Below are 461,373 nucleotides of genomic sequence, written 5' to 3'. Positions count from 1 at the left end.
GCAGCAAAACGTCATTGAAAAAATAGCAAAGCAAGGCAAATTGGCTATTTTATATCACTACATTACAGGCGGGCGCACACTCAGTACCACAAAACGCACAAACACAGTTATTAAGGTCCCTACCGACCTTAAAAATAAAGTCCTGCGCATACCTGCAAGTAAGGTGCTTAAACACTTTTATAGCATGACCGATGCGCATATTGTTGAAGTTAATTGGGCAAACGTGGCAGCAATGGCACGCGTAGGCAAGTTTCACGTGCTCGACCCCGGTATAGTTGGCCTGTATGCAGGTCCTAATAATTTACGTGACGAAATCGCCACCATTACGCAGCTTAATTCTGTGCCTGATACCTGGGTCAACGTAGTCAGTCAAAAATGGCTTAACACCTTACCGCGAACGCTGCGTTTAGCAGTAAACGATGCTGCTGAAAAAACTTTTTTATCTCAGCTAAGTAATGTCAGTCATATCGAATCAAACTGTGAACAGGAGTTTATAAAGCGAGGCTGCACTGTGTTTAAACCAGATCAACCAACGATTGCCTTATGGCAAGACCAATTTGGTCATCATCGCCATGAATGGCGCGATATTAAAAAATCACTGCTCGGCTCGAGTAATGAGTTTTCTAGATTATTAGACGCAACTAAAACCCCAAGTAAACACTCACTAACTTAAATTATGTCTTGTTATCAACTCGAATCAAGGTCCCGCAATTACAATCTAGTTAATACGTACCAGAACAAGTAATACACTGCTTCTCTGGGCGAGTCATTCATTAAAACTGTAACTAGCTCTTTGATACATATAATTAAAATAGTCAATAAATAAAACTCAACAGACCTATTAATTATTGCAATTAATAATTAATATCATTAACATCCGCACTAATTTTTTACTCAAGTATCGGATAAACCATGTTAAAAACCTCCCTCAGCCTAACCGCACTCTTTGTTTCTAGTGCCGTATTTGCCGACGCACCCAACGCCGAGCAGCAAGCCAAAGATATGGAACGCATTATCGTAACGGGCAGCCGTGTTGAAGAACGTTTAGATGAAGTAACAGCATCGGTAGTGATCGTTGATCAGCAAGCACTACTAAGAAACATGGAAGTAACCAATGAATTGCAAAGCATTTTAGCCATTCAGGTACCAGGTATGGGGCCAAACACGGGCACTAACAGTAGTTCAGGTCAAAACTTACGTGGCCGTAGTGCGCTTGTATTAATTGATGGTTTACCGCAATCTACTCCCCTTAGAAATGGTCGTTTAGCAATTCGCTCTCTTGATCCTAGTGTTATTGAACGCGTTGAAGTGATTAAAGGTGCTACCTCAATTTATGGTAACGGTGCTGCGGGCGGTATCATCAACTACATTACTAAAAATGCCGACAGCAAAGACGGCTTTAACGGTAAACTTAATCTTGCGACTAATTTTTCAGCAACCGACTTCGACGACAGCTTAGGCAAACGTGCCGATGTAACACTGGATGGTCGTAACGATAAGTTAAGTTTTGTTGCCAATGTCGCTTATGAAGATAACGGCATTATTAAAGACGCCGACGGCGACCCGCTTGGTTTACTTTATGGTATGTCTGGCTTTGAATCAAAAAATGCATTTACTAAAATCGGCTACGACCTAACCGACCAAAGTGCGCTGTCGCTTACTTACAACTATTTTGAAGGTCAGCAAGAAACCGACTATATCAGCATCAACAAAACCGTTAACGACGGCGAAAAAAGCTACGCTGAGAAAAACACCAGCGGAATCAAAGCGCCGGGCGATCCGCAAGGGCCGCGTGGCAACCACAACTTAAAGTTACAATACGAGCACGCTGAAATCTTTACCGATACCTTGTTTACCGGTGATGTTTACTGGCAGAAACTTGAAAATGTGTTTTTCTACAGCACTAAATTCCGTGATCCTGAGCTAGGTTTAGCGGGCGGTCAGTCTATGATTGAGTCTGAAAAAACCGGTATTCGTGCAAACTTTAATACTACAGTTGATTTTGATAACACTGCGGCCAGCTTCACTTACGGTATTGATTTACTCAACGATGTGACAGCGCAAACCATGGTAGATGGTCGTGATTGGACGCCTGAAATGGACATGGATAACGCCGCGCTTTATTTACAATCAAAGTTCGTAATTAATGATGATTGGGTAGTAAAGGCAGGTCTTCGCCATGAAGAAATCGATGTATCGGTGAATGACTTTCAAACTCTTATGGTGTGTCGCAAAACTTGTAGTGACGTAGTCAATGTCGCTGGCGGCGATATTGAATACAGCGCAACAACCTACAACCTTGGTTTACGTTACAACGCGTTTGACACCTTTATGCCATTTGTAAGTTATTCTGAAGGCTTTGATGTGACAGATTTAGGACGTACCTTACGCACCGCATCTGCACCAAGCATCAATAAAATTGATACAGATGCGTCAATCATTAAAAACTATGAAATTGGTTTTGACGGCTACTACGGCATTTTCAACTATCAGTTTGCCACTTTCATCAGTAAATCAAATATCGGTACCAGCCTTGTAGAAGATGCAGCAACAGGCAAATACGAAAGCGTGCGCTCGCCACAAGAAATCTACGGTTTTGAAGCCGCACTTGAAGCAAAACCAAGCGATACCCTGACACTCGGTGTTAACTACAGCTGGTTAGAAGGTAAAAACACCGATACCGATGAATACCTTAACGGCAGTACGATTAACCCGCCTAAGTTTGCCGCTTATGCCGATGTCACCATCACAAATGACTGGCACGCATCACTTACCATGATGCATGTTGGCAGCCGTGACCGTTTTGAAAAAGTAGGTGACGTATACACAGGCACCAATGGTCCGGTAAGTAGCTACAATGTTGTTAACCTGAGCACTTCATACCAAATAAGCCAAGATTTCAAAGTATATGGCGGTGTAGAAAACTTACTTAATAACGATTACTACCCTGCTCGCTCTCAGTCTTACACAGGCAGTGGCTACAATGTGAAAGGCAAAGGCGCTACGGTTAATTTAGGTATTAACTACCTGTTTTAATCAGTAATTAAATTAAAAAAGGCGCCAATAAGCGCCTTTTTTGTGTACTTAAAATACCATTATTGTGAATGTGCTAAACGTTTTGTAAAAACCCGATTTAGCCAAAGTGCCAAGAGCATAATTGCCCCGCCAAGCGATAAACGAAGTAAATCTGCATCGCGATTCCAAATCACTAAATTTACAACAATACCCGCCGGAATAAGTACATTATTCATAACCGCAAGTGTGCCTACATCAACCGCTACTGCGCCTTTGTTCCATGCAAAGTAACCAAAGCCCGAGGCGATTAATCCTAAGTAAGTTAAAACGCCCCATTGCGCAACTGTTGTTGGTAATTTATTAATATTGCCAAATAAGGCAAAGCACGTTGCCGCAACAATTAAAGCACCCACAAAAAACCAGGCAAATGCTGTTTTATGATCAAGCGATTGTTCGCTCATGACACGCTTATAAAATACTTGTCCGCTGGCAAAGCAAATATTAGCGCCTTGCACTAAGCATAAGCCAAACACAAAATCGCCATCAATGCCCTGATAGCGAATCGCCACCGCGCCAATAATGGCAATAATGGCTACCAGTAAAAACTGGGCGTTAAAGCGCTTTTCTAAAACATCGTTTAATAACGTGATATAAAGCGGTGTCATTACCGTAAACAACAGTACTTCAGGCACACTTAAATACAAAAAGCTATGGTAGTAAAAGCCATACATCGCGCCTAATTGAATCGCCCCGATAGCAATTAATTTAAGCGCGAGCGGTTTAGCAATACGGGTAATGTTTAAAAACGGTATAAACACCACTGCGGCAAGCGCAACACGCATTAGCACACTAAACCAAGCGTCGACTTGTCCTGCCAAGTACACACCAATTAAGCTAAATGAAAATGCCCACAAAATAGTGACTGAGATTAAGTAATTCATGAATAAATATGGATGGTTAATAAAGCTATGTTATTCCAAAGAGTGTAACCAATTCCCCATCACAATGGTATTAAAGACGCGTTTTCGACTGGTATTAAACTGATTAATTAAAACGGTGCTTGAAATTAAAACGGTGTTAGAAATTAAAAGTGATATGGCAGTGCCATACCACTTTTAAACGTATTGCTTACTAAATAAGTATTTACACTCTATTAGCCAATTAATCTTTTTCAAGCACAATACGATAGCGCGCTTTGCCCGACTTTAAATGCGCCAACGCATTGTTTACATCGCTCATTTTAAAGGTTTCGATGTGCGGTTTAATATTATGCTGCACCGCAAATTCCAGCATTTGGGCTATTGTTGCCGGACTGCCCACAGGTGAGCCTGATACTTGTTTTTGCCCGCCAATTAAACCAAACGCACCTAAATCAAGTGGCTCTAGCGTAGCTCCCACAAAGTGTAAGCGCCCTTTTGGTTTTAATGTTGAAAGGTATAAATTCCAATCCAGCTTTACATTAACTGTTGAAATAATGAAGTCGAATTGATTTGCCGCTGCCTCAATTTCACTGCTATCTCGCGAGTTCAGCGTATGGTGTGCTCCAAGGCTTTTTGCTTCGTCTGATTTTGCCTCAGATGATGTAAATGCAGTAACTTCACAACCCCATGCATTTAAAAACTGAAGCGCTAAATGCCCAAGGCCGCCAATGCCAATTACCGCAACCTTATCGGTTGGTTTTACATCAAATTGCACCAATGGGTTAAATACAGTAATACCGCCACAAAATAACGGCCCCGCAGATTGTGCATCCATGCCATCCGGTAGCGCAACAACAGCCTTTTCATTAGCTCGCACTTTATTCGCAAACCCGCCATGGCTCATTATCGTAGGCGTTGCCGCTGCGCATAAGTTTTCATCACCGGTATTGCACGAATAACAGGTTTGGCAATAGTCTGAATGCCAGCCTAAACCAACTAACTGTCCTTGTTGTAAACTATTTACGTGACTGCCAGTTTCTACAATACGACCAACAACTTCATGACCCGCCACAAGCGGGTATTGTGAAAACCCCCATTCGTTATCGATCATTGAAATATCAGAGTGACAAATGCCACAATATTCAACTTCAATTTCGACCTCGTGATCGCCTAATTCACCTACTTCAATCGTATGTTTTTCTAGCATGCCACCGGGCACTTTTGCTGCGTAAGCTGTAATCATGATTGGTTTCCCTTAGTTTTTACATTTGCTTAAGTGAGTACTGAACAACACAGTGTGGCGATCACTTAAAAGTCGCAATCTAATAATTTCATTGGCTTATCTGCCGCCATCACACACCCTCTTGCCTCATCGCTCGCCGCTTTACACTGCTTCAACATTTGTGAACTGCTCGGCGCTCTATCACCTAAAACACGCTTTGCATGACTTACCACTGTTTTACATTCAGTTACGGGAACGGGGTCAGCTTTTGAACAGCCACTTAAAAATACAATCGCAAAACTACAACTTAGCGAAAGAGTAACGCTAGACGCGCGGATTTTAAGATGATTCATAACAAGTCCTGAGAAAATAATCGTTCACTCAGTATAGTCATAAATTGGGGTGGTCAATTTGCTGTTAACGAATATAAGCCCACTTTGCATTCGCTATTGAGTGGGCTTAGTTACAGGTTAAAAGTTACAGGTTAAAATTTTGCAAGAAAGGTTTGATAAGCAACTTGCACATTTTTACTTTTGAACATTTCGCCGTGACCGGCATTTTCTGCAATTACCAGCTGCTTTTCGGCACTTGTACTTGCGTTAAATAGCTTCTCTGACAAGATTGCTGGCGTTTGTTTATCATCAGCACCGCCAATCACAAGCAGTGGCCCTACATAGTTTTCACTAAGTACCTGTTTATTATCAACCGAGTAGAACGCATCATCAATTTGCACATCAACAAATACTTTAGAATACCAAGGCATCGCTTCATCTACCCAATCATCCACATTAGTCGCCGAGCCTTGCATGACTAGCCCATCGACCGCTTTATTTTTGGCAAGTTGCGCAGCAATAAAGCTGCCAAGTGAATAACCATGCACAATCACTTTGTCGGCTTTAAGGGATTGCTTGGTATAGTCGAAGGTAACATTAGCATCTCTGATTAAATTAGCGATTGTGGCAGTGCCTTCGCTCGCACCTAAGCCGCGACGGTCAAATATCACGATGTCGTAATCGTATTCGGCAAGCTCAAGCAAGGCGTTGGTGGCCGCTTTTTCAACGCTCATGCCATTGCCGGGGATATACAAAACTGTGTTTTGTGTTTTCTCATTATCTAAGAACACACCGTACAAGGTAGTGGTTTTATCTTCTGACGGGATTGAGATCACGTTGACATTATGGCGCGGTGTTTGTGCATTCAAGGTGTTGATAAAGGTATCGCTATAAAGCGTTTTTTCATCATCTTGTGCAATAAAGCGTGACTCTTTAATAGTGGCCGTACAGCCGGTAAGCGCTAATGCAGATGCGAAAAAGACCAGGCGTTTCATATTTATATCCTTATTATTATTTTTAATATAAGAGCATCACCAATATGAAAAGTTCAACATCTTCATGTGTTTAGTTAGTAGCTTAGTGGCTGTTAAACTCTATTTTTGTAAACCCACTAGGCACAACTAATCATTCCTTGTCGCAACGCGAATGCCATTTTTATAAAAATAGCGTTTATCTTCTGCATCGTATTTTTCGTAATTGCGATGGCTTCGCATAAAGGTGTTCACATCTGCACCTTCAACTCGTGATCCATGCCAATAAACAAAATTTGCGTCGCGAATTGCCATATCACGATTAATCACAACCACAGTATTTAAATCAACGCCTTCAATTTTTTTATCTTGAAAATAAACCGCATTACCATCACTTGCGTAACTTGCAAAGCGTTCCAATAAGGTGAAATAGTCAGCATTGGCACCGTCTATTACTTTACCTTGAAAAAATACCTTGCCACCACTTACTAAATAATCATCATTACTGAGCACTTTTAACGGTGTTTGTTTTTCACCAAGTAATTGGTTTTTGTAGTAAATACGCGAATTATCACGACCGTAACTGCCGTGCTCTAGCAATAACGCATAACTGTGCGCATCGGCATTCGATAAGCGGTGTTGTTGATAAAACACCTGACTGGCATCTTTGGCAAAGCCGGCATTATTAATAATCTGAAAGGTTTTAGCATCAGCGTGTGCTACACGGTTTTTGCCAAAATAGACGCTATCATCAAGGGTAAAATAATCGTCATTAAATTGCGTAAAAGAATCGATATTTTGATAAGCAACCGACTCCAACCATACGCTTGATTGCGAGTCGCCATTATCGTTTTTCTGATAACTGGCATCAAACCAATACAGCTTATGCTCGTCATAAATAAACTGTTCATTGAGTGCGTTAACATGTAGGCCCGCAACTTGGGTTTTAATAAAACGATCATCGTGTTTAATAAATACCGAATGCGCATCTTTCACTATGTATTCATTTAAAAGCGCTAACGATGCAACATCAACCGCTTGCGGTACAAAATAATAATAAGCCTGCTTATCATCTTTCGTCCAAGCATCATTTATTATTTCAAAACTAGCTGGATTTGCATCACTAATGATATGCAACGGGGAATCTGATTGCTCAGCTAAGGCACTTTCAGCAACAAATCGGGATGGCACATAAACGTGATCTTTATCGCGCGCAATTAGCTCATTAATAAGTGAAAAAGTCATGTAATCAACTGAACGGGTGATCACGTCTGATTGGTAATAAATATTATTTTTGTCTTTAGCGAAATCGCGCGCCAGTACTTCAAATGTCTCAACATCGGCCCCTTCAATTAGGGTGTTGCCAAGCTCAAACCAATTCCCCATGGGCGAATAACGAATTTGCTGTTTATCGTATGAATAATAATAAGAATCTGATTTGTCTTCATCGACTGCACCAGAGAACCAAAACGATGGATTAATAAGGTAACTTAACCAAGGTCGGTCATCGGCGCGTAATTGTGATGCAAAACCCAAAAGTACCGCAATAAACACGGCACTTAGCCAGAATTTGCCATTAAACAAGAAATCCATTGCTTGATTAGCCTTTATTTTTTTATTTTTATCCTAATCTAAAACGTAATTTATGTCAGTGTTTATTATGACTAATTTGCATATTTAATGCGCAACTTAGTCGCTTGTTACTGATACTGAAACACGCTTTCTAGTGGCAAATTAAACACAGCAGCAATTTTAAACGCGACCTCAAGCGAGGGGGAATACTTGGCAGCTTCAATTGCCATAATGGTTTGGCGCGTAACGCCTACGCGTTCGGCTAATTCTTTTTGCGTCATTTCGCCATTCATAAAACGCAGCATTTTAATTTGATTAGTAATTTGAAGATCAGCCATATACTGCACTCATTCGGCCTTTAACAAGCTGCATTATATAGTTAACCGCCTCCGATACAATAAACGACACAACCATAATATGCAGCGCTAAAAATGGCAGTTGATGCCCTTTAGCTGGCAGCCAATTTTGCGCCTCAGCAGTGTACTGAAAAATAGCAATGCATACACCGGCTTGCAGCACCCACAAGGCATGCTTATTGCCAAATAAGTCAATTAATTTTTCTCGTTCATCAAGGGGTTGCTCTAACTCTCCGTCGCTAACCACTTGCAGTAATATTCTGCTCGCAATAGCAACCACAATCGAAAATACAATTGCCTTAAGCAATAAGCTAGAAACAAAACTAGCATCAGCTTGCATTTCAGGCGTCGCAGCAATCAAACGCGTTAAATAGAAATATAAAATGCCAAGTGTTGCCACTAAATCTACCGTTAGCGTCAACTCACGAAAGCTAATCGAATTAAGAAAATCCCGTAACTCATTTTTAGTCATGTTTGTTATTCCTTACATGAAGTTAAAAATATTTGACATGAACAAATATAAACCAGCACCTTAACATGTCAAATATTTTTTACTTTGAGTTAACCAAAACTAACATCATAAGACCTGAAGTTTTATACTCAACATTAACGTATTCAATAAACTTCAAACCAAACACCACACACAACAACAAATAATTACACTCTTATCGCATCAAACACCTCCCCCATATTTATAATAAAAACAATAACTGTTATCATTTGCTGTCTTTGATTTTATTTCTCGTTTATTTATGGAACATGTTTCGTCAAAAAGCAGTTTTAAAAAGGAAATCTGCTACCGTATTTTAATTTCCGCATTTTTAGGCTATGCACTAACTATCTCGGTCAGTGTATTAATTTCTTTTCTATTGCCTCTCTCACAAAAAGACGCTGTTGCTGCGAGCTCAATGTTGAGTTTTGCCCTTTATACGGGTTACATCATGTACGTATTTTCAGCCAAAAGTTATCGCAGTGTGTTCATTTATAGCTTGTTGGTGCTTACTATTAGCGCGCTGGTAAATGCGCTTATGTTTTGGCTGAGAGGTTAATATGAAAAGTGGATTTCGCCAGTCTATGGCGTGGCTTCATACCTGGACAGGCATTTTAGTTAGCTGGCTACTCTATTTTATTTTTGTAACCGGTACCGTAGGTTATTTCGACAGTGAAATTGATGCGTGGATGGCACCTGAATTACCAAAGAACACCGCCAATATTGAAACGTCGTTAACAACCGCGCAAACCCATTTGCAGCGATACGGGCAAGATGCCAAAGAGTGGCGTATTTATTTACCCCTCACTCGTAGCGAACCGCATTTATGGTTAAACTATCAACAAAAAAATGACGAGGATAAACTAACACGCGTTAGTAAAACTCTAAATGGCGAAACAGGCGAAGTACTTGAGCACCGTAAATCGGGTGGCGGGCAAGCCTTATATCGCATGCATTATCGATTGCATTATTTGCCTACCCGCTTCGCTTATTATTTAGTGGGTATTTTCACCATGTTTATGTTGCTTGGCTTAGTTACTGGCATTGTGGTACATAAAAAAATCTTTAAAGAGTTTTTTACGTTTCGCTCAAACAAGGGTGCTACATCTTGGTTAGACGGGCATAACTTAATGAGTGTTCTAAGCTTGCCATTTCATTTAATGATTACTTACTCTGGCTTAATCATGTTTATGTTCACCTACGTGCCGTTTGTTATGAACGCCAGTTATGGCTTTGAAGAAGAAAGTAAAAAACGTTTTTTTGATGAGTATTATCAACGCGGTGCACCAAATGATGCAGCTGGAATACCTGCCGCCCAATTACCACTGCCTGTGCTTTATCAAAAAGCGCAAGACGTATTAACGCAGCATAATGATACACGCCAAAGTTACGCGATGCGCATATATCACCCTAACGATCTCAACAGCTTAGCGGTGTTTTCACTTGAGCAAGCCTCACCAAGTGATGACGGTGCAAAACTTATTTTGCACGCCACTAACGGCGCACCGTACGCATATACACCGCAATTTGAAGGCACGCGTCATGTGCAATCTATCTTTTTAGAGTTGCATGAAGGGATTTTCGCGAGTTTACCCGTACGTTGGTTGTACTTTTTAACGGGGTTAACAGGCTGCGCCATGATTGCCTCGGGCATGATACTGTGGACGACAAAACGCCGTAAAAAAGCGCTCTCAAACCCTGCTGGTTTGCCATTTAGTTTTAAATTAACCGAAGGGTTAAACATAGGTACAGTGGTTGGGTTACCCGCTGCCATTGCCGTTTATTTTATTGCTAACCGTTTGTTGCCTGTAGAAATGGCAGCACGTGCAAACTGGGAAATGCACTGTTTGTTTATAACGTGGTTAGTGTTTTTGCTGCATGCGTGCAAACATTCTTGGCAAAATCGCGGCTCAGTTGCCTGGTACCAGCAATGGCTTATGGCTGCCGTTTTATTTGCGCTGGTACCAATCACCAACGGCCTAACCACCGAGCGTGGTTTAATTACCAGTATCAAGCAAAATGATTGGGTATTTGCTGGTTTTGATTTAGTTAATCTTGCCGCTTCTGTGCTTTGTATCTGTATTGCAATGCTTGTGAAAAAACACCGTTTAGTAAAAGCTGAAACAGCACCAAAAGAAAAGCAACGCCGCGAGGTAGCAGCATGATTTTATTAATTTCAAGCCTATTAATTTATCAAGCGCTTTGCTTATTTATGTTGGCGATGCCCAAATACACCAAAGCGCTCGGCCGTGAGTTCAAACCATCGTCTCAACAAAGCACCTGGTTCCGCCTCGGCGCGTGGCTTTTAATCGCTTTAAGTGTCATTGCGTTAACACTAGAAAATGGTTTTTCAAACGCGCTTGTACTGCTTTGCGGGTTAGTTACTGTGCTTGCGTGTTTATTGAGTGTGCTGTTTGAAAGAAAGCCTTTTTACGCGTTAGTGCCGGTTATTCCAAACAAGCAACCATTAAGCGCAATGTTTGCATTAATACTTGGGCTAGAACTAACCGGGTGGTATTTTATATAACTCGCACTGAAGTTATCGAGTCGCCTAGTCGTGCCTTTTTATGCGCTTAACACTGCATAATAAAGGCACCTTCAAGGCAATTAAGGACTGGTTAACGTATTACTTGCAACTAAACTTGCGCCACGATTCTTTCTGATATGCGCTAATAATCGCTGCTGATTATTTGGAAACTCATCGGTAAAAGTGCGCGCGTGACGGCATCCGTTAAATTGCCAAAATTGGCTGTTTTCACCAGCTACTTGATAGAGCGCTTTGCCACGAGTAATGGGGATCAATCTATCATCGTTACAATGGGCAATAATGGTATCAATGTTCACAATTTGCTTAATGTTACTGGCAGGTGAGCGTTCATCACTCACAAGCGCAGGAATACGGCTACTAAACCACTTTGCGATAGGTACATTTGCTACGACATCTCGCGCAAGGTTTTGGTAACTTTCAAAGCTTGAATCAATTACTAACAGGTCGAAATAACGCTCAAGTTTGCTTTTGGCCAAACCATCAAGGGCAATCGCGCCGCCCATAGATGTGGCGACAATCACTTTATGCTGATGGGCTAATCCGTGACTGATTTCGAACACAGTTTGTGCGTCTAACGCTAAGTTTTCACGGGTCGGTTTGCCGCTTGATAAGCCGTAACCGGAATAATCAACCAGCATCACATCGTAACCTTCATCAACCAGCCATACTACTTTCTCAACGGTTTGCGACAAATTACCACGATTACCATGGAAGTGGATAACGAGCCCTTGAGGGTTATCGCTTAAATGGTGTTGTAAATGTAAAGTGTTGCCAGAGCGAGAACGAATAAAACTGTCTTTCACTGGGTGTGAAAAATCGTCTTTTGAAAAGACAATTTTGTCATTAGGGCTGTATAAAAAATAGTTACTGCTGCATCCTTGCAAGAAAAGTAGTGCGCCAAGTATTAACCACTTCATACACACCTCTTAAACTGTGTTGATGTAGTTAGTTTTACGTGCAGCTAAGTCTGTTAGTTCACTTTTAGCGTTATTTATCCACTTTAATGCTGCGCGGTGCGCCAAGTAAAATGCCTAAATGGCACACACACACCGAGAAAAATGCGCTTAAACCAAGGGCACCGCCATAATCTTTAATAAACGGCACCAAGTTTTCAAACAATACTGAAAACAGTACCGCCGCAATCACCTGAGTATAAATCCCAAAGCGTTTAGGAGCGCTCATGCCAACAAAGGTGCTGCCAAAAAACACTAAACTATAAAGCGCAACATCCCATTGCAAGGTGTAAAAAAACAAATAAGCAATAATCGAAAGCGAAGTGGATGCTCTTATGCCATCAAACCGATTGCGCTTGGCAAGTAAATAGGTAGCAAGTGCGCCAAACAGTGAAATAAGCATTAAATCTAGGCTCATAACACACCTTTAATCAATACAAACAAAGCGCTACAGGTAAACGCGATTCCACCTAATCTGCCGCCAAACCCTTCAAATAAACTAATGCTTTTTATATACAAAAATGTGCCAATCAAGGCGACAAATATTAGTTCCCACAATGAAGTAATGGCTGCAGTAGAGCACATTCCGGCAAAGCAGCCTGAATAAATTGCTGCATAAGGGTGATGTTTAAACTCAGTTTTAAACGGGATAAAGCTGCCAATAAGTGCAGGAAACGTCGCCGCTAACACAATTGGTACCGCAAAAGAGGAATGCAGCACGTAACAGCTAACACTGCCGAGCAAAAATAAACTATAGATAAGGGGAGTAAATAAGGTCATCAAGACTATTTTAATCAAAACGCCTGTAGATAAATAGTCATACTTTTAGCCATACACAATAAACGTAAATACTTTCACGTAATTGTTACTAAATTTGTTTTTCACTAGTAATAAAGCCACTGCCTGATATTCTGGATTTTGGGGCAAATTACAAGGAATTACATGCTAACCTTTACTCAAAAAATCACCATTGCATGTTCAGCAATGCTGGCATTTGTGTCATTTAACAGTACTTCAGCTGAGCGCGAACTGCGTTCACCTCCACGCAAATTAACCACACAACAAGCCAAAGTCGCTGCAGCTAATTATCAAAAATACTGTGCTCTTTGCCACGGTGAAAACCGCGAAGGTCATAAAAACGATCACGCACCGTCACTTCGCAGTAAAAGCTTAATGGAATCAGGCATTGCCCATCAAATTTTACGACCAATGCAATACGGACGTGTAGGTACAGCAATGGGCGGTTATTTAGATGAGGTTGGCGGTCCAATGACATTGGATGAAACCTGGGATCTCACCTATTGGCTATTTGAACAGGCGGGTTACGATCGCTTAAAGTTTACCACTAATCCTGTTCACGGCGATATTAAGCGAGGTGAGCAAGTCTACCAAAAAGAATGCGCTAGCTGTCATGGCGATAAAGGCCAAGGGATCACCGGCCCTGCCATTATGAACCAATCAGCGCTGGCTCATAATACCGATGAGTTTATTCGCTATGCCATTGAGAATGGAAGGCAAGATACGCCAATGCAAGCGTTTAAAGATAAACTTTCAAGTGCTGATATTGACAATATTACCGCGTTTTTGCGCAGTAAATCGCTCGGTTGGAAAGATGAAACACCAGTACTCAAAGCACTGCCTACGCCAGAAAATTACATCGTAAACAAAAACGGCGACGATCCAAATTTTGATTTAAAAGATGGCATGTATGTGCTGTCAAAAGACTTAAACAAAGCGCTTCAAGCCAAAAAACGCATGGTGCTGCTCGATACGCGGGTTACATCGGTTTGGCAAACCGCACATATTGAAGGGGCGATTCCTTTCCCCTACTACGCAGATTTAGATGAAACTGTGGCTGGCATTCCAAAAGACGTGCAAATTGTTGCCTATTGTTCATGTCCGCGTGCGGCCGCCGATCACACGATTAATCGTCTAAGGCAACGTGGTTACACCCGCACAGCTGTCTTGTGGGAAGGTATTTTTGGTTGGATGAATCAAGGCTATCCGGTAAGGCGTGGCGATATTGACGGCGTTAACGATTAACGCACTTAAAATTAAAAGTCGGCGTAATCTACGCCGACTTATTAAAGCAATTCACTTAGCGTGTGAGTGCTGCTTGAAAATGGCTATAACATTATGATTTAACTGGTTGAATGCTGGCAAGCGCTTGGCTAAAGTCAGTCACTTCAAGCTCAACAATATCGCCTTCTTCAGCCCAGTTTACACCCACAACAATGTCATCATCTTTTAAATCTTCTAGCCAATAATCTAACCAGTCATTAATTGAAATTTCGCTTGGTGTAAATGCTTGCCATTCCTGTACACAGTGTGTTTCGGCCAACGACTTGCTTGACCAAACCGGCATCACCTCTGCATTTTCAAAATTAGGAGAATCTAATACAACCCAATCTTCACTTTCTTTATCTTGCAGTGCCCACACTGATTGGCTTGTTTTACTTTGCGCTAAAAATTCCGCTAAGATTTCGCGTTGGTTGGTATCACTCATAGCATCTCCTACTGTCTGTGTTATGTGTGTGAGATTATACCTTTTATGTGACAAATTTATCGCATAGAAATGTAACTCACGCATTTTAATTGCCGATTATCACAAAATGTTTGAATCACTTTGTAACAGTTCTACTGTTCCTTTATTGCATCATTTTTTTTACTCTAATGAAAGTTATCAATTTAGGAGAAAGCAATGAAAGATCTACAAAAATTAGTTGGCAGCCTAAATAAATCAGGTGCACTAAGTGGCTTTTTAGGTGGTGTAGCAGGTGGCGGCTTAACCAGCTTGCTATCAGGTAAGAAGTCAAAAAAAGTGGGTAAGAAAGCGGTAAAGTATGGCGCACTGGCAGCCGTTGGCGGACTCGCTTGGAAAGCTTATCAACAATACAGCGAAAAAAGCAGCCAAACTCAGCAAGCCGCTGATAGGCAAGCGTTTGATAACGCAATGCAAAATCGTAGTAGCCAATACCGCGTTGAACCGACACATATGCAAGAACAAAGCTTTGATGCGGTAGTAGAAGACGAAACGGGTAACGGCCAGTTAATTTTAATGCGCGCCATGATAGCCGCCGCGTATGCCGATGGCCATATTGATGAAAATGAGCGCCAAACTATTTTCGCTCAAGTAGAGCAAATGACACTAACACCACAAGAAAAAGCCATGTTGTTTGATGAATTACGTGCGCCAATGAGCTTAAGTGAGCTAGTTGCAACCGTGCCTAACGCACAAACGGGCATTGAAGTGTATGCAGCAAGCGCCAGCGCAATTGATTTAAACCAGAGTGCATCACAGCAATATTTACAAACTTTAGCTAATCAACTGTGTTTACCACGCGACTTAGTTAACAGTATTCATCATCAACTAAGCCAAGCTGATTAGCTAGAGCATCAACTAAAAAACCAGAGTCGCCTCTGGTTTTTTTAGTGTTATTACTTATACGGTGTGTAATTATATTTTTGCCCAGCAAGTGCAGCTTCGTACATAAAGCCGCCTTTTGCCAGCGTCATCACCGCCATGCCTTTACGGTATTTTGCTTTATTTTGCTTGGTGGAATTCGCATCGGTGCCAACACTTGAACTAACGCCCGTAGAGCCTGCCTGCGCTTGAACCGCTGCGGTAATAGCAACCGCTGACGCCCCTGCACCAAATTCAAAATTGCCCGAGGTAAATTCATCAAACGCGCGTTTGTCTTTTAAGAAAATGATTTGGCTGTAGGCTTGCCCGCCTGCTTGAAAGCCAACCGATAATTGACTAACACTTGTTTTACCCACCGCTTTGCCTTGCTTGTAAACCTGACCTTTACCAAAGGCCGCGCCTAACCCTAAGCCACCTTTACCAATGGTTGGAAATACCACATAGCCATAGGCACTATTAAAAAAAAGCTTGGTTTCGTGAGATTGTTTAAAATTTTGTAGCGTAGTTTGATATTCATCGGCACTGGCAAACGCACTGATGCTAACAAGTAGTAGTGACAGTATTGGTGTAAGAAACTTTCCCATATTCTCTCTCCTTTTACATGTTTAATTATCTTTGTAACTGACCGCGTATATAACTGTGCTGCTCAAATGGCATGTAACGCAAAAAGCAGCACGTTTAATCGATTCAAACATCGCCCTTTTTAGCAGGCGATTAAGGTTTATGTGAATTCGGGTTAACTAAACAATTAAAACTAGTTAATCACTTTTTCGATTTTGCCTTTATAAAATGCGTATTTTGGCTTTTTAAAGCCGTTCCCCGTTAGGTTACCGCCACGTAATTTTGCAATTAACACGTTAAGGCCAATAAACATCATCATGGTTAGCCATAAAAATAACACTACAGGCAATAAAAATACGCCAAGCCCAATAGCGGTTAACAGTGTTAATGTAAAAGATAGCTTATTTTGAAAAATTAAATTGCTCATAACTTTTTCCTTCTGTGGAGTGTGTATTGTTCAATTATTTCCCTTAATCCAAGCTTAATATTCAGCTGCTGTTTTATTTTTGCGCTATTTGAGCAAAATTTAATTATGGCGCCTGATTAACTTCCTATTGTGTTGCCCCATATTGATGTAGGAAGTTGACTTTGCTGGGCCCGAAGACATTATCGGCAAACTCACATAAAATAGCGTTTCCACCTAGCCTTTTCCTGGTATAAAACCAAATCAAACTGCTGTAAAAAGCCAACTTGAACCGTCAACGGGCGCTAACTTACGACTTGTTTCATAATTGAACGCAGCCAAATGTGCTTTTCATTAGCCCGCGAACGTTTTAACCACAACATAGAGATATCAAAATCCGGTACCTTAATAGGCGGCGTGACGCTTTGTAGTGCATCGTTAGGTAATGAGATTTCGGCCATGCGCTTTGGCACAATCGCAATAAGCTCTCGCTCCAACAGCAAACGCTGTACGGTTAAAAAGTTACGACTCGCCACAGTCACCCTGCGTGTTAAACCATCTTCACTCAGCAAATTATCTACTTGAGTGGTTAAACTACCGTCAGGGCTAACAATCGCATGTTCAATATTGGCAAGAGTATGCTTTGTGATTGGCATAATGCGTTTGGCAAACTCTTTATTTAGCAAACACATGTGTTGCTCGCGATACAGTAACTCGCTTTCAAACGCATTATGTAAGTTAGGAATGCTGCCAATCACCAAATCAAGTGATTCTTGCTCACTAAGCTCACGGTAATTCACCCTATTTACGTTAACGAAACTAATTTGCGCATTAGGCGCTTGCGTTCTAATTAAATCGAAAATAGCCGGCGCAAAAATATACTCAGCGTAATCGGTTAAGCCGATTCGACAAACCCCTTGATAAGTTTTGGCATTAAAAGTGTCACGCTTTAATACCTGCTGTTGCACTAATTGCAGCATCGACTCAATACTCGGATAAACCGCATGAGCAAAGTCTGTTGCCACCATTTTATGGCCCACTCGCACAAACAGTTCGTCATCAAGTAATATCCGTAAGCGCGATAAACTGTGACTCATTGCCGATTGACTAACAAAGTTCTTTTCTGCCGCTAAGCTAACGCTTTCAAAACGATACAAATACGAAAAAGCCACCAGCAGGTTTAAATCGACATTGCGCCATTTCGTTTCTTCAATTGACACCATCAATCAATCCCATTCAATTCATATTTATTACAAATAATATTAATTGGATTAATTGTATCGCTTTTTTTAAGCTTTGCGCAGGTTTGATAACACAGATATTTATGCGCGTATGTTCAGTATTTTTAAAACGTTCTTTTTACTCGGCTGGGTTAGTTTCGGTGGACCTGCCGCCCATATTGGCTACTTTCGCCAGACCTTCGTCACTAAATACAAGTGGTTAAGTGATGAAGAGTATGGTCAACTGATTGCGCTTAGTCAGTTTTTACCCGGCCCCGGTTCAAGCCAAGTAGGCTTTGCATTAGGGTACAAACGTGCCGGTTTACAAGGTGCGATCGCGGCGTTTGTTGGCTTCACTCTGCCATCAGTGATTATTATGCTTGCGCTTGCGATCACCTCAAGTGCACTGGTTAATAACAGTATTTTTGAAAGCATTGTTCACGGGTTAAAGCTACTCGCCGTTTTAGTAGTGGCCGACGCCACATGGGGTATGTTTAAAAACTTCTGTAAAGACACTAAAACCGTATTTTTGTGCATCGCTACAGCATGCGTGTTGCTTGTAAGCCCTACCCTTAGCGCGCAATTTGCCGTGTTAATTGGCGCAGCGCTTATTGGCGCGGTTGCATTAAAAGGTAAAATACCGGCGACACATCAGCAAACTTTTAAACCTAGCCTAATGCCATTGCTGTTGTTTATAACCTTGTTGCTTGGGCTGCCATTAACTGCATCTTTTGCACCTGAAATAAGCCTATTTAATGACTTTTATCAGGCCGGTAGTTTGGTATTTGGCGGTGGTCATGTGGTACTGCCTTTATTACAAAATATTGTTGGCGACCAATTATCACAAGACGCTTTTATAACAGGCTACGCTGCGGCGCAAGCGGTACCTGGGCCTATGTTTACCTTTGCCACCTATATTGGCTATGAACTATTTGATAATGCACCAGTTATCGGTGCGCTAATCGCTACCTTAGCGGTATTTTTACCAGGCTTTTTACTGTTATTAACTGTGCTAAAAGACTGGCAAATACTCGCTAACAAACCAAGTGTAAGTGGTGCGCTTGCAGGCGTTAACGCCGCGGTTGTAGGATTGCTGATAGCGGCGCTTTATACGCCTATTTTCACAAGCGCGGTAACTGCGCCAAAAGATATTGCTCTTGTATTGATTGGCTTTATTATTATGAAGCAATTAAAACTACCCATTATATGGTTAGTTGTTAGCTTTATGCTAGGCGGATTAGCGTTAAGCGCTATTTAGCAAAGTAAACGGTGCAAACGCCGCTAATTGAAATTTGCGTTGGTGTAGTATTTTACTTATGCTAACGCTTTTTTGCGCCAAATTATGAACTGTATTTCTTGCCAAGCCCCATTCAAATGCGAAAGCCAACAAGGCAGTTGTTGGTGTTTTTCGCTTCCCAATATTTTACCACTCACTAAAGACGCCAATTGTTTATGTAAAGCATGTTTAATCGATAAAATTAACGATGAACTAGCACGTCTTTACAAAACGAAATCAAATAGCGAATTAGTTACGCTTGCAGCGCAATATCAAAACCAGTTTCCCGTTGAAAAGTTAGATTATTATTTAAATGAAGACGGTTATCGTGTGATGACGAAATGGGCGCACTTAAAACGCGGTTATTGCTGTGGTAATGGCTGTAAGCATTGCGCTTACTAAACAACCTGAGTTTAAGTTTTGTTGAACAGCCCAATAAATCAAAATCACTGAGCGATAGATAGCTACTGAAAAAGTGCACCTCAAAAGGTGCACTTTTTAGCTTAACGGTAGAACGCTTCAACCGTGCCTTTTGATTTTATAAGCATAGGTTGGCCGTAACGATCTAACGCTTTTGGCGCAGCAGTTTTAATCCAACCTTCACTGATGCAATATTCTTCAACGTCCGAGCGCTCTTTACCGTTGAAACGTATACCAATATCCAGCTTTAACACTTCTTCAGAGTAGAATTTGCTGCGCGGGTTAATTGAAAGACGATCCGGTAATGCTGGTAAATCTGTTTTATCGTTCATAGTTATTTCTTTATTACGTATTTAATTTGCGCCATTGTAGAAAATTGACCGTATACGCTCAATAGCAAAGCACTAAATTAATCGAGAATTGTAAAAAGCGGTGCGGTAATAATCATTTACACAAAACAATTTGTTAGCAATGTGCTTTTGCTTCTATAGTAAGCATATTGGCCAAATAATTTTAAACCTTAACGCGGCCAATAATTTGAAGTAAGAGAGTGTGCGTATGAGAAAACTCATTAAGAATAAATGTGTCTCGTTTTACTTACTAAAACCCGAAACCTACCTGTTTGGTAAACACCACTTTATTCGCAATAAAATTAAAGCTGCGGGCTTTAAAATAATCGGTAAACAGAAAATTCAACTCACCTTTTCGGATTTAATGGCACTTTACCCCAATTTAATGGCGCGCATTACTATGTCGCTACGCGTACCATTTTTAATGGATTTGGACATGTACTTTGTTGAAGGCGACAACGTGGTGCCACGCCTAAACGCGCTAAAATACGATATTAGGCAAGAATTATCAGGCGCAAAATTAGGTGGTTTTTTACATACTCCAGATAGCCCAACAGAGCTACAACAACATTTATCTATACTGTTAAAAAATCAGCCTTAATAAACGTAAAAAAGCAGCCAATCGGCTGCTTTTAACTTTTCATATGTTCAGTAAATTACGCGGCGTTATCTTCAATACCTACGATAACCCAAGGTGCATCTTGCTGTGACAAGCTGCGCTCTAGGTGCCAAATTTCATCAATTGGCTCTTCTTGCTTATCGCCTAAATCGCGGTATTTACCACGAAAACGTACACTGATTTCCCATAACATAGGTGATGTATCAGCACGTGCTAGTTCTGCATCGATAAACATCACTTCAGTTGCTACTTCTTCAACCTCTGCTCGCTCTTGTTTTAGTTCAGCTAACAGTTGCTCACTTACGTACTCAGAAATCACCGTAAAGTCGTTACCATTCCATGCTTTTTGTAACGTATGGTAGTGCTCACGAGCACCTTGCAAGAAGCCGTTTAAGTCAAAATTAATCGGTAAATTCATAGGTACCGATTGGCTTTGTTGTGCAAAGCCTTGATTGCTAAACTGTTGCGGCGCAGCGTGTGACGAAGGAGCTTGTTGCATTGGCGGTACGCCTGCAAACTGCGGTTGGCTTTGCGCCTTTTTCATCATAAATGCTTTAAATAACTTAAATAACACAAACGCAACAAGCGCAATAATAATGAAGTCCATAAATTGGAAACCTTCAAAATCGCCACCTAGCATTGCTGCAATTAAGCCACCGGCAAGTAAACCACCTAAAATGCCGCCCATTAAGCCTTTTTTAGAAGATTTCTTCGCCGGAAGCGTTGGGTTATTTGTATCAACTTGCTGTTTTTGTTGTGTTGTTGTGGTTTGTTTCGTTTTACCTTTGCTTTTGCTGCCAAACTTTTTACGTGCTTCAGCATCAAACGAAAAAGAAAACATTAACGCAACGAGTGCGAAAAACCATGCGAATTTTTTCATTAAATTTTTCCATATTATTAAGCTGCGAGCATTCTAAAAGCGGCACTTTTAGAGTCAATAGGTTAAACCAATATAAAGTGGTTAATTTTATTGAAAATTTCATTAAATTTTTTCTAAACAATAAATGCAAAGCTCACTATGTTGTGAGCTTTGCACTGATCGAATGAGTAGTTACCGAACGCCCTATCACCTTGGTGAGAGAATATGCGTTTCTAGTTGTTGATTTAACTCATCGATATTTTGTTGGCTCGCCTTTCGTTCACTGTAACGGTCTAGCAATAATCCATCATGGTCCCGCAGTAAAAAAGTAAATCGCATTAGCTCTTCCATTACATCAACAATGCGGTCGCGAAAGCTCGAAGGGTTCATCACGCCATGACTATCAAATTCTTGATAGGCTTTTGCAATCGACGATTGATTAGCAATTGTAAACATGCGCATCCAACGCCCTAACACGCGCATATTATTGAGGGCATTAAAGCTTTGCGAACCGCCTGTCACTTGCATTAGTGCAAGTGTTTTTCCCTGTGTTGGCCTACGTGCACCAGATGACAAAGGTAACCAATCAATCTGGTTTTTAAATACCGCAGACATATTGCCGTGAATTTCTGGAGAGCACCAAACCTGCGCTTCAGACCATAACGCGAGTTCTCGCAGTTCTTGCACTTTCGCATGTTCGGCCGACGCGTTGTTATCAAATACCGGCAAGCCGGCGGGGTCAAACACTCTGACATCTGCCCCCATATATTCAAGTATACGAGCCGCTTCTAGTGTAGCGAACTTACTGTACGAATTTTCTCTTAACGAACCGTAAAGCATTAAAACCTTTGGTTTATGTCTGCTCATCTCTTTATTTTCAGGTGTTAAGGTGAATGTTTCGTTTTGTAAAAAAGACATAATTACTACCTAATTCAATTAATTTACACACAGTAAGACGCTTGGCTGTTAAAAAAGACGAAATAAACTTCGTCTTTTTATGAAAAATAACGTCTTATTTGTCACACTTTGTAGTAATGATAAAAATGGTAGTAACTGTCGTGAATATTGAAGAAATATGGCTTGAATATCAGCACGCATTAACGCGCTTTTTAAAAAAGAAGGTGGCTAACAGCGCTGATGTAGAAGATTTAATGCAAGAAATTTTTATTAAAACCCATAAAAACCTGCATTTGCTAAATGATATTAGCAAACTCAAGTCGTGGCTTTTTCAAATCGCTAACAACACGATTATTGATTTTTATCGTGCCCGCGGAAAACAACATGAAATACCAGAGTCGCTTACTACTTCTGATAACGAAGAGTCAGTACAACAAGATTTAGTCGATTGTTTAACGCCATTTATTCAACACTTACCTGAACCACAGCGCGCGTTGCTTATCGCGGTTGATTTAGAAAATGCCCAACAAAAAGTATTAGCTGAACATATGGGAATTCACTACTCCACGTTAAAATCGCGTGTACAAACAAGTCGAAAAGCCCTTAGAGAACTGTTTGACGAATGTTGCCATTTCGAATTTGATACTTTTGGTCGCGCTATTGATTATCAACGTAAATCATGTAACAACATAAAGCCAAAGCAATTAGAGTAAATCAGCGCATTACAAAAGGATATTGCATCAGTATGCTGTTACGCCAAAATACCGCCCCATTACTTTGCCTAACACTTTGTTTAGCACTCGCTGCCTGTGCAAAATCCCCCTCAAACGCTACAACACCTGTGCCTAAAAACAAAGTAAACGTATCAAGTAATAACTCTGTGGCGAATGCGCTTTATCAACAGCTAGATGCTTGGCAAGGCGTGCCATACAAACTGGGTGGTACATCAAAAAAAGGCATTGATTGTTCGGCGTTCGTGCAAACCACCTATATTGACCGTTTTGGCTTTTTATTACCGCGCACTACCCTTAAACAAGCTGAATTTGGCAACAAAGTGAGTAAAACAGGCTTACAAGCGGGCGATTTAGTGTTTTTTAAAACAGGTTTTCGTACTTATCATGTTGGTATTTATATTGAGGATAATCAGTTTTTACATGCCTCAACCAGCCAAGGAGTTATTGTGTCGTCGTTAAAAAATAGCTATTGGCGAAGCGCTTTTTGGCAGGCAAAACGCATTAACTTTTAATAAAGGCCCTAAACTTCAAATAAAAAAGAGTTACCGCACTTGCTTTAACATAAAGCGTACGATAACTCTTATCGGTTAGGTTATTAAATCACAATTGATTAATTGAAATTAACCGTTACTTCATTTGAGCAAACATCACCTGCCTGACAAACTTTATAGGTAAAGTTTGTTTCAGTTACACCACGGCTAAAGTCACGATAAACACCCACATTTTCTACTGTTTCATACAATTCACCATTACGGTAAACGTCAACAGTACCTTCTGTTGCGCCATCGATTAATAACTCAACACGCATAAAGCCTGTGCGCGATAAGTTTGCACGTTTCACATCAACCACAATGTTGGCGTCTGAGATCTGAACATCTTTACTCGCAGTATCACTTAAGCCTTCTGCATCAGTTGTGGTTAATGACACGCTGTAATTGCCCGCCGCCGCATACGCATGAACTGGGGTCGCTTCAGTTGATGTATTGCCATCACCGAAGTCCCACAGATACGACACAATATCATTGTTGCGATCACTACTTGCGTTTGTGAACATCACATTGTAGCCATCACGCTCAAAGGTAAAATCAGCAACCGGTGCTACTGGCGCAACATCGCCAATTGCACTGAAGGTTAATGACCAGCTGTCTAATGAGCCTGTGTCTGCGCTGTAGGTATCTTCAACATGTAAGGTCCAATCGCCAGCGGCATTTTCACCATTGAAAATAACAGCTTCATACGTTTGGTTAATATTGTCACTCGAACCGCCCGATTTATTGTGCAGTGTTGTCACAGTGCCTGTCGGTGAAGTAAGGGTAACAATTAAATCACCAATGTAGGTGTGAGTAATATTAACCGTCGCGAGTGTGTTAAAGATAGTGATTTCATCTGGCACAGTAATGACAGACGATGCACCCGCTGGATCATTGTCTGGAATTGATACTGCGTCGTTATTGTCGTAAGTGAAATCAGCGAGCCCTTGTGGGTTAACATATAAACCAACTGTACTTGATTTCTCTAACGCGCCACTTTGACCTGTTACCGTGAAATTATAATCACCCCACTGCGTATCAGCGGCAGTAGGCACAGTTAGCGTAACAATCTGACCCGGTGTAGCAGTGTTAGTTGACAGTGCAGCACCAGCAATTGATGAGTCTAAAGTAAGTGTTACTACGTCATCCCAATTCGCAACAGACGCAATTTCAAACTCATACGTTGCTGTTTGACCTGCTGTTACGGTTTGTGATGTTGGGCTTGTGATCAATCTAAATCCAGGCTCAGGATTAGACTGTTCAAGTGCGCTGTATACGTTTAATCGCGTACCAGCAACCGTTTTACCTTGCAGTGCCGCGTTTGCATCACCTGAGTTCATTAATAACTCTTTTAACTGTAATGCACTCAGCGTTGGGTTTAACGATAATACTAATGCTGCAGCACCTGCAACATGTGGTGTTGCCATTGACGTACCTGAGTAAGTTGCATAGCCATTGCCTGGCACAGTAGATAAAATACTTGAACCTGGTGCACCCATATCAACGCTTGTTAAACCCCATTGTGAGAAATTCGACATATTATCTGAGTGATCAGTACTTGCTACAGCTAATACGCTGTCATGCTCGTAACTAGAAGGGTAATGAGGGTTTGCGTCGTTATCTACCGCGTCGTTACCTGCCGCGGCAACAAATAAGATATCAGCTTGTTCAGATGCAGTGATCGCGTCAGATAGCGCTTGGCTAAAGCCACCGCCACCCCAGCTGTTGTTTAGTACCTTGATATCGACACCAGCATTTTTTAAGCCAACCATGTAGTTGATACATTTAATTGCATCTGAAGTTGAACCCGTGCCTTGTGCTGATAAGAACTTACAACCAACCATAGATACAGAGTGGTTAACACCCACTACACCTTGGCTATTGTTACCCGTTGCACCAATTGTGCCCGCAACGTGGGTACCGTGACCTTGGTCATCCATTGGGTCGCCCACATCGGTAATTGCATTTATACCGTGAATATCGTCAATGTAGCCATTGCCATCGTTATCGATGCCATCGCCTGCGATTTCATTTGGGTTAACCCACGCATTGGCTTGAATGTCTTCGTGTGTATGGTCAACACCCGTATCGATAATGCCCACGACAACGTCGCGACTACCGGTTGAGATATCCCAAGCCTCTGGCGCATCAATATCGGCATCATTTGTGCCACCGGTTTGACCTGTGTTGTGAAGGCCCCATAAATCACTGAACTGTGGATCATCAGGTTGTGCATTAATCGACACAATATGATCAGGCTCTACATATTCTACTGCTGGGTGATTTTGCAGTTTTGATATTGCGCCTTTTACATCGTTATCATTCAACGTGTATTGCGCCATACGACCTTTAAGAATGTGGTTATAACGATCATCTATTTCATCAAGGTTTGCATCTGAAATAGTCGCAGCTACAAGCTTACGTGCAGCTGCTTTATCTGCTGCGCGAGCATGTTGTTTGTACACAACAATAACTGAGTTATTTTTGTAACCGTCAGCGCTTTTAACCGCTGGTGTCGCTGTTGCTGATGCGCTTGCCACCAAAGGAAGCAAAGCAAGTGAAATTGCAGAAAGTTTCGCTTTCATTATTGAAATTCCATTTTTTATAAAATGTACGCTCGACAATCGAGCACCTATCTCAACAACTCTTCAATCTAAATTTTTAAGCAACCTTTTTATCAAACACAGTTCCCAACAAAGGCGCAAGCGTTAATATAAATAAAAATCAACAAAACCTTTAACCAGCTGATTTTTATTGGAATTAATTTCATTTGGGTGTTTTTGTTCAATTAAATATGACTGTTTTATGACTAGCACTTTTTTGGTAGCTGGCCTTTCACAAATATTTAACGCCACCGTAAAAAACAACATAAGCTATTGTTTATTAGCTGAAATTCAAGAAGCACAAATTTGGCTGATAGCGCTCGCTTTCGTAAAAATAGTAATTTAATCGCTGTCGTGTTCTTACTCTAAAATTCTGTGATGAAAGCAAAACTCTGTAAAACTCAATCTGGTATATGCAAATCGTTAGGTACGATTTTGCGCACCTCTGTATTTTACTTAGCGGCGCTTAGTAATTCTCACTTAGCATTAGCGAAGGACCTACAAGAATCTCCTCTTTCTCTCAGTCTAAATACTTCCCTGCAATACCGAGTAGGTGCGCAACAGCATCAAGTGGTTATCACTCAGTACGGGATTTTAAACAAAGCAACAGTTAATCAAATAAACGAAACGTCCAATCAAGCGCATGTTACCCAATACGGTACTAACAACGAAGCTGCGTTGTTTCAGTATGGCGCAAATAACGTTGTAAACCTGTTACAACAAGGAAATAACAACCAAGCACACATACTGCAACAAGGCGACGGCAATACCGCCAATATCTCTCAAGCTGGCGAACAAACCTTTACAGTTCAGCAAATAGGTAACGGTATTGAAGTGAATGTGACGTTTTACAAGCAATAATTTTACAGGAGAAACTCCGTGAATAAGAATAAATCTTTACTAGCCTTAGCTGTAGCACTGGCTGTTGGCTCTACTTCGGCAATGGCAAGTACAAAAGACGACAGTAAATCGGTTAAAGCAAATAACACTGTGCAAAATGTCGCAAACACTATGGTTGTCAACCAAACATCTGAGACCGGTGCTGCTTTTGGTAACGATTTAGTTGCACTGCAAGAAGGCGATTTGAACTACCTTAAAACTGAAACGCAAGGTAGCGCGAACAGCACGCAAACCACGCAAGTGGGCACTTCTAATATCTTGCTGTTAAACACACAAGGTAACGACAACCTTGAATTGTACGACCAAAATGGTTCATCACACATTGCACTAACTGAGCTAACAGGCGACGCAAACCAAATTACGGTAAATCAGTCTGGCGCAGGCTTTTTTGGTATTTCTAATGAAGCGGTAAACATTGTGACAGGCGATAATAACGATATCACAATTGAGCAAGGTGACGGCGGTCATTGGGCTTATAACCAAGCAATGGAAGGCAACGACAATACGGTTTACATTAATCAGTCGGGCGTTTGGAATGAAACAAATCTAGAGAGCGTGCAAGGCGATGTAAACGATATTGAAGTTGAACAGTCTGGCTTTTGGAACGTGCTTGGCGTTCAAGAATTGGTTGGCCACAATAACGAACTAAGCGTAAATCAACAAGGCGATGTGCAGCGCGTTGTAATTGGCTCAGTAACGGGCGACGATAACGACATCAGCATTGTACAAGAAGGTGCTGAGAATGATTTCACAGCAGCCATTGTTGAAGGTTCAGATAACACTGTTTCAATCGACCAAGAAGGCACAGGCAACAAGTTTGATAGCACTTACATTATTGGCTCTGATAACGAATTAATCGTTGAACAAAATGGTGACGGCAACGAATCAAGCAGTGACATTGTTGGTGACAACAATGATTTCCAAGTAACACAACTTGGCAATGACAATAGCTCGTATGTTGGCGCAATTGGCGATAACAACGAACTAATCGTACACCAAGACGGTGACGCTAACGCAAGTCATCTAGCACATTTCAATGGTAGCGATAACGACGTTAACATCACGCAAGTGGGTAACGAAAATAGCAGCTATGTTCAATCGTCTTACCCTGATCAATCACTTACTAGCTACAACAACGACATTAACGTGCAGCAGCTAGGTAATCAAAACGAATCAGCGGTGACATTTAGCACAGCCGTAGACAGCAATGACAACACGCTTGATATTGCCCAAAACGGCGAAATTAACTCGCTTGATCTACTAATTGAAGGCAGTGGCAACATGCTTAATATCGCGCAAACAGGTAACTACAACATGATTGGCGGTATGGGTACCGGCGGATTTGTAGTGCAAGGCTCTGATGTTGAACTATCAATTTCACAAGTTGGCGACGGCAACTTAGTGGATGGTGGTATTTACAGTGCATCAGGTAGCGTAACTGTAACGCAAACGGGTGATTACAACACTGCAACAATTATTCAGCAGTAACAAAATGGTAGGGCCGTTCGCGGCCCTTTTCTAATGCATTCAATTATAAAACTAATCATAACGCTAACGCTTTTAGGCGCCTCTTTTAGCCCGCAAGCAAATGGCGAAGATATTGAAATTAGTGGCCTGTTACTCGACAGAACATTAAGTCGCTCGGGTAAAGAGTTTTACCACTCGTACAGTTTGTTATGGCAAGACATGCCAAGCACTACTGGCATTAATGTCGTAATAAAAGAAGCGGTTGTACCGCGCGCTGGTACTAAATTGTTTGTTGAAGTTAATAGCAAAGCAATTTATGCCACTTACATGGGTCGTCGCATCGAGCCAGTAAAAGATAAAGTAGAACAAGCGATTTTCGCGACAATTGACGCAATCGCCAAGTCTAAGTTTTCTGAGCAAAGTGAAGACTTAGCAAGCAGTGGATGGTAACCATAAAAATGATAAATAAAATAATAGTAAGCAGCGTTTTATTGGTATTTTCAAGCTGTGTTGTCAGCACCGAGTTAGTGTATACGCCGGTTAATCCAAGTTTTGGTGGCAGCCCGCTCAACGGCGCAATGCTGCTGAACAAAGCACAATCACAAAACAAACACCGTGCGCCCATCAACGAAAAAACCTACGCCGAAAAATTTCAAGAATCATTAGAGCGTTCTTATATTAACCGCATGGTGCGCGAAATAACCGATCTCGCGTTTGGTGAAGGTGTAGAAGACAGCATGTTCAATCAAGACTCCATTTTCACCAGCGGTGACTATGAAATTCAAATCTTAACCAGTGGTAGCGACACCATAACGGTGCAAATTACCAATATGGTTACGGGCGAAGTTGTGGTTGTTGAAGTACCGAGGTTTGGCGAATGATTTGGCGTGTATTTATTAGTATTGTGTTGGTGTTATTAGCCGGTTGCAGCACCATTAAAAAAACCTTACCACCCGAACTTGAGGTGGCACAGCAGCTTGCTCAAACAAAAACCTTCAGTGAGCTAAGCGGTCTTCCCGCGCCTGCTGGCAGCATTCCCGTATCAGTTTATTCTTTTCGCGACCAAACCGGACAATACAAACCGCAAACCAATGTCAGTTCATTTTCTACCGCAGTGACGCAAGGGGCGAACTCGATTTTAGTACAAGCATTGCACGAGTCAGACTGGTTTATTCCAGTTGAACGTGAGGGCCTGCAAAACATTCTCACCGAACGAAAAATTGTGCGTGCAGCGCTATCCAACAAAGAAGATGAAGCTGCTCAATTACCGCCACTTACCACAGCAAAAATTATTCTTGAAGGTGGTGTGATTAGCTATGACTCAAACGTAAAAACCGGTGGTTTAGGTGCCGAATATTTTGGTATTGGTGCATCTGAGTTATATCGCGAAGACATTATTTCAATTTACCTGCGCGCGGTTGATGTACGTACCGGGCAAGTGTTGCTTTCCGTTGCAACCACCAAAAAGGTACTCAGCGTAGAAATGCGTGCAGGCTTTTTCCGTTATGTAAGCTACAAGCGTTTAGCCGAAGCGGAGGCTGGCTTTAGTGAAAACGAGCCAATGCATATTTGTGTCAAACAGGCGATTGAAAAAGCACTCTCTGAATTGGTGCATAAAGGTATTGATAAAGGGGTGTGGACAACTAAACAGCAAAGCATTGCACTTGCTAAAACCCGCCAACAAAAACAGCTGCAACTTGCTGCATTAAAAGCAAAACAGCAAAAAGCACAAAGTGTAAAACGTAACGTCGCACCAAGCATTTCATTTATGGTGCAATTTAGAACGGCAACCGCTGAAATCGAGCCGCTGTATAATACCCAATTAGAACAGGTATTAGCGTTATTATCACAGCAAAAATCAGCTCACGTTGAATTGTTTGGTTACGCCGACAAACGTGGTGACGACCAAAGCAATCATGCGCTCTCGCTTGCTCGCTCAAATGCCATCGCCAACTACCTCATTACTAACGGCATAGCCAAAGAGCGCGTAAGCATTATGGCCCGTGGTGATGATGATGCGCATTACGACACAGCAGATAACGAAGGCTTGTTTTTCGACAGACGTGTGATTATCAATTTAAAGTCAAGCTAATTACACGAGGTGAAAATTAACACGCATCATGCCGACTTAAACAAGGTAAAAAGTTGGCATGATTACTTTTTGACTTAACCTAAATACGCACTAGTTGGAATAACCAAAAACCGATTCGAAACTTTCACCTTCGTTTAACCGCTCGATGCCTTTATAAAACGTTTTAGGGTCTATGCTCTCAAATGCAACTCGTGATGCTTGATAAGCCCTTGTGTCACTTGGCGAAAAATCGGATAACATTGTTACTTTTTCTACTATCGTATTATCAAGCGCAATATTTTCTAATTTTAGGGCGGCTCTGTAATCAACGTATGTGCCAGCCCCTTCCAACAACCATGGTTTTATTTTGAAGGTTTGAGTTATAAAATTTGCGCGATAAAACACTTCTGCATGAGACGTTTCGTGGGCAATAACATCGACATTGAGGCCTTTAGGCCCAATAAAAACACACTCTCGTGTTAATGAGCTTCTGGCCATGCCTGTTGGGTTAAAGCCAAATTGAGCACTCTTTTTTGTCACTATATAACGAGGTGTTGAACTCATATCACCAAAAGCTGCACTCACTCTTTCTTTCGCTTTATCAACAAAGGTTATCAGGGCGTCTCGTTCTGTTTGACTTACTGTTGCATCAACATAAATTTCCGCATCAATTTGCTCAAATCCAAGCAGCGGCGCGGCCTCGCATGCAATCCCATGCTTATTGTAAAAAAGCATAGATGACAGTACCAAAACACCTGTAGCGGTCATCGCTAGTTTAAATAACCTCATCTATCCTCCGTTAAACACTTTTTTTGTTTCCAAGTAATAATTTTAACATCATAAAGTTGGTGTATTGCCCTAAAAACGAGCATAAAAAAATCCGATGCTGTTAGTTCATCGGATTTTGCTCGTTTTATGCTAAATGTCAATCACTTAAGCGATTGCCATAACTATCCAAAAGCGCTATTTCTTGGATTTAACTTTGGTGACTAATATCAATGCCGCTTTTAACCAGCGAAGGCAAAAACTGCTGTGCCCAGTTAACCAATTCAATGCGGTTTCGCGCTTTAGTTTTGCGAAACGCACTGTAAAGGTGGGTTTTGACCGTATGATCACTAATATGCAGCTGCTCAGCAACGTCTTTATTTTGTGCGCCTTGCGACACCAAGCGAATAATTGTGCGTTCGCGGTTAGTAAGCTTATCTAACGCTTCGTTGTGCCCGCTACTATCTTGCCGTTGCAACTGTAGCGCCAATAGATTTGAAAATGCATCACAAATTGCACCACGTTGAAACCACAACTCGCTATTCAGTACTTTTTGTATGCCTTTAAACAATACATCAGGTGTATCGTTTTGGTAAAAAACACCTTTAACATTAGCTAGCAGCAGTAATTGCTCGCAAATATTATCTTTATGCGCGTCATAAATCACTACTTTATGATGACGCGCCAGATTAATAAGCGCGCTGGGCAACATATCATTCCACGGCGCATCTTTAGCGCAAATTAAATACAGTTCTGCACTGTCCGATGAATCGATTGATGCTGGGAACAGCGACTCTACCTTTACGTTTAAGCACAATGTTTCGAGTACTTTAAGTAGAATTTCCGTTGTGTTTTGTTGTTGCGCATTAGCGGCAACTTGTAAGTAAACTTGAGATTTCGTCCTTGTCACTTATAACGTCCTTTAGTTAATTGTCATAAGAATGCCATATCCAGATTATGTGATTTTACACAGCAAGTAAAACAATAAGTTATAACAATATGTAATTAAAACGGGTACTAAAATTCTTTTCATATTGAAGTAAATTAACAACTTTATACTAGAAAAGCGTAAGGCATAAAACGCAATTAAACGTTAGTTGTAAATTGTCGATATTTAAACGTATTTAATCACGCTTAAAAATGATAAAAGCACCTCGTTAACTTTGGTGTAAGCATTTGATAAATTAGAACTTAACTATTTACTCTTTGTTTAGGTTACTTGTATTCTCGCGTTTTATTTTGTACTTGAGGCAGGCAATCAAGACGTCTAGATATCATTAATTCTTAACATCTGGCCAGCTAAATTTTTAACTTTCAATAGAGGGTAACTTTATTTTATAACCGAGCCCTTTACTCGCATCACGGTAACACTCAATACTTCCATTAAGGTCTTGGGTTACGTTATTGTACGCAATGTGCAAACCAAGCCCTGCATATCCGCGCTGCCGTTTTCGAGTATAGAAAGGTTCAAATATCCGTTTTTCATCGCCAACCTGAATGTTTTTACCGTTATCATAAAAATTTATTTCAACACCTGAGCCTACTTTAGATAGTTCACAGGTTATTTCTACATACGGTACATCAGCATGCAGTAACGCATTTTCTACAAGAATATTAAATACCTGTGCTAATGTTGCCGCAAAGCTAACTAACTCCGCATCACCACTGATGGTTAAGTTGGCGGTTTCGGGGTCACGTTGCAGCGTGTTTAACGCCACTTTAAAGCTTTCTAATAATAGGGTCGCAAGGTTTATCACAGTCGGCTTTTGTGCGCTATTTTTACCGGCAAGTAGTTTAAAGCGCTCTACCAGTTCACCCGCCTTACCAACCCCACTTTCAATCAATTCGCTACTATTATTTACATCATTTAAGAAACTCTCAAACGCTTGGCTTGATAAGGTTTTACTTTTAAATTGCGACTCTGTAGTCACTGTTTGCATTTTAAGATGGCTTACGGCAGTGATCGCAGTGCCGAGCGGGGTATTTATTTCATGGGCAAGCCCCGCAACCATGCTGCCTAACGCTGCGTGTTTTTCGGCTTCAATAATATACTCTTGAGCAACTTCTAATTTTTCAATTGTATGCATCAGTTGCTGGTTCATTGTTGCAAGTTCAGTCGTTCTTTGTGCAACGCGCTGCTCAAGCTCACTGTTTAACTCTAATAGCGCAACTTCTTGTTGCTTTAGTTTGGTAATATCTCGTTGCGTTCCGGTAATGCGCAATGCTTTACCATGCTCATCGGTATCAACTACTTTGCCCCTATCAAGCAACCAGCACCATTCACCTTGTTTGTCTAGCACCCGATAACTCGCTTCAAAAAACGGCGTTTTATTGCGAATATGGGCGTCAAACGCATCGGTAAGTGATGAATAGTCGTCGGGGTGCACAAACTCTTTCAGTGCTTTTGCATCAAGCCCGGATGCATTTGATGAAAAGCGCGAGTGTGTCGGTAAATTTTCGCGCGTAATTTCGCCACTAGTTAAGTCCCAGTCCCAGAGCGTATCGCCGCTGCCCCAAAGAGCGAGGTTGAGTCTTCGCTCGCTTTCTTCTAATGCTTTACGCGCTTTGATCTCTACTTTTATACGATTATGCTGCTGCACTTTTCGATAAATTAACCAGCTAATAATAAAAATAACAACCAGGGTAAAAGCGCTCCAGTTTCGGTGTGTTTCTACCCGCTCTAACTCGGCCTGCTTTAACTTACCCTCTTGCTGAGCAAACTTTAGTTTTTGCTGGGCGTTAAATAATTGATTTTCTACAATTAAGGATTCAAGTCGCTGTTGGCTTTGTTTATCAAATAAGGCCGATTTCAACCCTTGATAGACGATTAATGCATTAAGTGCTTTTTGGTAATTTTGCTGTTGTTTTAACGCGTTCACTAAGCCTTCATAGGCAGCAAAGGTCACGACATTTTTTTGCACAGCCTGACTCAGTTCAATTGCGTGTTGATAGCTATTTTCAGCTTTTACAAAATCACCTTGCGCGAAGTAAATATCGCCATATTCAACCCATGCTTCCGATATACGTGCTTTTGAATTTCGTTTTTGGTAAATCGTCATGGCATTGTCTAGATGCGTTAACGCTTGCTCTAACTGGTTGTTTTGTTTAGCTATGCGTGCTCGATACAAATAAGTAGAACCAAGTAACATGGTATTATTAAGCTTTACCGCAAGGGCTTGTGCTTCATCTAAGTAGCGCTGCGCTTGTACTTTATCGCCTTTTAGTCGATACGTTTCGCCCAAGTTGTTGTAGGAATACACCATGCCACGCTGATAACCAATTTTTTCTTTAAGAATGAGCGATCGTTTATGTAAGTTAATCGCTTCATCATAGCGGCCTAAGTCTTTATAGATAATTGCGGTATTGTTGTAAGTAATTGCAACTCGCCTTTCAGCCTGAGTACCCTCTAATGCTTTAAGTGATTTAAGCATATTTTCTAGGGCTTTATCGAAATCCCCAATTGAACGATAGACCGAACCAAGGCGACCATAGCTCACAGCGAGCATGGTTTGATCTTTCATTGCCTTAAAAACAAATTGGCTTTTGTATAGCGCATCAAAGGTATTTTTGTAGTCATTTATCAGTAGATACGTATCTGCGAGGGTTTGATAAGCCTTACCAATATTTTTGTTATTACTGTCTTTGGGATAAAGTGCAATAACTGCATTTAAATCATTGAGTGCTTGTGTATATTTTGTCGTTTCACTGCTAATAACAGCGCGCACAAACAAGGCAATTGCCTGTGTGTCAGCTGACACTGAGCCATTACTGATTATGGTAAATGCTTCTGCTAGCAGGGCATTAGCTTTTTCAATTTCGCCTATAAATTGATTCGCCTGAGCGTAATAGCTTAATACTTTAATTTTCTCTTCATGGCTAAGCGCTTTTTGCGTTAGCTTGTTGTCTTCTATATAACTTATGACTATTTTTGGACTGTTGATGGAATTCTTTTTAAGAAAATGGATCACGTCAGAAATATCGGCGTTATTTTTTGGCAGCGAAACCTCGTTGGCATGCACAAAAAACGCTAAGCTACACATAACAAATAACCAGAATACACAACGTGACATAGCATTAACCTAAGGCTGATCCATCTAAAGTGTAGACCACTTTTTCGCCCTATGATGTGCACAAAGGTAAAGTATAGAGGTAGATTGACGGTTTTTTAAAAGGGAGATAAAGGCTTGGCAACTGTGTATTTGACAAGCCCAATAGCCGTATTACTTCACATGAAAGCGATTTACTAGGCTGCGTAAATCTTCCGACAATGCAACGAGTTGCTGAGAGCCTTCCGCTAATTCATCGGCAGAGCCAGCAGTGTGTTTTACCGAATCACTAATGCCCGTAATGTCGCGGTTAATCTCATCGGCGGCATCATACTGAGACTGCGCAGCATCTGAAATTTGTGAAATCAATTGCTTGACTTTGCTAACCGCACTACTAATGTCATCAAACGAGTTATGTGCTTTTTCTGCCTTTTCGATAGCGCCTTGTGAGCGCGTAACACTGCTTGCCATTTTATCTGACATCAAGCGGGTTTGTTCAATTAAGCTGTTGAGAACTTTATCGATTTCTTCGGTTGATTCGTGTGAGCGTTTTGCCAGTGTACGTACTTCATCAGCAACCACCGCAAAGCCACGGCCTTGCTCACCTGCACGCGCTGCTTCAATCGCCGCATTCAATGCCAACAAGTTAGTTTGTTCCGCAATTCCACGGATCACATCAAGTATCTTGGTGATGTTTTCACTTTCTTTTTCAAGTTGGGTCATGGCCTGTGACGATTCGCTTAACGAGTCGTTTAAACTAGTTACTTCATTCACCGCGAGCCTAACATCATTATTACCTTCATCAGCAAAGTTTTCTGCTTGCACAATATCACTCATAGCAATAGTGCAATCATCAGAGACTTGTTTTGCTACGTCAGCAAGTGTCGCCGTGCCTTTTGCAGCTTCTTCACTGCTGCCTTCTTGTTCGTGACTTGCGTTCATAATCTCTGTGACTTTTGCGCCCGACACCGTAGCCGCATCATTTAGAATTTGTGATTTATGATTTATATCTTTAACAAGATCGTTAATTGTAGATAGGAATTGATTAAACCACTTTGCTAACTGGCTAATTTCATCATTGCCAATCACATCAAGGCGTTTCGATAAATCCCCTTCACCTTGCGCTATTTCTTTAAGACCTTCGGATACTTTTTCGATTGGGTAAACAATGCGATTCGCTAAAATAACGCCAACCACTACAAATAATGCAATCATTATTAATGCGATAATGCCAATAAATACCTTCATTTCTGATGCAGATTGCAGAATTTCATCTTGCTCTATTACAGCCACAAAACGCCAATTTAGATCATCTGAAAAATACGTGGTTGCTTCTAGCGTGTTATTACTGGTTTCGATGGTAAATGATTTGCTTGATAGGTTATCCGCAAGCGATGTATAAATCGGTGACGACAATTCAGAAATAGCTTTAAAATTGTTATCAGCATTTTTTGGGTCGGCAAGCACAGTGCCCGAGCCATCAACCAAAATTAAATAGCCTGTTTCCCCAATATTAATGCTCGATACAATATCGGTCAGTGTGGCTAAGGTCACATCAAGGGATTGCACACCAACAAATTGTCCATTGTCGTTACTAATCGCTTTAGCTACTGACACCATGGCTTGCCCTGTTACGCCTTGATAAGGTTCGGTAATAACGGTTTTTCCTCTGGCGCTTTGTGCTAATTTATACCACGGGCGTTGGCGCGGGTCGTAATTTCCAAGTGGTTCTGCTGGGTATTGAATAAACCCGCCTTGTTCTGTGCCCAAATAAACAAACAGCAACTCTTGATGGGTTTTACCAAAGGTTTCATACAGAGTAAAAATATCCGCCTCGCCGGCCACTGCTGCCAGTGGGTCCATCGACTTTTCAGCGCCCATATATGTGGTGACATCTGTTGGCACATTTTTTACAACATTGGCCTGTGCTAAAAAGTCAGCATTATGTTTAACTTGTTGAAAAAATAGATTAAAGCCTTTTTCTACTTGACGGATCTCAGCATGGGTTGTTGCTAAAAACCGAGTGAAACCATCACTTTTCGCCTGCGAGAGTGCGAGCATAGCGATTGCCAGAATAGGCACAATTACGGTGATGGCGAATCCCGCAATTAACTTAGTGCGCATTTTCATAATACTGCCTTTATTATTGTTTTGTATAACAGGTTACAAATTTAATATACCTATTTGGTATCGGTATTAACACTCAAAATGTTAACGATATTTACACCTGAACATAACATTCAATAAATAAATATTAGAGCAAACGATTGCATTACGATTTATGTATTAGCAATGCGGCATACGAATTGATATGAAGTACTCGGGAACTGGTTATCTTTATTAATATTTTAAGCATTGACTATTTATTTCATTAACGAAACAGAATGAGTATGGTTTGCTGCTCTAAATTAATGAAATTCCAATACAGGCAAGGGAGAAAATCACCATTGCCCTTAGGAGCGAAAATGCACTATTCAACGTACCTTAAGGCTTTTTAATCACTTTCGCGTGCTTTCGATTAGGATAACAAGTTGTGCAGATCGGGCATACTAAACCGTGGCATCCACGGGCTGTGCAAAACTCACGTCCATAATAGATAATTTGCAGATGCAAATCGTTCCAGCGCTCTTTCGGGAAAAGTCGTTTTAAATCTTTTTCGGTTTGCGCCACATTTTTACCATTGGTTAGCCCCCAGCGTTGTGCAAGGCGGTGAATATGTGTATCGACTGGAAACGACGGAACACCAAATGCCTGCGCCATTACAACCCCCGCTGTTTTATGGCCCACTCCTGGCAGCGTTTCTAAAATAGCCATATCTTGTGGCACTTGCCCATTGTGATTTGCGACAAGCATTTCAGACAGCACTTTAATGGCTTTGGACTTTTGCGGCGATAGCCCACAAGGCCTTATAATTGCTTGAATATCCTCAACCGTTTGCATTGCCATATCAAACGGATTATCGGCTAGTTGCCATAGTTTTGGCGTGACTTGATTAACTCGTTCATCAGTACATTGTGCCGACAAAAGAACTGCAACTAATAAGGTATAAGGATCGCTGTGATCAAGTGGGATGGGAGGATTTGGGTAACGCGTTTCAAGTTCATCTAAAATAAACGCGACACGTTCAGCTTTTAATAAATTTTTTTGCGTCACAATGACAACATCCCTAACGATCTAAAATAAAAGGGTAAAATACACTGCTTTGCAGCTGGCTGCCAGCGTAAGCAGTGCATTATATTGTCGCAATTTTCAGTTAAGCGATTATTTACAACATTGGTCGCCGTAGTAATTGTTCGGGTAATTACATACCTGCTTTGGTGCCGTCGCTGGTTGCGTCAGTGCTTGTTTTAACGAATTAATTAATGTACTCATTTTGTTCTCCAGTGTTATCTAAGTAACAAGGCTATTATGAGCAATTCGCCGCTAGCAATAAAATTAATTAATACGAACTTTACGTTCACTTTTATCAATCAAAAATAAAACTCAACAACCCGTCTCGCTACAATTCATTGCGACCATCAAAATAGGTAATTGTTAATTCACGCGGTTCAAGATTATCAACACAACCCAAGTTCAAACGATACTCGCCCGGTTGGTATAGGGTGTCGTGGAACGGATAAATGCCGCAGTGTTTACAAAAATGATGATTTACATCGTGATCACCCCAGTGATAGGTGTTCAAATCATCCTTGCCAGAAAGCAATGTAAACTGCTGCGCGCTAACGCAATGTTTAGACATTATCGCATTTTTACGAATGCAAATTGAGCAATTGCATTGCAACGCATCTGTAATAGGTGGACTTTCAAATTCAAATTGCACCGCTTTGCAGTGACAACTACCTGTATATTTCATAATCGCATTCCTTTTATTTTTTACTGTATATCTGACCAGTTAAAATAGAAAGCGATTTTTACAGATTAATCTGTAAATATTGTTGTAACGCGTTAACGTGAAACTGATTTTTGGTTGCTTATAGCGCTTTATACATAATGTGTTGCGGGCCAGCAGGACCACCTAAATAAAGGGATTCAGCCTCAGTAAAACCGCTTTTTTGATAGCATCGTTGTGCAATGGCATTTTTACAATTAACGGTTAGGTAAAGCCAATTATAATCGCCGTAGTACTGTGTTAAATACTTAAGTAATGCAGCAATCGCCTGCTTACCTAAGCCATTTCCTTGTTGCTTTTCATCAATTACAAACGTTCTCAGCCCTAAACCGTCAGTTGGGCAAAAATCGTAATGCTTACCGTAATGGGTATCGAGTTTAAAAAAGCCAATGACCTCATCATCTTGTTTAATTACATGTAAATGCACCGCTGGATCTACTTCTTGAATAAACTCCTTAGCACTGCAAGCAAACTTTAATTGCTCACTTGCCAATGTTACGTTAGCAAGTCGATTAAGATGGGTTTGGTTTAACGTTTCGATTGAAACCATTTGGCTTTACTCTCTTTTGCCGCTATGAACCGCTCGAGTCCAGTTGCTGTTACTTTCTAATTTTAAATAGGCATTTTCACGATCAATGCAGGTAGGCGTAACGCTCGTAAAATCAATATTGCCGCGTGGTGTTTCAAAATAGTGTTCTACTTGGTTGTCCTTAATAAAAACTAACAGTGTCACGCCGTCATTAGTTTTGATACGGGTTCGTTTTTCAACATCAAACCTAAACCCTAACACCTTGCGAGCTCGTTGATTATCAGTGTATGGCGTAATAAAACAAACCCGCTGCCAAGACCCTTCAACGACATTGGCTAAATTAAGCTGTTTAACCGTTGAATCAAATTCGCGCACGGGTGCTCCGAAATAACCACATCCAGCTAACATAGTGACAGCCAATGCACATACCCAATTTTTCAAAGTGATATCCTTATCAATATCGAAAAGTACTTTCACGTATTACAATTCTGTCGAGAGGGTTACATTCTCTTTACGAGCGACTAATTTGCCAGTAGCGCGGTATTCTTTTAAGCGCGAAAGCGCTTGCTGTGAACTCATTAACGCATAATCCACATAAAACTTAATTTGTTTAAATTCGCGCTCTACACCGTCTAAGTAACGTTCATTTAAATCGCTATCTGAGAATTCACTCAAATCGTCATGGCCTTCAAAAATAAAGGTGTTCACCATGTGTTTGGCTTCAGTATTACTGCGATTGGCAAGATCAAGTGCGATTAACAGCTCAACAGGTAAGGTATTTAACTCCTCACGACTTTGTGAAAAACGCCATGCCCCTTGATCAACGTTGAGCATTTTTAATACAAACTCAAACCTTGGCGATTCACCGGTTTCTTCGAGCTCAGCGACATAACGCTGCGACTTAATAATGTTATCGTTATAAGCACTTGCTGCACTTTCTAATCGCTCTATGTTTTGCGTTAGTTCATAAGCAATTTTACCCAATAACACTTCAGCTTGTTGTCGTTGTTGATAAGTGTTGTACCAAGCGTTAATACCAAGTGCGACCAATACACCTAAGGTGATCACAATTAACTCAAACGCCACCTTACTTATTATTTTTCTCACAGCGCTCATTTTACAACTCATTAAAATTTATCATGTTTTTATTGTACCGAGTTTTTAAACTAAAGCCATGATTTGCTCAGGCAAGAAATAGAGACTGTAATTAAAAGGTTGAATACAATTCACCTTAAGCGTAAATTAATTGTGCTAATCAATACGTTCACATGGTGTTTTCGATGAAACATAAATACCCGCCGCTTCATCTACTGAGTATTTTTGAAGCAGCGGCACGTCACCAAAACTTTAAAGCGGCCAGTAATGAGCTATGCATTACGCCCTCTGCGGTAAGCCATCAAATAAAAGCGCTTGAGCAGCAATTAGGGTTTAGTTTATTTCAACGCAAAAGTCGTGGTGTTGAACTAAACGCTGCTGGAGAAATGTACTTAAATTACGTGCAACAAGGGCTTGATTGCTTTGAACTTGGTACGCGTAAAACCCGCAACCGGTTTTCATCGCAAGCATTAAAAATCTCGTGTTTTACAACCCTAGCAAGTAGCATCATTATTCCAAAATTAGGCGCATTTCAAACAAAACACCCAGACATTGAACTTAGAATAGAAACCGGTAATCACGTCGCTGATTTACGCTACGACGACATTGACTTAGCAATTCGCATTGGCCAAGGTAATTGGCCCAATACCACACACCAAAAGCTACTTGACCTATCAGTATCTGCGGTTTGCTCGGTGCCATTTTTTGCTCAACATAAAATCAGTAAATTAAAACATGTTAACCAGTTACCGTTAATTGACTTAGCCTACATGGACGATGTTTGGCTGCAATGGTCTCGCGCTGTAGGCATTACTTTATCCAACACAAAACGCGTGCTTACCTTTAATGATTACGACTCTTCAATTAATGCGGCAACTCAGGGATTAGGTATGGCGTTGGCGATTTTCCCACTTGAAAATCAACGGCTGGAAAACCAATCATTGATTGCACCGTTTAATGAATTTGTTCCTTTTGAACGTGGTCTTTACGCCGTGTACCGAGAAGAAGACGAAGGTCGTCACGATATTCAGTGCTTTATAAATTGGCTAACTGCATCACCTGAGCTCTACGCCGAAAATAGATGAATGATATTCACCTATAGAGTGAATATTATCCTTTTGTCATGATCATTTTTTGGCTCTAAAGTAGCAATTACGCAAACAGCTATACACAGAGCCATTACCATGTTTCAGATATTTCTAATTTTCTATCGTTTACTTGCTACATTGGTCGTTTTAACGCCATTAATGATCAACTTAACCATTAAAGGTGATGTGATTGCATCACTTGTGTATGCCCCTTCTTTAACGATAGTTGCACTGGTTTTAGCGATTTACTTTGATAGTAAAGTAGTCGACTTTTACGCCGCGCGACGCAAACAATCGCTATTAAAAAAAACAACACTTAAATTCACACATGCTCCATTACTCTCACGCTTTAAAAGCAAACAATGTTGTTTGAAACATTAAGTCCTAAGCTCGAAATCACAAATTACTCTCTAGCAGCACTTTTTACATATTACTGCATTAAACTTGATGCAATAGACTCGCTTTTGACGCACAAATTTGCCTTTTGCTAAGAAAAACTATCAAGCTAGCGCTATAAAACAACATAGCTCATAGGTGCCTGTGGGCGTAACACCTTAACCCGAGTGCAGGTTAAATTGTTCTAAAAACAAGCGGCTCACAGCAGCCTAAGCCTTTGCGTTTAAACCTACAACTTGTTATAAGGTTGAAAAACAATAAAAAGATAATGGATTATGTCTAAGGCTTGGCTCGCTTTTTTTATTCTAAGTTACAGCGTATTTTGTACCTTTGCCCTTGCGTTACCAACGCAAAAGCCCGAACAGGTATGTGCAACGTGCCACCAAAGCCAAGTTGCAGATTGGCAGACTTCACACCACTTTCATGCCATGGAAGTCGCAAGCGACTCGTCAATTTTAGGTAACTTTGACAACGCAAGCTTAGCGTATCAAAACCAAACAGCACGCTTTTTTAAAAAAGACAGTGGTTTATATATTGAAATGCCAAACCTTACTGGCGAATTAACAACTTACGCGGTGACATATACCTTTGGCTATCACCCTTTGCAACAATATATGTTTGATTTTGGTAACGGTCATTACCAGTTTTTTCCATTTGCATGGGACAGCCGAAGTAAACAGCAAGGGGGACAACGCTGGTTTGTGCTTCATCCTGAGCAAACTGAAACAGACGCCTTTCACTGGAGCCAAAAAGGGCAAAATTGGAACCATATGTGCGCCGATTGTCACTCCACTGACTTTCAAAAGAACTTCGACTTTAAAAGTAACACCTTTAACTCAACGTTTTCCGCTATTAATGTTAGCTGCAACGCATGTCACGGCGACAGTGAGCAACACTTAAAGTGGGCGAGTGGTAATAACAAAATCAAAAACAAAGGCTTTACCCATGCTATTGGGCAAAAAACCCCGCTATTTCAAAGCCAGGCTGATGGCACAATGAAAAGCGTGTCGCCTTTAAAAGAATCCAAACAAGTTACTATGTGTGCCACCTGCCACGGCCGACGTTCAAATTTGGCTGACCGCCAAGGACCCCATGACTTTTTCAATGCATTTCAACCCGCATTATTAACCCCAGAACTCTACCAAGTAGATGGTCAAGTATGGGATGAAAATTATGTTTGGGGCTCATTTGTGCAAAGTAAAATGTACCAAGCAGGTGTCACCTGCACTAACTGCCATAACCCGCACAGTGGTAAGTTAAAACTTCAAGATAATTTAACCTGCACCCAATGCCATGCAAGCACCACTTTTGATACACCAAAACATCATGGCCACACAACAAATGAAATTGGCAGCCAATGTGTAGATTGCCATATGCCCACCACGACTTACATGCAAGTTGATGCCCGTCGCGACCATAGTTTTAAAGTGCCAAGACCCGATTTAACGATTAAAACGGGTGTCAGTAATGCGTGTAACCAATGTCACCAAGATCAAACGGCAAGCTGGGCCGTTTCGCAAATTAAAACGTGGCACCCAAATAGTAAACATATTGGCAAAGCACACTTTGCCACCAGCTTTCATCGCGCCGATGAGCGTGCGCCAAACGCAGCTGAATTACTGACCCGTATAGCGCAAGATAAACAGTACTCGACTATCGTCAGTGCTTCAGCACTCACACGTATGCGCAATACACCCGGCAATAACGCGTTAGTTGCGATTGCGCGGGCAATAAAAGACCCATCGCCACTCAAACACATCGCCGCAATTAATGCTGCAACGCCCTATCCAGTGACCGACCGCTGGCGTCTTTTTAATGTTTTATTAGATTCAACTCACCATAGTGTGCGAATTGAGGCTGCTCGCTCACTAGCCGGCATGTTGAACGCGCCCTTTCCAAATGAGCTGTCAAAGCAAGATAAGACACGTTTAAACGCCGCACTAAACGATTACAAAAAAAGCCAAGAGTTTAACGCAGAACGTGGATTTTCACACACTAACCTAGCTTTGTTAGCGCTTGAGATGGCCGAGCCTAAAGCCGCAGAAATGCACTATTTCGATGCGATAAAAGTTGAGCCTATTTTTATGCCAGCGTATGTTAACCTTGCGGATTTATATCGCCAGCAAGGTGATGAATCAAAAGCTCAAAATATTCTTAAGCAGGCACTCAGTGTCAATCATGAGGCAAGCGATGTGTACTACGCATTAGCAATGAGCCAAATACGCAGTAATGAAAAACAAAATGCACTTAAAAGCCTAGAAAATGCCACTCTGTTTGCCCCTGAAAATGCAAGTTACTTATACACTTACGCGTTATTGCTGCAAGACCAAAAGAATATTCACCAAGCAATTCGTTATTTTGAAAAGGCCTATGCGATTACCCCAACAAATCCGGATATTAGTTATAGCCTGACGCAAAGTTACATTGCATTAAACCAGTTTAAGCAAGCGTTATTTTATGCCGAAAATCTTGCACGTTTACTGCCGAACGACCGGCAAATAGCGCAAATGGTTAATCAGCTAAGAATGATGCAAGGGGTTAACTAACTTTTGATCTCAAGCAAAGGCGAATGAAAGAGTACCGTTTAAGAGGCTAGAGAAAAATTGCTCAAACTGAATTGAAACGCTATAAAAAAACGGCAAGCTGTTACGCCTGCCGTTTTTTATGAATATTGTGAAACGCGATTATGCTTTTTTAACGAACTTCGCGGTTACCATCATTTCGCCAACACCATCAACTTTACAGTCAAGCTCGTGATCCTTTTTATCGAACACGCGACGAACTTGTGCTTTGGTGCCAATTTTAATCACTTGCGAACTACCTTTGATTTTTAGGTCTTTAATTACGGTAACTTTATCACCTTCAACCAATAATGCGCCGTTCGCATCTTTTACCTCAATAAGGTCCTCTTTTGCTTGCTCCTCAGGATTCCACTCAAACGCGCATTCTGGACAAACAAGATTATCTTGATCTTGATATACATATTCTGATTTACAACTAGGACATGGAGGTAACGACATAACAACTCACTACTGCGAAAAAATTTGCGATATTTTAATTGATTTAACCCTATTAAGCGAGGGGCTTTTAATTAACATTTAAGTTTTTTTTAGCTAATGCCACCCCGCTTTAGAATAATAATTCTCATTTAAAAAATTAGTTAAAATAATTATGTGGGAATAAATTGATCAAACACATAAAAAATACGCTTTTCACAATCAAAGTTTTATAAATGCAGTAATTTTTTGATTTAGTGCAGTTTTAGCGCTTGCCAACAAACATAAAATATTGTCATTAAATCAATTTGTTGGAACACCCGTCGTGACCAAATTAGCAAGCGCTTCACAGCAAATTCATTTTGCTGAAGACGAACTTATCATTAGCAAAACCGATATACGTGGAAATATTACTTACGCCAATCGCACCTTTATGCGGGTAAGTAACTTTCCTGAATCAAAACTCATTGGCCAACCACATAACATTATTCGTCACCCAGATATGCCAAGAGGTGTGTATTACGGCATGTGGAAAACCCTAAAAGCCAAGCAAGAGTTCTTTGGTTTTGTTAAAAACCTCACCGCCGATGGCGATTATTATTGGGTATTTGCAAATGTCACACCTGATCTGGTTAACGGCGAAATACAAGGCTTCTTTTCTGTAAGGCGTTCTCCGCCTGACGCCGCAATAAAAACAATTAGCGAGGTGTATCAAAAAATGCAGCAAGTAGAAGCACAACACGGCAAACGTGATGGGGCAAACGGCGCATGGTGTTGGTTAAATGAGTATTTGCAAACCCATCACAACACCAGTTATGAAGCCTTTGTATTAGATCTTTACGCTGCAGAATAAGGAGATTTTTATGCCAAATCATACAAGCAATGTAAGCAAAAACATCCCTTTTTTAAGCCAAAAACTATTTATTGCCTGCGTAACCTTTGTCGCCTTAAATTTACTGGTTGCCATTAATAGCATAGTCACCAGTGGCATCAGCTTAATAAATATCTTATCGCCGCTACTGGCCATGGTGTTTGCCTTTTTTGCTTACCAAGACCAAAAACGCCCACTTAACGCGCTAAAAGCAATACACCTTACTCTCACTGAAGCAATTGCAGGCAAAACACATGTGCGAGTAACCCGCACCAAAGGGCTTGGTGAAATTGGTCAAGTTGCATGGCAGCTAAATGATTTTCTCGATATCGTAGAGACCAATTTTAAAGAGTTTTCGAACAGTTTTTCGCGCGCCGGAAAACGCGAATTTCATCGCAAGGGATTAGTGCAAGGCTTGCCCGGAGAATTCGCTTACATCATGAATAACGTTAATGTGGCGATTGAAGCAATGGAACAAGCCGATAACTTTGCTCGACAAAATCGCCTGCTAAGCGAAATGCACCACCTTAACACCAGCAATTTACTTGATAACTTAAAAGATACGCAACACCAAATGGCGGCATTATCAACCGATATGGACGATGTTGCGGCGATGGCTATGGAAAGTAAGCAAGGCGCTGATTTTAGCCATAAAACCGTAGCCGAATTAAAGCATGCCATTGAGCAAGTTAACGAGCGCATGCATACGGTAGAAGAAACCGCCAATGTATTAGCGAACGACAGTAACCGTATCGAGCAAACCATACGATTAATTAGCGATATTTCTGAACAAACCAACTTATTGGCGTTAAACGCAGCAATTGAAGCCGCACGTGCTGGTGAATCAGGCCGCGGGTTTGCCGTAGTTGCCGACGAAGTGCGTCATTTAGCGGTAAAAACACGTGAATCAACCGACGAAATTACAGCAATTATTTCAGGGCTAACGTCACGCGTAGAAAGCATGGTGCAACAGACCTATGAAGTGAGCAACAGCGCGAAACAAATTGGCGATGAAATGACGATCTTCTCGGCCGAATTTGACACTATAGCCACATCGGCCGAGCGCACTATCAATGTTGTGGGCCAAACCAAAGATCGTGCATTCGCCTCACTGGTTAAAATTGATCACATCATCTACATGCAAAATGGCTACATTGGCGCCGAAAAAGGCGGGCTTGGTGCAGAATCTGATGCCGTGCAAGAATCTCACACTGAGTGCCGTCTTGGTCAGTGGTATCATCACGGAGAAGGCAACGCTGTATTCTCGCGTCTAGCTTCATTTAAAGCGCTTGATAAACACCATAAAACAGTGCATCAGCATGTACGCCAAGCGATAGAACTGGTGCAGCAAGACTGGCTTAGAGACGATGGTATTTTTGACGGCATCATACATCATTTCGAGCAAGCGGAAGTTGCAAGTGGCAATGTGGTACATTGCTTAAATGAACTGGTGTTACAAAAACACGCACAATAATCAAAGCCAACGACGCGTTTTTAAAGGCCGTGTGGCTTATTGCTATAACGCCGCATCATATTGATGTAACATACAAAAACTTCACTTAGGTGAGGTTTTTGTATTACAAACAATGCTGAATAAGGACAATCATGCGTTTTTTCTTTCTCGTTACATCACTATTACTCGCTGCAAGCCCTCTTTATGCAAACCCATTTATAGGCAAATGGCATGTTACTAAAGTTGAAACACCAAACACTTACTTTGGTGAAATTAAATACCCTAAACACTTTGAGTTAACTCAGCAAAACGGACAACTTAGCGGGCAATATCACGACCAATATGGCTATGAGTGCGACTTTTCCTTAATCGAATTAATCAATGCTGGGAATGAGCTGTTATTAATTGGTTGTGGTGTAACTAAACATGCCAACTCTTGGATGCCAGTGCACAAGGTAAAGCTCATCAATGATCGGCTGGTCGGTAAAGTGATCACGCATTCAACCCAGTTCACTTGGTATGCAGAGGCCGTAAAACCCAACTCACAATAAACCACAAACTTCACCATAAGGACGTGTTTATGAAAAAATGGAAAGTGCTGTTTTTTACAACCTTGTTCGTGCTATTTACAAGCAACCTGTTTTGGCTCTATGTGGTGATTGATCAAGGTGTAAGCTACACCTATTTAAGTCAATCATATCAAGATGCAAACCACACTATTGACCACTTAAGCAAGTTAATCGTGAAAGGCAGCGCGCAATACAGTAAAAGCGATATACTTCATTTGCTCAGGCAAGCCGAGCCCAATATGTTGATTAGCGAAAGTGACAATACCATTACCACTGAGTTTGCGACATTTACGTTTAACAACAACCAACTGGTCGCCATCAAACAATCCCAATTTTAATCAGTCTATTGGCAATCATAGTGCTAGATATATTAAGCATTGCCAAGAAATACTTTTTAACGTGTTGTTCTAAAATAATAAATATTATTCCCATTAACTGGGTATTTAATTCGCCAGAATCATCAACTCTCAAACTGAGTTTGTCTTAGCAAAATACAAGATAAATTAAAAAGGCCAGATTACTCTGGCCTTTTATTCGTTTGCTATTGGGCATAGCTATTAACTCAGCGATGAAACCACTGATAAGTACTGTTCTGTTACTTGTTAAGCTGCGCTTTTGCGGCTTCAACCTTTGAAAAATCAAGGCCTAGTTCTGCGACCGCTTCTTTAATAAGTGCAGGGTTTTGCATCACCTGCCCCATCACTAGTTGCAGTTTATCTTGCGGTAAGCCTAGTTGACTAATGGTTAGCATTGCAGCCATTGGGTTTTCAGTAAGCACCTGAAAAATTTCATTAATACGCTCATCGCTAATGTTGTTTTCTTTTAACAGTGCAATAATTGGATTCATTCTACTACCTTGAATAACATTATTTGTGTTGCAGTGTAGCAGGTGATTAACATGCTGTTAATCACCAAGCTAAAAATCTAATAGACTCGGCGCTGTTGTTCTAATGTAGTTTCATTTTTGGCCTGACGCTACGCATTAGCTTTTCACACAGCCAAAGCGCCATAGTTTTTAAAGGTCCGTGAATGGCATTTTGATGCATGCGATACAAAGACACGTACATTAAGCGTGCTAATTTGCCCTCAATAAACATACTGTTATTGGTTAAATTACCCATTAAACTGCCTACCGCACTAAAGCGCGATAAATTCACTAGCGAGCCATGATCTTTGTACTTAAACGGTGTTTTGGCTTTGCCATTAAGCTCTGCAAGAATATTAACCGCTAAATTACTTGCCATTTGATGTGCTGCTTGTGCACGCGGCGGCACAAAACTACCATCAGATTGCTCACATGCCGACGCATCCCCAAGTACATAAACATGCTCTACTCCTTTGGCTTGCAAATACGGGTCAACCAGCACTTGGTTGCTGCGATTAAATTCTAGTCCGTCGATGCTTTTTATAAAATCAGCCACTTTTACACCCGCTGCCCACAGCATTAGATCAGCCGCAATCTCCTCGCCCTCAGCGGTGACAAAACCATGCTGATTGGCTTCGCTAATACGTGTATTTTCAAGCACCTGAATGCCTAAATTGAGTAGTTCACGCCTCGCTGCATCACTGATGCGTTTTGGCAGCGCGGGTAAAATAGTTGGCCCAGCTTCGATTAGATGAATGCGTAACTGCGTACTTTTAAATTCGCTTAAGCCATAGTGCTTTAACAAACCAGAAACATGAATAAGTTCAGCGCTCAACTCAACTCCAGTTGCGCCACCACCGACAATAGCAATTGAAAGTGAGTTTGACTGGGAGCTTTGTTCACCACTTGAGTTTTGATGAACGCGCGTAAAGCTATTTAGCAGCGCATGCTGAAAACGTTCTGCTTGCTGTTGAGAGTCCAGAAAGTAGCAATGTTCGGCAACACCTGGGGTATTAAAATCATTACTAATGCTGCCAATTGCAATAATGAGTTTATCGTAGTGAAGTGCGCGTTCAGGCAATAATACTTTGCCGTTATCATCATTGTGTTGTTTTAAACTGATAGCTTGGTCGTTGGTATCGAGTTTTATAAACTCGCCCAAAATGAATTGAAAACCATGAGTTGCTGCGTGAGCTGAATACGACACGCCATCTAAACTGGTGTCGAGCGAGCCTGTTGCTACTTCGTGTAGCAAGGGTTTCCATATGTGTGTGCGGTTTTTATCAATTAACGTAATGTTTGCGCGTTGTGACTTTCCTAATTTTTGTCCTAACTTACTTGCAAGCTCAAGACCGCCTGCGCCACCGCCAATAATAACGATATTAGGATGTGTGTTAATCATAATTGTGCCCTTTAAAAGTTATAAAGAGCTGAATACATAAATTTTTATCGTGGTTATTAGGTTGGCTATCAGAGCCGCATAATCAATAAAAATGGGTATCATCAGGCATTCAGGTCATTATAACCTGACACAATATCTTTATGTTACGCCGCAACGTACCTAAGTGAAAGCCATAAAGTATTGCAAAATATGTCGTACGCGTGACAGCGTATTCAGTTAATATTCATGGCGTATTTTCTATGTTTGAAACAATTACCCAAAACTGTGAAAGATTATGACCTTATCAACACTTTATAAAACAGCGAGTCTCGCCGTTATTTATTTATCACTTAGCGCTTGCGCAGCTATTTCACCAGAAAAATGTAAAACCGCTGATTGGTATAACCTCGGGTACAGTGACGGTCAGAGCGGCTATAAGCGCAGCCGGGTCAATGAATACCGCCAAGCCTGCGCGGAAGTAAACATAGATGTAAATACCAAAAAATGGCAACAAGGGTACGAACAAGGCAACCAAGTGTACTGCACGCCAGAAAACGGTTATCGCATTGGTCGCGCCGGACAAACATACAACGGAGTGTGTTTAAACGAGTCGTTCGTTAAAAACTACAACAAAGGTAAACGACAATATGATATCGACGAGGAAATCAAACAGCTAGAAGACCGCTTATACCGCCTAAAAGAGCAATATCGCAATGAAACAAACGATGATATTAAGCGCGAAATTCGCCATGATATTCGTGATTTAGAACGCGAAATTGATCGTTTGCGCATTCCACAAGTCATTTACCAAGTCGTATTTTAGTTACGATGAACCAAGTGCTAACTGCTTTTTAACACCGAGCATCACACCACCAAATGCCACGCTAAAAATGCCTGCCAGCATTGCCAACGACGATAGCGTGGCGTCAGCGATGCCCGGACTTGCCAAAATGGCTAATGTGTTAATAAATACTAACATCAACGCAGAGAGTAAATAGCCTTGATAGCCAATTACACCGGCAAATATCAAAAACAAAAAGGTAAAACCAAGCGCTGGCGTAAACGCCGCAGCAGCAATCACCCCAACTACTAAAGAAAGCGCTATTACCAACCCGATTACGATTTTATACATCTTTGCCTCCGTGCATATTTTTTTTAGCCAAGTAATTTTTCAAATCGAATTTTATGATCTTGAAAACTTGGCGCTTTTTCAAGATCAATTATTGCATAGTTGTTTTTGACAAGCATTGCCAACATCGCACGAAAACGATTCATGGTTTTTACCTGAACAGCAGTAAACCCATGTTGTTGTAGCCAACTCTCTTGCTGCAATAGCATTTTTTGAGCAAGACCTTGACCGCGATGATTTGGCACCACAGCACCTAACCAGCTGTAAAACGTTGTATCGTTTAATGCATAACCGAGTTTATAACCTATCGGTTCGCCATCGTGATAGGCGATAAGCAATAAATGGCGTTTATCAGCAAGGCGTAATTTAATATCGGCGAGTTTTTTTGGCGATGAAAATTCAGGAATCGCCTGCTCGATTTGCACCATTTGCTCAAGTTGCCCAATTTCAATTGTATACATAGTTCTTGCTTATTTGGCTTTAGACTGCCGCCAGTATAGAGAATTTAAAAATCTGAATCGATCTTCCTTCACGCTTTTTTCACATCTGCCACGTTAGTGTAACGACAAACAACGCAACAGGAACTGAAACTATGATTAGTCATTAATGTTGCTGAACTAGGTTATACACCCAAACCAAGAGTACTCACTGGTGAGGAGCACTCCGTTAGGCTGTTAAAAACCTATCAACAAAATGGCTTAGCCGCAGCAAAAGCAGATATCGCAAATAACCCAAAAGCACACCAACAAATATTAGTTGTGATGCATGCAATATTGGCGTTTATGCAGCTAGATATAGGTAAAGGATTTGACTTATTGAGTCTCGCCAAAGCAATTAAAGCGCAACACGCATAAATTGCTTAGTAACGTAACCCTTCGAATAACAGTGGGGTTACGTTATGTCCGATACTACTCTGTCTCGCCCAAGTTCTTTGGCGTCGTAAAGCAAATCGTCAACACGTTTAAACATCATTTCAATTGCTTCACCACGTTGGTATTGGGTAACACCAATACTCGATGTGATTGTAATGCTGTTTTCATCACTCATTTTTATCGGCTCAGCTTTTAGCGCCAATGCAATTTGCTCAGCACATCTAATTGCTTGTCTGGTTTGTGTATTCGGTAAAATTGCCACAAACTCTTCGCCGCCATAACGTGCAACAATATCATTACGTGTTAATTTGCTTTTAATAATGTGCGACGCCACCTTTAACACATTATCGCCTGCAAGATGCCCATAGGTATCGTTAATTCGTTTAAAGCGGTCGAGGTCAAACATCACCACACTAAAGCCAATATTTTGCTGTTTAAGTTGTTCAATACGACGCAACATGACACGCCGATTAATCAGTTTTGTTAGCGGATCAACCGTTGATTCACGATACAAATTCATCAACATTGAAAGCTGTGCAATTTGCAGCCACAGGCTAATACCGGCAAACAAACCAAATAGCCAAACGCCATTAAAAAAATGCCAATAATCACCGTTAAAAAAGTGCGCTTGTACGAGCATAAATGGAATAAAAATCAGGCTAATTAAAATCACACCACCGCGAATAGTCAGTGGAAATAACCCGATCATTGCCAATGTTAAATACGGCATCATGGTGAAAATTAACGGCACACTATCAAGGCTGTTAAACGTCAGCATAATGTACAAATAAAACAACGACGGGCACAAAAACGACAGTGCAATCACATGTTTTATTAAACTCACCGAAGACGAGCGTTTTACGCGATAAGCCATAATAAACAGTGCCACCGAGAGCGAAATACGCGCCACAAGTAAGGTTTGTGCATGTGCTTGCGGGAGTGTTAGAAAATCAAAAAAGCCAAATAAGGGCACCGAAAACGCGAAAAACAAACACATAATCCATAAACGTCTACGAATATAATCCGACCGTTTATGCGTAAAATCAGTTGAATGGGAATGCGATGAAATAAGCTCGACGAGAGGATTGTTTTCTAAACGAAGGTAGGTTTTGAGTTGTAGCGATTTAAACTTAGATAAGGGCTCTTTTTTGTCACTATACGGCTCGCTTAGTGCGGTTGGCTTCATACTTAGTCTCACTTACGTCTATTACAACGCCAAATAATGTTGACGCAATAATCATCAATTCGAAGCAAGTTTAACCGTTGAGCACATTTACGTGATTATTCTAGATCAATAAAAACCAGTAAACATAGTACCGAAATTAAACACTTAGCCTTTAATTTAATACACCCCTAGAAGTATTCGAATACAAGAATTTGCTAAGTATAAAATGCACTTTAACGCAAGCTTACAATCTCTTACAAAAGCGATAAAGTTGAGCGGTAGCAGTACGTTGCAATATCTGGTACAACTATAAATTGTTAAAGCTAGCTAATTACACAGGGATTGCTGCCATTTACACAGTGTAAAAAGCACAACGGCATTTGAATCATTGTTTGTAACGCAATACTTGCAAGGAGCGCGAATGAAATACCTGTTAACCTTACTTTTAAGCATATCCGTTTCCGCTCAAGCAATAATCATTAGGCACGATGTTGCTGATGCACAATACAAAGTACCAAGCACTGAGTTACCTCAATTAGCAACATTTTATTTTGACGGCGCACACGGCACGCTTATAGCGCCAACTTGGGTATTAACAGCAGCCCATGCGACATTTTGCGTAAAGCCTAACTCCTCAATACGCCTTAACGCAAAACACCACACGGTTAAGCGTGTTTATGTTCATAAAGATTACACTCCTGGGCAAAGCCACGATATTGCCTTAATTGAATTACAGCAACCTGTTTTAGGCGTAACGCCTTTCTCACTCAACACAAAATCTGATGAGTTAAACAAAAACCTGTGGTTTATTGGTATCGGCGGCACAGGAAATGGGCTAACGGGTCAAACAGTTGATAATTTTGAAAACAAAGGCCAAATGCGCAAAGCACAAAACAAAGTAGCATTGGCACAAGGTCCGCTGTTAAAGTTCACCTTCGATAAAGGCGATAACGCGCTGGCCCTTGAGGGCGTATCCGGTGGTGGTGACAGCGGCGGCCCCGCATACACATTTCAAAATGATACAGGCGTTATTTATGGTATTAGTTCACGTGTCGAGGGCGGTAACATTGGCAAATACGGTGTTAGTGAGGTTTACAGCCGAATATCATTTTTTGCGCCTTGGATAAACAAGATTATAAATGGGAAGAATATAGACGCGCTTTCAGACGCCAAGTTGAAGCAGTTGCCTGCAGGGTTAACAGAAGACATTTTGCCACGTGTCTGTAACGACATTAGTATTAAATAAAACAACTCTAGTACGGCACATATAAATGTGCCGTATCACCTTACATTTCAAACAAAAGAGGGATCTTATGAAACGAAATTACATCTTAGCACTAGCGTTATTGACGACTACTCACACTAGCTTGGCCTTTGATTTAACCGCCAAATGCTTAAAAGTGAAAGAAATCTTCAACAAGCAACCTCACACTGCAACAACGTGGCAAAACTACTCAGCCGGCGCTGCAACCCCCTTTAAGCAAATAAACGCAAACGGTTTTGGCGCGCCCGTTGTGCTTAAAAATGATAAACAAGTTACCGTTGACCTATTGGGCCTGCATCCATTGTTAGTGTTCAACTACGCTGAGGAAGAACAAGCAAACACGTGGCAAAAAGTCGACCTATACGCTCACAAAACTTACCAACAACATACCGACGTTACTAAACAGCCAGATATAGTGACTGTATTAAAAGAATCGCTCGATTTGTCACCAGAAAGCATTAAATGCAACTATGACACTAGCTCTCCAAAGGACTTACGTAAAAACTTAAATGAACAAGTTTCATGGTCAACATTACTGACAATTAAGTCGTTTATGATGCCAGAAGATGTGATTGGTGCGATAAAAATTAAAAATCGCAATGCAGTGATCATTCGCAGTAAATCGGGGTTTGAATATTACGAATCAAACGACGAGAAAGCCATTAAAATTACGGTGAACAGCCAAGACAAAAGCGATCTCGACAGCTTTATTGCCACAGTTGAAAGTAACCCACCGTTCACAACACCAACAGAAATTACAGCAAAGCTGATTAGCGGTATTCACAATAATAATATTGCAGATTGGCAAAGTGCACTTACCTTAATGAAACGTGAAAAGTACACAGTACCTGCGATGGAACCCGTGCACATACGCATTGTATCTATCCAACATCAGCTATGATATTCGCGTATTTTTTTATCGGCCCATAGCAAAAGGAGTTATTAGATGTTCGAATATTTAGTTGGATTAGAAGTAACTAACAACCAAATATATACGCAGTATCGAAATGCGATGACGCCCATACTTGAGCAGTATGGCGGCGGGTTTGGTTACGACTTTGTGGTATCTGAGGTTTTAAAGTCCGCAGTAGATGTGCCGATTAATCGCGTGTTTACCATTGTGTTTCCAACAAAACAAAACGCTGATAGGTTCTTCTCGGACGACTCGTACTTAGCGGTAAAAGCCGAATATTTTGATTCTTCTGTTGCGCATACCACGATTATTGCCGGTTATGAAAAGGCGAGAGAATAACTGCTAACCGTCACTTTTACCGCACGCTAGACTTGCGCATTACGATTATATCGAAAAGGTAAACCCACTTAGCAAACGCCAAGTGGGTTTATTCGATTATCGTGTTGTCGATACCGATTTCGCTTTTTTAATCGCTTCATTAATATTTAGCGACGCTGCTTCTTGGCGCGGTGGGAACTTTTCAAATGTTTTAATATGCTCCGTCAGCATCGCAATTGCTGGTTGAAATACCCAGCTCTTTTTCATGATTTGATGAAAGCCTGTTACGCCATCGTAATGTTCCATTGGATCTTTACGTAAGTTAAACAGTTTAGGCATGGTATGGGTAACCAAATCTTCGTAATAACGACCACCTGGTTTTGATGCAAAGTGCATTTTCCAAGGGCCTACACGAATTGCAGTTAACTGCGACTCGTAATAATAAAAGAAGTGATTACGTGCAGATTTTTTGCTTTTGCCACGCCAATAATCAAGGTTGTTTTCACCATCGATATATACTTTAAACTCTTTTTCCATTGCTTTACGTAAGTTTTTCTCACCCACTGCTGCAGCAATAGTTGGGAATACATCTTCATGCGAGGAAATACCGTTAAGCTTTAACCCTGCTGGAATTTTTTTCGGCCAACGCACCATAAACGGCACACGCACACCGCCTTCCCATGTCGTCATTTTTTCGCCGCGGAATTTGGTTGTACCCGCATCAGGCCATGAACTTTGCTCAGGGCCATTGTCTGTGGTGTAGATTACAATCGTATTGTCGGCAATTTTTAGCTCATCGAGTTTATCGAGAAGCTGCCCTACATGACCATCGTGCTCTAATAAACCACTACCAAAAACATCTTCTTCAGAACTAATATGAGTCGCAAGATGACGGCTCTCTGGTTTCAAGCGCGTGTAAACATGCATACGGCTTGGCGCATGCCAAATAAAGAAAGGTTTATCTGCTTTAACCGCGCGCTCCATAAAATCTAGGCTACGCGCCAACACTTCTTCATCAAATGTTTCCATGCGTTTACGCGTTAGCGGGCCTGTATCAATGATGCGGCCATCTGCATAGGCTTCAATCACACCGCGCGGGCCAAATTTTTTCTTAAACTCTTTAGTTTTTGGGTAATCTTCCTGCTCTGGCTCTTCTGACACATTCAGATGATACAAATTGCCATAAAACTCATCAAAACCATGGCGCGTTGGCAAGTGTTCATCAAGGTCGCCTAAATGGTTTTTACCAAATTGCGCTGTCATGTAGCCTTTGTCTTTTAAAAACTCAGCAATCGTTGGGTCGGCTTCTTTAATGCCCAAAGGGTTGCCGGGCTGACCCACAGTTGTCAGCCCTGTGCGCACTGGTAACTGCCCCATTAAAAACGCAGCACGCCCTGCGGTACAACTTGGCTGGGCATAATGGTCGGTAAATAAGGCACCTTCGTTGGCAATTCGGTCGATATTGGGGGTGTTGTAGGTCATGCCATGTGAATAGGCACTTAAAGAAACCTGCGCCACATCATCCACCATAATGGCGAGAACGTTTGGGTCTTTCGCATGGGCTGACAACGAAAGTAGCCCAGCTAACACACTGACTAATGGTAATTTCATTACTTCTCCTTGTAGATTATTGAAGTATAAGTTGAATTTGTTTCTTAAAAGCACTCACACAGCAAACCTTGATTACGAAAAGCCAGCATGGGCAGATGTTTAACATCCAAAAATAAACACCATTTTTGTAACTAACCAAGATTAAATGCTCACTTTACAAGCATTTTTCAATTTCTACCTTACAAGAAAATAAGGAACAAGCACAGTAAATTACGCTACGTATTACTACTAACCCGCTGACGTTTTTTTATTCAAAAAAAGCCAATGCGATACAACCGCTAAACACGTATTATTAAGTATTGAGCATTGCCCATGTAATTTTACGTTATCCACTGAGCTCGAGCGAAACAATAAGCCTGCGCGTTAAATATAACCAGCACAATAATGCAAGGTTTATTAAAAACCGGCTTGACCTAAACCAAACTTGAGGTTTTAGCATGCCATTTTTCACAGCAATAAGAACAAAATAATGAACAGTGATATTTCAACTTCTCGCTTAAAGCAGTTTCCGCCATTAATGTGGATTATGTTATTTGGCTCATTTATAACGCGCGGTAGCTTTTATATGGTGTGGCCATTTTTGGCAGTGATTCTGTATAAAAAGTTTGCCCTTTCAGCAACCGAAGTCGGCTCGGTATTGTCGCTCGCTGCGGTTATTTCGGTGTTTGTCAGTTTTGTTGGCAGCACCCTTTCAGATAAACTTGGTCGCAAGCCTATGATGTACGCCACAGGTGTGCTTTATATTGTCTCGTTTAGTTTACTTGCCATCGCCGACACAATCTTAATGTTTACCATTGTGATAACGCTCTGCTCTATTGCCACTTCACTTTGGCGGCCGCTGGCATCGGCTTTAATCGGCGATATTATTGTTGATAAAGCAACTCGCGAACTTGCGATGCAATCGCTCTATTTTGCAGTTAATGTTGGTTGTGCGGTAGGCCCAATGCTAGGGGTTTGGCTTGGCTTAACTGGCGAGCAATCGAGCTTTTTTATTACTGTTTACGCCTTTGCCTTTTTACTTGTGTTACTAACCTGGGGGTTTAAACATCATGATAAAATCCAATCAAAAGTGGATATAGAAGACGCACAAAGCACGCCAAGCACCGAAACACCTGAAACTAAAACGGGCTTTAAACAAACCTTCAGCGTGCTAGTACAAGATAAACTGTTACAGTGCCTTATTTTGGCGAACATTTTGTGCTTTTTTATTTATGGTCAAATGGATAGTTCACTGGTGCAATACCTCACCCGTGCGGGCGCAAATAACTTGCTCGAACTTATTTCATCAATGATCTTTACCAACGCGTTAGTGATCATTACCTGCCAATTTTTACTGCTTAAACTAATGGCGTCGCGGCCAATTTTAGTACGTATTCGCTTTGGCTTGGTACTACTTATCATCTCGCAAATCTGGTTTGCTTTTAATCCACTTACCTTTTTTGCAGGTTGGTTAGGTGCGGTAGTAATTATGAGCCTTGCCGAGGCCATTTTATTCCCTACCATGAGCGTACATGTTGACCGCATTGCGCCAACTAACCTTCGCGGCGCATATTTTGGCGCAACCGCATTTTACGATTTAGGCTATGCCTTTGCGCCAATAGGCGGCGGCTTACTACTTGATATGTATGACGGGCGAACCCTATTTTTAGTGTGTAGTGCTATTGCTGTGGTGGTATTTTTACTTTACCTCATTATGGATAAATTAAAGCGCCCTGCATTTATCACAGAGCAGCTTGCATCTGAACAAACGGCTAAAACAGCGTAAATTTTTTAGTTTGAAGTTTTGTTTTTTTACAATCAAAACAAAAAAGCCAGCATTCACATGCTGGCTTTTTACTGAATAATTTAAATAAATTAATCGCGTTTATACACCGCCTCAATCGTTGCTTTTGCCAATGTATTGGCATTCACCATATACCCTGCCACCGCGCTTTTGGTATTTTCTTTTAAACCAAGCGGCTTTGCTAACGCAAACACCGTAAATTGATAACGATGAATACCATGCCCTTTTGGTGGACACGCGCCACCAAAGCCATTTACCCCAAAATCGTTATTAATTTGTACTGCACCTTCTGGCAGTTTTGAACTTGAACTATTGCCCGCACCAGCAGCTAGTTCAGAAGTGTTCGCGGGTAGATCTGTAACCTGCCAATGCCACCAGCCGCTGCCAGTTGGCGCATCAGGATCATAGGCAAAAACAGCAAACGCTTTGGTTTCTTTAGGTGCACCGCTCCACGCTAAATGCGGCGAGATATTTTCCCCTTCACAACCAAAGCCATTAAAAACATGCTTAGTTGAAAGCATTTCACCGTTCGCAATATCATTACTGGTAAGTGTAAAGGTGTTAGCCCAAAGTTGCGCGGCTGATAACAATAAAGTACCGCCTATAATTTGTTTCAACATGATTTGTCCCTTTTTTGATTGTTGCCCCATCTTAATCATAAACACGTTTAAAATCATAGTGCTTTAAGGTGGGTGAATGTTTTATCTGGTTTGTAAGTTTAAGGAACAAGGCGTTAATTTTACTATTTTCGTTGTTGTTATAATTAAACCAATTACACAAGAACTGTAATGGTTCTATTATAAAATATCTGTTACAAATAAAACTGAGATAACGATATTAAGTAACCTAAATTCGGCATAAAAAACTAGGAAACTAAAATTATGGATGAAGTCGGTAAAGTTAGAATTTTCCTGTTAAGGGTAATGTATGCATTTATTGCGTTTGGTTTAGGTGTCACCACTTTGCCCGATATAGTTTCTGGTTCAGGTCAATCTGCCGATTCAGACACTGTTATAAATGCCATATTAATGGGGTTTTGTCTTCTCTCACTGATCGGCGTAAAGTACCCACTTAAAATGTTACCAGTACTTTTACTGGAGCTTGTTTGGAAAGTATTTTGGCTTTTAGTTTATGCCTTACCTATGTATTTAAATCACTCTCTAGATGAATACGCACAAGAGCTTGTACTTGCGTGTGCTATGGGGGTGATTCTTACACCACTCGTTCTGCCATGGGGTTATTTAATAACCCATTACCTAAAAGCCCCCGCAACACCTTGGAAGTAAACTTTAGTCATCAATAAAGTGAGGATTAATTTTGGCGGTCAGAACGTGATCTTGCCATGTGCCGCTTATTTTTAGATAGCGTTTAGCCAGCCCTTCTTTTTCAAAACCTAAACGCGTTAATAACTGGGCACTTTTTGTATTATGTGGCATATAGTTTGCCATCACACGGTGCAACTTTAACTCGTTAAAGACATAATCGAGCCCAGCCTCTACTACCTCAGTCATAATGCCCTGCCCTTGATATTTTTCAGCAACACAATAACCTAGATAGCACGCTTGAAATGGCCCACGCACCACATTAGTAAAATTACACATTGCCATTATTTCGCGGCGCTCAAAATCAAAAGCGGCAAAATGATACGCACTTTGATTATTAAGGTGCGTTTGATAACCATTAGTTAGATTCTGCACATTCACTTTAGTGTAATAGTGCTTATCGCGCGTTGGCTCCCACGGTGCTAAGTGTGCTTTGTTCTCGGTAATAAACGAGAGCAGTGATTCAGTATCATCACTGTTTGGCACGTCAATCAGTGTACGTTTGGTTTTGAGTATCATTGCCTTTGGTCAAGTGCCTGTTTGTCGGTGGCATGCTGAATTAAATTAACCAATAACCGACCATGCATTGGGGTAAAACCGGTTTTTTCGAGCTTTTTCTCAAGGTAATTAGCAAAGTTCTTTCGCTTATCGTGATGAGTGCGAAGCGTAAACAATAGTTCATTTTGCTTTTGGTTTATGAGTCGTGTGTTATAAATTGGGTCTTCATCAGGCCAGTTTTCTACAGGTACGCCTTTGGTTTGATATACATAATTAGAAAGAGTTTGGTTGATCCGAGAATAGTCGCTTTGACCAATAAGCAACTCTAATTCTTTCAATAATCCGCGATACAATACGCGTGGAAATAAGCTGTAAAAATCTTTATTTTGAAACGCTTTGCCTTTTTCGGTTTGCTGCCAATCGGCAAAGCTTGATTTAAGCGCATGGACAAAAATGCGCCCAACAAAATGTACTTTTAAATAGCTGCCACCTTGGTTATCTGCGCTTTGTAGCAAATTACTTAAACGCTTACGATAACTGCGGTTCTCTGCTTTTAAACGGCTCACTTCGGCTTCTAACGCAAGTTCATTTTCGCCTTTTTCAAGCTGCTGTTTTTGCAATTGAGCAATACGCAGTTGGGCGCTTTGTAATACATCGCGGGTGTCTTTAAGCTCTTGTAGCACACTGCCATTTTTAATCTTGAAATTAAAATTCTGCGTACTGTGCTTTGTGGTTTGAGTTACTAAAGGTTTGGCTGCTTTGGTAAGCGCTTGGTTTAATTTTTTTTCTAAAATTTGGCCTGACTGGCTACCTTTTAGCAGCGTTGTTAATTGAGTATTTATCTCGTTAAGATACCAAGTATGTAACTGCTTACTTTGCGCCGTGCTTAATCCACTAAAAGGATTACTATTTTCCTTATCAAATTCAGACACCTACTGCCTCAAATCCATTAATTCTAATTATTTATTCTGAGCCGGATAGTAGCAGAAAAAACCACTAAAACTCTAGCTTGATAATGCACTTTTAGCACTCACTTGCGAGCGCTCTAAAATGGCCACACCTTGCTCTTTCATAAAGGCTTCAAACGCACTAGCAAGCAAACTTTGCTTTCTGTCTTGGCGTTTAGCTAAAAACCACGTACTACGAATAGGAAACCCTTTTACATCTAATTTTACCAATCCCGGCACTTCGCCATAATCGAGCGCATGACGGCTTAAAATAGATAAGCCTAAACCTGAGGCAACAGCGTATTTTATCGCTTCGTTACTTTCGATGGTCATTTTTTCATTCAAGGTTAATTGTTGCTCTTTGCAAAATTGCTCAATTAAATTACGCGTACCCGAACCTTTTTCACGCATTATAAATGGGTAATGCGATAAACGGTTTAGGCTGACTTCTTGTTGTAAATGCAATTCATGCCTTGCCGGAGCAATTACCACCAGTTCGTTATCGAGTAACGGTGTTTTAATAATTTCGGGGCGCTCAGGGCACTGACTAAAAAAGTAAAAATCATCTTCGTTGGCTTCTATGCGCTCTTTTACTTCTTGGCGGTTACCTATTTTTAAATTGATATCGACTTTTGGGTGTTTTTTACAAAACGCCCCTAAAATCAATGGCAAGAAATACTTAGCAGTTGAAACTACACATAAATTAAGCGAGCCCGATGTCACGCTTTTAAGCTCATCAATCGATACCGACAAATTATGAAAGCTAGTAAATACCTCATTGGCGCATGTTAGTAGCGCTTTTCCTGCATCGGTAAGCACAATGGTTTTGCCATGCTGGCGATACACCGGCATATCCACCGTTTCGCTTAATTGCTTTAACTGAATCGATACCGAGGGCTGCGATACATGTAACTGCTGCGCCACCAAAGAAATACTTTTGTGTTGCTCGAGCGCTTTTAAAAGCTGTAACTGCCTAACTGAGGGTAGCCGCATAAGGTATAGATTTTTATTTATACATATTTATAAAAATATATATTAGCGTTTATTTAACTGCGCGCATAGACTAATTTTTGTCTTATAAATGCATAAAATACAACCTGCATCTCAAAACAACAACGCAGGTGGTGATGCTTTGTATTGGGGAATGAGGAAGTTATGTTAGAAACCATATCAAATAATGTGCGTGCTTTAGGTGAAGTACTTGGCCAAACAATTGCCGAAGACAAAGGCGATGGTTGGGTTGATAAAATTGAAGAGGTACGCCTTTTAGGTAAGCGCATTGTGGCAGGTGAAAACCATGCCGTTGAAGACCTACAAACAATTTTTGCAAATACTACCGAGCAAGATTTATTAATTCATGCCCGCGCATTTAGCCAGTTTTTAAACCTTGCTAATGTGGCAGAGCAACAACACACCACCAGTGAGCAAGGCTTAGCAGAGCTTGATTTGCCGCACCCGCTTGATTCACTGTCAGAAAAATTAACCGGTATTGATGCAAACGCGTTTAAACAAGCGCTTAAAAAACTACATATCGAGTTGGTGCTAACTGCGCACCCAACCGAAGTTAACCGCCGCACCTTTATTCATAAATACAACGAAGTGGCCGATGAACTCAGTAAAGGTGAAGCACCACTGAGCGAACGTGTGCAAGAAATCATTGAACAAGCATGGCATACCAATGAAATTAGGCAGCAGCGCCCCACACCGCTTGATGAATCGCGTTGGGGCTTACATGCCATTACCGATAGTTTATGGCATGCGGTACCACAATTTGTACGCGAATTAGATGAGCTTTCACAAACCCTGATTGGCGAGCCGCTGGCTGAAGATATTGTGCCTATTACCATGGCCAGCTGGATGGCAGGCGACAGAGACGGTAACCCGTTTGTTACCGCCAAACTCAGTAAACAAGCCATTTTACAAGCGCGATTAATTGCCACAGAGCTCTACTTAACTGACTTTGAATCACTTTATTTAGAATTATCGATGCACAAAGCAACCGATGATTTAATTGAAGCGGATATTAATAGTATTGGCCCATATCGCGCGGTGATCACACAGTTAATTAGCGAACTTAAAGAATCAATCGCTCTATTGCGTGATGGCAAAACTAAAGGTGCAATTTCATCTTCAGAAGATTTACTTACACCATTAAAAGCATGCCGCAACAGCTTATTAGCAGTCGGTCTTACCCGCGTTGCTAATTCACAAGTGCTCGACTTAATTCGCAAGGTGCAATGTTTCGGTATTTCACTGGTAAAACTGGACATTCGCCAGCACAGTGAACGCCACGATGAAGCCATTGGCGAGATTGTTAGCGCGCTCGATTTAGGCGATTACGCCACTTGGGATGAAGCCCGCCGTGTTGAGTTCTTACTCGGCGAAATAAATAACCCACGCCCGTTATTACCGAATGTCACTTGGAGTGAAAACACCCAAGAAGTGCTCGATACCTTTGCTATGGTGGCTAAGCAACCGCGCGAAGTGCTGGGTATTTATATTATCTCAATGGCGAGTAAAGTAAGCGATGTACTAGCGGTAAACCTGTTGATGAAAGCGACAGGGTTTAGTTGGGATATGCCCATTGCACCGCTCTTTGAAACATTGGATGATTTAAACAACGCGCCAAAAGTCATGGGCGACTTGCTAAACATAGAGCAATATTTAACGCGCTGTAAAAAGCAGCAATATGTAATGATAGGCTACAGTGATTCGGCAAAAGATGCCGGTGTGTTAGCGGCCACATGGGCGCAATACCAAGCGCAAGAAGCTCTAGTGCAAGTATTTAAACAATTTGAGGTCGAGCTAAAATTATTCCACGGCCGTGGCGGTACCATTGGTCGCGGGGGCGGTCCTGCACACGATGCGATTGCATCACAACCGCCGGGCACACTCGATGGTGGCTTACGTGTCACCGAACAAGGTGAAACCATTCGCTACAAGTTTGGCTTGCCAAACCTTGCTGTGCGCAGTTTACACTTGTATGCCAGTGCAATTTTAGAAAGCTTAATTCACCCAAAACCTGTGCCACCCGCAACATGGCGAGAGCTTATGAACAACATGGCATCGCTTAGTTGTGAAATTTACCGCGGTTATATCCGCGAAGAACCAAATTTTGTGCGCTATTTCCGTCAAGCAACGCCAGAGCAAGAGTTATCATCGTTGCCACTTGGCTCACGCCCAAGCAAGCGCCGCTCAGATGGTGGCATTGAATCACTGCGCGCTATTCCATGGATATTTGCGTGGAGCCAAAACCGTTTAGTTTTACCAAGTTGGTTGGGCCTAGGCCAGGCGATTAAAGCATTTTATCAAGAAAATGCCGCGCTGATGAACGAAATGCTGGAAAACTGGCCGTACTTTAAAGCCCGTATTTCATTGACTGAAATGGTGTATTTAAAGTCCGATCCAGAGCTATCAGCACTTTATGACGCAGCCCTTGTTGAACCTGAGCTACAAGGTTTAGGAGAACAACTGCGCAGCCAATTACAGCAAGATGAGCAAGCAGTACTGACTTTGCTTAACCAAGCTCACACGCTCGAGAGTGACCCTTGGAACTTAAGCTCATTTAGATTGCGTCAGCCTTATTTAGTACCTCTGCATTTACTGCAAATTGAGGCGTTAAAACGCTTACGCAATAAGCCTGAGCACCCTGAAAGCGAGCAAGTGCTTATGGTCACCATGGCAGGTATTGCTACGGGAATGCGAAATACAGGGTAATGTCGATGCTAACTATTTAGTGCAAAAAAAAAGGCGAGGTTACCCTCGCCTTTTTGTTTCTTCTCACGTTCAGTCCATTTGAAATGGGTAAATTGAACCAAGCTTTAAAATTTGGCTTAGTTCGTCAAGGGCTGTTTGGCTTTCTACAAGTAAGCTTGGGTCGGCTAAATCATCTTCTGAAATCGCATCTCGATAATGCTTTTCAACCCAGGCTGTTAAGGTGTGGTATTTCGCTTCATCCATTAAACATTCAGGGGCAACGGCGCTTAATTCCAACTCATTAAGTGGTACGCGAAGGCGCAAACACGCAGGGCCACCACCGTTTTTCATGCTTTGTTGCAAGTCAAAATAGATCACTTTAGAAATAGGATTACTCGCCTCGCAAAGGGTCGCAAGATAAGTCGCCACTTTATCGTTATTTTGGCATTCAGTGGGGGCCACAATGGCCATAGTGCCATTTGGTAATGTAATTAACTGGCTGTTAAAAATGTAGCTTGAAACTGCATCTTCAACACTCACATAGTCGTTACTGACTTCAATTAAGTGAAGTGGTTTATCACCTTGGTATTTTGCATTTATAGCATCAACCGCGCGTGCGCATTGATAAAATGCCATTTCATGGTAAAGCAGTACATTTTCGTTACCAATCGCAATCACGTCATTATGAAATACCCCTTGGTCGATAACATTTGGGTTTTGCTGCACAAATAAGCAATTTGCTTCGCTCAAACCATGTGCGCGAGCAACGGCCTCGCTGGCAGCTAAGGTTTGCCTTGCAGGGTAAATCTTTGGTTTGATTTCTGATAACGCATCTTCACCATAAACAAAGAGCGATAGTCCTTTTTTGCTATGAGAATTGGCTAAACGGGTGTGATTTGCCGCTCCTTCATCGCCCAATAATGGATGATGTGGAAGTGGCTGATGATGGGTAAAATACTTTGTATTATTAAAAATGGCTTTAAAGGTACGGCTTGTTTGCTCAGCTTCTATGGCGCGGTGTAGTTTGTTACTTAAATTGGCGGGTGTGAAGTGCACTTTGCCATCGTCACAATCCAAACTGTTCGATACTGTTGCCGCATTTGCCGACCACATTGAAGACGCCGAATAACAGGCTTTTAAAAACTGTGGCGCGTTTTTGGCTGCTTTTGTAATTACGTCTTTATCGCTACCTGAGAAACCCAACTTTCGTAATGTGTAAGTATCTGGGCGAACCTGAGGCGGTAAAATACCCTGCTTTAAGCCAAGCTTTGTCATCGCCAGCATTTTTTCAAGGCCTTGTAGCGCAGCTTTTTTCGGATTGGCGATTTGCTTTGCGTTATTTTTAGATGCGACGTTACCAAACGATAAGCCGCTGTAGTTATGGGTTGGACCAACCAACCCATCAAAATTTACTTCGTACACTGTCATCTTTGCATCCTTTTAGTGCAAGGTTGCACTTTTATTAGGCGTTTTTCGTGTTTAAAACCGAAAAAACGTGAATACAAAGCTAAGTTGCTAAATACATGCCAGATACTAAAAATTAAGTTGAGTGCTGTGTGCTCCAGTTTTTAATAATACGATGAATTTGATTTATGCCATCCGTTAACGCGGCCGGACCTGGCTGTAGAATATCGCTCGAATTAATTTCATAAACATGCTTGTTTATCACTGCTGGAATGGTTTGCCAGCCGTCGCGCGATAACATTTTCTCAGGCACAAAAGGGCGACCACACCAGGCTGCAAAAATAATATCTGGCGCTTTTTCGATTACGTCGCATGGGTCTTTAATAATGCGATTTTTGGCAAGGCTTTCACTGGCAAATTCATTGTAACAATCAATGCCACCGGCGATTTCTACCAATTCACTGACCCAAGTAATGCCAGTAATAAGTGGATCAAACCACTCTTCAAAATACACCTTAGGTTTTACTGTAAGCTGAGCTGCACTTGCTTTAATCGTGTTTAGATTATCCACCAATTGGTTAACTAGTTTTTCGCCTTTTTGTGGCTCGCCAATCAATGCCGACAGCGTTCGGATCATTTGCAACACCTCTTGAATACTGCGGTGATTAAAACAGTGCACATTGACGCCTTGCTTTATTAAATCACGCACAATATCAGCTTGAAGATCAGAAAACGCCAATACTAGATCGGGCTCTAACGACATAATTTTATCAATGCGAGCGCTAACAAACGCCGAGACTTTAGGCTTTTCACGTTTGGCTCTTTCGGGGCGCACAGTATAAGCAGAGATGCCAACAATACGGTGTTGCTCGCCCATTAAATAAAGTGCTTCTGTGGTTTCTTCCGTTAAACAAATTATGCGCTCAGGCCATTTTGCTGTTTTGAAATTACTCATCCCGTGTTACTTCTCCATTAAAAAACGTAACAAAAAACGCCATATTGCTAGGAAAATACCAATGCATATAAGATGCGAGTATTTTGTCACATGCATAAATTGCCTCAGCTTGCGTGTGACGCGGGTAAAACTGTGAATACGCTAAAGCGGTAAGGTTAATTTCGGCGCTAGAATAATGAAAGCTGTGCCCTCGCACTTCACAAGGTGCAGCAATATTTGGATAAACAGCACTTAAATCGACATATTGTTGACCAATGCTAGAGAGAGTTTTATTCATTGTGTCTTTGCCGTTTAACACGCCACACATAGTGAAGTGTGTGTTTTCACTTATTAATTCATCCAATAAGTAGAGCATACCGCCACACTCCGCTAAGACCGGTTTATTGCTTTTAGCAAACTGTTTTACGGCTTGTTTAAACGCATTATTTTGGCTTAATTGCTGCGCATAAAGCTCAGGGTACCCACCTGGAATATAGAGCGCACCTCCCTCTGGCAAGGTTTTATCCTGTAATGGCGAAATGTAGCTTAGCTCTGCGCCAAAATCTGCCAACATAGCCAAATTGGCACGATACAAAAACGAAAATGCATTGTCTTTGGCAACCAAAATACGTTGCCCTTTAAGTGGTTTAGCACGTTTAAAATCTGCGTATTGCTTTGCATCATCTCCCTCTTTTGAGGGCCAAAACACCACATCTTTGGGTAGTTGATTAAAGTGTGAGTTAGCAAATTGCTGTGCGGCTTGTTCTAAATACACGTCGATATTTTGTAACTCACCTGCTTGCATAATACCAAGGTGGCGCTCAGGCAAACTAATATGGGAATTTCGTAAAAAATAGTCTTGCGTTAATGCCTTTTCGTTTATGGATTGCAAAACCATTTCGCCATGTCCTTTACCTGCGATCTTATTGGCTATCACACCGTAAAAATTAAGGCTTGGTTGGTAATTTACTAAGCCATGAACCAAGGCACCAAAACTTTGTGCCATGGCTGAGCCATCAATCACCGCCAAAATCGGAATACCAAATAGGTCGCTTAAATCGGCAGTATTTGGTGTGCCATCAAACAGCCCCATTACGCCTTCAATCAAAATAAGATCTGCAACGATAGCTGCTTGGTAAAGCATGCGCTGACATTCACTTTCACCCACCATCCACAGATCCAATTGATATACAGGACGGTTTGATGCCGCTTCTAAAATCATGGGATCAATAAAATCGGGCCCAGTTTTAAATACCTGAACCGTTTTGCCCATATTGGTAAAATAGCGTGCCATAGCGGCGGTTACTGTGGTTTTGCCCGCCCCCGAATTTGGCGCACTAATTACAAGTGCAGTGCAAAATACCGGAGAATTAACGGCCATGATGGGTTGTTTTTAAAATGCTGGTGTGTGGTTTTAAGTAATAACAGGCAAGGTACAATGCCAACGCAATCGCCACGTAGCCAAACGGGCTAGTAACATATGGCGCGTAATACTGTGCTACACGCTCTGAGTAAGTACTTAACGACATATCGCTAAATTTACCTGATAGCCAATAATAGCTCGCGTTTGAGGTTAAAAATGCAATTGAGCTTGCAAGCCATAAGTTAACCAGTGCCATTGCCGTTTTTGCTGCAACCGCAAACTTTGTTTCATCAAGCTTTAGTTGCAAACTTTTATGACCCGCCCACCACAGCACATAGTAGCCAACAAATAAAAATGGGTATGAACGCGTAATACAATCGCCAAAATCACCGCGATAATAGCTGCTGGTTAAATCAATCGACACACTTAGTACCACAAATACGGCAAAAGTACGGTGCTTAGATGCCAGCAAACCTAAAATAAAGAAAATTGCTGTACTGGCACTTGGCAAATGGAGCGCAGACGCAAAATGATACGGGCGGGTGGCTATCATCAATAGCGCTAACAACGCATAAATCAGCAACGAGAATTGCTGTACTTTAATTGGGGTAAATAAACTTGAACGATCTGTCATTATAATGTTTCCGCATACTAGAACTAATGCGAAGGGAAATGACAAGATACAAGGCACACGCCTTTGCTTGTTACAGCAAGGAATAACAATATCATTCAGGTAATTAGATGATCCATGTTCGCGACCACACATTACTGTAATTGATATAAAAGCGATTGTATTCTCGTTGCTCACCGCCCACCGCAGTACTCGAGTGAACTAGGCCGGTCTCCGGACTCCTGATCATCGCTTTGACAGCACCTTCCCATCATAAACAGACAGTGGTGGTTGTCGCTCACAGTTACCGTTGCGGGGGCAGTTCCAGATTTTAACTGGATTCCCGTTTAAACATTGTTTATAAAAAAACAATAGTCACCTAATTACAACGCAAATATATGTCAGCTAGCATTGTTAAATCAAGCTAAGACATTATTCTTATTAAAACTTTTTGTTTGTTGATATAACGAGGCACTGCCAAAAATTACAAACTGCGGTATGCTAAGCAAAAAGTTAATCTTTAATTAGCAATGTCAAAAGTAAAAGCCAAAGTACTTCGTTTCAAGCAAATCTCAGTTGAAGCAGTTTTTGAAAAAGAAAATGAATTAATTAGCCAACTGCAAAACGGCAATTTAAACCAAGCACTGTTACTTTGGCAAAGCGATAAGCCAACTTTGGTTTTACCGTCAGGTAATAAATGGCAAAAAACTGAAGCGCTCGAATCAAAGCTAAAGAAAACCGGTTGGCAACTACACGCCCGCAAAACTGGTGGCGCCCCTGTGCCACAATGTGAAGGGGTAATTAATGTATCTTATATGTATGTGTTAGAAGAACATATTCCCTACTCGATTCCAAACGCATACAAAGACTTTTGCGCTATTTTATCTTCTTTTTTTGAGCAGTTTAATATTAAGGTTGAAACCCACACCACCCCCGGCAGCTATTGCGATGGTGATTACAATCTTAATATTAAAAGTAAGAAAATCGTCGGCACAGCCCAGCGTGTATTACTAAAAAAAGGCGGTGGTAAAATTGTATTGGCGCAGGCCTGCATTTTAGTAAATGCAAATATGCCAACCTTAGTTGCACCTGTAAATTTATGTTACGAACATCATCAGCAAGATGACCGTGCAATAGCCGATGTGCATACCAGCTTGTTTGAACACACCCAAGAGCGACCCGATATCGACGAATTATTTCAGCGCATATTTACCAGTTTTATAAATCATCAAAAACATAAATCGAGCTGACCGTAAAACCCTTTTTTTAGTGTTCAGTGGTGTTACACTTGGGACTTATTTCACCTTTAATTACCTTGGAGTGCTCCCTTGAAATTCGCTCTTCTTCCATGCGCCGCGTTACTGGCAAGCCATGCGTTTGCATCTGTTAGCCCATCAACCGATGAGTTGGCAAAATACGCCGTAGCAGAATACCAAAATGCGCAAATACATACGTTAGCCAATATGGTGTCGTTTCCAACCGTTAATAAGAAAGACATCGATACACCGCAAAATCCGGACTTTATTGGCTTTAAATCGCTATTAAAAATTAAAGCGGCGGAGCTTGGTTTTGATTATCAAGATTTTGGGCACACCGTATTAATTGGCATGGGTGAGCAACAAGACAAAGTAACCATAGTGACCCATGGCGATGTGCAACCGGCAGACCCAACAAAATGGCAGCAAAGCCCATTTGTACTTGATAGCACCTCAGAGCCAGGTAAATTAATTGGCCGAGGTACCGAAGACGACAAAGGCGCAATTTCAACAGCACTTTATGCCATGAAAGCGCTAAAAGATAAAAATATTACGCTAAACAATCGTATTGAACTTATGGTGTACCTTGCTGAAGAATCAGACTGGGAACCACTAAAGCGCTTTATGAAAACCTACCAGCAGCCAAAGTATGCAATAACTATTGATGCATCTTACCCTGTGGTTGTTGCCGAAAAAGGCTGGAGCTTAATTGCCCCGACATTTACAGGTTCATCACCACAAACCGGTGTTTATGTTAGCGAATTAAAAGGCGGTGCATTTGTTAGCCAAATACCTGAAGATGCCAGTGTGGTACTGCATAATGCGGATGCGCAAGCGCTTAACATACTTAAGCAAAACATAAATGCACTGAAAGATGTGCAAGTAACACTTACGACAAAAGGCGATAGCGTGCTTGTTAGTGTTAAAGGGGAATCAGCGCACTCATCTGAGCCAGAAGCAGGACACAATGCCATTGCTCACTTGGCAGAAGTGTTCAAAGGTATTGATCTAGAGAATAACAGCGATGGTCAGGCCATCGAATTTATTAATCAACTTATCGGCCTTGATTTATACGGCGCGAAATTTGGTGATATTGCCTACCGTCACGATTTTATGGGGCCAATGACTGTCGCGCCAACACTGCTAAAACGCAACGAAGAGGGTCTTAAATTATCGGTTAATTTACGTCGCCCAGTTGGCAAAACAGAGGCACTATTAAAATCACAAATTGATACCACGCTTAACAATTGGCAAGCTAACAACAATGTGACGTTAAACAATGTGGAAATTCATATTGGCACGCCAATGCTGCTTGATGATGCACCGCACGCTGAAGCGCTTTTAGACATCTTTAAGCATTTTACTGGCGATGAAGATGCAAGCTTTGTTTCGATTGGTGGAGGCACTAATGCTAAGCTATTTGATAACGCTGTGTCGTTTGGTCCATCTATGCCTGGCAAAAAATACACAGGTCATTCTGAGCACGAGTATTTAACACCAGAGCAAATGGCGCTAAACTTAAAAATGTATACCGCCATGATGGTAAAACTTGGCAATATGTAAACGGCCAAATTTAGAACAACCATAATTTATAATGAGGCAACGTTATGCTTTGTGACAAAAGTATGACGTTCCTTAGTACCTTGATTACATTTAGAAAGTAGCACTTTTAAACAGACTTACACACCATTTCTGGGGATAACCTTGATACCCAAATACCATTCGTATTTACGCCTTATCTAATACCCCTTTAAAGATTAATGGGTAACGTCTTATGCGGTGACCAATGTAATCATCTGCCATTATTTGTTGGCAAAACTCATCAATGGTTAGGTTTGCTTCAAAAAGCCATTCCATTCGCTCCAGTGCGCACAAAAAACCACGTTTTAAATATGCTTGGCTTTGATAATGCGCAATATTCTGCTTAATGATATTGAGTTTCTCGGGCTCAGCTTGCAGCGCGGCGATCACCGCTTTTAAATATTGCTGCTGTTGCGGATGTGCTTTTTCCTTGCGAGGGCGACCTAATGACACGTATTACTTCTCTTAATTAACTTTTAACGATTATATGCAACAGAATTGAAATTGGATTAGCGTCTATTTATCTTTTTTTGATATCAGCATTAATAAAAGGTTTATTTAGCTAAAAAATCGCATAAATATTGTCTAGGAAGAACCATAACGCGCTAAAAACAGTTCAACCGTTTGTTCAATTAAATAGGCTTCTTGTTTTTCACTGGGCACATCGAAACCGTATAAGCGTGGATAAAAGATATGAGATTTCAGCTGATAAACAAACTGCTTCGCCGCGAGTTCTTTGTCATCAACCTGCATTTTATGTGCTGACACTGCATCAGTTAAAAACTGCTCTAAATACGTCATACAGCCAATTGAATTGGCGCTCAGTTGCTTAGCAAATTCGGGCACTTGCAACATTTGCAAAAAAGCGATTTTAGCAACACGTAAAAAATTGTCGGAACGAAACAGCGAAACTTCATGCTCTGCGATAGTTAAAAGCTGTTCTTTGAGCGACTTATTTTCATCAAATATAACTGTTTTAATATTATTAAGTTGCCCCATCATGCGTTCAATAATGGCGTAAAAAAGCGCATCTTTTGTTTCAAAATGGTTGTACACAGTACGTTTAGATACCGCAGCCGTTTTAGCCACTTCATCCATACTGGTATTCGCTACCCCATTTTCAAAAAACAGCTGCTCTGCAGCATCCAGAATATGAACGCGTTTTTGCTCAGATAATTTCATAGTTTTCTCATTAACAGTCTCGCTCATTTTAAACTTAATTAAAAAATACTGCACTACACAGTTTACTTTTTTATCATTTAATGAAAAACTACACCGTGTAGTTTACATTTTTAGAGAAACTCGATGAAAACGATTAAGTGGTTAAGCCTTTTACTCATTATTTTATTTATTGGAGCCTGCACTGTGAACAATAACTTAGCAACTGAGGGCACGAAAAAAGCGCCCAATCAAAGCCTATACAAAAATGGTAAGTTCTATAACGCCGACACCATGGCGCCTAATAGTTTACGCAAAGTTGCCGGTATTTTTGTCCGTTACTTTACGGAGAAAAAGCTCAATGCAATACCAGAACAGTCACTACCGATGAACACCGTTTCGCGCGAACAGCTTGAATTGCTGGACGATAACGAGATCCATATTGTAAAACTTGGTCACTCATCTATTTTGCTTAAAGTATATGGTGAATTTTGGCTACTCGACCCTGTATTTGCAGAGCGCGCATCACCCTTTAAATTTATGGGGCCAAAGCGTTTTCACCCAACACCAATTTCGATAGAAGCGCTTCCTCCTATCGATAAAGTACTAATTTCCCATAATCATTACGATCATCTCGATAAACACAGTGTGAAACTGCTTGCAGATAAAACTAAACAATTTTTAGTGCCGATGGGTGTTGCGGGTGATTTAGCAAAATGGGGGATCAACCCAACAAAAGTAAAAGAGTTTGATTGGTGGCAAGAGTTAGCAACGACACACGGTTTTATTGCCTTTACGCCCACAAAGCATTTTTCAGGCAGAGCACTGAATGATGGCAACAAAAGCTTATGGGGTTCTTGGGTAATTTCTGCTAACGCTAAAACCTTATATTTTAGCGGTGACTCTGGTTATTTCTCTGGCTTTAAAGACATTGGCGAGCGCTATGGCCCATTTGATATGACCTTTATTGAAACCGGTGCCTACGATAAAGATTGGCCAGATGTGCACATGACACCAGAGCAAAGTCTGCAAGCACACCTTGATTTAAACGGCAAGGTAATGACGCCAATCCATAATGGCACATTCGACTTAGCGTTTCACGCATGGTACGAACCACTAGAGCGGATCTTAACCCAAGCAACACAGCATGCTGTTAGTTTAAACACGCCAATAGTGGGTGAAATTCAGCAGCTCGGACAAGCGGCAAATACACATGCATGGTGGCAAGATTATATGCCATCTACCAAGCCAACAACTCTCGTTGCAACGAACTAAACTGTGATGCTTTGTTATTTAAGGGCGCACTGCGCGCTTGAATAACAAACAGCGATAAATAGTGTTTAATTCATACCCTGTTTGTCAGTTGATTGTTTGCTGTTTGACGGCAATTGACTGACTAACTTATCAAAGACCCCATTTCGTTTTATTTCAGCCAAGCCTTTATTAAATGCGTTTAGATACTCGGATGACGCTTCGCGATCTTTTTTAAACAGTAAATGGGTGGTGTCGCTGCGCAGCGGTTTTTTGCGATAGGCCAGTCGCTTACGTTGACGTTTAGAAAACTCTTTTTTCAACATGTAGTTAGCGGGAATAAGCGACATTGGAAAAGCATCAATCCGACCTTTTATTAATCGCGCTAAATTTTGTTTATCGGTATTCAGCCAATCGAGTGTGAGCTTTGATTCATTTCCCGCGGCTAATAATTCTTTGGTATAGCTATAGCCAGTTGTAACGCCAATCAATTTGCCTGCCAAATCATCAATGTTTTGCCAATCCACCAGCGGATTTTTGGTATTGTAAAAAAGGTAGGTCGTTTCGGTGTAAAGTGCTTCACTGCAATAAAATTCTTGTTGTTTTTCCTCGGTACAAAACCAATAGGCAGCGACATCGAAATGGCCTTTTTGCACTTCTACAAAACTGCGTCCCCACGGGAAATAACTAAATTTTACGCGATAACCTTGTGTTTGAAATGCGGCGCGAATAACCGCAGGTACGAAATTAAACTCACCTTTGCCACGGGTTGAATAAGGCGGATATTCGCCGATAGCAATGCTCACCATTTTTGCTTGGCATGGCATAGCCAACAAGCACATGGCAGTCAATATACACACTATCAGTTTTAAAGAAGTGTTCACATTTTTATCAAGCTAGCACGCCTGAACCATAAAAACCAAAATAGGTACAAAACGGTAACCCTAATCGCCTTTATAGGCAAGCTGAGATGATTTAAATCTACGATTTTTTACGTGCTTTTATATAAAGATAAAGCATAAATAGCCAAATCGTATTCGCACCAATTATATGGAACCAAAATGATACCGGAGACTCTTCTCGTAAAATTGCCTCACCGCTTCGCCCCGCAGGAATAACGCCGCTTTCAATATATAAAATAGTGGGAATGAGAAAGAGCAACATAATGATAATCACCCAGCCGAGTGTTGGCGCTTTTGCGTTTTTAATAAGCGGTGGCATCTGCATCCATACAGTAACGTGTTAATGTGAAGAGAATTATACTGGCAAGATATAAGGCTAATTACAATATAAACAACTATTTATTTCATATACTCCGATAAACACAAACCAGTTACAGTGTCTTCATCTAAAACGTCAGCTCATAAAAAAGCCAGCGAATACGCTGGCTTAACTTCAGAGAACTTAATGTTTAATAACTTGCTGTTAGCGTAACACCTGCGTACGCAGAATAAGCGTTAAGTAAGATGTGGTAGGTTCCACCCGTTGCACCACTGCTTAGACTACATGACTCATTATTGCCCCAGCGATAAGGACGACATTCATAATCAGTTGTCGTCGGTTGAGCACCTTTTTTCACGTACAGATCTACGTCGCCGCTACCATCTGCTGTGGTTACCGTAAGTGTTTGGTTTGCTGGTACGTCAATTTTGAAGAATACTTGACTGTTAGCATCGCCCGACAAGTTTGCCATCGGTACGCCGTTATCTAGACAATCCGTACAACCACCATCAGCACTGTACGTTGCGACTAGACTTGCGCCTGAATATGCAGAGTAACCTTGAAGCATCACGTAATATTTGCCGGCCGCCGGGGTATTAAACTCACAGCTTTCGTTATTGCCGTTTTTATATGGACGACAATCATAGTTACCTGTGGTGGCAGCTGAGCCTTGTTTCACATAGAGATCTGCATCGCCCTGACCACCCGAAAGTGAAATAGATAAACTCGATTGTCCCGCTGGCACGTCAACAAAATAACTGGTTTCACTGCCCGCAGCACCTGCAGCCGATACGGCTTGATCTTTAATCAATTCTGTTACAACCGGCGGCTCTGGGTCAACTGTGCCTTCAAGCGCATATAACAACTCGTTAGGTGAACCCGATTTAGCATCCGATACTTTGTTTTTGCTAGCACCAGCTGAGAGTTTACTGTCGATTTGCGCTGGCGTTAAGCTATTGTCTTCATCAAGGTAAAGTGCCACCACACCCGCAACATGTGGCGATGCCATTGATGTACCACTGATAGTATTTTCAGATGAGTCTGAGTTATACCACGCTGATTTGATACTCGAACCCGGCGCATAAATATCTAAGCATGTGCCATAGTTTGAGAAACTTGAACGACTATCACTTGACGTCGTCGAGCCAACAGTAATCGCCGTTGTTGCACGTGCAGGCGAATAGTTACAGGCATTGCTGTTATCATTACCCGCTGCAACCACAAAGCTTACGCCCGAAGCCACTGCCGCCTCAACCGCTTGGTCAATTGCCGATGATGCCCCGCCACCTAAACTCATATTCGCAACCGACGGGCCGCTAGCGTTGTTTTTCACCCAGTTAATACCATCAATAACGCCCGACGTACTACCTGAGCCGTTACAGCCTAATACGCGAACACCCACAATGTTAACGTTCTTCGCAACACCATAGTTTTGACCACCGATGGTGCCAGCTACGTGCGTACCATGACCATTACAATCAGATGCATCCGAGTCATTATCTACAAAGTCCCAACCACTGCTTGCACGGTTACCAAATTCGTTATGAGTATTACGAACACCAGTATCAATTACGTAAGCAGTCACACCAGAACCATCAAAGTTGTATGAATAATTGCTATCCAATGGTAAATCACGCTGGTCAATGCGATCTAAACCCCAAATCGCATTTGATTGGTTTGCATTGCTAGATACGATTGGGTCAACCGAGATGATTTGCTCAGGTTCGATAAATTGAACGAGATCTTCTTTTAATAGCTGTTTTAGCTGACCTTTCGACAGCGTATACTGTGCGCCGTTTAGGGTATTACCAAACAATTTATTGGCATTAACGCCATATTTACCACGAATTTTGTCGACATTTTCTTTAGCTTGTTCAGCGATACTGCCACTCGCTAGACTTTTTGGTACTGAGTTAAATACTACAACATACTTGTTTGGTACTTGTTTACTGGCATTTACTTGAATCAACTTATCGCTATTTGCATGGGCAAAATTAGCAGAACACACCGTTGCGATGAGTAACATTGTTTTTGAATATTTAAACATGACGTTTCCTTGTTGCTTTGGGGTTAAGTACTGCTAAAAAACCTAGCTCAAAAAATAAACACATCAAAGCTTCATTTTCATTTTATTAACATTTGTACCGATAAAAGGGTGTTGCATGATGAATTATTTATACTTAAATAAGATTACTAATCACAAATATTAGATACAAAAATCTAAATGGTAATTATTTCTAAATAGTTTATGCTTTGTAAAAGTTTGTAACCGAGAAACTAAAATAATAAAAAAGAATGAGTGAAAAAACTTAAAAAACAATACCTTTTGCTTTATAAATTTACGATGCAGTAAGGTTAACTAAAAACCCCGATTTTGCCTTACATTGCTGATCAAGTTGAAAACCACATTTATATTGCGATATGCAGCGCCCATTTTTTGCAAATCAATTAACACCCAAATGTAAACAAAATGTAAATAAGCTAAATAATCATTTCATATGCGTGTTTATGTATTCAAGCAAGTAAACATGAACTTTAGTTTATAACCCCTTATATTCACTCACGCATTATTCAAATCACAAAAAGTACGTAACTGTAGGTCTTGTTAATTTTGATTGATCCATGCCTGTTGTTTTTGCTTGTAATAAAAGCGAAAGCGGCTGCTCTAAACAGCGTAGCTAAATGATGTGGTTAAGTGTATTTATTGATGTATCAACACAAAAAAGGCGCCTAAGCGCCTTTTATTTTTACATTTTACGTAACCTCAGGTTTGGGTTAGAAGTACTTTTCGCAATGCGCCGTTACCGAGTTTGCGTTACAGCGTAAGCACAACCAATATTTCTAACCAAAAGGTTAATCACGTAATAATTAGAATGTCATTGAGTAACGTACACCAAATTCGCTTGCGTCATTACTCTTAATTACTAATACGTAATCGCCAGTATTTAAACGCGCATCATCGTAACGTTCGTCAAAGATGTTACGACCATATAGGTCAACGCGCCAGTTTGCATTTGCCGGAGAGTAACCCACGGTAAAGTTAACTAGGCTGCGCGCTTCAACTTCAGTTAAACGATTTGGATCTGAGCTCGGCTCACCATACATGTCGCTGCGGTAAGAGTAATCAATACGTGTATTGATAATTGACCCATCAGACAGCGCAAACTCATAGCTTGGGCTAATTGACGCCGTTAAATCAGGTGTAAGTGGTGCAACAGGTTTCACACGGTCTTGTTCATCAACATCAACATCCATATAACCTAAGCTAGTGTGTACGCTAAAGTTATCAGTGATATAAGCGGTACCTTCCCACTCGATACCGCGTGACGTTTGTGAAACCACTAAGTTACGCGTATCAAAACCACCTTCTGATGTCGTGCTAACTTGGTAAGGTAAGTCGTCGTAGTTAGTGTTAAATAACGCAACACTCATGCTAAAGTTGCTTGTAACTTGACCTTTTAAACCCACTTCGTAGTTAACCGCAGTAATATTGTCAGTCGCAACAAAACAGCTTGCATCACCGAATAAACAGTAAGGACGTGCTGGGAACTGACCACCTTGGTAACCACTTTGAATGCTACCGTACACATTTAAGCCATTTTCAAGGGTGTAATTAGCCGATAAATCGTAGCTTACTTGGCTCCAATCATCTTCCGCATACGTTGGACCAATACCTACGTTTGCCGTTGCTTCTTTTTCATCTTGGGTATAGCGCAAACCGCCCGATACACGTAAATCGTCTGTCATGTCGTAGCCAACATTCACAAATACCGCTTTACTTGTTGTTGTTTGGTCTAGCTCAAGTAAGTTTGCACCGCCATTGAAGCGTGAATCAGCACCTTGACGGTTGCTACCTTCTTCTTCAAACCAATATAGGCCCGATACAAAATCAAACTGACCTAAATAACCATTTAGCTGTAGCTCAACAGATGTTTGGTCAGCTTCACCGCGCTCTGGGTAATGATCAAGTGCATAAATTGTACTGTCATCATCAAGGCCCGCTTTATATTCAGACGAGCGTTTGCTTAAAATAAATTTCGCACCAAGGTCGTTTGAAATGTCGTAATTAGTGGTAAGCGACACGCCGTTTGCTTTGTTGGTTACTTCTGTTACTTCAATCGAGCCTGTTGCGTTGTCGTATGGGTCTGCTGCTACATCAGAGTTACGTAATGGACCCGTTGGTGTTGGGCTGCCAAAACGCATGCCTGTGTAATATGCGCCATTTGGCATTTCATCAATTAATGTCGTGTACGGGCGAAGGCCGCCTTCTGCATCATTTGCATCAGCTGTTACCACAAAGCTTAAATCATCGGTTGCATCGTACTTAACCGATACACGTCCGTGGAACTCGCGGTTTTCACCTACATCGTATTTTGCTTCTGGTAAATTAATAAACTCACCTAAGCCACCGCGTTGGTTGTAGCCTGCGTTAAAGTTAAAAGCTAAGTTGTCAGTAAGACCACGGTTAATAAATACATCACCTTTAACACGTTCGCGCGTGCCCACTTCAGCCGAAAGTTTAGTAACCGACTCGCTGTTTGCTTGTTTGGTAATGATATTAATCGCACCGCCAATTGAGTTACGGCCATAAAGCGTACCCTGCGGACCGCGTAATACCTCAATACGCTCAATGTTTGCTAGGTTCCAGTTTTGACCTACTTGGCGACCTAAATAAACACCATCTACATAAACACTTACACCAGGATCCGTTGTGATCAGGTGATCTTGCAAACCAATACCGCGAATAAACGGGTTAGCCGATGAGTTATGACCTGCTGAAAAACCAGTGATATTTAGGTTAGGAACAAATTTACCTACATCAGTAATTTCAGAAATACCTTGTTCAGCTAGTTTATCGCCACTAAACGCACTCATCGCGATAGGCACTTCATAAATAACCTGCGAGCGCTTGGTAGCTGTTACCGTAATCGCTTCGATATCTTTTTTAGCTGTTTGCGTTTCGTTTGCTTCATTCGCCACAGTGGCAAAGCTTGAAGCTGCAATCAAAGAAAAGGTGATTGAATTTAACTTGCTAAAACGCAAGAAAGAATTGGATGTTGTCATTAAGTAGCGCCTTTTTGCTCATACCGAGTAATTGCTAGTAATGGATTAGCATGACAGTTAATCGGTAATTTATAATCGTTTCGCTTCAATTTTGCGCAACAACAAGGGGTTGTATTTTAACCACATCATTACTTTGCAATATCGAATTAATATGTAATCTTGGTAAATCAAACAGTTAACAACTGCGTTACCAAACGATTAATACACAAAAAGCAATATTAGCATTTATTTCATAAAAATATCGCAAAAGTTAAATAAATTTCGTGATTATTTCTCGCCATTAGGATGGGTTATCTATAAAACGGATGCTTTTTTGTGTAGCAAATAGCGCCAAAACGATTATGAAAAACAAGTTAATTGGCGCCACAGCAATCAATTTAAAGCAGATCAAGACGCGTCATTTTTAGGCCATCGCCATGCAAACCAAATGGTGGCAAGCGACAATATAATTTCTAACGCTGTTAAATAAAGGTAAAAAATCCACGTAGTTTCTAGGTTTAGCCCTATTAACAAAAGCACAAATAATGCGGGAATAATAATATTTAACCAGCGGTTAACAGTGGGTTTTAAGACTAACGATAAAAATACCATCAAACTTGGAATAGACATTAAAAACGCTACTGCAAAAAATTTTGCTTGTAGCCCTTCACTATTGGCACTTACCGCCATCGCGTTAGACATAACCCCGGGCACATACACCTCGATGTAATCACCATAAACATAACAAAACATCACAGCAGCCCAAAGTGCTGCTAATTTAAGCTTTACATTTATGGTGTCGTTTACCAAATCACTTGGCATCTGGTTAGTTTGACTCATGCTTACTCCATTATTAATTTATTGCGCCCATTTTTATGTGAGCGTGTTGTTCTTGTTGCGTTGCCCCTCGCTTGACTGAAATAAACAATATAATTTATAAAGGGTTAAGTCGTCCGAGACTAAAAGCGCGGACACTTTTTTGCTGTAAAAATGGATATTTTTCAATAAAAGGAAGTAAGCAGTGACCGACCCAATAGTACTAGTGCTCACTATCATAATGGTGGGGCAAATTAGCTTAAGCGTGCCACTATTAGTTTCTCGCTGTCACGCTAACGCCACGTTTATGCCTTTAGCAGTATTTTTATTAGCATGCGGATTACTTGCTATGAATTCTATTGTGGCAACCCTGTTTGAAAGTGCGTATTTGATTTATACCGCATTGGTATTTCCCACCCTGTTTGTACTTTGCCCATCACTTTGGTTTTACATTGAGGGGATCACCTCCAATACCCCGTGGAAATTCACTAAAAAACATGCTGTGCACGGTGTGTTAGTTATTCCCGCACTGGTGGTTTCAGTGATGATATTAATGCTGCCAAGCGATGTTCACCACGCTATTTTTATTGACGATGTAACTGCAAATCACCCGCTTGTTGGCACATTGTTTACCACCATGTTGATTATGATGGTGCTTTGGCTATTGCAGTGCGTTTATACCTTGTATCGTATTATTCGCCGTTTGAGCGATTATCGAAAAGAGTTAAAAAATGTTTTTTCTAATAATGAAAACAAAGAGTTAAAATGGGTAAATTGGCTGCTCTTTAGCGCACTGTGCGTTTGGCTTGTTTCTCTCACCACATTATTTGCATCAAGCTTATTTAATAATGTGCTGTTTAATGCCAGAGTTGAAGTGTTGTTATCGCTCCTTTTACTTTGGAGTTTGGCGCACTTTGGCTTACAACAAAAACCCGCGCTGATAGGTGAAAACGCGTTTTTGTTAGGCGATGCCAAAACAGAAATCAAAGACCAACAAAGCCAAAAACAACATAATGGTATTAACTGGCAGCAAAAATACCAGCGCTCTGCACTTAGCCAAGCGCAATCAGCACGTATTGCCGAAAAAATAAATGCGGTAATGGAAAATGAGCAGCTTTACTTAGACTCAAGCTTATCTTTACAAAAGCTAGCCAAGCATACTGCTATTTCCCCCAATTACATTTCACAAACATTGAATGAAACATTAGGGCTTAATTTTTTTGATTATGTAAACCAATGTCGCATTGAGGCTGCCAAACCACACATTATTGCAAACCAAAGTTCGGTGCTTGAAATTGCCTTGGCTGCGGGGTTTAACGCGCGTTCTTCTTTTTACAAAGCATTCAAACAACAAACTGGGGTAACACCAAGTGAATTTCGAAAGCAAAACGCCATCGCTTAACTATTAGCAATTGGGTTTAATTTGGCAGCACGAATTAAGAGAATGTAAGAGCGGTTTTTCATCAAAAACAGCTAGCGAATGTTGACCTTTACGCTTTTGATATTCCAATAAAAATGTTTGTCATTACAACAAAAATAAATCGTGATAAATCCCACCTATATTGCTTGCTGAGCCCCCTTTGCCATGACACACTCACGAAAATTTTTGCAAGACTTCAGTGCGCATAAATAATCCTATTCGCACCCTATTTTTTAAAATAAGTGGTGTGCTGCAACCGTCAGTTTTGATGTGCCAAAGCATCATCCACACTACTTGGAATGATCCATGGTGAAAACCTTAATTGTGGTTGATGACACTCAAACCACATCACATAACGATATTAAAGCAATTGATTTTGCAACTTACCTAAAAGACTATCCGAAGCGTGATGAGCCTAAAACGCGTGTTATAAACCTTTGCGAAAGCAGCCGCTATTTAAGCCAAGGCTACTACTGCTCATTATTAGCAGAAGCCCGTGGCCACGACGTTTTACCAAGTGTAAAAACGCTTAATAACTTGCGCACGCCAGCCCAAATTTTAGTATCGAGAAAGTACCTTGATAAAACCGTATGTAACGACGGCGAAACCTGTTCAGTACTAATGTGTTTTGGTCGTGTGCAAGATGAAAAAATGCAAAAACTGGCAGCGTTGGTTTATCAAGAATACCCGGTACCGGTATTACGAGTCGCAATAAAATGTGACCTAGAACAGCTCACACTCACTATTGAAATGCTGAGCTTTTCCGTTTTAAGCGACACAGAAAAAGAGTTTTTTAATAGCGTGGTAAGCGAGCTTGCAAACACTGCGTGGAAAAAACGCCAAGGCATTAAAAAAATGCGTTGGGATGTTGCTATGTTGGTTAATCAACAAGAAGCATCAGCGCCGAGTAATAAAGGTGCGTTGAGTCGTTTTATTAAAGCAGGGGAAAAGCTCGGCATTGCAGTACATATAGTGGAAGCAAGTAGCGGCGTGAATTTAGCACATTACGATGGCTTATTTATTCGTGAAACCACAGGTATTGATCACCATACTTATCGCTTAGCGCAACACGCCGAAAAGCTTGGCCTTGTGGTAATGGACGACCCAACGTCAATTTTACGTTGCTGCAATAAAGTGTTTTTACACGATGCATTTAACTACCAAAAAGTGCCAAGCTTAAAAACACATATTTTGGCAGATCAAAGCCCTGATACCATCGCTATGCTCGAGAGCAGCTTTGGCTACCCGTTAGTGCTTAAAATGCCTGAAGGTTCGTTTTCTAAAGGGGTGTTTAAAGTTAAAACCCGTGAGGAGCTAAAAACACGTTTAGCCGAATTATTTGCAGAATCAGCGCTAGTGCTGGCGCAAGAGTTTATGTTTACCGATTACGATTGGCGTATTGGCGTAATTAATGGCCGAGCACTGTATGCTTGCCGCTATTATATGGCGCGCAATCACTGGCAAATTTATAACCATAAATCAAAACGCAACTTTTCAGGCGCGTTTGATAGCTTACCAACATTTGAAGTGCCTAAAGCGGTGCTAAGTAGCGCATTAAAAGCAGCTGCGGTAATTGGCGATGGTTTTTATGGCATTGATATTAAAGAAGTCGACGGCAAAGCCTTTGTACTTGAAGTAAACGACAATCCAAGTATCGACCATGGTGTGGAAGATAAATACCTGGGCGAAGAGTTATATATGCAAATTATGTCGGAGTTTTTACGCCGTTTAGAGAGCCGAGGCAAATAACCATGGCATGCCGTATTCGTGATGCAGTAAGTAACGACCTAACCGCATTACTTGCCATTGAAAACCGCTGTTTTCATAGTGATAAAATTAGTCGGCGCAGCTTTAAACGCTATTTAGTGTCGGAGCACAGTAAATTATTGGTGGCCGAAAACGACGACTTAGTCGTTGGCTACGTATTAATTTGGCTACACAAAGGCACCCGCCTCGGGCGCATTTATTCGTTAGCGGTATTACCTGAAATGCGCGGGAAAGGCATTGCTGAGCAATTATTAACGGCGATTGAAAGCGTTGCTAAGGCACACAAGCGCTTTTACATTCGCCTTGAAGTTGCAGCAAAGAACCAAGCGGCTATTAATTTGTATGAAAAGCTTGGCTACCGTGTTTTTGGCCGTTTTGCAGCCTATTATGCCGACAGCAGTGATGCACTCAGAATGCAAAAACGCATTCGCGCCAATACCGAGCAAGGGGCGCACTTAGCTGCGCCTTGGTTTAGACAAACCACAGAGTTTACTTGCGGCCCAGCAAGCCTAATTATGGCAATGTCAGCGCTGGCGCCCAAAAACAAAAATTGGGTCGAGCAAGAGCTGGCAATTTGGCGTGAAGCCACCACCATTTTTATGACCTCAGGCCATGGCGGCTGCCACCCATTTGGTTTAGCGCTTGCGGCACATAAACGCGGGTTTACCAGCCAAGTTATGGTGAATACCGATACGCCGCTATTTATTGACAGTGTACGGGACGCTACAAAAAAACAGGTGATTGAACGGGTTCACTATGAAATGCTAAGCAACTGCCAACAATTAGGCATTAATATAAGCTATCAAGAGCTCAATCTTGAGTGGTTACAAGCACAATTACTAAAAGGACACGCGGTGATTGTACTCATTAGCACCTACCGTTTCGATGGTATGAAAGCGCCCCATTGGGTATTGGTTACAGGCATCGACGATGAATGCGTTTATGTGCACGACCCCGATGTAAACGAACCAATTCAAAGCGATATTGACTGCCAACATTTACCTGTTGCCATTGAGGCATTTCAATCAATGGCCGCCTTTGGCAGCCAACGTCTTAAAACAGCGGTGGTTGTAGCGAATCAAAAGTAAGAGGGAAAAGTGTAATACCAGTTCTACGCTGTTGGCTTTTCATTAAAATCACATACGCATTCTAATTAAACCCCTTGATATGAATGCGTACATCTATGACTAAAAGCTATTTTAAGAAACAATACGCTATAGTGATTAACTTATGTATGGAGGAGCATAGTTACGATTAGGGCTAATAATCGACCCCCAACTTTTAAGTATGTCTTTCTCGCTTAAAAAGGCGCGCTATTACCACTGAAATGCTGATGTTCTTTTACCAATCACAACATCATCAAAGGTAAGTTTTGCGACTATCATGTCTCTACAGCAGAAGCTGGCAAAACGTAAACTTGATCATATTCGCTTCCTTTCTAAATATGAGGGTAAATCTAATTTGTTTCTATTTATGCCTAGTTAGATTAACTATCTAACTAATCCCAGAACGCATCGGTTCAATCACTTTAATTCTGGGAACTAGATAAGTTTCTACAACTTAGTTTTCAACGACTCGGACAGCATTGATTCAGTTTAGATAAACATAATCATCATTAGCGTTAATAAGAAATGCTGTTGTACCAAAAACAAAGGGCAAATAATCGCAATTATAAAAAGGTTGAACCATAAGCTCTGAGTATTTTGCGTAGTCTCCAGGTTCTACAGGTAATGCTCTAGGGCGAATAGGGTCAAAGGTATAACCAAAATACCTTACTAGTTGATACCCTGTTTCATATTTAAGGGCATCAACCAGATAACTTCTATTAGCACAATATTTTCTAGCAATAAAAGTTACGTAGTGATTATCTGGTCTTTCTAACAACCAAACTCTTGGGACTTCAGTAGCTGTTTCATTAGGCAAGTTAGTGACTTTAATTATGTCAAAATAGATTTCAGCTTTGTCTGTGCCTACAAAACGATCATTCAATTTAATCCGAGTCAATTCACCCTCAACAGTATTAATACCAAAGGAGCGATATTCTGCTAAACACTCAGGAGTGAGCAAGTGGGTAAGTTCAATACGCTTAGCAGAGAAAACATCGTTCGCATCGACGAAGTTATTTGATGTTAAGATTGATACTATCTTTTCACAAGGATTATCTATGCTTTTTTTGTCTCTAATGCATAAAGGTGTGAAGGCACCTGATTCATAACTTAACCATGCTTCTGGGTCATCTTTTTTGTTGCTTTCATAAATATGTTCAACCCAAGTTTCTTCGGTGTTTTCGCTTGCTTCTTGCCAGATTTCAATCAATTCTGATTTTACGAGCCCATGCTCTAAAACGCAGCGCTTAAACTCATCAACAAATAACTGTTTTTGCGTTGCCGCAGGGTTACTTTTATGTTCTGGGATATAGTGCTGAATAGCTGTAAACAACTCTAAAATGGTCTCTCTAATCCCTCCCATGCTGTAGCCATTCCACTTTAAATACGATAGTGATGAAAACCAATGGGGCATAAAGTGAGTTAATCCGCTCTTGTCTTGGTTCTGTTTATTAGTTAACCATTCATGCGCAATCGTTAAATAAAACATAAAAAAACCATTATGCTGCCTCTGATCAACATGCCAAGGGAAGCGAGCATGTTTTATACCTTTTATTTCAATGCTTTCTTCGCTGTATTGTGCTAAACCATCGACAGCAAGTTCGTAAAAATCTTCAATTAACCCATCAGTTATTGCTAACTCATTCATTAATCTTCCAGTTAATAGCCTTGAAAAGAAACCTTTTCTGAAACCTAGCTTGCCTTCTTCCCAAGGTACTTCATTCAACACTTGGTAGAAATGTTCTTTTTTTAACTCAGGTAAAAAAAACAATTTGGATACAAAACTCAGGTCATGTTCACTGTGTAATGTCCATTCACCTTTCAAAAAGTACCTTCTTAAGGTGGCATTTTTTTTTGTTTTACTACTGCCAATTATGGGTAAGAGCTTTTCAAATAAGGCTTCGCGTTCTGCTTTCCATACCGGATCATTAGTTTTGAATTGTTCTTTATGAAATGAAAATTTTGCCATGTCACTCCCCTATTGTAATGATTCTAAAATTGCAGCACCAGAACTGACTAACCAGGCAGAAATATCATCCATCTTAGCAAACTTTGCAGAATCAATTTCTTTCTTTTTTAAAGTTGTTTTAATCTCTGTACCTTTATTATTTTCATCTAACTTAGTTAAACGGTTTTTTAACTGGTTTTTACTAAAGCTCCATTGGCGCTTACGTTTAGACGTTGCTTTTACATCAAATACTTGAAAGCGCCATTGCAAATCAACTGATACAACTCTTTCTTCCGAGTCGTCATCATCTTTAGCAATATAGGTTACATCGTTCTTCCCATCAGGTGCCCTTATTTGCGCAGCTCGGTCTACAACAACTTCTTTGCTTGCTTTACCACCGCCCCCTTTTTTGCCATAAGTCCACGGGCTGAATGTATGCTTATTGCTAAGCGATTTAAGTTCCACCCAAGTTTCTTCATCTGACGATAAATTATATGTCAATACAATATCGACTTTTCGCTCATGATTTTCTAGCTTGTTTTCTAACCCTGCCTTAGATGTATAAAACCAGACTTTGCGTGTAGCTTCGACAGCTTTAATTTGCGGAAATGCCCCTGTCATTTGAGACTCAAAGTGGTACTGAGCAATCTTGGCTAAGTGATACATACCGCCATGAGCTTGGTTTGTTAAATTGACCCCTTTTGTGAATACGGATTTAAACGCATTACCGTAGATACCTCGGATACGAGATTGAAGGGTGCTACCTTTTGTTCCTAGTGTTTCATCTGCCATCGATTTTTCAAGGTACCATATAACGCCAACCATGACTTTAGGTGAAATTCTTGCCGACGACTCTCCTTTTAAAAAGGTTTTAAAGTTTGTTGCCGCCCTTGCCTGCAATGCTATCGCCATAGTTAAAAATTTGCGGTTACTAACTAATCCCCTTAACTGCTTAAAGTCTGTTTTTTTGATACCTTTTAAAATGGCGCGGATCGCTTTTGAAAGATCTTCTGGTTTGAAATTATCACCTAAGTCTTCAGCTGTTTTCTTCAACTCAACACCGATTTCCTTTTGAATACGTTTCCTCTGTTTTCTTAATGGATTGCTCGCATAAGCATTAGGAACAAGGTCATGCAGTAGTGTCCAACTTGATTGAGGCGTATTTGTATTGGATGCAGTTAGTTCGACATCTGGGATGTCTCCATCCCCTTCCCAACCATCAGCCGGTAAGCTCAAGTATTCCATCCACGCTAACAAGTCATCACTGCTGGCAATGGATTTAACTATAATGGTTAAGCCTTCCCTTGCCTCTTCATCTAGCGCCATCTCACCCGCAATCAGCAGGAATGGCATTAATGTCCACAAGGTATCATATTTATTATCCATCAACTCATCGGCGACTTTACCCATCACACCACCAATGGATTTTATAAACTTCGGGTTTGATTTGTTCAGCGGTACTAATACCTTATTTAGTACTTTAACAACCGGTAGTAAGGGTTTAGCAATCGGTATTACAGTTAACACACCTATGGCATTCAGTGTGAGTTCTAATGGGTCAAAGTTATCAGAGCCCGTTGCCGCATAATAAATTTGCATTGCCAACCCTTTACCTTCGTCAATCGGTAACGCAAGGCCAATAGCAAGTTTAATGGCTTCAAATACATAGTCTGTTATATCAAAGTCAAACAAACCTGCATGCGCCACTGAAATGAGTGGAAACGGGGTATAAGCTTGATAATTTGGGTCGTATGGCGGATAGCCATCTGGCTTGTTAATATCGACATACAACAAGGCCATTTGACGGAAATACTCTTTATCAATTACTGATACGAAATACTGGTACCCATCAATGTTAATCCCAATACGTTGCGATTTTGCCGTTTGTCCATCTTGGTTAAACGCACCTGTACTGTGAAGGTTTATTTCTTTGCTAAGCTCATTAGGCAAGAAGGTATGACTCATTTCGCCACTTGCATTGGCAAATTGCAGTAATGGGGCACTGCCCCAGTCAAACATTTTAAAGTTGCTCATTGCACCATTAAACTGTTGGCCAATAGTCAGTCCCCTTTGTGTGACTGAGTAAACAAGTTCACCATTAGCAGTAACTGAAGTTCGCTGCCCATCGACTTCTAACGTTAGTTGGCCATTCTGATATCGACCCGCAACAGTACTCCATTTATTCAATTCGATTGGTGGCGTTGTAACAGACGCTTTGCCTTGAGTTGTATGGAGGTAATATGTCAATGAAGCATCTTCGTTAATTGTTAAGCCTTGTGCACCGCCTTCTAAGTTAAATATTTCACCGCTTGTTGTTGTCACTTTTAAATCGATTCTAAAACCGACATCTTGCGCTACTTTAAAGCGGGCACTCAACGGCACCACAATACGACTGCTTTCCCATTCCCCTGCTGGGTTTTGAACTGCTTTTGACGAAAATTTAAAACTAGTCCCAATATTGAGTGGATGGTCTTCAGTGACAACTATATGCTTAGCAAGGCCAGGGTGTAGGTTATTAAATTCAGCAACATCTTGCTCTTCGAGTGCATCCATTGCATAACCCGCTATTGGCTGCAAATTGGGTTCTGCCATGGTTCCCAAAATTAACTGCTGGGTGAGCCCTTCAGTACCATTGAGGGTAATATCAGTAATAGCTTGATACGGTAAATTGATTCTAACACTGTCGTCGCGTACGTGATTTATAATTCCATTTTCGACTTCATTTCCCACCACCATAGCACCGGTTGTGCTTGCATAGCGTGGCGTATTTTGCAATTTTTGTGAGACTGCATGTTGCTTTTGTTGCGGTGTTAGGCGAGCAAGATGCATCGCACGCAAATGTTTATTTTCAATTGGTTTGGCTTTAACTGTACTGCCAACTAATACACCAGGAACAAGTCCAACACGCGCCGTTAACTGAACATCATTTAGCTCGTTAAAACCACTGAATAAAAATGTAGACGCCTTGCCTTCACCATTTGTCATGACACGAGTCCGTGTCAATTTGCCCACGTTACTACCAAAGTTAACATACACGCCCCGCGCTGCCTCTCCGCCCGGTGTAGTTACTTTAGCTGACATTTGGTATTGTTCATTTGCATCCATGCTTGTAGGGTAATCATCAATTTCGATGACAAGGGGAGCTATGGAAGTTAAATGAGTTACTTTTGCATCTCCAGATTGGACTGTCAGAGTCAACGACTCTTCAGGCGACTCAGCTCCTATAATTGTGGCACTGGCTTTGCCTCCTTTTGTCTCATCATCTGATGATGCAATGATGCCTACACCATCTAAACTAAAGTTAATCGCAGTACCATCTGCAACTAGATTTCCATTTTTATCGGTAACGGTAACGTCTACGGTAATTTCACCGTAACCTGAAATAAATGCCTCGCCATCTGCAACTAAGTCAATGGTGTCTGGTACTCCCGGCACAACTTCTATGGCATCCATAATAACGTAATTGTCTTTATCGCCCGCAAAGTACACAAAAGGGGTTGCACGTGTACCAGTGTACGGCGGTAGCTGAATATCTGCGGCAAAAACGCCGTTTTCAGCATTGTTATTATCTAAATTAATAAAGCTGCCTGAGCCTTTGGCATCCCATTTAATTTCAATCGGAGTTTTATTCTGACGGTTTGCGTAACCGACGATAAGGCTTTGCAGTGGTACAACTGGGTCGTCTGCATTCACATAAATAGTGCCATCTTCGCCAATGTTGTCATAGCCTGCCCAACGCGTATCAAGTGCTACAGCTTCAAACGCATAATCCCACAGTACGTTAGTGGGGTCGGTGTTGTTATAGAGACTTAACGTCACAAAATCTTCAACATCTAGCGCTGCAATGTGGTCAAGGCGTTCAAAGCGTACTTGACCTGATTCGCCAATGGTGGCTTTGATTTCATCAGCGCCAAGTGAAAACACCAGCTCTTGGCCTTCACCTAAAAATTCTAACGCGTCGCTGTTTGATGCCAATAAATCGTACATCATGGTAACCATGTCGTCGCTTGAGCCAATTAATGGGCGCTCTTTGGGGTAAAGCGATATCACATTATCATCGGCTGTTTTACGCAGGATATCGTTTACTTTTAGCTCGTATGTACTGAACTGATACTCTGGGCGATAAACATAATGGTAAACAGGCTCTGGCTTTGCCAAGTCACCTGCTTCACCCGCCTCAACCGCTTTTTTATACTTAAAATTTAAATCTGTCGTTAACTCTTCATTAAACACAGGCACTTTAAATGGTACATAGTACTTTGGACGGTGTGCCAGCGGCCCATCACCTGCGCCTATTTCTTCAAAGCTTGGCGATTCTGAAATGGGCTCACCACTTACATTTACGTAAAAGTGTTCATTAGTTGACGCGCCACCTGGCAAATTAATTTGGACAATATTGCGCCCAGGTTTTATCGCAAAGTTTGCAAGCTCTCCGCCAACGGTTACTAAACTATTGTTACCGGCTACTTTTGCTAAACGCCCTGTATAACCAAAGTCTGCTAACCCTGCTGGTAAAGGGGTACCATCATTATCAAACCACTCAGTTGTCAGCACTAGCATTGAATCACTTGATAATGCTGAGCCTTCATAACTAATCACGTTTTTTTGCTGACCTGTTTTTATTGAATTTTTATTTGGCTCAAAAATGCGCTCCGCTGTGATTTTTAAGTTAGGTGGATACATTTCAGTAATATCAGCAAAGTCATATATTTCTTGCAAAGACGCATTTTGACGAGCAATATCGGAAAAAGATCGTAGCTTAGACCCTATATAACCCGTTTTTCGGTTAATTAGTATAATTCTAAGCATTTCATTTGGCTTTAAGTGGTCTGCTTCGCGACGATGCAACTCAGGGTTCATATGAGATTGGCTTTGATACAGATTAAATCCTTCCTCTCCCCTATATTCTCGCAATACATAATTAGACAATACTTGCGGACCACGCATGTGGAACTGATAAGCGAATTTGTTATTTATAACGTCATAAGTATCAAAAAAGCCTAAATAGTCTCGCATGTCTCTGCCTTTTCGCTGAGTCAGCAGCATGCCTGTTGACTCCCGAAATATAAACATGTCAGTGTCGCGCAAATCATCTTCGCTTAAACTTTCTAGCAACCCTTGCGGTTGTAAATCAGTAACAATATCAACAACGCGTATTAGGTCTGGTTGTTGTATTTCAGCTTTGTCATCATCACAGTTAGCTGATGGCTTCACTTCATTTGATGATAAGTAAACACCATAATATTTAGAATCATCAACACTCGCTTTGCAAACAAAGTCCCCTTCATTATTTATATCTCCATAAAGAATATATTCTGCAAGTTCGTCTCCATCAAAATAAAACAATGGTTTTTCATTAGCTTTTATTTCAGGCTCTCGGTAGATGTATTTTGTTTCAGACCCAATTGGCACGGCTTTGTTTTGAAATGGGTCATAGATCTCTGCTTGACCACCAAGAATATTGGTATCAACAAAAAAGTTGTACTGATGGATAGATGGCCTCGAGATAGATGCTTGAATGCCAATTATGGCTTGTTTAATCAGAGCACTTAAAATATCTGACACAGGTAATGCGTCGTAACCAATACAAGCGTCATACCCTGGAAGCACTTGATAATCAAAACCTGCTGTTTTCGCTTTCGGGTTAAAGTTAGCGTAAAAATAATTCATGTATGCTGGCGTATTGTATTCAAAAAAGAACATGGGGCATGGCACTAATGCATATGTACTTACCCACCTCCCATCTTCGTTAGCGACACCCATTCCCCCATATGGCGCCATCACCTCAACAAACGCATCTTTAAACGGCGCATAGGCTTTCTTATTTTTTAGGTCTAGTAATGTTGAAGGGTTCTCACCATCGCCTTCATAAAAAGCCGATTTAAACGCAAAGTTATATTCTGACTGGGCAATGAGTTGGCCAGAGCGATTTAATAAAAGCGATCTTGTATTACCACTGGTGGGGCCAACCGAATTTAAGTCGAAACGAGCTCTCAATAAAATAATATGCTGCTTTGCCGAAACCAAAGTCTTAGGTTCTAAAAAAACAACGCTTTTAATGGATTCACTTACGCTAAACTTATCAACATTATTTTTTAAACCAGTTTTTAAAGTAGCGCTCTCATATTGCTCCCTAGACATAATCACTAAGCGGTCACCATATTCACTTTTTAGTTGTGATAGTGCTTCGAGGGATGCGTTAACTGTATGAGCTGAAAGCGCGTAGCTTCCTAAGTTGCTAGCATAGGGGTATTCTGCACCAACAATTTTACCATTTTCGTTATATTGTGCCCAAATTGGTAAATCGTTTTCTAAGACAAGGCCACGCGCTAAAACATAGCCACTTCTTGCTCGGCCTGTATCAAATGCTAATTGACCAAATGCTGGGGATACTTCAAATATGAAAATGCAAGGTAACAGCAGCCAAAATAGTATTTGCTTAAATCGAGAGAATTTATTCAACAACATTTTTAATCCTTTAAACCTTTTAAGCCGCTAACCATGAAAAGTTAACTTTATTATTTTTATTCACTATCAAAAGCCATACACTCATATCGAAAGGCTGAGTATCACTGTTTAAATCGTTTAAATATTCGATTTAGTATTTAACTAGCACCAGCATTAAAACGTTTTTCTTAACCATTCTAACAATGGGAGCTACTACTCATGCTAAACGAAAAATTTACACTAGGTGTTAAGTCCACTTACGCTCGTTCAAATTCCTGAACACATTATTTCCATGTTTTCTTTGGCACTTTTTAGCCAATGTTTTTCTTCTGATTTCGTCATCATGCGTTTTTGCCCTGTCGCAACGTTGTAACCTAAAATCCCTTCACGTTTATAACGTTCATATTTTTCTTTGTAACGGTTACAGCGTGCTATGTCTTTTGCTTTTTCTTCAGAACTAACTTTTGGCTTATTTACGCGATTTACATTACTTTTGCTACCGCCAGAAAAATGTTTGTGTACATTAGGGTGAGACTTAGAGCCAGCCGCCAATTTGGCTGCTATTTTTATTTCTTTATGTGCATACTGCGCAGGAGGAATATCACTGAAATGGGTTTTTCCCTCTGCATCCGTCCATTGATAAATTTTCGCTACACTAGAGATCGGCACCATTAGTGCCAACGCAAAAACCAGCAATAACGTAAACTTGATCATATTCGCTTCCTTTCTAAATATGAAGAGTTAGCCAGTGTTAGATAGAGTACCTATCCAAATAATCCCAGAACATGTCGTAATCAATTACTTTTATGCCTCTTGCTTGATAAGCGTTTAATGCCTCTGTGTCACTTGGTGTATCTTCACCAATAATAATTAAGGTTGTTTTATTATCTATATTATCAGTGAATTGCGTTCCATCATCTTCAAGTTGTACTTTGACTTCTTCAATCTCGTCTTCATCTAATTGATAAAATCCTATAACTTGTTCACTGAAGTCAATCACCTCATCGTCAGCAATGGGGGAACAAATAATGTGGTTAGTACCTGTGGATGATAAAAACACCTCAGCTCGTTCAACCTCTGCGCCATTTTGCTGTAAATATTCGATAATGGCGTCAAATACCATCACATCTACTTCAGAGCCAACGTCTGCACTGAGTGTTGCAAAATTGTCATTCACGCTTAGCGCTAGGGCTTGCGGTGTTAAGTGCGTGTTTTGTAATACACTGTGAACCTGCGTGGTACTTCGTAATAGCTCTATGCTGTTTGCAACGATTTTGTTATCCATATTAGTAATGGTTGCATCAAACACGGTACTCGACATGTTAAATTTCCTTATTCTTTTTCAGCTTCTAGCTCTTTTAAAAAATCCGTGCTCCAGCGTTTTACTTCTGGGTCAACGTTATCGCTCAGTAATAAATCAATCACTTGTTGGTAATAAGGCAGCGCAAGTTCTGGGTTACGATGGCGATTTGGTAACCAAGAATATACTCGGCAAAGTGAATCAATGGTATATTCGACGCCTGATGATGAAATGCTTGCTTTATAGTAAGGTAATGCCGTCAATAAATGTTTAAATACCAATTGATAGGGGATTAGGTCTGGGTCATAGCACGGGCGCCATTTGCCCAATGCAATCACTGCATCTGAAACCACTTGACCCGCTTTATCATAAGGATCTGCATCCCAAATTTTAGTGTGCTCTATATAATTCTCACCGTGTACCGCCACAATAAAATTATATAAGCGTTCACGGGTAACAAAGCCATTTTCAATAAACTCGTTATAAAACAAAATTTGACGATACGCTGAATAAATTCCATTGGCATAACGTTCTTGACGCATAAGCTGAACCACTTCTTGCATAGCTGTCATCCCGTCGCTGGCATGCAAAAGGATCAAGTAAGGAAAATGATGATATTTTTCATCTAAAACTCCTGTATCATAAAATTGCTTATAGGCAGCTAGTCTAATATTTACATCGATTTCACCATCTTTGCCTCGTTCATAGTACCAAGCTTCAAACAGGGGCCACTTTTCGGCTCGTATTTGTTTTTGTTGCTCAGTTAAATTACGCCAAGGGGTGGTATCAAATGTCATCATATTTTGCACTCGCCAGTTACTTCAAAGTCGGGGGTTGTTTTTATCCACTCATTTGCTGTCATGGAACCAATAAAACTTTGTTTTATATTTTTTACATCCTGCATATAGGTTTCAACGCGCTCTTCGTTTAAATTACCAAGAATGGAGCCTGCGATAATGTCTTTTTTGCTTTTCCACTTTTGTATGCCATAGGTTAGCCGGTCTTGAATTTTAGTGAGGGCTTCTGCGCTTTTTTGGCAACCTTTTACACTGCCGCCAATGCCACATTGCTCAAATGTGTTTTTATCCACATAGTTTTTATTGTTGTGACGCTTTACACGCGGCATTTTCTGTTTAAAGTCTAAAAATACCCAGGCTAATTTATTTGGTACTTTAGCCACTTCTGCACCTGCCCAAGCGCGGTCAATAAAAAATTCTTTCGCATAAAACTGATTGGCACGCACTGCGGTTAAATGGGCTCCTTTAGTTAGGTCTGTATCTTCGTCGCTCACGGCATCCTTGTTTTTGATGCGGGTTAAGTCAAGAGCCGTAAAGTTTTTATTAAATGTGACCTTGCTAGCAGTAATATTTGCGGTGTTATATGCGAGGGATTTAATTTCGTGCCATTGATAGGCACCATCGGTGCCTGTAACCACATCGACCCGTCGGTCAAATGTAGGCCCTAGGTTTTGCTCTACACCAAAATCATCTAGCTGCTTAAACTGGAATTTAGCGGGCGACTCAATGCCCGCCAAGCTTTTGCCTTCAGCCAGTAAACTGGCAATTTTAATTAAATGAAATGCCTCGCCATTCATTTTATTGACCACTATGTAGTTTGTTGGGTCTGGGTCTTTGCCTTTTTTAGCCTTAGTGCCATAAGGCACAACTTTTTTAAAGATGGATTTATACTTTTCACGCACTTTCCACTTCAGTTGTCGTCCTTCATTTTCAGGTTCATCCTCAACCGAATCCCATTTTAGATTTTCAGCCTCAAGCTCACCTTCACTAATTGCCGTTTCAATTTTGGCAATTGCTGACACCAGCGGCAAGCGCCCTGTGCGCAGGGGCAATTCGTTTTTCATAAACTGCTGTAGCGCACCTACTTCATCAAGGCTGCTAATAACCATTAAGGTCAATACCATGTTTTCGTCGAGTAGGTTTTCAACAATTTCTTTAAATTCTTCTTTTATCGTGCCGTTGGCATCAATAAAGTCGATGGATGCGAAGAAAGTACCTATGCGAGACATAAAGCGTGATATTTTAAAGTTTGTTGGATTACCGTCTTTATCAAGCTTCGGCATTTTGCGGCGGGTGATTTTAAATACTTTAAACATCGCACCTAAATCAATGACCTTTGCAATGGACTTTAAGCCTTCTTTTTTGAGCGAAGATGCATGGGCTTGGTTAAAGATAGCTGGAAACAGCGAAGCGTTTGCTTCAATGTAATCAAGTGCGTTTACATCACGTTTGCATGAGTTATCGGTATAGTCACCTGCTGCAATTTTAACAAAACTAAAAATGCCGTTTAAATCGGCTGCGGATTCCACTCCTTCCATAATTTCAAGGGCGATGTCTTGCAGGTCGCTAAATTCATCGCTTGTTAGTACTTCCATGGTGTCGGCAATAAAAATTAAACCATACATAATGCCAAATATGGGTTCAAAGTCGCCTTTTAATGCAGGCTTTAGGCGTTGTAAAATCACATCTGCAACATAACCTGCTACTTTGCGCCCTTTAAAGCGTTCTAAAAAACGAATGATTGGCGAAATGAGGTTCTTACCAATTAATCTGCGAATCGGTGGAAAGAGCGTCGCCGTTCGCATTGTTAAAATAGCGGCATCTTGTTTTGAGAATTCACCATTTTCAATTGATTCAATCAGGTTTTCGGCGATTGCATTCGCATTTTCTTTAAACGCTTCAATTTCTTCATCGGCGAATTTTTTTAAGCCTTTGCCAACACCAGTCCAAAACCCCTCATCCCATAAGAAGCCATAATCAACTTCTGTTACGGCAACACCTGCATTATAAATTGAGTCGAAAAACGATGACGCTAAAGAGAATGTTGATGACTGTGACGACGTATTTTTTAACATTTGATACGTCGTATTGCGATTGATGCCTTGTGTTGATGGCGGTACTTTTGCTTGTGCAATAATCCATTTTGCATATTCAGTGTCAGAAAGTGCATGGTTGATTGCGATTTGCTTATGCGTTTCTTTACTTAAGACCGTAATATCATGAAGTTCGGTTTCGTTTACACGTAATTGAACATTTTGCATAAATGCCCAGCTTTGCAAATTCCCCTTACTGAAAATCGTCGCAGCACCTTGGCCCGCGGCATCTAAGGTTACACTAATGTCGTTGGCATCATTTAAAAAGCTGAGTAATTTGGTACTTGCTGATTTAACCTCAAACATCCGTATGCCTGCAATCAAACCATTATAACCTTCACCTATGGTGAGGTTTGGCTTTGAATAATCAAATTGGGTTTTTGCTAAATTAGTCAATTCCAATACTGTTTGATTGTCCGTTGTTAAGGTTAAGCGAGTGCCTTTCTTTTGTATGTTAATAAAGTGCCAATTGTCTAACGTAATGGGTAAATGTGACAGAACAGCATCACCTGATTCGGTTGTGAGTACAAAATCAATTTGGTTGTTGTCTGAAATAATTAGCTTTATGGCATCTGCTAAATTAAATATTTCTCCTGCCTTTGTTTGACCATGTGGTTTCAACGTCAAATTGAGCGTCCAATCTTGTTTCAGCAACGAGTTGGTATTCGTTGCCGTTAAAACGCTATGCTCTGGATTATCTGAGTTTTCAGTGTCTTCGATAAAGTGATAACTTTTACCCAGTGGCACCGGCGAATCACTTGATATTTTAACATTTGAAGCTAAAGCATTTACAACCCCTTGTTGATCGTATGCCTTCTCTGCTGCCAGCGATGTCATATTGTATTGCACAAGTGTTCGTTCTACAGGGTGGGCTTGGGTTCCTAAGCCTAAATTAACAACCTGACCGGGATCACCTGTAAGCGTTACTTGTGTTTGCGTTCGATAGGCAATATCAAGGCTATTTCCCCACGGATCGACCGTTTTCACTACGCCTTCATCTATAGCATCACCTACAACTACAGGGACTTTAACGTGTGCAATCTGATTTGGAGCTAACACTTCTACGTCATACGATGCAGTATTACCATACGATAACATGGCTCTCACTTTACCGCTGGTTGCTTCACGGGCTGCTTTAAACGTTACTTTGGCAACACCATTTTCACCTGTCACGATGTCAGTTGTTTTTAATTTTGCAATATCCGAACCAATGGCTATGGGAATTGATGCATGAGAGGGGGAAACCGTTACTTCAACTTCAAACGTATCATTGACATTAACAGTAGACGGGCCCGATATCTGGATTGATAAGTCCTTGGGTTCAATAGTAAATGTTTGAGGCTCAATGCCCGAAACATTAAATGTTATGGATGACTGGGCACTTTGACCATCCGCTGCAGCCACGAGTATTTCGAGTTTACCATCGGTTGTGATTTTTTCTTCTGATATAACAATAGCATCACCTTCAAGTACAAATCCTACTGGTGTTCCGTCGGGAACACTATTGCCCCATTTATCAGTAATATTAAGCGTAAACGTTTCTTGACCATAACCACCGCGATAAAGTACGGCACCATCACGTTCAACATTTAATACGCTCGGTTTGCCAGCTACTGTACAAAAGTAGTCATATCTCACCGCTTCATTTTTATCTTTAAAATAAGTAAGCACAGACGTGGGTGTATCGGATGCCAATCGCGGCATTTTTAACGTGTTAGATGTAAAACCCATGTCATCTACGGCGAGTTTATTGTGCGCTAAAGAACCTGGACCCTGTACAGCCCAATTTACTTCCTTTGTGACTTTATTTTTTCGATTGCCATACCCAGGAATAATCGAAAACATTGGCACTTCATTTTCGTCTGCTGACACATAATAACACTCATCATCACTGACGGATGACTCTACAGTAGTAACACCTATATCTAAATATTCAAACGCATAATCCCACAGTACATTCGTGGGGTCGGTGTTGTTATAGAGACTTAACGTCACAAAATCTTCAACATCTAGCGCTGCAATATGATCAAGGCGTTCAAAACGTACTTGACCTGATTCGCCAATGGTGGCTTTGATTTCATCAGCCCCAAGTGAAAACACCAGCTCTTGGCCTTCGCCTAAAAACGCTAGCGCGTCGCTGTTTGATGCCAATAAATCGTACATCATGGTAACCATGTCGTCGCTTGAGCCAATTAATGGGCGCTCTTTGGGGTAAAGCGATATCACATTATCATCGGCTGTTTTACGCAGGATATCGTTTACTTTTAGCTCGTATGTACTGAACTGATACTCTGGGCGATAAACATAATGGTAAACAGGCTCTGGCTTTGCCAAGTCACCTGCATCTCCCGCCTCAACCGCTTTTTTATATTTAAAATTTAAGTCTGTCGTTAACTCTTCATTAAACACAGGCACTTTAAATGGTACATAGTATTTTGGACGGTGTGCCAGTGGCCCATCACCTGCGCCTATTTCTTCAAAGCTTGGCGATTCTGAAATTGGTTCACCACTTACATTTACGTAAAAGTGTTCATTAGTTGACGCGCCACCTGGCAAATTAATTTGGACAATATTGCGCCCAGGTTTTATCGCAAAGTTTGCAAGCTCTCCGCCAACGGTTACTAAACTATTGTTACCGGCTACTTTTGCTAAACGCCCTGTATAACCAAAGTCTGCTAACCCTGCTGGTAAAGGGGTACCATCATTATCAAACCACTCAGTTGTCAGCACTAGCATTGAATCACTTGATAATGCTGAGCCTTCATAACTAATCACGTTTTTTTGCTGACCTGTTTTTATTGAATTTTTATTTGGCTCAAAAATGCGCTCCGCTGTTACTTTTAAGTTAGGTGGATACATTCGAGTTTCATGTAAAATACTCATGTAATGACGATCGTCAGATATCCCCCAAAATGAACGTAATGCCGTTCCTATATAACCGGTTTTTCGATTAATAAGGACAATACGCAACATTTCGTTGGGTTTTAAATGATCCGCTTCACGGCGATGCAACTCAGGGTTCATATGAGATTTACTTTGATACTCAATAAAGCCGGCTTCTCCGCCTGTTCTCCTCATCGCATAGTTATAAAATGCGTCAGAAGCAGGGCCTCGCATAAAAATTTGGTAGGTAAATTTGTTATTATCAATGGCGTAGTGACTAGCCCCTTCCCTTAGATCTTTACCTTTGCGTTGCGTAATTAGCATTCCGGTTGATTCTCGGAAAACAAAAATATCTGTGTCTTGGAAATCATCTTCACTAATTTCAGCAAGCAGACCCTGAGGTGTTTGGTCCGTGGCGATGTCGACTACTCGTACTAAATCTGGTTGAGGTAACTCTGGTTCTTCGTCTTTACAATCATACGCGGGTTTAACCCCGTTTGATGATAAGTAGACACCATAATAAGTTGCATCATCTGGCGATTCATTACATACAAATTGGCCTTCTGCGTTTAAGTTGCCATGTAAAGTAAACTCTTTCAGATCATCGCCATCAAAATAAAAACTAGGTGATGGGATCACTCGATTTTGGGGCTCGTTATAAACGTATTTTGTTTGACCAGTAATTGGTACTGGTGCACCTGAATTCAAATCGATGAGTGCGCCACGACCGTGTAATAGTGTTGTATCAACGAAATAGTTATTGATTCCGACAGGATCTTGAACAGATGCAAGTATTCCCATGATGGCAACTTTTGCCATCAAACCTGCAAGATCTGTTGGTTGGATCGCGTCATAACCAATACAAGTGCTATGCCCAGGTAACATTTGATATGAAAACCCTGCCCTGTACCCTCTATGGTTAAAGTTGCCAAAGTAATATTGTAAGATTGAAGGCGTTGTATAATGAAACTCAAACATTGGGCACGGTATTAACATGAAGGGCGCCCGCCACTTACCCTCTTCATCGGGTATCGCCCCGCCAGGATACGGTGCTACAACTTCAATATATGATTGGGTATACGGAGCATAAGGCGTTTTATCAAACAGCGATCGAATAGATGACGGGATTGCACTGTCACCTCGTTCACCATCATAAAAAGCCGCTTTGAATGCGATATTAAATTCAGATGATGCGATTAATGCACCTTTATAATCAAGTAATAATGATTTCACTCCCCCGTCAACCGCGCCAATACTGTTAAGGTCGAAACGAGCTAACAGCAAGACCATATCTTGATCACCTGACACTAACGTTTTAGGGTCCAGTATCGCTATGCTTTTATAATAATCGGGGATCGTAATTTTCTTAATTTCGGTTTTTATGCCTGTTTTAAATTCTGCACTGTTATATGCATCAACAGACATTATTTGGAGGCGGTCACCATGCTTTAGTTTTAATGAATCGAGTGTTTGATGAACTGAGTTCACATGCTCTGCTGAGAGAACATAACTTTTGGGATAACTAACAAGAGGAAACTCGGCTCCCACCGTCTTTCCTGAGTCATTATATTGAGCCCAAATCGGCAAATCACCTTCCAGTACAAGTCCGCGCGCCATTACCATACCGATGCGAACTCGTTGAATGTCTAAGTATCCGTACGCGTTTGCAGGTTTAATTTGTGTAACTGTGCTAAATAAAATTAAGTAAATAAATACAATGTACTTAAACAAAATCGAAAGTCTTAAGAACCGCATTTTAATTCCGTTTATTTATTAATGCAGAAAGCTGAACTAACCCAATTTCACCGTCAGCATAATTTTTCAAATGCTCCTGTAAATTAGGGTGTAAGCGACCAAAGCCAATGTAATCTAATGTTGAAAGTAGCACTGGTCCACGAGATATGACTTGCCTGTTTTGTAATTGGCCAACTCCAACTAATTCCATTTTATTGGAGTTGAGCTTTCGGCCATATAAAGGGACAAACTCACCATCGTCAGGCAAATAACTTGTATTTCCATACAAACTCGCTGCAGTCATAGTTAGACTCATTGCGCCTGTAACTTCTACACCTTGTGGTTGACCTGCCATTAAATAGAATATTGGTACGTCATTATTTAATTGCATTCCTGATGCAGTAAAGTTCTGAATACTAAACTGCATTGGTACAGTGGATTTTCCTTTAAAATTTATATTCGCTTGTGACAAATCAAAGGTTAAATCGCCATTAGCAAGGTTTGTATTGGGAAGACCTGATGCCACTTTACCAAATGCAATGTTTTTACCTAAAAATGGCACCTGAACTACACCAAGGGAATGTCGCGTATTTGGTACATAATCCAGTGTTTTTATATAGTTGCCAAAATCAGATGCAGGCGAAAACTCGTTAAATACGAGCGTTAAATAATTCGCTGATGTTTCTGGGAGTTTTTGATCTCCATAACCAAATGTAAAGTTACCATTGTCGTCACTTTGAGTACTGATACCAAGCTCTTTGATAGATACCCACATCTTTGGAATACTGACAAATAAATGATCCTTTAAATTACCATCTATTAAGGTTGGCATCTTTTCAGTTTTAAAAGTAAATCGCGCTTTTTCTTCACTATTTACCAATATTTCGGCACGGATTGTTGCGCCATAGCCAAATTCACGGCTAGGATAAAAGGCATACGTATGATCACCAGGTAAACTTGCAATTGCACCGGGTACAGGTTCGTTATCGCGATCTACACGTTTTACTTCATACCCTCCCATAGTAAACGGTGAATCTTGGGGAGGTTTAGGCAGATAAGTGTCGCCGTGTAATGTTTCATACACATTTACTTGAATATCCGATTGTTCAACCGCTTTGTTAAAGTAAAATGCTATAAAACCGTTTGCGGCATGTCCTTCATCCTCATTTTTAGGAGTTGTCTTGATAATGCTTAAAGGTATCGCCTGTTTACTACTAACAGTGAAAAGTTGCGTAGACGTACCAACTAAGCTATTGCTCCCATCATAGACATTAACTGTTAACGTTTGTTCTGTGGTACTGGAGTCTACTTCAGTTGTTACGTTTATGTATCCTGCAATCACATCAACCGCGATTGGCGAGGCATTATTAACTTGAATTTCAGCATGCATTTGTTCAGTACTATTTTCCACTGCAGCAACAATTTGCAGTGATAAATTAGCATCGTCAATTAAGAAGATTTGCTGTTTTCGTGGTGCAATGATATTTACCGCAGTTTGTGACTGATTGGTTAAATTAAACGCATATTCACTTGTGTTACCGGCAAAATCGACCGCTTTGATTGTAACTGGTGTATCAACGCCTTTCGCCAAATCTAACTGCGAGGTAAAACGATATTCGTTTTCACTATTACCAGGTCGTAACTGTATAGGTAACTCATTAACGCTTAATGTTATTGATTGCGCATCGCTCACCGTACCGCTAATCGTAACTGGGTTTTGTACCAACACAGTAGACGAGTTTTTTGGCCAAGGCTGCTCCAGTATTATTATTGGTGCGCTATTATCAAATTGATAATTAAGGGCTTGAATTACATTACCAAACTTATTGCTAGCTTCCAGCGTCCATGTATTTTCAGACTTTTGAGCCAGGTATTCAAATTGATAACGCTCTATACCTGAAGGTGTTACGCCAACGTCAATATTATTAATTGTTAGTTCTGGCAATACATTAGATACAATTACACCGGTGATTAAAAATTTATCACGATTAATCCAACTGCCATTAGTTGGGCTAGAAATTTCAATTATTGGCGCGATGCCTTGATCCTCATCTATTCGTTTGATTATAAAACGTAACTCACCATATCCTTGTGCTGATTCGACCTTTACATTGAATAAGTTATCACCCATATCAAGCATTATTGGTTCAAAGGTCAAACGCCATCGATTATTTTCAAATGGACTAATGGTTCCGACAAATTGATCATTCATTGTTGCCACTAGTTCGGTTAGCGTAACTTCACTTGTCACAGCAAACTCAAGCTGAACATTTGCTTGGGTGACCGTATCCCCATCTTTATGAGATACTAGTGCTATTGTCGGCTGTATTTGGGACACTCGTTTTATATTAACTATTTTGCTAACTTTTTGACCCAATGCATCTTCAGCCACAATCGTCAGTTCGTTATCACCCTGTTTTAGAGGGATCTGTCCCGTAAATTGACGCAGTTCATTAAACATCAAATGGAATGTGCTGTCCTCGAATACATTTGACTTCACCAATAACTCTTTTAAATTGGTTTGCGACTCAACTTTACCAGACAATGTTATGCTATCTTGCTCTGTCTCTGATTCTATTGGGTCGAGCACAATGTTTGGCGAGTCAGCTTGAGTAATTACTTTGATGACAAAATTTTCTTGCCAACCAGTTACATCAACTGCGCTGAGCGTCCATTCATGACCAAGTGCTAAATCAAGCGGCAACTTAAATCGTTTATCATTTTGAACTGTATACTCTTGTTCTGAACTCAATGTTTTGATAGTCAACTTTGATGGGTAAGAAACGTTTAGTAACCGCCCATTAATGACTAATTTTTCGGCTGATTTCGTCGCGAAAAAGTCGAACTGATTACCTTCATGCTTTGCGTATTCGTACAACACTAATTCAGGAACACTGCGTACCAATGCACTCGCACTGTCAGACCACGGGCCTAAAACGATTACATTTTTTTGAGTGATTGGGTTTTTGATATAGTTATAAGCCCTTACTCTGTATTCGTACGTCATTCCTGAAATAACATCAAAATCGTCATAAGAACTATTATTTGTTTCTGCTAATTTTAACCAAGCGCCGTCAGCTAAACGTTTTTCTATTTGGTAGTTTTTACTGTCATTTGCTTGCCAAGTTAATGAAAGACCTTCCTTATTACTTTCAACTTTTAACGCTTGAACCTGTTCATAATTGCCTATGTTAAACACAGACACTGACCTACTTTGACCTAAAAGAGAATCAATTGCTCTCACCGTAATATTATAGTGATAGGCTCGGTTTCCCATCGCTGTAGAATCGATATAACTTCTTACCGTTGCATCAAAAGTTGCAAGCTGAGAGAACGTCCCTTGATAATCAGATCGACTTAAAATAATTTGCGAGATGTGCGGTGAATCCGAAATTTGCCAATTAAGATTTACTGCGGACTTTTCACTTTCAGCAAACAAAACTACGTCAACCGGATCTAACCAACGTGTAGGATCATCTGGAAAACTATCAATGTCATTATTATAGCCATCACCATCTCGGTCCGGGTCACTATTATCTCCAATGCCATCTCCGTCTAAATCAGACCACTCATTAGGATTATTTGGGAAAGCATCATTTTCATTCGCATAGCCATCTCCATCACGGTCAGGGTCACTATTATCACCAATACCATCACCATCCATGTCAGCCCATTCATCGGGATCATCTGGAAACGCATCTTGTTCATTGTTGTAAGAGTCGCCATCGCGGTCAGGGTCACTATTGTCACCTAAACCATCTCCATCTAAATCTGCCCATTCATTCGGATTATTAGGAAATGCATCTTGCTCATTAGAGTAACCGTCACCGTCGCGATCTGGGTCACTATTGTCACCGATACCGTCACCATCCAAATCAGACCACTCATTAGGGTCATCAGGGAATGCATCTTGCTCATTGGGATACCCGTCACCATCACGGTCATCTAATTCAGGATTGTCACTCCAGCGCGTTGGATCATCTGGGTACGCATCATATTGATTTAAAACACCGTCACCATCTCTGTCTGGGTCACTATTATCACCAATGCCATCACCATCCAGATCAGACCATTCAGTTGGATCACTTGGAAATAGATCTTGCTCATTAACAACACCGTCACCATCTTTGTCTGGGTCTGAGTTATCGCCAATGCCATCATTATCTAAATCCGACCATTCGGTTGCATCATACGGAAATGCATCTAGCCCGTTAACAATTCCATCATTATCAATGTCTGGGTCAGTATTATCGCCAATACCATCATTATCAGTATCTGTTGTTTCGCTAGGATCGTTTGGAAATGCATCATCTTGGTTATTAACACCATCACCATCGCGATCTTCATCACTGTTATCACCAATGCCATCATTATCTAAATCTGACCATTCATTTGGGTCATCAGGAAACACATCTTTTTCATTTTCTATGCCATCACCGTCACGGTCTGTATCGCTGTTATCGCCAATACCATCGCCGTCACTGTCTTTGCTTTCATTCGGGTCTTCTGGAAAAGCATCCTCATCATCAGGCACGCCATCACCGTCTAAGTCTGCTTTACGAGACAGTTTTTCGGCTAATAACTTAAGGAATTCAATTAAGCGTGCAATTTTATTTGGTAACGCTATTTTAATTACAGGTCGCACACTATTGCCTGTTACCACATAGTAATAAACTAAACGATGGCGCCCTTTTTTGAGATAGAATGTACGATAGTGATATTTCCCTACTCTCCCCACGTGTTTATCTACAACAGTGGACCTATTAGTTGCTAATTCTTGTACATTTTGAGCACTTAAAACTTGCCCAGCAAACTCAATTTCAAGTTGGCTTTCAGCTGTATAGTAAAGTGTTACGTAACCGTCTTGCTCTACCTCTAACTCGGTATCAAATAAAACTGAATAAGGCTTAGGCCATTCGTTGTTAGGTAAGTTGTCTATCGATACGCCAACTAGATTAGGTAGCAAACTTTGGGCGTGCGCCATATTATTTGGCTGCTGGGTAGTAAAGACCCTAAAGTTAGTGCCTTCAACATATTCACCTGCGGGAGTGATTGGTGGAATTTCATTTTTTTCTATTTTTTCAGCGACAAATGACCAATTATCTAATGATAAATAACGCGCTGTGCTCCCTGGCGTATAAAGTGCAATATCAAGCATCGGATTTGCTTGTTTGGTGTGTTGTAGTTGAGTAAATTCGAACTCATGAACGCCAGCTTCTAAGGTTACAAACTGCTCAATTAAACCAAACTCACTTGCCACTTGAAAATTTTGATTGAGGCTTACTTTAATAGGACCACTCGATAACACTCTTACACTGTAGCTTGCTGCTTCTTCCAGTGTTAAAAAGCCTCGATAAGTCACTGCATAACTCTGATCACTATGACGAACAAGTAAGCTTATGTCATCTCGATTCCCATGAACTATCGGAGCTATCTGTTTTAATGAATTAAAATCTAACGTTTCACCTTCAAAATATGTATATTCAAAGCCAGAGGTATGTCGCGCAGGAATTGTCGTGTTTACAGCGTCAACCTTTGTTAATGAACTCGTTGCTAGGTATAAATGCTGCTGTGCTAAATCAATTTCTTGGGTCTTTTCAGACGACATTAAAATTCGCGGCTGTGTTTGCAGTTCATCACTTTCGAATGACAACTGTATATGGTGGTACCCTTTGCCGAGTGCAAGCAACTCACCTTCAATATAGGCAGAACCGTTTATCTGTAACTCTGCGTTACCATTTGTAAACACTTCAAATTGGTAAAGTTCGTCATTTTCAGCGAAAAAGAAGCCCCTAAATTGTGCGGCGCCCACAAACTCAGGATCCAATAACATTGCTGATATTGCAGGCATATTACCTGTTTGTATAGCTTGCGCTTTAGTAATATCTTGAATTTCACTGCCGGGTGCGAACAATGCATATTCAACAGCCGCAATTGGGCCATCTAACGGCGTACTCGAATGATAATCTATTTCTGGCTTGGGCGGTTTTTTTACATCATCTGGATTTGAACATGCAGATAATAGACCTGCCAGCAATAATATCGATAAGTAATTTTTTAAACTGCTTAAGTTTTCGCTAATCCATAGCATAACGGGTTATTTTGGCCTGTTGTTTTAAACGAGCCGCTTCCTCTTTTATTGCACGTTTGATTTGAATTGGTGATAGTGTCTTTCTTATTTGCTCTTTAACTTCACTCAACGGTTTTGCATCACTTTTATGTTCAGCTATCACCTTAAAGCGAATTAACTTATTATCTAAACGGTACGTTTTTGAAACTTCCCCAAGCGCTACGTTTGCAATAATGTTGCGATAAAAAGGGCTTAATCCTTTATCACCTTGCGTACCCAGAGACAAAATCAGTGCGGTGCCCTTATCTTTTTGATCCTGCGCGTGCGCTCGCCAATCTATGTCTTTTATAAAACTGTCTAGTGCATTTTGGGCAGCCTTTGAATTTGGTAAAGTTATCATTTCAAATCTACGCTGCACTTTTTGCCCAAATTCACTTAAATTAGCGTTGTAGTACGCTTGAACTTGCTCTTCTGATACTGGGGTTGCAGTTATGTTCTGTTGGATATACCGTTTGCTTAAATATTCATCGCGATATGCTTGTTGTGCGAGTTTAAATTCTGTTAGTTCATACTCACTGAGTTGTGCAAGTTGTTGCTCAGCCATTAATTTTTTGATTATCATGCTTTCGAGCAACTTTTTCCGGCCTTCATCGCCAAGTTGCATGGCTGCATATTCACCAAACGTTTTGAGCATCACATGTTCTAATTCTTGCGCTGTAATTGGCACGTCGTTAACATTCGCGATTACGTCACGTACACCCGAATCTGACTCTTGTTTAACGTCTTGTTCACCACAGCCAACTAGCAACAATGCTAGTAATACTAAACATTTGCGCATTGTAGTCCCTTATTACAACGTAACTGATACTGTTGACTTTAAACGCGCTAACTCGGTATCTTTCGCTGCCTTTCTTAGCGTACGCTTGATGTTTCCTTTTACATGCTCGTATGGCTGACTCACCGTTTTTGGTGTGTGCTCAAGCTTTATGATGTGATAACCAAATGAAGTTAAGATCGGTTGAGAAATCTGCTGTTCTTTAAGTTGATTGAATACTGCATCCGAAAACGTTGGCGCTACAGCTCCTTCTTTGATCCAACCTAACTGTCCACCGTTTTTTGCAGATACTTTGTCTTCCGACATGGCTAGAGCAACATCGGCAAATGCTTGACCTGTAATTACTTTAGAATATGCCTCTTGCGCCTTAGAGTATTTGGCTTGACGTGTTGCTTGGTCATCTGTTTGTGCCACACGTATTAAAATATGCGATACTTTAGCCTGTTTTGACTGATACTTATCACTATTTTGCGCGTAATAATTGCGCATTTCAACATCGGTTACAGCCGTTTCTAGAAACTGATTAAGATATCGACTAAGTAATAAATCTTTTTTTATCTCATTTAGCTCTACCGCTAATTTTGACGTGTCGAACTCAGGTAGAGACTCAATAGCCTGCGATACCGCTAGGGATTCTAGGTAATGCTTTTTAGCTTTAGTAACGAGTTCTGAATTATCTTTGTCAATACGTTTGAGCTCATAATACGCATTAAGCTCTTGTTGCGTTACCCCCTGATCACCAACGGTTGCAACCGACTTAGGTTTGTCGGAACAACCTCCAATCAACGCAGCATTCACCAAAAATAGTGTTAAAAATTTATTATGTTTTCTAATTTTCATCCCTAAAACCTAAACTACATTCGTGTAACTATATAATAACTCGGGCATTATCCACTAAATGGAAGTTAATGCCAAATGATATTTGCGCCCGAGCTGTTTAATTTTTCAACTAACTCTTGATTTGCACTACCAAGACTGATACTCACGTCAGGTGTGAACACTGCTTCATTAATATCACTCACTTCAACTCGGTTATTACCAAAATCGACATTTGCACTATTAATAACTTTGAGCCCTTTTAATAAATGAATACCTTGTAATGTTGCACCGGCGTAATTACTTAAATCTTGAGGAGTTCTAACAACCAAACTGTTTTTATCATTACTGACGATTTCCACAGCATGGTCAAGCGGGTTATATATATCTGGGTCAATCATGCGACCAATCAAACTACGCTTTTTATCTATGTTTGAATCGTTCCAATGTTCAGTATTGTTATCAGCTGAACAATCGGTATCTAAACGCCATAAATTGCCACCCATGCTGGTAACACAATCAATTTGGTGTTTACCCGCACCACGTATTGGTGTGGATATGCGTTTCTGGTTATTTGTAGTCCAATTTTGTCGTATGTTATCTATTGTTAAGATGCCATTTTTACCATTTTTATCAGCAATATATACGGTACCAGCTTCACCTTGTTCTGATTCATAACTAGCAAATTCTAGCGTTTTAATTTGTGCGTTGAATTCTGTAAGTACATCACTTTTTACAACGACACGACCGCCATTGCCAAATTGCATATAACGAGCGGCTGTAGGCTTGGCCTCAATGACACCTGTACCGCTTAAACTATAAGCCTCAAGCAATATCGCTCCACCTGACGACCCCCAATAATAATTCCTAGATTCAGTGCTATTAGCTAACAGAGTACCATTATGAATAATTTCATTAGCTGTCAGTTTTAAATAAGCGCCAGGCGAGCCAGGTTTACTATCATTTTCTTTTGTGCCTATTACGCCACCGTAATTAACATCAAAATAGCTTCCATAAGTACAATCTAAAGCAAGGTATTTATTGGTACTCGTAAAACAGTTTACTCCTTCGTTATCAAATGAGCCCTGCATGCCAGTAACATCTATGCGGCCATTTTCGCCAATCGTTGCTTGATTAACTACATCAATTTTTAAACCATGAATATCGGTACTAGCTTTTCTAATATCACCGTTTTCGATAACCAGGTTATTACCTATATGTGTGATATCACCTGTATTGAGATATAAACGTGACTCAGCCACTAGATCCTTGCCAACGTTAATTCGTTTTTCTGCTGATAACGAAGTACTTCTCGAGCTGTTAAGTTCAATATCTTGTAGAACATTTATATTCTGATAAGCAGCTATACTCAAACTACCACCACCATTCACATTAATGTTCCCATTGATATTTATTTCACCGACTTTAATCGAATTATAAGCACTATCCTGAACTTTAAGATTCCCACTAACATCGATCGAATTAGCATCAATACTTAACACACCACCATCACTGAGTTCGATATTTTCTGAAATATTTAAATTATCTAACTGGAGTTGAGAAGAACCTCTTGGGATTGTCCCTGTGACTTTCATGGTTCCTGATACATTAAGGTTGCCATTAGGCATACTCGAAATCACTCGAGCCTGACCTATAATGAGATCCCCTTCAACATCCAGTGATTTATCTATAACAAAGTTCGACAAACTACCTGAATCAATTGTGAGGCTGCCCTTTACCGTCATTTTTTCAGCGATAAAAGAACTATCTTCGTCTATTAGTTGATCACCATCTAGAATGAGGTGTGTATGATATTCAGGTTTCCCATTGAATAATGCTGCCACACTAGAATTAGAAGGTGTTACTCTATGTAGGCTTGTTTCAGATACTGAGCTATGTTCCACATCTTCAATGTGCAATACATCATCACCAAGATCGAAAATTACATTGCTGTTGATATTGATACTATTAAATACATGTACCCCAACCAACTCTCGCCCCGTATATGTTGATAGATCATCATTCGTAATGACTACCAGTGAGTTACTGGAATGACGCAAGATTTGATAGAAGTGTGTAACGTTATCTCCTGCATCTAAATCAACATATTCTCCTGTAATATTAAAGCCTTGGGTATCTTCTAAAAGCTTCCAATTAGCAGAATTGGCTGTAATCTCCCACTGATTGTTACCAAGACTACGAATATTTGAAATGGTATGTCGCCCAATTTCTGGTAGTTTTATCACATCTTGGAAATACTCGCAGTGATAACATGGGTTATCTTCAATATTTAATAATAAGTTACCATAAATCTCATTTCCATCTTTGGTGTAAACAGTACCTTGCGAGCTATACTCACCTGCAAAACTATTATCAACTGCATTGATGATTAAGCGTTCCCCTCCATGAATTTTACCGTTACCACTCAAGGAATCTATATCTATCACAAACGCACTATTAGGCCAGCTACTGTAACTACTTATATCTAATGAGAGCTCACCATTATTAATCAGCGAATTTGCAGTTAAATACGCCAAATGCTCACTTAGTTCAGGACAATCTTTACCAATACAGCTTGGCAGACTGCTAAAACTAGGAATAGACTTGTAACCAATAAGGTCTGTGATACCAGCCTGTTCAACGGATGAGGCAAATTCAAAGGCTAAATTACCATATTGATTAAGCGTAATATTACCGCCCACAATTAAGCCTTGATACGCATCTTTTTCGGTATTCATATCCCTTAATACTAAATTGCCATCAATAGTTAAGTCGTTTGAAACATTCAGCACACCATCGTAGTTAATATACAAACTACCATTCACTGTAACGCCATCATTAAAATTAATGGCATTTGGTTGTTTGAACTTAATAGAAACATTATTCCCAGCGCTTAACAGGCCATTTACAGTTAGAGAACCAAACTCAGAAGCTATGTTTGTATCGTTTAACACCAAGTCTTTATCAAATACAATCGTTCCGGTTCCATTTAGCAATAAAGTGCCATCGTCATAATTGTCTTTTGCGATTTTAACATTACTCATAAAGCTAATGGTGTTTTCCGAGTTAAACTCTACATTTCTTCGCGTTATGAATACCTCTTCTAATATCTGAATGTTTTCAGGCGCCTCAAAATCAATCTTGGTAATTCCACTTAACTTGTTGATAGTTATTGACGTATTCGAAGTTAGTTTTGTTGCATCATATGAATGGTACTCATCATATAGTTCGCCCAAAATGACAATTGAATTAGCCTTTACACTAGCTTCACTACTCATAAAGTCAGATTTAAACTCAATATCACCGTCTGCGATAAACTCAACCCAGTTGTGGTAACTGCCAGAATCGACAACATCGTTTAGTTGTATATTAGAGCTACTGATTAATCTAAGTTGTGTTCTTGGCCAATCAGCCAGTACTAACGGCCTATCAATAATAATATTTTGAGCATTTATAACTAATTTTTTAACCGGAGAGTCAACTGTTGAACGCTCTACAGTAATTGGTTGATTAACATCAAGTTCCAAATCAATCTCTGCAGCCTGCCAAAGAGCGGACAACGCCTCTTCTGATACTGAATCAGCTCTTAAAGTTGATTTATTTAGTATCAAACTATTGCTTTCAACGATATCGTTAGCAAAATCAGCTTCGCTCCACACTAAATGAATACTTTCGAACTGGTGTAAACCTTGAAGCCTTGTTGGAACAAAACCATTTAAGTTGGCCTCAGTCGTAACATGGAGACTGCTGTCCGTATTTCCGGTGATCACAGCATCAATACTGCTCTCAGAGGCATCAAATAATCGTACTCTTAATCCTGCTAAAGAGCGGCCAAATTCTTCTCGGTTTGAGAGCCAAGGATCACCATCAACAGTAATAATCCATTCAGACTGATTGAGCTCGTCGATGTTAGAGATATCATGTTTACCTACCGTTAAATAAGTTGTTAAATATTGCCTTGATTCATCCACCATTTTCGGCTCAGGTGAGTTTACTTCGCCTCGAGCAATATTTTCTGCGCCATGAGGTTGAATATACCCACCACTTCCTGGTTGTAACACACTCAAGAACTGCTGTTTATTTGTTTTATCAATCAATATCACTGAACCTACATTCAGTTTGGGATCCTCAGGATAAACATCTAAATCTAACGGAAGCGAAAATAACGTTTGTAGATTTGCTAGGGATTCGCTGTGACTTGCAGTTCGAACCTGACTGGCTCCATAACAACACTCTGGGTTAGATGTAGGATCCTCAAAGTGATTGCTTGCATCAATTTGTAATGCGTCAAAAGAAACAACATAACGTACAGCTTTTAAACTCGCTTTATCTTCGCCTACATTCATTCCTTGAGTTGACTGAGGGCCAACTCCATACTCACCACATAACTCATCATTGCAACCAGAACTTCTTTCATAACCCGCATTTACCAAGAATTGGACATTTCGAACAATTAATTCATCAGTGTTGATATTAACATCAAGATCATAAACAACATCAGAGAAATGACTTCTATCACGCATTTCGAGAGGAGCTACACCATGCGGAATTTCTCCAGAAGAGTTCACACCGTTGGTTTTCAACCAATCTGTTGATGTGTCTATTTCAATGCGATTGGCATTAATATTAATGCCATACATTGACGATAGATGGTTTGTGACATTACACGTCGCTTCATCGAATAACGTTAAACACTCTTTTGAAATACCATCGAGATAACTTGGTAATACATTAAGTTGACCAAAACCAGTTAGCTTCTGACCTACGTTCAGTGAACGTAGTGTCGTTTCAATTGGTCTATCTTGTCCGAAGTGTGTCATATCACCTCGCACATCAATAAATTCGACTTCTAGTACAGTCATATCACCTAAGGTTAAATCGGTTTGCACAGTCAAGTTAGACGCATCAAGGTGCCCCTGCGAACTTATGCTTTCAATAGTAACAGAGCCATTCACTGATACATTTCCTGCTGCAAGGTATGATTGCAGCGTTAAATCACCCGACACTGTTATATCACTGATAATAATAGGCTTATAGTTAGGGTTCCTACGATTACGAATTCCTATTGTGTCATCATACATATTATCAATGCTTAGTTTGACTTGAGAAAATCTAGGTACAATACACACTGTTTCGTCGCTTTCTGGCCTTGGTTGCCAACAATCATCCACAACCTCCCCTGTTTGAAGATTCGTCATATTGATTGAGTTACGATAATCACTGAATAGTTCCAATCTGCGATCACTTCTTTCACCTAAGTTATCAATGAACAACTCAAACATGCCAGGTGGCAAGTCATCATAAAAAGAAACTACTTGACCCTCGTTTGAGAAATATAGATGTTCTGATGAAATATCACTAATCATCATAGAACCTTCAACATTACCCTCAACGTTTAATGTATATTCACCTAGCTCTGTTAACGGACACGTTACAATAAATACGGCAAAATCTGCATCATACTTACCCTCAAATGCTCTTTGATACTTTTCGTCACATTGGATTTGCGCTGTTCCACTGAAACTATAGGTATTATCGAACTCAGGCAACGAACCATGGCCGCCAGTTGGCGGTACTTTAAATCGGATCTGCACAAACTTATCTATATTTGATTCGGTTATATTAAGCCTTGCAACTAGATTATCTTGATTAAAGTCATAAACCTTGTGGTGTTCTCTGATGTATAAACTATTATCACCCTCTGACTTTAAGACCATTAGCTCACCTAGAATGTTAGCATCTCCTTTAACTTCTAATGTATTGCTTGCTACTTTACTCAGCGCTCCTTGTTCAACAGTCAAGTCATTTTCGATAACTAAATCACCAGCTACAAACGCATCAACCCTGCCTCGAATTGTAATTGAGTTGGCAAATACAGTTCCGGTAAATTCAACACTTTCATCCTGCCAAATAACATCGCCTAAACTAATGACTTCTACCACCTTCACTTTAGCGGTATCAGAATACGCACCGAAATGCACTCGAACCTCAGCTTCACCCAAAGCAATTGGTGTGAATCCGCGGTATGAAGGAATAACAATACTTTCATCCAACGACTCGAATACTAAGTCATAGAAATTAGCATCACTAACATCGATCGTGTAAGTACGATCATTAATTGAAACAGTGGCAATTATTGTGAATATTACATCGTCACCATTGCCAGCTAGGTTATGAGTTACAACATCTTGGGCTATATCAATACCGATAACCAGCTCTGGCTTAATAGCGCGGTCGTTGGCATCTGTTGGATCTGAGCCCGATGCAATTTCAATTGCATCATCAATACCATCACCATCAGTGTCAGCATTATTGATATCTGAGCCCCATTGATATTCAGTGCCATCATTAACGCCGTCATCATCACTATCGGCATTATCAATTTTGCCACCTAACTGAATTTCAAGAGCATTTGATAGTCCATCATTATCGTAGTCTTCATTTGCATCTGACACACCATTACCATCACTATCTTGCTTAAGCGGGTGGTAGCCTAATTGATGTTCAAGGTCATTACTGATGCCGTCCCCATCAAAGTCACCAGCTTGAGTTAATAGGGTGAATGTTCTTGCATTTGCAACAAATAATGATGTCTCTTGTATCCTCGCACTCACACTTGCAACAATTTGCTTTCCTTCGTCTTGCTCAGCAATAACTGGTGCAATTAATTCATGAGTTTGTGCATTTACCGCTAGACTTAGATCGTCTGATATGAAATTGAGTTCATTAATCTGATCCCATGTATAGTTATCAGCAAGTGCAAGCGTTAATGTGCTCGTTTGTTCTGATAATAAATATCCCAACGTTTGCTCAGGCAAGCTAAGGTCTGGTCCAGTAAATTCATAATGTGACGCAAATATTGTTTCTTGCGTTTCATTACTCACAATTGCTGTGCCATGAGTACTTAGTTCATAAACAGCACCAAGCGTAAGCGGCTGATTCGGGATAAAGCGCAGTGTGACGTCATCATCAAACGAGAATTCACCTTCAACATTTACACCTTGTAAGCTCACGGTAGGCCACGCAAAACCGCTTGTTAATGAAACAGGCTCGTTAAATTTGACTTCAAGTGGAGTGATATCTAAATCAACAACTTGAACAAGTTTCGTATCGACAACGCGCGCGAGTAATCGGGCAAAGTTCAACGTCAAATCGCTTTCAGCATCAATGTTTAAGCTATTTGCAATATTTGTTACTGATATAATTACTTCTTCAACGGTATTGTTAGTCACCGTAAATGTCGCAGCACCGTTGTTTAGCGCTACAACGAATTGGTTAGTATCATTTGCGAACGTCGCATCACCACTTACAAATACGTTTACTTCTCCATTTGCTGGCTGACCGTCAATTTCGGTGATCTGATTACCAAATTCGTCGGTCAATTGTAATTGTAAGGTTGCGGTTTCAGTTTGCTCAAGCACGTCTTCACGACCTGAAATATCATTGCTCATAGCTGATAATGACATCACCAATCTCGCCGGAACGTTAGCTGTCACGTTAAGAGGAATATCTGCACTGATTTGATACGAGCCATCTTGTTCTGATTGATAGCTTAAACCAACATCTGCAAGGTTGTCGGATAAACGTGCAAGCACATATTCGCCCATCACTTCGGTGGCTTGGAACTCAATATTCGCTTTTCCGCCTACCAGCGTAATTAACGCTTTTTCACCAACATAATTTTCCCCCTGATAATAAGGCTCAACATGAACATTCGGATCAAACGCAAAATGGAAACCTGGGTGGTTAAATACAAGCGCCACGTTGGCATTAGGCACATTCGTCGCTTTATTACCTGCCGCATCAACAAGTTCAAGCATCAAGTTTGCGGTTTCGTTGGCACGAATTGGCGCGATGTGCTCAACGCGAATTGCACTTGGTTCACCTGGTAATACTTCGAAGCGAACAATCGCAGGTAAGATGTTTGGATAATCTCGAAGTGTCGCTTCAGCAACATATTCGCTAACCACCAGATCCGAAGTATCAACTGAGAAATACGCCACACCATTACTATCGGTTATAACCGAATTAGATATTTTTTGTGCGGAATCACGCTGCGAAATGACTAAATCTACACCTTGTAACGCTACGCTACGATTTGCTAAATCTTTGACCCTAAATGCAAATTCTGCTGGAACGCCGACTTTTGCAAGCGATAAGTTAGCACTGTCAAACTCATCAGTTAAAACAATAGCATTGGGTACTTGTGATAATAGAATAGCATGTTGATCACTTACCGTAACTTGACCTAGCTTATCGATAGCACGTAATGCAATGTGAATTTGGTCATTAGCTACAGTGGTAGATGGTATGTTAATACTCGCATTCATTGTCTCGCGACATACTATGTTGCGGTTAATATCACAAATTGGCTTTGCAACCTTAAGTTCACCACCTTGATAAATAAGTAAGTCAACTGCTAATTCTCGTAATAAACCATCATCAACTAAATTTAAGTCGATAAGTTTACCATTGAGTTTAGAACCGTAAATGGCCGCATCAGCAAAGCTTAAGTTACTTAGTTTTGGCTGTGGTGCCTTATCTTTCGTAACCGTAATGGATTTTTCAACGCGTGTTTGCTGCCCTTTCGAGTCAACGATTAGTAACGTTAGCGTCTCGTTTTTGTCACTGTTAACACGCAGTGAACGCGTATCTTGAATTGATAACGTTTTATTTATTTGTCGTTCGTTTACAGGATAACGCTTTACAAAATTTGGCCACTGTACTTCGATATAAGCGACTTCAATATCATCCTGCACATTCATTGTAACCTCAAATGCACTCTGTTCCAGAACTGCATTTGGTACACTGATATCATTAACGACTGGACGCTCATCTTCTACCACTTCAACATTAAGACTTGTGCTATTGGTGTTATTTGCATTATCCGAAACTTCTAAACTATAGACATAAGTATCACCCGTGTTTTTTGCATGTTGTTCAATGCGAGACTGCGTATCTGTAAAGCCAGCCCAAATCACTGTGTTGTCACGTTTAAGCAGTGCCAAATTAATTGCACTTCCAGTATCACTAACGTTAAATGCAATACCATAAGGGTATGTGGTAGTAACACGCTTAGCATCATTCAGTGGCGACTCTAAACTGAGCGAGACTTGAGGTACTTCATCATCCAAATGGCGCTGTATTACTGTTGGTTGCGATTCTGTCACGTTGCCATACACATCAATTGCACGTGCTTTAATAAACTGCCCACTTTGCGCTAGCGTGAAATTATTGCGAACAATAAACTCAGGGCCATAATGTTTGCGAATAAGCTTATACGGACCAGATTCATCATCTGACAGATAAAACTCAACTTGACGGATATCTTGTGTCGCATTCTTAACTAGGGCTTCAATTTTTAGCGGTGCCGGTACATAACTTGGGTTACGGTAAAGTAGCTCAACGTTAAAGTTATTTTGCGGCAAGTCTTGGCTATGAAGTAGCATTGTGCGCTTATTACCAACAACTGAGTTACCTATACGGTCTTTCGTTACCGCATGGACTGTAAACTCATTACCATTACGTAATTCTCCAGGGATTGGGATCTGTACGCTAAATGGGAAGTGTTCGCTACGCGCGACTAACGCATCATTAACATAATAATCGACGCTCACAAGATCAGCTGAATGTGCAACAGCGAGGTCAATTGCTTGACCATGCACAAAATGCGTTTTATTAGCTGGTTTAGTCAGGTCTGCAACTAATTGACTTGGCTGTTCGCCACGCCATGCTAACTCGACACCATTAACGCCTAACGCCACCGCTAACTGATCTTTTGAGATAGCAAAGCCCGCAATATCAGCCTTCGCTTGATACATTAATTTATCTGGAGTGTTTGACGAAAGTTTATGTTCAAAGATCTCGTTATCGAGTGCATAAAGTACACTTTGTCCCTTTATTACAACATCTTGCACTTTATTTGAAAGAATCGTTTGGTAGATATTTTCGCTAAGATTATAGCTGCTAAGCTCTGTTCGAGAGGTTAATACTAGTGTATCACCAAGTGTATTAATTTCCTCAATTACCGAGTTGGTCGCAATCACACTATCAACACGCAGTGCAAATTCTTCCATAGGTAAACCAGGATGACTTACGCGATAAATCGTGCCATCTAACGTTGCAACATAGACCTCGGTCGGAGTCGCTTTTAACGCAGTGATCACTTCACCTGCGGCTACAGTGAAGGTATAGCGTTGCTCAAAATCATCTTTACTAATGATAGTTAACTGATCACTTGTTGCAGCATATAGGTAATTTTCATCAGTACTAAACATGCTATTGCTAGCAAACTTACCAAGATGTTGGCTACCACTTAATTGAGCTGTGTTAACTTGATACAGATAACCTGACACTTTATCAAACGCATAGATATCTGTATTGTCGAGTATCAACGCACTAAACTCGCTCGCATATTCACTAGGGAAAAAGCTACGTCTCGCATGATTTGGTAAGCCCGTATATTGCGTTAGTGCATATGTTTTTTCAGCTACTATTGCACTTCCATTATGCAGCACAATGTGCTCACTGCTGCCTTTGTGTTTATTGCTAGTAAACAGTTGACGGTATGGCGCATTTTGATTTTGATTTAACGTCCAAACATCACCGTTATTTGATGTAATGACGCCATTTGATACAAACAGATCACTAATATCGCTTTGAATATTTTCACGGTAAATAACGTATGGCGTTGCTTCATTTAAGCTAATGATTAGTAATTCATTTGCTAAACCATCATAAGCAAACAGTTCATTACCAAGGCTCGAAACGGCATTAATTGCCATGACTGTGAGCTGATGCTGAGATAAACGACCGTTGTCAATACGATATAGACCACCTAGTTCATCAAATGCGATGAGGTGACCATTATGAACCACCGAGTGAGCCACTTCAGCAGAAAGTTCAAAGGATAAATCAACCTCAAGTTCATGATTAAAACGAGTTAGTGTGTCTTGATAAGTCACCCAAATGCCATCGTTCGCTACTACAACCTGCTGTGCAAGCGTACCAGATGGAAGTTGCTGAGCAGACGGCTCTAAGCTATTTCCTTTAATATCAAACACAATAATATTACCAGCATCACTGATTGCAAAAACTTGTTGCTCATATATTGCCAGCGCTTTGAAATCTATCTGACTAGGGTAAATACCCAATATTGCGTAATCATCCTGCCAAGACATAAACGCAATACCTAGGCCTTCTAGCGCAATAAGTAATCGGTCTTGTAACAATTTAGCATCGAGTACATTACCATCGAATTGACTAACAGGGAGGCCATCCTTATACAATTTACTATGGTTTATTGTGTACTGATTATTAGCAATACTAAATTGATACTCAAATGGCGATACCGGACTATCTTTAATTAATTGATATGGTTGAGCAACGGCTACTTGTTTATCAACTTTAGTTTCATTACCTAAGCCATCTTTCAACAGTGCTTCAATGGTGAAGCTATCGATATCATTAGGGACAGCAAATGACACCGGCTCAACACCACTGGCGATAATCGTTCCATTTAAAGTCGATACCTTAAAGTCAGCATGTTGAGGAATATCTGTACTCAATGTAACAAGGCTATTCGAGTAAATTTTATTGCCAACACCTTGAATATTTGCATCTAAGGATTGACGAAGCGGTACGACCTTAATACCAACCGATTTTTCGATATAGTTATAACTTTGTTCGAAATAGGCGCGAACTCGAATGGTATATATGTCATACCGGTCGACTGCTGGTACTTTAAATGCTGTGTTGGCATTAACAGAGTTTGTAGTAAAAGATAACAAGTCAACTTTATTGAAATCTTGTAAGGTCACCTCAACATGCTTGAATTGAGACAAGTCAATTCCACTTGCTAACACCTCAAGACTAACCCAATCACCTTCTGTAAACTGGCTGTTGTTTTGTGGGTTTGAGATTAATAGCTGCCCTTGTGGAACTGTATTTTCAAGCACATCTAATGTAAATGGTGCAAACGTGGTTGAACCATTAGATAGGTTAAGTATTTTACTTGTAGTTACTGTAGTCCAACCAGCTACACTACTTTCGGTTGCCATTGAACTCGCGCTACCTTCAAAAGTAAATGGTACAAAAGCCATGGTATTTTTAAATGTAGCGACAGTTGGGACAATTGCCGTATTAACTATCGATTGACTAAGGTTCCAATTCACTTGGTCATTTGTTAACCCTGAATCAGCTGGCACATCAATTTGATACCCATTCGTTATATCACCATCGATATAAATAGTTAATTGCGTCGCGTCTGTAAGCTCATTATTAGCAATAAACAAGGTGTTATCATCCGCCCAACTGCTAATCAAATGACCGCCTTGCGCATTGACAATGGTGAGCTCTGCAAACGACTCAAGAGATGTAAACCCACTAATGGCAACACCACCAAGCTTGCGTTCTACAACCAATGATAAGGCTGGTTTAAGTGCTTTAACAACACTGTATTCAGCAAGCTCACTCTGAGAATGTAACCATAACTTTTTGTTTGTGAAAGTTAGATCATATTGCCAGTCAAGTGCCCCTAAAGATTTATCTTGCTTCAATACATACCAAATTGGTGATTGAATTGGGTACTGAACTTTTAACCAAACTCGACCAGCGTTATCCATGTCTATCGCATGAATAACGCCGAGCTCTTCAAAGTCACCGAGCTTAACGAGTTCTTGGTTCTGATTTAACTCAAACGCATGAACGGCGTTACCCTCTGTAATGTAAATTGTTTCTTGATTAGCAACTAAGCTTATAGGTGAAGTAACCGCATGTTGATAAGTCGTGACACGTTGCCATGACAAACTTTCGTAATCGGCAGCTAACTCAGTTAATTGACCATCAGTGAGTAACCAAAGCTTTCCACGTACAAACACAGCATCTTTTAACTGTTGTGCAGTTTGATAACCGATAAACTCTACTACTCCGTTTCGCGAGAAATGTTTTACAAGCAGCACATTGCCTTGTTGAATTGCGACCAAATTCTGTTCAACTGACAAAACATCGCCATGAATTGCACTTCGCGTGATTTCCTTTCGTTCATTCGGGTCGAACATTGCTATAAACTGCTGATTATTTTCACGATATTCAACGAAATAATGGCCACCAGAGTGATATAATTTCGAAGCGACGGTATTTGGTCTTTGATATACCGTAGTATCGTTTAGCTTGATCTCAAAACCGTGATTTGTACGTTGTTGCAATGTAATTGGCTGATTATTGAAACTTGCAACATCAACAAGATATGACTCCTTGTCGTTGAACGACGCTAGTACATTGCGTGAGCTGTTTACATAATCATGTTTTTGTATAGTAAACTCTTCTTTCTTCTCGTTACCAGATACATCTTTTAGGGTACTGCTCACCTTAACTTGGCCTGACTCAATACCGGTTTGCCAAAGTGCAGATGTCGTGTCCATAGCAAGTGTTTCAGTCGAATTGTTGCTGTCTGTTACGACAACAGTTGACTCGTCTGAATAATCAACCATGCTTTGTGGGCGCTGCCCTTGAATATGCATCGCCAAGCCAGATAGAACATTGTCATTTGGCCACACTTTTACTGCAATATTTTCCTCGAGAGAGTCATCTTTAACCACATTTACAAAGCTACGAGCGACATAGTCCTCGCCTTCTAACGCTAGTAATACAACAAGGTCTTCGCTTGTGTAAGGCATTTTGATTGTTACATTAAAACGTTCTACATCTACATGTGGTTTTACAATTTCAATTGGCTCAGGGTTACGCGGATCAGTTTTCTCAGCACCGACTAAAATTGCTAATGTCGCTTTTTCGATATGGCGCATTAACAGCGTAAGTTCAACTTGCTGTCCTTCTCTCACATACTCACCATTGTTTGGCGAAATAATACGTAGCTCAGGCTCTCCTTTAGTTGGGTCAAATGCTCGCACAGAGACAACTTCAGAGTATCCAATATTACCGTTCGGATCATTTGCTCTCGCTTGAATTGTCACTTGTGACTCTGTCTCAGGCGTAAATTGATACAAGTTTGCTGTTTCAACCGTTTCGAAAGGACCTTCATTAATTGACACTTCAACTTTTTCAACACCGTATTTATCGAATGATTGAATAACCACATCAGCAACTTCTCCAATTGGGAATTTATCATTCATTTTAGGTGTTACAATTGAAACAGTCGGCGGTGTCGCGTCTTTGTATAGCCTATAGCTACTATTGAACGTTCGAGAACCTGCATAATTAAGTTCCGCCTTGAGCACCACACCAACATTTTGTTCAGGTGCAATCTGAGCTAGGCTTGGGTTTACAAAATTTAAAGTGACTAAACCATGGTCAAGCATCTGATGGTATGTTGTTCTATACCACTTGTTATGCAGCATCATTGTGGTGCTATTAACCAGATCAAAATCACCAAACACTTTGAATTGAATACTCGACGCTGACAGTTCTTCGGCTTTCGTTGGTGTTAAGATTGGCTCAGACACGTTTACTTGAGGTTCGATTATCGCGGCACTAAATGGCGCAGTCGCGACATTGTCATTACGATCGGAAACTTTAAGTCTAACGCCAAGTTGCTCAAAAGACTCATCAATAAATAAGCTAAACTTATTGTCACCGATAGACTGTGCGTGATGTACAAAATTAACGCCATCTTTCGCATAAAGCAGCGTGTACCTTACGTCACTTGTTAAATTATCAATAGCGCTTGCTTCAAATTCATAAGTACGACCTCTTGTTAAGGTCATTGCAGGTGTCATTGGCAACTGATCTGCAACTCGCTGTAAACTAATTGACCTTGGAGGCAAACTATCAAACGTAGTGTGACTCAATACTAATTGGCCGTCGATAATCGTAACATTTGTTTTATTGTAATCTTCAACAGTATTTGCGTCGGTGTCACTAATGCCATTTATGACCACCGTATATATTGCGTTATCTTGTAAACGATAACCATTGACAGGAGAGAGTATTAAACGTTTATTTTCAACTGCAACAGTAAAATTATCTGATACATCGAGATGCATTTGAGTATTGTAATCAAAGTTTTCTTTGCTTACCGAAAAGCTTCCCACAACCATGTCATCATTGAACGAAATAGCGATTCTATCTTGTGTGTTAAAAGCAATACTGGTCGACGTCACAATAGGGGCTGTATCATCAATAGCGGTCAAACGTTGTGCAACTTTATAATGCTCTTGTGTGCTCGGTTTAACTATTTCAACATGATACACAGTGCCAGGTAAGGTATTAGGCGTATTGAATACTATGCCTCCCGTAATATTTCTGTACTCAACCTTATTGGAATCTGAAATAGTATCGCCAAGCTCATCCGCTAAAAAGTAAACTTGTATATCACCAGTTAACCCTTTGCCTTTTAGCGTGATTTCATTTCTCTGCGTATCAGAAACTAAATCCGCGCCACGTGCATTATTACTCGTTAAAGTATCTACAGAAATTGCATCTGTGACATTCAACCCAGCTATTAATGACGCTGTTTCTGCCCCTTGATAAGCGGTAATACTATTTACCCCGGCATTGTCAAAATGACGAGTAAAGGTTAATTGAGTACCGCTATTATTCACTTCAAAGTCAGCAGGCAATAGAGTTTGACCGCCCACAACCAGACGCTCTAGTGCAAAAAGTTGATCTCCAAATAAAGTAAAATGCGTTTCACGTCCAGTGATAGTCGTGTTCGGGGATAAGTAATCAAGCGATACCGGCTCATCAGTAAATAGCGGATGCATGGTAAAGGCATTTGGTAAATCAAATACAACCTGACCACCGTCTATATTCTGTTGAGGATACACATGTAGTTCAATCTTCACAGCCGCATTTGCTATAAAACCTGGCAAGTGTGGCGTATAACCAATGAATCCATCAAACACCTCTGTTCGTCCAGCGACATCATTACCATCTTGTGTCACGCTTAAGCTGCTGTTTCGCCACTGAGACTCATCGCCCTTGATAGCGAAGTAAAGTGATTGATTCGCACGTGTAATCAAGTTGGTTTGCGCAGCAATTAAGTTACTAACAATCGTACTACCACATCTTACCTCACCACGAATGAGTCCACATATTTGGTCATCAAATAACATGACATGTGTTGCATTTAGGTCTACGTCGACACTAGCAATTACGTTAGCGTTTAATGCTTGATCACCTATATTAAGGTCCGCAAGCACAAACTGCTCACCATTAAAGTAACTAAGCAGTTCACCATTGATACTTAATTTATTGTTTGTTCCTAGCGATGTAGTAACTGCTAATTTACTCATCTGCCCACGGATCACATGACTTAAATCATAAAGCGCCAATTCTGACGGTGCCATTACATATAGTCGATTCCCCTCAATATGTAATTTTTCTGCATAGGTCGGGATATCAGACTTTATAACAACCTCAGATGCTAAATCACTTGCTCTCAAAGCAACCAGAGATCCATCTTTAATGCTAATAACAAAATCGTCGTAGAAGGTTAATGCTTTATACGCCCCCTCCAGTGTTTGATAACTCTGGCCAGAGATATCGGTTATTAATACTTCGCCATCGGCAAACATCGCGAGTGTATTTTGCTGCAGCACTAGCGCACTGATGGTTTTATCAGTTGGAAGTTGAATTCGGTTATGAAGTGCATAAGCCGCATTATCATTCGCTCGATATACGACAACGGAGTTATCGTCCAACAGAACTGCGACTGTATCTTTTTGTATCGCCAGCAGTTTACCTTTACTTGGTAATGTATGCGTGAACAAGTTGACGTAGCTATTCCCAATGTGCTTATCGATTACCAATTCATCAATCTTCAGCTTAATAATTTGATCATCAAAGCTTTCCATTAATGTAACAGCATTATCGTGTTCACTTGTTGGTACAAAAACGCTTAGGCTATTATCAATTGCGGCGACGTCTGGGTTGTCTTGGTTATGTAGTTTCACAGACAAACCACCAAGTGTATTAGTTGGTAAATCAAACACGACTAAATTCGAACGAATAAACTCAACACCTGTGGCAGGTTGATTATTAATCTCAATCAAGGTATGGCGGTTTATGCCTTCTGCTTGAATTGCTATTTGTTCTGCACTGTTAAATGCAAAAGTGGTTTCGAGCGTATTTACCAATACTTTTTCATGATTAAACTTACCAATAGCAAGAATTTCTGGGTCAGTAATGTAAGTGTAAGCACCATTTAATACATCGTGTTGGTGCATGTTACTTAGTTCAAGACTGACAAGTTTGTTGCTCGCTGGTTTTTCATTAAGTGGCGGTACAATCAGCGTAAGCTTTTCAGGACTATAATATTGAATATCTTCTTGTGGTACCTCTTTTCCTGCAAAGCGGATCTCGCTATCACGGCTGAAGTTTTCACCAAATAATGTTACTTGATTACCACCATTCCAAACCCCAGAATTAGGCACTACGGCAGTTATGACTGGTGAATTAAATTCACTCGCGATAAAGCTAAATTGATAAGGCGCTTCGAGCGTATCGTTAGTGATTGCACGTAATCCTTTGGCAATATTCACCTTATAACGTTTGCCATTTTGCCATGGTGCATCTGACACAAACCTTGCAACTACGCCATCCGTTAATACATCTAATTGCCATTGCCCTGAAACAGGCACTTTATTCAAAGTAACTGTAATTAAGCTGTCTATAAACTGCTCAAAATAGTGAGGTTCAATGTATTGATTAAAACGGATCTCGAGTGCTTGTTCTAAAGAAACATACCCCTCAGTGTCTGGTGTATGGCCAATTACAGCAAAACCATCTGGTGCAAAGCTTTCAATGCCTCCACCTGTTCTATGGTACTTACTACCAACAGGTACAGGACTTTCAATTCCTTGACCTTTACTATCTTGAAGATAAGCCGTTGTTGCAAATAGAGTAAGATTGTTCACCGCAATATCAGTAACAGATCCCATCACACTGTAGTAGTTATAGAGTGCAGGGCTTATATCAAATCTTCCTGCTAACCAATTACTTATATTAAACTGCTGAAGGTCACCATGACCTGCCGCCACATTCAAGATGCTGCCTTGAAGCAATAATTTATCTGCAGAGATATCACCATTGCGTAACAGATAAGCCAAGTTTAGATTATCTAACCCGTTACCAGTTGCTTTATCAATAGCTACTACGGTCGCATTATTGCCTGTAGCAACAAGGATAATTTCATCCAAAACGATAGCGTCAGCAATTGGTAAACGTTTACCTAGCTGATCAGTAACTTTGATACGCTGTTCAATTGTGAAACCACCTGAAGCAATATCTACCGAGACAAGCTCTCGACTGGTTGATAACACTAACCATAGATCAGCACCATCAACAATCGTTTTGCTTACAATCCCTTTAAGCACTGCACTGCTAATAAACCCAATTTCTTCCAGCTGTGCGTTATCGCCAATAGTATAAATAGCAAGACCAGCGTTAGTTGCAACAAACAATAAATTATTTTCGATAATTAAATCATTAATCGAACCTCTTTGTTGCATAACAGACATCAATTGTGGTTCTGCTGGTTGAGAAGTATCAAACCAAAATAATTGATTACCACCAGCAATGAATAATTGGTTATTCTGAGATGTAATTAAACTAAAACCTGAAGGCGGTAATTGACGTGAGAAATGATATTTTTGAACATCATTGCCAAGCTTCTTTTTCAGTATATTGATTACTACAGGGTCATTTACATCGGCAACTAACAATTGCGCTTGTTGCGTCTTTACGCTCGCCAATTTGTTGCCGTCACTATCATAAGGTGCATACCCGCCACCTGAAATCGCATACAACAAGCTATCTCTTGCGAACAAACCTATTAACGGATTATTGTCATCTCCTTCAGTCGCATAAGTTGCTGTTGCTTGGTCTGCATAGAAATACTCTACTGGCGATACTGTTATGTAGTCTGTGAGTTGAGGATTAAATGCGCTTACTGTTGCAGGGCCAAAGTTACCTGCTGGTACTAATCCTTCAGCAAAGTTTGCTGAATGAACTCGTACATTATTGAGCGGTGATCCATTTACTTCAAATTGTGTGCTTGGTGTAAAACCAAAACCACGAAGTTGCAATGTGTTACCGCCCTGTGGGGGACCGGTAGCCGGATTAATATCTTGCAGTACGAGTTTCGGTAATACAATTAATCCTGCAATAACTGTGTCTTGTCGGCCTAGCTTTGAAACGCTTATCGAATAAGCCGTTGCAACATCAATATTTGGGATTTTATCAAGCTTAAAAGTGACTTGATTATTATCAACACTTTCGATATTAGCCCCATCAATAAGCATATCACCAACATAAATTGTCAACTGTGCAGAGTCTCCTCCGAACCCCGAACCCGTTAACTTAACTAGCTCCGTACCGTCTGCATAGAAGTAATGATTAGATGTGTTTTCACTGATACTGACACGTTCAATTTTATCAATATCAATAGCAACTACATTACTATACTGATACGTGATCTCAGATGTCGTTCCTAGTTTTTCACCGTTTATGTTTAATAGCTCAGCATTAATGATCACCGTCACGGGCCCTGAACTATTAAACTCTGGCATTGCAAAGCGAACTTTAGCGCCAGTCATGGTATTAATACCTAACGGAGAAACCTCATAAATATTGTCTTCAAACTTTACATTAATTTGCGACTTTAAATGTGCTTCATCGGTGTTTATCAAATTATTAAAATAAAGTTCGATGTATTCTCCCGGCCCAATATCAGCATTTACCGTCGGTACGAAATCGCTTAGCGCGAGTCCTTTGGGTAAAATTTGTTCTAACCCTTGCTCTGTTGCTAAGTATTGTGAACCATGTGATTCCAGTAGCACACTCTCAACACTATGTTGCTCAGCATAACTCACCACAAATACATTAGATTCTCGAGACAATTGGATGTATTGGTCACCTAATGTAATCGCCCCACCTTGCTCCGCCAACAACATACTGACTGGCCCTTGTTGGTATTCAAGGCCTGCTAATCCGTGTAACACGTACTCTGGTACAGCTCCTAGTGAAGTGAACTGAACCAATACAATATCCGCTTGGCGCTGCAATAACACATGCAAATTACCATTAACCCATTGAACTTGAAGAGGTTTACCAAGCAACTCTCCAGAATCAAAGCGCAATACAGGAAAACCTAAAGGCGCGGCATAAACAGGAGAAGTTAAGTCAACAAAGCGTATATATCCTTCAGCTAAGTCTGAATAGCTAGCAATAGCGAGTACGTTATTCGCTTTCGACAACGCTATATCACTCACTTGATAATCTGAAACTGCTAACGTATTTAAAATAAATGGATTAGCTTTGTCTGAAATATCAATAACAACCACACCGGTGTTCTGTACCGATACAAATGCAACCTTATCAACAAGCTCGATTCCAGTAACAGGGCCTGATAATGGTAACTGGCTTAGCCTTATTGGTGACATTGGCAAACTCATATCATAGATTTCAAGTCCGTAATCTAACAAATAAGGATTGTTAATGGCTGCTTGCGCTCCGCTGTGAACACCCACAAATAGGAAGTTTTCACTTTCAACCATTGCGCCAATAGACATAGGTGGATAGTTAGGCAAATCAATGCGCGTTCCGCGCTCTAACATATAGTTAAATTGGCCTAAAAGAAGTTCTTCATTACCACTAATTAAAATCACATCATATTGCCCAGGCTGTACCACTTTTGGCAACCTGAAACGAATTAAGCTCTGTGAAACAACGTCATCTTCTAAGTTGAGATTGTATTCACCATCATCCATTTCTTCAGTGTATAACTCATTACCTAATTTATTACGTAATAAGATTTTATCTCCAGGTAAGAAAGTCGATCGATTTGACTCAATATTTAATATGTAGCCACCTTCAACCGGCCCTGACGTTTTAGAAAACTCGAATTCAGTCGCGTTATCTATATGGTCTGACACCACTACCGCACCAACTAGTTCGCTACTGAGGCCGTTGTTTTCTACTCTAACTGTGTATTGACCTGCTAGGTTTTCCCTAAATTGTAATCCCGTAATGTCGGTTATCAACATGTCAGAATCTAAATTGCTATCTAAAGGGACGTCGTTTAGGAACACCTGTGACTCATTGGTAAATCCACTTCCGTAGATGCGTAATTCTCCAAGATCATTTGTACGGAATAAGTTTCGTGATAAGTGGGATATATCAGGTCGAGCGTCATCAATATAGCTAAATGATGCCTCAAAAGCTGCCAATAAGCCTGTTCCTCTGGCATTATTAGCCGATTTAATATTCAATGTATATTGTTGTTTATCAGAGAGTGCTGCATTAATCAGAAGAGTGCGTGACGCTCCTGCTTCAGGGCTAACTCCAACCACTGTTACATCAAGAGATTCACCAGTGCTTTCATCAACTAGTGTCGCGACAACCGAATCAACTACAATTGCTTCGTTAAACGTAATTGTAATTGCTTCGTCTTTCGCTAACTGCTGAGACTCAATATTAATCGACTTAACAAACGAACCAGGCAGTTCATATGCAGCAACGCCATTATCGCCTTGTGCGGTTAGCACGCTGACATTATTGACAAGCCCATCATAGATTTGCGCATTAGTACCCGCAGACACGACAACCGGGTTATTTATATCTGTTACATCATAAATAACAATGCCACCTTGTTGCATTGAGACAAACAATAAGTTGCCATATACATTCACTTTGTGTGCACTGCTCTTTCCAGATTGCAATTCTTCAGGGATTACAATAAATTTCTCAACTTCAACTAATTGTTTATCGACAATAGCAAGACCGATTTCACCAAGAGCAAGTACTAACTTACCTTGGTACTCGGCAATATCAAATACATTTCCCGGTAGCAATAACTCAGTAACTTCTGATGGGCGGTATAAATTAATAGCCTGAATCTTATTAGGGTATATGCCATTTGGGGAGGTATCTAAATTAAACAGATCAATTAGAGGGCATTTTTCTCCCGGTGAACTTACCCTGCTACCGCTATGACCGGCAACAAAAAGTCTGCCATTATCAGTTAACAACAGTTTATTATCGCTTTCTATGGCAATACTGTTTTGTATAACAATAGGGTCATCTTTTGCGAGCATATTAACCGAAAACATTTGGCGCGATGTGGTTCCACCTGGAACCCACGAGCACTCATCAGGAGTGTCTGTTGCTGACGAACTGATACCAGTTGCATAAATACTGAAATCGCTTGACGAAGTCGCAACCGTTAAATCACCCGCTCCAGTGTAAGCTGAATGTTCCCTAACAACAATTGGTATAATCGATGCATCATCAGTATTGACGACCCTAAGGCCTATAGGTCCAAAGCCACCTGTAACAACGGTGTCACGTTTACTACTACCAATATTAGCTAGTTCAAACGATTCAATATTTGCACTATCAGCGCTCATACCAAGGGCTATCGCTTCATGGTAACGCATGAAATTCTGTTCAGAAGGCGTTAAAGGAATTTCTTCACCTGTAAGAATGGACGCATTTTGTTTTCCAGAAAGTAGCTTATGTGTAACAAACTCCTCAAACTCGTATTGCTGGTACTCACCGTTAGGTGTTGTAGCGGTAGTGCCCGCTACGACCAATTGATTCGGATTATTCGCATCGACTGAATAACCTATGTTAGGTAAAAACACTGGGACTTGTGCAATAGAAGCACTCGGAACTCCCAAATTAAAATAACCACTGCTTGTGTAAACCATATTCGCAGTGGATAGCGCTGCTAAGTCGTAACTACTTGCGGCAAATAAATCAATAGCACTTTGTTTTTTAAGACCATAGCCAAGCTGTACGTCTGTCTCAATACGGTGGGCATTATTTCTGCTTGAAACGGTTATTGGGTGCTTACCTGACATATTTGGTGGTGCTGTGAAGGTGAGTTTATTGCTACTAAGCACTTTTACATCTTGCGCAGTGACATTACCAACTTTGATACTCGTTCCATCAGATACACTAGTACCCGGTTCAAACCCGCTACCAATTAATGTAATAGTCTCTCCGCCTTTGTAATCTGTCCACAGAGGTGACACAGCGTTTGCACTCAACACGCCGTCAACAACAATGGCCCCTTTTAGGCTCAAGGTATACTGCGTACCTTCGCCTGTTATTATCATAACCAAATCATAAATACCCGGTTTAGGCAGTGTTGGCGTAACAAAGCTCAATGTATTTGCAGGGTTTTCTACCGAAGCATGATTAATTTGCAGGTCTGTAACTGGTTTTTCGCCGATAAAGATAGAAATATCTTTGTTTGTTAATAACCCTAACACTGATAGCGAATGCTGCTTTTGCTCACCCGTTAAAACTCGGCGTGGCAACAAATCAAACAACGAGTAGTTCTCAATTTCTTCGTTGATATACTTAAATCTCGTTACAACATCATTTTCGAGAGACGCTATTTTTAGGTAATTGTTATTGGGCAACGGCTTAACACTAGCCAAGCCACTTTTCACTACAATATCAAACGTATCATTTACCGAAAGCTGTGATAAATTTGGTGATATTGAGATGTCATTATTGGTAATTTCAATATCACTTGGGATAACCTCACCATTAATGTTTCGTGCAAACACAAAATCATTATTTTTGTCGTAAAGGTCTATCGCTTTATTGAAAGAGACAACCACGTTATCAAGCTTTTCGTTGACATAATGTGGTAAAGGCTGAACTCGAATGACTCGTAATTCGCTATCGATATAGCGACCAATCATATAGTTCGACTCGCTTTTGAAAGACTTGCTGCCTGCCGTATACAAGGCATAATTAGAAGTTGTGAGCACGTAAACTGGATATTTAATCGCTAACTTACCAGCCGTTGGTTTAATGTTTTTAGCATCCGCTACATTTAAACTCACCACGCCAGACTCGCCAGTAGCTAAATGCAGAATATTGCCCTGTATAGCGACATCATGTACCGATCCATAATTCACAAGCCGAGCTATTAATTTCGGCTGATAAGGGTTTTCAATATCAATTATTGCAGCACCTAAAGCCCCCATTGCCATATAAACTCGCGTTCCATTAACGGCTAAATGAGAACCAGGTAAATCAATCGAAGCAACGTGTTTCAGCCCCAATTCGGCATTGTGTTGAATAATGTCTAGCTGACCACTTTTAACACTTGATGTGTCAAGAGTTTGCGAAGCAAAATTGTATTTACCGGAAGCAACAGCAAAAAACTTACCTTGTTGTAACTCTAATTCTGCAACATCTAACGCATCGAACTTGGTTTGATAAGATGCCGCAGAATACAGTTTAGTGTGTAAATGACTATCTAATATCTGTAACCCTGAGTCTCCAGCGGCAACATATACTTGATTATTTTCAGCTCGAATACCTTTCGCAAAGTTCGCACCTAATGCAAGAGACTTAACCAATTGAGCTTGTGAGATATCAAAACTATTTACTGCAAAAACAAAAACTCGTGCTGAGTCTTTGATCGGCGCACCATCTTTATCCAATAATGCCGCAGTTACGAATAATCTATCGTTATTTCGTTCGAAAAAGCCATTAATACCAAGGGCAAAGTAATTTGATGGTAGCGCATAACGTGCGACTAAAGCATTTTCACCTCGTTCTGCCAATGATAAATCCTGAACAAGGACACCTTTCGGCCCAGCAGCTAAGAACAAATAATTATTAGACGGATCAACCTCACTGTCATAAATTATTCCTTCACCCTCAATCTGCAACTCGCTAGGAGTGCGGTATTCAAACGCAGATTCAAGGGTAATATTGCGGCCATCTGAATACGAAACAGTTACATCACTTAGGCCCAGTCTGCCTGCAGGCACCGTAACTATTAGTTTACTGTTATCTACAACTCTTATGTCTTTTTTCGGAACAGGTACATCACCAAATTTAATCTCTAGCCTTTGAGAGCTAGGTTCAAAGCCCTGACCTGTAATTGTTACTTCAGTACCACCATTTACCGAACCGTAATTCGGCACGACTTTACTCAAAGACAAAGGAGCAACATAGTGAAGTGCGCCAATGTAGAGTTTGCGATATTCACCATTGATAACACTCAATGAACTGATGCCTACGTCATTACTAGGCGCTTGTATCGTATACTGACCGTTTGTCTCATCAAACGCAGTAACTTTCGCCACTTTACCGCTCACTAAAAACTCAAGTCCCGGTACTACTTGGTCTAATGTGATTGTCACTTCACTGCCGCGTGTTGAAACACTTGAAGGGAAAACTGAAACTAACTCGGGCTCTGCCGTGTCTTGTGAGTAAGTTGTGAAATTGACAATATAGTCAACTAAACCTTGGGCTCTATAACTATTCGCTTCACTTGATAGTGTTAATCGATAGTCTTGGCCACTAGCTAGGTTTTGTTTTGGCGTAACCGTGAGTGTTTTGCCTGCAATAATATAATCAAAGGATACATCAGTGCCATCAGCACTTCCTTGAACCTTCTCAAGATTAACGAATCTATTAACAAACGCTTGTTCTGATAGACCATTTAAATTAATTACTTTACTGAAGTTTAATACCAGCGAATCATCAATATTAAACAGACCCATAGGGCGCGGGTAAGAGTCAATAATCTCGTTAATCTTAAGGTCGATTAAACTAAGTTTACTGCCGTAATCACTCTCACTATAAACGACTGCAATGCCATCTTTTGATACATCTAAACCTTCAGATTTGCACTCACTTTCACATATTGTAACGCCGTCTAAAAACTTAATGCCTTGATTACGAGACGCGTCAAAAATTATCACTGAAGAAAGGTTAGTTTTATCAGTTTCTTCTGTTTGCTCTCTCAATAACTCATCGAGCACCTCTTCAGCAAGGCTTTTCTTTGGAGGTACAAACAACTGATATGCTAAAGTTTCAGAAACAATATGTGTTTTTAAACCTTGGTATTGATTAATCTGAAAACCTAAATCAGTAAACTTAGCTACCAGTCTTGGCTGCAGATTAATTAATTCCCAGCGAGAGACACGCGACTGAGTATCAATGACATCGCTCGATAGTGGGGTTTTTTCAAATAATCCACGGAAATTAACAGAATCAGCTAAAGCACTACTCGGTCCCATAATATCAAGGTAGTAAGTTGTGATTGGGTTTTCTGCTATTGAAATTGCTAGTTGAGTGCCAATTGGTTCAACATGCTTTATAGGTTTTGGCCCTTCAAAAACTCGACTGACAAATGGTTCATCGGCTCTCGAAATATTGACAAAAACAATGGTACTGTCTGTCACCACAAGTAACAGTTGGTCAATTACTAAGAACTGTTTAATTTCTTGTTTAATATCTATTGGTAACTTAATGTTGCCAACGATGCCACGATCAACGCTATCATCTGATGCAAAATTCGCCTTATCGAAAGCCAGCAAATAAGTACCGTTTTCATACTCTAGATCAATAAATGGATAATCTTCCGCTCTTGCAACAGCATAAACATATGAGTTCGTAACTTGGAGCATTTCAGCATTAAGCGTTTGCGGCAAATCATAATAGCCCAAACCATGCATCGGCGCCGCATCATCTATTTTTGCTTCGTCATACTTAACTAAAGATAACCAACTCGGCGCATAGTAGTTGCTAACATAAGATTCATCGACTACTTCTGATGGCTTTAAGCTGTATTGTGGATTTATTCCATCACCCAAAACATAAATAAGATTCTGAGCCTCATCAAATCCTACGCCCTTAATTTTGCCTGGTGGTAGCTTGAGCGCATCAATTGGTTTATCACTATCTCCGTTGTACTTTTTAATGTCGTCTAGTGAAAACACCGGTGACGTAATTAAAGAACGAGTCTCAGATAAATCGCCATAGAATAATGCTTTTGCTAAATACGCCGTTTTTCCTTGGGAGTTTGTAACTTTTAGGTCAACAAAACCACGGAAAGATTCACCAAAGTTTGGAACAATTACACTTAGTTTCGTTGCGCTTTCGATGGTTGCATAATTACCGTCAATCTTAATCGATTTCTGTATATCGGGATCGTCGTGACGGATAAATGTCAGCGTCATATCTGGGCTAAAACCATAACCGATAACTTTTACTTGGTCACCCTCACCTCGTTGACTTGCTTTAATAGTAGCTGGGCTAACGAAGGATATTGCAATTTTATCAGTATACGTAAAAGCACCTGGATACACTGTTTTTATACCTTGATCTTCGAGCTCGATCGCTGCAGGTCCAGATACATTTGGTAACGTAGTTATTTGTAATTTAACTTGTTCATCACCTAAGCGATCAAATGAAACCACTTTATGTTCTATTCCGCCTAATTTCACCTTAACCGAATCAGTTACATTTTTGATGATCATGGTGAGCGAATCACCGCCAGAAGTGTGACCCCAAGATGGTGTTAACGACAATAATTCAGGCTTATCTCCATTGCTACTATTTCCAGTAAAAAAGTCAAAAACATAATCACTACTCAACTCGAAGCCAGTTACCGCTTGCAAGCCCGCTTTGAGCGTTACATAGAAGCGAGTGTTTGGATTTAATAACACACCGTCCTTACTGCTAAATGTAACTGTTGTGTAATCCGTTGCTTCGTCCAATTGTTTAAATGAGAGTTCAAACTGACTTGTTAAATCAACGCCAAGTGTCGGGTGGCCCTCTCGTACTTCTAAGAAACTACCAAGGTCAGTTTGCGACATTAATGCCGTAGATAATCGGATATGCCCTGTAAGACCTTCTCGAGGATTATAAATAGAGCCGGATTTCGGTTCATGTTCAATCACAGTGAGAGATGGGAAACTAATTCGATTGAAGCCTTTTTTACCGGCGGCAACAAGCATTTTGTTGTCAACAAGCTTTATATCAGTTGCAGCAAAACCTGTACTTTGTGCCTCTTTATTAATCAACACAGGCTGCATTGAATCACTTCTCATCGCTAAAAGACGATTCAAGTCAACAATTTCAATAATAGTTTTAACCGGTACATGTTCTTGGTCTAGGTAGAAAGTAGATACATAGGCTTTATTTCCTGAAACAGCAACATTAAACGCCCCTGCAGAAGTTAAGTTCTCTTGTGCTGCTTCGATTGCGTGCGACGCGATAAACTGAGGGTTTTTTGGATCTTCAAGCGATACCATATGAAGTGCCCCAGCCCCCTGCCAGGAACCCGAATCTGCAACATATAAAACGCTCCCCTCAATACTGAGGCCTGTAGCGGAACCTGCAGTGTCTAAGGTAGATACAATAGGTAAATCTGGGCGTGTAATGTCAACGATCACAATACCTTGGTACCCTGCGGCGATTACAGCATAATTCTGATAGATAGTTACATCTGAAACATATCCGTCTGGCTTTATAAAATCGACTCTGTACGGGTTTTCTATATCCGTAATATTGAATACTTGGACACCACCTAAGCCATTTGCAATAAAAGCCAAGTTGCCTGAAACTGCAACAGCATTTGCGTCTTTGTAAGGTAAATCCGCATTGCCCGATAATAGGTAAGGTACTCCAAATTGATTATCACCATTTTTCTTAGTAAACAGTAATAATTCACCAAACGCAGAGTAATGGTCTTGAATATGAGAATCTGACGAGCGTTCAGAAATTAATGCGCTAGTAAACCTATTACCTTCACAATCCGATACACATCCAACTCCGACTTTACTAGCCGCAATCAGACCATCTGCTGCGGCTAGACTTGAAATTGTGCCTGTTAATATTTCAACATTAGCATTGATCAGCGGCGAATAAACAAATCGTTCGCCATTTTCGGGGGCTTCATTCCAATTAATATAATCAGCGAGGAAAAGTCCCGTTTCATTTTTTATTTCTGGAGATTCGGCGTGCATGTATGGAGCAAATATTGGTAAATTCACCACTGGTGATACCGTCGACCAAGCACCCACTAGACTTTGCTTTGCACCATCTTGTCTATATTGTGCAAGTGCGTTGTAATGTACAGTTTTAGCTAGAGCATTAGCTGTGCTTTTTGGGCTAAAGTAGACTTTTTCACTAATTGGATGAGCAACTAAATGCGTTGTCTCCTGTGCTACTGTGTGCTGACCTGTAATAATACTGGTTACAACCCTAACACGTTCATTCTTTAAGTTTTGAGATGTTAAAATATTACCGTCACTGAATTCAGTCCAATAAACAAACTGATTATGTTTAGGTTCACTTACTTGGTAACCAAGATCGGCAAGCGTTTGGTCATCTCGAATCAGTTCACGCTCAACCTGGTATAGTGTTATCCATTGGTTGTCATCATTTTGATACTCTCTTAACCATGTTTGTTTTACTAATCGCTCACGGCTGCTGCCATAGTCTTTAAAAGTCACAAAACTAATAGTCGCGTTTTCGGTATCAAGAATCTCACCATCGAGTGGCGCCAGATTAACAACCTCCGGCTCAACTGTATCATCTAAAATCCCTACTTTAATGACTTCTGAAAGGCCTTGCTGATCTAATTTATCAAATGCAACCGCCTGTATATTAATACCTTTTGCATCAACAGGTGGGTATAAACGTGCTTTAAATATATTTGAATTTGGCTCAGGTTGGTAAATCACTGCGGCTGGTTTATCGTTCATTAAGAACCTTACGCGATCAATACCAAAAACACCAAGATCATCTTTTACGCGCACAAATACATCAATTGGTTCGCCTGAAATTGCATAGCTTTGTTGCTGACTAGGTTGAACGATATATACTTCTGGCGGTTGATCTGCCATAACAGTAAATGCAAACGCCGAGCTAAAATCACTTTCTTTGCCATACGTATCAATCGCTTTTGCACGGAAGTAAATAGTATCTCCTACGCTCAAGTCGCGACTTGACTGCTCAAATGTAAAGGGGGCAGTACCCGATAACCCAACTTCCTCGAATGATTCGATCGTGTCATTATTCACCGAACGATACAAAGTAACTGATTCAACACCCGACTCTAAATCTGAAGCGTGAACATTTGCTATAAAGTCTCGACCAACCGTGACTGATTGTTGATTATCTAGAGCGATGCCGCGAGTATCGAGTAAAATAATGTTATTGATATCAGGAGATGAATTTGCGCGTAAAAGAATACCCGTGCTTTCTGCTGCAGTATTTCCAGCACCATCAGAAGCAATGACGCGCACTTGAAGCTGGGCAGCTTCACTTTCATGTTGATTTAATTGTTGTAACTTCGGAAGCACAAATTCGCCATTATAAGGCGGTATCAGTGAGAAGTTTTGGCTTATTATATCGCTGTTTGCAATGACTCCATCGTTATTGAAATCATATACTAACTGTGTATTAACACTCGACACTTCAACATTATCAGTTGCATCTACGGCATATTTTAATCTGCCTTGCTCTGTAACAGTAACACCCTGCTGCGGATTAATAATCGAAATAATAGGAGCTGTAGTATCTTTGCTGACATGTAATTTAGTTTTGTTGCTAAAACTAGTACGTGCATTTTCCTTTCTATGCTCCGTAACTGTCGCTAGCAACTCGATGTCTTTACCAGTTTGACCAAACGGGATTTTAAAAACAAATTCGTATGGGTATTTACCATCTGATAATGTTAAATCACCACCGACTAAACCTTTTACCTGTAGTGATACATTGTCAATACCAACATCATCTGACGCAACAACTTGAGTCAGGACAGTTTGTCCTTCAATGTAATTTGCATTATTTTGTGGAAATGCTATTTCTGCTACAGGCGCTTGGTCTGCCACGATTGGTAATGTGATTGACTCTTTAGCAAGATGATTATCAACATCATTATATTTTTGGCCGTATGAATCTAATGCCTCAACATCAATTCGAATCGTGTCATTGTTCAGCTCGGCTTGTGTAGGTGCATAAAATGAAAATGTATACGGTCCTTTTTCAAAACGTCGTGATTCAATTAATTTGTCTTTGTTAAATACGGATGCCCTTACATATTCAATTTTTACATCATCTTGCGCGTGAATGTTAACCGAAACTGGTGCTCCTTCAACGATTTTTGACTGCAAATTAGGTGATACAATATCAACAACGGGTCGCTGATCGATATTCACTTTAAATGCATTTTCAACTTCATATTCATTGCCATTTGCATCTACAGCTCTAAGTTTTAGCCACACAAAGAAGGTAACATCTGTAAAGTCAGATATAGTTGGAAATTGAGATTGTATGTTCGCAAGTGTATCAATTTGAAAAATATGATCATAAACAGGTGTGTCTATATCATTGGTAGTAATTACATTGTGATCTTTAGCCGGAATATTGGAAATTGTTCGGATAGGTGCATCATATGATAACTCGGCTATCTCTTGTCCATTCTTAACTGCTGTTAACCTTTTAAATAGCTCAAATTCACTAACTTTGACGTTATCATAACCGGTAAATTGTGTTTTTACGCTACTTGCTTCAACAACACCAAATTCTACTTTAGGATACAAAATTGCTGCAGATGGTTCGATGTTATCTGGTACAACATTCAATACAACTTCATCTTTGTTGAAGTCATTATCTAAATCGGTAACAACAGATGACAGCGCAATAGTTTGCTGGTCTTTAGTTACTTGCTCAGGCAACTTGTAATAGAAATCGAATACTTCAAGGTATTCACTATCTTCGCTTGCATATATTTTTGCGATTTCTTCGCCGTATAACTTTTCATATTCATCATAAATTTCAGCAAGCTTCAGTTTATCTACAGAGCTAAGTGTTTTATCAGTATCACCATTGAGGTAATTAATTTTTACCCCATTAAATTTGGTAACAATATTTGAATCTTCAATCTTTCGATCATCTGTTACAATCACGCGCGCTCGCAGATTGAATGCACCAGTTACAATAGATTGTGAAGGTGCAGGTGAAACAATACGAATTCCCGGCTTTACATTCCCCAAAGGATGAACAAAAAATTCAATGACAGCTTTTTGATTTAATACATCAAAAACCGTTGTTCGATATTGTTGGGTTTGTTCATGATTAAATACTAAATCAACACTAACATTTTCTTTGACTGTATTGCTTTGATCACAGGCTGTTGCATAGTCTTTTTCAAAGACTAACTCTGTGCTTCCATTAGGTAATAATCGTTCAACTTGCAATCTTGACAAGCCTGTATCATCAAGAAGCGTCAAATCATAGTTAAAACTAGCCCCATTTCTTACCCAAAACTCACCGTAATTTAATCGACTTTTATCAGTAATAATGTTGTGCGCGCCAAACTTAATCAAATCGATTTCAGGTAAATTATTTTTTATAACTGGGTAATACTGCGAAATACTCGAAACAACTCCTTCAGAGTCTGTGAGGTTTACGGAGAGTAAAATATCATCGTTAACTTTTGAGCTCGTTGGCACATTACCCAATAAAGTAAAGTCTTCACTAAATAGTTCAGGGTATTTTGACGCTACGACCTGATCATTGATAAAGAATTCAATTTTTTGCAGCCTTTTCGCATCATCTGCAAAGCTAATATTCCAATCAAACTTTTCGCCTGCCTTAAGTCCGTTTAACTGTGTTGGTGACATCTGTTCAGAAGTCAATGAAGTTGTGCTTTCAGTTATCAACATTGTGCCAATCTGAGGCATTGAGTGGAAAGCGTTGTCTTGCCTCAAATAATCTAAACCGACACCAAAGACCGCAATATCTTGTCTATGTGCATAAGGTGGTAAAACCAATAAATTAATTGCACTATTCAGTGCTTTTTTATCATTGCCAAATGCATAGCTAGGGCTAAATGCAACCCAAGAGCGACCTTGTTCGGTATTAAAGATAAGGCTACTTTGGTAGTTAGAGTCTGTTAATCGAACTGGATTGTTTGGTAACGGATAGCGATTGTGAGCTGGTTTTGTAATTGACAACTTATTGAAATAAGCAAATTCATTTACTTCACTTATAATTTCAAAATCTAGACTGTCAGCTTCTAAATCCAATAAGTTTATTTCTTCATTAAAAGCATACACTTGAGCTTGGTCAATCGCCATACACGCATCTGCACGTTTTGGTGATACTTTTACTTTAAACTCACCTGAAAGATTCGTTTTAAATACCAACTTTGCATTACTCTCTAATTCATTAGAAAGTGCTTTTAACTTGTTCCCTTCAAATTCCAACCACGGCTTATCACCAACAAATACGCTAAATTCACCGCTATCAGTTAGCATATCCATTTCATAAGTTAAACCACTGGCTATCTCGTTTTGTTTTTCAACTTGGTAAGAGAGTTTTACTGAATCAACGAGGTCATCCGACATTAGTACCAAACCAGCAACCACAGGCTTAGATTTAGGTGCGTAATCATCACTTATTAATGCGTTAACAAATACATGTTCACCTATAAGCATTGGCTGTGGTGATGCAGCATCGAGCACTAGTTTTGCAGGCTTATCTTGTTCAATCTTAATTGTTTGTTTGACTTGTGATTGATTGTTCAACCTATCATTTGCAACTATTGAAAGTTCAACTTCCTTACCTTCGCTAGGGATTGGGTTGAATTGACTAAAATCAACGTAGATTCCAAGGTCTTTTGATGTAAATGTGTCATCTATCTGTTGCGATTGATGTAAAATTTCATCTTGGAGTTTTACCTCAATAGTTGACAAACCTGAAGCATCCTCAACGTCGATGTGTAACGTTACTAACTCATTCTGAATTACGGTTGGTAAAGGTGAAATTACATTTATGTTAGGCCCTTGTGTATCAGGCAATAACGTCACTTTTACATTGTCGCTACTTCCTTGATTTGCACCACCATCAACTGCATGCAGAGTAAAATCATAGTCAACTGCCTCAAGTCCCCAAAAGCTGCCCGGAACAAACACGATACCATTCACTTCAGCTTTTACTTGCTCATGAACAATACTAGTGCCTATGGTGATCGGGTTTTCAATTTCGATACGTTCTATTGAATCTTTACGAACAAATGAAAACCATTCCAATGTATGCTTTTTACCTTGACTATCGATAAAAACAGGCGTGACGTCATCAATGTGAATATCATCAGTAACAACAGCTGACACCTCAAAAGATTGACCTGTTTCCAAGCTAAACGCGACATTTGGTTTTACTACACTCACAATTGGAGCATTACTGTCTTGTATTACTCGCAGTTTTATTTCTTCGGTAACAATCTGAACACCATCATTAACGGAAACAACTAGTTTAAGCTCCTCTTCAGACACATTAGGCATGTTGAAAGAAGCTAAATATTGCGCAGAGCCAAGATCCGATCGCATAGTACCATTGTCGACTTCTTTCCCATTCTCAAAAAGTTGCCATTTCGCGCTGAACGTGCTGTTATCTGTTATGTACGCCAGTACCTCAACTAATTCACCTTCAATATAACTGCTACCAGTGACAGGATGCTCAATTACTAAATTTGGAATCGGGTCTTCATAAACGTTAAAATCCCAAACAACATTATTTACATTCCCAAATTTATCAACCGCTGAAATTTCTAGCTTGACCGGCGAGGTCTGTTTAGGTGTATGGTACAAACTCATGACTTGCCGAGCCGCCTTGGCGTCGTACTCAGCCGCTTTATCACCATCAATGTAAGCTGTCACTGATTCCACGGGCGCTTTATCAAATGCTGTAAATGTGAACACTACACGCTTATCTACAAGTAATGCCTCTGAAGCAAGCGGATTAACTAGGTTTATGACTGGTCCTTCGCTATCACGTGTAATACTAAGCAAGTTACTGTACACATCCGACTCTTGTCCCATCGTATCGGTTGCAATCACTTTTAGGTTTATCGATTGCATCTCATTTGCTAAAGACAAAGTTGCTAGGTCAATCGAAAACGTACCTTGAACACTGGTATTAGGTGTCACGGCTCTTTGATCCGATAATTTTCGACTAATCAGAACGTTATGCTTTTCATCAATTAAACTAACTTGAACGTTTTTCACGCCTACGTCATCTTTAGCGATAACATTCAATGTAAGCTCACTATTACTTGTATAATCTAACTGATCTAATTCAACTTCATATATACTAGGTCTTTGGTCGTTAATCACGGCGACCGTAAGGGAAATACTTGTTTGGTTTCCCGCTTCATCAGTAACGTAACCATTTAATGTATATGGCTGTTGCTCTACTTGTTTTGATTCATCAAAAATTGGGAATGATGCTAAGCCTGCAATTGAGAAGGAATTTGCTTCACCAGGTAAACGCTGAATTGGAATATCACTGTCAGTAATTGAATCGGTTGTAACCCCCGTTACTTTAAGCTTACTTCCTTGCTTTTTTACACCATTAATTTTAAACCCTGATACCCCTACATTGTCGTAACCAGTTACTTTTATCAAATGCTCAGTGCCAGTGACGATTTTTGCGACACTTGAATCTGCTAAAATACCATTGATGCTAGGCGAGACGAACTGAACAACGGGCTTTTCATTATCCACACCTACTGCAACGTTGATTACTTGGCTATTACTGCTTTGATGTTTGCTATCGATTGCTTTCGCATAAACTGAGAAGTTTTGAACTTCTTTGTTTTGCACTGGTACATCAAAAACTGCGCTATAAGGCGCATTAGTATCGCTGCCAATTAACTGGTCATTAACGTAAAATTCAACCATTTTAACAGCTTCATCATCGCTCGCTGCAGCTCTTAACTCTACTGGTAAACCAGCAATCCAGTAATCTCCTTCGACAGGGTTTGAAAGCGAAACACTAGGCCCTTGGTCAGATTTTACATTAGTGCGAATTACCTCACTTTGAGTGATTTCACCATGAAAATCAGTAACTTTTACTTGAATATTAGCAATATCACCTAGCAGCTCTGGGTCGATATCTATTTCACGTTTTAAAATAGCTGTTGGCTTACTCAGTTCATTTTTTTCTTCATAATCATTATCAAATATCGTATGACTATCTACGACGCGACCATTTAGCAGTATTTCAACGTCAGTACCTAAGAATAAAGTATCGTCCATAATTTGAAGTACAGCCGTTGTCGTGCCACCCGCAATAACATCTGTTTCATGCTGAGGGTGCTGCAAATTTAATGATGCAGCTGTATTTCGTATTAAATTTAAAAACCGTGAAGGTGTTGCTTGTGTTTTAATCCCTTGCACAAACTCAGCATACACAGGGACTGATTTCTGTTTAATTGTCGTATTTTGTGTATTGTATTTTAGTGACCAAGTTTCAAACAGGTAATCTTTTTCTTCTCCTAACGGAGTCTTAATCTTTCGTACTTCAAAGCCTGGGAAACTTGCTGTACCTACATTCTTTCCATCTACATAAAAATTTACGCGCTCAATCCCAGTTGTTTTTTCAAAACTTTTTTTCGCTTCACCAAGGTTATGACTAAGTTTAAAGTCAACTCTAGTTCCTGCAACAACCCGTTGATTTTGGATTGGCTTTTCAAATGTCATATCTGGAATAACTATCGAGTCTTCATCAATTACCATAATTGACTTTTGAGCCGAGTAACCAGTTTGACCCGCGCTATCGGTTACTCTCGCTTGTACTTTTACGTTCGGCGCGGTTTGGAATTCAGATATATTAATTAAAAATTCATATGGCGGCGAAGTAACTGTTGCAGCCAGTTTGCCTTCAACTAGAAAATCTACTTTGAATACTGATACGTCGTCTACTGGTTTGGCGACTAATGTTGCTTGTTTCCCTTTAACAATTTCAATCGGTGTAGTTAGGTCAACATTCGGCAAAGCATCTATTGCTGAAACCGCGACTTCCCCCTTTATTGTCGGGTCGTTCGCTAAATAAAATGTTAATAATACTGGCGTTGTCGATGAGATTGGTAAAAGCGAAGTAATTTCATTATTTTCTATTTTTAAGTAATTGCTCGCAAATTCAGGGATTTCTATATCGACTGCATACTGTTGAGACACTCGGAATTTATCGCCATTCTCATATATAGCTTCAATTGGAGGAAGTGTAATTGCTTTATTTAAAGACGGAATTGTTAACGTCTCGCTACCAAATGAAAGACCTTTCAATTTCTTTGAAAAATTTACTTCTATCGGAACATCAATACTATTTAAACTTGGGTAATTAACAGTTATTGTGGCATTTTTACTATCAGCATCTGGTGAAACATATACCGTTCCATCGCTACTCACCTTAACATGCTCTGGATCAGAGGATGTGTAAGTTACACCCAGCCCTTCTCCTGCGCTAACCGTTTCGCCACGGAATTCAAAATTAATGTAAGGCAATAAAGTCACAGATTGAAACGGGTCATTAATCGAAACTCGTTCAGGAAATACGCGCCAGCCAAGCACTTTTTCTTCTAATGTTCCTCCCGTTTTTTCGATACTAGACGTAACAGCTTTGTTGCCGTATGCGTCTATTACATATGCATTCAGAAGCAATAAACCATCTGCGTAAATTTGTTGGGCTGACAGTTTTCTGTCGAAAGGAATTTTTAACGAAAAGCTGGTTTGAGCATTGGTCTTCGGAATTATGATTTGGTAACCTGCAGAATTTGCAAAAGCGCTAGTTAAAGCATTGTCAACTACACCACCTGCACCTCTTAATGCTGATGCTGTTATACCCTTTAAATCAATCCCTACTTTTGAGATATCCGCATTATCTGTAGCTTGATAGGTTACTACTAGCGATTGCTGCTCATTTTCTTCAATGATGTTGACACTTTCAAAATAGATCTCAGGGGAAATAGTGTCTTGCGAGAATGACTCACTATAAGTGTCGGTTGTGCCATCAATATAGGTTATAGTTATCGCTGGTTGATTGCCCTCAGCGAGACTAAACGAATATTCACATTGGTCAGTTAACTGTGAATCAGTTAATTCCCCTTCAGAGTTAGTATATTGCACACTAACAATGCGGCTACAATCAGATGCAGAAAACACAAAACTATTCGATGTAGATACATCGAAGCGTCCTGTCGTACTGATATTATATGCATTTGACCCAACAGCTACAGACGGCAAAATAACTGCAAAAAAGGCAACTAATCCTTTTACAAACGACATCTAAGTTCTTCCCTGAATAAAGTAAATATCTTTACGCGTAAAAAATCGCAGCCGGCATTATAAAAGATTAATTACGATTCAGGCAAATTTTTTTCTTTTATTTACAGGAAGATAAGATTTTGAGATCAGAGGTCTACTAAGTTCGGCATATGCACGCTTTTTTTGGCTTGTAAAAAGGTAGTACGTGCTATTTTTACCCACTTGTAAATTAGAGTGTGTGAAACACAAAATATATTTAATAGTATTACTCGGCGTAAATTTACCCATTTGTTGCTGACAGCCAATTTTTCACCACTTCCTTGTCAAAGCGTGCTTTTACATACGCTTCATCTAAGGTGTTATGCCAGAGCTGTTTAGTTTGCCCTTTGTCTTTTGCAATTTCGCCAATGCGCCCGGGGTTATATTTCATAATGCGCTCAGTTTGGTAGCTGGCAATTGGGTCTTGGTAGGCTTTTTCTGGCGAGATGACTTGCCACCCGTTTTCGCGAAAAGCATCGGCTAAATCGCCAACAAACAGCGCGGTAATATCCATTTCATGCAACAAAATAACGTGTTTGGGCGAGTGGCCAAGATATTTTATTGCCAATTCATCGTAGTATTGTGCGCCTTGTATAATTACATCGATGTAAAATTCTTTTAGTTTATCAAAGTCGACTTCTTTGCCATTTTTTAGTGCATCTTGAAATAAGTTTTCAATGTACCAGTCGTAATTATTAAGTGTGATATATGCATTGCGGTAGCCATTTTTAGCTAAATGAGCACGCACGCCGTCACGCTTTTGTTGAGTGTCGCCTTCTCGCAAGTAAGGGAAGCGAAACCAAGGTTTAAAGTTTGGGTAGTCTTTAATTTGATTATGAGCGGTTGTAATTTCCTGCAAATAATCTTCTAAACTGGTTTTGTTGATATCTGGATGGGTATGGGTGTGATTGGCAATGATATGCCCAGCATTAGCATACGCTTTTAATCGCGCTTTGCCTTCTTCATTTAAATGGCGTGTGGTTGCAAAAAATGCCGCTTGTTTAATGCCATGATCGTTTAGCTCTTTAATCAGTGTTTTCGCGCGCGTTGGCCCATCAAAATAGCCAGTTGCTTGCCTCGGTGCGTCATCAAATGTAAAGGCTATTTGCTTTGCGCTTATGGTGTTTGAAAATAACAAAGTAACAACAATAGATGTGATTAATAAAAAAAGTTTCATATATAAAAAAGGTGACTAGTATTATTTAGTCACCCTAACATTGGTATTTAATTTAAACAATGCAACTAACTGTTATTTATAAAATTAGTTGTTATACAGTTTAGTTAAATACTGCTCGATACTGTTTTGCCAACTAAAGCGGCTGGCTTTAGCGGTGTGCACCAGAGTTTGCCACTGTGTGGTGTCGTTCATGTAACAGTTTAGCGCCTCGTTAAATACGCTTTGCAGCGAGTGCACCTGCTCACTAATGGTATTGCCCTCAAATACAAAACCATTTTCGCGGTGTTTTACCGTGTCTTTTAAACCGCCTACTCCATGCACAATACACGGCTGCCCTGCTTTTAAAGCAAGCATTTGGCTTATGCCACATGGTTCAAACGAGCTTGGCATTAAAAAAAGGTCGCCAAGTAGATATAGATCATCCGACAAACTTTGCCCATAGCCATTTAAAAACAAAAAGTTACTATGCTTTGCCATAAGCTGCATTAACAAAAACTCGTAATGGCTGTCGCCACTGCCAAGCATAATAAAACGACCGCCTTTTTCGCTTAATTGATTGAGCATTTTACTTAGTGCCACTTCACCATCAGCGCGTTCAAGTAATAAACGCACTTTTTGCTCAGTTAACCTGCCAATACTGGAAACAATAGGGCCTTTAAACTGTGGGCTATCTTGCCAAAGCGATATTTGCTCATTGGCAAGGTAATGCACGGTTTTTAATTGCTCAAAACGACTCATCCAGTTTCGAAGGCAAGTTTTACTACTGCGTAAAAAGCAATCGAGCGTGACTTTCGGCTCAGGCTCGTTGCTGTATTCACACCCATTTAAAATGCCAACAATTTTATCGCTATTTTCTGCAAGTACCTGTTCAAGCCCTTCGCCGCCATAAATGCCATTTTGATGGTCGCTAGCACTTAGCACCTCTTCGGCATAACTGTCTGATACAAAGTGTACTTTATCAACCAAACTGATTGCTGCGCGCATTGGGTTATAACAAAACGGATAACGTGGGTCACATAATTGTTGGCCGTCGTAGCTTAAACTTGGAAACCACGCCTCTAAGCTTGAATCATCGCCGTTAAATGGTCGCGTACCTTGTAGCGCTAAATTATGTACTGTGTATACCAGCTTAGTATTGGTAAAGTCGCGATAGCGTGTATCAAACTTCAAAAGCACAGCTAAAGTTGCCGCATGCCAATCATGCAAATGAAAAATGTCTGCCGCTAAATGCCCTTGTAAAATACACTCGGCAATAACATTACAAAAAAGCGCAAACTTGGTGGCATCTTTGGCAAATGGGCGGTTATCTTCATCATGACAATAAACGCGGCTTTCTCCAGCTTGTTGGAAGAGCGGATGCACCACTACATACTGTGTTACTTTGTCGCTTGAGATTGCGTGCAATTTATAAAGGTAGGCAGTGTGCTGCTGGTGAGCGAATGAAAAGCTCACTTCTGCGACACACTCACCGTTGTAATGGCTGTGGTAATAACCATAATCGGGGATCACCACATCCACATTAATATTATGCTCTGCAAGTGCCTTTGGCACATCACGAATTACATCGGCGACACCGCCAACTTTCGCGCCCGAAATACAATCGTTTTCGGCCGCTAACATCAAAATTCGCATACAGTCCTCTTATGCAATCGCCGCTTGGCTTGAAGATTTATTCGTTTCGGCATCCGCTTGCTTTGACTTTTTTGCCAGTGCAGCAATCATATCGCGGGTAACAAGTACCACACCGCCACTTGAAATTCTAAAGCCATTGGCTTCATCTTGTTTGTGATCAACGCCGATGCTTAACCCTTCAGGAATAACACAGCTACGATCAATAATGGCTTTTTTAATGACACAGTTTCGGTTAATCACAACGCCCGGTAACACAACGGTTTCTTCCACTGTGCAATACGAATGCACATGCACATTTGAAAAAAGCAGAGATTTTCGAATGGTTGAACCTGAAATAATACAACCACCCGACACAGTTGAATCTACCGCCATACCGCGGCGCGTTTCATCATCAAAAATAAATTTAGCGGGCGGTAATTGCTCTTGGTAGGTCCAAATAGGCCAATTTCTATCGTATAAATCGAGCGATGGCGTTGGCGATACTAATTCCATATTCGCTTCCCAGAATGAATCTAGCGTACCTACATCGCGCCAATAGGGTGTACCGCCTTGGCGCGTATCTCTAAATGGGTACGCATATACATTATGCTCTTCAATGATCGATGGAATAATATCGTGGCCAAAATCGCGGCCAGAGCAGCTGTTTTGCGCGTCTTTTTTCAATTGTTCAAACAAGAACTCTGTATTAAATACATAGTTACCCATAGATGCTAAACACTTAGTTGGATCGTTCGGTAATGGCGCAGGGTTCGCTGGTTTTTCTTCAAAGCGCTGTACGCGTTTTTCATTGTTCACCGCCATCACACCAAAAGCACCTGCCGCTTCTTCCACTGGCACCTCCAAACAACATACCGTCATATCCGCGCCCGTTTCTACGTGCTTAGCAATCAACTCTCCATAGTCCATACGATAAACATGGTCACCCGATAAAATCATTACGTACTTTGGTAAATCGTGGCGAATAATGTCCATATTTTGATATACCGCATCGGCCGTGCCGCAGTACCAGTCATCACTGTAACGTTGCGATGCGGGTAAAATCTCAACTGAATCACCTAGTTCCTTTTTAAAGTGACCCCACGCGCGATTAACATGGCGAATTAAGCTATGGGATTTATACTGCGTAGCAATACCTACTTTGCGCACGCCCGAGTTAATGCAATTCGACAGCGGAAAATCAATGATGCGGAACTTACCGCCAAAATACACCGCAGGCTTTGCGCGCCAATCGGTCAATTCTTTTAAACGCGAGCCTCGGCCACCAGCCAAAATCAGTGCATAGGTGTCGCGGGTAAGGTTACTTATATAACGATTTGCGGAATTAGGCATTACGTTCTCCTTGTGCCTTGTTGAATTCGATTGCCTTAACTTGCCAAATATCTGAGTTGTATTGACTTATGGTGCGGTCGCTCGAAAACATACCTGATGCGGCCGTATTTAAAATACTTTTTTGGGTCCAAGCACTTTGGTCTTGGTAAAGTGCAGCTGCGGCTTCTTGCGCTTTAACGTAACTGTCAAAATCGTAAGCAGTGAGCCATTGATCATGGTTGTCACGGATTGAGTTGATCAGCGGCTGAAATAAGTCTGGGTCAAATAAGTTAAAATGACCACTTTCAATCAATGTAATCACACGTGATAAGTTTGGTGAATTTGCAATGATGTCATTGGGGTTATAATGCTCACGAATTTGCGCCAATTGCTCAGCTTTAGCGCCGAACAAAAAGAAGTTATCTAGGCCAACCGCTTCTGAAATTTCAATGTTTGCACCATCTAACGTACCAATGGTGAGTGCACCATTCATCATAAACTTCATATTTCCCGTACCTGACGCTTCTTTACCTGTAGTAGATATTTGTTCGGAGAGGTCCGTTGCAGGACAAATGGTTTCCATCGCCGTAACGTTATAATTAGGCAAAAATGCGACGCGCAAATAAGGTTTGGCAGCTGGGTCATTGTTAATGGCATCCGCTACATGATTGATTAAGCGAATAATCAGCTTCGCCATAAAATAACCGGGTGCCGCTTTACCACCAAATAACACACAGCGCGGTGTAAAGCCTTCTAGTTCCCCTTCGCGAATGCGTTCATAAAGGTGAATAACATGCAAAATGTTAAGTAACTGGCGTTTGTACTCATGAATACGCTTAACTTGCACATCGAACATCATGGTTGCATCAAACTCAACGCCAGTTTCACGTTCGACTAAATCTACCAGTGCTTGTTTGTTTTCAAGCTTCACTTTTTGCCATTTTTTATGCAGCGATTTATTATCAAATTTTGCTCGTAATGCTTTAATTTTACTGAAATCGCTGACCCATTCGTCGCCAATTTGTTGGTTTATTAATTGCGCCAATTTAGGATTACAATGCGACAACCAACGCCGTGGTGTTACGCCATTGGTTTTGTTATTAAAGCGCTCAGGCCAAAGGGCGTAAAAGTCGCTAAATAAGCCGTTAGTGAGTAGTTCAGTGTGAAGTGCAGCAACACCGTTTACTGAATACGAGCCGACAATGGCTAAATAGGCCATGCGAACTTTGGGCTCTGGCCCTTCTTCAATTAGCGACATATCGCGCTGCTTTTGCGTATCGCCCGGCCAGCAGGTTGCTACTTGTTGTAAAAAGCGGGCATTAATTTCATAAATAATTTCAAGTAAACGCGGTAGTAAACGCTCAAATAGCCTGACAGGCCATTTTTCTAGCGCTTCAGGCAATAAGGTATGATTGGTATACGCCATGGTACTTGAGGTAATTTGCCATGCTTTATCCCAATCGAGCTGATGATCATCAAGTAAAATGCGCATCAGCTCAGCCACGGCAATACTTGGGTGCGTATCGTTTAGTTGAAAAACATGGTATTTCGGGAAATTATGGAAATCTTCACCGTATTGTTTTACCCATTTAGCAATGATGTCTTGCAGTGTTGCGCTTGATAAAAAGTATTGCTGGCGTAAACGCAGCTCTTTACCGTTTTCACTGGCATCGTTCGGGTAAAGCACCATAGTGATTTGTTCAGCTTGGTTCTTTTTAGCAACCGCTTCTGGGTAACTGCCCGCATTAAACTCTCTTAAATCAAATTCTTCCGTTGCTTCACTTTTCCAAAGGCGTAGGCGATTCACTACATCATTGCGATAACCTGGGATCGGCACATCATAGGGCACAGCTAACACATCTTGGGTATTTACCCAGTTGCGATGTTCGCGGCCATGTTTGTCTTTATACACTTCCACATGACCAAAGAATTTCACTCGTTGGCTTTGCTCTGGTGCGGCAATTTCCCACGGATGCCCTTCATGTAGCCAGTGATCGGGCTGTTCAACCTGACGCCCTTGCTCAAGTGATTGATTAAACATGCCATATTCATAGCGTAAGCCGTAGCCAATCACAGGCAGTTTTAGTGTGGCACAGCTATCTAAAAAGCACGCCGCTAAACGTCCTAAACCACCATTGCCAAGGCCTGCGTCATGTTCAGCCGCAGCAACTTGCTCAAGTTCACTGCCATATTGGGTAAGCGCCTCGGTTACTTCAGGTGCTAAATCTAAATTTAAAATCGCGTTATTTAGCGCACGACCCATTAAAAACTCGAGCGATAAATACGCCACTTGTTTATGTGGTGCGCTATCGCGCTGTTGGTTGGTTTGGCGACACTTTGCCACCAACCTATCACGAATGGTAAGTGCTAACGCTTGATACAAATAACGCTGCGATTTATTGACCTGATCGCGTCCTAAGGTGTAATAAAAATGGCGATATAAGTCTTCGCTCAGATCTGAATTTTCAATAATGCTTGAAGGTAAAGGCGTTTTTTTATCGGCTAAATTTGATTGCTTGTTCACACTAAACTCCTTGCTTAGTTAAATTGAACGTTTGGGATGTATCTGTTGCATGCTGCTTACTGGCGGGCATTTTAATGTGGCTTGAAAGCACCCATGCGCTGTAGCTACTCAGAGTGAGCATTTGTCCTGGGCTTACGCATTCATTATCCCGTTCGTTAGAATACGATGACAGTCGAATACGCCAACAATGATGTGCTTCTTGCTCTGGCAACTTAAACATTACGTTATTGCTGGAGGCATTAAACAGCAGTAAAAGTGCTTTATCGTCTTGAATATCTTCCATTAAATAACCAAGGCAATGGCCGTCTGGGTTATGCCAATCACTGTCTTGCATTAGCGCACCGTGTTCGTTTAACCAAGTAACACTAAAGCGCGGGTCATCATCGTGAATAAAGTGGCTCTGGCGATACAACGAAAATTCACTGCGTAGTTTTAGAGCGCGACTAATAAACTGATACAGCGGATGTTGTTGCGGCTCACCTAACCCGTTGGCGTGCCAATCAATCCAACTTATTTCGTTATCTTGGCAATAGGCGTTATTGTTGCCACCTTGCGAATGTGCCACTTCACTGCCGCCACACAGCATTGGCACACCGTTAGATAAACATAGGGTTAACAGCAGGTTTTTTTGTGCACGCAAACGCAATGCATTGATTTCACTGTTTTCGGTTTGCCCTTCAACGCCCCAATTGGTCGATAAATTATGGTCGTGGCCATCACGGTTTTCTTCCTGATTGGCTAGATTATGTTTATTGGTATAACTCACTAAATCGGCCAAGGTGAAGCCATCGTGGGCGGTAATAAAGTTAATACTAGAGGTAACCGAACGCCCTTTTTTCTCAAACAAATGGCTTGAGCCATGAAAGAAACGAGCAAACTCTGGCAGCATGCTGGTATCACCTCGCCAAAAGCTGCGCACTGTGTCACGGTATTGGTCGTTCCACTCGCGCCACGGAGCAACATAATTACCGAGTTGATAACCATCAATCGCTAAATCCCAAGGCTCTGCAATCAGTTTCACGCCTTTTAATACGGGATCTTGCGCGAGGGTTTGAAAGAAAGTGTGGTGTTTTTTAAAGCCATCTTGGTCACGGCCTAAAATACTGGCTAAATCAAAGCGAAAACCATCAACCCCATACACTTGCACCCAATAGCGCAAGCTATCCATTACCAGTTGTAAACTTTTAGGGTGTGAAATATTTAGCGTGTTACCGCAGCCGGTATCATTTACATAATAGGCAAAATTATTATGCTGCAATCGATAGTAAGTTTGGTTATCAATGCCACGAAGTGACAAGGTTGGCCCTTGCTCGTTACCCTCAGCAGTATGGTTAAAAACCACATCAATAATAACTTCAATACCCGCGTCGTGTAGTACCGATACCATTTGCTGGAACTCTCGTTCTTGCTTAGTATGGGCATAGGCTAAGTGCGGCGTAAAAAAGTTAAGGGTGTTGTAACCCCAATAGTTACTAAGACCTCTTTCAGGTAAAAACGCTTCACTAATAAAACTATGCACTGGTAACAACTCGATGGCTGTAATGCCTAAACTTTTTAAATGCCAAATAAAGTTGGGGTGAGCTAAACCCAAGTAAGTACCGCGTAATTCCTCGGGAATAGAGGTATATTGTTTAGTTGCGCCTTTGGCATGGCATTCATAAATAACCGTTTTATGCCACGGAATATTCGGTTTAGTACCCGTGTAATAAGGCAGTGTTGATACTTTACATTTTGGCATATCCATTGCCGAATCAAGCTGCCAAAACGCTTCATCTGCACTGTGTGCATTGCCCCAGCTAAACTCACCAAACAATGATTTTGCATAAGGGTCTAACAGCAGTTTGTTGGGATTAAAGTAACACCCTTTTTTTGGGTTGTATTTGCCGTAAACTCGGTAACCGTAGAGCTGATCTTGCCCCACCCCGCGAATAAAAATATGCCAAATATCTTGCTCATCGCGATAAAGTGGAATGCGCGCTATCTCGCTGTGACCACTTTGATCGAACAAGCACAGCTCAACCTTAGTTGCGCGTTCAGAGAAAATAGCAAAGTTAGTGCCGTTTTCACTTGGGGTTGCACCCAGTGGCGAGGTGTTTCCCGGGCGAATTGCAAAACGGGCTGAGACCATTATTTTGCCACCAAATAATAGGTCGCAAGTGGTGCGAGGGTTAACGATATACTGTGCTCGAAGCCATGATTGTCTTCTTTGAATACGGGTAGTTCGTTTTCAACTAATACGCCACTGCCACCAAATTGCGTGTCGTCGGTATTTAATACCAACTGATACCGTTTTGCTTTTGGTACACCTAATTTAAAGTTTTCATGCACCTCAGGCGTAAAGTTGCATATCGCTATTACATTTGGTTCGCTGCTACTTTTACGAATAAAACTAAATACGCTTTGATCGGCGTTGCCGCCATCAATCCAGCGAAAGCCCTCGCCGCTATTATCTTTTTCGTATAGTGACGGAGTGGCTTTATAGGTTGTGTTTAACGCTTTTATAAGGTTAAAAATACCTTGATGTTTAGCCTCATTAAGTAAATGCCAGTCTAGGCTCTTATCATGATCCCACTCATCATATTGAGCAAATTCACCGCCCATAAACAGTAGTTTTTTACCGGGATGCGCCCACATAAAGCCATAAAATGCACGTAAGTTCGCAAACTTTTGCCAGTCATCGCCCGGCATTTTATTAATTAATGAGCCTTTACCGTGCACCACTTCATCGTGCGATAGCGGCAGAATATAATTTTCGCTAAACGCATAGACTAATGAAAACGTCATCTCGTTATGGTGATGGCGGCGGTATATGGGATCTTTTTTCATATACTCTAGGCTGTCATTCATCCAGCCCATATTCCATTTAAAACCAAAACCTAAGCCCGATTGGTCAGTGGGTTTGGTCACCCCCGGCCATGCAGTAGACTCTTCAGCAACCGTGACAATATTTGGGTTTTCACCGTAAACACTGGCATTAATTTGCTGCAATAAACTAATGGCTCCGAGATTTTCGCGGCCGCCATAAAAATTTGCTACCCACTGCCCTTCTTCGCGGCTGTAATCAAGGTATAGCATCGATGCCACTGCATCGACACGAATACCATCAATACCAAATTCCGTCAGCCAATATGTGGCGTTTGATAGCAAAAAGCTACGCACTTCAGCGCGGTCGTAATTATAAATATGGGTATTCCAATCAGGGTGGTAGCCTTGGCGTTTATCGGCATGTTCATACAAATGAGTGCCATCAAACATTGCCAAGCCGTGCGGATCATTTGGAAAATGCCCCGGCACCCAATCAATCAATACGCCTAGCCCCGCGGCTTTAATTTGGCGAATAAACTCTGCAAATTCGTTAATATCACCAAAGCGACTGGTAGGCGCATAAAGGCCAACAGGCTGATAGCCCCACGAACCATCGAATGGAAATTCACTGATTGGCATCAATTGGATATGGGTAAAACCAAGATCTAATACATACGAGATCAATTGTTCGGCAAGTTGTTGATAGCTCAAGTAACCGTTACCTTGCTCAACATTGCGACGCCACGAACCTAAGTGCACTTCATAAATACTAATTGCTTGATTAAATTTATTAATTGGCGAAATTGGCGCTGGGTTTGTTGGTAAACTAGCTACCCGCGAAGCCGTATGGGGCGGTAACTGCATTTGCAGCGCAAATGGGTCGGCTTTTTCTATGCGTTGGTTGTGCTCGGTTAGCAGGCTGTATTTATAATTTTTATCGCTTAAATCTTCCCCGATAAAAATTTCCCACACCCCAGATGCAGGGTGAAAACGCATAGGGTAGCAACTGGCATCCCAATGATTAAAATCACCAATTACTGACACCGCTTTTGCATTGGGTGCCCACACGGTAAAACGCGTGCCTTTAACCCCTTGCTGCGTTATTAAATGCGCGCCAAAGTGACGATATGCATGTGCCAATGTACCTTGATTAAACAAATACATTGCTTCGCTATCAAGGCTCGATTCAAAACTATATGCATGGTAACGCTGCACCTGACAATCACCATAATCGATATCCAGTTTAATTGGCTCGGCGACTTTATTGTGACTTACGACCAACTGAAAAAGCGCGGTATCTTGAAACTTTTCTAAAGCTAATTGTTGATTTTCGCTACAAATCGCGACTTTTTTAGCGCCTGGTATATAACAGCGAACTACCGCTAATTCATTATTAATAGTGTGTTTACCCAAAAAGCTAAACGCATCGATAAAATCGCCACGGTGCAGCGAATGTGCTTTTTCTAACGTGTTGTGTGCTTCGTTAAGTTCATTGAGCGAAGCAAAGTTAGCTACTGACATTATTTCTCCTAGCATTTAGCAACTGCCAAAATCGCTGTTGTTGCACGCTGGTGTGTTGCTCTTCATGTGGCATTGGGCCAAAAATAGTAAGCAAATTGCGTGATAGGCGACGTCGCCAGTTAGGGTATTCTTGATCGGTTCCTGGAATATTGACCGCGAAGGTTTCGCCACTAAGATCATCCAGTTGTAAACATAAAAATTGCGAGTTTGATGCGCTCAGTGTCGCAACAACTGCGGAATAAATTTCACTCGCATCATCTGAATTTGGCAATGTGTTTGCCGCTTTTAGCCATTCGCGTAAGGCTAATTTATCTTGCTCGCGCTGTGTTATATCGTAGCCAAATTGCTCTGGGTTTGAGTAAAGCGAAAACGATTTTCGTGTTTCGATATCACGCTGTTGCCACCACGCATAAAATGGCGCGACATCGTGATTTGCTATCATCAACATTGCATGTTTGCGATGTGCTTGTGGCGCGATAAACTGTCCGTTCTGATCTTTTTCAAAATAAAAAATATCATTACCATAAACATGTGCCTTGTCTAAGCTTTGCTTAATCTGCTGTGGCACAACACCTAAATCTTCACCAATTACAACACATTGATTTAGATGGCTTTCTAAGCATAAAATCGCCAGTAACTCATTAAATGGATAATACACATAACAGCCTGCTGGTTGCTCATCAACTGTGACACACCACCAAAGCCGCAATAATCCCATAACATGATCAATACGCAGGCCGCCGGCGGTCATATTGGCGCGAATTAAACTAATAAAGTGGGCAAAATTAGTTTCTTTTAGTTTCAACGGGTCGGGCACAGCCAATCCCCAATCTTGCCCATCAAGGGCCCATGGATCAGGCGGCGCACCAATATTTGCATGTTCCACAAACAGCGCTTGATTACGCTTATACTCTTCGCCATCGCGGGTACAGCCTACGGCTAGATCTAAAATAAGCCCAATCGTCATGCCTTTGGTTTTGGCATAGCGCTGACAGTAATCCAGTTGCTCTTTGGCAACCCACTGCAAATAATATTCAAATTCAGAAAGTTGCCAGGTTTGATAGCGCTCAACAAACTGGCTGAACTCGTTTGCTCGTTGCGTTGTGTTTGCTAATTCCAATTCGCAGAAATTTAAATACATCACTTTAAAGCATTTAAATTTATGAGTGGTTGCTTGGCGATAATCGATGTGCGTTGCATTACTTTGATACTCACCATTTGGCAATGAGTAATCAACGCACAGCCTTGGGCTGATATAAAGTGGATTAATTTGGTTGCGGTCACTTGGGCTATAAGGGCTAGCCCGCTCTGGTTCAGTGACAAACAGTTTGTGCAGTGGATTAAGCAAAATATAATCCGCGCCTTTTTCACTACTGCGCTGAATAAGCTCTTTCAACGACGAAAAATCGCCAAAGCCACTTTCTCGTTTATCACGAAGGGTATAAAGCTGACACGAAATGCCCCACACCTTTTGCTGCTCAGTCAATGAGTAACAACTCACAGGAGCAACTGCCAGCGTGCCATTAAAAGCTTGCGATGTGGTTATGTTAGAGCGATAAATTAACTCAACCTGATAATAATTAGGCGTTAGTTTTGGCAACGTAATGCGGTACTGAGAATAGCGCACACCATCTAATACGTAATTGCCCTCTTCCATACTATCGTTAAGTGATACCGATAAACGGCAGCACTCTTGTTGGTTGTCTGCAATTACTAATTCGAGTTGCTTTTCAGGCTCAAACGTTTGTGCACGTACTGTCAAAAACGCGTTTTCTGATGATGTAACTTGAAACTCGCTCAACACCTGCTGCCAAGGTAAAGCATCCAATTGACGATTTTTATCGCGAACATACTCGTTATCGTGCACATGGTGACCACATGCCGTAAGAATGGCGCGCCTTACGTCATCGTCAATACGCTTTTGTTGGCCGTAATAGTCGACATAATCGAGTGCTACCCCTTGTAGATAGCACAATTGTTCTACGTCATTCACGCACGTTAAGCTCGTGTTGTAGAAACAACTGAATTATCAGTGCCGAACTCGTTTAGTAAATAGTGGTCTGCAGCATGGTCATTTTGCCATTCCTGCTCATTAATGAGGTATTTAAATTGGAAATCTTGTTCGATAGGTAAGCGAAGTTTGGTACGAAAAACCTGATCCTTTTTAACGTACTTCATACTAACAGGTTGCCAGTCGTTAAATTCGCCCGCCAACGACACATGGGTGTCAGCTTCTGCTGCAAATTCAAATGTTACTTCTGCTTCTTGCTTGGTCTTAAAAAATCGTTTAGTTAACATTGTTTTTTCCTTTCCATTTAACTAACACGCTTCAAACTGCCCAGCGTATAAACTGTGATTATCTAAACATAGGAATATTTACGCTTCGTGACAGTGCATTAAAAACTTTTTATGCACAAAATTGATGCAGACAATCTCAAATAAGACGAAATATTCGCTATATATCCTTTTAACGCAAAATATAAGCCAATTGAGTATAGAAGTTATTAATAAAGGTACAAGCGAATAAAACTAATGCGAATGTGAATTAATTTCATATATTAATAAACAAGTTAACTGTGAGCGATCATCGCTTCACAGTTAACAAATGGGTCAAAACAAATTCAAGCCAAACACCTCTTTTACATCAAACAAAACTTGCTGCGTTTTACGGTCGGCGTGTTCGCTGCCTTTACGTAAAATATCAATCAGTTGCGCTTTGTCGTTTAAATACATCGCGCGTTTTTCGCGAATTGGGGCGATTAGTGTTTGCAGGCAATCTTCTAAAATCTTTTTAGTTGTACCATCGCCTAAACCACCTTGTTGATATTGCTGTTTAAGCTCAGCAACATAGGCGGTGTCTGGGTGAAACGCATCAAGGTAGGTGAAAACTACATTGCCCTCAACTTGCCCTGGGTCTTCTACTCGCAAGTGATTTGGGTCGGTATACATCGATTTTACCGAAGCGCGAATGTCTTTTTCACTTGCGCCTAAATTAATGGTGTTGCCCATGGTTTTAGACATTTTGTTTTTACCATCAGTACTTGGTAAGCGCGGCGCATTACTCAACAAAGCGCGGCATTCATTTAAAATCGGTTTGCCCGAAAGTGAGTTGATTTTTCTCACAATTTCATTTGTTTGCTCAAGCATCGGCAGTTGATCATCACCTACCGGAATAAGCGTAGCGTTAAACGCGGTAATATCCGCAGCTTGCGAAATCGGGTAGGTTAAAAACCCCGTGGGAACACTGCGATTAAAGGCTTTACTTTGAATTTCATTTTTCACCGTTGGGTTGCGCTCTAAGCGCGAAATAGTAACTAAATTACTGTAAAACATGGTGAGTTCGGCAAGTGCCGGTAGCTTTGATTGCAAACAAATAGTGGTTTGAAGAGGATCGATACCCACCGCTAAATAATCAGCCACCACATTTAAAATGTTTTCGCTGACTTTCTTTGGGGTGTGGGCGTTATCGGTTAAGCCCTGCATATCGGCAACTAAAATGGTTTGCTCGTGCAGATGTTGCAGCTGAATTCGTTGTTTTAATGAGCCAACATAATGCCCTAAATGCAACGGGCCTGTGGCTCTGTCGCCGGTTAAAATTATTTCTTTTTGCTGTGATGTTGTCTGTTTCATTGTGTATCTCCAAGATAAAAAATAGCCACTGGAGATACAAAAAAGACACGTTGCTTAAGCTACCTACCAGCAGCTTAAGAATGTGAAAATCCTGCGCCGCTCTATTGTGAGCGCCACCAAGATGTAAATGATGTGATAGTAGAAATATGTAATGTATTTTTCATAACGCCAACACGTTAACAAACCTCTACAAATTTCACAATCAAAGATTGAGATTAACTACCGAGATGTAAACCATAACTAACAAACCCTCTGATTCTATTTATACGGTAGCTAATGTAGTTTTTAGACAAAACAGAACAATTAAGGTGGGTTATGCGAAATAAATGAATGATACAGATTTTGTGCTTCTGCAACGTTATTTTTCCTAACATCCATGTCGGGTAACACGGGTCGAACACAGCAATAAACGTACGCTTGATCAGAATAAATTGAACGGCAACGATAAACAGATCCCTACAAACAACACCATTATCCAACCTATTTAATTCAATTAAGCTATCACGAAGCTAGTGCCTTCAACTTCTTTTGCCAGATAAACTGCTTGGTCTGCTTTCTTGATAAGCTTTTGCGGGATTAAGGTTACATGTTCTTCTTTTGAGGTCGAAACAGCACCTATTGAACATTTAATTTCAATTAACTGTTCATTTAGTTGCTGCGGCTGCGCTAAACACTGCACTAATTTTTGGCAATACTGCGTCAGCTCAGATTCAGGAGTATCTGGCAGCAACAAGGCAAATTCGTCGCCGCCAAGTCGCGCTAACGTATCAGTTTCTCGGCTAACCGACGACACAATTTTAACAAATCGCTTTAATAGCTCATCGCCTATATCGTGGCCGTAAGTATCATTAATCGGTTTAAAATCATCGAGATCAAAATACAATAAACTAACCGCTCGCTTATTGCGCTTTGCCATTTTAAGCGCTTGCTTGCAACGGTCTTGAAACAATAACCGGTTTGCAGCGCCCGTTAGTGCATCATAATGGGCAAGCTTTGTTAGCTCTTGATTGAGCTTAAAGTCTTGAAAAACGGCTTTAATACTATGTTCAAGCAAACCAATAGTAGCTGCAGGTAATGGCAACAAATCGATAGTTAAATGATTGGCGTTTGGCACGCTAAAACCATTAAAGTCGCGCGTTACTACCAGCACAGGCAGTAACGTGTTTACTTTATTCAAATAATTGTACAGCGCTCTGAATTTACGCTCGGTAACAATAATAAGCGACGGGCTATTTTTAACAATATCACTCGATTTATTGAGAATGCATACACTATCAAACGACAGCGTTGTGAGCTTGAGCGTGCACTCTAACCAATGGGTTATTTCTTCTGACTCGGTAAAAATACCCACTTGACGGATTTTCGGATTATTCATAAAGACGCTAAAAACTATTTTTGTTTTTGCTCATTATTAAATAAAAACAAAACATTGCCTACGAAAAAATAAGATGAAAAAAATCTTCAGAATTTTGACTTTAAAACGGTTAACTTATAGGCAGCAATAAAAATAAATTTTCAATATCAAATTTTTGATAAATAAAATTTATTGAAAATTCCAGCTTACAAATTAGTTGCGCACGTATGGGAATAACATAAGCGCATCTTGCACCAACTGCTTCTTATGACTTTTTGCAAGGTAAATAGCATAGATATCGCGGCTATATTCAGGTGCTCCCTCAACCGCATGTAATTTACCTTTGCGAATATGCTCAAAGCACATTTGTTTTGGTAAGTAGGCACAACCCGATGCCTCTAAAATAAAGTTTAGCGCGATGCGCGGTTGACTCATATGATGGCGAATAGCATTTAACTCGCTGTAATCACGTAAAATTTGACTGTTTACCGACTCACCATAATCAACCATAACCATATTCTCAATATTGTGTAATGTCATGTCACGATCAGTCGACACTAGTTGCAAAGGTACAGTTGCGACCTTCTCGTTCACTATGTCTTCGGTAAATGGTGGTTCGAATAAAAACGCGATATCCACTAAACGGCTAATCACTTGTTTTCTGAGCTCTAATGGCGAATATGTATGGGTATATAAATGAACGTCATCTAGATTTCGGTGAATTTTTTGCAGCCAATCCTGCAGTACAATATCCCAAATTGACATCATTGAACCAACAAACAATTGATAAGCGTTAGGCTGAGCAACTCCGACGTCTTGTTTCAGCTTTTGCCACATAATTAGCATTTCATTGGCATGTTTAACAAGGCGATAGCCTTCGGCGGTAAGCTTTAAACGTTTTTGTGTGCGATCAAATAACTGTACACCGAGCTCTTCTTCCAACTGTTTAATTCGGCTACTAACAGCGGCTTGCGTTAGGTATAAGTTATCGGCTGCGACTCGCACATGTAAGGTTTGGCTCACTTCCAAAAACGTCGTTAAAAGCTCAATTTTCATTCAAAAACACCTTTTCAATAAAATTATTTTATCAACTTGTGATTTTTATTTTGTTTTTCTTTTTAGATATTTTCAACTAATTTTCCTACCATAAATTTGATTGGACAAATAAACGCCAAAATAAGGATGCCAAATTATGAAAATTGCTATTTTATCTCGAAATGAAAACCTATATTCAACCCGCCGCTTAAAAGAAGCGTGTATCGCACGTGGCCATGAGGTTGATGTTATTGACACATTACATTGCTACATGGATATCACCAGTAGTCGCCCTGCGGTGCGTTACCATGGTCAAGAGCTACCAAAATACGATGCGATTATTCCGCGTATTGGCGCATCAGTTACTTTTTATGGCACTGCGGTTGCGCGTCAATTTGAAATGATGGGTACATTTAACGTCAATGAATCGGTAGCCATTAGCCGCTCTCGCGACAAATTACGTTCATTACAGTTGCTATCGCGTAAAGGCATTGGTCTGCCACGCACAGGATTTGCAAGCAAGCCAGACAACATTAAAGACTTAATTAAAAATGTGGGTGGTGCGCCTTTAGTAATCAAACTTTTAGAAGGTACCCAAGGTATTGGTGTAGTACTCGCTGATACAGCAAAAGCAGCAGAAAGCATTATTGAAGCGTTTATGGGCTTAAAAGCTAACATTCTCGTGCAAGAGTATATAAAAGAAGCTGGCGGTGCTGATATTCGCTGCTTAGTTGTTGGTGGCCGTGTTGTTGCAGCGATGAAACGCCAAGGTGCTGAAGGTGAATTCCGTTCAAACTTACACCGTGGTGGCAGTGCTGAACTTGTAAAATTAACCAAAGAAGAGCGTGCAACTGCGGTTAACGCTGCCAAAGTAATGGGGCTTAACTTCTGCGGTGTAGATTTACTGCGCTCACACAATGGCCCTATGGTTATGGAAGTAAATTCATCTCCAGGCCTTGAAGGCATTGAAAACGCAACGGGATTAGACGTGGCAGGTAAGCTCATTGAGTTTATTGAAAAGACAGCTAAGTCTGGTTCAACAAAAACCAAAGGACAAGGTTAATTAACGTTATTGGAACAGTTATGAACGAATTGATTATTGGCGAACACACAATTATGCCTGGCGAAACAAAAAAAATTGATTTGCCAGTAGCCAAATTGTACACCGATGCTGATGTGCACTTGCCGGTACATATTATTCGCGGTAAGAAAGCGGGCCCAACAATTTTTATCAGCGCCGCGGTGCATGGTGATGAACTGAACGGCATTGAAATCATCCGACGCCTTATCAATTTAAAAGGCTTTAAAATTTCAGCAGGCACCTTAATTGCCGTGCCTATGGTGAATGTATACGGGGTGATCAACCAAAGCCGCTACATGCCTGATAGACGCGATCTTAACCGCAGCTTTCCTGGGTCAGCGAAAGGCTCATTAGCAGCACGTGTCGCTAATATTTTCTTAAAAGAAATTGTTAGCCACTGTGATTACGGTATTGATTTGCATACAGGTGCTATTCACCGCTCAAACTTGCCACAAATTAGGGCGCAACTAGCGGATGAAGAAACCTTAGCGCTTGCTAATGCATTTGGTGCACCAGTAATTTTAAATTCGGAAATAATCGATGGTTCATTGCGTGATGCTGCGGTTGATAACGGTACTAAAGTATTGTTATACGAAGCAGGCGAAGCACTGCGATTTGATGAGTTTTCAATTCGCGCCGGCATCAAGGGCATCGTTAATGTACTGCGCCATTTGAAAATGACACCAAAAGGCAGAGCACGGAAAAAAACGGTTAACCAATTTGTCGCCAATAACAGCGGTTGGGTACGCGCAACCAGCAGTGGCATTGTCACCCATTTATTTAACTTGGGCGACCAAGTTAAAAAAGGCCAAGTACTTGCGGAAATCGGAAGCCCGTACGGCGAGATTTTAACGGAAGTACTGGCAAACAAAAGTGGCGTCATTATAGGTAAACAAAATATACCTTTGGTACAAGAAGGCGAAGCCATGTACCACATTGCTTACTTTAAAGAAGATGATGAAGAAATTGCTGAACATATTGGCAGTGTTGAAGAAGAACTTGTGAACCATATTGTGAACAGTGAAGGATTGTTATGAATAACAGAATAATTATCGGCCACGTAGAAAACATTGATCTACCCGATTTAGGCATTACGCAAATGACAGTGCGCGTAGACACAGGCGCACAAACGTCATCGTTGCATGTTGATAATATTCAGCGAACTAAATTGGATAAAAAGCCAGCGGTATCGTTTGATATTCACCCTGAAATTCATAACGTAGACAAAACCGTACGCTGTACCGCTATTTTGCATGATATTCGCAAAGTAAAGTCATCGAATGGCATGACCGAACAACGCTATGTAATTAAAACGCCTGCGATACTTGGCGAGCATAAGTGGAATATTGAAATAACATTGACTGATCGCTCAGATATGACCTATTTAATGTTATTAGGTCGACAAGCGATGGGCGATCACTTTTTCATTGATCCTGCAAACGGCTTTGTCGCCTCGCAAAGTTAATGGTAATAATACAGCTAGACGTGTGCGCCTGTGGCGCTGCGTGCTAGCTGCAGCCAACGCGGATTGTAAATTTTCCTGTGCGTACTGATTGCTGTAAAATAGCAAAAATTCCCCCTAACAAGGACTTATTAATGTTAGAACAAGTTAAATATTGGCTCAATTTTCCACTATTTAAATTTAATGAGCGTGTTGTCACGCTGATTGAAGTGCTCGCCGTTCCGCTTTGGTTAATCGCCAGTGTTTGGCTTTCCCATGTCATTATAAAAATGATTGGTAAACGCCTAGCTAAGAAAAATAAAGACCCTAACATAGTGCACTTAGTACAGCGCATTTTGTATGTGGTGGCGCTCGCAATTATTTTTATGACAACCCTTTCAATGATCAATGTGCCGATCACTGCATTTGCGTTTCTTTCTGGTGCAATCGCGATTGGTTTTGGTTTTGGTGCACAAAACATTATCAATAACTTTATTAGTGGTTGGATTTTAATGGGCGAAAAGCCAATCCGCATTGGTGATTTTTTAGAGGTCGAAGGCGTAAAGGGGGTAGTTGAAGAAATTAACACCCGCTCAACACGTATTCGCCGTGTTGATGGCGTTCACATGCTGATCCCCAACAGCAAGTTATTAGAAAACACAGTGACTAACTGGACCCTACGCGACAAATTAGTGCGCGGTACAGTAGCTGTAGGTGTTGCCTACGGTACCGATTGTAAAAGTGTCAAACGCATTATGTTAGAAGTTGCCAACGCGCAACCAGAAACACTAAACGAAGATGGCCGGGCACCATTAGTTTTTTTCCAAGACTTTGGCGATAACTCGCTGCTGTTTGAAGTGTATTTTTGGATTAACTCGCAAGTTGAAGGTGGCTTACGATTAGTTGCCAGCAATATTCGATTTGAGTTAGATGAAGCGTTTAAAACATCAGGTATTACAATTGCATTCCCGCAACGTGATATTCACCTTGATGGCACACTTAATATTGTTAATAAGTCAGAACCGACTAACAAAGCTGACAGCTAACTTAGGACATAACCATGAAGCATGATTTTATAATTGAAGGTTGGCAACTCAATCACAACGACAGACCTAGTGAAGTCACGTCAGAACAGCAACTAGCAGAGCAAAATTATTGGGTGCACTGCGATCGCTCATCGGCTGAATTTGAACATTGGTTAGAATCCCTTGGTTTTGATGAATCAATTATTGAATCACTGCTTGCCACCGATACAAGACCGCGTTTTCAGCAAATTGATAAGAACAGCTTTTTCCTTATTTTAAGAGGTGTAAACCTAAATACCGGAAAAGAGCCAGACGATATGTTAACTGTGCGTTTGCTTTACACGCCTGAGCGTGTTGTTACGTGTAGCATTCAGCGCTTACGTGCAATTGAAGCGATGGCATCTCAGTTGAAGAAGAATAAAGGACCCGACACCCTTGAATCATTGGTAATTGAGTTATTAAGTCAGCTAAATGCTAAAATTGAATCTGTAATTGAGCCTATTGAGCAATTTATTAACGCCCAAGATAACGATGCGTTTAGCTCAGATGCCATTGCTGAGATAAGTGTTAAACATCGTAAATTGCTGCGTTTAAATCGCTTTTTAAAGCCGCAACTGTATGCGCTATCGGCATTGAGTAAAAACAATGTGGCGGCATTTAATGACTATCATGTAGAGCTTGCGACCGAGCTTGATACCTTGTCTCGCATTGTCGACACCATCGATTTCTACATTGCGCAAATCGACGTAATTAACAACCGCATTTCGCAAATTAACAGCGAAGTGATGAACCGCAATACCTACATACTGTCGATCATCGCAGGCATTTTCTTACCACTTGGTTTTTTAACCGGGTTATTCGGTATTAATGTGGGCGGCATGCCTGGCGTTGATAACCCTCATGCCTTTTATTGGTTTTGCGGTGTGTTAACAGGCATAGGTGTTGTTGCATTAGTGATGTTTCGCCGTTGGAAATTCCTATAGCTAATACGCTTAGCTATTTGCGAGTAAATTACAAAGTTCATCTGTCAGCGCCGAATGTGGCGCTGATTTTTTATAGGTCAAATAAACTGGTCGCTTTAACTGCATGGTGCTGTCTATATTGAATAAACGCCCTTCTACTATATAGGTTTTGACAAGATCACTCGGTAAATACGCAAAACCACCATTGGCCAACATCAAATCTAACGCTATGGTTGCTGCTGAGGTGCGATGACTCGGTTGCACTTTATGCTGAGCAGCATGCTCTTTGGCAAACGTAATGCCCCAATCAACATAAATATAATTGTCGCATGTTTCACTGAATTCAGCACAACTACCAACCAGCGAAATATCAAAATCACCAACATGGGTATTAATAAAATCACTGTCTTTAATGGGGTCAGTTAAAAAAGCAAGTTGCAAACTTTTATCATCAAGTTTACGTTGGATTGCCTCTCGCACTGAAATTTCCGTACCGACCACAACCGAGTCAAATACCGTGTTCATTTCATTCATATGAGAGCACAAATATGCATCCCATACATTGGGTGTTGCTGCGATATTAAATACCGTTTTTTGCTCACTGGCTAAGCCCACCATGGCTTTTGATTGCGCAATTTGCTCAATCACCAGATGAGCATAAGGCAGTAACGCATTACCCGCAGGCGTTAAGCTCAGGTTATTTTTATCGCGAATAAATAACGGCGTGGCATAAAACTCTTCAAGTTGTTTTATGCGTGCACTCACTGCAGCTTGGGTAATGTATAACTGCTCAGATGCTTTGCCAAAATGTCTATTTTCCGCAACCGCAATAAACGTCTTAAAAACCTTAATATCCATACTTTCACCTATTAAACCAATTCGCAATAACACTTAATCTCTTAGAGGGATAAAACCCGCAGCCATTTGTTTTAAATTTACATTTAAAACAAATAGGTAACGCAATTCATTCTATGATATCAACGACGTTTTATTGCCGCAAAACAGCGTTATTAATTAGGGTCTGTTGACCTTTCAAGTTCGTTTTTGCAGCAGTTTGATTGGGTTTTATACAAGGCAGAGGCTTCGTGGCATAGTTATTCTATGTGAGCCAGCCGATAACACAGTAGAAAAGCCAATCAAGCGCTGCCGAACGGTTCTTTTGAGCGCACTTTTCTCATTGTTGCTCGATATTCGCTTAGATTACTAGGCCACACATCGAGCGCCGCGATAAAAGCACGCTCAAACAGAACAAAAATAGAACAGCAAAGATCAACAGACCCTAGCAAATTAGTATTAAAACCGCAGCCAATAATTTAAAGATTTTTTGTTATATCGACAATAATTATTTGCTTTTCATTTCGCTTAACAAGCCCTAAATTGAGCGCAGAAGTTAACCCAGAGGACTGGCAATGAAACTCACTAAAATGGTCGCGCTCGGTTTGATTGTATCACTTAGCTCGACGTTTGTTATCGCTGAAAATAGCACAAAGGCACCGCCTTCAATTGCGTTAAATTACTTGGAATATTGCCAAGATATTCTAGCGGAAAATGACGGCGAGCATGAGACTAACTTATTGAACTGTGTGAATACTGAGCTTGAAGGTTCAGGATTTGACACATTCGCCACATACAGTGAATTACTCGCGTATGTGGGTTTAGGTGAAGACTAATGGAAACGGCAATCCGACAAGGCAAAATACCGTTTTATGCCAGCGACACATTTCCTTATGGTTTGTCACGCAGCGGCTATTTCAGTATTGGCGAATCAGAAGAGCTGATTAAATACGGTGATACCTTATATGGCCTGCATAACGGCTTGTTATCGCCAGAAAATGCCGAAGAGGCGATGTTTGTCGCAGAATTAAACAGCGATGAAACCGCCACCCTTGACGCTGTAAAGTTATGGAAAAAATTTCTATTGGCGATTACAAAAAGCAATAGCTTTTACAGTTTATCGCCAAGTAAAAAAGCGGCTTTTTAGCCGGTATTATCAACCTTAATCGTTGTTAACAAACACGAAGCAATGAGATAGAAGGTAGTAAAAAATGGATATTGACGTATCTGATTTTGACTATGATGATGAGTTGGAAGTTAAATATCAAATCTCCTACACATCGGGTAAACCAGCGCCAATGAAAGTGCACCGTAAAAAACGGTTATCACCTTGGCAGCGTATAGAATTGTTAAAAGACGAAGCTAGGCTCAACAAGCAAATTGCCGATAGCCACTTTGATTATTACGATTAAATTGAATTAGCAATACGTTCTAGGTAATTAACAACTAACCTCCAAGACTGGCGTTTTATGAGTAGAGCGTCACCTTGGCGGTTATTTTCATCTCATCTCTAACCCCATCAGCAAGTACTTTAATTAGTCGTGCTTACGTTTATTTTTATACATCGCGGTGTCGGCAGCTTTAATAAGCTCAGCAACGGTGTAGCCATCTTGCTCATACAAGGCAAAACCAATGCTCGCAGAAAGTGCGACTTTCTGTGCCTGACCATCAACGTCAGTAATATAAAACTCATCACAAATCGCATTAAGTTGCTGTTGGCTTGCTTGCTCAGCATCAGCGGTGCTTTTAACATGCGGCAACAAAGTAACAAATTCATCGCCACCAAAACGCGCAACAAAATCGGTAGAACGACTAAATAGCGTTAAGCGATTAGCAACATGTTGCAACAACTGGTCGCCCGCATCATGGCCAAACTCATCATTAATGGGTTTAAAGTTATCCAAATCTATAAATAAAATGGCGAACATTTCACCGTAACGCTGTGCGTGTTCAACCAGCTCTTCAAGTTTTAAATCCAGTGCTTTACGGCTATATAATTTGGTTAGCGCATCACGATTTGCTGAGTTTTCAAGTATTTGTAAAAGGTGATGACGTTCTTTAGAAAAGCGAATGACTCGCTGCAATAGCGACGATGTAAGCTCTGATTTAGGCACATAATCTTGCGCCCCAAGTTGAATCAGACGATCGCCCATAGCTTCGTCAGCCACGCCAGTGACCACCACAATAGGCACTGATTGTGCGCTGTGTTTTACCGTTAACATGGTATTAAAACCATCACTGTCCGTGACGTTCAAATCCATAATAATTAGGTCAGGCTTAAAGTTTTCGAGCGCTTGAACCAGTTTCGTCAGTGAATCAAAAGTCATAATTGAGTGACTAATAATTTTATCACTCTTTAGTGCATTCCTAATCAGGTAAGCATCATCGCTGTCATCTTCAAGCAAGTAAATCAGATGATTAGATTTATACTTTTGTTGATCATTCATGTTTTATTGATCCTTTGCCAGTAATTCAACAGCGAGCTTAAGAATTCAATGGTTTCATTTAAGCCTTGTGGCTTTCGCACGTAGGAATTAGCACCATACTGATACGACAACTCAATATCATGTGGGCTATTTGAATTAGAATATATCACGACCGGTAAGTTATTCGCGTGTTTATTTTGTTTAATTAACTTTAGTACATCAAAGCCGCCGCATTGCGGCATATTTAAATCGAGTAACACTAAGCTATTCGTGTTTGCAAAAGCGTCAATAGATGAAACAAACTCTCTACCATCATCAAAATGCGTAAGCGTTTTTTCATCATCGACCTTTTTTAGCGCCTGACGCATGATGTAAGCCTCATCGGGATCATCATCAATTAAAATTAAATTCAGCATTACTACACTTCTCTTGGCAAATTAATAATAAACTGGGTGCCTGATCCCTCGATGCTCTCACAGCGAATTTGCGCGTTATGTACTTTGATTATTTGTGCAACAATCGCAAGACCAATACCACTGCCCTCATATTTTTCTCGCGTATGCAGCCGTTTAAACGGTTCAAAAATCCGTTTTGCATGGCTTGGGTCAAGGCCAATGCCCTTATCTTCAATAATAATTTCAACTGACGATTCACGCTCAGTTAGCCGAATATTGATTTCAGGTATGTTATCTGGCTTCGTAAACTTAATTGCATTAGCGATTAAGTTTTGCAGTACCTGTTCAAATAATCCCACGTCTGCGGTAATTAATTGCTCTGGGTTGTCGCATTCAATTTCTGCTTTGGTTCGAAAAATACTCAGCTCAAGGTTTTCGAGCACCGGTGTTAACACCGTATTAAATGATACGGTTTCAAACGACAAAGCGTTAGTGTTAATGCGCGATAGCTTAAGTAAATCTTCAATCATTTTACTTAACCGCTTAGCAGCTAACTGCAATCGCTCAAGTTCAAACTCACTATCTGGGTCCGATTTGAATTGACCTTGTAATCGCTGATAAATCGACTCGCTAAATGCTGATATTTTTCTTAGCGGTTCTTGTAAATCGTGTGATGCAATAAAGGCAAACTGCTCTAAATATTCGTTTGATGCTTTTAATTTACCTAAGAATTCATTTTTGTCGCTTACATCAACAAATGTGCCTAGCATACGTTTGGGCTTACCAAACTCATCGCGATCTAATACGGAATCCACTGAATAGCACCATACCCAATGACCATTTTTATGGCGAAAACGGTATTCTAAAAAGTACTTTTCATTACCGGTTGATTGAGTGATCAGTTCCATATGTTCGACCATGCTCGCGCGATCATCTGGGTGAAACTTTTCCATCAAATCAATATCATTTGCGAAGTCATCTAACTCGTAGCCGAGTAACTCCGTATAAGTTTTATTAATTCGCTCATTTTGCAGCGTTTCAAGATTAAAAATATAGAAACCACACACAGAACTATCTAACAAGCTCTCTAAAAAGTAATGACTCTCAGCGAGCTGACGCTGCGCTTCTTTTTCCGAAGTAATATCTACCGCGCTACCAATAAGATAAGTACTAGACGTATCTCCAGGTTTTTTCACCGGATAAAGTGAGGTTTTAAACCAGCGCGCATCACCTTCAAATGGAATATGTTCTACATATTCGATCGGCGCGTCTTGCTCAACGCAAGTTAAATATTTTACGTGTAAATGCCGCTTAACTTCGTCAGGAAAAAACGTAATTTCTGACAATCGTTTATTTAAGATTTGCTGTTGCGAAATTCCCGTCCATTTAAGTGCGGTATTATTATAGGTAGTGAATTTAAAGTCGTTATCTATGTATTCAACCACCCAAATGCCATGATTTGTGCCCATGTATAAGGCGTCTAAGAATTGTGTACGCTCATCAAGTAAACGCTGTGCTTTTTTCTGCTCGTCGATATTTCTAAGCGCACCCGACATGGTTATGGGGTTACCAGTACTATCACAAATTGAATCCCCGCGCGTTAAAAACCAACTGTACTCACCTTTGGCATCGCGACCTAGGTATTCAACTTCATAACGTTCTTTTTTTTCTAAGTGCGCATCTACAGCGCTTTGAACCATTTCTTTAAAATCAGGGTGGATATGATTAAACCAAGTTTCATAGTTCGCCTCTTGGCTCTCTGGCACACCGATTAACTCAAATAGTTTTGGCGACCACACTTGCTTGCCGGTTTGAATATTCCAATCCCAAATACCATCATTAGTGGCTGAGGTCGCTCGCGCAAAAAGCGCATTTGACTCAACTAATTGTTGCTTTAATGCCGCCACTTCTTTTAAATCTTTTAACGTAATGAGCAGCTGCACTTCACCTGCATACTCTTTTTTGGTCAGAATAATTTCAACAATTTGGTTTTTCTTATCCGTTTTGATTTGGCCGACAAAGCTAGCATTTTCGTTAAGCTCAAGGGTTTTTCCACTCGATTGAATAATGGTTTCAAATTCTTGGCTATTTGCTTTTAAATAAGTACTGAGCTTGCCATTTATATCGCCAAAATCTGATTTAAAATACTCATTTGCAAACACCACATCACCCTGCTCATTTGCCAATAAAAAATTAAGCGGCAGCGAATCCAGCATCCATTTCGTTTGAATATGACCTTCGAGTAAACTCGTTAATTTTTTGTTTTCTTGGCGGGAATAACCATACTCCGACTTAATGCCTTCGTATTGCGAAATAGTGGGTACTTTAAGTAGTTCAGGTAACAGTTTGTACAGATAAAACGCAGTGGTCATCGACACCACTGCCGTCACCGCTTTTGCCATGCCATGATAGCCATACACCCCTTGCCAGATAGTCCAAATGCCAAATAAATGAGTGATACCGCAAAATAAAATAAATAATGAGAACAGTAAAAACACATTGTTATAGCCAATATCATTGCGCTTTTTCATAAAGATAACGAGTGCAACGGGAATCGAAAAATAGGCGGTTGCTATTAGTAAATCAGAAACGACATGGGTCCATAAAATATGAGGTTGCCATAAATAACAGTGACCATGGGGCATGTAATCACCGCGAAAAAACTGCTCTGTCATCGTGCTCAACGGAAATCCCTTACATTTGCAGTAGGTTTACATTTGAGTATGGCAGATAGCCTTACAAATACAATTTGAAGGCGGGTTTTTATACGTTAAATCAAGGGTTAAATTAACTGTAACGCGAAGCGAAAACGTCGTTATAAACGCCTATTCTTTATCGAAACTATCAACAATAATCGCGCCCATTGACGCTGGCATTGAAATCACCACAATGCGTTTGAGCGCAACAAGGGGTTCTGTAAGAAGTGGCAATTTATTAATACTTAAAAGTACTAGCGCCACAATAAAAAACGTAATGACATAGGCAAAAATAATACGCGACACAAACAATAAACGTCGCGTACGGATATTTCGTTGAAATACGCTTTCAAACGTATATAAACTTAAAAATAGAAACGATAAACTCAAAAGCAGCAATAAATTGGTAAACGGTAATATCTGTGCAAGCTGCCAGGCTTCTTCTGAAAATGAAATCGGCACTGCAAGTGCGAATGCACCGACACAAATCTGAATAATATCTTCAAAATTAAAACTGCTTTTCATCATGATTTTATCGCTGCTGTTGAGTGGTGGTTTTAAACGCCTAAGTTCAAGTTAAATAACTCATATACAGATAGCAAGGGAAACCTGTCTGCTATAAACGTAATTTGTGTTTTTTTAATGAGCGATTGCAATGTTATTTTCAGCCATCTGTTTAAAGCTATGTTTTGCACGTGGCATTTTTGATACCATCACCCAATAATTTAAATTTCCCGTTCAAAACGCGAGTTACTACTTTAGCCATGGAAAAATACGAAGAACTGTTAGTGTCAATCCGTAAAGTGATTAGAGCTATTGATTTACACTCTAAACAACTTAATAAATCGTCTGGATTAACCGGCCCACAGCTGCTGATTATGCAAGAAATTGCCCGCGTTAAAGGTATTACCGCAAGTGCAGTTGCAAAAGAGATTAACCTAAGTGCCGCCACTGTAACGAATATCTTAGACCGTTTAGAATCCCGTGATTTAATTGAGCGTGTGCGCAGCAATGAAGATAAACGTCGCGTTAGTTTGTTTTTAACCACCAAAGGCAAAACATCATTAATTGATGCACCGCAACCACTGCAAGAACACTTTATTCAAAATTTTTGTGCACTTGAGCAATGGGAACAAAGCCTGCTGCTTTCTTCAATGCAACGTATCGCTAACATGATGGATGCAACTGACCTTGATGCAGCGCCAGTACTTGAAATTGCCCCGATGACAGTAAGTTCTGAAGGCGAAAATAAAAATTAACTTAATTTGTAGCCAAATGCGTCGATCACTTGGCTACGCAAATCCTCTTTTAAACACTCATTATTGCTATCTGATAGCAAAAATACACTTTCTAAACTTTCGCCTAATGTAGTCACCTTTGCTGAATGAATAGACAAGGTTAAGTTGCGAAACACCGAACAAATTTTATCAACGTACGTAGGGTTATTAAGCGTCGTTACTTTGAGCAGTGTTCTGTCCCGTTTTGGTGTTGGAATAAACTCCACCATTGGCTCTGAGTCAAAACTTTTAATCTTTTTAGCAACCGGTAATTTACAGCTTTTATGACCAGACTCGATAACACGTTCGATTTGGCTAATAACCCGTTTAATGCGGTAGCTTTCACTTAACTGTTCATCATTTACATCGAGCACTCGAAAAACTTCAAGCACGTTGCCGTCTTTTGTTTCTAACAGCTCAGCATCTTTAACACTCACTTTCGCTTGAGTGAGCGTATTAAAAATATCAACAAAGAGTTTTTGCCTGTTAGGCGTATACACTACCAAGGTTGAACACCCAATTTGGTCACTCTGCGTTAAAAATACCAAAGGAAATTGACTGGCATTAACAACTTTGGCAGTAATTTCAGAGAGCTCTTTGGCACTTGTAAATGTGAAAAAACTATTAGGCAAGGTTGACCAAAACTGAGTGACATCCTCCAGTGCAACATCGCTGTTAGATAGAATAGTTTGTGCCTGCGCTTTATTTTCGCGGATCACTGTTCGCTGCTCGAAAATACTTTGCCCATCGGTTTTAAATGCTTCGCGACTTGCCAAGTAAAGTTGCTCTAATATGGCGGCTTGCCAGTCGTTCCAAGCATCTTCATTAGTCGCCATAATATCTGCTACCGTAAGCGTATACAGGGCATTTAAGCGCTCTAACGATTTAACCTGTTTGTTTAAGCTGCGAATCGTACGCGGGTCGTAAATATCTAAGGTGCGACTGGTGTTAATTAACAATTCTTGGTTTTCAATCAACCACTCTATTAACTCCACCGACGCATTTTTTAAATTGTGGAATGCGGCAAACTCTTTTGCCAAAATTGCGCTGGTGCTATGACTTTCACTATCTTGTGAACCGGCTAAATGATGACAAAACGCAGCAAGCGATAACGCCAATTTATTTTGCACACGGCCATAAGCAATATGATAGGTTTCGTGATCACCTTGATGATTTGCAAAGTCAGAAATATACGACACCGTTTTATACACATGTTCGTCAACCGTATAGGCATTATGAATATCAAACTGCATACGCCCTTCGGTTTGCGCCCATTGCGTCGCATACATTTCTAAAACCCCGTAACGGTGCATTAAACCCAGCACTTTTTTCAGCGTTTTAGGCTGTTCAAACAGGCGAATAAATTCTTCGCGGCAGCTTTGATAATCTTGTAATTCACCCAATAAGCGATGCCTTACTTTTCGCAGCAACTTCAAAGTATTAGACGATATTCCTTTGGCTTTAGGATGATTTGCCAATAAGCCAAATAACTTGATCACTTGAGACTTATCAATAAACACACTTGATGAGTTAACATCGACCAAGCCATCAACAATGGCAAAATTTTCATTTACTTGCAGTACTTCTTGTTTGCTATCACGCGAAATACACAGGCTCACATTCTCACAGAGAATTTGATTAAGCTCTTGCAATCGGGTCATGGCACGAAATAGCTGCCGCATCATGCGTTCGATTGCCTGCTGTGCGCTGTCTCCACGACCAAACTTTAGAAATTCCGCAACATCAGCTTGGTATTCAAATAATAATAATTCTTGCGGGCGATTAGCCACACAGTGCAGCGCCCAGCGAATACGGCAAATAAAGTCGTGGGCTTCAATTAGCTCAAACTGTTCATCTTCTTGCAACAGTTCGCCATGCTCAAATAAACCTGCGTTTGATAATTTTAAATGTTTGCGCGCAACCCAGATAATGGTTTGAAAGTCACGTAAACCACCGGGATTAGTTTTTATGTTTGGTTCAAGGTAGAGTGCGGTGTTGAGTGCCTTTTCATGGCGAGCTTGTTGCTCTGCGAGCTTTGCCTGAAAAAAGTCAAAGTCGCTGAGTGTGGTTTCATCGTACAAAAAGTTTAGTAACGACTCTGCATGCTGTTTATTGCCATATAAACAGCGAATATCAAGTAAATTAGTCGCTATGGTAATATCTTCGGTAGCGAAACGTTTAGCTTCTGCTAAATTGCGAACGGAATGGCCAATATCCAATCCTAGATCCCAAAGACCAGTAACAAACTGCCTAACTTTATCTTCGGGAAATTCACTCGCATCATCTGGCGTGATAATCGCAATATCAATATCGGAATAAGGATGTAATGTTGCACGGCCATAACCGCCAACGGCATTGAGTGAGCAAGACGAATTAACTAAGCCACATTCACGCCACATATCAATTAGCATTTTATCCAATTCATCAGCGCGTTCATGTAGCAACGAACTGATAGAGCTAGAAAAAAAACGCTCATTTTGCGAACTGGTTAGTTTATCTAATTGATCTTTGTATATCGTTCTCATTCCTTGCTTCCTCTCAGATTAATTACGTTTAATTAAACTGATATCAAAGCTTTTGAGACCACACATTCATTGACACCAACTTGTTATTGACTAAGTTATTATTGATTAGTCTGCCGCCATATTCAAAGCCTAATCGCGCAAACACCTTATTTATGGCAAAAGACGACGCGCGGCAAACCGAATAAATAAACTGTACATCGTTATTTTTTAGGTATTTGCTCGCTTCAAAAATAAGCGCTGAGGCAATACCTTCATTGCGAAATTGGCTTAATACAACGGTATCGTAAAGTCTGGCATTTGGTGCATCTTTCTCATATTCAATACGCACACAGGCAACAATCGCATTCATGTATTCAACACAAAAATAGTCAACGCCGCTATCAATACTGTTTTTAATGTAGTTTTCATCACCGATTGGCGAGCCATAACTTGAAAATGCGAGTTGATAAAGTTTAGATAACGCTCGCACATCGCTTTGATTACACTTACGAAATAACACTGGCTGAGCAAACGAACCGGGCTCCCACGAATCAACATTTTGTACTTCGTTGATAATACCGTCGCTTAAATCCATGTGATCGCACGAAGCGCGCTCTTCATCAAAAAATCGAGAAATAAAAATAGCGTCTTGCAAACCGAAATAACCAGGCACAGTCGCCTCAATTTGGTATCCGCGTTTTAGAAATGGCAATACTTGTGCGTCTTTTACTTTGGCGATTATCTTGCTGTAACCGCCTTCTTTAGCAAAGCTTTCTACTTCATTGTGAAAGGTGTTTGGCACTTCAATTGTTGCATCGGTAATGTAAACACGGTCATTTAATTTTCCGAAACGGATAGTGTTACCTGTTAGAGTGGTTTCACTATCAAATTGCGTCGCTTGCATGATTTATATCCTTGCTGTTAATTCGTATAAAAATATTATTCAATCTGTGCGTTATTAAAATTTAATCTAAAAGGCACTGTATATTTAGAGTTGATAGCAATATAAATATCGTTTCATAGACGGGGCTGATTCAATAAAGTCAAGTTATTAGAACGATTAATTGTTCTACACAAAACAAACCACTTCAAAAATAATTAGAATTCTAATTAATATAACATTAGTTAGAGCACTAATCAATTAACTGAGCATTTGTCAAACAGCAGATTGCAGCCACGCACGATAAGGCGCATGCCAAATCGTGGTTTAGTAAAGATAAAATGAGTAGAAATGTAAAAGCGGGAGTGTAGTTGGCAGCTAACTAAACAAGTGGGTTTGCAAGACATAAATCCATAGCGGAATAGTTACAACACTCATTAATGTGCTGAGTACCACGGTTCCTGCAACTAAGCTTTGCCCACTGTTTTGCTGACAAGCGACGATATATGCATTTACGCCAGTTGGGCATGCTGTTAGCACAACCAAAATTAACGTTATTTCATCACTCAGCTGAAAACCCAAGCGCGCTACTAACAACACCACCAAAGGTAATAAAATCAGTTTAATAATTGTGGCACTGATAATTTGTTGGTAATTACCAGCCAAGCGGTATTGATACAGATTGGCACCCAAAATAAATAGCGCAAGCGCTAACGCCCCTTGGGTAATTAAATGTAAGGTACTTGCGATAAAACCAGGCACATCAACACCCAGCATATTCACCATTAACCCACTGTAGATCCCGACTAATAATGGATTTTTTAGCAACCCCTCACAAAAGCGCCTAAATTGAAACGAATTACCCGTCGCAAAACTCGAAAAAATACTGGTCGCGCCAAATAAAACAGCACTATGAAAACTGATGATTAAAAACACCAGCGCCGCAACGGACGGCGACAACACACTGATTAACACTGGCAAGCCAACAATAATGGTATTTGAATACGTACTGCCTAGCGCAAATACAGCGCTACCAGTAGACTGCATCTTGAAAAGTCGCGGTGCAAGCAAAGTCGTTATTATAAAGGTCGATATAACAACGGCATAAAACGTTAAAAACACTGAATACGAAACAATCCCCGATAAATCGGCTTGCGCGATATTAATAAATAGAAATAAAGGAAACAGCAAACTAAAGGTAATTTTACTGAGATCACCAATGGTTTGGGTAGACACATAATGGCTGCGAAGCGCAACATAACCAAGCAAGGCCACTATGACTAACGGAAAAAGAGATGAAAACATGGATTTAGTCATGCGATAAAAAGTGCCGAGACTGTAATCAATTAAGTGCAAAACAGCAACCGTTTGGCGCGCCTTAGCTGTACAAATTTTACACAAACAACAGGGCAAACTATAGTTAAAGTATGCAGGATTTTTGCAGGAGTTCGTTATGTTTGAACGCAGACATCACACACCCAGCTTTAATGAGCACATGAGTTTACTGAGTGATGAACAACGGATCGCGATGTATGATCTCTATAACTTTGGCTATGATTTGGCGTTTGTACGTACTACAGCGCAAGGCAAACTTGCGGTACTAACCCAAGGCGAAAGCTTTGCAACAATTGACCAATTTGGCGATGCAAGTAACTTGGTCGCGCGCTTTTTCTAAACTAATTCTTCTAACGTACTGCAAATAAATGTTCAGATGGTTTAACACGTACTTTTGCACCTTCTTTTAGCATTTCACTACCGCGTATTGCCACTTTTTCACCTAGCGCAAGTTCACCTTTCACTTCAATAAAGTCATTGAAACCGCTGCCGGGGACTACCGTCACTTGTTTTACGGTTAAGTCATCGGTTACTACATTCACGTATACTTTGTCTTGGCGTAAAATTAACGCATCGCGATGAACCGTTAACGCATTATGCTTAGCGCTACTTGCAAGGCTCACTCTTACCGCACTGCCAATAGGTAAAGATTGCTCAGTTAACGACGCGCGTACTTCCATAGTGCGGCTTAATTCGTCCCCTACAGGTACCAAAGCACGTAGTGTTGAACTAAAACGCATATCTTTATTGGCAATTAACACACTATCACCCACTTTATTAAATTGCGTATGGGATAGCGGTGCATTTGCACGTACTTCCAAGTTATCTAAACTCACTAACCGTACAGCGGGTGAGTTTGTTTGGCTAAATTCTCCCACTTGCTTGTAGCGCTCAACAATGGTGCCATCAAAGGGTGCGATTAACTTTGTTTTATCAAGTTGCAACACAATGCGCTGTAAACTGATCTTTGCCTGTTCAAGCTCTTGCATTGCCATCATTAACTCCGCTTCTTTTGCTTCGAGGGCATCTAACGATGCGTTTTTTCCTAATTTTTCAATACGCGTAAGTTGGCGTTCAAGCAAGCTAACACGCGTGCTAAAGCTTTTTATGCTGGCACTGGCTTGCTGTTTTTCTAGCTGTAAAAACGCATCGTCCAGCAGTAAAATCGTGTCGCCTTTTTTAAAGCGCTCACCAACTTCTGCAATGCGCTTTACAACGCCCGAAACTTCAGTGGTTAAGCGCGAATCAAAACGACTCACCACAGTACCTGGCACCCACATTTGTTCAGCGATTTCTGCTTGCTCTACATCACTTAGAGCAACCAAAGGATCTGGGCGTTCATTGGCTGTTGCAAAACAACTAAGTAATGTCAGCACAGCACATACAATTGTCGAAATAACGTATCTCATAACTAATTCCCTTCCAGTTGCGTTTGAGTAGAAGTAACAGGGGTTGGTTGAACACTTTTACGCGTTGAAAATTGTTTTAGTAATGCCGGGAGCAGTACCAAAGTAAATAAGGTTGAAAACACCATGCCACCAACAATTACCGCTGCAAGACCGCGATAAATAATACTGCCTTCACCTGGCATAATAAGTAGCGGCAACATGCCAAAAATACTGGTTAATGTACTCATAAAAATAGGGCGTAAGCGCAGTTTAAGTGCCTGTTCGACAGCCATTTCGCGGCTTAACCCTTCGCGCTCACCTTGGCGAGTTTGGTCGACTAATAAAATCGCATTATTTACAACCAATCCAAGTAAAATAATAAAGCCAATCATGGTTAACAAATCGAGCGGCTGAAATTGAACAAGGTTCATTAACTGCAATGCCACAACACCGCCAACGGTTGCCAGTGGTATGGATAGCGTTACCATTAAGCTGTCTTTTAACGATTTAAAAAGACCGGCCATCAGAATAAAAAGTAGCCCTAGCGCCAAAATAAAATTTTGCCCCATAGTTTTAATCGATTGCTTTAAGCTGTCGGCACTGCCGCCATAATTAATCGAACCATCGGCAGGCATAAGCGCCTGAATTTGTGGTTCAATCTCAGTTTCAATGATAGCCATTGCTTGCTGTAACGACATACCCTCAGGTGGGTTCACATTAACTGTAATAGTTCTACGACGGTCAATTCGCTGAATACGTGATGGACCAACCGTTCGCGTTACATCAACTAACTCACCTAACTGCACTACAGTGCCGCTTGGCGTAGTAATCGGCATTGCCGACAATTCTTCAGGGTTTTGCCATCCTTCAGCTTTAAAAATCATATCAAGACGTTTATTACCATCGAAATATTCGCCAACATATAGGCCTGTGCCCATTGCTCGGGTAAGTTGTGCTAAATCACGGCGATTAAAGCCAACTTCCATCATGCGGCGGTCATTTGGCAATAAGCGTAGTTCTGGCTCTGCATCTTGGGTGCCGGGGTTAATATTAATGTTACTGTCTTCAAAACGTGCTTGTAAGATTTCACGTGTTTTATCGGCCACATCAGCCATAGCGCGCGTGTCGCGGCTTTGTAAATGAATTTGAATGCTGCGGCCTGAGCCTAGGCCGCCAAATAAATTACCTTGCTGCGAGAACACGCGGGTATCTGGTAAATCAACCAAAATTTCTTCACGCATTACGCGTTCAAGTTCTTTCACTTGTGATTGATCTTTAGCGCGCACGCCTAAGTTTGCGTTGCCAGGAAATGATAAAATATAGTAATTTTTAAGCGCTGGTTGTTTCGTGCCATCCATATAGGGCTGTAAACGCTCAACCAAAGGCTTAATATACTCGCGCTCAACAAATTCTTGGTTTGAGCCCGTTGGTAAACGCACAAATGCATCGACTGCGTCACGTTTTACGGGTGGTAAGTAGTCAAGCGGGGGTAACAACCACACAGTCAAGGCAACTGGTGCCGCCATCAAGGTGAAAATCACCGCAAGGCGTTTTTTACCTGAGTTAGTCAACACCGTAATTTTGCGCGTGATTGTTTGCCAAAGGCCCTCTAATCTATCTTCTTCAACTGTTTGGTTTAGCCACATTTTCGCAGCCACAGGTAAAATAGTCAGAGCCACCAGCAAGGAGATAAATACTGCAATGGCGATGGTCAGCGCTAAGTCCGCAAAAAATTGCCCTGCCACATCGCGTAAAAATATCACCGGAATAAAAATCGCAATGGTCGTGGCAGTAGAGGCCATTAACGCCCCCGACACCAACTGTGTGCCTTTCGCAGCTGCTTTATCAGCACGCAAGCCCTGGGTTTTCAGCCTAACAATATTTTCAAGCACCACAATTGCCGCATCAAGCACCATGCCTGTGGCAAATGCCAATCCAGCAAGTGAAATCACGTTAAGCGAACGGCCTGTGATATTCAACACAATAAAGGTGGTCATAATTGAAATAGGTATCGCCATTGCCACAATTAAGGTCGCGCGGCGCTGGCGTAAGAACCACCAAAGTACACCAACAGCAAGCAGGATCCCAAGTACTAAGTTGCTCGAGACAAGGTTAATTGCACGATAAATAAATACTGAGGCATCAAACGATTGGTGCATTGTCAGTTGTTGTGGTTCAAGCACTTGGCTGCGAATTTTGTCGACCTCAGCTTTAACACGCTCAAGCGTTGCTAACACATTGGCGCCACTTTCACGGTCTATGCGCACCGACATTGCCGGATTACCATTTTGCACCGCACTACCATTGTCTGAATCGCGAGTGACTTTGATCTCGGCAATATCACTAAGTTTAATTGGTTTGCCGTCACGCCATTCCAGTACCAAATTGCCGAGCTGAGTAGGGTCGAAACGACCAGCAAAGCGCAGCGTATAACGGCGGCGACCAATATCAGCGTACCCACCCGATGCATCATTTGCTGAACCTATTAAATTGCTTACCCGTGTTAAATTAATGCCAAGTTCTGCTGCGCGGTAAGCATCAAATTCGATTTGTAATTGCTCACGCGAGTTACCCGTTTGCAATTGAACGCGAGCAACCCCGGGAATACTCTCTAACCGAGGGCGAATGGTGTCATCAAAAAATGTTGCATATTCGCTGATCGGTTTTTCATTGCCCGGCAATGCTTGTAAGAAAAAATAGGTCAGTGCCGGTGCCCCACCATTAAAGCCACCGAGACTTATCACCGGTGGATTTACATCGCGTGGTAATGGCGGTACACGGTTCATACGGCTGATCACTTCGATCAGGGTTTTATCCATGTCGGTATCAAGCGTAAAAGTAAGATTAATAAACGATGACCCTGAATTTGCAAAGGTGCGTAAACTGGTGAGCCCTGGTAGCCCCTGCAGTACGTCTTCTTGAGGTTCTAAGATTTCTGATTCCATTTCGGCTGGTGACGCCTGTCGCCAGCTAGTGAAAATAGTAATTTGAGGTCGTTCAATATCTGGAAAGAGTTGAATAGGCAGTTTAGTAAAGCTCACTACCCCTAACACCAAGCACAGGGTTACAAAAATTGCCACCCCCGCCGGATTTTTTAAAGCCCGAGTTGTAATGTTCATTGCGTTCCCTATTTTATTTTTTCGCAAACAACGTGCTTGACTATAGTTAGAAATTAGTCGCAAGAAAGTGGGAAATAGTTTAACCCTCAAAGAAACAAGACGGGCTGCAAAATAGGCTTTTTAGGTAAGTAAGTGTGTTTTTGGTCACATTTTGACACACCAAGTTACTCAATTGTTAACCATAAGAAATTTAAATGTATCACATTAGGTAAACTAACAAGTAATTGCGATAAAGCGCTCTTTTAAGCGCTTTATCATCAACATATTTCGCAACAAGATCAGTGAACGAATACGTTAAAGATATAACGCCATTCTTTTTCGTAGGATTTTAACTTCTCGATAAGTGTTGGGGTAATTTCAGTGCCTTGTGTTAATACCACTGCACCTTGTTTATTAAGTAAGTCTTGGCTCAAATGCATGCCCGGTTCCAACATATTGACACCGAGGCATAGATCAATATTGTGCTGTTCGAGTAATGTATCACTGCTCAATAGTTTGATATACGCATTAACAATTTCGGGATCAAAGTACGTCTTACTTTCTTGTTTCAAGTAATCAATCGCTTGCTGTTGTGAAAGCTTTTGTTCACTAATTCGCCCAAGTACCAACTTATCAAACTCATTTACTATGGTTAGAATGCGCGACGCAATTGGAATATTAGTGCCAATTAAATGATCTGGCACACCGCTGCCATCAAAGCGCTCGTACTGATGCTTTACCGCCGTGCCAATCGCTTTTAAATGCGGTACCGTTTGTAATATTTCAGCACCTTTTACTGCATGGGTTTGTTTTTCTACCAGTTCTGCCCGAGATAATTCATTTTCAATACTTTTTGCTAACGTATCTGACAGCGAGACCTTACCAATCTCATGCATAAGCCCAGCAAGGTACACTTGCGTAACTTGGTTTTTCTCAAGTCCCATGGCTGCTGCGAGCGTACGACAATGGCTAGCAACTCGTTTTACGTGCCCTTCGCCGCCTCCGGTTGTGTCTTCAATGATCAAGTTGATCATTTCAATGACATCATAAAACAAGCTACGTTGACGATTGTTGGCTGATTTTAACTTATCGTTGAGTTTTGATAGTGACTGTGTGCGCGCTTGCACTTTGCTTTCAAGATCTTGGTTTTGCTTGCGAAGTAATTCGTTTTTAAGTTGCAACTCATTTTCCAAACGCATTACTGACTGCTTCAATTGAAACTGCTCAGATGCTTGTAATACCACATTTTTGAGCTCGTCGTTGCTCCATGGCTTACTCACGTAATTATTAATTTTGCCTTGGTTTATCGCCATCGCTGTAGAATCGATATCTGAATAACCGGTCAATAAGATGCGAGGGGTATCGGGGCAAACGTCAAACGCCTTAGAAAGCAGCTCAGCGCCACTCATTTTAGGCATTTTCATATCAGAAATAATCACGCTATAGGTAGATTCAGATAACTGTTGTGCTGCAGCTTCTGGATCACTAAATGACTCAACCTCAAAGTCTTTTCTGAATAGCCTTTTCAGTGCATTAAGCACTTCCATTTCATCATCGACGATCATTAATTTTAACTTATCTGTCATAGTAATCCTCGAACGAAGCCAATACGCTATTTACTCTAAAAACATTGCCTTAACTAAAAAGTGACACTATTTTTTAAATAGATCAACCTGATTATGTGTAAAAAAGGAAGCTGTTATGAAAGGCGCGATATTTAATGCATTACAAGAATTTGTTGAGCAAGGGCACGGATACCAAGTTTGGGACGACGCACTCAGTAATAACACTCTGCCCTCGCACGGCATTTACACGTCCACAAAACAATATGATGACAGCGAATTATTTACGATAGTAGGCTACTTATCTGAACGCTTAGAGGTGCCAATTCCTGACTTAGTGCGTGCTTTTGGCGTTTTCTTATTTCCATTATTAATGCCGCAAGCGCCACAAGAAGCGCAAAATGCGCCTTCGTTACGTGCATTTTTAATGATGGTGGACGAACTCATTCACGTTGAAGTTAAAAAGCTTTATAAAGACGCGCAACTACCCGATTTTAGTTACGACGACCATATTGATGACAAACTAACCATGATTTATCAATCACCACGCAAATTATGCTTTTTATCGGAAGGCTTAATTTTAGGCGCTGCACAACATTTTGGTGAAACCGTAAGCCTTTCTCAACCTGTATGTATGCATCAAGGTGGCGAACACTGCGAGATAGAAGTCGTTTTCAATGGAAAATAATGAAACACTTGCCAAATTGGCAGCGCTAGAACGTATTTTAGCCCGTGAGCGTTTAGCGCGAAAAGAAGCGGAAAAACAGCTAGAAGACTACACCCGCGAGCTCTACCAGCAGGAAGAGGCGGTTAACCAAACTCAACAAGAAGTGGCAACCCAACAAGGACAGCTTGAATTCCTAACGGGCTTATTAGCAGAAACATGGCGCCAACCTAGCTTAAATAAAATTGTCGCAAATTATCTCGAGCGCACCAATAACTTTATGACTAACGCCCATAATCTGTTTGTCGAAATACACGCAGATTTGTCGTATCACCAATTTCAGTACCACTGCCAGAGTACAAAACAGCAAGCCTCCTCATTGCCCGATTCTTATAAGCAAGTATTGCGTCAAATTAAGCGTGATGAACTGTATCAGCAAGTAACCAGTGAGTCCGAATCACAAATTTTTGAAATTGAAAGTATTAGTAATAGCCCCAGCGAGCGATTTAGCGATTGCGTTTTAGTGCCCTTGTACAACTTAGATTTACCCTCAGGTAAAGGTGTGGGTATTGCCATCTTATTGTATGAATCACAAGACGATATCAATATAGTTAAGCTGCAAACACTTGAATCATCGCGCAGTATGTTATCAGTTGCAATTGAACGTAAACGCGCAGAAGAAGCGCTACAAGAACGTCTTGTTGACCTTGAAACCAGTAATAAAATGCTGGAACAAACACAGCAACAACTTGTGCAACAAGAAAAATTGGCATCACTTGGTCAGCTTGCGGCGGGTGTAGCACACGAGATTAATAACCCTGTTGGCTTTGTATTAAGTAACCTAGATACAATGCGTGAGTACTTTTCTGATTTTGCTGAAATTATGGCGCCACTTAACGCAGACAACATATCTGAACAGGAAAAAATTGTTGCGATGCAAGCCAAGTGGCAGTCATTAGATGGAGATTTCTTGTTTGATGACAGCCATGAAATATTAACATCCTCAGTGCAAGGACTTGAGCGAGTTAAAGACATAGTGTCAGATCTTAGCACCTTCTCACGCATGGATAACGACGAGCTTGATAGTATCGACCTAAATGTAGTGATTGAGAAATCATTGAACGTAGTCAGTAACGAGTTCAAATATCATCATGAAGTAATAAAACATCTACTACCTGAAGCGAATATTCTTGGCAATGCCGGTAAATTGCAGCAAGTGTTTATTAACTTATTTGTTAACGCAAAACACGCCATGCCAAATGGCGGGGCACTGACTATTAGCTGTGAGAGAGACCGTAATAAAATTATTGTACGGGTTAAAGATCAGGGGCATGGTATTGAAAAAGAGCATATCGCCGATATTTTTACGCCATTTTTTACTACCAAAGCGCCCGGTGAAGGAACTGGTTTGGGCCTCGCTATTTCCTATGGCATTTTGCAGCAGCACAACGCCAAAGTAAAAGTACATAGTGAAGTTGGCGTGGGTACTGAATTTGAAATTGCGTTTTATGAATCGATATGACATTAATGTTTATATCACACGCTAACTAGTACGGCTTATTTTAAGCCAAACCACTTCGCATTTTGCAATGCAATTTTTATGAACTACTCGGACGTTATTAATTTCCTAATAAATTTCAATATATTAAATTTGGTTCGCATCTTGCTGTCATTTAAGTGAGCAAGCATTTGGAGAAACTTTATGCGAAACAGAAACCAACCATTTTCAATTGACCAAAAGCTGCAAGCGATGAGACCTTACATTGACCTAGAGTTGTTTAACCGCTCAATTGATTATCGCCGCAAAGTAATTTTTAGCTTTAAAGAGCAAGAACGCGCTCTGCAACAACTTAAAGACGAATTTGCTGAGCCAAGCGTACGTGAGGATTATGATTGTATTCTTGGGTACAACTAATGCTGGCAACTTGACTCGGTTGGGTCCCTTCTTTTAAACCATCCAACCGAGCTTACAACTAACCTGAATTCGGGTTGAAAAGTTAACTAACCATCTGAAATATATTAACTATATTGCTTCACACCTTCTAGCTTGATAGTTTTTATAGTAACACGGTAAATGTGTACGTTAGCGGCGAGCCCTTGATAAACAACTTTAACGCTTTAATAAGTACAAGTAGCTATTAAAACGTAATTTATTATCCCAATATCAGGTTAACTAGGAGAACAAGGCTTTTATCTTCTCATCGAGCAATCTACTATTGAGTGGTTTAGTGAGCACATCTAGCATACCAGCGTTTAAACACTTAGTTTTATCAGCAAGTCCTGCATTTGCTGTCAGTGCAATGATAGGCGGCGCTACCTCGCCAAGTTCAGCGCGAATTGTACGCGCAGCGGTAACGCCATCCATAACTGGCATTACCATATCCATTAGAACTAAATCAAAACGCTTCTTTTTCACTTCTGCAACTGCAACTTCACCATTATCAGCAAGTACAACCGAGTGATTTCGTTTTTCCAAAATAGCTTTAATTATAAACTGGTTTGCGGGGTTATCTTCAGCAACCAAAATGCGATAACTAGGAATGCTATCTTTAACTTTAGTGTCCTTAGCATGTCCGTCAGTCGTTATTAATGGTGTTAATGGAATAGTGACAACAAACTCGGTGCCGACACCAATGTCGCTGATGCATTCAATTTTACCTTCCATTAATTCCAATAAACGTTTAGTGATACTGAGGCCTAGTCCAACACCTTGTTGCCTGCCAACTTGTTTATCATGCAATTGTGAAAATGGCTCAAATAGGGTCTGAATATGTGCTTCATCAATACCTACACCAGTATCTTTAATTGTTATAAACAATTCTGTATCACTGCGGTTTATCAATAAGCTTACTTCGCCCTCTAAAGTAAACTTGAACGCATTACCGAGTAAGTTCAATAACACCTGTGATAAGCGCACACCGTCGATATTTATCTGCTCTGGCACGCCACTGCCTAAAATCGCGTTAAAATGAATGCCCCTTTTAACTGCCTGAGTTTCATACTGCTGCACTAAATTTTTAACCAGTTTATGCAAATTAATATTACTATTTTCAAGTGCCAAGGTACCAGATTCAATTTTCGCAAAGTCTAACGTGTCGCTTATCACACCTTGTAATAACTTGGCGCTATCGCGCATAAAATCAATTAACTCAAGCTGTTTTTCATTGGGCTGAGTGTCTTCTAACAACTCTAAAATACCTAAAATAGCATTCATGGGTGTACGAATTTCATGAGACATCACAGCTAAAAAATGCGATTTTGCTTTATTGGCACTTTCGGCTTTTTCTTTTGCAAGTTTTAAATCGTATTCACGCTGCTTGGCAAAACTAATGTCTTTTGCAATGCCTAAATATCCTGCAAAGCTGTTGTCTGGGTTAAACTTCGCCTTGCCGCTAATTGATATCCAAACACGATGCCCCTGATTATCAATCGCTTCAAACTCAAATTCATGGATTTCACTGTGCTGCCTTACAAGGTGCAGAAAATGCTCCCACTTTTTAAATTGCGCGCTTTCACTGTCACTACGAATGTTTATTGGGCTTTTGTGTAAAAAGTGTGAAAAGTTAGTCGGTTTTTTTTGTTCCACGAACGACAAATAAGTAAAACACATACTTTCATCTGTTTCCCAAAACCAATCTGATGCAAGCTCTGCGTAGGCTTGAAAGCGTTGCTGGCTTTGCGTTAACGCATATGTACGGTCTAGTAACATTTGTGACATTTGATGCTGCTGATCAAGTTGTAAAAATGCTTGACGAAACAAAGTATCGACCGCACTCAACGCACACTCGATTTGCCCATTATCAACGTCGCCCTTAACAAACAAAACAAAAACGCCTTTTCGTTCTGCAAAGTTATTAGCCACAAAAATAACGGTTTCGTGGCAGTGGCTAGGTAATATCCAATCACCCGGAAGCTGACAAATATTAGCGGCGTAAATGTTACGCTCGAATACCGTGTTAACAAAAGAAGAGTCAAGCAAGCACACGCCGCTTAATGGTTCAAATGTGCTGGTTAACGCGCATAACTCGTTTGCATCTTGGGTAAGCACCAAAATATCACCAATTTCAGCAATTGGCCTTAAACCTAGTTGTAGTTTCAATAATAGTTCAGCCGCGTTTTTACTACTTAATAGGTCGTTAACCACTCGCAGTATGGCGCTCGCATTTAGTCTTTCCATGACACCTCTTTAAAACAAATGAATTTGCTTAGTGTTATTCAGTTTAGCGAAAGTACCTGCATGCTGCATTGCAAAATGCAAATTAAGTCACTTTTTTGCCCATTTTTTGCTGGTACATAACTTGTATCACTCTATTGAGAGAATTTGGCGAGGGCGTATTATGAAAATTGTATGTATAGGTGGTGGTCATGGTCTTTCACAGGTGCTCGATGCGCTAAAAAATATGCCATGTGAACTCACAGCAATTGTAACTACAACAGATAACGGCGGAAGCACAGGCCGACTGCGCCAAGACCCAAGCCAAATTGCCTTTGGCGATATTCGTCGCTGCGCTGAAACACTTGGCAACCCTGAAAATATGCTCACTATTTTGAGCGAACAACGTTTCGAACAAAACAACGACTTAAAAGGCCACAGTTTTGGCAATATATTATTAAGCGCGCTAAGCCAAGTCACGCATAACACCAGCGACGCCATCAAGATTTTTTGTGCCATGCTGGGGGTAAAACACACCATTTTACCCATGGCTAACGGCCCAGTAGATTTAGTGGCAACAAGTGAAAGTGGCGAGCGTGTTTTTGGCGAGTGCCACGTCGATGCGCTTTCAACCTTTCCTAAGCACTTAAGTTTGTCTAAAGCGGTGGTTGCCAATCAACAAGCGGTAGAGGCAATTCTTCACGCAGATTTAATTTTACTCGGCCCTGGTAGCTTATTAACAAGTGTTATGCCTCCGCTTTTACTGAGCGATATTCGTGACGCGTTATGTCGCACGTCAGGCTGTCGTATTTTTATTGAAAATTTGGTACCTGAACACAGCGCTGTTGATTCTATTCCGGCAAATGAACAAGTAACGAAAGCCGTGGAAATTCTTGGTTATAAGTTTTTTGATGTGTGCTTAACCCCAGACGCATTTGAAGCGATGGACTTAAGAGCAATTGAAAAAGAACAGCACAGTAGCACACATAATAAGTCGCAGTTAAAACACATTATTGAGCAATTACTGCCGTATCAAGATGACACACAGCCGAACTACAGTATTAAAGTGCATTAAGAAATGGGTATTGCAACCATGGTGGCACTATGTATTTCGGGTAGTAATGCACGCTCGGTAAAAAAGGCAGTGTCGTTATTTTTGGCATGGGCCTCAAGGGTTTCGGCAAGGGCACCAAGCTCATCTGCACCGTATGAACGGGCACAGCTTTTTAAACTGTGGCTAAAACGCACAGCGTCGTTATCGAGGGTAGTAACGGCCATAATCTGTTCGGTGAGTTTGGTTGCTTCACTTTTAAATACTGCGAAAAGTTGGCCTAAAACATCTTTACCAACGTCAGCTTCAAGTTGTTTTACAGTTGTTTGATTAAACATAGCATTCCTTATTGGGGAGGTATTTATGCGAAATCTTGTGCTCTTCTTAGATTCTAGCCTATTTGGCGGCATTGAATCGCATATTGTTGAATTAGTGAAACTAATGCAGCGTAACAACGTACCTGTGTCAGTACTGTTTTACCAAGACCATCACAATATGCAACTCTATAAATTACTTGAAGCCTTAAATTGCACTTACCAATGTTTAGATGGCAAACCACTTAGCTTGCATCAATATTTAAAACAGCACAGCAACACAGTGTTGCATACCCATGGTTACAAAGCGGGCATTATTGGTCGACTTACTTGCAAAGTAACCGGAAACTTATGTATTTCAACATATCATGCCGGTGAAAAAGGCGCAGGCCGAGTAAGGCTATACAATTGGCTTGATCATCTCACCAGTGGCTTTTCGCAAAATCTAGTTGTTGCCCAACATCTTAAAAACACGGTTAAAAACAGTGAATTTATTGCTAATTTTATCGTGCCAAACAACCCTAAACTTAAACAGCCCAATAGCGTACTGAATATTGCCTTTGTTGGCCGGCTATCATATGAAAAAGGACCTGACCGTTTTGTCGCGCTGGCGCAGCATTTCACTCAGCAACCGCGTTTACAATTTCATGTCTATGGTGACGGCGATATGGCGTCTGAGCTTAAACGTAATGCACCAAAGAACATACAGTTTCACGGTCATCAAAGTGATAAGTCACTTTGGCAATCAATTGATGTATTAGTTATTTGTTCACGTGAAGAAGGGTTACCAATGGTGCTGTTAGAAGCCATGGACAATAAAATAGTGTGCATTGCTAACCGAGTAGGTGCCATCGACAGCGTAATTGCCCATAATCAAACCGGGCTGTTAACCGATGATCAAAGCCATGTCGCACTAGTTAACCGCTTAAAAACATTGTTATTTATGTCTCAGCAAGAACGCAATTACTTAATTAAAAATGCCACCAGCAAATTGCACCGATTTTACTCAGGCCGCGAGCAATTTACTCAACTCAGTAAACTGTATTTCAAACCTTAAAGGTCAACACGCTCTCGTTAACTAATAACACCTTGCTCTTCCATTTGCTCCCAAGTTTTCATTTTTCGGTAGATGGTGGAAGGGCTAATATCTAAAAGCGCTGCGGCTTTTGGCACATTATCGTTACACGAAGCTATCGCTTTTTCGATATAACGCTTTTCAACTATCCACAAAGGTTCAATATCGGAGCTGCGTAACAGGTTAGTGGTTTCGATACTCGCGGCAGTTGATTGCGGCGTCATATTTGCCATTGGCTGCGCAGCAACTATAGGCTCTGTTGACATACTACTTTGTGGAAATGGCGGAAACATGCGCTTTTCTATCCACGGTTGGTTATTCAATACCACGGTGTTGCGGATCATATTTTCAAGCTGACGCACATTGCCAGGCCAACTGTAGGCCATTAAATGTTGTTTGGCGTCATCACTTAACCCTTCGAACGTTTGGCCTTCTTCTTTAGCAATACGTGAAAACAACGCCTCGGCTATTTGAATCACATCGGTACCGCGCTGACGCAGTGGCGGCAACTGAACAGGGATCACATAAAGTCGATAATACAAGTCTTCGCGAAAACGCCCTGCTTGCACTTCAAGCCATGGGTCGCGATTGGTTGCGCAGACAAATCGTACATCAACCTGCTGTTGTTGCTCACTGCCAACCTTTTGAAAACAGCCCGTTTGAATAAAACGCAGTAACTTACTTTGTAAATTGAGATCCATTTCACACAACTCATCAAGAAACAGGGTGCCACCGTCGGCCATGCCTGCGGCACCTTCACGAGAGTTTGTTGCACCGGTAAACGCGCCTTTTACATGACCAAAAATTTCACTTTCAATCAAATCTTTTGGAATGGCCGCGCAATTTATCGCGATAAATGGTTTTTTACTGCGCTCACTGCATTGATGCACCGCGCGCGCGCACAGCTCTTTACCGGTGCCACTTTCACCTGTGATAAATACCGTCGCTTTACTATTAGCGGCATTGTTGATGATTTGATAAACAGATTGCATTGGCGCTGAGCTACCAATCAGTTCACAAAATCGCCCATTTTCAAAACGTGATTGGTATTTTTCAACCGTTTCACTTAGCGAGTTAAGTTTTAATGCGTTATTAACTGTGATGCGAAAACGCTCAGCATCGACGGGCTTTTCAATAAAATCGGCGGCGCCGTAGCGAATAGCATCAACCGCCATTTCTTTACTCGCATGGGCGGTTAGTACCACTACTTTTGGTCTATCGTTAACGGGCAGTTGCGCTAAAATGTCCATACCACTCATATCGGGCAGCATAACATCTAGCATGATCAGATCAGGTTTGTTGCTTGCTAAATAATCTAAGGCCTCTTGTCCTGTGTACGCTACATCGCTGTGCATGCCAGTGGGAATAAGGTATGACTGGTACAACAACGCTAACGATTCCGTATCTTCGACAATTAAGATCTTATTTGGCATAGGCAAACTCCTGATCACATTTAAGTATTTCCTTAGTCTAATTAAGTACTAGTAGAGACGAATCGTCAATTTCTTTTGATAATCTTGGCAAACATTTATACCAAAGTTGACTTAAATCAGTGCCTATTGCGCTAATATTAGCAGTGTTAATAGCATCAACTAGCTGCTGCAGCTCAAAGCAATTTTCATGGTTTTCAAACAAACCATCGGTCGCCATTACCAGTGAATGACCGTGCTCAAGTTGATAACACTCGCTGTGATATTCATAGTCTCGGTCGAGCCCAAGTAAGGGTTGGCTGTTGCCGATATTTGTAACTGTCTGCTGCTGTGATAATTCAACCGGTAGCGGATGCCCCGCGTTTACAAGTGAAATATGCCGTTCGCTAATTTCCAGTGCGATAAAGGTGACGAGGCTCTGCTGCATAAAATCTTGGTTAGGTAAGCTCTTTGCCAAACCGTTAACAAAATCAGCAAGTGACTCAAATGGGCAGTTAAGCAAACCCAGTACGTACCCTTTTAATTGCAGCGCAACGCGGTTTGCACTTTCGCCATGACCCATAACATCGCCAAAGAACACATAGCTGTGATGTTCTTTGTTTACCGAAACTAACACATCACCGCCACTACCCGCAGCAACATTGCCAAATGAAATTGCCGATAGCGCTCCGAGCTTAAATTGGTCTTTATGGGCTGCCAACTCGCCTTTTGAAATATTAACCGAACGCGAGACACAACGGCTTTTAACTCGCTCACAAACAATTTCTAATTGCTCTTTTTTTACAGGCTTAACTAAATAATCATCAACACCACATAAATGGGCCTTTAGCATGGTCTCTCGACTACCATCGCCCGAAATCACCACAATACCAATATTGTTTAGGTGACTTAGCTGTTTAATATTAGAGATAAATTCATCGGCCAACATGGCATTTAAGTTCATATCAATTAATAGCAAATCAACGTTATGCGCCATTAAATATTGGTACGCTTGCTGTTCATCCGTAAAGGCGTGACAGTCATAATCACGCTCTAAATAGGCGTTTACTAACTGTAAGCTGGCGTGTTCATCATCAATAATCACAACACGGTTTTTCACTTTCTTAAGCGGTAAAGCAAAGCTAAAGTGATTTTTACCGTGTTTTTCAAAATAACGGAAATCAGGAAAATAATGTTCGATTAATGCAAGCCCCATTCCACCCTCGCGCAGTTCGCCATCTGCTAGGTCAGTATGTTGGGCTTTTGAGGTCGTTGGGTGAAAATAGCTTGTTGGATCGATTAACTCAATTTTAATACTGTTGAGCGTGCGCCCTATGACTAAGGTAACCGCTTCGTCTTCCCCTTCACTGTGGCGAATAAGATTTGTTAAATATTCGGTGACAACAAGGCCAGTATTATCAATATCATCGTTTTCAACATCCATGGTTGCAAGCAAGGTGAGTAAAATTTCACGCACTGAATGTAAGGTCGACCAAATTAAGTTAAAGCGCCTGTAAAACAATACATTCATTGTTACACCCCTTGGAACAACCACTTTTGGCGATTAACTAAATTGATCAGACGATGTTTCACTTTAGGTAATCGTCGAAAGCGGCGATTAATGCTGTCAATCAAACGCTCTCCGAGCGGTGGCATATACATTTGACTCACCACAATTTCAAAGCGCTTGCAGTGAGCCGATTTTAATTCACTAATTACCGTATCTAATGTTTCTTGAGTCGTATGGCCAAGTGCAATATCTAATAACAATAAGTCGGTCACCGACATTAATAAATGTAGTGGGAAATTCGCATGATTACGCTTACAAATTGGCGACATATCAAACAAAATATAGTCGAATTCTTGTTTCAACATCAAAACCGCCATATCGAACACGTCTTTCTCGCGCACTAGCGCTAAGTCTTGCAGTTGCGTAATGCTTAAAAAGTAAAAATCATCAATTGATTGCGCATTCAACTGACAGCTAATATCACCAAATGACCACCTAGCAAGCGCATTTGGCATGCTAATTAAGTCATTATCAGTAAGCGGATTACAGGTGTTTAAATCAATCACTAAAACGCGTTCATTGCGCCCACTCAAACGCTTAGCCACACTAATGGCCAAAGAGGTGGCGCCCGAGTTTCCGTTAGGTGATGCAAATGCTATACAACGCGCGTTTTCACTATTGATAGATTCAAAAATAAGCTCAAGCTCTTGATACTGTTTTGGAATAATTTTCATAAGCCCACCGCAATAGCCACAATAGTTAAAATATCAATGAGTGAATCTTTCGCTCGCTGGGTAAAATCTTGTCCTTGATCTGGAATATATACCGTGTCGCCTGCGCGCAATAACGGGATATTCGCCGAATTTGGCTGTTTAATAAACTTCTCTAAGTCGAAACGGCGCGATTGTTCTTTACAACAGCCATGATTAATCACCACAATTTTACTGATAAGCGCATTCGATGACGGACCACCGGCTTCGGCTAATACATCAAGCAGTGACATGGAGTCATCAAAGCTATAGCGACCAGGTTGCTTGATGGCCCCCATAACACGCACTACCTGATCTTTAGGTTGACGTAACCAATCTTTACTTTTTTCTGGAACAAAAATCGTATCGCCTGGTAGTACTCTTGGGAATAAAGTTTCATCACCTGTTTCAAAGTATAGCGCTAAGTTAAGTTTGCTCACGCGTGATTGTGTGCCGTTACGGTGAGTAATGCGAATATTGCGCAAGTCAGCATCATCCGTAGGACCATCAGCTGCTGAGATAATATCAAGAAAATGTAGTGACTTATCAAATGCATAACGACCCGGCGCGCCAACCTGCCCCAATACATAAATAGAGCTTTTTGCATCTTGACGCACCCACTGCGACTTGTTGTCTTTTGGATCGTGTGGCAGTTCTTCAACAATGATGGTATCGCCAGCAATAATGGTTGGTAGTGGGTAGCTATCACTGTCGCTATTGGCATATTCATCCAAACTAAAACGCTGTAATAGCTGACCTTGGCGAATGATCTTAATATCGTTCACATTAGCACCTTTTGTCGGGCCTCCCGCATGTGCAAATAAATCGGTAAAGTCCATTTCGTCACTCCACTCGTAACGACCAGGATGATGGATTGCGCCCATAATTTTAACTGCACGAGTCGGCGCTACTTTAAGCCAGCTTTTTTCATTTAAATCGGTTTTCTCGGGAACAAAAATCACATCACCAGGCGCAATTTCAGGGATCGACATAGACTGGTAGCCTTCGCTGTAAGCTTGCAGATCAAACAGCGTGTTCTTGCCAGCTGGCGTTAAAATTTTAATCTGACGAGTTTCAGCAAAACGCGTTGGGCCGCCTGCATTTGCCAGGATATCTAAAAAGCCAATTTGATTGCTCGCCTCATAAGCACCCGGCTTTTGCACTTCACCCATAATGTAAACGGTACGTGCTGTGGTGTTGACATCATCTACCATAATCGGCACAAAAATCGTGGTGCCAGCGCCAATTTTTGGTAACAAGCTGGTATCGCCTGAATCCAAGTATTGCTTCAAATCAAAGATAGTTGGCGTGTTATTTTGAATAACGCGAATTTTAGTCACATCAGCATAACGCGTAACGCCCTCAGCACGCATTAATGCATCGATAATATTCATGTCTGGTTTATACGAAAAACTGCCAGGGCTATGTAATTCACCAAATAAAGTTACAGCTTGGCCTTGACCGTCGGCATCACCTGCGCTTGAAAGTGTTTGAGCATCAAAGTCAATTTGCACATTACCCAAAAGTGGTGACACAGGTACAAATACGGTATCGCCCGAACGTAATTTAGGTAACAAAGCAATATCACCGCTATCGAGATAGGCTTTGTAATCGAACGTAGTAGTGTTTTTATCACGGCGAATTTGTAATTTATTCAGCTGGGCACCTGGTTTAATGCCATCGGCTTTCGCTATCACCATTTGAATATTACCATTAGCTGGAATACTTACTTGCGACGGATTGTTTACATAACCAAGTACCGTAACCAGTAAGTCGCGTGAACGCACTTCTAAATAAAACTTACCGAGCGCTTTGTACACACCAGCAAGCTTAAGTTTCACTTCTGATTCAGCACGTTTAGGCGTTTTACCTGCAAGTTTTACCTTGCCAATTTCAGGCAGTTCAACAAATCCTTTATCATCAACTTCAAAGGTGCTCTCAAATTCAACTTCCCCCGGTACATTGAAGTAGACTTTGTTACCTACTTCAATCACCGCCTCGTCATCATTGGCATGGAGCGAAAAGCTTACTAACCAACACATTAGCAATAAATAGATGATTGATTTCATGACGATCACTCCTTATCTTCCAAAGCACTTGTCCACTCGGACAAAGGCTTTACTTTAGTGAGCTCTGCGGCTTTTGCAGAATTTGCAAGAATATACGCATTTACACGGCGGTCTGAATGCTGCTTTTGTACTGATTCACCCTCGTTACTAAATGGTACTTGTGCACCTTGCGCTAACGTATTGACCTGTTCGGGATTGACACCGTAAAGGGTAAGCCAACTTTTAACGCTTTCAGCGCGTTTATACGCCAATTCAAAGTTACTCACTTTGCTGCCACGTTGATCTGTGTGTCCAACTAACAAAATTTTGGTAGCAGGCGACATTTTAAGCAGCTCAGCGCTTTGCGCCAATCGCACGCGATACTTAGGTGTTACTTCGAAACTATCAAACGCAAATTGGTTGTCGCTATTAAGCAAGTTTTCCAACTTTTCAAACAACATTGAATCGTTTTTTCGCGTATCCGCAATGCAATGTGTATTACTGATCACGCGCTCAAAGTGATTCTCTAACTGCTGTAACTGATGGTAGAAAGTACGCATATCTAATTGCGCTTGCGAATACATCTCAGCAGCTAATGTGCGGTTGATTCGTGTCAACATTAACTCGGCTTGATATAACTGCCCCGGCATACAGTTTTTGATACCACGACTTTTTAGCCAATCAAGTTTCAGTGAAAGGTGCTCGAACTCGTTCATCACCTGAAATGGTAAGGCATTCTCAAAGCCATTAGTGCTTTGCGGGGCATCTGGATGATATTGCTCTGCCCAACCGCCGCGACCTTCTTCAGGCCACGTGGAACAACCAGAGCACACACCGATAATACATGCGATAGGCAGTAACTTATCCATAGCGACAATTCCTTCTTAAGCAGTTTCTGTAGAGCTAATAAATGGAATGGTTGCGTCAACACGTAACAGCTTCATTAGCTTTTCCGGTTGACCTGACACATCAAGTAAAGACATTGGAATACCGCGCTGTTCAATGCGTTTAAACAAAAACACCATGGCACCAATACCTGATGAATCGATAAATTCGGTATTGCCAAAATCAAGCACTACTGAATCATGCTGTGTCGCAGCAAAACACTCAAAATGCTCGCGATATTTATCTACATTTAAGCCCGAAAAGTCATGCGGAAGCTCAACCGTTAACGTGTTGTTTTGCTCTTTAGTGGGAAGTAAGTTGTTCATAATCATATCCTCTTTTGAGACTATGACTAATAACAACCAAATAGAGTGCCAAAATTTATTTACTTATATTTCAGTTATTTATATTTTAAAAAATGTTTGAAATAGCAAAATGCAACAAGCTAGATCCAGCCCGTTGCATTTTGCAATGCTATTGTCCTTTACCAAGTACCACTACCTTAATGGTTTTGAATAAGATATCACATTCCATTTTAAGCCAAGTTGAAAAGCGCGACATTGATAATACGTACGAATAATCCCACGCAATTTTATTGCGTACATCTTCCACGCTTTCATCATAGCCATTCATCACTTGAGCAAGCCCCGAAATACCTGGCTTAATACCATAGGTACGCTGAATAAAATACGGAATTTCACGTTCTAATTTAGTGTAAAAGCTAGGGCGTTCTGGACGCGGGCCAATTAGCGACATATCACCTCTAAGTACATTCCAAAACTGTGGTAATTCATCAATGCGCGTTTTTCTTAAAAAGCGACCAACACGCGTAATGCGAGGATCGTTACCTTGTGCCCAAACGGCACCTGTTGCTTTTTCGGCGTCAAAACGCATGCTACGCAGCTTGTAAACGTAAATTAAATCGGTTCTATCTTCGTTAATCCGCCCGACACGTAATTGCTTGTAAATTACGCCTCCTTTTGAATCAAGTTTAATTGCAATACCAGCAAGCAATATAATTGGCGAGAATAAGGTTAAACCAACCACTGCACCGATAATATCAATACTGCGTTTGCAAAACGCAATCATTGAAACTCCCGGATTAGATGACGACACTCTGCGCCAAGCTGTTTTGTATCGAGACAGTGACACAATGCCAATTAAGCCCGCTAGGTAACTGGTGATTACATAGTTTACAGAATCAATTAATGGCAAGTCTGTATGCCATTTAAACATCGCTTTTATCACCCCAATTAGGTTTATAAGCAGCATACTGCCCAGCAGTAGCTGCGCCGCGATATCACCTAAAACAGCTAACATAGTTAATGCGGCAAATGCGCTAAACAGCATTACGGGCATTACTCCACGCAGTACTTTGTTAGAAAAAAAGCTGAAAATTTGCGCCAAACTAAACTGGTTTACGCGCTTAAATATAGTGTTTAATTGCTGCCAATTTCCTGCACCGATGCGAATACGACGGCTGAAATCTTGTGTTTGATTGTCTTGTTCGCATTCGATTATGGCAATTTCATCGTTGAAACTGGCACACTGCTCTTTGCCAAGCGCTGATACCAACTGCACAAAGTCATCGTTAATAGTGTTTGATAAAAGTGGTGTTACTTTTTCTGCACGCATAGCAAACATGGCACCTGCGAACCCGTTTACTGCACCAAGCTGCCCTTCTAGTCGACGCACGGCGTTTTGGTATTGCCAATATTTATCTAAACAGCCATGAGCAGAACTATTTGGTAAATAGTTACCTGAAACAGCAACAATGTCTTTATTAACCATTGATTTAGCCACTTGCTCAAGGCAATTTACACTCATCAATGCACTGACATCTGTAAACACAATTATATCGTACTCATCGCGATAACGTTTTATTAGTGTATTGAGCGCGTTTACTTTGCCCGCGTTAACAGCAATCTCATCGTATGTGCAATAAATAAATTGATCATGTAGATGCGCGCTAACACGTTTAACAACATCAGCAGTTGCATCAGTACAGCCATCACCGACAATGTGAATACCCATTTTATCATTTGGATAAAGCTGCGACGCTAAATTATGCAGCTTTTCTTCGATGTAATTTGCTTCATTGTATGCCGCGATAAAAACCCCAATTGATGGCGTTTCTCGATGGCTAAGCGGCGTGCCGTCAATCACTTTTCGTGGCGTTTTTGCAGCCAATATCGCCAGCAACTTTGGATAAATAAAATGATGATAAACAAATAAAACAGCAACAAATATTATGATAAACCAAAGCATAATGAACTCCTTATACCATCGCGTGTTGATAGATTTTGTTATAACGATTTGCCATCACTTTTAGTGTTGCTTGTGATAACGCATATTGACGAATACGAGTGCCATAATTCAGTGAAAGTGCTTTTATTAAATTTGGAGCAAGTAACTGTTCTTCATTTATAGGTAATACAAACCCATGTGGTGTATTTACAACTTCGCTAATTCCCCCCACATCACTGGCAACGACGGGGCGATTACAAGCCATCGCTTCTAAAATCGATAGTGGTAACCCTTCCCGCTCTGAGTACAAGCAAAACACATCAATGGCCGAGTAAAAACTTGGCATATCTGATACACACCCAAGCCAGTAAACCCTATCCGCAACACCAAGTTGTTCCGCATACGCTTTCATTTTCTCAAGTTGACTGCCGCTACCGGCAAACACCATATGTACCTTATAAGGGAGTGTTGTGAGCGTTCGCAACATGGACTTATGACCTTTGCCCTCTTCAACACGGGCGGCACAGCCAATTAGCGTGTAATTATGTGGTAGCCCTAATTTGTTACGAGCGCTGTAACGTGAGATTGGCGTAAAGTAGTCTGTATCAATACCATTGTGCACCACATGATCTGGCTTAATTTTGGCCTGTTTTTGAGCAAGCTCTGCGACCGCTTTTGCATCTGCCACTATAGTAATTGGAGTACATTTGCCAATCGCTTTAGTGAACATACGGTATTTGAAATCCGTTAAATACCACGCATCATGCAAGGTATGAATATGCTGTATTTTGGGTCTTAGCATTTTGGCTAAACTGGCGTACAACATGGGGCCAATATGGTGGCTGTGAATTACGTTAATATCAAACTTATCAATAAGAGCAACGAGCTTTTTAACTGTTTGCCAACTCACGCCCGGCGCTTTATTTAAACAGTAAAAGTTGTTTAATTCTTCCAGCTGAGGCCATGCTTTAATCGCCCCTTTTTTAGTGCCTTCCATCGCTACTAAAAACATTTTTGAATTTGTTATTTCACTACAGCACAGGCCAAATGCCATTTTTTCAAGCCCGCCCACTTGTGGGTGCTGAATTAGTTGAATAATGTTATTCATAATGCCTCCAATTAGTCGATTCGATGTACAGTGACATCGTTCACAATGGGTAATTTGGTTAATACGCGTTGCCCTGCAATCGTTTCTATCGTTGCTTCATCGCGTACACGTAAGTCGGTGATCATGGCAACAAATGTGAGTGCCGCAGCGCTAAATAGGCCAAGTACAATGCCCAAAATGATGCTTACCACCAACGATTGATTAATCGGTGATGTTGGGCTGTATGCGCGTTCAATGGTTTTTACTTTATCAGGGCCCTCATAGCGTACTAATTGCCCTGTCACTTTTGACATTTCATAACGCTCAAGCATTTCAGAATACAAGGTTTGTTTCACTTGATAATCCCGTTGCAGTTGGCGCAGTGCTTTATCAATTTCGCTTGAACTTGAAAGACGTGTTGAGACAACCGATAACTGTTCGCTTAGCATCTCAATTTCATTATTTAGCTGTGCGACATTATTTTCAGCTTCTTCCAAAGTAATAAGTTGCGCAACCAGTAATGCGCTGTCTTTGGCGTTAGCACCTAACGGTAAACTGTTGGCGATTTGCCACAGTGAATCTAAATCAGCCTCTTCAAATGGCTTTGCTTGACTTTCCATTTCTTGCTTGCGAATTTGTAAGGTTTCGAGTTCGCGTAATTTAGCCTGAACCTTGCTATGCTGATCTGTGTAACGGGTACGCAATAGCGCAATATCTGCCTCAATACGCATAATGCTATCAACTAAGCGCCCCTTAACTGGATTCGCTTTGGCAAGTTGCTTTTTAAGTGTTGCTAGGCGTGCTTTTGCGCCACTTAGATCAACTAGTTTTTGCTGTTTTTCTTGCTCTAAACGCGCCAGGGTATCTTGGTTCACATTTAATAACTCAGGCAGCGCTTCACGGTTATCACGCTTAAACTTTGCTAATTTATCTTCAGCAAGTTCTAGTTGCAGGCGCAGCTCTTCAAGTTGGTTTTTCAAAAATGTTTCTGACGTATCAAGGGATGCTTTGGTTGGCGCTAACAAACGCTCAATAAATTTCTCAACCAGTGCTTCAAGCACTGGCTTCATTTGTTCGCGTTTGTTCCATTTAAAGTGAATGCGCACTAACTCATCGCCCACCAGTGAAATTGAAATGGCACTGGCTAATTTTTGCTGCATTTTTTCAACTTCAAGTTGATTGGTTAAGTCATCCACTAAACCAACCTCTTTTACTACTTCAGTTAAATTTTTACGACTCAGTACCAAAGTGCGTAGCGCATCCATACGGGCCGATAATTCAAATGAGAATTCAAGCTCATCTAAGAAAGGATTTAACAACGCAGACTCTTCAATCAAAATAGTCGCGTGATTGGTATATTGCTTTTCACTGCTAAGTGAAATTGCAATCACAGCAATCGGCACAATGATCATCGGTAACGCAATAAGCTGCCAGCGCTCATACATGGTGTATAAGGCTAGGTAGATAAGCTTTTTAATTTGCGCAATCGTAAAAACCATTTCTAATCCTAATTCGCAAATTGCAACGCAATTTAGCGATTTGCTATATCAAAATGTGAAAAACACCGTTTTTTCACCCCTTTGATATAACTATCGCAAGTTCAGCGCCAACTATTGGAACTGTAGGGTTTTTTAACTAAAACTGACTCATAAAACGTAAAATTTTTACTTAAAATTAGATGGTTATGTTATTTAAAGTGATGGCTAACGGCATAATCCGTTGGGATTTAGAATCATCAACATATAAAAAACGCCTAAAGAGGCGCTTTTTAAATTCAATTTAACAGGGGTATTACGCTGGGCTAGTTTAAGCAAGTGCTTTAAATTCCAAGTTAACAATGTGGTCAGTTAATTAACCACTTTTGTTGGTCTTGGCTGACATCGTACTGCCATTCATAACGCATTGGTGACATTGAGGTATCGTAATACCAAATATCCGCTTTTATCTTTTGCCCTGCATGTGGCAAAGTCAACGAAATTTGTAACCCATCTGAAGTTAACGGTGCTCTTAAGAAGCAATTATCTTCATGAGTTAATATAGCCTCAACTTGGCATATATTGATAAAGGCTCGCTCGTTAACTAAGTTTGCTGCCACATCAACAATTACAGTTACGTCTGTTTTAAAGTCGAACTCTGGTGCCACATTTAAACCCGCAGTGCCTGAATTGTCGCTACCATTTCCGCCATCAGTAACAACGTCTGGCGTTTTTTGAGGTGTACTTTCGCCGCCTCCACCACCACATGCAATCGTAGACAGAGCAAATAATGTTATAAAAAACTGTTTCATAAATTGTCTCCTAATTCTGAACCGAATAACGGTTAACCGGATTGTTAAACCAGGTGGTGTTTGTGCTGCCAGCGCTTTGCGCAAACGCTTTAAATTGGGGGTAAGCAAACAACATGTCGGTACCTTCTGTTGGATGATCCCAACGGGTACCAATAATAAGCGCCCATGGCAGACCGTTTACTGTTTGAAAATTACCATTTGTGGTCGATGCATCATCTCCCTTATCAAAATAGGTTGAATCGAATGCTTCTGTAGGTGAGTGGTTTTTAAGGTGTACTTCCCAGCCTCTAGCATTCGCACTATCAACGTACGGCCCATGATCGAATCCGTTTACGGCAAAGATAAACGGAGAAATATCGTTTAATATACTTGCATTGTCAGCAATGCTGTTGAGCAACGGCAACGTTGCAGAAAACGAGATGGGCTGTTGACTTAAACAGTTCGACTCAGTTCTAAAGTAATTACAATTTGATTTTGCTGTCGCAATCACCTTTGTGTCATCCAAAGCGACTAAAATTGCTTCGCTACGACCTGCCTCTAATGGATTTTTGGCAACCTGTTTTCCATCAATCGTTAACCTAACCAGGGATTCATTTACGGCGCTTCGTGGCATGTTGGCAATACGAAATGCAAAAGCATTGTGATAACTGGCACCGACTGCAAGTAATTCACCCTCGAATTTAAAACGCACGATCTGATTGCCTATCTGACTTTTAAACACGCGATATCTCACAACAACATCATTAAAGTCATAGTCGCCTTGTTGCGGCCATAAATCTTCAAATGCAGCTGTTTGCCACGCGGTAGCAACTTCCACTAAACCATTCGCAATAACTGATACATTAACGTCTTCTACTTCACCACTGTCCACACCTCCAATTGGTGCGATCGATGGCGTATTTGACACTCTAAAACGTGCCCATGTTGCCCCCTCTTTCGCATCGATAGGGACTTCTATCAGCATGCGGTTTTCGCCGGCGCTACCGAGATGTTCTGCAATAATCTGTTCAGATTCATCAAATTGGCCATTACCGTTCCAATCAACCCATGCATTTACATAGCCTGGAGCAGAGAGCGTAAATGACACTAGGGTGTCCAGTCCTGTTTCTAAACCTGTTAAGAAACTTATGCCGTCGTCGTCATCAAACGATTTTGGAGTATGCTCGGCACTCACGCTATTACCGAAGTACAGGTTTCCTTTTCCATGACGTGCTCCATTGGCACTTATAGACGTAGCGTAACTATCAGGTGCATCACCATAATCAAGGGTTGGTGCTTCGCTTTCGTCAATGATTGGTGCAGTAGCACAACGGGCACCATCGTTATTGCCCGAGCTTGGTCCGTATGCAAATAAGGTTGTTGAAGTCGGGTCGTTAATTTCAACACGAAAGATATGTCCATCACTATTTCGGCTAATATATAGGTAACCTTCTACATCAAAATAAACCGCTCCAAATGTGCCTATTACGCCAGTAAATCCCAGATTAGTGCTATTACCAGAAATCACATCAATAGCAATTAAATTACCCCTGTTATCAACGCTGTAGGCGAGATTTTCATCAGGGTGGAACGCTAAATCAAAAATATTTAGATTAAGGCTACCACCGTCAATAACCTTTGAGGCAACCAGATAATCAGCTTCGTTTTCATCAAGTGCAATTCGATATAAACCGTAATCTGCGCCTTTTCGATAGACGTAGTAAGCATTTTGTTGTACAGATACATCACCTACATAAAAGTTTGTATTTGGTAAACCAGATGCATTAAGTGGCTCTAACACGTAGTCTTTGCCAATGCGACCGATATTGCCCCGGCTATAATCCCAGCCGTATAAATATCTGTCATGCACACTAAAACCAAATCCATTTACTTTTTGGTTAGTGCCGACATTAGCAGCAAACTGATCGTATGAACCAGACACAAGGTTAACGCCAAAAATTGTGGCGCTGCTCCCTTGAACCAAAAATGCTTTAGACGGGCAGGTATCGAACGGCGCAGCACTGCTGCCTGCAGCAATAAATAATAAACTAACAATTGAGCTTTTCATCTAACTCTCCTAACTTTGAGCCTATTAACATTAGTGCTGCAAGTTAGAAACCAAAAATAAATCATTGATTATTAAGGCAAAAAAAAGTCCAAAACAAAAAGCGTTGCAATATGCAACGCTTTAATCCAGTTGTTCCAACACAAACGCAGCTTTTTGTTGCCAGCTGTGTCGTACAACATGCTGTTTAGATGGCGTTTTCCAATCAAGGAACGGACTCTTAGAAATTACCATGGCATGGTCAACTCGGGCGATAAAGCCTGCGTGGTCTCTTGCGATGAGCACCATGTCTTTATAACGTTCAACCGCAGGAAAATGGGTTGACACAATAGGTTTACCGGCGGCTAAATATTCTTTTAGTTTTAGTGGGTTACACGCTTTTATTTGACCATTATCTAAAAACGGTAACAACGAGACTTGCCAGTGCTGAGAAAAACTCGCCAATTGATGATGAGCAATTTGCGAAATATAAATCACATTCGGCAATGCAACGAGCGCACTAATATCAATATCGGCTTTTCCAATCAGTACCAAATGATAATGTGGGCGCGCCTTGGCAAGCTTTATTAACAAATCGACATCTAACCATTGTGATATTGAGCCATAAAAACCAACCACGTTACTAAGATTATGAAGGTGCATATGAGGCTTTGTCATATCACAAAACAAGTCATAGTCAACGCCGTGTTCAAGCATTTGAGTTTTGTGCGCTGGCATTTTATCGAGTAGCACCTTACTCACCACATAAATATTATGTGCCATATGAATTAGGCGCTGTTCACTTGCCTTAACCAAGTCGTAGTCAACTCCAGCCAAGCTGGAAAAATCATCGCCACAATAATAAATTAAGCGGTCTTGTGGGCGTAGTTGAATCATATTGATGGCGGTTGGTACACTCACCCAATAGATAATCGGCTCATGGGACGACAAGTCGAGAGTTTTGGCAACTTGACGCTTATTAAAAAGCGTCGCCAACTTGTTGTCATGCCAAGGGAAAATTAGGGGGTTACATGCTTCAACTGGCAATTTATCGCCCGGTGACTTAACGTTTCCAGCCATCATCAATTTAACCTTACTCAACACACGCTTAATATCGGTAAAATTAATTTTAGGTTTGCGCATGCCTACGGAGTTAAACCAAGTTACATCGTATCGCTTGGCGATCACTTTAAAAATATGCTGGGTACTGCTTGGGTGACGCCCCCAGTCTTCTGCAAATACGACAAATTTCATAGCTTACTCCTTAATCTAAACGCTTAATCACTTTGGCCGGATTGCCAGCAACAAGTGTAAAGTCGGCCACATCTTTAGTGACAACCGTATTTGCAGCAACTATCGCCCCTTTACCAACAGTAACGCCTGCCAAAACCGTTGCACCTGTGCCTATCCAAGCACCTTGTTTAATAATGATATCGCCCGCTTGCTCTGGTAAATCGGGTTTACCTTTGGCGCGCTCGGCGCAATTTAACGGGTGACCAGGAAAGCCTGCTAAAAATACTTTTCCAGCTAAACGCACATCATCTTGTAGCTCTATTTTTGTGCCGACAGAAAATGCATTTTGCCAGCCCACGTCCACGTTATTGCCAATAATTAGCTTTGCTATGCGTTCTGAGTGATAGCGCCCACAAAAGGTTGCAATGCCCGACATTCTGACATCGTCACCTAGGCTAATTGCAAGTGCACCAATAACTTGTGGCATACCGCACTGTAAGGTTAAGCGCTTTTTACTGCCGCTTACTTGGCTTTTAAACATGGGCGTAAAATAAATAAACTGCAGTGTATTGTGCCAAATCGTTTTACTACTTCGATGAAGTGCGAACAATATTTTGTAAAGTACTGGCACAACCGGCATTTCAATATGCTTAATTGCATAAAAGCTACCGCGACAAAATTTGCCAAAGCCCGAATCACTGCTTTTCACCCAATTTTTAACATCAGCTATCATGACGATTCTCCTGCGTATCTTTACTTAACGTTTGCAGCATTTGTTCCAAGGCAATACTGAGCGATAAAATAATGTAGATAGGCCAGGTAAACGCCTGAGTTAAAAAGGTGCCAGACACCACAAAGCCAATTAATCCCGCCTTTAGCGCTTGTACGTTGACAAGCAAATTAGCTTGATGACAAAACTTTACTTTTGAACCACTGCGCTTCAATGTGCGATAAATCGTTGCGATTAGCGTTGCAAAAAGCGAAATTCCGACAAACCCGGTTTCACCAAGCACTTGGAACCAGGTACTGTGCACTGCATGATTTTTGCCATCCCAATGCGGGCTGTAAAAGAAGTAGTTAACGTAAAAGTTGTTGACCCCCACACCTGTGAGTGGATTTGATAGCGCCATGTTAATTGCCGCCTGCCACGCATAAATTCGCCCCATTGCAGATTCATCAATACCGCTTTCTGCTGCACCGCCACTTTGTCTGTCACTGATCCCCGCTGCCACCAAGAGCACCGCTAAACCAAACCCTAAAATAGACACCAATACCACGGGGTTTTTGATGGTGCGCGCCAAAAAGTACGCAACAATTGCCATTACGCCTAATAATCCGCCTCGGCTTTGTGTTGCAATAATGCCGTACACCACCAAGCACAGTGCAATAAACGCAAATACACGGTAAATCGTTTTGCTTTCTTTGTTAAAAAGCTCGGCACACAAAAACGAGACCGGAAACAATAGCACCAAGGAAAGATCGTTTGGATCGCCAATTTGCGATTGTAAGTGGCGCGAAATCGTGACCCGTGAACCTTCCACTAACCCAATACCATTAAGCTTGTTAAAGACTGCAACACAGGCAATTAACGCCCCACTCACCATAATACCAAGCCGGGCAATGCCGAACGCTTTTGGCGTATTGATCCACCAGCTTATAACAAACACCATAATCAGTACTTTGGTTAGGGTCGAACTCCAATACTCAATGGCCATACCACGATTTGTCGCCATCATTACGCATAAGGTTAACCAAGCAAAAAAGAACATAAACGCACTGTGCGCTGGGTGCCAAAACGGTGTGAGCTTTTTACTTAAAAACAAATGCCACGCAATGCCGAACAGTGACGCCAAAGCCAATAATTTTGGGATCTTAAGCGGCATTAATACGGGAAATGCTTCGTGAATACGGAAATAACTAAAAAGAATAAATAAAATGACAAAAATAACGCTAAATCGCACGGTGAAATACAGCGCATACGGCAGCATCAATAGAGCAAAAGGCGCTGCAGGCCCCGCAACTTTAAACAGCCCGATAATAGTTACACTGATTAGAATACCGAGCAGTGCAAGTTTAATCGGCGATTTCGATAAGTGCTGTTGGCTAAGAGTATCCATACTTACCTCCCACTTTATTAGGTTTTATCGCGCCACATTTTATTGCGTATTTAAATGACAGCAGTAATGCGACGATTAGCAAGATTACATTTAGCCAAATCACATTGCCCACAATACCGATTTGCAGTAGCAATAAGCCAAAGCCAAATAACACCGTACCGAGATGATATGTGAGCGGCGCGATACGCTGACTAATTATATAGAACGCTAAAAATCGCACTGTATGCCCAACAAAAAGCCCCGCAAACACGCCGCTAATGCCTTGGCTTGGGGTCAAAAACGCTATAATTAATATTGCTACCGTGGCACATATGCCGTTTATAAGTGGTACGTATTGCGCGTTTTTATCGAGATAACAGCCTAAATTCAGCAACTCCGCATAACTTTTAATAACCAATAAAACGCACAGCAACCCAATGTATTGGCTACTGTTGTGATAGCTTTGAGGTAACAACCAACTAATAAGGTAAGGGGCGATTATCATCATTGCTAGTGCCAGCATAGTGATGATAAAGCACCCTGTAACAGCACCACTCGCTGCTAATTCTGTATTTTCAAAGTAACGTTTGAAGCGGATTGGGAACCACCATAAGCGAAATGGCTCAAACGCTAACGACAATGCCAATGAAAATTGCGTTGCAATAAAATAATATGCCAGCTGCGATGATCCTAAATAGCTCGCAATAAACCAATTTTCAGCGCCACCAAGCCCGTATAAACATAGCGCTGACAACGCAATAAAGCCGCCGTAACGAACATGCTCTCTGGTTAATGGCTGCTGTTTTAGCAATAACAGCGAACGATGGTAAATCACTAAAGCTAAGGTAATAATAAAACTGGTGACACAACCACTTATTAGCACACCTAAAATACCGTAATCATTTAACAATAAGGTGTAAGTAAGCAGTGCTTGCACTACGCCTTGAGCAAGGGCAACACACATGTAGGGTTTTGATTGTTGCAATACGCGATAGCGTGTTAAATAGATGGCCTGCAATGTAGTGAGCGCCAAATTAAACATCAACAGGCAAAAGTACGACTTTTCAATTGGCAGCGGCACTAGAGCCAACCAGATATCCGCGCCAAAGATTGCAAAGAACAAAAACACACAACTCACCAAAAACGTAAACTTAATACTACTGGCAATGAATGAGTCGAGCATCTCGTTTGGCAGCTTTACCGCAAAGCGAAAAATCACTTCAGCCATGCCAAAACCTAAGAAAATACTCAACATGGCGCCAATGCTGACGAGAAAGTTAAGCATGCCGTAGCTTTCTGGCGCCAAAAAGCGCGTCACTATCGGCAACATCAATAGGCTGATCCCTTTTAGCCCAGCAATGGCGATACCGTAATGGACAAATGCAGCATTAACGTTCATACGCCACCTGCTCAATTAAGCGCGATAACTTAACACCTTGCTTTATTGCATTAAAATGCCTGTTAACACGGTCTCGTGCAGCGTTGCGCATTTTTATACGTTCGTTTTCAGGCAGTTGGCAAAATGTTAAGATGACTTGTTTTAACGCATCGCTATCTCTACTTGGTACAGTGTAGCCACAGCTACCATCGACAATTTCAGTACATCCCATAATATTGGTTGTAATTGCAGGTAACCCCATAGCCATGGCTTCTTTGAGCACGACCGGGCCGGTATCTTTATCGCCGTTATCAGCAATACAAAAAGGCGCGATAAACGCATCATATTGCTTTGAAAGCGCAATAATTTCGCTTGATGTACGCTGCCCTAAAAAACGCACCCAATTGTTAAGATGCAATTGATTCACCAAATCAACTAACTCCGCGAGCTTGGGCCCGCTGCCGATAATATCAAGTTGTGGTCGTTTCGAAGGTGAAATATCAGAGAGCGCATTAAGTGCAAACTCAATGCCTTTTTTATCAACCAAGCGGCCAACAAATAGCAGCTTTACCGTGCTGTTGTTTGGATTGTCATAATGCTGAAACTTGTTAACGTCTACACCGCAATGCAACAAATGCACAGAATGGGTTTTAATATTTTGCAGCAGGTTGTACATATCTTGGCAAACCGCCACATTAAAATCGCAAAACGCCAGCTTAGCGTTCAGGTCGTTCGCGTTTACATATACATCATGTCCATGTCCGACACTCGACACACTAATTCCTGCGTACTTGGCAGCAACAATGCCGTACGCCAAACTGCTGTGCATAAAATGGCAATGAATATGTGAGATTTTCTGTTTTTTAATCAGATAGTTAATCTGAAGACCAAAGTAAAGCAGTGATAAATTACGTATCGCATGCTGACTTGATGCGGCTTTGTACGCATTCGCCACCCCTTGAATACTGGTGCAGCATAACCCTTTAAGTGTGGTTGTAATGCGCTCGCGTTTTAGTTCGAATACATCAAAATCAAAGTCACTTTCATGGTCTAAATGCTCCATCGTGATCACGCTAACTTTGTGACCTGCAGCACGCAACGCCTCAATTTCGGTGACCACAAAGGTTTCGGACGCGACCGGAAACTGTGGGACATAAATAGCAATATGTTTCATAACGCTCTCCTCACATCTATGTAAAGAGCACATCGCAATCTTTATGCCGATAAAAATACCATGTTAACCCCACTAAATTGCCGATTTGCAATCAACCATTCGCATTTTGCAAAGCAATTTTGCTTTTTGCGTGCATTTTGACCCTGTTTAGCGCGGCACACACTTTGCGTAAGTACTCCAGACTATGGAGGATTTGTTATGTGTAAAGAAGTGTCGATTATCATGCCTAACTACAACTGTTTAGACTATTTACCAAAAGCCATAGACAGTGTATTACAACAGCAAGATGTGCGATTTGAACTGATTGTGGTGGATGACGGTTCGACTGATGGTTCGCTTGAATGGTTAAAAGCAGCTGAGCAAAAATACAATCAGTTACGCGTTTTAACCCAGCCTAATCAGGGTGTTATCGCTGCACGTAATCGGGCAATTAAAAAAGCGAATGGTCAATTTATCGCGTTTTTAGACGCAGACGATTACTGGTCCCCCAACAAGCTGCGCAAGCAAGTAGACTATATGCTAGCAAATCCCAACTGCGGGCTAACTTTCACCAACTATCAACACGTTGATACTCAATACCAAGAAATCATTGATTGTTATTCGTATTGGCCTGAATTTGCAGCCCATCGTACTCAAAACAACGGTGATTATCAGCCTTTGCACGATGCCCTTGGATTGCTCTTAATTGCCAACGTAATTGGTACATCATGTGTCATGGTTAATAAAGACATTATCGAACGTGCAGGCGGGTTTGACCCGAGTCTTCGTAGCGCCAGTGATTGGGATTGTTGGCTTCGTATCGCACTGATTAGCGAGGTTGGATTTAGTGAAGACATCACGATGGATTACCTGATGCGACCCAACTCAATAACCGCCAATAAACAAAATCGTATTGATGCAATGGCCGAAATCACCGAACGCATCTGCACATTAGGAAATGTCAGCCAAACCGTTCGCCGTAAAGCCAATGCCCGCTTACTGGAGTCTTACGGTGAAATGCATCGAGAGAATGGCGATTTAACCACTGCGATTTCATTTTCGTATAAGGCGTTTAAACAGTATCCAAATAAGCGCCATTTAAAACATCTGTGTTCTGATCTAAAACGGTTGGCGGTTTTACGCGTGAATGCATTGTGCCAAGTATAAAAAATGTTTTATTCTTAATAAGAAGGAGTGACGTATGGCCCATATTTTACTGGTAGACGATGAACCAGAAGTAACCAATGCAATTGCGCGTTTACTGCGTAAAGACTACACCATCACAAAATGTAGCGAGCCAGAAAACGCACTTGAAATTGTAAAGCAAAATGACATTGATTTAGTGCTGTCTGATATTCGTATGCCAGTGATTGATGGCGTAGAGCTACTGTCACAAGTAAAAGCATATGATCCTGATATAGGCCGTGTGCTGCTCTCGGGGTATTCGGATATGGAGCTTTGCCAACGCGCGATAACCGATGATATCGCATCAATTATTTTGGCAAAACCATGGGATAACTTTGAGCTAAAAAACGTACTGCGCTTAGTACTGAACGCACGTCAGTTACAAAAAGAAAATACCGAGCTTAGGCAAAAACTCAATCAACTTAGCCTAACATCACAGTGAGCGGACGTACGCTCACTGTAAACGTTCATGTTATTCTGGGCGCTCAATGCCAAATGCTGATGTAATGCCTGAGTATTCGCCGCCCCCTAAACGCGCCAATGGATTTACCTTATCGGCGTCAACTTTAATGCGCTTCTTATGATCAAGCGATACAACTTCATCGCCTAAAAATAGGGTTTTAATTTCAACAAACACTAACGTTTGAGGCACTTCGCCCATTTCTTTAATTTTATAAAGCTCGCAACCATAAGCAATATTGCAACCTGCCACGCGCGGCATAGAAAAGCCTTCAAATTCACATAGCGCAATATCATTAATTGCGACTTCTGACTGTCCATGATCTAAAGTTGCTGCGGTTTGCGTTACCAAATTAGCATCATCTACTGACGCAATATGGATCACACACTGCCCCGTTTCGATAATGTTTTTAACGGTATCTTTTACTTCACCTGTCGGCTTTTTGCCAACTGAAAACATCATTAAAGGTGGGTTACTCGATACTGCCGTAAAATAAGAAAATGGCGCTAAATTAAAATTAGCTTCGCCCGAATCAGTCATAACCCATGCAATTGGACGCGGAATAATGGTTTGCGTCATTAAGTGGTAAATTTGCACTGGTGAAAAGTCAGAAAAATTAAGATTCATAACAAGGCTTTAAATTAGGTTAAGTAATCTTGGATGGTGCCATAAATAATAGAGCGACAAAAGAGTAAGTAGCAATTACGCTTAGCCATTGACGCTTTGGCGCTAATTTAGGCCCCATTCGTTCAATTATCCGTGACTGGCTCAATACAAAAGCGCGAATAGCTGCTTTATTTTCGCTTCTATCGTAATGTATATAAACAGTCTCGCCACAGCGAGCAGACATCACCGTTCAATTTGTTTACATTTCAATACAATATAGCTCCAATAAGCAATACGCCAACTGATTGTACCAATTTACTTAACAAGAAAATTAGACAATAATTACGCTGATTAAACTATAACTTTGCGTTTAAACGCATAAATTTAGATTATTTACTCATCTCATAAAAGGAATAGCAATGAGAGTTAAAAGTTTAGTACTTGGCGCATTATCGCTACTATCAGTGTCAGCTAATGCAGCAAATGACGTATACGGTACGGTAAGTGAGTTAATCACCCGTTCTGGTGATAATGGTGATACATCACTTTATTTTCGCTTAAACGTAATCAGCGAGAATTCATCATTTGAAAGCTGTGTAGTGGATGGCAACACCCTTACTTGGGCGTTAGATTTGTCATCGCCTGTTGCCACATTCCAATATGACATCATTAAAAAGTCATTTGTCGATCAGTTACCTGTAAGGATAATTGGCTATGACAATGTATGTGATAATGGCAATACCGATTCAGACAAGATTTTTGAGTTAAGCCCTTGGTCTTGGCATACTCAAACAGAAGAAAAAGAGTAAAATTAAAGTTGAATCGTTAAAAGCCAAACGCATGTTTGGCTTTTTTATCATAGTAAAGCGTATTAATGCGTTTTCTTCACTCCGTAACGCACCATATCTTTGCCATTTTCATACACATCTTGCGATACCCAACGACCTAGTAATAATTGATGCTTATCATCTAACACCGCAATAAATGGGCGACCATCACTGTTATTTGTAGCAAGTGCCACACCTTCAACATTTTTAAGGCCTAAACCACCATTTTCAACTAACAATAAAAACGCTTCTAGCTCGTCTAATGTATTAATAAGTTCGTTATCTTTAATCATATTTGCTGCTCTAGAATATCAATGAGCGTAGGGTAACAGGTTTGTGCATCGGGTGAAATTACATAACTGCTCACAAGTAACATTTGAACAATTAATATGCACAACACCACAAATACGTTACATCTATTTATCACAATAAAAACGTAAGCAATTAAGCTTAAGCACGTTGCTTTCGCATTTACCGGTTGAGATAGGTAAACGGTTCATTTTCATATGCGTTATGCAGCAGCTTTTGCAACGCTTGCGACTGTGAAAATTGCATATTGGCAATTTTGTTAACTCTCACTGCGGGTGTCCAAGAGTTCATAACGAAAGCCCCGTATAATTACGCAAGGTGTGCAATGAAATAGTCATGGTTTTTTGCGGTATATTGAGCGCCATTAGTTGCCTTTGAATAATGCCCATCATAGTGCCTTTGCTTGAGCTGCTGAAGTACTTTTCCTTTAATCTCATCATAAAACGACTTTACAACGAATTGCCTTAACAACTGATCAAAAACGCTTTTGTCTGCGTACTCAGAATATTCATTTTATTAATTTACACACCAATGACTGAATCTGATCAATCACGCATTATCGAAATGGCCTGGGAGGATAGAACCCCATTTGAAGCCATCGAAACACTCTATGGGTTATCTGAGAAAAACGTAATTCGTTTAATGAGGCAGACGTTAAAACCAGCCAGCTTTCGACTATGGCGAGCGCGTGTAACTGGCCGCAACACTAAGCATTTAAAGCTGCGAAACCCGAGCATTTCACGTGGATATTGCAAAACCCAGTACAAACATCGCTAAGTTAGCAAGTTTTAACCATGTATTCGCAGTTTTCTAACGGTATACGCGTTGGGTACTGCGCTTTAATGAAACCCGATTTTTGATAGGCCGCAACTGCAGGTAAATTATCCGACAAAACAAACAATGAAGCGCTATTTAACTGAAGTTGAGCTTTCCCTTTTTGAATCAAACTATTAATTAAACGCTCTGCGATGCCTTTACCACGAAACGCTGGGTTTACCACCAAGCGCGCAAGGTGAATTCGATCTAGGCGATTATAAAATTGTCCAAACGCAACAAACTCACCTTGTTCGCAAAGCAAGCAAAATGAAGCTAGCTTCTCTGTGTTTAAATCTTGAAAGAAAGTGTCTTCTGTAAAAGGGTAACGGAATCCTGGACCAGACCACTTCGAAAGGCTAACTTCATCTTTAAACCAACTCGTAAGTGGTTCTATGTGGTTTTTTGTAAACGGTACTAACATTATCGATTTTTCACATCATTATTTGCTTTACAATGTTTATCAATAAATGCCTGATGACTCAAACAATTATTCGCGGCCATAGCAATTTGCGCTTTCATTTGTGCCAAGTTTTCAGCAATAGCGCTTGAGTTAAAGTGGTCCAAACGTACATCGTAACGTGAAGGAGTAACGTTAAAGCCATAGAACATTGAAAGCCAACTTGCTTGTTGGAAAGACTCGTTATCATACATCACCACATGACCGCGATTTTTATACATGGCAATTTTGTGCTCAAGTGTTTTTGGAATGGGCATCTCTTGGCAATAGCGCCAAAAAGCGGTGTCGGTGCGCTGCGTTAATTTGTAATGCACTAGTAAAAAATCAACAATGCGATCTAACTCATCATTATGCAAACGGTTAACTTCATCAATATCAGCTTGATTAAAAGACATATCTGGGAAGAAAGTCATCAGCTTAGCAAGCGCTGTTTGAATTAACGAAATGCCAAGTGACTCTAACGGCTCTAAAAAGCCAGCAGCTAAACCAAGGGCAAAACAGTTTTTATGCCAACTTACTTTGCGCCTGCCAAGTGGGAACTTAAAGGTTTTTACATCCGTAATTGTGCGCCCTTTTACACTATCGAGCAGGCTTTGTTTCGCTTCTTCATCTGTCGTGAATTTACTTGAATAAATATAGCCATTGCCCATTCGGTGCTGCAGCGGAATACACCATTGCCATCCTGCTTCTTTTGCAATTGCGCGGGTATAAGGTGTAGGTTCACCCACCAGTTCTGTTTGCACTGCGACAGCGCTGTCACATGGTAGCAAATGACTCAAATCATCAAGGCCAATACCCATTGCCCCTTCAATTAATACACCTTTAAAACCAGAGCAATCAATAAATAAATCGCCCTCGATATACGTGCCATTATCAAGGGTGAGTGCTTGGATAAACCCGTTATCAGCGTTGAGTTTAACTTCGCTCACATTGGCTAAAATATGGTTTACACCGCGTTTTGAACAAAACTCCGTTAAAAACTTCGCATATAACACAGCATCAATGTGATAGGCGTAAGAATATTGTGCTAGTGGGTTGTTTTGATTGGGGTTTGGCTGTGCAAATCCGCCCTTTTTAGCAAGCTGAATTGGGAAGCTATAATCTTCAATATCAAGCTGTTTGCCTTCAGCATTGAGCTTGTTGATATATTGGTGAAAATCTAAGTTTTCGATGGGTGCGCCATAGGCAGCAAAGGGATGGAAAAAACGCTCGCCTTTTTGCGACCATTCTTCAAATTCAATACCAAGCTTAAATGTCGCTTGTGTGGCTTTAATTAATTCAGCATCGTTAATGCCTAAATTGCGGTTAAAATCGACAAAATTAGGAATGGTTGCTTCGCCTACTCCAACCGTATTAATGTTGGGTGATTCGATTAGCGTAAGCGACATGTCTTTGTCTTGAATGTAGCGCGATAAACTCGCCGCTGCCATCCACCCCGTTGTGCCCCCACCAACAATAACGATTTTTTTAACTGCTTGTGCCACGTTTCGTCTTCTTATGCTTATTTTTATTGTTTTCAATATAAACTAAACGGGCTTGAAAAACTAAGCCAATAGTGGCCAATTTTCAAGCCCTAAATGCGTGATTTGTATTAGGTCCCAATCCGTTTTAAAGGTTTAGGCCTTATTCAATTAACGCTTTTTGAAAAGTAATGTCATGCGGTTAGATTCACCAACTGACTGGTACTGATCTTTATTTTCCTTTGCATTAAGTGAAGGCGGCAGTGCCCATACACCTGCTTCAACATTATCGATAATAATGCGGTCTTTCGCATTGTTGTGGAAATACGCCTCAGCTTCTAAGTCAAATCCAGCGGCTTTTGCCACTGCAATTACATGTGATTTTGGCAAGTAACCTTTTTTCGCTGTTGCTACTGGGTCAAAGCCTTCAGGTGCTTGATGCTGTACAACGCCTAATTTGCCACCTTGTTTAAGCATCTGATTAAACTGACTAAATGCAGCCGCTAACTGATTCCCATTTTGTAAACCGTGCAAGCCTCTAAAGGTTAAAACTACATCTGCATTTTTTGTTTTCTCATCGATTGATGCATTTGGATCAAAATCAGCGATAACAACATTGCCGTAAACTTTTTTGTTATCGCTTAATTTTTTCTCAAAGTTTTCGCGTGAGCGTTTACGGTATTTTGAACTTGTTGTAATTGGGTAATGCGCTGCTACAAGCTGCCCCTCTGCTGCAAGCATTGGCGCAAGTACTTCAGTGTACCAGCCGCCACCTGGCATAATCTCAACCACTTTTGAATTAGCTTTTACACCAAAAAATTCAAGCGTTTGGTATGGCTTACGAAATGTATCGCGTGCTTGGTTTGTTTCACTACGGTGGCTATTATCAATACCTGCAGGTGCACTGGCAACGGTAGAGAAAGAGAAAACGGCGGCAGCAATAAGTGAAAGAGGTAGTAATGTGTTTTTATAATTCATTTTAAGTTACTCAATTAATAAACAATGTTTCTGTTATACAGATTTTTTACATAAACCGCTCACTTTTGCGAAATATATTTCATTTTATTAATGAGTTAGCAAATATTTAATTTAAATTTACCTAACTAAAAATCCCATATTCAACACAGAAAATCGCATCATTGTTGCTAAAAAAACCACCTCTGATATATTGCATACAATATTCAAAAGCAAAAAGAAAAATTGTTATGACAACACGCAAGCCTGTGCGCAGTCCATTTGGCAGCAGCTTTTACATTGCCAATATTATGGAGATATTTGAACGATTAGCGTGGTACGGTTTTTTTACCGTATCGTCCCTCTATATGACTAGCCCAGTGCTACAAGGCGGTATGGGGTTTAGTGATGAACAACGCGGGTTTTTACAAGGGCTTGTACCATTTTGCATCTACTTGCTGCCAGCATTAACCGGAGCATTAGGCGATCGCTACGGCTACAAAAAAATGCTATTACTTGCCTTTGCCATGATGACTCCGTGTTATTACTTGCTAGGTCAAGTATCAAGCTATAGCGCGTTTTTCCTAGCCTTTATGGGTGTTGCTATTGGTGCTGGCATTTTCAAACCATTGATCACCGGCACGGTGACTCATGCAACCAACGATAGCAATCGCAGTTTAGGCTTTGGCGTTTTTTACATGATGGTCAATGTGGGTGGCTTTTTAGGGCCAGTTATTGCCGGTATTATGCGAGACACAAGCTGGGATATGGTGTTTATTATGGCCGCAGTGTGGATTGCCATTAACTTTATTCCTGTCACCCTCTTTTATAAAGATCCAACTGCTGAAATTCGCAAAAACACGCCAGCCAAACCACTTAAAGATATTATGATCGAGATGCGTGAAGTTCTGGGCAATGGTCGTTTTGCGTTACTTGTTTTTCCAATCCTTATTGCGTTTATGTTACCCGGTACAAAATTAATTTCCGAGTCACTCGCTTACGGGTTTATTGCAGGTTGGCTAGGTTTAAACTTAGTGTGGCACATATTAGCGCCAAAAGCTGGAACACATTGGTATAGCAGCAAAATAAAAATGGGTAATAAACCTTTTTTGTTACTTATTTTGATTTTGAGCGGGTTTTGGCTGGTTTATATGCAAATTTTTATTACCCTTCCGCTTTTTATTCGCGACTACGTTGATAGCAGTGATCTTGTGATGCTAGCGAATTCAATTCATGCGGGGTTTGGCGAAGCCGCTTCGTTTGTTAATGTGCCCCAGCTAACAACTGCAATCACTGCGCTTGCAAGCCAATTTGATTACAGCCAAGCAAACAGCTTTCATAAAGCCTATCTTGAATTAACTAACTACAATGTGCGCATTCCAAAAGAGGTATTACAAGCGCATTTACCAAGCTTAAGTACATTGTCTCAAGCTGAAATCGGCACACTCGCAACCCAGTGGGCAAGTGATTATCGCCAGTTTAAACCTGAATACATTGCAGCGGTAAACTTTGGCTCTATTGTACTATTACAAGTATTGGTATCAGCACTGAGCGCACGCTTTAAAACCTTTTATGCAATTATTGCGGGTGCTTTAATGATTGCCAGCAGTTATTTATTACTAGCAAATTCAGAGGCTGGGGTAATAGTAAGCGGCGCGCTTGCGGTAGCTGCTTTACTCATCTTTTCGCTCGGTGAAATGATGGCATCGCCAAAACAACAAGAGTATGTAGCCTCAGTAATGCCAAAAGATAAAGCAGCGATGTATCAAGGCTATCTTTACACGGCATCTGCCATTGGCTTTTTGTTTGCAGGTAAGCTCTCTGGTTGGGGTTACAACAAATGGGCTGTTGAAGCCAATGAACCCGCGAACTTTTGGCTCTTATGCGCCGCAATTGCCTTTGTAACCGCGCTAGCTCTTTGGCTATTTAATAGTTTTGCCGCAGAAAAATTAGAGCAATCACAGCATAGTTCAAAGCTTGTTAATAATTTAGCTTAGTGATGTGTGAATAATTCGGCAGGGTTTAAGTAAAACATTTTCTTATAACCCTGCGTTTCTGTGGTAAACCGCCACGGGTAAGGTATTAATGTAACGACCGAATAGTGGATATGTGCAGGCTTACCTTTGGCATTTCCCGAATCGCCCAAAGTACCAATAACCTCTCCCTTCGCAACTAACTGACCTGTTTTACTTTGGTTTTGCTCTAAATGCGCATAATAATGAACTCGCCATTTAGGCCCTAAAATCAAAGCAACCTTACCGCCTCTAGGCAAAGTGCCAGAATAAATCACAATTCCTGCCGTAGACGCTATTACGGGCGCTCCTTTTTTGGCGAAAATATCGATACCTTTGTGCACACCTGAGCTGCCCCAAGGCTCATACCAAAAGGTTTTTGCATGCCAATCATTGTGTGTTGCACCTTGAACCGGGATTATTTGAGATACGGGCATAAATAGAATGCCAAAAAACAATCCGGCTAGTATCAATACGCTTACTTTCGTTTTCGTCATAACTCATCTAGCGCGTGTTGACCTTTGCGCTCTCGTTTTTCTCCTGGCTTTAATAAGAAGCTTACTAGGTTGTGATAGCGGTTTTACTGCTTATACCAATCAGAACACAAAACGTAACCATAAGTTCATTAAAATGAATACCTTAAATAAGAACAATTGCATAAAATAACACTATTAAGGTGAATTAATTTTAAGCGCTTAAAAAACTGTTCGCTTTTCAACCAAAAAAGCGGTAACGTAATGCGCTAAATTTATCGTCACCGATTTAAATTCAATAAAAACAATATCAAGGGAATGATTATGAAGTTTATTGTACTTCTAGGCCTATGTTTAGGCGGAATGTATTTTTATAGCAATGCAAGCTCACAACATATCGCCAACTACCAAGACCTTTTGGCAAAAGCTGAAACCAGCGATGTTCGCTTAGGTGAAGTCAAGCTCGGTTCTAACTTACTCGCATTACAATTTTGCAACGATGAGTCATATCAAACATCAGGCGGAAAAAGCGTAAAAGAATGCTTAAAAACATACGCGAATATGCGTGGCATGTGTGAACAGCGTATTTTCAAAAACGATAATGAAATTATCGAATCCAAAGACAAGGTCGTTAAAATCGCAAAACGCTACACAGCCTGTGTCGGTATTGACTAGCGTATAAAAACAAACAAGATAAAAATAACGAAATGTTGTCAATTTAGGGCAAATAGGTAACTTAATTTGCTGTCCTCAAATCAACAGATTATACACGCTCCTGTGAGCTCTAAATTACTGCTCAGTGCTGGCATAATTGCGTTAGCAGCTGCCGCTTGGCATTTGCTCTGTATTATACCAATTCACTTAAATAGCTGATCATTCTAGCGGGTTAAATATCATGCTAACTGCGTTTGAATTTATCAATGTAGAACAACTACATAAGAAAAATTCCGCCTTGTTATCATTTCATTTATCCCGCGCTACCTCTGATCACATACTTAACAGAATTGGTATGGGCGGTCCGAGCTGGTATCTGTTTGCGCGTGCGCCTGAATTTATAATCGCATCATCAAAACAACACACCCTGCTTGCACCTATTGCAACTACACTAGTTGCATTGTTAATGAGTGCATGCGCGATATTTGCATTCTCAGCAATGGGCATTATTCGTAGAGTTCCTTTTTTAAAATCTGCGTTAGTTGTTATTGCTATAATATGCATACTGCGTGGTTTACTCGGTTTTACAATAGTCATTAACGCAACACAAATCGACCTTTGGCAACTCGTCGCCAGTAGCGTTTGGCTCTATGTAGGTTGCTGTTTTGCAATAGGCTTTGTTTCGCTGCATCGTAATCAATCTTCAACTCACCAAAGCGTATAAAACTTAATAAACTCGCTTCAATTAAAAAGCCTGACGGCATTTTAGTTAGACTTATTGCTGCCCGCTTTTTAGCGGTTTAATAAAACCTATTGCAAATCGGTTTTATTAAACCTATTATACCGACTGTTAATCGGTTTTTAGTTTAAGGTGATCACAATGAAACTCGGCGATTTAGAAAAGTTGCTTTTACACTACCTTTGGCAACACGGTTGCTCTGACGTAAAAACCGTTTTTGCTCACTTTGAAAATACCCGTGGTGGCAGTTTAAACACCTACCAAAGCACTCTTGAACGCCTCTACAAAAAAGGTTTGTTATCGCGTCATAAAGAGGGGCATGCATTTCATTATAAAGCCCGCGTTGAGCGTCACGAGTTAATAGGCCAACTAATAAAATCAGTCACCACAGATTTTGTTGGAGAAGACGATGGTAGCAGCCTAATTGCCGCATTTAGTTCGATGTCATCAGAGTTCAACGTAGAACAACTGGACAAATTAGAATCGCTGATCGAACAGCAAAAATTAAAACTTAAGCAACAAGGCTAAGTTATGAGCGCAGAACCCTTCACTTTATTGTTAAATGTATTAGCCATTGCCGTTGTGTGCTTTGTGCTACATAACATTGCGGTGTCTGCGTTTGTCACTTTATTAAGTACGCGATTTTTAAAGTTACAGGTTAAATCTCGCAAAATCACCTTGTGGTTTTTAGCGACCTTACCTTGGTTTAGCGCCTTTTCGACCGCCGCCTATTTTGTTTACGCAGCCAATGGCTTGTCACCGTTTGAAAGTGCCTCAAGTATTAGTCATTGGCATCATATCGATAGCTTTTCATGGCTCAGTTGGCACGGCGCAGTGACCGCGTGCGCACTTGGTTTTTTAGCATATGTAATTAGCTCAAGGTTGCTAAAGCTGCGTGCCCATCAGCACGAAATTAAAAGCTTAATGGCGCTTTCTCGTAAGCTTGATAACAACTCGTTCGAAATCGATTCAAATGATGCCGCAGCATTTACTGCAGGTTTTATTAGCCCTAAGTGCTTTGTTACTAAAGGCATGCGCGAGCAAATTAGCGAGACTGAATACCATATAGTTATGCAACACGAACTTGCCCATGTAAATAAGCGTGACCCATTTAAAAAGTGGTTATTTGCTCTGCTGGCGGCGTTTTATATACCTAACATTAAACAGCGTTTAGTCCTGCATATGACCTTAGCAATGGAGCAAGATGCAGACAACGCCGTGATTTCAAACACTACGTCATCGCTTGATATTGCGGGCACCCTTGTAAAAGTAGCAAGGCTAAATGCCACTGGCAGTACCCTTAAAAACACTGATATGGTGGCAAATTTTGGCGCAGATGTGCTAGAGCAACGAGTGTATTTCTTACTTGGGCAATTATCGCTAAAACCAGTTAATCACTTGCTTATGATGCTGCTCGCAATTGCCGCATTTTTCCTATGCTTGACCTCAGTCGATAGCATCCACCACTTTATCGAAACCTTTACGAGTCACTAATATCATGGACTTTAAAGGTATTTCTGCAAATTCAAAAAACCGATTAACAATCGGTATAAAGCCTAAATTTTAGGAGTGAGCGTATGCTTATAAAATTTGTCACAACAAGAAAACCGATTAACAGTCGGTTATTGATAGGGTTAAACCTTGTCGTCGCGAGTCTATTACTCGCACCAAAGGGTGCTAGCGCAGGCGAAGTCGTGAGCTTAAAAACCGCCATCAGTAAGACCATACAAAACCATCCTGATTTAACGCCGCTAATTTATTTGCAACAAGCAAATCAAAGGCTTATTCAACAGGCTGGGGTTGCAGGCCCAGTTATCCTTGATTTAAGCGTTGAAGACGCACTTGGCACTGGCGATTATCAGGGCTTTTCCAATAGCCAAACAAGGTTGAGTATTGCGTGGTTGCTCGATGGTGAGCAAGTGGATGCACGAGTGAACCTTGCCAAACAACAAGGGCTGATTTATGCCGTTGAAAAAGAGGCAAAAGCACTTGATTTAGCAGCTGAAACTGCCAATTTGTTTATTACCTTATTAGCGCAGCAAGCCCAGTTAAAATTGGCAACTCTGGCGGAAAAACAAGCCCAAAAAGCCCTGTCAGAGATTACCAAACGGGTCGAAGCAGGCCGCGTAAACAGTATTGATAAATACCGTGCAAAAGCCGATTTAGCAAAGCAAACATTAGTAGTTGAAGATCTTTACTTTGAAATTGAAGCAACAAAATCACAGTTGGCAGCCCAGTGGCAAGGCACTACTGAATTTGATGTAACAGGCGATTTAACCCAATTACCTAATGCCCTTTCACTGGAAGATGCCAAAGTACAATTAAAAAACACGCCGCGTTTTTCACTCTTTGCATCAAAACAGCGTGTAATCTCATCAGAAATTGCACTATCACAAGCTGAGAGCAAACCCGCTTGGCAAATCAATACGGGCATTACGCGCGACCAAGCGCTTAATGACTTTTCACTAAGTGCTGGCGTTTCAATTCCGTTAGGGGGTGCGTCTCGTAGCGAAGGGAAAATTGCATCGCTTAACGCCAGTAAACAGCAGCAAGCAGCCGAGGCAAAAGCCTGGCTTGCGCGCGCCCAAACACAAGCGTTACTACTTAACCACAAGCTAACCCACAATACCCACATTGCCAATGCCCTTTTAAAAGAATCACTTCCCGCCCTCGAAACCGCAAGTAAACAAGCCGAGCTTGCCTACCAGCAGGGGCGCTACCGATACACCGATTGGTACGCAGTAAAACAAGAGTTATTACAAGCCCGATTGGAGCTGATACAAGCCTATACCAATATTCAACGATTCAATGTTGAACTTGAGCGCTTAACCGGCGCTAGCCTAACAATTAAGTGAGATTGCGATGAAATTATCAAATCTATTAAATGCATTTTTAGTGAGCCTATTACTCATTGTGCCAAATTTTGATGCGCTTGCCGGAAGCGACCACAACCACCAGCAAGATGATAGCGAGCACAACGATGCAGCTACAGGGCCAAACGGTGGACGACTTTTCAAAACAGGTGATTTCTCTTTGGAACTGCAACTCGTTGAACAAGGAACAGCACCCGAATACCGCGTATTTGTGAAAGATCACGAAAAAACAGTAGCGCCCGAAAATTTAGACGTTACCGTTACCCTTAGCCGATTAGGTGGCAAAAAAGACACCATTTCATTTAAACCAAATGGCGCCTTTTTAAAGGGTACGTCACCGATTAACGAACCTCACTCATTTAGCGTTGAAATAAGCGCCACTTATCAAGGTGAAGTCTATGAATGGCATTTTGATAATTTTGAAGGACGCACTCAAATTGCCGCCCCCATTGCTGAGCAACTAGGCATTAACACCAATATCGTGCAAGCAAAAACCCTGACAAAAACTTTGCCGGTGTATGGCAAACTCGCCCTGCCAGCAGGCGCAAAGCGCCAAATAAGCGCGCGTTTTGATGGTGAAATTACCAAACTCAATGCGCTTTTGGGTATGCAGGTGAAAAAAGGTCAGCACATAATGACCATTCAAAGTAACGACAGCTTACAAAGCTACCGTGTCATTTCCCCAATAAATGGCATTGTAACTAAACAAAATGTGGGGCTAGGTGAGCAAACGGCTGGGCGCAGCTTAATAGAAATTACCGATATGACTGAGCTTGTTGCAGAGCTACAGGTTTTTCCAAACGACGCAGCAAAAATCAGCCAAGGCGCAGCAGTAAGCGTTAATGTAAATGGCTTAAATACGCCAATAAATACCACCATTAAAGACAGCCTTTTTTCAGTTGCTGGCAATCAAGCAAAAACCTATCGCGCCTTCATTCCCAACCCCAATAACCAACTGCAAGTAGGACAATTTGTTAGCGCCGACATCACCCTTGAAAGCTTTACGGTACCGATGGCAATAGAGAAAAAAGCACTGCATGCATTTCGTGATTTTAATGTGGTATTTGCCAAATTTGGCGACCAATTTGAGGTTCGCATGTTAACCCTTGGTCGCAGCAGCGGTGAGTGGGTTGAAGTGTTAAGTGGCATTGATGTTGGCAACGAATACGCCACCGACAACAGTTATATCTTAAAAGCCGACATTGAAAAGTCAGGCGCGTCACACGACCACTAAAAGTGAGTAATTACTTATGCTAGAGTCCATTTTAAAATTCGCGATTGAGCGAAGTAAGTTAGTACTTGCCATGGTAATGTTAGTTGCAGCATTAGGTGCTTGGCAGTTTACTAAACTGCCCATCGATGCCGTGCCCGACATTACCAATGTGCAGGTCGTTATCAATACCGAAGTACCCGGTTACACCCCGCTGGAAGTAGAGCAACGCGTAACTTACGTGCTTGAAACCGCATTGGCTGGCGTGCCCAACTTAAGTTACACACGTTCTATTTCACGTTATGGTTTATCGCAAGTGGTTGCCATATTCAGTGATGACACCGATATCTATTTTGCCCGCCAATTAGTAAATGAGCGTTTGGTTTCGGCAAAATCTGAGTTGCCCTTTGGTGTAGAGCCAGAGCTTGGCCCTATTTCGACTGGGCTGGGTGAAATTTTTATGTTTACGGTTGATGCCTTGCCAGGAGCAACTAACCCCGATGGCAGCCCAATCACCGCAACCGATTTACGCACCGTGCACGACTGGATCATTCGTCCGCAACTTGTGCAAGTAGAAGGCGTTGTTGAAGTAAACCCCATTGGCGGCTTTGAGCGCGAAATTCAAATCGCCATAAAACCTGAAAAACTGTTGGCATTTGGTCTGTCGCAACAGGATGTAATTGATGCTATTGGCAGCCATAACCAAAACCGTGGAGCGGGTTTTATTGAACGTGATGGTTCGCAGTGGCTAGTGCGCATTCCAGGTCAATTAAGCGATTTAGCCCAGCTTGAAAATGTACCCGTAACGAATTTGCAAGGTGCGGTGATCCGCATTAAAGATGTTGCCGATGTGATTGAAGGTAAAGAGCTACGCTCAGGTGCAGCGACACAAAATGGCCATGAAGTGGTGCTCAGTACCGTCTTTATGTTAATTGGTGAAAACAGTCAAAAAGTGGCAAAAGAGTTAGGCGAACGCTTAACAGATATAAGTAAAAGTTTACCGCAAGGGGTGGTGATTAACCCTGCGTACGATCGCACAAAACTGGTGAATAAAACCCTCGATACCGTTAAAACCAATTTGCTTGAAGGTGCACTGCTGGTCATTGTGATTTTGTTTTTATTACTCGGTAACTTTAGAGCAGCACTTATCACTGCGATGGTGATCCCATTTGCCATGTTAATGACCATTACAGGCATGGTACAAAGTAAAGTAAGTGCTAACTTAATGAGTTTAGGCGCGCTCGATTTTGGCCTACTGGTTGATGGTGCAATTATTATCGTAGAAAACTGTATGCGCCGCTTAAGCCAAGCTCATAATGATCAAAACACAGCGCAACCCTTGCCATTAAACGAGCGTTTGGCCTTGGTATTTGATGCCACCCGTGAAGTGATCCGCCCTGCCCTGTTTGGTGTTTTTATAATAACCGCAGTGTATTTGCCGATTTTTGCCCTAACTGGCGTGGAAGGCAAAATGTTCCATCCGATGGCAATGACAGTGGTAATTGCCCTAGTGAGTGCCATGGTTTTATCAATTACGTTTGTGCCTGCATGTATTGCTCTGTTATTTAAAAAGCCAGTACAAGAAAAAGAAAATATCGTAATGAAGGCAAGCACTGCACTTTATCAGCCAATCTTAACCTTTGTGCTAAAAATGCGCTGGTTAGTTGTTGGTGTAGCAATTGCGCTAATAGCATTTGCTGGCGTTATGAGTACCAAACTCGGCAGTGAATTTGTGCCTAATTTAGATGAAGGTGATATTGCTATGCATGCCATGCGCATACCGGGCACTTCACTTACTCAGTCGATTAAAATGCAAGAACTGTTAGAGCAAAAAATTGCTGAAAAAGCCGAAGTGTTAAGTGTATTTTCAAAAATTGGTACACCAGATGTGGCCACTGACCCTATGCCGCCAAGCGTTGCGGATGTGTTTATTATGCTAAAACCGCGTGCTGAATGGCCAAACCCAGCCAAGCCAAAAACCCAACTGGTAGCTGAGCTTAAGCAACTAGTTCAAACCATTCCAGGTAATCGTTATGAGTTTTTGCAACCGATTCAAATGCGCTTTAATGAACTGCTCTCAGGGGTACGTTCAGAGCTTGCGATTAAGGTTTTTGGCGATGACTTTGATACCCTTGCGATTGTTGGCCTGCGCATTGAAAGTGCAATTGAAAGCGTTGCTGGTATTCGTGATGTGCAAGTTGAAAAAATTAAAGGCTTGCCCATTTTAACCATCAATCCAATTGATCACATGTTAGCGCGTTATGCTTTAACCAAGGCCGATTTACAACAGCAAATCGCCATTAGCATTGGCGGGGTGGATGTTGGTAAGTTTTATCAAGGCGATCGCCGTTTTGATATTGTGGTGCGTTTACCCGATGATAAACGCCGTGATATCGATAACCTAAAACACCTACCCATTACCTTAGCTAACGGCGATTATGTGCCGCTATCAGAAGTAGCGAGCATTGAAAAAGTTAACTCGGCAAATCAGGTAAACCGTGAAAATGGTAAACGCCGCATTGTGGTAACAGCCAATGTGCGTGGCCGCGATTTGGGCGGATTTGTTAAAGATGTGCAAATGGCGATTGAACAAAATGCAGATATTCCAGCAGGTTACTGGGTAGAGTACGGCGGTACTTACCAAAAACTGCAATCAGCAACTAAGCGTTTGACCTTAGTTGTACCGTTAACCTTGGCGATTATTGTGGCGCTGTTGTTAATCGCTCTTGGCTCATTTAAAGACTCAATGATTATCTTCAGCGGTGTACCACTGGCGCTTACGGGCGGTATTTTCGCGCTATTCCTTAGAGATATTCCATTTTCAATCTCGGCTGCTGTGGGCTTTATTGCCCTGTCTGGCATTGCGATTTTAAATGGCTTAGTAATGGTGTCGTTTATTCGTGAGTTAAGAGCAAATAAGCTTGGTTTAAATGACGCCATTATAACCGGAGCGCTAACGCGATTGCGCCCAGTACTTACCACCGCCCTTGTTGCCACGCTTGGCTTTATTCCAATGGCTCTTAACACTGGCATTGGTTCAGAAGTGCAAAGACCGCTTGCGACTGTGGTTATTGGCGGGGTGATTTCATCCACCTTGCTAACACTTTTTGTTTTGCCAGCGCTTTATCGCATATTGCATAACAAGGACTGACTATAAATATGCTATGCCCTCTATTGGGGGCATCTTTGCGCCTAGCCTATAAACGTAAGAATCTGTAATAAATTTAAATACTTTCTTACACAAGATTAACGTGTTTATTGTCATCTTCACGCTTTTTAAACTAGCACTATGTTATTATCGCGCTAGATTTTTTTGGGGTAGATTGAAAGTAGGCATATTATGATGAAAAATTCAGGGAAGGTGGCACTTATTGTAAGTGCGCTGTGTTTTGGGGCAATTGGCTGTAGTGATTCAATCACAGATGATTTAGACGATGCATTAACCCATGAAGCAGAGTTTTCGTTTATCAATGCAATGGATTACAGTATCGACTTTCATTTGCAAAAACGCACCATCACCGCAGGTTCAAGCGGCTTATTTGATAGTAAAAATCGCGTGGCTGGTAATGTTCAAGTTAATGGTTATTCAAGCGAATACGGCTATGACTTCCCAGCGGTAATGAACATGGTAAACATTGGTATGCGCTCAGCTATGAGCAGTCAAAATGAAGTAAAAATGCATACAACGCTAAGCGACGATGACGAACATTGGGTAATCGCTTGGCAAAATGGTGTTGAAAAACACATCACCTTACTTAAGAAAAAAGAACGTGATAACGCCAACACCTTCAACGTACGCATTTTCGCTAATGGTGTTTACCCCGTTACATTAAAAGGTAGCCAAGTGATGACCACTGAACGCGGCAAAGTATCTGACTTTTTAACTCTCGATAATTGCGCCCTTGATTTAACCATTAATGGCAGCGCAATCGATTTATGCACCGGCGACTTTGGTGAGTCTTACCTGCTGGTTGTAAATAGCGACGGCAAGCAAGTTTTAGTCGAAGAATAATTTTCAATAAATAAACACTGAAAAAACCGATGCACCCGCATCGGTTTTTGTTTATACAACCTGAAAAGCAACCTCTCACCAATAACACAATTCTTTTATCCCGAAATAGCGCCAAAAATCACCGCGATTGACCAAACATCACAAAGCAAAAGAATCCTCTCCTCAATTGCCTATTATTTAACTCAAGCAACACGCTTTACTCAAACTTAAAGGAAATTGAACAATGAATACATCAAACGCAATCGAGATTTTAATGGCTGCTGGTTTAACAACATTTGTAGTAGCTGGTCTTGTAACAGCTGGCATGACAACCGCAATTCTGGCCGGTGCAGCAATTGGCGGCACATACATGTTAACTAAATAACTTTAAAACGACTCGGAGATAAAAAATGAACAACGTATTTGATATTGTAATGACAGCAGCTTTAACCGCGTTTGTGGTAGTTGGTTTAGTAACCGCAGGTATGACAGCGGCGATTGTAACGGGTGTTGCTGTGGGTGGTAGTTACTTATTATTTAAGTAATGTAATCTAAGCCATAATAATTAAAGGATATTTGCCTATGACAAAAACCCAAATAATGTTCTATACCTTCAAAAAGCAAACAAAATAGCCTTTCTATACAATTACATAGAAAGGCTATTTTGTTTGCTTTTTCCTAACGTTAAAGCGCAAGCTGATAAGTGAAACCATGTGAGATGATTCACTGCGCGATTGTTTTATCATTGTTAATTTAAATACACGGATGCGATTTGGTAAGGTGTCACGTTAACTAAACTGTGACAATCTGTTTTTAAGCAAAAGAGTTGTCTCACTTCCATAAAGCAAAACTTAACCTTCATTCGCTTTAAAACCCGATACAAAAAGTTGAAAAAGCAGCATATGCTAGGTTACAAAATTCACAAAATCGTGTACAAAATATTGATGATTTTTAGAACGTGTTGATCTTTACACTCTAATAAATACTAAAACACCTAACACTACATTTTTAATTTAAATAGGGAATGTAACTATGAGCGATAAACTAGAAAAAACAGAAGAAAACAAAAAATCGACCTTAGTAAAAGCTACGTTAATAGGCTTTATTGTCGGTGTGGGGTTTATGCTAACAGCCGTGTTTGTAAACTTTGCGATGCGTTAATAAACAAAAAATATAAAAGCAGCCTAACGCCCCATAAATAACACATCACTGGCACTCACAACCTTCGTGGCTGACGAGTATGCTTGGATAAACCTAAAACTAACTGCGTTTAGCGCAATTATAAAACGCAACAAGGTGCTTTAGAGCACCTTTTTATTGTAAATTACCTTTTGAAAAAGTATCGCAACATAGCAACTCTCCTTCAATTCAAAATCATTCATCACTTAATAAAACCAAATATCACCACGATTGACCAAAAATCACAAAGCAAAAGATTCCTCATCTCAATTGCCTATTATTTAACTCAAGCAACACGCTTTACTCAAACTTAAAGGAAATTGAACAATGAATACATCAAACGCAATCGAGATTTTAATGGCAGCTGGTTTAACAACATTTGTAGTAGCTGGTCTTGTAACAGCTGGCATGACAACCGCAATTATGGCCGGTGCAGCAATTGGCGGCACATACATGTTAACTAAATAATCGTAATTCGCATCGGAGATAAAAAATGAGCAACGTGTTTGATATTGGAATGACCACAGCACTTACTGCATTTGTGGTAGTTGGTTTAGTAACCGCAGGTATGACAGCTGCAATTGTAACAGGTGTAGCCGTAGGTGGTAGTTACTTACTTTTTAAATAAATTCACATTATTAGGAAATATGCCTATGACAAAAACCAAAAAGCTAATTTATATCTTCAGAAAACAGTTAAAATAGCCTTTCTATCAATTAAATAGAAAGGCTTTTTTATTAGGCGAAATGCTAGCTTGCTAAATCAAAGCGATCGGCATTCATTACCTTATTCCATGCCGCTACAAAGTCATCTACAAACTTCTGACCATTATCATCTTGTGCATACACTTCTGCATACGCACGCAAAATTGAGTTTGAGCCAAACACTAAATCAACGCGCGTAGCTTGCCAAGCATCTTCTTTAGTCGCTCTATCACGCAGTACGTATTGATTATCGCCTGTTGGCTGCCACTCATAACGCATGTCTGTTAGATTGACAAAAAAGTCGGTAGTAAGTTGTCCAACGCGATCGGTGAACACACCTGCTTGAGAACCACCATAATTACAGCCTAATACCCGTAAACCGCCCACCAATACCGTCATTTCTGGTGCTGTTAGTCCTAATAGTTGAGCACGTTCAAGTAATAACTCTTCTGGGCTTGCTGCAAATTTTTGCTGCTGCCAATTTCTAAAACCGTCATGTACAGGCTCTAAATAAGCAAATGAGTCTACTTCGGTCATCTCTTGAGAAGCATCACCACGGCCTTTGTTAAAGGTTAGACTTGCTGTAAAGCCAGCTGCACTTGCCGCCTGTTCAATGGCAACATTACCCGCAAGCACAATCACATCAGCAACGCTTACATTATGCTCATCTGAGATTGCTTGATACACGCTTAGCACCTTAGCAAGCTTTTCAGGCTCGTTGCCTTGCCAATCCTTAGCCGGCTGCAAGCAGATATGCGCGCCATTTGCCCCTCCGCGTTTATCTGAGTGACGGAAAGTGCGCGCACTATCCCATGCGGTTGTCGCCATTTCAGCAATAGATAAACCACTGGCTTTAATTGCCGCTTTAACCGCTTGTTCATCATAAGCTGTATTGCCAGCTGGAATAGGATCTTGCCATGTTAAATCTTCCTTTGGCACATCAGGGCCGATATAACAGGCTTTTGGTCCCATATCACGGTGCGTTAATTTAAACCATGCACGTGCAAATACCTCAGAAAAATAAGCTGGGTCGTTATAGAATCGCTCTGAAATTTTGCGATATTCTGGGTCAACCTTCATCGCCATATCAGCATCAGTCATAATGGGATTATTACGTTTGCCGTTGCCATCAACCGCGAGCGGCTTATCCTCTTCTTTAATCGCGACAGGTTCCCATTGCCACGCACCTGCTGGGCTCTTTTTAAGTTCCCACTCATGGTTAAGTAGTAATTCGAAATAACCGTTATCCCACTGAGTAGGATTGGTTGTCCACGCCCCTTCAAGGCCACTGGTTATTGCATCTGCACCTAAGCCATTACCTTCTTGGTGATTCCAACCAAGGCCTTGTTCGTTAATATCAGCTGCTTCTGGTTCCGGGCCAAGTTTCGCGGCATCACCATTACCATGACATTTACCTACGGTATGACCACCTGCGGTAAGCGCCACTGTTTCTTCATCGTTCATTGCCATACGGGCGAAGGTTTCACGCACATCGTGGGCTGTTTTTTGTGGATCTGGCTTACCATCCACCCCTTCTGGGTTAACATAAATTAGGCCCATCATTACTGCTGCTAATGGATTTTCTAAGTCGCGCTCACCTGAATAACGACTGTTGTCATTTTCTGAAGGGGCAAGCCATTCTTTTTCTGCGCCCCAATAAGTATCTTTTTCTGGGTGCCAAATATCTTCGCGGCCAAACGCAAAACCATAGGTTTTTAACCCCATCGACTCATAGGCGATGGTGCCAGCATACGCAATTAAATCTGCCCAGCTTAACTTGTTACCGTACTTTTTCTTAATCGGCCAAAGTAAACGACGCGCTTTGTCGAGGTTGGTATTATCTGGCCATGAATTAAGCGGTGAAAAACGTAAATTACCAGTACCCGCACCACCGCGACCATCGGCAACGCGATAACTTCCCGCCGCATGCCATGTCATACGGATCATTAAACCGCCGTAGTGGCCCCAATCGGCCGGCCACCAATCTTGGCTGTCGGTCATAAGTGCGGTTAAATCGGCTTTCAGCGCAGCGAAATCAAGCTGCTTTAATTGCTCTCGGTAATCATAATCACTTCCGAGTGGGTTAGTTTTTGAATCGTGTTGATGCAAAATATCGAGATTGAGGGTATTAGGCCACCAATCGGTATTCGATTTTCCAATTTGCGTATTACTTCCTGATGTAAATGGGCATTTACTTGATGACATCGCACATCTCCTTTATTGGTCTGACGGGTTCATTGAGACGACATTTTTATTAAAACGACTAACGAGCAGCGTTTTTTCACGCTTAAAAGAAACTGTGTGCCAATTGCCTATGTGAAAATAATACTAGGCAAGAATGCAGGGGAAACATTCTTAATTGAGATAACCGAACCACTTATACCTCAATTAAACGTATCAAAATTTCTTTATTTCGCTCGTTAAAATCAGTTAACAATTCATGTCGGTGAACGTAAAAACATTTATACGCTCAATTAGTTATACAAGATCAAATGCTGTTTTGCAGTGCCAAGGGCAAAAAAACATCAAAATTCATGATCTAGCAGATGTTTAAATCACTGCGTTAACCTGTATAGCATTTATCTTTTAACTCATTTTCAAAAAGTTGCTGTAGTAGCACAATATCATTGGTTCTTACGTAATTAGGCCTTACCACAAGTGCTATCGTGCGATGCGGACCTGGCTCGTTTAAATGTACCGCAGCCAGCTCACCTTCGTTTTTCACGAGTTGATCAAGGGCCATTTGAGGTACTAAGGTTGTGCCTAATTTACCGGCAACCATTTGAATTAATGTGTGTAAACTGGTTGAGTCTAGTTGATTGTCGTTGTTGGTGTTTTCTAATTTACATGCCGCTAGTGCATGTTCTTTTAAACAGTGGCCATCTTTTAGCAACATTAATTTGTCGAGATCAAACTCATTGGTGGTAATTTCACGCAAATTTAGTGAACATTCGTCTTTATGACTCACCCAGTAAAAGTCTTCTTGCCAAAAATTAAATGCCATTAAACCGTCAATATCGTATGGCAAGGCTAAAATTGCAGCATCAAGCTCACCTTCGCGCAGTTTTTCAACCAACACATGTGATTGGTCTTCAACGATTTTCAGCTTAAAGTTGCTGTATTCAGTGCGCACTTTTGGCAATACCTTTGGCAGTAAAAAAGGGCCAATTGTAGGTATCACACCAATCGTCATCGGGCTTGCTAGCGGCGCTTTATTGGACTTTGCCAGCAACGTCAGTTCGTCTACTTCAAGTTTAATGCGCTTGGCTTTTTCAAGAATTAACTTGCCTTCGTCGGTAATAAACACATGTTTATTGTTACGCTCAAAAATAACCACACCTAATTGTTTTTCTAGCTCATGTACCGCGGTACTAAGCGTGGATTGCGATACGTGGCAATTGTCCGCAGCCTTTTTAAAATGTAGCGTTTTTTCAACGGCTAAGGCGTAATGAAGCTGTTTCAGTGAGATCATTGTAGTTCTTATAAATCGAATGTTTTTTAAATAATAATCAATTTATACGAAATGACCATATCTCTAACTCGGTCGTTTCTTTCACTCACTACCAAATAAAAACAAAAGAAACTAAAAATCAATATCTTAAGACATTATTCAAAAATACCGATGGTGATCATATGTTTTTTTGATTAGCGTTTTCAAAATCAATGTGGCAAGGAAAGTATTTACACAACAACAATCTAAAAAAACGAATATCAACTTAGTTATTATCAAATTTAGTTATTTGATTTCCTCCCTATACTTAGCTGCGTTAATACACCCATAAATAATAAGGGGAATTCAAAAATGAAATCCATTCAGATATTAAAATATACTTCTATTGCCGCTGTTGTAGCACTATCTTTAGGCGCAACATCCGCATTTGCTAAAGACACAATGAGCAAGCCAAAAGGCGCAATTGGCATGGGCAAAGTAATGCCTAACCAAGCGAAATCAAACCTATTTTGGTGGCCAAATCAACTCGATTTAACACCACTTCGCGATCACGATGTTCGCTCAAACCCATTAGGTGAAGACTTTAATTATAAAAAAGCGTTTACACAGCTTGATATGGATGCGCTTAAAAAGGACATCGATTTTGTGCTTACTGACTCACAAGAATGGTGGCCTGCCGACTGGGGTAACTATGGCCCGTTTTTTATTCGTATGACTTGGCATGCTGCGGGGACTTACCGCACGCTTGATGGCCGAGGTGGCGCAGGCGGTGGTCAACAACGCTTCAACCCATTAAACAGCTGGCCAGATAACGGTAACCTAGATAAAGCACGTCGCTTACTGTGGCCTGTTAAGCAGAAATACGGTGAGCTTATCTCTTGGGGTGACTTAATCGTACTTGCAGGTAACGTAGCGTTAGAAAACATGGGTTTTAAAACTTACGGTTTTGCTGCCGGTCGGGATGATGACTGGGAGCCGGATATGGTTTACTGGGGACCAGAAGTTGAAATGTTAGCAAGCGATCGTCGCGATAGCGATGGCAAATTAAAGCGCCCACTGGCTGCTGTCCATATGGGCTTAATTTACGTAAACCCCGAAGGCCCAGGTGGCGTACCCGATCCACTTGGCTCAGCTAAAAATATTCGCGAATCATTTGCACGTATGGCAATGAACGATGAAGAAACGCTTGCTCTTATCGCAGGTGGTCACACCTTTGGTAAAATGCACGGCGCTCACAAAGCGAATAAGTGTTTAGAGAAAGAACCGGGTGCAGCGCCAATTGAGCAGCAAGGTTTTGGCTGGAAAAACAAATGCGGTAAAGGCCACTCGGAAGACACCGTGACAAGCGGGTTAGAAGGTGCATGGACACAAGCACCAACAAAGTGGACATCACTATACCTATCAAACTTACTTAATTTTGAGTGGAAACAATCACGTAGCCCTGCGGGTGCGATTATTTGGGTCCCTACCGATGAGTCGTTACATAAGTCAGTTCCAGATGCACACGTTAAGGGCAAGTACAATCCACCTGTGATGAATACAGCAGATTTGGCGTTAAAATTTGACCCAGAATACCGCAAAATTGCAGAGCGCTTCCTGGCAGATCCTGAAGAATACCGCCTCGCATTTGCCAAAGCGTGGTTTAAATTAACCCACCGCGATATGGGTCCACTTGATAATTACTTAGGTGACGAATATCCAAAACAAGCGCATATTTGGCAAGATCCTATCGACAAGCCAAATTACAAACTAGTAAGTGATAAAGACGTTAAAAAACTAAAAGCGCAAATTTTAGATTCAGGCCTGTCAGTATCGGAACTCGTAGCAACCGCATGGGCTTCAGCATCAAGCTACCGGGATTCTGATATGCGCGGTGGTGCAAATGGTGCACGTATTGCACTGGCGCCGCAAAAAGATTGGCAAGTAAATAACCCAGCACAAACTGCGAAAGTGATTGCCAAACTGACTGAAATTAAAGATGAATTTAATGACCGTACTTTTGGTCGCAGCAAAATTTCACTTGCTGATATGATAGTACTCGGCGGTGCAGCTGCAGTTGAAAAAGCAGCTAAAAATGCAGGGGTTATAGTAAGCGTGCCATTTGTGGCAGGACGCGGTGATGCAACCCAAGCACAAACGGATGTAAACTCATTTTCGTTACTTCAACCAAGTGCTGATGGTTTTAGAAACTACTATGAAAAAGGTTATTACAAATCACCAACCGACGCCTTAGTAGATAAAGCAGACCAGCTTGCATTAACGGTACCTGAAATGACGGTATTAGTTGGCGGTATGCGCGTGCTAAATACCAATACAGATGGCTCAACCAACGGTGTATTTACAGATAAAAAAGACACACTAAACAATGACTTTTTTGTCAACTTGCTTGATATGTCTACTCAGTGGCAAAAAGCAGGCGATGTCTACCAAGGTAAAGACCGTAAAACTGGCGCCGTTAAATACACAGCGACACCGGTTGATTTAATCTTTGGTTCTTCATCTGAGTTACGTGCTGTTGCTGAAGTATATGCGTTTGATAATTCGAAAGAACGTTTTGTAAACGACTTTGTAAAAGCATGGACAAAAGTAATGCAACTTGACCGTTTTGATATTAAATAATGAGTGAAGCTACAATCAAACAAAGGCGCATTTAGCGCCTTTTTTATAGCCAAAAAAAAAGCCCACAAAAGGTTGTGGGCAAATGGTGTACTTGTGTAAAACAACTACTTGGGAAAACTAACTTTGAACAAATTCTAAAAAACAATTCGTTGAATTTGTGGCTAGTATGCCAATAGTAAACTTAACCTAAAATTAACGGCTCTACGATAACTACACTTTTTGTAATAGTGCTATGTGCTTTACCTGCAAACTAAAATCACCTGCTTGTTTATTACTAATCATAAAACCAAGCGAGCGTACATCATCAAAACGAAGTTGATAGTCCGACTCAAACTGCCTACCGCGAAACATTAAAACAAAGTCTTGTTCGGATAAATTAAAAGTATGTTCTTTACCTGCCTTAGTTTTAAAGTGATAAACAAACGCAGGGCCGTCGTAATATCCATCTACCCGCAAGCGCAGTTGGTATTGTTTGCCATCACCTACAACCTTAAAACTAAGGGAATCAACATTGGTATTCTCAAATGAAATAGGCGCTCGAAATGATGCAAAACCACCATTATTGGCAAGTGACACATCGCCTTTAAACGTTAAATTGTTATCGCCAACAATTACGCGGCTATTTGAAACGCCTCCCATCACCGAGTCGTTTATCACCATCCATTCAAGTTGGTTAAGATTTATATTAGCGTGAGCGTTTGCTGCCATAAACAACAAACCTGTAGCAAGAGACGATTTCATTGAACACCTAAACTGTTTTGAGCTATAAAATTATTACGCTTAAAACAGCTTTTAGGTTTAATAAAACAAACATTGCCTAACGAGTGGTAACCAAACTCACGTTTGCCTACTTAATATTAGGCAGTGTAAATTGGTCCGCATCAAGATGGGCTGGAAACTTCTCTTTAAACTGAGTTAACGCCGATTTCGTCAGTTCAATTGTGATTACTTGCGCTTGGTTATCCTCGGCGGCAACGAGCGTTTCACCCGTAAAATCATAGGCAGCTGTACCGCCATTATGTGCAACTCCATTGCCATCATCACCGACACGATTGGCAGCAAGTACATAGCATTGATTTTCAATTGCTCTAGCTTGCAGCAAAGTATCCCAAATACGACGACGTGCAGCAGGCCAGTTTGCCACATTAACCATCACATCGTAATCGTTGCGACTACGCTGAAATACCGGAAAACGTAAGTCGTAGCACACCTGTGGCAACAACCTAAAACCATTGATACTAATGATTTTTCGCTCAACACCGGCATTAACAAAATCACCTTCGTTACCTAAACAAAACAGATGGCGTTTATCGTAAAATTCCACCGCGCCATTTGGCCAACACCAGTAAAAGCGGTTCGCTTTTTTACCTTGTTGGTTCACTAACACTGAGCCTGCCACTACCGCATTTAAGCGTTTTGCTTGTGCCAACATCCAATCTAAAATTGGCCCTTGCCTTGGCTCTGCGACATCTAAATTAATGGCAAAACCAGTAGCAAAAGTTTCGGGCAGTAAAATTAAATCAACCGACTCTAGATTGCTCAGTTGTTCGCTCAAGGTGTTTAAATTTTTATTAACGTCTAGCCATGCAATATCACTTTGCACTAACGCGACGTTTAAGCTGCTATTTATAGCTGACATAACTTCTCCGCTGCGGCGATTAAGGTGGCGTCTTCCTTAGCAAAACATAAACGAATCACACGGTCGCCGGGGGCATTTTCATAAAACACACTAAGAGGAATCGCAGCAACACCAACTTCTTTTACTAAATATTCGCAAAATGCCACATCATCTAACTCTGAGATGGCGGAGTAATCAAGCAGTAAAAAATAGGTACCTTCACTTGGTAACAGTGTAAAACGGCTATTTGCTAATGCATTAGTTAACACATCGCGCTTATGCTGATAAAACGCACTTAATTCATCAACATGGTTTGGCTGCTCTTTAAGCATGTCGGCTAATGCCAGTTGCGCAGGGGTAAAACTAGAAAACGTCACATACTGGTGAATTTTACGAAACTCCACCATCAGCTTTTCAGGAGCCACACAGTAACCCATTTTCCACCCTGTGCAGTGGAAGGTTTTACCAAAACTCGATACCACAAAACTGCGGGCAAACAGTACGTCATCGCCAAGCGCACTTAAATGTGTGGCGCCATCAAAGCAAATATGCTCGTAAACTTCATCGCTGATGAGGTACAAATCATGCTGTTCAAGCAGTAGCGTTAACGCATTAATGTCTGCTTGTTTTAGCGTTTTAGTACTTGGGTTATGTGGCGAATTAATAATAATCGCTTTGGTTTTATCGGTAATTGCGCCGGCGACCTGCTGCCAATCTATTTGGTAATTTGGTGCAGTTAACGCGATATGAACCGCTTTACCACCGGCAAGTTCAATCGCTGGCTGGTAAGAATCATAGGCAGGGTCAAACACAATCACTTCATCATTTTGGCTGACGAGAGCTTGAATTGCGACATAAAGCGCCTCAGTTGCACCTGATGTAACGGTTACCGATGCCTCTGGTGAAATCGTTAAAGCGTATTTTCGCAACACCAAATCAGCAATTTGTTGTTGTAATGCGGGTACACCACTGGATGGCGAATATTGGTTAAATCCTTGTGCGCTGTAAAAATTAAGTTTGTTTTTAAGCGCCTCTGGCGTATCAAACTCTGGAAAACCTTGTGATAAATTAAGCGCTTGATGCTCATTTGCCAATGCGGTCATTTGCGAAAAAATACTGACGCCTAAATTTGGTAATTTACTTTGCACACGATACCTCTAATCTTGATGGTGCTTTAACAAAAGCGATGCTATCATTGCCGAAAACGGATGTATAGCCGTCTAAAAGTTTGAGTTTTTATATTCGAGTAACCTATTATGCATAATGATGCCGCAAAAAGTGCATTGATTGAAGCGGGTCGTTGGGTCAGCGATAAAGGCTGGGTACCAGCAACTGGTGGTAATTTTTCAATTAAAACAGACACGGGATTTGTTGTGACCGCAAGTGGCCATGATAAAGGACACCTTGCCCCTGAACACTTTTTAGAGCTCGATCAGCAAGGCGCTATTTGCAAAGGCCAAGGAAAGCCATCTGCCGAAACGGCACTTCATTTAAAACTGTACCAACTTCAACCAAGCACTGAATGTGTATTACATACCCACTCTATAGCCGCCACTGTGTTATCGCGTTTTATAAAAGCTGATACCTTGGCAATTCAAGGCTATGAAATGCAAAAATCATTACGCGGCATCACCAGTCACGAAAGTACGCTTACTATTGCCATTTTTGATAATGACCAAGATATTGACCGCTTGGCGGAACTTGTTGCAAAACGCCACGAGCAAGAGCCAATTGTTCATGGTGTGCTTATTCGCGGTCATGGTTTATATGCAATGGGCAACAGTGTGGCTGAAACACGTCGTCACATTGAAGGGTTGGAGTTTTTATTCGCATGCGAGCTTGAGCGCATTAAGTTGGAGTCATCACTATGATTAAAGCCATCATTACCGATATTGAAGGCACAATTACCCGCATTTCATTTGTAAAAGATATTTTGTTTCCCTATGCGGCAAAACATATTGCTGCATTTGTTGAAGAAAACCAAAACGATGCCACGGTAAAAACGCAAATTAATGCAGTAAAAGCGGAAATTGCCAAACCAGACGCCAGCCTTACTGAGGTCATAGATGCACTGCAACATTGGATTGCAACGGATCAAAAAATTACCCCACTTAAACAACTGCAAGGACTAATCTGGCAAACGGGTTATCAACAAGGTGATTTCACAGGCCATATTTACCCAGATGCCTATGACTTTTTAAACCAGCAAAAAGACGCGGGCATAAGCCTTTTTGTTTATTCGTCTGGCTCGGTAAAAGCACAACATTTGTTGTTTGAACATTCTGACTATGGTGATATTCGCCCGCTGTTCAGCGTTTATTTTGATACCCATGTTGGCGGTAAAAAAGACGCAAGTTCATATACCAATATTCTTGAAAAGATTGGCTTTTCAGGCTCTGAGGTGTTGTTTTTAAGCGACATCGTTGAAGAGCTTGATGCCGCTAAAAGTGCGGGCATGCACACCTTGCAGTTATGGCGTGATAACCAAGAAAAAAGCGACCAACACCCAGCAATTGACGATTTTAACCAATTTGATGAAGCATTATTTGTATGAGCAAACTAACTATTTACCGTCACGACGATGCAGTAAGCACTCTGCTACAGAGCGAAAACTTTACTGAAATTCAGCAACAACTTAATCAAGTAGGCGTGGTATTTGAGAACTGGCAAGCAGCATTTGAAATTGACGCAAGCCACAGTTCAGATGATATTTTAAACGCCTATGACGCCGATATTAAACGTGTGCAGCACGACGGCGGCTACCAAACGGTGGATGTAATTTCACTTGCTAAAGGTAATCCAGCGGCGGCTGAATTAAGACAGAAATTTTTATTTGAGCATACGCATAGCGAAGACGAAGTACGCTTTTTTGTAAAGGGCCAAGGCTTATTCTGCCTGCATTTAGACGACAAAGTGTATCAAGTGCTTTGCCAGCAAGGTGATTTAATTTCAGTGCCGGCTAACACTAAGCATTGGTTTGATATGGGCAGCGATCCTGAGTTTACCGCAATTCGTTTTTTCAATAACGAAGCGGGTTGGGTGGCACAAAGCACCGAAAGCAAAATTGCCAATGAGTTTCCAATCTTGGATTAGAGCGTGTTGATCTTTATGGTCTAAATTCTGTTCAAATCCAAAGCGTTTTGATCGCGGCGTTGCTTTGTAGGCCTAGCAAGCTAAGTCAAGAAGCAACAACAAAGAACAAAACGCTTTGGGTTGAACCTGTTAGGCAGCGTCTGTTTGGCGTTTATACTGCGTTATCGTTCATTTATGTAGAGTACTACACTACAATCACTCTGCCTTGTCTAAATGCCAAACAAACGGCTGCAGAAATAGACAGCAAAGGTCAACACGCTCTAAGTAGAGCACCGAATGGTGCTCTTCTTATATTTAATAAGGCTTATTAGAGCTGTTTTAACGCGCCATCTTTTACTTGCTGTAAATTGTAAACGCCGGTATCAAGTACCCAACCCGTTACTAGGTGTGCTGGCGTTACATCAAAGGCAGGGTTAAATACCTTGGCATTGTTTGGTGCCCATTGGCACTCACCAAAGCTACCACTGACACCTTTTACTTCAGCATCAGCACGCTCTTCAATCGGGATATGTTGACCACTTTCACAGTCAATATCTAAGGTGGTGATTGGCGCAACCACATAAAACTCAACATTATGAAAATGTGCCAACACGGCTAAATTATAGGTACCGACTTTATTGGCAAAATCGCCATTAGCTGCAATGCGATCTGCACCCACAAAAATCTTATCTACTTTACCCGCAGCCATTAAACTGGCGGCCATATTGTCACAAATAAGGGTGTACGGAATTTGCCAGCTTTCAAGCTCAAATGCCGTTAAACGACCGCCTTGCAGTAATGGGCGTGTTTCATCCACCCAAACATGAATATCACCGTATTTTTGATGGGCGTGGTGAATTACCCCAAGTGCCGTACCTACCCCTGCTGTTGCTAATGCACCCGTATTACAGTGAGTTAAAATATTATCGCCCGGTTTTACAAGCGCAGCACCTAGGGTTGCCATGGATTCACACAGCGCAACATCTTCATTAAATAGCTGCTCTGCAGTTACTACTAATGCGTCAACAAAATTATCTTGAGCTAATGCTTGGCGCATACGCTTCATGCAGTGCATTAAATTAACCGCAGTTGGACGCGTTGCCTCTAAATCATTTATTGCCTCTGCAAGTTGGCTATGCGATAGACCTTGCTCAGCTAAATGAGCAACTAGCAGGGTTGCAGCTAAACCAATTAGCGGCGCCCCACGCACTTTTAACGTCAAAATCAATTCTTGCATCTCAGGTACACTGTTACACACATGCCAATGCTGCTGGTGTGGTAAAAGGTACTGATCTAAAACGAATAACTGTCCGCCTTGATATTTAAGACTGCGTGCGAGCAAATTTTGCATGCTGTGAAACTCCAAACTATTAACGCGATCATTTTACACCAAGACACAAAGAAGTATAGACATCTAAACATTCATCAGTATAGAATTCCGTAATTATCTGTATTTTTGAATAGCGAACACCATGGCTGACTATATTGCTTTTGATAATGAGCGTGCACTTAACTATGTTGCACAGTTAAACGAATTTTTTGCCCCTAATGCTCAATTAACCTGTAATGAGTTTGGTGATGGCAATCTCAATTTAGTCTTTCGCATTGCTGATGAAAACGGTAATAGCATTATTTTAAAGCAGGCATTACCCTATGCCCGTTGTGTTGGTGAGTCGTGGCCTTTAACCCTTGATAGAGCGCGCATTGAAGCGGCGGTGCTTGAAAAACATGGTGCAGTGTGCGAACCATACACAGCAAAAGTGCTGCACAAAAATACCGAACTTGCCCTAACCATTTTGGAAGATTTAGGCCATATGACGATTTTGCGTGGTGAACTAAACCAAGCAACAACCTTTCCAAATTTAGGCAGCCAACTTGCAAACTACCTGGCAACCACCAGCTTTTATTACTCAGACTTTTATTTAACACCTGCTGAAAAGAAAGCCTTGGTCATTGAGTTCACAAACCCTGAGCTGTGCGCCATCACTGAAGACTTATTCTTTGATGATCCGTACCGCACATCTCTGCGCAATAACTACCCGGCGACACTTGAAGGTGAGGTAGAGAAGCTTCAGCAAAACACCGAACTTCACATTAAAGTGGCTAAATTAAAGCAACTATTTTTATCGTCGCCACAAAGCTTATTACACGGTGATGTGCATTCAGGTAGTATTTTTGTTGATGCGCAATCAACTAAGGTGATCGACCCAGAGTTTGGCTTTTTTGGCCCAATTGGTTTTGATTTAGGCTCGTTTATCGGTAATTTTTTACTTAATTATTGTGCGCAAAATGCCCGAATTAGTGAAATTCCAAAGCGCCGCCAAATGCAAACCTACTTACTGACGACGATTCAGCAAGTGATCAACGAATTTGCAGCAACCTGGCTGTCACTTGCTAAAGCGCATACCCGTGATTTATCACTTCAGGCACCAGGCTATACAGAGTATTTTGTAAACCAAATCATTAAAGATGCACTTGGTTTTGCCGGCACTGAGCTTGTTCGCCGCACCATTGGCCTTGCCCATGTATCAGACATTGATGGTATTGAAGATGAAACCGCACGACTGCAAGTACAACAGCAAACATTAATCCTAGGTGAGCAACTTATTTTACATGCCGAGACCGCTCACGATAAAGAGTCAGCATTTAATCTGATTATTAGCCTCGTTCAGTAAAAATAAGCTCAGTAAAAAGAAGCACAGTAAAAATAAGCTCTATAAGTTTCAGCCTAAAAAGCCAGTAACCGTGTTACTGGCTTTTTTCTAAACTGCTTTAATTGATGTATCTTCACACTTTAGTACCTAACTCTAAACATCTTCATGTTCCCTTAAATACCTCAACGTTTACCAATTAATCGCTAGCTATGGTTCTTTTTAAATAACCAATGTGCAATTTGAAGATTCAAAACCAAGCCGATTAAACGCCCATAGTCATGCATAACTTCAGCTCCCACATTACCCATTAACATCGCGATAATTTCTAAAAATAGTGGGCTAACAACCGCTAAACTGGCAGCTGCTGCAAAATACACCCAACGCTGATGCTGTTTGAAATCCTTTTTAATTGCATACTTAACAGCAATAACAAACGTTAAGAAAATAGCTATCGCAACTATCACCAAACTCACATAGCGCGCGCCAAATTCATTAGGCGAAAATACATGATGCATCCACACGCCAGACGCCGCCATCACACACGCAGAAATAAAAGCAAAGTAGCCATTAATTTTATGATAGCGCGGTTTTGTGTGTCTTAACTTTGGTGAAAACTGAAATGGCATTGTTAAAAAAAACACAATACCTGATATGCCATGGCAAATAATCACAAGTGGCATATCAAAATAGCGCACGTTAATCATTTCACTGAGCGGCGACTCAATACCACTACCCATTACAACTAAGGCAACAATAAATACTGCTGGTATTGCAGGAATACCTATCATAAAGAGTAAAAAGCTAACACCAGCCCAATTAAACGGTGTTTTAAATTCATTTGGTTCTATCATCATTGCATTTTGGTATGTCATTTTTTAATCCTTACGCCATACGCTAGTTAAGTTAGAAACGATTATGTAAAATACCTAGAGCAATATCGTTCTAATCTGTTGAGCAGAACCAAAAAGAAACAACAAAAACAAATAAGATATTGTTTATAAAGAAATAAAAGGATTTAACTTGCAACCACCAGAGATTTACTTATTTGCGATTAACATTGCAACAATGACCTTATTAGGCTTTAACGCAAGTTTACTTATTACTAAAAAACGCCAAAATTTCGGCTATGCTTCCCTTTCTTGCTGCTTTATTGCCATTGCAATTGTGATATGCCAACCCAGCTTAAAATTACTCGCACCAGAGTGGCGGCAAACGCAACTTATCGTATCGTTACCTGCATTATTATTAATCGCCCCAAGCTTTTGGTTTTACATTAAAAGCCTTACAGCAGAATCGAAATGGACGCTTACCAAACACGACAAATGGCATTTTGCTTTGCCTGTAATCGGACTATTTATTTCACTTTTTACATTAGTTTTACCTAACGAGATTCAACACGGGCTTTTGGTTGTCGGTGATGATGCGGTGCTTGAAAGCGTATCCCCCTTCTTGCGATATAGTGTGTATGCTGGGTTAATTATCACCTTTTTGTTGGTGATAAGCTGGGTATTACAATCGGCATTTTATGTGGTTAAAACCATTGTTCGTTTAAACCGCTACCGCACACATTTAAAAGATATTTTTGCCACAACAGAACAAAAAAAATGGGTTGGCTTACAGCACTAGCACTTTTAGTAGGCATTCCTTGGGGGTTATTTGCCATCAATCTAACGCTCAATAATTTGCTGTTCCCAAGTGAAATGTATACGCCCTTTTCAAGCTTACTATTACTGATTGCTGTAACCTTTTTAGCGACTTGGGCGCTTCGCCAAAAACCTGGGTTTGAAGAAATATTTGATGATATTAATAAGGATGATGAACCTAGAGTGTTGTCAGCAACGCAGAATAAATATAAAACTTCGGCATTAAGTGAAGACAATTTACAGCACATTGCAAACAAATTGGAAAACGCAATGCAGCAAGAGAAAATCTATTTAAACGCCGCCTTGTCACTGCCTATACTTGCAAAAAGTATCAATACTTCTTCCAACTATATTTCTCAAACATTGAACGAGCGTTTACAAGTCAACTTTTTTGATTATGTAAATGGCTACCGTGTAAAACACGCTAAGAATGAACTCACAAACAGCAATAAAACGGTACTCGATATTGCAATGGATGCGGGTTTTAACTCTAAGTCGGCGTTTTACACCGCCTTTAAAAAATACACCGGTATCACCCCAATGCAATATCGCAAGCAGCACACTAGCCTCTAACGCATCGAGGCTGTAGTGCTTAGATTAGCTCGCGCTATTTTACCAGCAGCTACTGCCTCTTCTCACCATAACTGACAAACAAGCGTTAAGTTTTAAACTTTTTAACCAACGCAGTTAAAGCGGCTGAGAGCGATGCCAGGCTATTGGCATTTTCATCGGCGTCATTAGCAAGCCCTGAAATTTCATCAGCACCGGTTTTAATATCCACAACGTTGCGGTTAATCTCTTCCGCTACATGTTGCTGCTCTTCTGCTGCGGTGGCTATTTGCGAGTTCATATCACTAATAAGGTCAACCGAATGCGTAATGGAATCAAAACTGGTTTGCGCTTGTTTTGTGAACTCAACGGTTTGCGAGGATATATCGAGGCTTTGTGACATCTCTTTTGAAATCGCTTGGGTCATATTTCTAAGTTTACCAAGTTGCTGTGCAATTTCTTCTGTTGATTCGGATGTACGTTGTGAAAGCGCACGTACTTCGTCTGCTACCACCGAAAAGCCTCTGCCTTGTTCGCCTGCGCGCGCTGCCTCAATTGCGGCATTAAGTGCTAACAAATTTGTTTGCTCAGCAATGCCACGGATCACATCTAAAATTGTGGTAATGCTTTCACTTTCACTGTCTAAATCACGCACATTTTGCTCTGTACTTGCGATAGTGTCTGACAGTCCCGACACACTAGATACCGTTTTATTAATTAACGATTGCCCTTCAATGGCTGATTGTTTAGTTGAATTGGCTGAATCTGCTGCCGATGCACAGCTTGATGCAACTTCGTTGGCGGTTGCCGCCATTTCATTAATAGCGGTAGAAGCTTGCTCAAGCGCTAATTGTTGCGTCATTAACGATGAATTCATCGACGTAACTAAACGTGAGCTTACTTCCGATGCGTTGCTTACATTAGCAGAAGAACCATTAATCTCTCGCACCAAATCAGCAATCGAATTTAAAAATTGATTAAAGCTATTAGCCAGTTGTCCGGTTTCGTCTTGCGTACGAATTTTTAAACGCTGGGTTAAATCGCCTTCACCTTGCGAAATATCTTCAAGACCACGGGTCACCTCAACAATCGGACGAGATATTAATTTTGAAATATACACCGAGAGTACGGAGAAGATACCAATCAGAATTAAGCTCACCATAATAATTATCACCATCAGCGTATTTGCTTTCGCCATTACTTCTGATTTTTTAAGCAGGCCGATAAACTTCCAATTGAGTTTGGGCGAGGTATACACATTAGCAAGATAAACATCGCCATCAATTTCTATGGTGGTATCGCCAGATTCCATGCGGCTTAATCCAGCGTATAGATTGCTTTTAACACTCGCAAATTCTTTAAAATTATTTTCAGGGTGTTTGGCATCAACCAAAATTTTGCCGGAATCTTCTATTAACATTAAAAAGCCCGACTCACCCATTTTGATATTTTGGATCATGCTCGTTAACCCTTTTAACGACACATCCATACCCGTTACACCAAAATTGCTACCCGCACTATCTTTAATCGACATCACGGTGGAGACAATAACCGCGTCATCTGGCTCCCAATAATACGCTTGAGTACGAATCGGTTTAGTTGTCGCGCCTGTGCCTGTTTTAAACCAAGGACGCGGTCGTGGGTCATAGTTAGCGCTTACACTGCCTTTTGGCCATTGCGTATAACCACCTTGTTGATTACCCATGTAAATATAAGAAATGCCCTCGTGTGATTCACCAAATTGCGAAAACAAATCGAATACCCGTTGTTCAATTACGTCGTTTTGTTCTGGCGTAATTTGACTGGCGGATGCGCTATTCATATATGTTTTAATACCGCTTTTGGCCGCCACTAAATCGGGGTGTTTCGCTATGTACACAACGTCTTTACTGATCTCTTCGAAAAAAAGCGAAATCGCTTTATCTATCTGCGTAACTTCTCGCGTATTGGCAATAGTAAAATTATCGTGCGCTAAATTGCGGGTCTGGTTAATCATGATCACTGCAATCACAATAATTGGCAGTGTCATAGTGACTAAAAAAGCAATGATAAGTTTTTTTGAAATCGACATTGAGCTAACAACATATGGCTAGTATTGAATTAAATATGGTTTGCAATCTAGTGCTAGTCAACTTCATAAGTTATGGTCTAAGCTATTTTAAAGTCATCTATTTACACGGTATTTATGTTGAACTCTAAACCCCTTTTATTTACCTCGCTGTTTGCACTTACAATTTCGACGCAGCTCGCAGCATCGCCCTCATTGGCAGGCGGCTTTTGGGTTAACTATAGCTTTAACGAAGACACCCACGAAACCGACTTTGGCGACCAAGCAATTATTGGTTACTTGGATCGTGCAAAATCAGATCAGTCACCTTGGTTTTACTCTGCAGAATTTCGCCTAGGGCCCGGCAGTTTTACCGACGTTGATAACAATTCAAGCGGGCAAAAATACGTGATGCACAAAGCATGGCTAGGTTATGCTATCGATGACAATAACTCACTGACCTTTGGCAAAAGCCAAGTGCCATTTGGCTGGAAAACCGCTAATTTTTGGCCAGGGGACATGTTTTTAGCCGCTTACGGTGACCAAATGGATGTCGGCGTAAAATACCAAGGCGGCGTTAACCAATTCAATTACCAACTTGCCTATTATTTGGCTGATGACTGGGCAAGTAAATCAACCGACAGCACCGATGACAACCGCCACTGGGGCAGCAGCTCAACCTACCGAAAGGTAGACACCGCAGTTGTTGATTTTTCTTATACATTTAATAAGCAACACACCTTTGCCGCCTCCTACCAAAACGGTAAATTAGAGGAGCTGATCACAGGAGACAGACGTACCGATGGCGATCACAGCGCTTATGTAATTTATTACCAAGGCCAATTTGACCAGCTTACTACCAAACTCAGTTACATTGACGGTAAGCGCGATTTGCCACAAGCCTATCTTGCGGCCAACCCAGATGTCGCTAGCACAATCGACAACACCCGTTACGCAGGTGAACTTGGCTATACGTTGGGTGATTGGTATTTTGTATTAGATGTAACCTTAGCTAAATCAAACACCAATGGTGTAGACAGTGACACAGTTTATGCGTTTGCGCCGGGCGTGCGCTACGACTATGGCCCGGGTTGGTTATACCTTGAATACCTCAATCAAGATGCGTATTTCGACCGCAATATGCAAATCAATCAAGGGGACTTTGCGGCGTGGTACCTCACCTTCGATTACTACTGGTAAATACTAGAGCGTAACTTAGTAACAAATTACACTTACACCAAGGCAGATAACCAATATCTGCCTCAGCGTTTATTTTAACAATTCAATGCAAATATAACTAAAGTGCATTCTTTATTGCAGAAACCACTGAAACACAATCTTCGCGTGTCACATCTTTATGAAGTACCAAACGAATTTGCTCGCCTGGGCAAATATTAACGCCTTGACGATAAAGTGCGTCGACAAATTCAGTAACTGGCTTAGTTGCCTGATATTGCAAAAACACCATATTGGTTGCCTGCAATGTAACACTTATACCGTCGATATTAGACAGCTCTGTCGCTAAAAACTCGGCGTTTTTATGATCTTCAACCAAACGGTCAATATCGTTTTCTAGCGCATACAAACCTGCAGCTGCAACAATACCTGCTTGGCGCATGCCGCCACCAAGCATTTTACGCCATTTATGTGCTTCATGAATAAAGGCTTTTGAACCACATAGCACACTACCAAGCGGCGCACCGAGGCCTTTCGATAGGCAAATCGATACCGAATCCATTTGCGAGGTAATGTCTTTAATCGCAACTTGATGATGTACCGCGGCATTAAATACCCGCGCGCCATCTAAATGCAAACCTAAACCATGTTCGTCACAAAACTTGCGGGCGTCAGATAAATAAGCCATTGGCAGCGGTTTACCCGAAACCGTATTTTCAATCGACAAAAGACGCGTGCGTGCATAATGGTGATCGTTCGGCTTAATTTTTCGTTTAACTAATTCGAGTGACAAGCTACCATCTTTTTCAAACTCTATTGGCTGTGGCTGAATGCTGCCAAGCACTGCTGCACCGCCACCTTCATATTTATAGGTATGGGCGTCTTGACCAACAATGTATTCATCACCACGCTGACAATGGGCCATAAGAGCCAATAAATTACTTTGCGTGCCACTTGGCGCAAATAATGCGGCCTCGTGGCCGGTTAATTCTGCGGCTTTGCGTTGCAGCGCATTTACCGTAGGGTCGTCACCAAACACATCGTCACCTACAGGAGCACTGGCCATCAGTTCGCGCATTGTTGCACACGGTGTGGTTACGGTATCACTGCGTAAATCTATCATATTTTCATTGCTTTAAACTGGTTCTGAGAAGAACTCACTGTAGCGTGGCAACGCAACAAAGACAATTACATTGCGCTAATCACACAAAGCGTAATGCGAGCGATTCTCATCGCACAAAGGTTTACTTTACTTTAATGTTATAATATAACATACCTCGTTTTTTCTCAGTAACACTAAAACACTTGTTATCTTCAGTCCCGTTTTAGTGCTGTTTCATTCATTAATAACTTTTGGTTGTACAAGCATTATGCAAAACAACACTCTTAGTGTTTCGGCCTTAACCAAGCAGTTTGGCAACAAAACCGCAGTGAGCGAGTTAAGCTTTAACTTACATTCAGGCGAGGTTTACTGCCTACTTGGTTCTAACGGCGCCGGTAAAACAACAACGTTTAATATGCTTTTGGGCAATACTCATCCCGATGCAGGTGAAGTGCTGCTTAACGGCGAATCAATTTTTGCCAGCAATTTCAAATTAGATCAGCATATCTTTTATCTACCTGAAAACGTTAGTTTATACCCAGAGTTTTCAGCAGTAGAAAATCTTGCATACCTTGCGTCATTAGCATCGCTTGATGTTGATGACCGCACCCTGCGCGATGCACTTATCCAATGTGGCTTAAATCAAGAAGCGCTCGATAGACCAACGCGTTTTTACTCAAAAGGCATGCGCCAAAAAACCGCTATCGCATTGGCGCTATTAAAAAATGCCAACCTAATGCTACTTGATGAACCAACTAGCGGCCTTGATCCGGTTGCTACGCGCGAATTTGTCGCCTTAATTAAACAACTCGGCGAAAAAGGGGTAATGACCGTGATGATCACACACGATCTGAGTTGTGCTCATTTACTTGCAGATCGCATCAGTATTTTGCATCAAGGAAAACAAGTTGCCGAACTGCCGCAAAGCGAATCGTTCGAGTCACTTGAAAGCACCTATTTATCCCTTGTTTAACTGTTTATTTTCGGAGTAGTTTGTGAAAATCAGCCGCCTTCCTTTATCTCTGAGCACTATATCGATTGCACTTTGCGCTCAATTCGCTGTAGCAAATCAAGACAAATCACTTGAATCAATTGTGGTCATTGGTAAATCGTCTTCGGTTAGCTCATCTAACCTTGCGGGTTCATTTGATTATATGGGCCGTGAAGAAATTAGTTATCAACATATTGATGATTTAAAAGAATTATTTACTAAAGTGCCAGGAGTTTATCTCTCGCGTTTTAACCAAGGCATTGTGAATACCATTTTATCAATTCGTGGTTTTGCCGGAGACGGAGCCAGTCCTCACGCTAAATTATTGATCGACGGCATTCCAGCTAATATGCACGCAGGTTACGGTGAACTCGATCAGTTATTCCCGATTGCCATTGATCATATCGAAATGTTTCGTGCCACCAGCGATCCCCGTTATGGATTATTTAATATTGCCGGTAACTATCAAGTAAAATCGCGTAGTGATAGCAGTGCAGACCTAGAACTAACCCTAGGCAGCTTTAATACCCGTGAAATTCAAGGTTATTTTGGCCAAGAAGATGATACGTTATCACATAGCTACTCATTAGGTTATCGTAAAAATGAAGGCTATCGTGACCATACCGATATTACCAAAAAAGCCATTTCGGGCCGGTGGGACTGGCAATTAAATAGCGATTCAACACTTGGAGCAATCGCGCGCTATAGCCGATATGAAGGTTCAGCCCCAGGTTATTTGAGCGAACAAGAAGCAAGAGATAACCCAACCATGTCGGCTGATTATGCGAGCCAAGATGGTGGCGTTAAAGAAAATCATCACATTAGCCTGCATTACGATACCGCCATTAACAACCAAGTTGATTGGGCAGTAAAAGTTTATAGCCAAAACTTTCAGCGTAATCGTTGGGTACGTTTTTCAGCGCACAGTGATATTCAAAACCGCTTTGATGATCAAGATATGCTCGGTGCAATTTCAACGTTAACATGGCAAATTGACCCAAATTGGGCGCTGCTGTGGGGCGTTGACCTACAAAACGAAGAGATTATTGAACAACGTTTTGGCACAGTGGGTCAAACGCGAGAGCGTGATGATCAAGTTGTTAAGCGTAACCGTCAGTTTAGTTACGACACAAAAGGCAGTTACCTGCAACTTCAGCATCAGCCAAACGACAAACTGAACTGGAATGTAGCATTACGTGTTGATGACCTTTCAGGTGATTACAGCGAGTTTGCCGCAGATGGTACGCGCAGCGACCGTGAAATGTATGATTTTGACCTAGTTGTTCAACCTAAACTTAATGTGATTTACGCGCTCACCGATAACACAGCGGTATTTTTCAATACTGGCAGAAGCTTTCAACACCCAACGGGCAAAGCCGCGTTTACCAGTGGCGATATTAACGCCCGCGAAATGACACACAACGACGGTGCAGAAATCGGCTCGCAGTGGAGTGTTGATGCAGTTGAACTACGCGCTTCGTATTGGGTGCAAAAAGCCAAAAACGAGTTTGTATTAATTGATGGTGAACAAAAGAACGTTGGCAAAACAACGCGAAACGGTATTGATTTAGCGGGTAACTGGCAGGTATCTAACGCATTTACAGTATGGGCAAACTACTCGTATATCGATACTGAAATTGTCACGCCAAGTGATAGCGCAAACGTAACTAAAGGCAATCAATTAAGAAGTATTCCTGATTTTACCGCATCGCTTGGCGCAAGTTTCGACGCCACAGAAAAACTCGTTTTACGCGTTCACTTAGATGCCCAAGGCGATTATTACGTAAATGAAGAAAATGCCGGCAAAAAATACGGTGATTACACTTTGCTCAATGCCAGCGCCGATTACCATCTAGACTGGGCCACCATAAAGTTGCAGCTTAATAACCTCACTGATGAGTACTACGAATATGTATACGATTTTGGTGGTGTAGATAGCAACGGCGTGTACCAAACTGACACCGTTCATTCACCTGGCGATGGCCGTAATGCCAGCCTTTCCCTCTCTATGAGTTTCTAAATTATGTTAACAACAATAGTCAAACAAGAATGGCGGCGATTACGTCGCCACCGTTTAGCACAAGCCGTGTTAACTCTAGTTGTTGTATTGGTAAGTGTCATTGTATTGAGTCATTGGCAACTACAACAAAATGCCATTGATGCACAAAAAACATGGCAGCAAACCGCCGATGAATTTTGGCAAGCACAACCTGAGCGCCATCCGCACCGCGTTGCACACTACGGCCACGTGGTATTTCGCGAACACTCACCGCTTAGCTTTCTCGATGTTGGTGTCGCGCCATTTAATGGCAACTTCTTATTTTTAGAAGCACACAAACAAAATGCCAGCGCAATCAAAAGTTACCCGGTAAACGCCTCTAGCCTCGCAATTGGTTTTCCGTCTGTTGCCACCTTCTTTTGGTTTGTATGGCCATTGGTACTAATTATTTTGGCATACGGCGCAATTAGCGACGAAAAACAAATGAATCGCTACACTTGGCTGTTAAGCCTTGGCCTAACAAAACGTACATTAATGTCTGCCAAAGCGGTGTTTTACATCGTGTTAAGTACGATTATTGTGGCGTTTATTGCCTGCGTTGCCGCACTCTTTATTGCTTTAACTGCACATGTATCTGCCCAGCATTGGTCCTCTTTTGCAGCAATGATGGCGAGCTTTTGGTTATACAGCATTATGTGGGTGCTGATCATCGTTACTGTGTCGGCCGTTGCCAAAAACAACCTGCAAAGCTTGTTAAGCAGCTTAGCAGTTTGGCTGTTTATTTGTGTGCTCGTGCCAAAAATGGCTGCACCAATTGGGCAAAGCTTAGCGCCTGTTCCTGAGCACGCTAACTTTGTCAGTCAGCTGAAAAAAGATGTAAAGGCAGTCGGCGATTCGCACAATCCAAACGATCCATATTTCAATAGCTTTAAACAATCTGTACTTGACCAATATGGCGTAGATTCAATTGAAGAACTGCCCGTTAATTACAACGGCTTGATCATGGCCGAGGGCGAGCGCATCACAAGCGATATTTACCAGCGTCATTTACACACGTTAGAGCAAACCTTCGCAGAGCATGAACGCACCCATCAATGGTTATCATGGCTTTCTCCTACCCTAGTGCTAAGCAAAGTATCGGTGTTACTAAGCGGTAACGACCGCGCCAGTATTGATGAGTTTGCGAAACAAGCCGAAGCCTATCGTTTATCACTGATCCAAGCGCTCAATAAAGTGCATACTGAGCAGATTGATCACCATAACGATCGCGCGCAAAAAATAAGTGGCGATGTATGGCGTGATATGGCGCTGTTTGAATTTGAAATGAAACCTGCTCAGCTCCCGCTTAAAAACTTACTGCCGTTTTTAGTCTGGCTAGTGCTTATCGCTGGCCTGTTTTACCGTGTAGGAGCAGAGCAATCATGAATTTAGTTAACTTAGAACTAAAGCTGCTATTTAGAAATCGTGGATTTCTTTTGCAACTGGCGGTATACCTTGTTTTATCGCTTGGTGCGGTTGTTATTGGCTTTAATCATTACAACAAGCAACTTAGCGAAATCGAAAAACAACATCAGTTTGCTGCGGCAGACATAGCTCAGTGGCAAGCCGCTGGCGATAAAGCAACACCAGGTGGACTTGGTTACTATTTACATAGCCCTGCGGTTAAAACACCGAGCCCATGGTCAATTTTATTTAAAGGTGAAAGCCAAGAGTTACTCACCATCAATCGCATTCGTTTGTTAGCACTGCAAGGTCAGCTCTACAACGAACCAATAAATAACAGCGAACATTTGCGTCTTACATGGTTAGATTTAGGCTTTGTATGGGTTTATTTATTGCCATTGCTGATTGGCTTTATCACCGTAACGCGACTTGCTGAAGATAAACAAACTGGGCGCTGGCAGTTATTTTCTGCCAACCTATCAACTGGCAGTAAATTATTAATAACACGTATCGCTATTAGCGTAAGTGTGCTGTTTATCTTAAATGTATTGGTACTATTAGCGGCTACTGCTTTTACGGATATCACGCTATCGCTCGATACCGTGTGGTTAATCACTATTTTGTTTAGCTATATGCTGTTTTGGGCAAGTGTTAGTTATCTCATTAGCAAGTTGGTAAAACAGGCTAATTTATCGGTGCTGGCTTTTGTTGTGAGCTGGCTGGTACTCGCAATTGCCATACCTTCTGCGCGCTTTTCAAGCCAGCTAGACGTAAGCCAAAGTAATACTGGCGTATCGCTATTAATGACGCAGCGTCAAAGTATTAACGATAGCTGGGACCGAGATAAGCAAGCAGATCTCGACACCTTTTTAGCGGCTTATCCAAAATGGCAAGAAACCAGCAAGCTAGGCGAAGCATTCGACTGGAAATGGTATTACGCCATGCAAACGTTAAGTGACGATGCCGCCAAACCAATGGCAAATGATTACTTAGCCCATATTGAAAACGCCAACAAAGCCCCTGTTTTTAGGGCTCTATCGCCTGTGCTGAATGTGGATTTATTGCTAACCCGCCTTGCCAATACCGATAGGCAAAGCGATTTAGATATGAAAGCGCAAGTAACTGATTGGTATAACAAACTAAAAGACCACTGGTACCCTTACCTATTTTTTAATAAAGCGTATTCACCGCAAGCCATTGCCGATGCACCAAAGTTTAGCTATTTGGCAAATACAGCTAAAGATGCGCTGCAATTGCTGTGGTTGTTGTTACTTACTGCGTGTTTAATTGCGCTAAGTTACAACCGCAAATCCTAGTTCCAATTCTAGCCAAAAATTGGATTCTGTTGTCACACCCAAAGGAAGCATTTGCTTCCTTTTTTTATTGCACTTACACCTTGACTTAAAGCTGACTTGAAGTTGCAAAATTCCCTTTTAGTTGAGAATTAAGGATAAAATGATGACTTCAATCTTATTAAATAGCCTGATAATTGGTGTAGGCGCTACGCTTGTAATGGATTTGATCGCTTGGTTATGTTTGCGATTATTCGCTATTCAGCCATTAAATTATGCTTTTGTCGGACGTTGGTTAATCGGTATCACGCGTGGAAAACTGCGTCATAATCCGATTATGGCATCACCAAATGAAAAGCATGAACTTGCCATTGGTTGGTTTTGCCATTATGCAATTGGGGTTATTTACGCATATATGTATTTGATACTAGCGAACATACTCACGCTTAGCGCTGGCAATATAGCATTATTATTACTATTTACGCTCTCAACGCTGGTAATGCCCTTTTTTGTTATGCAACCGTGTTTTGGTTTTGGCATCGCTGCCAGTAAAACACCACTCCCGCTGCAAGTCAGACTAAAAAGCCTGCTCGCACATTTGTCATTTGGTGCTGGGCTTTACATTATGATCTTGTTGCTGCTCAGCTAAATGGTAGCAAGCACCTAACTCTAGAAACCCCATTGACAGATACATTGGCAGGCCAGCTTGCGAGGCCTGCAAACTAATAAAATCGCAACTATTTTGCTCTGCAAACCACAGTAAGTGCTGCATTATTGCCTTGCCAATGCCTTTGCCTTGGTAACGTTTTGGCACGCCAACTTGATGAACACCTAGCGTGTGATTAGTGATATAGGCGATGGCTGTTCCGCAAATTTCACCATTTTCAATGTAGGCGAAAATTGTTGCATTGCTATCACAAAGTAGTGGCCGCAAGGTTTTATAATCAATCAAATAACCAAAAGCCTCACCGCATATGTTGGCCCACTGTTTTAAGCGCTCTTCTGACGTTATGCGTTCAATATACTTATTCGAGACTGCGAGTTTTTGCGTACCTTCAAGACCCATTGCAATCAGTTTATTACGGTAGTTCTCACGTTGAAAATCATTAGGTTCAATGGTTACACATACATGTTGCTGCCACGCATTTTGGTCAATTGCCTTAAAATCGCTGCGCCATACTTTGTTTGGCCAGCTTGTGTGACGATGCACATTCGAAGCTTTAGTATGCGCTAATGTTGACCAAAACTGGTGTAAATTTGCGAGGTTCCTATCTAATAACATAATCAATTTAGTCCTTATTTATCAATACAATGCCAGCAATCAACAACACAGTGCCTAACGCTTTGGTAATACTAATGAGCTTTTGTGGACTATCAAATAAGCCAAAGTGGCTAATTAACATAGCGAAGATAATTTGCCCAGTTAACGCGTAACTCATTAAATTGCCTACCCCCATTTTGGGAATAAGCCAATACATGCTACCAACGCCTAAAACACTTAATACACATGACCCCCACAAGTACCAAGGCACATTGCTCAGTTGTACATTTTGCAACGTGACCGAGAGCGTTTTTGCATTGATTACCAAAAGCACCAGCGAAACCAATATAAAACTGGTTAAAAATGCATAACTTGTTGCCAGCCATGAGCTTTTTAATAGTTGCCCTAAGCGCGCATTCATCGCAGCTTGCATTGCAATACACGCCCCTGCGATAAAAGCGACAGGCCAAAGGGCGTTCATAATAGACTCACTAATTGATTTATTGGCTTACGATATTTTGCTCTCAGCGCACTATGGTCGTCTCTGCTACGAATGCCTACAGGACATAATATTTCAGCGTTTAACCCACGCTCTGTCAGCCCAAGGGCATCACTTACTGCTTTTTGATCAAAGCCTGTCATTGGGCACGCATCAATGTGATTTATTGCAGCACAACTGAGCAATTTGCCAAGCGCGATATAACATTGGTTGGCACTCCATTTTTGTTGCTCAGATGGTGAGAGCGATAACAAATCACCACTAATGGTTTGCTTGTAGCCCGCTAGTTTTTCAACATCAATTTGCTGATTTTTTGCAAGCGCCGAAATATAGCTATCAATATCATGCTGTGAAGTGGATACACGGTTTGCTAACACCAATAAGTGTGAGCACTGTGCAATTTTATCTTGCCCGTAACTAAACGGCACTAGCTGCTGTTTAATGTGTTCCTTGCTTATCACAAGTAACTCATAGGGCTGCATGCCATAAGAGCTTGCGCTCAAATGCACGCTATCGATAAGTGGTTGCAACTGCGCTTGTGAGAGTTTTTGTGAAGAAAATTTATTGACCGCGTAGCGCCAATTAAGTGAATTAATAAAGTCCATTGCCTTGCCCTTGTTTAAGTTGATACGGCAAGGTTACGCACTATTTATTCTTATCTCCTTTACATATGTTGATAAACCAAAATTATTTTAAATCTTTTTTAATGCGACTTAGCTGAGTCGGCGTAATACCTAAGTAACTGGCGATATGATACTGCGTTAAGCGGTTGATTATTGGGTTAAACTCTTCAAAAAAATTTAAGTAACGTTGTTTTGCTTCAAATTGCAAATAGCCGATTTCTTTTGGCTCTTTTTCAAGTAACCAATGGGTTTCAAGGTAATTAATATGAAATGCCATCAACTCATTATTTTCAAACATCGCTTGGCGAAATTGCTTAAAGTCTATTTCTAAAATCTCGCTTTTTTCGAGGGCATCGATTGCCATAAAGCTTGGCTTATTAGTAAGTAACGCTGTCATACTGCCGGGAAATCGCCCTTCAGCAAAAAAGGTTTTGTTAAATGCATTACCTTGCTCGTCAATAACATATGCGCGCATCAACCCACGGTGCAAAAACGCAAAGTGGCTAGGAGTTTGGCCAATCTCATATAGCACTTCGCCCTTTTCTACCGTGCGTGATCGCGTGCAATTTTTATAAGCCAAAAACGCTTCTTCGCTAAGGGAATAATAGTTGTTTAACGTGGTTTTAAGGTGAGATATTGCATCCAAAACAAATACAGCCAAATCGAAATAGTAACGCCAGTTTAACGCACTCACACTAGAGCGTTAAGCCATTGTTTATAAATAAATGACGCTTATTAATTTGTGGTTCCATTACTCGCTAGCAATGGATTAAACCATCTCAATTCGCAGCAATCTCAAACGCAAATTTTAACATTATTGTAACAAATTTCATTTAGCTTATACTGTTGGTTGATTTATCGTCAAAAACACGTTTAAAGGACACACTATGATTTACGGAAAATGGCAAAAGCTACTGCTTGCAAGTAGCCTAATGAGTGTTACAGGGGCGAGTTTCGCTACTGTAAACAATGGTGATTTTGAAACTTGGACAAGTAACACACCAAGTGCTTGGTCTACTATTGATAGCGGTATTACACTTGCACCAGAAAGCAATATTGTAAAATCGGGCAGTTATGCCGCAAAAGTAACGGTAAATACCGCATCGCAAAGTAGCACAGATATACGTCAAAGCGTTGCTGTTGAAGCGGGTCAAACCTATCAATTTTCTACTTGGGTTTATCACACTGAAGGCGGTATAAAAGCGCGCTTAGTTGTTGATGGCTATCAAAATTATTCTAATGCAGCCGTTACACAACAATGGCAGCAAATAAGCTACCAATACACTGCATCAACAACCACAAACATTGATGTGGGTTTGCGTTTTTATGATGTAAGCGGGTTTGATGGCAGCGAAGTGGTTTATGTTGATGCCTTTTTACCTTTTTCAGGCAGCACACCGCCACCAAGTACTGGCTGTAATGATTATAGCGTATCACTGTCGCTACAAACCGACAGTTACGGCGAAGAAACAAGCTGGCAAATTACCAATAGCCAAAACAATGTAGTTGAATCTGGCAACGGGTATCAAGCAAACACCCAATACAACCAAGATATGTGTTTAGCATCAGGCGACTACAGCTTCACCATTTTTGATAGCTATGGCGATGGCATTTGCTGCAACCACGGTAACGGCAGTTACAGTTTAACCAATGCAAGTACTGTGTTAGCAAGTGGTGCAAGCTTTCAAAGTTCACAAACAACAGCGTTTACACTTGGCGGCTCAACCGACCCTGAACCTCCAACAACGCCAACAGGTTATTATGCATCAACCCAAGGGCTAACAGGTTTTGCGCTAAAAACCGAGCTACATAATATTATCAAAAGTCATAATTCACGTGGCTACTCAGCTATTTGGGGATTTTACGATAGCGCATCTCGCGATAAATATTTCGAGAACGACAACACCATTCTCGATAGATACTCTGAAAACCCAACCGGCCAAGATAGCTACAATTATATTGCTGTTACCAACCAATGCGGCAGTTACAATAGCGAAGCCGATTGCTACAACCGCGAACACTCTTTCCCGAAAAGCTGGTTTGGTGGCAAAGTAGAGCCAATGAATTCAGATATTCACCATATTTTTGCAACCGATGGTTATGTCAACGCAAAACGTGGCAGCTATCCATTTGGTGAAGTCAGCAGCGCTAGTTTTGTGTCAAACAATGGCAGTAAACTCGGTAGCGCTGCCTCATCAACAGGTTATAACGGTACTGTATTTGAACCGATTGACGAGTTTAAAGGTGACTTTGCACGCGCCTATTTTTACATGGCAACGCGTTATCAAAACGTGATTGGCTCATGGCAAGGAAATAGCAGCAGCGCCAATGATGTGCTAAATGGTACAACTAATCAGGTATTTGAAAACTGGGTAGTGGCACTTTTATTAAAGTGGCACAACAATGACCCTGTAAGCCAACTTGAGCGTGACCGCAACCAAGCAGCTTATGATTACCAAGGTAACCGCAACCCATTTGTCGACCACCCTGAATTTGTTGATATGATTTGGTAAAACGCCATTTTTCACGCAACAAGTAAAAGCAAAAAAAAGCTAACGTATTCCGTTAGCTTTTTTCTTTAAAGTATAAGCACTAGCAGCTTGCATCCGCCGCTTTTACTGCACTACAGGAACTGCTGTCATCACTTTATTTGTTGTTTCTTGTGGCCCAACATTTGCTGCACCACCAAGAATATAAAGATTACCTTTTAGCGTAACACTACCGTGTCCATGAAGTGTGTTAGGCAAACTAGCAAGCGCCGTCCACCTATCAAGGGCTGGGTCGTATTGCCATACTGAATCGAGCGCCTTGCCAGCGCGCCAATCACCATTATTTGCAAAGACTTCACCACCTGTAACAATAATTTTATCATCTACCACACTTGCCGAAAGCCCAGCAGCAGCAACGGGTAACGGCGCAACCTCAGACCACGAATCGGTGCTTGCGTCGTAAACTTCTACATTACTTAGTGCTTTCGCATCTTGCCCTGAAGTACGCCCACCAATCACGTAAATTCTATCGCCAATTACCGCGCTAGCGGCCGAATTTCTGGCTATCGTGAGCGGTTTTGCTTTTCGCCAATACGCATTGCTCACTAACACATAATGCGATGTGCTATCTATGTGTTTGCCAGTGTCAGGTGACAACGTTTTACCACCAATTACATGAATGTTTTGCGAAACATTAGCATAAACCGACTCAGACAATGGGATCGGCAGTGACGCACTCTTGCGCCAACGCTGCAAATTACCATCTAGACGAAATACCGAGCGCTGAATTTGCCAAGCGTTTTCTTTATTGCCAGTAAAACCACCAATGGCATATAAGTAATGATGATTACTTACCATACCGAGATGATGTCTGGGCTCAGGTAAATCTGGGGCATTTTGCCAACGCGCTCGGGCAGGATTTAAAATAAATACTTTATCACTTGGCCCTAAACCAAAAAAAGAGGGTGTTTTAGAAGGCGTAAAACCGCCGCCAACCACAATGCGCTCCTCAAATACTGCAGGATAAATTTCTTGTAACGCAATCGGTAATTCAGGCGCATCAAGCCACTGTATTTGCTGCGTAGTGTCAGTTGGAGAATTGGCTTGGTTTGCAGCAAGTGAACTGCTGAATAAAGCCATAGAGGTAAGTAGTAATAACATGTGACCGGCAGAAAAAAGACGCATCTAAATTCCTTAAAAAGTGTTCTGTAGTTTGTACGTAAGCAACCAACTACAAGTTCATCTGTAATCAAATGATTAATAACTAGAATTAGTTAGAAAAATACAGATATTTGTCACTTTATATTAAGCCGTAATTGAGATCTAGCTAAATCTAAACCCACTAAAAAAAGGTCATCAGTTAGGTACGCAATAAATACCAAAACGGCAATATTAGCGAGTGCGAAGCTCGCCAATATTGCCGCTTCATTACACATTAACCTACAAGGCGTGTTTAGTAAGGTAAGCTTTAAAGTCATCACAACCGCCAATATGCTCACCATCAATAAAAATTTGGGGAACCGTTTTACGACCACTTAACAACACCATTTGCTTAAACTCATGCGAATTGTGGGTGACATCAATCTCTTCATATTGCCAATTTAAACCATCCATCAATGATTTCGCCGTTTTACAGTAGGGACAATAATCTTTTGCATAAATCTTAATCTTGCTCATTGGAGGAGTTCCTGTTTGATTAAATTTCAATACCAAGTTTAAATAGGGGCTTACTCTAAGAACATGTCGCATCTGATTAAATTTATGTCTGAAAGTCCGAATATTTACCTAAATGATCCTGATCCGCTCAGCGTATTGCTAAAGCGTTTGTCGTTAAACGCCGAAGTGTATGTAAACGGTGATTTTTGTGGCACGTGGGCGGTCGATACATCAGGCAGTCGGCGAATACCATTTCACTTGATTGGTAAAGGTGAAGCGTGGCTACATATGGGCGATGAAAAGCACAAGTTAAACGCCCGCGATTTGGTTATTTTTCCTCATGATCATCAGCATATTATTGCCAACAGTGCAGCAACACCTCTGCCGCATTTAATCAATGCGCCAATGAGTAATGATGGCGAAACCACCAATATGGTGTGCGGCTTTTTCGAGTTTAAAAACACCCTTATCAATCCATTATTAGATGCAATGCCAAGCGTTATTCATTTGCCTGCAACACCCAGTAACAGTAAAGCCCTTGCCCTCATTGATTTAATGATTATGGAATTAAGTGAATCACGCGCTGGCTGCTACACAGTTGTGGATCAGCTTGCCTATTTATTGTTTGTTGAAGTGTTACGCGTACAAGTAGAAAGCGACAAACTGCAAAGCGGCTTATTGGTTGCGCTTTTTGACTCACGTATTGGTAGCGCGTTAAACGCTATTCACCAACAGCCAGAGCATAACTGGAATTTGGCACAGCTTGCAGAAAAAGCCGCCATGAGTCGCTCTAATTTTGCCGATAAATTTAGCAAGTTAGTAGGCAGTAGTCCGATGAATTATTTAATAAAATGGCGGATGATCAACGCGCGAAAATTACTGATCACGAGCGATTTGACCATCGCCCAAATTGCAGAGCAAAGCGGCTATGAATCGGAAGCCGCATTTCGTAAAGCGTATAAACAACATCAAGGGCACGCACCTGGCAGTGTGCGAAATGGTGCCCACTAACGATTACAGCTCGCTTGGGTTAGTTAATTCAACCGTTGGCCATAAATTATTTGCTTCAGAAATATGTTTAGGTACGGCTTTTGCCCATGCTTTGTAAACATCTTGGTTTTTATTTACAAACAATTTGCCATCAACAATTTCAAATGCCTTTCCGTCTATTTCAAACTTTTTGCCAAAGGTCATGCCGTAGGCACAAAAACCACCATATTGTGGTGCGTATTTTTCTGGGTTTTGTGTAAATAAATCACGATTTTCGGCAGATTTAAAACGATAAATTGCATCGTTATAAACGGCGGTAAAATCGGCACTACCTAACACCGGCTTGCCTTCAGTAAAATAACCAATCACATCGTGACCCGCTAAAATTACGCCGTTTTTGTCGGTTTCAGTGTCGTAGCCTGCTTCAGCAAAGCTCGAAAGGCCAATAAAAGCCACCGCTAAAATTGTTTTTAATGAATGAGAAAATGTCATAACACGTGCTCCTAATGCGTTTTTGTTAATGCTTAGAAATGATACGTGCACTCATTTAGTCAAACTATATCCAAAAAAACTGAAATTATGTCCGAAAATCCGAACCTCACTTTCAGCTTTTTTGGCGGGTGATTACTGTTTCTTATTGATTAAGGCATCAATTTTTGCCTCAAGGCGTAATATATCTTCTTTGGTGGCAAAGGTTTGCTCTGGCTTGCCTTCTTCTTCGTGCATTACTTGCATTGCATCAACAATAATACCAATAAACAAGTTAAGCACCGCAAAGCTGGTGATAATAATAAACGGCACAAAGAACAGCCAAGATTGCGGGAACAACTCCATTGTTGGGCGCACAATCCCCATAGACCAGCTTTCTAACGTCATTACTTGAAACAAGGTGTACGCCGACGCACCAATACTGCCAAACCATTCTTGCATATTCGCATCTGGGTGTTGGCCAAACAGCTTAGTAGCAAGTACCGCGTAAACATAAAAGATAATACCCAGTACGCCAATTACCGACGCCATACCTGGCAGTGAGTGACCCAACGCACCAATTACACGGCGCATTTGTGGCACCACCGAAAACAGCCTTAACACCCGTAAAATCCTAAACGCACGCAGTACCGATAACGCCCCGCTGGTTGGTGCCCACGAAATTGCCACAATTAAAAAGTCGAACCAATTCCAGCCTGATTTAAAAAAGCGCAGCCGATACACAATCAGTTTAAGTGCCAGCTCTATGGTAAATATGATTAAAATAATAAAATCTAACGCGTGCAGTATGTTTGCGTTTTGCTTACCAAATTGTGTGGTTTCCAAACCTAACGTAACGGCATTAAATAAAATAACCGCCACTAAAAAGTTATTGAACAGCTTATTTTCAACTAAGGTTGTTAACTTAGAAAGAAAGGGATTTGTTGATTCCATTTAAGTGTAAATTTATAAACTAACTTATGATTTGCATAATCTGGTTTTAAAAGACGTTTTTCAAGCCTCAATCTAGCAATAACAAGCAAATACAACCATTGCCACCAGCTTAAGTATGCCGAACATTTTAGGTATAGTAATTCCATCTTTCAGCATTTTGCAGTAAGCTGCTTCAACGCCAGAAATAAGTAACAACATTAGGAGTACGTGTTGAATAAACGAATTGAACCTGAACTATTTGGTAGTACGCCCGACCTAGATCAGGTTGCGCAATCAAAAGAGCCGATTGCACAATCGAGTAAGCAAGCGCCAAGCGCGCCGCAAAACGTACCTGACACACCTGCCGTTAAAAAAAGTAGCAATGTATTTACCTGGCTGGGTGCTATTTCCATTATTGCGTTAGCAGCAGGTGGATACACACTTTACCAACAAAATCTTGCAACCCAAGCTCAGCTTGCTGCATCAAATCAACGCATTGCTGAATTAGAAAGCGCACTTTCAGCAACAGGCGAAGAAATGGGTGAATCGGCAGGCGCCATTAAAGCCAAGGTAAGCGCACTTAGTAAGCGTACAGACGAACTTTGGACACAAATGGACAAGCTTTGGGCATCTGCGTGGCGACGCAACCAATCTGAAATTAAACAGTTAAAAGATCAAGCTAGCGACATCACTAAAAACCAGAAAACAGCGCAAGCAAATGTTAGCTCTGAACTTAAAACACTGTCGCAAAACCATACTGAACTCACGTTAAAGCTTTCGGTACTTGAAGAGCAACAGCAAGCAACTAAAGCACTTAAAAATCAATTAGCTGCAGTGAATACCGAACTTGACCAAATAAAGTCTAAATCACAAGGCCGCGACGCCAAACAAGTTGAAATTGGTGGCAGCATAGCCGAATTAGAAATGACGCAAAATGCACTCGCAGAACAGTTACAACGCTTAGAGAGCAAACTTGCAGCAGCAAAGCCAGCTCAACTTTAACGGATCAAGCAGACAAAGGGCCAACGCATAGTTTGGCCCAACTATATAAACAAAATTAAGTCGCTTTAAAGGAATTACTGCGGCTCCTACTAAAGGTTGATGTTCCTAACTTATACAAATTCCGATACAAGCAAAACGATACTTTAACGTTGCCACTTCAGTATTTTAAAAATAGGGCTTACTCTAAGCCGATACTTGAGTTATCCCTAGCTCAAACGAATAGTCTAGTCTCGCTATTTTGTATCATTTACCTAAACATCTATCGCGTTCAAAATTCTCAACTTGCTGAGGCATGCCAAAGCAACATACAGTGCAGAAGCAGAAAAGTGTCTATTCGGTTTTTCATTTGTATTTATTTAATATTAGGGTGGTAAGCTAAAGCTAACCTTATTTATGCATATTGCTTGCAGAACCTCTTTTATTTCCAAGCAATCGGTGAATAATGTGATTCTGTGAGTCGTCAATTTACAGCGGGTTACAAAGTCAAATTTGAGTGGATAAAAGGGCATTTACATGCCCTTTGAAGTGTTAGCATAATTACGTTAACAGTATTTAGCTGCTAAAAGCGATATTTTACATTCGCTGTAATTGTGCGTTGTTGACCATAGAAGCAATCGCCACGGTATAAGCAACTTGTGACCACTGTTTTATCAGCAACATTATCAACGTTTAAGCTAATGTCGAAATTGTTGAACTCATAACCAACCATCAGATCAAACACAGTATATGCATCTGTAGTAACTGCTGTGTGTAACGTTTGGCCAAGTGCTTCAATTGTGCGGCTCCCGTCAAAAGTTTCACCCACATAACGCATACCAGCACCTACTTTCAGCCCAGGTAAAAAGCTTTCAGGGCGATAAGTAGTCCAAATATTAAATAAATGCTCAGGCACTGCGGCAAGTGAAGCTGAATCAGTTATAAGTTGATTTTGCAGATATGTTTGACCTTGTAAAATTAAGCCAAGTAGCTCTTCTTTAGACTTATCTGAGGTATTTTGTTCTGAATCAGTGTAGGCATAGGCTGCGTACACATCAAACTCATTGAACTCTAACTGCGCTTCTAATTCAATACCTTGAATATCAGTTGAGCCATCTTGAACTTCATGATTTGGTGCGATACTGCGCGGTGCATTCTTTTGTGTTATGTCGAACACAGATGCTGTGATCAGGTGTTCTGTGCCCTTCGGCTGATATTTTATTCCCGCCTCAAGTTGCTCACCTTCACGTGGTTTGTAAGTACCATACTTTACTTGGCCATTTTCGTCTAAGCCATCAGGGCGTGAGCCATATTGAGGTAAGAATGATTCTGAATAACTCACATAAGGTGCAATGCCGTAATCTTCAAAGGTATAAAGAATGCCTAAACGACCTGTAGTTGCTGATTGCTCGTCTTTTACAGCTCCAGCAGCATCGCTTTTTGTTTCAACTTCATCGTAGCGAAGGGCGGCGTTTACGATAAAGTTGCCAATTTCCATGCTGTCTTGGAAGTAAATACCAATTTGCTTATCGTTTTGCCCTGGTGTGTCTGGGATCATATCGCCCGTCGGCAAGAAGCCAATTTGGCCATAAACTGGGTCGTATAAATCAAGCGAAGTATCTACGTCGATACCGACAAACTGCTTGATAGACGCTGGTGTAAGGTATAAACGATCTGTATCAGTATCTGCGCTTTGGTAATCAATACCAGTTACAATCGTGTGACTAACCATGCCTGTATCAAATGCACCGCGTAGTTGTAGGTCGGTTGTGATTGAATCTGCAACAGCATCACTTAAGCTAAAGTTACGCACAATCGAACGTTTGTCTTCTTGAAGCTTTGGTGGCCATGCATACATGGTGCGATATGTTGCCTCAGAGTCCATTTTACGCGCCGACCAATGAACGGAGAACATATCATTGATGTAGTGATCTACGATTAAAGTAACAGCTTTTTGTTCTGTATCGTACTGATCCCAGCCTGGTTCGCTAACAAAACGTTCACTTGGAATTTGACCATACTGTGCAGAGTTAATTGTACCTTCGTGCGGGAAGAACTGTGTGCTTGAGCCCGATTCATTCTTTTGGAAATTTGTTAGTACCGTTAAACTCGTGTTGTCAGTAACATGCCAAGTTAGGCTTGGTGCTAAGAACAATGTATTGTCATCAACATATTCTGTTTGCGTTTCGCTGTCGCGGTACATAGCTACTGTGCGTACTAGCACATCTTCATTGCTATCAACTGCTGTATTAAAATCAAATGCAAGCTGCTTACGATCAAAATTACCAAGTTGAGCCCAAATTTCGCCCGATGTCCCTTGCTTTGGACGCTTACTCACAGAGTTAATAATACCGCCTGTTGAGCCTTGGCCATACAACATTGATGAAGGTCCTTTTAGGATTTCAATACGCTCAAAGTTATATGGGTTTGGACGTGCATTATTGTAATAACCAAACATCATTTGTAGCCCATCTAAGTACTGAACAGGCGCAACACCACGAATGTGAGCCCAGTCACCTCGTGTATCAACACCATAAGGTCCGTTATAAACACCAGCAACATAGCCAATCGCATCTTGAAGTGTTTCGGCGCCTAAATCAGCAATACGCTTCTCGGTCAATACCGATACTGATACGGGCGATTTCACAATCGGTGTGTCCGATTTAGACGCTGACGCAGAAACATACGAGATAAGCCCTTTAGGACTTACCGTAATAACTTCCATTTCTTCTTTTGTAGATTGAATTTCTTCGTTAGCGATTGCATTAGCCGAAAGAACGATACTGGTCGCCAATAATAAATTTGGGTACTTAAACTTAAAACTATTCATAGTTGATCACGTAATTGTAAGTAGTTGAGTAAGATGAATTATCAAGCGCGAATATTACAGTTAATGGAAACCATTCTCAATACTGTTTGCAATTACTTTTTTTTGTGAAAAGTACTTTTTCATCATCAAATTTAAAACATCAGTGATTATTAAATAGCATGTTTTAATTTGATAACGTTCGTAACTAAATAGCCAACGCTAAAATACTACGCAAATTTTAAAAGTTGGCTCTCTTTCAAATACAAACCTGAATCCAATACACGTAGGGCTATAAAATAATGAATAATTAAATTTTTAGGCGCACGTTAAATAAAACCTAAAAAAAAATCATAGACTTTTAAATCGAAAAAAAGCGCTAATAGCAGATTCGAAGGTAGTTAACTAACCCTTTTCTAAAAAATCTGGTTGACCGTTATTATTTTTATCTTGTTTACTTTCTTGCTTGTCGGCAGTGCCATCACCGTCTGAGTCGTCATCTTGCCAGTTAAATTGGCCATCATTATCAGCGTCAAGCAGCTTTACTGAGCGTGCTAACAAATACTCTAAGCCATCAATAATGCCATCATTATCTTGGTCGTTTTTATTTACATCACTCATTAACCTGCGCTCTTTTCGGTCGTCAAAGGCATCGACATCTGTGTCGTGGAATACGGTAATTTTATAGCTTAAATCTTCGCCACCCGCATAGTTGTTATCCGTTACGCTTAGCTGATAACGACCCGCTTCAAACAATTGAAAGTGAACAACATAGGTGCCATCTTTTGAAAATGGCTTCATAACATAGCTATCGATAACCAAGCCATCGGCATTTGAAATATACACTTGTGGAGAAAAGCGCTCTGCTTGTGTCGTAAAAAACGCAGTGATCATCGTTCCTTCTGACGCATCAAAGCCAAATAAATCGCCTTTATCAACACGCGATGAAATTGTGCCAGCAGCAATAAAGCCATCATCTAGTTTCGCTGGTGTCGCAATACCTGGGTTATCATTCGGCTCTTGCTCAATAAATACCGGATAATGATGTTTGGTTGCATCAAATGGGTAATCATCAATCACGTCCAGTATATCGTCACCGTCAGTGTCTTTTTCATACCATGGCGTTTCGCCACAGCCACTTAGAGCCATAGTTGCAATAAAGAAAAGACCGAACGGTCGCAAAGTGAAAGGCATAATGCGCATCCTGGGTTGAAAGAAACATGAGTGACTAGGGTAACCGAAAAAGTACACAGTAAAAATATATTTATAAAAACAATCCCCTGGATATTTTCTTTATATATTTAAAGGTTGATTGATCGCTTTTGAAAATCATAACGTTTAACTAAATGAAGGGTCGATAAGGTGTAGCCCACCTTTACTAGCCAAGTTAACTACCCCTTCGCCATGTGAACAAAAAAGCGCACTCATGTATGTGCGCTTTTTCATTTTTTTAAATCAGCTAATTGCTGAAAAGCCGGTTTAATTACTGCCAAGTATTACTGGTATTTGGTTGTTCGCCCTGATTCCACCATTTTGCCGTGTAGGTTTTGCCTTCAAACACTGCTTTGTCGCCGCCCACATAAACTGCTGTTGATTGCCACTGTGCAACCGTTGTTGGTGGCTCAACTGGCGGCTCAGCAGGCGGTTTGCTAGGTGGCTCTGTTGGCGGAGTTACCTCACCAATGAGTTGCCATGGACCACCCGCGCTTGGTACATCACCTTGTGTCCACCATTTTGCTTGGTATTCAGCGTTTTGATACACCACTTTATCGCCTTGAACATAAACCTTATCCGCAGACCAAGCGTTGCCTGTTGATGGCGGTTCGACGGGATCGGGCAAGGTATCAACTAACCTTACTTCAGGCCAATTTGCGTGTGAGGCATAGAAATTAGTTACGCATTTTTCATAATCGCCCGGTACTAACGCCGAATACGCCGTTTGATATGCCACTAGTTTGCACTCAAACGCATAACCGCCGGGTCTATCTGCGTAATACGCCCAGTCGCCTTCCCAGTTGGTGTAAAGCACATCGGTTGCGCCTTCTAAATTTAAACTGCCATACGGGGTTTGTTGCCAACACGTATTTTCTTCATCCATTTCAATCGGTATTTGATAATGCGCTGAAAGCCCTTCCCAGTAGCGAATACGATTTACCGGCTGGCCTTTATTTTTATTTTGTGCACCACATTCAATGCCACCATTAATAATATTGATGGTAGTGCCAAAGCCGTACCCGATCCCAGCAGATGTTTCGCGCTCTGACGGCGTCCATGTACGGTCTATCACATGTAACATTGCCGGTTTGGGTGCTTGTGGCGTTAAGAAAAACCAAATCGCCGAGGCTAAATTTAACCATGAGTCTGCAACCAGTGCTGGGTTATTTAACAATACCGTGGCATCACCATTAAACATCACTTCTGAGAACGCGCCATAATTAAAATGATACGACAATTGTTTTGCACCGCGACCAAAATAGCCTTGATTTGGTGCACATGGCCAGCGGCGATTTTGCCAGTCATTCTGACCACAGCCCGTGGTGTAACCGGGTTGCCCTTCAGACCAGCCCATTTCTCTTACGTGTACAAGCGCTTGTTGCCATTCTTCCAAACCTTGCGGGTTATCTGAAGTATTGTCTCTTGCAATATGGCCGCCCGTTTCTTGGGCAAAGTGGGCAAATGCGGTAACGATTGATCGTTGACAAATCGCATCGGCATCACGTCCATCGCTATAATCACCACAAAACGCTGGGAACTTACCAATTGCGCGTAAAAAACGCGTGTAGGTATACTCAGGTGCAGCCATTTGAGTTAAAAAGTCCCATTGCGCCTGACCAAAAACCCGCTCTGCACGCTTTACATTGGCGGGGTTGCTAGCGGCATTTGGCACAATCGCCTCAACTAACGTGTTATCAGCGGTACGCAGCGCATCTGACCAAATTGCGTACATTGGATTTGCGGTTTTAGTTTGCGCCGCAGTCGCTACTTCGCTTTTTAATAGCACATAACCATTGGGGTTTTGTGGGTCGGGTTGCACATTAAGTGCGTGCGTCGCAAGTGGCGTTAACAGCGCTAAATTTAGCGCCAACGCTAACTGTGTTCTTTTCATTTTTCTGCCCTTATTGGTTAACCTCAAGTGGAGATAACGAATGTGTTTCTAACGGTTACTTTTACTGGCTTAACCGTAAAAGGTGTTGGCAATAAATTCACTCTTAATGCGCGCTATTGTTTCAAGGGCTATGCCTTGAACTTTGAAAACACTTGTCGCAAGCACATTAAAACAACTTTATCTATTTCAAACTTATGTACTTTCACTATTTGTTATCTGAGCCTGAGGTTAGTTATTCTTGGAAACGTTAACAATAAATTAACGTACCGAATACTGGTACCTTTTGACAGCGTTGTCAAACACTATTTTTAATAAGGGCCTTATCAGTAGTATTGGTTTAGCAAAACCATAAAAAAGGCTTACAGACTCGGGCAAGCCTTATCGTTATCACGAACGGTAAAATGAGTATGGGCAGTTACACGCAACATTATTAGTGTTGGATTTTCGCGCTGTAACAAAAGCGCATAAGGTAACAGCGTTAAAAAGTAATTAATAAACAATAAAGTAAGAGTTTTGGAAGATACCACGTTTGATTACAGGGAATTCATAATCAACAGCTAAGAATACCATAAAAAACACTCATGCTAATTACACATGGGTGTTTTATGTCTCTCACTTAATTTCAGTGCTGGCACGCTCACAAATTCAATTTGGTTAGCTGTTTGAAGCACCATCAAATACGCTCTGCTCCCAAAGCTAGCGCTCTACAACAGCATACGCTGTTAAACCGCCATTACTGGTGCCTATTTCAAATTGCGATTGCAAGTGACCTGCTTTTTGCATTACGAGCACCAGCGGCACGTTTTGATTAGTAAAGCGATCTGGGTGAAAATTAATAGTCACGGGGCAGTTAACAACGCTCCCCCCCCCTTTTTTGACTTTAAGCGAATATTTTCAATTGCTTGCGGAACAGCATTTCATTACTTCTGCTAACAGCCCACCTCTATCACTTTAATCCAATAATAATAGAAACAATAGATTAAGACTTACCCAATACGGGCTTGCTTAAAAAGACAACACCCTAACTCATTTAATAGCAAGGGTGCTTTTATTAGAAAGTAATAAATTAAAGAAAGCTGGACTCCTTTGACCACTGTTTATTCTGGTATGACATAATTTCATCTGATTTAGTCACACAAAAACGAGGGAAATACTCTGCATCGTGTAAGATAAATTTGCACTCACGTGGCGCTTCAGAAAAGTTATGCCATTTGTTCTTTTGCGCATCATATTTTTGCAAGAAAAAGCTCACATCTGCTAAATTAGCAGCAATGCGGTATGCTGTTCCATTAGTCGGTGATTCGAACAAAATACTGCCAATGGTGTATGGTGGTGTGCTAAGTTCTTGCCACGTTTGCCCTAAATCTTTTGAAACAAATAGATCAGAAAATGCGCCTTGTTGGTTGTATAGCGTAATTATTTCACCTATCACATTAAAGTTTGTGAGTTTTTGAGGCACGTTTAAATTTTCTGTCTGATACGTATTCAAGTCGATAACATCAAGTAGCTCTGGCGATAAGCCAATATAGTATTTATTATTTACAATTTTGCCGTGTGCTCTTGCACCCCATTTTCTAAAATTCGAATAGATTTCTTTTTTAGATGCGAAATTACTAGCGTCAAACTCATAAACTTTTAATGTATAGTTATTACCTCCGAATGGAATATAGTTTACGTCTTCATAATCAGCTGTGATTACATAAACTTTGTCGCCTAAAATATCGATATCTTGAATTTTTTCATTATTTTCAAACTTGCTTACCACTTGCCATTGTTCTTGCGCTTCAACAATCATTTGTTGCGCTTCGTTTGCCGCTAATAGCTTTCCATTTGAAAGCGTTCGAACGGTATGAATGTCGCTCACTTGATTTGTTTGAATAATGTCCCATTGCCCTTTTGCATCACGCTTTTTGATTACACCAAGCTCGGCACCATAATATAAGTTTTGATTATTATCACTTGCCGGAATTTGCGACTGTATTGGTGGTAACGCTTTGATTGCTAAATTATAAAATTGATCAGCATCTAATTCATCTGACAAACCTTTCTTCAACGCTCCTTCTTGAACACTGTGCACATAAACATTTATTAGATCAACCACTAAGCCTTGTCCTGAACTTGTCATCACACTTTTGCTAGGCAAAGGCATTTTTTTTGGCTGCCAAACGATACTATTTTGGTTCGACAAGTAAGGAGAATATTTTGCGATATGTGGGGCTATTAATTGTTCTTCGTTACCTAAACGCTTTGGAATCCAAATTTCTTGATCGTCCCCTAAATCAAAGTAAATCAAAGAGCCCATATCAGTTAACGTACCTGTTTTTACGTTAATCGTTGGAAACCCTTTTATCTTGGACTGCATACCCATTTTGCTAATAGCATATTCCCCCTCAGGTAGCCATAAACCAGAAGTGTTATTGATACGCGTGGTGAGAGTGTACTTCTTTTTAGTAGCTATATTTGTAACTTCCACATTGGGATGAAAACGTGGCAAATTTACAACTAAATAACCATGTGAGTTTGAGAGTAATTGGGCGTTTTGGTCTTTCGGTGTACTTTGACAGCCAACTAAAAAGAAGATGATAGCGGCGCAACATAGATGTTTTAAGTTCACTCTTTTTCCTTAAGCGAGTTTTATTATAATTATCGCCCGCAACTTTATTTTGAATGTAAATACCCTGCAATCAAAAGATCTATATTCATTTTAGTAAATGTAAATCAATGTGAAATATTAATAAGTTAAAACAACTTATTACCCAACAAAATTAACGCATTGCCGATTGCGCCGAGTGCGAATAATCGTAGTAAAATAATCGACATAGTGCCGATACCACCGGCTGAGGTGTTTCTAAATTTCAGTGGGTATTGATGAAATACTAATAAGTACAGTACGTTAAATAATCCAACGCGCATAGCGTCGAGGGAGATGGTTTTACCGTCGTTTAAATGAATATCGCAAGTATGCAAAACAGCGCGTGTTTTATTAGCAACGCCACCGACTCGGTGCTTGTTTTTGCGAATATAGGTGTAGTTAAAAACCACTTCGCTTATATCGTTTTTATTAACTAACTCACTGCCACCTTTTTTTACCTTCTTAGCAAGTTCTTCAATTTCGATGTGGTTTTGGCTAATGGTCATCACTTTTTTACTGCCAAAACCATACTTTTTAATTGTTACTAAGCGCTTAATAATAAACACCGTTAAAAAGCTGCCTAAACAAATTAAAAAAGCGATGCCACGTGGGTAACGTTCTACTAAATACAAACTTGATAGCGCAATAGCCATCACCAAAAGGGCAAAAAACACTTCAGCCCAACCTGATAACACCGCTAATGCAGGCAAAGACTGAAGTCGCGTTACTGAATCGGCTTGTAGCGATGATTTACCCTGAAAGGAAGCGTATCTAAACCAATCTTTGTCGGTTAAATCAAGGTCGAGCGAGTGCTTTGCAATTGAGCGCATATAAAATCCATTTGTGCTAGCGATGGTTGTTTTGATTAACGGCGATTCCGTTGTCGCCTTGCCTATTTTATTGGCTTTACTAAATATGTAAATAGAACAAACTATTAGCTTGTTTAACACATAAAAATTAACGCTACTAGTTAATCTAATTTGAAGTGGTATACGTAATAAACAAGGTTATGGTTTAAATAAGAATACAACAATGAAACTGAGCAAATTAGAAAAGTACTTTGAAGTTGAAAAACTTGTTTTTAATAGCCTTGATTTAGCGCTTTACAACGTAAGTGCGGTAGTTGAAGGACAGGAATACATCATTACTGACGAGCAAGGTGAACGCATAAAACACCATAATTTATTAGCACTGCAACAGCGTTTTCAGAATGTAAAAGCTAAAAAACAGGTGGTACGTCAAAGCAGCGCCTACGATGAAATGATTGGCGGCCCAGTTAAAGGGAGTAATGAGATGGAAGTGTCGCTTGGAGATAATAAGCTGTACTAAATAAGCTTACTTTAAAGCTAACAGCTTATTATTTACGTGTTAGCGCTGCACTTACTTTTGAAAACACAAAACCACCTGCGGCGCCAGCGAGTAATTGGGTATAAAACCCCCAACCTCTTGCGCCCGCAATCACGTTAATTTTCATAATGAGTTCAAACGCAATTAACACAGTAGCAAGCGCTGCAATACCTGCACAGGTAAACCATACGTCGCGCGAAATAACGTATTTTTTGCTAAGCCAATTAGCAAACGTAAACGCAATTGCCAATGCAACTGCGATGATCACGCCATAAGTTGTGATCATGCCAAGCCAATCTTGCGCCATTACATTAAGACGAACAGCCAATGGGACCGCCACCCCAACATTTACTAACTGATTGACAACATATTGGCTATGGAACAAGCTAGCTATGGTAAAGCTCAGCAGCCACGCAACTAAAAACGAAGGTAATAAACGTGTTAAAAATAACAAGGTTAGCGCAACTCAACAAAGGTATATTCCCTCACACTAGCAAACACTTAGGTTGTAAACAATGGTTGCTTTGTATCGCATTTAGTTTTGTCACATCTGTAGGTGTTTCAACAAGCGCCATTGCAAACAACACCACCTTACCGTTAGAAACTTACAACATACATACCTTTGCAACCGGATTAAACGCGCCTTGGAGCATGGTGGAATTACCCGATGGAACATGGCTAATTACTGAACGAGACGGCCATGTAGTGATAGTAAAAGACAACAGCCAAACAAGGCTAAACCTTAACTTTGAAGGCCTGTACCTTGCAGGGCAAGGCGGCTTACTTGATATACTGCTTGCACCTGATTATGCGCAATCAAACACCGTTTATTTTACCTACGCTCAAGGCAACTTAAGCGCTAACCGTTTAGTGATCGCAAAAGCACAGTTTAATGGCACAGAATTTTCAAAACCTCAAATTGTGTATACGGTGGTAACCGATAAAGGCACACCTCAACATTATGCTGGTCGCGCACTAATACTGCCAGACAATACCTTGCTGTTTTCAAGTGGCGACGGCTTTGATTATCGTGAACAAGCACAAGTTGTAACGAGTCAATTAGGGAAAATGCTACGCATAAACCTAGATGGCAGCATACCTAACGACAATCCATTTAAAGCTCACATAAACCCAAACGCTCATGCGGTTTTTTCTCTTGGCCATCGTAACGCACAAGGGCTTGTGTACGATTACGATGCAAAACGCATTGTAAGTCATGAACATGGCCCTGCTGGCGGCGATGAACTTAATTTTTTAAGTGCTGGAGAAAATTACGGTTGGCCGGTGATCACCTACGGTAAAGACTATTCACAAGCGCGAATTTCGCCGTTTACTCAATACAAGGATATGAAACAACCAAGCATTAATTGGACACCCTCTATTGCTCCCTCGGGCATGGCTTACTACGGCACACGTTTTAACGCGTTCCCATCACTACAAAAGCACGTATTAATTACCACGCTCGTTGATAGAAAACTGTACGCAGTTGATATTAACAATAATCGCTTTAAACAAACCGCCGTTTTCCCCGAAATAAGCGGCCGCCTGCGTGATGTATTTGTTAGCAATAGCGGTAATATCGCCATTTTAACCGATGGCAAAGATGCCAAATTGCTACTTGTTTCGAAGCTAAGTAACTAAACTAAAATCGATAAGCGCTGTCACACTGAAATATGTTAGTAACATAAAAACATAGTGCTTAGCTATGTTTTACACAATTAACCATATGTTGACCAAAACTCGTTTTGTAAGCTGCTTTTTTGCATAGCTATTTCAGGCAAGTCACATATAATTACCACTACTCAACGACAAAGAAATACTATGCTTTTAAACGCCTTACTCACATTTTTGCTTGTAGTTAGCTTTAGTATTAATGCTAAGCCTTGGCGACTTTGTCATGAAGATAAAGAGTACCCGCCTTACCTTACTAAGCCAGTGCAAAACACTCAGCCTGGAGGGCTTGTAATTGACGTGTTATCTGGGGCAGCAAAGCACGCTAATACACCGATTACTTTTGTTGCTCGTCCATGGAAACGCTGCAAGAAAGGCGTTAAAAATGGCACATATGACGGCTTGTTTGTAATGCTTAAAACGCCTAAGCGCGCAGAGCAATTTGCATACCCAACAAATGAGCAGCACTACTTAAATAAAGTAGATTATGTCATTTTGTATAAAAAAGGCTCGCCGCTGCATCGTGCCGAATCGAACGGCAAACTGTTTAACGAACAAGGTCAGTTTAATTTTAATTATTACAAACGCATACAAGAATTTGGCTTACAAGCACCCACTGGCTATGTATTACATCAATTTTTAAAACAGCATAACGTCGCCGCAAATGATAACTATGACTTAGATTTGGGCATCAACCAAGTCGCTAATGGCAGGCTCGACGGTTATGTAGTTGAAAAACGCGCAGGGTTAAAACGTGTTGAAGCACTTAACAAACAAGGTATTGTTATCAGCAGTCAGGGAGTGTTAAAACGCACCTATTGGTACGTACCGTTTAATCGAGATTTTTATAACAACAATAAAGACGATGTAGCGCGCTTTTGGCACCACATACAATTAAGCCGTGAGCAAATCTTAGCTCACGACTAGAGCGTGTTGATCTTTGTGGTCTAAATGCCAAACAAAATGCTGCAGAAATAGACAGCAAAGGTCAACACGCTCTAATTTAACCCAAGTTAGGTTAAATTAAATATCGCGCCAAACCACACAACTCGACCAACACTATTTTAGGTAAAAACGCACCACTCCCCTTCAAACACGTTAAAACACCTAACGCCAACACCTAAAATTTCAGACAAGCACCATCATTTATGAGATAAAATTCATTTTATTTGTTTTGTTATAATGTATCATTTTATAAATAATCTAATAACAAGCCTTTTAAGGGGAAAGTTGTGCAACATAAAACCTACCTAGCTTTGGCAATATCTGCAGCAGTTATGCTGACAGGTTGCTCCAAAGAACCTGAGAGTCCTAACAAAGCACATACAGAAGTAAGTGAAACCACTTCGAAAGAGAGCAAAAACGCGCTCACGCAAAACCCATTTTTTAAAGAGTGGAATACGCAATTTGGTTCGCCACCATTTGATGAAATAAAAACAACCGACTTTTTACCCGCTTTTGAAAAAAGCATGGCTGAGCATAAAAAAGAAATCAATGCGATCACACAAAGTGAATACGCACCAACATTCGATAATACTATCGCCGCTATGGAGCTTGCAGGTGCGTCACTCACACGCGTTTCTCGTGTGTTTTTTAATTTAACTGGCACAGAATCAAACGATGAAATGCAAGCGTTGCAGCGTAAAGTGTCACCAATGCTAACGCGTCACAACAATGAAATTCGCATGGATGAAGCCTTGTTCAAACGTGTAGCGCACGTTTACAACAACCGTTCTGGTGCAAATTTAAACCCTGAACAAACTCGTTTGTTAAACCGTGTATACGACAGCTTTGTGAGAACAGGTGCAAACCTAACCGAAGAACAACGCGCTGAACTCGCATCCATCGATGAACGTATTTCCGAACTTTCAACCCAGTTTGGGCAGAACTCTTTAAATGACTCGCGTGCGTTTACATTGGTATTAGAAGAATCAGATTTAGACGGTTTATCTCAAGCACAACGTGATGCAGCAGCCGCAGCGGCAAAAGCGAGAAACTTAGCAGGCAAATACGTGATTACACTAAACCGTGCCAGCGTTGAACCGTTTTTACAATTTTCGAGCCGTCGCGATCTACGCGAAAAAGCGTTCAAAGGTTGGGCAAACCGTGGCGACAACGATAATGAGTTCGACAATAAGGCAATTATTGCTGAGATGGTATCGTTACGCGCCAAACGTGCTCAACTGCTTGGTTATAAAAACCACTCTGAATATGTACTGTCAAACGCGATGGCAAGTTCTCCAGAAACCGCAATGGACCTACTGTTAAAAGTGTGGGAGCCAGCAATTGAAAAAGCAGAACAAGAGCGTAGTTGGATAAAAGAGCAAATGGCAGCTGAGGGTGTTGAGCACGAGCTAGCTGCTTGGGATTGGCGCTATTACGCAGAAAAAGTACGTAAAGCCAAATTTGACTTAGACCAAGGTGAAATTGCCGAGTATTTCGAGCTTGAAAATATGCTTGCAGCAAAATTTTATGTTGCTGAGCAATTATTTGGCCTTAAATTTGTTGAACGTAACGACATTCCTGTTTACAACGAAGTAGTTCGTGTATGGGAAGTGCAAGACAAAACAGGCAACGCCATCGGTTTATTCTTTGGTGACTATTACGCACGCTCAAGCAAGCGCTCAGGCGCTTGGATGAGCTCGTTCCGCACCCAGCAAAAGCTTGCTGGCGATGTAAAGCCAATTATCGTCAACAATATGAACTTAAATAAACCAGCTGAAGGCGAAAAAACGTTAATGAGTTACTCCGATGCAGTAACCTTGTTTCATGAGTTTGGCCACGCACTTCATGGTTTATTATCTAACGTGACTTACCCAACGCTTGCTGGCACAAGTGTACCTCGTGACTGGGTTGAGTTCCCTGCGCAACTTTATGAACACTTTATTGCGCAACCAGAAATGCTCGAAAAGTTTGCTCGTCATTACAAAACCAACGAGCCTATGCCTAAAGCACTTATTGAGCGTATTAAACAAGCAAGTACCTTTAACCAAGGCTTCGCAACGATTGAGTTTACGGCATCTGCACTTGTCGATATGGCATATCACCAACTAACAGACGTAAAACACTTGGATGTACGTGCTTTTGAAAACGACGTGTTAACTAAGTACGGTAAACCTAGTGAAATTATTATGCGCCATCGCAGCACGCACTTTGGCCATATTTTTGCTGGCGGTTACTCTTCAGCCTATTACGCATATATGTGGTCTGAAATCTTAGATGCCGACGGGTTTGATGCTTTCTTGGAAAAGAAAAATATTTTTGACCCAGAAACGGCAGAGAAGTTATATCACTTTATTTACAGCCGTGGTGATACATTAGATTACTTCGAAGCATACGAAGGATTTAGAGGCCGAAAGCCTACCACGGATGCACTACTTCGCAATCGCGGGCTAGATTAAACAAAAAACCGAAGTCAGTGACTTCGGTTTTTTTTGCTCACTTTTAATGTTATATATCGCGACCAAACCACACAACGCGACCAACAATACGTGCTTGTTCACCCGTGGCATGGGTGATTTCAAAGCTTGGGTATTCTGGATTGTCACTTATTACTTTTACGCCGCCACTAAATGGTTTTAAGCGTTTAGTTAACAAACCATCTTCGGTGTGTACTAAATAAATATCTTCTTTATGCGCTTGCTTTTGCGACATATCCACTAAAATCATATCGCCGTGTTCTAGGGTTGGTTGCATACTGTCTCCGCGTACAGAAACAAACGCCAACTGCTCTGAATGCACACCTAATTGCGATGATAACCACTGTTTCGAAAAACCAAAATGGTCAGAAATTTCTTCCCCTGCGCCAACTTGGCCAAAGCCCGCACTGGCTTCTACATCAAACTTAGGTGCAAGTACCATATCGGGTTTAGTGTTATTGGTAACGTCGTCAGTAGCGCGCTGGCCTGTAATTAGCCAATTTAAATCAATGCTAAATTGCTCACTTAATTGTTCTAAATAAGCAAGCGACGGGCGGCTGCCACCACGACACAAACGATAAATAGTTGAAGCCGAACGCCCGGTTACTTCAGCAAAACGCTTTTTGTTGCCTTCTGTGATTTGGTCAATTAACGAAAGAAAGCGGCGAGAAAAGGCAGTGCTCATGGTAAGTTCAGCTCCAAAATTTTAGTGGAGGCTGACTTTACCGATATTCGCACTAAATTCAACGTAACCAAGCTAAACTCTACACTGTATGCCTTATTTTTAAACAGATCGTTGGATTTGCAGTCAATAAACCTGAGCTTAGACGCCAATCCTCACAGCCTAACTACGCGCTAGCAGATAATCGCTTTTTGGCATAAAAACGCCACAAGCCAATCAGGTTACTGATTAAGAAAACACTTTCCATCAGTACAGCTACTGGTGAAAAAACCAACACATTGTGCAAAATCCAACATACCGTGCCAACAATCATAAAACAGCGCAAAGTAAAATCATTTGCTTGAAACGACGCATAGGTTTGCAATAAAGCCGCAAGCAGCGCAATTAGGCTTATCCAGCTATGCCAAGTAATATAAACCGCAGCAATACTCATCGCCATAAAACCGAGCATTACACGTGGATCTCGTGCAAAAATACAATAGCCATAACGCAATGCCGCCAACAGCATTAAACATGCTGCACTTATTTTATCGAGCAACAGAAAATGCACTGCGGTAAACAATACCGAAGTAAATAAGCAGGTTAAAATCGCACTGCGCGATTTAAATTGAAACGAGGCTAAATCAAGTAAAGTAGCGATTGCTACCAAACACTGCGACACAATAAACATAACGGCTCCTGTAAAAAGGGGCAGTCTAATCAGGCGCCAATGTAAAAACCTTAACTTAAGTTAATTGCCGTCAAAATGATTTGGTTAAATTTAAACGACGGCGAATGCGCGACAATGATATTGCCGACACTCCCAAGTACATTGCCACTTCGTTCAAACTAAGCGTTTCTAACCAATGAGGTTTATTGTCGAGTAAATATTGATAGCGTTGCTCGGGCGTATTGAGCAATAAAAAAGCCTCTTTGGCTTCTTTAAATAATAACTGTTGGGTTATAAGCTGTTGTTTTATAAACTGCCAATCTGCATTTTCCATTAACGATAATGGCACCTTCATTACGCGAGCCTGACGTATTACTTTTAGCTGATAAAGCGCAGGACTGTGCGTTAGCCAATTGCCATACAAAAGTGCAAATTCATCTTTAAAATAAAACTCTTTGCATTTTTGCCCGCCATCGGAACTTGCGTGCAAAGCCCCAAGTACCCCTGACAAAATTAAAAACCCCGCGTGTTGCGTTTCGCCTTGTTGTAATAGTACCTCGCCTTTGGCATAGGTTTTAATATCAAATTGCCCTGCTAACTTTTGCTCAAATAAGCTTGCAAGTTGCTGATAACTATCACCTAGTTCAAGGATTTTTGGCGTATTCAATGGTGCCAACCTCGCATTAATAATTGAGTAATCTCACTTGCATTCACGCTATCACGCACCACAAAATGCTGACCACACCAAAGTGGCGAAAAATCACTTTTGCCAGCGGCTTCTGCACGGGCGCGGATCGCCGTCATCGCAATTGACGCAAACGGGAATGGCGGTACATGTGACGGCATGCTGTCAAGCTCAGTTATCGCACGGTTGACTATTCCGCGCGCAGGGCGACCAGAAAATATAGTCGTCAGCACTGTTTGGTGCGGCTTTTTTAGTGCCGCGCGATGGAGCTCACTTGTTGTGGCTTCATTACTTAATAAGTACGCACTGCCAATTTGTACCGCACCAGCCCCTAGCTGCTGAAATGCCTCAACGTCTTCAGGTTTACTAATACCACCAGCGGCAATAATTGGCACGTCTAAAGTGACACATTGTTTTACCAATTGCTTGGTTGTTGGCTGCTGCATGATGTTAGTCGATAAAAAATGGCCGCGGTGACCACCGGCTTCAATGCCCTGTGCAATAATGGCATCAACACCGTTTTCTTTTAAAAAACACGCTTCTTCAAACGTGGTTGCCGATGACCAGACTTGCCCACCCCACTTTTTAATTTGCGACACAATCTCCTTGGCTGGCAAGCCAAAATGAAAGCTCACTATTGGCGGTTTATATGGCGCGATAATCTCCAATACACTTTGATCAATAGGCGTGCGCGATGCACTGCTTGAAAATCCTGATGCATCAATATTAAACTCGGCAAAATAAGGGGTGAGTAATTGATGCCAATCCATTTGCTGCTGCTTGCTATAATTGGGCGTGGTGTGGCAAAAAAAGTTTAAGTTGTAGGGCTTATCTGTATGGCAGGTTAGATAGTTTAATTCGCTAACTAGCTGCTCTTTTGTCAACATAGCACACGGCAGCGACCCAAGCCCTCCTGCATTGCAAACCGCAACGGCCAATTTGGCATTTTGTACTCCCGCCATCGGCGCTTGAATAAGCGCAAGCTCAGTATTAAAAAACGTTTTTGTCATTGTTACGATCCTTGTTGTAATGAAGAAAAGCCAAAGTGTTAGCGCATTATGCTATTCAAATAAATTAAAGTAACTGAGTTTGCGTTAAGGTGTTTAAATTAAACTGTTTTTGTTAAGTGAAAAATAAAAATGCCGTAGCACCACACTCAGTACTACACTAACATTTAATGGTTAATAACCTATTGAAATTTAATAATTTAACCCATTGATTAAAACTATTTTTTGATAAGACAAAAATTTTAAATTGACGCAAAACGTAATCCTGTTTATTTTCGCCGTGATGTTTCAAGAAGGGCCATACTAAGCGCTGGTCAACCCAATATTAAGCAGATATCCGCATGCCTATTGCTGCGATTTACACCTTTAAAAGTAACCATAATATTGGAACCATTTGAATGACCGAGCCGAGCGTTATCAGCTTAATTCCACCCATTGTTGTACTGACACTTGCTGTAGTACTTCGCCGCCCTATTTTAGCCCTTGTGTTAGGTGCGTTAGTAGGCTTAGCCCTGCTTGATTTTACGACCATTTTAAGTAATTTTGCCGAGGCATCATTAAAAGTGATGGCCGACGAAACCATAGGTTGGCTAATTTTAGTATGCGGTAGCTTTGGTGCACTTATTGCGCTATTGGTGCGAACTGGTGGTGCACTGGCGTTTGGTCGCAGCGCACTGAAACTTGCCAAAGGCGCTAAGTCGTCACTGCTTATGACCTATTTGCTGGGCGTGGTGATCTTTATTGATGACTACCTAAACGCTTTAACTGTAGGCGAAACCATGCGCCGCGTTACCGACAAGTTTAAAATCTCCCGCGAAATGCTGGCCTATGTGGTTGATTCAACCGCCGCACCTATTTGTGTGCTGGTGCCACTCTCTACTTGGGCGGTGTTTTTTGGTGGCTTGTTGGTTGATAACGGTGTTGCCGCAGAAGGGCAAGGCATTAGCGTTTACATCGACGCGATCCCCTACATGCTCTATGCCTGGGTTGCCGTGTTTATGGTGCCATTGGTTATTTTAGAGGTGATCCCACTGTTTGGCCCTATGAATAAAGCCGAACTTGCAGCAAAAGCGGGTAAACCAGCACTTGAGCAAGTCGATTTAAGCGAAGTGCAAACACCCGATGAATACGCTGCAAAAGCAATCGAGCAAGAATTCGAAAATGCCGATAATAGCGGTAAGCTCTACAACTTTTTAGTGCCAATAGTGCTTCTTGTAGGCTTTACCGTGTACTTTGATATTGATGTGTGGAAAGGCTTACTGGCAACATTGGCTGTGACCATTCCATTTTATATGGCACAGCGTTTAATGCCGTTGGCCGATATGTTGGAGCAAATGATTGATGGCTTTAAATGTATGTTACCTGCCATTGGTACGGTTATCGCTGCATTTATTTTTAAAGATGTGTGTGACAAATTGCTATTGCCACAATATGTAATGGACACGCTAAGCCCGTATATGACAGCACAATTACTGCCTGCGATGGTGTTTTTATCAATGGCAATTTTAGCGTTCGCTACGGGGTCGAGTTGGGGTATTTTTGCAGTAACAATCCCAATAGTAATGCCACTTGCTGTTGCGGTTGATGCGAACATTCCGCTGGTGATTGGCGCGCTATTATCAGCGTCATCTTTTGGTAGCCAAGCGTGTTTTTATTCTGATTCAACGGTACTGGCAGCGCAAGGCTCAGATTGTAACTTAGTCAGCCATGCTGTAACTCAATTACCTTACGCACTGCTTGCAGCTGCAATCGCATTTATTGGCTTTTTGCTACTGGCATAAATTCAGTAACCTGATAAAAAAGCGCCAGCAATATGTTGGCGCTTTTTTATTGATAATTAGCCTCTTTTTGAGAGGGCCATTAACACTTTCAAAAAGGCTTCTACCGATGCGATTGAGCCCGATTCATCCATTGTGTGGTAGCTGGTTGTTGGCACTTGAATAGTAGTACCATCCACTAAACCATTCGAACTGGCGATAATACGACCAAGCTCAGTACTACCAATAGAGCGTGGCGCTTCCCCCCGCGCGGCAAGCTCTTTATTTATTTTTTCCATATATTCATCTTTATAGATGTAGCTTAACTGCTGCTCTTTACAGATTTTTTCCACTAACTTAGTTGCCGCTGAATTAAACGAAGCGTTGGCATCTTTTTTTCGCAGCACTAAATGTTGTTTATTGGCAGATTCAACATCGGGAAACGGGCTAGTATCTACCACAAATAAGCGGTTAGTTGAGCCACCAAAACGACGAAACCATTCCAATAAATAACGCCAACTTTTACCTGCCTCTTCTTGCGCGGTGAAAAACACGGTGCCCTCAAAGCCCAAACTAAATAAATGCACGAGCGCTGCCGCTGACAGCACATTATCGAGCTGTCCGGTTAATCGCTCTTCGGAAATACGCAGTTTGTCTTTAAACGCAACCGGTGTTCCGGCAACGGCACTTTCAAGGCCGTCAATTTCAAAAATAAGATTATTTCGATACTCACACACATAGGAATGCTTGATCATGCCTTGCCCGCGATACGCACCAGACCAAGGTTCGTAAGCATACACCGGGGTAGACTTATAGCGCTCGGTGATTTTAGTCATGAGTTCTTCAGATACTGAGTTATTGAGCAAATCAGTGCGGTTTGCAGCAATAAATGCTGCATATTGAAATTCGTTCGGCCCAGTACAAATTAAACCGTGGCGGTCGATATGTGCAGAAAACATTGCACTGAACGGCTTTTTACCCTGCGCAACTAATAGTCCTTCGTACCAAGTTACAGTGGCCCCTCGCTCTTCAAGCTCGCGCTGCAATACACGAAAAAACGAATGCTCCGCCCCGACCACACTCGGATGGCGAATAATTTCTTTTAATAAATCGATATACTCTTGGCTTAATGTGCTCATTAATTTCACTCTAAAACACGCTAAATAGCCCCTACTAAGTTTAAAAGCTTAGCGAGAAGCCGTAATTTTTTGCCTAGTTCGATATCTTTGCACAAGCGTTTTATGGCTAAATTTAAAGCACCGAATTAACTGCAAGTATCTGCCTGAATCTACAAACTAGCAAGTAAAATCAAAGCCAAAATAAATACTAAATTATTGGGCTAACCTGCCGATAACATATTGATTCACAAACAAGGACGTGATTATGAAATTACCTAGCATAAATAGTTATGAAAACCTCTCAAATGCGGTGCAAAATAAAAACACCAGTATTGAACAAGCTGTAAACACAGCAAAAGTAAACGCTAATGACCAAATAGCGCCAGATTCTGTATTTATTAGCCAGGTTTACCTTGTTGATTTTGATTTTAACAGTTGGTTAGCTGAACCCGACCAAGCCAATTTATCCGATGAGCAAAAACAGCAGCTTACGTCGTTGTATGAGCGACTTTCTGAAGAAGACTTCATTAATTTAGCAAAAACAGATGTCCTTAAAAACGAAAAATTTTTATCATTGTCAGGGCAGCTCGATGACGAGCATTTAAATGGATTAGTAAGTGCTATTGCGGGCTTGTCTGTGCCTGCAAGCATGTTATTTGTGCATGTGAATGAATACCAACCTCCGCGCACGGAAGAAGAAAAAATTGCGCAATTTATTGACGCGATTGCCAACCAAAATGAAGTAAACCGAGACAAAATTATTTCGCAAGCGGCACTTTATAGCGAGTCCGTAAATACATACAAAAAAAATAGTCGCGATGACGGTACCTACTCGGAAATCAATTTGTACTTTAGTACCGATTCAAGCGCGAATAACCTACAAAATTTTGTATCAAGTGTCATTTCGTCAGATAACCCAGGTGATTTAGTAGACAAACTCAGTAATTTTAGTGAGCAGCAGCAAGGTGCAATGTTAAATGTACTGGGGTTTGATAATCATCTTGGTACACGTTTACTTGATCAGTTACACGACAAAGATGAAACCGCACGTCAAAACATCGTTTCATTTTTAGGTGATATTACGCAAAAATCGGGTGCCTTTTTAGAATTTTCCGCCTTTTCGTCTCGTGCCCCCGATAACCCACTTTATCTCCGTAAGGGCCATGGCGACAACATGTATACAACAGTGCAAAATATGGTAAGTAAAACCGTTAATTTATTAGAAGATTACGAGTTTTCTGACGAGCAGCTAAGCAAATTTGGCGAAGACTTAACAAATCATCCACGCCAGCAGCAAATCGCTTATCTAGACACCTTTACTCTTGGCTTAGAAAATCTTATCCAACGCGATGAAAACAACCAAGAAACCTATAATCCGCTAGAAGATGCCAAATCTGCGACGCAACTGTTTGCACTTTTGAATGATGAAGCAGTACTAGAGAAAATGTATCAAACCAGACAAGGAGAGGATTATCGCGCAGGCACTTTCTTTAAGGTGAAGTCGTACCAAGAGTATCAAGCGGATGCAAAGCAGCTGATGGCGCACTATTTACCCTCAATTTCTTAATCCCTTGTGCGCCAACGGTGCAGGTAACGCTGTTGGCGCTTATTAATTCGCAATCCAAATATTTAAAAGCCGATAATCCAACATTGGTAGCCCATTAAATCCTTGGTTATAATACCAATTCACTTAAGTAGTTGATCACATACTTAACAGAATTGGTATAATTGACGTTTCGTAGGCTGAACGCCCTGCTTCCCCCATTTGATATTTTCTTAGTGAGCATTACAAAACAATGAAAAAACTCTCAAAAGTTCAACTAAAACAACAAGCTTTGGTGCTTAGTATTGCCGATGCGCTAGAGGCAAAAGCCTTGACTGAAATTCCGGGCATGGTGCAATGCTGGTTTGATGTTGAATATCACTTGTTTCCAGGTTCACTATTACTTTGCTTTCAATTCGAAAATGAGCAAGCTTTAGCCGCTGCTGAACCTAACCTGCTCACTTGGCAAAAACGCTTAAGTGCAGCGCTGGTAAAAAAAGGTGTTGTGCTAAAAGATATGCGCAAGCACTTAGTATTTACCTTAAAAGGCCCTGACGATTAAGCTACTTGGCACTAATTTGCGTTGAGCTACAATTAAAGCCTGACTAATATCAGGCTAAATGGCTGGAAAAAGCGCATACATTTAGGCAATGTGTGCAATGGGTTGTAATTGTTGTGTGTTCTTTATGAAAAACTCAGTTCTTGTATATGTCATACTTATCGTCACTCTTTTTTTCAGTGTCACTAGCTCTGCTACACAACTTCGCTTTGTCGCTGAAGACTTATACCCGCTTCATTTTAAAGATAAAAATAACCAGCCAGACGGCTTTTTAGTTGATGTCGTTAACGCGGTACTTGATGACTGTGCGTGCGCTGGCAAAATTGAAATCATGCCGCAAGCAAGAGCGTTTCGTGAACTACAGTCGCAGCCGAATGTAGTAATGATGTCGCTGCTTAAAACGCCCGGTCGTGAAAAAAATTACTTATTTCTAGGTTCAGTATTTAACGCCCACGCCTATTTAGTTGGTTTGAAAAGCAATCAATTTGAGTTATTTAACCTACACAGTGCACGAGGATTACGTGTTAGCACAGTGCGAGGGTATTTTAGCCAACGCTATTTAGAAAACGCTGGATTTTCACTTGAACGCGATTTAGTGCTTGCACCAGAGCCTGAAAGCTTAATGAAAATGCTTTATAAAAATCGTACCGATTTAGTGCTAACTAACACCTTACATCTCGATAAAGAACTTAACAGTATTGGCCTTGATCCAACAAAAATTGAGAAAAAACTGCATTTACCTGACTTTCCAAATGAACTGCATATCACGGCAAACAGAAAATTAGAGAATACGCTCGCGATAAAACTAACAAACTCGCTCAACGCCATTAAACACAACGGGCAATACCAAATGTTGTTAACTAAATGGAACCTAAACGAAAAGGCGCATTAAATTCACTTAATAGTTACGTGAATACGTGCCTTTTAGCGATTTAACCTAAGCTAAGGTTATTTACAAAACATCGTACACTTTCACCCTATCAGAATCGCTATCGATAGACTGCAGAGCTAATTTAACCGTTTCAGTTAGTTGCGCTTTATGAGGTGATTTTTGACAAATGTGGATCAGCGTTTTGCTTAATTCATAATCGGAGTCAATAAACTTGCTAGCTAATTCAATCGACTGAGCAGTAGTTGCGCGGTCCATTGTTTGATACGGCAGCGAAAGAAAAGCCCTTTTCATTTCATAATCTGAATCAATTTGCTGCATAAAGGTTAGCATCGCTTCAAAATCATTTGGTGTTTTAACTTCGCTCGCTAATGCATTTACGACGCGATAAGCCTCATAATCTGAACCAATATCAGCGCTTGCAGTAAACATATCAGCAATTGATAAGTGTGTTGATTGTGATGATATTTCACTTATTAATCTGAATTTTTCATAATCACTATCAATGGTTTTTGACACATCAAAATAAGCTTGATGAATCGTTTGCGTATTAGGCAGTTGTGGTGCTAGCTTGCTGAGCAAAACACGTGTTTCATAATCTGAACTCATGCCATTTAATCCACGTAAAAACGTAAGCCATGCTTGCTCTGGAAGCTGCTTTTGCTTATCTAAAAAACGCTCTGCCGTCACTCTTTGGCTGTAATCACTCTTTATTTGAGCAAGTACTGCCAACACTCGCTTTTGAGCCGGTAAGTCTAAGTTATTAGCGCTAATTGCTGTGATATACGCCGATTTTGTATCATCGTTATTTGCCCGTTCCATTTGGTTAAGTGCTGCAGATATTCCCTGCTGTTCAATTAATGCCTTCGTACGCTCAACAGCAAATAATGGGGTATTATCAAACACGCTTGTCATAAACTGTTCAATTTCATGTTTACTAGGCGTATTCCCTTTTTGATCACCATACGTCACTTCACCATTTTTCTCGCTGATCATCAAAAAGTCATCTGATTTGAAATGCTTAATCTTAACAAAACTGCCTTCACTCATACTTGCTATCGTTACCGCGTCTGAGCTTAAGATGATTGGGCCGTTAATTTCGGCAATAACCTGATATTCATCACCAAATTGCTGATAATTCTTTTTAATTTCGGTAATTGCACCATTTGAGTTGGTTTTTATGTATTGATGACTCACAACGCCACTACACCCTGACGCAATAAGAACGATGGCAGCTAAGCTTGTAAGGTGAAGCGATTTAAAAAGAGATGTGTGCATAAAATTGTAATCCATTATTGTTTTTAGAATATATTCGCTTTAAGGCAAGCCGCATACCAAAATGTAACTCTATGATATTTAATTATTTAATAATATGCACGGTGAAATATACCAAACAAAAAAACCAAAAGTTAGTATTTTTAGCCATATAAGCTTAAATCTAACTTACTGAATATGCTTGAAGTTTTAACAGTGCTGTCTAAATCTAATTCTTAGTTTGCTTAAGGCATTGTATGACTTTTTCTATAAGAAAATAATTTCAGGTTAGAGAAATTTAAATATGGGGATTAGGTATAGATTAGTCGGTCAGTAACCATGCTTTAATTGCGCGACACATTGTTACGAATCATTTCATTTGCATACACTGGCTCACCATTATAATCAGTAAGAAACTCAGCAGACACTTTAAATCCATATGCTTTGTAGAGCTCCTTTGCGGGCTCATTTGTTTTAGCGACAAATAGGCTAGCCTTGCCGTTTATTTGTGACAATAGAAATTCGAAAATTTGCTTTCCAATTCCCTTTCCTCTTGCACTAGGGCACACAAATAACGCTCTGATCTCGGACTCGAATATTGCCCCATAACCGAGAATCTCACCATTATCAAAAACATATATCTTTGATTCTTTTAACGCTGACAGTCTCTTTTCATCGTTCTCTAACGGTAAGAGTTTAAACGCTCTTTGCTCAAAGCGCAGCTCATCCAATTTGGATTTCGCATAAATCTGCAAAACACTTGGGAAGTCTTTCTCGTTGTACTCTCGAATATGCATATCAAGCTAGCTCCAAACAAAGGCTGATGATGCTCGGCAAAACTTTTTCTGCCGCAGCTTCGCCTATTTGTATTTTAACGTAACACATAACACTATTAATTAGTGGTTACTAGTCAGATATTTAAAAACTAATTTAACACAAGTTTTTTATGTAAACCGAAGTTATCCTCCATCTAACGCTCAGCAACTCCTTAAAAACCAATCATTAATTCAAACAAATAACATGCAGAATCATCTTGTTTATAAAAACGCTATTTTAGGCGTTCGCCAACAAATAAAACGCAAACTGCGACTTGTGTCACACTAAAAACACTGTTAAATTGCGACATCTGTCACACAAACTTGTGACTTCTCACATTCGAATAAATATAAAAAGGAAACTGTTTTGCAACTTACCGGCCCAGAACTCGAAATACTCAAGTCTTTATGGCAGCAACAGCCGCTAACGGGTAAAGAAATTCACCAACGGATGGAGTCACTTTACGGTTGGAGTTATTCATCTACACGCAAAACATTAGAGCGCATGGCGCAAAAAAACTATGTCAGTGTAGAAACGCAAGGGAATAAAAAAATCTATTCAGCATTACTTGATAAAGTGCCTACGCTCGCCGCATTTGTGAAAGACTTCTCTGAACGCGTACTTGAAATAGACGGCAATTTACCCGTTGCCATGTTCTCTGGCAGCCAATTATTTGAACAAGATGAACTCTCTGAATTGGAGGCTCATTTAAATACATTACAACAACAGAAAAACAACTAAGTTATGTGGTTAATCTCATTTTTATGTTGGCTAGTAATTAGCTTTTCACTAGCTGCTTTATTAAAAAAAATAGCGCAAAAAGAACGCCTTTCACCGCTCTTTTGTTGGGCCGCACTCATCCTTCCATGTGCCATATTTTTACCAAATTTCGACGTTTTTAAGGTGACAGAAGTCAACTTTATTTGGCTTAACTCTAGTGCGCGACAACAAATGCAATTTGTTGGTGAAGTGGCGAAGCAAACCACCAGTCAAAACGGCTTTAACATTAATTGGTTGCTTTTTGGGGGGCTTTTTATCCCATCTGCATATCGCCTAATGAGACTAACTAAACGGTATCGTAACGCTAAGGCACTAATTGCGACGGGTACTCCGTATCACTTAAGTACTGTGCCTTGTATGGTGATGCCGATGAATCAATCGCCATTTGTTATTGGTTTTCATAAACCTACGCTTGTGTTACCTCAGTATTTTATGCATTTGAGCAAACAGCAACAGGATATTATTCTCGCCCACGAAGAAATGCACATTGCTAACCGAGATCATTTTCATACTTGGCTGTGGTTAGTTTTGGTTGAAATCTGTTGGTTTAATCCCGCTATAAAACGGCTCAGCGAATTGTATGTAAATGCAATGGAACAACGCTGCGATTTACAAACAATCTCGCGCCATCGCTATATGCCGCAAGATTACGCTAATACCTTGTTGCTCAGTATTAAATTATCACAGCAAGGCGCGTTAAACCCATTTGCTGCTTATTTTACAGGGCAAACCATCAAGGTAGCCGACTACAAGCAACGCTTTACGTTTATTTTTAGCCACGCGCCAGTCCAAATTAAAAAATCACTTTATGTGTTCAGCTGCGCGCTATTAATTGTTGTACTGGCAAAAGGCGCAATATCGCAAGTATATGCAGGACAAGATAAGTGGCAGTATCCGGTCGCAAATATCGATATCAGCTCTCATTATGGCCACGTTACTTCGTTTCGCAAAAACCGGCCTCATCGCGGCGTGGACTTAGTTGATGCAAAAGGCGCATCCATTGTTGCCGCAAAAACTGGCAAAGTGATTATTGCCGACAACAAAACTATGGCAGCTGCATTTGGTAACACCATTGTGATCCAACACAGCAATGGCTGGCAATCGCTCTACGCGCATTTAGACGAAATTTCAGTTACTCAAGGTCAGTGGGTTAAAAGCGGCGAGCTGATAGGAAAAATGGGCGATAGCGGCAAAGTAACAGGCACACATTTACATTTTGAACTAGCAAAAGATGGCCAAACAGTTGATCCACTCATTTATTTAAACGAGAAATAACATGCATTATTCACGTATTATTTTAGTAGCATTATTACTCGTAGGCTGTGATGAACAAAGCCAATGTAACGATGAAATGCAAAACAACAACATCGACATAGAAGACTCACGTACGCAAGTAAGTTCGCAGGAAAAAGACAATACAGCTCCGCATAACACTGAGATAACACGTCAAACCTATATCCTAAATAAAGGTGATACACTGACCCATTTATTACGTTTGGCGGGATTTTCATTTTCAGAGATTTACGCCTTAGCCGACGCGATTAAACCACTCTATGATTTTAAGAAAATTCAGTCGCACACTCAGTTTGATGTAATTGAAACGCCAAACAGTAAAACCATTCGATTTGCAGCGAGTTTCGCACAAGTAATTAACGCAAAATTAGTAAAAGGAAATTGGGAAATTACGCAAAATGCAATCACAACCCAAACGGAGCAAGTAAGCCGCTCTTTTGCAATTAATCACAGCCTTTATCAAGCGGCGAGCGATGCTGAAGTACCCAATAATGTGATTAACAGCGCGATATTAGCGATGTCACATTTTGTTGATTTTCAAAGGGAGATTCGACAAGGCGATCAAATTACCTTAAATTTTAATAGCGTAAAACTCACGCAAGATGCACATTTATTTAGCACCTTTAGTAACCCACAACAACTGGTTGCGATTTCCTTTGTCAATCAAGGTAAACATTACGAACTTTACCATTACCAAGACGCTTTTTACTTTAAAGATGGCAAGCTAGCACAGAGCTTTTTAATGAAAACCCCACTTAATGGCGCGCGATTGTCATCAAACTTTGGTAAACGAAAGCACCCCGTTTTAGGCTACACAAGGCAACATAAAGGCATTGATTTTAGCGCACCAGTTGGTACGCCAATTATGGCAGCGGGTAAAGGCAAAATACTAAAAGCCAGCTACAGCCGAAGCTTTGGTAATCGTGTGCTAATTGATCACGGCAACGGCTATCGCACCTTGTATGCACATTTAAAAGGCTTTGCTAAAGGTATCAAGCATGGTGCTCGTGTAAGCCAGGGGCAAACGATTGGCTTTTTAGGCAATACAGGGCTTTCTAGCGCACGCCATCTGCATTATGAAGTGCATAAAAACGGTAAGGTAATTAACCCATTAAAAATGAAGCAACCAAGCAATATTCAATTAACGGGCGACAAGTTACACGCATTCAAAATGCATATTAATGATATAGAAAAACGTTACGCGGCGTTAGTTTACGATAGCAATAATAAAAGTGCTTTAGACTAATCAAAAACCCAGTCAGGTAAATTCTGACTGGATCCTACTCTATCTATCACCACGAGATTTATTTTGATTTTTTCAAAAAACGGAGTGCCTTTTCAATCTAAAAATGCAATAAAAAAACGTAACTAACTAATTTTTAAAAGAATATTTAGTGCTTTGTTGAAACTTCGCAAATCCCTCCTGATTTTTAAGAGATAACGCGCCCAATTTTAGGCATTTGTCTGTACGCAAAGAAGCGCAGGTTGACTACTTTTTAAACGCGGGACACTCCCGAGCAAGGAATTAATTAAAAGGAATTCAATATGAAAAAACATAATCTATTAAGTCACCTGATCATTTTTGTATTTTTGTTCTCTGGGAATGCAACAGCGGCTCAAGGGGATGTTGATACTAATTATGGTGTTGGAGGCATAGTTCATACGCCTTCGGGTGCTAACGTTATTGCTGCATCTGCCACTTCAAATAATGGGATTATCATTGCTGGAATAGGCCATCATCCTAGCGACTTTAGAATAACCCAACTATTAAGTGACGGAACTGAGGATGCAAGCTTTGGCAGTTCTGGGCATGTTGAAATAAACCTACCCTCAGTACTCGGTATTAGTAACTTCAATTTAACCGATATGGCGCGCACCAATAATCAAGAAACAATTATTACAGGATATAACCTTGGCTCTATTGGTGGCGATGGCGTACTTGCTAAGTTAGATGCAAACGGTAACTTAGATAGCACTTTTGCCAATGGTGTAGGAGCCTTAACATTAAGAAGTTTCGCACCGTTTACTGGTCAAGGTCATATAATTCCTTATGCTCTTGCTGTTGATGCAAATAACCACATTTTGGTTGCCACAAGATGCTTATATGGCACATTAGTTGCGCGCTTTACGCCATCTGGCACACTTGATAATAGCTTTGCAAATAACGGAGTATTGGCCGTTTCATATCCACTTGGTGGTCAATTTCCTCATATGCCCGTTAGTTTAGAAATAGACCCACTGGGTATTATTACATATGGCTACTGGGTACTTACAGGTTCATCAACTGCGGTAACAACCAAAGTAGTGACACAATTAGATCCTAACGGAAACCTCGTAACTAACTTTGGTAACTCAGGCCATATAATTGTACCCGCTGCAAATGGTGAAGAGTTAGTCAGTGTAAAGCGCGATATAAATAACCGCACTTTATTGCTTACCAAAAACTGCGTTTTGTCACGATATACGGCAAATGGTATGTTAGATACTTCTTTTGGCAACAACGGAGCAGCAAACGTTGTTGTGCCTAATGGCAGTTCGTCACTATGCTTAGGTCTTACATTGAGACCGACTTCAGCACCTATCGTTACAGGAAGTATTCAACAAAATAATAACCATCAACTTTTAGTCGCACGCTTTGATAACTCAGGTCAACCAGTAGCAAACTTTGCAAACGGCGGTGTTGCTATCGTTGGTCAACCGCCATTTGTCGGAATCGTGAATGCTTATGGCGCAGCCTTTTCAGTATTACAATCAAATGGACACATTCAGGTAGCCACTACCGAACGCCCTTATTTAAACAATTTTGCTGTGACAGCTATTGAAGATACAGCTCTTAATGTATCCCCGCGTCCAGCAAGAATTGGACGCCGAATGTCTGTCGCACTTAATACTTGGACATACTCTATTCCATTTACTGTAAGTGACTTAACGTCTGGTGCCAAAGTTATGGCAACAATTGAACAAGGCGAATACTCCATTAATAATGAACCTTACACAACATCGCCAGGGTTCGTACAAAATGGAGATTTAATTACTGTGCGTCACCGTTCGGCATCTTGCTTCAACTGCAGCAAACGCTCAACACTTGAGTTAGGTGGTTATTACGACGCTAAAAACGGGGGGCAACGATTAGGTGGCAGTCGAACCTACAGTTTTAGTAGCTTAACCAAAGGGCTAATCGTTTCACCGCTTTAACATGCCAAGGGCTAGCATTTCAGCTAGCCCTTGCCGTTGAATATATACCCTAAGTTTTTTCAAACAACGACTTCATAAATTCATAGAACACTTCAGTTTTACGTGTAACTAAACTGTTTTGTGGTTTTAAAAACCATATCGGTGCGTCATCATCCATTAACGTATTTGGTAAAATCTCAACTAATTGTCCTGTCGCTAATTCATCTTGTATTGCCAAGCGCGATTTAATCGCAATACCCAGCCCTGCAACTGTAGCTTGTGTCATATTATCTGAGTTAGAAATCGTCAGTTGAGTGCTTACACTGTGGTTAATAACGCGGTCATTGTCTTTAAATTTAAGCTGCCGTTGCCACGGCAAACACACCCAATGGTGGTTAGTAAGATCGGTTATCGATTTTGGTGTGCCATACTTTGCCAAATAAGCGGGTGATGCACACAAAATACGTGAATTACGAGCAATCTTGCGTGACAGTAAGTTAGAGTCGGTTAATAGCCCTACCCGAATTGCAACATCTTGCGCATCATCCACCACATTCACAAATTGATCGGTGATCATAAAATCCAGCTTTAAATCGGGATAGTGTGACTCAAACGCTGCAAGTGCGGGCAATACAAATTTGGAAAAAACCCACGGTGGCATGGTCACTCTCAGCACACCCGAAATGGCAGAACCTCGGGCACCAATTTGATGCTCTGCATCGTACAACGCCTCTAAAATTGCCACCGCGCGTTGATAAAATACCTCTCCTGCAGGCGACAACCGCATACGCCGGCTATCTCTAAAAATAAGTACCGTATTAAGCGATTTTTCTAGCTTATTTAAACGGTGACTTACCGTTGCAGGCGAAAGGCTTTGTGCTTTTGCAGCAACCACTACCCCTTGATTTTCAACAATGGCAATAAAGGTTTCTAAATCACATAAACTGTACATAGCGTTGATTTAATATTTTCGAATTTAGGTTTCGTTTTTCTATTGTATATCTAAAAAAATAAAACTCTATACTGAGCACATTGTTTATTCAAGAAGCGAAATACACATGACATTAAAAAGTCAAATCGACGCGTTTGAAGTCGAAAAGAAAGCCAACCTTAGTAGCGATATTTTAGATTTAATGGATATCACTACAGATAAACTAATTGCGGCACAGTTAAGCCAGCATGCACTTAAAGTAGGTGATACGCTGCCAGCATTTATCTTACCGAATAGCGATGGCACTTTGGTAAGTTCACACGCGTTACTAGAAAAAGGCCCATTGGTACTTAGTTTTTATCGTGGTGGATGGTGCCCATATTGTAATTTAGAACTGCGTGCGCTTAATGCACTTTCAGATGAATTTGCAGCACATAACGCACAGTTAGTTGCTGTTTCTCCACAACTACCGGACAATTCACTTTCTACCCAAAACGAAAATGAGCTTGCCTACACTGTACTTTCGGATGTTGAAAATACCTTAGCAAAAGCCTGTGGTTTAGTATTTACCCTTGATGAGCGTTTAGTTCCGGTGTATCACCAACTTGGTCTTGATATTCCAAAAGCGAATGGCGACAACAGTTATGAATTGCCCCTACCGGCAACCTATGTCATCGATCAAAATGGCGTAATTCAATTTGCCTTTGCAAAAGAAGATTACACCCTAAGAGCTGAACCTGAGGACGTACTTGCAGCGGTTAAAGCGCTAACGAGATAAAAAAAGCCGGAGATTACTCCGGCTTTTTGCAATTTTAAAAATGTTAATTAGTTATTTAAATAGGTATTTAAAAACTTAAGGTAAGCATTAGATGCTTCAATGCGGTTTTCTTTTTTAGTAAAACCATGGCCTTCATCATCAAATAATACATACTCTACCGGTACGCCATTGGCTTTTACCGCTGCCACCAGCTCATCACTTTCTACTTGCAGTACGCGAGGGTCATTGGCGCCTTGAATTACCATTAATGGTTTAGTGATATTTTTAGCGTGGAATAATGGCGAAATAGCGCGGTGACGATCACCATCTGTTGCTGGGTCGCCCATTTCATCGTAAAGCGCTTTTTTAAAGCTCTCCCACCATGGTGGAATAGAATTAAGCGTTCTGACCCAGTTAGTTACACCAAAAATATTAATACCTACTTTAAATTCTTCCGGCTCAAACGCAAGCGCTGCCGCAGTCATAAAGCCTCCGTAACTGCCGCCCATAATGCCAATTTTATCGCCATCTACCCAATCTAAGCTTTGCAGGTGTTTTTTACCGTAAACAATGTCTTGTAAGTCATCGGTGCCGTGTTTTTTATCATCCAAATGGAAGAAGGTTTTGCCGTAGCCCGAGCTACCACGATTATTCACCGCAAAAATAGCATAGCCATGGTTTACCAAGTGCTGCTGCATGGCGCTATAACCGGTGCGGCTTTGTCCACCTGGTCCGCCATGCACCCACACAAGTGCAGGTACTTTATTATTGCTATTTGCTTGTTTTGGTTTGTATAGCACGCCAGGGATTTCTAGCCCATCAAAGCTTTTAAAACGCACTATGGTACTTTCAACCAGATCATTTTGATCAATTGCTGCACTTAAACTGTTTGTAAGTTGTGATGCGTTTGATGTTCCTACCTGCCAAACAAATAAATTATTCGGTGACGTATCGGAATTTAAGTAAAACGCCATGGTTTTTTCATCTGCTGAGAAATTTACGCCACGTAAATTCCCCGCAGGTAAACTTGGCATTGCAATCGATTGCCCCGTTTTTGTATCCATCACAGTGACTTTTGTGCTGGCATCGGCATTTACACCACTCACTTGGTAACGCCCTGATTTAGAAAAGTAAATAAAGTTAACATCCCACTCATCTTTGAGTGCCAGACGATGTTCACCCGAGGTTAAATCGTAGCGCCAAATTTGCGCAAATTCGCCTTTTGCGTTGGTTGAGTAATAAAGTGCCTTGCTGTCTCGCGAGAAGGTTTCTGGGCCAAATGTGGCTTCAACATCTTTGCCTGCAATTAACTCTGGTTTAAGTGTTTTTTTCATCGTGTCGAGAATAAACACGTCGCTATCTTTGTTTGAGTTATTTTTAGAAAGCGCAATAAAACGGCCATCAGGGCTAATTGCCCCCACATCTAAACCCATTTTATTTTGATAAACAGGGGTTACTTCATAGCTTTTGGCATCAACACGGTACAAGTCCATAAATTTTGCATCGCGTTGGTTACTGGTAATGTAAAAATGACTGCCATCTTCTGTGAAACCGGCAAAGCGTGCGCGGGTTTCTTCACCCGGTGTTAAGTCTTTAACACTGCCGTCCACTTCGCGTACATACACATGAAAACGCTCATTACCGCCTGAATCTTTGGTAAAGATCACGCGTTCGTCATTTGGGAAATAACGCACCGCGTAAGTACTGTCTTGAAAATCTGTTAAGCGTGTTTTTTTAGCGGTTTTAATATCAACAGCATAAAGGCTATAAATGCCACTTTCATCGCTGCTCACCAGAATTTTGTCACCATTTGGTGAAAAACTGCTGCCCATAATAGAGGTGGTGTCAAAGAAAGTTTCAGCATCATATTGTTTTAATGTTTGTGCTTGTTGTACGGCCTCTGCCGCTTTCGATGTACTGCTTGTTTGTGAACAGCCTGCCAACGCAAGCCCCAGCGCACAGGCGACAGCGGCTAATTGAAAATGCTTTTTCATTGTAATTATTCCTTGTAAATTATCCGCTTTCGATTGTTACCTGAACAATTTATAGACACAAGCGTCAAATAAGAATAATTGTTTCAAAATGTTGAAATGCGTAACGGGTAATCTCATAGGGCTGTTACAACACTCTGTCCGTACTTGCCATTAATCACTTAACCAAACCGTTAAACACATAACTTTGGCTATTAGCAGGTGTTTGATTAAACTCATAAACATAATAATAACAGGGAGTATTGAAATGAAACCTACATGTCCAGAATGCAATAATGAAATCACTTTTTTGCAAAGTTTTAGAAATATTAATCCGTGGAATTACCACTGTCCAAACTGTAGAAAGCGTATCGATATCAGTAAAAAATGGAAGAATATCAGCCTAATTTCAGCGGGATTAGGGTTTATTTATGGTCTTTTCACTGCCGCCAACGATATACCTATGTTGCAAGCATTTGTACCTGTATTAATTGTCGCTTTATTCGCACAGTGGTTTGTTTGGCAACGTATAACATTCCACAAATTTAATGATGCAAACCAACAACAAGATAATTAACAATCACCAAAAAAATAGCTTTGAGGTTGATGCCTAGGGTCTGTTGACCTTTCAAGTTCGTTTTTGCAGCAGTTTGATTGGGTTATATACAAGGCAGAGGCTGCGTGGCATAGTTATTCTATGTGAATCAGCCGATAACACAGTAGAAAACCCAATCAAGCGTTGCCGAACGGTTCTTTTGAGCGCACTTTTCTCATTGTTGCCTATATGGGTGTAGGTAAGGGGCGTGAGCAGGACGCGGAAGCTTTGCTCGATATTCGCTTAGATTGCTAGGCCACACATCGTGCGCCGCGATAAAAGCACGCTTAAAGAGAACAAAAATAGAACAGCAAAGATCAACAAACCCTAATTTATTGCAAACTGCATCAACCGAGCTAAATACGTAGCGCCAGACATCTTAAATATTCAGTAAGTACCTTTCTGCATACCGGCCTTGTGACAAACAACTTATAAGGTCAACAATTTACTGTTTGTATTTATGTAAAAGCGATTGCGGAATATGGCAGTAGTCATCAGGGCAGCGAGTAAGCCTATCTTGATGTTCTTCATCACTTTTTACGTAATTGGTAAGGGGCAATACTTCTACTTTAATCTGTTCTTTATCATCTCGAGCATTAATAAACGCAGCAGCAGCGCCCAAATGAGTTGGGTTTTGGCTATAAACTCCCGTACGGTATTTCTCCCCAATATCTTGCCCCTGCTTGTTAATACTGTACGGGTCGATAATTTCAAAGAAATACGCCATCAATTGCTCAATCGTGATACATGCGGGATCAAACTGTACTTTTACACACTCTGCATACCCATCGTATGGCGCATGTGTGCTGTTGGAAGTGCCGTTTGCTCTGCCTGCTTCACTGTTTATTACACCGGGAAGATGTCTTAGGTATTCTTGCACCCCCCATAAACAGCCACCTGCAAAGTAGATAACGTGATCTAACGTGTTTGCGCTAGCAACGCAGCGCTGTTTGTTTTGTTTATTCATAAATATATAAAGTTGAGAATGATTCGTATATGCCTCAGGAGTGAGATCATATACAATGCGCGCCAAATTAGCGATGTTGTTATATGGGTAGTCCCCTGTGTTTTATTTGAGCCAAGCTAGTTGGCAAGTAGCCCTTACAACAACTGAATGTAGTTACTTACGTCTAAAAGGAAATCACATGTTTCGCGTTGCAAACGCTTTGTTTTTAAGCACGCTGTCAGCTTACTCTTTCGCGTCAAACGATCTTATCTCTTCTACCGAAATCGAAAAAATCACCGTTCAAAGCGCCGCCACGGCAAATAACCGTCCTGTCGGCACCTTTGACTCACCTGTTTCAAATTTAGAATACGATCCGCGCGTTGATTTGCAATCGCGTAATATGGCTGAAGCGCAGGCGGATGTTACCATCCGCGGCGGGATTTTTGAAAACACAGGTTTTCGCATTGGCAGTGCAACCTTATACGACCCGCAAACAGGCCATTACTTTGCTGAAATTCCTATTGCACCTGAAATGCTATCTAAACCACAGGTACTCACTGGCGTAGATAACGCCCTTTACGGTGTTAATAGTTCTGTAGGTTCAATCGCTTATCAATGGAATACTATTAATAGCGGTGGCAATGTATCAGCAGGTGCTGGTAACAATGGGTTTAAACTGTTTAGATTGCACAGTGCATACAGCACACAGCTTGAATCTAACCGTTCGTGGACTTTAGGCGTGGAAGGTGAATACTCTCACTCACAAAGTGATGGTACCATCGAGTTTGGCGACCATGATTTTGACCGTGCCTCTGGACGCGTGCAACTCGCCAGCGAACATTCTCAAACCGATGTTTTTTATGGTCAACAAGAGAAATTCTTCGGTTGGCCAAATATGTATACGCCATTTAACGTGAACGAAACAGAAGCATTAAAAACTAAGCTGTTTATGATAAATCACACGCAGCAATACACAAATGATAGTCACTTTGAGCTAACCGCGTACCACAGAAAACATCAAGATCATTATGTGTTCTCAAGAGAAAACCCATCAATGTTTGAGGCTTTTCATGAAACGGAAGTAGATGCTTTTGCTTTATCAGGCACGCACAGTGTAAATAGCCAATTTAACGTATTGTATTCGGCACAAGCGATGGCTGATTCAATTGAATCAACTACCCTTGAAAACAATTTTACTTCACGTGATTATTACAAACTGAGCCTTGTACCTGAATACACCACCTCACTTGATGCAAACCAAAGCCTAACCGCCCGACTTGGCGTTGCATTTGACGACACTAATCGTGATGACTCTCATGTATCTGTGATTGGTGATATTTCATGGCTAACACGTAATCAAGATAACTCAACACGTAAATTCTATCTATCGTACGCCGAAGCTACACAAGTTGCTGGCTACACCGCAATTGGTGGCAGCGAAACAGGCGGCCTATTTAGAAGTAATCACAATTTAAAACGTGAAGTAAGTAAGAATATTGAAGTTGGGATGTCGCTTGATGCCCTAGACTGGCGCTTCGATTCTGCACTTTTTTATCGTTTTGATAACGATTTAACTGACTGGACATATAGTTTTGATGCAACTTCAGCGCGTGCAGCCAACGCTGTTGATATTGACACGCTAGGTTTTGAACTTTTTGCGATTAAAAGTTTTGGTAACGCCGATATTGTCGCTAGTTACACTTATTTAGATAAATCTGAAAACTACTTTGACGACACGGTAGACGCCAGTTTTTATGCGTTAAATTATCCACCGCATCGTGTAACGCTTGGCGCCGTATGGCACCTGCATGACAGTGTAGTTCTGCGCATTGATAATGAATGGCGCAAACAGCAAGAAAATGCCCTGCGTAACGGCGATGACAACGCGCTGTTCACCCACTTAACAGCCACCTACACACCAAGACAATTACCAGGTGTAAATTTGGTGTTTGCCGTTGATAATTTATGGAATGAAAAATTCGAAGAAGTACCAGGTACACCAGGTCGCGGTGAACAATACTCGGTTACTGCAAATTATACTTGGTAATTGCTTCGACTTAGTTTCTCTAAGTGTAAAATGAAAATAGCAGCCACTAGGCTGCTATTTCTCGCATTACTAGTTAAATGCTCTCTTTATTTTGCGCTCGGTAGTCAATGACAGGCACTCCCCCTACCCCCCAATTAGCCAGCGCAACCTCACTAATAACAACATGCGTTGTCTTTGGGTCTTTATTTAATACATTTTGCAGTAACTCGGTAACACCAGCAATTAGTAGGCGCTTTTGCTCATCAGTCGGGCCTACATTATGTGTACCACCTTCTTTCGTTACCTGAATGTTTACGTATGGCATAACTATTCTCCTACTCTGGGTGCATACATTTTATTCACAATACGCCAACGGTTGTTTTCATAAAGCAGCCCTAAAAAATCGATATATTCTTGTCCTAAAAGAGGACAGTACACTTTAACAAGTGCTTGCTCTCCTATAACTTCTAATTGCAACACCTTATAACTAAACGGATCACCTTTTTCATGGGGAGTTTCACGAGCAGCAACTAGCGAAAGCCAACTGTCTAAACCTCTGCGAATACCGGGGGCTTTAAGTACACAATCATGGCTGAAAATGGCATGTAGCTTTTCAATATCCGCGAAATGTAATCCCTCAAAATAAGCATTTACAGTGTTGATCACAGCCTCTTTTGCATTAATATCCATGTTTTTTCTGATCCGCCTGTTCATTTTTTAATGCAAGCTTAAAAGCATCAAGTGCAAATACGTTTTTGAGCATTGCTTGGATACGTTCGCTCAATGGAATATCGACCGGAAAATACGCTCCCCAACGCGAATAAACAGCCAACAAAATATCAGCGGCCGATACTGATTCTCCACCAAGAAATGCGTTACCACGTAATTTCTGATCTACTACTTGCCATAAATGGTTGATATGTTCACGTGCCGCATTAAACAAAATAAGCTTTGTTTCTTGGTCTAACTCTAAGTTATTAATAAAGAATAAGCGGCTATAGGCTGGATGCATACTCGCATTGGCAAACATTATATTTTCAATAGCGTGCTGGCGTTGAACACCATTTGCAGGCAGCAGGTCATTTTCATGTTTATTTAACAAATAAAGTAAAATTGCCGCGCCTTCGCACATAACCTCTTCACCGTATTGCAAGGCCGGCACTTGCTTCGCAGGATTTATCTTAGCAAAGCAATCCAACGCATTTACCGAAGCTAATTGAGGCGATTGATCGAGTAAGTTTAGTACTGTATGTGTTGCTAATGAACATGCGTCAGGAGAATAAAAAAGCCGATACATTTTGGTGTTTCCTTTTATTTTTTAATATTGAGTAAATTTAAAATCAGTATGTGCTAAAGAATTAAATCCAAAAATAATAGAAATGGAACTAAACTAATGCCAAAATGGAAACAGTTTCAACAGAAAGCATATCAGCATGAATAAACTCAGATGCATGCACCTCTTCGCGCGTCTTGCTGATCTTGGCAGTTTTGCCGCGGTCGCTGAAGAATTGGGCGTAACACCATCGATGGTGAGTAAAGAAATTCAAAAACTTGAAATGACGCTTGACGCTCGCTTACTTCACCGCTCAACACGTAAAATTCAACTAACTCACATTGGTGAGGGGTACTTAAACCGCTGTCGAGAAATACTCGCTCAAGTTCATGATGCTGATGCCTATGTACAGCAAATGCAAAACAGCGTAAAAGGTAAACTTAGAATTAATTTACCAATGGCGTTGGGGTTAACCGATTTAAATGCTGTGCTAAGTGACTTTATGAGTGCATACCCAGAAGTCGAATTAGATATTCACCTAGGCGATGAAGCATTAGATCTATTGGAACATGGTTTTGATTTAGGCTTTCGTGCTAGCAGCACTGTATTTGATTCCAATTACATTGGTAAACCACTCACCAAATTTACTTATCATGTCTGCGCTTCGCCAAATTACTTAGCAAAACATGGCGATGTAACAACGCCTCAGTCACTTAAAACACATAACTGTTTTATCTACAGCTACTTTAAAGGGGGTAATAAATGGCCAATAAATGAAGGAGTGACCGTAACAGGCAATTTAAAAGTTAATTCTACTTTGTATATGAAAGATGTGATTGTAGCGGGTTTAGGTATCGGTTTTTTACCAAGCTTTGTTGCGAAACCCGCATTTAAAAAAGGTCAGCTTGTTGAGGTGCTAAGCAACTGTTCGAAACCAGATTTAATTTTGTACGCTTTATATCCAAACCGCAAGCATACCCCTCCTATTCTTGCAAAGTGCATAGAGTTTATCGCTGATTGGTTTTCCAAAAAACCTTAAGAATTCAGCTAACCAAAAAGCCAAACCCTGAACGGAATTAACATAGCGCGATTATAAACGCTAATGCTGTTAATTATGTTCGTTTGCTGAATGAAAATTACAATAGGTGGGTGACGCACACCACACCATAACTGATAGCGTTTATTTTAGGCTTCGCATTGCCAATTAGGTGCTTTGTTGCCAATTGTGATTTGAATATTGTTTTCACCAAATTTGCTAATTGACGGCTGAATTGCCGCTTCAAAGTCACGAGCGGTGCGCTCAAACTGACGCGCATGCAGTTCAAGGGCTTCAATATCTTTGCTATGAGAACGGACTATCGCTTCCATTTTTTCAGCGATTTGTTCGTGTTGCTTAATTAATTTTTTATTCACAACCACAGTATCGCCATCTTCAATAACCATATCACCTGATAAGCTATCTAATGCATGCTCATGTTTTGCAAGTTCACGTTCCATACTTTTCATCGGCTTTTCAAGCGTTTTTAGCTTCACTTCATCCGCTTTCATTGCATGGTAAGCGGTCAGTTGCAAATCTGTCATCGCGATAGTATCTAGGCGCTTACAATCCTTAAACACATAGATGTTCGGTGCATCATTCTCCAATGTGTTGTCTGATGTTGCATTTGCAACCGCGCAAGCGGTAAGAATAGCCGAACTTAACATAACAAGGGCGAACTGTTTCATAGCGTTTAATCCTGTTGAGTAAATGTATTGGTTTAAAAGCTTAGTCGCGAGCAAAAGGGAAAAGGTTTAATAAAAAACTAATTTTTAGTAATCAAAACAAAATGTAACAATTACTCTTACTTTAAAATAAACAACTGATAATCGAGCTACCACAAGCTAAACATCTATTTGTCATTGATAATAAAGGTGTTGTTACACAAAAAATCGGAGTATTCACACGCTAAAATAATATTTGGGGAAAGTTTAAGCGGGGCAACCCGCTTTTTTTATGCATTGTTGCCAGCTTAATGTGCTAGGGCTTGATTAAAATACTCTTGATAAAACGCCTCAGCATCAATTTCAGACAGCGTTTGCCAAAGCTTATTCGCCAATAGAGGCTGACGTTCAAAAAATTGATGACTAAACATCAAATATCCAATGCTTTGATTAATTGGAATCATATTTTGTTCAAAGCCAGTTGGCACATCTTCCATATGACAATTGCTCAGCGAAACAACCACACGACCTTTGAACAATAACTCATGGGCTTTACTTATTGATGGTGATTCGTATATATCAAAGCCTTTTTTGCGCATTTCGCCAACAACACCATAGCCATTTGGAATAGACATACTCATTGGTTTATCAAAAACCAGTGTTTCGCCATCCCAATTTATACTGCCCGCTTTGTATAACAAACACGATGCGGAATTCGAAAAACTAAAGCGGTTATCTAATTCGCCATCGCTATTTTTTGGGTAACGGGCTATTTGCTCTCTAAGCGGATGATACCGCCCCACCACAGCGTCTACTTTGCCACTAGCGAGGTCGTTTAAACAACGTTTCCAAGGGTATCGAACAAATTTAATGGTTAAATCGGGATGATAAGTCTCAACTTGATTCAAAATATCAATTGCCGGACCGGGCTTAGACTCAGGTACTAATGGGCCTTCACCATAAAAATGAGGTAAAACCGGTTTATTTTCATAACAATAAGTTAATGTGACTTGTTTATTGCTGGTTCCATGCGCGTGCAATGATAAAAAAATGAGTACTGTTAAAAACATATAATTAAATACATTTTCAAGCATAGCGCACCTTAAAAATTAAATTACATCATGTTGAGTTTAGACCGAGATAAGCGAATATTGTATTCAAACAAATTAAAAAACATGCAACTCATCATGTTATTAAATAATTGATTACGCTTTTTCTTACAACTAATCCCCTAATTTATTGAGCTAGTTTAATAATTTTGACATATTATGCTAAAAACATAACGAGCAACCTATCTACAAAATGGAACTTGAAACCGAAAGACTTCTTCTTAGATCGCTTTCTTCTGACGATTGGCAATTTTTCAAACATTTACATCAGCTGCCTGATGTGATGCGCTTTATAAGCGATATGCCTACGCTTGATGTAATTAAGCAACGATTTGATGAACGCTGTATTTCTTGGCAAAAACAATCTAATGATTGGCTTACACTTACTATGTTCGATAAAAATACCATGACACCTATTGGCGTTACCGGATTTTTATCACAGTGGCAACCATATCAGCAAGCCGAGCTTGGCTTTATGCTTGACCCTGAATTTCAAGGATTAGGTTATGCAAAAGAGTCAACGCGTAGAGTGACGGCGTTTGCATTTGATGAATGTGATTATCACAAAGTAACTGCTACGGTTACGCAGGGCAACGACGCATCAAGTCGATTATTAACTGCGCTGGGGTTTAAACTAGAAGGCGTGATCAGAGACAACTATAAAATTGATGATAAGTGGTTTAACGATCAGAAGTTTGGCATGTTGAAAAACGAGTTTTCTTAAAACAAAACACCCACAACAGAAAATGGTAGGTGTTTTGTTTTTAAAGTACTTAGTTAAAGGTTAAAGCGCGATGTTGCATCCAGTAACTTGTCTGATAAATCATGCAAGTTTGTTGCAACACTGCGTACTTGTTCAAGTGAGTTTAATGTCGACTCAAACGACGAGTGCATATTTGACACATTATCAACCACGATTGAAGCGACCGACGTTTGCTCTTCGGTTGCCGTAGCAATTTGTGCGTTCATACCATTAATCGCCAATATTTGTTCGGCGATTTTACGAATTGAGTCACCTGTTTTTGCTGCGTTGTCTGAGTTCTGTTTGGCTTTTTCCATTGCTGAATTCATTGCTGTTACCGAGTCATTAGCAGCCACTGTTAAAACATTTAATAAATCGCGAATTTCGTTTGTCGATTTTGCGGTACGCGATGCAAGTTCACGCACTTCATCAGCAACCACGGCAAAACCACGCCCTTGTTCACCTGCACGCGCCGCTTCAATGGCCGCATTAAGCGCAAGTAAATTCGTTTGCTCAGCGATAGAGGTAATCACGTTTAAGATTTGGCCTACGTTTTGAGTGTCATTGGCTAATTGATCAATGGTGCCCGATGCCGCCTCGATTTCATCTCGAAGTGCATTTGATTCTGTTACCGAAGATTCAATTTGCTGCGCGCTGACTTCCACTTCTTTTTCGGCGCTTCTTGCTGCTTCTGCGGCACTCGCCGCCGAGTTAGAAATGTCACCTACGCTTAATTTCATCTCTTCCATTGACTGACGTACAATCTCTGCATCATGTGATTGTTGGTTAGTTGCGTTTTCAGCGCGCTCCATACCTTGTACCAAGCGTGTTGAGTTTTCCATTAACGGGCTAACCACTGACACAACGTTTTCTACCGAGTCTTTCAATAACGATATAAAGCCATTAAAGTTTTGCGATACTTGACCAATTTCATCTTCACCTCGCACTTCTAACTTACTGCTTAAACTGCCTCCGCCATTGGCAAGTTGTTCAAGTGAAGACGCAACTTCTTTAGCTGATTGACTAATGGCTTGCGCAATGTAAATGGCCAATAACGCAGACATAATGATGGCGATAACAATAATCCCGATGGTTACACTAATCGCATCGCTTGAACGCTCTAATGTATCGCTAATCAGTGCCTGAAAACGCTCATCTGATTTAGCTTGAAATGTTTCAAAATGACTCACTAGCTCTTCATATTTTGCGGTTTTTTCCTGTGCTTGTTGTTGGATTTTTGAAAAGTCGGCTGTGCCGTTAATCATACCCGACGCTATGTCTTTTGCTATTTTACTGTACTCTTGCAGTAGTTTAATATCTCTACCACTGGCATCCTCAGGCGATAAACGCGAAAGTTGTTCAAGGTTCTGTTTTATCAGTTCACCGGTCTCTGTTGCTTTACCAATCAATTCTTCATCGCCAAATGTAACCGACTGAGTATAAAGCTCATCCAATTTTTGCACTAAATATTTGTTAGCAGTTGCAAATTTCACTACTTCGTAACTGACATTCGAAATTTCGTTAATGGATTTTTCATTATCCACCATGGTACTGCGACTAACCGCCAAAATAGCGATTAACAGTACCACAGTTAACCCTGTAATTAGGTGTATCTTCTTGTTTATACTTAAATTGCTAATAATATTCATTCTGCTTGTTACCCTACATTAAGCTATTGTTTTAAATAAGCCCTTTTAAGCACTACCATTAAATTGTCGTCTATTTTTTATTTTTTGCTAGTAATCTCGTTTATTTAACTATACTTACCTCGCTAATAACGCAAATTAAGCAATTTAGGAAACGATTATGAATAATAGAGTTTTATTAGGTTGTGCATTGTGTTTTGCAGCTTTTCCAAGCTTTTCAGATGTTAATATCTCTGGTTTTACTAGCATAAATGCAGGCAAAGTACTTAGTGGCACAGGTGTTCCTCACTACGGCATTAATGAACCCACCTTTCTCGCTGACTATCCTATAGTGAGCGTATATAACGAAGATATCACCTTTAAACCCGAATCCCTTTTTGGCTTGCAAGTTAGTGCCGATGTCGGTGAAGGGTTAAGCGCAACAGCACAAATTGTTGCCCGCGGTGCAGATGACTTTAACGCAGAGTTTGAGTGGGCTTATTTGTCGTATGAGATAAACGACAACTGGACAATACAGGCAGGTAAGAAACGCCTTCCATTATTTTACTACTCTGATTTTTACGACGTTGGCTATGCCTACGTTTGGATGCGTGCCCCCGCAGATAACTACACTTGGCAGATTTTTAACTACAACGGTGTAAACGCCCTTTACACAGGATCAATCGGTGATTGGTCATTATCCGGTAATATCTATTTTGGTCGCGAGGACGACAAAGAAAATAAACTACTTTCAGAGTTCTTTTTTAAAGAACAAACACGTGAAATTTGGAAAGACATTATTGGCGGTGTAATTCAAACCAGTAATGACTGGTTAGAAATTCGCGCAACAGCTATGAGCTATACCAACCAACGCTATATCGGTGGCGAACCATCAACATGGAACGGTAAAGATGAGCGCGATGGCAACTTTTATGGGTTAGCTGTCAACGCTGATTTTGGTAACTTTTTTGTATTAAGCGAACTAAACCGTCTCGATCTTGATGGTAATTTAGATACCGCGATGCTGACATTAGGCTACCGTATCGATTCGTTCACCCCTTTTGTCTCTTATTCTACCTTCGATCAAAAAGATGGTGATGATGGCGAAGATCACAACACTACATCATTTGGTATCCGTTGGGATTTCCACTCAAACGCAGCGTTTAAAATTCAATACGACGAGGTCGAAGACAACTCATATGAACTGGCTGTAGCAGGTGATAGCAAGGCCATTACTATCGGCGTTGATATGGTATTTTAATTGAGGGTAATACGATGAAAAATTTTATTATTTTAACACTTATTCTATTCACATCTTGCTCATTAAGCGCTGCGGTAGATGTTATTGTTCACCCATCAAATGCAAATGCAATTGACGCGGGTGATATCAAGAAAATCTTTACAGGCAAAGCAAAATCGTTTGCCGATGGTTCAAAAGCGCTGCCCATTACTCAGGCCGATGGCAACCCTGCTACTGATGAGTTTAACCAAAACGTGTTAAACAAATCGTCTAGCCAATTAAAAGCATATTGGTCAAAGTTAGTATTTACTGGCAAAGGCACTCCACCGGAAGAAGCGGCAAATGATGCAGAAGTAGTGAGCTTAGTATCAAAAAATCCCAATTTAATTGGTTTTGTTTCAAAAGGCAGCGCCGATGGTAGCGTCAAGGTTGTTCAATCTTTCTAGTTGAGGTGGAGCTAATATGAAGAAACGTTATTTAATTGCTTCATTACTATTAACTGGATTTGCAACATCAAGCTATGCAGATATCCGAGTTAATGGTTTTGCCTCTATCTACGGTGGGCAAACCCTTGGTAGTGATGATGCCTTATACAATTACTCAGATGAACTAGACTGGCAGAACGACAGTTTGTTTGCGGTACAAGTGAGCGCCGATGTGATGGATGGGCTATCCGCAACCGCACAACTGTTAGCCCGAGGCAGTGATGATTTTAATGCCGAGTTTGAGTGGGCATATTTAACCTATGAAGTATCTGAAAATTCACAACTAAGTGCCGGTAAAATGCGAATTCCATTTTATCGGTACTCCGATTTTCTTGACGTAGGTTACGCCTACCGCTGGGTAAGACCTCCACAATCAGTTTATAACTTGTCGTTTTCAACCTATGAAGGGTTAAGCTACCTGCATAACTCGACCATAGGTGAACTTGATAGCAGCTTACAGCTAATGGTGGGTGCGGTTGATACAGATATAACCGCAATTACCGATTCCGACGCTGCTGAACTTAAAGACACAATTGGTATTAACTGGAGTTTATCAAATGGTTGGCTAACTGGACGGGTTGCTTACTTTGTTTCTGAAGCCAGTATTGATGTTAGCGGTAGTAGCGAACTCTCAGGATTATTAAATGGCTTGCAAGCCTATGGCTTGAATCAGCAATACAATAATCTAGCCATCGAAGAAGACGACGCTTATTTTGCAGCAATTGGAATTGGAATTGATTACAACGATATTCTATTCGACGCCGAATACACGCAATTTGAGATTGATAACAGCATTTTAGCCAAGCAAACACAATATTATGTATCGCTTGGTTATCGTATGGATTTAGTCACATTAAGTGCAACGTATGAAGGCAACGATGATGAAAACTCAAACGATCAATTTAACCAAGTACCACGCAGCATAACAGGCCCTGGCGGTGTACAAATACCTGTTGTTGCCCCTGGTACAAATCCACCACTGTATTTACAAGATGCCACTAACTTAGCGCTCGCATCACAAGCTGCTAAATCGAATGCATATTCGTTTACCGTACGATATGACTTCCATCCATCAGCAGCGTTTAAAGTGGAATTCACCCACTTTGAAGATGATTTAAGCAACAACGACGCCGACTTAGTGACCTTTGGTGTGGACCTGGTGTTCTAATTATTATTTCCTTAAAAGCAAAAGCCCTACTCTTTTTGAGTAGGGCTTTTTTATGGAATCGGTTAAACCAATGTTATTAGCAAACGTCACCTTCAATATTCAGTAACTTTGGCTTTGTCTCAGGCTTAGCATAACTTAATCGCCCTAGTCGCTCGGTTGTGTGATAGCAATCAAGACCTGAAATCGCCACGGTATCAAGCGCTTCAATATCAATAAAACCATCTTTTGCAAGCGCCATTTGTGGCACAATAATATGGGTTATTTCCCCAATGACTAATACTGTGCCGTTAATTTCGAGCGGTTTAATTTCGCGTAATTTAAGGGCAAATTTGGCTTGCGATTCACCAACAAATGGCGCATCTATGCCTTTCTCAAATTGCTCCGTCAACGCTACTTTTTCAAACTCAGATTCACTTTCGTCATAACGCGCTGATGTTTGATGGGCTTGTTGCCAAATCAATGAATTTACGTGATTTATGGTGTAGACACCCGTAGTTTTAATATTGCTTAACGTGTCTCTAGGCACGGTATCTGGCCGGATGATCATACCAATTAACGCAGGATCTGCACCTAAATGAAATACTGAACTGACGATCGCCAGATTTGTTATGCCAGATGCGTTTTGGCTACCAATTAAATTCGCACTTTTAAAGCCTGATAAACTATTAATTAACCGAGCGCGTTCGCGCTGTTCCATCGCTTTAATATCATCTTGAGTTATGTGTTTTATCATTGCATTTGCCTAAAAATCATTTGCTTTGCTATACGCTTAACCACAAGTTATCGATTACAAATTTTCAAGATTTTGCAGTAAAAAGTTCGCGCGACTAAGCACCTTATCGCGATCACCTTGTGGTTTTTTAAGCCAGTTACTTAACACCATTTTAGTGCGTGGGTTATTGGTAAAACTGTCTTTATGTTTATCCATAAATTGCCAATAAAGTGAGTTAAGCGGGCAAGCATCATCACCCACAGTGTTTGCTACGTTATAATGGCAATCACTGCAATAGTCGCTCATTTTTTTAATGTAATTACCACTTGCGGCATAGGCTTTAGAACCAACAATACCGCCATCGGCAAACTGGCTCATCCCCCGCGTATTTGGCATTTCTACCCACTCAAGTGCGTCGATATAAATGCCTAAATACCAGTCATCGACCTCATCAGGGTGAATACCTGCTATTAAGCAAAAGTTACCCGTAACCATTAAGCGTTGAATATGGTGAGCATATGCATAATCAAGTGATTGGGTAATCGCATGAAACAGGCAGCGCATTTTGGTGTTTCCACTCCAAAACCAACTTGGTAGTGGCAATTTTGCATCAAGGGCATTAAGCGATGCGTAATTGGGCATATTGGCCCAATAAATACCGCGCACAAATTCACGCCAGCCTAAAATTTGCCTAACAAAGCCTTCTACCTGTGCAATATCTATGTCGTCATTTTGTTCAAAGGTCTCTATGGCAGCATTCACAACGCAATGGGGGCTTATCATTTTTGCATTAATGGCAAACGATAACCTTGAATGATATAAACTCCAGCCTTTATCCTCACCAAACTCAATAAGTTTGCCTGTCATTGCATCTTGAAATTGACCGAACTTCGGTAATAGCGTTTTACAGAAAAAGGCGAGCAGCTGCTTTGCTTGACTGCGATTAATTGGCCACAGCAATTGTTTTTCCGCTTTACCCATAGTTTTAATGCCATGCCTTTCAATGCGCGCCAAAATGTCACTGACATCATTAGCAAAAACAAGTGGCTCAGGAATATCGGCGAGATCACTTGCTTTTAACTTATTGCGGTTTTGACTATCAAAATTCCACTGCCCCGTAAGGGGTTCATCGCCATTCATTAATAAATTAAATTCCACGCGCATTTTGCGATAAAAATGCTCTAACCGGTGTTTTTTACCATGCTTGAAATAACTGGCTAATTGATTATCAGCCAAGTAAAAATGCTCGGTATCAAATACCTTGTAGTCGATAGAAAGGCTTTGACAGTAATCAGTTAGCTGGGCACGTAAACGGTACTCATCGGGCAATTGATAGCAGAAGGTATGAATACCGTGCTCTTTGATTAAATGATTTAATAAGTCGGGTAAATCAGCGTACTTTTGCGTGTCGTCTAAGGTTAAGTAAATCACCTTATGACCAGCTTTTTCTAATGCGCCAGCAAATGCATGCATTGCCGCAAAAAACGCCGATATTTTTTGTATATGATGGGTGGTGTAACTCGCTTCTTGATATAGCTCGGCAATCACATACGTTACATTGTGCGACTTTTCTTTAAACCAAGAATGCTGAGCATTAAGCTGGTCGCCCAAAATTAAACGAAGCTCACTGGTCATTATGCTTTCCTTTTTGTCGATTACCCGCACAGCGTTTAGAGCAATATTTCACATTGTGCCAATCTCGCTGCCATTTTTTTCGCCATGTAAATGGGCGTTCACACACTTGGCATATTTTTGTTGGTAGTTCTGATTTTTTCACTAATTTGGCCTAACATGGCGATAAAGTAACCGCTTACTTTCAATCACGACTTTTGGCTTTTTACGCCATAACCAAAGTAACGCTTGTGCATCTTTATAGCTTTGTTTTACATCAACAATCGGCTCAGGATAATCTTCACCCAATGTAAAGCCATACATCATTTGTTCCATTTGTGATAACTGCCACGGACTGTGGATCAATGGTGCTGGTACTTCACAAAGTTCAGGCACCCACTTTCTAACAAAGACGCCTTTTTCGTCTTTTTCTTCCCCCTGTTTTACGGGGCTATAAATTCTAATGGTATTAATACCTGTCACACCCGCTTGCATTTGAAATTGACTGTAATGAATACCGGGCTCGAAATCTAAAAATAAACTGGCAAGGTGCGCTACACCTGCGCGCCAATCAAGCTCTAAGTGATGACACAAAAAACTCACTAACATGGCGCGCATGCGAAAATTTATATAACCAGTTTCAATTAGGCAGCGCATACAGGCATCAACCATTGGAATACCAGTCTGTCCCGTTTTCCAAGCGTGTAATCTTTGCTCTGCTAATTCACCTGTCACCCGTGGTAAGTCGTCATACCCTTTGTTAACGTGGCGAAATTCCATTTCGCATTCACTTTCAAATTTCTGAATAAAGTGACAATGCCAATGAAGTCGCGATGTAAAAGCAACAAGGCTGCGTCGCCAGCCGGGAACTTGCCAGTGACTGAGTACCGTTTGATACACTTGGCGTAAACTAATATTGCCCCACGCCAAATACGGCGATAATCGCGAGCAATGAATTTGACTTAAACTTGGGCTTGAAAGGGTAAATGCATACTCTTTACCGCGAGCGGTAAAAAAATCATTAAGCACATTAAATGCTTCGCTTTCGCCGCCATTTTGAAACTGCCCCTGAATATTTTGAAAGCGTGTTTCAAAGTGTGGCAACTGGCATTCAAACTCATTATTTTTAAACCAGTTAACCTTGTTTAAATCAAGATTCAAACAAGGCGCGCGCATTACCCGCTGCCAGTTTTCATCCCAATGAGTGCGATGGGTTAATCCCCGTTGCACCGCCCCTAAAGGGGTTTCATGCCATATTATTTGATTGCTTTTACACCAAGTAGCAAACGCTTTATCGCGCGCAAAGGTGTTATCAAGGCCAATTTCTTGATGAGAAAACACCTGCGAAATACCGTATTTAAGACTAAGCGCCTGAAATACCGCTAGAGCATCACCCTTTGCGACATACAAAGCGCCTGCTGGCAACTTGTTTGCCATATCGCGCAATGACTGCGAGACAAAGCGCCAATGGCGCTCAGAATAGTGCGCATCGTCAAGCAACATGTCTTCAAAACAGTACACCAATAATATCGGTAGCCCTGTTTTTGCTGCTTCAAGCAGTGGGGCGTGATCAGACAAGCGAAGATCACGTTTTAACCAAACAACTGCAATGCTCATTTAAGTTACATCGCTTAAGATTGGCCAATCTGCCGCATCATTGGCATCAAGCTGTGAGCCAACCGCTGAGCCTTGCCACTTTCTAATAAACACGCCGTTTGCATCAAACAACTCGGTTTGCTTTTCAATATTGAAATGCCGCCCACCATGCGGATCAACACCAACGCCTGCAATGTACTGCCAATTACCCCAATTTGACGCCACATCAAAATCAATCAGTTGCTGTTGAAAATAAGCAGCACCATAGCGCCAATCAAGCTGTAACTCATTTACAAAACAACTTGCCGCAATTTGCCTGCCACGATTTGACATATAACCAGTCGCGTTAAGTTGCTTCATAAGTGCATTAACTAACGGGTAAGGTGTATTACCACTACACCATTTTTGATATCGCTCAGCAAAAAAGCTGGTGAGCGGTTTTGTATCACTGAGGCCTGAAAACGTATAAAGGCGCTCGACTAATCTTACGCTCAGCCACTGAAAATATTCACGCCATAACAGTTCAAACTTAATCCAATACGTTGATTCGTTGGCGCCGTCTGATTGTTCATATTGTAATACCGCATGCCAAATTTGCCTTGGCGATAAATTACCTATCGCTAAATAAGGGCTAAATTTTGTCGAGTTGTGCCAGCCATCAAGTTCATTGCGGGTTTCTTTGTATGTTTTTGCCGCGCCGCTGTTTAAGTAACTCACCAAGTGATATTTACCCGCGTGTTCTCCCGCAAAAAAAGGCATTTCATTGGGCATTGTATAAGCCCCACCATAACGCTCAAACCAAGCAAGCAGCGCACAATTGTTGTCAACCTTAATAGCTTTGGGCCAATGCTCTGGCGTTAATGGGCTTTCCAACGAGGTTGGTGCCGAAACTGTTAATGGCTTTTTCTCAACTTTATTGCGAAATTTACTAAAACTGCCCGACATACAATCGAGGGTAGCAATTTGATGCTGTGAAAACAGTGTATGTTGCCAAAACTGCGTGAAGTTAACTTTTGAATGGGTGCTTTGCAATTCAGCTAGCTTACGCTTTTCGAATTCACCCACTTGCTCTGCAACCACCAGCTGATTTATGTCATGCTCACGAATAAACTCACTTACTTCACTTTGAGCCGCGCCCTCTAACACTATTAACTGATGACCTAGTGCTTGCAGCTCATCGGCAAGTTCTTGTAGAGCATTTAAAATAAATCGCGTTTGATGATCGCCTAGCAGTTGGCTGTGATAGTTATTGGCAATTTTTGTACTGGGGTCAAGCACATAAACAAAAGCGATTTGTTCACTGTTTTTCAGCGCATATTCTAGCGCAGAATTATCACTTAAGCGTAAATCATGGGTAAACCAGTAAAGGGTTTTAAGCACTATTTTCAACCGAGCGTGTTACGAACTGTAGCATTAGATACGTAATTCAAAGTTAAAAAGTTCAAAACAACAACCCGCCTTTTTAAACCGCCCCATAGCATTGTGCATTTATCACAAAGGGCTTGTTTAAACATTATTGTCAATTAGCCTTGGTATTGTTTGTCGCTAGCGGTATGAGTGGGGAAGTAAACGTGATCACAGCGATTCTATTAGCCGGTTTTGCACAGAGTTTGGTGTTATCTGGCTTTTTGTACAATAAATCGAAACAAATTCAGCAGTTTAAAATTTTGATGCTGATCCATTTAGTGTTTGCTTTAGATCTCTTTTTAGTATTTGCCGGTCAGCTTAATTGGCTTTCATCGCGACTAAATGCATGTTGGGGAGCAATTTACGCCATTTTATTTTTTGTTTTTATTCGCAGCTGCATCGGTTTGATGCCGTCAAAGCGCGAAATTATATGTTACTTCGCGCCTTGGCTGGCACTTAACATTTCTGTTATTGATTTTCTTTACGATCCGAAAAGCACAGTGTTGTCATTGCGTCACGAATTATCGGGCTACTTTTTACTGGTTATTTATCTTTATTTTGCCATTTGGGCAACTATAACAGTAAGGCGATATTGCAAACAACAAGCGCGGTTTTCAACCACACTTAGCAACGTGAATATTCTGTTGTTATGGGGAATATGCGCCAGCTTATTTTTAGCTATTTCTGTTATTCCATTTCAATACCTCTTGCAAACCAGCTTGCCTTTACCGCAACTATTAATGTGCTGTGTGATGTATGGCATTACCTATGTGCTGTTACTAAAACCCCAGCTACTTGATTTTAAAGCTAAGCAAGTGGCAAACACTCACAAAGAAAAATTACACGCGAGTGAAGATGCATTACTTGCCGAGCACATTTTAACCTCACTTGATGAGCAGCAGCTTTTTACCGATCCCAACCTGAGTTTACAAACCTTTGCCGATCACTTGGCAATGAAACCCTATTTGCTCTCGCAGGTGTTAAACCATCATTTGGGGATAAAATTTATTGATTTAATTAATCAACGGCGAATTGAATATGTTTGCAACCTAATTAAAAATAAGCCACATATGCCAATGTTAACAATTTCGATGCAAGCGGGCTTTAATGCTAAATCGACCTTTAATGCGGCATTTAAAAAATATCGCAATCTCACCCCAAGCGAGTATAAATCCCAAGTATTAAGTACAGATTAGCGAATATGTACGTACAAAAACGCCAATAAGACGACATCAAATGCGAAACGCTGAACCATAAAGCCTTTAAACAAAAGGAGAACTTTATGAACTACAAAAAACTTTTTGCGCTTTGTTTGTCGCTGTTATTAATTGCGTGTGATAGCGATGATGCACTGTTTGATAAACCATCTGCACAACAAGTTTACCCCGCACCAAGCGGGCAATATCGTGTTGGCATTATGGAGTTTGATATTACCGACTACCGCGAAGATAAACTCGCTCCAGAGCTTGGCGAACTGCGTAAGTTTACCGTTCGTGTGCATTACCCAAGCCAATTACGTTCGACGCTCTACCACCCGTACTTTGATAAATGGCAACACCAAGTCGACTACCTATCTGCACAGAGGCCACAAGATGCCCCAATTCACCCCGAGCAACATGCGCTGCAAAGCATGTTGTCTTGGTCAAATTCAAAAGCGCCAATTGCATATCATCAGGAAAATGGCTGGCCGGTGCTTTTTTACTCTCATGGCTTAGGACTTTTTAATGCTGACAACACCGAGCTACAAGAAGAGCTTGCAAGTCATGGCTTTGCCGTGGTTTCAATTAACCATACTTATTTGGCTGGCGTTACCAGTTTTCAAAAGGGCGAGCAAAAAGGACTGTATTTACCAAGTGGCAAACACGATGTGCAAACACCTGCTGGTCGCGCATACTTTGATAATAACGTTGCCCCTGAAATTGCCAAAGACGTGCTCGCTGCATATCAGTGGTTAACGCAAGAAAGCTGGCAATTTGAACATCAGCTCAATTTAAACAATGTTGGCATGCTGGGTTTTAGCTTAGGTGCAAGTGCGGCAATGAATGCCTGCCAGCAACTGTTAGTATGCAAGGCCGCAGCAAATATGGATGGTATCGTATTGGGTGACGTGGCACTAAATCCACTAAACAAACCACTGTTACTATTTCGCTCGGAAAACCCTTTCTCACAACTAGAGCCAATTTATCACGCGAACCAAAATGACAGCATTTTGGTATCAATACACGGCAGCCAACATAATGACTTTACCGACCAAAACCGCTGGATTGTTGGTTATCCGAGCAAGGTTGATACAAACACCATGCATAACATTGTGAAACAGCATATGCAGCGCTTTTTTAATCACTATTTAAAGGCGCAGGCATTGGTACTCGCCGAATTTGAAGGTGTTAGTATTCAGCACAAGTAATTCAGCTAATCTAAACTAGCAGCCAGTATCAACGGTAGAGGCCACTTTACTGGTCACTTGGCTGCCATTTTCGGCAAAAGCGTAATAGGCATAGCATTCGTCTTGTAGGCTGTAGCCTTTAGGGAAAATAAATAATCCCCAGCCCTGAATACTGCTATTTACATAAGATGCCGGAGTTTGATCTATCACACATAAGCGCTCTTGGCAGTTATAGCTTGCAACTAAACTTGCACCTAAATCGAAATACCCATTGCCCACATAACTAAAATCACCGTCCATTAAATCGCCCAACGCGTTATTCCAAATTTCTTGCGGCGCACCAAAGTAGGTATTAATAGTAACCCCATTAACAGTAACGGATTCATTGCTGACTTTGTGTTTATGTTGAATTACAGCTTTGGCATAAATGCCATCGGTAAGCTGATCTAACCCTGCAGCTACTTGTTTAAGTGTTGCAATGTTTGCATCACGATTAAGTGAAAGGAATTTAGGCGCTGCAACGACAGCTAAAACGCCGATTACAACAATCACTAAAATCAATTCAATTAAGGTAAAGCCGCGGTGAGAGATCATAGAAGTGAAATACCTTTTAACGTTAAACGCTTAATGGATAAGGGGAATCCTCATACATGCCCTAAAGATAAGCCTTCTGGCAAAAATGTTCAAATAATTAAAATAGCGAACATCCGTGTTCCACTAATACCAAATGAGCATTAAACTGGTTTGCTGGGGCGTAAGGCAAATGCGAATTCAGTGCCTTTGCCAAGTTCACTTTTTACTTTAATATCGGATTTAATCAGCTGAATTAAACGGTTTGTTATTGCAAGCCCTAGTCCTGCGTGCGACTTTTTACAGCCTAGGCTGTTACTTGCGCGATATCGCGCTTCAAAAATATAGGGTAAATCTTCACTGCTAATACCCACGCCGGTATCGACAACAACAATTTTGTACTGCTGCGACTCTAAAACAACCTTGATACTGATCGTTCCTCCTTGATTAGTATGACGCAGCGCATTTTCGATTAGATTGGTTAAAATACGCTCTAATTTTGCGATATCTGAATAAACACTAAAATCGCATTCTTTCGGATGCACTTTTAATTGGATACCCGCTTTTTCAGCGCGTAGGGCGAATTTTGCCATGACATCGTAAATCAGCTCACCTAAGTTGAATACTTCCAGATTAATATTGGTTTGGCCTGACTCAAGATGAGCGAGTTCAAAAATTTGATCAATCAAGGCTTTTAATTGGCCGCAATTTTTAAGCGTTACATTTAAATAATGCGCGGCTTTTTCATTAGCATTGGGCGTTTCTTTGTTAAGTAACTCTAAATAGCCTTGCAGTGAGGCAAGTGGCGTGCGTAAATCGTGAGATAAATGCGCAAGTAATTCTCGGCGCTGCTCATCAAGCGCTGTTAGCTGCATCATTTGCTGATTGATGGTGATAAGCATGCGATTTACTGCCGCACCTAATTGATGAATTTCATTGTGGTGTTCTGGCCAATCTAATAAAGGCAGCTCTGAAATATCAAATTCCGTTTTATCCACTTTTTGAATAAAACTACTTAAGGTTCTGAGTGGTTTAGTAATAGTGCGAAACACCACCAGCATGCTAATCAGCAAAAACCCTAAACCTAATACTAACCAGATACTGCTTACTAAAATTTGCTCTGAGCTTTTAATCGACGCAAATATAGAGTCATAAATAGACGAGCCAATAATCACGTACAAGTAACCTTGTAGGGTATCGCCGTTATACACAGGGGCCACTGAAAAAATCTTTTTGTGGTCGAAATTGCGCGGATCATCACCGTAAATGGGTAAATTAGATTGATCTTCAATTAAGGTAACAAGTGGCGCTAAATCGATAAACTGGCGTTTAACTTGCCCTGGTTTGGCTGAAAACGTCAGTAATTTGCCACTTGGGTCAACAAAATAAAATTCAAATGCAGGGCCAAGTACCATTAAGGTATGGAATAAATTCTCCAATGCCTTGTAGTCGTATACTCCTTGTTTTAACAATGGATTATCATTGGCTAAATGTTCAGCCAAACCCAAGTGCAGCGCTTGCTCTGCCTGTGCACGGCTTACTTGCGATACGCTTTGTGTCCACCATAAAAAAAGGCTGGCAGTAAGAATGAAAATGCTCGCTAATGTAAGTGAGAGCTTGGTATAAAGCGAGTTTTTCATAGTGCCGCAACTGCCAAAGACTTAGCATTGAGTTTGTAACCAACGCCCCAAACCGTTTCAATAACATGCTGTTTAGCATGCTTTTCGAGTTTGCCTCGCAGCCGGTTAATATGTGAGTTTACGGTATGTTCATAGCCACTATGGTCGTAACCCCAAACTGACTCTAATAATTGGCTTCTTGAAAACACTTGGTTAGGGTGTTTTGCAAAAAACATCATTAAGTCGAACTCGGTTGCGGTAAGAGGTAAATCTTCCCCCTGAAAACGCACTTCATGGCTAAAGGGGTCGATGTGTAATGCACCAAAATTAAGTACTTGCTGTTGCTCGCTGTTTTGCATGCTTTGTGCTTGGCTTTGCTGCAATAAGCGGATGTGCCTAATTTGCGTTTTGATACGCGCTTGAAATTCACGATAGCTAAACGGTTTGCAAATATAGTCGTCTGCGCCCATTTCAAGGCCGATAATCCGATCCATTTCACTGCTTTTAGATGTGAGTAGTACCACGCTCACCTCGGGCATTTTGGTTTTTATTTCGCGGCATAAGGTTAGCCCGTCTACCGTGGGTAACATTATATCCAGTAAGATAACTTGATAATCTTGTTTTGCTAATTGGGCTAGTGCCGCTTCACCAGTTGTAACATGATCGACATGCAAGTTAAGCTCATTTAAATGAACCTGAAGTAACCCCGCAATATCGTGATCATCTTCAACAATCAGTACCGAGTGTTGCATCATCACACCTCTGCTTATCATAAAAATAAGATAGGCCGACGAAGACAACAACAAGGTACACTAAATAAGTGCGCTACAGTGGTTTAAAGTGCTAACTCGGGTTTACTGCAGCACACTATTCAACGTGGCAAAACAAATCGCCGGCCTATTTAACGCGTTTTACGGTGACAGCCAATAGTGGGTTGTCGAATTTATGAAGACTGGTTAATACCGAAGTACTCAGCCCATCATCTTGTCCAACAACACCTGGATGCATCGCAACTTTATTTATTTCTTCGCGTGCACTGTTAAAGCCTTCACCTCCGTCAGCAGGGCCCGGTATGGTACCTGGCGCTTCAGAGTTGGCTTCTGTGCCCGCATCATAAGCAAAGGTTTTATAGTACTGCATATCCCCTACACTCATTGAAGAAACATCTATGGCATTAAGACCGGTAAAGCCATCATTTGTATTCACCATCATCGAAATTAATGATAATTTTTGGCCTTCCAGCATCTCGCTTGTGAGCATCAGTTCAACTTTTTGTCCCGGCATTAATACTACGTCACTTGATGTGCTTGCATTCACCACATCTAATGCCAAAAGGCCCGAGTTATCACCGGATTCCGCCAGTACTTCGAGTGGCTCAGATGCCATTTCACCAATTTGCCAAAATTGACCGGAGGTATGTAAAGCACTGCCTAACGGCGACATGGGTTGCGCCTGCGTTAAATTCACAGCGGTTACCATAAATTCATAAGTCATTGTGGTTGGCGGCGTGACTACTGGAGGCTCAACCGTCATTTTGTCGTTATCGTCGTCCCCACAGGCAACAAGCGCTAAACATGCTGCTGGGATCAAAATTTTACTAAGTCTCATAATGACCCCCAATTACTTCACAGTGACTGTTACTTTCGCAACTGGGTTTAACCAGCGGTGAACTGTGTTATGTAAGTCACTACTACCGCCAGAAGCATCGTCATCGCCAAGGTTTCCGCGGTGAACATGGATCATTTTATTCTCTTCGCTAGTGGTAACGCCTGTGCCATTTTCGCCAGGAGCAACCCCAGGAGACGCCGGAATACCAAGTTCACCCGGTGCGCCAGATCCATTTTTTACTAACTCATTATTGGCTTCAGTGCCCGCATCGTAGGCATTTAAATAAATTGTGTAAGTACCCACTTCGCTTGGAATGCTCCAGCTGTTTAGGCCAACAAAGCCATCATTGGTTGGTAGCATCATACCGACAATTGATAATTGGGTATTGCCGTCAGCTGTCATTAAGTTGGTCATGGTACTCATGGCTGGGGCAAGTAAACCACCCGCTGGGTTTGCCATGGTATCTGCACCAATACCATTTACCATAGCTACAAGCCCATCTAAGCTGCCGCCTTCAGCCATTGCTTGCAGTTCAGGTGAAGCCGCTTCACCCAATTTATACAACATGGCATCGCTAGAGTGTGCCGTAACAAGTAACGGCGTGAAATAAATGCCTTGGGTTAAGTTAGTAATTTTTACATCTATATCTGCAGCACTTGCATTGCTCGCGGCAAGAAGTGCACTCGTAGCAAAAAGTGAAAGGATTTGTGTCTTCATAATTTGTTCTCGGTTGTTATTGACCCTTTCACTATGAAAAACAAAGTTCTCAATGCCATCACCGAAATCTCACAAAATTATCACGATTTCATAAAAAATTTTAACTTGCGATAAATGAATAAGAATTGTTCAATTGAGCATTGGCAACCTATAAATTAATCTGTAACGCAAAATACGCCTTGGCTAATTTTGGTTATCGCATAAAACATGAAATGGATGTTCAACATAATATGAAGTACTTTTATCTCGCAGCTGCACTTTTAGGCAGCATTATTCCTTATGGTGCTTTTCTTCCTTGGGTCATTGAAAATGGCGCAAATCTACCTTTATTTGTTGAATTGGCAACGGCCAATCCTATTAGTCTATTCGCTTGGCTTGATGTGTTAATTGCCGCAATTGCCTTAATTGTGTTTATTATTGTCGATGCAAAAACAAATAAAGTTGCGTATTGGTACTTAGCGCTTGTGGGCACATTATGTGTGGGCGTGTCATGTGGCTTACCACTTTATTTATATTTGCGTACCCGTGAGCAAAATGCGCGCTTAACTCACGCTGAGTCAATTTAAGGAATTTACATGGATTATTTGCTGGCAGTGACGCTTTTTGCAATTTCATCATCGGTTACACCGGGTCCTAACAATATTATGGTGATGACTTCTGGGGTAAATTTTGGGGTGAAGAAAAGCCTGCCCTTGCTAATAGGGATTTGCCTTGGTTTTAGTATAATGCTGCTGGTTGTAGGGTTTGGTTTTGCTCAGCTGTTTGCCCTTTATCCCACCTTGCATTTCATTATTAAATGCGTAGGCGTTGGCTATTTACTTTATTTAGCCTGGCTTATTGCAAGTAGCAGCTCAGAAGTTGAAAAAAGCCGTCAAGCAACCCCTTTTTCGTTTATGAAAGGTGCGCTGTTTCAATGGGTAAATGCCAAAGCATGGATTGTTGCAACAGGTGCTATTGCAGCATTTACCTCAAGTGGTGGCGATTTATTAACTCAGCAATTAATTATCTCACTGACATTTTTTATTGTGTCGTTTCCTTGTGTTGGTGTGTGGTTATTGTTCGGCTCTATGCTGCAAAACGCACTCAATAGCCAAAGCCACAGGCGCATATTTAATTTATTCATGGCTGGGTTATTGGTGTTATCGGTATTACCGGTAATGCACGAGATTATTTCCCAGTTACTTAAATAATACGTCGCTTGAACCGTCAAAATGCTCACTTATCAAATCCATGACTGAATCGAAACGAGCAGGTAAGTCCCGTTGATATTTTTTAACTAAATACCTTGGCTGTGAAATTGGTTTAGGTAATTCAAATTCACAAAGCACGTCTTTAAAAGGTGAATGAGCAATTGCTACTTGCGGTAAAACGGTAAAACCCAACCCTTTTGATACTGGTAACAGGATTTGATTGAGCTGGTTGATATAACCGCTAACTGGCATAAGTTCCATACTGCTAGGGTGTTTATCAAGTTGATTAAACACCATACTTAGGTAGTGCTTACCATCTGGGTGGTTAATAAACCCGCGTTGGCATAAATCATCAAACGATGTAATCGTGCCCTGCCAAGTTTTTGCCATCACCACAGAAATTTTTTCATGACTTAAGCGCATTGCTGAAAACCCTTTATCAGCTGAATAATGATTAACAATGCCTAAATCAATTGAGCCTTGCTGAATGTGCTCTAAAATACGTTCGTTTGGCGCAATTTCAAGCTCGCACACCAGCTTTGGTAACTTAACTTGTTGTGCAATAAGCTTTTCATACAGAGGTAATGCATTTGCGCCAGAGCATGCAATACGACACACCCCACTGTGTTTATCATCAAAGTTAAGTTGCTCGAGTAAATCAATCTGCCCCTTAAACGTCGACAATGCATAGTCATATACCAACTTTCCTTGCTCGGTAATTTCAAATGCTTTGCCATAGCGCTTTATTAAGGCTTGGCCGCAATAACTCTCTAACTTTTGCAAATGTTGGCTAACACCCGGTTGTGTCATTGCTAATAAATCTGCGGTTTTGGTAAAACTTTTTGTCTCAACTAGGGTGATATAAGTTTTTAACCATATGTTATTTAACATCATAATTTTAAATTATAGGTTTTCTAAAATTTAATAATTTCAATTAATTTAGTTGATCAACTAGGCTTAGCACAAGTAATTTTTCTTGTTTGAAAAGGAAACACAATGTCACACACATACCCAAGAAGCTTTTCACACATTGGTATTTCAGTACCTGACCTAGAAGCCGCAGTAAAATTCTACACTGAGGTGTTAGGCTGGTATTTAATTATGAAACCCACTGAAATTATTGAAGACGACTCGCCAATTGGCGAGATGTGCACCGATGTGTTTGGTGCTGGCTGGCAACGTTTTCGCATTGCCCATTTATCTACTGGTGACCGCATTGGTGTTGAACTATTTGAATTTAAAAACCAAGAAAACCCCGAAGATAACTTTGAATATTGGAAAACAGGTATTTTCCACTTTTGTGTGCAAGACCCAGATGTAGAAGGATTGGCTGAAAAAATTGTCGCCGCTGGCGGTAAAAAACGCATGGCAAAACCACGCTATTATTACCCTGGTGAAAAACCTTACCGTATGATTTATATGGAAGACCCATTTGGCAATATCTTAGAAATATACAGCCACAGCTACGAATTACACTATGCAAGTGGTGCCTATAACTAACTTTTACACTCCTGCTAGGCTGATTATTTAACAGTTAGTTAAGTGATCAGCCCCTTTAACAGTTGCCATTAAAGGCTTACGTGCCAACAAATGTTATTCGTAACGCCGTAATAGCTTTGAGCTAGCGAGCGTCTTGATTGACACGTTTGTTAGCTTGTGTTGCACGAATAAACTCAAGATCACTCGTGATAACACCAATACCCGATGCGACAGCGTCATCGTAGGATTGGGTAATCGATTCATGTCGAGACCAAAGATAAACATCCGAACCATAACTCTGTAGTCTTGATGCGAGGCGTTCAGGATAGCCCCAAAAAAACTTTGTCATCGAGGGAGGTATAAAAAGAATGGCATTCCTACAGGACTCAGGAACTAGTCCAGCCCATCCAACTAAAAGATAATTTAATCCGCAACTCTTTACACTACCAACGCTTGCTAACCGTAAAGACGAATCCTTGTTTCGAAACCACTCCATACCTTTTGAAGAGGTAATTACAATATGGCTAGATTTTTTTCCAGCTAAATACTCATATAGAGTTTCGAATGATCGTATGTCGTTATTCTTTAGGTTTAGCCAAAACTCATGCTTTGGATACCGTTCGTAAAACGCCTCTAACTTGGAAATCCTAAAACCTTTTCCTCTAAATGGGAAAGTCGCACCATCATCAAACGTATACCCATATCCTGCATCAAGATTTTTCAACTGCTCAAACGATGTTTTATGTACTGGCCCAGACCCATTTGTAGCACAATCTAACGTCCAGTCATGAAAAACAACCAGTTGATCATCACGCGTTCTGTGAACATTTAGATGAATTACGTTAGCTCCGGCTGCAACGGAAGACGCCGCAGCTTCTAGTGTGTTTTCAACTGAATTGCCCTTTGATGCTTCTATTGAAAGGGAGGTACAGCCAGTTTTTTTTAATTTTTCATAGTTAACTGCACTTCCGCCTCCTCGATAGGCCACAATCTCGCCATGTCGCTGTAAGTCAGGAACGAACACATAAGCATTAAACACTCCTAGAGCAATTATGCAAAACAGACAAATCAAAAACGTCTTAACTATTTTTATAAACATTTATTACCTGAATCCTTGATCGATGGTCGATGAAAACTAACTCCCGCATAAGGGGCGCGAATTGATGCGTTTGTTAGGGCTTTTTAGCCAAAGCAACATCGTAAAAATTGTCTTTAATAAACTTATACAGCCTTAATTCAGCACCTAGCTCAACCATGTCCTTGATAGGAACTTCCCACTCTTGGAACCCTTCCATTTTGACGAATAGCTTATGCATCGGCACGGTTTCACCGGTGCGCCCTTTTGATATGTACTGAGAGTGGTGAGACTCGTAACGCATAGATTGGACTTTGTTACGCGGAATTCTGATCTCACTGAAAGCGCCATCACGAATATACAAAGTACCGGCTTTAACCCAGGCTGATGGCTTTGTACCATTTTTAAACCAAAACACAAATGAAGCCAACATAACTACTAGGATAACAATGGGCATAAATGCCCCTAAGCTTTTAGCTTGAGCTGCCATAAACAATACAACAGGAAGAGGCGCTAAGGATGCCATGAAGATCTGAATGTAATTGCGCTCTCTTGGTAATACTGCATCCATAATTAATATTTCCCTATAACCCTAACGCCGCGTTAAGCGGATAAAAATAGTTGGCTATAATCGCGAAGCGATGACCAACTGTCTTTATTCCGTTTAAGCAACTTGTTATGTATTTTTAGTGAAATGGCGTTCAATGTCATAACCGATGGCTGTATTATGTTGATCGAACATTTTCACAAACTTTTTCATTTCCGGTTTCCCATTTGAACCAAAAATTAATTTATTCAGAGTTGCTCTAACACCAAACTGATTTTTGAGAGCATTGATAGGATTAACTTGAGTTGCAATCTTAAAAATCCCCATGCCAGCTTCCATTGTCACTGGCTTACCTGTTGCCCCTAACCCAATTTTTGCACTTACATTTTGTGATACCGAATCCAATTGTTTTCGGTAATTATTAATCTCATTGATATCATCATTTGATAGCGCATTTTGAAATTGCTTAAGCCATTCCCGGAGATTTAAGAAATCGTTTCTCATTTCTAAAGCTACTTCAATAAGTTGAGGTATTGACGATGAGTCTTGTATCACTCGGAGCGGGATCGCAGGCATATTTATAAACAAAGAATACAGAGAGTCTATTCCATAAATTTTCTTAGAAACTTTCATCTGCTCATCATTCAAAAATGACGTCACCTGATGAAGTGCATCACCAGCAGGCAACATGAAACCTGAATTAACAAAAAATCTTTTTCTCAAAGGGTGTGGTGTATAACTCTTTTCATAAACAAAACTTCTTGCACACATTCCAGCTCCGCCCCACATAGTTGCTGAGAGTAGCGGATGCGTAACTTGTTGGGTCTCTTTCCAACTAGTTATGTTTTCTTGATGTGATTTTTTTAGAGACTCATTTGAGCACATATGCTCAATTATTCGACTTTTTGGTAAGGCTAATTTTTCAGATTCATTTAAAAATGGATAGCTTCTAACAACCCCTTGCTCTTTCGCTTTTAAAATCGGACTATTTGAAGCAGTCCAAGCATGTGTGAAGCTCTTATCAACCAAAATTTCATCGCGAAGGACTAAGTCAGTAATAAAATCAAAAAGTGCTTCTGTTTGAACAGAAGCAAATGAAATTGGATTATATGAATAACTTTTATCTTTAACTATGATCTCATCTGCTGAGCTATCATCCATACCTGATACTAAAAGGCTTGAAATATCTTGAAGTGACCAATTGTCTGAAACTACACCTTGTGCCATTGAATCTCCGTATAATGATTGAATACATAACAATTTAATATCGACCCAATGGGTTGTTTTTTTACCGAGCCACGGGTTATTTTTGTCATTGCACCAGTTCTATCACACTTACTAACTTGTTGCTACAGATATACTTTTAATCATTATAGAAATTATGAAGAGGATAAAGACGACCAAATGGGTCGTTTCCTGAATATAGGAGAAACTCATAGCAACTGGACATAAAGTCGGTGCTGAAAAATAAATTTCTAATGACTGCTATTCGCTCTGATCTGCCTTATCGCAACTAAGCATGTTATGAAGCTGAGTTAAGAATTCATCCATGAAGCTTTGTTCCATCGGTCACCTCGATAATCGCTCCTGCATTATTCTAATGCCTTACGACCATGTATGCCACACACCTCACTTGCTCAAGCTACGAAGCTCAGATGATTCTAGGCTTCCTGCCGGCCAGCTTCGCTGTTCAAATTTATTCCCAATAAACTCGTGTTTCATTTTTGTTGTGTAACAAAAATAGACAAGAATGCATCATGGATGGTTAGAAAAGAATTTTTATATCTAAACAGCTATAAATTAACGCCATCTTTACTGTTAACACCTTTAAGTTAATACCTATAAGCTAAAACACGCCATTACTATTACGCATTTTACCGCCAACCATCAAACTATAAAGGCGCATCGAAAAACTTAAACCTTGCACGGCATCCCAATGCTCAACCAATTTGCCATTTTCCAAGCGCCATGTATCGATAATATTAAAACCTTGGGTATCATCGCCACGATGTTTACGTTTTAGCGTTGCATGCGAATGAATAATAACGTAATCCCCATCAACAAACGCATGTTTAACATCGTAACTAAACTCCGGCGCCGTTTTTACAAGATCGCTTACCGCTTTAACTACACCCTCAATATTATCAGCGATGGTGCGATTATGTTGCCTATAACTATTTTGTCCGTATTGTTTGGTCACTTGGTCAAAATTGTGGTCATTCATTATCAGTTGAACAAAGGCGATAACGGCCTCAACTTTTTCTCTGTCTTGTGCTGACCAGTGAGGCTTGATTAACGCTGCAACATTAATATGTGGTTTGCTCATAAATACTCTCAAATATAGTTGTAAATTTAACTTTCATTTTGCAAGTTAAATTATTTGCTTGCAGTTTGCAAGTAAATTAAAATCTCTAAAACTTATTCAATGAGCATACTTATGAGTAAACGATCACTTTGCCCTATCTCGAATGTGTTGGATCACCTTGGTGATAAATGGAGCTTACTGATCCTAAGGGATTTGATTTTCTTCAATAAAAGTTCTTATTCGGAGTTACAAAACTCTGAAGAGAAAATGGCAACAAATATTTTATCGAGCAGGCTAGAAAAACTAGAAAGTGTTGGTTTAATAAGTAAGCAAACAGCGCAAAGCGATAAACGAAAAAAGCTGTATACACTTACTCAAGCGGGTAAAGATACCTTGCCAATATTGCTTGAAATGATTGTGTGGAGCAGTAAACACGGTGAGAATTTAAACCTACCAGAGCAGCTTTTAACGCGTATAAAAAACGACCGCGAAGAACTAATTAATGACTTGCTGGCGAATATAAAAAGCGCACCTTAGTGCGCTTAAATTATTGCCCCTGAGCTAATTATTTATTTTGCTCTGCCAAGTAGTTTTTGGCTAGTTTGGCGGTATGAAGTAGTAACGATTGATCGCCAGCGCGACCGTGCCCCGGAAATACATGCTTGATATTCGGATACGCACTGAGCGTATTTTCAATTGATGTTGGCCACTTTGAAACACGCGCATCTTCAAGGTTGCCCAAATTTTTACTGTTAAGCCCCTTTACAAAACAGCCTGCAAAGAGAATTTGTGGCTTTTCAAGCCATACAACAATATTGTCAGCGGTATGCCCGCCACCAGGATAAAATACCTCTATTTTATCTTTGAGCAGCGAAAACTTATCCTCTTCAATAATATGTGTTGCCGACAGCCCTTTATGTTTTTCTAATAACTGATTCGTTTTTTTATAGGCATAAGTTGGAATATTTCGCTGGTTTAGTGCAGTCAATCCGCCACTTGCATCTTGATGAAAATGCGTCACAACAGCGGCTTTCAGTGTAAAGCCTTGCTCGTTTGTCCAATTAATCAGTTTTTCGGTGTCGCTGTTCGACCAAGGCGTATCAATCATGTAAGCCTCTTTACCGTCAACAACAACTAACCCACGTGCAGAAACATTGCCCCACTGACCAACGTGCTGATAGGAAATATGCTCATAAACCCCATTTTGTATTGGCTTTATCGTTAATTTCGGATCCGCGGCGTTAAGATTAAAGCTAATAATAAAAAGCACATATAGCATAGATTTACCCAGCGCATTAATTGAACTAAACATGTAAAAACCAGTAACGAGAAATAAAGCTATTACCTTGCAAAAACAAACAACAAAGGTCAACTTATGTTGTTAACAGTTTATGCTTCGGCTGCTTCATTTATAAAATTTTGCCAAGGACCCGTAATTGCCAATGTGCGCGTAGGCGAATACAAATTAACAAATAACACCTCACCATTTGGCGAAAAACACGCCCCTGCAGGCTCTGTATTAATATTTATTTTGGCAAATGGATAAACTGCCCCACTTGGCGTTACACCGCGTAAATAGTTATCAGGAAATAAACTATATTGGTCTTCACATACCAATAAATGGCCATTTGGCATCACTGTTAAGTTATCGCCAAAGTTATATAGTGATTCATCGCTACTTTCTAAAAACAGTTGTAATAATGCGGGGTGCTCTGCCTCGTTATCCGTGCCTTCAAAAGCAGACGGTTGATATCGCATTATTTGACCAAGCTGCTTTGTACCACCATTGGTGCAGCAAAAATAAAGTTCGTTTTCGCCAAAATGAATGCCTTCTCCACGAGCAAAAACCGCTGCACCCGCTTCATAGCCGCGTTTACGAAGGTCATCTTCTGGGCTTTCAGGGTTATCAAGGTTTATCCATTCCACTTCAAACCACTTCGCAATTGGCAAAGTGGTTAACTGCCAATTGCGTGTATCGAACTGTTTGCTGTGTTTAAAAACAAGTGCTTGTAATTGACCACCTAAGTGCAATTTTTCTTTTACTTTAGGAATAAAGCGATAAAACAAACTATCGCCTCTATCTTCTGTGAGGTAGACAATGCCTGTACGCGGATCAACTGCAGCCGCTTCATGATTAAAACGGCCCATAGCGCGAAGTGGCTGTGCCTTAACCAAACCCGTAGCAGTTGCCGGCACCTCAAATACATAACCATGAGATTTGTTTATTTCACCATCGGGTGTCGCCACCGATTCTTCACACGTTAGCCAGCTTCCCCAAGGCGTTGTGCCGCCCGCACAATTTCGAATCGTGCCAACTAAACTGTAAAACTCACGCTCTACTTTTTGCGTACGCAAATTGTAAATGATGTGAGTGGTCCCTCCAGGAAGTGCAACATTGCCATGTTGTGAATCATAAGCAAGGTCGCTTATGTGATGTTTAATCTCATTTGATGCATCATCTAAATGCTTTGGGCTTAGTTCATGATTGCGCACAAGCGCAACCCGGTTTTCATCAAGTGCAAAACAGCCCATGCCATCGGCGCGATCGGGTACTGTTAAACCATCACTCATTTCATTATTCAAAGAAGATATAACGCGGTAACTAAATCCTTTTGGCAGATCAATTAACCCTTTTGGATCTTCAACTAAATCACCATAGCCGCGCACACTGGGGGTGCTAACACGGTTTAAATTACTCGATGGCGAAATTGCACAGCCGAGTAAACTACTGCTCAACCCCATAAACGCTAATGTCACGGTATTTTTAGTAAATTGCCTGCGTGAAACCATTATAAATGCCCTCTCTCGTTATAAATTTTAGCCTACCCCATAAAGACGACATTTTCATTAAATCGCTGTGTATGTTGCCTTTGATTTATTTTGTTATATTATAACATTTCACAAATTCATAACAGGGGCGAAAATGTTATCAATTGAAAAGGAAGCCGAACTGAAAAAGCGGTTCAAACTCGCAGGTGTGAAAGCAACACAAAAACGCATGGAAATTTTCCATACCTTAGTGCTGGCTAATCGGGCGCTTTCACCTTACGAATTAGCACATTTTTGTGAGAACGATTTCTCACTGTCAATTCCTGTAGTGTCAATTTACCGCACGCTCGATTTACTCGTTTCGGTTAACCTTGTTCATAAGCTCGACCTTGTAAACAAATACATTGCCTGTGCCCATTTAGAGTGCCAATCACATCATCCTCACAGCCAATTTTTAATTTGTAATGTGTGCCAAAAAGTCACCGAAATCCATATTCCCCACACCATCACAAATGAATTAAGTGAGCATATTGCAAAACACGGATTTCAACTCAAATCACCTCAATACGAATTTCAAGGCATTTGCCAAGCATGTTCGTCTTGACCCTTTAACACTGACACTTTGCGGAATATAAATGAATTTAACCCTTTTAAAAAATGCCAAAATTGTTAATGAAAACAGCATATTTGAAGCCGACTTACGAATAAATAAAGGCCGCATAGAGCGCATCGAAAAACACCTTAGTGCACAGCCAAACGAACAAGTCATCGATTTACAAGGTGATTGGTTACTTCCGGGGATGATTGATGATCAAGTTCATTTTCGCGAACCAGGCCTTGAGTGGAAAGCAAACATCGCTAGCGAATCGCGCGCTGCGGTAGCGGGCGGTATTACAAGCTATATGGAAATGCCCAATGTAAACCCTGCAACTACAAACCATGCGGCTTTGAGGCATAAACGCGATATTGCCGCAGCCAATTCAATGGCAAATTACGCATTTTACTTAGGTGCAACGCCTGACAACCTTGATCAAATTAAGGCGTGTGACCCAAAAACCGTATGTGGTGTAAAAGTATTTATGGGTGCATCAACGGGTGATTTATTAGTAGAGCACCCAGCTGCGCTTGAAGCAATTTTTAAAGAGTGCCCAACACTTATCGCCACACATTGTGAGAAGGGCGATATTATTGCCAACAATTTAAAAGGATTGGCAAATAGACCACTAACGATTCACGATCATCCGATTATTCGCGATGTTGAAGCCTGTTATGCCTCGTCTTCTTACGCTGTAAATTTGGCGAAAAAATATAGTAGCGACTTGCATGTGCTGCATATCACAACAGCTAAAGAGCTGGCGCTATTTGAAGCAGGCCCCGTCGATAACAAACACATTACCGCAGAAGCCTGTGTTCATCACTTATGGTTTAACCAAGATGATTACACCCGCCTTGGCAATTTAATTAAGTGTAATCCAGCAATTAAATCAGAGCATGATCGCTTCGCTTTATTGAATGCGTTAAACGATGGCCGAATAGACATTATTGCCACCGATCATGCACCGCATACATGGCAAGAAAAACAAGTGACTTATTGTGACGCACCTGCAGGATTACCACTAGTGCAACATGCTCTGCTGAGTTTATTTGACCAAGTAAAACGCGGCGCATTGACTATTGAGCAAGTTGTTGAAAAAACAGCTCATAACCCAGCTAAACGCTTCAAAATAAATGAACGTGGTTTTATCCGTGAAGGCTACTTTGCCGACCTAACCGTGGTGAGTCGTAGCGCGAGCGAAGCGGTAACACACGACAACACCCATTATCACTGTGCATGGTCGCCATTTGCTGGGCATCAATTTTCACACAGCATTCGCTACACCTTTGTAAATGGTCAATGCGTTTACAACCATGGCGACATTATTGACGAAACCACCAGCGCAATGCCGCTAATTTTTAACCGCTAAATGTAGCGTTTATTTGTCATGCCTATGACACGCAATTTTTAGCAAATAAACCGATTTAACAGGGGTAACTTATGAGTAATCATGCCATTTTAGAAAACAACACCGCGCTTTACCGCCACGCTGCCATTTCTGACCAACCAAATATCCTAGCTGATATTTATCAAGACGATGTAAACATAACAATTTGGCAAAACGAATTGAGCGAACTCGCAACACAGCAAACAAATAATTTGCGCCAAAATAGCGAACACTTAAATATGGTGCTGGCGGCAACACCAGACAACGTTATGGCGCAATTAATGGAAAATCAATCCCTTGCGGATAAAACAGCACTTTGTCAGCATATTCAAATATTGCTCGATATGTTTTGTACCTTATTTGAATTAAAACGTGCTGGGCTGCGCCTAATCTTGCTTGATAAAGCAATGTGTCCCAAATTCCATGTTGACAAAATCCCGTGTCGATTGGTTTCAACCTTGGGCGGGCCTGCGACTGAATGGCTCGCTTTTGAAGATGTTGATTACACTAAGCTAGGTTTAGCCAGTGTTGGCCTAAGCGATGATGAGTCTGGCGTGTATTTGCATGAAAATGCCATACAACAAATGCAATCTGGTGATGTGGCATTGCTAAAAGGTTCAGGCTGGCAAAATAATCAAGATGCGGCACTTGTTCATCGTTCACCTCACGTTGCAAATAATGAAAAACGCCTAGTAATCACACTCGATTTTATCGATTAGCTGCCCTGCCAAAGTGGCAGATTTAACGCGCCTAGCTCAGTTAAAAATTGGCGTTTAGCGTTAACCATTATGACAAGGTATTAATACCATTTCACATTTCATCAAGAGAATTTTATGGAAGCAATTATAGTTATTGTTGGTTTTTTAGGAGCCGGCAAAACAACCCTACTTAAAAAGCTAGTCGATAATGCACTTGCGCAATTTTGGCAGCCGTTTATTGTGCTTAACGACTATGAAACTGCCGAGTTAGATATCGCTCAGCTTAGCGATAAACTAGACAAACAGTGGTTAAAAGCCTTAAGTGGCAGCTGCATTTGCTGCAGCGGTATTTCAGAGCTGCGCGACAGCGTTAATCGCATTCCTAAGCGCACTAACGGCATTACCTTTATTGAAGCAAACGGCACAACCGATGCGTGTTCATTAATGGGATTTTTAGGCGTTGGTATTAACGAGCGCTTTTTACCGCCGATTCAAATATCAGTGGTTGATGTAAACAATTGGCAAAAGCGCGATGAGTATAACGAGCTCGAAGCAAATCAAATCCAAGTCTCGTCGATTTTAGTGCTCACCCATGAAGATAAAGTAGATGCAAATCGTGTAAATCACGTAAAAGCCGAGCTCAAAAAGATCAATTCAAGCGCTCACATTATTAGCTTTGCTGATTTAGATATTGCGCAGCTGCCTGAAATTGCTCCATCGAACAACACAATAACAAAACTAGCGCATCATAAAGCGCATTGGGCGTCGAGTTCGGCCGATTTACCACATTTACCCGATTACCGATGCGTAAAAGACATTTGCGATGCTTTACCCAGCACCATTTTACGCATAAAGGGCTGTACCACTGTCGCCGATGAGCCCCATTATGTGTATTTTGAGCGCTGCCCAGACGGAGAAGTATATGTTAGACCTTATCGCGGAAAACCTGACACCGGAACAAAATTACTTACCATTGGCCCAGGAAGCGATAAAGCATTATTAGAGCGGGTAATTAAAAACGCTTTAATCGCAGCAAAAAAGCGGGAAAAACCGGCGGTGTGTAACGTTTAACGCAAAGCCACTTTACGGTAATTGAAAATAGCGCGTAACGCGCTATTTTTATCGCTAATCAAAAAACAACACAACGCTAACTATTTGCCGCAACCGCACTCAAGATACTAACTACCGCAAATAACATCCACGACAAGTGTTTGGCTTTCGAGCCCACTAATGCAACGATAAAATGAATAGCAAACGTCACTGCAATAATATAAAACAGCGCAACTTTACTAGGGTTTGGCTCTGCAAGTGCCAACAAAATCGCGGCAAAACCAACCCAAGTTACCGAGGTTAAATGCCAAGCAAAACGCAATGTGCGTTTGGTAAAATCATCGTTACCAAAAAGCTTAGGTAAATTATCTCGCTTGAATAACCTTATCAGAATGTAACGCTCACCAAGGTAAGAGTGTGCAAACGATACCAGTAACAGTAAGTAAGCAAGCAGAAATGTAGAGTAGAAACGTCATATCCTTATGTACCACTTTATAGATTAAGTTTACTGATCAACTGAGTCAGTCGTTCGCTGCTGATTAGATATCTGTTTAATGGCGTTATTTAGCTCAGCCAAAAACGACTCAAAATCAGTAAAATGCTTCACATATTCTTTTGAAAAGCCAATATGTGCAGATTGGGAAGAAATGGTTTCCATAACAATAAAATCGGCATTATTCGGCATATTATTTTGCGCTAACGCATCTTTTAACACCAACAAGGTTGATGTTTTATCATTTATATAACAATCAATTCGCCGTTTCAGTAATTTTTCAACATTATGTTCTGTGCTCTTATTGCTTTCTAGCAAAATTGTGCCCTGTTTAACTGCTTTAGAATATTTATCATTGAGCAGTATATAACCCGCATTAATGCCTAGACTAAGCGGCTTTGAGGTTTTATTTTGAGAAAAATAATCAACTAATCGCACATTTTTATGGCACAACACTACGACTTCTTCTAATCCAATTTTTTCCGAATAATGAGAAATAAAGGGGCGTGTTTCAGGGTGTTTATAAGGAGGTAAAATGGCAAGCTCTTTACCTTGTTCCATAAGCATTAATGCACGTTTCCATGGCAGTGGCAAAAAACGAATATGATAATTAGGTGCAAGTTCACGGCTCACTTGGCGTATAAAGTCGATATAGATGCCTTTGACTTTGCCATTTTCAATGTAGCTGTAAGGCGGGTAATCATCGTCAACTAAAATGCATACTTCTTGACTATCTACCGCAAATAAATGGGCACTGCAAAAAAGCAGTAAACTCAATGCAACTAATGGACGCAAACGCAAATGGTACTTAATTATCATGTGGTTTTAATACGCCCACTGCTGAGAGTAATCATAGCGAAAGCCTACCGAAATTGACTGAGTATCGTTCAAGGCATCAAAGTCTTTCGTTAAATATTCTAAATGAAAGCGTAGATTATCGCTTGGCAGCCACTCAAATGTTAAGTTGGCTCCTTGATGGCTTTTAGTTTCAAGTTTTGAATTTCCATCGTCGAAATCAAAGAAGCCTAATTTAGCGCGATACAAAGGATGAAAACGATAGGCCAGTGAAACATCGAGCGTGGAGCCGCTTCTTGAGTTAACACGCTGATAATCAACATCTTGATACGCAATGGCTGCATAAAGATTGTCGCTAATATCAAGCGCTGCCATGCCCGCTATCACTTCAGTTTTACCAATTTTAAGTTGTTGCTGGTTATAATCATCCTGTCTTGAATAGGTTAACGCTAAATGCAGCCCATTTCGGCTGTAACCTAAACCAGTATTAATAAAGTCGGCAAAATCATCGCCACTATCACCGTCAAACTGTCCACCTATTATAAACTTAAAATCCTTGATTTGGTTTTCATAAGTGACAAGGTTATTAACAAAAAACGGGCTTTCAACATCGTAAGCAAAGGGGCTACTGCGATGGTTAAAAATATCCACATATTCCGCAATTAAGGTGTATTGCACCGGTCTTTGTTTACCAAGACCAAACTGGCCGATTGGCGAATCTAGCGCTACATATACTTGTCTGGCCTTGCCAAAATCACCATTGTTACCAAGGTCAATACTCCATTCACCATGAGCAATTGCCTGCCAACCGGGCTTAAATCGATAGGTAGATTTAAATCCAGCATGAGACAACGCATCCTGAATATCCCAAAAGTCATCATTTTGATCTTCAATATAACCGTAAGTTGGCCGCAATGTCGCATACAGCTTAATACTGCCGTCTTCGCGCTTCTTCGGCTGTAAAACCTCTGGGCTTTCTGGCATATCGTTTTTATTCGTAGCGCCTTGTTGCTTGGCTTTTGCTTCTAAATCTGTCAAACGTTTTTGCAACTCAAGTAACTGCTGTTTTATAAGCTCAATTTCATTTGCTTGGTTGTTATTGGCATGTGCAATATGGCCAAAAAGTAACGGTGCACAAAGCAGTAAGTTAAAGCGTTTCATCGGTGTATCCTCACTATGGCTAACTGACTAAACTACTGTCCATTGATTAAACAGGCGATTGTCCGTTACACCTTAAAGCGGTCTAATATTTGCTTTTGCTCTTGAATACTATTGGCCTGCAATTCAATTGATTCGCTAGTTTGGTGTGCATAATTAGAAACATTGACGGAAATATCTCGGATCCTAACGGTGTTTTCATTAATTTCTTCCGACACCGAACTTTGCTCTTCGGCCGCTGATGCTATTTGCGTATTCATGTCATTAATTAAATTAATTGCAGCGCAAATTCTATCGAGTGCTTGCTGTGTGCTTTTTGCTTGTTCAACGGTTTCTTGTGCAGCGCCTTGACTTACTTTCATCGCTTCTACAACCGTTTTTACGCCCGATTGCAATTGATCAATCATGGCGCGAATTTCAGTTGTGGAATCTTGGGTACGAGAGGCAAGTGTGCGAACTTCATCGGCCACCACGGCAAAACCACGCCCCTGTTCACCCGCCCTTGCGGCTTCAATTGCGGCATTAAGCGCCAGCAAGTTAGTTTGTTCAGCAATCTCGTTGATCACCTGCAAAATGGTTTCAATGTTATGGGTCGCATTTTCTAAAATTTCGACATTACCAACCGCATGCTCAATGCGCGTCGATAATGTATCAATCAATGAGGTTGTTTGTTCTACGATTTGCACGCCTGTTTGGGTGGCGTTATCAGCTTCTTTCGTGGCTTCAGCGGCACTTTGTGCATTATTAGCAACCTCAGAAGCGGTTACCGTCATTTGATTCATCGCGGTGGCAAGCAAATCAATTTCTTGCAACTGCGTCGATACCGCAGCATTCGAATCGTGTACGCCTTGTTGTGATACTCTCATACTGCTTAGAACATCATCGCCAGTCGACTTTAACAGCTTAATTTGCTCTCTAAGGTTTTCTTTAAACAGGTTAAATCCGGTGGCCAATTCAGCAAATTCTTGATCTGTGTCGGTAGATAGCCGTCTTGTTAAGTCCCCTTCGCCAGTTGCGATATTCTCTATCGCACTGTTTAGTGCATTAAGCGGCGTCAATAATTTTTTAATTATAAACTGCAGCACTAACACGCTTACAATTAAGGCAATAATACTAAAAATGACAACTTGGTTACGCATATCGGTAACCGCTTTATAGGCAATTTTTTCGTTGAGTAGCACGCCAATGTACCAATCCTGATCAGGAATTTTGGCAAACCTTAGGTTAAACTCTTCGCCATCAACGATTGGGTGTTCAATGTTATTAACCTGAATGCGAGAATTTGGTAAAAACTCACTCATATTTTTGCCATTTTTACTGGCATCAGGGTGGGCGATTACCACACCACTTTCAGACACAATAAAAATGTAACCTGCATCAAATAATTGCACGCGATTGACCAGATCCGATAAACCAGAAAGACTCAAATCAAAAAAGATCGCGCCAATAAATTCGTTCGCTTTAATCAACGGAGTGGCAACGGAAATGAGTATTTCACCTGTAGCCGAATCCGCATAAGGTTCAGTAATAATCAGTTGCCTTTCATTTTTTGCTTTTACATACCAAGGTCTTACTCTTGGGTCCCAACTAGCTCCTGGCTCCCAATCAGGGTCACTTTTAAAGTTTGAACCATCAGATTCATAGCCGCCGCCAATCAGTAAAAACTCTTGTTTAATTTCAGGAATACGAATGACATCAGTAATGTGCTGATGAGAGGGGTCTAGTTGTGCAAGCGATGTAGCATAACTGGCAATTGCTTTTTTACCACCAAGCTCTGACGAAACAGTATTTTTAACACCGTGCACAATGTCTTCAATGCTCTCTTCGATGGTTGTTTGAAGTTTTGATTTAACAGTGAAAAATTGAATGGTGCCAAGAAAGGCAATGGTGATAATCAGTAACAGTGAAGATGCAATTGCAACCTTATGAACAAATTTCATAACATTCTCAACCTAATGTTTGCTACATAACTAAAAAGTGTCTAAGCAAGTGGGTTGCTTAGCCTCTTTTTATGAGATGCCTTTAACATTAGTTGATAAATTTACATTTTTCCTGTGCATTAATGGATAATGGTATGCCTTAATAACCTGCCTAAAAACCCGTTAGGCATTTATGGTTAGTCTTATTTAATGACTAAATTATGTGATTCAGACCACTGTCTCAGCGACTCTAAAATATCAAGCGCAGAGCGGCCAAATTCTGTTAATTCGTAAGTTACAGCTACTGGTCGCTCATTAATGACTTTACGCAGTACCATGCCCTCTTGTTCAAGTTCTTTTAAGCGTTGATCAACCATTTTTTTAGTTGCGCCACCTAACATTCTTACTAAATCGTTAAAACGCACAGGCTCGTCTTTTAAATGATAAATAATTGAGCCTTTCCATTTACCACCAATTAAACGCATGCCTTTTTCAATTGCGCACGGTTCATCACACACGTTAAAAACTTTTTTCCTGCCCTTAGCATCTGTTTTTACATAACTTTCCATTAAAAATATGCCTCTAAATACTAGGTTACTAAAAGTATACTAATTGAATTGGCATACTAGGTCCCTAAAATATACCTCATATACATTTTTGATGAAACCTAACATTAGGAAAGAACAATGAGCAATATTTTAATTATTAATGGTCACCAGTATTACCCGTTCTCAGAAGGTAAGTTAAACGCAACCTTAGTAGACGAAGCCGTTTCATTCTTGACGCAAAAAGGTCACGAAACACGCGTAGTAACAATGCAAGACGAAATCAATGTTGAGCAAGAGCTTGAAAACCATAAATGGGCAGACGTTATTATCTTTCAGTCGCCAATTAATTGGATGGGCGTGACTTGGTCATTCAAAAAATACATGGATGAGGTATACACAGCCGGTATGGGTGGCGCACTGTGTAATGGCGATGGCAGAACCGCAGATGAACCTAAAAAACATTATGGACGTGGCGGCACACTAACAGACACTAAATATATGATGTCAGTTACATTTAATGCGCCAGAAGAAGCCTTTAATGATCCAAGTGAATTTTTTATCGGGAAATCGGTAGATGATCTACTCTTTCCTATGCACATGAATTTTAAATTTTTTGATATGCGCGCATTACCAACATTTGCCTGTTTTGATGTGATGAAAAACGCAAATGTAGAAAACGATTTAGAACGTTTTAAAGCCCACCTGAATGATCACTTTTAACGGAGTAAATAATGCCTTTTGAATACACACAAAAATTGCACGCTGGTTCGGTATTTCCGAAATTTGATGCAACGCAGTTATCTGGTGAGACTATTAAGATTGGCTTACCAACTGAGAATCATGATTGGCAATTAGTTTTGATTTATCGCGGTCGTCATTGCCCGCTTTGCACTAAATACCTCAATCAATTAGCAACCTTTAAACAACGATTATCTAAAATTGGGGTGGATATAGTGGCCATTTCAGCTGACAGTAAAGATCAATTAACCTCCCATTTGGAGCAGCTAACGGTGAACTTTCCAATTGCTTATGGCTTAACAATAGAGCAAATGAAAACACTGGGGCTTTATATTTCTGATCCTCGCTCTGAACAAGAAACCGATCACCCTTTTGCTGAGCCCGGATTATTTGTTGTAAATGCAAAAGGCGATATTCAAATTGTCGATATATCAAACAACCCATTTGTTCGCCCTGAGCTTGAAGCGCTCGTTAATGGTGTAGCATGGATCCGTAACCCTGAAAATAACTATCCAATTCGGGGGATGCACCTTTAATCGAAGTAGCTTCAAAGCGAACTACCTGTTGCAGTTTAAGGTAATAAACTGCAACGTGTTGACGCTGCATTTAAGCGCTTCACAAATGCCACTGCGGTATCTTTTGCACACTCAACACTACTGTAACTAATGTAACGTCTTGTCATTATCAAAACATTTGAACTAATTACTTATACTTCTAATAATTAAACTATCAGACAAGCTAGTCTTAAAGTAAGCATTAACACGCAACAACTGTTCACTTATCAAACAAAAATTGAGTAAAATTTTCCCAACATTGTCATTAAATTATCATTGACTTTGACTTGCATGCCAGTTAACTTGAGTTAGTAGCTAATAAGTTGAGTTACAGTATTATTTCTTCATTTCGTCGAATATGATGTACGTCGTCCTGTTGTGATTAACACTTTGCTTTATTTTGACGCTATTCACGCTCATTGTGAGCAATTGTTACACCCCTATTTATATACTGGATTTATATCATGTCAGAAAAAGTAAACGGCACTGTAAAGTGGTTTAATGAATCAAAAGGTTTTGGCTTTATCGAGCAAGCATCAGGCCCAGACGTATTTGTACACTTTAGTGCTATTACTGGTGACGGCTTCCGTACCTTAACTGAAGGTCAGAAAGTTGAGTTCACTGTAACGACAGGTCAAAAAGGACCTCAAGCTGAAAACCTAGTGGTTTTATAAGCAAAAATTCCGGAGGCAAGTAATCTATTTGCCTCAGCTCCTCTCCAATAAATTCGTATTAAATTCCAACTGATATCTGTCACTAATTCGGTTACAATTACATTTTTCACCCCTTATCACCGAAAATGAAAGTTAATTCATCAAGCAGCTATGGAAAGTTCACTGTGTCCCTATTAAGTGAGCGCATTATTTACGCTAAACTTATTGGCAGCTTTAGTGAGCGTGGTATTAGTGATTACATCAATCAGGTGAAAACAATAATCAGTGATTTTGCCGGCAAACCATTTGCAATGCTAATCAATAATCTAGAAATTGAGGGTGGCACGCCAGAGGCATACCAAACCCTCGATAACTACAATCACTGGTTAAATCAGCAAGCTATCGTGGCGAAAGCATTTATCATTGATGACAACGTCACAAAACATATTTTGCTAACGCGTACGCCATCATTAAAACAGCAAAACATCGCCTTTTTTAAAACAGTAAATGAAGCTCAGGACTGGCTAGAAGCCGAATTGCATTAATTTTTCACTGCAATATTTGCCTGAGATAATCACTTCATAAGCAGAGTAAAAAAAGTAGCATCTAGTCGTATTTCACATATACCGATGCAACTCATCACAATGCGCCCAGAATAAAAATCGCTTTCGCATCAGACAGGCATTTAAGCACGCTTTAAGACGCTTACCCCATTGCGTTTTACAACCAACATTAATTTTCCAACTAACACTAACAGCACCGCGCCAATCAGCACCGGAGTCACTAAAAAGCTCCAACCTTCTCCCGCCAACATTATTAATATTGGATTTGCTCCCGCTGGCGGGTGTGTTGTTTTAGTCAATAACATTGCGGTTACCGCAAGACCTGATGCCAGCGCCAGAGTGAGCGGTGAAACGCCAATATACAAGGTAAATATAATACCAATAGAAGCCGTAATTAGATGGCCTCCAATCACATTTTTCGCTTGTGCTAATGGACTTTCTGGCACACCGAAAACTAATACGGCGGTTGCACCAAACGGCGCCATAAGTAAGGCAAAGTCCATAACAGACGCATCAAAAAACGACAGTAAAGCGATGCCTAAAAACGCCCCCATACCTGCTAGTATCGGTAAAAATAATGTATTCATTTCAACTCCAAATAAAAGTAGACCGTTTTGTCTACATTTTTAGAGTAGACAAAACGGTCTACTTTTGTCAATATACTTTTCAGACAAAGCCATACAAAGATGAATATGAGTAAAAAACGTCAATTGCTTATTGATACCGCCCTAACGCTTTTTTATAAGCAAGGCATTCACGCTATTGGGATCAATGAAATACTAACTACATCTGGCGTGGCAAAACGCACCTTATATAGTCATTTTGCAAGTAAAGACGCTTTGTTAGAGGCGGCACTCGAAACGCGCCATAACACCTTTATGGCATGGCTAAATGATAAGTTAGATGGTGCAAATTCGGATCAGCACACTATTGAACTGCTTTTTAACGCGTTGGCGAGTTGGTTTACACACAATGAACCCAAATTAGGGGATTTTAGGGGCTGTTTTTTTATAAATACGTCAGCTGAATTTAGCGATACCCAATGTAATATTTATGCGCTATGTCAGCAACATAAAGCCGAAATAAAAACCTTAATTGAAAATAAGTTACAAGGCACTAACCCATTATTAGTCGATGTAATTTGTATTATGAAAGAAGGTGCTATTGTCAGCACACAAGTCTCTGGGTACAACCCAAAACACATAGAAAGCTGTATTACTGCTTTGCAAGGTATGCTCGACTAAAACACCTAATTACTAACGTAAATTAGCGTAGCAACAAGCGAGCTATTAACGTGCTCGCTTTATTAACTAGCAGCTCGAAAATTTACATTTCGCCTTATTAAATTTGGAATCGGTCTTTCAAAGTATTGATACGATAAAAAAGCAACAAGCACACTTAAAACCAATGAGAGTAGCAATTTAATCTCGATAGACAGTTGAAGTTGATTCACTTTAGTAATGATCGGCATATGTAATAAGTACAATGAATACGATATTTTGCCAATGAAATCACCAAACCGGTTTGCCAAAAGCACATTGTTATTCGGAACCAAAAATACCACACAAAAGAACACCGTACTCATAACAAGCAGCACTTCGTAGCTAAGCCACATTCTCACTTTATCGACAGTAGTACTGCCATAAATAAAACACTTAAAAAGCACAAGAGCAGCGCTCAGCTTACCTTGTGTTTTACTAACTAATTCATTGACACCAATACCCATTGTGCATTCAAGTAACAAAATATCGCATTTTTTAAAGCAGTAAGTGAGATTGAAAGCTACCCCAATACATAATTAGCTAAACGTTAATACACAATAAAATATTTGATGGCGTCAACATTTTTATGAGCTAGCCTCAGGCCCGTTTTACTTGACCTACAAAAGAAATACTTAGTTTTCGACACAAACTAACTAGTCGCTATCTACTACTTATGACTCCCGCTATAACCTAAATTGATACCGAAATAAAAATAGTCTTCCCTCTTGAACTTTTTTAATTTGCCCATATCAGAAAATACGATTCGTTCTTTACTTTGTTTGGGGAATTTACCCTGCAACTATGGAGATAATAACAATGTATTTTTCGATAACGTCTCAAGCACTCTTTTCAAATAAAAATCTATTTATAAACAACCAGTAATAAGCTTAATTCGGAGACTTCCATGTTAGAGGTGAGTAATTTAACTCGCAGCTATGGCAGTTTTAAAGCTGTAGATTCTGTGAGTTTTAAAATCCAAAAAGGTGAAATTATCGGGCTGCTTGGGCACAACGGCGCGGGTAAAACCACCATAATGAAAATGATCAGCGGCTATCTTGAAGCCGACAACGGCGAGGTCAGCTTAGATGGCGTAACGCTCTCTAAAGACCCTAAAAAACTTCAAAGCCAACTTGGTTATTTACCCGAAAGTTTGCCTGTCTATCCAGAAATGAGCGTGGCCGAATACTTAGATTACGCCGCTGATTTAAAAGGGTTAAAGGGCAACACTAAAGTAGCCGAAATAAAACGCGCCATCAAAGCTACGGATTTATCTGCAAAATTATTGGCACCCATCGAAACCTTATCGCGAGGTTACAAGCAGCGTGTGGGTGTGGCACAGGCTATTTTGGGGCAACCAAAACTATTAATTTTGGATGAGCCAACCAATGGCCTCGACCCAGAGCAAACACAACATATGCGTGAGCTGATCAGAGACATCGCCAAAAAAGCCACGGTGATTTTATCGACCCATATTATGCAAGAGGTGAATGCTTTATGTGATCGCGTGTTGATCTTGAAATCGGGTCAACTGGTACTCGATGAACAACTCGAAGCATTGCAGCACAGCAAACAGCTGGTGGTCGAAAGCGACTTAGCAGACGTGAAAAAGCTCACAGATATTAAAGGCATTTTTGCTGTTGAACACGAGCCACAAAAATTTATCGTGAGCTTAGAAGACAAGGCGAACATGCAGCAAGTAGCAGCCAATATCAGCAAAACCATTATTGAAAGTGGCGCGCAATTGTTTGCCATTTACCCGCAAAAACGTGACCTAGAAACCGTCTTTAACCAAATCAATAACGAAGAATTTGTCGCGACCGCGAATAACACTAAGGGAGGAGCCGCGCATGCAGCCTAGTCAATCTGCGCAGTTTAATGCTGTTCGTATTGCGCAAAAAGAAATCGCGCTATTTTTCTCATCGCCCATTGCTTACTTGTTTATTGGCGCATTTGTGTCGTTAACCTTGTTTATCTTCTTCTGGGCTGAGGCGTTTTTCTCTCGTAACATTGCCGATGTGCGCCCGATGTTTGAGTGGATGCCTATTTTGCTTATCTTCCTATCGGCAACCTTAACCATGAAGCTCTGGAGTGAAGAGCGACGCAGCGGCACCATTGAATATGTTCATACCTTATCGGTGCCGCTGTGGCATTTTGTGCTAGGCAAGTTTTTGGGTTGCTTGGCGCTGTTGGCGATTGCGTTAGTAATCACATTGCCTTTACCGATCACAGTTAGCTTTTTAGGCGAGTTAGATTGGGGCCCCGTTATTTCGGGTTATTTGGCGGTGTTGTTACTGGGCAGTGCCTATATTGCCATTGGTTTAGCGGTATCAGCGCGCAGTGATAATCAAATTGTCAGTTTGATCACCGCATGCGTGATTGGTGGTATTTTTTACTTTATTGGTACCGCTGCAATCACTGACTTTTTCTCCCATCAAGGGGCTGAATTTTTAAGACAACTCGGCACCGGCGCGCGCTTTGACGACATCACCCGTGGTGTCATTGATGTGCGAGACTTGGTGTATTATGTGTCGTTAACTTTGGTGTTTTTGGCTTTAAACACTTACTTTTTAGAGCAAGAGCGCTGGGCGAAAAATGACAACAGAGCAAATACACAATCAAGGCTTCATAAAACCTGGCAACGAGTGACAGGTTTGCTGGTGGTAAATTTACTTACAGCTAACGTGTGGCTCAGTCAGTTACCACAGCTGCGTTTAGACACCACCGCAGGCAAACAATACTCGATTTCTGAGGCAACTGAGTCTTATTTGGCGCAATTACAAGAGCCTATGTTGATCCGAGGGTATTTCAGCAACAAAACCCACCCATTACTAGCGCCACTGGTGCCGCAAGTGAAAGACTTATTACAAGAGTACGAAGTTGTTGCCGATGGCAGAGTGCGCGTTGAGTTTATTGATCCGCAAATGCACCCAGAGCTTGAAGAAGAAGCCAACACCCAATTTGGCATTAAGCCAATGCCGTTTCAGGTTGCCGACCGTTATCAAGCGTCGATTGTCAGCTCCTATTTTAATATTCTGGTGCAATACGGTGACGAGCATCAAGTACTAGGGTTTAGAGACTTAATTGAGGTTAATGCCCGCGCCGAGTCAGATGTTGAAGTGCTGTTACGTAACCCTGAACACGACATTACCCGTGCGATTAAAACCGTACTGCAAAACTATCAAAGCGGTGGTAACTTATTCGACACCGTGATGCAAACACTGACCTTTAACGCCTATGTGTCGGCAAATGAGAAACTGCCTGAGCAGTTACAAACCTTAAAGCAAGGCATTGAAAAGCACTTAAATGATGTGCAAGCTAAGTCTTACAATAAGTTGGCTGTTAATTTTATTGAGCCAGAAGCCGAAGGCGGTAAAGTTGCAGCCCAAATAGCTGAAGAATATGGCTTTGAGCCAATGGCAACCAGCTTTTTCTCAGATCAAACCTTCTACTTTTACCTGACATTGGCGGGTGAAGATCAAATTGTACAAATTCCACTGGATGACTTTAGCGACGCAAGCTTTGAGCGCAACCTCGATGCGGCAATTAAGCGGTTTGCCTCTGGATTCACTAAAAACTTAGCGCTGGTAAAACCCGCTTCAGCCCCGAGTTATGGCTACGGTATGCCAAGCAGCAGTTTTAGAGAGCTAGAGCGTATGCTAGGCAGTGAATTGAACATCATCAATGAAGATTTAAGCGATGGCAGTGTTTCGGGTGAAGCCGATATTCTAATGCTTGTCGCCCCTAAATCACTGGATGAAAAACAGTTATTTGCCGTAGACCAATTCTTAATGAAAGGTGGGACGGTGATAGCGGCGACGTCACCTTACAGCATCAATCTTGCTGGTGGCAGTTTGAACATGAACTCAGTTGACAGTGGGCTGACAGACTGGTTAGCGCATCATGGTTTAAACATTAAAAACAGCCTAGTGATGGATGCTACCAATGCGGCATTCCCAATTCCAGTAACCCGTAATGTCGGTGGTTTCCAGTTGCAAGAAATGCGTATGTTGGATTACCCGTACTTTGCAGATATTCGCGATGGATTAAATCAAGATAATTTAATTACCTCTGAGCTACCACAATTGACCATGGCTTGGTCATCGCCCATTACCCTTGCAGAGAATAAAGACAATATCACTTTCACTAAATTGATTGAAAGCTCTGACAAAGCGTGGACGTCATCGTCTCTTGATGTGATGCCACAACTAAACGCGCAAGGCGAGACAAGTTACATCTCAGAAGGTGACACCGCGAAGCAATTAATGGGTGTGATGGCACAAGGTAAATTTACCTCATACTTTGCGGATAAAAACTCTCCGTTTTTAGCCAGCAAAGAGTCTGACTCTCAAAATACAGCATCGGATGACAACACTGAGAATGAGTCTGAAAACAGTGAAACTCAGAGCGACACACAGTTTGATGTCAGCAGTGTGATTAAGCACGCGCCAGACAGTGCACGCATTATCTTGTTCAGCTCAAATGACTTTGTACAAGACCAAGTGCTGCAACTGACCGCAGGCGTATCGCAAAATGATTATTTAAATAGTTTGCAGCTGATGATGAACGCCGTGGATTGGTCGCTGGAAGACCGAGCGTTAATGAGCATTCGCGCGCGTGGTAATTTCAACCGCACCCTACCACCGATGGAGCACGACCAGCAGCTTATGTGGGAATACGGAAACTATGCGCTGGCCTTTGCATTGCTAATGGGTCTAGCACTAGTTGAACGTCAACGTAGAAAGCGCAAGCAGCGTGAGTATTTAACTTGGATTTCGCAATAGGAGTGCAACCATGAATAAAGCAGTAATTATTTTATCTGTGGTCTTAGGCGCACAGGTTATTCTAGCTGGCGCACTATTTTATAATGGCCAAAATAGCTTTGAGACACAAGCGCCAGTGTCATTGTTAAGCCTAGAGCAACAAGCCATCAACGAAATTACCTTGCAAGAAGGTGATAATGATAAGCCGCTAACATTGGTGAAAAACGGTGAGAATTGGCATTTGGCTGATTACCCAAATTTACCTTTACTTGATTATAAAGTATCAGCCCTGACCGACACTTTAATTAACCGCAAGGTGAATTGGCCTGTATCACGCACTGAAGCTAGTCACGAACGCTTTAAAGTGGCCGATGACAACTTTGAAAAACGCATCACTTACAAGCTAGGTGATGATGAAGTTGAAGTGCTATTAGGTGAGTCACCCAGCTTTAAAAAGCTCTACGCGCGTAATAGCGACAATAATGATGTGTTCACCATAGAGTTCAGCGGCTATCAGCTTAGTGTTGAGAAAAATGATTGGTTAAATAAGTCGTTGTTGTTGGTAAAAGATATCAGCGAAATCAGCCAAGCTGGGTTAGCGTTTGAAAAAGTGCAAGTACAGCAAGACACTGACCTAGACGAGCGTACAGAGCCAGTTAAAAATGCAAGTGTTGATAAAAGTGCTGTCTTACCAGATATCATTAATGCAAACGCCAGCTCAAAGAGCAATATTGAAACAATATGGCAAGTTAAAGCGCCAGCAAAATTGCCTGAAGGTCAAACACTCGATACCGAGCGTATTGATGAGCTGCTTGAGCAATTTTCGAGTTTAACGGTGACGGCAATCGCCGAACAAGAAATCGCTTTTTCAGAGATTGAAAAGCTCAGCGTGAAAGATGCCGACGGCAAGCAGTTCGACTTTGAATTCGCTCAACATGAAGACAGCTATTATGTAAAACGTAGCGACTTTGCACATTGGTTTAGCCTTGGCAAAGCGCAGTTTGACAACCTAGCTAATATCAATGCCAATGATTTTTTCATTACCCCAGATGATGACGAAAATTCACATCAATTGAGTAATGAAACAAATCAACAAACGGACACTGAAACATCAGAATAGTTTGACTGCATGTTTCGATGAAAAGGGGAACTATTACGTTCCCCTTTTATTTTGCGCTACAACTGGAAATTAATTTAACTAAACACCATTTCTGGCACACACTCAGGCACCACTAACTTGCCTTGGGTTTTGCTGATGATTTCATCCACACTAATGCCCGGTGCGCGCTCTAACAAATAGAATGCACCGTCTTTTACTTCTAGCACGGCTAAATCGGTGACAATTTTATTAATGCAGTTAACCCCTGTTAGCGGTAGGCTGCAATGGCTAAGTAATTTGGACTCGCCGTGTTTGTTCGCGTGGGTCATTACACAAATAATGTTTTTAGCGCCTGCCACTAAATCCATCGCGCCACCCATACCTTTAACCAATTTTTTGGGGATCATCCAGCTGGCAATATTGCCATGTTGGTCCACTTCGAATGCACCTAACACGGTTAAATCAACGTGGCCGCCGCGGATCATGGCAAAACTTTCTGCCGAGCTAAAAATAGCAGCGCCTGTAGCTGCGGTAACAGTTTCTTTACCCGCGTTTATCATATCTGCGTCTACTTGATCTTTTGTTGGGTAAGGACCCATACCGAGTAACCCATTTTCTGATTGCAGCATCACTTCGATGCCATCAGGTACAAAGTTCGCCACAAGTGTTGGAATACCAATGCCAAGATTTACATAAAAACCGTCTTCAAGTTCACTCGCCACACGCTGTGCAATTTGTTCTCTGGTTAATGCCATTAGTTTTGCTCCTGTGTCACAACGCGCTCAATGCGTTTTTCAAATACACCTTTAATAACGCGGTTTACATAAATACCTGGGGTATGAATGTCGCTTGGCGCAAGCTCACCAGGCTCCACAATTTCTTCTGCTTCTACCACGGTAATTTTGCCTGCGGTAGCCGCCATGGGGTTAAAGTTCATTGCAGTATGGCGATAAACACAATTGCCATATCGATCAGCTTTCCACGCTTTAATAATGGCAAAATCACCGACAATACTTGGCTCGAGCAAATAATCGCGGCCATTAAATTGTTTAATTTCTTTACCTTCGGCAACTAAAGTACCCACACCTGTTGCCGTATAAAATGCGGGAATACCCGCCCCTCCTGCACGCATTTTCTCAGCCAAAGTGCCTTGTGGGGTAAGTTCTACCTCCAATTCACCCGCTAATAGTTGCTGCTCAAATAACGCGTTTTCACCCACATACGACGACACCATTTTTTTAATTTGCTTGTCTTCAAGCAAAATGCCCAAACCAAAGCCATCAACACCACAGTTATTTGAAACGACCGTAAGCCCTTTGGTTTGTTGGCGCTTAATTTCACTAATTAAACCTTCTGGAATACCACACAGGCCAAAACCACCCGCAATCACCGTCATACCATCTTCAAGCCCAGCCATTGCCTCACTGTAACTTGAAACTACCTTATTAAATCCTGCCATTTTAAACTCCTATTGTGCGGTCCAGCCGCCATCTAGCGCCAAGGTTTGCCCGGTAATATTGCATGCCTCTTTCGCCATTAAAAAACGCACTGTGTGGGCGATTTCTGCAATGTCGATAAATGATTTTTTTGGCATAGGTGCGAGCATAATTTGCTCAATCACTTGTTGCTCGCTAATGCCATGGTTTTTTGCCTGATCGGCAATTTGCTTTTCAACCAGTGGGGTTTTTACATACGCTGGGCAAATGGTGTTAATAGTAATGTCGTGCTCGGCGGTTTCTAATGCCATCACTTTGGAAAAGCCCACTAAACCATGCTTTGCCGCCACATAGGCTGACTTAAAACGCGATGCCACTAAGCTATGAATTGAGCCAATATTAATCACGCGGCCAAAATTGCGCTCGCGCATACTTGGTAATACCGCTTTGGTCATTAGTGCTGTGCCAGTAAGCATCACATCCACCAGCAAACGCCATTGGTTTTGCGGAAACTCTTCAAGCGCCGCAACATGTTGAATACCTGCATTATTAATTAACACATCAACCGGTGCAGGCAGCTCGCTAAGTAGCTGAATAATCGCAGCTTCGTCGGTCACATTTAGTGCGACACCCAGCGCGTGATAACCTTTGCTACTGAGTTTTTTTGCCGCCTTAAGCGCAGCCTCTTGGTTTAAATCCGTCACGGTAATTAAGGTGTCGCTATCGGCAAGTGCTTCTGCAATGCCCAAACCAATGCCACTGGCACCGCCGGTGATCAAAATATGTTTATTCATTATTCGGCCTCCAAAAACGCTTGAATGCGTTCTTTTTGTGCTGAGATTGCAAATACCCCTTCTAAATGACCCCAATCGCCGGTGAGCTCTACCAAATCGGTTTGTTTGCCCTGTGCTTTTAATGCGTTATTGAGGGCACGACCCATCTCTGGGCGTAGCAATAAATCTTTGCTGGCAGGAATAATTAAACTTGGCGCGCTAATTTTGCTAAGGCTTGCTAAGTAGTCATCTTGATGGCCCGCTACAAACAACTGCGATGCGCGCACTAAATAAAGCACATGGTTGGCATCTTGTGTTTTAGCGCGAAGCTTGGCGCGGCTTAACAGGGTTTGCACTACCTCAGGTTGGGTGCGAATATCGTTAAGTGCCCCTTTATCCAGCACTTTAAAATTAGGGAAGCTCAGCGCAAACATATTCGGGTGCATTGCATCTTGGGTGATATTGAGCATAGTGGCAGTTAACCCGTCGATAGGCGCAGCTTTGCCATAGTAATCACCATTATTCCAGTTTTTATCTAAACGAATTGGCAATGCCCAGTGCTCTAGCGCCGATACACTCCATGCATCCATTTGGCCAGCGCCGATCACATGGACTAATTTGCCAACCCAATCTGGGTAAGTTACCGCCCACTCAAGCGCTTGAAACGACCCCATTGATGCCCCCATCACAGCATGCAATTTTTTTATGCCTAAGCTTTCAAGCACTAACTTTTGCACGTTAACAAAATCGCGAATGGTCACCACAGGAAAATCAAGGCCATACGGTTTGTTTGTAGCAGGATTGATTGACGCAGGGCCTGTCGTAATGGTGCGACCATCATTTACATTGGCATTGGCGAGTGAATCAACACTAATGACAAAATATTTATTGGTATCAATGGTTTTGCCAGGGCCAATAATCGCATCCCAATAACCTGGTAGCGCATCGCTTTCAGCGTATTTGCCTGCAGCGTGGGAATTACCCGAAAAGAAATGGGTAATTAAAATAGCATTGTCTTTTTTGGCATTAAGCGTGCCGTAGCTTTCATAACCTACCTTTACTTCGGCAATGCTTTTACCGCCAAAGGTTTTAAAGTTTTGTGTAGTAAATGTTTGTTTTTCAACAAGTAGCGTTTTAGCATTTACGTGCAAACACAGTAGCAAAAACACCAAAGTAATCATTTTTATTATTTTCATAATCAGCCCTTAAAACCAAATAAACAAACACAACGCCAACACAACGCCAAGTAACGGTACCACCGCACTTAATGCCGCCATAGACCAATATGCCGCCTGATGGGTTTCTTTACAAATTGCGCGAATGGTAGTTACCACATACCCATTGTGTGGCAAGGTATCGAGCGCACCCGACGAAATTGACACCACACGGTGTAATTGTTCAGGGTTGACCCCTGCATCTAAATAGTGCGGCGCTACTAATGGCAGCGCAATGGCTTGCCCGCCGGAGGCTGAGCCCGTTAACCCCGCAATCACACTGACCGCTACCGCAGCACCAATCAGCTCGTTGCCTGGAATTTGCGTCATTAAATCAACTGCCACGGTAAACGCTTCAGACGATTTAGCAATGGCACCAAACCCCACAACAGCGGCGGTATTACCAATCGCAATCAGTGCGCCATTAGTGCCTTCGGTGGTGGCTTTGGCAAGATTGTGAAAGTGTTTAAAGTTAATCACCACAATTGACAATACCCCACCTAATAACGCCACAATCAATGCCGCCTGCTGTAAGCTGTCGTGCAAAATAAATGACAGTGCCAACACCACTAATAGCGGAATAAGCCCCGTTACTGGGTGCGGGTAATCACGCTCGGGGATTTCTGGATCGTCATCGCGCGCTTCAAATTGCTCACCATTAGCCACTGCTTTGCCAATCATTTTTTTCAGCCACCAGTAGCCAAAACACGCCATAAAAATCGCTACAACTAGGCTCACTTCCCACGCAGCATAAGGCGAAGTGCCTAAATACTTGATGGGGATCCAGTTTTGAATTTCAGGCGAACCTGCGGATGTCATGGTGAAGGTAACCGAACCAAATGCCAGCGTAGCTGGAATAAAACGGCGCGGTAAATTGGCATCTTTAAATAGCGACAGCGCCATTGGATACACCGAAAACGCCACAATAAACACGCTAACACCGCCATAAGTTAATACGGCACACGCAATGACAATTGCCAATACCGCGTGCTTCATACCTAGTTTATCAACAATATAACGAGCTACACTGTCGGCAGCGCCGGTGTCTTCCATAAATTTGCCAAACAAACTGCCAAGCAAAAACATAAAAAACCATGCACTAACAAAATTAGCAAAGCCATTCATATAGCCTTGAATAAAGTTATCAGCGCCAGCGCTTGGAAAAATCGCCAAATTACTGGTGAGCGCCACAATGAGTGCACATGCTGGCGCGGCAATAAATAAATTCATACCGCGCAGCGTTAATACAATCAAAAGCGCCAGACCACCAATCAGGCCAAGCATACTTAACATAAAATCTTCCTATTTGAATCACTAACAAGGGTGACTTGGCTGCTAGTGCGTCAAATTACTGCTGACTATCAATGTGGATAACGGTGGCGATTTAAACAATAGCACTATAGTTATACGTGAATGATTTATTATTTAAAAACAACAGATTAACAGTGAATAGTACTATAGTGCTAAAGCTATTTTAAAGATTACCCACTAGATTGGTAACTGACTTGGCTGTGCGATGTAACGTATAACAATAAAGATAGGAACAACATTATGACCAAGGCAAATATCAACAGCAGCAAACACGCTTGCCTGCGCTCACTGTCTGCAGTAAGTGGTGCTGTATTACTGGCATTAGCAACCCCTACATTTGCAAATCAACAGGAAAACGGCGAGAAAAAAGCAGAGCTTGAGCGCATTCAAGTAACCGCGCGTAAAACCGTCGAAAACTTACAACAAGTGCCAGTGGCTGTTACCTCAATAGGTGCAACCGAGCTTGCCGAAAAAGGCATTGCTGAACTGATTGAAGTACAGCAGTTTTCACCAAATACCACGCTACAACGCAGCCGCGGCACAAACTCAACCATTACGGCGTTTATTCGTGGTGTAGGCCAGCAAGACCCCCTTTGGGGTTATGAACCAGGTGTGGGCATTTATATTGATGATGTATATTTAGCGCGCCCGCAAGGTGCCGTGCTCGATTTACTTGATGTTGAACGCGTTGAAGTATTACGCGGTCCGCAAGGCACACTGTATGGCAAAAACACCATAGGTGGCGCCATTAAGTACGTAACCAAAGAGATGTCGGGCGACCCAACATTTAACGTATCGGCAAGCGTAGGTAGCTATAACCAGCGCGATATTAAACTCACAGGTCAATACCCACTTATTCAAGATACCCTTTATGTTGGCGTTGGTTATGCCAATTTAAACCGCGATGGGTTTGGTGAATATTTACAATCAGACTTACCAAATCAAGATACCGAAAACTACAACAAAGAAGTGGAAGCAGCTCGCGTTACACTCGAATGGCATGCCAATGACGATTTATTCTTCCGCTTAAATTGGGATAAAACTGACGATACATCAAACGCCAAAGGTGGCTACCGTTTACTGCCGAGTTTATTAACCGATGCGCCAGTGCCAAATAGCGTATACGACTCGTACACCAGCTTACCAACCTGGAACAAAGTAGAACTTGAAGGCTATAGCCTACTTGCTAACTGGGACTTAACAGATGCCACCAGCGTAAAATACGTTGCATCTAAGCGTGAAAGCTATTCACCAACTAATATCGACTTTGATAATACACCGCTTCGCATTTTTGATGTACCAGCTGTGTATGACGACAATCAAACCAGCCATGAATTACAACTGAACCACGCAGGTGAAAACTACAAATTGGTGTCGGGCCTTTATTACTATGATGGCGAATCATGCGGCCAGTTTGAAGCCATTTTAGAAGTGCTAGGCAATGCGATTTCATTACCAAGCTTAACCCGTGAAGTGTCGGGTTGTAACAACTCATCAAGTAAAGCCGCTTATATTCAAGGCAGCTATTACTTTAACCAGCAGTGGTCGGCAACCCTTGGTGCCCGTTATACCCAAGATGAAAAAGAAGCCAATGTTAGCAACGGTTTAGTCTATGAAACGGTTTATCCGTATTCGGGCTGGATCCCAGGTTATGTTCGCCCAGCAGGCGATTTAGTGCCAGAAGTACTGAACGATAACGAAGATTGGTCACGTTTTACGCCACGCCTTGGTGTGGAATATCAACATTCAGATGACATGATGTTCTTTGCAAGCTACGCACAAGGATTTAAGTCAGGTACTTATAACCCGCGTGCAACAACCGCAGAGCCCGCTGCCAACCCTGAGATTGTAGACTCGTTTGAACTGGGTATGAAAAGCGAGTGGAACAATAACCTGCGCGCCAATATCACCTTGTTCTCATTGCTGCATAAAGACCGCCAGTATATTTCGATTTTACCGGGCGAAACCTCAGCCGATCTTAACCAGCGCCTTGGCAATATTGGCCGCTCAGAGTCGCAAGGTATTGAAGCTGAATTTACCTATGTTGCTACTGACAACCTTAATTTTAATGCCTCGCTTGGTTATATCGATGCTGAATTTACTGAGGTGATCGACACCAACCCAGAAACGGGCGAAGAGTTTGATAAATCTGAATTCTTTGATATCGCTAACACCCCAGATTTAACCTTTAACCTAGGATTTGATTATTCAATTGAATCAACATTTGGTGACTTTGTAGTAAACGGTAACTACTACCACCGCGGCGATTACGTGCTGTTTGAAGAAGCCAGCCTGCTTTCGCAAGATGCCTACGGTTTAGTGAATTTGGGTGTGACTTGGTACTCGAATGATGGCCACTGGAGTGCATCACTAGCGGGTAAAAACCTCACCGACGAAGAATACCTGGTTGGTGGCTACCAATTTGTCACCCCTGATCCTACCGACCCAACGGATACAAGCAAATATACGCCAGGGTTAGGTGGTGACAATACTTTGATTGGTTATTACGGCGACCCGCGTACCGTTACGCTCACCGTTAATTACCGCTTTTGATTAACACTCCCCCTTGGGTCACCAACACCTAGTGCGGTGGCCCAGCTTTGGGGAAATGCTTGTAACCGTATTTCGAATACCTTATAACAGGAAGAATTGGAGTTAATTGGATGACAACGCAAGTGAAAGCCATTATCGCAGACGATCACCCGCTATTTCGCAGTGCTTTAAGCCAAGCGGCGGCAAACTATCTCGAAAAAGACAATATTCAAGAGTGTTATGATTTAGCGAGCTTGTTTTCTTTGCTGGAAACTCACCCAGAAACCGAACTCATTTTCCTCGATTTAAATATTCCTGGCGCCAAAGGCCTGCAAGGGCTTACGCAAATTCGCAACCAATACCCTGATATTTTAGTGATTATGGTATCGGCAACGGAAGACGCCAAAATAATTAACCACGCCATGGAAGCAGGCGCCTGCGCCTACATTCCAAAATCGACCTCGCTGAGCAATATTGGCAAAGCCATTGAAGTCGTGATTGATGGCGACACATGGCTGCCTGAAGACCTAGACCTAGAAGCCCACCCAATCGATAACGAACAAACTGAATTTGCGCAAAACCTAGAAAAGCTTACGCCACAGCAATACAAGGTTCTGGCGATGATTGCCGACGGCCTGTTAAACAAACAAATTGCTTATGAAATGTCAGTACAAGAAACCACAGTAAAACAACATGTATCCGCCATTTTACGCAAACTTGGCCTAAACAACCGCACCCAAGCCGGTATTTTATTTAATCAACTCAGCCAAGTAGATACCAAACCTGCAGAAGGCTTTGCGTGACCAGCTATTGTGATATCGGTTTAAAACTCATTCAAAGGTAAAACGCCTCTTGTCGCGGCGTAAATTACCGATTAAATTGCTATGAATTATCACAATTTGATGTAGTTGGCATGCCAAACCTATTATCTATTCGCTCTTATAGTGCAAACCCTGTCTCTCACTCTCATGAGTTCAATCAAATTGTTTTACCCTTGCGAGGAGTCATCAACATACACGTTGACGATTTTAGCGGTAAGGTCGCGCCGCGAGAATGTGTCGTTATTCGAGCCAATGAGAAGCATTTATTTGCAGCAGAACGGGAGGCACGCTTTATTGTTGCTGATATGCGCTGCCTACCTAACAATCTTATTTCGTCAGAGCAGATTGTTTTTGAAATAAATAAGCCTTTGTTAAATTATCTACTTTTTATCGAGAGCCAGTTAGAAAATCAAATCAACCCGCTTATTGAACAGTCAATGTACGAAACATTTAATCTATTGTTAGAAAGCCAGAATTTGCTGCCTAAGCTAGATGCGAGAATTAACAATGCACTGCTTTACATTACTGAACACATTGCTGAACCACTTAATATTGCGACACTGGCTAAAGTCGCTTATTTAAGCCCTACTCAATTTAAAAAAATATTTAAAACACAATTGGGCGTAACTGTGCTTGAGCATATTGCCCAACTTAGAATGGAAAAAGCACAAGCATTACTTACACATACAGACTACTCGCTACAGATAGTTGGTGAGAAAGTAGGCTATAAAGATTTATCGGCATTTAGCCGTAAATTCAAACAATATTTTGGTTTATCTCCTAAAAATTTCAAAAATTAATGTCTGTCCAATTTGATAAGAATTCCGTCCGAATAGTCAAAAATACAATCTCTAAAAAACATATTATTTAGTCCTCAAATATTAATCTGAGAGGTTGTTATGTTTGTTGAGTCAAAAATGATTAAAGGTACTTTAGCGATTGTTATTGCTAGCTTTCTTTGGGGTACAACCGGCACTGTTGCAAGCTTTTCAAATGATGTAAGCCCCCTAGCCATTGGCGCATTCGCTATGGGTTTGGGCGGTGTATTGATGGTACTAACCAACATTCGAAGTCTACTTGCAAACTATCGACAACTTATCAAACGAAAGGGACTATTTGCTGCTGGCGCCTTATCAGTTGCAATATATCCTCTGGCGTTTTATTCCGCTATGCACTTATCTGGCGTTGCGATAGGTACTATTGTGTCAATAGCCACTGCGCCCATGTTTGCCGCCCTTCTTGAGCGTCTTTTTAATCAAAAATCAATTTCAAGAAAATGGGGGGTAAGTTTTACGTTTGGTGTGATTGGTGTCATTTTGCTCACTCACGGTAAAAAACCCGCATTTGATGACACATCTAATTTATTTCTCAATTCATTAGGAATTGTCTTAGGCTGTATCGCTGGGTTAACTTACGCGTGTTATTCGTGGGTCGCAAAATCCTTTATAGAGAAATGCATTGACTCTAAAGCCGCCATGTCAGGGTTATTCGGGGGAGCGGCAATTCTGCTATTACCTTCTCTATTTTTTACAGGTGAGAATTTATTTTTAAACATCACCAATAGCGCTGTTTCACTTTATATGGCAATTATCCCAATGTTTCTAGGATATTTATTATTTGCATATGGCTTAACATTTATTGAAACAAGCAATGCGACATTAATAACGTTGCTGGAGCCTTTAATAGCAACAATATTGGCGGTTTTGCTGTTGGGGGAAAGTTTTAAGCTAATGGGTTGGATGGGCGCATTGTTAGTTTTACTTTGCTTGGTTATTCAGTCCATTAATCTGCCAAAAATTAACACTTCGCTCAGTGACAATAATAATCAGTTTACCTCATAATACTTGGATGGCTGCATCGCGATTCACATAGTAAAAGGCACAAAATGAAAATATTGGTAACAGGTTCTGCAGGTAGAGTTGGGCGTGCTATTTATATCAAATTGATGAAAGATCATGATGTAGTAGGTTTAGATAAAACCCCTTGCTCAACGGTAGACCTTATCGGTGATACTTGCGATGGCGAATTAATTTCTAAAGCACTTGAAAGTGTGGACGTTATTGTTCATACCGCGGCACTTCATGCACCCCATGTTGGGTTAATGTCTGATGAAGAGTTTCTAACCATCAATGTCGATGCAACCGAAAAGCTAGCCTTAGCTGGCATCAAAGCAGGCATTAAGCACTTTGTTTTTACCAGTACAACCGCGCTTTATGGCTATGCTTCATCTTCTGAAGGCGAAACCAGTTGGATTACAGAGCAGGTCGAGCCACAACCTAAGTCTATCTATCATAGAAGTAAAATACTTGCAGAAAACAAGTTGAATGAAATTTCAAAGCTCTTCAATCTTCCAGTTACTGTATTACAAATGTCTCGATGTTTTCCCGAACCTGCAGATTTAATGGCAATTTATCGCCTTACTCGCGGTATAGATGTGCGTGATGTCACAAGTGCGCATGCATGTGCCATAAATAAACGATTAAACGGCTTTAATCGTTTCATAATTTCTGGGTTTACCCCATTTAATCAAAATGACTGCGAACACCTTTACAATCATGCAAGTGAAGTCATAAAAGAAAAGTGCCCAGAATTAGCGGCAACATTTGAGCAAAGAGGATGGCGTTTACCAACAAGCTTAGACCGCGTATATGACTCATCAGCAGCACAAGCCAAGTTAGGTTGGCAGCCAAAGCATGGCTTCGCGAGTGTACTGGATATGTTAGATAGTGAAATAGCTGAAGTGTTACCCGTTTTAAAACAGCGCTAAGAAGTAATGAACAATACTGATGATTGTTCAAACTAACCTCAAACAGCATATTACCCAATCAAACATCCACTTTTGCTTATGAACATGGCACTTTATATAAATTTTTTTGACGCGATTAAGTGATGACTCGATTATCTAAACCCAATTATAAATTGCTAGGGCAAAAAACTACTGATAATCTACTGATAATATTAAATAAAATTGCTTATTAGTCTGCCAAATTTAGGTTGTGAATAACTTCCTTAAATCGAAATGCGCACTAATAAGCTGTTAGTTGCCTAGGAGAATTAGGTACATGATTCGAAACGAGGTGGACTTTTCAAGCTGGTTAGATAGCCAGCTCAGTGTTGAAATACCAGCGCACATAATTGCGTTTAATATTAACGTTTATGAGTCACCATTTATTGTTGAAATTGTTGGCACCAATGAATTCGATGCCGAAGATGAAGATTGGGCGTGCAACGAAGATTGGGTTCCTAAAGTTCGTTCTATTGAGGTTTCAAACGATTTATTTGGCAGCTCTTGGGAAGTTGCAGAGCAAAATATAGTTAATATGGCTCGTGGTTATTTCAAATCAAATTACGTTAATGCAAGTAAACTAAAGCAAGCAAAAGCATTTGCTGTTGGGTTCGTGGATGGCAATCTAAATTTGATTAAATAGGCAACTAACAAGTGCCTAAACCAAAAGGACGTCTTAAAGTTGGCTAGGCGTTCGTCCCTCACTAATTTTAGCCAACATTAAAACGCCGCTTATCATGGCGTTAGAGTTTCAAGGAAGATTTGTGAAAAATTTCTGGATATTTATTTTCTATTTAACATTAGTTGCTTCTTTCGCTACAAATGCATCAGACAATATAAAATGGAAAGGTGTTGCTGAAATCAATCATCATACACTCGCCATGAAAGCAAGTGATTACATTAACTCAACGTTTCCCGAGCTTAAGAATGTCGAGATTAAACTAATTAAGGTTAATGCAAGTTATTCGTTTCAACACCAACATTTCAATCTGAATGTTATGTTCATGCACTCTGATTCTCTTGTAGAGGGCTCAAGCCATAAACGTATAGTTTATGTCGATGGTAAAGCCCAAGAAATTGAAATGCATATGATTCAATATATATTCTTAGATTTTGACAGAAATGGTGAAGCAATAAATCACCGAGTTGAAGAGGTTCCTTTTCATGGTTCTCAAAAAGAGTTCAAAAAAGAGTTTCAGAAACTCTAACAAGTGCCTAAACCAAAGGATGCAAAACAGCTGGCTTGTGCTCCTACGTCGCTAATTTTAGCCAGCTAGTTATGCGGGCCTTATGCCCTTGGAGAGTATATTTAGTGAAATCAAACTTTGAGTTATTAGCCAACTATAATTTGTGGATCAATCAAAGAATCTATGATTCTGCCAATAAGCTAGATCCCGAAGACCTATCGAAAGATAAGGGAGCCTATTTCAGTTCAATTATTGGTACCCTTAATCATATTTTAGTCGGTGACATTATTTGGCTTAAGCGCATATCTAATCATCCAGATAGTTTTAAATCGCTTAAACTGATGAAGGAATTTGCTGATCCGGTTTCTTTGAGTGAGATTGTTCATCCAGATTTAGAGTCTTTAGCTCAATCTAGAAAAGTTATTGATGAAGCCATAATTAATTTCATTAATGAGATTTCGGAAGAATCAATCTTGAGCGAGTTAGACTACATCAATACCAAAGGCAATAAGTTTACAAAAAATCTTGGCTTTATTATCCAGCACTTATTTAATCATCAAACGCATCATAGAGGGCAAGTAACGACAATGCTATTTCAATCTTGCATTGATGTTGGTGAAACTGATCTATTGGCCCTTATACCCAGTGAATAACGGCATAATAAGGCGCTGCAATCGACCTCCAGTATTTGTCATTTAGCTGCCTTAAGGTAACTAGCACAAAGTAGTCTTGAGTAATAATTTATCCATAAGGCTTGGTTCCATCGGTCACTGCTAAACTCAGATAAAGTTACAACGAAACCGCGTTTCGCTTACTTCTAATTTTTAACAGCTGTAGTAAGCAGCAACCAATATGACTAAATGCTATATCAAAAATTAAATGGGGTGGAAAAGCGGCCTTTATTCCACTTGAGCAGTTTAAAACCGATTCTTTAACGTTTTAACGCGCGAACTCTAAGCCTTCTTACCCTGATACAACTGCAAACACATCATCTGCATAAGTGCGGCTTTGCTCTGCCAATTCAAAAATGCTCGAAATGGGTGTTGCAGGTCTTACTTCAGCTAAAATGGACTCGGCTGCTTGCCAATTATTTTCCTCAATCGCCATCGCGATTTTTAATGCACCACCGAGAAGACCGTCATAATTTAATAGTGCCCCGCTTGAATTACTATCCAATGAAAACTCACTAATAACTGTATTAAGATCCATATCTAATACAGCGCCTAAAATAGACATTAAACCAATCAGGTACCCCTGCTCGGCCATCTCTTTACCGCCCGGTGCAAGAAATAGCGACATAAACTGGGCGCGCATTAGGCCAAATTTGGTCAACTCTGAAGGCTTATCAACCCCCAAGTCACTGAGTGCTAATACTCGTATAAACTGCCTAAGGGTATCTTCTCCCAAATACACCACAGCCTGCGAAATTGACTTCATTTCTTGCTTATCAAGGCCTGAATGGGCATTAACCAGTTTTAGCACGCGCGCAGTCAGACTTAAGTCTTTGGCAATCTTGCTTTCGATCTCTTTGAAATTGAGGTTAGGTCGAGTGGTCGATTTTAATAAATCAAATACCACCAGCTTTGATGGTTCAACATTGCCATGGGTTAGCATTTCGGGTTTGGCAAAAAAGTAGCCTTGAAACAAATCAACGCCAGCTTGTTGTAAGTAGTTAAAGTCTTCGTAGGTTTCTATTCGTTCGACAACAATTTTAAGTTTGGGGTATAAACGCTTTAGCTTCTTAGCTAAGGTGGTGGTTTTTAAAATCGGGTGCTCAAGCTCTAATTTAACGTAAGACATATAAGGTAACAAAGGCTCCCATCTTGGATCTTTGTCGTAATCATCAAGCGCAAATTTGTAATTTTGTTTTCTGAGCGTTTTTACAATCGCCAGCAATTCTTCAATATTCTGCGAGCGTTCAACAATTTCAAGCACCAAATTATCGGGTTTTAGTAAACGCGGAATTTCTTGTAATAACGTTGTGTCAGATAAGTTTATAAATGCACAATGGTTAGCAACTAACTTATCTTTACCAACTAAAATCAGTGAGTTAAAAAACATTCGTCCCGTTGCTTGCTCATCGGTCACACCAACAGGAAAAGCATTATTGTCTGAATCTCGATACAGCAACTCATAAGCAAATATTTGCTTCGATGCATCAAGAATGGCTTGTCGTGCAATAAACTGGGTTACAGGTTTCGTCATAAGTACAGCCAATTGAGTAGTGAAAGCTCTAACAGAGTGATTTAAATTGTATCAACTATGATTCTGACTAAATTATCAACAATTTCATTAAGACTACGCCAGCCAAGCCGTTTGAGCAAACAAAACATGTTGATGAATTAAAGCCGTGTCTTAAATGCCCCCTCACTTAGCTTGCACAAAAGGGTTCAGACCTGTTCAGTAAAATAACGCGATAAGTAATCCACAAAAGCGCGGATTTTAAACGGGATATAGTCTGCATTTTTATATATTGCATACATCGGGAGAGAAGCCTTTTCACAATCAGTAAATAACTCTACTAATGCACCTTCATTCAACTTATCTTGTACCATCCATTTAGGCATTCCCGCAATTCCACAGCCCATCAGGGCCATTTGCACAATAAATTCTGGGCTATCACTTTTAATAAACTCTAAAACCGAATGCTTTTGCTGATTAATAAACCACACATTCGATGGTCGACTAAGCGAGTAAGTAATACATTGATAGTACGCCAAATCTGAGGGCGTTGAAGGATAGCCATTTTGTTCTAAGTAATCAGGCGCAGCAAAGTAACATAGCTCATGATCCAATAACTTTTTTGCTTTCAGCCCAGAATCTGGCAGGTGCGCGGCTCTAAGTGCAATATCAACATCGTCTTTATATAAGTCCACTTGCTGATCATTTACAGAGACTTCTAACTGGACCTTTGGGTGTTGGTTTAAAAAATCTGACACAGGCTGAGACAGCATGTGCGTTGCAAACGCTGACGGAACGGATATTTTTAATCTTCCCGAAACTTTTGCCTGCTCACCCTTTAACATTTGCTCGGTGACATTAATTTGCTCAACTAATTGCACACAAAATGCTAAATAAGATTTTCCTGCATCCGTTAAGTTTATTTTGCGAGCACTTCTTTCAAATAAATTAAAGCCCAATTTGTGCTCTAACCACGCAATCTTTTTGCTCACTGCACTTTGCGTCACATTAAGCTCATTTGCTGCGGCTGTGAAACTATTAAGTCTTGCCACCACGCAAAATAAATTAATACATTCGAGTTTATCCATCTTCCACCCATACATTCCAATTGGGAATACTATAAATCATTATATAGGCATTTATGAGTGAAAGTAGGAATGCTTAAATAGCGCTAACAATTACTTTAAGGAGTCACATTATGACTATAATTACTTGCGTGCTATTTCTATTTTTTCTATTTGCAAGCTCAATCAAAGTGCTGGGTTGGCAACCGTTTATCTTTAATACTCAATTAGCCTTTTTTAAAAAGTATGGGCTCACGCGTACCCATATGTATTTAGTCGGATTGATTGAAATGGCTGCAGCTATTTTGTTAGTTGCATCTCTAATATTAAAGCTAGATTTACTCATGGTGTTAGGCGCATTAGGGATTGCGTTTACATCTATTGGCGCGCTTTTTTTTCACTTTCGATATGACACGTTTAAAGATGCAGTACCCGCGCTAATCACACTCGTTTTATCTGGCATGATATTAATCAAACATTATGGTTTGATCGTTAATTTACTTTAACACGCCAAATAATAAGCACTCTGGTGAGGTTACATAAATTGTCTCATCAATCGCTTTAGACTACCTAAACATTTGAGCAAAGCGATGCAACACAGCTTAATCCCGACCAAAAAGTTATGTTAAAAGTCGAAGAGTTAGTTTGACTTTGTATCTAAAGACTTCAAAAGAGGATATTACTGGTATATACCGAGTTGTGACTTTTTCACAAAACGCAACTTCATTAACTTGGTAGCGTGCAGTTATTTCCTTCTTTAGCAACCGGAATACAAATTATCATATAGATTAAACTTAAGTGGTTGCGTAACGCTTCCGTTAGGCACATAACTTTTTAATTAAGCGCTTTAACGCCGGCGCTTTTACCGGTTTATAAAGAAGCGGATATCCCGCATCGCTTATCAATTCGCGCACCGACTCGTCATGTTCCGCGGTATTTATAATACAAGGCAAATGGTCTAAACCGCATTCGTCGAGTAATTCCACCCCTGTCACCCCATCATCTAGGTGATAATCTGCAATTATTAGCATAGGTAATACATTTTTCTCTTTAAGCGCGGTTAACTGAGCTTTATTGGTTGCCGTTTGCACATTACAGCCCCACGTTTGTAAACGCTTGGCTAGGGCTTGTAACACTGTTTCATCGTTATCAATTAGCCAAACTGTTAAGCCAACAAAACTCGCTGTTTGCTCAGTATTTACAGGTGTTGGAGTAAACTCTTGTCGATTTTTATTTTCTACAACAAGCGGCAAAGAAATAGAAAACTGCGCGCCGCTACCTATATTTGACCGTAAAGTTAGGTCTAGATTGAGCGCATCGGAAATACGCTTTGTAATGGCTAAACCAAGGCCAAGCCCTTGCGCTTTATCATGTCCATCAAGTTGTTTAAATTCTTGGAATATCAGAGTTTGATCCTCAGCTGCAATACCGGGGCCCGTGTCTTTTACTGATAACACGAGTTGTTTTCCCACTTTTTCAGCGCTAAGTGATACCTCGCCCGATTGGGTATAGCGCACCGCATTGCTTAACAAATTCTGCGCCACACGGCGCAGTAAAGTACGGTCAGAGCTAACAGTCACGTCATCAAATTGCGATGTAAAGATTAGGCCTTTTTCATACGCTAGGGCGGAAAATTCAGCGCTAAGTGGCGTGATCAGCTTGGCAATCGAGAATTCACTTTTTTCAATTTTTAAACTACCCGATTCAAGTTTGGTTAGCTCTAAAATGCTACTTAGTAAGTCTTCAGCCGAAGTAAGGGAGTTTTTAATATTACTCGCAAGCTCTGCATATTCTGAGCCTTGCGACTTTTCTTCCATTACCGAGCAAAATAAGCTGGCGGCATTAAAAGGCTGTAATAAATCATGGCTCGCAGCGGCAAAAAAACGGGTTTTACTCTCGGTCGCTTGCGCTAACTCTAAATTGGCCTGCATTAATTCATGGGTGCGCTCATTAACCTTTTGCTCAAGGTTAGTATTGGCTTCTTTCAGCGCATCTTGGGTATTCACAAACTCAGTAACATCGCTAAAGGTTGTTACAAAGCCACCGCTTGGCAGCGGATTGCCTTGCATTTCAAACACCCGCCCATTTTGGTGAGCACGCTGGTATTTATAGGCACTGCCAGTTTTTAAAAACGCCAAACGTTTAGCTATTTCGCTTTCGATGTCGCTAGCCTTAAATAAACCGCGTTCGGCATTAAAGCGAATAATATCGGCAATGGGGCGACCAATATAAAGGGCGTTATCAGGGTAATTGAACATGGTTTGATATACGCTATTCCACGCCACTAAGTTTAAATCGCCATCTACCACGCTAATGCCTTGGTTAACGTTTTCAATCGTCGATTGCAGTAAATCGCGATTAAATTTAAGTACTTGGCTAGCTTCATCGACGATGGTTGCCACTTCGCTTAATTGCCCGTGTTTATTCTTCGCAGCCGTGAGCACCAAATTTGCTGACGAGCCGCCAATCACCGCAGCCATTTCTCGGGCAACCAAAGATTCTAACTCCATGCTAGCGGGTTTTTGCCAGCCTGTTATCGCTAATGGAAAATACTGCTGAATAATTTGCTTGCCGGTCGCGCCATCAACAAAGCGCAGTAATAAACGGCTCAATTCATCAACACTTAGCTGATGTTTGGTATTGTTGGCGTGTTGTTGCTCTACTGAAAATACAAACTTTTCAGCTTGCAGCTGCTCTGCCACTTCTGCGCCGCGTTTAAGTGAAATATAAACAAACACGACCGTGTTAAAGGTGAGTGATAACAACAAAGTTTGCGAAATGCTATCAAGACCGAGTCCTAAAAGGTCAGCTGGTGCTAGGAACTGTAATCCCAATGGACCTGCTACTAACCACGCACTTTGCCAATTTAAACTGGTAGCGACTGAGGGTAAAAATAAAGCATAAACCCACACAGCAAAGCCCGTTAAAATGGCATATTTTGCGGCCTTACGCGACGCCCCACGCCATACTAACCCCAGCAATAACGCAGGGGCAAATTGAGCAACCAACGTAAACGACATAAGCCCCACATTTGCCAAACTATTGGTGCCACTGAGCAACTTGTGGCAAAAATAGCTGGCAATAAGCACACCCAAAATAACCGCTTTTCGCGCACGTAAAATCCCTGTGGGTGAAAGCCCTACTGCGGCGCTTTTCTCTTTATTTTTAGTTAACAGTAATGGGTTAATAATGTCGTTTGTTATCATCACTGAAAGCACAATGGCCGCTAAAATCACCATGCTAATTGCGGCTGAAAAGCCACCTAAATAGGCCACCATTGCCAAAGTTTGATTTTCAAATGCAAGCGGTAACGCTAGTACAAAAGTATCTGACGCAACACTTTGTGGCTCGAGTAGCAATAGCCCAGCATATCCAATTGGCAGCGTACAAATATTTAGTAAAAGCAAATATATAGGAAATATCCAGCGTGCTTTTTTAATGTCAGTTTTATCGTCGCGCTCAACAAAACTAACGTGGAATTGACGTGGTAAACACAGCATTGCCAGTACGCCTAAAATCATATGGCTAATGTACACATAATTGGCGCTGCCATGATCAGCAACTTGTTGTTGTAACCCCGCAGATTTAGCGCTATGCAACAGCGCTGTTGGGCTTTCAAATAACTCAAAACATACATACAAACCAATTGCTAAAAACGCGAACAACTTAACTAATGATTCAAATGCAATTGAATTCATCAAGCCTAAGTTATGCGCATTTGGGCGCAGTTTATTAGCACCAAATAACATCGCAAAAATCGCTAAAACTAGCGTTATATAAAACGTTCCATCGTGCCAAATTGACTGCGTTTCAGCGCTACCGGCAATTAATTGGGTACTTTGACTGATGGCGCTTAGCTGCAGCGAAATATAAGGAATAATGGCAAACACTGAAATAGTGGTAATTAAGCTCGCCAGTGAACTAGATTGCCCATAGCGGGTAGCAATAAAATCGGAAATAGAAGTGATTTTATGTGTCTGGCAAATTTCGCTTATCTTTAAATAAACTTGCCAGCCAAAAATAAATAAAAGCAAACTCCCCACGTAAGTGGGCGCAAGCCACCAGCCATTATTCGCTGCTTGCGCTGTGGTGCCATAAAACGACCAAGAGGTACAATAAACCGCTAATGTTAGCCCATAAACCATGGACTTAAATGACTGGAACTTATATTTTTCACTAACATAAGCAATCGCAAATAACAGTGCTAAATAAACAAATGCAATTGCACTAACTGACCAAATTGTAAGCATTATTTTCGTTTTTATTTATGTGCGTAACTCTAGACTAAGTCATATTACAGCAATTAGCTCGTATAACTTTAGTACTATCAGTACATTCATTAATTGTGCTGCAAAAATCAAATCGTTTACATTTCAAACAACACATCCTTCATTGTAAAAACTAAAATACCGAACCCAGAAATAAGTACGAGCATAATTTGATCAGAATCAATAACCCTTTGATTTATCGACATTCCTTAATCAAGATGAAATAAAATAAATTTAAAATGAATTTTTAGTGAATTCAAAAATGTACTTTTCTCAACAATAAACCATAATTAAAACTGGTTTATGGCTTGTTTTGTTTTTTACATTGGATAGGGAGGACCATATCAGCAAAACAGTAAGGTCGAAGGGTATATATTAAAGCCGTTAACCTGACTCGCTCAGGTTAATTTAATAAGCCTAAAAGGTAATTACTATGCTCAATACCGTAAGTGTGAAAACTAGACTTACCATTCTAATAACCGTCCCCATTGTTGCTTTTATTGGCCTTGCTATCATATCGCTGATGATGACTAAGTCACTGGTGATGGGAATTCAAAGTATCAACAACGATCGTGTCGTCCCCTTAAAACAAATAAAAGTGGTGTCTGACAATTACGCCGTAAGCATTGTTGATAATCTGCATAAATACAACGCAAAGTTACTTTCTAAAAGCCAATTACTTGCAGCCATTGAAAGCGCTGAAAACGTTGCTAATCAGAACTGGCAGGCTTACTTAAATACCGAACTTACCAGCGAAGAAAAAAGACTTATTGGTGTAAGCGAATCCCTATTTAGCAAAGTAAAACAAAAAGTAAATTGGTACCAAAATCAAATAGCAATGGAGCAGCCTCTCGCCAGTTCTCCAGAAATGTTCGTAAAAGAAATGTACGATGTGTTTGACCCTTTTAGTACCAGTTTAAATGACCTTATCGATTTACAGTTAAACACATCGCAGCAATTTACCGATGATGCAACAGAAAACTACGAATCTACGCAACTGAGTTTTATCATTGCTTGTGTTTTACTGCTTATCGCCACCATAGTAATGGCGCTAGTTATTTATAAATCTATTATCACCCCGTTAAGAGCGATTGGTTCTACCATGGCGAATATTGCCAATAATACCGACTTAACGTTACGCGTTTCAGAATACGGCAATGATGAATTTTCTCGTACCGCGGTAAGCATTAATACCATGCTTAACCATTTTAAATCACTAATTGAAGAGCTACTAAACGCGGTTAAAACCCTTAGTAACGAATCAGAGCAAATGTCGCGTAGTAGTAGCCAAGTAGCGGCAACCACAGAGCAACAAGAACACCAAACCACCATGATTGCCACCGCTATTACCGAAATGAGCGCAGCTATTGGCGAGGTTGCGTCCAATGCAGTAACTACATCACATAAAGCCAACGAATCTGACGACACCGCTAAACACGGATTAGCAAAAGTTCAAGAGAACATTGATTCAATTAATCAGTTAAACGAAGTGATCCGTCACACCAAAGAAGACATTGATTTACTAAGTGAAAAAAGCAATGAAATCAACTCAGTGGTGCAAATTATTCAAAATGTAGCAGAGCAAACTAACCTGCTTGCACTTAATGCGGCAATTGAAGCAGCACGCGCAGGTGAATCAGGCCGTGGTTTTGCTGTGGTTGCCGACGAAGTACGCCAGCTTGCTCACAATACGCAAAAAGCCACAGAGCAAATTAGCTCTATGATCATCGCCTTACAAGATGCATCTCAACGCGCAGTTTCGAGCATGGAGGATGCCTCAGGTAAAGCGAGCCACAGTGTTGAAATTGCCGCAGCATCAGCCAGTTCAATTCAATCTATTGCCGAAGCAATTACCGAAATTGCCGATATGAATATCGTAGTTTCCACCTCAACTGAAGAACAAACGACGGTTGCCGCTGAAATTTCGCAAAATATTAACGAGTTTAGCGATAGTATTCGCAGCGTTACAATTAGTGCATCTGATATGGCGCAAACTGGTCGTACGCTGTCGGAGTTATCGGGCAAGCTTAATAACGATATTAGTATCTTTAAAGTTTAACGAGTAGCTTTCAATACCCAACAAAAAAAGGAGCGCTACCGCTCCTTTTTTAATATTTACAGTAGCTCGCTATAAGCTCACGTTAAACCCAACAAATACATTGCGGCCAACCTCAGGTACACCTTCACCCACCATTATTTCGCTGCCCATAGCACGGTTAACACCATTTAAATGAGGGCGATAAGCTTTATCTAGCAAATTGTTAACACCAAAGTTAACTCTTAGTTGTGCTGTTAAATCGTAATCCAATTGCCAATCAAGGGTGCCGTAACCTGCTGACTCTTTTTCGTTATTTAATTCGCTCACTTTTGTTTGTTTGGCATACCCACTCAGTGTTAACTGCGAGTGCCAATCACCAATTTGATAATGAGCAGTAATCCGCGAGTTTAACGGCGCAATACGATAAAGATCATCGTCGATGTCTTCTCGCTCACCGGTGACGTAACTAACAACCCCGGTTAGTTGCCACATATCATTTAAACGCCAAACAAGATTTACATCCGCACCAAATAAGTGTGCATCAATATTATTAAACTGAAGTGGCGCTTCACCTCCCATCATAGTACCGACCATATTCGCAGCCATATTATTTGATGGCGTACCTTGAATATAATCATCAATTTGATGATAGAAAACCTGTGGTGAGATACTGAAGCCATTAGCTTGATAATGCCATGCAAGATTTAACTGATAAGCAGTTTCTGCATTCAAATCTATATTACCAATATAGGTTTTACCATCAGCAAGGCCACCTGTAGCTTGCATTGGTAACCATAAATAACGCTGCTGATAAGATGGCGCGCGTTGTTTTAAACCAAAACTGATTTCCGTAGAGTAGCGCTCTGAGTGCTGTGCCCTGCCCGAGTAGCTAATATCAACTGTGGTATCGTTAACACTGCGGTCGGCATTATTAAATTGCTGTTGTAACATTTTAATATGCGGATTCATCATCGCCATTGAGCTAGATACAGTACCTGCATTTGCTTGATTGTATTTAACACGCGCACCTACACGCTGGCTAAAGTCATTGGCTTCTGATTGCCACTCAGTAAAGATTGAATGGCGGTTGTCTTCAACTTGATTAAAGTTTTCAACAAAAAACATTGCATTATTTGGGTTAGTAATGCGTGAGCCATGCTCACTCACATAGCCCTCTAAACCAAATTGCCACTGTGCCAATTTGCCTGCAACAAAATAACTTAAATTCTCAACATCTGTTGTGTTGTAGCGATGTTTTTGCATATTTGCATTACTTCGCTGTGAATAATTGTCCATACCATGCTCTGCTGTGTGGTAGGCAATGTATGCATCTAATGCAAGCTCGTTAAGCTGCGTTTGGTAATCAAGCTTAATGCGATCACTTTCTACGTAATCAATATCCATTGGCAATGCGATTGTGCCGGTAGGTTTGGTGTCAGTGCGCTGCCAAATTAAGCAAACTGAAGACGCTTGTTGGCGATACGCCACATCAACGCCATACTGCAAGCGTTCGACTTTTGATGAGTGAACTTCTCGTCCATCACCATCTTCATAATCATCCGCATTCTGCAATGCGACATAGCTATTTAAGGCAAATTCATCAAACCCTGCGCCTGCCACGGCTGACACATTGTAACCGGCGTAATTAGATAAATAAGTACCGGTAAGTGCTAAATTACGCTCACCTGCATCAATATCAGCAGCACGTTTTTGATGCACCTTAACCACACCACCAAACGAATCTAACGCGCTACTCACCGGTGCAATACCGCGATACACATCTACCGAGTTAATTAAAAGCGGCGAAACATAACTCAGCGGTGCATCCATGGCATTAGGGCCTGCACCAATTTGCTTTACGCCGTCAATGGCAACAGCGACTTGGTCACCGTAATACCCACGATATTGAGCTATACCCGATATTTGACCATTTTTATTGGCATTTGCCCCAGGTACTGAAAGTAACCAATCTGATACATCAGGCAGTGATACACTGGCCTTGGCCTGCTCAGTAGATAGCGCAAATTGATTAATGTGAGACGAAACAGTGATCACCTCCATATCTGACTTAGCAAATACTAAAGATGACGATAACGAGAGAATACAAAGCGTTATTGTGTTAAGTGTGCTTTTCATAAAAAACTTCCATATACAAACTAAGGAAATTTTCTTAAAAAAAGCACCACATCACAAAGTAAAAACCGCAAACTGCGACAATATGTCACAGTTTGCTTGATGGTTGTAAATCCCCTTTACGTTTTTTTAAAAAGCGCATGGGTGAAAACCCGGTTACTAACATGGTACCTAGTAACACCGTAATAATGCCTACCAACACATTTATAGTTAGTACTTCGCCAAGGACAACATAACCCCAAATTGCAGCAAATCCCGGAATTAAAAAGGTGACCGACAATGCTGACGCTGCGCCAATTTCGGCAACTAAATCAAAATAAAAAATAAGCGCGATGCCAGTACACACTATGCCAAGCAATACCACCGCCAATATTTCATCTGTTGATGGCATTTGATTCATTGGGAAAAACGGCAATAGCGGCACCAATAAAATGACCGTTGCCCACAAGCTTCCATGAGATGTATCAAAACCCGGCACTTTGTGTTTTACATGCTTAGTGTAATTTGTCGCAATACCGTAACAAAACGCCGCAAACGTAGCGGCTAGTAACGCGACTAAACTTTCGGCATTGATCATATTCGGGGCTAATCCAACCATTAAAACAACGCCTAAAATACCCAAACCGAGTCCGCACCAACCTTGCCGAGAAATTCGCTCTCCATGCCAAAATCGGCCAATTAAACTGCCCCAAATTGGTGCGGTGGCATTTAGAATAGCTAACATCGCAACAGTTAAGGTTTGCGCCGCGTAGGCAAATAACATCCATGGAATTGCCGAATTAAAAAGCCCGACAAAAAAGTAATGCCCAACTAGACCTTTTACCATCACTTTACGCCTCATCAATAGCGCAATAATTGATAGGCTAAGTGCAGCAAATAATACCCGCGCCTCAATTAAAAAAACCGGTGCAAAGCTGTCAACGGCAATACGAATCAGCAAGAACGACGCGCCCCAAATTGCAGCGAGCAAAAGCAAAAGAAAAAACTGTTTATTGGTCATATTTATACCCAAATAGCGATACGTTTAGGGTGAGAAAAGCGATACTACGCTGCTTATTTAAAGCAGTAAGGTTTTGCAATAGGCTAATAAACGGAGCAAATAACACTCCATTGAGAAAGGAAAAACAAAGCAACATACACAATGCTAACGTTAAATAACAGGGGCCTGTAGCATATACTAAATCTTTGTTGTGTGTTGCACTTTTAAGCTCGTTTTTTCAGCTGTTAAGTTGACCGTTAGATGTTACGGCTTTGCGCCATATTTAGCGTAAATAGTGTCTATTTCACCGCGTTGTTTCATGTCATCCAAAATTTTATTTAGCTCTGAGCGCAAAACACGTAAATGTGGTTGAAACCGCATGGCAACTGGCAAATCACTCACTAATAATACCGGTTTAAACGAGGTTCTTTTGTTTTTATTTATATAAAACAGCGCACTTGCTTCGCCTAAAATGGCGTAATCAATATTGCCATGTTCAATTTGCGCCAATAACTCAACCTCAGAACGGGAATCTACTTTCACTATTTTCCCTGGTGCAAAGTGTTGTTCAAACTCACCGTAGCGATAACCACGTACTACGCCGAGTACTTTATGATACAAATCTAACGGTGTTCTTTCTTGACGATATTGCGACGCGACGACAATTTCTCGTGAGCTGGCATAAAATTCACTGTAGATACCCGGTACTTTGGTGTGGCTACGCCATATTGGATTTATGCCCGGTTCAATATCAACTTTGCCTTGATCGAACAGCCGCAAACCACGGGCAACAGAAAATGTGACGAACGTAAACTGATGCCCAGATAATTCCGAGATACGCGCAAAGATATCAGGAAAAATACCTTTCATAATATCGCCTTCAAAATAACTGTAGGGCGGGTTGGCACCGTGATAACTCAATACCGTATAGCTCTCTGCGTAACTTGTATTAACATACAAAAACCCAATAAAAACCAATAACCGCAACATGGCTAACTTCCTCACTGATAACGCTTTAAGTATAGAAGCTCAATGTAATTACGCAGGTAAAAGTGGCATGACTACTTATGAGGAAAATCCCATCACAAAACTATTTTTATGCCAAAATAAGTCGTATGGGTTTAGTTCACTACAACAAAGAGTTATTAGCCCGATTAAAATTTTTACGTTAAATTGAATTCGGAACAATAAAAAGAAGAATTTCTGATGACAAACAAAGTATTTATTGCAACTAGTCTCGATGGTTATATTGCTGATAAAGATAACAAAATTGATTGGCTACATCAGTTACCTAACCCTGACGGCGATGACTTTGGTTTCGATGCATTTATCGCAGGCATCGATGCACTGTTAATGGGCCGAAACACTTTTGAAATGGTGTTGTCATTTGGCGTGGAATGGCCGTACAGCAAACCCGTTTTTGTACTTTCTAACTCCCTAACACATGTTCCTAAGGGTTACGAAGGCAAGGTTTTTCTGGTAAACGGTGAGCTACAAAAAATTGTCAAAAACTTAGCTAAACTTGGCTATCACAACCTTTATATTGACGGCGGTAAAACCATTCAAAGCTTTTTAAAGGAAGACTTAGTCGATGAAATGATCCTGACACGAATTCCTGTGCTGTTAGGTGGTGGCTACCCATTATTTGGCGATTTACCTGAGCCATTGGGCTTTAAACTCTTGGCAAGCAAAAAGTATATCGATAAAGTGGTGCAAAATCATTACATTAGAGACAGATAATGCAGTACCCAAATGCTCTAGTTGCAGGCAGTAAAATCGCTGTTTGTGCATTTTCATCGGGCGTCGACGAAGCCTTTCACCCCCGCTTATCTTTAGCACTAGCGCATTTTAAACAATTGGGTTTTGAACTAGTTCTTGACCCAAACCTAAAACATAACCACCAGCATGTCAGCGCCAACAAAGAAGTTCGCGCACAACAACTAATGCAATGCCTGCTAGACGATACTATCGATGCGATTATGCCGCCTTGGGGCGGAGAACTTGCAATGGAACTATTGCCCCTGCTTGATTTTGCGCAATTACAAAGTGCGAAACCTAAGTGGCTAATTGGCTTTTCGGATGTAAGTACACTGCAAGTTGCACTGTCAACGCGGTTAAATTGGGCAAGTATGCACACAGCTAATCTAATGCAATTGGTTCCTAATCAATCTGATAGCACGACAGCTGCTTTTTATAACGCAATAACGCTGAAAAAGGGCGATAGCTTTACACAAACCGCATCAAGTCATTTTGAAGCAGACTACGCTGACGTGATTAACAGCCCAGATGCTGCTTATAATTTAACGCAAAAAACGTGTTGGAAAACACTTAATTGGCCAAGTGAGGGTGTTTCTGGGCGTTTAATTGGCGGCTGTTTAGATACGCTTATTTTTACCTTAGATAGTCCGTATTGTGATCTGCAGGGTTTTTGCCAACACTATGAAAAAGAAGGCGTTATTTTATACATCGAAAATGCTGAACTCAGCCCTACCGCCTGGCTGCGCGCATTGCTAATGCTAAAATACAAAGGCCATTTCGAGCGCATTAACGCACTTTTTGTTGGCAGACATGCGGCCTCAACTGCTAACAAGCAAATTGATTTTACTTTGGCACTCACGCAAGCCGAACTTGATATTCCAATTATTTACGATATGGACATAGGCCATCAGCCACCGAACCTTACCTTAATTAACGGTGCACTGTGCGAAGTATCACCTGAGCTTAACCTTAAGCAAACGCTCATTTAACGCAAAAGCATTGTGCTTATGCAAAAAGCTTTTTAGCATAAGCACACAATCGAATTAAGCGAGTCGCTCTGCTAGCGAATTAAACATAGCAACTTGGTGTATTGAACATTTTTAGTATTAAACCCCTTACTAACATTTGCATTTCACCGATTTGCCTGTTTTGTATCAATTCTATTAAGTATGTAATCAGATATCACGCCAAATACACGCATTAAGCACGCTATTTAGCCCTTAGAATGATTAACTATTTAAAGAGTGAGCATTCACGATTAGCATGCCTTATTTTCTAAACACGATTGCAATTAAGACTCGCAAATAACACTAGGAACACACAATGAAAAAACTAAACCTTTCGCTGGTTGCGATGGCAACAGTATTTGCTTTGTCAGGCTGTGGTGAAAAATCAGCACCAACAGTTTCAAACGCACCTGCAGCCGAAAAAACAGTTGCCACAAACACTAAAAACGACAACGCAATTTTGGCAGCATTTAGCGGTCCATATAACGGTGTACCAGCATTTGATAAAGTAACACTGAGCGAACTTAAGCCTGCATTTGATGCCGCAATGGCACAAAAGCTGGCAGAAGTTGATGCCATTACCAACAACCCTGAGCCAGCGACGTTTGACAATACCATTGTTGAACTTGAGAAATCAGGCAGCCTTTTAAAACGCGTTTACACTTACTACGGTATTTGGCGCTCAAACGTTTCTAGCGCAGAATTTCGTGCAATTCAAAAAGAAATGGCTCCTAAGTTATCTGCCTTCAACTCAAAAATTACGCAAAATGAAAAGCTTTTTGCGCGCATTAAAGCCGTATACGAAAGCGATGCATTAAAATCACTTACACCAGAAGAGCAACGAGTTACTTGGCTTACTTACAATAGCTTTGCACGCAATGGAGCAACGCTTGATAAACCATCTAAAGCACGCTTTGCAGAAATTAACCAAGAGCTTGCAGGTCTTCACACCAAATTTGCCAACAATGTGTTAGCAGATGAAGAAAATTACGTGGTGTTTTTAACTAAAGAGCAACTTTCAGGCTTACCTGATTCGTTAATTTCAGCGGCAAAAGCGGCGGCGAAAGATCGTGGTAAACCAGAAATGTTCGCAATCACTAATTCGCGTTCATCAATGGATCCGTTTTTAACCTACTCAGATGAGCGTGCATTGCGTGAGCAAGTATGGAAAAACTACTATAACCGTGGTGGCAACGGTGATGAATTTGATAACAACCAAACAATTAAAGACATCTTAACGCTTCGTCACGAGCGCATGCAGCTATTGGGCTACGACAACTATGCCCAGTGGCGTTTAGAAGATCGCATGGCAAAAACACCGGCGAATGCAAAAGCCCTAATGGATAAAGTATGGCCTGCGGCAATTGCGCGCGTGAGTGAAGAAGTTGCTGACATGCAAGCTATCGCTGATAGCGAAGGTGCAAACATTAAAATTGCGCCATGGGATTATCGCTACTACGCAGAAAAAGTACGTAAAGCGAAATACGACCTTGATTCAAACGAAGTAAAACAATACTTGCAACTAGATAAACTGCGCGAAGCGATGTTCTATGTGGCAGGTCGTTTATTTAACTTCAACTTTAAAGAAGTGGCAGCTGGTTCGGTACCTGTATTCCATGAAGACGTGCGCGTGTGGGATGTAACAGACAAAACCACTGGCGAGCACATTGGTTTATGGTATTTAGACCCATTTGGCCGTAAAGGTAAGCGCTCAGGCGCGTGGGCAACAACCTACCGCAGCCACACAACATTCGATGGTAAGAAGACCGTTCTGTCGTCAAACAATTCTAACTTTGTTAAAGGCCCTGAAGGCGAACCGACGCTGATCTCATGGTCAGATGCTGAGACTTATTTCCATGAGTTTGGCCACGCACTTCACTTCTTATCAGCAACGGTTGCTTACCCTAAATCGCATTCAGGTGTACGCGACTATACTGAATTCCAATCGCAACTACTTGAGCGCTGGTTAACAACCGATGAAGTGATCAATAACTACCTTGTTCACTACAAAACTGGTGAGCCAATGCCAAAAGAGTTAGTTGCTAAAATTAAGAAATCAGCAACCTTTAACCAAGGCTTTAAAACTACTGAGTACTTAGCGTCGGCAATTATGGATATGCTATACCATACAACCGATCCAGCTAAAATTGACCCAGCTAAATTTGAAAAAGAGCAATTAGAAGCTATTGGTATGCCAAGTGAACTTGTAATGCGCCACCGCAGCACACACTTTGGCCATATTTTCTCTGGTGAAGGTTATTCAGCAGGTTATTATGGCTACTTATGGGCGGAAGTACTAACGTCTGACGCATCTGAAGCATTTGCTGAAGCACCAGGCGGTTTTTACGATAAAGAATTAGCTGACAAGCTTGTTAAGCACTTATTCTCAATTCGTAACGCAATGGACCCAGCTGAAGCATACCGTTTATTTAGAGGACGTGACGCAGAAGTTGAAGCACTAATGCGTGACCGTGGCTTCCCAGTTAAGTAATCTGACGTAGAGTTACTATCAATTGATACAAAAATGCCGCGAATATCGCGGCATTTTTTTCACACTGAATCTTATTAACTTAAACCTTAGCTAATAAATAACCCAACTATAGATTAACGGTGCTGACTAAATTGCTTCGCCATCGTGGTTAATCGCTCTGCTTCGTTTAACAGTTTTTCTGTTGACTCAAATGCATGCTCTGACGCTTCAAGTGTTTCTTTACTCGCATTATCAATGTTAATCACATTCTTTGTAATTTCATCGGATACCGCAGACTGCTCTTCTGCAGCGGTTGCAATTTGTGCACTCATATCCGTAATGGTATTTACCGCATCTAAAATACGACTAAGTGACGCTTTTGCAAGTTGCGCCTGATCGGCACTTTGTTCAGCTCTAGTTTGCCCTTGCTGCATTGCTGACACCGCTTCACCAGCAGATTGCTGTAACGTCGCAACCATTTGCTGAATTTCTTCTGTCGATGACTGAGTGCGCGCAGCAAGTGTACGTACTTCATCGGCAACAACGGCAAAGCCACGACCTTGTTCACCTGCCCTTGCAGCTTCAATTGCCGCATTAAGCGCTAGTAAGTTAGTTTGTTCGGCAATACCACGAATCACATCAACCACAGTGCCAATTTGCTGGCTATCTGACGCAAGTTTGTTAATAACCGCTACAGCTGACTCTACTTCGCGTACAAGTTCGTTAATGTCTGCAGTCGTTCTATCAACTACTTGTTGTCCTTCGACTACTTCGTTATCGGCTACTTGCGTTGCATCAGCGGTAAGAGAGGCGTTTTGCGCCACTTCTTTTACCGTTGCAGACATTTGATTGATGGCAGCGGCGACCTGTTCAACTTCACGGTTTTGTTGCTGCATTAATTGATTCGTTTTCTCAGCCGTGTCCATGGTGCTGTGCGCAACAGTATCAAGCCCAGATGTTGCGTCGTTAATACGCCACACAATGGTTTCTTGCTGGGTTTGTAACATTTTAATCGTAAGCTGCAATTGACCTAGCTCATCACTACGACCGGTATACACTTGTTTGGCAATATCATTATCAAAAATCTCACGCGCTTTTCGTGCGGCATCCTGATAAGGCTTGGCAATACCCCATGCAAATACGCTGAACAGCACGAATGCCAGCATTAATGGCCATAGTTGTGCAACTGACGAAACAAAGAAAGAGGCAATCAAGGCAGGAATAACCGTTGCAAATACGCCCGCAAACGTTAACTTACCCATTAAGTTAAACGACAGTGCTGACGAAATTTTTTGACCAAAACTAGCGCCATTATTAACCGAGCTGTAAAGCGCTTTTGCGCGTTTTAGGTATTCTTCTTCTGGTTTTAGGCGCACCGATTGATAACCAACAATTTTTTGCCCTTCCATCACAGCGGTAATGTAAGCATCAACCCAATAGTTATCACCATTTTTACAGCGGTTATCAACGATACCCATCCAAGGCTTACCTTGCTTGATAGTGCTCCATAAATCCTTAAACGCCAGTGACGGCATCGCTGGGTGACGGACAATATTATGGCCGTGATCAATGAGCTCTTCGCTTTGATAGCCACTAATGTCGATAAAGTCTTGGTTTGCGTAAGTAATGCGACCTTTAAGGTCCGTGGTTGAAACAATCCGTTGTGAAGACTTTAGTTTTACCTCACTGCCTGTAAGGGTTTGGTTTTTCTGCATAAGACGACGCCAATTATTTTTTATTAATTCTTTATTTAGTTATACAAAGTGTAGTACAGAAAACAAACACTGTACTAAGCCTCTAATTAAGCTTTTAGAGGCCCGATAGTATACACTTATCTAATTAATTGGTACGTCAGAAAAAAGCACTAAAAAAGCCCGCATTATTGCGGGCTTTTCAATAAAAATGAAATAGTTACTTCACTTTTCTACGACGAATAAATGCCAGTGGCGCGGCAAGCAGAGCAAGCCAACCAAATGAACCTGACGATTTTTTCGTTTTAGGTGGCGTTACTGGTTCAGGAAGTGGATTTTCATTCACATCTGTCACCATAATTTTCACCATCGCAGGCGCAGAAATATTGCCAGCAGTATCGGTAACAACCACTTCCATTTGTTAATTATGTGACGTTGATAACTTAATTACTGAAAATGCTACAACAACGTTAGCGATATCTAATACTCATTCGTTTTTAACACTGTGGCTCTTTTATAGTTTAAACCACCAATTAAATATTGGTCCGCGCAGCTAAAGGCGTTTAAATAAATATTGATACTTCGATTAACTCGAATGTGAGATCTTTGTTGGCTCATTAGTTGCTACAATAACGGCAGCAGAGCAAAAGCTTAACTCTATTAATGACCTTAATTTTTTCTGCATATTGGCAATACTAATAATAGGTAGCCACTTTTTTAGTTATTTGGGTAAGATTTTGCAAAAAAAGCCCGCTCTAAAAAGCGGGCTTTATTTAAAAAGCATTTACTAACGTGCTGTATGACGCGTTTCTAATACTTCAACACGTGCCTCTTTTACAAGACCCAAACTACGAAGCTCTTCAGCTGCTTCCAGAACATCTTGATTGTCACCAACTGCAATAACAGCTAGCCCTGTTTCAGTAAACTCACTTACTAATTTAAAGCCTGTTTTAACCAAAATATCGTTAGCACTTATACCTTCAGAAAGAAGAACAGTAATGTTCCCAGAAACAGGTGCAAGGTTTCCGGTAAATATATTACGTACCAATGTACCCGGTGTAACCAAATCGTTTCGTTTATCAAGTTTTACAACAGCTTCATTACCTCTTTTTTCAATCACAGCATCTGCAGATGCAATTGAAGCGGGAACAAGCGCCAAATTTCGCTCTACCTTGTAAGTACCAAAATCAGGTTTAATAACACCCTTAACTTGATTACTCACAACCGCGTTTTTTGGCACATTAAGCTCTAAATTATTAGCAGCTGCCGCATGAGCGGACAATGTTAGAGCTGCTAAAGTGATCGTTACGTTTTTAAATTTCATTGCAATTACCTCTTAATTAGCAGCATTACCAAATACACGAACTGCAATACCAGTCATTGTAGATGGCGTTGTATTATTTACATAACCTGCAAAGCCAGCCCAACTGTCACCACCATCCTTTGCTGTAAAGCTAGCATCAGATGTATCTAAAAAGCGTACAGTCCACTCACCTTTTGACGACTCACCGTAGAACGCATTTGATAGGAACGCACCATCTTTCAAAATATACCCAACTTCCCAGCCATTAGATAAATCAAGTGCTGGTAAAGATAAAGCTTGCTTCGAAGATAATAGTACACTGCGTGTGCCACTAGGCGATGTTACTTCAATGGCAAGGTCTGTGCCCGCTGTTGTTTGAAGTACACCATTATCCGTTTCAAAACCGAAACCCATTTCAGCGCTAAATACGTCAAATTTAAATTGCATAGCCTCAATGTTTAGCTCTTCTTCAATGACTATTTTGTATTCGGCGCCAGTGGCATTATTATCCGGAATTTCTAACGATAATGGTTCTTGACCCAATACAGAGCCTGCACCTTGCCATGGTGTAATCACTTCATCACCAAGGTCAACTGAGTATGATTTAGCCATGGCGACAGCAGCCCCCGCATCTACGCGACCAAAGCCATACAAGTTATTGAATTTGTATCCTGCAGCATTCTCAATCCAACCATCATGAGCAACAAATTCACCTTCACCGACAGCTAATTTAATCGCTTCATTTTCGGCGTCATTCTTAGTTGAAGTCGTTGCAAGAATATGACGTACATCACGCCATGTAAGCTCATTATTGGCAGAAAGAATAAGAGAAACCACACCTGATGCATTTGGAGCAGCCGATGACGTACCATTCATAGTAGACGTATAATTACAGCTCGTATTTTCTTCATGTCCTGGGTAGTCGAACGGGTAAATAGCTGCCGCAAAGTCTGATGTATATTGCACGATACTTCTGCCTTTATAGCCAGAATAACCGTTTAAACATGTCATTGAATCGGTCGTTACCATAGCTGGTGCAAACACTCCATATTCACCCGCAGGCGCCGCAACCAACACGTTAGCACCTGCCGTAGAATAGCTTGTATGCTTACCATTTGAATTTACTGCACCTATTGAGAAATAGTATGGATGTGCTTGGCTACTCTCACTTGTGCCGTTATAACATGTGAGGCCTAAAGCATTAGCACCATTATCTTCACAGAAGCTACCTTCACGACCACCATCAACAAAGCTGTTACCACTTGATTTAATGTTAGTAGCACCTTTACCACCACGTAACGCTTTGTTTGGATAAGACTCGATCGCTTCATCTAGCTCAGAGTAAACAATATGTGTAGGTACAGTCAGACCATAACTGCGGTTAAACGCAGAAATTTCTTCATTTAGCGAAATACCTGAGCCTGGGAAACCATGAACTAAAAACTCAGTTTGCGGTACTTTATCACCACCAAGGTAATTCATACCGATAAGCCCTGTATCAGGGGCTACACCACGGCCACCAAGACCATTCCAACCTTTTGCCGCAAGCAAACCGGCAACACTTGTGCCATGGTCCCCACTTTCTGAGGTGCTTGTAGGATCTGTTCTATCAATCGCCTTGTCATTTAAATTTAGAGAACGATTTGGTAGTACGTTTGGCGCTAAATCTTCATGACGAATTTCAAGACCTGAATCAACAACAACTGCTGTAACACCTGCGCCCGTCACGCCATGTTTGTAGGCTTCAACTATATTAATATCTTCACCAGCTACAAGATAAAAATTCTCATCAGCTGCGAACTCTGCATCTCTTTTTGCTTTAGCTTCTTCCTCGCTTAAGCCTCGTCCTACATCAAGCTGAACTAATAGTGCTTTTAACGAGTCACTAAGTGCAAACGCCTTTTGACCTGAGTTGCGTAGATGCCACTGATGCTTAGCAAGTGGGTCACCTTTTACACCTGAAACAACAAGTTGAGCAGACGCAGACTTACCATTTGCAGAAACAGTGTAATCAATTACCGCATCTTCACCCGAGATACTTACGTATTTAAAGTCAATGCCGCTTAGCTCTAACACACCGTGTGAAAACGTATATACGCCATCTTGAGCTGTAACCGTCTCGCCATTTTCACTAAAGCTAACGGTTAATTCATCATAGTTACCATCACGCGCATTTAACTTGCCTTCGAAAACCATCCATTGCATCGCATCAGATACCATCACATCATTTGCCGTAGGTGCAACATCTGGTGTAACTGATTGCTTATTATCGTCACTTCCGCATCCTGCTAGAGAAATTAAAATAGCTGCGCTAAGTGCTGATAACTTCAGTTTATTATTTTTCATAATCAACCCTTGTTAATAAATTAGTTACAAGTTAACAAGGTCACACCAAGCGCACAACATGCTATTTACAAATATTTGCATTTTAAATTTTTATTTACATATTTTCGTCTACTGCTTTATCTCCTTGAATTAACCTTTACAATTGACGAATACTTATTTCAAAATTGAGATCATGAAACAGAACTCTATCTACTACATTGGCATTATGTCTGGCACTAGCTTGGATGGTATCGACATTGCGTTAGTTAACATAGTAAACGGGCAAACTAGGTTAGTGGCAAGCTTGGAAACCCCCTTTACAGACTCACTGCATCAGTTGTTATCTTCAATTATTACTAATAAGACATGCAATATTGCAGATATAGGTAATGCGTCCTATCAACTAGCCTGTGAATACGCTGTTGCCGTTAATCACTTACTGCAAACACAGCAAATTGATGCCAAAGAAATAAAAGCCATTGGCGCACATGGGCAAACTGTCTTCCATGACCCTAACAGTGAAACACCGCATTCAACCCAGTTATTAAATGCATCTGTGCTCGCCGCTAAAACAGGCATTACTTGTGTACATAACTTCCGCGAAATGGATATTGCCCTTGGTGGTCAAGGCGCCCCGCTAGTGCCACTTTTTCATCAAAGTTTGTTAGCTCAAGTAAGCACTAATAAGCATAAAGACTCTCTGATTTTTGCCAATATTGGCGGCATTGCAAACCTAACGATTTGCCACCAAGACACCTTACTTGGTTTTGACTCAGGACCAGGCAATACACTTATTGACAGTTTTACACAGCAAGCATTTGACCAACCTTACGATCGCAATGGCGACCTCGCAAAGCAAGGTAAAATCAATCAAGAATTACTGAAACAATTATTAGATGATGACTACTTTGCACTGCCCACGCCAAAAAGTACTGGGCGAGAGTATTTCAATCTGACTTGGCTTAGGCAGAAGTGTACTGAACATACGCTCAACAACCACGATGTGTTAGCAACACTAACTGAGCTTACAGCCGTGACCATCGCAAACCCTATTCAGTCAAAAGAAGGTAGATTGGTATTGTGTGGCGGTGGTACTAAAAACGCTTACTTGGTTGCGCGCCTGCAACATCATTTACCCAGTTGGCATGTTACTACTAGCGATAATATTGGTGTCAGTGCCGATTTTATGGAAGCAATGGCGTTTGCTTGGATGGCTTATCGCACGTTAAATCATCTGCCAGCTAATGCGCCCTCTGTAACGGGTGCTAACAAGGCAGCGATATTAGGGCAGATCACCTTTGCACCTTAGTTTTATAATGGTGCAGATTTGCACCATTATAACTCGAATAGATATATCTATATTGCTAATCATTTGATTTAAATAACAAACTGATGCTGGCACGGATTTTCCATTACTAAAGAAACATGTAAAGGAGAAGCCACTATGAAGTCAATTAAAGATACTTATTTGTTTTTATATCAAATTACCCATTTAAACCTTGGTCAATGGAGCGTTGAGCAGCCACACGGCGCAAATGATGCAAAATACTAGGCTTTAACGCTGCTAGTTACTCTGCATTTTTTTACTCTTTACTAGCAGCGTATATCCAACATTCTTGACCATCCTTTGTGTCCGCTTTTATGCGCGTGTATTCCGCTACTTCGTAACTATCCGCTTGCTTTAACTCTTCAGTTGAAAGCCAATAACAATGGCCTGTAACTTCATCAGTTTGGTTGCCTGTGCGTACTAAAATTGGATGGTACTGCTTACCACTTTTGGCGATAACACCCTTATCCTCAATCTTTACTTCCGATAAAACATATCCTTGAAGTACAGCACGCTCGCCTTCTAATACCCGTCCAAAATTAGCCCGCTGCACGTTTTCTTGTTGTAAAGTGCCATAGCTAAACAAACGCTCCATTTTAGATCCTTTTAGTTTGATTCAACCATTTAAGCCTTATCCGCTTTGTGGTATAAATTCATTTAAAAACACAGTACTAAACATGTCAGAAATCGGTTTTGGCTGCAATCAATATCAGCTTGCTTTCTATGTTGAAAACGCGCCCCAATTCTCCTCATACGCGACCCCAAACTCATTAATTGAGTTACCCACGGGTGCGATTAATGAAATTTCCATGGCATGCGGAAATGGCTGGCGAAAACAGTTTAATGTTTACGCTAAATTCATTTACAACCTAAGCCCCAGTGTTTTTTCGGGTAAAACCGCAGCGCCAACCTGGCAGCAATATCGAGATAGCCAGTTACTGCAGCAAGGCTCTGCTACCGCATTGTTATTCAGCCCGCCAAACTACACACGCGCAAATACGCTAAATATTATTGCTGGACGCGGTTACGCAAAAAAGCTTGCTTCACAAGACTTACTTGGTGGCAATTTAACCTGGCTTAACGACGAATTTGCGTACAATATCGAAAACAAATTACTGGTGTCACCATTTTTAGACTATCGCCAACTTTCTAATCGTAAAGTCGATTTTTTAGCACAAATGTGTGAACAACTAATTCAACATAACAGTATTCAGTTAGAACGATTTCAACTACCGCAATTGTAGCGAATAGCATTTAAAAGCAACGTTTGTACTGCGAGTCGTCGTTGATACAGATGCTAAGATTAGTTTTGCATGCAAAAAGCAGCTTTTAACGCGAGCTATTAGCTTAAAAGACTAAGCTAATAGTTCGGAAAAAACTTCCCACTCAACGCACTTTTTCTCTACACCAAAAATTCATCAATTTATTGTTAGAAAAAGACAAGGATTTCAAACATACGCACGTTTTTTGACTACACTTACTATAAGCTAAGCATATTTAGATAATGGAATAGCTATTTTGGTCAGGAAGTTAAGCAAAGGTTTTGCATTTAACACACAAGCGGTGCTGCAGCACGTCCCGATTGGTTTGTTTGTCGCCAAGCCAACTGGCGAATGCATGTTTGCAAATAATGCGCTGTATCGAGTGTTAAGCTTAACCAATACTGATATCGTCGGCAGCAGCTACATTAACGCAATGCACCCAGATGATCGGCAAAAAGCCATTAAACACTGGTATGCCTGTACTGCCAAAGGTGCTAATTTTCAATTTACATTCCGATCTGCTGCAAAAACAAAAAATAAGCTGTTATCGATTCACGCTGAACCGCTCATTGAAAACAAAGTAATCACCGCCTATATCGGCATTGTTGAAGACGTAACAACCATCAATGAAACAGAGCGTAAGCTTTATTTAAGCCAACAACGTTACGAATTAGCTGCAAAAGGTGCCAGCGCTGGGGTGTGGGACTGGGATATTTCAAATAACGAAGTATTTTACTCTACTAAATTTACCGAGCTACTTGGCTTTGACAATCTAGCGTTTGGTTGTGATTTTGCTTCCTTTACTAAACAAATCCACCCTGATGATATTAAACAGTTTAAAGCAAGCCTTGAGGTGCACCTAGCCGACCCATTTGAAGCATTTGATATTGAAGTGCGTATGTACAGCGCCAAACAACAAGAGTTATGGTTCCATATTGTTGGTGAAGCCATGCGCGATGAAAAAGGCAATCCGTATCGCATGGTTGGTTCAATGTCTGATATCACTGAGAAAAAGCAATCTCAGCAAGTTATTTGGCACCAAGCTAACTTTGATGCACTCACCCAGTTACCTAACCGTAATATGTTTACCGACAGGCTTAACCAAGAAATCGCCAAAAGTAAGCGCTCAGGCGATAAATTTGCACTGTTATTTATTGATTTAGACCATTTTAAAGAAGTTAACGATACCATGGGTCACAATGCGGGCGACCTATTGTTAGTTGAGGTATCTGAGCGCCTAAAAATAATTTTACGCGAAACCGATACGGTAGCGCGCATTGGTGGCGATGAGTTTACTGCGCTGCTGTGCAATATTCACAACCTAGCTGATGTTGAAAACATTGCTTCAAAGTTGATTCAAGCGATTGAGATGCCGTTCTATATTAATAATGAATCAATATTTATTTCGGCCAGTATTGGTATTACTTTGTTTCCTGATCACAGTGAAAAAATGGAAGAGTTACTGCGTTTTGCCGATCAAGCAATGTATTTATCGAAAGAAGAAGGGCGCAAACAATACCGTCATTTCAACAAAACCTTGCAAGAAAAATCCGAAAAAGCCCATTTACTCACGCAAGAACTGCGTCTGGCTGTCATTAATCAACAGCTCGAAGTGCTCTATCAACCCATTTTATCAATCTCTGATTTAAAAATTCATAAAGCAGAAGCGCTACTGCGCTGGCATCATCCAGAACTTGGCATGGTGAGCCCTGCTGACTTTATTCCTCTCGCTGAAACATCAGGAATGATTATTGATATTGGTAACTGGGTGTTTCAACAGGCCGCAGAGCAAGTAAAAAAATGGCAATCAAACTATGATCAACACTTCCAAATTAGTGTTAACCGCTCCCCTGCGCAATTTCAATCAAGCTTGAGTAAGCACGATGTTATTTGGCTTAATACCTTACTACAACTGAGTCTTAAGCACGGTATTTGTATCGAGATTACCGAAGGTTTATTACTTGATGACAATGAAGAAATAAAAGAAACACTTAAGAAGTTTCGCTCAGCAGGCGTCGCAATATCTCTTGATGACTTTGGTACTGGGTACGCCGCGCTATCTTACCTTACCAAGTTTGAACTCGACTTTTTAAAAATCGATCGCGCCTTTGTCATGAATCTTGAAAGTTCGGCACAAAACCAAGCGCTGTGTGAAGCAATTATCGTAATGGCGCATAAATTGGGTTTAAAAGTAATCGCGGAAGGTGTTGAAACACAAGAACAGTTATTCATATTAGAGGCAGCTGGATGCGACTATGCTCAAGGCTACTTTGTCTCTAAGCCAATTAGCCATCTATTGTTTGAGCGTGAACTTGCCAGCCAAGATCCCTTTGCGATGCAGCAAAAGTTAAAGCAAAATTCATTTAAAAAAACGTCTGCTATTTAGCCCAAATAGCAGACGTTAACTATACTAATGCGTGATTTAATAACGCTATTTTTCAATAACGCCCTTATCAACTAGCTCTAATGTTACCGAGCTTACACCTTCTAACTTTTTCAGTGCATCAACTAATGGCAACAAGTCACGCTGACTTTGCGATTTAAGAATGTAATAAGATTTAAATGCCTGTTTAATAATCAGGTCATTGTCTTTATTAAATTGCTCAAAATCTACATCACCTGAAAGTTTTACGATAATTTCGCCCGTAACGGTGTAGGCATTTAGCCCGCTAACATCAAATACATCCAAGCCAGGCACAACCGTTTTCGTACCATTAGTTTTAAACGTTTTATCGTTCACAACCACTTCAGATTGCGCCAAGGTGAGTTGTTCTACCGGAGTAATTGTTAAGCCTTTAAATTGCTCGGCGCTATTTGCGATTGCAGCTTGCGTGCTTAGAGTTAACGCCGCAATGATAAATAATTTCTTCATATTTTACTCCTTAATGACCAATTACACGTAGCGACCAGTCTTTCAACACGCCGTTTTCTGCATTGTTATTTCGGTTAAAGCCAACTAAACCAATGCTTGCATTGAAACCAACAGTAAAGCTATTACCTTTGTCTGTATCGATTACTTTTAACTGCCATTCACCTTGTGCTGATTCACCATAAAAATGATTGCTCAGCATTAGTGTATCGGTATATCCACCTTCAGTAGTACCTAACCAGCCAGTTCGTGCACTCATTAATACTGAGCGAGTACCGGAAGGTGAAATTAATTCGATAGCAAGGTCGCGTAAGCGAGTATGATCAATATTCAATTTCACTTGAACTGCTTCAACAGTCACATCTTGTTCAAACGCCAATGTGCTGGTTGCGCCAGTCAAACTTGCATCAGGAATTTCAGAATCTGCGATTTGCGTTTGCCACGGCGTAATCACTTGCTCAGGCAGTGGTGTTACCGGTGTGAACAACGCCTTATATACTGCATCATCCACATCAACCGCACCAAAACCGTAAAACTGATGGAAGTTATAGCCAGCTGCATTTCGTTGCCAAGATGGAATTGCATTATAAGTAACTAGCTCACCATCGGCATTTTCAAATGTTAAATCAACACCTGGGTGGTTTTCATCTGTTTTGCGTGCTGTTTGCGCTAAAATATGACGAATCGCACGAGCGTCAAGTGCATGATTCGCAGACATAATATTCGCTATTGCACCAGATGTATTAGGTGCTGCCGATGACGTGCCGTTCATTGTGCCTGTATAATCACAGTTCGGATCTAGCTCAGAGCCACCATGCAATGCATTGCCATGCTCACCCGCTACATTACTACCAGCTTCACACCCTTGTAAGTCAATTGTTACCATTGCAGGTGCAGCTTCGCCAAATTCACCGCCCGGCGCTGCAACAAATACGTTTGAACCCACAGAAGAATAAGACGTTAGCTTGCCATGCGCGTCTAACGCTGACACGACTAGGTTCCAATGGTTATTGTTATCCGGAGCAATATTCGCATTATGGAAAGGTAAACCTTGGTTATTAAAGAACTGATTGTTTTCGTAAGGCAGCACTAAAATAGGCACACCTTGGTAATAAGCGTTATATGTTCCGAACGAATTACCCGCCGATTTAACATAAACAGAACCACGTCCCCAATGGCTTTCTTCAGTAATGTAGCGATATACGTCGTCTTGCAACTCTTGCCACGGGTTAAGTACGTAATTGTGCACAACCGGTGTCGCAGGTGTGCTGCCATAACTTTGGTTAAACACTCTCGGATCGGTAAAACGGTCTAATTGACGAAAATCTTCTGACAAACCGTGAGACACAAGCCAGTTACCAACAGTTTGATTAGGTAAATAGTTAAAGCCAACAATATTAGCGTGAGGTGCAACACCGCGCCCACCTAGTCCATTTGCCTCGGTAGCAGCAATTAAGCCTGCGACAGATGTACCATGACCATTATTATCTTGCGGATAATCTGAACCGTCACCTAAATTAAGAGAACCCGCCACAACATTAGCTCTTAAATCTGGGTGTTCAATCTCTACACCTGAATCGATCACAGAAACTGTAATACCACGACCTTTAATACCCATTAAATGCGTGAAATCAATATCAAGGTCATTGCCAGATGTGCCCACAGACTGCGAGAAGCCGGTTTGTCCAATGTTTTGTAGGTGCCACTGCTCAGCAACTAATGGGTCGCCACTTTGTAGTGGAAAAGTTGAATCAGTAATTTTCGCAATTGCTGGCGTACAGGCAAGTATTACACTTGCAGCCAACAAGGAAGGTTTTATTTTTATTTTCATTTTGTCCCCTGAGATTTAGTATTTCCCCTTTAATCGGGACGAACATTTAAAACAGATAACAATAAAAAATAAAGTATGCCGATAGCAGTTACAGTAAACCATAACACAAAAGGGTAACACATTGATTTTAAATGAATTAACAATGACAGCGCTGTCTTTTTTGGTTCATTAATTTAACCTTAACTAATTGAAAAATAAAGGTTTACATTTATTTACAGTAATTTAACAAAAATAAAATAAGTTAGATTATTCAGCTATAACAAGAGCGCTCTTAACACCTGTCGATGGGCGTGAAATACGATGTTACCTGCGCAGACATAAAACCTCTCAATAAACATCACAAACAAGCATATTGAATCTGTGTTCAGTCACTACCAAAATAACAGTTATTACATTGATCTTTCGCGATATAACCTTTGTAGATGATCAATTTTCTGCGCCGTTTTTGCGCGCAGTAAGTTGCGAGAAACTGTAAACCCAATTGCAGAAATGAATTTTAGATAACTGCTATTCCAAACATCTAGATAATTTAAAAATCACGAATCCGTTTTAAACAATTTTTTCCTCACTAGTAAACGATAATCTGACGGTGTTTGTTTTAACTCGCGCTTAAATACTTTGGTAAGATAACCTTGATCAATATAACCTACAGCTACCGCTACATCTTGCACCGTTAGGTTAGTCGATGCCAATAACTCTTGCGCCATTTCAAGGCGCATTTTTTGCAAATAATGGTTGGCTGTGGTGCCTGTTGCCGCTTTAAAACGTCGTGATAAGGTGCGCTGGCTAATACCAAATTGTTCAGCAACATGTTGCATTGATAATTCGCTCGACGCGTTGTTTTTGAGCCAAAATTGAATTTGCGCAATCAGTTCATCGGCATGCCTATCAACTGCCCCTTCTAAATAGCGCTGCTCTTCATATGGCTTTCTAATTTCATGAGAAAAGTTACGTTCCACATTTTGCGCAGCATCTCGACCAAATAATTGCGCAATCAAGTAAACCATAATATCAGCCAGCGAGTTTAAACTAGCCGCACAAAAAATACGCTCCGATTGCGTAATAAAAAATTCCGGTTTTAGATCGACCTTAGGATAGTCCTTGCGAAATTGTTTAGCGTAATGCCAATGCGTTGTTGCTGCGTGATGGTCAAGCAAGCCTGCTTCCGCAAGTAAACAGTTACCGGTACCAACACCGACAATTGTTGCACCTTGTTGCCATTGAGCTTTCAAATAGCCAATCGCCGCTTGATTTTGCTTAATAACAGGGCGAGGATTTCGCCAGATCCCCGGCACAATAATAAAATCGGCATTGTCATCACAGCCAACAGTTAATTCGGGTAAAAAAGCACACCCCGCGCGGCATTGGATCAGCTCTTGTTTATCGGCTACAAACTTAATATCAAGCTTACGATTTTTGCGGTCATGAAATGATGCTTCGCCCGCTTTAAGCATTTCTACTGGCAGCGTAACACTGGTCGCCAATATTTGTGGATACAATAAGAGTCGTACTTTTGTTGTCATAATAACTGCTCAAACCAGTTCAAAATGGCCAAATACACCAAAACTATGTCCAATTAAACACAAACTAAAACTTAAAATCAAAATAAACTGTGCCTAAATAACGCAAACTGTATATATCTAGGGTTTTTATGACTGCATTACCTATTGTTGTTGGAATGGGTGGTATTAATGCCGCAGGGCGCACATCTGCTCACCAAGGGTTTCGTCGCATTGTAATAGATAAATTAACGCAAGAAGCGCGACAAGAAACATTTCTTGGCCTTGCAACGTTAATGAATCTAGTACGCCAAGAAAACGGTGAACTTGTTGACCATGAAAACCAAGCTATTTGCGCAAGCGAGATCGAAGCTAAATTTGGTGAGCAAATTATTGCTGGTACCTTAATTCGTAAGATAGAAAACAATCATTTTGATGTTGATGCCACTCATGGACATCAAAAAATGACGGTAATGCCAAGTGAAGGCGACAGCATTGTATTTGAAACAAGTGCGCGTCACTTACCGTCACCCCAGCCGCGCGATTGGCAAATAGAAAACTTGGAAGGCGGTAAAGTTAAAGTAACGATTAACGGTGAATTATCACTTAAGCACGATACCTACCGCGATAATCCAATTAAAGCAGCTGGCCAATTTCCAACGGGCTTTGATCCAAGCACACTTTATAACAGTCGCTATCAGCCTCGTGGCTTACAAGCCACTATTTTTGCCGCAACTGATGCAATCAAATCAACTGGTTTAGGGTGGCAAGATGTACTTGCTGTTGTCGACCCTGATCAAATCGGTACTTATTCCGCATCTGTTGCAGGCCAAATGCAAGATGAAGCATTCGGCGGCATGATGAAAAACCGCTTAAAAGGCGACCGCGTTAGCACCAAAAACTTAGCACTTGGTTTAAATACCATGTCGACGGACTTTATTAACGCTTATGTAACTGGCAATGTGGGTACAACCTTCACTACATCAGGCGCATGCGCTACCTTCTTATACAACTTACGTGCAGCAGTGCACGATATCAAAGCGGGCCGCACTCGTGTTGCTATTGTTGGCAGTGTTGATTGTGCAATTACGCCTGAAATTGTTGAAGGCTTTGGCAATATGAGCGCACTGGCAAATATTGAAGGCTTGAAAAAGCTTGATAATAGCGATACCCCAGATTTACGTCGCACCAGCCGTCCATTTGGTGAAAACTGCGGTTTTACCATAGGTGAAGGCGCACAATTTGCGGTATTAATGGATGACGCCTTAGCATTAGAGCTTGGCGCTGACGTTATGGGCTCTGTACCAGATGTATTTGTAAACGCTGATGGCATCAAAAAATCAATTACTGCGCCAGGTCCAGGTAATTATATTACTATGGCAAAATCAGTAGCACTTGCAACAAGCATTCTCGGTGAAGAAGCGGTACAAAAACGTAGCTATATTCTTGCCCATGGTTCAAGTACACCACAAAACCGTGTAACTGAGTCAATCATTTATGACCGCGTTGCAAAAGCATTTAATATTGATAATTGGAAACTGGCCGCGCCGAAAGCATTTGTTGGTCATACAATTGGCCCAGCAAGTGGCGACCAAATGGCCATGGCACTTGGTATTTTTAGCCATAACATTATGCCGGGTATCACCACAATCGATAAAGTCGCTGACGACGTTTACGCCGAGCGCCTTGATATTCGTACTGAACACTATGAGTGTGAAGCACAAGATATTGCCTTTATTAACTCAAAAGGCTTTGGCGGTAATAACGCTACGGCGCCAATGTTCTCAGCAAATATTACGCTAGAGATGCTCACTAAACGTCATGGCGAAAGTGCAATGGCATCGTATCGCGATAAACTCACACAAACTAGACAAAACCAAGCTGATTACAGCGCGGCTGCAAATTTAGGTGATTACCAATTAATTTACCGCTTTGGTGATGGCTTAATTGATGAAAACGATATCGAATTAACGCAAGAAACACTTTCTTTGCCTGGTTTTACACACTCTGTAAAACTAACTGCAAGTAACCCTTTCGATGATATGGTGTAAGCAAATTCACTTCCTTTAAATAGGATACACTGTCATCTACTAAAGGCGCGTTAAGCGCCTTTTTACTTTTTTGCACTCTTTATAACACTTCACTTAACCAGTTCATCATGATTACGCACTACATAACATGCTCACTACGTTTTAATTTATCGATATAGCATAACGCGATAAGATAAACTCAGCTTTGTTAGCATTTCATTTATCAATAACAGAATTTATCGAATTCCTCTATCTAGGCTACAAAGCACATCTAAAAACAGGTAAAGTAACCACCATTGAAAGAGTTGAAAATCTGCTCTTTCAGACCATAATTACAATAATACGTTATACCTTACCGAAAATGATTTTTAGACTACTTCTAATAATGCTGTTTTTCGCGTTTTCAGCGGCTGCTAAACCTATTTATCAGTACGTTAAAAGTGATGGTTCTATTGCTTTTACCGACCGAAAACCAATTAAACACAGCTACAGTATTTATCGTACGGGCTGTTATGCCTGCCAACTGCGCTCGTCTTTAAATTGGCATAAAATTCCTATCTATCCAGACAAATATCATTTAGAAATATCGACAGCAAGTAAACAACATAATGTTGACCCTGCTCTCGTTCGCGCAATGATCCACGCTGAATCAGCATTTAAAGCCAATGCACGTTCAAAAAAAGGCGCAATAGGATTAATGCAACTGATGCCGGCAACGGCTAAATACATGGGTATAAAACGCCCAACTCAACCGAGCCAAAATATCTTAGGCGGCGTTAAGTATTTATCTTATTTATTAGAAAAGTTTAATGGCAATATCAGATTAGCAACGGCTGCGTATAATGCAGGGCCTAATGCCGTTAAAAAATACCGAGGCATACCACCATTTGCAGAAACGAAAGCGTATGTCGAACGCGTTGGCATACTGCATAACCGTTATCGTGTGGCAATAAATAAAAAGAAAAGAAAGATTTCACCCAGCTAGGGTAAATAAGGAAGCTGTGGTGGTTAGCTCACCCACCACAGTAGAATCAATGCAAAAATAACAACACTTAAACGGAGCAATGGCCCTTTAAGCGTTTCAAAGGTTTTTCCCTTTAGCTTGTTAATAGCTGCTTGCTCAGTACATGCCGCTACTTTATCAATATAGCTATAACCCGATTTTTCATAGCTTTTGCAAATTGCTTTGTCAGCAGGAATGGCTTTTAGCTCATCCCCTTTTTTTAGGATATAAAAATCCATAACGCACCGTTATTTTTATTTCTCTAACCAATACTAACTTCGGTATTTTTGCCCAAGGCAAAAAAGTGGCGGCCATTAAATACTAAGTAGAAAAAAAGTGCAATACGCAATTAGCAATAGTGAATAAAAATTTACCAAGCAAGCGAATCACCTTTTCATTCGTTACGTAATCGCAGTAACAATTCATTTTTCAAGTGCAGTCAATCTAAAGCGTCAACTTTGAATCACACGCTACGCTAAGCAAATTTCCTTGGGGTTGCTCGGCTGTCGATTAAATAAAAACCACACAAGCATTCAAAAAGCACTCAACTGTTAAATTGGATTACAAAATTTCACACTTTATTAGCAATTTCACTTATTTGCCGCGGCTAATTGCTGCTATTATCGTCACCGCTGTATCGTTATGAGTTGGCTATGTGCAATTTAAACCGCTTTACATATCACTGTTTTTTACCAGTTTTAATGCTTGGCATAACAACTGGTGCGAATGCTGTTGAAATTAAAGTAGGCCAAAGCCATTCTGATTTACCGCTAGATCAATCTGGCACATTGACCAGTGTAACACCCAGTGGCACGAGTTTTTCATTAGCGCACGACTTTAGTGAGAGCGTGCGAGTCAGTTTAGATTATATAAACTGGGAAGATACCCACTTTTCACGAAAAGCGAATTCACTAAAGATTGACTCACAATCTTACGCTGCAACGCTAACCTACTTCATTGAAAACTTTGCGATATCGGGAAATTACACTTACTGGCAAAGCGATTACCGAGAATCATTTTTAGAACTCCCCTCATCACAACACAAAACGTATGCTCCTAGTTACGGCCTGTCTGTAGGTTACGGTATATTTTTTGACGAGTGGGTTATCGAGCCGTCGTTACTTGTGCAATACAACGAATGGCGTTATCGCGATATTATGATTGAGCAAAATGAAATGGCGCTAGCTTTGCGCGATGCACTAGAGGACGAAACTCTGGTAGTAAGTGCCTTACTGTCGGCGTCAAAGATCATTGAAATTAGACCCGATACCTATTTACTTGCAGGTGGCGTTATACGCTGGAATGAACTGTTTCAAGGCGATGGTACTAAACAAACCGATAAGTTTGTCAGTTTTGCAGGTAGAAAGTCGTATCCTCACAATACTGATGATGATTACGCCGAGCTAAGTGTATTTGTCACTTACGATATCACGCCCGAGTGGATGGTTGAGATTGATAGCAGTATTGCATTTTTACCACATGACAATGTGTCGAGCGTTAGCTGGCGTATTGGATATCGCTTCTAATCCACACCTACTTTATTTTAAGTGCAACACCTCTTTATTCATATATTAAAGGTATTTGATGAGTTTCACTTGCCACTATTCACAGTATTTATATTTAAAATATAAAACATTAAATAATTTTATTTTAATGACGTTATGTTAAATAAATGCCCTTTCTAATTATCTAAGGTAATGCTGAATAAAAAGCCAGCGTCATAGCACTAGCTGTTTTAATCCTTACTTGTTAGAATCATGCAACTAAATTTCCTGCGAGAATAGAGAGTGAATTAAGATGGGAAGAGCGTTTGAAGTTCGCAAGAACGCGATGGCTAAAACAGCAGCCGCAAAAACAAAAGTAAACTCTAAATACGGTAAAGAGATCTATGTAGCGGCTAAAAACGGCGGCGCAGAGCTAGATACTAACTTGTCGTTAAAACGCCTTATCGAAAAAGCAAAGAAAGACCAAGTACCTGCACACGTAATCGACAAAGCGATTGAAAAAGCAAAAGGCGGCGCTGGCGAAGATTACCAACCAGCACGCTACGAAGGCTTTGGTCCAGGTAACTGCATGGTTATTATCGATTGTTTAACGGATAACCCAAACCGTACCATTAAAGATGTACGTTTAGCATTTACTAAAACTAACTCAAAAATTGGTGGCCCAGGTACAGCTGCACACAGCTTTGATCACCAAGCTGTATTTGCATTTGCCGGCGACAACGACGAAGAAGTGTTAGAAGCACTAATGATGGCAGACGTTGACGTAACTGACGTTGAAGTTGAAGATGGCATCGTTTCAGTATTTGCACCACACACTGAGTTCTATAACGTTAAAACTGCACTGGCAGAAGCATTTCCAGATGTGAAGCTAGATGTTGAAGAAATCACTTTCGTACCACAAACAAGTGTGGATATTGAAGGCGATGACATCCCACTTTTCCAAAAGTTTATGGATATGCTTAACGATAGCGATGATGTTCAAAACATCTACCACAACGCAATCGTACAAGACTAATCAAAATCATATAAAAAAGGCCTGATTTTTCAGGCCTTTTTTTGTTAATAGTGTTTATAAAAATTGCATTAATTTACGCTTCACTGGTTGCCTTAGAAAAACCACTTGATTAATACAATTAATACCTATTCTGTTAAGTATGTGATCAGAGCTAGCGCTGGATAAATAAAATGATTACAAGGCGAAATTTGTCTTATGCAGTTATTCTACATTGATAAATTAAAACGCCGTAAGCATGATATTTAACCCGCTAGAATGATCATCTATTTAAGTGAATTGATATCAATTCGCTGCTTTAAACTCTAAACGGCGGCGATGTAGCACAGGCTCTGTATAACCATTTGGTTGTTTTGTACCTGATAATACTAGCTCTAGTGCCGCTTGAAACGCCACGCTCTGCGCATAATTATCTGACATATTACGGTAATTTGCGTCGCCTTCATTTTGTTTATCAACCACTTTGGCCATTGCTTCAAGGGTGTCAATTACCTGTTTCTCGCTGCAAACACCATGGCATAACCAGTTAGTCATATGCTGTGATGAAATACGTAATGTGGCTCTGTCTTCCATCAAGCCCACATTATTAATATCAGGCACTTTAGAGCAACCAACTCCCTGCTCAACCCAACGTACCATATAGCCTAAAATACCCTGTGCATTGTTGTTCAGCTCATTTTGAATCGCATCAGAGGTCATTGATTTTGGCTCTGGATGCAGTGGCGGACACAAAATATCATCCACATTAGCGGCAACGCGCTGTTTAATTTCCTGTTGTAAGCTAAATACATCCTGCTGATGATAATGCATCGCATGTAAGGTAGCAGCCGTTGGCGATGGTACCCACGCCGTATTTGCGCCACTTTGCACATGTGCAGTTTTTTGCACTAGCATTTGCGCCATTTCATCTGGCATTGGCCACATACCTTTACCAATTTGTGCTTTACCGCTTAAGCCACATGCTAAGCCTACATCCACATTGTTGTTTTCATATGCACCAATCCACTTTTGCGCTTTAATTGCATCTTTTGGCAACATTGGTCCTGCAAGCATACTAGTATGAATTTCATCGCCTGTTCTGTCTAAGAAACCAGTGTTGATAAAGATAACGCGCTCTTTCGCCTCAGCGATACATGCAGCGAGGTTAACCGAAGTACGACGCTCTTCATCCATAATACCCATTTTTAAAGTATTCTCTGGCAAGTTAAGTAAGCTTTCTACCTTACAAAATAACGTATTCGCATAAGCCACTTCTTCAGGGCCATGCATTTTCGGTTTTACAATATTAATGCTATTAGCACGACTATTTTTCCGGGTGCTTTTGCCTTTTAAATCGTGCAATGCTATCAATGATGTAATAACCGCATCCATGATGCCTTCAAATACTTCATCGCCGTTTTTATCGAGAATCGCAGGATTTGTCATTAAGTGACCAACATTGCGCACGAGCATTAAGCTGCGGCCTTTGAGCTGTTGCTCATCGCCACTTAAATCTATGTAGGTTAAATCTGGGTTAAGCGCACGTGTAAGTGTTTTACCACCTTTTTCAAACTCAACCGATAAATCGCCTTTGTTTAAACCAAGCCAGTTGCTGTATACACCTACTTTATCTTCTGCATCAACCGCCGCAACAGAGTCTTCACAATCCATAATGGTGGTTAATGCCGACTCAAGCACAATATCTTTTATATGCGCGCTATCTTGTTTGCCAATTTGATGGTTTTCATCAAACTGAATCACAATGTGTAGCCCATTATTTTTAAGAATTAATTCTGTAGGTTGCTGCTTAGTACCGTTATAGCCGACCAACTGCTCTGGTGATTGCAATGCGCTTTGGCTTACATTGTTTAACGTGACAATCAGCTTACCATCAACAATCGCGTAATCGCTGGCATCTTTGTGCGAACCATATGTTAGTGGCAATGCTTTGTCTAAAAACTCACGGCCAAAATCAATTACCGCATTACCACGTACCGGGTTGTACTCGCGTCCAGCTTCACGGCCATTGTCGTACGAGATCGCATCGGTGCCATATAACGCATCATACAATGACCCCCAGCGGGCATTCGCTGCATTTAGCGCAAAGCGCGCGTTGCTTACCGGTACAACCAGCTGCGGGCCTGCCATTGTGGCAATTTCAGGCTCAACGCTTTCAGTTACCACTGTGACATCGCTTGGTGCTGGTTTTAAATAGCCAATTTGCTGTAGAAATTGTTTGTAATGGTCAAACTCAAAGTTTGAATGCGCTTGATGGTATTGATCGATTTGCACTTGCAGATCATCACGTTTCACTAACAGTGCGCGGTTAATCGGTGTCATTTCAGACACGATTTTTGAGAAGCCTTGCCAAAAGTGCTCCACATCAATGCCCGTACCTGGAATAACTTGATGGTTAATAAATGCGTATAAGCTGGGATCAACAGCTAACCCTGCATGGTGAATACGTGTTGTCATAAATTTTCTCACCTTGAAGTGGCACACAATTGTATGCGTTAAAATAATTTGGTTATTTGATTCTATCTAAGTTACACAAGAAAGCTTGCTTTTGGCATTCATTAAAAAAATACTCATGATAAAAACTATAAATTTTATAAATCATGCCGTTTCAGCCTAACTTAAATGTAAAGGCGCTACCCGTTCAATGTTGTTGCTCAAAAAGGTAATAACACCAGCGCCATCTAATCAACAAGATGAAGGACTTAACACGATGGCTAAACAATTAACTTACCAACAAGAAATCGACCGCATTGCAACGTTAAAAGAAGTAGGCGAGAAGAAATGGCAAAATATTAACCCTGAGTCAGCAGCGCGTATGCGTTTGCAAAACCGCTTCCAAAACGGCTTAGAAATTGCGCGTTATACTGCTGATATTATGCGTAAAGATATGGAAGCGTACGACCAAGACCCATCTCAATATACGCAATCACTTGGCTGTTGGCATGGTTTTATCGGTCAGCAAAAAATGATTTCAATTAAAAAGCATTTCCAAAATAATACTGACCGTCGTTACCTTTACCTTTCAGGTTGGATGGTGGCAGCACTACGCTCTGAATTTGGCCCTCTTCCAGACCAATCAATGCATGAAAAAACATCGGTTGCTGCATTAATCGAAGAACTTTACACTTTCCTACGTCAGGCTGACGCCCGCGAACTAGGCGGTTATTTCCGTGAACTTGATGCAGCGCGTAAAGCAGGTAACAGCACAGAAGAAGAGACAATCCTAGCTAAAATTAACGACCATAAAACACACGTTGTACCAATTATTGCTGATATCGATGCCGGTTTTGGTAACGAGGAAGCAACTTACCTACTTGCTAAGAAAATGATTGAAGCAGGTGCTTGTTGTATCCAGATTGAAAACCAAGTATCGGATGAAAAACAATGTGGTCACCAAGATGGTAAAGTGACTGTACCGCACGAAGATTTCTTAGCGAAAATCAATGCTGTTCGTTATGCATTCCTTGAACTAGGTGTAGATAACGGCGTTATCGTAGCGCGTACCGATTCACTTGGTGCTGGTCTAACTAAACAAATCGCAGTAAGCAACGAACCTGGTGATTTAGGCGACCAATACAACGCATTCTTAGACGTAGAAGAAATTGAATCGACTGATATCAAAAACGGTGATGTTATTTTAAACCGCAACGGTAAGCTGGTTCGTCCTAAGCGTTTACCAAGTAACTTGTTCCAATTCCGCTCTGGTACGGGTGAAGAGCGTTGTGTGCTTGACTGTATTACTTCATTACAAAATGGTGCTGACTTACTTTGGATTGAAACGGAAAAACCACACGTAGGCCAAATTGGCGCGATGGTAAATGAAATTCGTAAAGTTGTGCCAAACGCTAAACTTGTTTACAACAACTCTCCATCATTTAACTGGACTCTGAACTTCCGTCAGCAAGTTTTCGATATTATGGTTGAAGAAGGTAAAGACGTATCTCAATACAACCGTGAGCAGCTAATGAGCGTGGAATACGATAACACTGAACTTGCAGCATTAGCTGATGAAAAGATCCGTACTTTCCAAGCTGATGCAGCACGTGAAGCAGGCATTTTCCACCACTTAATTACCCTGCCTACTTATCACACTGCAGCGTTATCTACCGATAACCTTGCAAAAGAATACTTTGGTGAGCAAGGTATGCTGGGTTATGTTAAGAACGTACAACGTCAAGAAATTCGCCAAGGCATTGCGTGTGTTAAGCACCAAAACATGGCAGGTTCTGACATGGGTGACGACCACAAAGAGTACTTCTCTGGAGATGCGGCCCTAAAAGCTGCAGGTGAAGACAACACCATGAATCAGTTCTCTTAATACTGTTTAGCCAGTAAACCAGCTAGGCACTTGCCTAGCTTTTTTACCATTATTATACCAATTCGGTTAAGTATTTGAGCAGGTTTAGCACCGGATAAATAAAATGCTAACAAGGCGTAGCTTTCTTATAGTGTGATGCTACATCGATAAGCCCCAGCGCATTTAACATGATAGTTAGCCGGTTAGACTGATTAGCTATTTAAGCGAATTGATATTATGTATCCCTAACTGTGATCCAAAGGCCTGACGGCCTTTTTTTGTTTTAATAAATAATAACTTTGAGATAGAGATCATATTTTTACTAAGTATCAAGATTGCCGCTAAAAAAACAGATCGAGATTTTACTAGCGATTTAAAACCACACTCATTTGTAAAATCAAAGTTAACAACTGATTACTTTTAACCCTAACACACCCTTAAAGTACCGCTAACACCTAGTTTTCGCAGCCAAAACCAAACAATAGAGATCAAAATTTTACTAACTGTTGATTTTAGAGATCATATTTTTACTAAGTTGCGGTGTATTTGAGATCATTATTTTACTAGCTGATTAGTAAATTAATGATCAAATACCTTAATAGATCAGTTTTTTACTAACTAAAATCAATAAAACGGCATTTTTTTGTTTTTATAGATCATATTTTTACTAACTAAACGCTATTTTTAGTGAAAAGTCGGCTTTGAGATCAAAATTTTACTAACTAAAATGGGCTTGCTTAATATTTTTCTGGCTTAGCTTAGTAAAAATATGATCTCTGCATTCAAATCTAAGAAATAAATACGCTAAATATGCCCGAGTACGTTTAAAAATAAGGGGGGACGCTAGTAAGTTAGTAAAATTTTGGTTTGTAACGGTCTGGTACAGTAGATATAGAAAAAACGAAGGGAATCAGTTTAGCAATCAAGTACAACTAGGTTATTTAACCTAGTTGTACAATCTTCTGTTTGGCATCTGCGATGATAGTTGCATTATCAGTTGCTGAGGCTTTATTAAGATTTGCTTTAACACGCGCTATTTTTAACTCATCGGCACACTGCTGCGGCTTATTAGATAACTTAGCTAAGCGTTCTTTAACTTCATCAACTTTATGATCGCGTTTACTTTGGGAAAGTGCTGCGATTTTATCTTTAACGGCTTTTGCTTTATCACTTTCGCCCATCAATACATCAAGCACCCCCTCACGCTGCATTTTTTCAACTAACGCCTGTGGCGGTAAATGTAACATAGGCATCAAGCTTTGCAGAAAGGCCCTCAACTCAACTTGCTCAGATAATGAGAAGTCTGAAAACGTTTTTAGTAACTTGTGTTTATCAAGAAACAATTCGGTCAAATGTGAGCTTAGCACTGTGCTATTAATTGTGGTTAAATCCACTTTTTTTGATGCTGAAGGCTTATCAGGAAGGTCAATTCCCAAAACTTGCATCTCGGCTAATAGCTCAGCTGATGGCAGTGATAACGCCTCAAGTGCATAATCAATATTGTGTTTAACTTTAAGCGCTTCCATCGGTGCAAACGCCAGAAAAACTTGCGATAAACTCGCTTTATCCATTAATAAATTGTACACAATAAGCCCTCCCTAATCAGATAAGGCACTGAGTTTAGTCAACAAACATGACAAATATATGACTAGGTTAACTAAACTCAGTATTAAGTGTGATTTATAAGGCTACTTTAATTTGTATTAAAGCACCCAAACTTCAACGCGGCGATTACGTTCACGACCAACTTCGTTATCGTTATTTGCAAGTGGCATATCTTCACCAAAGCCTTCTACCGCATAGACATTAATACCGCGAGCATTAAGCTCTTGTTCAACACTTTTAGCGCGGCTTAGCGACAACATAGTGTTTTTATCACGTGCCCCAATGCTGTCCGAAAAACCCATAAGTACAAGTTTGCGACTTGGGTTTTCTTCAACAAACGACACTAGGCGCTGTAAATCTCGCTTACCTTTGTTATCAAGGTCGCGCGTTGCATAATTAAAGCGGAAGTTCAGTGATAAACGTTTCGCAAGCTTCGCATACTGATTATATTTTTCTGGAGCCAGTTCGCTTGCCACAACATCTTCAACACGAATAGACTGTGAAATTAATCCCAGTTCCTGCACGATTTCTTGGCCGCGATCTGAAATTGCAAAATTAGCAAAGTCTTTTATTTGCGTAGCGCTATTGGTTGGCGTGTAGAGGTATAGTCGACGTGCCAGCGGGTAATCTTCCGTCGCAATGGTAAAACGCGTTGGGTAAATTGCTTTAGTATCACTGCTATCTGCAATTGCCAGTGCTTTACTGTATCGAATGTAATTTAAGCCGATAAACCCAATTGCATAATCATCGCGTGACACATGCTCAGACAATTCTGAACTCGATTCGAATCGCTCTGCTTGCTTCGTTAATTTGCGACCATATTTCTTTAATACTAACGATTTGAACGTATCAAATGTGCCAGAGTTATCATCACGAGCAAATACTTTTATCGGGGCTTGGTCACCACCAATCTCGGCCCAATTATCAATTTCGCCAGAGAAAATACGCGATAATGTTTCAGTTGTTATGGTCTTTAACGGGTTATTCTGGTTAACAATAATTGCCAGACCATCCAGCGCAATAATGTGTTCATTGCCAAGCTTAGATAAATCACCTGACTGACCTTTTAACGCTTCAACTTCACTGGTTTTAATTTTGCGCGAAGACATACCAATTTGCGCCATATTCGCGTTTAACGCTTTAAACGCGGTTGACGAACCATGTGCTGCCAAGCCTATTTCCAACTTTTCACCATCCATTTCAAACTGCATGGTGCGCTCAGTTGCAATGCGTCCCTGTTGCCAATCAATATCTTTAGCACCTTGCTCTTCAAAATAGGCTTTTAATAATGCTGGTGCGAGTTTTTCGCCTATGGTGTTCGAGCCGTGAATTGCAAATAGGGATTGGTACACCGCCTCTGGCTCTTTTTCCACCGGAGTAGGCTTGCTCATTTGTGCTGATTTTTGTGAAATCACTTTGTTCGGTACTGCCGCTACCTGGCTCGATTGTGCTGTCGTGTCGCCAGATAAGCCAAACCAAGCGCCTACCGCACAAAGCGCTAACACAGCAACTGATGCAGCAATTATTACGCCCGTGTTTCGCTGTTTTGACTGTGAAATCGGTTCAGCCTGTGAAGCGTGCGCTTGATGACTAGGTGACGCATTAAACTGCTCAATAAGACGACTTAGTTCAGCGTTTTCTAGACTCAAAAGCTCAGTGAACACTAACGCGCGATACTCTTCTTCTGAGATTAACTTTTCTTTTGCTAAATCGATATCAAACTCTCGTTTGGCAGTTGAGATTATTTGCTCGATTAACTGTTGTTTTTCCTGTTCCATTGCCATACCTCATTTTTTTCCGGGTATGTTATGAACTTTATATGGCAGTTATATGACAGTACTTTAGATTTATTGTGAAAAGTGCTTGTAAAGGGGGTTGACAAAACAGCCTGCGTGATTGCAGGCTGAATAATTTAAATGCTTATATTTCAATCATCTAGCCATACCCAAATTTTATCTGAGCTATTATAGGCAACATCATGAATTGACACCGAACCGGTTCTTAACAGCTTAGCGGTTTTATCGGCATTGTGCGTCATAGCAAAATCATACACGCTTTCACCATTACACATAAGCTTTTCACTAATTAGCGGAAGGGTTAAGTGATTTGTTTTTAAATTAGTTTTTAGCTTGAGTACCTTGTTACTTTTTACATCTTTGCATGCCTGTACTAATAAGCTCTCAATAGTCGATTTGTCAAACGCGATTGCCGCGCTAGGTAACACCAATAGCGATGCCGCTATTGCAGTAGTTGCTAATGCTTTCATACTCCATTCCTCACTCTCTCAGAACGCCTTTTAAAATTAGCAGAACCTAGTAATTTCGCCTGTTACAGAGGTAATCATAGTGTTAACCCGAGGATCTAACTGTAATGAAATATGTATTTGATGTGCTTTCAGCAAGTTGTAGATGAAAAAAAACCAGCAGAATTATCTACTGGTTTTTGACTTCACAACTGTTTAGGAGTTTTTTAATAAAACCGTTAAATTGACTCGAGAGCAATTTTAACCATTTCATTAAAACTATTTTGTCTTTCTTCACTTGGGGTAGCTTCACCTGTGATCACATGGTCACTTACCGTGAAAAGCGCCATTGCATTTGCGCCATATTCTGCGGCAACGCCATAAAGACCCGCAGTTTCCATATCAACTGCTAATACGCCAAGTTTATCTAGTTTTTGATAAAGATCGTTCGACGCTTGATAGAAAGTATCTGTCGTAAATACATTACCAACTTTAGCAGCGATACCTAAACGCTTCGCCGCTTCTACACCGTTTACCAACAGGTCGAAGTTAGCAATGGCAGCAAAATCGTAGCCTTGTACACGCGCACGGTTAACATTTGAATCTGTCGATGCGCCTTGAGCAAAGATTACGTCGCGAATTTTGATATCGCTACCAATACCACCACAGGTACCAATTCGAATTAAGTTTTTAACACCGTAGCTCACAATCAATTCACGCGCATAAATGCTCATCGATGGGATACCCATGCCAGATGCCATAATGCTCACAGGTTTACCATTATAAGTACCGGTATAACCAAGAATATTTCTTACAGATGTTACTTCACGTGCATCTTCTAAAAATGTCTCTGCAATATGCTTCGCGCGAAGCGGGTCGCCTGGCATTAATACCGTTTCGGCAAAATCATTTAATTGTGCGTTAATGTGTGGAGTACTCATAATCTTTCCTATCTAAGTTAACTGCCAAGCTGAGATTTAAAACTGTTACCGTATTCAAGTGGCGCAAGTGAAAACCATGTTGCTAATGTTTGACCTATGTCTGCAAAAGTTTCGCGCTCACCTAAATTAACTGGCGTCATACCAGGTGTATACGCTAAAACCGGCACATATTCACGAGTGTGATCTGTGCCCTGCCATGTTGGGTCGCAACCATGATCTGCAGTAATCATTAGCACATCATCTTTGCCAAGTAAGGCTAAAAATTCAGGTAAATAATCATCCAATTGCTTTAGCGCTTTGGCATAGCCGATCGCATCACGGCGATGGCCAAACTTTTCATCAAAGTCCACTAAGTTTACAAAGGTTAAGCTATGGTCTTTCGCCTGTTTAAATACCTCGGCGGTTTTAGCCATTAAGTTTTCAAGCCCTGGCGCTTTGTGTTTTTCGGTAATGCCTTGGTGTGCGTAAATATCAGAGATTTTACCTATGCTGATTACTGCACCATTATCTTCAGCTAGTTTGTCGAGTAATGTTGGTGCCGGTGGCAATACCGAATAATCACGGCGGTTGCCGGTACGCGCAAAGTTATCTGCTGCGTCACCTAAAAATGGACGTGCAATCACACGGCCAATATTGTATTCATCTAATAACTCACGCGCTATTTCGCAAATTTCATATAAACGCTCTAAACCGAAGGTGTCTTCGTGGCACGCAATCTGAAATACGCTATCGGTAGAGGTATAGCAAATAGGCTTACCTGTTTGCATGTGTTCTTCACCTAACGCTTCTAAAATAACCGTACCTGACGAGTGGCAGTTGCCTAAAATACCCGGTAGATTAGCGCGTTTTATAAACTCGGCGATAAACGCATCTGGGAAGCTATTTTGCTTATCGTGAAAGTAACCCCAATCAAATAACACTGGTACTCCGGCCATTTCCCAATGACCTGATGGTGTGTCTTTGCCTGATGAAATTTCTTTTGCATAACCATATGCTGCAATCGGAGCGTTACGCTCAGCCACTTGGCAATTGGTATTGCTTGCTTGTTCGCACGCATCAATTAATCCAAGTTTTGATAAATTTGGCAGCGCGAGTTTTTGGCCGGTTTCACCATGGTAAGCAGCGAGTAAATGTGCCAAAGTGTTTGCACCTTTATCACCAAAGCGTTCAGCATCAGGTGCAGCACCTATGCCTAAACTGTCTGCCATTAAAATTAGCGCTCTTGCCATAGTTACCTCAATTTAAAATAGCCTGATATACCAAATGCGGTTGTGTCTCGCCAAAAATAATTGGCGTGCCTGCATTTATTTTAGCCATTGGTTCACATTTCGCCTAGCTAATCACGCTCAGCGTTATAAATACTCTAGGCTGTGTGCCTAGGGTTACACAGGACTTTTGTCCTGTTTTTAACCAGTTAAAGGGGCTAAATTTACCGCTGTATTCAGGAAAGAACCGGTAGGCGTCACGAACTAAAGATAATTGTGCGCTTTTTTGCTAAGGTAAGTCACTGTTGTAATGATTTTAAAGGTAACGTTTTTGTGACACGCACAATTATCGCGATTGCAGGTGCATCAGCTTCTGGTAAATCGTTGTTTAGTCAAACTATTTACAATGAGCTTTTGAACGAACTAGCACCTGGTGCTATCGCTATTATTGAAGAAGACGCGTATTACCGTGATCAGTCTCATTTGCCGTTCGAACATAGAACGCAAACGAACTACGATCACCCAGACGCTTTTGAGCATGAACTTTTACTTGAGCACTTAAATCAGCTCAAGGAAGGTAAACCAGTCGATATTCCTGTATACGATTACGCAAAGCACACGCGCAGCGACCAAACTCGTCGAATTCAGCCAGCTAAGATTCTGATTGTTGAAGGTATTTTACTTTTATCAGATCCTAAACTGTGCGATGAGTTTAATATTAAGGTGTTTATTGATACACCGTTAGATATTTGCCTGATGCGTCGTATGCAACGTGATCTAGAAGAGCGCGGTAGAAGCTTACAATCGGTGATTGAGCAATACCAAGCCACGGTAAGACCCATGTTTTACCAATTTATCGACCCGTCGAAGCACAATGCAGATGTTGTTGTGACCCGCGGGGGGCGAAATCGAGTTGCCATTGATATACTAAAAAGCAAAATAAAACAATTACTTCAATAGAAGGTAACTTGGGAAATATATATGACCTCATTAATGAGTTTAGTTGGCATCGCGAGCTTATTAGCGCTCGCATTTTTATGCTCAACTAACCGAAAAAAAATAAATTTGCGCACCGTAGGCGGTGCGTTTGCGCTGCAAGTGCTGATCGGCGCATTTGTTTTGTACGTACCTGCAGGGCGTGAAGTATTAAACGGTATTTCAGTAGGCGTTGCCAACGTTATTAGTTACGCGAATGACGGTATTCGCTTTCTATTTGGTGGCCTAGCGGGAGATGAAATTGACGGCATCGGCTTTGTATTTGCAATCAAAGTACTGCCAGTAATTGTCTTTTTCTCTGCGCTTGTTGCGGTGTTATATCACTTACGAGTGATGGATTTTGTTATTAAAATTTTAGGTGGTGGCCTACAAAAGTTATTAGGTACATCGAAACCAGAATCACTTTCTGCAACCGCTAATATTTTCGTTGGCCAAACAGAAGCGCCACTGGTAGTAAAACCATTTATAGCCACGATGACACGCTCTGAATTATTTGCCGTTATGGTAGGTGGTTTAGCAACAGTAGCAGGCTCTATTTTAGCAGGCTACGTAAGCTTAGGTGTTGAATTAAAATACTTAATTGCAGCCAGCTTTATGGCGGCACCGGGTGGTTTCTTAATGGCAAAAATGATGGTGCCAGAAACAGAAACACCAAAACAAGATCTAAACGATTTAGATCATGGTGAAGAAAAGCCAGTAAACGTGATTGATGCAGCTGCAGGCGGCGCATTAAACGGCATGCAGTTGGCAATGAATGTAGGCGCAATGCTATTAGCATTTGTGGCACTAATTGCCCTAAGTAATGGCTTTGTTGGCTGGATTGGGGGTTGGTTTGATAACCCAGACCTAACAATTCAACAAATTTTAGGTTACGCCTTTGCACCAATTGCATGGTTGTTAGGTATTCCTTGGAGTGAAGCACAGCTTGCTGGTAGCTTCATTGGGCAAAAACTTGTAGTAAATGAGTTTGTTGCTTACTTAGACTTTATGAACTACCAAGCGCAGCTGAGCGAGCACACGAAAGCCGTTGTTACTTTCGCACTGTGTGGCTTTGCAAACTTGAGTTCAATTGCAATTTTACTAGGCGGTATTGGTGGTATGGCACCGAGTCGTCGTAAAGATATTGCGCAATTAGGTTTACGTGCGGTTTTAGCCGGTTCAATGGCAAACCTAATGAGTGCAGCGATTGCAGGCTTTTTCCTGTCAATTGCATAACGGTTACTCGGCTAGAAGTAACTTAACTTAGCAACGTAGTTACTCGTTTTTATTGCAGGCACGATAGAAATGAGTGTGTTGATAAATGTGCTAAATCAACAACTACAGCATGTGGGATGTAGGCTAAGTTAATACCTAAGGGTATAAAGTTACTTGTATAGCCGCTTTATTTAGCAAATAGGCAAAACCTGTTTGCTACCCAAATCCAAGTACTTGATTAACACTCCGGTACTGGAGCCCTGCAAAGGGTTGCCTAATTGTCTTAAGGGGTTAAGACTGGCAAAAAATTTGAACGATACTAGAGAAAACCAAAGGGCCCTTTATGGGCCCTTTTTATTTGTCTCAATTCTGTTAAGTATGAGATCAGAGATAGCGCTGGATAAATGACATGATAACAAGGCGGGATTGTTCTTATCTAGTTGTTCTACATTAATAAACTCTAACGCAGTTAGCATGATACTTGGTCCGCTAGGATGATTAGCTACTTAAGTGAATTGGAATTAAACTATTCAGGCTTAATATATTTAGCAAATACCCGCTTAAATTCACCGTTATCACGCAGTTTATGCGCCGCATCAATTAAACGCTGACGTTTTTCTGCATTGAGCTTAGGTGAAAACGAGCAATGTAAGTCATACGAGTTCACTTCTAATACATTAAAACGCCTTAGTCGGGTTAAGTAATTCGCTTCGCTATAGGATGCAACAAAACCATCTAATTCGCCTTTAGTAAAGCGCGTTAAGCTGTCTTTAGATGAGGTGCTATTAAAACGTTTAAGATTACCCGCCTCAAAATACTCGGTAAGATTAGGGTACTTATAGCCAAGCACAGTACCTAGTTTGAACTGCTTGTGTGAACTTAGCGCTTGCAGCGAGGCGATAGCCTGATCACTCACAATAATGTCAGCATCAGAATAAAGCACCTCACTCCATATAATAGAGGGCGCGTTGTACCAAATAGGGTTAGCATGACATTGTGCATCGATTTTGCCATCAATAAGGTACTGTTCAATACGCTTACGCGGCAAAGGAAGCTGCTTAGCCATAAACCCAGCCTCTTGCGAAATCGCATTACTTACATCAATCACAATGCCCGATACGCTTGTACCCTTTCCATTATTAATCACATGTGGCGCTGAATATTGCTGATTATAGCCAAAGCGAATAGCCCCTGCTGAAGCCGAAAAGGAAAGTGTTATTAAGCTCGCTGTAAGTAATTTTTTTAACACTGTAGTGCCCTTGGAAAAATAATTAGCAAGTGTAGTCTAGAATTTGCTGACTGAATACGAAAACTTAGCTCGTCGCAAACAATATCTTTATGGTTTTACGCATATTTTTATCATCTAATCGACCGTAGCTCATTACCAAATCGTCTTTGCCATCTAAGTTCAAGTCGCTTGTTACAACACGGCGACCTTGCATTGGCAAAGTGGTTTTATACTTGCTCGCGCGACGAGAAAAACTATGTTTATTATTAGCTAAATACACGTTAAACGCTTTTTGTTCATCCGACAGCACCCAATCTTTTTTACCATCACCATTTACATCGGCAAACAGCACTACAGGTGAGCCACTGCGCCCTTTCGATAAACTAAAACTTAGTTCAACCTCTCGTGTAATTTTATTTTTTGGGTTAAATTCGCCCTTTTCATTTTGATAAAAAAGATGCACATCTTGAGATACCGACCCCGATAACAACGCACCGATAATTTGTGATACGCCAATATCAAAACCCGACACCAAAGCCTCTAGTTGTTTATCGTTATCGATATCAAGCAAGTGCAGATCGGTTAATGTGCCTTCATCTTGAATAAGCGAATTCGTTTGGTTTTGAAAGATAAACTTTCCTTGCTCAATCGCACCTAAGTAGATTTCGTAATCATTTTGCCTATCAAGCGCACCGCTACTTCGTGTATAACGCACCACCAAATCAAAAATACCATCGTGATTAACGTCAACAACACGCTCTAGTTTGCGATACACTAAATTACTTTGGTCAAGTGAATCACCGTCGGCATCTTTGGTATGCCACCAGTCATCCACCATAATATCATCGCGCAATTTTATCGCCTGACCAGGGTTGCTTCCGACACTCGGCAGTAAATTCAATAAGCCATTTTCAAAACCGATAAGCTCTGAAATGTTGTCTTCATTTGTATCAAAAAAGGCAAAACGAGGCGGTTCAATTTCAGCACTGTGCCCTTCTATTTCTAGTCGTGCAGGTAAATCAACCTTGGCCATTTGATAGCCAGTCTCATCAGAAATATGCACATAACTGTGATTAAGATCTGTCGTGAAAAAGTCCGCTTTTTGGTCATCATTAATGTTGTAAACAAACTCCATTTTGCTTAGGTGTTGTGCACCACTTTTTTTCAAGTAGGTTTGAGTGTCAACAACCGGCACAACTAGCTCAGGCCCGTCAAGCGCTAACTGATAAATACCATTAGATGAAAATAAATAAACCTGCTGCGTGGTATCTTGCCACTTAGTAAAATCAACACCAAGCATAGTATCAGGCACTTTTACACGTTTTATGCGGTTATATAGCTGAGCCTCTGATGCAGCAAAAATATCAATATATTGCTGTCCGCTATGTGTGCCGATAAGCATTAATTCTTTGCCAGGATTAGGCAATAAATCTATTGGATAGACAGGGTGTGACAAGGTTAGATCGGTTTCTATTGCCACTTCATTAAATAAATCTTTTTTGCCATTTGCCAAGCTCGATGTACTGGCAAATCCCAGAGTAACGACTAATGCTGTTATTATTTTCATGTTACTTCCTCACTGTATGTCATCATAAACTATCAAATACTGGTGCTATCAGTAAAAGCAAATTAGTTAGAAAATGTTAATACGTGCAAAATGATTGATAAGTCGAACGTAGCAACGCAAAATATTAGCTATGCCAATGTTTGTCGCAGCGATGCAATGAAAGAACTGCCAGAAAAATATTATTTAACGCACTTTATCGAATTTGCTGAATTTATAAAATCCACGTCTTCTCACTTGTTAGGCGATGACGAGACAGCGTTTTTTACCGAGTTTGCAACACTACCAGAAGATGCCCAATGTATTTTGGTACGGATTGTAAACCGCAAATCCCCTTTTGTGCGAAAAGACACCCTAGTCTACAGTGAAGTGGCTGACTCTGGCGCGGCAATTAACCTTTTAAGAAAAGTTGGTTTTGTATCTCGCATAAATAAACACTGTTTTCACGACTTTATAAGCCAGCTTAATAAGCAAGACTTAATCGACTTAAGCATCTCATTAACGATTGATAAGCCAGCAAAAAGCGCAAACAAAAACAAATGGCTTAATTTTGTGAGCAACGCGCTGTCTAACGCTTTAAGTTACGACCAAGTTAAAAAAAGCCCCGTACTAACAAGCCATATTTACTTTGCCAAGCAGGACACGTTTCACTATTTATTGTTTTTATATTTTGGCCATTTATCAGGTCGCCTCAACCAATTTTCTATGCGCGATTTAGGTGTAATGCAAACCCAAAGCGTGCAACAGCAACAAGCTAACTTCAGCGATAAAGATGAAGCCAAAAGTGCGTTTTATTACGCAAACCAATTTAAAGCGATAAAGGAAGCCAATAAGAGCGACATCCCATTATTACAAACGCTTGCAGAGCAACTTATCGCTTCCGACAAACCAATCGGCTTTTTAGCTACGCAAAAGTACCACCACAGTTTGTATAAGCTGGCGGTTGTTTTAATCGAACACGAGCCAACTCTCGGTGAAACATTGCTTAGCCAATCACAACACCCTGCAGCACAAGAAAAATACATTCGCTTACTCTACAAAAGCGACAGAAAAGCACAGTGTGAGACTTTGCTGCTGGCTATTTTAGACGACCCCGACAGTGAAACCTTATTGCTCTTTGCCGAGGATTTTTATGCGCAAAAGTTTAACCAAAAGCGCACCAGTGTATTGACTGATATGCTCAAAAAATCAGGCGAGCCAATTGGTATTGACGAAGCGTACTTAGGTCAGGTCGAAACAGGTGTAAAGGACCGTTACATCAAACAGCATCGCCTGTGCTACTTTACCGAAAACAAGCTTTGGCGCGCGTTATTTGCATTAACTTTTTGGCATGAGCTATTTCAACACCCAGCATCACAGCGTGCCAATGAATTTTCGTATTATCCAAAAGTACTTAAGCAAGATAATTTTTACGACTTGTTGCACACAGAAATTGATCACAAATTGTCGGATTTTACCAACAATCAGAAATTCTGTGATTATATTAGTGCCACCATTGATCAATATTCAGGTGAACCGAATGGCCTGTTCTACTGGCATGACGAACTAAAAGATGTGTTAACCACCTTTATTCAATATGCGCCATTTGAGTCAATAAAGCATCATTTATTGGCAATGAGTAAAACCTTTAAAGCGCTTTGCGATGGCTACCCTGATTTAATGTATATTGAACAAGGTGAAGTGTTTTTTGAGGAAATAAAAGCGCCGGGCGATAGCCTAAGGCGTACTCAACTGGTCAGTATCAAACAATTAATAAACGCAGGTTTTAACGTATCAATTCAGCGCACCGAATGGCGTTTTAATAGTGAGCAAAATTACGTTGTCGTGGATATTGAAACCACTGGCGGAAAAAAAGATACTCATCGCATCACTGAAATTGGTTTGGTAAGAGTTGAACAAGGAAAAATTACCGACAGCTGGCAAACACTGGTAAATCCAGAACGTCATATCCCAAAAATGATTACCGAGCTTACAGGGATCAGTAATGAAATGGTTAAAGACGCCCCCAAGTTTGAACAAATTGCCGAAAAGTTAGATACATTTAGCCGTAATGCTATATTTGTCGCGCACAATGTTAATTTTGACTATGGCTTTATTCGACAAGAGTTTGCCCGACTCAATAAAAAATACACGCGCGCTAAAATTTGTACTGTACAGCAAGCACGTAAATATTTACCCGGTTTTAAATCTTACTCATTAGGTAAACTCTGCTGCGATCTTAATATTGAGCTAAAAAACCACCACCGAGCGCTCGATGACGCTAAAGCTGCAGCCGAAATTTTATTGCGCATAAATCACGTAAGAGCAGACCAATAAACCTAACTGTAAATGGGGTTTACATCAATGTATGCCTCATTAATTTCACATAAGCCATCACAAAAAATACTTCTTAAATTTTCCATTGCCCTACCCGCTACTTCACCTTAGTGCCTGTAATAAAGTGTGATAACGAAACGCGTATTTTGCGACTTAACTAGAGTAATCGATGTAGCTCAATTTGTGAGCGTTAAGGATTTATCGTTACCGCGCCTAGGAGGCAAAATGAAACACGCAAGTAAATGCATGCTCAGTCGCATCGCACCCGCAGTTATATTGTTCGCCATTTGTTATACGCATAGCAGTTCCGCTCAAACATCAAACACATGTGAAATAGAGCCGAGTTGGTTTAAAAACGGCAAAGTCATTAGGCCTGATGACAGTGCTTTTCCAGCAAACCCAAACAATTGTGATTTCCACCAATGGTCATGGCAAATGTTTTTATGGTTAATGGATGACGACAATGGCCAACCTCGCTTTCTCGGATTTGACTCACCACAGTCTTTAATCGGATTAGAGCAACGAGGCCTTTCGCCACGCACCCGAAAACAACCACATACAGGCGCATCATTTGACGAATATTTACAAGCGGGTACCGATGGCATCTTGATAGATCACGACCACCGTGCCATCTATTACTCGCAGTACATTAATCAAACCTTTGCCGACTTTATGCAAGGTAAAAGTGGTGGACCCGATTTAACAATCCCAGCAAATGTGCTCACAATGAACCCGCGTACTGCGTTTCCAATTATCGGCACCAAAGGCACGCTAGAGCTGAAAGCATCGTGGAAAATCGTTGGTAAAGATGACGATACCAGTAAGTTATTTACCATTGAAAAAGACATCGCGCAGTTTGAAAACTCACCATCTGGTATCAAAATCAATCCTGCAAAAGTCGAAAAGCAAACGCTTGCCTTAGTTGGCTTTCATATTGGTGGCGTCGTTGCCAATCACCCAGAAATGATTTGGGCTACCTTTGAATTTGATAACAATGCACCGGATGTGCCCGACGGCATGACACTTGACCAAATTGTCGCAGATCAAGATTACCTGTTTTACAAAAAAGGCACGCAACTTGGGAATTGCAATAAAAACGCGGCGGTTAGCGGCTTAGCACTCGAGCAATCAACGCAGAAATTTACGCCGATTACTCAAGTGTGTCGTCGCTATGCTTACGGCAATGCAGCGGGCCAAAAACAATCGAATACCGATAATATAAAATCACTTAATGCGAGCGTTAAAAAGCACTTACCAAATAACTTAAGTATTTGGCAAAACTACTTTGAAGTTGGCGCAATTTGGATCAACAACCAAGCAGCTACAGGTAAACCGGATGTATCGCCACTTAAACCTGGGCTCGACTTTGCCACTGATGAATATCTCACCGGTTCTTTAAAACTCTCTAACAGCACCATTGAAACTTACACGCAATCAGCAACCGCAATGAACAATTGCTTCCGTTGCCACAATACGGAACAAGCGTTTGCAAGTAAAGACGGATTAAAACCGCTACCAGCAACAAACTTAAACATTAGCCATGCATTTCAAAATATCTTTTTTTGGTCTCAAGAAAAAGAACAACGTGCCGCAATTGCCTACTTACAATCTCAAGGAGAGAAATAATGAGTTATTTCAGAGTTCACCCAAGTATCAACTTTGCACGTGTTGGCAATAGTGAAGAGTATTACATCGCCCCTGAAACCGCAGCAGGTACCATTGTTGATAAGCGCACCGGCTTATTTGGCGGTTTGCCAATAAAACCGGGTACAAACAATACACCGATAGACGAACACGATTTTCGTGATAGTCATGGCAATGTAAAACGCCAAGCAGCGCGCTTTCGCATTTTTGCTTATGACGACGAACAAACAACTTACCCATCAAATGACGGTGGCCGTGAAATAAATATTGGCGATAATATCGGCGGTAAAGTGATTAAAGATATTATTTGGCAGGTTCATACCGCAAATAAAAAGAACAACAACTTTACAATCACTTCCATTGTTGACGGCGAGCCTCAAGAAGAAGGGGTTATTGCCTATCAAAATGAAAACACGCCTCCGGTGCGAAACCCGAAGTTTGGCGATGACCTTAATACAGTCATGCGCCGCCAACAATTAGTGGTTGATCCGGGCCCGCGCGCTCTTTCGGTTACAAGTAATTCAAACACCTGCTTAAGCTTCGATAAAAAAACACCAGATAGCTTTATTGAAGAAGGCAAAATAGCAACCGCAGCGTCCTGCTATCCAAAAAGCTTTCCCGATGATTTTTTCTATATGTTTAATCCACTTGGTGAAATTTCGTCGCTTGGTGAAATGCGTATTGAAGAAAATACAGCAAGACTTATTGTCACTGGTGGCTTTGGTAAAGCCAGTGGCATACTTGGTAATAAAAGTGATAAAGACAAAAAGTGTTGCATTCCAAAACTAAACGGTGCGATTGATAATGATGATTGGTTTGACGATACATCTGATGGCCCAGTAACCGCCACCATTGTTTTTGATGATGGCTCGTTTGAAGAGGCTGTACACGGTTGGTTTGTATGTACAGATCCAAGTTACGCACCACAAACCCGCAATGTTGTATCGACCTGGGATGACGTTTACGATACATGGATACAACATTTAGCTCTAGCGCCAAATATATTTGACAATGGCTTTAATCATGACCATTTAGCCTCGTTCGATGGTGATGTTCAGCCAGTATTTCACGGTGCTTTCTTGCAACAATGGAATACCGCATTACCTGAAAAAGGCATTCAGGGCCATAAGCGCATGAAAGAAATAAAACCAAGCGACACCCCCAGTGAAAAAATCCCGTCATTTACCAGTTTGCTAAGAAAGCCATCAGCCCCGGGCACCAAAGACGAGCCAAACAATGAAGACGGTACGCGTAAAAAAATGCCACTGGCGCTTGGCGATGCAATGAAAAGCTTTTTATCAGTTACTGAGACCCAATATTTTTTATTGATGCAATGGTACAACAATAAGTTTAATGCAACTGCACCGAGCCTAGGCGAGGGGGAGCAACTCGATAAAGTAGTGTTAGAAAACTGTTTAGGCGGGCGTTATTCACCGGGCATTGATTTAACCTTTATTGTGCGTGATACCCATTTATATAAAACCGATTGGCACGGTAAAACAGGGCCATTTCGCATTAATATGGCAACGCTGGATTACAGTAAAGCAACTCAAAATGAGCCTTTTTTGCAGGTCGGATATATTCCACTGCGAGACAGTAAAGTAGAACCAGGCGATTTAAGTAAATTTATGTCGCAACCTTGGCATACTGACTACAACAGTTGTGCAACACACACGCCTGACCCAAATCCAACGATGCCAAACCCCAATGGGGAAGGCGAAGCAATCGCTGATAACACTTTGTACTGGTCTTGGCCCGCGCAGCGTCCGGTGACTGTCTACCCTAAGTTCTTATTTAAGTACGATGCAAATACCGGGCAGGGTAAAGGCGTATCACTTTATAGTGTGCGCGGCGATGAGGGTCATGGTACAAAAACATTCTACCCACAGCAGCAAGGTCGCTTTCAATGCTACTTCGACTTTGTTGAAAACTGGCATAAAGTTGGATTTGTTATTCAAGGTCTGCAGATCAATGATGACAGCACCAAGCAAAATTATGGACCCGATTATTTTCTTGAAGTTGCCAGCCAATTCGAAAGCAAAGGCGATGGTGTTGAAGTATGGCCGCAAGCATCAGAACCAGGTTATAAAGCACCCGATAGCTGTGGTCCAACCCAGTGTGATAAGTAAACTTTATGAGTGACATGCCAAATGGACATATTATGGCTCAGCCAATAATACAAATAGGCATAATCGGTGGCGGACCTGCGGGTTCTGCCACCGCACTTGCCCTTGCAAAAGAACTCACCTTAAGTAACAAACGCGTAAAAATAATACTTATTTGCGCGCCACAAGCTACTGCACCAAGTATCGGCGAAACAATCCCTCCCGCCGCGAGTTTCTATCTAAGAGAACTCGATGCTGAGCACATTCTAACTAGCAATAAACATTTAGTTTGCCCCGGTAGTAAATCTAGGTGGGCAGATGAAGTAACCGGTTATAATGACTTTTTTATTTCGCCAGTCGGAAAGGGCTTTCATCTTGATCGCAAACATTTCGACGCTGATCTTATTGCACTATGTAAAACTAGGGGGATAACAGTTTTCGAAAACACGAAAGTATCGACAATAGATTCGTCAAAAAAAGGTTACGTATTACACTGTGATAATCACACCATCAGCATAGCATGCGATTTTTTAATTGATGCAACCGGGCAGCACCAAGTTGCAGCAAAGAGCCTAAATATTAGCAATAACGTGTTTGATAGCGTGATTTCAGCCTGCGCCTTTTTTGAACTTGAACACACATCAGCTAGTACCACACATACTCTTGTTGCTAGCGACCCAAATGGATGGTGGTACGGTGCTATCTTGCCAAACAACAGAGCTATTATCAGCTTATGTACTGACGCAACGGAGTTAAAAACACAAAAGCTAACTTGCTATGAGAATTGGTTAAATTGTTTAAAAGCCAATAACTGGTTTTTTCAGCAATGCACAACGTTTTTGCAAGATAAAACAAAAACTCCTGTAAAGCTTTACGCTAAAGCGGCACCATCTGCCATTTTATCGAACGTGATTGGGCATAATTGGCTTGCTGTTGGGGACGCAGCATCAAGTTACGATTCGATTTCATCGGCAGGAATTACGAAATCGCTAAAGCACGCAGGTGTCGCGGCAAAAGCGGTAAAAAAGTGGCTTGAAGCACCACAAAAAGACTCTTTGGAAGACTATCAATCGCTGGTATTTAATGACTTTAATGCATTTATTTCATTGCATCAGCAACAATATCAACAAGGCGCAAATAAATACCCCAACGCCAAATTTTGGCAACGACGCTTAGTTCCTAACTAACCTGAGCTGGCAACAGCTAAACCTATTGCCAACCCATTTTCCACACTTTGGGATCTTTTAAGCTACGCCAGTTTATGCTTTGTTCGCGCTTGGTTAAAATCGCTTCAATAATACATTCAACCACGTTATTTTCTTCATTAAATTCAACACTGGTTACCATAAAATGCTTTTCTTTATTTTGCGGTGACACTGCCGTCCATTTACTGTGTAAGAGTTTATTAGGGGAAAGGGCGTGTTGCATAAAATCTCGAAACCAAAATTAAAATTTCCGACTTAATTTAGGTCACTTTTAGAAGCGAGCTGCTTGCTCAACCACTAATGCGTGACGCTCTGCTAATCGCTGATGATCTTTATCGTACCCACCACCAATCACAGTGGCTACTGGTACGCCTTTACGCTGGCAAATCTCAAGCACAGCATAATCACGGGCCGCGATACCTTGCCAACTAATATCAAGCTTGCCTAAGGTATCTTGTTGCCAAATATCTACACCAGCATCGTAAAGAACAAGCGAGGGATTTAGCTGCTCAATTAAGTCATTAAAAGTAGTTGATACGATATTTAAATAATCAGGATCAGTTAACCCTATCTCTAAGCCAATATCTAAGTCGCTGTGTTGCTTTCGAAAAGGAAAGTTCTTTTCACAGTGGATTGAACAGGTAAACACATAAGGGTTATGGGCAAGCATCGCCGCAGTACCATCGCCTTGATGCACATCACAATCAAAGATGAGTACATTTCGCGCTTTACCTTCATTAATTAGCCGTGTTGCTGTGTAGGCCAAATCATTTACCATGCAATAGCCTGAACCAAAATCATAATGCGCATGATGCGTGCCCCCAGCTAAATGACAGGCGATACCGTGTTCAAGCGCAAGTTCAGCCGCCAAATGCGTACCTAACGGTGCGGTAAAGGTGCGTGCCATTAATTGTTCTGACCATGGCAAACCTATGCGTCGCATCGCCTTGCTATCAAGTTGATTATGAAAAAGGTCGTGTACGTAACTTTCACAATGCACTAATTCCATCGGTTTAAAATCCCCCACCGGCGGCTGATATAAGTTGCGCTGATTGATATACCCTTTGCTATCTAAATATTGATAAAGACGTGCAAATTTACTCATTACAAAGCGGTGTTTTTCATCAAAACTAAATGAATAATTAGGGTGGTAAACAAGGGGTAAGTTGGGATTAATCATTGTGACTTTGGTAAATTGTTATGACTGATAGTGTAACTGAAACAAGGCACTGCGTCTTTGCCAAAACACCATTATTCATACCTGTTCATCAGAATAATTGCGCAGCAAAGTGGGGAAATTACATGCACCTATTGATTAAAAAAACGCATTAGTTGCCACCATAATCTACTGGTAACCACTATCAAATTAAGTAATATATTCTAAACAACTAAATGCTAGAGTCTTTTTGTGTATCAAGATGTCGCTGTCAATCACTTACCAATAATTACATCACCACAGGAACTGGGTGGATTTAACTTTTCACCCGATATTGTTTGGGTATTTGACTTAGACCGTCATGGATTTTGGTGGGGCAATAATCATGCCCTTAACTTTTGGGGACTAAGTGATGTGCAACAACTCATCGACAAAGACTTATCTGCTGATACCGAAGGCGCACGCAAGCGCACCGAACAAACCTTTGTAAAAGCCGCGCAAGAGGGCTTAACTAACGACCCTTGGACAACTTACCCTAATGGTGAGCCAAAAGTGATGTTAATGCGTCATGTAGCTGTGTTACTGGGCCCAGAAAAGCACCGCGGCATTATTGCCTTCATTAGCGAACAAATGGATGCCACCAGCCAACCAGAAAACCTGCTTTTTGCAGAAGCGATGCGTTACACCACTGTTGCAGTGAGTTGTTACGATATGCAAGGTAAGCGACTGTTCGAAAACCCCGCGTTTACGCAGTGGTATTCAACAATAAAACAAGACACTATCAGTGACTTTGAGCTGCGTTTTGCCAACCCGGTTGAAGGTAAAGAACGCTTAATGGACTCTCAGCAGCACAAAGCGGGTTGCCAAGAGCACATAATGCTTACAAAACTTGGTGAAAGACGACATAACGTTGATATTCGCATTAGTCGCCATCCCTTAACTGGCGATTATGTGTTTCTTGTTACTGAATATGACATTACCGAGCTTCATGACACTATTGAAGAGCTCAAACACACCAAAAACGAGCTTAAGAAAATTGCGCACTTCGATCCTCTAACTAAATTACCTTCGGTATGGCTCACTAAAGAGCGCCTAGCAAGCGCGCTAAAACAAGCCAAGCGCAATGAAACACTGTTAGCTGTAATGTTTATCGATTTAGATGGTTTTAAGCAGGTAAATGATAGCTATGGCCACAGTAGTGGTGATGAATTACTTAAGCAAGTAGCGATTAGACTTAAAAGCACATTCAGAGAATCAGACACAGTAGGGCGCTTAGGTGGCGATGAGTTTTTAATTTGCCTACCGAATCTTGCAAACAAACAAGACGCGGTTAGGCTCGCTGAAAAAGCCATCAACGAAATCGCGAAAGACTATCAAATTAAAGATGCAGTCGGGCAGGGTAACAAAGTCAATATTAGTGCTAGCTTAGGTATTGCTTATTACCCTGATAGCGGCGATACATTAGAGGCACTTATTCGTACTGCCGATGAAAAAATGTATCACGCTAAGCGCGCTGGTAAAAACCGCTTTTCATATTAAATATTTAGCTTTAAATAAGTCGATTATAAATAGCAAGCACGTCATCAGGCTCAGCACGTGAAGAATAATCTTCTTCAATAAAACGAAACTGAATAACTCCTTTTTTATCAATAACAAAGGTAGCTGGTACCGGAAGATTGAAAGTTGGCGTGCAATGTCGTTCAGTTAAGTTGATATCCCACTTTAACAATTGCTGTTTCATCGCATCATCCGTTTTCCAAACTAACCCTAACTGCTCAGCAAAACAAAGCCCAGAATCAAATAAAAGTGGAAAGCTTAAGTTATTTTCAGATTGCATTGATTTTGCGAACTCGGGTTTTTCAGGTGTTATCGCAACTATATTTAAAGTACTTTTGCTTTTTTCAAAATACTGCTGCCACATTTGTGTTTCTAATACACAATAAGGGCACCATCCACCGCGTACAAAGGTCAGAATTAAGGGGTTATCTTGAATTAGTGCTTTGCTATTAAACAATTGGCCATTGATGTCAGCCAGCTCAAATGATGGAAATGTTTGGCCTACTTGCAGCACTGATTTTAAAGCTGAGTGTTCTTGAAACAAGGATATGCTGCGATTTATAGTTTCTAATATTTCGACTGGCGTTCTTGTTTTAAAATCACTTTTATAGGACGCGAGCTTTTTTGATAATGAAGACATATGGATTATTTATAAAACTACGATTATTGTTTTGTATAGATAACAACCCCGTAAAAAGCAATTGGTCATACATACAAAAAAGCGAGGCAAATGCCTCGCTTTTGATTTCTATTTTATTTATACAAACATTCGTTAAAACGCTAGTTTATTTAAAATATCGTCTTCGACATTTTGTGAAAGCGTTACTTTAAGCTTAGGAGTGCGTTCCATTTCGCGTTTGATTGCAAAGTTAGCTTCTTCGTTACGTGCCCAGCTGCGACGTGCGATGCCATTGTTTACATCAAACAGTAGCATTGATTTTAAGCGACGCTCGGCATCGTCACTACCGTCAAGTAGCATACCGAAACCACCGTTGATCACTTCGCCCCAGCCAACGCCACCACCATTGTGGATAGACACCCAGGTTGCACCGCGGAAACCGTCACCAATCACGTTGTGAATAGCCATATCTGCAGTAAAACGGCTACCGTCGTAAATATTTGATGTTTCACGGAATGGTGAATCTGTGCCTGATACATCGTGGTGGTCACGACCAAGTACCACTGGGCCAATTTCACCGCGCGCAATGGCATCGTTAAAGGCATTTGCAATCTTAATACGACCTTCAGAATCGGCATAAAGAATACGCGCTTGTGAACCAACCACTAACTTGTTTTCTTTCGCGTCTTTGATCCATGTGATGTTGTCTTGCATTTGTTGCTGAATTTCTTCAGGCGAGTTTGCCATGATCTCTTCAAGCACTTTTGCCGCAATTGCATCGGTTTTATCTAAATCTTCAGGCTTGCCAGAAGTACACACCCAGCGGAACGGACCAAAACCATAGTCAAAACACATTGGGCCAAGAATATCTTGCACGTATGACGGGTATTTGAAATCGATGCCGTTTTCAGCCATGACATCGCCGCCAGCGCGTGATGCTTCAAGTAAAAACGCATTACCATAGTCAAAGAAGTAGGTGCCTTTTGCTGTATGTTTGTTCACAGCATCGGCGTGTCGCTTAAGCGTGGCTTGAACTTTTTCTTTAAATACTTCTGGCTCTTCACGAATTAAGCGATTTGATTCTTCATAGCTGATATCAACCGGGTAGTAACCGCCTGACCAAGGGTTATGAAGCGACGTTTGGTCAGAACCTAAGTGAATGAAAATGTCTTCAGCTAAGAAGCTTTCCCAAACATCAACCACGTTACCAATAAACGCAATCGACACTACTTCTTCGCTTTCTTGCGCTTTACGCACACGTGCAACTAAATCTGGCATATTATCAATCAGCTCATCCACCCAACCTTGTTGGTGACGCTTAGTTGCCGCTTTCGGGTTCACCTCAGCACATACAGTAATACAGTTAGCAATGTTACCCGCTTTTGGCTGTGCACCACTCATGCCGCCAAGACCGGCAGTTAAGAAGATCTTACCTTTTGGTGATTCGCCTTTGTTAAGTACTTTACGGAATGCATTCATCACCGTAATGGTTGTACCGTGAACAATGCCTTGTGGGCCAATGTACATAAATGAACCGGCAGTCATTTGGCCATATTGTGTTACACCTAGCGCATTAAATTTTTCCCAGTCATCCGGCTTTGAGTAATTCGGGATCATCATACCGTTTGTTACCACTACACGTGGTGCATCTTTCGATGATGGGAATAAACCCATAGGATGACCTGAGTACATATGTAGCGTTTGGTCTTCTTCCATTTCGCTTAGGTACTTCATCGCAAGTAAGTACTGCGCCCAGTTTTGGAATACCGCACCGTTACCACCATAAGTGATAAGCTCTTCTGGGTGCTGTGCGACTGCTGGATCAAGGTTATTGTCGATCATGAGCATGATCGCCGCAGCTTGCTCGCATTTTGCAGGGTAATCAGAAATTGAACGCGCTTTTAGCTCATAGTTAGGCTTAAAGCGGTACATATAAATACGGCCAAAGTCTTTAAGCTCTTGTGCAAATTCTTCAGCAAGCTCCGCATGCCACTCTTTCGGGAAATAACGTAGCGCATTACGCACAGCAAGCTGTTTTTCTTCTACCGATAAAATATCTTTACGCTTTGGTGCGCGGTTAGCGCCTGCAGGATATGCTTTAGGCGCAGGCAGTTCGCTTGGGATACCCTGTTTTATGCTGTTTTGAAATTCTTGTAAGTTCATGTCAGTTATCCTTAATTAAGCGTAACAGTAAATGCCTGAGATTTTACAAATTCAACCATGGCATCAATATCAGGCTTTAATAGTCTGTCTTCTTCTAATTTCGCAACCTTAGTACGAATGAGTGCATGATTTTGTTCAATAATATCTGAACAAGTATTAGGGCGTCTAAAGTCAACGGCTTGCGCTGCGTACATTAGCTCAATTGCGAAGATTTTCTCAAGATTACCAAGAATTTGGTTAAGCTTACGGCCCGAAATACTGCCCATAGACACGTGATCTTCCTGACCCATAGAGGTTGGTACACTGTCAGCTGACGGTGGGAAACACAGTGATTTGTTTTCGGTAACAAGTGCCGCTGTGGTGTACTGCGGGATCATCATGCCTGAGTTTAGGCCGCCAGATGTAGTGAGTAGGCGCGGTAGGCCGTGTAAACCTTCAAGTAATAAATAACAGCGACGGTCTGAAATATTCCCCAGTTCAGCAGCGGCAATTGACGCATAATCAAGTGCCATAGCAAGCGGTTGACCGTGGAAACTACCGCCCGAAATTGCTTCTTCCTCACTAATAACAATTGGGTTATCAGTGACCGAGTTCATTTCAATTTCAACAAGCTCTTTTAAGTGATTGTAAGCGTTGCGAGATGCACCATGCACCTGTGGAATACAACGTAAAGAATATGGGTCTTGAACGCGGTCACAATCAGTGTGATCTGCCATATTTTGCGAATCTTTAAATAGACGACGCATGCGCGTTGCTACTTCGACATTGCCAGCAAAGGCACGAATTGCATGTAGCTCTTCTCTAAATGGCGATTGACTACCTTGCATACCTTCAATACTCATCGCACCTGCCACATCAGCAAGATCAAGCAGGTAACGCATCTTAGTTAGGCCAGTAATACCATGCGATAAAATAAACTGTGTACCATTAATTAAGGCTAAACCTTCTTTAGCATGAAGATCCATTGGCTCTAAACCATTGTCAGCAAGGGCTTTCGCCGCAGGAACAATGTCATCACCTACCCAAAACTCACCTTCACCTAAAAGTGGTAAGAATAAGTGCGATAATGGCGCTAAATCGCCCGATGCACCCACCGAGCCTTGCTCTGGTACGACTGGAATTAAATCAAGCTCAATAAACTTAAGCATACGCTCAACGGTTTCTAGGCGAATACCCGAGAAACCTTGGCTTAACGCGTGCACTTTAGTGATCAGCATTAATTTAGAAATCGATTTAGCAATTGGGTTACCAACACCCACAGCGTGAGTGATCAGCAGGTTTTTTTGTAATAGGTTTGTTTCTGCTGGGGTAATTTGCGTATCACACAGAGGACCAAAGCCGGTGTTAATACCGTAAACTGCTTTGTCTGATGCGGCCATTTTGTCAACGCGTTGACGGCTGGTATTAATTTTATCAATCGCCTCAGCGCTAAGCTCTGCTTTAACACTGCCATCGGCAATGCCATTTACAATATCAATATTAAGGCGATCTACGCCGTATTTAAACGTCATTGTTGTCTCCTAACGTTTTTTCATCAACTGTGATGATTAATCAATAGAGTAATGTTAGCTTGCGACCCAAGTTTTATAAATGCATAATTATCGATGCTTATTCCGATATTATCGAACTAAAAAACAAGGCTAAAAAAGATGCAAATTCATGACGTTGATCTGCGCCTATTGCGCATATTTGTTGCAATTGTGGAATGTGGCGGGCTCTCTGCCGCAGAATCTCGACTGAATATTGGCCGCTCTACAATCAGTTCACATTTATCGGATTTAGAAGTGCGCCTTGGCATCAAACTATGTAAGCGCGGACGCAGTGGTTTTGAACTGACCGAGCCTGGCCGTATTACATACCAAGCAAGCCTTGAGTTATTACAGCAGTGCGAAGCGTTTGCCACCACAGTTGCAGGCTCTAAGAATGAGCTATCAGGCCGCGTGACAATTTCGGTGATTGATACCATGGTAAGCGATCCACGCTGCGGCATTAGTGAGGTGATCCGCGAGCTAAAACAAAAAAGCGATAATATTCAATTTGATATCAATGTGTGTGAGGCGCGGGAAGTAGAAACTTCTGTGGTAAATGGTCGCTCGCTGGTGGGGCTGGGCGTAAGTCGCCATCATTTGCGTGGTTTAGATTACTTCCCGCTACATAACGAAACCAACTATCTATATTGCGCCAAAGGGCATGCCCTTTTTGATTGTAAACCGAATGAGCGGAATAAATTATTGAAGCAAGCCGAAGTGATTACCTCAAACTATATGCGGGATAAAGAAGTGCGCAACGATGGTCTTAATTATCAAAATAGTGCAACGGCGTATCATGATGAAGGTATCGCACATTTGATATTATCGGGTGCCTTTATTGGCTATTTACCAGAGCACTATGCAAATTACTGGGTTGATAAAGGGGTATTCAAAGCAATTCACCCCGAAAAATATCACTATCAAATCCCTGTAATGTTAATCACTAAAAAAATGAGCTCAGTTTCGCCGCTTGCCAAAGCACTTGTCGAAGAGATTAAACGCTGCCATCAAGCCTATTAACGACAGGTTATTTAAAACATGTTTTAAAGCCGCTTATATTTGAGGTTTACACTGATAAAATAAATACTTTATATGCACTTTTTAATGCCGCTTATCACATAATTGTTTGTTTTTTGTGAAATATATGTAATTTTAGGTAATAAATTCAAAAACAATAATTAGGCAAAATAATGAAGTTGCTTTTTTTTGCATCACTTTTGACAGCGCTGTCTTATGTACATGCAAGCGAAAATAACATAGAACTTATAGAGCATTGGCTTGAAATAGAAAGTCAAAAAGGAAAGTTACAACTTGCTTGGCAAAGTAACGAGCAAGCCTTGAAAAATCAGCTTGTATTGCTTAATCAGGAAAAAGCGTCATTAAAAAAACTATTAAAAAACGCAAACGCAGCGAGAAGCGAAGTTGATGCAAAGCGTCTTGCGCTTACCGAGCAGCAAGTACAGTTCGAGAGTAATCAAACCACGATACAAAAAGCGTTAGAAAAAACATATCTATTTGCTAATCGCATTGCGCCTCTGCTTCCGCCGCCAATTCAACAAGACTGGCAGTCTAAGTTGAACACCTACCAACAAACATCACTTTCGAATAGTGAAAAATTGGAAAAGCTCCTAAGCATGTTCAAATCTGCTGATGAGTTTAATCAACGCATTGCAATCAACAATACCAGTATGACAATACCCAGTAATAATGGCTCTGACGAACTTTTAGTCAACCAAATGTATTTAGGTCTTTCTTACGCATGGTATATCAGTAAAAACAATCAATCTGTTGGTGTCGGTCGCGTAGAACAAACAGGTTGGCAATGGTATCACGGTAACGATGCCTTACAACTAGTAGGTGAACAATCACAAGAGCAACTTAGAGACAAACTACTAGAAATTCAAAATATGCTTGAAAAGCCAACTAATGCATTTTTTATTCAAGCTCCGCTAGCAATTGCGCCGATTAAAAAGGAGTTATTGTAATGTTACGATTGATCTTAGGTTGTTCATTTTTACTGTTAGCATTCAACGGTCAAAGCGAAGAAGCGATAAATCAGCAAATAATTAATAAAATTGCGACGTCAAAACAGCAATTAAACCAACTAGAAAACCAGATTAATAACAGTACGCTAAGTTACCAAAATAAAATAAATAAGGCACTTAACGAAGTAAAAGCACTTCGAAAACAAGCTGCTGCAATTCAGCGAGTAGCCGACGAACAAACATTAAGTGTCGAAAAATTAGCTGACCGCGTTGTTAAATGGCAAGCACAGGATAATTACCAAAAATTATTACTACAAAGCTATTTTGAACAAAAAGGCGAACTACTTAGTAACTATCGAGATAGCAATGGCGACCTAATTATCTCAGACACGATATTTTCGAAGCTAGAATCTCAGTTAACGAATTCACTCATTCCAAGCTGGCAACAATCACAAATTGTTGACGATATGGGACAAGTAAATCAATTTAATAGGTTAGATTTGGGCCCTGTATCTTTAGCATTTAACGCAGATATTAATAAAGGTGGATTAATTGAGCACAGTGCAAATCAGGCAATGCCGAACCTTGTAAAAGGGGTTTACAATGACCAAGACATCGCACAATTACAGCAGTTAAAGCAAACGGGTTTAGCCCAAATCACATTTGATCCCACATTAGGTAACGCAGCAAAACTGCAACAAAATAAACAAGGTTTAATTAGCCATATTGAAAAAGGCGGAGTGTGGGCTTTTCCAATTTTATTCTTTGGTGGGCTATCGCTGATTGTTGCTTTAATTAAAAGCATTCAGCTGTTTAGTTTACCTAAAGTACGACTCGATTTTATCGACCGTGTAAAACAGCATGTCGTAAACGATACGAGTTACCAACAGCTATTTTCAAAAACAGAATTACAGCTTATAGATATCGCGAAAACCCATCCCATCTCAGATAAACGTGATGACCAATTAGTCGCATTTTTAATGCGTTATCGCTATCAGGTTGAAAACTATTTAGGCATCGTTGCCACATCGGCGGCTATTGCTCCGCTATTAGGGTTATTGGGAACTGTGTCAGGTATGATCAATACCTTTATGATGATGAATACATTCGGTACCGGAGATGCAGCAACAGTCTCTGGTGGTATTTCTGAAGCACTGGTGACAACAGAACTAGGCTTAATTGTCGCAATACCATCGCTAATTTTAAGTGCACTTCTTAGCCGCAAAGCGAAAAGCCATAACGCACGATTGGAAACCAGCGCAGTTCAACTAAGTAAACACGCGTTTTAACAATATGAGTGAAATATCTGTTTACCTAAAACTTTTCAATAATGCTGTAGTGTGGGCGCTACTTGCTGTTGCATTTTTTAGCTATGGAAAATTACTTTCTTTGTTGTTTTTTATGCAAAAAAATCAGCACTGGTATGCACGGTGTCAATATTGGTTAGGTTCATTAAAGACGCTACTTGCGTCGCTTCCTTTACTGGGCCTATTAGGCACCATCAGTGGCTTGCTCAGTACCTTTAATTTTATGTCGATCAATAACGGGCTGGACATGCAAGAAATGGTCAGTGGCGGCATAGCTACAGCAATGTTTACCACACAACTTGGGCTGGTATTTGTGGTGCCTGGCGTATTACTTCACAGCTTGTTAAAAAGCAAAACAGTAACTTGGAAAGTGGAGGAAAAATGCGCTCATTAATCGAACAAAAAATTGAAGAATCAAAAAGCCAAGATATCGACCTTGCACCATTACTTGACGTTGTTTTTATTTTATTAATTTTCTTTATCGTCACTACCGTATTTGTTAAAGAAACGGGAGTCGAAGTGGATAAACCAAGTGCAGTTTCAAGCCAGCAGCTTGAAAAGTCAGTACTTATGTTAGCAATTACCGAAACCGGGCAAGTGATGTATGCCGGAACAAATATCGGCATTGCAGGCGTCCGTTCAACGTTGATGCAAGCCGACCGCACGCAAACAAAACCTTTAGTTATTCAAGCTGATAAGCGTGTTCCAACTGAATTGTTAGTGAAAGTAATTGACCAAGCCAAGCTTGCAGGTATTGACAGTATAAGCTTAGCGACAGAGGCAATGTAAATGGCTGTGCTTACCCACACTGATACAACAACTGATACAACACTTAAAATGACAGCGAATACAGTGCTGCCTTGGCTAATTAGCATCTCTATGGTGACGCTGCTCGTAATATTACTGCATTATCTAAAACAAACCCCAAAGCAACCCGAGCAAGTTTTATCTGTGCGTAAAATAGATGTCGCCTTGCCTACTCCACCACCACCTCCGCCGCCACAGCTAAAAACATCAGCAACAAGCAGTGAAGTCGCCCAAACAAGTCTAAATATCGCAGGGTTAGGGGCCGGCCCAAAAGTCAATTATGCCGATAAGCCCCGAATGACACTCGCGAAAGTAAAGTCGCTAGATGTGCCAACCTTCACTATTGATGCAAATATTATAAAACAGCGCCTTGCGCTCGATATGCCGTTAATGGCAGTAGAAAAACTAGACAGTGTACCCAAAGTGATAAAACAGAAATTCTTCCCTATCCCCAAATCTGTGCGTAAAAAAGGCATAACGCGTGTTTCGACTGAAGTTGAGCTAATTATTGATCAATCGGGCAAACCTTTCGTCAAACGTATTACTGATTCTGTTTACCCTGAGATGGAGGAAGTTATCCGAAACTGGGTTAATCAAGCGAGATTTAGTATCCCTAAAAAAGATGGTCGTCCAGTACAAGCAATTTATCTTTATGGCATTCATTTCAACCACGGCAGATAACCCATGAAAACAATCAATAAAATTATAATTGCCGCAAGCTTTTCGCTAACAACAGCACAGATTAATGCGGCGACTAACGTATTACCCAATGAATTCCAGATTGAGGTAGATCAACCCACATTCGTTTTGCCACAATTTTCTGGTCCATTTAGGGAACGAGAAGCAACCGTAGCACCAGAAGAACTTGAAACAGCAGAAAGGCTTCGCTCAATGCTAGATCAAGGCAAAAAACAGGCAGTACTCAAAGAGCTTGAAGCTTTCTACGATATAGAGCTCAGTGTCGCGATGATAATGCTTAAAGCGCAACTATATTTTGCTCTAGAAGAATACTCAAAAGCTGAAAAAGCATATCAGGTAGCTCTAAACCGAAGTCCACAGTTAGTGCGTGCTCATAGTGACTTAGGGCAGCTTTTCCTCATTCAAAAGCAATATAAGAAAGCGCGCAGTTATTTTGCGAAAGCAGTGGCATTAGGCGCTAATGACGCTGTAATTTATGGTCAACTTGCCTACTTAAATTTAACCCAATTTGGCGCGTATGCTGCTATAAGCGCATATCAACAAGCATTAGCCATTGAACCTGAACGAGAGCAATGGCAACAAGGTTTATTTGTTGCACTTACCGAAGCAAAAATGTATCAAGCTGCAGAAGCTTTACTGTCAGATCTTATTGCAAAATCACCAAATAAAAGTAGTTTATGGTTAAACCAAGCAGTACTAAAACTCGAACAAAATGATAGTCTTGGTGCACTTAGTGCGCTCGAATTGGCTATCTTATTAGGAGATAATCGAGAATCTAATCTAAAGACTGCTGCACAACTGCATTTACAACTTGATAGCTTTGACAGGGCTGTTGAGTTAATTAATACGCATTTATCAAACTACAAACTTGATCTAGCAAGCCTAAATACCTATTTAACTTGGCTCTCACAGCGTGGACTCAACTCGCAAAGCCAGCACATTATCGATACTCTTGAAACTAAGTTCGCTACTTTCGATAACAAAACCAAAAGTGTAATACTGCTGCACCGCGCGAAGATTTCACAAGAAAATCAACAACTCGAATCAGCTAAAAAGGACTTTCAGCAAGCACTTAACTTTAATCCTAATCATGGTGAAATGCTCATTGCTTACGCTGATTTTTTAGCGAGTCAAAAGCAATTTACCCAAGCTGAAACGTTACTCTTAAGGGCTGAGGCGTTAGACAAAACACAAAAACAAGCCATGCTCAGCAGAGCACAAATGTATGTAGATCTGCAAAACTTTGCAGCTGCCTTGTCCGTGTTAAAAAGTGTTGCTACACGCTATCCGTCAACCCAGGGGATCAGACAGCAAATAGACATTTTAGAGAATATTCTAATTACAAAAGCACAACACACACAAAGTTAGGGACAGAAAATGAAAACTAAAATAACTACAATTATATTACTCGGCCTATTAACGGGCTGTGCTTCAACAGATGAACAAGCGATCTGTAATGCCAATACCGATTGGAAAACACTTGGTTATGAAACAAGTCAAAGTGGTAAAAATGTTCGCAAATTTGATAGTTACCAAACCCAATGCGGTAGCAATATGCCAGGTGATGCGAAAGAGTTATTTATCACAGGCTACACTAATGGCTTAAAAGAATACTGTATGTATGAGAATGGCTATAAACTCGGTCAAGAAGGCCTACAAACAAATGAAATTTGTCCTTTTGAAATGCGCTCTGCATTCGAAAAAGGTTATAAAATTGGTAGCAAAGAACGAAAAGAGAAACAGCTTAATGCCGAGCGTCAACAACGAGAACTTGATAGAGCGAATCAACGCAAATTAACCGAAGCGATGGAACGATAAGAAGACCCTATCCTTAGTGTCTGTGTATGTATTAACACAGACACTACCACCTAATCGAAACTAACTGCTTTTACTCTTATATTTGATTTTTTAGCGAAAACTCATCGGCTCCTAGAATTCTTGCCTCTATCGCTTTGATGTGTTTTTTATCGGCGCGACGCCATGCTTGTGGAATAGCGTAAACCCCGTTTACATAATCAAGAAAACGTTCAATTAACCGTGTATTAGGTTGCCAACTGTTGATTTCTTTCAATTGTTCAACAAGTTGTTGCTGCGAATTTGCGGGTAATACCATGCCAGGCAGAGCGTAACAGGCATTACCTAGCGTAATAAGCTTACCGCCTAGCTGCAAGGTTTCTAATCCAACGGTTGAATTAATGGTAATTGTCGCCTCAGCCCGTTTTATCAATTCCGACGCTTTTACGCCATTGGCAAATATCGCTTTATCATGTGCTTTATGTAAATGCGTGAATTTTTTTGGCCAGTTAGGGTGCTCTTTAAATACCACTTTAAGGTTACTTTGTGGCAACGCATCAATCGCTTGCATTACTTGCCAAAACAGCTGCTCCATACTCTTGATCCAGGGTGAATGAACCACTACTTGAGTATCGTTTGGTACTTGAAATGGCACAAAAATATAGTGTTCAGGAAGTGCTACTTCCGCGCTATCGATAGTGCGATTTTTATGGTTTTTTGCTTGTTCTATCGCTGCGAGTGCAACCCCTGAAAGTTCCCGTTCTAAATAAAATTCTGGCAGCTTTGGCAAACTCGATAAATAGTTTACTCCCTTGGGATCTAAGCATGTAGTGTTAGGTACTAAGCCATTTTCAAAAAACATTACCGGAATATTTAAACACTCAGCGGCGCATACCACAGTTTGATTTGGTAGCTTTTTACCGTTCCAAACAACCACTTTATCTGGCTGCACTGCTTGAAATAAATCGATAAATTTTAAAAAGCGTAACGTTTCTACTGCTTTTAAGTACCCACGAAATACCTGACAAACAAGCTTTGATGAGAATAATGCGGGATGACGCGCTTTTTTCCTTAATAAATGATGCGCTAACATTTCATTACTATCAAAATTCGCCAAATGTTTTGTGTGTTTCAACGCCCCTAAACGCGGCCAACCAGTTACATGAAGTTGCGCGTCTAGGTTCAGCTTACCTACTAATTTTCGGTAATATTTAGCATGACTGCTATTTCGAGATACAAATAAAATACGCATAAAAATAAAGAATCTGACTTTTTAGCGCAGTGTATGAAAGAAGTGTGACGAAATGATTAAGCTACAAACGTGTAAAACGGAATTACTGTAACTGACGCTAGACCTCGAAAATTTAAATCACATGGATATAAAGTCCCCAATACTCTCCTGACTTTACTCAAAATATATATCGCATTGAATATCAAAAGTGTTTCACAGTAAAAAGCGATGTATTTCGTAGTCGCCTCTGTGTTACAAAAGGAATCAGAATAAGTAAGATAAACGATCTTTCAAATCAGAATTAAATACTTAAACAAATAAAAGGCTCTGTATGATCTATGCAATGTTTGGAATGGTTTTATTAACGTTTGCCGTTGGTATTGTGGCCGTTACCACTCGTATTAAAAGCGTTAAAAATGGCAGCGTGAAAATTAAATATTATCGCACAATGGAAGGCCAAGACGTGCCCGAAAAATTAACCACATCAACGCGTTGCTTTAACAACATGTTCGAAGTACCGGTATTATTTTATGTTGTCTCTACCTTGTTTGTGAGCCTAGAAATTACGAATGGCTTAGCGCTCACCTTGGCTTGGAGTTTTGTTACTTTTAGAACGTTACAGGCCTTTGTACACCTTACCTATAACAATGTACTACATCGCATGTTAACGTTTTGGGGTGCTGTGATGTCAGTGCTGTCAATGTGGGTTATTTTGCTCATTCAAATAGCGTAACCCGTGCAAAGAAACAAGGAGTACTAATGCAGACTAATCTACAATTTCCAAATTTAGACACATCACGATTAACACTAGACACACTAACAATCGATGATAACGATAGGTTATTTTCGATTTTTTCAGATCAAGCTGTGGTTAAGTTTTATAATATTGAAGCATTTACATCCAAGCAGCAATCTCTTGATTTAATAGATTTCTTTAATCAACGATTTAAACAGCAGGAGGGCATTCGTTGGGCTATTCGCCTCAAAGAAACTGGCGAGCTAATTGGCACATGTGGTTTTAATTCGTTTAATTCAAAAATGCACAATACAGTGATTGGTTATGAATTTGCTAGTGATCATTGGGGAAAAGGGTATGCCACCGAAGCGTTAAACGCGATTATTACACTAGTTTATTCAGACAACTCACCATTTGGTGAACTATATCGCATTCAGGCTGATACCATGTTGGGTAATGGCGCGTCTGAATCAGTGCTTAAAAAGCTTGGCTTTAAACAAGAGGGGATCCGCCGTGCAAGTGGTTTTTGGAAAAACCAATATCACGATTTAACGTGCTTTGGTTTACTAAAGCCCGAGTTTACGCCACGTTAAATAAGAGCGGCCAGAAAGCTAACTCGGGCCGCAATTATCATCAAAGATTAAGCGCTTTTATTAATCGCGATCATCCCAGTCATGATCATCAAATTTTTTACGCTTATTTTTATTGTCAAATTTGGCTTTCAGCTTATCGCGCTTTGATTTTCGGCCAACTTTTGTTTTTTCTAAATAGCTATCTTGTTGCAAACTACGCTTCATCATATCCCTCAAATGAATAATGTTGTTCTGTACGTGAACTATTCGCACTGGCTCTGTGCGTTACGCTGTGAACAGCTTTTATGTATTTTCGCCAGAGCTTTACTTCATAGCTGTTAGAGGCAATATTAGACTGCATACAGGCCACAAATTCCGATTCAGCAGCAGATTCAGGATTTAAATTACCTGCGCTTAGCCCATTCAATGTGTCACCGTATTCAACTAAAAAATTAGCCTCAGAAATAGTAAAAAAGCCAGAACGCTCAATGCCACCGGCAAAATGCTCATCGTCATAAAACTTTCGTCGTCCAGCGCGGATCGTGTTTGTCATAACAATATTCTCTTATATTTGGGGCTGTTATTCGGCGATAAAACTAGCCAACAAATATGAAAGATAAATGACACTTTTAAAAAACATTCAATACAGTAAATATGGCGTGAACGCGCATAGTTGGTCAAAATGACAAAGTTCGAATGGCAAAAATTACTAATAATTCGTTTGATTGTTTTCTTTATTTTATTAAATAAGAATAAAACCTTATTATTCAATTAGTTAAATTTTGGCCTAGTGATTGCTTTAAATTGCTATTAGTCACTCAACACGACAATGAATAATAAAAATAATTCATTAGAAGGGAACATCATGTATAGAACATTTTCAGCAATTGCCATGGCAACACTGCTTTCAGGTTGTATTGTGCATATCGGTGGAAACACCAATTCTGCAGATACTCACATCGAGCGAGAATTAGTGCTAAACGCAAGTCAATTGTCTACACTTATCGCCGAAACTGGTGCTGGGTCACTTAAAATTATAGGCTCAGACAGCAGCGATAAAATTACAGTGAATGCCGACATTTATACCAGCGAAGATCTAAATTACGAACTTTCTTTAACCCAATCTGGTGATACTGCAAAACTCGTTGCAATACACGATATTCAAGATGGTTTACGTATTCACATCAACCAAGGGCATAGCATCGACCTTGTCATCACCATGCCAAGCAAGCTAGCACTCGAACTCGATGATAGCTCTGGCGATGTTACAATCAACGGCTTAAGTAACACCATTAAGGTAGACGATAGCTCTGGTGACTTAACCATTGATGGCGGTAAATCAGTATACGTCGACGACAGTTCTGGCTCACTTTACATAAGCAATATTCAAGGTGACGTTGAAATTGACGATGGCTCGGGTGATACCCAGGTTGAAAACACCAAAGGTGCAGTCACCATTGAAGATGGTTCAGGTGATTTACTTGTTAGAAATGTTACGGGCACAGTTAAAGTAGATGATGGCTCCGGCGATATTACCGTAAACGGTGCGGGTGGATTGATTGTTGAAGACGATGGTTCTGGCGATTTAAATATCGATAATGTAAAAGGTGAAGTTAAAATCGATTAAACGGGTTCCACTAACTAGCAGGTGAAGTGTAAACCCCCTTTATACTATTTCATGCCTGTTGTGCTGTTAGGTTTGCTCCATTTTATCGTTCAAACCTAACAGCCAAGTTATTATAAATATACTAAAGCAAGCGTTTCGCGCACTAGAACAATCCCAAAACGAGTAAGGTTTGATATTAAACCAACACAGTTACATAGTTTGCATTTTTATTGTGTACGTTTTTTTCGTTTCTCTTTTAAAAGTAAAGCCACGCCTGCGCCATAGAATACGGTGAAAAAACAGAAGCCAAAACTCAACATAACATACCTAAAAATATCACTTTCAGCGGCATAACCACTTAAAATCCATGATAAAGAAAAAGGTAACACCACAATAGACACACCTCCACCACGAGCGGCCTTTTCAAATAGCGATTGCAGAGGTGAACAAAAATAAATAAGTACTGGTAAAGCTGTTAAGCCTATCATTACAAGTTCAAATTCTGTAAAGCTATCCATAATTCACAACTCCTTTAGTGAAATAAATACTTATCAAATGATAAGGTGTTTGTAGTCAAAACCGATGAAAATCACTTTTAAAAAAGCAAGTGTATAACTAGCTAATATGCAAGATATACTCATAATATCTCGCGTTTACAATACATTAGGTAGTGATTAATCCTATTTTCAAGTCTTTTACTCGTAAACTTTGCCTTTATGTTTAAGCCATCCGTGAGCATGTTTATTTCGCGGATCTTTGTGTGTCCAGTGCATCACGCCACCTTTTTTAGTCCACTCATATTCACCGTAAAACTCTACCTTATCACCCACTTTTAAGTTCGAAATGCGCGGCGCTAAATCAATATTATGTGCAACGAGTAGGGTTTTTAGAGCGTGGTAACGTTTACAGTCTGTTTCTGCAGCAGTTTGTTTGACATTTAGACAAGGCAGAGCGATTGTGGTGTAGTTATTCTACATAAATGAGCGATAACGCAGCATAAATGCCAAACACGCGCTGCCTGTAAGGTTCAACCCAAACCGTTATGCTCTTTGTTGCCACTTTTTGACTTAGCCCACTAGGCCTACTAAGCGACGCCGCGATCAAAACGGTTTGGATTTGAACAGAATTTAGACCGTAAATGTCACCACGCTCTAGCTAAACGCAAAATAAATTTTTGGTGTCTTGAGCCATTATTATCATCAGGCAAAACACGTAACACTGTGCCTGAACCTTTAACTTGTATATCACTTTGCTGATTTTTATAAGCGTTACTGAGCTGACGATCATTTGCGTGTAGGTTGATAGCGGTTAAGAAAAAACCAACTAATAAAAGGGCAGTGAAGTGTTTCATTTTCAATCCTTTGAGTTACTACTAGAAAGAGTGAGTATAAAATTAATGTGCTTTTTGACGAAGCCTGTTTGTTGGCCTTTGCGTTTCAAAAATCCAGAAATTACATTTAAAGTTTAACTGTCAACAAAGTTATTTACTGAAAATGACACATTATTGGTGGTTTTGGCAAACCATTTAAAACTGTAAAGGGGATTTACACTTCCCCTTAGTACTTTTATAACTTACTCACTTTGCTCAAAATTTAATTCAAGTTCGGCCTTCTCAATGAGTTCTTTTGGCAGTTCTTTTTGTACAGCTACGCCTAGTTCTTTAAATTCAGCAGCTTGTTTAATTAAGTTACCTTTGCCAGAGTAAAGCTGTGCAAATGCGCGGTCGTAACCTTCTTTTGCTTTATCAAGAGTTTTACCAACGCCTTGCATACTGGTTAAAAAGCCATTTAACTTAGTATAAAAACGTTCTGCACGCTGCGCGAGTTCAGCGCTATGCTTACTTTGCTCTTCAAAACGCCATAATTGGCGCACAATATTCATGCTTGTTAAAAGGGTCGTTGGCGTAGCCACTAAAATATTCTTTTCGATAGCACGTTGATAAAGGTCCGGTTGGTATTTCAATGCTTCAACATAGGCCGATTCAATTGGCATAAATAAAATCACCACCTCAGGTGAATTTAAGCCTGGTAGTTTGTCATATCCTTTACTTGCAAGTTCCTCGATGCGTGCATTTACGGCCATTACATGTTGTTTTAATGCTTGCTCTGCAACCAGTTCATTGTCTGCATTTACATATTGAGTGTAGGCATTCAACGACGTTTTAGCATCAATGACCAAATGACGCTTTTGTGGTAAAAATACCACCACATCAGGTCGGTAATTTCCTTCCAACGCTTTAACATGAAATTCGCGTTGGTAGTCGTCACCAACGCGAAGTCCGGCACTTTCTAGTACATTCTCTAGCATTAATTCGCCCCAATTTCCTTGGGTTTTCTTTTGTCCTTGTAATGCAGTTGTAAGTTGCTCAGCCTGTGAAGTAATGGCTTGATTCAATTTTTGCAAATGCACGAGTTCTGTTTTTAGTTCTGAGCGCTGTTTTAATTCTTCGCTATGAATGGTTTCAACTTTTTGTTTAAAGCCTCTGAGCTCTTCTTGCATTGGCTTTAGTAAGTTAGACACGCTCTCTTGGTTTAACGATTTAAACGCTTGTCCTTTTTCTTCAAATATTTGATTAGCAAGCAATGAAAATTCTTTTTTAAGTTCAGTTTTAGCATCTTGTAAGCTCGCTAATTGCTGCTGGTAGCTGTGTTCACGCTCAGTAAGGCGTGTTTGCAATGCACTGTACTTAATACGCAGTTGATTGGTGCGTTCTTGCTCTTGTTGCCAGTTGGTAAAATTTTGATCTGAGGCTTTTGCAAGATCTGCCAGTTTTTCTTCTAATCCTGCTTTTTCTTGTAAATACTGGGCTTGTAGCAAAGCAGTTTTGTTTTTAGAACGACCTACAGTCACCAAAATAGTCACTAAAAACACCACAAAAAGACATAAAAACGCTGTGATCACTATTTCAGGTTGGTTTAACAAGGCTTGCATAAGCGATTCCTATTTGAAAAGACGTGATTAGTATACCTTTTTTGCCATTTATGCCGCACACAAATCAATTATTTACATCACTACCTGTAAAACTTTTTTACACCCACATTGCCATTGAGTAAGTAAAAAAGTGGTTTATTGGCTAGTAAAAAAGTGATCTGTAAACATCTTTTACAGGTCAAAAATCAGTCTATTTATTTTTAAATAAAAGTTGGCTTTAATAACCTTAAGCAAACGAATTGAATTATAAAAAGGCTTTATTATGAATACATTAGATAATTTTTTAAGCGCACAAAACGGCTATAAAAAACTCTTAAAAGTAGAGCAGCAATTAATAAAAAGCGCAGTAAAAGAGTACCAAATTTCAGAGTTAGTAAAACAATGTTCCGAAGCGAGAACAGCCCGAAATCAGCAGCTTTTAGCCTTATTGCAAAGTAACGCTCTGGGTGCGGTTACTTTTGTTGGTATATTAATGATCCCATATTTAACCCTTATGGCTTTTTAATATGCGTTTAGAATTAGTTAATGTATGGTGCAAGCAGTTTTCGACATTCAGGATCGATCACGATTTGCTGCTGCTCAGCGGCCGCTTGGTAAATATCCAGTCGTAAATGTTGTAGCAAATATTTTAACAAAGCGGCGCGAGTTTTAAGTGCTAACTTTTGCTCTGTCATTTGGTAATCGTGTGCAATCACCTTTTTTTGCAACTCAGTTAAACGGTGATCCGGACACACCACGAGCGTAACTTCAGTTTGCCACAGCGTATCATGCGCTTCATCAAACGTGGCTTCTCCCTCAAATGCGAATTCTCCGGAAAAACGCGACAACACAAAATCGCGATAGTCTTGGTTTTTCTCGCAAAACGCACGAACATGATAACGTGTACCATCAAACACTAAGCTGTGGGGCTGAATAATTCGGTCTTCAAATTCAGGGCTAGAAAGTGAAATATAGCCGATATCTAAACGCAATTGATAGCGGATTGCTTGCAGGATAGGCCTGACTAATTGCGGGCTAATATTGCGGTGTACCTGCGGTAATGTTTCAACAAGCGATGTCACCGCATGCTCGCCTTGAGTGTTAAAAAGCGCGTGATAGCTTGAGAATTCTAAATCAATAAATTGCGGCGTAAAATCGGCATTGGCAATGTGTGCACGTTGCTGACTCACAAACTCAAATCCAGTTGGATTAAGCTGCTTGTATTCTGAAATGTATTTTTGTGCCGTGGGGCGGCTCGTTTCAAAGTAATCCATAAGTTGGCGAGCATTTAGCTTACCTTCCCATAATAAAAGCGCTTCAATTACTTGATAGCGTTTTATATCTTCCCAGCGCATTGTGTATGCCTTTGATGACGCAATTTTTATTATTTGAAACTATTTTGACCAAATAAAATGAAAAAAGCCAGCCACATTGTTTAATGGGGCTGGCCAAAAATTACTAACTTAGTAATCAACGGGAAATCATTTAATCCAGGGATGGATTGAGACAACAACAGCAAAGTCAACATGTCATCTGTAGTAATAGACTTACCGTTTTTCGTTAAGTTCAAATTTATTTAAAAAAATTACGATCCAATTAATTGCAGTAGATCTTGTTCACTAAAATCAGAAAAACCGTGGCTATTGCTATCGAAAAAGCGCTCGGCTAATGCGGCTTTTTCTTGCTGCATGCGCTGTACTTTTTCTTCAATACTGTTTTGGCAAATCAGTTTATAAACAAAAACCGGTTTATCTTGGCCAATACGATAAGCGCGGTCGGTTGCTTGGCGCTCAACCGCTGGATTCCACCAAGGGTCGTAGTGAATTACGGTATCAGCAGCGGTTAAATTAAGCCCTGTACCACCGGCTTTTAAGCTAATTAAAAACACGCTGACATCGCCTTGCTGAAACTTATCAATGGCTTTTTGACGATGGCGAGTTTGGCCTGTTAGTAGGCTATAATCGATACCAATTTCGCTAAGCTTTTGCTCAATAAGCGACAGCATGCTGGTGAATTGGCTGAAAATAATGACTTTTCGCCCCTCTTTTAACATTTCAGGCAGTGTATTAGCTAAATAGTTTAATTTAGCGCTGTTAATTGCTTCGTCTGGATCAGTAGACTTACTGATTAGTCGCGGATCGCAGCATATTTGCCTAAGTTTTAATAACGACTCTAAAAACAGTAGCTTACTAGCTTGTTGCTCACCGGCTTCAAAGATCGATTTAACTTTTGATTCAATTTGCTCACTGACTTTTTGATATAGTGATTTTTGGCTATCGCAAAGCTCAATCACTTTTACCATTTCCGACTTAGCTGGAAGTTCTTTAGCAACTTCCGCTTTCGTTCGGCGCAGTACATATCCGGCAATAATGTCGTTTAATTGCTCGGCGCGATACGCATTGTTTTCTCTCTCAATGGGTTGTTGAAAATGGTTTTTAAAATATGCGGTACTGCCAAGTAACCCCGGCATAGCAAAGTCAAATAACGATTTAAGTTCAGATAAATTGTTTTCTACCGGCGTGCCACTTAAGCACAAGTGAAAATCACCTTTCAATGACTTAGCAAAGCGCGATACTTTTGATTGGTAGTTTTTAATGGTTTGCGCTTCATCCAAAATAATATTGCCAAAGTGCATCTGTAAATAGTGTTCATGATCGCGCAATAACAATGGGAAGCTGGTGATGACCACATCGGCCGTTGCCGCTTTAGCTAACAGCTTTTTACGATTCGCGCCTTGAACGGCAACCAGCTTTAAATCAGGTGTAAACTTTTCAGCTTCAAGCAGCCAGTTGTTTACCAAACTGGTTGGGCAAATAATTAAACTAGGCAAAGTACTGCGTTTTGCTTCTTTTTGGCTGAGTAAGAAGCTAAGTACCTGAATCGTCTTACCTAAGCCCATATCATCAGCCAAAATGCCACCTAGACCGTGTTTCTCTAAAAACTGTAGCCAAGCCAGACCTTTTAACTGATAGTCGCGTAGCGTGGCGTTTAGGCCGTTTGGTAAGCTTGCCGTAAGACTGCTCTCACTGTGCTCTAGATAAAACAATTCAGATAGTTGCTTATCTTCGATGATAAACATTGCGCTATCGCACACACGCAGCAACGTAAGCGCCGACAATGGCAAGGTAAAACGCTTAGGCCAGCGTTTTTCACCATAATACTGATCAATCACCTGTTTTAGATTTAGCGCATCGCTGCGGCTTACCACAAGCCAACGGTCTTGGTGATAGTTTATGTAATAATCTTTGTTCGCTTTGTTATTGATTAACGCCGCTTTTTCTCGCAACAAATTAAAATCAAGTACTAGCTGATCAACCGAGAAATTAACATCAAGTTGCAGTTTGTTATTTGCAACACGCGATAAATTGGCAACTAACTTTGCCTCTGACGGCATGTGTAACTTTTTAGTCGGCTCGCTTACTTTCCACAAATGACTCTTTAGTTCATCGCATACTTCATTGATAAACCAGTGCCATTGCACTTGGTTTTCATTGGCCGGTGGAAAACGAAAGTATCGCGTATTAGCTTCGCTAGAAACAAGCTCTAAGCCATAGTTGTTAAGCTGATTAATACACGTGTTTTCAAACGCGCCATTGTGCACGGCTGTTTTGTAATTAAAACTAAGGGCGAGTGTTGGCAGTTCGTCCACTAATTCAAAACGTAAGCAAGGCTGTGGGGTGGTTGATTGGCTGTCGCTGTCAACCAAATAGGGCACAAAGCCAAAACCGTACAAACCGTTAAGTTTATCCTGTGCTTGGGCGTAACTGCTTTTTTCAACCGCAGGCATGGTCAGTAATAAGCTCATTTCGTCACTGGCAAGACTGGTATCTATTTCACCAACTTGTTTTGTTTCTAAATCAACAAAATAGGGTGGTGTGGTCGGTACTAATACCCAATTTTGGTGAGTATTAATGCTTAATTTAAGTTCAGCCCCCAAATCGTTTTCTTGCCAATCTATAGCCAGTGGCTCTTTATGAATTAAGCTAAGCGGAGTGCGCTCATCGCCCCAATAACAGCGCTTAGTTTCAACGAGTTTTGCCAGTGCCAACGCGCCCCATTCACCATGTAGCGTCAGTTTACCTAACGTATTTTGCGATCGGATCCAACTAAATAGTCGAAAGTCTTTTTCATCGAGATCTTTTGGTGTGACCTGCGAGCTCAGTTGTTTGGCTGTAAGTGCACGACCTAATCCGTACTGATTTTCGCTACGCGGGGCGATTTTAGGCAATAACACGATGTCGTCGCCATTTTTCTCTAAACTAAATAACAGCACATTAGGCGCGTGCTTTTCAGATTTTGATTTCAGCGACTCTAACCGCGTAAACCAGTCATGCAGTAAGTAGTTCTTGCCAAATTCACCCGAGTGCTCGGTTTTTAATGATAAGAACACTGCCGCAATATGTTCGCATTTTTGCCCTAAACGACACGAACACGATGTGGTTACTTTAGGTTGGCCATTAAGTTGTTTGATGGTTGCTTGTGGGTAGAAAGTCTCGCCTTCTTGGTTAGCTACTTCACCATTGATTGATTTAAAGCCTTCGGTGGCCTCACGCCATAAGACAAGGTCATGACTAAGGTAATCTTTCGCTTTATTGAACACTGCAGGCTTAAAAAAACGTTTTAAGAATGACTCAGTTAGTGGAAAACTGGCCAGCTCCTCGTTTTTTATTTCATCAAATAAGGCGAGTAAATCGTTTTTTGACAAGCGCTGTGACATATCGGGGCTATAAAAAATCAATAATTCTGCCAGTATATGGTTATTTAGCTTGCGGGCAAAGCGAATTCTGGGGATTTATGACGAATTTATGATATCGATTAGCGAATGGTTAAAAATTGACATCAAAAAGCGCGCTTACAGGGCTGTAAACACGCTTTTAGTGTAAGTGACTACTCGTTATTGCGAGTTGTACTTGGTTAACGTTAGCAACTAACCTAGTTAAAGTTAGCAAGTAGCTTAGTTAATTGCTCCAAACGTTTGTCGGTCAGTACGCGATTATCAATTTTAATCACGACATCACCGCTCTTTTCGTGTTTTTGCGCGCTAATGTAGCTATTGCCCATATCGATATTTTGACGAGCGCTTGATTTAACAGGCTCTGCGTACGTTAATTCACGAGTAATTGCTAGAGCTGTTTTATCATCAGTATCAAGCGCGAGTTCAGCTAAACGCTGTTTAACGTCAGCCACTTTTTCTGCAAATTGTTGCGGATCTTTTTCGCGGGCATCAATTAACTTTTTAGCGACTTCGCGGCCTACATGGTTTGCAGTAGGGTAAAGCGATAATACTTCTTGTGGCAGTTTTTCATAGGCTTTCAATGCATCAGCTATCGCTGTGTGCGAAACACCTTCAATTTCAGCCAGTTCACGGTAAGAGCCTTTACGCCCTTCAGCAATTAAATCGTGTTTTGTTTGTGCGTAAGCTTGGCCTAGTTCCCATAAACTTGGCGCAATGTACTGATCAGATGACACCGCTAAAATTTTCGCATCTTCATCTGTAAAATCTGGCGAGCTGAGTACCAGATAATCACTGCCAGAGATCATACACGCTTTACGACGACGCGATCCTGCCAGTACCACTTCTTGTTCACCTTGTTGCCAACAAAGGGCAGGGTGTTGGTTGCGGCCATCACTTTTGATACTTGTAATAATATCAGCGACTGACTTTTCGTTCAGTAACGCTTGTACACGGCGGTTTTTACCATAAACGTCTGTACTTTTTGCAATATCTGCATTTTTGATCAGTTTGCAGTACAGTTTAATTTCACGGTTAGGATCCGATGGTGCAGGCATAGTGATCTGATCACCGGCTTGTGCGTTTTCTAATAAAGCGTCTAAACTGCTCGACTCCACTGTTGTTGCAAATGGATCGATGCGAGTATCATTCTTACGTTTCTTTGCCATTGTAAAACCTAAATTAAGCTGTTTCTAACTGACATTGTGTTGACGACCAGTTTGAACGGATCAACATTTCTAGTTCATCAACCACATCTTTGATGTTTTCTTGTGATTTTATTAAAGACTCGCGACTGGCGAGACTGTCAGATGTTTTTTGATCGAAAATTGTATTGAAAGACGAGGAACTTGCGGTAATTGCAGAGCTATGATTAATCGGATAACTCATCACCTGACGGCCAAACGCACTACGTACATCTTTAACAATATCGCGCTGTGAGTGATTGCCTTTGACATAGTTAGTTACCAAGAACTGCATAAAGTCCCAACCGTTATGACCCAATGCCGCAACCGTATGATAAATTTCACCTAAACGCTTTAAGTACTTGTTGTTAGCGTCAAAATCGACCGCTTCTGGGTGAACCGGTATTAACATTGATGTTGATGCCATTAATGCGTTGTAAAACATAAAATTAAGTGATGGTGCTGTGTCGATCAAAATAATATCGAATTGATCTTCCACGGGCTTAATCACTTTATCGAGCAACTTATGATAATGCTGTGATTCTTCATACCCTTTGCCTTCTTTTAACTCTGTTGCAGTTTCGTGCTCAAAGTAGAAGTCGTCCATACCTGACGGTAAAAAGCGAATATTGGGGATATGCGTCGGCGCAAATGCACTTGATACTACATCAGCCCATGTCTCACCGTCTTCAAGATCAATACAATCACGCATCAGATCGCCAACGGTAATTGGCTCAGGCTCTGCTGGTGGAAAGAAGCTTGTAGAGGATCCTTGTGGGTCAAGATCAATAATACCTATGCGGTAGCGTTTAATATTTGTTGTTGCTAATGCAGCAGCAATATTAACGAGACTTGTGGTTTTACCACAGCCACCTTTTAAGGAGTTAACAACAATAACCTGTAATTTATCACCTTCAGTGCGATTATCTGCAGGAATACCTAAGATATCGGCCATTTGATAAATATTACTTAGTGTATAAGCATAATGACCATTTGCTCCTTTCTTAATATCAAGGTGGTCAAAATCGCCTTGGTCATGACGACGTTTAAGCGTGCGGTTGTTACATCCTAATAAGTCCGCAGCTGCTTTTTGCGTATACGTTCTTAATTCTTTTTCATCTGTCTTAATATGAGCGCGATAATGTTGAATACGCCCTTCAAGAGATTCCTCAGCTACTTTTGCAGTGGCCTTTAATAGCTTATAGGTACTTAACGCATTTTGAGTGATTGTCATAGCTAAACCTTAACACTTACGTGTAATATGCAAATGTCCATTAAATTTGCTGTTTTCACTATTCTATGACGACATCGTTTTAATTGAAAGAAAAAAATACTGTTTTATTGCGTGATAATTTTACTTAAAGAATAAAAAATAAGTTTAAAGGTGGTTAAAT

The 461,373-nt window shown here is 40.9% G+C and carries 377 protein-coding genes, 2 pseudogenes and 1 riboswitch (1 of these 380 only partly in view); of the genes and pseudogenes, 165 read left to right on the top strand and 214 right to left on the bottom strand.

Going from position 1 to position 461,373, the window contains the following annotated elements; all coding sequences use genetic code 11:
- Nucleotides 1-673 carry the 3' portion of a TRAP transporter substrate-binding protein gene (locus PSPO_RS16375; protein ID WP_010559479.1) on the top strand. 452 nt of this gene lie to the left of the window's left edge, so 673 of the gene's 1,125 nt are visible here — the last part of the coding sequence; its start codon lies off the left edge, out of view; its stop codon occupies nt 671-673.
- 239 nt (nt 674-912) lie between these two features.
- On the top strand, nt 913-3,036 hold the full coding sequence (locus PSPO_RS16370) for a TonB-dependent receptor (protein ID WP_010559480.1): 2,124 nt from the start codon (nt 913-915) through the stop codon (nt 3,034-3,036).
- Nucleotides 3,037-3,095: 59 nt separating this feature from the next.
- Here PSPO_RS16370 and PSPO_RS16365 read toward each other — a convergent pair whose 3' ends face one another.
- The 7 genes from PSPO_RS16365 to PSPO_RS16335 form a co-directional block, all read right to left on the bottom strand.
- Entirely contained in the window at nt 3,096-3,956 is an 861-nt protein-coding gene (locus PSPO_RS16365; RefSeq protein ID WP_010559481.1) for an EamA family transporter, read from the bottom strand.
- A gap of 220 nt (nt 3,957-4,176) precedes the next feature.
- Complete coding sequence (gene ahr / locus PSPO_RS16360; protein ID WP_010559482.1) at nt 4,177-5,178, bottom strand: NADPH-dependent aldehyde reductase Ahr; 1,002 nt, start codon at nt 5,176-5,178, stop codon at nt 4,177-4,179.
- A 65-nt stretch (nt 5,179-5,243) separates the two neighbouring features.
- Nucleotides 5,244-5,510: a hypothetical protein gene (locus PSPO_RS16355; RefSeq protein WP_010559483.1), complete on the bottom strand. Its 267-nt coding sequence runs from the start codon at nt 5,508-5,510 to the stop codon at nt 5,244-5,246.
- 131 nt (nt 5,511-5,641) lie between these two features.
- Nucleotides 5,642-6,484: an alpha/beta hydrolase gene (locus PSPO_RS16350; RefSeq protein ID WP_010559484.1), complete on the bottom strand. Its 843-nt coding sequence runs from the start codon at nt 6,482-6,484 to the stop codon at nt 5,642-5,644.
- A gap of 126 nt (nt 6,485-6,610) precedes the next feature.
- Complete coding sequence (locus tag PSPO_RS16345; RefSeq protein WP_010559485.1) at nt 6,611-8,053, bottom strand: DKNYY domain-containing protein; 1,443 nt, start codon at nt 8,051-8,053, stop codon at nt 6,611-6,613.
- Between the two features lie 107 nt (nt 8,054-8,160).
- A complete protein-coding gene (locus PSPO_RS16340; protein WP_010559486.1) occupies nt 8,161-8,370 on the bottom strand; it encodes a helix-turn-helix transcriptional regulator in 210 nt (69 codons plus the stop codon).
- A complete protein-coding gene (locus tag PSPO_RS16335) occupies nt 8,363-8,860 on the bottom strand; it encodes a hypothetical protein (RefSeq protein WP_010559487.1) in 498 nt (165 codons plus the stop codon). The genes PSPO_RS16340 and PSPO_RS16335 overlap by 8 nt, the downstream gene beginning before the upstream one ends.
- 280 nt (nt 8,861-9,140) lie before the next feature.
- Here PSPO_RS16335 and PSPO_RS16330 point away from each other — a divergent pair, with 280 nt between their 5' ends.
- Genes PSPO_RS16330 through PSPO_RS16320 form a run of 3 tightly spaced genes read left to right on the top strand, consistent with a single transcriptional unit; the run spans nt 9,141 to nt 11,405 of the window.
- On the top strand, nt 9,141-9,437 hold the full coding sequence (locus PSPO_RS16330) for a hypothetical protein (RefSeq protein WP_010559488.1): 297 nt from the start codon (nt 9,141-9,143) through the stop codon (nt 9,435-9,437).
- 1 nt (nt 9,438) lies between these two features.
- Nucleotides 9,439-11,043, top strand: a complete 1,605-nt coding sequence (locus PSPO_RS16325; RefSeq protein WP_010559489.1) for a PepSY-associated TM helix domain-containing protein — start codon at nt 9,439-9,441, stop codon at nt 11,041-11,043.
- Complete coding sequence (locus tag PSPO_RS16320) at nt 11,040-11,405, top strand: DUF3325 family protein (protein ID WP_010559490.1); 366 nt, start codon at nt 11,040-11,042, stop codon at nt 11,403-11,405. Before PSPO_RS16325 ends, PSPO_RS16320 begins: the two co-directional genes overlap by 4 nt.
- Nucleotides 11,406-11,485: 80 nt before the next feature.
- On the opposite strand, the gene PSPO_RS16315 is transcribed toward PSPO_RS16320, so the two are convergent.
- The 3 genes from PSPO_RS16315 to PSPO_RS16305 form a co-directional block, all read right to left on the bottom strand.
- Nucleotides 11,486-12,343: an alpha/beta hydrolase gene (locus PSPO_RS16315; RefSeq protein ID WP_010559491.1), complete on the bottom strand. Its 858-nt coding sequence runs from the start codon at nt 12,341-12,343 to the stop codon at nt 11,486-11,488.
- A gap of 70 nt (nt 12,344-12,413) precedes the next feature.
- Nucleotides 12,414-12,797 (bottom strand): hypothetical protein, encoded by a 384-nt coding sequence (locus PSPO_RS16310; RefSeq protein ID WP_010559492.1) that lies wholly within the window; start codon nt 12,795-12,797, stop codon nt 12,414-12,416.
- Nucleotides 12,794-13,159 carry a hypothetical protein gene (locus PSPO_RS16305; protein ID WP_010559493.1) on the bottom strand — a complete coding sequence of 122 codons (366 nt, stop codon included), beginning with the start codon at nt 13,157-13,159 and terminating at the stop codon, nt 12,794-12,796. The genes PSPO_RS16310 and PSPO_RS16305 overlap by 4 nt, the downstream gene beginning before the upstream one ends.
- A 162-nt stretch (nt 13,160-13,321) precedes the next feature.
- Between PSPO_RS16305 and PSPO_RS16300 the strand changes: the two genes are divergently transcribed.
- Nucleotides 13,322-14,422, top strand: coding sequence for a c-type cytochrome (locus tag PSPO_RS16300; protein ID WP_010559494.1), 1,101 nt, complete (start codon nt 13,322-13,324; stop codon nt 14,420-14,422).
- A gap of 91 nt (nt 14,423-14,513) precedes the next feature.
- Here PSPO_RS16300 and PSPO_RS16295 read toward each other — a convergent pair whose 3' ends face one another.
- Complete coding sequence (locus tag PSPO_RS16295) at nt 14,514-14,885, bottom strand: DUF2750 domain-containing protein (RefSeq protein ID WP_010559495.1); 372 nt, start codon at nt 14,883-14,885, stop codon at nt 14,514-14,516.
- Nucleotides 14,886-15,080: 195 nt separating this feature from the next.
- Here PSPO_RS16295 and PSPO_RS16290 point away from each other — a divergent pair, with 195 nt between their 5' ends.
- The gene (locus tag PSPO_RS16290; protein WP_010559496.1) at nt 15,081-15,767 is read left to right on the top strand and encodes a tellurite resistance TerB family protein; all 687 of its coding nucleotides are present in this window, start codon (nt 15,081-15,083) and stop codon (nt 15,765-15,767) included.
- Between the two features lie 50 nt (nt 15,768-15,817).
- Here PSPO_RS16290 and PSPO_RS16285 read toward each other — a convergent pair whose 3' ends face one another.
- The 3 genes from PSPO_RS16285 to PSPO_RS16275 form a co-directional block, all read right to left on the bottom strand.
- The gene (locus PSPO_RS16285) at nt 15,818-16,387 is read right to left on the bottom strand and encodes a YSC84-related protein (RefSeq protein WP_010559497.1); all 570 of its coding nucleotides are present in this window, start codon (nt 16,385-16,387) and stop codon (nt 15,818-15,820) included.
- Between the two features lie 170 nt (nt 16,388-16,557).
- The gene (locus PSPO_RS16280) at nt 16,558-16,791 is read right to left on the bottom strand and encodes a hypothetical protein (RefSeq protein WP_010559498.1); all 234 of its coding nucleotides are present in this window, start codon (nt 16,789-16,791) and stop codon (nt 16,558-16,560) included.
- A 281-nt stretch (nt 16,792-17,072) separates the two neighbouring features.
- A complete protein-coding gene (locus PSPO_RS16275; RefSeq protein ID WP_010559499.1) occupies nt 17,073-17,990 on the bottom strand; it encodes a LysR family transcriptional regulator in 918 nt (305 codons plus the stop codon).
- A 109-nt stretch (nt 17,991-18,099) separates the two neighbouring features.
- Between PSPO_RS16275 and chrA the strand changes: the two genes are divergently transcribed.
- On the top strand, nt 18,100-19,245 hold the full coding sequence (gene chrA / locus PSPO_RS16270) for a chromate efflux transporter (RefSeq protein ID WP_010559500.1): 1,146 nt from the start codon (nt 18,100-18,102) through the stop codon (nt 19,243-19,245).
- 84 nt (nt 19,246-19,329) lie between these two features.
- A complete protein-coding gene (locus PSPO_RS16265) occupies nt 19,330-19,665 on the top strand; it encodes a C1orf53 family protein (protein WP_010559501.1) in 336 nt (111 codons plus the stop codon).
- A 101-nt stretch (nt 19,666-19,766) separates the two neighbouring features.
- On the opposite strand, the gene PSPO_RS16260 is transcribed toward PSPO_RS16265, so the two are convergent.
- Entirely contained in the window at nt 19,767-20,015 is a 249-nt protein-coding gene (locus PSPO_RS16260) for a DUF3297 family protein (RefSeq protein ID WP_010559502.1), read from the bottom strand.
- A gap of 226 nt (nt 20,016-20,241) precedes the next feature.
- Between PSPO_RS16260 and PSPO_RS16255 the strand changes: the two genes are divergently transcribed.
- The gene (locus PSPO_RS16255; RefSeq protein WP_010559503.1) at nt 20,242-20,634 is read left to right on the top strand and encodes a hypothetical protein; all 393 of its coding nucleotides are present in this window, start codon (nt 20,242-20,244) and stop codon (nt 20,632-20,634) included.
- A 55-nt stretch (nt 20,635-20,689) separates the two neighbouring features.
- Here the strand turns inward: PSPO_RS16255 and PSPO_RS16250 are convergent, their stop codons facing one another.
- Nucleotides 20,690-21,532 (bottom strand): Tim44 domain-containing protein, encoded by an 843-nt coding sequence (locus PSPO_RS16250; protein ID WP_010559504.1) that lies wholly within the window; start codon nt 21,530-21,532, stop codon nt 20,690-20,692.
- A gap of 186 nt (nt 21,533-21,718) precedes the next feature.
- Nucleotides 21,719-22,429 (bottom strand): arsenical resistance protein ArsH, encoded by a 711-nt coding sequence (arsH, locus tag PSPO_RS16245; protein ID WP_010559505.1) that lies wholly within the window; start codon nt 22,427-22,429, stop codon nt 21,719-21,721.
- A 125-nt stretch (nt 22,430-22,554) separates the two neighbouring features.
- On the opposite strand from arsH, the gene sigZ reads away from it, so the two are divergent.
- On the top strand, nt 22,555-23,121 hold the full coding sequence (sigZ, locus tag PSPO_RS16240; protein ID WP_010559506.1) for an RNA polymerase sigma factor SigZ: 567 nt from the start codon (nt 22,555-22,557) through the stop codon (nt 23,119-23,121).
- Nucleotides 23,122-23,153: 32 nt separating this feature from the next.
- The gene (locus PSPO_RS16235; protein WP_010559507.1) at nt 23,154-23,654 is read left to right on the top strand and encodes an NlpC/P60 family protein; all 501 of its coding nucleotides are present in this window, start codon (nt 23,154-23,156) and stop codon (nt 23,652-23,654) included.
- A 98-nt stretch (nt 23,655-23,752) separates the two neighbouring features.
- On the opposite strand, the gene PSPO_RS16230 is transcribed toward PSPO_RS16235, so the two are convergent.
- The gene (locus PSPO_RS16230; protein WP_010559508.1) at nt 23,753-26,257 is read right to left on the bottom strand and encodes a S8 family serine peptidase; all 2,505 of its coding nucleotides are present in this window, start codon (nt 26,255-26,257) and stop codon (nt 23,753-23,755) included.
- Between the two features lie 453 nt (nt 26,258-26,710).
- Between PSPO_RS16230 and PSPO_RS16225 the strand changes: the two genes are divergently transcribed.
- The 6 genes and pseudogenes from PSPO_RS16225 (at nt 26,711) to PSPO_RS21905 (ending at nt 30,734) form a co-directional block, all read left to right on the top strand.
- Nucleotides 26,711-27,136, top strand: coding sequence for a curlin subunit CsgB (locus PSPO_RS16225; RefSeq protein ID WP_233430573.1), 426 nt, complete (start codon nt 26,711-26,713; stop codon nt 27,134-27,136).
- An 18-nt stretch (nt 27,137-27,154) separates the two neighbouring features.
- Complete coding sequence (locus PSPO_RS16220) at nt 27,155-28,663, top strand: curlin (protein ID WP_010559510.1); 1,509 nt, start codon at nt 27,155-27,157, stop codon at nt 28,661-28,663.
- Between the two features lie 33 nt (nt 28,664-28,696).
- Nucleotides 28,697-29,092, top strand: coding sequence for a CsgE family curli-type amyloid fiber assembly protein (locus PSPO_RS16215; protein ID WP_010559511.1), 396 nt, complete (start codon nt 28,697-28,699; stop codon nt 29,090-29,092).
- Nucleotides 29,093-29,100: 8 nt separating this feature from the next.
- A complete protein-coding gene (locus PSPO_RS16210) occupies nt 29,101-29,523 on the top strand; it encodes a curli assembly protein CsgF (protein ID WP_051320898.1) in 423 nt (140 codons plus the stop codon).
- Nucleotides 29,520-30,290 (top strand): annotated as a pseudogene (locus PSPO_RS21910) (CsgG/HfaB family protein); the annotation flags it as partial. The gene PSPO_RS16210 and the pseudogene PSPO_RS21910, both read left to right, overlap by 4 nt.
- A gap of 120 nt (nt 30,291-30,410) precedes the next feature.
- Nucleotides 30,411-30,734 carry an OmpA family protein gene (locus PSPO_RS21905; protein WP_233430577.1) on the top strand — a complete coding sequence of 108 codons (324 nt, stop codon included), beginning with the start codon at nt 30,411-30,413 and terminating at the stop codon, nt 30,732-30,734.
- A gap of 90 nt (nt 30,735-30,824) precedes the next feature.
- Here the strand turns inward: PSPO_RS21905 and PSPO_RS16200 are convergent, their stop codons facing one another.
- From PSPO_RS16200 to PSPO_RS16160, 9 genes are all read right to left on the bottom strand, one after another.
- Nucleotides 30,825-31,502 (bottom strand): hypothetical protein, encoded by a 678-nt coding sequence (locus PSPO_RS16200; protein ID WP_010559514.1) that lies wholly within the window; start codon nt 31,500-31,502, stop codon nt 30,825-30,827.
- A 187-nt stretch (nt 31,503-31,689) separates the two neighbouring features.
- Nucleotides 31,690-32,388, bottom strand: coding sequence for a helix-turn-helix transcriptional regulator (locus PSPO_RS16195; RefSeq protein ID WP_010559515.1), 699 nt, complete (start codon nt 32,386-32,388; stop codon nt 31,690-31,692).
- Nucleotides 32,389-32,785: 397 nt separating this feature from the next.
- Nucleotides 32,786-35,548, bottom strand: coding sequence for a tetratricopeptide repeat-containing sensor histidine kinase (locus PSPO_RS16190; RefSeq protein ID WP_010559516.1), 2,763 nt, complete (start codon nt 35,546-35,548; stop codon nt 32,786-32,788).
- 150 nt (nt 35,549-35,698) lie between these two features.
- The gene (locus tag PSPO_RS16185) at nt 35,699-37,654 is read right to left on the bottom strand and encodes a methyl-accepting chemotaxis protein (RefSeq protein WP_010559517.1); all 1,956 of its coding nucleotides are present in this window, start codon (nt 37,652-37,654) and stop codon (nt 35,699-35,701) included.
- A 354-nt stretch (nt 37,655-38,008) separates the two neighbouring features.
- The gene (nth, locus tag PSPO_RS16180) at nt 38,009-38,677 is read right to left on the bottom strand and encodes an endonuclease III (protein WP_010559518.1); all 669 of its coding nucleotides are present in this window, start codon (nt 38,675-38,677) and stop codon (nt 38,009-38,011) included.
- 346 nt (nt 38,678-39,023) lie between these two features.
- Nucleotides 39,024-39,377 carry a GFA family protein gene (locus PSPO_RS16175; protein WP_010559519.1) on the bottom strand — a complete coding sequence of 118 codons (354 nt, stop codon included), beginning with the start codon at nt 39,375-39,377 and terminating at the stop codon, nt 39,024-39,026.
- A gap of 118 nt (nt 39,378-39,495) precedes the next feature.
- Nucleotides 39,496-39,963 (bottom strand): GNAT family N-acetyltransferase, encoded by a 468-nt coding sequence (locus PSPO_RS16170; protein ID WP_010559520.1) that lies wholly within the window; start codon nt 39,961-39,963, stop codon nt 39,496-39,498.
- Between the two features lie 6 nt (nt 39,964-39,969).
- Nucleotides 39,970-40,383: a hypothetical protein gene (locus PSPO_RS16165; RefSeq protein ID WP_010559521.1), complete on the bottom strand. Its 414-nt coding sequence runs from the start codon at nt 40,381-40,383 to the stop codon at nt 39,970-39,972.
- A 39-nt stretch (nt 40,384-40,422) separates the two neighbouring features.
- The gene (locus tag PSPO_RS16160; RefSeq protein WP_138628310.1) at nt 40,423-41,049 is read right to left on the bottom strand and encodes a sortase family protein; all 627 of its coding nucleotides are present in this window, start codon (nt 41,047-41,049) and stop codon (nt 40,423-40,425) included.
- 173 nt (nt 41,050-41,222) lie between these two features.
- Between PSPO_RS16160 and PSPO_RS16155 the strand changes: the two genes are divergently transcribed.
- From PSPO_RS16155 to PSPO_RS16145, 3 genes are all read left to right on the top strand, one after another.
- Nucleotides 41,223-42,122 carry a LysR substrate-binding domain-containing protein gene (locus tag PSPO_RS16155; protein ID WP_010559523.1) on the top strand — a complete coding sequence of 300 codons (900 nt, stop codon included), beginning with the start codon at nt 41,223-41,225 and terminating at the stop codon, nt 42,120-42,122.
- Nucleotides 42,123-42,221: 99 nt separating this feature from the next.
- Nucleotides 42,222-42,506 (top strand): hypothetical protein, encoded by a 285-nt coding sequence (locus PSPO_RS16150; RefSeq protein WP_010559524.1) that lies wholly within the window; start codon nt 42,222-42,224, stop codon nt 42,504-42,506.
- Nucleotides 42,507-42,796: 290 nt separating this feature from the next.
- Nucleotides 42,797-45,067 carry a tetratricopeptide repeat protein gene (locus PSPO_RS16145; RefSeq protein WP_010559525.1) on the top strand — a complete coding sequence of 757 codons (2,271 nt, stop codon included), beginning with the start codon at nt 42,797-42,799 and terminating at the stop codon, nt 45,065-45,067.
- Between the two features lie 138 nt (nt 45,068-45,205).
- On the opposite strand, the gene PSPO_RS16140 is transcribed toward PSPO_RS16145, so the two are convergent.
- A complete protein-coding gene (locus PSPO_RS16140; RefSeq protein ID WP_010559526.1) occupies nt 45,206-45,541 on the bottom strand; it encodes a zinc ribbon domain-containing protein YjdM in 336 nt (111 codons plus the stop codon).
- Nucleotides 45,542-45,842: 301 nt separating this feature from the next.
- Between PSPO_RS16140 and PSPO_RS16135 the strand changes: the two genes are divergently transcribed.
- The 4 genes from PSPO_RS16135 (at nt 45,843) to PSPO_RS16120 (ending at nt 48,748) form a co-directional block, all read left to right on the top strand.
- Complete coding sequence (locus PSPO_RS16135) at nt 45,843-46,370, top strand: PAS domain-containing protein (RefSeq protein ID WP_010559527.1); 528 nt, start codon at nt 45,843-45,845, stop codon at nt 46,368-46,370.
- A gap of 10 nt (nt 46,371-46,380) precedes the next feature.
- Nucleotides 46,381-47,862, top strand: a complete 1,482-nt coding sequence (locus PSPO_RS22000; protein WP_010559528.1) for a methyl-accepting chemotaxis protein — start codon at nt 46,381-46,383, stop codon at nt 47,860-47,862.
- Between the two features lie 131 nt (nt 47,863-47,993).
- On the top strand, nt 47,994-48,392 hold the full coding sequence (locus PSPO_RS16125; protein ID WP_010559529.1) for a hypothetical protein: 399 nt from the start codon (nt 47,994-47,996) through the stop codon (nt 48,390-48,392).
- A gap of 29 nt (nt 48,393-48,421) precedes the next feature.
- Nucleotides 48,422-48,748 (top strand): Imm58 family immunity protein, encoded by a 327-nt coding sequence (locus PSPO_RS16120; protein WP_010559530.1) that lies wholly within the window; start codon nt 48,422-48,424, stop codon nt 48,746-48,748.
- Nucleotides 48,749-49,005: 257 nt separating this feature from the next.
- Here the strand turns inward: PSPO_RS16120 and PSPO_RS16115 are convergent, their stop codons facing one another.
- Entirely contained in the window at nt 49,006-49,257 is a 252-nt protein-coding gene (locus tag PSPO_RS16115; protein WP_010559531.1) for a DUF2999 family protein, read from the bottom strand.
- Between the two features lie 100 nt (nt 49,258-49,357).
- Entirely contained in the window at nt 49,358-50,677 is a 1,320-nt protein-coding gene (locus PSPO_RS16110; protein ID WP_010559532.1) for an NAD(P)/FAD-dependent oxidoreductase, read from the bottom strand.
- A gap of 274 nt (nt 50,678-50,951) precedes the next feature.
- Between PSPO_RS16110 and PSPO_RS16105 the strand changes: the two genes are divergently transcribed.
- On the top strand, nt 50,952-51,479 hold the full coding sequence (locus tag PSPO_RS16105; RefSeq protein ID WP_010559533.1) for a DUF2799 domain-containing protein: 528 nt from the start codon (nt 50,952-50,954) through the stop codon (nt 51,477-51,479).
- On the opposite strand, the gene PSPO_RS16100 is transcribed toward PSPO_RS16105, so the two are convergent.
- The 3 genes from PSPO_RS16100 to PSPO_RS16090 form a co-directional block, all read right to left on the bottom strand.
- Entirely contained in the window at nt 51,480-51,788 is a 309-nt protein-coding gene (locus PSPO_RS16100; protein ID WP_010559534.1) for a DUF6419 family natural product biosynthesis protein, read from the bottom strand. It abuts the gene before it with no gap.
- Between the two features lie 23 nt (nt 51,789-51,811).
- Entirely contained in the window at nt 51,812-52,246 is a 435-nt protein-coding gene (locus PSPO_RS16095; protein WP_010559535.1) for a GNAT family N-acetyltransferase, read from the bottom strand.
- A gap of 430 nt (nt 52,247-52,676) precedes the next feature.
- On the bottom strand, nt 52,677-53,843 hold the full coding sequence (locus PSPO_RS16090; RefSeq protein ID WP_010559536.1) for a GGDEF domain-containing protein: 1,167 nt from the start codon (nt 53,841-53,843) through the stop codon (nt 52,677-52,679).
- Nucleotides 53,844-54,243: 400 nt separating this feature from the next.
- Between PSPO_RS16090 and PSPO_RS16085 the strand changes: the two genes are divergently transcribed.
- The 3 genes from PSPO_RS16085 (at nt 54,244) to PSPO_RS16075 (ending at nt 56,338) form a co-directional block, all read left to right on the top strand.
- On the top strand, nt 54,244-55,068 hold the full coding sequence (locus PSPO_RS16085; protein WP_010559537.1) for a trypsin-like serine protease: 825 nt from the start codon (nt 54,244-54,246) through the stop codon (nt 55,066-55,068).
- A 67-nt stretch (nt 55,069-55,135) separates the two neighbouring features.
- Nucleotides 55,136-55,987: a hypothetical protein gene (locus PSPO_RS16080; protein ID WP_010559538.1), complete on the top strand. Its 852-nt coding sequence runs from the start codon at nt 55,136-55,138 to the stop codon at nt 55,985-55,987.
- A 45-nt stretch (nt 55,988-56,032) separates the two neighbouring features.
- The gene (locus PSPO_RS16075) at nt 56,033-56,338 is read left to right on the top strand and encodes a DUF1330 domain-containing protein (RefSeq protein WP_010559539.1); all 306 of its coding nucleotides are present in this window, start codon (nt 56,033-56,035) and stop codon (nt 56,336-56,338) included.
- Nucleotides 56,339-56,434: 96 nt separating this feature from the next.
- Here the strand turns inward: PSPO_RS16075 and PSPO_RS16070 are convergent, their stop codons facing one another.
- Entirely contained in the window at nt 56,435-57,928 is a 1,494-nt protein-coding gene (locus PSPO_RS16070; RefSeq protein ID WP_010559540.1) for an arylsulfatase, read from the bottom strand.
- Nucleotides 57,929-58,397: 469 nt separating this feature from the next.
- Between PSPO_RS16070 and PSPO_RS16065 the strand changes: the two genes are divergently transcribed.
- Nucleotides 58,398-59,693 carry an MDR family MFS transporter gene (locus PSPO_RS16065; RefSeq protein WP_010559541.1) on the top strand — a complete coding sequence of 432 codons (1,296 nt, stop codon included), beginning with the start codon at nt 58,398-58,400 and terminating at the stop codon, nt 59,691-59,693.
- Between the two features lie 89 nt (nt 59,694-59,782).
- On the opposite strand, the gene PSPO_RS16060 is transcribed toward PSPO_RS16065, so the two are convergent.
- Nucleotides 59,783-60,331: a YbhB/YbcL family Raf kinase inhibitor-like protein gene (locus PSPO_RS16060; protein ID WP_010559542.1), complete on the bottom strand. Its 549-nt coding sequence runs from the start codon at nt 60,329-60,331 to the stop codon at nt 59,783-59,785.
- Between the two features lie 261 nt (nt 60,332-60,592).
- Here PSPO_RS16060 and PSPO_RS16055 point away from each other — a divergent pair, with 261 nt between their 5' ends.
- Nucleotides 60,593-60,997, top strand: a complete 405-nt coding sequence (locus PSPO_RS16055) for a hypothetical protein (protein ID WP_010559543.1) — start codon at nt 60,593-60,595, stop codon at nt 60,995-60,997.
- 3 nt (nt 60,998-61,000) lie between these two features.
- On the opposite strand, the gene rimJ is transcribed toward PSPO_RS16055, so the two are convergent.
- From rimJ to PSPO_RS16040, 3 genes are all read right to left on the bottom strand, one after another.
- Nucleotides 61,001-61,552, bottom strand: coding sequence for a ribosomal protein S5-alanine N-acetyltransferase (gene rimJ / locus PSPO_RS16050; RefSeq protein WP_010559544.1), 552 nt, complete (start codon nt 61,550-61,552; stop codon nt 61,001-61,003).
- Nucleotides 61,549-62,463 (bottom strand): hypothetical protein, encoded by a 915-nt coding sequence (locus PSPO_RS16045; protein ID WP_010559545.1) that lies wholly within the window; start codon nt 62,461-62,463, stop codon nt 61,549-61,551. The genes rimJ and PSPO_RS16045 overlap by 4 nt, the downstream gene beginning before the upstream one ends.
- Nucleotides 62,464-62,535: 72 nt before the next feature.
- Nucleotides 62,536-63,471, bottom strand: a complete 936-nt coding sequence (locus PSPO_RS16040; RefSeq protein WP_010559546.1) for a LysR family transcriptional regulator — start codon at nt 63,469-63,471, stop codon at nt 62,536-62,538.
- Nucleotides 63,472-63,633: 162 nt separating this feature from the next.
- On the opposite strand from PSPO_RS16040, the gene ppc reads away from it, so the two are divergent.
- Nucleotides 63,634-66,195 (top strand): phosphoenolpyruvate carboxylase, encoded by a 2,562-nt coding sequence (gene ppc, locus PSPO_RS16035; protein ID WP_010559547.1) that lies wholly within the window; start codon nt 63,634-63,636, stop codon nt 66,193-66,195.
- Between the two features lie 69 nt (nt 66,196-66,264).
- Here the strand turns inward: ppc and astB are convergent, their stop codons facing one another.
- The 4 genes from astB to PSPO_RS16015 form a co-directional block, all read right to left on the bottom strand.
- Nucleotides 66,265-67,602, bottom strand: coding sequence for an N-succinylarginine dihydrolase (gene astB / locus PSPO_RS16030; protein WP_010559548.1), 1,338 nt, complete (start codon nt 67,600-67,602; stop codon nt 66,265-66,267).
- Between the two features lie 112 nt (nt 67,603-67,714).
- Nucleotides 67,715-68,533 carry a cobalamin-binding protein gene (locus PSPO_RS16025; RefSeq protein WP_010559549.1) on the bottom strand — a complete coding sequence of 273 codons (819 nt, stop codon included), beginning with the start codon at nt 68,531-68,533 and terminating at the stop codon, nt 67,715-67,717.
- The gene (locus tag PSPO_RS16020) at nt 68,526-69,893 is read right to left on the bottom strand and encodes a cobyrinic acid a,c-diamide synthase CobB (RefSeq protein WP_010559550.1); all 1,368 of its coding nucleotides are present in this window, start codon (nt 69,891-69,893) and stop codon (nt 68,526-68,528) included. Before PSPO_RS16020 ends, PSPO_RS16025 begins: the two co-directional genes overlap by 8 nt.
- Complete coding sequence (locus PSPO_RS16015) at nt 69,883-70,509, bottom strand: hypothetical protein (RefSeq protein ID WP_010559551.1); 627 nt, start codon at nt 70,507-70,509, stop codon at nt 69,883-69,885. Before PSPO_RS16015 ends, PSPO_RS16020 begins: the two co-directional genes overlap by 11 nt.
- 184 nt (nt 70,510-70,693) lie before the next feature.
- Nucleotides 70,694-70,883, bottom strand: a riboswitch (cobalamin riboswitch).
- A 132-nt stretch (nt 70,884-71,015) separates the two neighbouring features.
- Here PSPO_RS16015 and PSPO_RS16010 point away from each other — a divergent pair.
- Complete coding sequence (locus PSPO_RS16010) at nt 71,016-71,735, top strand: lipoate--protein ligase family protein (RefSeq protein WP_010559552.1); 720 nt, start codon at nt 71,016-71,018, stop codon at nt 71,733-71,735.
- A gap of 78 nt (nt 71,736-71,813) precedes the next feature.
- A complete protein-coding gene (locus PSPO_RS16005; RefSeq protein ID WP_010559553.1) occupies nt 71,814-73,304 on the top strand; it encodes a dipeptidase in 1,491 nt (496 codons plus the stop codon).
- 165 nt (nt 73,305-73,469) lie between these two features.
- On the opposite strand, the gene PSPO_RS16000 is transcribed toward PSPO_RS16005, so the two are convergent.
- Entirely contained in the window at nt 73,470-73,775 is a 306-nt protein-coding gene (locus PSPO_RS16000) for a hypothetical protein (protein WP_010559554.1), read from the bottom strand.
- A gap of 132 nt (nt 73,776-73,907) precedes the next feature.
- Nucleotides 73,908-74,504, bottom strand: coding sequence for a TetR/AcrR family transcriptional regulator (locus PSPO_RS15995; protein WP_010559555.1), 597 nt, complete (start codon nt 74,502-74,504; stop codon nt 73,908-73,910).
- Between the two features lie 123 nt (nt 74,505-74,627).
- Between PSPO_RS15995 and PSPO_RS15990 the strand changes: the two genes are divergently transcribed.
- Complete coding sequence (locus tag PSPO_RS15990; protein ID WP_010559556.1) at nt 74,628-75,755, top strand: MBL fold metallo-hydrolase; 1,128 nt, start codon at nt 74,628-74,630, stop codon at nt 75,753-75,755.
- A gap of 65 nt (nt 75,756-75,820) precedes the next feature.
- Here PSPO_RS15990 and PSPO_RS15985 read toward each other — a convergent pair whose 3' ends face one another.
- The 5 genes from PSPO_RS15985 to PSPO_RS15965 form a co-directional block, all read right to left on the bottom strand.
- Nucleotides 75,821-76,615, bottom strand: coding sequence for a substrate-binding periplasmic protein (locus PSPO_RS15985; protein WP_148665277.1), 795 nt, complete (start codon nt 76,613-76,615; stop codon nt 75,821-75,823).
- Between the two features lie 97 nt (nt 76,616-76,712).
- Nucleotides 76,713-76,952 (bottom strand): hypothetical protein, encoded by a 240-nt coding sequence (locus tag PSPO_RS15980; RefSeq protein ID WP_010559558.1) that lies wholly within the window; start codon nt 76,950-76,952, stop codon nt 76,713-76,715.
- A gap of 190 nt (nt 76,953-77,142) precedes the next feature.
- Nucleotides 77,143-78,999, bottom strand: coding sequence for a S8 family peptidase (locus PSPO_RS15975; protein WP_010559559.1), 1,857 nt, complete (start codon nt 78,997-78,999; stop codon nt 77,143-77,145).
- Nucleotides 79,000-79,820: 821 nt separating this feature from the next.
- A complete protein-coding gene (locus PSPO_RS15970) occupies nt 79,821-82,016 on the bottom strand; it encodes a TonB-dependent receptor (protein ID WP_010559560.1) in 2,196 nt (731 codons plus the stop codon).
- Between the two features lie 387 nt (nt 82,017-82,403).
- A complete protein-coding gene (locus PSPO_RS15965; RefSeq protein WP_010559561.1) occupies nt 82,404-82,835 on the bottom strand; it encodes a DUF6326 family protein in 432 nt (143 codons plus the stop codon).
- Between the two features lie 181 nt (nt 82,836-83,016).
- On the opposite strand from PSPO_RS15965, the gene PSPO_RS15960 reads away from it, so the two are divergent.
- The 3 genes from PSPO_RS15960 (at nt 83,017) to rimI (ending at nt 87,086) form a co-directional block, all read left to right on the top strand.
- Entirely contained in the window at nt 83,017-84,213 is a 1,197-nt protein-coding gene (locus tag PSPO_RS15960) for a helix-turn-helix domain-containing protein (protein ID WP_010559562.1), read from the top strand.
- A 324-nt stretch (nt 84,214-84,537) separates the two neighbouring features.
- Nucleotides 84,538-85,980, top strand: coding sequence for a RimK family protein (locus PSPO_RS15955; protein ID WP_010559563.1), 1,443 nt, complete (start codon nt 84,538-84,540; stop codon nt 85,978-85,980).
- Between the two features lie 2 nt (nt 85,981-85,982).
- A complete protein-coding gene (gene rimI, locus PSPO_RS15950; protein WP_010559564.1) occupies nt 85,983-87,086 on the top strand; it encodes a ribosomal protein S18-alanine N-acetyltransferase in 1,104 nt (367 codons plus the stop codon).
- A gap of 502 nt (nt 87,087-87,588) precedes the next feature.
- On the opposite strand, the gene PSPO_RS15945 is transcribed toward rimI, so the two are convergent.
- The 21 genes from PSPO_RS15945 to PSPO_RS15840 all read right to left on the bottom strand — a co-directional run bounded on the left by PSPO_RS15945 (nt 87,589) and on the right by PSPO_RS15840 (nt 166,914).
- Entirely contained in the window at nt 87,589-89,073 is a 1,485-nt protein-coding gene (locus PSPO_RS15945; protein ID WP_021033015.1) for a hypothetical protein, read from the bottom strand.
- A gap of 9 nt (nt 89,074-89,082) precedes the next feature.
- Nucleotides 89,083-95,520: a LamG-like jellyroll fold domain-containing protein gene (locus PSPO_RS15940; protein WP_096035305.1), complete on the bottom strand. Its 6,438-nt coding sequence runs from the start codon at nt 95,518-95,520 to the stop codon at nt 89,083-89,085.
- A gap of 246 nt (nt 95,521-95,766) precedes the next feature.
- Nucleotides 95,767-96,213, bottom strand: coding sequence for a DUF4124 domain-containing protein (locus PSPO_RS15935; RefSeq protein ID WP_010562342.1), 447 nt, complete (start codon nt 96,211-96,213; stop codon nt 95,767-95,769).
- A gap of 37 nt (nt 96,214-96,250) precedes the next feature.
- Nucleotides 96,251-96,820, bottom strand: coding sequence for a BRCT domain-containing protein (locus PSPO_RS15930; RefSeq protein ID WP_010562341.1), 570 nt, complete (start codon nt 96,818-96,820; stop codon nt 96,251-96,253).
- Between the two features lie 11 nt (nt 96,821-96,831).
- Nucleotides 96,832-97,599, bottom strand: a complete 768-nt coding sequence (locus tag PSPO_RS15925; RefSeq protein ID WP_010562340.1) for a hypothetical protein — start codon at nt 97,597-97,599, stop codon at nt 96,832-96,834.
- Nucleotides 97,596-104,327, bottom strand: coding sequence for a LamG domain-containing protein (locus PSPO_RS15920; RefSeq protein WP_096035304.1), 6,732 nt, complete (start codon nt 104,325-104,327; stop codon nt 97,596-97,598). Before PSPO_RS15920 ends, PSPO_RS15925 begins: the two co-directional genes overlap by 4 nt.
- A 1-nt stretch (nt 104,328) precedes the next feature.
- A complete protein-coding gene (locus PSPO_RS21890) occupies nt 104,329-110,397 on the bottom strand; it encodes a thrombospondin type 3 repeat-containing protein (RefSeq protein WP_010558167.1) in 6,069 nt (2,022 codons plus the stop codon).
- A complete protein-coding gene (locus PSPO_RS15910; protein ID WP_010558168.1) occupies nt 110,384-111,214 on the bottom strand; it encodes a peptidyl-prolyl cis-trans isomerase in 831 nt (276 codons plus the stop codon). Before PSPO_RS15910 ends, PSPO_RS21890 begins: the two co-directional genes overlap by 14 nt.
- Before the next feature lie 12 nt (nt 111,215-111,226).
- Nucleotides 111,227-112,051 carry a peptidylprolyl isomerase gene (locus PSPO_RS15905; RefSeq protein ID WP_010558169.1) on the bottom strand — a complete coding sequence of 275 codons (825 nt, stop codon included), beginning with the start codon at nt 112,049-112,051 and terminating at the stop codon, nt 111,227-111,229.
- Nucleotides 112,052-112,116: 65 nt separating this feature from the next.
- Entirely contained in the window at nt 112,117-149,889 is a 37,773-nt protein-coding gene (locus PSPO_RS15900) for an Ig-like domain-containing protein (protein WP_010558170.1), read from the bottom strand.
- Nucleotides 149,890-150,148: 259 nt separating this feature from the next.
- The gene (locus PSPO_RS15890; RefSeq protein ID WP_010558171.1) at nt 150,149-151,084 is read right to left on the bottom strand and encodes a polysaccharide deacetylase family protein; all 936 of its coding nucleotides are present in this window, start codon (nt 151,082-151,084) and stop codon (nt 150,149-150,151) included.
- Between the two features lie 84 nt (nt 151,085-151,168).
- On the bottom strand, nt 151,169-152,716 hold the full coding sequence (locus tag PSPO_RS15885; protein ID WP_010558172.1) for a glycogen synthase: 1,548 nt from the start codon (nt 152,714-152,716) through the stop codon (nt 151,169-151,171).
- A 9-nt stretch (nt 152,717-152,725) separates the two neighbouring features.
- Nucleotides 152,726-154,045: a glucose-1-phosphate adenylyltransferase gene (gene glgC, locus PSPO_RS15880; protein ID WP_010558173.1), complete on the bottom strand. Its 1,320-nt coding sequence runs from the start codon at nt 154,043-154,045 to the stop codon at nt 152,726-152,728.
- Nucleotides 154,038-156,548 carry a glycogen/starch/alpha-glucan phosphorylase gene (locus PSPO_RS15875; RefSeq protein ID WP_010558174.1) on the bottom strand — a complete coding sequence of 837 codons (2,511 nt, stop codon included), beginning with the start codon at nt 156,546-156,548 and terminating at the stop codon, nt 154,038-154,040. The genes glgC and PSPO_RS15875 overlap by 8 nt, the downstream gene beginning before the upstream one ends.
- Nucleotide 156,549: 1 nt before the next feature.
- Nucleotides 156,550-158,676, bottom strand: coding sequence for a glycogen debranching protein GlgX (gene glgX / locus PSPO_RS15870; RefSeq protein ID WP_010558175.1), 2,127 nt, complete (start codon nt 158,674-158,676; stop codon nt 156,550-156,552).
- Nucleotides 158,676-160,874, bottom strand: coding sequence for a 1,4-alpha-glucan branching protein GlgB (gene glgB / locus PSPO_RS15865; protein ID WP_010558176.1), 2,199 nt, complete (start codon nt 160,872-160,874; stop codon nt 158,676-158,678). The genes glgX and glgB overlap by 1 nt, the downstream gene beginning before the upstream one ends.
- On the bottom strand, nt 160,861-162,867 hold the full coding sequence (gene malQ, locus PSPO_RS15860; protein ID WP_010558177.1) for a 4-alpha-glucanotransferase: 2,007 nt from the start codon (nt 162,865-162,867) through the stop codon (nt 160,861-160,863). The genes glgB and malQ overlap by 14 nt, the downstream gene beginning before the upstream one ends.
- A gap of 5 nt (nt 162,868-162,872) precedes the next feature.
- Nucleotides 162,873-163,172 (bottom strand): isoamylase early set domain-containing protein, encoded by a 300-nt coding sequence (locus PSPO_RS15855; RefSeq protein WP_010558178.1) that lies wholly within the window; start codon nt 163,170-163,172, stop codon nt 162,873-162,875.
- A 312-nt stretch (nt 163,173-163,484) separates the two neighbouring features.
- Nucleotides 163,485-164,504, bottom strand: a complete 1,020-nt coding sequence (gene trpS, locus PSPO_RS15850; RefSeq protein WP_010558179.1) for a tryptophan--tRNA ligase — start codon at nt 164,502-164,504, stop codon at nt 163,485-163,487.
- Between the two features lie 493 nt (nt 164,505-164,997).
- Nucleotides 164,998-165,879 carry a GGDEF domain-containing protein gene (locus PSPO_RS15845; RefSeq protein WP_010558180.1) on the bottom strand — a complete coding sequence of 294 codons (882 nt, stop codon included), beginning with the start codon at nt 165,877-165,879 and terminating at the stop codon, nt 164,998-165,000.
- Nucleotides 165,880-166,071: 192 nt separating this feature from the next.
- Nucleotides 166,072-166,914 carry a LysR family transcriptional regulator gene (locus PSPO_RS15840; RefSeq protein WP_010558181.1) on the bottom strand — a complete coding sequence of 281 codons (843 nt, stop codon included), beginning with the start codon at nt 166,912-166,914 and terminating at the stop codon, nt 166,072-166,074.
- A gap of 136 nt (nt 166,915-167,050) precedes the next feature.
- Here PSPO_RS15840 and rimK point away from each other — a divergent pair, with 136 nt between their 5' ends.
- The 5 genes from rimK to PSPO_RS15815 all read left to right on the top strand — a co-directional run bounded on the left by rimK (nt 167,051) and on the right by PSPO_RS15815 (nt 171,423).
- Nucleotides 167,051-167,956 carry a 30S ribosomal protein S6--L-glutamate ligase gene (rimK, locus tag PSPO_RS15835; protein ID WP_010558182.1) on the top strand — a complete coding sequence of 302 codons (906 nt, stop codon included), beginning with the start codon at nt 167,051-167,053 and terminating at the stop codon, nt 167,954-167,956.
- Between the two features lie 20 nt (nt 167,957-167,976).
- Complete coding sequence (locus PSPO_RS15830) at nt 167,977-169,011, top strand: succinylglutamate desuccinylase/aspartoacylase family protein (protein ID WP_010558183.1); 1,035 nt, start codon at nt 167,977-167,979, stop codon at nt 169,009-169,011.
- Nucleotides 169,008-169,439 (top strand): ATP-dependent zinc protease family protein, encoded by a 432-nt coding sequence (locus PSPO_RS15825; RefSeq protein WP_010558184.1) that lies wholly within the window; start codon nt 169,008-169,010, stop codon nt 169,437-169,439. Before PSPO_RS15830 ends, PSPO_RS15825 begins: the two co-directional genes overlap by 4 nt.
- 131 nt (nt 169,440-169,570) lie before the next feature.
- Nucleotides 169,571-170,461, top strand: coding sequence for a mechanosensitive ion channel family protein (locus PSPO_RS15820; RefSeq protein WP_010558185.1), 891 nt, complete (start codon nt 169,571-169,573; stop codon nt 170,459-170,461).
- Nucleotides 170,462-170,475: 14 nt separating this feature from the next.
- The gene (locus PSPO_RS15815) at nt 170,476-171,423 is read left to right on the top strand and encodes a zinc transporter ZntB (protein ID WP_010558186.1); all 948 of its coding nucleotides are present in this window, start codon (nt 170,476-170,478) and stop codon (nt 171,421-171,423) included.
- Nucleotides 171,424-171,432: 9 nt separating this feature from the next.
- On the opposite strand, the gene PSPO_RS15810 is transcribed toward PSPO_RS15815, so the two are convergent.
- A complete protein-coding gene (locus tag PSPO_RS15810; protein ID WP_010558187.1) occupies nt 171,433-172,260 on the bottom strand; it encodes a LysR family transcriptional regulator in 828 nt (275 codons plus the stop codon).
- Between the two features lie 551 nt (nt 172,261-172,811).
- Between PSPO_RS15810 and PSPO_RS15805 the strand changes: the two genes are divergently transcribed.
- The 3 genes from PSPO_RS15805 (at nt 172,812) to PSPO_RS15795 (ending at nt 173,648) form a co-directional block, all read left to right on the top strand.
- Nucleotides 172,812-173,072, top strand: a complete 261-nt coding sequence (locus PSPO_RS15805) for a hypothetical protein (protein ID WP_010558188.1) — start codon at nt 172,812-172,814, stop codon at nt 173,070-173,072.
- Nucleotides 173,072-173,383: a DUF413 domain-containing protein gene (maoP, locus tag PSPO_RS15800; RefSeq protein ID WP_010558189.1), complete on the top strand. Its 312-nt coding sequence runs from the start codon at nt 173,072-173,074 to the stop codon at nt 173,381-173,383. Before PSPO_RS15805 ends, maoP (PSPO_RS15800) begins: the two co-directional genes overlap by 1 nt.
- A gap of 64 nt (nt 173,384-173,447) precedes the next feature.
- Nucleotides 173,448-173,648 (top strand): hypothetical protein, encoded by a 201-nt coding sequence (locus PSPO_RS15795; protein WP_010558190.1) that lies wholly within the window; start codon nt 173,448-173,450, stop codon nt 173,646-173,648.
- A gap of 123 nt (nt 173,649-173,771) precedes the next feature.
- Here the strand turns inward: PSPO_RS15795 and PSPO_RS15790 are convergent, their stop codons facing one another.
- From PSPO_RS15790 to PSPO_RS15775, 4 genes are all read right to left on the bottom strand, one after another.
- A complete protein-coding gene (locus tag PSPO_RS15790; protein ID WP_010558191.1) occupies nt 173,772-174,683 on the bottom strand; it encodes a two-component system response regulator in 912 nt (303 codons plus the stop codon).
- Nucleotides 174,680-175,078 carry a response regulator gene (locus PSPO_RS15785; protein WP_010558192.1) on the bottom strand — a complete coding sequence of 133 codons (399 nt, stop codon included), beginning with the start codon at nt 175,076-175,078 and terminating at the stop codon, nt 174,680-174,682. Before PSPO_RS15785 ends, PSPO_RS15790 begins: the two co-directional genes overlap by 4 nt.
- A gap of 2 nt (nt 175,079-175,080) precedes the next feature.
- Nucleotides 175,081-177,732 carry a PAS domain-containing sensor histidine kinase gene (locus PSPO_RS15780; RefSeq protein WP_010558193.1) on the bottom strand — a complete coding sequence of 884 codons (2,652 nt, stop codon included), beginning with the start codon at nt 177,730-177,732 and terminating at the stop codon, nt 175,081-175,083.
- Nucleotides 177,733-177,882: 150 nt separating this feature from the next.
- Entirely contained in the window at nt 177,883-178,278 is a 396-nt protein-coding gene (locus PSPO_RS15775) for a DUF2391 family protein (RefSeq protein WP_010558194.1), read from the bottom strand.
- A gap of 239 nt (nt 178,279-178,517) precedes the next feature.
- Between PSPO_RS15775 and PSPO_RS15770 the strand changes: the two genes are divergently transcribed.
- The gene (locus PSPO_RS15770) at nt 178,518-179,012 is read left to right on the top strand and encodes a MarR family winged helix-turn-helix transcriptional regulator (protein ID WP_010558195.1); all 495 of its coding nucleotides are present in this window, start codon (nt 178,518-178,520) and stop codon (nt 179,010-179,012) included.
- Here the strand turns inward: PSPO_RS15770 and glnD are convergent.
- From glnD to PSPO_RS15755, 3 genes are all read right to left on the bottom strand, one after another.
- Entirely contained in the window at nt 179,009-181,555 is a 2,547-nt protein-coding gene (glnD, locus tag PSPO_RS15765) for a [protein-PII] uridylyltransferase (protein WP_010558196.1), read from the bottom strand. The two genes, PSPO_RS15770 and glnD, sit on opposite strands and share 4 nt — an antisense overlap.
- 43 nt (nt 181,556-181,598) lie before the next feature.
- Complete coding sequence (gene ablB / locus PSPO_RS15760) at nt 181,599-182,438, bottom strand: putative beta-lysine N-acetyltransferase (RefSeq protein ID WP_010558197.1); 840 nt, start codon at nt 182,436-182,438, stop codon at nt 181,599-181,601.
- 354 nt (nt 182,439-182,792) lie between these two features.
- Nucleotides 182,793-183,719, bottom strand: a complete 927-nt coding sequence (locus tag PSPO_RS15755; protein WP_010558198.1) for an AEC family transporter — start codon at nt 183,717-183,719, stop codon at nt 182,793-182,795.
- A gap of 148 nt (nt 183,720-183,867) precedes the next feature.
- On the opposite strand from PSPO_RS15755, the gene PSPO_RS15750 reads away from it, so the two are divergent.
- Nucleotides 183,868-184,089, top strand: a complete 222-nt coding sequence (locus PSPO_RS15750) for a hypothetical protein (protein WP_096035302.1) — start codon at nt 183,868-183,870, stop codon at nt 184,087-184,089.
- Between the two features lie 10 nt (nt 184,090-184,099).
- On the opposite strand, the gene PSPO_RS15745 is transcribed toward PSPO_RS15750, so the two are convergent.
- The 3 genes from PSPO_RS15745 to nosR all read right to left on the bottom strand — a co-directional run bounded on the left by PSPO_RS15745 (nt 184,100) and on the right by nosR (nt 189,821).
- A complete protein-coding gene (locus PSPO_RS15745; protein ID WP_010558200.1) occupies nt 184,100-185,158 on the bottom strand; it encodes an efflux RND transporter periplasmic adaptor subunit in 1,059 nt (352 codons plus the stop codon).
- A gap of 2 nt (nt 185,159-185,160) precedes the next feature.
- On the bottom strand, nt 185,161-188,256 hold the full coding sequence (locus tag PSPO_RS15740) for an efflux RND transporter permease subunit (RefSeq protein ID WP_010558201.1): 3,096 nt from the start codon (nt 188,254-188,256) through the stop codon (nt 185,161-185,163).
- 278 nt (nt 188,257-188,534) lie between these two features.
- Nucleotides 188,535-189,821 carry a response regulator c-di-GMP phosphodiesterase, NosR family gene (gene nosR, locus PSPO_RS15735; protein WP_010558202.1) on the bottom strand — a complete coding sequence of 429 codons (1,287 nt, stop codon included), beginning with the start codon at nt 189,819-189,821 and terminating at the stop codon, nt 188,535-188,537.
- 115 nt (nt 189,822-189,936) lie between these two features.
- On the opposite strand from nosR, the gene PSPO_RS15730 reads away from it, so the two are divergent.
- The 3 genes from PSPO_RS15730 (at nt 189,937) to PSPO_RS15720 (ending at nt 192,376) form a co-directional block, all read left to right on the top strand.
- Nucleotides 189,937-190,485 (top strand): heme NO-binding domain-containing protein, encoded by a 549-nt coding sequence (locus PSPO_RS15730; RefSeq protein ID WP_010558203.1) that lies wholly within the window; start codon nt 189,937-189,939, stop codon nt 190,483-190,485.
- Nucleotides 190,475-191,983, top strand: coding sequence for a sensor histidine kinase (locus PSPO_RS15725; protein WP_010558204.1), 1,509 nt, complete (start codon nt 190,475-190,477; stop codon nt 191,981-191,983). Before PSPO_RS15730 ends, PSPO_RS15725 begins: the two co-directional genes overlap by 11 nt.
- A 180-nt stretch (nt 191,984-192,163) precedes the next feature.
- A complete protein-coding gene (locus PSPO_RS15720) occupies nt 192,164-192,376 on the top strand; it encodes a hypothetical protein (RefSeq protein WP_010558205.1) in 213 nt (70 codons plus the stop codon).
- 258 nt (nt 192,377-192,634) lie between these two features.
- On the opposite strand, the gene PSPO_RS15715 is transcribed toward PSPO_RS15720, so the two are convergent.
- Entirely contained in the window at nt 192,635-194,638 is a 2,004-nt protein-coding gene (locus PSPO_RS15715; RefSeq protein WP_010558206.1) for a PAS domain-containing hybrid sensor histidine kinase/response regulator, read from the bottom strand.
- 160 nt (nt 194,639-194,798) lie between these two features.
- Here PSPO_RS15715 and PSPO_RS15710 point away from each other — a divergent pair, with 160 nt between their 5' ends.
- Complete coding sequence (locus PSPO_RS15710; RefSeq protein WP_010558207.1) at nt 194,799-195,689, top strand: gluconeogenesis factor YvcK family protein; 891 nt, start codon at nt 194,799-194,801, stop codon at nt 195,687-195,689.
- Here the strand turns inward: PSPO_RS15710 and PSPO_RS15705 are convergent.
- A complete protein-coding gene (locus PSPO_RS15705; protein WP_010558208.1) occupies nt 195,686-196,003 on the bottom strand; it encodes an Hpt domain-containing protein in 318 nt (105 codons plus the stop codon). The genes PSPO_RS15710 and PSPO_RS15705 overlap by 4 nt on opposite strands.
- Nucleotides 196,004-196,028: 25 nt before the next feature.
- On the opposite strand from PSPO_RS15705, the gene PSPO_RS15700 reads away from it, so the two are divergent.
- Nucleotides 196,029-197,036: a glycosyltransferase family 4 protein gene (locus tag PSPO_RS15700; protein WP_010558209.1), complete on the top strand. Its 1,008-nt coding sequence runs from the start codon at nt 196,029-196,031 to the stop codon at nt 197,034-197,036.
- Nucleotides 197,037-197,053: 17 nt separating this feature from the next.
- Here the strand turns inward: PSPO_RS15700 and PSPO_RS15695 are convergent, their stop codons facing one another.
- The 16 genes from PSPO_RS15695 to PSPO_RS15620 form a co-directional block, all read right to left on the bottom strand.
- Nucleotides 197,054-198,487 (bottom strand): sigma-54-dependent transcriptional regulator, encoded by a 1,434-nt coding sequence (locus tag PSPO_RS15695; protein WP_010558210.1) that lies wholly within the window; start codon nt 198,485-198,487, stop codon nt 197,054-197,056.
- Between the two features lie 37 nt (nt 198,488-198,524).
- Nucleotides 198,525-199,994: a SpoIIE family protein phosphatase gene (locus tag PSPO_RS15690; RefSeq protein ID WP_010558211.1), complete on the bottom strand. Its 1,470-nt coding sequence runs from the start codon at nt 199,992-199,994 to the stop codon at nt 198,525-198,527.
- 2 nt (nt 199,995-199,996) lie between these two features.
- Nucleotides 199,997-200,707: a P-loop NTPase family protein gene (locus tag PSPO_RS15685; RefSeq protein ID WP_010558212.1), complete on the bottom strand. Its 711-nt coding sequence runs from the start codon at nt 200,705-200,707 to the stop codon at nt 199,997-199,999.
- A complete protein-coding gene (locus PSPO_RS15680; RefSeq protein ID WP_010558213.1) occupies nt 200,704-202,791 on the bottom strand; it encodes an SLBB domain-containing protein in 2,088 nt (695 codons plus the stop codon). The genes PSPO_RS15685 and PSPO_RS15680 overlap by 4 nt, the downstream gene beginning before the upstream one ends.
- Before the next feature lie 5 nt (nt 202,792-202,796).
- The gene (locus tag PSPO_RS15675) at nt 202,797-203,639 is read right to left on the bottom strand and encodes an OmpA family protein (RefSeq protein WP_010558214.1); all 843 of its coding nucleotides are present in this window, start codon (nt 203,637-203,639) and stop codon (nt 202,797-202,799) included.
- A gap of 15 nt (nt 203,640-203,654) precedes the next feature.
- A complete protein-coding gene (locus PSPO_RS15670; RefSeq protein ID WP_010558215.1) occupies nt 203,655-203,981 on the bottom strand; it encodes an STAS domain-containing protein in 327 nt (108 codons plus the stop codon).
- A 148-nt stretch (nt 203,982-204,129) separates the two neighbouring features.
- On the bottom strand, nt 204,130-205,923 hold the full coding sequence (locus PSPO_RS15665; protein ID WP_010558216.1) for a sugar transferase: 1,794 nt from the start codon (nt 205,921-205,923) through the stop codon (nt 204,130-204,132).
- 10 nt (nt 205,924-205,933) lie between these two features.
- The gene (locus tag PSPO_RS15660) at nt 205,934-207,010 is read right to left on the bottom strand and encodes a glycosyltransferase (RefSeq protein ID WP_010558217.1); all 1,077 of its coding nucleotides are present in this window, start codon (nt 207,008-207,010) and stop codon (nt 205,934-205,936) included.
- An 11-nt stretch (nt 207,011-207,021) separates the two neighbouring features.
- The gene (locus PSPO_RS15655; protein ID WP_010558218.1) at nt 207,022-208,488 is read right to left on the bottom strand and encodes a GumC family protein; all 1,467 of its coding nucleotides are present in this window, start codon (nt 208,486-208,488) and stop codon (nt 207,022-207,024) included.
- 344 nt (nt 208,489-208,832) lie between these two features.
- A complete protein-coding gene (locus PSPO_RS15650) occupies nt 208,833-209,276 on the bottom strand; it encodes a hypothetical protein (RefSeq protein ID WP_010558219.1) in 444 nt (147 codons plus the stop codon).
- A gap of 10 nt (nt 209,277-209,286) precedes the next feature.
- Nucleotides 209,287-211,323, bottom strand: a complete 2,037-nt coding sequence (locus PSPO_RS15645; RefSeq protein ID WP_010558220.1) for an LruC domain-containing protein — start codon at nt 211,321-211,323, stop codon at nt 209,287-209,289.
- A 120-nt stretch (nt 211,324-211,443) separates the two neighbouring features.
- A complete protein-coding gene (locus PSPO_RS15640; RefSeq protein ID WP_010558221.1) occupies nt 211,444-212,553 on the bottom strand; it encodes a glycosyltransferase in 1,110 nt (369 codons plus the stop codon).
- A 10-nt stretch (nt 212,554-212,563) separates the two neighbouring features.
- Nucleotides 212,564-213,265 (bottom strand): acyltransferase, encoded by a 702-nt coding sequence (locus PSPO_RS15635; protein ID WP_010558222.1) that lies wholly within the window; start codon nt 213,263-213,265, stop codon nt 212,564-212,566.
- Nucleotides 213,255-214,649, bottom strand: coding sequence for an O-antigen ligase family protein (locus tag PSPO_RS15630; protein ID WP_010558223.1), 1,395 nt, complete (start codon nt 214,647-214,649; stop codon nt 213,255-213,257). The genes PSPO_RS15635 and PSPO_RS15630 overlap by 11 nt, the downstream gene beginning before the upstream one ends.
- Nucleotides 214,636-216,027, bottom strand: coding sequence for a lipopolysaccharide biosynthesis protein (locus tag PSPO_RS15625; RefSeq protein WP_010558224.1), 1,392 nt, complete (start codon nt 216,025-216,027; stop codon nt 214,636-214,638). Before PSPO_RS15625 ends, PSPO_RS15630 begins: the two co-directional genes overlap by 14 nt.
- On the bottom strand, nt 216,017-217,180 hold the full coding sequence (locus PSPO_RS15620; protein WP_010558225.1) for a glycosyltransferase: 1,164 nt from the start codon (nt 217,178-217,180) through the stop codon (nt 216,017-216,019). The genes PSPO_RS15625 and PSPO_RS15620 overlap by 11 nt, the downstream gene beginning before the upstream one ends.
- Before the next feature lie 198 nt (nt 217,181-217,378).
- On the opposite strand from PSPO_RS15620, the gene PSPO_RS15615 reads away from it, so the two are divergent.
- Nucleotides 217,379-218,326 (top strand): glycosyltransferase family 2 protein, encoded by a 948-nt coding sequence (locus PSPO_RS15615; protein WP_010558226.1) that lies wholly within the window; start codon nt 217,379-217,381, stop codon nt 218,324-218,326.
- A 34-nt stretch (nt 218,327-218,360) separates the two neighbouring features.
- A complete protein-coding gene (locus tag PSPO_RS15610; RefSeq protein WP_010558227.1) occupies nt 218,361-218,786 on the top strand; it encodes a response regulator in 426 nt (141 codons plus the stop codon).
- Between the two features lie 30 nt (nt 218,787-218,816).
- Here PSPO_RS15610 and PSPO_RS15605 read toward each other — a convergent pair whose 3' ends face one another.
- Nucleotides 218,817-219,431: a flavin reductase family protein gene (locus PSPO_RS15605; protein ID WP_010558228.1), complete on the bottom strand. Its 615-nt coding sequence runs from the start codon at nt 219,429-219,431 to the stop codon at nt 218,817-218,819.
- Between the two features lie 398 nt (nt 219,432-219,829).
- Here PSPO_RS15605 and PSPO_RS15600 point away from each other — a divergent pair, with 398 nt between their 5' ends.
- Nucleotides 219,830-220,219, top strand: a complete 390-nt coding sequence (locus tag PSPO_RS15600) for a hypothetical protein (protein ID WP_010558229.1) — start codon at nt 219,830-219,832, stop codon at nt 220,217-220,219.
- A 62-nt stretch (nt 220,220-220,281) separates the two neighbouring features.
- On the opposite strand, the gene PSPO_RS15595 is transcribed toward PSPO_RS15600, so the two are convergent.
- Together PSPO_RS15595 and PSPO_RS21700 are read right to left on the bottom strand one after the other, a co-directional pair.
- A complete protein-coding gene (locus tag PSPO_RS15595; protein WP_010558230.1) occupies nt 220,282-220,530 on the bottom strand; it encodes a hypothetical protein in 249 nt (82 codons plus the stop codon).
- A gap of 303 nt (nt 220,531-220,833) precedes the next feature.
- A complete protein-coding gene (locus PSPO_RS21700; RefSeq protein ID WP_158523456.1) occupies nt 220,834-220,986 on the bottom strand; it encodes a hypothetical protein in 153 nt (50 codons plus the stop codon).
- Between the two features lie 91 nt (nt 220,987-221,077).
- Here PSPO_RS21700 and PSPO_RS15590 point away from each other — a divergent pair, with 91 nt between their 5' ends.
- A complete protein-coding gene (locus PSPO_RS15590; RefSeq protein ID WP_010558231.1) occupies nt 221,078-221,323 on the top strand; it encodes a TIGR03643 family protein in 246 nt (81 codons plus the stop codon).
- 1 nt (nt 221,324) lies between these two features.
- Here PSPO_RS15590 and PSPO_RS15585 read toward each other — a convergent pair whose 3' ends face one another.
- From PSPO_RS15585 to PSPO_RS15575, 3 genes are all read right to left on the bottom strand, one after another.
- Complete coding sequence (locus PSPO_RS15585; protein WP_010558232.1) at nt 221,325-221,783, bottom strand: GNAT family N-acetyltransferase; 459 nt, start codon at nt 221,781-221,783, stop codon at nt 221,325-221,327.
- Nucleotides 221,783-223,303 (bottom strand): tryptophan halogenase family protein, encoded by a 1,521-nt coding sequence (locus PSPO_RS15580; protein ID WP_010558233.1) that lies wholly within the window; start codon nt 223,301-223,303, stop codon nt 221,783-221,785. Before PSPO_RS15580 ends, PSPO_RS15585 begins: the two co-directional genes overlap by 1 nt.
- Before the next feature lie 147 nt (nt 223,304-223,450).
- Complete coding sequence (locus PSPO_RS15575; RefSeq protein WP_010558234.1) at nt 223,451-224,257, bottom strand: class I SAM-dependent methyltransferase; 807 nt, start codon at nt 224,255-224,257, stop codon at nt 223,451-223,453.
- A 227-nt stretch (nt 224,258-224,484) separates the two neighbouring features.
- Here PSPO_RS15575 and PSPO_RS15570 point away from each other — a divergent pair, with 227 nt between their 5' ends.
- A complete protein-coding gene (locus PSPO_RS15570; RefSeq protein ID WP_010558235.1) occupies nt 224,485-226,230 on the top strand; it encodes an MFS transporter in 1,746 nt (581 codons plus the stop codon).
- Here the strand turns inward: PSPO_RS15570 and PSPO_RS15565 are convergent.
- On the bottom strand, nt 226,227-226,742 hold the full coding sequence (locus tag PSPO_RS15565) for a M23 family metallopeptidase (protein ID WP_040642118.1): 516 nt from the start codon (nt 226,740-226,742) through the stop codon (nt 226,227-226,229). The genes PSPO_RS15570 and PSPO_RS15565 overlap by 4 nt on opposite strands.
- 300 nt (nt 226,743-227,042) lie before the next feature.
- Here PSPO_RS15565 and PSPO_RS15560 point away from each other — a divergent pair, with 300 nt between their 5' ends.
- The 13 genes from PSPO_RS15560 to PSPO_RS21970 all read left to right on the top strand — a co-directional run bounded on the left by PSPO_RS15560 (nt 227,043) and on the right by PSPO_RS21970 (nt 237,992).
- Nucleotides 227,043-227,393: a hypothetical protein gene (locus tag PSPO_RS15560; protein WP_010558237.1), complete on the top strand. Its 351-nt coding sequence runs from the start codon at nt 227,043-227,045 to the stop codon at nt 227,391-227,393.
- 220 nt (nt 227,394-227,613) lie between these two features.
- Nucleotides 227,614-228,096 carry a hypothetical protein gene (locus PSPO_RS15555; protein ID WP_010558238.1) on the top strand — a complete coding sequence of 161 codons (483 nt, stop codon included), beginning with the start codon at nt 227,614-227,616 and terminating at the stop codon, nt 228,094-228,096.
- Between the two features lie 156 nt (nt 228,097-228,252).
- Entirely contained in the window at nt 228,253-228,639 is a 387-nt protein-coding gene (locus PSPO_RS15550; protein ID WP_010558239.1) for a BlaI/MecI/CopY family transcriptional regulator, read from the top strand.
- A gap of 3 nt (nt 228,640-228,642) precedes the next feature.
- On the top strand, nt 228,643-229,605 hold the full coding sequence (locus PSPO_RS15545) for a M56 family metallopeptidase (RefSeq protein ID WP_010558240.1): 963 nt from the start codon (nt 228,643-228,645) through the stop codon (nt 229,603-229,605).
- 83 nt (nt 229,606-229,688) lie between these two features.
- Complete coding sequence (locus PSPO_RS15540) at nt 229,689-230,966, top strand: TolC family protein (RefSeq protein WP_010558241.1); 1,278 nt, start codon at nt 229,689-229,691, stop codon at nt 230,964-230,966.
- A gap of 7 nt (nt 230,967-230,973) precedes the next feature.
- Nucleotides 230,974-232,218 (top strand): efflux RND transporter periplasmic adaptor subunit, encoded by a 1,245-nt coding sequence (locus PSPO_RS15535; protein WP_010558242.1) that lies wholly within the window; start codon nt 230,974-230,976, stop codon nt 232,216-232,218.
- Nucleotides 232,219-232,234: 16 nt separating this feature from the next.
- A complete protein-coding gene (locus PSPO_RS15530; protein ID WP_010558243.1) occupies nt 232,235-235,345 on the top strand; it encodes an efflux RND transporter permease subunit in 3,111 nt (1,036 codons plus the stop codon).
- Between the two features lie 189 nt (nt 235,346-235,534).
- Nucleotides 235,535-236,206 (top strand): hypothetical protein, encoded by a 672-nt coding sequence (locus PSPO_RS15525; protein WP_148665274.1) that lies wholly within the window; start codon nt 235,535-235,537, stop codon nt 236,204-236,206.
- A gap of 223 nt (nt 236,207-236,429) precedes the next feature.
- Nucleotides 236,430-236,570 (top strand): hypothetical protein, encoded by a 141-nt coding sequence (locus PSPO_RS21695; RefSeq protein ID WP_158523455.1) that lies wholly within the window; start codon nt 236,430-236,432, stop codon nt 236,568-236,570.
- 25 nt (nt 236,571-236,595) lie between these two features.
- Nucleotides 236,596-236,730 carry a hypothetical protein gene (locus tag PSPO_RS21980; protein WP_267884436.1) on the top strand — a complete coding sequence of 45 codons (135 nt, stop codon included), beginning with the start codon at nt 236,596-236,598 and terminating at the stop codon, nt 236,728-236,730.
- 487 nt (nt 236,731-237,217) lie between these two features.
- On the top strand, nt 237,218-237,346 hold the full coding sequence (locus tag PSPO_RS21975; RefSeq protein WP_267890941.1) for a hypothetical protein: 129 nt from the start codon (nt 237,218-237,220) through the stop codon (nt 237,344-237,346).
- 345 nt (nt 237,347-237,691) lie between these two features.
- Nucleotides 237,692-237,832 carry a hypothetical protein gene (locus tag PSPO_RS21690; protein ID WP_157813533.1) on the top strand — a complete coding sequence of 47 codons (141 nt, stop codon included), beginning with the start codon at nt 237,692-237,694 and terminating at the stop codon, nt 237,830-237,832.
- 25 nt (nt 237,833-237,857) lie between these two features.
- Nucleotides 237,858-237,992 (top strand): hypothetical protein, encoded by a 135-nt coding sequence (locus PSPO_RS21970; RefSeq protein WP_267890940.1) that lies wholly within the window; start codon nt 237,858-237,860, stop codon nt 237,990-237,992.
- Between the two features lie 121 nt (nt 237,993-238,113).
- Here PSPO_RS21970 and katG (PSPO_RS15520) read toward each other — a convergent pair whose 3' ends face one another.
- Nucleotides 238,114-240,273, bottom strand: a complete 2,160-nt coding sequence (katG, locus tag PSPO_RS15520) for a catalase/peroxidase HPI (protein ID WP_010558245.1) — start codon at nt 240,271-240,273, stop codon at nt 238,114-238,116.
- A gap of 358 nt (nt 240,274-240,631) precedes the next feature.
- On the bottom strand, nt 240,632-241,540 hold the full coding sequence (locus tag PSPO_RS15515; protein WP_010558246.1) for a hydrogen peroxide-inducible genes activator: 909 nt from the start codon (nt 241,538-241,540) through the stop codon (nt 240,632-240,634).
- A 330-nt stretch (nt 241,541-241,870) separates the two neighbouring features.
- Here PSPO_RS15515 and katG (PSPO_RS15510) point away from each other — a divergent pair, with 330 nt between their 5' ends.
- Nucleotides 241,871-244,138 carry a catalase/peroxidase HPI gene (gene katG, locus PSPO_RS15510; RefSeq protein WP_010558247.1) on the top strand — a complete coding sequence of 756 codons (2,268 nt, stop codon included), beginning with the start codon at nt 241,871-241,873 and terminating at the stop codon, nt 244,136-244,138.
- Nucleotides 244,139-244,348: 210 nt separating this feature from the next.
- Here katG (PSPO_RS15510) and PSPO_RS15505 read toward each other — a convergent pair whose 3' ends face one another.
- From PSPO_RS15505 to PSPO_RS15495, 3 genes are all read right to left on the bottom strand, one after another.
- On the bottom strand, nt 244,349-244,879 hold the full coding sequence (locus PSPO_RS15505) for a CIA30 family protein (RefSeq protein ID WP_010558248.1): 531 nt from the start codon (nt 244,877-244,879) through the stop codon (nt 244,349-244,351).
- 106 nt (nt 244,880-244,985) lie between these two features.
- On the bottom strand, nt 244,986-245,777 hold the full coding sequence (locus PSPO_RS15500) for an amidohydrolase (protein ID WP_010558249.1): 792 nt from the start codon (nt 245,775-245,777) through the stop codon (nt 244,986-244,988).
- On the bottom strand, nt 245,765-246,859 hold the full coding sequence (locus PSPO_RS15495) for a methionine aminotransferase (RefSeq protein WP_051320918.1): 1,095 nt from the start codon (nt 246,857-246,859) through the stop codon (nt 245,765-245,767). The genes PSPO_RS15500 and PSPO_RS15495 overlap by 13 nt, the downstream gene beginning before the upstream one ends.
- A 153-nt stretch (nt 246,860-247,012) precedes the next feature.
- Here PSPO_RS15495 and PSPO_RS15490 point away from each other — a divergent pair, with 153 nt between their 5' ends.
- From PSPO_RS15490 to PSPO_RS15480, 3 genes are read left to right on the top strand one after another with little or no spacing between them, the layout of a single operon-like run.
- Nucleotides 247,013-247,627 (top strand): methylthioribulose 1-phosphate dehydratase, encoded by a 615-nt coding sequence (locus PSPO_RS15490; RefSeq protein ID WP_010558251.1) that lies wholly within the window; start codon nt 247,013-247,015, stop codon nt 247,625-247,627.
- Nucleotides 247,624-248,310 (top strand): acireductone synthase, encoded by a 687-nt coding sequence (mtnC, locus tag PSPO_RS15485; RefSeq protein WP_010558252.1) that lies wholly within the window; start codon nt 247,624-247,626, stop codon nt 248,308-248,310. Before PSPO_RS15490 ends, mtnC begins: the two co-directional genes overlap by 4 nt.
- The gene (locus PSPO_RS15480) at nt 248,307-248,849 is read left to right on the top strand and encodes a 1,2-dihydroxy-3-keto-5-methylthiopentene dioxygenase (protein WP_010558253.1); all 543 of its coding nucleotides are present in this window, start codon (nt 248,307-248,309) and stop codon (nt 248,847-248,849) included. The genes mtnC and PSPO_RS15480 overlap by 4 nt, the downstream gene beginning before the upstream one ends.
- 307 nt (nt 248,850-249,156) lie before the next feature.
- Here the strand turns inward: PSPO_RS15480 and mtnA are convergent, their stop codons facing one another.
- Complete coding sequence (gene mtnA, locus PSPO_RS15470; protein WP_010558255.1) at nt 249,157-250,179, bottom strand: S-methyl-5-thioribose-1-phosphate isomerase; 1,023 nt, start codon at nt 250,177-250,179, stop codon at nt 249,157-249,159.
- A 121-nt stretch (nt 250,180-250,300) separates the two neighbouring features.
- On the opposite strand from mtnA, the gene mtnK reads away from it, so the two are divergent.
- A complete protein-coding gene (gene mtnK, locus PSPO_RS15465; RefSeq protein ID WP_010558256.1) occupies nt 250,301-251,503 on the top strand; it encodes an S-methyl-5-thioribose kinase in 1,203 nt (400 codons plus the stop codon).
- 182 nt (nt 251,504-251,685) lie between these two features.
- On the opposite strand, the gene PSPO_RS15460 is transcribed toward mtnK, so the two are convergent.
- On the bottom strand, nt 251,686-252,354 hold the full coding sequence (locus PSPO_RS15460; RefSeq protein WP_010558257.1) for a DUF2306 domain-containing protein: 669 nt from the start codon (nt 252,352-252,354) through the stop codon (nt 251,686-251,688).
- Between the two features lie 148 nt (nt 252,355-252,502).
- Here PSPO_RS15460 and PSPO_RS15455 point away from each other — a divergent pair, with 148 nt between their 5' ends.
- Nucleotides 252,503-253,108: a hypothetical protein gene (locus PSPO_RS15455; RefSeq protein ID WP_040642116.1), complete on the top strand. Its 606-nt coding sequence runs from the start codon at nt 252,503-252,505 to the stop codon at nt 253,106-253,108.
- Nucleotides 253,087-253,698, top strand: coding sequence for a helix-turn-helix domain-containing protein (locus PSPO_RS15450; RefSeq protein ID WP_051320911.1), 612 nt, complete (start codon nt 253,087-253,089; stop codon nt 253,696-253,698). The genes PSPO_RS15455 and PSPO_RS15450 overlap by 22 nt, the downstream gene beginning before the upstream one ends.
- 85 nt (nt 253,699-253,783) lie before the next feature.
- On the opposite strand, the gene PSPO_RS15445 is transcribed toward PSPO_RS15450, so the two are convergent.
- Nucleotides 253,784-255,745 (bottom strand): methyl-accepting chemotaxis protein, encoded by a 1,962-nt coding sequence (locus PSPO_RS15445; RefSeq protein WP_010558258.1) that lies wholly within the window; start codon nt 255,743-255,745, stop codon nt 253,784-253,786.
- A 114-nt stretch (nt 255,746-255,859) separates the two neighbouring features.
- On the opposite strand from PSPO_RS15445, the gene PSPO_RS15440 reads away from it, so the two are divergent.
- Nucleotides 255,860-256,921: a hypothetical protein gene (locus tag PSPO_RS15440; RefSeq protein ID WP_010558259.1), complete on the top strand. Its 1,062-nt coding sequence runs from the start codon at nt 255,860-255,862 to the stop codon at nt 256,919-256,921.
- 97 nt (nt 256,922-257,018) lie between these two features.
- Here PSPO_RS15440 and ltaE read toward each other — a convergent pair whose 3' ends face one another.
- The gene (ltaE, locus tag PSPO_RS15435) at nt 257,019-258,020 is read right to left on the bottom strand and encodes a low-specificity L-threonine aldolase (protein ID WP_010558260.1); all 1,002 of its coding nucleotides are present in this window, start codon (nt 258,018-258,020) and stop codon (nt 257,019-257,021) included.
- Nucleotides 258,021-258,267: 247 nt separating this feature from the next.
- Between ltaE and PSPO_RS15430 the strand changes: the two genes are divergently transcribed.
- The 5 genes from PSPO_RS15430 to PSPO_RS15410 all read left to right on the top strand — a co-directional run bounded on the left by PSPO_RS15430 (nt 258,268) and on the right by PSPO_RS15410 (nt 264,373).
- A complete protein-coding gene (locus tag PSPO_RS15430) occupies nt 258,268-258,972 on the top strand; it encodes an ABC transporter ATP-binding protein (RefSeq protein ID WP_010558261.1) in 705 nt (234 codons plus the stop codon).
- A 22-nt stretch (nt 258,973-258,994) separates the two neighbouring features.
- Nucleotides 258,995-261,010 (top strand): TonB-dependent receptor, encoded by a 2,016-nt coding sequence (locus tag PSPO_RS15425; protein WP_010558262.1) that lies wholly within the window; start codon nt 258,995-258,997, stop codon nt 261,008-261,010.
- A 3-nt stretch (nt 261,011-261,013) separates the two neighbouring features.
- Nucleotides 261,014-262,414 carry a DUF3526 domain-containing protein gene (locus PSPO_RS15420; protein ID WP_010558263.1) on the top strand — a complete coding sequence of 467 codons (1,401 nt, stop codon included), beginning with the start codon at nt 261,014-261,016 and terminating at the stop codon, nt 262,412-262,414.
- Complete coding sequence (locus tag PSPO_RS15415; RefSeq protein WP_010558264.1) at nt 262,411-263,748, top strand: DUF3526 domain-containing protein; 1,338 nt, start codon at nt 262,411-262,413, stop codon at nt 263,746-263,748. Before PSPO_RS15420 ends, PSPO_RS15415 begins: the two co-directional genes overlap by 4 nt.
- A gap of 142 nt (nt 263,749-263,890) precedes the next feature.
- On the top strand, nt 263,891-264,373 hold the full coding sequence (locus PSPO_RS15410; protein WP_010558265.1) for a DUF2938 family protein: 483 nt from the start codon (nt 263,891-263,893) through the stop codon (nt 264,371-264,373).
- Here PSPO_RS15410 and PSPO_RS15405 read toward each other — a convergent pair.
- From PSPO_RS15405 to PSPO_RS15390, 4 genes are all read right to left on the bottom strand, one after another.
- A complete protein-coding gene (locus tag PSPO_RS15405; RefSeq protein ID WP_010558266.1) occupies nt 264,326-265,006 on the bottom strand; it encodes a GNAT family N-acetyltransferase in 681 nt (226 codons plus the stop codon). The two genes, PSPO_RS15410 and PSPO_RS15405, sit on opposite strands and share 48 nt — an antisense overlap.
- 7 nt (nt 265,007-265,013) lie before the next feature.
- A complete protein-coding gene (locus tag PSPO_RS15400; RefSeq protein ID WP_010558267.1) occupies nt 265,014-265,466 on the bottom strand; it encodes a DMT family transporter in 453 nt (150 codons plus the stop codon).
- Nucleotides 265,463-266,089, bottom strand: coding sequence for a nitroreductase family protein (locus PSPO_RS15395; RefSeq protein ID WP_010558268.1), 627 nt, complete (start codon nt 266,087-266,089; stop codon nt 265,463-265,465). The genes PSPO_RS15400 and PSPO_RS15395 overlap by 4 nt, the downstream gene beginning before the upstream one ends.
- An 82-nt stretch (nt 266,090-266,171) precedes the next feature.
- Entirely contained in the window at nt 266,172-266,801 is a 630-nt protein-coding gene (locus PSPO_RS15390; RefSeq protein ID WP_010558269.1) for a Crp/Fnr family transcriptional regulator, read from the bottom strand.
- Nucleotides 266,802-266,994: 193 nt separating this feature from the next.
- On the opposite strand from PSPO_RS15390, the gene PSPO_RS15385 reads away from it, so the two are divergent.
- Nucleotides 266,995-268,620, top strand: a complete 1,626-nt coding sequence (locus tag PSPO_RS15385; protein WP_010558270.1) for an endonuclease — start codon at nt 266,995-266,997, stop codon at nt 268,618-268,620.
- Between the two features lie 102 nt (nt 268,621-268,722).
- Here PSPO_RS15385 and PSPO_RS15380 read toward each other — a convergent pair whose 3' ends face one another.
- Together PSPO_RS15380 and PSPO_RS15375 are read right to left on the bottom strand one after the other, a co-directional pair.
- Nucleotides 268,723-269,781: a Kelch repeat-containing protein gene (locus PSPO_RS15380; RefSeq protein WP_010558271.1), complete on the bottom strand. Its 1,059-nt coding sequence runs from the start codon at nt 269,779-269,781 to the stop codon at nt 268,723-268,725.
- Between the two features lie 255 nt (nt 269,782-270,036).
- Nucleotides 270,037-270,273: a glutaredoxin domain-containing protein gene (locus tag PSPO_RS15375; RefSeq protein ID WP_010558272.1), complete on the bottom strand. Its 237-nt coding sequence runs from the start codon at nt 270,271-270,273 to the stop codon at nt 270,037-270,039.
- Between the two features lie 63 nt (nt 270,274-270,336).
- On the opposite strand from PSPO_RS15375, the gene PSPO_RS15370 reads away from it, so the two are divergent.
- Nucleotides 270,337-271,263 carry an AraC family transcriptional regulator gene (locus tag PSPO_RS15370; protein WP_010558273.1) on the top strand — a complete coding sequence of 309 codons (927 nt, stop codon included), beginning with the start codon at nt 270,337-270,339 and terminating at the stop codon, nt 271,261-271,263.
- 3 nt (nt 271,264-271,266) lie between these two features.
- On the opposite strand, the gene PSPO_RS15365 is transcribed toward PSPO_RS15370, so the two are convergent.
- Together PSPO_RS15365 and PSPO_RS15360 are read right to left on the bottom strand one after the other, a co-directional pair.
- Nucleotides 271,267-271,734, bottom strand: coding sequence for a YHS domain-containing (seleno)protein (locus tag PSPO_RS15365; RefSeq protein ID WP_010558274.1), 468 nt, complete (start codon nt 271,732-271,734; stop codon nt 271,267-271,269).
- 132 nt (nt 271,735-271,866) lie between these two features.
- Complete coding sequence (locus PSPO_RS15360) at nt 271,867-272,664, bottom strand: ion transporter (RefSeq protein ID WP_010558275.1); 798 nt, start codon at nt 272,662-272,664, stop codon at nt 271,867-271,869.
- 210 nt (nt 272,665-272,874) lie between these two features.
- On the opposite strand from PSPO_RS15360, the gene PSPO_RS15355 reads away from it, so the two are divergent.
- Complete coding sequence (locus PSPO_RS15355; protein ID WP_010558276.1) at nt 272,875-273,645, top strand: hypothetical protein; 771 nt, start codon at nt 272,875-272,877, stop codon at nt 273,643-273,645.
- 559 nt (nt 273,646-274,204) lie between these two features.
- Here the strand turns inward: PSPO_RS15355 and PSPO_RS15350 are convergent.
- The 6 genes from PSPO_RS15350 to PSPO_RS15325 all read right to left on the bottom strand — a co-directional run bounded on the left by PSPO_RS15350 (nt 274,205) and on the right by PSPO_RS15325 (nt 282,995).
- Nucleotides 274,205-276,451 carry a TonB-dependent siderophore receptor gene (locus PSPO_RS15350; RefSeq protein WP_010558277.1) on the bottom strand — a complete coding sequence of 749 codons (2,247 nt, stop codon included), beginning with the start codon at nt 276,449-276,451 and terminating at the stop codon, nt 274,205-274,207.
- 381 nt (nt 276,452-276,832) lie between these two features.
- Nucleotides 276,833-277,621 (bottom strand): cell surface receptor IPT/TIG domain-containing protein, encoded by a 789-nt coding sequence (locus PSPO_RS15345; protein WP_010558278.1) that lies wholly within the window; start codon nt 277,619-277,621, stop codon nt 276,833-276,835.
- A gap of 289 nt (nt 277,622-277,910) precedes the next feature.
- The gene (locus PSPO_RS15340; RefSeq protein WP_010558279.1) at nt 277,911-279,533 is read right to left on the bottom strand and encodes a chitinase; all 1,623 of its coding nucleotides are present in this window, start codon (nt 279,531-279,533) and stop codon (nt 277,911-277,913) included.
- 696 nt (nt 279,534-280,229) lie between these two features.
- Nucleotides 280,230-280,376: a DUF3626 domain-containing protein gene (locus PSPO_RS15335; protein WP_010558280.1), complete on the bottom strand. Its 147-nt coding sequence runs from the start codon at nt 280,374-280,376 to the stop codon at nt 280,230-280,232.
- 223 nt (nt 280,377-280,599) lie between these two features.
- Nucleotides 280,600-282,147 (bottom strand): hypothetical protein, encoded by a 1,548-nt coding sequence (locus tag PSPO_RS15330; protein WP_010558281.1) that lies wholly within the window; start codon nt 282,145-282,147, stop codon nt 280,600-280,602.
- A 125-nt stretch (nt 282,148-282,272) separates the two neighbouring features.
- A complete protein-coding gene (locus PSPO_RS15325) occupies nt 282,273-282,995 on the bottom strand; it encodes a hypothetical protein (protein WP_010558282.1) in 723 nt (240 codons plus the stop codon).
- Between the two features lie 202 nt (nt 282,996-283,197).
- On the opposite strand from PSPO_RS15325, the gene PSPO_RS15320 reads away from it, so the two are divergent.
- Entirely contained in the window at nt 283,198-283,494 is a 297-nt protein-coding gene (locus PSPO_RS15320) for a DUF6482 family protein (RefSeq protein WP_010558283.1), read from the top strand.
- Nucleotides 283,495-283,522: 28 nt separating this feature from the next.
- On the opposite strand, the gene PSPO_RS15315 is transcribed toward PSPO_RS15320, so the two are convergent.
- Nucleotides 283,523-283,966: a hypothetical protein gene (locus tag PSPO_RS15315; protein WP_040642114.1), complete on the bottom strand. Its 444-nt coding sequence runs from the start codon at nt 283,964-283,966 to the stop codon at nt 283,523-283,525.
- On the opposite strand from PSPO_RS15315, the gene PSPO_RS15310 reads away from it, so the two are divergent.
- The 3 genes from PSPO_RS15310 to PSPO_RS15300 all read left to right on the top strand — a co-directional run bounded on the left by PSPO_RS15310 (nt 283,951) and on the right by PSPO_RS15300 (nt 288,584).
- Nucleotides 283,951-285,153, top strand: a complete 1,203-nt coding sequence (locus PSPO_RS15310; RefSeq protein ID WP_010558285.1) for a PQQ-dependent sugar dehydrogenase — start codon at nt 283,951-283,953, stop codon at nt 285,151-285,153. The genes PSPO_RS15315 and PSPO_RS15310 overlap by 16 nt on opposite strands.
- A gap of 180 nt (nt 285,154-285,333) precedes the next feature.
- Nucleotides 285,334-286,110 (top strand): substrate-binding periplasmic protein, encoded by a 777-nt coding sequence (locus tag PSPO_RS15305; protein ID WP_010558286.1) that lies wholly within the window; start codon nt 285,334-285,336, stop codon nt 286,108-286,110.
- Nucleotides 286,111-286,415: 305 nt separating this feature from the next.
- Nucleotides 286,416-288,584, top strand: coding sequence for a M3 family metallopeptidase (locus PSPO_RS15300; RefSeq protein WP_010558287.1), 2,169 nt, complete (start codon nt 286,416-286,418; stop codon nt 288,582-288,584).
- A 49-nt stretch (nt 288,585-288,633) separates the two neighbouring features.
- Here PSPO_RS15300 and PSPO_RS15295 read toward each other — a convergent pair whose 3' ends face one another.
- The 4 genes from PSPO_RS15295 to PSPO_RS15280 all read right to left on the bottom strand — a co-directional run bounded on the left by PSPO_RS15295 (nt 288,634) and on the right by PSPO_RS15280 (nt 291,628).
- On the bottom strand, nt 288,634-289,287 hold the full coding sequence (locus PSPO_RS15295; protein ID WP_010558288.1) for an XRE family transcriptional regulator: 654 nt from the start codon (nt 289,285-289,287) through the stop codon (nt 288,634-288,636).
- Nucleotides 289,288-289,450: 163 nt separating this feature from the next.
- Entirely contained in the window at nt 289,451-289,954 is a 504-nt protein-coding gene (locus PSPO_RS15290) for a YgjV family protein (protein WP_010558289.1), read from the bottom strand.
- A 70-nt stretch (nt 289,955-290,024) separates the two neighbouring features.
- Nucleotides 290,025-290,600, bottom strand: coding sequence for a Crp/Fnr family transcriptional regulator (locus PSPO_RS15285; RefSeq protein WP_010558290.1), 576 nt, complete (start codon nt 290,598-290,600; stop codon nt 290,025-290,027).
- Entirely contained in the window at nt 290,597-291,628 is a 1,032-nt protein-coding gene (locus tag PSPO_RS15280; RefSeq protein ID WP_010558291.1) for an NAD(P)H-dependent flavin oxidoreductase, read from the bottom strand. Before PSPO_RS15280 ends, PSPO_RS15285 begins: the two co-directional genes overlap by 4 nt.
- 395 nt (nt 291,629-292,023) lie before the next feature.
- On the opposite strand from PSPO_RS15280, the gene PSPO_RS15275 reads away from it, so the two are divergent.
- Nucleotides 292,024-293,406, top strand: coding sequence for a Na+/H+ antiporter NhaC family protein (locus PSPO_RS15275; protein ID WP_010558292.1), 1,383 nt, complete (start codon nt 292,024-292,026; stop codon nt 293,404-293,406).
- Nucleotides 293,407-293,462: 56 nt separating this feature from the next.
- Here the strand turns inward: PSPO_RS15275 and PSPO_RS15270 are convergent, their stop codons facing one another.
- Nucleotides 293,463-294,521: a zinc-binding metallopeptidase family protein gene (locus tag PSPO_RS15270; RefSeq protein ID WP_010558293.1), complete on the bottom strand. Its 1,059-nt coding sequence runs from the start codon at nt 294,519-294,521 to the stop codon at nt 293,463-293,465.
- 244 nt (nt 294,522-294,765) lie between these two features.
- On the opposite strand from PSPO_RS15270, the gene PSPO_RS15265 reads away from it, so the two are divergent.
- The 3 genes from PSPO_RS15265 (at nt 294,766) to PSPO_RS15255 (ending at nt 297,494) form a co-directional block, all read left to right on the top strand.
- Nucleotides 294,766-296,067, top strand: coding sequence for a hypothetical protein (locus PSPO_RS15265; RefSeq protein ID WP_010558294.1), 1,302 nt, complete (start codon nt 294,766-294,768; stop codon nt 296,065-296,067).
- Between the two features lie 229 nt (nt 296,068-296,296).
- The gene (locus tag PSPO_RS15260; protein ID WP_010558295.1) at nt 296,297-296,605 is read left to right on the top strand and encodes a hypothetical protein; all 309 of its coding nucleotides are present in this window, start codon (nt 296,297-296,299) and stop codon (nt 296,603-296,605) included.
- Nucleotides 296,606-296,729: 124 nt separating this feature from the next.
- The gene (locus tag PSPO_RS15255; protein WP_040642110.1) at nt 296,730-297,494 is read left to right on the top strand and encodes a substrate-binding periplasmic protein; all 765 of its coding nucleotides are present in this window, start codon (nt 296,730-296,732) and stop codon (nt 297,492-297,494) included.
- 60 nt (nt 297,495-297,554) lie between these two features.
- On the opposite strand, the gene PSPO_RS15250 is transcribed toward PSPO_RS15255, so the two are convergent.
- Together PSPO_RS15250 and PSPO_RS15245 are read right to left on the bottom strand one after the other, a co-directional pair.
- Nucleotides 297,555-298,769, bottom strand: a complete 1,215-nt coding sequence (locus tag PSPO_RS15250; RefSeq protein ID WP_010558297.1) for a hypothetical protein — start codon at nt 298,767-298,769, stop codon at nt 297,555-297,557.
- 320 nt (nt 298,770-299,089) lie between these two features.
- Nucleotides 299,090-299,542 (bottom strand): GNAT family N-acetyltransferase, encoded by a 453-nt coding sequence (locus PSPO_RS15245; RefSeq protein WP_010558298.1) that lies wholly within the window; start codon nt 299,540-299,542, stop codon nt 299,090-299,092.
- A gap of 385 nt (nt 299,543-299,927) precedes the next feature.
- Between PSPO_RS15245 and PSPO_RS15240 the strand changes: the two genes are divergently transcribed.
- The 4 genes from PSPO_RS15240 (at nt 299,928) to PSPO_RS15225 (ending at nt 304,829) form a co-directional block, all read left to right on the top strand.
- Entirely contained in the window at nt 299,928-300,302 is a 375-nt protein-coding gene (locus PSPO_RS15240; protein WP_010558299.1) for a BlaI/MecI/CopY family transcriptional regulator, read from the top strand.
- Nucleotides 300,303-300,464: 162 nt separating this feature from the next.
- Nucleotides 300,465-301,616: a M23/M56 family metallopeptidase gene (locus tag PSPO_RS15235; protein WP_158523454.1), complete on the top strand. Its 1,152-nt coding sequence runs from the start codon at nt 300,465-300,467 to the stop codon at nt 301,614-301,616.
- Between the two features lies 1 nt (nt 301,617).
- Nucleotides 301,618-302,880, top strand: coding sequence for a M23 family metallopeptidase (locus PSPO_RS15230; protein ID WP_010558301.1), 1,263 nt, complete (start codon nt 301,618-301,620; stop codon nt 302,878-302,880).
- Nucleotides 302,881-303,179: 299 nt separating this feature from the next.
- Nucleotides 303,180-304,829 (top strand): NHL repeat-containing protein, encoded by a 1,650-nt coding sequence (locus PSPO_RS15225; protein ID WP_010558302.1) that lies wholly within the window; start codon nt 303,180-303,182, stop codon nt 304,827-304,829.
- A gap of 49 nt (nt 304,830-304,878) precedes the next feature.
- Here the strand turns inward: PSPO_RS15225 and PSPO_RS15220 are convergent, their stop codons facing one another.
- Nucleotides 304,879-305,760 (bottom strand): LysR family transcriptional regulator, encoded by an 882-nt coding sequence (locus PSPO_RS15220; RefSeq protein WP_010558303.1) that lies wholly within the window; start codon nt 305,758-305,760, stop codon nt 304,879-304,881.
- A 106-nt stretch (nt 305,761-305,866) separates the two neighbouring features.
- Here PSPO_RS15220 and PSPO_RS15215 point away from each other — a divergent pair, with 106 nt between their 5' ends.
- On the top strand, nt 305,867-306,517 hold the full coding sequence (locus PSPO_RS15215) for a peroxiredoxin-like family protein (RefSeq protein ID WP_010558304.1): 651 nt from the start codon (nt 305,867-305,869) through the stop codon (nt 306,515-306,517).
- Nucleotides 306,518-306,564: 47 nt separating this feature from the next.
- Here the strand turns inward: PSPO_RS15215 and PSPO_RS15210 are convergent, their stop codons facing one another.
- Entirely contained in the window at nt 306,565-308,490 is a 1,926-nt protein-coding gene (locus PSPO_RS15210; RefSeq protein ID WP_010558305.1) for a S9 family peptidase, read from the bottom strand.
- Between the two features lie 244 nt (nt 308,491-308,734).
- Here PSPO_RS15210 and PSPO_RS15205 point away from each other — a divergent pair, with 244 nt between their 5' ends.
- The gene (locus tag PSPO_RS15205) at nt 308,735-309,043 is read left to right on the top strand and encodes a hypothetical protein (RefSeq protein WP_010558306.1); all 309 of its coding nucleotides are present in this window, start codon (nt 308,735-308,737) and stop codon (nt 309,041-309,043) included.
- A 463-nt stretch (nt 309,044-309,506) separates the two neighbouring features.
- Here the strand turns inward: PSPO_RS15205 and PSPO_RS15200 are convergent, their stop codons facing one another.
- The gene (locus PSPO_RS15200; RefSeq protein WP_010558307.1) at nt 309,507-310,028 is read right to left on the bottom strand and encodes a peptide-methionine (S)-S-oxide reductase; all 522 of its coding nucleotides are present in this window, start codon (nt 310,026-310,028) and stop codon (nt 309,507-309,509) included.
- 178 nt (nt 310,029-310,206) lie between these two features.
- Here PSPO_RS15200 and PSPO_RS15195 point away from each other — a divergent pair, with 178 nt between their 5' ends.
- On the top strand, nt 310,207-312,054 hold the full coding sequence (locus PSPO_RS15195; protein WP_010558308.1) for a TonB-dependent receptor plug domain-containing protein: 1,848 nt from the start codon (nt 310,207-310,209) through the stop codon (nt 312,052-312,054).
- A 73-nt stretch (nt 312,055-312,127) separates the two neighbouring features.
- Here PSPO_RS15195 and PSPO_RS15190 read toward each other — a convergent pair whose 3' ends face one another.
- The 3 genes from PSPO_RS15190 to PSPO_RS15180 are packed head-to-tail and all read right to left on the bottom strand — an operon-like array spanning nt 312,128 to nt 313,330.
- The gene (locus PSPO_RS15190; protein ID WP_010558309.1) at nt 312,128-312,358 is read right to left on the bottom strand and encodes a tautomerase family protein; all 231 of its coding nucleotides are present in this window, start codon (nt 312,356-312,358) and stop codon (nt 312,128-312,130) included.
- Nucleotides 312,359-312,360: 2 nt separating this feature from the next.
- Complete coding sequence (locus PSPO_RS15185) at nt 312,361-312,723, bottom strand: nuclear transport factor 2 family protein (RefSeq protein WP_010558310.1); 363 nt, start codon at nt 312,721-312,723, stop codon at nt 312,361-312,363.
- Nucleotides 312,713-313,330, bottom strand: coding sequence for a glutathione S-transferase family protein (locus PSPO_RS15180; protein WP_010558311.1), 618 nt, complete (start codon nt 313,328-313,330; stop codon nt 312,713-312,715). The genes PSPO_RS15185 and PSPO_RS15180 overlap by 11 nt, the downstream gene beginning before the upstream one ends.
- Nucleotides 313,331-313,466: 136 nt before the next feature.
- On the opposite strand from PSPO_RS15180, the gene PSPO_RS15175 reads away from it, so the two are divergent.
- A complete protein-coding gene (locus tag PSPO_RS15175) occupies nt 313,467-314,345 on the top strand; it encodes a LysR family transcriptional regulator (RefSeq protein ID WP_021033049.1) in 879 nt (292 codons plus the stop codon).
- A gap of 146 nt (nt 314,346-314,491) precedes the next feature.
- Here the strand turns inward: PSPO_RS15175 and PSPO_RS15170 are convergent, their stop codons facing one another.
- Both PSPO_RS15170 and PSPO_RS15165 read right to left on the bottom strand, forming a co-directional pair.
- Nucleotides 314,492-315,031 (bottom strand): hypothetical protein, encoded by a 540-nt coding sequence (locus PSPO_RS15170; protein WP_010558313.1) that lies wholly within the window; start codon nt 315,029-315,031, stop codon nt 314,492-314,494.
- Between the two features lie 284 nt (nt 315,032-315,315).
- The gene (locus PSPO_RS15165) at nt 315,316-316,101 is read right to left on the bottom strand and encodes an amino acid ABC transporter substrate-binding protein (protein WP_010558314.1); all 786 of its coding nucleotides are present in this window, start codon (nt 316,099-316,101) and stop codon (nt 315,316-315,318) included.
- Nucleotides 316,102-316,309: 208 nt separating this feature from the next.
- On the opposite strand from PSPO_RS15165, the gene PSPO_RS15160 reads away from it, so the two are divergent.
- Nucleotides 316,310-316,840: a GNAT family N-acetyltransferase gene (locus PSPO_RS15160; RefSeq protein ID WP_010558315.1), complete on the top strand. Its 531-nt coding sequence runs from the start codon at nt 316,310-316,312 to the stop codon at nt 316,838-316,840.
- A gap of 53 nt (nt 316,841-316,893) precedes the next feature.
- Here PSPO_RS15160 and PSPO_RS15155 read toward each other — a convergent pair whose 3' ends face one another.
- A complete protein-coding gene (locus PSPO_RS15155) occupies nt 316,894-318,507 on the bottom strand; it encodes a methyl-accepting chemotaxis protein (protein WP_010558316.1) in 1,614 nt (537 codons plus the stop codon).
- A 157-nt stretch (nt 318,508-318,664) separates the two neighbouring features.
- Between PSPO_RS15155 and PSPO_RS15150 the strand changes: the two genes are divergently transcribed.
- The 3 genes from PSPO_RS15150 to PSPO_RS15140 are packed head-to-tail and all read left to right on the top strand — an operon-like array spanning nt 318,665 to nt 321,376.
- A complete protein-coding gene (locus PSPO_RS15150) occupies nt 318,665-319,744 on the top strand; it encodes a porin (protein WP_010558317.1) in 1,080 nt (359 codons plus the stop codon).
- A gap of 14 nt (nt 319,745-319,758) precedes the next feature.
- A complete protein-coding gene (locus PSPO_RS15145; RefSeq protein ID WP_010558318.1) occupies nt 319,759-320,169 on the top strand; it encodes a type 2 periplasmic-binding domain-containing protein in 411 nt (136 codons plus the stop codon).
- A gap of 16 nt (nt 320,170-320,185) precedes the next feature.
- A complete protein-coding gene (locus tag PSPO_RS15140) occupies nt 320,186-321,376 on the top strand; it encodes a hypothetical protein (RefSeq protein ID WP_010558319.1) in 1,191 nt (396 codons plus the stop codon).
- A gap of 76 nt (nt 321,377-321,452) precedes the next feature.
- Here the strand turns inward: PSPO_RS15140 and PSPO_RS15135 are convergent, their stop codons facing one another.
- Genes PSPO_RS15135 through PSPO_RS15115 form a run of 5 tightly spaced genes read right to left on the bottom strand, consistent with a single transcriptional unit; the run spans nt 321,453 to nt 326,675 of the window.
- Entirely contained in the window at nt 321,453-322,109 is a 657-nt protein-coding gene (locus tag PSPO_RS15135) for a flavin reductase family protein (protein ID WP_010558320.1), read from the bottom strand.
- Between the two features lie 54 nt (nt 322,110-322,163).
- Nucleotides 322,164-323,723 (bottom strand): cryptochrome/photolyase family protein, encoded by a 1,560-nt coding sequence (locus PSPO_RS15130; RefSeq protein ID WP_010558321.1) that lies wholly within the window; start codon nt 323,721-323,723, stop codon nt 322,164-322,166.
- Entirely contained in the window at nt 323,713-323,865 is a 153-nt protein-coding gene (locus PSPO_RS15125) for a DUF2256 domain-containing protein (RefSeq protein WP_010558322.1), read from the bottom strand. Before PSPO_RS15125 ends, PSPO_RS15130 begins: the two co-directional genes overlap by 11 nt.
- Entirely contained in the window at nt 323,865-325,316 is a 1,452-nt protein-coding gene (locus PSPO_RS15120) for a cryptochrome/deoxyribodipyrimidine photo-lyase family protein (protein WP_010558323.1), read from the bottom strand. Before PSPO_RS15120 ends, PSPO_RS15125 begins: the two co-directional genes overlap by 1 nt.
- Complete coding sequence (locus PSPO_RS15115) at nt 325,317-326,675, bottom strand: DASH family cryptochrome (protein ID WP_010558324.1); 1,359 nt, start codon at nt 326,673-326,675, stop codon at nt 325,317-325,319.
- A 191-nt stretch (nt 326,676-326,866) separates the two neighbouring features.
- Between PSPO_RS15115 and PSPO_RS15110 the strand changes: the two genes are divergently transcribed.
- Complete coding sequence (locus PSPO_RS15110) at nt 326,867-327,898, top strand: helix-turn-helix transcriptional regulator (RefSeq protein WP_010558325.1); 1,032 nt, start codon at nt 326,867-326,869, stop codon at nt 327,896-327,898.
- 86 nt (nt 327,899-327,984) lie between these two features.
- Complete coding sequence (locus PSPO_RS15105) at nt 327,985-329,109, top strand: alpha/beta hydrolase (protein ID WP_010558326.1); 1,125 nt, start codon at nt 327,985-327,987, stop codon at nt 329,107-329,109.
- Nucleotides 329,110-329,124: 15 nt separating this feature from the next.
- Here PSPO_RS15105 and PSPO_RS21965 read toward each other — a convergent pair whose 3' ends face one another.
- The 5 genes from PSPO_RS21965 to PSPO_RS15080 all read right to left on the bottom strand — a co-directional run bounded on the left by PSPO_RS21965 (nt 329,125) and on the right by PSPO_RS15080 (nt 333,602).
- Nucleotides 329,125-329,682 (bottom strand): type II secretion system protein, encoded by a 558-nt coding sequence (locus PSPO_RS21965; protein WP_010558327.1) that lies wholly within the window; start codon nt 329,680-329,682, stop codon nt 329,125-329,127.
- Between the two features lie 140 nt (nt 329,683-329,822).
- Complete coding sequence (locus PSPO_RS15095) at nt 329,823-331,298, bottom strand: sensor histidine kinase (RefSeq protein ID WP_010558328.1); 1,476 nt, start codon at nt 331,296-331,298, stop codon at nt 329,823-329,825.
- Nucleotides 331,295-332,032 carry a response regulator transcription factor gene (locus PSPO_RS15090; protein ID WP_010558329.1) on the bottom strand — a complete coding sequence of 246 codons (738 nt, stop codon included), beginning with the start codon at nt 332,030-332,032 and terminating at the stop codon, nt 331,295-331,297. Before PSPO_RS15090 ends, PSPO_RS15095 begins: the two co-directional genes overlap by 4 nt.
- A 142-nt stretch (nt 332,033-332,174) precedes the next feature.
- The gene (locus tag PSPO_RS15085) at nt 332,175-332,885 is read right to left on the bottom strand and encodes a spondin domain-containing protein (RefSeq protein ID WP_010558330.1); all 711 of its coding nucleotides are present in this window, start codon (nt 332,883-332,885) and stop codon (nt 332,175-332,177) included.
- Nucleotides 332,886-332,897: 12 nt separating this feature from the next.
- The gene (locus PSPO_RS15080; protein ID WP_010558331.1) at nt 332,898-333,602 is read right to left on the bottom strand and encodes a spondin domain-containing protein; all 705 of its coding nucleotides are present in this window, start codon (nt 333,600-333,602) and stop codon (nt 332,898-332,900) included.
- A 230-nt stretch (nt 333,603-333,832) separates the two neighbouring features.
- On the opposite strand from PSPO_RS15080, the gene PSPO_RS15075 reads away from it, so the two are divergent.
- On the top strand, nt 333,833-334,168 hold the full coding sequence (locus tag PSPO_RS15075) for a DUF2834 domain-containing protein (protein WP_040642212.1): 336 nt from the start codon (nt 333,833-333,835) through the stop codon (nt 334,166-334,168).
- Nucleotides 334,169-334,177: 9 nt separating this feature from the next.
- Complete coding sequence (locus PSPO_RS15070) at nt 334,178-334,792, top strand: LysE family translocator (protein ID WP_010558333.1); 615 nt, start codon at nt 334,178-334,180, stop codon at nt 334,790-334,792.
- Here the strand turns inward: PSPO_RS15070 and PSPO_RS15065 are convergent.
- Nucleotides 334,781-335,686 (bottom strand): LysR family transcriptional regulator, encoded by a 906-nt coding sequence (locus tag PSPO_RS15065; RefSeq protein ID WP_010558334.1) that lies wholly within the window; start codon nt 335,684-335,686, stop codon nt 334,781-334,783. The genes PSPO_RS15070 and PSPO_RS15065 overlap by 12 nt on opposite strands.
- A 102-nt stretch (nt 335,687-335,788) precedes the next feature.
- Between PSPO_RS15065 and PSPO_RS15060 the strand changes: the two genes are divergently transcribed.
- Nucleotides 335,789-336,292 (top strand): lactoylglutathione lyase family protein, encoded by a 504-nt coding sequence (locus tag PSPO_RS15060; protein ID WP_010558335.1) that lies wholly within the window; start codon nt 335,789-335,791, stop codon nt 336,290-336,292.
- A 121-nt stretch (nt 336,293-336,413) separates the two neighbouring features.
- Here PSPO_RS15060 and PSPO_RS15055 read toward each other — a convergent pair whose 3' ends face one another.
- From PSPO_RS15055 to PSPO_RS15040, 4 genes are all read right to left on the bottom strand, one after another.
- Nucleotides 336,414-337,370, bottom strand: a complete 957-nt coding sequence (locus PSPO_RS15055; RefSeq protein WP_010558336.1) for a glycerophosphodiester phosphodiesterase family protein — start codon at nt 337,368-337,370, stop codon at nt 336,414-336,416.
- Between the two features lie 73 nt (nt 337,371-337,443).
- Nucleotides 337,444-337,917 (bottom strand): hypothetical protein, encoded by a 474-nt coding sequence (locus PSPO_RS15050; protein WP_010558337.1) that lies wholly within the window; start codon nt 337,915-337,917, stop codon nt 337,444-337,446.
- Between the two features lie 105 nt (nt 337,918-338,022).
- Entirely contained in the window at nt 338,023-339,120 is a 1,098-nt protein-coding gene (locus tag PSPO_RS15045) for a BAR domain-containing protein (protein WP_010558338.1), read from the bottom strand.
- A gap of 619 nt (nt 339,121-339,739) precedes the next feature.
- Nucleotides 339,740-340,219 (bottom strand): nuclear transport factor 2 family protein, encoded by a 480-nt coding sequence (locus PSPO_RS15040; protein WP_010558339.1) that lies wholly within the window; start codon nt 340,217-340,219, stop codon nt 339,740-339,742.
- 111 nt (nt 340,220-340,330) lie between these two features.
- Between PSPO_RS15040 and PSPO_RS15035 the strand changes: the two genes are divergently transcribed.
- A complete protein-coding gene (locus tag PSPO_RS15035; protein WP_084616563.1) occupies nt 340,331-340,735 on the top strand; it encodes a winged helix-turn-helix transcriptional regulator in 405 nt (134 codons plus the stop codon).
- Between the two features lie 28 nt (nt 340,736-340,763).
- On the opposite strand, the gene bla is transcribed toward PSPO_RS15035, so the two are convergent.
- Complete coding sequence (gene bla / locus PSPO_RS15030) at nt 340,764-341,477, bottom strand: subclass B1 metallo-beta-lactamase (RefSeq protein ID WP_040642207.1); 714 nt, start codon at nt 341,475-341,477, stop codon at nt 340,764-340,766.
- 110 nt (nt 341,478-341,587) lie between these two features.
- Nucleotides 341,588-342,988 (bottom strand): alkaline phosphatase PhoX, encoded by a 1,401-nt coding sequence (locus tag PSPO_RS15025; RefSeq protein WP_010558342.1) that lies wholly within the window; start codon nt 342,986-342,988, stop codon nt 341,588-341,590.
- Nucleotides 342,989-343,121: 133 nt separating this feature from the next.
- Between PSPO_RS15025 and PSPO_RS15020 the strand changes: the two genes are divergently transcribed.
- The 4 genes from PSPO_RS15020 to PSPO_RS15005 all read left to right on the top strand — a co-directional run bounded on the left by PSPO_RS15020 (nt 343,122) and on the right by PSPO_RS15005 (nt 346,718).
- A complete protein-coding gene (locus tag PSPO_RS15020) occupies nt 343,122-343,571 on the top strand; it encodes a Fur family transcriptional regulator (RefSeq protein ID WP_010558343.1) in 450 nt (149 codons plus the stop codon).
- 31 nt (nt 343,572-343,602) lie between these two features.
- Nucleotides 343,603-344,931, top strand: coding sequence for a dihydroorotase (locus PSPO_RS15015; protein ID WP_010558344.1), 1,329 nt, complete (start codon nt 343,603-343,605; stop codon nt 344,929-344,931).
- 71 nt (nt 344,932-345,002) lie between these two features.
- A complete protein-coding gene (locus PSPO_RS15010; RefSeq protein WP_010558345.1) occupies nt 345,003-345,668 on the top strand; it encodes a DUF1826 domain-containing protein in 666 nt (221 codons plus the stop codon).
- Between the two features lie 114 nt (nt 345,669-345,782).
- A complete protein-coding gene (locus PSPO_RS15005) occupies nt 345,783-346,718 on the top strand; it encodes a GTP-binding protein (protein ID WP_010558346.1) in 936 nt (311 codons plus the stop codon).
- A gap of 76 nt (nt 346,719-346,794) precedes the next feature.
- On the opposite strand, the gene PSPO_RS21880 is transcribed toward PSPO_RS15005, so the two are convergent.
- The 5 genes from PSPO_RS21880 to PSPO_RS14980 form a co-directional block, all read right to left on the bottom strand.
- Nucleotides 346,795-347,019 carry a hypothetical protein gene (locus PSPO_RS21880; protein WP_010558347.1) on the bottom strand — a complete coding sequence of 75 codons (225 nt, stop codon included), beginning with the start codon at nt 347,017-347,019 and terminating at the stop codon, nt 346,795-346,797.
- Nucleotides 347,020-347,202: 183 nt separating this feature from the next.
- Nucleotides 347,203-348,009 (bottom strand): substrate-binding periplasmic protein, encoded by an 807-nt coding sequence (locus tag PSPO_RS14995; RefSeq protein ID WP_010558348.1) that lies wholly within the window; start codon nt 348,007-348,009, stop codon nt 347,203-347,205.
- Nucleotides 348,010-348,015: 6 nt separating this feature from the next.
- The gene (locus tag PSPO_RS14990; protein ID WP_010558349.1) at nt 348,016-349,146 is read right to left on the bottom strand and encodes a porin; all 1,131 of its coding nucleotides are present in this window, start codon (nt 349,144-349,146) and stop codon (nt 348,016-348,018) included.
- Nucleotides 349,147-349,211: 65 nt separating this feature from the next.
- Entirely contained in the window at nt 349,212-351,083 is a 1,872-nt protein-coding gene (locus PSPO_RS14985) for a methyl-accepting chemotaxis protein (protein ID WP_010558350.1), read from the bottom strand.
- Nucleotides 351,084-351,265: 182 nt separating this feature from the next.
- Nucleotides 351,266-351,631: a winged helix-turn-helix transcriptional regulator gene (locus PSPO_RS14980; RefSeq protein WP_010558351.1), complete on the bottom strand. Its 366-nt coding sequence runs from the start codon at nt 351,629-351,631 to the stop codon at nt 351,266-351,268.
- A gap of 117 nt (nt 351,632-351,748) precedes the next feature.
- Here PSPO_RS14980 and PSPO_RS14975 point away from each other — a divergent pair, with 117 nt between their 5' ends.
- The 4 genes from PSPO_RS14975 (at nt 351,749) to PSPO_RS14960 (ending at nt 354,100) form a co-directional block, all read left to right on the top strand.
- Entirely contained in the window at nt 351,749-352,330 is a 582-nt protein-coding gene (locus PSPO_RS14975) for an NAD(P)H-dependent oxidoreductase (protein WP_010558352.1), read from the top strand.
- A gap of 11 nt (nt 352,331-352,341) precedes the next feature.
- A complete protein-coding gene (locus PSPO_RS14970; RefSeq protein ID WP_010558353.1) occupies nt 352,342-352,884 on the top strand; it encodes a redoxin domain-containing protein in 543 nt (180 codons plus the stop codon).
- A gap of 482 nt (nt 352,885-353,366) precedes the next feature.
- On the top strand, nt 353,367-353,576 hold the full coding sequence (locus PSPO_RS14965; protein ID WP_010558354.1) for a cold-shock protein: 210 nt from the start codon (nt 353,367-353,369) through the stop codon (nt 353,574-353,576).
- A 164-nt stretch (nt 353,577-353,740) separates the two neighbouring features.
- Nucleotides 353,741-354,100 carry a hypothetical protein gene (locus PSPO_RS14960; protein ID WP_010558355.1) on the top strand — a complete coding sequence of 120 codons (360 nt, stop codon included), beginning with the start codon at nt 353,741-353,743 and terminating at the stop codon, nt 354,098-354,100.
- A gap of 140 nt (nt 354,101-354,240) precedes the next feature.
- Here the strand turns inward: PSPO_RS14960 and PSPO_RS14955 are convergent, their stop codons facing one another.
- On the bottom strand, nt 354,241-354,705 hold the full coding sequence (locus PSPO_RS14955; RefSeq protein WP_010558356.1) for an HPP family protein: 465 nt from the start codon (nt 354,703-354,705) through the stop codon (nt 354,241-354,243).
- Nucleotides 354,706-354,810: 105 nt separating this feature from the next.
- On the opposite strand from PSPO_RS14955, the gene PSPO_RS14950 reads away from it, so the two are divergent.
- Nucleotides 354,811-355,362, top strand: coding sequence for a TetR/AcrR family transcriptional regulator (locus PSPO_RS14950; RefSeq protein WP_010558357.1), 552 nt, complete (start codon nt 354,811-354,813; stop codon nt 355,360-355,362).
- 62 nt (nt 355,363-355,424) lie between these two features.
- Here the strand turns inward: PSPO_RS14950 and PSPO_RS14945 are convergent, their stop codons facing one another.
- Entirely contained in the window at nt 355,425-355,844 is a 420-nt protein-coding gene (locus PSPO_RS14945; RefSeq protein ID WP_010558358.1) for an acyltransferase family protein, read from the bottom strand.
- Nucleotides 355,845-356,284: 440 nt separating this feature from the next.
- Between PSPO_RS14945 and PSPO_RS14940 the strand changes: the two genes are divergently transcribed.
- From PSPO_RS14940 to PSPO_RS14930, 3 genes are read left to right on the top strand one after another with little or no spacing between them, the layout of a single operon-like run.
- Nucleotides 356,285-357,238, top strand: coding sequence for an ABC transporter ATP-binding protein (locus PSPO_RS14940; protein ID WP_010558359.1), 954 nt, complete (start codon nt 356,285-356,287; stop codon nt 357,236-357,238).
- A complete protein-coding gene (locus PSPO_RS14935; RefSeq protein ID WP_010558360.1) occupies nt 357,228-360,161 on the top strand; it encodes a Gldg family protein in 2,934 nt (977 codons plus the stop codon). Before PSPO_RS14940 ends, PSPO_RS14935 begins: the two co-directional genes overlap by 11 nt.
- A gap of 10 nt (nt 360,162-360,171) precedes the next feature.
- Nucleotides 360,172-361,260, top strand: a complete 1,089-nt coding sequence (locus tag PSPO_RS14930) for a DUF4340 domain-containing protein (protein WP_010558361.1) — start codon at nt 360,172-360,174, stop codon at nt 361,258-361,260.
- A 74-nt stretch (nt 361,261-361,334) separates the two neighbouring features.
- On the opposite strand, the gene PSPO_RS14925 is transcribed toward PSPO_RS14930, so the two are convergent.
- From PSPO_RS14925 to PSPO_RS14905, 5 genes are read right to left on the bottom strand one after another with little or no spacing between them, the layout of a single operon-like run.
- Entirely contained in the window at nt 361,335-361,994 is a 660-nt protein-coding gene (locus PSPO_RS14925) for a CoA transferase subunit B (RefSeq protein WP_010558362.1), read from the bottom strand.
- Nucleotides 361,994-362,698: a CoA transferase subunit A gene (locus PSPO_RS14920; protein ID WP_010558363.1), complete on the bottom strand. Its 705-nt coding sequence runs from the start codon at nt 362,696-362,698 to the stop codon at nt 361,994-361,996. Before PSPO_RS14920 ends, PSPO_RS14925 begins: the two co-directional genes overlap by 1 nt.
- Before the next feature lie 9 nt (nt 362,699-362,707).
- Entirely contained in the window at nt 362,708-363,469 is a 762-nt protein-coding gene (locus tag PSPO_RS14915; protein WP_010558364.1) for a 3-hydroxybutyrate dehydrogenase, read from the bottom strand.
- The gene (locus tag PSPO_RS14910; RefSeq protein ID WP_010558365.1) at nt 363,469-364,644 is read right to left on the bottom strand and encodes an E22 family MetX-like putative esterase; all 1,176 of its coding nucleotides are present in this window, start codon (nt 364,642-364,644) and stop codon (nt 363,469-363,471) included. Before PSPO_RS14910 ends, PSPO_RS14915 begins: the two co-directional genes overlap by 1 nt.
- 9 nt (nt 364,645-364,653) lie before the next feature.
- Entirely contained in the window at nt 364,654-365,955 is a 1,302-nt protein-coding gene (locus PSPO_RS14905; RefSeq protein WP_010558366.1) for a GntP family permease, read from the bottom strand.
- 258 nt (nt 365,956-366,213) lie between these two features.
- On the opposite strand from PSPO_RS14905, the gene PSPO_RS14900 reads away from it, so the two are divergent.
- The 8 genes from PSPO_RS14900 to PSPO_RS14865 all read left to right on the top strand — a co-directional run bounded on the left by PSPO_RS14900 (nt 366,214) and on the right by PSPO_RS14865 (nt 373,951).
- Nucleotides 366,214-368,526 carry a TonB-dependent receptor gene (locus PSPO_RS14900; protein ID WP_010558367.1) on the top strand — a complete coding sequence of 771 codons (2,313 nt, stop codon included), beginning with the start codon at nt 366,214-366,216 and terminating at the stop codon, nt 368,524-368,526.
- Between the two features lie 110 nt (nt 368,527-368,636).
- Nucleotides 368,637-369,308 carry a response regulator gene (locus tag PSPO_RS14895; RefSeq protein WP_010558368.1) on the top strand — a complete coding sequence of 224 codons (672 nt, stop codon included), beginning with the start codon at nt 368,637-368,639 and terminating at the stop codon, nt 369,306-369,308.
- 110 nt (nt 369,309-369,418) lie between these two features.
- Entirely contained in the window at nt 369,419-370,126 is a 708-nt protein-coding gene (locus PSPO_RS14890; RefSeq protein WP_010558369.1) for a helix-turn-helix domain-containing protein, read from the top strand.
- 99 nt (nt 370,127-370,225) lie between these two features.
- Nucleotides 370,226-371,167 (top strand): DMT family transporter, encoded by a 942-nt coding sequence (locus tag PSPO_RS14885; RefSeq protein WP_010558370.1) that lies wholly within the window; start codon nt 370,226-370,228, stop codon nt 371,165-371,167.
- 44 nt (nt 371,168-371,211) lie between these two features.
- Complete coding sequence (locus PSPO_RS14880) at nt 371,212-372,093, top strand: NAD-dependent epimerase/dehydratase family protein (RefSeq protein WP_010558371.1); 882 nt, start codon at nt 371,212-371,214, stop codon at nt 372,091-372,093.
- A gap of 295 nt (nt 372,094-372,388) precedes the next feature.
- A complete protein-coding gene (locus PSPO_RS14875; RefSeq protein WP_010558372.1) occupies nt 372,389-372,754 on the top strand; it encodes a hypothetical protein in 366 nt (121 codons plus the stop codon).
- A gap of 94 nt (nt 372,755-372,848) precedes the next feature.
- A complete protein-coding gene (locus tag PSPO_RS14870) occupies nt 372,849-373,319 on the top strand; it encodes a hypothetical protein (RefSeq protein ID WP_040642095.1) in 471 nt (156 codons plus the stop codon).
- A 104-nt stretch (nt 373,320-373,423) separates the two neighbouring features.
- The gene (locus PSPO_RS14865) at nt 373,424-373,951 is read left to right on the top strand and encodes a DinB family protein (protein ID WP_010558374.1); all 528 of its coding nucleotides are present in this window, start codon (nt 373,424-373,426) and stop codon (nt 373,949-373,951) included.
- Between the two features lie 310 nt (nt 373,952-374,261).
- Here PSPO_RS14865 and PSPO_RS14860 read toward each other — a convergent pair whose 3' ends face one another.
- A complete protein-coding gene (locus tag PSPO_RS14860) occupies nt 374,262-375,503 on the bottom strand; it encodes an EAL and HDOD domain-containing protein (protein ID WP_010558375.1) in 1,242 nt (413 codons plus the stop codon).
- Between the two features lie 185 nt (nt 375,504-375,688).
- Nucleotides 375,689-376,567 carry a LysR family transcriptional regulator gene (locus tag PSPO_RS14855; protein WP_010558376.1) on the bottom strand — a complete coding sequence of 293 codons (879 nt, stop codon included), beginning with the start codon at nt 376,565-376,567 and terminating at the stop codon, nt 375,689-375,691.
- 110 nt (nt 376,568-376,677) lie between these two features.
- On the opposite strand from PSPO_RS14855, the gene PSPO_RS14850 reads away from it, so the two are divergent.
- Complete coding sequence (locus PSPO_RS14850; protein ID WP_010558377.1) at nt 376,678-377,049, top strand: DoxX family protein; 372 nt, start codon at nt 376,678-376,680, stop codon at nt 377,047-377,049.
- A gap of 312 nt (nt 377,050-377,361) precedes the next feature.
- Here PSPO_RS14850 and PSPO_RS14845 read toward each other — a convergent pair whose 3' ends face one another.
- A complete protein-coding gene (locus tag PSPO_RS14845) occupies nt 377,362-380,793 on the bottom strand; it encodes a PAS domain-containing hybrid sensor histidine kinase/response regulator (RefSeq protein WP_010558378.1) in 3,432 nt (1,143 codons plus the stop codon).
- A gap of 451 nt (nt 380,794-381,244) precedes the next feature.
- Here PSPO_RS14845 and PSPO_RS14840 point away from each other — a divergent pair, with 451 nt between their 5' ends.
- Nucleotides 381,245-382,870, top strand: coding sequence for a methyl-accepting chemotaxis protein (locus PSPO_RS14840; RefSeq protein WP_010558379.1), 1,626 nt, complete (start codon nt 381,245-381,247; stop codon nt 382,868-382,870).
- A 69-nt stretch (nt 382,871-382,939) separates the two neighbouring features.
- On the opposite strand, the gene PSPO_RS14835 is transcribed toward PSPO_RS14840, so the two are convergent.
- The 3 genes from PSPO_RS14835 to PSPO_RS14825 form a co-directional block, all read right to left on the bottom strand.
- Nucleotides 382,940-384,985 carry a TonB-dependent receptor gene (locus PSPO_RS14835; RefSeq protein ID WP_010558380.1) on the bottom strand — a complete coding sequence of 682 codons (2,046 nt, stop codon included), beginning with the start codon at nt 384,983-384,985 and terminating at the stop codon, nt 382,940-382,942.
- An 85-nt stretch (nt 384,986-385,070) separates the two neighbouring features.
- Nucleotides 385,071-385,982, bottom strand: coding sequence for a DMT family transporter (locus PSPO_RS14830; protein ID WP_010558381.1), 912 nt, complete (start codon nt 385,980-385,982; stop codon nt 385,071-385,073).
- A 243-nt stretch (nt 385,983-386,225) separates the two neighbouring features.
- On the bottom strand, nt 386,226-386,951 hold the full coding sequence (locus PSPO_RS14825; RefSeq protein WP_010558382.1) for a substrate-binding periplasmic protein: 726 nt from the start codon (nt 386,949-386,951) through the stop codon (nt 386,226-386,228).
- A gap of 216 nt (nt 386,952-387,167) precedes the next feature.
- Between PSPO_RS14825 and PSPO_RS14815 the strand changes: the two genes are divergently transcribed.
- The 3 genes from PSPO_RS14815 to PSPO_RS14805 all read left to right on the top strand — a co-directional run bounded on the left by PSPO_RS14815 (nt 387,168) and on the right by PSPO_RS14805 (nt 391,217).
- On the top strand, nt 387,168-387,701 hold the full coding sequence (locus tag PSPO_RS14815; RefSeq protein WP_010558383.1) for a dihydrofolate reductase family protein: 534 nt from the start codon (nt 387,168-387,170) through the stop codon (nt 387,699-387,701).
- On the top strand, nt 387,701-388,708 hold the full coding sequence (locus PSPO_RS14810) for a S66 family peptidase (RefSeq protein WP_010558384.1): 1,008 nt from the start codon (nt 387,701-387,703) through the stop codon (nt 388,706-388,708). The genes PSPO_RS14815 and PSPO_RS14810 overlap by 1 nt, the downstream gene beginning before the upstream one ends.
- A 334-nt stretch (nt 388,709-389,042) precedes the next feature.
- Complete coding sequence (locus tag PSPO_RS14805; RefSeq protein WP_010558385.1) at nt 389,043-391,217, top strand: M3 family metallopeptidase; 2,175 nt, start codon at nt 389,043-389,045, stop codon at nt 391,215-391,217.
- 113 nt (nt 391,218-391,330) lie between these two features.
- Here the strand turns inward: PSPO_RS14805 and PSPO_RS14800 are convergent, their stop codons facing one another.
- The 4 genes from PSPO_RS14800 to PSPO_RS14785 form a co-directional block, all read right to left on the bottom strand.
- A complete protein-coding gene (locus PSPO_RS14800) occupies nt 391,331-392,911 on the bottom strand; it encodes a methyl-accepting chemotaxis protein (RefSeq protein WP_010558386.1) in 1,581 nt (526 codons plus the stop codon).
- A 196-nt stretch (nt 392,912-393,107) separates the two neighbouring features.
- On the bottom strand, nt 393,108-393,305 hold the full coding sequence (locus tag PSPO_RS14795; RefSeq protein WP_010558387.1) for a GlyGly-CTERM sorting domain-containing protein: 198 nt from the start codon (nt 393,303-393,305) through the stop codon (nt 393,108-393,110).
- A 369-nt stretch (nt 393,306-393,674) separates the two neighbouring features.
- Nucleotides 393,675-394,211, bottom strand: a complete 537-nt coding sequence (locus PSPO_RS14790; protein ID WP_010558388.1) for a S8 family serine peptidase — start codon at nt 394,209-394,211, stop codon at nt 393,675-393,677.
- A gap of 12 nt (nt 394,212-394,223) precedes the next feature.
- The gene (locus PSPO_RS14785; protein ID WP_010558389.1) at nt 394,224-396,536 is read right to left on the bottom strand and encodes a S8 family serine peptidase; all 2,313 of its coding nucleotides are present in this window, start codon (nt 396,534-396,536) and stop codon (nt 394,224-394,226) included.
- A 172-nt stretch (nt 396,537-396,708) separates the two neighbouring features.
- On the opposite strand from PSPO_RS14785, the gene PSPO_RS14780 reads away from it, so the two are divergent.
- Entirely contained in the window at nt 396,709-397,824 is a 1,116-nt protein-coding gene (locus PSPO_RS14780; protein WP_010558390.1) for an anhydro-N-acetylmuramic acid kinase, read from the top strand.
- A gap of 274 nt (nt 397,825-398,098) precedes the next feature.
- Here the strand turns inward: PSPO_RS14780 and PSPO_RS14775 are convergent, their stop codons facing one another.
- A complete protein-coding gene (locus PSPO_RS14775; RefSeq protein ID WP_010558391.1) occupies nt 398,099-398,437 on the bottom strand; it encodes a gamma-glutamylcyclotransferase family protein in 339 nt (112 codons plus the stop codon).
- A gap of 82 nt (nt 398,438-398,519) precedes the next feature.
- Between PSPO_RS14775 and PSPO_RS14770 the strand changes: the two genes are divergently transcribed.
- Both PSPO_RS14770 and PSPO_RS14765 read left to right on the top strand, forming a co-directional pair.
- Nucleotides 398,520-399,086, top strand: coding sequence for a DUF6942 family protein (locus tag PSPO_RS14770; protein ID WP_010558392.1), 567 nt, complete (start codon nt 398,520-398,522; stop codon nt 399,084-399,086).
- A gap of 274 nt (nt 399,087-399,360) precedes the next feature.
- Nucleotides 399,361-401,490: a sensor domain-containing protein gene (locus tag PSPO_RS14765; protein WP_010558393.1), complete on the top strand. Its 2,130-nt coding sequence runs from the start codon at nt 399,361-399,363 to the stop codon at nt 401,488-401,490.
- Nucleotides 401,491-401,535: 45 nt separating this feature from the next.
- Here the strand turns inward: PSPO_RS14765 and PSPO_RS14760 are convergent, their stop codons facing one another.
- The 3 genes from PSPO_RS14760 to PSPO_RS14750 all read right to left on the bottom strand — a co-directional run bounded on the left by PSPO_RS14760 (nt 401,536) and on the right by PSPO_RS14750 (nt 405,327).
- Nucleotides 401,536-401,976, bottom strand: a complete 441-nt coding sequence (locus tag PSPO_RS14760; protein ID WP_010558394.1) for a hypothetical protein — start codon at nt 401,974-401,976, stop codon at nt 401,536-401,538.
- A gap of 10 nt (nt 401,977-401,986) precedes the next feature.
- Nucleotides 401,987-403,804, bottom strand: a complete 1,818-nt coding sequence (locus PSPO_RS14755; protein WP_010558395.1) for a S8 family serine peptidase — start codon at nt 403,802-403,804, stop codon at nt 401,987-401,989.
- 536 nt (nt 403,805-404,340) lie between these two features.
- A complete protein-coding gene (locus PSPO_RS14750; RefSeq protein ID WP_010558396.1) occupies nt 404,341-405,327 on the bottom strand; it encodes a GlxA family transcriptional regulator in 987 nt (328 codons plus the stop codon).
- A gap of 128 nt (nt 405,328-405,455) precedes the next feature.
- Here PSPO_RS14750 and PSPO_RS14745 point away from each other — a divergent pair, with 128 nt between their 5' ends.
- Both PSPO_RS14745 and PSPO_RS14740 read left to right on the top strand, forming a co-directional pair.
- Nucleotides 405,456-407,354, top strand: coding sequence for a beta-ketoacyl synthase (locus PSPO_RS14745; protein WP_010558397.1), 1,899 nt, complete (start codon nt 405,456-405,458; stop codon nt 407,352-407,354).
- Nucleotides 407,355-407,718: 364 nt separating this feature from the next.
- A complete protein-coding gene (locus PSPO_RS14740) occupies nt 407,719-408,318 on the top strand; it encodes a lytic transglycosylase domain-containing protein (RefSeq protein WP_010558398.1) in 600 nt (199 codons plus the stop codon).
- A gap of 23 nt (nt 408,319-408,341) precedes the next feature.
- On the opposite strand, the gene PSPO_RS14735 is transcribed toward PSPO_RS14740, so the two are convergent.
- Nucleotides 408,342-408,575, bottom strand: coding sequence for a hypothetical protein (locus PSPO_RS14735; RefSeq protein WP_010558399.1), 234 nt, complete (start codon nt 408,573-408,575; stop codon nt 408,342-408,344).
- 414 nt (nt 408,576-408,989) lie between these two features.
- Here PSPO_RS14735 and PSPO_RS14730 point away from each other — a divergent pair, with 414 nt between their 5' ends.
- Entirely contained in the window at nt 408,990-409,862 is an 873-nt protein-coding gene (locus PSPO_RS14730; protein ID WP_010558400.1) for an autotransporter domain-containing protein, read from the top strand.
- 271 nt (nt 409,863-410,133) lie between these two features.
- Nucleotides 410,134-410,856, top strand: coding sequence for a YebC/PmpR family DNA-binding transcriptional regulator (locus tag PSPO_RS14725; RefSeq protein WP_010558401.1), 723 nt, complete (start codon nt 410,134-410,136; stop codon nt 410,854-410,856).
- Between the two features lie 282 nt (nt 410,857-411,138).
- Here PSPO_RS14725 and PSPO_RS14720 read toward each other — a convergent pair whose 3' ends face one another.
- Complete coding sequence (locus PSPO_RS14720) at nt 411,139-413,307, bottom strand: malate synthase G (protein ID WP_010558402.1); 2,169 nt, start codon at nt 413,305-413,307, stop codon at nt 411,139-411,141.
- A 253-nt stretch (nt 413,308-413,560) separates the two neighbouring features.
- On the opposite strand from PSPO_RS14720, the gene PSPO_RS14715 reads away from it, so the two are divergent.
- Nucleotides 413,561-415,168, top strand: a complete 1,608-nt coding sequence (locus tag PSPO_RS14715; RefSeq protein WP_040642198.1) for an isocitrate lyase — start codon at nt 413,561-413,563, stop codon at nt 415,166-415,168.
- A gap of 920 nt (nt 415,169-416,088) precedes the next feature.
- On the opposite strand, the gene PSPO_RS14710 is transcribed toward PSPO_RS14715, so the two are convergent.
- From PSPO_RS14710 to PSPO_RS14690, 5 genes are all read right to left on the bottom strand, one after another.
- A complete protein-coding gene (locus PSPO_RS14710) occupies nt 416,089-416,733 on the bottom strand; it encodes a hypothetical protein (protein ID WP_010558404.1) in 645 nt (214 codons plus the stop codon).
- Nucleotides 416,734-416,850: 117 nt separating this feature from the next.
- A complete protein-coding gene (locus PSPO_RS14705) occupies nt 416,851-418,530 on the bottom strand; it encodes a substrate-binding domain-containing protein (RefSeq protein WP_010558405.1) in 1,680 nt (559 codons plus the stop codon).
- Nucleotides 418,531-418,679: 149 nt separating this feature from the next.
- On the bottom strand, nt 418,680-419,018 hold the full coding sequence (locus PSPO_RS14700) for a DUF3718 domain-containing protein (protein WP_010558406.1): 339 nt from the start codon (nt 419,016-419,018) through the stop codon (nt 418,680-418,682).
- Between the two features lie 215 nt (nt 419,019-419,233).
- Nucleotides 419,234-419,935 carry a purine-nucleoside phosphorylase gene (deoD, locus tag PSPO_RS14695; protein ID WP_010558407.1) on the bottom strand — a complete coding sequence of 234 codons (702 nt, stop codon included), beginning with the start codon at nt 419,933-419,935 and terminating at the stop codon, nt 419,234-419,236.
- Nucleotides 419,936-419,952: 17 nt separating this feature from the next.
- Nucleotides 419,953-421,164 (bottom strand): phosphopentomutase, encoded by a 1,212-nt coding sequence (locus PSPO_RS14690; protein WP_010558408.1) that lies wholly within the window; start codon nt 421,162-421,164, stop codon nt 419,953-419,955.
- A 309-nt stretch (nt 421,165-421,473) separates the two neighbouring features.
- Between PSPO_RS14690 and udk the strand changes: the two genes are divergently transcribed.
- Together udk and PSPO_RS14680 are read left to right on the top strand one after the other, a co-directional pair.
- Nucleotides 421,474-422,100, top strand: coding sequence for a uridine kinase (gene udk, locus PSPO_RS14685; RefSeq protein WP_040642196.1), 627 nt, complete (start codon nt 421,474-421,476; stop codon nt 422,098-422,100).
- Nucleotides 422,101-422,121: 21 nt separating this feature from the next.
- Complete coding sequence (locus PSPO_RS14680) at nt 422,122-423,351, top strand: NupC/NupG family nucleoside CNT transporter (RefSeq protein WP_010558410.1); 1,230 nt, start codon at nt 422,122-422,124, stop codon at nt 423,349-423,351.
- A 505-nt stretch (nt 423,352-423,856) separates the two neighbouring features.
- Here the strand turns inward: PSPO_RS14680 and PSPO_RS14675 are convergent.
- Nucleotides 423,857-424,579 (bottom strand): substrate-binding periplasmic protein, encoded by a 723-nt coding sequence (locus PSPO_RS14675; protein WP_010558411.1) that lies wholly within the window; start codon nt 424,577-424,579, stop codon nt 423,857-423,859.
- Nucleotides 424,580-424,643: 64 nt separating this feature from the next.
- Nucleotides 424,644-426,125 (bottom strand): FG-GAP repeat domain-containing protein, encoded by a 1,482-nt coding sequence (locus PSPO_RS14670; RefSeq protein WP_010558412.1) that lies wholly within the window; start codon nt 426,123-426,125, stop codon nt 424,644-424,646.
- A 90-nt stretch (nt 426,126-426,215) separates the two neighbouring features.
- Between PSPO_RS14670 and PSPO_RS14665 the strand changes: the two genes are divergently transcribed.
- The 4 genes from PSPO_RS14665 (at nt 426,216) to PSPO_RS14650 (ending at nt 433,374) form a co-directional block, all read left to right on the top strand.
- A complete protein-coding gene (locus tag PSPO_RS14665; protein ID WP_010558413.1) occupies nt 426,216-428,438 on the top strand; it encodes an exonuclease domain-containing protein in 2,223 nt (740 codons plus the stop codon).
- A gap of 225 nt (nt 428,439-428,663) precedes the next feature.
- The gene (locus PSPO_RS14660) at nt 428,664-430,064 is read left to right on the top strand and encodes a hypothetical protein (RefSeq protein WP_010558414.1); all 1,401 of its coding nucleotides are present in this window, start codon (nt 428,664-428,666) and stop codon (nt 430,062-430,064) included.
- Nucleotides 430,064-432,211: a LodA/GoxA family CTQ-dependent oxidase gene (locus tag PSPO_RS14655; protein WP_010558415.1), complete on the top strand. Its 2,148-nt coding sequence runs from the start codon at nt 430,064-430,066 to the stop codon at nt 432,209-432,211. Before PSPO_RS14660 ends, PSPO_RS14655 begins: the two co-directional genes overlap by 1 nt.
- A 32-nt stretch (nt 432,212-432,243) precedes the next feature.
- A complete protein-coding gene (locus PSPO_RS14650; RefSeq protein WP_040642086.1) occupies nt 432,244-433,374 on the top strand; it encodes an NAD(P)/FAD-dependent oxidoreductase in 1,131 nt (376 codons plus the stop codon).
- A gap of 22 nt (nt 433,375-433,396) precedes the next feature.
- Here the strand turns inward: PSPO_RS14650 and PSPO_RS14645 are convergent, their stop codons facing one another.
- The gene (locus PSPO_RS14645) at nt 433,397-433,615 is read right to left on the bottom strand and encodes a TIGR02450 family Trp-rich protein (RefSeq protein WP_010558417.1); all 219 of its coding nucleotides are present in this window, start codon (nt 433,613-433,615) and stop codon (nt 433,397-433,399) included.
- Nucleotides 433,616-433,663: 48 nt separating this feature from the next.
- Nucleotides 433,664-434,572 carry a histone deacetylase family protein gene (locus tag PSPO_RS14640; RefSeq protein WP_010558418.1) on the bottom strand — a complete coding sequence of 303 codons (909 nt, stop codon included), beginning with the start codon at nt 434,570-434,572 and terminating at the stop codon, nt 433,664-433,666.
- 228 nt (nt 434,573-434,800) lie between these two features.
- Between PSPO_RS14640 and PSPO_RS14635 the strand changes: the two genes are divergently transcribed.
- A complete protein-coding gene (locus tag PSPO_RS14635) occupies nt 434,801-436,087 on the top strand; it encodes a GGDEF domain-containing protein (RefSeq protein ID WP_010558419.1) in 1,287 nt (428 codons plus the stop codon).
- 10 nt (nt 436,088-436,097) lie between these two features.
- On the opposite strand, the gene PSPO_RS14630 is transcribed toward PSPO_RS14635, so the two are convergent.
- The 3 genes from PSPO_RS14630 to hutH form a co-directional block, all read right to left on the bottom strand.
- Complete coding sequence (locus tag PSPO_RS14630; RefSeq protein ID WP_010558420.1) at nt 436,098-436,745, bottom strand: peroxiredoxin-like family protein; 648 nt, start codon at nt 436,743-436,745, stop codon at nt 436,098-436,100.
- 132 nt (nt 436,746-436,877) lie between these two features.
- On the bottom strand, nt 436,878-438,887 hold the full coding sequence (locus tag PSPO_RS14625) for a urocanate hydratase (RefSeq protein ID WP_010558421.1): 2,010 nt from the start codon (nt 438,885-438,887) through the stop codon (nt 436,878-436,880).
- A gap of 11 nt (nt 438,888-438,898) precedes the next feature.
- Entirely contained in the window at nt 438,899-440,398 is a 1,500-nt protein-coding gene (gene hutH / locus PSPO_RS14620; RefSeq protein ID WP_010558422.1) for a histidine ammonia-lyase, read from the bottom strand.
- 138 nt (nt 440,399-440,536) lie between these two features.
- Here hutH and PSPO_RS14615 point away from each other — a divergent pair, with 138 nt between their 5' ends.
- The 8 genes from PSPO_RS14615 to PSPO_RS14580 all read left to right on the top strand — a co-directional run bounded on the left by PSPO_RS14615 (nt 440,537) and on the right by PSPO_RS14580 (nt 447,032).
- On the top strand, nt 440,537-441,436 hold the full coding sequence (locus tag PSPO_RS14615; protein ID WP_010558423.1) for a LysR family transcriptional regulator: 900 nt from the start codon (nt 440,537-440,539) through the stop codon (nt 441,434-441,436).
- Between the two features lie 170 nt (nt 441,437-441,606).
- Nucleotides 441,607-442,401 (top strand): DUF3450 family protein, encoded by a 795-nt coding sequence (locus tag PSPO_RS14610; RefSeq protein WP_010558424.1) that lies wholly within the window; start codon nt 441,607-441,609, stop codon nt 442,399-442,401.
- Complete coding sequence (locus tag PSPO_RS14605; RefSeq protein WP_010558425.1) at nt 442,401-443,690, top strand: MotA/TolQ/ExbB proton channel family protein; 1,290 nt, start codon at nt 442,401-442,403, stop codon at nt 443,688-443,690. The genes PSPO_RS14610 and PSPO_RS14605 overlap by 1 nt, the downstream gene beginning before the upstream one ends.
- A 4-nt stretch (nt 443,691-443,694) precedes the next feature.
- Complete coding sequence (locus PSPO_RS14600; protein ID WP_010558426.1) at nt 443,695-444,102, top strand: MotA/TolQ/ExbB proton channel family protein; 408 nt, start codon at nt 443,695-443,697, stop codon at nt 444,100-444,102.
- Nucleotides 444,090-444,497 (top strand): ExbD/TolR family protein, encoded by a 408-nt coding sequence (locus PSPO_RS14595; RefSeq protein ID WP_010558427.1) that lies wholly within the window; start codon nt 444,090-444,092, stop codon nt 444,495-444,497. Before PSPO_RS14600 ends, PSPO_RS14595 begins: the two co-directional genes overlap by 13 nt.
- A complete protein-coding gene (locus PSPO_RS14590; RefSeq protein WP_010558428.1) occupies nt 444,498-445,196 on the top strand; it encodes an energy transducer TonB in 699 nt (232 codons plus the stop codon).
- Nucleotides 445,197-445,199: 3 nt separating this feature from the next.
- Nucleotides 445,200-446,582 (top strand): tetratricopeptide repeat protein, encoded by a 1,383-nt coding sequence (locus PSPO_RS14585; protein WP_010558429.1) that lies wholly within the window; start codon nt 445,200-445,202, stop codon nt 446,580-446,582.
- 9 nt (nt 446,583-446,591) lie between these two features.
- Entirely contained in the window at nt 446,592-447,032 is a 441-nt protein-coding gene (locus tag PSPO_RS14580) for a DUF2799 domain-containing protein (protein WP_010558430.1), read from the top strand.
- A 76-nt stretch (nt 447,033-447,108) separates the two neighbouring features.
- Here PSPO_RS14580 and PSPO_RS14575 read toward each other — a convergent pair whose 3' ends face one another.
- Nucleotides 447,109-448,260: a capsular polysaccharide export protein, LipB/KpsS family gene (locus PSPO_RS14575; protein WP_010558431.1), complete on the bottom strand. Its 1,152-nt coding sequence runs from the start codon at nt 448,258-448,260 to the stop codon at nt 447,109-447,111.
- A gap of 310 nt (nt 448,261-448,570) precedes the next feature.
- Between PSPO_RS14575 and PSPO_RS14570 the strand changes: the two genes are divergently transcribed.
- Both PSPO_RS14570 and PSPO_RS14565 read left to right on the top strand, forming a co-directional pair.
- Nucleotides 448,571-448,972 (top strand): MAPEG family protein, encoded by a 402-nt coding sequence (locus PSPO_RS14570; RefSeq protein WP_010558432.1) that lies wholly within the window; start codon nt 448,571-448,573, stop codon nt 448,970-448,972.
- Between the two features lie 26 nt (nt 448,973-448,998).
- Nucleotides 448,999-449,568 carry a GNAT family N-acetyltransferase gene (locus tag PSPO_RS14565; protein WP_010558433.1) on the top strand — a complete coding sequence of 190 codons (570 nt, stop codon included), beginning with the start codon at nt 448,999-449,001 and terminating at the stop codon, nt 449,566-449,568.
- A gap of 60 nt (nt 449,569-449,628) precedes the next feature.
- Here the strand turns inward: PSPO_RS14565 and PSPO_RS21685 are convergent, their stop codons facing one another.
- Together PSPO_RS21685 and maoP (PSPO_RS14560) are read right to left on the bottom strand one after the other, a co-directional pair.
- Nucleotides 449,629-449,775 carry a hypothetical protein gene (locus PSPO_RS21685; RefSeq protein WP_158523453.1) on the bottom strand — a complete coding sequence of 49 codons (147 nt, stop codon included), beginning with the start codon at nt 449,773-449,775 and terminating at the stop codon, nt 449,629-449,631.
- Nucleotides 449,762-450,100 carry a DUF413 domain-containing protein gene (gene maoP, locus PSPO_RS14560; protein WP_010558434.1) on the bottom strand — a complete coding sequence of 113 codons (339 nt, stop codon included), beginning with the start codon at nt 450,098-450,100 and terminating at the stop codon, nt 449,762-449,764. The genes PSPO_RS21685 and maoP (PSPO_RS14560) overlap by 14 nt, the downstream gene beginning before the upstream one ends.
- Before the next feature lie 312 nt (nt 450,101-450,412).
- Between maoP (PSPO_RS14560) and PSPO_RS14555 the strand changes: the two genes are divergently transcribed.
- The gene (locus PSPO_RS14555) at nt 450,413-451,174 is read left to right on the top strand and encodes a DUF4097 family beta strand repeat-containing protein (protein ID WP_010558435.1); all 762 of its coding nucleotides are present in this window, start codon (nt 450,413-450,415) and stop codon (nt 451,172-451,174) included.
- A 206-nt stretch (nt 451,175-451,380) separates the two neighbouring features.
- Here PSPO_RS14555 and PSPO_RS14550 read toward each other — a convergent pair whose 3' ends face one another.
- From PSPO_RS14550 to PSPO_RS14535, 4 genes and pseudogenes are all read right to left on the bottom strand, one after another.
- Nucleotides 451,381-451,671: a hypothetical protein gene (locus PSPO_RS14550; protein ID WP_010558436.1), complete on the bottom strand. Its 291-nt coding sequence runs from the start codon at nt 451,669-451,671 to the stop codon at nt 451,381-451,383.
- 177 nt (nt 451,672-451,848) lie between these two features.
- Nucleotides 451,849-452,040 (bottom strand): annotated as a pseudogene (locus PSPO_RS14545) (DUF3465 domain-containing protein); the annotation flags it as partial.
- A 254-nt stretch (nt 452,041-452,294) separates the two neighbouring features.
- A complete protein-coding gene (locus tag PSPO_RS14540) occupies nt 452,295-452,504 on the bottom strand; it encodes a DUF3465 domain-containing protein (RefSeq protein ID WP_010558438.1) in 210 nt (69 codons plus the stop codon).
- A gap of 221 nt (nt 452,505-452,725) precedes the next feature.
- Nucleotides 452,726-454,084, bottom strand: coding sequence for a DNA recombination protein RmuC (locus tag PSPO_RS14535; protein ID WP_010558439.1), 1,359 nt, complete (start codon nt 454,082-454,084; stop codon nt 452,726-452,728).
- A 262-nt stretch (nt 454,085-454,346) separates the two neighbouring features.
- On the opposite strand from PSPO_RS14535, the gene PSPO_RS14530 reads away from it, so the two are divergent.
- Entirely contained in the window at nt 454,347-454,589 is a 243-nt protein-coding gene (locus PSPO_RS14530) for a hypothetical protein (RefSeq protein WP_010558440.1), read from the top strand.
- 13 nt (nt 454,590-454,602) lie between these two features.
- Here the strand turns inward: PSPO_RS14530 and PSPO_RS14525 are convergent, their stop codons facing one another.
- The 4 genes from PSPO_RS14525 to PSPO_RS14510 all read right to left on the bottom strand — a co-directional run bounded on the left by PSPO_RS14525 (nt 454,603) and on the right by PSPO_RS14510 (nt 461,213).
- Nucleotides 454,603-455,418 (bottom strand): BrxR family transcriptional regulator, encoded by an 816-nt coding sequence (locus PSPO_RS14525; protein ID WP_010558441.1) that lies wholly within the window; start codon nt 455,416-455,418, stop codon nt 454,603-454,605.
- Nucleotides 455,419-455,648: 230 nt separating this feature from the next.
- Entirely contained in the window at nt 455,649-458,801 is a 3,153-nt protein-coding gene (locus PSPO_RS14520) for a DEAD/DEAH box helicase (RefSeq protein ID WP_021033047.1), read from the bottom strand.
- 194 nt (nt 458,802-458,995) lie between these two features.
- Nucleotides 458,996-459,964: a ParB N-terminal domain-containing protein gene (locus PSPO_RS14515; RefSeq protein ID WP_010558443.1), complete on the bottom strand. Its 969-nt coding sequence runs from the start codon at nt 459,962-459,964 to the stop codon at nt 458,996-458,998.
- A gap of 13 nt (nt 459,965-459,977) precedes the next feature.
- The gene (locus tag PSPO_RS14510; protein WP_010558444.1) at nt 459,978-461,213 is read right to left on the bottom strand and encodes an AAA family ATPase; all 1,236 of its coding nucleotides are present in this window, start codon (nt 461,211-461,213) and stop codon (nt 459,978-459,980) included.
- Nucleotides 461,214-461,373 lie beyond the last annotated feature (160 nt).

Origin of the sequence: Pseudoalteromonas spongiae UST010723-006 (genome assembly GCF_000238255.3) — a bacterium.
Taxonomy (GTDB): Bacteria; Pseudomonadota; Gammaproteobacteria; order Enterobacterales; family Alteromonadaceae; genus Pseudoalteromonas; species Pseudoalteromonas spongiae.
The sequence above is the reverse complement of the archived record's forward strand: the minus strand, read 5'-3'. Positions and strand labels throughout refer to the sequence as shown.

What these genes read in the sequence shown, in the direction of transcription:
- PSPO_RS16370 (WP_010559480.1), top strand. Translation starts at nt 913, where the DNA reads ATGTTAAAAACCTCCCTCAGCCTAACCGCACTCTTTGTTTCTAGTGCC.
- PSPO_RS16365 (WP_010559481.1), bottom strand. Translation starts at nt 3,956, where the DNA reads ATGAATTACTTAATCTCAGTCACTATTTTGTGGGCATTTTCATTTAGC.
- ahr (WP_010559482.1), bottom strand. Translation starts at nt 5,178, where the DNA reads ATGATTACAGCTTACGCAGCAAAAGTGCCCGGTGGCATGCTAGAAAAA.
- PSPO_RS16355 (WP_010559483.1), bottom strand. Translation starts at nt 5,510, where the DNA reads ATGAATCATCTTAAAATCCGCGCGTCTAGCGTTACTCTTTCGCTAAGT.
- PSPO_RS16350 (WP_010559484.1), bottom strand. Translation starts at nt 6,484, where the DNA reads ATGAAACGCCTGGTCTTTTTCGCATCTGCATTAGCGCTTACCGGCTGT.
- PSPO_RS16345 (WP_010559485.1), bottom strand. Translation starts at nt 8,053, where the DNA reads ATGGATTTCTTGTTTAATGGCAAATTCTGGCTAAGTGCCGTGTTTATT.
- PSPO_RS16340 (WP_010559486.1), bottom strand. Translation starts at nt 8,370, where the DNA reads ATGGCTGATCTTCAAATTACTAATCAAATTAAAATGCTGCGTTTTATG.
- PSPO_RS16335 (WP_010559487.1), bottom strand. Translation starts at nt 8,860, where the DNA reads ATGACTAAAAATGAGTTACGGGATTTTCTTAATTCGATTAGCTTTCGT.
- PSPO_RS16330 (WP_010559488.1), top strand. Translation starts at nt 9,141, where the DNA reads ATGGAACATGTTTCGTCAAAAAGCAGTTTTAAAAAGGAAATCTGCTAC.
- PSPO_RS16325 (WP_010559489.1), top strand. Translation starts at nt 9,439, where the DNA reads ATGAAAAGTGGATTTCGCCAGTCTATGGCGTGGCTTCATACCTGGACA.
- PSPO_RS16320 (WP_010559490.1), top strand. Translation starts at nt 11,040, where the DNA reads ATGATTTTATTAATTTCAAGCCTATTAATTTATCAAGCGCTTTGCTTA.
- PSPO_RS16315 (WP_010559491.1), bottom strand. Translation starts at nt 12,343, where the DNA reads ATGAAGTGGTTAATACTTGGCGCACTACTTTTCTTGCAAGGATGCAGC.
- PSPO_RS16310 (WP_010559492.1), bottom strand. Translation starts at nt 12,797, where the DNA reads ATGAGCCTAGATTTAATGCTTATTTCACTGTTTGGCGCACTTGCTACC.
- PSPO_RS16305 (WP_010559493.1), bottom strand. Translation starts at nt 13,159, where the DNA reads ATGACCTTATTTACTCCCCTTATCTATAGTTTATTTTTGCTCGGCAGT.
- PSPO_RS16300 (WP_010559494.1), top strand. Translation starts at nt 13,322, where the DNA reads ATGCTAACCTTTACTCAAAAAATCACCATTGCATGTTCAGCAATGCTG.
- PSPO_RS16295 (WP_010559495.1), bottom strand. Translation starts at nt 14,885, where the DNA reads ATGAGTGATACCAACCAACGCGAAATCTTAGCGGAATTTTTAGCGCAA.
- PSPO_RS16290 (WP_010559496.1), top strand. Translation starts at nt 15,081, where the DNA reads ATGAAAGATCTACAAAAATTAGTTGGCAGCCTAAATAAATCAGGTGCA.
- PSPO_RS16285 (WP_010559497.1), bottom strand. Translation starts at nt 16,387, where the DNA reads ATGGGAAAGTTTCTTACACCAATACTGTCACTACTACTTGTTAGCATC.
- PSPO_RS16280 (WP_010559498.1), bottom strand. Translation starts at nt 16,791, where the DNA reads ATGAGCAATTTAATTTTTCAAAATAAGCTATCTTTTACATTAACACTG.
- PSPO_RS16275 (WP_010559499.1), bottom strand. Translation starts at nt 17,990, where the DNA reads ATGGTGTCAATTGAAGAAACGAAATGGCGCAATGTCGATTTAAACCTG.
- chrA (WP_010559500.1), top strand. Translation starts at nt 18,100, where the DNA reads ATGTTCAGTATTTTTAAAACGTTCTTTTTACTCGGCTGGGTTAGTTTC.
- PSPO_RS16265 (WP_010559501.1), top strand. Translation starts at nt 19,330, where the DNA reads ATGAACTGTATTTCTTGCCAAGCCCCATTCAAATGCGAAAGCCAACAA.
- PSPO_RS16260 (WP_010559502.1), bottom strand. Translation starts at nt 20,015, where the DNA reads ATGAACGATAAAACAGATTTACCAGCATTACCGGATCGTCTTTCAATT.
- PSPO_RS16255 (WP_010559503.1), top strand. Translation starts at nt 20,242, where the DNA reads ATGAGAAAACTCATTAAGAATAAATGTGTCTCGTTTTACTTACTAAAA.
- PSPO_RS16250 (WP_010559504.1), bottom strand. Translation starts at nt 21,532, where the DNA reads ATGAAAAAATTCGCATGGTTTTTCGCACTCGTTGCGTTAATGTTTTCT.
- arsH (WP_010559505.1), bottom strand. Translation starts at nt 22,429, where the DNA reads ATGTCTTTTTTACAAAACGAAACATTCACCTTAACACCTGAAAATAAA.
- sigZ (WP_010559506.1), top strand. Translation starts at nt 22,555, where the DNA reads ATGGTAGTAACTGTCGTGAATATTGAAGAAATATGGCTTGAATATCAG.
- PSPO_RS16235 (WP_010559507.1), top strand. Translation starts at nt 23,154, where the DNA reads ATGCTGTTACGCCAAAATACCGCCCCATTACTTTGCCTAACACTTTGT.
- PSPO_RS16230 (WP_010559508.1), bottom strand. Translation starts at nt 26,257, where the DNA reads ATGAAAGCGAAACTTTCTGCAATTTCACTTGCTTTGCTTCCTTTGGTG.
- PSPO_RS16215 (WP_010559511.1), top strand. Translation starts at nt 28,697, where the DNA reads ATGCATTCAATTATAAAACTAATCATAACGCTAACGCTTTTAGGCGCC.
- PSPO_RS16210 (WP_051320898.1), top strand. Translation starts at nt 29,101, where the DNA reads ATGATAAATAAAATAATAGTAAGCAGCGTTTTATTGGTATTTTCAAGC.
- PSPO_RS21905 (WP_233430577.1), top strand. Translation starts at nt 30,411, where the DNA reads ATGGTGCAATTTAGAACGGCAACCGCTGAAATCGAGCCGCTGTATAAT.
- PSPO_RS16200 (WP_010559514.1), bottom strand. Translation starts at nt 31,502, where the DNA reads ATGAGGTTATTTAAACTAGCGATGACCGCTACAGGTGTTTTGGTACTG.
- PSPO_RS16190 (WP_010559516.1), bottom strand. Translation starts at nt 35,548, where the DNA reads ATGTCACGTTGTGTATTCTGGTTATTTGTTATGTGTAGCTTAGCGTTT.
- PSPO_RS16185 (WP_010559517.1), bottom strand. Translation starts at nt 37,654, where the DNA reads ATGAAAATGCGCACTAAGTTAATTGCGGGATTCGCCATCACCGTAATT.
- PSPO_RS16175 (WP_010559519.1), bottom strand. Translation starts at nt 39,377, where the DNA reads ATGAAATATACAGGTAGTTGTCACTGCAAAGCGGTGCAATTTGAATTT.
- PSPO_RS16170 (WP_010559520.1), bottom strand. Translation starts at nt 39,963, where the DNA reads ATGGTTTCAATCGAAACGTTAAACCAAACCCATCTTAATCGACTTGCT.
- PSPO_RS16155 (WP_010559523.1), top strand. Translation starts at nt 41,223, where the DNA reads ATGAAACATAAATACCCGCCGCTTCATCTACTGAGTATTTTTGAAGCA.
- PSPO_RS16150 (WP_010559524.1), top strand. Translation starts at nt 42,222, where the DNA reads ATGTTTCAGATATTTCTAATTTTCTATCGTTTACTTGCTACATTGGTC.
- PSPO_RS16145 (WP_010559525.1), top strand. Translation starts at nt 42,797, where the DNA reads ATGTCTAAGGCTTGGCTCGCTTTTTTTATTCTAAGTTACAGCGTATTT.
- PSPO_RS16140 (WP_010559526.1), bottom strand. Translation starts at nt 45,541, where the DNA reads ATGTCGTTACCTCCATGTCCTAGTTGTAAATCAGAATATGTATATCAA.
- PSPO_RS22000 (WP_010559528.1), top strand. Translation starts at nt 46,381, where the DNA reads ATGCCAAATCATACAAGCAATGTAAGCAAAAACATCCCTTTTTTAAGC.
- PSPO_RS16125 (WP_010559529.1), top strand. Translation starts at nt 47,994, where the DNA reads ATGCGTTTTTTCTTTCTCGTTACATCACTATTACTCGCTGCAAGCCCT.
- PSPO_RS16120 (WP_010559530.1), top strand. Translation starts at nt 48,422, where the DNA reads ATGAAAAAATGGAAAGTGCTGTTTTTTACAACCTTGTTCGTGCTATTT.
- PSPO_RS16115 (WP_010559531.1), bottom strand. Translation starts at nt 49,257, where the DNA reads ATGAATCCAATTATTGCACTGTTAAAAGAAAACAACATTAGCGATGAG.
- PSPO_RS16110 (WP_010559532.1), bottom strand. Translation starts at nt 50,677, where the DNA reads ATGATTAACACACATCCTAATATCGTTATTATTGGCGGTGGCGCAGGC.
- PSPO_RS16105 (WP_010559533.1), top strand. Translation starts at nt 50,952, where the DNA reads ATGACCTTATCAACACTTTATAAAACAGCGAGTCTCGCCGTTATTTAT.
- PSPO_RS16100 (WP_010559534.1), bottom strand. Translation starts at nt 51,788, where the DNA reads ATGTATAAAATCGTAATCGGGTTGGTAATAGCGCTTTCTTTAGTAGTT.
- PSPO_RS16095 (WP_010559535.1), bottom strand. Translation starts at nt 52,246, where the DNA reads ATGTATACAATTGAAATTGGGCAACTTGAGCAAATGGTGCAAATCGAG.
- PSPO_RS16090 (WP_010559536.1), bottom strand. Translation starts at nt 53,843, where the DNA reads ATGAAGCCAACCGCACTAAGCGAGCCGTATAGTGACAAAAAAGAGCCC.
- PSPO_RS16085 (WP_010559537.1), top strand. Translation starts at nt 54,244, where the DNA reads ATGAAATACCTGTTAACCTTACTTTTAAGCATATCCGTTTCCGCTCAA.
- PSPO_RS16080 (WP_010559538.1), top strand. Translation starts at nt 55,136, where the DNA reads ATGAAACGAAATTACATCTTAGCACTAGCGTTATTGACGACTACTCAC.
- PSPO_RS16075 (WP_010559539.1), top strand. Translation starts at nt 56,033, where the DNA reads ATGTTCGAATATTTAGTTGGATTAGAAGTAACTAACAACCAAATATAT.
- PSPO_RS16070 (WP_010559540.1), bottom strand. Translation starts at nt 57,928, where the DNA reads ATGAAATTACCATTAGTCAGTGTGTTAGCTGGGCTACTTTCGTTGTCA.
- PSPO_RS16065 (WP_010559541.1), top strand. Translation starts at nt 58,398, where the DNA reads ATGAACAGTGATATTTCAACTTCTCGCTTAAAGCAGTTTCCGCCATTA.
- PSPO_RS16060 (WP_010559542.1), bottom strand. Translation starts at nt 60,331, where the DNA reads ATGTTGAAACAAATTATAGGCGGTACTTTATTGTTATCAGCCGCGCAA.
- PSPO_RS16055 (WP_010559543.1), top strand. Translation starts at nt 60,593, where the DNA reads ATGGATGAAGTCGGTAAAGTTAGAATTTTCCTGTTAAGGGTAATGTAT.
- rimJ (WP_010559544.1), bottom strand. Translation starts at nt 61,552, where the DNA reads ATGATACTCAAAACCAAACGTACACTGATTGACGTGCCAAACAGTGAT.
- PSPO_RS16040 (WP_010559546.1), bottom strand. Translation starts at nt 63,471, where the DNA reads ATGCGGCTACCCTCAGTTAGGCAGTTACAGCTTTTAAAAGCGCTCGAG.
- ppc (WP_010559547.1), top strand. Translation starts at nt 63,634, where the DNA reads ATGTTAGAAACCATATCAAATAATGTGCGTGCTTTAGGTGAAGTACTT.
- astB (WP_010559548.1), bottom strand. Translation starts at nt 67,602, where the DNA reads ATGACAGTGTACGAAGTAAATTTTGATGGGTTGGTTGGTCCAACCCAT.
- PSPO_RS16025 (WP_010559549.1), bottom strand. Translation starts at nt 68,533, where the DNA reads ATGAGTAATTTCAAAACAGCAAAATGGCCTGAGCGCATAATTTGTTTA.
- PSPO_RS16020 (WP_010559550.1), bottom strand. Translation starts at nt 69,893, where the DNA reads ATGGCCGTTAATTCTCCGGTATTTTGCACTGCACTTGTAATTAGTGCG.
- PSPO_RS16015 (WP_010559551.1), bottom strand. Translation starts at nt 70,509, where the DNA reads ATGACAGATCGTTCAAGTTTATTTACCCCAATTAAAGTACAGCAATTC.
- PSPO_RS16010 (WP_010559552.1), top strand. Translation starts at nt 71,016, where the DNA reads ATGTCAAAAGTAAAAGCCAAAGTACTTCGTTTCAAGCAAATCTCAGTT.
- PSPO_RS15995 (WP_010559555.1), bottom strand. Translation starts at nt 74,504, where the DNA reads ATGAAATTATCTGAGCAAAAACGCGTTCATATTCTGGATGCTGCAGAG.
- PSPO_RS15990 (WP_010559556.1), top strand. Translation starts at nt 74,628, where the DNA reads ATGAAAACGATTAAGTGGTTAAGCCTTTTACTCATTATTTTATTTATT.
- PSPO_RS15980 (WP_010559558.1), bottom strand. Translation starts at nt 76,952, where the DNA reads ATGCCACCGCTTATTAAAAACGCAAAAGCGCCAACACTCGGCTGGGTG.
- PSPO_RS15975 (WP_010559559.1), bottom strand. Translation starts at nt 78,999, where the DNA reads ATGTTTAAATATTCAAAAACAATGTTACTCATCGCAACGGTGTGTTCT.
- PSPO_RS15970 (WP_010559560.1), bottom strand. Translation starts at nt 82,016, where the DNA reads ATGACAACATCCAATTCTTTCTTGCGTTTTAGCAAGTTAAATTCAATC.
- PSPO_RS15965 (WP_010559561.1), bottom strand. Translation starts at nt 82,835, where the DNA reads ATGAGTCAAACTAACCAGATGCCAAGTGATTTGGTAAACGACACCATA.
- PSPO_RS15955 (WP_010559563.1), top strand. Translation starts at nt 84,538, where the DNA reads ATGGTGAAAACCTTAATTGTGGTTGATGACACTCAAACCACATCACAT.
- rimI (WP_010559564.1), top strand. Translation starts at nt 85,983, where the DNA reads ATGGCATGCCGTATTCGTGATGCAGTAAGTAACGACCTAACCGCATTA.
- PSPO_RS15945 (WP_021033015.1), bottom strand. Translation starts at nt 89,073, where the DNA reads ATGGCAAAATTTTCATTTCATAAAGAACAATTCAAAACTAATGATCCG.
- PSPO_RS15940 (WP_096035305.1), bottom strand. Translation starts at nt 95,520, where the DNA reads ATGTTGTTGAATAAATTCTCTCGATTTAAGCAAATACTATTTTGGCTG.
- PSPO_RS15935 (WP_010562342.1), bottom strand. Translation starts at nt 96,213, where the DNA reads ATGATCAAGTTTACGTTATTGCTGGTTTTTGCGTTGGCACTAATGGTG.
- PSPO_RS15930 (WP_010562341.1), bottom strand. Translation starts at nt 96,820, where the DNA reads ATGTCGAGTACCGTGTTTGATGCAACCATTACTAATATGGATAACAAA.
- PSPO_RS15925 (WP_010562340.1), bottom strand. Translation starts at nt 97,599, where the DNA reads ATGATGACATTTGATACCACCCCTTGGCGTAATTTAACTGAGCAACAA.
- PSPO_RS15920 (WP_096035304.1), bottom strand. Translation starts at nt 104,327, where the DNA reads ATGCGGTTCTTAAGACTTTCGATTTTGTTTAAGTACATTGTATTTATT.
- PSPO_RS21890 (WP_010558167.1), bottom strand. Translation starts at nt 110,397, where the DNA reads ATGCTATGGATTAGCGAAAACTTAAGCAGTTTAAAAAATTACTTATCG.
- PSPO_RS15910 (WP_010558168.1), bottom strand. Translation starts at nt 111,214, where the DNA reads ATGCGCAAATGTTTAGTATTACTAGCATTGTTGCTAGTTGGCTGTGGT.
- PSPO_RS15905 (WP_010558169.1), bottom strand. Translation starts at nt 112,051, where the DNA reads ATGAAAATTAGAAAACATAATAAATTTTTAACACTATTTTTGGTGAAT.
- PSPO_RS15900 (WP_010558170.1), bottom strand. Translation starts at nt 149,889, where the DNA reads ATGTCGTTTGTAAAAGGATTAGTTGCCTTTTTTGCAGTTATTTTGCCG.
- PSPO_RS15890 (WP_010558171.1), bottom strand. Translation starts at nt 151,084, where the DNA reads ATGAAACTTTTTTTATTAATCACATCTATTGTTGTTACTTTGTTATTT.
- PSPO_RS15885 (WP_010558172.1), bottom strand. Translation starts at nt 152,716, where the DNA reads ATGCGAATTTTGATGTTAGCGGCCGAAAACGATTGTATTTCGGGCGCG.
- glgC (WP_010558173.1), bottom strand. Translation starts at nt 154,045, where the DNA reads ATGCCTAATTCCGCAAATCGTTATATAAGTAACCTTACCCGCGACACC.
- glgX (WP_010558175.1), bottom strand. Translation starts at nt 158,676, where the DNA reads ATGGTCTCAGCCCGTTTTGCAATTCGCCCGGGAAACACCTCGCCACTG.
- glgB (WP_010558176.1), bottom strand. Translation starts at nt 160,874, where the DNA reads ATGTCAGTAGCTAACTTTGCTTCGCTCAATGAACTTAACGAAGCACAC.
- PSPO_RS15855 (WP_010558178.1), bottom strand. Translation starts at nt 163,172, where the DNA reads ATGTTAACTAAACGATTTTTTAAGACCAAGCAAGAAGCAGAAGTAACA.
- trpS (WP_010558179.1), bottom strand. Translation starts at nt 164,504, where the DNA reads ATGAAACAGACAACATCACAGCAAAAAGAAATAATTTTAACCGGCGAC.
- PSPO_RS15845 (WP_010558180.1), bottom strand. Translation starts at nt 165,879, where the DNA reads ATGAATAATCCGAAAATCCGTCAAGTGGGTATTTTTACCGAGTCAGAA.
- PSPO_RS15840 (WP_010558181.1), bottom strand. Translation starts at nt 166,914, where the DNA reads ATGAAAATTGAGCTTTTAACGACGTTTTTGGAAGTGAGCCAAACCTTA.
- rimK (WP_010558182.1), top strand. Translation starts at nt 167,051, where the DNA reads ATGAAAATTGCTATTTTATCTCGAAATGAAAACCTATATTCAACCCGC.
- PSPO_RS15830 (WP_010558183.1), top strand. Translation starts at nt 167,977, where the DNA reads ATGAACGAATTGATTATTGGCGAACACACAATTATGCCTGGCGAAACA.
- PSPO_RS15825 (WP_010558184.1), top strand. Translation starts at nt 169,008, where the DNA reads ATGAATAACAGAATAATTATCGGCCACGTAGAAAACATTGATCTACCC.
- PSPO_RS15820 (WP_010558185.1), top strand. Translation starts at nt 169,571, where the DNA reads ATGTTAGAACAAGTTAAATATTGGCTCAATTTTCCACTATTTAAATTT.
- PSPO_RS15815 (WP_010558186.1), top strand. Translation starts at nt 170,476, where the DNA reads ATGAAGCATGATTTTATAATTGAAGGTTGGCAACTCAATCACAACGAC.
- PSPO_RS15810 (WP_010558187.1), bottom strand. Translation starts at nt 172,260, where the DNA reads ATGGATATTAAGGTTTTTAAGACGTTTATTGCGGTTGCGGAAAATAGA.
- PSPO_RS15805 (WP_010558188.1), top strand. Translation starts at nt 172,812, where the DNA reads ATGAAACTCACTAAAATGGTCGCGCTCGGTTTGATTGTATCACTTAGC.
- maoP (WP_010558189.1), top strand. Translation starts at nt 173,072, where the DNA reads ATGGAAACGGCAATCCGACAAGGCAAAATACCGTTTTATGCCAGCGAC.
- PSPO_RS15795 (WP_010558190.1), top strand. Translation starts at nt 173,448, where the DNA reads ATGGATATTGACGTATCTGATTTTGACTATGATGATGAGTTGGAAGTT.
- PSPO_RS15790 (WP_010558191.1), bottom strand. Translation starts at nt 174,683, where the DNA reads ATGAATGATCAACAAAAGTATAAATCTAATCATCTGATTTACTTGCTT.
- PSPO_RS15785 (WP_010558192.1), bottom strand. Translation starts at nt 175,078, where the DNA reads ATGCTGAATTTAATTTTAATTGATGATGATCCCGATGAGGCTTACATC.
- PSPO_RS15780 (WP_010558193.1), bottom strand. Translation starts at nt 177,732, where the DNA reads ATGACAGAGCAGTTTTTTCGCGGTGATTACATGCCCCATGGTCACTGT.
- PSPO_RS15775 (WP_010558194.1), bottom strand. Translation starts at nt 178,278, where the DNA reads ATGAAAAGCAGTTTTAATTTTGAAGATATTATTCAGATTTGTGTCGGT.
- PSPO_RS15770 (WP_010558195.1), top strand. Translation starts at nt 178,518, where the DNA reads ATGGAAAAATACGAAGAACTGTTAGTGTCAATCCGTAAAGTGATTAGA.
- glnD (WP_010558196.1), bottom strand. Translation starts at nt 181,555, where the DNA reads ATGAGAACGATATACAAAGATCAATTAGATAAACTAACCAGTTCGCAA.
- ablB (WP_010558197.1), bottom strand. Translation starts at nt 182,438, where the DNA reads ATGCAAGCGACGCAATTTGATAGTGAAACCACTCTAACAGGTAACACT.
- PSPO_RS15755 (WP_010558198.1), bottom strand. Translation starts at nt 183,719, where the DNA reads ATGTTTTCATCTCTTTTTCCGTTAGTCATAGTGGCCTTGCTTGGTTAT.
- PSPO_RS15750 (WP_096035302.1), top strand. Translation starts at nt 183,868, where the DNA reads ATGTTTGAACGCAGACATCACACACCCAGCTTTAATGAGCACATGAGT.
- PSPO_RS15745 (WP_010558200.1), bottom strand. Translation starts at nt 185,158, where the DNA reads ATGAGATACGTTATTTCGACAATTGTATGTGCTGTGCTGACATTACTT.
- PSPO_RS15740 (WP_010558201.1), bottom strand. Translation starts at nt 188,256, where the DNA reads ATGAACATTACAACTCGGGCTTTAAAAAATCCGGCGGGGGTGGCAATT.
- nosR (WP_010558202.1), bottom strand. Translation starts at nt 189,821, where the DNA reads ATGACAGATAAGTTAAAATTAATGATCGTCGATGATGAAATGGAAGTG.
- PSPO_RS15730 (WP_010558203.1), top strand. Translation starts at nt 189,937, where the DNA reads ATGAAAGGCGCGATATTTAATGCATTACAAGAATTTGTTGAGCAAGGG.
- PSPO_RS15725 (WP_010558204.1), top strand. Translation starts at nt 190,475, where the DNA reads ATGGAAAATAATGAAACACTTGCCAAATTGGCAGCGCTAGAACGTATT.
- PSPO_RS15720 (WP_010558205.1), top strand. Translation starts at nt 192,164, where the DNA reads ATGCGAAACAGAAACCAACCATTTTCAATTGACCAAAAGCTGCAAGCG.
- PSPO_RS15715 (WP_010558206.1), bottom strand. Translation starts at nt 194,638, where the DNA reads ATGGAAAGACTAAATGCGAGCGCCATACTGCGAGTGGTTAACGACCTA.
- PSPO_RS15710 (WP_010558207.1), top strand. Translation starts at nt 194,799, where the DNA reads ATGAAAATTGTATGTATAGGTGGTGGTCATGGTCTTTCACAGGTGCTC.
- PSPO_RS15705 (WP_010558208.1), bottom strand. Translation starts at nt 196,003, where the DNA reads ATGTTTAATCAAACAACTGTAAAACAACTTGAAGCTGACGTTGGTAAA.
- PSPO_RS15700 (WP_010558209.1), top strand. Translation starts at nt 196,029, where the DNA reads ATGCGAAATCTTGTGCTCTTCTTAGATTCTAGCCTATTTGGCGGCATT.
- PSPO_RS15695 (WP_010558210.1), bottom strand. Translation starts at nt 198,487, where the DNA reads ATGCCAAATAAGATCTTAATTGTCGAAGATACGGAATCGTTAGCGTTG.
- PSPO_RS15690 (WP_010558211.1), bottom strand. Translation starts at nt 199,994, where the DNA reads ATGAATGTATTGTTTTACAGGCGCTTTAACTTAATTTGGTCGACCTTA.
- PSPO_RS15685 (WP_010558212.1), bottom strand. Translation starts at nt 200,707, where the DNA reads ATGAAAATTATTCCAAAACAGTATCAAGAGCTTGAGCTTATTTTTGAA.
- PSPO_RS15680 (WP_010558213.1), bottom strand. Translation starts at nt 202,791, where the DNA reads ATGAAATCAATCATCTATTTATTGCTAATGTGTTGGTTAGTAAGCTTT.
- PSPO_RS15675 (WP_010558214.1), bottom strand. Translation starts at nt 203,639, where the DNA reads ATGGATAAGTTACTGCCTATCGCATGTATTATCGGTGTGTGCTCTGGT.
- PSPO_RS15670 (WP_010558215.1), bottom strand. Translation starts at nt 203,981, where the DNA reads ATGAACAACTTACTTCCCACTAAAGAGCAAAACAACACGTTAACGGTT.
- PSPO_RS15665 (WP_010558216.1), bottom strand. Translation starts at nt 205,923, where the DNA reads ATGCTTTGGTTTATCATAATATTTGTTGCTGTTTTATTTGTTTATCAT.
- PSPO_RS15660 (WP_010558217.1), bottom strand. Translation starts at nt 207,010, where the DNA reads ATGAATAACATTATTCAACTAATTCAGCACCCACAAGTGGGCGGGCTT.
- PSPO_RS15655 (WP_010558218.1), bottom strand. Translation starts at nt 208,488, where the DNA reads ATGGTTTTTACGATTGCGCAAATTAAAAAGCTTATCTACCTAGCCTTA.
- PSPO_RS15650 (WP_010558219.1), bottom strand. Translation starts at nt 209,276, where the DNA reads ATGAAACAGTTTTTTATAACATTATTTGCTCTGTCTACGATTGCATGT.
- PSPO_RS15645 (WP_010558220.1), bottom strand. Translation starts at nt 211,323, where the DNA reads ATGAAAAGCTCAATTGTTAGTTTATTATTTATTGCTGCAGGCAGCAGT.
- PSPO_RS15640 (WP_010558221.1), bottom strand. Translation starts at nt 212,553, where the DNA reads ATGAAATTTGTCGTATTTGCAGAAGACTGGGGGCGTCACCCAAGCAGT.
- PSPO_RS15635 (WP_010558222.1), bottom strand. Translation starts at nt 213,265, where the DNA reads ATGATAGCTGATGTTAAAAATTGGGTGAAAAGCAGTGATTCGGGCTTT.
- PSPO_RS15630 (WP_010558223.1), bottom strand. Translation starts at nt 214,649, where the DNA reads ATGGATACTCTTAGCCAACAGCACTTATCGAAATCGCCGATTAAACTT.
- PSPO_RS15625 (WP_010558224.1), bottom strand. Translation starts at nt 216,027, where the DNA reads ATGAACGTTAATGCTGCATTTGTCCATTACGGTATCGCCATTGCTGGG.
- PSPO_RS15620 (WP_010558225.1), bottom strand. Translation starts at nt 217,180, where the DNA reads ATGAAACATATTGCTATTTATGTCCCACAGTTTCCGGTCGCGTCCGAA.
- PSPO_RS15615 (WP_010558226.1), top strand. Translation starts at nt 217,379, where the DNA reads ATGTGTAAAGAAGTGTCGATTATCATGCCTAACTACAACTGTTTAGAC.
- PSPO_RS15610 (WP_010558227.1), top strand. Translation starts at nt 218,361, where the DNA reads ATGGCCCATATTTTACTGGTAGACGATGAACCAGAAGTAACCAATGCA.
- PSPO_RS15605 (WP_010558228.1), bottom strand. Translation starts at nt 219,431, where the DNA reads ATGAATCTTAATTTTTCTGACTTTTCACCAGTGCAAATTTACCACTTA.
- PSPO_RS15600 (WP_010558229.1), top strand. Translation starts at nt 219,830, where the DNA reads ATGAGAGTTAAAAGTTTAGTACTTGGCGCATTATCGCTACTATCAGTG.
- PSPO_RS15595 (WP_010558230.1), bottom strand. Translation starts at nt 220,530, where the DNA reads ATGATTAAAGATAACGAACTTATTAATACATTAGACGAGCTAGAAGCG.
- PSPO_RS21700 (WP_158523456.1), bottom strand. Translation starts at nt 220,986, where the DNA reads ATGATGAGATTAAAGGAAAAGTACTTCAGCAGCTCAAGCAAAGGCACT.
- PSPO_RS15590 (WP_010558231.1), top strand. Translation starts at nt 221,078, where the DNA reads ATGACTGAATCTGATCAATCACGCATTATCGAAATGGCCTGGGAGGAT.
- PSPO_RS15585 (WP_010558232.1), bottom strand. Translation starts at nt 221,783, where the DNA reads ATGTTAGTACCGTTTACAAAAAACCACATAGAACCACTTACGAGTTGG.
- PSPO_RS15575 (WP_010558234.1), bottom strand. Translation starts at nt 224,257, where the DNA reads ATGAATTATAAAAACACATTACTACCTCTTTCACTTATTGCTGCCGCC.
- PSPO_RS15570 (WP_010558235.1), top strand. Translation starts at nt 224,485, where the DNA reads ATGACAACACGCAAGCCTGTGCGCAGTCCATTTGGCAGCAGCTTTTAC.
- PSPO_RS15565 (WP_040642118.1), bottom strand. Translation starts at nt 226,742, where the DNA reads ATGACGAAAACGAAAGTAAGCGTATTGATACTAGCCGGATTGTTTTTT.
- PSPO_RS15560 (WP_010558237.1), top strand. Translation starts at nt 227,043, where the DNA reads ATGAAGTTTATTGTACTTCTAGGCCTATGTTTAGGCGGAATGTATTTT.
- PSPO_RS15555 (WP_010558238.1), top strand. Translation starts at nt 227,614, where the DNA reads ATGCTAACTGCGTTTGAATTTATCAATGTAGAACAACTACATAAGAAA.
- PSPO_RS15550 (WP_010558239.1), top strand. Translation starts at nt 228,253, where the DNA reads ATGAAACTCGGCGATTTAGAAAAGTTGCTTTTACACTACCTTTGGCAA.
- PSPO_RS15545 (WP_010558240.1), top strand. Translation starts at nt 228,643, where the DNA reads ATGAGCGCAGAACCCTTCACTTTATTGTTAAATGTATTAGCCATTGCC.
- PSPO_RS15540 (WP_010558241.1), top strand. Translation starts at nt 229,689, where the DNA reads ATGCTTATAAAATTTGTCACAACAAGAAAACCGATTAACAGTCGGTTA.
- PSPO_RS15535 (WP_010558242.1), top strand. Translation starts at nt 230,974, where the DNA reads ATGAAATTATCAAATCTATTAAATGCATTTTTAGTGAGCCTATTACTC.
- PSPO_RS15530 (WP_010558243.1), top strand. Translation starts at nt 232,235, where the DNA reads ATGCTAGAGTCCATTTTAAAATTCGCGATTGAGCGAAGTAAGTTAGTA.
- PSPO_RS15525 (WP_148665274.1), top strand. Translation starts at nt 235,535, where the DNA reads ATGATGAAAAATTCAGGGAAGGTGGCACTTATTGTAAGTGCGCTGTGT.
- PSPO_RS21695 (WP_158523455.1), top strand. Translation starts at nt 236,430, where the DNA reads ATGAATACATCAAACGCAATCGAGATTTTAATGGCTGCTGGTTTAACA.
- PSPO_RS21980 (WP_267884436.1), top strand. Translation starts at nt 236,596, where the DNA reads ATGAACAACGTATTTGATATTGTAATGACAGCAGCTTTAACCGCGTTT.
- PSPO_RS21975 (WP_267890941.1), top strand. Translation starts at nt 237,218, where the DNA reads ATGAGCGATAAACTAGAAAAAACAGAAGAAAACAAAAAATCGACCTTA.
- PSPO_RS21690 (WP_157813533.1), top strand. Translation starts at nt 237,692, where the DNA reads ATGAATACATCAAACGCAATCGAGATTTTAATGGCAGCTGGTTTAACA.
- PSPO_RS21970 (WP_267890940.1), top strand. Translation starts at nt 237,858, where the DNA reads ATGAGCAACGTGTTTGATATTGGAATGACCACAGCACTTACTGCATTT.
- katG (WP_010558245.1), bottom strand. Translation starts at nt 240,273, where the DNA reads ATGTCATCAAGTAAATGCCCATTTACATCAGGAAGTAATACGCAAATT.
- PSPO_RS15515 (WP_010558246.1), bottom strand. Translation starts at nt 241,540, where the DNA reads ATGATCTCACTGAAACAGCTTCATTACGCCTTAGCCGTTGAAAAAACG.
- katG (WP_010558247.1), top strand. Translation starts at nt 241,871, where the DNA reads ATGAAATCCATTCAGATATTAAAATATACTTCTATTGCCGCTGTTGTA.
- PSPO_RS15505 (WP_010558248.1), bottom strand. Translation starts at nt 244,879, where the DNA reads ATGAAATCGTCTCTTGCTACAGGTTTGTTGTTTATGGCAGCAAACGCT.
- PSPO_RS15500 (WP_010558249.1), bottom strand. Translation starts at nt 245,777, where the DNA reads ATGTCAGCTATAAATAGCAGCTTAAACGTCGCGTTAGTGCAAAGTGAT.
- PSPO_RS15495 (WP_051320918.1), bottom strand. Translation starts at nt 246,859, where the DNA reads ATGACCGCATTGGCAAATGAGCATCAAGCGCTTAATTTATCACAAGGT.
- PSPO_RS15490 (WP_010558251.1), top strand. Translation starts at nt 247,013, where the DNA reads ATGCATAATGATGCCGCAAAAAGTGCATTGATTGAAGCGGGTCGTTGG.
- mtnC (WP_010558252.1), top strand. Translation starts at nt 247,624, where the DNA reads ATGATTAAAGCCATCATTACCGATATTGAAGGCACAATTACCCGCATT.
- PSPO_RS15480 (WP_010558253.1), top strand. Translation starts at nt 248,307, where the DNA reads ATGAGCAAACTAACTATTTACCGTCACGACGATGCAGTAAGCACTCTG.
- mtnA (WP_010558255.1), bottom strand. Translation starts at nt 250,179, where the DNA reads ATGCAAAATTTGCTCGCACGCAGTCTTAAATATCAAGGCGGACAGTTA.
- mtnK (WP_010558256.1), top strand. Translation starts at nt 250,301, where the DNA reads ATGGCTGACTATATTGCTTTTGATAATGAGCGTGCACTTAACTATGTT.
- PSPO_RS15460 (WP_010558257.1), bottom strand. Translation starts at nt 252,354, where the DNA reads ATGACATACCAAAATGCAATGATGATAGAACCAAATGAATTTAAAACA.
- PSPO_RS15450 (WP_051320911.1), top strand. Translation starts at nt 253,087, where the DNA reads ATGGGTTGGCTTACAGCACTAGCACTTTTAGTAGGCATTCCTTGGGGG.
- PSPO_RS15445 (WP_010558258.1), bottom strand. Translation starts at nt 255,745, where the DNA reads ATGTCGATTTCAAAAAAACTTATCATTGCTTTTTTAGTCACTATGACA.
- PSPO_RS15440 (WP_010558259.1), top strand. Translation starts at nt 255,860, where the DNA reads ATGTTGAACTCTAAACCCCTTTTATTTACCTCGCTGTTTGCACTTACA.
- ltaE (WP_010558260.1), bottom strand. Translation starts at nt 258,020, where the DNA reads ATGATAGATTTACGCAGTGATACCGTAACCACACCGTGTGCAACAATG.
- PSPO_RS15430 (WP_010558261.1), top strand. Translation starts at nt 258,268, where the DNA reads ATGCAAAACAACACTCTTAGTGTTTCGGCCTTAACCAAGCAGTTTGGC.
- PSPO_RS15420 (WP_010558263.1), top strand. Translation starts at nt 261,014, where the DNA reads ATGTTAACAACAATAGTCAAACAAGAATGGCGGCGATTACGTCGCCAC.
- PSPO_RS15415 (WP_010558264.1), top strand. Translation starts at nt 262,411, where the DNA reads ATGAATTTAGTTAACTTAGAACTAAAGCTGCTATTTAGAAATCGTGGA.
- PSPO_RS15410 (WP_010558265.1), top strand. Translation starts at nt 263,891, where the DNA reads ATGACTTCAATCTTATTAAATAGCCTGATAATTGGTGTAGGCGCTACG.
- PSPO_RS15405 (WP_010558266.1), bottom strand. Translation starts at nt 265,006, where the DNA reads ATGTTATTAGATAGGAACCTCGCAAATTTACACCAGTTTTGGTCAACA.
- PSPO_RS15400 (WP_010558267.1), bottom strand. Translation starts at nt 265,466, where the DNA reads ATGAACGCCCTTTGGCCTGTCGCTTTTATCGCAGGGGCGTGTATTGCA.
- PSPO_RS15395 (WP_010558268.1), bottom strand. Translation starts at nt 266,089, where the DNA reads ATGGACTTTATTAATTCACTTAATTGGCGCTACGCGGTCAATAAATTT.
- PSPO_RS15385 (WP_010558270.1), top strand. Translation starts at nt 266,995, where the DNA reads ATGATTTACGGAAAATGGCAAAAGCTACTGCTTGCAAGTAGCCTAATG.
- PSPO_RS15380 (WP_010558271.1), bottom strand. Translation starts at nt 269,781, where the DNA reads ATGCGTCTTTTTTCTGCCGGTCACATGTTATTACTACTTACCTCTATG.
- PSPO_RS15375 (WP_010558272.1), bottom strand. Translation starts at nt 270,273, where the DNA reads ATGAGCAAGATTAAGATTTATGCAAAAGATTATTGTCCCTACTGTAAA.
- PSPO_RS15370 (WP_010558273.1), top strand. Translation starts at nt 270,337, where the DNA reads ATGTCGCATCTGATTAAATTTATGTCTGAAAGTCCGAATATTTACCTA.
- PSPO_RS15365 (WP_010558274.1), bottom strand. Translation starts at nt 271,734, where the DNA reads ATGACATTTTCTCATTCATTAAAAACAATTTTAGCGGTGGCTTTTATT.
- PSPO_RS15360 (WP_010558275.1), bottom strand. Translation starts at nt 272,664, where the DNA reads ATGGAATCAACAAATCCCTTTCTTTCTAAGTTAACAACCTTAGTTGAA.
- PSPO_RS15350 (WP_010558277.1), bottom strand. Translation starts at nt 276,451, where the DNA reads ATGAATAGTTTTAAGTTTAAGTACCCAAATTTATTATTGGCGACCAGT.
- PSPO_RS15345 (WP_010558278.1), bottom strand. Translation starts at nt 277,621, where the DNA reads ATGCCTTTCACTTTGCGACCGTTCGGTCTTTTCTTTATTGCAACTATG.
- PSPO_RS15340 (WP_010558279.1), bottom strand. Translation starts at nt 279,533, where the DNA reads ATGAAAAGAACACAGTTAGCGTTGGCGCTAAATTTAGCGCTGTTAACG.
- PSPO_RS15325 (WP_010558282.1), bottom strand. Translation starts at nt 282,995, where the DNA reads ATGCGCTCAATTGCAAAGCACTCGCTCGACCTTGATTTAACCGACAAA.
- PSPO_RS15320 (WP_010558283.1), top strand. Translation starts at nt 283,198, where the DNA reads ATGAAACTGAGCAAATTAGAAAAGTACTTTGAAGTTGAAAAACTTGTT.
- PSPO_RS15305 (WP_010558286.1), top strand. Translation starts at nt 285,334, where the DNA reads ATGCTTTTAAACGCCTTACTCACATTTTTGCTTGTAGTTAGCTTTAGT.
- PSPO_RS15295 (WP_010558288.1), bottom strand. Translation starts at nt 289,287, where the DNA reads ATGAGCACTGCCTTTTCTCGCCGCTTTCTTTCGTTAATTGACCAAATC.
- PSPO_RS15290 (WP_010558289.1), bottom strand. Translation starts at nt 289,954, where the DNA reads ATGTTTATTGTGTCGCAGTGTTTGGTAGCAATCGCTACTTTACTTGAT.
- PSPO_RS15280 (WP_010558291.1), bottom strand. Translation starts at nt 291,628, where the DNA reads ATGACAAAAACGTTTTTTAATACTGAGCTTGCGCTTATTCAAGCGCCG.
- PSPO_RS15275 (WP_010558292.1), top strand. Translation starts at nt 292,024, where the DNA reads ATGACCGAGCCGAGCGTTATCAGCTTAATTCCACCCATTGTTGTACTG.
- PSPO_RS15270 (WP_010558293.1), bottom strand. Translation starts at nt 294,521, where the DNA reads ATGAGCACATTAAGCCAAGAGTATATCGATTTATTAAAAGAAATTATT.
- PSPO_RS15265 (WP_010558294.1), top strand. Translation starts at nt 294,766, where the DNA reads ATGAAATTACCTAGCATAAATAGTTATGAAAACCTCTCAAATGCGGTG.
- PSPO_RS15260 (WP_010558295.1), top strand. Translation starts at nt 296,297, where the DNA reads ATGAAAAAACTCTCAAAAGTTCAACTAAAACAACAAGCTTTGGTGCTT.
- PSPO_RS15255 (WP_040642110.1), top strand. Translation starts at nt 296,730, where the DNA reads ATGAAAAACTCAGTTCTTGTATATGTCATACTTATCGTCACTCTTTTT.
- PSPO_RS15250 (WP_010558297.1), bottom strand. Translation starts at nt 298,769, where the DNA reads ATGCACACATCTCTTTTTAAATCGCTTCACCTTACAAGCTTAGCTGCC.
- PSPO_RS15245 (WP_010558298.1), bottom strand. Translation starts at nt 299,542, where the DNA reads ATGCATATTCGAGAGTACAACGAGAAAGACTTCCCAAGTGTTTTGCAG.
- PSPO_RS15230 (WP_010558301.1), top strand. Translation starts at nt 301,618, where the DNA reads ATGCATTATTCACGTATTATTTTAGTAGCATTATTACTCGTAGGCTGT.
- PSPO_RS15225 (WP_010558302.1), top strand. Translation starts at nt 303,180, where the DNA reads ATGAAAAAACATAATCTATTAAGTCACCTGATCATTTTTGTATTTTTG.
- PSPO_RS15220 (WP_010558303.1), bottom strand. Translation starts at nt 305,760, where the DNA reads ATGTACAGTTTATGTGATTTAGAAACCTTTATTGCCATTGTTGAAAAT.
- PSPO_RS15215 (WP_010558304.1), top strand. Translation starts at nt 305,867, where the DNA reads ATGACATTAAAAAGTCAAATCGACGCGTTTGAAGTCGAAAAGAAAGCC.
- PSPO_RS15210 (WP_010558305.1), bottom strand. Translation starts at nt 308,490, where the DNA reads ATGAAAAAGCATTTTCAATTAGCCGCTGTCGCCTGTGCGCTGGGGCTT.
- PSPO_RS15205 (WP_010558306.1), top strand. Translation starts at nt 308,735, where the DNA reads ATGAAACCTACATGTCCAGAATGCAATAATGAAATCACTTTTTTGCAA.
- PSPO_RS15200 (WP_010558307.1), bottom strand. Translation starts at nt 310,028, where the DNA reads ATGAATAAACAAAACAAACAGCGCTGCGTTGCTAGCGCAAACACGTTA.
- PSPO_RS15195 (WP_010558308.1), top strand. Translation starts at nt 310,207, where the DNA reads ATGTTTCGCGTTGCAAACGCTTTGTTTTTAAGCACGCTGTCAGCTTAC.
- PSPO_RS15190 (WP_010558309.1), bottom strand. Translation starts at nt 312,358, where the DNA reads ATGCCATACGTAAACATTCAGGTAACGAAAGAAGGTGGTACACATAAT.
- PSPO_RS15185 (WP_010558310.1), bottom strand. Translation starts at nt 312,723, where the DNA reads ATGGATATTAATGCAAAAGAGGCTGTGATCAACACTGTAAATGCTTAT.
- PSPO_RS15180 (WP_010558311.1), bottom strand. Translation starts at nt 313,330, where the DNA reads ATGTATCGGCTTTTTTATTCTCCTGACGCATGTTCATTAGCAACACAT.
- PSPO_RS15175 (WP_021033049.1), top strand. Translation starts at nt 313,467, where the DNA reads ATGAATAAACTCAGATGCATGCACCTCTTCGCGCGTCTTGCTGATCTT.
- PSPO_RS15170 (WP_010558313.1), bottom strand. Translation starts at nt 315,031, where the DNA reads ATGAAACAGTTCGCCCTTGTTATGTTAAGTTCGGCTATTCTTACCGCT.
- PSPO_RS15165 (WP_010558314.1), bottom strand. Translation starts at nt 316,101, where the DNA reads ATGCTTGAAAATGTATTTAATTATATGTTTTTAACAGTACTCATTTTT.
- PSPO_RS15160 (WP_010558315.1), top strand. Translation starts at nt 316,310, where the DNA reads ATGGAACTTGAAACCGAAAGACTTCTTCTTAGATCGCTTTCTTCTGAC.
- PSPO_RS15155 (WP_010558316.1), bottom strand. Translation starts at nt 318,507, where the DNA reads ATGAATATTATTAGCAATTTAAGTATAAACAAGAAGATACACCTAATT.
- PSPO_RS15150 (WP_010558317.1), top strand. Translation starts at nt 318,665, where the DNA reads ATGAATAATAGAGTTTTATTAGGTTGTGCATTGTGTTTTGCAGCTTTT.
- PSPO_RS15145 (WP_010558318.1), top strand. Translation starts at nt 319,759, where the DNA reads ATGAAAAATTTTATTATTTTAACACTTATTCTATTCACATCTTGCTCA.
- PSPO_RS15140 (WP_010558319.1), top strand. Translation starts at nt 320,186, where the DNA reads ATGAAGAAACGTTATTTAATTGCTTCATTACTATTAACTGGATTTGCA.
- PSPO_RS15135 (WP_010558320.1), bottom strand. Translation starts at nt 322,109, where the DNA reads ATGATAAAACACATAACTCAAGATGATATTAAAGCGATGGAACAGCGC.
- PSPO_RS15130 (WP_010558321.1), bottom strand. Translation starts at nt 323,723, where the DNA reads ATGACCAGTGAGCTTCGTTTAATTTTGGGCGACCAGCTTAATGCTCAG.
- PSPO_RS15120 (WP_010558323.1), bottom strand. Translation starts at nt 325,316, where the DNA reads ATGAGCATTGCAGTTGTTTGGTTAAAACGTGATCTTCGCTTGTCTGAT.
- PSPO_RS15105 (WP_010558326.1), top strand. Translation starts at nt 327,985, where the DNA reads ATGAACTACAAAAAACTTTTTGCGCTTTGTTTGTCGCTGTTATTAATT.
- PSPO_RS21965 (WP_010558327.1), bottom strand. Translation starts at nt 329,682, where the DNA reads ATGATCTCTCACCGCGGCTTTACCTTAATTGAATTGATTTTAGTGATT.
- PSPO_RS15095 (WP_010558328.1), bottom strand. Translation starts at nt 331,298, where the DNA reads ATGAAAAACTCGCTTTATACCAAGCTCTCACTTACATTAGCGAGCATT.
- PSPO_RS15090 (WP_010558329.1), bottom strand. Translation starts at nt 332,032, where the DNA reads ATGATGCAACACTCGGTACTGATTGTTGAAGATGATCACGATATTGCG.
- PSPO_RS15085 (WP_010558330.1), bottom strand. Translation starts at nt 332,885, where the DNA reads ATGAGACTTAGTAAAATTTTGATCCCAGCAGCATGTTTAGCGCTTGTT.
- PSPO_RS15080 (WP_010558331.1), bottom strand. Translation starts at nt 333,602, where the DNA reads ATGAAGACACAAATCCTTTCACTTTTTGCTACGAGTGCACTTCTTGCC.
- PSPO_RS15075 (WP_040642212.1), top strand. Translation starts at nt 333,833, where the DNA reads ATGAAGTACTTTTATCTCGCAGCTGCACTTTTAGGCAGCATTATTCCT.
- PSPO_RS15070 (WP_010558333.1), top strand. Translation starts at nt 334,178, where the DNA reads ATGGATTATTTGCTGGCAGTGACGCTTTTTGCAATTTCATCATCGGTT.
- PSPO_RS15065 (WP_010558334.1), bottom strand. Translation starts at nt 335,686, where the DNA reads ATGATGTTAAATAACATATGGTTAAAAACTTATATCACCCTAGTTGAG.
- PSPO_RS15060 (WP_010558335.1), top strand. Translation starts at nt 335,789, where the DNA reads ATGTCACACACATACCCAAGAAGCTTTTCACACATTGGTATTTCAGTA.
- PSPO_RS15055 (WP_010558336.1), bottom strand. Translation starts at nt 337,370, where the DNA reads ATGTTTATAAAAATAGTTAAGACGTTTTTGATTTGTCTGTTTTGCATA.
- PSPO_RS15050 (WP_010558337.1), bottom strand. Translation starts at nt 337,917, where the DNA reads ATGGATGCAGTATTACCAAGAGAGCGCAATTACATTCAGATCTTCATG.
- PSPO_RS15045 (WP_010558338.1), bottom strand. Translation starts at nt 339,120, where the DNA reads ATGGCACAAGGTGTAGTTTCAGACAATTGGTCACTTCAAGATATTTCA.
- PSPO_RS15040 (WP_010558339.1), bottom strand. Translation starts at nt 340,219, where the DNA reads ATGAGCAAACCACATATTAATGTTGCAGCGTTAATCAAGCCTCACTGG.
- PSPO_RS15035 (WP_084616563.1), top strand. Translation starts at nt 340,331, where the DNA reads ATGAGTAAACGATCACTTTGCCCTATCTCGAATGTGTTGGATCACCTT.
- bla (WP_040642207.1), bottom strand. Translation starts at nt 341,477, where the DNA reads ATGCTATATGTGCTTTTTATTATTAGCTTTAATCTTAACGCCGCGGAT.
- PSPO_RS15025 (WP_010558342.1), bottom strand. Translation starts at nt 342,988, where the DNA reads ATGGTTTCACGCAGGCAATTTACTAAAAATACCGTGACATTAGCGTTT.
- PSPO_RS15020 (WP_010558343.1), top strand. Translation starts at nt 343,122, where the DNA reads ATGTTATCAATTGAAAAGGAAGCCGAACTGAAAAAGCGGTTCAAACTC.
- PSPO_RS15015 (WP_010558344.1), top strand. Translation starts at nt 343,603, where the DNA reads ATGAATTTAACCCTTTTAAAAAATGCCAAAATTGTTAATGAAAACAGC.
- PSPO_RS15010 (WP_010558345.1), top strand. Translation starts at nt 345,003, where the DNA reads ATGAGTAATCATGCCATTTTAGAAAACAACACCGCGCTTTACCGCCAC.
- PSPO_RS15005 (WP_010558346.1), top strand. Translation starts at nt 345,783, where the DNA reads ATGGAAGCAATTATAGTTATTGTTGGTTTTTTAGGAGCCGGCAAAACA.
- PSPO_RS14995 (WP_010558348.1), bottom strand. Translation starts at nt 348,009, where the DNA reads ATGATAATTAAGTACCATTTGCGTTTGCGTCCATTAGTTGCATTGAGT.
- PSPO_RS14990 (WP_010558349.1), bottom strand. Translation starts at nt 349,146, where the DNA reads ATGAAACGCTTTAACTTACTGCTTTGTGCACCGTTACTTTTTGGCCAT.
- PSPO_RS14985 (WP_010558350.1), bottom strand. Translation starts at nt 351,083, where the DNA reads ATGAAATTTGTTCATAAGGTTGCAATTGCATCTTCACTGTTACTGATT.
- PSPO_RS14980 (WP_010558351.1), bottom strand. Translation starts at nt 351,631, where the DNA reads ATGGAAAGTTATGTAAAAACAGATGCTAAGGGCAGGAAAAAAGTTTTT.
- PSPO_RS14975 (WP_010558352.1), top strand. Translation starts at nt 351,749, where the DNA reads ATGAGCAATATTTTAATTATTAATGGTCACCAGTATTACCCGTTCTCA.
- PSPO_RS14970 (WP_010558353.1), top strand. Translation starts at nt 352,342, where the DNA reads ATGCCTTTTGAATACACACAAAAATTGCACGCTGGTTCGGTATTTCCG.
- PSPO_RS14965 (WP_010558354.1), top strand. Translation starts at nt 353,367, where the DNA reads ATGTCAGAAAAAGTAAACGGCACTGTAAAGTGGTTTAATGAATCAAAA.
- PSPO_RS14955 (WP_010558356.1), bottom strand. Translation starts at nt 354,705, where the DNA reads ATGAATACATTATTTTTACCGATACTAGCAGGTATGGGGGCGTTTTTA.
- PSPO_RS14950 (WP_010558357.1), top strand. Translation starts at nt 354,811, where the DNA reads ATGAGTAAAAAACGTCAATTGCTTATTGATACCGCCCTAACGCTTTTT.
- PSPO_RS14945 (WP_010558358.1), bottom strand. Translation starts at nt 355,844, where the DNA reads ATGGGTATTGGTGTCAATGAATTAGTTAGTAAAACACAAGGTAAGCTG.
- PSPO_RS14940 (WP_010558359.1), top strand. Translation starts at nt 356,285, where the DNA reads ATGTTAGAGGTGAGTAATTTAACTCGCAGCTATGGCAGTTTTAAAGCT.
- PSPO_RS14935 (WP_010558360.1), top strand. Translation starts at nt 357,228, where the DNA reads ATGCAGCCTAGTCAATCTGCGCAGTTTAATGCTGTTCGTATTGCGCAA.
- PSPO_RS14930 (WP_010558361.1), top strand. Translation starts at nt 360,172, where the DNA reads ATGAATAAAGCAGTAATTATTTTATCTGTGGTCTTAGGCGCACAGGTT.
- PSPO_RS14925 (WP_010558362.1), bottom strand. Translation starts at nt 361,994, where the DNA reads ATGGCATTAACCAGAGAACAAATTGCACAGCGTGTGGCGAGTGAACTT.
- PSPO_RS14920 (WP_010558363.1), bottom strand. Translation starts at nt 362,698, where the DNA reads ATGGCAGGATTTAATAAGGTAGTTTCAAGTTACAGTGAGGCAATGGCT.
- PSPO_RS14915 (WP_010558364.1), bottom strand. Translation starts at nt 363,469, where the DNA reads ATGAATAAACATATTTTGATCACCGGCGGTGCCAGTGGCATTGGTTTG.
- PSPO_RS14910 (WP_010558365.1), bottom strand. Translation starts at nt 364,644, where the DNA reads ATGAAAATAATAAAAATGATTACTTTGGTGTTTTTGCTACTGTGTTTG.
- PSPO_RS14905 (WP_010558366.1), bottom strand. Translation starts at nt 365,955, where the DNA reads ATGTTAAGTATGCTTGGCCTGATTGGTGGTCTGGCGCTTTTGATTGTA.
- PSPO_RS14900 (WP_010558367.1), top strand. Translation starts at nt 366,214, where the DNA reads ATGACCAAGGCAAATATCAACAGCAGCAAACACGCTTGCCTGCGCTCA.
- PSPO_RS14895 (WP_010558368.1), top strand. Translation starts at nt 368,637, where the DNA reads ATGACAACGCAAGTGAAAGCCATTATCGCAGACGATCACCCGCTATTT.
- PSPO_RS14890 (WP_010558369.1), top strand. Translation starts at nt 369,419, where the DNA reads ATGCCAAACCTATTATCTATTCGCTCTTATAGTGCAAACCCTGTCTCT.
- PSPO_RS14885 (WP_010558370.1), top strand. Translation starts at nt 370,226, where the DNA reads ATGTTTGTTGAGTCAAAAATGATTAAAGGTACTTTAGCGATTGTTATT.
- PSPO_RS14880 (WP_010558371.1), top strand. Translation starts at nt 371,212, where the DNA reads ATGAAAATATTGGTAACAGGTTCTGCAGGTAGAGTTGGGCGTGCTATT.
- PSPO_RS14875 (WP_010558372.1), top strand. Translation starts at nt 372,389, where the DNA reads ATGATTCGAAACGAGGTGGACTTTTCAAGCTGGTTAGATAGCCAGCTC.
- PSPO_RS14870 (WP_040642095.1), top strand. Translation starts at nt 372,849, where the DNA reads ATGGCGTTAGAGTTTCAAGGAAGATTTGTGAAAAATTTCTGGATATTT.
- PSPO_RS14860 (WP_010558375.1), bottom strand. Translation starts at nt 375,503, where the DNA reads ATGACGAAACCTGTAACCCAGTTTATTGCACGACAAGCCATTCTTGAT.
- PSPO_RS14855 (WP_010558376.1), bottom strand. Translation starts at nt 376,567, where the DNA reads ATGGATAAACTCGAATGTATTAATTTATTTTGCGTGGTGGCAAGACTT.
- PSPO_RS14850 (WP_010558377.1), top strand. Translation starts at nt 376,678, where the DNA reads ATGACTATAATTACTTGCGTGCTATTTCTATTTTTTCTATTTGCAAGC.
- PSPO_RS14845 (WP_010558378.1), bottom strand. Translation starts at nt 380,793, where the DNA reads ATGCTTACAATTTGGTCAGTTAGTGCAATTGCATTTGTTTATTTAGCA.
- PSPO_RS14840 (WP_010558379.1), top strand. Translation starts at nt 381,245, where the DNA reads ATGCTCAATACCGTAAGTGTGAAAACTAGACTTACCATTCTAATAACC.
- PSPO_RS14835 (WP_010558380.1), bottom strand. Translation starts at nt 384,985, where the DNA reads ATGAAAAGCACACTTAACACAATAACGCTTTGTATTCTCTCGTTATCG.
- PSPO_RS14830 (WP_010558381.1), bottom strand. Translation starts at nt 385,982, where the DNA reads ATGACCAATAAACAGTTTTTTCTTTTGCTTTTGCTCGCTGCAATTTGG.
- PSPO_RS14825 (WP_010558382.1), bottom strand. Translation starts at nt 386,951, where the DNA reads ATGTTGCGGTTATTGGTTTTTATTGGGTTTTTGTATGTTAATACAAGT.
- PSPO_RS14815 (WP_010558383.1), top strand. Translation starts at nt 387,168, where the DNA reads ATGACAAACAAAGTATTTATTGCAACTAGTCTCGATGGTTATATTGCT.
- PSPO_RS14810 (WP_010558384.1), top strand. Translation starts at nt 387,701, where the DNA reads ATGCAGTACCCAAATGCTCTAGTTGCAGGCAGTAAAATCGCTGTTTGT.
- PSPO_RS14805 (WP_010558385.1), top strand. Translation starts at nt 389,043, where the DNA reads ATGAAAAAACTAAACCTTTCGCTGGTTGCGATGGCAACAGTATTTGCT.
- PSPO_RS14800 (WP_010558386.1), bottom strand. Translation starts at nt 392,911, where the DNA reads ATGCAGAAAAACCAAACCCTTACAGGCAGTGAGGTAAAACTAAAGTCT.
- PSPO_RS14795 (WP_010558387.1), bottom strand. Translation starts at nt 393,305, where the DNA reads ATGGAAGTGGTTGTTACCGATACTGCTGGCAATATTTCTGCGCCTGCG.
- PSPO_RS14790 (WP_010558388.1), bottom strand. Translation starts at nt 394,211, where the DNA reads ATGAAATTTAAAAACGTAACGATCACTTTAGCAGCTCTAACATTGTCC.
- PSPO_RS14785 (WP_010558389.1), bottom strand. Translation starts at nt 396,536, where the DNA reads ATGAAAAATAATAAACTGAAGTTATCAGCACTTAGCGCAGCTATTTTA.
- PSPO_RS14780 (WP_010558390.1), top strand. Translation starts at nt 396,709, where the DNA reads ATGAAACAGAACTCTATCTACTACATTGGCATTATGTCTGGCACTAGC.
- PSPO_RS14775 (WP_010558391.1), bottom strand. Translation starts at nt 398,437, where the DNA reads ATGGAGCGTTTGTTTAGCTATGGCACTTTACAACAAGAAAACGTGCAG.
- PSPO_RS14770 (WP_010558392.1), top strand. Translation starts at nt 398,520, where the DNA reads ATGTCAGAAATCGGTTTTGGCTGCAATCAATATCAGCTTGCTTTCTAT.
- PSPO_RS14760 (WP_010558394.1), bottom strand. Translation starts at nt 401,976, where the DNA reads ATGAAGAAATTATTTATCATTGCGGCGTTAACTCTAAGCACGCAAGCT.
- PSPO_RS14755 (WP_010558395.1), bottom strand. Translation starts at nt 403,804, where the DNA reads ATGAAAATAAAAATAAAACCTTCCTTGTTGGCTGCAAGTGTAATACTT.
- PSPO_RS14750 (WP_010558396.1), bottom strand. Translation starts at nt 405,327, where the DNA reads ATGACAACAAAAGTACGACTCTTATTGTATCCACAAATATTGGCGACC.
- PSPO_RS14745 (WP_010558397.1), top strand. Translation starts at nt 405,456, where the DNA reads ATGACTGCATTACCTATTGTTGTTGGAATGGGTGGTATTAATGCCGCA.
- PSPO_RS14740 (WP_010558398.1), top strand. Translation starts at nt 407,719, where the DNA reads ATGCTGTTTTTCGCGTTTTCAGCGGCTGCTAAACCTATTTATCAGTAC.
- PSPO_RS14735 (WP_010558399.1), bottom strand. Translation starts at nt 408,575, where the DNA reads ATGGATTTTTATATCCTAAAAAAAGGGGATGAGCTAAAAGCCATTCCT.
- PSPO_RS14730 (WP_010558400.1), top strand. Translation starts at nt 408,990, where the DNA reads ATGTGCAATTTAAACCGCTTTACATATCACTGTTTTTTACCAGTTTTA.
- PSPO_RS14725 (WP_010558401.1), top strand. Translation starts at nt 410,134, where the DNA reads ATGGGAAGAGCGTTTGAAGTTCGCAAGAACGCGATGGCTAAAACAGCA.
- PSPO_RS14720 (WP_010558402.1), bottom strand. Translation starts at nt 413,307, where the DNA reads ATGACAACACGTATTCACCATGCAGGGTTAGCTGTTGATCCCAGCTTA.
- PSPO_RS14715 (WP_040642198.1), top strand. Translation starts at nt 413,561, where the DNA reads ATGGCTAAACAATTAACTTACCAACAAGAAATCGACCGCATTGCAACG.
- PSPO_RS14705 (WP_010558405.1), bottom strand. Translation starts at nt 418,530, where the DNA reads ATGGAACAGGAAAAACAACAGTTAATCGAGCAAATAATCTCAACTGCC.
- PSPO_RS14700 (WP_010558406.1), bottom strand. Translation starts at nt 419,018, where the DNA reads ATGAAAGCATTAGCAACTACTGCAATAGCGGCATCGCTATTGGTGTTA.
- deoD (WP_010558407.1), bottom strand. Translation starts at nt 419,935, where the DNA reads ATGAGTACTCCACACATTAACGCACAATTAAATGATTTTGCCGAAACG.
- PSPO_RS14690 (WP_010558408.1), bottom strand. Translation starts at nt 421,164, where the DNA reads ATGGCAAGAGCGCTAATTTTAATGGCAGACAGTTTAGGCATAGGTGCT.
- PSPO_RS14680 (WP_010558410.1), top strand. Translation starts at nt 422,122, where the DNA reads ATGACCTCATTAATGAGTTTAGTTGGCATCGCGAGCTTATTAGCGCTC.
- PSPO_RS14670 (WP_010558412.1), bottom strand. Translation starts at nt 426,125, where the DNA reads ATGAAAATAATAACAGCATTAGTCGTTACTCTGGGATTTGCCAGTACA.
- PSPO_RS14665 (WP_010558413.1), top strand. Translation starts at nt 426,216, where the DNA reads ATGATTGATAAGTCGAACGTAGCAACGCAAAATATTAGCTATGCCAAT.
- PSPO_RS14660 (WP_010558414.1), top strand. Translation starts at nt 428,664, where the DNA reads ATGAAACACGCAAGTAAATGCATGCTCAGTCGCATCGCACCCGCAGTT.
- PSPO_RS14655 (WP_010558415.1), top strand. Translation starts at nt 430,064, where the DNA reads ATGAGTTATTTCAGAGTTCACCCAAGTATCAACTTTGCACGTGTTGGC.
- PSPO_RS14650 (WP_040642086.1), top strand. Translation starts at nt 432,244, where the DNA reads ATGGCTCAGCCAATAATACAAATAGGCATAATCGGTGGCGGACCTGCG.
- PSPO_RS14645 (WP_010558417.1), bottom strand. Translation starts at nt 433,615, where the DNA reads ATGCAACACGCCCTTTCCCCTAATAAACTCTTACACAGTAAATGGACG.
- PSPO_RS14640 (WP_010558418.1), bottom strand. Translation starts at nt 434,572, where the DNA reads ATGATTAATCCCAACTTACCCCTTGTTTACCACCCTAATTATTCATTT.
- PSPO_RS14630 (WP_010558420.1), bottom strand. Translation starts at nt 436,745, where the DNA reads ATGTCTTCATTATCAAAAAAGCTCGCGTCCTATAAAAGTGATTTTAAA.
- PSPO_RS14625 (WP_010558421.1), bottom strand. Translation starts at nt 438,887, where the DNA reads ATGAACTTACAAGAATTTCAAAACAGCATAAAACAGGGTATCCCAAGC.
- hutH (WP_010558422.1), bottom strand. Translation starts at nt 440,398, where the DNA reads ATGACGTTTAAATACGGCGTAGATCGCCTTAATATTGATATTGTAAAT.
- PSPO_RS14615 (WP_010558423.1), top strand. Translation starts at nt 440,537, where the DNA reads ATGCAAATTCATGACGTTGATCTGCGCCTATTGCGCATATTTGTTGCA.
- PSPO_RS14610 (WP_010558424.1), top strand. Translation starts at nt 441,607, where the DNA reads ATGAAGTTGCTTTTTTTTGCATCACTTTTGACAGCGCTGTCTTATGTA.
- PSPO_RS14605 (WP_010558425.1), top strand. Translation starts at nt 442,401, where the DNA reads ATGTTACGATTGATCTTAGGTTGTTCATTTTTACTGTTAGCATTCAAC.
- PSPO_RS14600 (WP_010558426.1), top strand. Translation starts at nt 443,695, where the DNA reads ATGAGTGAAATATCTGTTTACCTAAAACTTTTCAATAATGCTGTAGTG.
- PSPO_RS14595 (WP_010558427.1), top strand. Translation starts at nt 444,090, where the DNA reads ATGCGCTCATTAATCGAACAAAAAATTGAAGAATCAAAAAGCCAAGAT.
- PSPO_RS14590 (WP_010558428.1), top strand. Translation starts at nt 444,498, where the DNA reads ATGGCTGTGCTTACCCACACTGATACAACAACTGATACAACACTTAAA.
- PSPO_RS14585 (WP_010558429.1), top strand. Translation starts at nt 445,200, where the DNA reads ATGAAAACAATCAATAAAATTATAATTGCCGCAAGCTTTTCGCTAACA.
- PSPO_RS14580 (WP_010558430.1), top strand. Translation starts at nt 446,592, where the DNA reads ATGAAAACTAAAATAACTACAATTATATTACTCGGCCTATTAACGGGC.
- PSPO_RS14575 (WP_010558431.1), bottom strand. Translation starts at nt 448,260, where the DNA reads ATGCGTATTTTATTTGTATCTCGAAATAGCAGTCATGCTAAATATTAC.
- PSPO_RS14570 (WP_010558432.1), top strand. Translation starts at nt 448,571, where the DNA reads ATGATCTATGCAATGTTTGGAATGGTTTTATTAACGTTTGCCGTTGGT.
- PSPO_RS14565 (WP_010558433.1), top strand. Translation starts at nt 448,999, where the DNA reads ATGCAGACTAATCTACAATTTCCAAATTTAGACACATCACGATTAACA.
- PSPO_RS21685 (WP_158523453.1), bottom strand. Translation starts at nt 449,775, where the DNA reads ATGATGAAGCGTAGTTTGCAACAAGATAGCTATTTAGAAAAAACAAAA.
- maoP (WP_010558434.1), bottom strand. Translation starts at nt 450,100, where the DNA reads ATGACAAACACGATCCGCGCTGGACGACGAAAGTTTTATGACGATGAG.
- PSPO_RS14555 (WP_010558435.1), top strand. Translation starts at nt 450,413, where the DNA reads ATGTATAGAACATTTTCAGCAATTGCCATGGCAACACTGCTTTCAGGT.
- PSPO_RS14550 (WP_010558436.1), bottom strand. Translation starts at nt 451,671, where the DNA reads ATGGATAGCTTTACAGAATTTGAACTTGTAATGATAGGCTTAACAGCT.
- PSPO_RS14540 (WP_010558438.1), bottom strand. Translation starts at nt 452,504, where the DNA reads ATGAAACACTTCACTGCCCTTTTATTAGTTGGTTTTTTCTTAACCGCT.
- PSPO_RS14535 (WP_010558439.1), bottom strand. Translation starts at nt 454,084, where the DNA reads ATGCAAGCCTTGTTAAACCAACCTGAAATAGTGATCACAGCGTTTTTA.
- PSPO_RS14530 (WP_010558440.1), top strand. Translation starts at nt 454,347, where the DNA reads ATGAATACATTAGATAATTTTTTAAGCGCACAAAACGGCTATAAAAAA.
- PSPO_RS14525 (WP_010558441.1), bottom strand. Translation starts at nt 455,418, where the DNA reads ATGCGCTGGGAAGATATAAAACGCTATCAAGTAATTGAAGCGCTTTTA.
- PSPO_RS14515 (WP_010558443.1), bottom strand. Translation starts at nt 459,964, where the DNA reads ATGGCAAAGAAACGTAAGAATGATACTCGCATCGATCCATTTGCAACA.
- PSPO_RS14510 (WP_010558444.1), bottom strand. Translation starts at nt 461,213, where the DNA reads ATGACAATCACTCAAAATGCGTTAAGTACCTATAAGCTATTAAAGGCC.